371 protein-coding genes, 7 tRNA genes, 1 pseudogene and 1 riboswitch are annotated in these 444,803 nt (G+C 37.4%); of the genes and pseudogenes, 155 read left to right on the plus strand and 224 right to left on the minus strand.

What is annotated here, in order from left to right:
• Positions 1 to 426: 426 nt before the first annotated feature.
• Together ABH942_RS02565 and ABH942_RS02570 are read right to left on the minus strand one after the other, a co-directional pair.
• A complete protein-coding gene (locus ABH942_RS02565) occupies positions 427 to 1,989 on the minus strand; it encodes a DUF6770 family protein (RefSeq protein WP_370029436.1) in 1,563 nt (520 codons plus the stop codon).
• Positions 1,958 to 3,217, minus strand: a complete 1,260-nt coding sequence (locus ABH942_RS02570; RefSeq protein ID WP_370029437.1) for a M48 family metallopeptidase — start codon at positions 3,215 to 3,217, stop codon at positions 1,958 to 1,960. The genes ABH942_RS02565 and ABH942_RS02570 overlap by 32 nt, the downstream gene beginning before the upstream one ends.
• 224 nt (positions 3,218 to 3,441) lie before the next feature.
• Between ABH942_RS02570 and rpe the strand changes: the two genes are divergently transcribed.
• A complete protein-coding gene (gene rpe, locus ABH942_RS02575; RefSeq protein WP_370029438.1) occupies positions 3,442 to 4,104 on the plus strand; it encodes a ribulose-phosphate 3-epimerase in 663 nt (220 codons plus the stop codon).
• A gap of 53 nt (positions 4,105 to 4,157) precedes the next feature.
• Here the strand turns inward: rpe and ABH942_RS02580 are convergent, their stop codons facing one another.
• The 16 genes from ABH942_RS02580 to mraZ all read right to left on the minus strand — a co-directional run bounded on the left by ABH942_RS02580 (position 4,158) and on the right by mraZ (position 21,606).
• The gene (locus ABH942_RS02580; RefSeq protein ID WP_370029439.1) at positions 4,158 to 4,988 is read right to left on the minus strand and encodes a zinc-dependent peptidase; all 831 of its coding nucleotides are present in this window, start codon (positions 4,986 to 4,988) and stop codon (positions 4,158 to 4,160) included.
• 59 nt (positions 4,989 to 5,047) lie between these two features.
• Positions 5,048 to 5,121, minus strand: a tRNA-Arg gene (locus ABH942_RS02585).
• Between the two features lie 21 nt (positions 5,122 to 5,142).
• A complete protein-coding gene (locus tag ABH942_RS02590; RefSeq protein ID WP_140001992.1) occupies positions 5,143 to 5,589 on the minus strand; it encodes a GatB/YqeY domain-containing protein in 447 nt (148 codons plus the stop codon).
• A 191-nt stretch (positions 5,590 to 5,780) separates the two neighbouring features.
• On the minus strand, positions 5,781 to 7,712 hold the full coding sequence (ftsZ, locus tag ABH942_RS02595; protein WP_370029440.1) for a cell division protein FtsZ: 1,932 nt from the start codon (positions 7,710 to 7,712) through the stop codon (positions 5,781 to 5,783).
• A gap of 58 nt (positions 7,713 to 7,770) precedes the next feature.
• The gene (gene ftsA / locus ABH942_RS02600; protein WP_370029441.1) at positions 7,771 to 9,162 is read right to left on the minus strand and encodes a cell division protein FtsA; all 1,392 of its coding nucleotides are present in this window, start codon (positions 9,160 to 9,162) and stop codon (positions 7,771 to 7,773) included.
• A gap of 3 nt (positions 9,163 to 9,165) precedes the next feature.
• Entirely contained in the window at positions 9,166 to 9,891 is a 726-nt protein-coding gene (locus ABH942_RS02605; RefSeq protein ID WP_370029442.1) for a cell division protein FtsQ/DivIB, read from the minus strand.
• The gene (gene murC / locus ABH942_RS02610) at positions 9,878 to 11,227 is read right to left on the minus strand and encodes a UDP-N-acetylmuramate--L-alanine ligase (RefSeq protein ID WP_370029443.1); all 1,350 of its coding nucleotides are present in this window, start codon (positions 11,225 to 11,227) and stop codon (positions 9,878 to 9,880) included. Before murC ends, ABH942_RS02605 begins: the two co-directional genes overlap by 14 nt.
• Positions 11,228 to 11,284: 57 nt before the next feature.
• Positions 11,285 to 12,376: an undecaprenyldiphospho-muramoylpentapeptide beta-N-acetylglucosaminyltransferase gene (murG, locus tag ABH942_RS02615; RefSeq protein ID WP_370029444.1), complete on the minus strand. Its 1,092-nt coding sequence runs from the start codon at positions 12,374 to 12,376 to the stop codon at positions 11,285 to 11,287.
• Positions 12,377 to 12,432: 56 nt separating this feature from the next.
• Positions 12,433 to 13,749 (minus strand): FtsW/RodA/SpoVE family cell cycle protein, encoded by a 1,317-nt coding sequence (locus ABH942_RS02620; protein ID WP_370029445.1) that lies wholly within the window; start codon positions 13,747 to 13,749, stop codon positions 12,433 to 12,435.
• Between the two features lie 40 nt (positions 13,750 to 13,789).
• Complete coding sequence (gene murD, locus ABH942_RS02625; protein ID WP_370029446.1) at positions 13,790 to 15,127, minus strand: UDP-N-acetylmuramoyl-L-alanine--D-glutamate ligase; 1,338 nt, start codon at positions 15,125 to 15,127, stop codon at positions 13,790 to 13,792.
• On the minus strand, positions 15,128 to 16,351 hold the full coding sequence (gene mraY, locus ABH942_RS02630) for a phospho-N-acetylmuramoyl-pentapeptide-transferase (protein WP_370029447.1): 1,224 nt from the start codon (positions 16,349 to 16,351) through the stop codon (positions 15,128 to 15,130).
• A 7-nt stretch (positions 16,352 to 16,358) separates the two neighbouring features.
• Positions 16,359 to 17,822, minus strand: coding sequence for a UDP-N-acetylmuramoyl-L-alanyl-D-glutamate--2,6-diaminopimelate ligase (locus tag ABH942_RS02635; RefSeq protein ID WP_370029448.1), 1,464 nt, complete (start codon positions 17,820 to 17,822; stop codon positions 16,359 to 16,361).
• Positions 17,819 to 19,816: a penicillin-binding protein gene (locus ABH942_RS02640; RefSeq protein WP_370029449.1), complete on the minus strand. Its 1,998-nt coding sequence runs from the start codon at positions 19,814 to 19,816 to the stop codon at positions 17,819 to 17,821. Before ABH942_RS02640 ends, ABH942_RS02635 begins: the two co-directional genes overlap by 4 nt.
• Complete coding sequence (locus ABH942_RS02645; protein ID WP_370029450.1) at positions 19,807 to 20,154, minus strand: FtsL-like putative cell division protein; 348 nt, start codon at positions 20,152 to 20,154, stop codon at positions 19,807 to 19,809. Before ABH942_RS02645 ends, ABH942_RS02640 begins: the two co-directional genes overlap by 10 nt.
• 95 nt (positions 20,155 to 20,249) lie before the next feature.
• A complete protein-coding gene (rsmH, locus tag ABH942_RS02650; RefSeq protein ID WP_370029451.1) occupies positions 20,250 to 21,158 on the minus strand; it encodes a 16S rRNA (cytosine(1402)-N(4))-methyltransferase RsmH in 909 nt (302 codons plus the stop codon).
• Complete coding sequence (gene mraZ, locus ABH942_RS02655; protein ID WP_370029452.1) at positions 21,133 to 21,606, minus strand: division/cell wall cluster transcriptional repressor MraZ; 474 nt, start codon at positions 21,604 to 21,606, stop codon at positions 21,133 to 21,135. Before mraZ ends, rsmH begins: the two co-directional genes overlap by 26 nt.
• Positions 21,607 to 22,036: 430 nt before the next feature.
• Between mraZ and ABH942_RS02660 the strand changes: the two genes are divergently transcribed.
• Positions 22,037 to 22,801, plus strand: coding sequence for an alpha/beta fold hydrolase (locus ABH942_RS02660; RefSeq protein WP_370029453.1), 765 nt, complete (start codon positions 22,037 to 22,039; stop codon positions 22,799 to 22,801).
• A gap of 98 nt (positions 22,802 to 22,899) precedes the next feature.
• On the plus strand, positions 22,900 to 23,520 hold the full coding sequence (yihA, locus tag ABH942_RS02665; RefSeq protein WP_370029454.1) for a ribosome biogenesis GTP-binding protein YihA/YsxC: 621 nt from the start codon (positions 22,900 to 22,902) through the stop codon (positions 23,518 to 23,520).
• Positions 23,521 to 23,568: 48 nt separating this feature from the next.
• Here yihA and gldC read toward each other — a convergent pair whose 3' ends face one another.
• Complete coding sequence (gene gldC, locus ABH942_RS02670) at positions 23,569 to 23,907, minus strand: gliding motility protein GldC (protein ID WP_199758393.1); 339 nt, start codon at positions 23,905 to 23,907, stop codon at positions 23,569 to 23,571.
• Positions 23,907 to 24,866 carry a gliding motility lipoprotein GldB gene (gldB, locus tag ABH942_RS02675; RefSeq protein ID WP_370029455.1) on the minus strand — a complete coding sequence of 320 codons (960 nt, stop codon included), beginning with the start codon at positions 24,864 to 24,866 and terminating at the stop codon, positions 23,907 to 23,909. Before gldB ends, gldC begins: the two co-directional genes overlap by 1 nt.
• 126 nt (positions 24,867 to 24,992) lie before the next feature.
• On the opposite strand from gldB, the gene nadE reads away from it, so the two are divergent.
• Both nadE and ABH942_RS02685 read left to right on the plus strand, forming a co-directional pair.
• On the plus strand, positions 24,993 to 25,799 hold the full coding sequence (gene nadE, locus ABH942_RS02680) for an NAD(+) synthase (RefSeq protein ID WP_370029456.1): 807 nt from the start codon (positions 24,993 to 24,995) through the stop codon (positions 25,797 to 25,799).
• An 84-nt stretch (positions 25,800 to 25,883) separates the two neighbouring features.
• Complete coding sequence (locus tag ABH942_RS02685; protein WP_370029457.1) at positions 25,884 to 26,513, plus strand: LuxR C-terminal-related transcriptional regulator; 630 nt, start codon at positions 25,884 to 25,886, stop codon at positions 26,511 to 26,513.
• A 3-nt stretch (positions 26,514 to 26,516) separates the two neighbouring features.
• On the opposite strand, the gene dnaG is transcribed toward ABH942_RS02685, so the two are convergent.
• The 7 genes from dnaG to rlmN form a co-directional block, all read right to left on the minus strand.
• Complete coding sequence (gene dnaG, locus ABH942_RS02690) at positions 26,517 to 28,499, minus strand: DNA primase (protein WP_370029458.1); 1,983 nt, start codon at positions 28,497 to 28,499, stop codon at positions 26,517 to 26,519.
• Between the two features lie 138 nt (positions 28,500 to 28,637).
• Positions 28,638 to 29,687, minus strand: coding sequence for a hypothetical protein (locus tag ABH942_RS02695; protein WP_370029459.1), 1,050 nt, complete (start codon positions 29,685 to 29,687; stop codon positions 28,638 to 28,640).
• A gap of 30 nt (positions 29,688 to 29,717) precedes the next feature.
• Entirely contained in the window at positions 29,718 to 30,428 is a 711-nt protein-coding gene (locus ABH942_RS02700; RefSeq protein WP_370029460.1) for a hypothetical protein, read from the minus strand.
• Positions 30,415 to 30,975: an RNA polymerase sigma factor gene (locus ABH942_RS02705; protein WP_140001949.1), complete on the minus strand. Its 561-nt coding sequence runs from the start codon at positions 30,973 to 30,975 to the stop codon at positions 30,415 to 30,417. The genes ABH942_RS02700 and ABH942_RS02705 overlap by 14 nt, the downstream gene beginning before the upstream one ends.
• A 152-nt stretch (positions 30,976 to 31,127) precedes the next feature.
• Positions 31,128 to 32,312 carry an aspartyl protease family protein gene (locus ABH942_RS02710; protein WP_370029461.1) on the minus strand — a complete coding sequence of 395 codons (1,185 nt, stop codon included), beginning with the start codon at positions 32,310 to 32,312 and terminating at the stop codon, positions 31,128 to 31,130.
• 101 nt (positions 32,313 to 32,413) lie between these two features.
• Entirely contained in the window at positions 32,414 to 33,394 is a 981-nt protein-coding gene (locus ABH942_RS02715) for a polyprenyl synthetase family protein (protein ID WP_370029462.1), read from the minus strand.
• Between the two features lie 486 nt (positions 33,395 to 33,880).
• Positions 33,881 to 34,924, minus strand: coding sequence for a 23S rRNA (adenine(2503)-C(2))-methyltransferase RlmN (gene rlmN / locus ABH942_RS02720; RefSeq protein ID WP_370029463.1), 1,044 nt, complete (start codon positions 34,922 to 34,924; stop codon positions 33,881 to 33,883).
• 77 nt (positions 34,925 to 35,001) lie between these two features.
• Here rlmN and ABH942_RS02725 point away from each other — a divergent pair, with 77 nt between their 5' ends.
• The gene (locus tag ABH942_RS02725) at positions 35,002 to 35,643 is read left to right on the plus strand and encodes an O-methyltransferase (protein ID WP_370029464.1); all 642 of its coding nucleotides are present in this window, start codon (positions 35,002 to 35,004) and stop codon (positions 35,641 to 35,643) included.
• Position 35,644: 1 nt separating this feature from the next.
• On the opposite strand, the gene ABH942_RS02730 is transcribed toward ABH942_RS02725, so the two are convergent.
• The 9 genes from ABH942_RS02730 to ABH942_RS02770 form a co-directional block, all read right to left on the minus strand.
• Positions 35,645 to 36,250 (minus strand): phosphatase PAP2 family protein, encoded by a 606-nt coding sequence (locus ABH942_RS02730; protein WP_370029465.1) that lies wholly within the window; start codon positions 36,248 to 36,250, stop codon positions 35,645 to 35,647.
• The gene (locus ABH942_RS02735; RefSeq protein ID WP_370029466.1) at positions 36,250 to 36,621 is read right to left on the minus strand and encodes a twin-arginine translocase TatA/TatE family subunit; all 372 of its coding nucleotides are present in this window, start codon (positions 36,619 to 36,621) and stop codon (positions 36,250 to 36,252) included. The genes ABH942_RS02730 and ABH942_RS02735 overlap by 1 nt, the downstream gene beginning before the upstream one ends.
• Before the next feature lie 92 nt (positions 36,622 to 36,713).
• A complete protein-coding gene (locus tag ABH942_RS02740; RefSeq protein WP_370029467.1) occupies positions 36,714 to 38,972 on the minus strand; it encodes a M1 family metallopeptidase in 2,259 nt (752 codons plus the stop codon).
• A 65-nt stretch (positions 38,973 to 39,037) separates the two neighbouring features.
• Positions 39,038 to 39,538, minus strand: a complete 501-nt coding sequence (locus ABH942_RS02745; RefSeq protein ID WP_370029468.1) for a DUF6702 family protein — start codon at positions 39,536 to 39,538, stop codon at positions 39,038 to 39,040.
• 12 nt (positions 39,539 to 39,550) lie between these two features.
• On the minus strand, positions 39,551 to 40,237 hold the full coding sequence (locus tag ABH942_RS02750) for a carboxypeptidase-like regulatory domain-containing protein (protein ID WP_370029469.1): 687 nt from the start codon (positions 40,235 to 40,237) through the stop codon (positions 39,551 to 39,553).
• Entirely contained in the window at positions 40,224 to 40,937 is a 714-nt protein-coding gene (locus tag ABH942_RS02755) for a carboxypeptidase-like regulatory domain-containing protein (RefSeq protein WP_370029470.1), read from the minus strand. The genes ABH942_RS02750 and ABH942_RS02755 overlap by 14 nt, the downstream gene beginning before the upstream one ends.
• The gene (locus tag ABH942_RS02760; protein WP_370029471.1) at positions 40,927 to 41,595 is read right to left on the minus strand and encodes a hypothetical protein; all 669 of its coding nucleotides are present in this window, start codon (positions 41,593 to 41,595) and stop codon (positions 40,927 to 40,929) included. The genes ABH942_RS02755 and ABH942_RS02760 overlap by 11 nt, the downstream gene beginning before the upstream one ends.
• A gap of 70 nt (positions 41,596 to 41,665) precedes the next feature.
• Positions 41,666 to 42,400: a hypothetical protein gene (locus ABH942_RS02765; RefSeq protein WP_370029472.1), complete on the minus strand. Its 735-nt coding sequence runs from the start codon at positions 42,398 to 42,400 to the stop codon at positions 41,666 to 41,668.
• Positions 42,390 to 43,145, minus strand: a complete 756-nt coding sequence (locus ABH942_RS02770; RefSeq protein WP_370029473.1) for a hypothetical protein — start codon at positions 43,143 to 43,145, stop codon at positions 42,390 to 42,392. The genes ABH942_RS02765 and ABH942_RS02770 overlap by 11 nt, the downstream gene beginning before the upstream one ends.
• 158 nt (positions 43,146 to 43,303) lie before the next feature.
• Here ABH942_RS02770 and pepE point away from each other — a divergent pair, with 158 nt between their 5' ends.
• Positions 43,304 to 44,011 (plus strand): dipeptidase PepE, encoded by a 708-nt coding sequence (pepE, locus tag ABH942_RS02775; protein ID WP_370029474.1) that lies wholly within the window; start codon positions 43,304 to 43,306, stop codon positions 44,009 to 44,011.
• A gap of 172 nt (positions 44,012 to 44,183) precedes the next feature.
• Here the strand turns inward: pepE and ABH942_RS02780 are convergent.
• A tRNA-Gly gene (locus ABH942_RS02780) sits at positions 44,184 to 44,256 on the minus strand.
• 171 nt (positions 44,257 to 44,427) lie between these two features.
• On the opposite strand from ABH942_RS02780, the gene ABH942_RS02785 reads away from it, so the two are divergent.
• The gene (locus ABH942_RS02785) at positions 44,428 to 44,874 is read left to right on the plus strand and encodes a GNAT family N-acetyltransferase (protein WP_370029475.1); all 447 of its coding nucleotides are present in this window, start codon (positions 44,428 to 44,430) and stop codon (positions 44,872 to 44,874) included.
• 74 nt (positions 44,875 to 44,948) lie between these two features.
• Entirely contained in the window at positions 44,949 to 46,535 is a 1,587-nt protein-coding gene (locus tag ABH942_RS02790; RefSeq protein ID WP_370029476.1) for a murein L,D-transpeptidase, read from the plus strand.
• Here the strand turns inward: ABH942_RS02790 and ABH942_RS02795 are convergent.
• On the minus strand, positions 46,524 to 47,234 hold the full coding sequence (locus ABH942_RS02795) for a murein L,D-transpeptidase catalytic domain family protein (RefSeq protein WP_370029477.1): 711 nt from the start codon (positions 47,232 to 47,234) through the stop codon (positions 46,524 to 46,526). The genes ABH942_RS02790 and ABH942_RS02795 overlap by 12 nt on opposite strands.
• A 218-nt stretch (positions 47,235 to 47,452) precedes the next feature.
• On the opposite strand from ABH942_RS02795, the gene ABH942_RS02800 reads away from it, so the two are divergent.
• The 5 genes from ABH942_RS02800 (at position 47,453) to ABH942_RS02820 (ending at position 56,811) form a co-directional block, all read left to right on the plus strand.
• A complete protein-coding gene (locus ABH942_RS02800; RefSeq protein WP_370029478.1) occupies positions 47,453 to 49,858 on the plus strand; it encodes a DUF5916 domain-containing protein in 2,406 nt (801 codons plus the stop codon).
• Positions 49,859 to 51,376: a 2,3-bisphosphoglycerate-independent phosphoglycerate mutase gene (gene gpmI / locus ABH942_RS02805; RefSeq protein WP_370029479.1), complete on the plus strand. Its 1,518-nt coding sequence runs from the start codon at positions 49,859 to 49,861 to the stop codon at positions 51,374 to 51,376.
• A gap of 183 nt (positions 51,377 to 51,559) precedes the next feature.
• Positions 51,560 to 55,132 carry a T9SS type B sorting domain-containing protein gene (locus ABH942_RS02810; RefSeq protein WP_370029480.1) on the plus strand — a complete coding sequence of 1,191 codons (3,573 nt, stop codon included), beginning with the start codon at positions 51,560 to 51,562 and terminating at the stop codon, positions 55,130 to 55,132.
• Between the two features lie 93 nt (positions 55,133 to 55,225).
• On the plus strand, positions 55,226 to 56,047 hold the full coding sequence (map, locus tag ABH942_RS02815) for a type I methionyl aminopeptidase (RefSeq protein WP_370029481.1): 822 nt from the start codon (positions 55,226 to 55,228) through the stop codon (positions 56,045 to 56,047).
• Positions 56,047 to 56,811, plus strand: a complete 765-nt coding sequence (locus ABH942_RS02820; RefSeq protein ID WP_370029482.1) for a class I SAM-dependent methyltransferase — start codon at positions 56,047 to 56,049, stop codon at positions 56,809 to 56,811. The genes map and ABH942_RS02820 overlap by 1 nt, the downstream gene beginning before the upstream one ends.
• A 68-nt stretch (positions 56,812 to 56,879) precedes the next feature.
• Here the strand turns inward: ABH942_RS02820 and ABH942_RS02825 are convergent, their stop codons facing one another.
• Positions 56,880 to 59,690: a M16 family metallopeptidase gene (locus tag ABH942_RS02825; protein WP_370029483.1), complete on the minus strand. Its 2,811-nt coding sequence runs from the start codon at positions 59,688 to 59,690 to the stop codon at positions 56,880 to 56,882.
• A gap of 209 nt (positions 59,691 to 59,899) precedes the next feature.
• Between ABH942_RS02825 and ABH942_RS02830 the strand changes: the two genes are divergently transcribed.
• The 3 genes from ABH942_RS02830 (at position 59,900) to pruA (ending at position 63,414) form a co-directional block, all read left to right on the plus strand.
• Positions 59,900 to 61,150, plus strand: a complete 1,251-nt coding sequence (locus ABH942_RS02830; protein WP_370029484.1) for a DUF5103 domain-containing protein — start codon at positions 59,900 to 59,902, stop codon at positions 61,148 to 61,150.
• A 101-nt stretch (positions 61,151 to 61,251) separates the two neighbouring features.
• Entirely contained in the window at positions 61,252 to 61,638 is a 387-nt protein-coding gene (apaG, locus tag ABH942_RS02835) for a Co2+/Mg2+ efflux protein ApaG (RefSeq protein WP_140001899.1), read from the plus strand.
• Positions 61,639 to 61,788: 150 nt separating this feature from the next.
• Positions 61,789 to 63,414 (plus strand): L-glutamate gamma-semialdehyde dehydrogenase, encoded by a 1,626-nt coding sequence (gene pruA, locus ABH942_RS02840; RefSeq protein WP_370029485.1) that lies wholly within the window; start codon positions 61,789 to 61,791, stop codon positions 63,412 to 63,414.
• A 178-nt stretch (positions 63,415 to 63,592) separates the two neighbouring features.
• On the opposite strand, the gene rsmG is transcribed toward pruA, so the two are convergent.
• The gene (gene rsmG, locus ABH942_RS02845; protein ID WP_370029486.1) at positions 63,593 to 64,222 is read right to left on the minus strand and encodes a 16S rRNA (guanine(527)-N(7))-methyltransferase RsmG; all 630 of its coding nucleotides are present in this window, start codon (positions 64,220 to 64,222) and stop codon (positions 63,593 to 63,595) included.
• Positions 64,223 to 64,340: 118 nt separating this feature from the next.
• On the opposite strand from rsmG, the gene ABH942_RS02850 reads away from it, so the two are divergent.
• The 4 genes from ABH942_RS02850 (at position 64,341) to ABH942_RS02865 (ending at position 68,253) form a co-directional block, all read left to right on the plus strand.
• Positions 64,341 to 65,435 carry a fatty acid desaturase gene (locus ABH942_RS02850; RefSeq protein WP_370029487.1) on the plus strand — a complete coding sequence of 365 codons (1,095 nt, stop codon included), beginning with the start codon at positions 64,341 to 64,343 and terminating at the stop codon, positions 65,433 to 65,435.
• A gap of 29 nt (positions 65,436 to 65,464) precedes the next feature.
• Positions 65,465 to 66,649 carry a pyridoxal phosphate-dependent aminotransferase gene (locus ABH942_RS02855; RefSeq protein ID WP_370029488.1) on the plus strand — a complete coding sequence of 395 codons (1,185 nt, stop codon included), beginning with the start codon at positions 65,465 to 65,467 and terminating at the stop codon, positions 66,647 to 66,649.
• A 91-nt stretch (positions 66,650 to 66,740) separates the two neighbouring features.
• Positions 66,741 to 67,901, plus strand: coding sequence for a formate-dependent phosphoribosylglycinamide formyltransferase (purT, locus tag ABH942_RS02860; protein WP_370029489.1), 1,161 nt, complete (start codon positions 66,741 to 66,743; stop codon positions 67,899 to 67,901).
• A 7-nt stretch (positions 67,902 to 67,908) separates the two neighbouring features.
• Complete coding sequence (locus tag ABH942_RS02865) at positions 67,909 to 68,253, plus strand: DUF6370 family protein (protein WP_370029490.1); 345 nt, start codon at positions 67,909 to 67,911, stop codon at positions 68,251 to 68,253.
• A gap of 200 nt (positions 68,254 to 68,453) precedes the next feature.
• Here ABH942_RS02865 and ABH942_RS02870 read toward each other — a convergent pair whose 3' ends face one another.
• Positions 68,454 to 70,088 (minus strand): hypothetical protein, encoded by a 1,635-nt coding sequence (locus ABH942_RS02870; protein ID WP_370029491.1) that lies wholly within the window; start codon positions 70,086 to 70,088, stop codon positions 68,454 to 68,456.
• Between the two features lie 143 nt (positions 70,089 to 70,231).
• On the opposite strand from ABH942_RS02870, the gene ABH942_RS02875 reads away from it, so the two are divergent.
• From ABH942_RS02875 to fabD, 8 genes are all read left to right on the plus strand, one after another.
• The gene (locus tag ABH942_RS02875) at positions 70,232 to 70,453 is read left to right on the plus strand and encodes a (4Fe-4S)-binding protein (protein WP_370029492.1); all 222 of its coding nucleotides are present in this window, start codon (positions 70,232 to 70,234) and stop codon (positions 70,451 to 70,453) included.
• A gap of 127 nt (positions 70,454 to 70,580) precedes the next feature.
• A complete protein-coding gene (locus ABH942_RS02880) occupies positions 70,581 to 71,261 on the plus strand; it encodes a response regulator transcription factor (RefSeq protein ID WP_370029493.1) in 681 nt (226 codons plus the stop codon).
• A complete protein-coding gene (locus tag ABH942_RS02885) occupies positions 71,261 to 72,649 on the plus strand; it encodes an ATP-binding protein (RefSeq protein WP_370029494.1) in 1,389 nt (462 codons plus the stop codon). Before ABH942_RS02880 ends, ABH942_RS02885 begins: the two co-directional genes overlap by 1 nt.
• A 76-nt stretch (positions 72,650 to 72,725) precedes the next feature.
• Positions 72,726 to 73,448 carry a hypothetical protein gene (locus ABH942_RS02890; RefSeq protein ID WP_370029495.1) on the plus strand — a complete coding sequence of 241 codons (723 nt, stop codon included), beginning with the start codon at positions 72,726 to 72,728 and terminating at the stop codon, positions 73,446 to 73,448.
• Positions 73,449 to 73,493: 45 nt separating this feature from the next.
• Positions 73,494 to 74,444: a bestrophin family protein gene (locus tag ABH942_RS02895; RefSeq protein ID WP_370029496.1), complete on the plus strand. Its 951-nt coding sequence runs from the start codon at positions 73,494 to 73,496 to the stop codon at positions 74,442 to 74,444.
• A 131-nt stretch (positions 74,445 to 74,575) separates the two neighbouring features.
• The gene (locus ABH942_RS02900) at positions 74,576 to 75,091 is read left to right on the plus strand and encodes a DUF4878 domain-containing protein (RefSeq protein WP_370029497.1); all 516 of its coding nucleotides are present in this window, start codon (positions 74,576 to 74,578) and stop codon (positions 75,089 to 75,091) included.
• Between the two features lie 34 nt (positions 75,092 to 75,125).
• Entirely contained in the window at positions 75,126 to 75,794 is a 669-nt protein-coding gene (locus ABH942_RS02905; RefSeq protein ID WP_370029498.1) for a YiiX/YebB-like N1pC/P60 family cysteine hydrolase, read from the plus strand.
• Positions 75,795 to 76,103: 309 nt separating this feature from the next.
• Positions 76,104 to 76,979 (plus strand): ACP S-malonyltransferase, encoded by an 876-nt coding sequence (gene fabD / locus ABH942_RS02910; protein WP_370029499.1) that lies wholly within the window; start codon positions 76,104 to 76,106, stop codon positions 76,977 to 76,979.
• Between the two features lie 56 nt (positions 76,980 to 77,035).
• Here the strand turns inward: fabD and galE are convergent, their stop codons facing one another.
• A complete protein-coding gene (gene galE, locus ABH942_RS02915; RefSeq protein ID WP_370029500.1) occupies positions 77,036 to 78,052 on the minus strand; it encodes a UDP-glucose 4-epimerase GalE in 1,017 nt (338 codons plus the stop codon).
• A 66-nt stretch (positions 78,053 to 78,118) separates the two neighbouring features.
• The gene (locus tag ABH942_RS02920) at positions 78,119 to 79,249 is read right to left on the minus strand and encodes a DegT/DnrJ/EryC1/StrS family aminotransferase (RefSeq protein WP_370029501.1); all 1,131 of its coding nucleotides are present in this window, start codon (positions 79,247 to 79,249) and stop codon (positions 78,119 to 78,121) included.
• 99 nt (positions 79,250 to 79,348) lie between these two features.
• On the opposite strand from ABH942_RS02920, the gene ABH942_RS02925 reads away from it, so the two are divergent.
• From ABH942_RS02925 to ABH942_RS02940, 4 genes are all read left to right on the plus strand, one after another.
• Entirely contained in the window at positions 79,349 to 80,575 is a 1,227-nt protein-coding gene (locus tag ABH942_RS02925) for a 3-deoxy-D-manno-octulosonic acid transferase (RefSeq protein WP_370029502.1), read from the plus strand.
• A gap of 19 nt (positions 80,576 to 80,594) precedes the next feature.
• Positions 80,595 to 81,041, plus strand: coding sequence for an N-acetyltransferase family protein (locus tag ABH942_RS02930; protein ID WP_370029503.1), 447 nt, complete (start codon positions 80,595 to 80,597; stop codon positions 81,039 to 81,041).
• A 96-nt stretch (positions 81,042 to 81,137) separates the two neighbouring features.
• Positions 81,138 to 83,279, plus strand: a complete 2,142-nt coding sequence (locus ABH942_RS02935; RefSeq protein WP_370029504.1) for a S46 family peptidase — start codon at positions 81,138 to 81,140, stop codon at positions 83,277 to 83,279.
• Between the two features lie 252 nt (positions 83,280 to 83,531).
• Positions 83,532 to 83,765, plus strand: a complete 234-nt coding sequence (locus ABH942_RS02940; RefSeq protein ID WP_370029505.1) for a hypothetical protein — start codon at positions 83,532 to 83,534, stop codon at positions 83,763 to 83,765.
• 246 nt (positions 83,766 to 84,011) lie between these two features.
• Here ABH942_RS02940 and ABH942_RS02945 read toward each other — a convergent pair whose 3' ends face one another.
• Together ABH942_RS02945 and ABH942_RS02950 are read right to left on the minus strand one after the other, a co-directional pair.
• Positions 84,012 to 84,362: a DUF1508 domain-containing protein gene (locus ABH942_RS02945; protein ID WP_370029506.1), complete on the minus strand. Its 351-nt coding sequence runs from the start codon at positions 84,360 to 84,362 to the stop codon at positions 84,012 to 84,014.
• 145 nt (positions 84,363 to 84,507) lie between these two features.
• On the minus strand, positions 84,508 to 85,545 hold the full coding sequence (locus tag ABH942_RS02950; RefSeq protein ID WP_370029507.1) for an OmpA family protein: 1,038 nt from the start codon (positions 85,543 to 85,545) through the stop codon (positions 84,508 to 84,510).
• 316 nt (positions 85,546 to 85,861) lie between these two features.
• On the opposite strand from ABH942_RS02950, the gene ABH942_RS02955 reads away from it, so the two are divergent.
• Together ABH942_RS02955 and ABH942_RS02960 are read left to right on the plus strand one after the other, a co-directional pair.
• Positions 85,862 to 86,293: a hypothetical protein gene (locus ABH942_RS02955; RefSeq protein ID WP_370029508.1), complete on the plus strand. Its 432-nt coding sequence runs from the start codon at positions 85,862 to 85,864 to the stop codon at positions 86,291 to 86,293.
• 45 nt (positions 86,294 to 86,338) lie between these two features.
• The gene (locus ABH942_RS02960; RefSeq protein ID WP_370029509.1) at positions 86,339 to 86,914 is read left to right on the plus strand and encodes a thioredoxin-like domain-containing protein; all 576 of its coding nucleotides are present in this window, start codon (positions 86,339 to 86,341) and stop codon (positions 86,912 to 86,914) included.
• Positions 86,915 to 87,228: 314 nt separating this feature from the next.
• On the opposite strand, the gene ABH942_RS02965 is transcribed toward ABH942_RS02960, so the two are convergent.
• The 6 genes from ABH942_RS02965 to mutS form a co-directional block, all read right to left on the minus strand.
• Positions 87,229 to 87,765 (minus strand): PIN domain-containing protein, encoded by a 537-nt coding sequence (locus ABH942_RS02965; protein ID WP_370029510.1) that lies wholly within the window; start codon positions 87,763 to 87,765, stop codon positions 87,229 to 87,231.
• A complete protein-coding gene (locus tag ABH942_RS02970; RefSeq protein ID WP_370029511.1) occupies positions 87,752 to 88,105 on the minus strand; it encodes an STAS-like domain-containing protein in 354 nt (117 codons plus the stop codon). Before ABH942_RS02970 ends, ABH942_RS02965 begins: the two co-directional genes overlap by 14 nt.
• A 41-nt stretch (positions 88,106 to 88,146) precedes the next feature.
• Complete coding sequence (locus tag ABH942_RS02975) at positions 88,147 to 89,037, minus strand: hypothetical protein (RefSeq protein ID WP_370029512.1); 891 nt, start codon at positions 89,035 to 89,037, stop codon at positions 88,147 to 88,149.
• 184 nt (positions 89,038 to 89,221) lie between these two features.
• A tRNA-Leu gene (locus ABH942_RS02980) sits at positions 89,222 to 89,307 on the minus strand.
• A 15-nt stretch (positions 89,308 to 89,322) separates the two neighbouring features.
• Positions 89,323 to 89,395, minus strand: a tRNA-Gly gene (locus tag ABH942_RS02985).
• 141 nt (positions 89,396 to 89,536) lie between these two features.
• Positions 89,537 to 92,143 carry a DNA mismatch repair protein MutS gene (mutS, locus tag ABH942_RS02990; RefSeq protein ID WP_370029513.1) on the minus strand — a complete coding sequence of 869 codons (2,607 nt, stop codon included), beginning with the start codon at positions 92,141 to 92,143 and terminating at the stop codon, positions 89,537 to 89,539.
• A 65-nt stretch (positions 92,144 to 92,208) separates the two neighbouring features.
• Between mutS and ABH942_RS02995 the strand changes: the two genes are divergently transcribed.
• Entirely contained in the window at positions 92,209 to 92,739 is a 531-nt protein-coding gene (locus ABH942_RS02995; protein ID WP_370029514.1) for an RNA methyltransferase, read from the plus strand.
• A 2-nt stretch (positions 92,740 to 92,741) separates the two neighbouring features.
• On the opposite strand, the gene folK is transcribed toward ABH942_RS02995, so the two are convergent.
• A complete protein-coding gene (gene folK, locus ABH942_RS03000) occupies positions 92,742 to 93,881 on the minus strand; it encodes a 2-amino-4-hydroxy-6-hydroxymethyldihydropteridine diphosphokinase (protein WP_370029515.1) in 1,140 nt (379 codons plus the stop codon).
• A gap of 124 nt (positions 93,882 to 94,005) precedes the next feature.
• Between folK and sppA the strand changes: the two genes are divergently transcribed.
• Positions 94,006 to 95,766 carry a signal peptide peptidase SppA gene (sppA, locus tag ABH942_RS03005; RefSeq protein ID WP_370029516.1) on the plus strand — a complete coding sequence of 587 codons (1,761 nt, stop codon included), beginning with the start codon at positions 94,006 to 94,008 and terminating at the stop codon, positions 95,764 to 95,766.
• Between the two features lie 160 nt (positions 95,767 to 95,926).
• Positions 95,927 to 98,509: an AsmA-like C-terminal region-containing protein gene (locus tag ABH942_RS03010; protein WP_370029517.1), complete on the plus strand. Its 2,583-nt coding sequence runs from the start codon at positions 95,927 to 95,929 to the stop codon at positions 98,507 to 98,509.
• 61 nt (positions 98,510 to 98,570) lie between these two features.
• Here ABH942_RS03010 and ABH942_RS03015 read toward each other — a convergent pair whose 3' ends face one another.
• Positions 98,571 to 99,368 (minus strand): DUF2797 domain-containing protein, encoded by a 798-nt coding sequence (locus tag ABH942_RS03015; RefSeq protein ID WP_370029518.1) that lies wholly within the window; start codon positions 99,366 to 99,368, stop codon positions 98,571 to 98,573.
• A 125-nt stretch (positions 99,369 to 99,493) separates the two neighbouring features.
• Between ABH942_RS03015 and ABH942_RS03020 the strand changes: the two genes are divergently transcribed.
• Complete coding sequence (locus ABH942_RS03020) at positions 99,494 to 101,020, plus strand: GH3 auxin-responsive promoter family protein (protein ID WP_370029519.1); 1,527 nt, start codon at positions 99,494 to 99,496, stop codon at positions 101,018 to 101,020.
• 133 nt (positions 101,021 to 101,153) lie between these two features.
• Complete coding sequence (locus tag ABH942_RS03025; protein ID WP_370029520.1) at positions 101,154 to 103,613, plus strand: TonB-dependent receptor domain-containing protein; 2,460 nt, start codon at positions 101,154 to 101,156, stop codon at positions 103,611 to 103,613.
• 69 nt (positions 103,614 to 103,682) lie between these two features.
• On the opposite strand, the gene clpX is transcribed toward ABH942_RS03025, so the two are convergent.
• The 4 genes from clpX to ABH942_RS03045 all read right to left on the minus strand — a co-directional run bounded on the left by clpX (position 103,683) and on the right by ABH942_RS03045 (position 107,693).
• Complete coding sequence (gene clpX / locus ABH942_RS03030) at positions 103,683 to 104,918, minus strand: ATP-dependent Clp protease ATP-binding subunit ClpX (protein ID WP_370029521.1); 1,236 nt, start codon at positions 104,916 to 104,918, stop codon at positions 103,683 to 103,685.
• A gap of 75 nt (positions 104,919 to 104,993) precedes the next feature.
• A complete protein-coding gene (gene clpP, locus ABH942_RS03035; protein ID WP_370029522.1) occupies positions 104,994 to 105,653 on the minus strand; it encodes an ATP-dependent Clp endopeptidase proteolytic subunit ClpP in 660 nt (219 codons plus the stop codon).
• 222 nt (positions 105,654 to 105,875) lie between these two features.
• A complete protein-coding gene (gene tig / locus ABH942_RS03040; RefSeq protein ID WP_370029523.1) occupies positions 105,876 to 107,201 on the minus strand; it encodes a trigger factor in 1,326 nt (441 codons plus the stop codon).
• Between the two features lie 123 nt (positions 107,202 to 107,324).
• Positions 107,325 to 107,693: a phage holin family protein gene (locus ABH942_RS03045; RefSeq protein ID WP_370029524.1), complete on the minus strand. Its 369-nt coding sequence runs from the start codon at positions 107,691 to 107,693 to the stop codon at positions 107,325 to 107,327.
• 111 nt (positions 107,694 to 107,804) lie between these two features.
• Here ABH942_RS03045 and ABH942_RS03050 point away from each other — a divergent pair, with 111 nt between their 5' ends.
• Complete coding sequence (locus tag ABH942_RS03050) at positions 107,805 to 109,154, plus strand: T9SS type A sorting domain-containing protein (RefSeq protein ID WP_370029525.1); 1,350 nt, start codon at positions 107,805 to 107,807, stop codon at positions 109,152 to 109,154.
• Positions 109,155 to 109,205: 51 nt separating this feature from the next.
• Here ABH942_RS03050 and ABH942_RS03055 read toward each other — a convergent pair whose 3' ends face one another.
• Together ABH942_RS03055 and ABH942_RS03060 are read right to left on the minus strand one after the other, a co-directional pair.
• A complete protein-coding gene (locus ABH942_RS03055; RefSeq protein WP_370029526.1) occupies positions 109,206 to 109,970 on the minus strand; it encodes an alpha/beta fold hydrolase in 765 nt (254 codons plus the stop codon).
• A gap of 18 nt (positions 109,971 to 109,988) precedes the next feature.
• Entirely contained in the window at positions 109,989 to 110,702 is a 714-nt protein-coding gene (locus tag ABH942_RS03060) for a pyridoxine 5'-phosphate synthase (protein WP_370029527.1), read from the minus strand.
• A 104-nt stretch (positions 110,703 to 110,806) separates the two neighbouring features.
• Between ABH942_RS03060 and ABH942_RS03065 the strand changes: the two genes are divergently transcribed.
• The 8 genes from ABH942_RS03065 to murI all read left to right on the plus strand — a co-directional run bounded on the left by ABH942_RS03065 (position 110,807) and on the right by murI (position 119,015).
• On the plus strand, positions 110,807 to 111,466 hold the full coding sequence (locus tag ABH942_RS03065; RefSeq protein ID WP_370029528.1) for a CBS domain-containing protein: 660 nt from the start codon (positions 110,807 to 110,809) through the stop codon (positions 111,464 to 111,466).
• A 21-nt stretch (positions 111,467 to 111,487) separates the two neighbouring features.
• A complete protein-coding gene (locus tag ABH942_RS03070; protein ID WP_370029529.1) occupies positions 111,488 to 112,372 on the plus strand; it encodes an NAD kinase in 885 nt (294 codons plus the stop codon).
• Between the two features lie 151 nt (positions 112,373 to 112,523).
• Positions 112,524 to 113,207 carry a DUF6089 family protein gene (locus ABH942_RS03075; RefSeq protein ID WP_370029530.1) on the plus strand — a complete coding sequence of 228 codons (684 nt, stop codon included), beginning with the start codon at positions 112,524 to 112,526 and terminating at the stop codon, positions 113,205 to 113,207.
• Between the two features lie 3 nt (positions 113,208 to 113,210).
• Positions 113,211 to 113,951, plus strand: a complete 741-nt coding sequence (locus tag ABH942_RS03080; RefSeq protein WP_370029531.1) for an isoprenyl transferase — start codon at positions 113,211 to 113,213, stop codon at positions 113,949 to 113,951.
• 7 nt (positions 113,952 to 113,958) lie between these two features.
• Positions 113,959 to 116,526 carry an outer membrane protein assembly factor BamA gene (gene bamA, locus ABH942_RS03085; RefSeq protein WP_370029532.1) on the plus strand — a complete coding sequence of 856 codons (2,568 nt, stop codon included), beginning with the start codon at positions 113,959 to 113,961 and terminating at the stop codon, positions 116,524 to 116,526.
• Between the two features lie 44 nt (positions 116,527 to 116,570).
• Positions 116,571 to 117,638, plus strand: a complete 1,068-nt coding sequence (locus ABH942_RS03090) for an OmpH family outer membrane protein (RefSeq protein ID WP_370029533.1) — start codon at positions 116,571 to 116,573, stop codon at positions 117,636 to 117,638.
• Between the two features lie 30 nt (positions 117,639 to 117,668).
• Entirely contained in the window at positions 117,669 to 118,169 is a 501-nt protein-coding gene (locus tag ABH942_RS03095; RefSeq protein ID WP_370029774.1) for an OmpH family outer membrane protein, read from the plus strand.
• 66 nt (positions 118,170 to 118,235) lie between these two features.
• The gene (gene murI, locus ABH942_RS03100; protein ID WP_370029534.1) at positions 118,236 to 119,015 is read left to right on the plus strand and encodes a glutamate racemase; all 780 of its coding nucleotides are present in this window, start codon (positions 118,236 to 118,238) and stop codon (positions 119,013 to 119,015) included.
• 10 nt (positions 119,016 to 119,025) lie between these two features.
• Here the strand turns inward: murI and ABH942_RS03105 are convergent, their stop codons facing one another.
• Together ABH942_RS03105 and ABH942_RS03110 are read right to left on the minus strand one after the other, a co-directional pair.
• Positions 119,026 to 119,544 carry a gamma carbonic anhydrase family protein gene (locus ABH942_RS03105; RefSeq protein WP_370029535.1) on the minus strand — a complete coding sequence of 173 codons (519 nt, stop codon included), beginning with the start codon at positions 119,542 to 119,544 and terminating at the stop codon, positions 119,026 to 119,028.
• Positions 119,545 to 119,615: 71 nt separating this feature from the next.
• On the minus strand, positions 119,616 to 120,608 hold the full coding sequence (locus tag ABH942_RS03110; RefSeq protein ID WP_370029536.1) for a type IX secretion system membrane protein PorP/SprF: 993 nt from the start codon (positions 120,606 to 120,608) through the stop codon (positions 119,616 to 119,618).
• A 346-nt stretch (positions 120,609 to 120,954) separates the two neighbouring features.
• On the opposite strand from ABH942_RS03110, the gene ABH942_RS03115 reads away from it, so the two are divergent.
• The 5 genes from ABH942_RS03115 to ABH942_RS03135 all read left to right on the plus strand — a co-directional run bounded on the left by ABH942_RS03115 (position 120,955) and on the right by ABH942_RS03135 (position 125,855).
• Positions 120,955 to 121,854 carry a NifU family protein gene (locus ABH942_RS03115; RefSeq protein WP_370029537.1) on the plus strand — a complete coding sequence of 300 codons (900 nt, stop codon included), beginning with the start codon at positions 120,955 to 120,957 and terminating at the stop codon, positions 121,852 to 121,854.
• A gap of 56 nt (positions 121,855 to 121,910) precedes the next feature.
• Positions 121,911 to 122,111, plus strand: coding sequence for a dodecin family protein (locus ABH942_RS03120; RefSeq protein ID WP_140001795.1), 201 nt, complete (start codon positions 121,911 to 121,913; stop codon positions 122,109 to 122,111).
• Positions 122,112 to 122,184: 73 nt separating this feature from the next.
• Positions 122,185 to 124,215 carry a thioredoxin domain-containing protein gene (locus ABH942_RS03125; protein ID WP_370029538.1) on the plus strand — a complete coding sequence of 677 codons (2,031 nt, stop codon included), beginning with the start codon at positions 122,185 to 122,187 and terminating at the stop codon, positions 124,213 to 124,215.
• A 96-nt stretch (positions 124,216 to 124,311) separates the two neighbouring features.
• Positions 124,312 to 125,121 (plus strand): mechanosensitive ion channel family protein, encoded by an 810-nt coding sequence (locus ABH942_RS03130; RefSeq protein ID WP_370029539.1) that lies wholly within the window; start codon positions 124,312 to 124,314, stop codon positions 125,119 to 125,121.
• A 44-nt stretch (positions 125,122 to 125,165) separates the two neighbouring features.
• The gene (locus tag ABH942_RS03135; protein WP_370029540.1) at positions 125,166 to 125,855 is read left to right on the plus strand and encodes a hypothetical protein; all 690 of its coding nucleotides are present in this window, start codon (positions 125,166 to 125,168) and stop codon (positions 125,853 to 125,855) included.
• On the opposite strand, the gene tsaB is transcribed toward ABH942_RS03135, so the two are convergent.
• The 3 genes from tsaB to ABH942_RS03150 are packed head-to-tail and all read right to left on the minus strand — an operon-like array spanning position 125,844 to position 129,268.
• Positions 125,844 to 126,503, minus strand: a complete 660-nt coding sequence (tsaB, locus tag ABH942_RS03140) for a tRNA (adenosine(37)-N6)-threonylcarbamoyltransferase complex dimerization subunit type 1 TsaB (RefSeq protein WP_370029541.1) — start codon at positions 126,501 to 126,503, stop codon at positions 125,844 to 125,846. The two genes, ABH942_RS03135 and tsaB, sit on opposite strands and share 12 nt — an antisense overlap.
• Positions 126,503 to 127,819: an efflux RND transporter periplasmic adaptor subunit gene (locus tag ABH942_RS03145; RefSeq protein ID WP_370029542.1), complete on the minus strand. Its 1,317-nt coding sequence runs from the start codon at positions 127,817 to 127,819 to the stop codon at positions 126,503 to 126,505. Before ABH942_RS03145 ends, tsaB begins: the two co-directional genes overlap by 1 nt.
• A 6-nt stretch (positions 127,820 to 127,825) precedes the next feature.
• Positions 127,826 to 129,268, minus strand: coding sequence for a TolC family protein (locus tag ABH942_RS03150; RefSeq protein ID WP_370029543.1), 1,443 nt, complete (start codon positions 129,266 to 129,268; stop codon positions 127,826 to 127,828).
• Positions 129,269 to 129,433: 165 nt separating this feature from the next.
• On the opposite strand from ABH942_RS03150, the gene ABH942_RS03155 reads away from it, so the two are divergent.
• The gene (locus ABH942_RS03155; protein ID WP_370029544.1) at positions 129,434 to 130,831 is read left to right on the plus strand and encodes a DUF4403 family protein; all 1,398 of its coding nucleotides are present in this window, start codon (positions 129,434 to 129,436) and stop codon (positions 130,829 to 130,831) included.
• A gap of 12 nt (positions 130,832 to 130,843) precedes the next feature.
• Here ABH942_RS03155 and ABH942_RS03160 read toward each other — a convergent pair whose 3' ends face one another.
• The 15 genes from ABH942_RS03160 to ABH942_RS03230 form a co-directional block, all read right to left on the minus strand.
• Positions 130,844 to 131,101, minus strand: coding sequence for a hypothetical protein (locus ABH942_RS03160; protein WP_370029545.1), 258 nt, complete (start codon positions 131,099 to 131,101; stop codon positions 130,844 to 130,846).
• Positions 131,091 to 131,639, minus strand: coding sequence for a DUF420 domain-containing protein (locus ABH942_RS03165; RefSeq protein WP_370029546.1), 549 nt, complete (start codon positions 131,637 to 131,639; stop codon positions 131,091 to 131,093). Before ABH942_RS03165 ends, ABH942_RS03160 begins: the two co-directional genes overlap by 11 nt.
• Before the next feature lie 2 nt (positions 131,640 to 131,641).
• The gene (locus tag ABH942_RS03170) at positions 131,642 to 132,379 is read right to left on the minus strand and encodes an SCO family protein (protein ID WP_370029547.1); all 738 of its coding nucleotides are present in this window, start codon (positions 132,377 to 132,379) and stop codon (positions 131,642 to 131,644) included.
• A gap of 4 nt (positions 132,380 to 132,383) precedes the next feature.
• Positions 132,384 to 133,055: a hypothetical protein gene (locus ABH942_RS03175; protein ID WP_370029548.1), complete on the minus strand. Its 672-nt coding sequence runs from the start codon at positions 133,053 to 133,055 to the stop codon at positions 132,384 to 132,386.
• 77 nt (positions 133,056 to 133,132) lie between these two features.
• The gene (locus ABH942_RS03180) at positions 133,133 to 133,489 is read right to left on the minus strand and encodes a cytochrome C oxidase subunit IV family protein (RefSeq protein ID WP_370029549.1); all 357 of its coding nucleotides are present in this window, start codon (positions 133,487 to 133,489) and stop codon (positions 133,133 to 133,135) included.
• A 19-nt stretch (positions 133,490 to 133,508) separates the two neighbouring features.
• A complete protein-coding gene (locus tag ABH942_RS03185; RefSeq protein WP_370029550.1) occupies positions 133,509 to 134,540 on the minus strand; it encodes a cytochrome c oxidase subunit 3 in 1,032 nt (343 codons plus the stop codon).
• A gap of 42 nt (positions 134,541 to 134,582) precedes the next feature.
• Complete coding sequence (locus tag ABH942_RS03190; protein ID WP_370029551.1) at positions 134,583 to 135,179, minus strand: heme-copper oxidase subunit III; 597 nt, start codon at positions 135,177 to 135,179, stop codon at positions 134,583 to 134,585.
• On the minus strand, positions 135,179 to 136,096 hold the full coding sequence (gene cyoE / locus ABH942_RS03195; protein WP_370029775.1) for a heme o synthase: 918 nt from the start codon (positions 136,094 to 136,096) through the stop codon (positions 135,179 to 135,181). The genes ABH942_RS03190 and cyoE overlap by 1 nt, the downstream gene beginning before the upstream one ends.
• 103 nt (positions 136,097 to 136,199) lie before the next feature.
• Entirely contained in the window at positions 136,200 to 138,308 is a 2,109-nt protein-coding gene (locus ABH942_RS03200) for a gliding motility protein RemB (protein WP_370029552.1), read from the minus strand.
• A gap of 16 nt (positions 138,309 to 138,324) precedes the next feature.
• Positions 138,325 to 139,068: a deoxyribose-phosphate aldolase gene (gene deoC / locus ABH942_RS03205; RefSeq protein ID WP_370029553.1), complete on the minus strand. Its 744-nt coding sequence runs from the start codon at positions 139,066 to 139,068 to the stop codon at positions 138,325 to 138,327.
• A 44-nt stretch (positions 139,069 to 139,112) separates the two neighbouring features.
• Positions 139,113 to 139,493, minus strand: coding sequence for a VanZ family protein (locus ABH942_RS03210; protein ID WP_370029554.1), 381 nt, complete (start codon positions 139,491 to 139,493; stop codon positions 139,113 to 139,115).
• On the minus strand, positions 139,483 to 139,863 hold the full coding sequence (gene gcvH, locus ABH942_RS03215; RefSeq protein ID WP_370029555.1) for a glycine cleavage system protein GcvH: 381 nt from the start codon (positions 139,861 to 139,863) through the stop codon (positions 139,483 to 139,485). Before gcvH ends, ABH942_RS03210 begins: the two co-directional genes overlap by 11 nt.
• Before the next feature lie 59 nt (positions 139,864 to 139,922).
• Positions 139,923 to 147,140 carry a cell surface protein SprA gene (sprA, locus tag ABH942_RS03220; protein WP_370029556.1) on the minus strand — a complete coding sequence of 2,406 codons (7,218 nt, stop codon included), beginning with the start codon at positions 147,138 to 147,140 and terminating at the stop codon, positions 139,923 to 139,925.
• Between the two features lie 3 nt (positions 147,141 to 147,143).
• Positions 147,144 to 147,725, minus strand: a complete 582-nt coding sequence (gene ruvA, locus ABH942_RS03225; RefSeq protein ID WP_370029557.1) for a Holliday junction branch migration protein RuvA — start codon at positions 147,723 to 147,725, stop codon at positions 147,144 to 147,146.
• A gap of 78 nt (positions 147,726 to 147,803) precedes the next feature.
• A complete protein-coding gene (locus ABH942_RS03230) occupies positions 147,804 to 150,101 on the minus strand; it encodes an NADP-dependent malic enzyme (protein WP_370029558.1) in 2,298 nt (765 codons plus the stop codon).
• Between the two features lie 220 nt (positions 150,102 to 150,321).
• Here ABH942_RS03230 and ABH942_RS03235 point away from each other — a divergent pair, with 220 nt between their 5' ends.
• A complete protein-coding gene (locus ABH942_RS03235) occupies positions 150,322 to 150,909 on the plus strand; it encodes a hypothetical protein (protein ID WP_370029559.1) in 588 nt (195 codons plus the stop codon).
• 197 nt (positions 150,910 to 151,106) lie between these two features.
• Entirely contained in the window at positions 151,107 to 152,882 is a 1,776-nt protein-coding gene (locus tag ABH942_RS03240; protein ID WP_370029560.1) for a DUF885 family protein, read from the plus strand.
• A 29-nt stretch (positions 152,883 to 152,911) separates the two neighbouring features.
• Here the strand turns inward: ABH942_RS03240 and queG are convergent, their stop codons facing one another.
• From queG to ABH942_RS03260, 4 genes are all read right to left on the minus strand, one after another.
• Positions 152,912 to 153,835 carry a tRNA epoxyqueuosine(34) reductase QueG gene (gene queG, locus ABH942_RS03245; RefSeq protein ID WP_370029777.1) on the minus strand — a complete coding sequence of 308 codons (924 nt, stop codon included), beginning with the start codon at positions 153,833 to 153,835 and terminating at the stop codon, positions 152,912 to 152,914.
• 64 nt (positions 153,836 to 153,899) lie between these two features.
• Positions 153,900 to 154,268 carry a four helix bundle protein gene (locus ABH942_RS03250; protein ID WP_370029561.1) on the minus strand — a complete coding sequence of 123 codons (369 nt, stop codon included), beginning with the start codon at positions 154,266 to 154,268 and terminating at the stop codon, positions 153,900 to 153,902.
• A gap of 71 nt (positions 154,269 to 154,339) precedes the next feature.
• Complete coding sequence (gene ruvB / locus ABH942_RS03255; protein WP_370029562.1) at positions 154,340 to 155,362, minus strand: Holliday junction branch migration DNA helicase RuvB; 1,023 nt, start codon at positions 155,360 to 155,362, stop codon at positions 154,340 to 154,342.
• A 42-nt stretch (positions 155,363 to 155,404) separates the two neighbouring features.
• Complete coding sequence (locus ABH942_RS03260) at positions 155,405 to 155,716, minus strand: GNAT family N-acetyltransferase (RefSeq protein ID WP_140001754.1); 312 nt, start codon at positions 155,714 to 155,716, stop codon at positions 155,405 to 155,407.
• 116 nt (positions 155,717 to 155,832) lie between these two features.
• Here ABH942_RS03260 and ABH942_RS03265 point away from each other — a divergent pair, with 116 nt between their 5' ends.
• Entirely contained in the window at positions 155,833 to 157,260 is a 1,428-nt protein-coding gene (locus tag ABH942_RS03265; protein ID WP_370029563.1) for an APC family permease, read from the plus strand.
• On the opposite strand, the gene ABH942_RS03270 is transcribed toward ABH942_RS03265, so the two are convergent.
• From ABH942_RS03270 to ABH942_RS03320, 11 genes are all read right to left on the minus strand, one after another.
• The gene (locus tag ABH942_RS03270) at positions 157,257 to 158,489 is read right to left on the minus strand and encodes an RNA polymerase sigma factor (RefSeq protein ID WP_370029564.1); all 1,233 of its coding nucleotides are present in this window, start codon (positions 158,487 to 158,489) and stop codon (positions 157,257 to 157,259) included. The two genes, ABH942_RS03265 and ABH942_RS03270, sit on opposite strands and share 4 nt — an antisense overlap.
• 1 nt (position 158,490) lies before the next feature.
• Positions 158,491 to 158,844, minus strand: coding sequence for a YciI family protein (locus ABH942_RS03275; RefSeq protein WP_370029565.1), 354 nt, complete (start codon positions 158,842 to 158,844; stop codon positions 158,491 to 158,493).
• Between the two features lie 52 nt (positions 158,845 to 158,896).
• Entirely contained in the window at positions 158,897 to 159,349 is a 453-nt protein-coding gene (locus tag ABH942_RS03280; RefSeq protein WP_370029566.1) for a carboxymuconolactone decarboxylase family protein, read from the minus strand.
• A gap of 134 nt (positions 159,350 to 159,483) precedes the next feature.
• Positions 159,484 to 161,289 carry a cbb3-type cytochrome c oxidase subunit I gene (locus tag ABH942_RS03285; protein ID WP_370029567.1) on the minus strand — a complete coding sequence of 602 codons (1,806 nt, stop codon included), beginning with the start codon at positions 161,287 to 161,289 and terminating at the stop codon, positions 159,484 to 159,486.
• 40 nt (positions 161,290 to 161,329) lie between these two features.
• Positions 161,330 to 162,490, minus strand: a complete 1,161-nt coding sequence (locus tag ABH942_RS03290) for a cytochrome c oxidase subunit II (protein WP_370029568.1) — start codon at positions 162,488 to 162,490, stop codon at positions 161,330 to 161,332.
• Between the two features lie 19 nt (positions 162,491 to 162,509).
• Entirely contained in the window at positions 162,510 to 164,048 is a 1,539-nt protein-coding gene (locus tag ABH942_RS03295; protein WP_370029569.1) for a quinol:cytochrome C oxidoreductase, read from the minus strand.
• 27 nt (positions 164,049 to 164,075) lie between these two features.
• On the minus strand, positions 164,076 to 164,621 hold the full coding sequence (locus ABH942_RS03300; protein WP_370029570.1) for a cytochrome c: 546 nt from the start codon (positions 164,619 to 164,621) through the stop codon (positions 164,076 to 164,078).
• A gap of 8 nt (positions 164,622 to 164,629) precedes the next feature.
• Positions 164,630 to 165,154 (minus strand): DUF3341 domain-containing protein, encoded by a 525-nt coding sequence (locus ABH942_RS03305; RefSeq protein ID WP_140001744.1) that lies wholly within the window; start codon positions 165,152 to 165,154, stop codon positions 164,630 to 164,632.
• Positions 165,147 to 166,550, minus strand: a complete 1,404-nt coding sequence (nrfD, locus tag ABH942_RS03310) for an NrfD/PsrC family molybdoenzyme membrane anchor subunit (protein ID WP_140001743.1) — start codon at positions 166,548 to 166,550, stop codon at positions 165,147 to 165,149. Before nrfD ends, ABH942_RS03305 begins: the two co-directional genes overlap by 8 nt.
• 36 nt (positions 166,551 to 166,586) lie before the next feature.
• Positions 166,587 to 169,658 (minus strand): TAT-variant-translocated molybdopterin oxidoreductase, encoded by a 3,072-nt coding sequence (locus tag ABH942_RS03315; protein ID WP_370029571.1) that lies wholly within the window; start codon positions 169,656 to 169,658, stop codon positions 166,587 to 166,589.
• Between the two features lie 31 nt (positions 169,659 to 169,689).
• Positions 169,690 to 171,015 carry a c-type cytochrome gene (locus tag ABH942_RS03320; RefSeq protein WP_370029572.1) on the minus strand — a complete coding sequence of 442 codons (1,326 nt, stop codon included), beginning with the start codon at positions 171,013 to 171,015 and terminating at the stop codon, positions 169,690 to 169,692.
• A gap of 221 nt (positions 171,016 to 171,236) precedes the next feature.
• On the opposite strand from ABH942_RS03320, the gene ABH942_RS03325 reads away from it, so the two are divergent.
• The gene (locus ABH942_RS03325; RefSeq protein ID WP_370029573.1) at positions 171,237 to 171,626 is read left to right on the plus strand and encodes an SPOR domain-containing protein; all 390 of its coding nucleotides are present in this window, start codon (positions 171,237 to 171,239) and stop codon (positions 171,624 to 171,626) included.
• A 58-nt stretch (positions 171,627 to 171,684) separates the two neighbouring features.
• On the opposite strand, the gene infB is transcribed toward ABH942_RS03325, so the two are convergent.
• Genes infB through rimP form a run of 3 tightly spaced genes read right to left on the minus strand, consistent with a single transcriptional unit; the run spans position 171,685 to position 176,332 of the window.
• Entirely contained in the window at positions 171,685 to 174,564 is a 2,880-nt protein-coding gene (gene infB / locus ABH942_RS03330; RefSeq protein WP_370029574.1) for a translation initiation factor IF-2, read from the minus strand.
• Between the two features lie 44 nt (positions 174,565 to 174,608).
• On the minus strand, positions 174,609 to 175,853 hold the full coding sequence (gene nusA, locus ABH942_RS03335) for a transcription termination factor NusA (protein ID WP_140001738.1): 1,245 nt from the start codon (positions 175,851 to 175,853) through the stop codon (positions 174,609 to 174,611).
• Between the two features lie 14 nt (positions 175,854 to 175,867).
• Positions 175,868 to 176,332: a ribosome assembly cofactor RimP gene (rimP, locus tag ABH942_RS03340; RefSeq protein ID WP_370029575.1), complete on the minus strand. Its 465-nt coding sequence runs from the start codon at positions 176,330 to 176,332 to the stop codon at positions 175,868 to 175,870.
• A gap of 183 nt (positions 176,333 to 176,515) precedes the next feature.
• Between rimP and ABH942_RS03345 the strand changes: the two genes are divergently transcribed.
• A complete protein-coding gene (locus tag ABH942_RS03345; RefSeq protein ID WP_370029576.1) occupies positions 176,516 to 177,340 on the plus strand; it encodes a universal stress protein in 825 nt (274 codons plus the stop codon).
• Between the two features lie 51 nt (positions 177,341 to 177,391).
• Here ABH942_RS03345 and ABH942_RS03350 read toward each other — a convergent pair.
• Positions 177,392 to 177,462: transfer RNA gene (locus ABH942_RS03350), tRNA-Gln, on the minus strand.
• A gap of 143 nt (positions 177,463 to 177,605) precedes the next feature.
• Between ABH942_RS03350 and ABH942_RS03355 the strand changes: the two genes are divergently transcribed.
• Together ABH942_RS03355 and ABH942_RS03360 are read left to right on the plus strand one after the other, a co-directional pair.
• Complete coding sequence (locus tag ABH942_RS03355; RefSeq protein WP_370029577.1) at positions 177,606 to 180,887, plus strand: DUF2723 domain-containing protein; 3,282 nt, start codon at positions 177,606 to 177,608, stop codon at positions 180,885 to 180,887.
• Between the two features lie 78 nt (positions 180,888 to 180,965).
• A complete protein-coding gene (locus tag ABH942_RS03360; RefSeq protein WP_370029578.1) occupies positions 180,966 to 181,610 on the plus strand; it encodes a polysaccharide deacetylase family protein in 645 nt (214 codons plus the stop codon).
• On the opposite strand, the gene ABH942_RS03365 is transcribed toward ABH942_RS03360, so the two are convergent.
• Both ABH942_RS03365 and ABH942_RS03370 read right to left on the minus strand, forming a co-directional pair.
• Positions 181,607 to 181,903 carry a co-chaperone YbbN gene (locus tag ABH942_RS03365; RefSeq protein ID WP_056068034.1) on the minus strand — a complete coding sequence of 99 codons (297 nt, stop codon included), beginning with the start codon at positions 181,901 to 181,903 and terminating at the stop codon, positions 181,607 to 181,609. The two genes, ABH942_RS03360 and ABH942_RS03365, sit on opposite strands and share 4 nt — an antisense overlap.
• A 72-nt stretch (positions 181,904 to 181,975) precedes the next feature.
• On the minus strand, positions 181,976 to 183,208 hold the full coding sequence (locus ABH942_RS03370) for a metallophosphoesterase (protein ID WP_370029579.1): 1,233 nt from the start codon (positions 183,206 to 183,208) through the stop codon (positions 181,976 to 181,978).
• 267 nt (positions 183,209 to 183,475) lie between these two features.
• Here ABH942_RS03370 and ABH942_RS03375 point away from each other — a divergent pair, with 267 nt between their 5' ends.
• The 5 genes from ABH942_RS03375 (at position 183,476) to ABH942_RS03395 (ending at position 194,272) form a co-directional block, all read left to right on the plus strand.
• Positions 183,476 to 186,046: an FG-GAP-like repeat-containing protein gene (locus ABH942_RS03375; RefSeq protein ID WP_370029580.1), complete on the plus strand. Its 2,571-nt coding sequence runs from the start codon at positions 183,476 to 183,478 to the stop codon at positions 186,044 to 186,046.
• Between the two features lie 64 nt (positions 186,047 to 186,110).
• Positions 186,111 to 189,020, plus strand: a complete 2,910-nt coding sequence (locus ABH942_RS03380; protein ID WP_370029581.1) for a GEVED domain-containing protein — start codon at positions 186,111 to 186,113, stop codon at positions 189,018 to 189,020.
• A 139-nt stretch (positions 189,021 to 189,159) separates the two neighbouring features.
• Positions 189,160 to 191,997 carry a DNA polymerase I gene (gene polA, locus ABH942_RS03385; protein ID WP_370029582.1) on the plus strand — a complete coding sequence of 946 codons (2,838 nt, stop codon included), beginning with the start codon at positions 189,160 to 189,162 and terminating at the stop codon, positions 191,995 to 191,997.
• Positions 191,998 to 192,060: 63 nt separating this feature from the next.
• The gene (locus ABH942_RS03390; protein ID WP_370029583.1) at positions 192,061 to 192,939 is read left to right on the plus strand and encodes a retropepsin-like aspartic protease; all 879 of its coding nucleotides are present in this window, start codon (positions 192,061 to 192,063) and stop codon (positions 192,937 to 192,939) included.
• Between the two features lie 25 nt (positions 192,940 to 192,964).
• On the plus strand, positions 192,965 to 194,272 hold the full coding sequence (locus tag ABH942_RS03395; protein WP_370029584.1) for a serine hydrolase domain-containing protein: 1,308 nt from the start codon (positions 192,965 to 192,967) through the stop codon (positions 194,270 to 194,272).
• A gap of 39 nt (positions 194,273 to 194,311) precedes the next feature.
• Here the strand turns inward: ABH942_RS03395 and ABH942_RS03400 are convergent, their stop codons facing one another.
• Positions 194,312 to 195,337, minus strand: a complete 1,026-nt coding sequence (locus tag ABH942_RS03400) for a LacI family DNA-binding transcriptional regulator (protein ID WP_370029585.1) — start codon at positions 195,335 to 195,337, stop codon at positions 194,312 to 194,314.
• Between the two features lie 344 nt (positions 195,338 to 195,681).
• On the opposite strand from ABH942_RS03400, the gene ABH942_RS03405 reads away from it, so the two are divergent.
• The 7 genes from ABH942_RS03405 to ABH942_RS03435 all read left to right on the plus strand — a co-directional run bounded on the left by ABH942_RS03405 (position 195,682) and on the right by ABH942_RS03435 (position 200,924).
• Positions 195,682 to 196,425: a ferritin-like domain-containing protein gene (locus tag ABH942_RS03405; protein ID WP_370029586.1), complete on the plus strand. Its 744-nt coding sequence runs from the start codon at positions 195,682 to 195,684 to the stop codon at positions 196,423 to 196,425.
• A 25-nt stretch (positions 196,426 to 196,450) separates the two neighbouring features.
• Positions 196,451 to 197,290 (plus strand): ferritin-like domain-containing protein, encoded by an 840-nt coding sequence (locus ABH942_RS03410; protein WP_370029587.1) that lies wholly within the window; start codon positions 196,451 to 196,453, stop codon positions 197,288 to 197,290.
• Between the two features lie 254 nt (positions 197,291 to 197,544).
• Entirely contained in the window at positions 197,545 to 198,000 is a 456-nt protein-coding gene (gene rplM / locus ABH942_RS03415; protein WP_140001724.1) for a 50S ribosomal protein L13, read from the plus strand.
• Complete coding sequence (rpsI, locus tag ABH942_RS03420) at positions 198,000 to 198,386, plus strand: 30S ribosomal protein S9 (RefSeq protein ID WP_121375330.1); 387 nt, start codon at positions 198,000 to 198,002, stop codon at positions 198,384 to 198,386. Before rplM ends, rpsI begins: the two co-directional genes overlap by 1 nt.
• Positions 198,387 to 198,551: 165 nt before the next feature.
• A complete protein-coding gene (rpsB, locus tag ABH942_RS03425; RefSeq protein WP_056068008.1) occupies positions 198,552 to 199,328 on the plus strand; it encodes a 30S ribosomal protein S2 in 777 nt (258 codons plus the stop codon).
• A gap of 133 nt (positions 199,329 to 199,461) precedes the next feature.
• Positions 199,462 to 200,286 carry a translation elongation factor Ts gene (tsf, locus tag ABH942_RS03430; RefSeq protein ID WP_140001722.1) on the plus strand — a complete coding sequence of 275 codons (825 nt, stop codon included), beginning with the start codon at positions 199,462 to 199,464 and terminating at the stop codon, positions 200,284 to 200,286.
• Between the two features lie 80 nt (positions 200,287 to 200,366).
• Positions 200,367 to 200,924, plus strand: a complete 558-nt coding sequence (locus tag ABH942_RS03435) for a DNA-3-methyladenine glycosylase I (RefSeq protein WP_370029588.1) — start codon at positions 200,367 to 200,369, stop codon at positions 200,922 to 200,924.
• 20 nt (positions 200,925 to 200,944) lie between these two features.
• On the opposite strand, the gene ABH942_RS03440 is transcribed toward ABH942_RS03435, so the two are convergent.
• The 4 genes from ABH942_RS03440 to ABH942_RS03455 all read right to left on the minus strand — a co-directional run bounded on the left by ABH942_RS03440 (position 200,945) and on the right by ABH942_RS03455 (position 203,791).
• Positions 200,945 to 201,775, minus strand: a complete 831-nt coding sequence (locus tag ABH942_RS03440) for a M23 family metallopeptidase (protein ID WP_370029589.1) — start codon at positions 201,773 to 201,775, stop codon at positions 200,945 to 200,947.
• 2 nt (positions 201,776 to 201,777) lie between these two features.
• Complete coding sequence (gene aat / locus ABH942_RS03445; RefSeq protein ID WP_370029590.1) at positions 201,778 to 202,416, minus strand: leucyl/phenylalanyl-tRNA--protein transferase; 639 nt, start codon at positions 202,414 to 202,416, stop codon at positions 201,778 to 201,780.
• 65 nt (positions 202,417 to 202,481) lie between these two features.
• The gene (locus tag ABH942_RS03450) at positions 202,482 to 202,862 is read right to left on the minus strand and encodes a DUF3127 domain-containing protein (protein WP_370029591.1); all 381 of its coding nucleotides are present in this window, start codon (positions 202,860 to 202,862) and stop codon (positions 202,482 to 202,484) included.
• Positions 202,863 to 202,912: 50 nt separating this feature from the next.
• Positions 202,913 to 203,791, minus strand: coding sequence for a flavin reductase family protein (locus ABH942_RS03455; RefSeq protein ID WP_370029592.1), 879 nt, complete (start codon positions 203,789 to 203,791; stop codon positions 202,913 to 202,915).
• 129 nt (positions 203,792 to 203,920) lie between these two features.
• Here ABH942_RS03455 and ABH942_RS03460 point away from each other — a divergent pair, with 129 nt between their 5' ends.
• Positions 203,921 to 205,072, plus strand: a complete 1,152-nt coding sequence (locus tag ABH942_RS03460) for a PAS domain-containing sensor histidine kinase (protein WP_370029593.1) — start codon at positions 203,921 to 203,923, stop codon at positions 205,070 to 205,072.
• Between the two features lie 52 nt (positions 205,073 to 205,124).
• Here the strand turns inward: ABH942_RS03460 and ABH942_RS03465 are convergent, their stop codons facing one another.
• Positions 205,125 to 205,514, minus strand: coding sequence for an HIT family protein (locus tag ABH942_RS03465; protein ID WP_370029594.1), 390 nt, complete (start codon positions 205,512 to 205,514; stop codon positions 205,125 to 205,127).
• A gap of 34 nt (positions 205,515 to 205,548) precedes the next feature.
• The gene (greA, locus tag ABH942_RS03470; protein WP_370029595.1) at positions 205,549 to 206,025 is read right to left on the minus strand and encodes a transcription elongation factor GreA; all 477 of its coding nucleotides are present in this window, start codon (positions 206,023 to 206,025) and stop codon (positions 205,549 to 205,551) included.
• Between the two features lie 166 nt (positions 206,026 to 206,191).
• Between greA and ABH942_RS03475 the strand changes: the two genes are divergently transcribed.
• On the plus strand, positions 206,192 to 206,620 hold the full coding sequence (locus ABH942_RS03475) for a Rieske (2Fe-2S) protein (protein WP_370029596.1): 429 nt from the start codon (positions 206,192 to 206,194) through the stop codon (positions 206,618 to 206,620).
• A gap of 1 nt (position 206,621) precedes the next feature.
• Complete coding sequence (locus ABH942_RS03480) at positions 206,622 to 207,095, plus strand: cell division protein (RefSeq protein WP_370029597.1); 474 nt, start codon at positions 206,622 to 206,624, stop codon at positions 207,093 to 207,095.
• 59 nt (positions 207,096 to 207,154) lie between these two features.
• On the opposite strand, the gene ABH942_RS03485 is transcribed toward ABH942_RS03480, so the two are convergent.
• The 6 genes from ABH942_RS03485 to ABH942_RS03510 form a co-directional block, all read right to left on the minus strand.
• Positions 207,155 to 209,395 carry a TonB-dependent receptor gene (locus ABH942_RS03485; RefSeq protein ID WP_370029598.1) on the minus strand — a complete coding sequence of 747 codons (2,241 nt, stop codon included), beginning with the start codon at positions 209,393 to 209,395 and terminating at the stop codon, positions 207,155 to 207,157.
• Positions 209,396 to 209,484: 89 nt separating this feature from the next.
• Positions 209,485 to 209,578, minus strand: a riboswitch (TPP riboswitch).
• A gap of 51 nt (positions 209,579 to 209,629) precedes the next feature.
• Positions 209,630 to 210,031, minus strand: a complete 402-nt coding sequence (gene arfB / locus ABH942_RS03490; RefSeq protein WP_370029599.1) for an alternative ribosome rescue aminoacyl-tRNA hydrolase ArfB — start codon at positions 210,029 to 210,031, stop codon at positions 209,630 to 209,632.
• Positions 210,032 to 210,033: 2 nt separating this feature from the next.
• Positions 210,034 to 212,148, minus strand: coding sequence for a DUF4301 family protein (locus ABH942_RS03495; protein WP_370029600.1), 2,115 nt, complete (start codon positions 212,146 to 212,148; stop codon positions 210,034 to 210,036).
• Entirely contained in the window at positions 212,103 to 212,732 is a 630-nt protein-coding gene (pnuC, locus tag ABH942_RS03500) for a nicotinamide riboside transporter PnuC (RefSeq protein ID WP_370029601.1), read from the minus strand. The genes ABH942_RS03495 and pnuC overlap by 46 nt, the downstream gene beginning before the upstream one ends.
• Complete coding sequence (locus tag ABH942_RS03505; protein ID WP_370029602.1) at positions 212,725 to 213,462, minus strand: geranylgeranylglyceryl/heptaprenylglyceryl phosphate synthase; 738 nt, start codon at positions 213,460 to 213,462, stop codon at positions 212,725 to 212,727. The genes pnuC and ABH942_RS03505 overlap by 8 nt, the downstream gene beginning before the upstream one ends.
• Before the next feature lie 5 nt (positions 213,463 to 213,467).
• Positions 213,468 to 214,112, minus strand: coding sequence for a 4'-phosphopantetheinyl transferase superfamily protein (locus ABH942_RS03510; RefSeq protein ID WP_370029603.1), 645 nt, complete (start codon positions 214,110 to 214,112; stop codon positions 213,468 to 213,470).
• A gap of 189 nt (positions 214,113 to 214,301) precedes the next feature.
• On the opposite strand from ABH942_RS03510, the gene ahcY reads away from it, so the two are divergent.
• Complete coding sequence (gene ahcY / locus ABH942_RS03515; RefSeq protein ID WP_370029604.1) at positions 214,302 to 215,618, plus strand: adenosylhomocysteinase; 1,317 nt, start codon at positions 214,302 to 214,304, stop codon at positions 215,616 to 215,618.
• Between the two features lie 91 nt (positions 215,619 to 215,709).
• Here the strand turns inward: ahcY and ABH942_RS03520 are convergent, their stop codons facing one another.
• From ABH942_RS03520 to ABH942_RS03625, 22 genes are all read right to left on the minus strand, one after another.
• Complete coding sequence (locus ABH942_RS03520; protein ID WP_370029605.1) at positions 215,710 to 216,366, minus strand: hypothetical protein; 657 nt, start codon at positions 216,364 to 216,366, stop codon at positions 215,710 to 215,712.
• 1 nt (position 216,367) lies between these two features.
• Positions 216,368 to 217,909 carry a hypothetical protein gene (locus ABH942_RS03525; RefSeq protein WP_370029606.1) on the minus strand — a complete coding sequence of 514 codons (1,542 nt, stop codon included), beginning with the start codon at positions 217,907 to 217,909 and terminating at the stop codon, positions 216,368 to 216,370.
• On the minus strand, positions 217,893 to 218,786 hold the full coding sequence (locus tag ABH942_RS03530) for a hypothetical protein (RefSeq protein ID WP_370029607.1): 894 nt from the start codon (positions 218,784 to 218,786) through the stop codon (positions 217,893 to 217,895). The genes ABH942_RS03525 and ABH942_RS03530 overlap by 17 nt, the downstream gene beginning before the upstream one ends.
• 42 nt (positions 218,787 to 218,828) lie before the next feature.
• The gene (locus ABH942_RS03535) at positions 218,829 to 219,446 is read right to left on the minus strand and encodes a hypothetical protein (RefSeq protein WP_370029608.1); all 618 of its coding nucleotides are present in this window, start codon (positions 219,444 to 219,446) and stop codon (positions 218,829 to 218,831) included.
• A complete protein-coding gene (locus ABH942_RS03540) occupies positions 219,431 to 220,942 on the minus strand; it encodes a hypothetical protein (RefSeq protein WP_370029609.1) in 1,512 nt (503 codons plus the stop codon). Before ABH942_RS03540 ends, ABH942_RS03535 begins: the two co-directional genes overlap by 16 nt.
• A 14-nt stretch (positions 220,943 to 220,956) precedes the next feature.
• The gene (locus ABH942_RS03545) at positions 220,957 to 221,547 is read right to left on the minus strand and encodes a hypothetical protein (protein WP_370029610.1); all 591 of its coding nucleotides are present in this window, start codon (positions 221,545 to 221,547) and stop codon (positions 220,957 to 220,959) included.
• Positions 221,498 to 223,084: a PAAR-like protein gene (locus ABH942_RS03550; RefSeq protein WP_370029611.1), complete on the minus strand. Its 1,587-nt coding sequence runs from the start codon at positions 223,082 to 223,084 to the stop codon at positions 221,498 to 221,500. The genes ABH942_RS03545 and ABH942_RS03550 overlap by 50 nt, the downstream gene beginning before the upstream one ends.
• A 21-nt stretch (positions 223,085 to 223,105) precedes the next feature.
• Entirely contained in the window at positions 223,106 to 224,941 is a 1,836-nt protein-coding gene (locus ABH942_RS03555; protein ID WP_370029612.1) for a type VI secretion system Vgr family protein, read from the minus strand.
• A gap of 177 nt (positions 224,942 to 225,118) precedes the next feature.
• Positions 225,119 to 226,033: a hypothetical protein gene (locus ABH942_RS03560; protein ID WP_370029613.1), complete on the minus strand. Its 915-nt coding sequence runs from the start codon at positions 226,031 to 226,033 to the stop codon at positions 225,119 to 225,121.
• Positions 226,011 to 227,426, minus strand: a complete 1,416-nt coding sequence (locus tag ABH942_RS03565) for a DUF4280 domain-containing protein (RefSeq protein WP_370029614.1) — start codon at positions 227,424 to 227,426, stop codon at positions 226,011 to 226,013. Before ABH942_RS03565 ends, ABH942_RS03560 begins: the two co-directional genes overlap by 23 nt.
• 21 nt (positions 227,427 to 227,447) lie before the next feature.
• Positions 227,448 to 228,197: a hypothetical protein gene (locus ABH942_RS03570; protein WP_370029615.1), complete on the minus strand. Its 750-nt coding sequence runs from the start codon at positions 228,195 to 228,197 to the stop codon at positions 227,448 to 227,450.
• 11 nt (positions 228,198 to 228,208) lie between these two features.
• Complete coding sequence (locus ABH942_RS03575) at positions 228,209 to 230,107, minus strand: phospholipase effector Tle1 domain-containing protein (RefSeq protein WP_370029616.1); 1,899 nt, start codon at positions 230,105 to 230,107, stop codon at positions 228,209 to 228,211.
• A gap of 39 nt (positions 230,108 to 230,146) precedes the next feature.
• A complete protein-coding gene (locus ABH942_RS03580; RefSeq protein WP_370029617.1) occupies positions 230,147 to 231,259 on the minus strand; it encodes a DUF2931 family protein in 1,113 nt (370 codons plus the stop codon).
• A 24-nt stretch (positions 231,260 to 231,283) separates the two neighbouring features.
• Positions 231,284 to 233,092, minus strand: a complete 1,809-nt coding sequence (locus tag ABH942_RS03585; RefSeq protein WP_370029618.1) for a type VI secretion system Vgr family protein — start codon at positions 233,090 to 233,092, stop codon at positions 231,284 to 231,286.
• 26 nt (positions 233,093 to 233,118) lie between these two features.
• Positions 233,119 to 233,853: a tetratricopeptide repeat protein gene (locus ABH942_RS03590; protein WP_370029619.1), complete on the minus strand. Its 735-nt coding sequence runs from the start codon at positions 233,851 to 233,853 to the stop codon at positions 233,119 to 233,121.
• A gap of 12 nt (positions 233,854 to 233,865) precedes the next feature.
• Entirely contained in the window at positions 233,866 to 234,441 is a 576-nt protein-coding gene (locus ABH942_RS03595; protein ID WP_370029620.1) for a hypothetical protein, read from the minus strand.
• A complete protein-coding gene (locus ABH942_RS03600) occupies positions 234,441 to 235,382 on the minus strand; it encodes a polymorphic toxin type 23 domain-containing protein (RefSeq protein WP_370029621.1) in 942 nt (313 codons plus the stop codon). The genes ABH942_RS03595 and ABH942_RS03600 overlap by 1 nt, the downstream gene beginning before the upstream one ends.
• A 10-nt stretch (positions 235,383 to 235,392) precedes the next feature.
• Positions 235,393 to 235,788, minus strand: coding sequence for a type VI secretion system tube protein TssD (gene tssD / locus ABH942_RS03605; protein WP_140001685.1), 396 nt, complete (start codon positions 235,786 to 235,788; stop codon positions 235,393 to 235,395).
• Positions 235,789 to 235,902: 114 nt separating this feature from the next.
• Positions 235,903 to 236,289, minus strand: coding sequence for a type VI secretion system tube protein TssD (tssD, locus tag ABH942_RS03610; RefSeq protein ID WP_370029622.1), 387 nt, complete (start codon positions 236,287 to 236,289; stop codon positions 235,903 to 235,905).
• Between the two features lie 196 nt (positions 236,290 to 236,485).
• Positions 236,486 to 237,853, minus strand: coding sequence for a DUF5458 family protein (locus tag ABH942_RS03615; protein WP_370029623.1), 1,368 nt, complete (start codon positions 237,851 to 237,853; stop codon positions 236,486 to 236,488).
• A 7-nt stretch (positions 237,854 to 237,860) separates the two neighbouring features.
• Positions 237,861 to 238,325, minus strand: a complete 465-nt coding sequence (locus ABH942_RS03620) for a hypothetical protein (RefSeq protein WP_370029624.1) — start codon at positions 238,323 to 238,325, stop codon at positions 237,861 to 237,863.
• 44 nt (positions 238,326 to 238,369) lie between these two features.
• A complete protein-coding gene (locus ABH942_RS03625) occupies positions 238,370 to 239,362 on the minus strand; it encodes a PKD domain-containing protein (RefSeq protein ID WP_370029625.1) in 993 nt (330 codons plus the stop codon).
• A 402-nt stretch (positions 239,363 to 239,764) separates the two neighbouring features.
• On the opposite strand from ABH942_RS03625, the gene ABH942_RS03630 reads away from it, so the two are divergent.
• The 9 genes from ABH942_RS03630 to ABH942_RS03670 are packed head-to-tail and all read left to right on the plus strand — an operon-like array spanning position 239,765 to position 249,058.
• Positions 239,765 to 240,358, plus strand: a complete 594-nt coding sequence (locus ABH942_RS03630; RefSeq protein ID WP_370029626.1) for a C40 family peptidase — start codon at positions 239,765 to 239,767, stop codon at positions 240,356 to 240,358.
• Positions 240,359 to 240,366: 8 nt separating this feature from the next.
• The gene (locus ABH942_RS03635) at positions 240,367 to 241,293 is read left to right on the plus strand and encodes a hypothetical protein (RefSeq protein ID WP_370029627.1); all 927 of its coding nucleotides are present in this window, start codon (positions 240,367 to 240,369) and stop codon (positions 241,291 to 241,293) included.
• Positions 241,290 to 242,153 (plus strand): TssN family type VI secretion system protein, encoded by an 864-nt coding sequence (locus tag ABH942_RS03640; protein ID WP_370029628.1) that lies wholly within the window; start codon positions 241,290 to 241,292, stop codon positions 242,151 to 242,153. The genes ABH942_RS03635 and ABH942_RS03640 overlap by 4 nt, the downstream gene beginning before the upstream one ends.
• A gap of 11 nt (positions 242,154 to 242,164) precedes the next feature.
• Positions 242,165 to 243,349 (plus strand): hypothetical protein, encoded by a 1,185-nt coding sequence (locus ABH942_RS03645; protein WP_370029629.1) that lies wholly within the window; start codon positions 242,165 to 242,167, stop codon positions 243,347 to 243,349.
• A 24-nt stretch (positions 243,350 to 243,373) separates the two neighbouring features.
• Entirely contained in the window at positions 243,374 to 243,889 is a 516-nt protein-coding gene (locus ABH942_RS03650; protein WP_370029630.1) for a type VI secretion system transmembrane protein TssO, read from the plus strand.
• Positions 243,890 to 243,900: 11 nt separating this feature from the next.
• Positions 243,901 to 246,357, plus strand: coding sequence for an AAA family ATPase (locus ABH942_RS03655; protein ID WP_370029631.1), 2,457 nt, complete (start codon positions 243,901 to 243,903; stop codon positions 246,355 to 246,357).
• Entirely contained in the window at positions 246,326 to 246,757 is a 432-nt protein-coding gene (locus ABH942_RS03660; protein WP_140001674.1) for a GPW/gp25 family protein, read from the plus strand. The genes ABH942_RS03655 and ABH942_RS03660 overlap by 32 nt, the downstream gene beginning before the upstream one ends.
• An 11-nt stretch (positions 246,758 to 246,768) precedes the next feature.
• A complete protein-coding gene (locus ABH942_RS03665; RefSeq protein WP_370029632.1) occupies positions 246,769 to 248,616 on the plus strand; it encodes a hypothetical protein in 1,848 nt (615 codons plus the stop codon).
• A gap of 52 nt (positions 248,617 to 248,668) precedes the next feature.
• Positions 248,669 to 249,058: a hypothetical protein gene (locus ABH942_RS03670; RefSeq protein WP_370029633.1), complete on the plus strand. Its 390-nt coding sequence runs from the start codon at positions 248,669 to 248,671 to the stop codon at positions 249,056 to 249,058.
• Positions 249,059 to 249,113: 55 nt separating this feature from the next.
• On the opposite strand, the gene rpmA is transcribed toward ABH942_RS03670, so the two are convergent.
• Positions 249,114 to 249,374 (minus strand): 50S ribosomal protein L27, encoded by a 261-nt coding sequence (gene rpmA, locus ABH942_RS03675; RefSeq protein ID WP_140001671.1) that lies wholly within the window; start codon positions 249,372 to 249,374, stop codon positions 249,114 to 249,116.
• A 23-nt stretch (positions 249,375 to 249,397) separates the two neighbouring features.
• Positions 249,398 to 249,820, minus strand: a complete 423-nt coding sequence (gene rplU, locus ABH942_RS03680; RefSeq protein WP_370029634.1) for a 50S ribosomal protein L21 — start codon at positions 249,818 to 249,820, stop codon at positions 249,398 to 249,400.
• 258 nt (positions 249,821 to 250,078) lie between these two features.
• Between rplU and ABH942_RS03685 the strand changes: the two genes are divergently transcribed.
• Both ABH942_RS03685 and ABH942_RS03690 read left to right on the plus strand, forming a co-directional pair.
• Positions 250,079 to 251,407, plus strand: a complete 1,329-nt coding sequence (locus tag ABH942_RS03685) for a M16 family metallopeptidase (RefSeq protein WP_370029635.1) — start codon at positions 250,079 to 250,081, stop codon at positions 251,405 to 251,407.
• A gap of 10 nt (positions 251,408 to 251,417) precedes the next feature.
• Positions 251,418 to 253,460 (plus strand): M16 family metallopeptidase, encoded by a 2,043-nt coding sequence (locus ABH942_RS03690; protein ID WP_370029636.1) that lies wholly within the window; start codon positions 251,418 to 251,420, stop codon positions 253,458 to 253,460.
• A 202-nt stretch (positions 253,461 to 253,662) separates the two neighbouring features.
• Here the strand turns inward: ABH942_RS03690 and ABH942_RS03695 are convergent, their stop codons facing one another.
• Positions 253,663 to 254,529, minus strand: coding sequence for a DMT family transporter (locus ABH942_RS03695; protein WP_370029637.1), 867 nt, complete (start codon positions 254,527 to 254,529; stop codon positions 253,663 to 253,665).
• Between the two features lie 120 nt (positions 254,530 to 254,649).
• Here ABH942_RS03695 and ABH942_RS03700 point away from each other — a divergent pair, with 120 nt between their 5' ends.
• Entirely contained in the window at positions 254,650 to 255,189 is a 540-nt protein-coding gene (locus tag ABH942_RS03700) for a heavy-metal-associated domain-containing protein (protein ID WP_370029638.1), read from the plus strand.
• 52 nt (positions 255,190 to 255,241) lie between these two features.
• On the opposite strand, the gene gldD is transcribed toward ABH942_RS03700, so the two are convergent.
• Genes gldD through mutY form a run of 3 tightly spaced genes read right to left on the minus strand, consistent with a single transcriptional unit; the run spans position 255,242 to position 257,335 of the window.
• Positions 255,242 to 255,805 (minus strand): gliding motility lipoprotein GldD, encoded by a 564-nt coding sequence (gene gldD, locus ABH942_RS03705; RefSeq protein ID WP_370029639.1) that lies wholly within the window; start codon positions 255,803 to 255,805, stop codon positions 255,242 to 255,244.
• Positions 255,806 to 255,808: 3 nt separating this feature from the next.
• Entirely contained in the window at positions 255,809 to 256,237 is a 429-nt protein-coding gene (locus ABH942_RS03710; protein ID WP_370029640.1) for a single-stranded DNA-binding protein, read from the minus strand.
• A 57-nt stretch (positions 256,238 to 256,294) separates the two neighbouring features.
• The gene (gene mutY, locus ABH942_RS03715) at positions 256,295 to 257,335 is read right to left on the minus strand and encodes an A/G-specific adenine glycosylase (RefSeq protein WP_370029641.1); all 1,041 of its coding nucleotides are present in this window, start codon (positions 257,333 to 257,335) and stop codon (positions 256,295 to 256,297) included.
• Positions 257,336 to 257,468: 133 nt separating this feature from the next.
• On the opposite strand from mutY, the gene ABH942_RS03720 reads away from it, so the two are divergent.
• Positions 257,469 to 257,765: an HU family DNA-binding protein gene (locus ABH942_RS03720; RefSeq protein ID WP_056067901.1), complete on the plus strand. Its 297-nt coding sequence runs from the start codon at positions 257,469 to 257,471 to the stop codon at positions 257,763 to 257,765.
• 388 nt (positions 257,766 to 258,153) lie between these two features.
• On the plus strand, positions 258,154 to 259,698 hold the full coding sequence (locus tag ABH942_RS03725) for an Rne/Rng family ribonuclease (protein WP_370029642.1): 1,545 nt from the start codon (positions 258,154 to 258,156) through the stop codon (positions 259,696 to 259,698).
• A 476-nt stretch (positions 259,699 to 260,174) separates the two neighbouring features.
• On the opposite strand, the gene ABH942_RS03730 is transcribed toward ABH942_RS03725, so the two are convergent.
• The 4 genes from ABH942_RS03730 to ABH942_RS03745 form a co-directional block, all read right to left on the minus strand.
• Positions 260,175 to 261,656, minus strand: a complete 1,482-nt coding sequence (locus ABH942_RS03730) for a hypothetical protein (protein ID WP_370029643.1) — start codon at positions 261,654 to 261,656, stop codon at positions 260,175 to 260,177.
• Between the two features lie 319 nt (positions 261,657 to 261,975).
• Positions 261,976 to 264,309, minus strand: a complete 2,334-nt coding sequence (gene pbpC, locus ABH942_RS03735; RefSeq protein ID WP_370029644.1) for a penicillin-binding protein 1C — start codon at positions 264,307 to 264,309, stop codon at positions 261,976 to 261,978.
• A gap of 93 nt (positions 264,310 to 264,402) precedes the next feature.
• Positions 264,403 to 269,898: an alpha-2-macroglobulin gene (locus tag ABH942_RS03740; protein WP_370029645.1), complete on the minus strand. Its 5,496-nt coding sequence runs from the start codon at positions 269,896 to 269,898 to the stop codon at positions 264,403 to 264,405.
• A gap of 157 nt (positions 269,899 to 270,055) precedes the next feature.
• Positions 270,056 to 270,499 carry a nucleoside deaminase gene (locus ABH942_RS03745; protein WP_370029646.1) on the minus strand — a complete coding sequence of 148 codons (444 nt, stop codon included), beginning with the start codon at positions 270,497 to 270,499 and terminating at the stop codon, positions 270,056 to 270,058.
• Positions 270,500 to 270,547: 48 nt separating this feature from the next.
• On the opposite strand from ABH942_RS03745, the gene ABH942_RS03750 reads away from it, so the two are divergent.
• Both ABH942_RS03750 and ABH942_RS03755 read left to right on the plus strand, forming a co-directional pair.
• Positions 270,548 to 272,326 carry a 1-deoxy-D-xylulose-5-phosphate synthase gene (locus ABH942_RS03750; protein ID WP_370029647.1) on the plus strand — a complete coding sequence of 593 codons (1,779 nt, stop codon included), beginning with the start codon at positions 270,548 to 270,550 and terminating at the stop codon, positions 272,324 to 272,326.
• Between the two features lie 34 nt (positions 272,327 to 272,360).
• Positions 272,361 to 273,335, plus strand: coding sequence for a DUF3078 domain-containing protein (locus ABH942_RS03755; RefSeq protein WP_370029648.1), 975 nt, complete (start codon positions 272,361 to 272,363; stop codon positions 273,333 to 273,335).
• Positions 273,336 to 273,340: 5 nt separating this feature from the next.
• Here ABH942_RS03755 and ABH942_RS03760 read toward each other — a convergent pair whose 3' ends face one another.
• The 7 genes from ABH942_RS03760 to ABH942_RS03790 form a co-directional block, all read right to left on the minus strand.
• Positions 273,341 to 274,687 (minus strand): deoxyguanosinetriphosphate triphosphohydrolase, encoded by a 1,347-nt coding sequence (locus ABH942_RS03760; protein WP_370029778.1) that lies wholly within the window; start codon positions 274,685 to 274,687, stop codon positions 273,341 to 273,343.
• Positions 274,687 to 275,205, minus strand: a complete 519-nt coding sequence (locus tag ABH942_RS03765) for an RDD family protein (protein WP_370029649.1) — start codon at positions 275,203 to 275,205, stop codon at positions 274,687 to 274,689. Before ABH942_RS03765 ends, ABH942_RS03760 begins: the two co-directional genes overlap by 1 nt.
• A 12-nt stretch (positions 275,206 to 275,217) precedes the next feature.
• Complete coding sequence (locus tag ABH942_RS03770) at positions 275,218 to 275,442, minus strand: hypothetical protein (protein ID WP_370029650.1); 225 nt, start codon at positions 275,440 to 275,442, stop codon at positions 275,218 to 275,220.
• Between the two features lie 35 nt (positions 275,443 to 275,477).
• Positions 275,478 to 276,182: an AAA family ATPase gene (locus ABH942_RS03775; RefSeq protein ID WP_370029651.1), complete on the minus strand. Its 705-nt coding sequence runs from the start codon at positions 276,180 to 276,182 to the stop codon at positions 275,478 to 275,480.
• Between the two features lie 101 nt (positions 276,183 to 276,283).
• Positions 276,284 to 278,677 carry a ribonucleoside-diphosphate reductase subunit alpha gene (locus tag ABH942_RS03780; RefSeq protein ID WP_370029652.1) on the minus strand — a complete coding sequence of 798 codons (2,394 nt, stop codon included), beginning with the start codon at positions 278,675 to 278,677 and terminating at the stop codon, positions 276,284 to 276,286.
• Between the two features lie 188 nt (positions 278,678 to 278,865).
• Positions 278,866 to 279,855, minus strand: a complete 990-nt coding sequence (locus ABH942_RS03785) for a ribonucleotide-diphosphate reductase subunit beta (RefSeq protein ID WP_370029653.1) — start codon at positions 279,853 to 279,855, stop codon at positions 278,866 to 278,868.
• Between the two features lie 263 nt (positions 279,856 to 280,118).
• Positions 280,119 to 280,688, minus strand: coding sequence for a DUF3109 family protein (locus ABH942_RS03790; protein ID WP_140001651.1), 570 nt, complete (start codon positions 280,686 to 280,688; stop codon positions 280,119 to 280,121).
• A 179-nt stretch (positions 280,689 to 280,867) separates the two neighbouring features.
• On the opposite strand from ABH942_RS03790, the gene ABH942_RS03795 reads away from it, so the two are divergent.
• From ABH942_RS03795 to ABH942_RS03805, 3 genes are read left to right on the plus strand one after another with little or no spacing between them, the layout of a single operon-like run.
• The gene (locus ABH942_RS03795; protein WP_140001650.1) at positions 280,868 to 281,443 is read left to right on the plus strand and encodes a MarC family protein; all 576 of its coding nucleotides are present in this window, start codon (positions 280,868 to 280,870) and stop codon (positions 281,441 to 281,443) included.
• 49 nt (positions 281,444 to 281,492) lie between these two features.
• Positions 281,493 to 281,693: a hypothetical protein gene (locus tag ABH942_RS03800; RefSeq protein WP_056067874.1), complete on the plus strand. Its 201-nt coding sequence runs from the start codon at positions 281,493 to 281,495 to the stop codon at positions 281,691 to 281,693.
• Between the two features lie 3 nt (positions 281,694 to 281,696).
• Complete coding sequence (locus ABH942_RS03805) at positions 281,697 to 282,305, plus strand: FAD-dependent oxidoreductase (protein WP_370029654.1); 609 nt, start codon at positions 281,697 to 281,699, stop codon at positions 282,303 to 282,305.
• A gap of 114 nt (positions 282,306 to 282,419) precedes the next feature.
• Here the strand turns inward: ABH942_RS03805 and ABH942_RS03810 are convergent, their stop codons facing one another.
• The 4 genes from ABH942_RS03810 to ABH942_RS03825 are packed head-to-tail and all read right to left on the minus strand — an operon-like array spanning position 282,420 to position 285,720.
• Positions 282,420 to 284,006: a S41 family peptidase gene (locus ABH942_RS03810; protein ID WP_370029655.1), complete on the minus strand. Its 1,587-nt coding sequence runs from the start codon at positions 284,004 to 284,006 to the stop codon at positions 282,420 to 282,422.
• Positions 283,993 to 284,436, minus strand: coding sequence for a dCMP deaminase family protein (locus ABH942_RS03815; RefSeq protein ID WP_140001647.1), 444 nt, complete (start codon positions 284,434 to 284,436; stop codon positions 283,993 to 283,995). The genes ABH942_RS03810 and ABH942_RS03815 overlap by 14 nt, the downstream gene beginning before the upstream one ends.
• Before the next feature lie 42 nt (positions 284,437 to 284,478).
• Positions 284,479 to 284,928, minus strand: a complete 450-nt coding sequence (locus tag ABH942_RS03820; protein WP_370029656.1) for a 6-pyruvoyl tetrahydropterin synthase family protein — start codon at positions 284,926 to 284,928, stop codon at positions 284,479 to 284,481.
• Between the two features lie 24 nt (positions 284,929 to 284,952).
• A complete protein-coding gene (locus ABH942_RS03825) occupies positions 284,953 to 285,720 on the minus strand; it encodes an enoyl-CoA hydratase/isomerase family protein (protein WP_370029657.1) in 768 nt (255 codons plus the stop codon).
• A 98-nt stretch (positions 285,721 to 285,818) separates the two neighbouring features.
• On the opposite strand from ABH942_RS03825, the gene ABH942_RS03830 reads away from it, so the two are divergent.
• The 11 genes and pseudogenes from ABH942_RS03830 (at position 285,819) to ABH942_RS03880 (ending at position 298,636) form a co-directional block, all read left to right on the plus strand.
• Positions 285,819 to 285,892 (plus strand) — tRNA-Ala (locus ABH942_RS03830).
• Positions 285,893 to 286,073: 181 nt separating this feature from the next.
• Positions 286,074 to 286,442, plus strand: a complete 369-nt coding sequence (locus ABH942_RS03835; RefSeq protein WP_370029658.1) for a hypothetical protein — start codon at positions 286,074 to 286,076, stop codon at positions 286,440 to 286,442.
• Between the two features lie 234 nt (positions 286,443 to 286,676).
• Positions 286,677 to 287,357 (plus strand): response regulator transcription factor, encoded by a 681-nt coding sequence (locus tag ABH942_RS03840; protein ID WP_370029659.1) that lies wholly within the window; start codon positions 286,677 to 286,679, stop codon positions 287,355 to 287,357.
• Positions 287,357 to 288,745, plus strand: coding sequence for an ATP-binding protein (locus tag ABH942_RS03845; RefSeq protein WP_370029660.1), 1,389 nt, complete (start codon positions 287,357 to 287,359; stop codon positions 288,743 to 288,745). Before ABH942_RS03840 ends, ABH942_RS03845 begins: the two co-directional genes overlap by 1 nt.
• Before the next feature lie 2 nt (positions 288,746 to 288,747).
• Positions 288,748 to 289,089, plus strand: a pseudogene (locus ABH942_RS03850) (MerC domain-containing protein); the annotation flags it as partial.
• 21 nt (positions 289,090 to 289,110) lie between these two features.
• Positions 289,111 to 289,356 (plus strand): GDCCVxC domain-containing (seleno)protein, encoded by a 246-nt coding sequence (locus ABH942_RS03855; RefSeq protein ID WP_370029779.1) that lies wholly within the window; start codon positions 289,111 to 289,113, stop codon positions 289,354 to 289,356.
• A 104-nt stretch (positions 289,357 to 289,460) separates the two neighbouring features.
• A complete protein-coding gene (locus tag ABH942_RS03860) occupies positions 289,461 to 290,720 on the plus strand; it encodes a TolC family protein (protein WP_370029661.1) in 1,260 nt (419 codons plus the stop codon).
• Positions 290,720 to 291,724 carry an efflux RND transporter periplasmic adaptor subunit gene (locus tag ABH942_RS03865; protein ID WP_370029662.1) on the plus strand — a complete coding sequence of 335 codons (1,005 nt, stop codon included), beginning with the start codon at positions 290,720 to 290,722 and terminating at the stop codon, positions 291,722 to 291,724. The genes ABH942_RS03860 and ABH942_RS03865 overlap by 1 nt, the downstream gene beginning before the upstream one ends.
• Positions 291,725 to 291,790: 66 nt before the next feature.
• Positions 291,791 to 292,471 carry an MgtC/SapB family protein gene (locus tag ABH942_RS03870; RefSeq protein ID WP_370029663.1) on the plus strand — a complete coding sequence of 227 codons (681 nt, stop codon included), beginning with the start codon at positions 291,791 to 291,793 and terminating at the stop codon, positions 292,469 to 292,471.
• A gap of 265 nt (positions 292,472 to 292,736) precedes the next feature.
• Positions 292,737 to 295,445 carry a magnesium-translocating P-type ATPase gene (gene mgtA, locus ABH942_RS03875; protein ID WP_370029664.1) on the plus strand — a complete coding sequence of 903 codons (2,709 nt, stop codon included), beginning with the start codon at positions 292,737 to 292,739 and terminating at the stop codon, positions 295,443 to 295,445.
• A gap of 62 nt (positions 295,446 to 295,507) precedes the next feature.
• The gene (locus ABH942_RS03880) at positions 295,508 to 298,636 is read left to right on the plus strand and encodes an efflux RND transporter permease subunit (protein WP_370029665.1); all 3,129 of its coding nucleotides are present in this window, start codon (positions 295,508 to 295,510) and stop codon (positions 298,634 to 298,636) included.
• A 57-nt stretch (positions 298,637 to 298,693) separates the two neighbouring features.
• Here ABH942_RS03880 and ABH942_RS03885 read toward each other — a convergent pair whose 3' ends face one another.
• From ABH942_RS03885 to ABH942_RS03905, 5 genes are all read right to left on the minus strand, one after another.
• Positions 298,694 to 300,373: a T9SS type A sorting domain-containing protein gene (locus tag ABH942_RS03885; protein ID WP_370029666.1), complete on the minus strand. Its 1,680-nt coding sequence runs from the start codon at positions 300,371 to 300,373 to the stop codon at positions 298,694 to 298,696.
• Positions 300,374 to 300,701: 328 nt separating this feature from the next.
• The gene (locus ABH942_RS03890) at positions 300,702 to 304,451 is read right to left on the minus strand and encodes a T9SS type A sorting domain-containing protein (RefSeq protein WP_370029667.1); all 3,750 of its coding nucleotides are present in this window, start codon (positions 304,449 to 304,451) and stop codon (positions 300,702 to 300,704) included.
• A 114-nt stretch (positions 304,452 to 304,565) separates the two neighbouring features.
• Entirely contained in the window at positions 304,566 to 307,172 is a 2,607-nt protein-coding gene (locus ABH942_RS03895) for an ATP-binding protein (protein ID WP_370029668.1), read from the minus strand.
• Between the two features lie 174 nt (positions 307,173 to 307,346).
• Complete coding sequence (locus ABH942_RS03900) at positions 307,347 to 307,979, minus strand: DNA-3-methyladenine glycosylase (RefSeq protein ID WP_370029669.1); 633 nt, start codon at positions 307,977 to 307,979, stop codon at positions 307,347 to 307,349.
• A gap of 91 nt (positions 307,980 to 308,070) precedes the next feature.
• Complete coding sequence (locus ABH942_RS03905) at positions 308,071 to 308,829, minus strand: hypothetical protein (protein WP_370029670.1); 759 nt, start codon at positions 308,827 to 308,829, stop codon at positions 308,071 to 308,073.
• Between the two features lie 210 nt (positions 308,830 to 309,039).
• Between ABH942_RS03905 and ABH942_RS03910 the strand changes: the two genes are divergently transcribed.
• From ABH942_RS03910 to ABH942_RS03920, 3 genes are read left to right on the plus strand one after another with little or no spacing between them, the layout of a single operon-like run.
• On the plus strand, positions 309,040 to 310,110 hold the full coding sequence (locus tag ABH942_RS03910; RefSeq protein WP_370029671.1) for a sensor histidine kinase: 1,071 nt from the start codon (positions 309,040 to 309,042) through the stop codon (positions 310,108 to 310,110).
• A complete protein-coding gene (locus ABH942_RS03915) occupies positions 310,107 to 310,832 on the plus strand; it encodes a LytR/AlgR family response regulator transcription factor (RefSeq protein WP_370029672.1) in 726 nt (241 codons plus the stop codon). The genes ABH942_RS03910 and ABH942_RS03915 overlap by 4 nt, the downstream gene beginning before the upstream one ends.
• A 24-nt stretch (positions 310,833 to 310,856) precedes the next feature.
• Positions 310,857 to 311,852 carry a hypothetical protein gene (locus tag ABH942_RS03920; RefSeq protein ID WP_370029673.1) on the plus strand — a complete coding sequence of 332 codons (996 nt, stop codon included), beginning with the start codon at positions 310,857 to 310,859 and terminating at the stop codon, positions 311,850 to 311,852.
• Positions 311,853 to 311,856: 4 nt separating this feature from the next.
• Here ABH942_RS03920 and ABH942_RS03925 read toward each other — a convergent pair whose 3' ends face one another.
• Positions 311,857 to 312,753, minus strand: a complete 897-nt coding sequence (locus tag ABH942_RS03925) for a LysR family transcriptional regulator (protein WP_370029674.1) — start codon at positions 312,751 to 312,753, stop codon at positions 311,857 to 311,859.
• 101 nt (positions 312,754 to 312,854) lie between these two features.
• Between ABH942_RS03925 and ABH942_RS03930 the strand changes: the two genes are divergently transcribed.
• The 5 genes from ABH942_RS03930 (at position 312,855) to abc-f (ending at position 316,990) form a co-directional block, all read left to right on the plus strand.
• A complete protein-coding gene (locus ABH942_RS03930) occupies positions 312,855 to 313,499 on the plus strand; it encodes an NAD(P)H-dependent oxidoreductase (protein WP_370029675.1) in 645 nt (214 codons plus the stop codon).
• Complete coding sequence (locus tag ABH942_RS03935) at positions 313,453 to 313,740, plus strand: putative quinol monooxygenase (RefSeq protein ID WP_370029676.1); 288 nt, start codon at positions 313,453 to 313,455, stop codon at positions 313,738 to 313,740. The genes ABH942_RS03930 and ABH942_RS03935 overlap by 47 nt, the downstream gene beginning before the upstream one ends.
• Positions 313,740 to 314,723, plus strand: a complete 984-nt coding sequence (locus ABH942_RS03940) for an aldo/keto reductase (RefSeq protein ID WP_370029677.1) — start codon at positions 313,740 to 313,742, stop codon at positions 314,721 to 314,723. The genes ABH942_RS03935 and ABH942_RS03940 overlap by 1 nt, the downstream gene beginning before the upstream one ends.
• 187 nt (positions 314,724 to 314,910) lie before the next feature.
• A complete protein-coding gene (locus ABH942_RS03945; protein ID WP_370029678.1) occupies positions 314,911 to 315,204 on the plus strand; it encodes a hypothetical protein in 294 nt (97 codons plus the stop codon).
• Between the two features lie 199 nt (positions 315,205 to 315,403).
• Positions 315,404 to 316,990 carry a ribosomal protection-like ABC-F family protein gene (gene abc-f, locus ABH942_RS03950; protein ID WP_370029679.1) on the plus strand — a complete coding sequence of 529 codons (1,587 nt, stop codon included), beginning with the start codon at positions 315,404 to 315,406 and terminating at the stop codon, positions 316,988 to 316,990.
• A gap of 34 nt (positions 316,991 to 317,024) precedes the next feature.
• On the opposite strand, the gene ABH942_RS03955 is transcribed toward abc-f, so the two are convergent.
• From ABH942_RS03955 to ABH942_RS03975, 5 genes are all read right to left on the minus strand, one after another.
• Positions 317,025 to 317,834, minus strand: a complete 810-nt coding sequence (locus ABH942_RS03955; RefSeq protein WP_370029680.1) for a tetratricopeptide repeat protein — start codon at positions 317,832 to 317,834, stop codon at positions 317,025 to 317,027.
• 105 nt (positions 317,835 to 317,939) lie between these two features.
• Positions 317,940 to 318,419, minus strand: a complete 480-nt coding sequence (locus tag ABH942_RS03960) for a hypothetical protein (RefSeq protein WP_370029681.1) — start codon at positions 318,417 to 318,419, stop codon at positions 317,940 to 317,942.
• Positions 318,420 to 318,474: 55 nt separating this feature from the next.
• A complete protein-coding gene (locus tag ABH942_RS03965) occupies positions 318,475 to 321,882 on the minus strand; it encodes a hypothetical protein (RefSeq protein ID WP_370029682.1) in 3,408 nt (1,135 codons plus the stop codon).
• A gap of 139 nt (positions 321,883 to 322,021) precedes the next feature.
• Positions 322,022 to 323,284, minus strand: coding sequence for an aspartate kinase (locus tag ABH942_RS03970; protein WP_370029683.1), 1,263 nt, complete (start codon positions 323,282 to 323,284; stop codon positions 322,022 to 322,024).
• A 70-nt stretch (positions 323,285 to 323,354) separates the two neighbouring features.
• On the minus strand, positions 323,355 to 323,825 hold the full coding sequence (locus tag ABH942_RS03975; RefSeq protein WP_370029684.1) for an N-acetyltransferase family protein: 471 nt from the start codon (positions 323,823 to 323,825) through the stop codon (positions 323,355 to 323,357).
• A 249-nt stretch (positions 323,826 to 324,074) separates the two neighbouring features.
• Here ABH942_RS03975 and fbp point away from each other — a divergent pair, with 249 nt between their 5' ends.
• Complete coding sequence (fbp, locus tag ABH942_RS03980) at positions 324,075 to 325,088, plus strand: class 1 fructose-bisphosphatase (RefSeq protein ID WP_140002994.1); 1,014 nt, start codon at positions 324,075 to 324,077, stop codon at positions 325,086 to 325,088.
• Between the two features lie 40 nt (positions 325,089 to 325,128).
• Here fbp and ABH942_RS03985 read toward each other — a convergent pair whose 3' ends face one another.
• On the minus strand, positions 325,129 to 325,560 hold the full coding sequence (locus ABH942_RS03985; protein ID WP_370029685.1) for a TerB family tellurite resistance protein: 432 nt from the start codon (positions 325,558 to 325,560) through the stop codon (positions 325,129 to 325,131).
• 130 nt (positions 325,561 to 325,690) lie between these two features.
• On the opposite strand from ABH942_RS03985, the gene ABH942_RS03990 reads away from it, so the two are divergent.
• Positions 325,691 to 326,284, plus strand: coding sequence for a HupE/UreJ family protein (locus tag ABH942_RS03990; protein ID WP_140001605.1), 594 nt, complete (start codon positions 325,691 to 325,693; stop codon positions 326,282 to 326,284).
• Between the two features lie 67 nt (positions 326,285 to 326,351).
• A complete protein-coding gene (locus tag ABH942_RS03995; RefSeq protein WP_370029686.1) occupies positions 326,352 to 327,101 on the plus strand; it encodes a UDP-2,3-diacylglucosamine diphosphatase in 750 nt (249 codons plus the stop codon).
• Here ABH942_RS03995 and ABH942_RS04000 read toward each other — a convergent pair.
• The 5 genes from ABH942_RS04000 to ABH942_RS04020 form a co-directional block, all read right to left on the minus strand.
• Positions 327,098 to 327,457: a hypothetical protein gene (locus ABH942_RS04000; RefSeq protein ID WP_370029687.1), complete on the minus strand. Its 360-nt coding sequence runs from the start codon at positions 327,455 to 327,457 to the stop codon at positions 327,098 to 327,100. The genes ABH942_RS03995 and ABH942_RS04000 overlap by 4 nt on opposite strands.
• 159 nt (positions 327,458 to 327,616) lie before the next feature.
• A complete protein-coding gene (gene recJ / locus ABH942_RS04005; RefSeq protein WP_370029688.1) occupies positions 327,617 to 329,314 on the minus strand; it encodes a single-stranded-DNA-specific exonuclease RecJ in 1,698 nt (565 codons plus the stop codon).
• An 80-nt stretch (positions 329,315 to 329,394) separates the two neighbouring features.
• Entirely contained in the window at positions 329,395 to 329,811 is a 417-nt protein-coding gene (locus ABH942_RS04010; RefSeq protein ID WP_370029689.1) for an OsmC family protein, read from the minus strand.
• A 33-nt stretch (positions 329,812 to 329,844) separates the two neighbouring features.
• A complete protein-coding gene (rsmI, locus tag ABH942_RS04015; protein ID WP_370029690.1) occupies positions 329,845 to 330,522 on the minus strand; it encodes a 16S rRNA (cytidine(1402)-2'-O)-methyltransferase in 678 nt (225 codons plus the stop codon).
• A 5-nt stretch (positions 330,523 to 330,527) separates the two neighbouring features.
• Complete coding sequence (locus tag ABH942_RS04020) at positions 330,528 to 331,607, minus strand: hypothetical protein (protein WP_370029691.1); 1,080 nt, start codon at positions 331,605 to 331,607, stop codon at positions 330,528 to 330,530.
• Between the two features lie 101 nt (positions 331,608 to 331,708).
• Here ABH942_RS04020 and ABH942_RS04025 point away from each other — a divergent pair, with 101 nt between their 5' ends.
• The 9 genes from ABH942_RS04025 (at position 331,709) to ABH942_RS04065 (ending at position 342,837) form a co-directional block, all read left to right on the plus strand.
• Positions 331,709 to 332,335 (plus strand): thymidine kinase, encoded by a 627-nt coding sequence (locus tag ABH942_RS04025; protein WP_370029692.1) that lies wholly within the window; start codon positions 331,709 to 331,711, stop codon positions 332,333 to 332,335.
• A gap of 112 nt (positions 332,336 to 332,447) precedes the next feature.
• Positions 332,448 to 334,889, plus strand: a complete 2,442-nt coding sequence (locus tag ABH942_RS04030; protein ID WP_370029693.1) for a bifunctional UDP-N-acetylmuramoyl-tripeptide:D-alanyl-D-alanine ligase/alanine racemase — start codon at positions 332,448 to 332,450, stop codon at positions 334,887 to 334,889.
• Positions 334,890 to 334,988: 99 nt separating this feature from the next.
• Positions 334,989 to 335,375 (plus strand): large conductance mechanosensitive channel protein MscL, encoded by a 387-nt coding sequence (mscL, locus tag ABH942_RS04035; protein WP_140001595.1) that lies wholly within the window; start codon positions 334,989 to 334,991, stop codon positions 335,373 to 335,375.
• Between the two features lie 178 nt (positions 335,376 to 335,553).
• Positions 335,554 to 336,543 (plus strand): aspartate-semialdehyde dehydrogenase, encoded by a 990-nt coding sequence (locus tag ABH942_RS04040; protein WP_370029694.1) that lies wholly within the window; start codon positions 335,554 to 335,556, stop codon positions 336,541 to 336,543.
• A gap of 102 nt (positions 336,544 to 336,645) precedes the next feature.
• Complete coding sequence (locus ABH942_RS04045; RefSeq protein WP_370029695.1) at positions 336,646 to 336,990, plus strand: hypothetical protein; 345 nt, start codon at positions 336,646 to 336,648, stop codon at positions 336,988 to 336,990.
• 80 nt (positions 336,991 to 337,070) lie between these two features.
• Positions 337,071 to 339,458, plus strand: coding sequence for a TonB-dependent receptor (locus ABH942_RS04050; RefSeq protein ID WP_370029696.1), 2,388 nt, complete (start codon positions 337,071 to 337,073; stop codon positions 339,456 to 339,458).
• 21 nt (positions 339,459 to 339,479) lie between these two features.
• Positions 339,480 to 340,049 (plus strand): type 1 periplasmic binding fold superfamily protein, encoded by a 570-nt coding sequence (locus ABH942_RS04055; protein ID WP_370029697.1) that lies wholly within the window; start codon positions 339,480 to 339,482, stop codon positions 340,047 to 340,049.
• A 235-nt stretch (positions 340,050 to 340,284) separates the two neighbouring features.
• Positions 340,285 to 340,665, plus strand: a complete 381-nt coding sequence (locus ABH942_RS04060) for a DoxX protein (protein WP_370029698.1) — start codon at positions 340,285 to 340,287, stop codon at positions 340,663 to 340,665.
• 48 nt (positions 340,666 to 340,713) lie between these two features.
• The gene (locus ABH942_RS04065) at positions 340,714 to 342,837 is read left to right on the plus strand and encodes a prolyl oligopeptidase family protein (protein WP_370029699.1); all 2,124 of its coding nucleotides are present in this window, start codon (positions 340,714 to 340,716) and stop codon (positions 342,835 to 342,837) included.
• A gap of 64 nt (positions 342,838 to 342,901) precedes the next feature.
• On the opposite strand, the gene ABH942_RS04070 is transcribed toward ABH942_RS04065, so the two are convergent.
• From ABH942_RS04070 to ABH942_RS04100, 7 genes are all read right to left on the minus strand, one after another.
• A complete protein-coding gene (locus tag ABH942_RS04070; protein WP_370029700.1) occupies positions 342,902 to 343,507 on the minus strand; it encodes a hypothetical protein in 606 nt (201 codons plus the stop codon).
• Positions 343,508 to 343,722: 215 nt separating this feature from the next.
• A complete protein-coding gene (locus tag ABH942_RS04075; RefSeq protein ID WP_370029701.1) occupies positions 343,723 to 344,025 on the minus strand; it encodes a hypothetical protein in 303 nt (100 codons plus the stop codon).
• Positions 344,026 to 344,080: 55 nt separating this feature from the next.
• Positions 344,081 to 345,031: a lipid A deacylase LpxR family protein gene (locus tag ABH942_RS04080; protein ID WP_370029702.1), complete on the minus strand. Its 951-nt coding sequence runs from the start codon at positions 345,029 to 345,031 to the stop codon at positions 344,081 to 344,083.
• Positions 345,032 to 345,034: 3 nt separating this feature from the next.
• Positions 345,035 to 345,712, minus strand: a complete 678-nt coding sequence (gene mtgA / locus ABH942_RS04085; protein WP_370029703.1) for a monofunctional biosynthetic peptidoglycan transglycosylase — start codon at positions 345,710 to 345,712, stop codon at positions 345,035 to 345,037.
• Positions 345,713 to 345,730: 18 nt separating this feature from the next.
• Positions 345,731 to 346,861: an NAD(P)/FAD-dependent oxidoreductase gene (locus ABH942_RS04090; RefSeq protein ID WP_370029704.1), complete on the minus strand. Its 1,131-nt coding sequence runs from the start codon at positions 346,859 to 346,861 to the stop codon at positions 345,731 to 345,733.
• 44 nt (positions 346,862 to 346,905) lie between these two features.
• Positions 346,906 to 347,604: a DedA family protein gene (locus ABH942_RS04095; protein WP_370029705.1), complete on the minus strand. Its 699-nt coding sequence runs from the start codon at positions 347,602 to 347,604 to the stop codon at positions 346,906 to 346,908.
• 2 nt (positions 347,605 to 347,606) lie between these two features.
• Positions 347,607 to 348,857, minus strand: coding sequence for a dicarboxylate/amino acid:cation symporter (locus ABH942_RS04100; protein WP_370029706.1), 1,251 nt, complete (start codon positions 348,855 to 348,857; stop codon positions 347,607 to 347,609).
• A 259-nt stretch (positions 348,858 to 349,116) separates the two neighbouring features.
• On the opposite strand from ABH942_RS04100, the gene ABH942_RS04105 reads away from it, so the two are divergent.
• From ABH942_RS04105 to ABH942_RS04115, 3 genes are all read left to right on the plus strand, one after another.
• A complete protein-coding gene (locus ABH942_RS04105; protein ID WP_370029707.1) occupies positions 349,117 to 352,719 on the plus strand; it encodes a GEVED domain-containing protein in 3,603 nt (1,200 codons plus the stop codon).
• Positions 352,720 to 352,831: 112 nt separating this feature from the next.
• A complete protein-coding gene (locus tag ABH942_RS04110) occupies positions 352,832 to 354,733 on the plus strand; it encodes an alpha/beta fold hydrolase (RefSeq protein ID WP_370029708.1) in 1,902 nt (633 codons plus the stop codon).
• 128 nt (positions 354,734 to 354,861) lie between these two features.
• Complete coding sequence (locus ABH942_RS04115) at positions 354,862 to 356,037, plus strand: hypothetical protein (protein ID WP_370029709.1); 1,176 nt, start codon at positions 354,862 to 354,864, stop codon at positions 356,035 to 356,037.
• 88 nt (positions 356,038 to 356,125) lie between these two features.
• Here ABH942_RS04115 and ABH942_RS04120 read toward each other — a convergent pair whose 3' ends face one another.
• The 3 genes from ABH942_RS04120 to ABH942_RS04130 form a co-directional block, all read right to left on the minus strand.
• On the minus strand, positions 356,126 to 356,968 hold the full coding sequence (locus tag ABH942_RS04120; RefSeq protein ID WP_370029710.1) for a T9SS type A sorting domain-containing protein: 843 nt from the start codon (positions 356,966 to 356,968) through the stop codon (positions 356,126 to 356,128).
• A 176-nt stretch (positions 356,969 to 357,144) separates the two neighbouring features.
• Positions 357,145 to 357,867, minus strand: coding sequence for a tetratricopeptide repeat protein (locus ABH942_RS04125; RefSeq protein WP_370029711.1), 723 nt, complete (start codon positions 357,865 to 357,867; stop codon positions 357,145 to 357,147).
• 7 nt (positions 357,868 to 357,874) lie between these two features.
• A complete protein-coding gene (locus ABH942_RS04130; protein WP_370029712.1) occupies positions 357,875 to 358,456 on the minus strand; it encodes an RNA polymerase sigma factor in 582 nt (193 codons plus the stop codon).
• 184 nt (positions 358,457 to 358,640) lie between these two features.
• Here ABH942_RS04130 and ABH942_RS04135 point away from each other — a divergent pair, with 184 nt between their 5' ends.
• From ABH942_RS04135 to ABH942_RS04155, 5 genes are all read left to right on the plus strand, one after another.
• The gene (locus ABH942_RS04135) at positions 358,641 to 359,606 is read left to right on the plus strand and encodes a hypothetical protein (RefSeq protein WP_370029713.1); all 966 of its coding nucleotides are present in this window, start codon (positions 358,641 to 358,643) and stop codon (positions 359,604 to 359,606) included.
• Positions 359,607 to 359,677: 71 nt separating this feature from the next.
• Positions 359,678 to 360,283 carry a hypothetical protein gene (locus ABH942_RS04140; RefSeq protein ID WP_370029714.1) on the plus strand — a complete coding sequence of 202 codons (606 nt, stop codon included), beginning with the start codon at positions 359,678 to 359,680 and terminating at the stop codon, positions 360,281 to 360,283.
• Positions 360,284 to 360,346: 63 nt separating this feature from the next.
• Positions 360,347 to 361,312: a hypothetical protein gene (locus ABH942_RS04145; RefSeq protein ID WP_370029715.1), complete on the plus strand. Its 966-nt coding sequence runs from the start codon at positions 360,347 to 360,349 to the stop codon at positions 361,310 to 361,312.
• An 82-nt stretch (positions 361,313 to 361,394) separates the two neighbouring features.
• Positions 361,395 to 363,401 (plus strand): PKD domain-containing protein, encoded by a 2,007-nt coding sequence (locus ABH942_RS04150; protein WP_370029716.1) that lies wholly within the window; start codon positions 361,395 to 361,397, stop codon positions 363,399 to 363,401.
• Positions 363,401 to 365,953 (plus strand): CHAT domain-containing protein, encoded by a 2,553-nt coding sequence (locus tag ABH942_RS04155; protein ID WP_370029717.1) that lies wholly within the window; start codon positions 363,401 to 363,403, stop codon positions 365,951 to 365,953. The genes ABH942_RS04150 and ABH942_RS04155 overlap by 1 nt, the downstream gene beginning before the upstream one ends.
• Positions 365,954 to 365,983: 30 nt before the next feature.
• Here ABH942_RS04155 and accC read toward each other — a convergent pair whose 3' ends face one another.
• From accC to pdxA, 6 genes are all read right to left on the minus strand, one after another.
• Positions 365,984 to 367,330 carry an acetyl-CoA carboxylase biotin carboxylase subunit gene (gene accC / locus ABH942_RS04160; protein WP_370029718.1) on the minus strand — a complete coding sequence of 449 codons (1,347 nt, stop codon included), beginning with the start codon at positions 367,328 to 367,330 and terminating at the stop codon, positions 365,984 to 365,986.
• A 101-nt stretch (positions 367,331 to 367,431) separates the two neighbouring features.
• Positions 367,432 to 367,923, minus strand: coding sequence for an acetyl-CoA carboxylase biotin carboxyl carrier protein (gene accB, locus ABH942_RS04165; RefSeq protein ID WP_370029720.1), 492 nt, complete (start codon positions 367,921 to 367,923; stop codon positions 367,432 to 367,434).
• 24 nt (positions 367,924 to 367,947) lie between these two features.
• Complete coding sequence (locus ABH942_RS04170) at positions 367,948 to 368,946, minus strand: beta-ketoacyl-ACP synthase III (RefSeq protein ID WP_370029721.1); 999 nt, start codon at positions 368,944 to 368,946, stop codon at positions 367,948 to 367,950.
• Between the two features lie 165 nt (positions 368,947 to 369,111).
• Positions 369,112 to 369,306, minus strand: a complete 195-nt coding sequence (gene rpmF / locus ABH942_RS04175; RefSeq protein WP_082482157.1) for a 50S ribosomal protein L32 — start codon at positions 369,304 to 369,306, stop codon at positions 369,112 to 369,114.
• A 9-nt stretch (positions 369,307 to 369,315) separates the two neighbouring features.
• The gene (locus tag ABH942_RS04180) at positions 369,316 to 369,861 is read right to left on the minus strand and encodes a DUF177 domain-containing protein (protein WP_370029722.1); all 546 of its coding nucleotides are present in this window, start codon (positions 369,859 to 369,861) and stop codon (positions 369,316 to 369,318) included.
• Between the two features lie 84 nt (positions 369,862 to 369,945).
• Positions 369,946 to 370,995: a 4-hydroxythreonine-4-phosphate dehydrogenase PdxA gene (pdxA, locus tag ABH942_RS04185; RefSeq protein WP_370029780.1), complete on the minus strand. Its 1,050-nt coding sequence runs from the start codon at positions 370,993 to 370,995 to the stop codon at positions 369,946 to 369,948.
• A 57-nt stretch (positions 370,996 to 371,052) separates the two neighbouring features.
• On the opposite strand from pdxA, the gene ABH942_RS04190 reads away from it, so the two are divergent.
• The gene (locus ABH942_RS04190; RefSeq protein ID WP_370029723.1) at positions 371,053 to 371,640 is read left to right on the plus strand and encodes a riboflavin synthase; all 588 of its coding nucleotides are present in this window, start codon (positions 371,053 to 371,055) and stop codon (positions 371,638 to 371,640) included.
• A 40-nt stretch (positions 371,641 to 371,680) separates the two neighbouring features.
• Positions 371,681 to 371,899 (plus strand): hypothetical protein, encoded by a 219-nt coding sequence (locus ABH942_RS04195; RefSeq protein ID WP_370029724.1) that lies wholly within the window; start codon positions 371,681 to 371,683, stop codon positions 371,897 to 371,899.
• Positions 371,900 to 372,043: 144 nt separating this feature from the next.
• Here the strand turns inward: ABH942_RS04195 and aqpZ are convergent, their stop codons facing one another.
• The 3 genes from aqpZ to ABH942_RS04210 all read right to left on the minus strand — a co-directional run bounded on the left by aqpZ (position 372,044) and on the right by ABH942_RS04210 (position 376,348).
• Complete coding sequence (aqpZ, locus tag ABH942_RS04200) at positions 372,044 to 372,751, minus strand: aquaporin Z (protein WP_370029725.1); 708 nt, start codon at positions 372,749 to 372,751, stop codon at positions 372,044 to 372,046.
• A gap of 252 nt (positions 372,752 to 373,003) precedes the next feature.
• Positions 373,004 to 374,470, minus strand: a complete 1,467-nt coding sequence (locus ABH942_RS04205) for a transcriptional regulator (protein ID WP_370029726.1) — start codon at positions 374,468 to 374,470, stop codon at positions 373,004 to 373,006.
• 987 nt (positions 374,471 to 375,457) lie between these two features.
• Positions 375,458 to 376,348, minus strand: a complete 891-nt coding sequence (locus ABH942_RS04210; protein WP_370029727.1) for a hypothetical protein — start codon at positions 376,346 to 376,348, stop codon at positions 375,458 to 375,460.
• 330 nt (positions 376,349 to 376,678) lie between these two features.
• Between ABH942_RS04210 and ABH942_RS04215 the strand changes: the two genes are divergently transcribed.
• The 4 genes from ABH942_RS04215 (at position 376,679) to ABH942_RS04230 (ending at position 379,987) form a co-directional block, all read left to right on the plus strand.
• Positions 376,679 to 376,861: a hypothetical protein gene (locus ABH942_RS04215; protein WP_370029728.1), complete on the plus strand. Its 183-nt coding sequence runs from the start codon at positions 376,679 to 376,681 to the stop codon at positions 376,859 to 376,861.
• A 67-nt stretch (positions 376,862 to 376,928) separates the two neighbouring features.
• Positions 376,929 to 378,869, plus strand: coding sequence for a tetratricopeptide repeat protein (locus tag ABH942_RS04220; protein ID WP_370029729.1), 1,941 nt, complete (start codon positions 376,929 to 376,931; stop codon positions 378,867 to 378,869).
• Between the two features lie 12 nt (positions 378,870 to 378,881).
• Positions 378,882 to 379,550: a response regulator gene (locus ABH942_RS04225; protein ID WP_370029730.1), complete on the plus strand. Its 669-nt coding sequence runs from the start codon at positions 378,882 to 378,884 to the stop codon at positions 379,548 to 379,550.
• A gap of 167 nt (positions 379,551 to 379,717) precedes the next feature.
• Positions 379,718 to 379,987: a hypothetical protein gene (locus ABH942_RS04230; protein WP_370029731.1), complete on the plus strand. Its 270-nt coding sequence runs from the start codon at positions 379,718 to 379,720 to the stop codon at positions 379,985 to 379,987.
• 458 nt (positions 379,988 to 380,445) lie between these two features.
• Here ABH942_RS04230 and ABH942_RS04235 read toward each other — a convergent pair.
• Together ABH942_RS04235 and mce are read right to left on the minus strand one after the other, a co-directional pair.
• Positions 380,446 to 380,519 (minus strand) — tRNA-Ile (locus ABH942_RS04235).
• 131 nt (positions 380,520 to 380,650) lie between these two features.
• Entirely contained in the window at positions 380,651 to 381,052 is a 402-nt protein-coding gene (mce, locus tag ABH942_RS04240; protein WP_370029732.1) for a methylmalonyl-CoA epimerase, read from the minus strand.
• 277 nt (positions 381,053 to 381,329) lie between these two features.
• Here mce and rbfA point away from each other — a divergent pair, with 277 nt between their 5' ends.
• From rbfA to ABH942_RS04255, 3 genes are all read left to right on the plus strand, one after another.
• Positions 381,330 to 381,722, plus strand: a complete 393-nt coding sequence (gene rbfA, locus ABH942_RS04245) for a 30S ribosome-binding factor RbfA (protein WP_140001558.1) — start codon at positions 381,330 to 381,332, stop codon at positions 381,720 to 381,722.
• Position 381,723: 1 nt separating this feature from the next.
• Positions 381,724 to 382,923 (plus strand): ABC transporter permease, encoded by a 1,200-nt coding sequence (locus ABH942_RS04250; RefSeq protein ID WP_370029733.1) that lies wholly within the window; start codon positions 381,724 to 381,726, stop codon positions 382,921 to 382,923.
• 157 nt (positions 382,924 to 383,080) lie between these two features.
• Positions 383,081 to 384,508, plus strand: a complete 1,428-nt coding sequence (locus ABH942_RS04255) for an MATE family efflux transporter (RefSeq protein WP_370029734.1) — start codon at positions 383,081 to 383,083, stop codon at positions 384,506 to 384,508.
• Between the two features lie 79 nt (positions 384,509 to 384,587).
• Here the strand turns inward: ABH942_RS04255 and ABH942_RS04260 are convergent, their stop codons facing one another.
• The 5 genes from ABH942_RS04260 to ABH942_RS04280 form a co-directional block, all read right to left on the minus strand.
• Entirely contained in the window at positions 384,588 to 389,438 is a 4,851-nt protein-coding gene (locus ABH942_RS04260) for a DNA repair ATPase (RefSeq protein ID WP_370029735.1), read from the minus strand.
• A 98-nt stretch (positions 389,439 to 389,536) separates the two neighbouring features.
• Positions 389,537 to 391,570, minus strand: coding sequence for a flotillin family protein (locus ABH942_RS04265; RefSeq protein ID WP_370029781.1), 2,034 nt, complete (start codon positions 391,568 to 391,570; stop codon positions 389,537 to 389,539).
• A gap of 150 nt (positions 391,571 to 391,720) precedes the next feature.
• A complete protein-coding gene (locus tag ABH942_RS04270) occupies positions 391,721 to 392,374 on the minus strand; it encodes a hypothetical protein (protein WP_370029736.1) in 654 nt (217 codons plus the stop codon).
• Positions 392,375 to 392,385: 11 nt separating this feature from the next.
• A complete protein-coding gene (locus ABH942_RS04275; protein WP_370029737.1) occupies positions 392,386 to 393,099 on the minus strand; it encodes a PspA/IM30 family protein in 714 nt (237 codons plus the stop codon).
• A gap of 4 nt (positions 393,100 to 393,103) precedes the next feature.
• Positions 393,104 to 393,499 carry a YbjN domain-containing protein gene (locus ABH942_RS04280; RefSeq protein WP_370029738.1) on the minus strand — a complete coding sequence of 132 codons (396 nt, stop codon included), beginning with the start codon at positions 393,497 to 393,499 and terminating at the stop codon, positions 393,104 to 393,106.
• A 203-nt stretch (positions 393,500 to 393,702) separates the two neighbouring features.
• Between ABH942_RS04280 and ABH942_RS04285 the strand changes: the two genes are divergently transcribed.
• A complete protein-coding gene (locus tag ABH942_RS04285) occupies positions 393,703 to 394,440 on the plus strand; it encodes a helix-turn-helix domain-containing protein (protein ID WP_370029739.1) in 738 nt (245 codons plus the stop codon).
• A 165-nt stretch (positions 394,441 to 394,605) separates the two neighbouring features.
• On the opposite strand, the gene dusB is transcribed toward ABH942_RS04285, so the two are convergent.
• The 3 genes from dusB to ABH942_RS04300 form a co-directional block, all read right to left on the minus strand.
• A complete protein-coding gene (gene dusB / locus ABH942_RS04290; protein ID WP_370029782.1) occupies positions 394,606 to 395,598 on the minus strand; it encodes a tRNA dihydrouridine synthase DusB in 993 nt (330 codons plus the stop codon).
• A gap of 78 nt (positions 395,599 to 395,676) precedes the next feature.
• Positions 395,677 to 396,126: a response regulator gene (locus ABH942_RS04295; protein WP_370029740.1), complete on the minus strand. Its 450-nt coding sequence runs from the start codon at positions 396,124 to 396,126 to the stop codon at positions 395,677 to 395,679.
• Between the two features lie 125 nt (positions 396,127 to 396,251).
• Positions 396,252 to 397,826 carry a murein L,D-transpeptidase gene (locus ABH942_RS04300; RefSeq protein ID WP_370029741.1) on the minus strand — a complete coding sequence of 525 codons (1,575 nt, stop codon included), beginning with the start codon at positions 397,824 to 397,826 and terminating at the stop codon, positions 396,252 to 396,254.
• A 280-nt stretch (positions 397,827 to 398,106) separates the two neighbouring features.
• Here ABH942_RS04300 and lepA point away from each other — a divergent pair, with 280 nt between their 5' ends.
• Together lepA and ABH942_RS04310 are read left to right on the plus strand one after the other, a co-directional pair.
• Positions 398,107 to 399,903: a translation elongation factor 4 gene (gene lepA / locus ABH942_RS04305; RefSeq protein ID WP_370029742.1), complete on the plus strand. Its 1,797-nt coding sequence runs from the start codon at positions 398,107 to 398,109 to the stop codon at positions 399,901 to 399,903.
• Between the two features lie 84 nt (positions 399,904 to 399,987).
• Positions 399,988 to 400,950: a helix-turn-helix transcriptional regulator gene (locus ABH942_RS04310; RefSeq protein ID WP_370029743.1), complete on the plus strand. Its 963-nt coding sequence runs from the start codon at positions 399,988 to 399,990 to the stop codon at positions 400,948 to 400,950.
• Positions 400,951 to 400,952: 2 nt separating this feature from the next.
• On the opposite strand, the gene ABH942_RS04315 is transcribed toward ABH942_RS04310, so the two are convergent.
• From ABH942_RS04315 to ABH942_RS04325, 3 genes are all read right to left on the minus strand, one after another.
• Positions 400,953 to 401,438: a DinB family protein gene (locus ABH942_RS04315; protein ID WP_370029744.1), complete on the minus strand. Its 486-nt coding sequence runs from the start codon at positions 401,436 to 401,438 to the stop codon at positions 400,953 to 400,955.
• A 161-nt stretch (positions 401,439 to 401,599) separates the two neighbouring features.
• Positions 401,600 to 405,250 (minus strand): ABC transporter permease/M1 family aminopeptidase, encoded by a 3,651-nt coding sequence (locus ABH942_RS04320; protein WP_370029745.1) that lies wholly within the window; start codon positions 405,248 to 405,250, stop codon positions 401,600 to 401,602.
• 1 nt (position 405,251) lies between these two features.
• A complete protein-coding gene (locus ABH942_RS04325) occupies positions 405,252 to 406,127 on the minus strand; it encodes an ABC transporter ATP-binding protein (protein ID WP_370029746.1) in 876 nt (291 codons plus the stop codon).
• A 169-nt stretch (positions 406,128 to 406,296) separates the two neighbouring features.
• On the opposite strand from ABH942_RS04325, the gene thiL reads away from it, so the two are divergent.
• Entirely contained in the window at positions 406,297 to 407,343 is a 1,047-nt protein-coding gene (gene thiL / locus ABH942_RS04330; protein ID WP_370029747.1) for a thiamine-phosphate kinase, read from the plus strand.
• Between the two features lie 1,062 nt (positions 407,344 to 408,405).
• Here the strand turns inward: thiL and ABH942_RS04335 are convergent.
• The 6 genes from ABH942_RS04335 to ABH942_RS04360 all read right to left on the minus strand — a co-directional run bounded on the left by ABH942_RS04335 (position 408,406) and on the right by ABH942_RS04360 (position 415,551).
• Positions 408,406 to 409,074: a response regulator gene (locus ABH942_RS04335; RefSeq protein ID WP_370029748.1), complete on the minus strand. Its 669-nt coding sequence runs from the start codon at positions 409,072 to 409,074 to the stop codon at positions 408,406 to 408,408.
• A gap of 13 nt (positions 409,075 to 409,087) precedes the next feature.
• Complete coding sequence (locus ABH942_RS04340; protein WP_370029750.1) at positions 409,088 to 411,124, minus strand: tetratricopeptide repeat protein; 2,037 nt, start codon at positions 411,122 to 411,124, stop codon at positions 409,088 to 409,090.
• Between the two features lie 163 nt (positions 411,125 to 411,287).
• Positions 411,288 to 411,548, minus strand: coding sequence for a hypothetical protein (locus ABH942_RS04345; protein WP_370029751.1), 261 nt, complete (start codon positions 411,546 to 411,548; stop codon positions 411,288 to 411,290).
• A 310-nt stretch (positions 411,549 to 411,858) separates the two neighbouring features.
• Complete coding sequence (locus tag ABH942_RS04350) at positions 411,859 to 412,668, minus strand: LytR/AlgR family response regulator transcription factor (RefSeq protein ID WP_370029752.1); 810 nt, start codon at positions 412,666 to 412,668, stop codon at positions 411,859 to 411,861.
• 414 nt (positions 412,669 to 413,082) lie between these two features.
• A complete protein-coding gene (locus ABH942_RS04355) occupies positions 413,083 to 414,624 on the minus strand; it encodes a glycine--tRNA ligase (RefSeq protein WP_370029753.1) in 1,542 nt (513 codons plus the stop codon).
• A 63-nt stretch (positions 414,625 to 414,687) separates the two neighbouring features.
• Positions 414,688 to 415,551 carry a hypothetical protein gene (locus tag ABH942_RS04360; protein ID WP_370029754.1) on the minus strand — a complete coding sequence of 288 codons (864 nt, stop codon included), beginning with the start codon at positions 415,549 to 415,551 and terminating at the stop codon, positions 414,688 to 414,690.
• Between the two features lie 249 nt (positions 415,552 to 415,800).
• On the opposite strand from ABH942_RS04360, the gene ABH942_RS04365 reads away from it, so the two are divergent.
• Complete coding sequence (locus ABH942_RS04365; RefSeq protein ID WP_370029755.1) at positions 415,801 to 416,484, plus strand: ComF family protein; 684 nt, start codon at positions 415,801 to 415,803, stop codon at positions 416,482 to 416,484.
• A 69-nt stretch (positions 416,485 to 416,553) separates the two neighbouring features.
• Positions 416,554 to 418,152 (plus strand): Ig-like domain-containing protein, encoded by a 1,599-nt coding sequence (locus ABH942_RS04370; protein ID WP_370029756.1) that lies wholly within the window; start codon positions 416,554 to 416,556, stop codon positions 418,150 to 418,152.
• Positions 418,153 to 418,154: 2 nt separating this feature from the next.
• Here the strand turns inward: ABH942_RS04370 and ABH942_RS04375 are convergent, their stop codons facing one another.
• The 6 genes from ABH942_RS04375 to ABH942_RS04400 form a co-directional block, all read right to left on the minus strand.
• Complete coding sequence (locus tag ABH942_RS04375; protein WP_370029758.1) at positions 418,155 to 418,916, minus strand: amidohydrolase; 762 nt, start codon at positions 418,914 to 418,916, stop codon at positions 418,155 to 418,157.
• Positions 418,917 to 418,983: 67 nt separating this feature from the next.
• Positions 418,984 to 421,782, minus strand: coding sequence for a GH92 family glycosyl hydrolase (locus ABH942_RS04380; protein ID WP_370029759.1), 2,799 nt, complete (start codon positions 421,780 to 421,782; stop codon positions 418,984 to 418,986).
• A gap of 138 nt (positions 421,783 to 421,920) precedes the next feature.
• The gene (locus ABH942_RS04385) at positions 421,921 to 422,682 is read right to left on the minus strand and encodes a succinate dehydrogenase/fumarate reductase iron-sulfur subunit (RefSeq protein WP_370029760.1); all 762 of its coding nucleotides are present in this window, start codon (positions 422,680 to 422,682) and stop codon (positions 421,921 to 421,923) included.
• 8 nt (positions 422,683 to 422,690) lie between these two features.
• Entirely contained in the window at positions 422,691 to 424,700 is a 2,010-nt protein-coding gene (locus tag ABH942_RS04390) for a fumarate reductase/succinate dehydrogenase flavoprotein subunit (protein ID WP_370029761.1), read from the minus strand.
• Positions 424,701 to 424,714: 14 nt separating this feature from the next.
• Positions 424,715 to 425,551 (minus strand): succinate dehydrogenase cytochrome b subunit, encoded by an 837-nt coding sequence (locus ABH942_RS04395; RefSeq protein WP_370029762.1) that lies wholly within the window; start codon positions 425,549 to 425,551, stop codon positions 424,715 to 424,717.
• 229 nt (positions 425,552 to 425,780) lie between these two features.
• Positions 425,781 to 426,632, minus strand: a complete 852-nt coding sequence (locus ABH942_RS04400; RefSeq protein ID WP_370029763.1) for a ChaN family lipoprotein — start codon at positions 426,630 to 426,632, stop codon at positions 425,781 to 425,783.
• Positions 426,633 to 426,842: 210 nt separating this feature from the next.
• Here ABH942_RS04400 and ABH942_RS04405 point away from each other — a divergent pair, with 210 nt between their 5' ends.
• The 3 genes from ABH942_RS04405 (at position 426,843) to ABH942_RS04415 (ending at position 429,763) form a co-directional block, all read left to right on the plus strand.
• A complete protein-coding gene (locus ABH942_RS04405; RefSeq protein WP_370029764.1) occupies positions 426,843 to 427,433 on the plus strand; it encodes a Crp/Fnr family transcriptional regulator in 591 nt (196 codons plus the stop codon).
• A gap of 71 nt (positions 427,434 to 427,504) precedes the next feature.
• Positions 427,505 to 428,797: an aminopeptidase P family protein gene (locus tag ABH942_RS04410; protein WP_370029765.1), complete on the plus strand. Its 1,293-nt coding sequence runs from the start codon at positions 427,505 to 427,507 to the stop codon at positions 428,795 to 428,797.
• A gap of 183 nt (positions 428,798 to 428,980) precedes the next feature.
• Positions 428,981 to 429,763 (plus strand): alpha/beta fold hydrolase, encoded by a 783-nt coding sequence (locus ABH942_RS04415; protein WP_370029766.1) that lies wholly within the window; start codon positions 428,981 to 428,983, stop codon positions 429,761 to 429,763.
• Here the strand turns inward: ABH942_RS04415 and ABH942_RS04420 are convergent.
• The 5 genes from ABH942_RS04420 to ABH942_RS04440 all read right to left on the minus strand — a co-directional run bounded on the left by ABH942_RS04420 (position 429,760) and on the right by ABH942_RS04440 (position 440,020).
• Positions 429,760 to 432,516 (minus strand): PD-(D/E)XK nuclease family protein, encoded by a 2,757-nt coding sequence (locus ABH942_RS04420; RefSeq protein WP_370029767.1) that lies wholly within the window; start codon positions 432,514 to 432,516, stop codon positions 429,760 to 429,762. The genes ABH942_RS04415 and ABH942_RS04420 overlap by 4 nt on opposite strands.
• A gap of 62 nt (positions 432,517 to 432,578) precedes the next feature.
• A complete protein-coding gene (locus ABH942_RS04425) occupies positions 432,579 to 433,988 on the minus strand; it encodes an OmpA family protein (protein WP_370029768.1) in 1,410 nt (469 codons plus the stop codon).
• 98 nt (positions 433,989 to 434,086) lie between these two features.
• The gene (kbl, locus tag ABH942_RS04430) at positions 434,087 to 435,292 is read right to left on the minus strand and encodes a glycine C-acetyltransferase (RefSeq protein ID WP_370029769.1); all 1,206 of its coding nucleotides are present in this window, start codon (positions 435,290 to 435,292) and stop codon (positions 434,087 to 434,089) included.
• Between the two features lie 68 nt (positions 435,293 to 435,360).
• A complete protein-coding gene (locus tag ABH942_RS04435; RefSeq protein WP_370029770.1) occupies positions 435,361 to 438,516 on the minus strand; it encodes a UvrD-helicase domain-containing protein in 3,156 nt (1,051 codons plus the stop codon).
• Position 438,517: 1 nt separating this feature from the next.
• Positions 438,518 to 440,020, minus strand: a complete 1,503-nt coding sequence (locus ABH942_RS04440; RefSeq protein ID WP_370029771.1) for a hypothetical protein — start codon at positions 440,018 to 440,020, stop codon at positions 438,518 to 438,520.
• Positions 440,021 to 440,263: 243 nt separating this feature from the next.
• On the opposite strand from ABH942_RS04440, the gene ABH942_RS04445 reads away from it, so the two are divergent.
• Entirely contained in the window at positions 440,264 to 440,872 is a 609-nt protein-coding gene (locus tag ABH942_RS04445) for a superoxide dismutase (protein ID WP_370029772.1), read from the plus strand.
• A gap of 457 nt (positions 440,873 to 441,329) precedes the next feature.
• On the opposite strand, the gene ABH942_RS04450 is transcribed toward ABH942_RS04445, so the two are convergent.
• Together ABH942_RS04450 and ABH942_RS04455 are read right to left on the minus strand one after the other, a co-directional pair.
• On the minus strand, positions 441,330 to 443,228 hold the full coding sequence (locus ABH942_RS04450; RefSeq protein WP_370029773.1) for an amidophosphoribosyltransferase: 1,899 nt from the start codon (positions 443,226 to 443,228) through the stop codon (positions 441,330 to 441,332).
• Positions 443,229 to 443,383: 155 nt separating this feature from the next.
• Positions 443,384 to 444,313 carry a PfkB family carbohydrate kinase gene (locus ABH942_RS04455; protein WP_140001514.1) on the minus strand — a complete coding sequence of 310 codons (930 nt, stop codon included), beginning with the start codon at positions 444,311 to 444,313 and terminating at the stop codon, positions 443,384 to 443,386.
• Positions 444,314 to 444,803: the final 490 nt, after the last annotated feature.

The following is a 444,803-nucleotide window of genomic DNA, read 5'->3' on the forward strand; positions in this document are numbered from 1 at the left end:
TTCGCTTCCGCTCGGGTTTCCGGAGTTTTGTTTTTTTATCAAACAAAACTTCGGTCTGTTCGCTTCCGCTCGGGTTTCCGGAGTTTTGTTTTTTTATCAAACAAAGGATAACAAAAAAGTTTACTTTTAGCAGCACACTCCCTTTTTCACACAAAACATACAAGCATAGCAACTCAGAACCTTAGCGCCTTAGCACCTCTTTAAAGACACAAAAACTCACTTTCAACAGCAACTTCCCTTTTACACAAAAAACACACAACCTTAGCAACTCAGAACCTTAGCCTCACAAAAAAACTTTGCGGCTCTGCGCCTTTGCGAGCAACTATTTTTCACGCAAAGGCACAAAGCCGCAAAAGAAGTATTACCGTATCGGATCTATTTTGGTTTAAAGTTTCCGATAATCATTTTTATATAAAAGCTACAATCTTAATAGTTAATCTTTTCAAGACGGAACTCAGTAGCTTTATTTTTCTCATCAAAGTCTTCAACCAGCATTATATAGCCCTTCTTCGCACTATAAGCATGCACTGTGCTCGTTTCTGTCTTTAATTCCAGGGTTTGCTTTTTAAACTTCCCTTCAGAATAAGAAACGATTCCATAGAGCGTACTCTTATTTCTGTTTTTAGATTTTTTTTCATTATCACTAAAGAAGAACAAAAATTCATTATCTCCCAAATCCTGATAATCTATAAAATCGAAAAGCCCATACTTCTTTATACTACTTGAATGTCCAGAAATTTTAGGGAATTTATTTCTAAATTTTTCAACTGTAAATACTTGATTTACGTCAAGGTTATCATTCATCTCAAAAAAATACAGATTGTTTGTCGTTATAGGAGATTGGGTAAAAGCCTCAGCTACTAAAATAATTTTACCTTCACCTGTCAAAAGCATTTCATGGGGGAAAAGATTTCCTTCTTTTTTGACGTATCCATTTTTATCTATTGGTAATTTAGTCCCCAAAGATTCCCATTTCAGATAATGGCTTTTGGTTAGCTTTCCGGTCTTCTTATCGAACACAAAATTAAAAAGTCCCAAATTATCATTATCATCAATAAAACCTTTTTTATTAGCCTCTGAATAATTCCCAAATAAATAAACCTTGTCAGAAGTTATTTTACAATCAACAATTCTATAACCATATTTTTCTAACTCGGGAAATGCAAATTCATTGCGTAAAACACCTGTTTTAGAATCAAGGAAAAGGACAGACACTTCACTCAAATACTTTCGTGTCATCGTACCTTTATATGGATGCTTATAAATAACAATCACATCTTCATCTGAGTTCACATAACTCAAGTCATTAAGTATTTTATCATTTACGTCATTATAATTATACCTCCAAATTTCTTTAAAATCCCCGTCTATATGGGCAAGGTAGCTTTTATTAATGGCCGGTATATCTTTATATAGAGACTCAGAATTTACCATTAAACCCACACCTTCATAAACTACAATATTCTCCGATTGATTATCAGTTATGTTTGTGTTTTTTCTATCAAAAACCGGATCAACAATCATCTTCCCTTTTGAATAAATAAAAGGCTTACTTAATTGGTTATCCTTAATTGAAAGAAGTCTGTATCTTTTAAAATATTCAGTTCCTTCAAAGGAATCTGCAAATTGCAAAAGCAACTTATCTTTATAGACAGAAACTCTGACACTTATTTTTTCAGCTTTAAAAAACCATGATTCATATTTCATTTCTGTTATAAAGCCATTGGTAACTTTAGTTAGATTTTCATCAAGAACAACATACTCTAATTGATAGGTTTCTTTTGCAATTTTATCTGTTTCAAACAATAAAAAATAGCCTTTCAAATTATTATTTTCATCTTTAATAACGTCTGAAGAATAAAGACGGCCTTTAGATAATTTTTGCAAATCAACAATTTGCGCTTGTAAAATTGAAAATGTAAAAAAGCAAAACAATAGGAAATAGTTATTTTTCATGTTAAGATTTAAAGTTGTTAATAATTGTTTCAAAATCGGAAATTTTAATATTGTTTAAATAACTCACAAACCTATTCAGGCTAGCAGTATTATAAAGATTATCATGAGCGGGGACATAGCGATTAATTGTGTAATTAATGCGCGATTCATAAATTTTGAGGAGATTTAAATGAATTATTTTTTGCAAGACAGGGTCATCTGTTTGCTTTTTATAGAGCTTTAGAGATTCGTATAATGAAATTCCATATTTCTTAGAAGAATATAAATTGTAAAGATTCTGATATGTGCTATTCCTTTTTATTTCAGAAAAAACTGTAGGATTACTATAGGTTTCGCTAAATTTTGCTTCTAATTTTTTTTCGATAAGTTTAATTCTGGTAGTACAATCCGGATGTGATTTTAATGAATCTATGTCTATTCCTTTCAATTTATCATACTTTGAAAAAAGGCTTTTTTCTTCATTGAAATATTTTTGCTTTACAGTAAATCCATTCTTTTCAAATATAAATTTGTAATCTGCAACAGTAAGCGAATCTCTTTCGATGTCAGACGAATCAAATTTTTCCAAAATATTGATTGCCGCTTTAGGGTTTCGCAATGTTCTGCCATAGAATACAATCCCTATAGAATCAGCTTCAATTTCTTTCCTTCTCCGTTTCTCATAACTCTCATAACGAATGCTTTTGAGCAAGTCGTTTGCTTTGGTAGCTTTGCCATATTTTTGGCGCTGTATTTCCTTTGTTTTTGCAATTATGCTTTCTGATCTTGAAAGTTTGACATATGCCTCGATATCATTTCTAACATGACTTAGAAATTGATGTCCTATTTCATGTGAGATAACAAATACAAGTTCATCTTCATTTTCAACCGTTAAAAAAAGCCCGTAATTTATCACAATAGTCCCGTCTCCGGTATTATAAGCATTTATTTCAGAATCTTTTGACAACAATATTTTATAATCCTGAGGATTAATATTATTCTTTGTAAGAACTTCATCCATCAATCCTTTTAAATAATGCTCGAGATCATTATTACAGATAAAATTTTTCTGTTTTATTTTTTCTAAAAAATCCTCTTGTATTTCACTATATATTTCTTTGATAAGATTTTTTTCCGCAGCCTTTTTAAACGATATACTTTTGTTTATCGATTCAAATTTTTTTTGATATTCTTGACCCAAAGCATTTGAACATTCAGAAGACAAGGTATCAATGGCAACAAAATTCTGTTGACCAAAGCTAACAAGAGTAGTAAAAAGCAAAAACAAGAAAACTGTATGCCTCATTTTATATATTAATTATTTTTTATACGATATTGGCGTCAAATATACACTTTAAAAAAAAATAGAAATTATTTTTCTTACAGATTCTGTTAAAAAGCAATTAACATCTTGTAGTATTATTTTATAGGCAAATTATCCATTTAAAATTTAGTTATGAAATAGTATCTTTGCCGACAACTTGTTAACAAACAACACAACAACACATGAAAAATACTTTAATAGCACCTTCTGTGCTGGCTGCCGACTTTGGAAACCTGCAGCGCGACCTCGAAATGATTAACAACAGTAATGCCGATTGGTTCCATGTAGATATTATGGACGGTGTTTTTGTACCTAATATTTCTTTCGGGATGCCTGTTTTGGAAACGATCCAGAAGCACGCCAAAAAAACAATCGACGTTCACTTGATGATTGTTGATCCTGACCGTTATATCAAAACTTTTGCTTCTCTTGGGGCCAATATATTGAGCGTTCATTACGAAGCCTGTACGCACCTTCACAGAACATTACAGGCTATCAGAGCAGAAGGAATGAAAACCGGAGTTGTCTTGAATCCACATACCAGCGTTACTGTTTTGGAAGATATTATCAATGATATCGACCTGGTTTGTATCATGAGTGTCAATCCTGGTTTTGGAGGTCAGTCATTTATTGAATCGACGTATAAAAAAGTAAGACAGCTAAAAGAAATTATTTCCCGCAACAAAGCTGAAACATTGATTGAGGTTGATGGTGGAGTAACAGATAAGAATGCAAAGCAGTTGGCTGAAGCCGGTGCTGATGTTTTGGTAGCCGGAAATTTTGTTTTCAAATCAGCCAACCCAACTGAAACAATTGCCGATTTAAAAAAGATCGCATCGTTTTAAAAGCATTTCTATAAATAAAGAAACCTGTTCTGAGAACAGGTTTTTTTATGCTACTAATTCAAGTATTCTTCTTTAAAATTAATCATCTTTTTTACTCCTTGATATAATTCAGGATGTTCTGTTTTGAAAACCTGGGGCGATTCAAAAAAATGTTCCAGTAATACAGCCAGGAACTCGAATTGGTTTTCATAGGCATATTCGCGAAAATAGCCTTTCTGCATCAATTCTAACGACAATGCGGCATCATCATAGTATTTTAGGATTTCGTTGAACTCATCATAAAATATGGACGCACTGGGATCGCCATTTACTTTTTTAGAATGGAAATGCAACACATGTCCAAATTCATGAAGTCCTAAATTCACATTATCATTTGTTGTATTGTGTCCCAAAAGAAAATCTTCCCAGGAAAAGACTACTGCTTTCATTCTAGGGTTAAATTCTCCTTTATGGCTTTGTCCCGTCAGAGCAGATTCGTATTGGCCGGGATAAATAATGATATCACGAAACAGCGGCGTCAAATAGAAACGCATACCAAACGTCAGCATTACATAGGTTCCGGCAGTTATAACCATCATTTCTTCCGTAACTTCAATCCCTTTACCATGAAACTGGTAATTACTTATAAATGATTTTACACGATGCTCAAAATAAACTTTTCGTTTATCTGAGAGTTTTCTATAAAAAGAAAATTCTCTTTCCAATAATAGTTTCTGAGATGGTTTAATTTTTTTCGGAACAGGATACCAATGAATATACAGCGGCTTGTTAACTATCAACACATAAGCTGGCTCTACAAAAAAACGCATAAAACCTATAATGACGCATAGGAATACCATTGCAGCAATTATCAAGGTTAAAACAACGAAAATAGCCTCACTCATATCTTGAATTATTTTTTGAGAAATAAAAAAGGGACTAAACTAGTCCCTTTAAAAATCTGTGACCCTGGAGGGGTTCGAACCCCCAACCCTCAGAGCCGAAATCTGATATTCTATCCAGTTGAACTACAGGGTCAGTTTTAGATTTTATAATTTTTTATGACAATAATTTCTTTACGATTGTAGAGATAGTCTTTCCGTCAGCTTTACCAGCCAACTCAGCAGAAGCCTGCCCCATAACTTTCCCCATTGAAGCCATTCCTGAAGCACCTGTTTCAGCAATGATTTTTGCCACAACAGCTTCTACTTCTTCTTCGCTTAATTGAGCTGGAAGAAACTTTTCTATAACGGCTGCCTGCAACAATTCTGGTTCAGCTAAATCAGCCCTGCCTTGCTCAGTAAAGATATTAGCACTGTCTTTTCTCTGTTTTACCAAGCGCTGTAAAAGCTTGATTTCATCGTCCTGAGAAATTTCTTTTGCTCCTGCGTCCGTTTGCAAAAGTAATAATGCAGACTTTACAGCTCTTAGAGATTCAAGACTTACCGTGTCTTTGGCTCTCATTGCCGTTTTGATTTCTTCGTTGATTTTATCTTGTAAACTCATTAGTATGGTTCTTTTCTATTCTATTTATTGAATTATTTAAAAATCAGGCCTCTAAACTTTTTGGATTCTGAAAACATTATTATTTCGTGTTTCAAAAAGCCCTTAACCTTCTTTTAAACTGATGCGAAGATAAAAAAAATAACCCGAAAATCAATTCAATTTTCGGGTTATCGGGTTTTGGTTTGAGTTAGTTAATCTACGTTGTCGTGAAGAAAGGAATTATTCGAACGCAATTGTAAATCGTCGTTACTATCCGTTCCTAGTGACATCCTAGATTTGCTATTATCAGCCTGGGTTTGATTCAAATCGATTCCCATTCTTTTGTATGCCGGCTCTTTTTCGAACTCATCAACTCTTGATGGATTGTTGTGGAATTTATAGTTAAATTCTTTCATCTTTAATCGTCTTTCGTCAGCTCTTTTTTTCAAAGTCTGCTCGATAGTCATTTCAAGCGGAGAAATTTCTTCAAAAGAAGTGTTGTTAAATTTAGGCTCTTCAACCTTCATCTTCAAATCCAATTCTCTATCTACAGGCTCTTCAACTTTAGCAACAGGCTTAGATTGAATCAGCTCGTTTTCAACTTCCATATATTCTTCTAAAGAATACTTCACGATACCTTTTTCGTTCAATTCTGTTACCGGAACAACCTGAACTGGCTGGTTTACCTTAATATCTTTAGTTTCGTTTGATAGTTCGAAAAGAATCCTGTCTTCTTTTGGCTCTACAGCACTTTTAACAGGTAAGTCAAAAGAGAAAGTAATCTGCTCCTCTTCTTTATAGGCTACAAATTCCGGCTCACGTACTTCCATTTCTCTCACTTCAGGAGTCGTAATATAAAATTCGTGCTCGCTGATTGGCGAAACAATCTGGAATTCTACATCAATATTCTTGATGAATTCTGTTGTTTTTACCAAATCTGAAACCATTTCTGGTTCTTCAATTTTTGCTTCGGCCACTTCAAAATCTTCCAATGCAAAGACAATCTTTTCTTCAGTCTCCTTTTTTTCTTCGACAGGAGCTGGAGAAAAATTGAATGATGGTACTACTTGTTTTTGTGACAAGTCACGTCCCATTCTTTGCTCATCCTCTAAAGCGTGGATAATTTTTTTTGGCTCTGTATTGACGATTTCATTTTGCTGCTCTACGTTAAATCCCGTAGCGATAATCGTTACAGCAATAGAATCTCCAAGCGCTTCATCTTCACCAACTCCCATAATGATGTTGGCATTGAAGCCAGCTTCAGTCTGGATATGGTCGTTGATTTCTCCAATTTCATCAATCGTGATTTCATTACTTCCAGAAACGATAAGCAACAATACGTTTTTGGCTCCGGTAATTTTGTTATCATTCAACAATGGCGAATCTAAAGCTGCAATAATTGCTTCTTTAGCACGATTTTCACCAATTGCGGTAGCAGATCCCATAATTGCAGTACCACTGTTTGACAGTACTGTTTTGGCATCTTTTAAGTCGATGTTTTGAGTATAGTGGTGCGTAATTACTTCAGCAATACCTCTTGAGGCTGTTGCCAAAACTTCATCCGCTTTTGAGAAGCCCGCTTTAAATCCTAAGTTTCCGTATACTTCTCTTAATTTATTATTATTGATTACGATAAGCGAATCTACTTGCTTTCTCAAACGTTCAACACCAAGCAAGGCTTGTTCCGAACGGACTTTACCTTCGAACTGGAACGGAATAGTAACAATCCCTACTGTAAGGATGTCTCTTTCTTTAGCCAGTTGAGCAATGACTGGCGCAGCTCCTGTTCCGGTTCCGCCTCCCATTCCTGCCGTGATAAAAACCATTTTTGTATTGCTGTCAAGCATCTTTTCGATATCGGCAATACTTTCTATAGCCGACTGCTGTCCAACTTCAGGATTTGCCCCTGCACCAAGACCTTCCGTGAGATTAACTCCCAACTGGATCTTATTAGGAACAGAGCTGTTCTGCAATGCTTGAGAATCCGTATTACAAACGATAAAATCCACTCCTTTAATCCCCTGCTGAAACATATGGTTGATCGCGTTGCTTCCGCCTCCTCCAACACCAATTACTTTAATTACATTTGATTGATTTTTAGGTAAATCAAATGAAATGCTTCCAAAATCTGAGTTGCTCATCATAATATTTGGTTTTAATTTCTTTTCCTTTTCTTTTTAATTTCTGTTTGGCAATTATGCCCTATTCTGCATTATCTAAAAATTCTTTTATCTTGTCGATATACTTGTCGAAAAACGACTTTTTCATCCTGCCTTCCGTAGAAGCAGATTTGACCTGTTCCGCTTTTTTTGGCGGCTCTTCGTTTATTTCTTCTTCATAATGGGCAGTAGTTTCAACAACTACTTCTTTATGAACCTGAACCGGTGGTGCTTTTTCAACTTCAACCTGATTCAACGGAACTGCACTTCTGGTATTGTTTCTGATACTATTCATCACCAATCCAACAGCTGTTGCATATAATGGGCTTGAAATTTCCTCGTCAGAATTTCCGGCCAAATGCTCATTTGGATAACCGATTCTTGTGTCCATTCCGGTTATGTACTCAACCAATTGCTTGATATGTTGTAATTGAGCTCCACCTCCTGTCAAAACAATTCCCGCAATTAATTTTTTGCGAGGATCTTCATGTCCGTATGACTTGATTTCGGTAAAAACCTGATCGATAATCTCAACCACACGGGCGTGGATTATCTTGGATAGATTTTTCAAAGAAATCTCTTTTGGTTCTCTTCCTCTCAAGCCTGGAATTGAGACAATCTCATTGTCTTTATTTTCTCCCGGCCATGCTGAACCAAATTTCACTTTTAACAGTTCCGCTTGTTTTTCTATGATGGAACATCCTTCTTTGATGTCGTCGGTAATCACATTTCCGCCAAAAGGAATTACTGCTGTATGGCGAATAATTCCATCTTTGAAAATAGCAAGATCTGTGGTTCCACCTCCAATATCAATCAAGGCAACACCTGCTTCTTTCTCTTCCTGGCTCAATACTGCATCTGCAGAAGCCAATGGCTCTAATGTCAAGCCGGACAAATCCAAGCCAGAGCTTTTGATACAACGTCCAACATTTCTGATGGAAGAAGCCTGTCCAACGACAACATGGAAGCTTGATTCAAGTCTTCCTCCGTACATTCCGATTGGCTCTTTAATTTCAGCCTGTCCGTCAATTTTAAATTCTTGCGGCAGGACATGGATAATTTCTTCTCCAGGAAGCATTGCCAACTTGTGAACCTGATTGATTAGCAAATCAATATCATTTTCACTGATTACTTCTTCCGGATTGCTTCTGCTGATATAATCGCTATGCTGTATACTTCTAATGTGTTGGCCGGCAATACCAACCACAACATCTTTTATTTTATAACCTGAATCCACCTCCGCTTCGTGAACGGCTTGCTGGATTGACTGAATCGTCTGTGTAATATTATTAACAACGCCTCTTGCAACACCAAGACTTTTGGATTTTCCAACGCCCAAAATTTCAAGTTTCCCGTATTCATTTTTCTTGCCAATCATAGCGACAATCTTGGTTGTCCCAATGTCTAAACCTACTGCAATGCTCTCTTTTTCCATATCCTAATTTTTGGTGCACACTACCTGTTGCGTAAACTTCAGATTTACTGTCTTGTATTTATTTATCAAACTGTCCTGAATTGCCTTTTGAAAAAAGGCTTTATAATTCTTGAACTTCCTATCTACATTGATGGTTCTTCCGAAATCGATGACATAATCAAAATTTCTATTCATCATTTTCAGGCTACCATTCGGCAAAACCTGTATGCCAATGATATTTTTATGTAAAAATTCATCGTCATAGATGTAACGAAAAACTTTGTTCAGTTCTTCTTTATTTGTACTGCTAATCCCCCCCGTAACCATTGGAACTCTAGCTGTGAAATTGTCTGACAACGGCATCTCATGTCCTTCATAATCAATATAAAAAGAACCATTATCGTCAAACACCCGGGCTACCGGCGTCTTTTGTTTCACAACTGTTTTTAGGACACCATCAACACTCACAAATACTTCACACTTTTCGATCATATTGTGATTATTGAGGTTTTTCTCCAACTTATTCAAATCTAATTCATCTTTTTGAATGCTCGTAGGGGCTGCATTATTTTCTATTAACAATTTATTAACCGCTTCTTGTGTAATAAACGGGCTTTTTTCATTGACAAATTCCACTACAGTTTTTTTCAATTTTCGCTGTTCATTTCTCTTTGAAGTGAAAGAATACAGAAAAATTACCAATGCGAACATCAGCACCAATTTAATGTTTGTCCAGTTAAACTTTTTCATGTAAAGCTTGTTTAATTGGTTTCACTAATTCTCCTATATCGCCTGCTCCGATTGTAACAACAACCTTAGCATCGCTTTTTAAAATTTCCGAAATCAGGTTGTCTTTTGACACCAGTTTTTTATTCGGATTATCAATCTTTTCCAACAACCATGCTGAGTTTACACCTTCTATTGGAAGTTCTCTGGCCGGATAAATATCCAAAAGGATCACTTCATCAAAAGCAGATAAGCTCGATGCAAAACCATCGATAAAATCTTTGGTTCTGCTAAACAAATGCGGCTGAAAAATTGCCAGGACTTTATCTTCCGGATAAAGTTCTGAAACTGCCTGGTGTACCGCATTTATTTCTGTTGGATGATGGGCATAATCATCAATATAAACCAAATTTTCGCCCTTAATTTGATAGGAAAATCTACGTTTTACGCCTTTGAATGTAAATAATGCCTTGGCAATGGCTTCGGTCGGGGTGCCGTAAGTATATGCCATTGCCAAAGCGATTAAGGCGTTCGTTAAATTGTGTTTTCCCGGCAAATTAAACCGTATATCTTTTATAATTTCTGACGGTGTTTGTACATCAAAAACATAGGCATTGTTTTCAATTCGTATGTTGAAGGCTTTATAATCTGCCTCATCATTTACTGCTACAGAAATCCCTTCTAGTGGAAGGCCTTTTACAACAAATAGTTTTTCCTTGTCTTTTACTTTATCAGCAAATTCAACAAAAGATGCTTCGATTGAAGCCGTATCGCCATATATGTCCAAGTGGTCTGCATCCATAGACGTTACGCATGCGATATCCGGATACAAATGCAGGAACGAGCGATCGAATTCATCTGCTTCAACAACCGTTACTGTTTTTCCACTGCCAATTAAGTTGGAATTATAGTTTTCTACAATTCCTCCCAAAAATGCCGTAACATCTGCTCCGCTTTCATACAAAATATGCCCTAAAATGCTTGATGTTGTCGTTTTTCCGTGTGTTCCAGCCACAGCAAAACAGAAGGTGTCTTTTGTGATTATTCCCAACACTTCTGCTCTTTTCTTGACCTGATATTCTCTTTCAAGAAAATAATTCCATTCCGAATGTGTTTTTGGAACAGCAGGCGTTATTATGACCAGCGTATTTTCTGCATAATAATCTTTTGGAATCAAAGAAATGCTATCTTCAAAATGAATTTCTATCCCCAAAGCTTCCAGTTCTTTTGTCAGCTCTGTTTCCGTCTTGTCATATCCAGATACGTTTTTACCGATAGCCTTGAAATAGCGTGCCAAAGCACTCATTCCGATGCCGCCGATTCCGATAAAATAAACGTTATGTATCTGATTCAAATTCATTCTTTTTTAGTTTCTAAGTTGCTAAGGAGCTAAGGTTCTAAGTTTTTAGTCTTGCCTCTATTTTATCAATTTTATTATTTCATCAACGATATCTTTCGTTGCATTTGGCATTGCCATTTTTTTTATGTTTTCACCCAGGCTTTCCTGAAGGGTCTTATCTCCTAAAAGTCTATTAAATGTTGAAGTAAATTGGGTATCCAATTCATTTTCTTTCATCATTAACGCGCCATTTTTATCAACGATGGCTTTTGCATTTTTTGTCTGATGGTCTTCGGCAACGTTAGGCGATGGAATAAAAATGACCGGTTTTCCTACCAGACACAATTCAGAAACCGATGACGCTCCTGCTCTCGAAATAATCACATCTGCTGCTGCATATGCCAAATCCATCCTGTCAATAAATGCCGTTACCTGTACGTTTTCTTTTTCATTGAAATGCTTGTATTCTTCGATATAGAATTTTCCGCATTGCCAGATCACTTGCACATCCTGTGATATAAAATTCACCAGTTCTTTTGCAATTAGCTGGTTGATTCTTCTGGAACCTAAACTCCCTCCTAAAACCAACAATACTTTTTTATCAGGATCTAGTTTAAAATACTCTCTGCTTTCTTTTTTCTTACCTTTTATGTCAATTAAATCCTGACGAACAGGATTTCCTGTAAATACAATTTTCTCTTTTGGGAAAAACCGTTCAAGGTTTTCATAAGCTACACATATCTTGCTAGCGTTACCACTCAGCCATTTGTTTGTAATGCCCGGATATGAATTCTGTTCCTGAATTACTGTTGGGATACCTGCCGAACCCGCAGCCTTTAATAACGGGCCACTCGCAAAACCTCCTGTTCCAATGGCTACATTTGGCTTGAATTGTTTTACAATTTTTCTCGATTTCAACAAGCTGTCCATCAATTTAAAAGGAAACATCATATTGTCCAGCGTGAGCCTTCTTTGTATTCCTGCAATCCACAATCCTTTGATAGGATAGCCGGCTTGCGGAACTTTTTGCATTTCCATTTTATCTTTTGCTCCTACGAACAAGATTTCACAATCCGGAAAACGGTTTTTCAATTCATTAGCAATGGCAATTGCCGGGTAAATATGCCCGCCAGTTCCGCCTCCGCTTAATATGAATTTTAGTTTTTGCATTTTATATTTTCTTTTGTCGCAGATTATCCTGCTATCTTAAATCTTAAATCTCAAAATCACTTCCCCATTACCGCTTTCATCGGGTTATCACTTACATCTTCAATTGCATATTGCGGTTCTTTTTCATTGGCAACTTTTTCTTCTTCCTCTGGATTATTTTCGCCATTCATTTCTCTTTCAATCAATCGCTGAAGCGCTTCCTCTCTTTGTGCCTTTTCCAGATTTTCCTGAGCAATTTCTTCATCTTTTTTGGTTACGCTTAGTATAATTCCCAGCGAAACGCAAGTCATCCAGATTGAACTTCCTCCGCTACTGATTAGCGGTAAGGTTTGTCCCGTTACCGGCAATAATTCAACGGCAACCGCCATGTTTATCAATGCTTGAAATACAATCGGAAAGCCTAGCCCTACTACCAATAGTTTTCCAAACAATGTATTGGCCTTATGCGAAGCGATCAGGAATCGGATGAAAAGCATGATATATAAGAACATTACAGTAAGCGCGCCAAGCAATCCGTTTTCTTCCACAATGATCGCATAGATAAAATCCGAAGAAGACTGCGGCAGAAAATTTTTCTGGATACTTTTTCCTGGGCCTACGCCATAAATTCCACCAGTAGCTATTGCTATTTTTGCTTTTTCAATCTGGTAATTATCTTCATCCGGTTTGTCACTCGTAAAATTCTCAATACGGCTTACCCAAGTATCAACACGGTTTGGAAAGGCATCTGGAAATGCTTTTGCCACCAGGATAAAAAAGGTAAGACCTACAACACCTGCTCCAATGACAATCCCAAGGTATTTTAAAGGATATTTCCCTACGAAAACCAACATAACGACCATTAAAAAAATCAACGCAGCCGTAGAAAAGTTGGCAGGCAGAATCAGCATTATGACTGCAAAAACCGGAAGCCATAACTCAATTACCGATTTCTGGAACGTGTCTTCAACTTCACGTTTTTTTGCCAGGTATCTCGCCACATAAATCATCAGCACCATAGATGCCAGCGTCGATGTCTGGAAACTGATACCCACGAACGGAATCTGAATCCAACGGCTTGCATTTGCTCCGCCAATGGTTTTTCCTTGAAAGAGCGTATATAACAGTAACAATCCCACAATTGGCAAAGCAATCATAGAGATAGCCTTGAAATAATGGTATGGGATTTTATGCACCATATAAACTATCAGGAACCCGATCCCGACATGCGCAAAATGTTTTATCAAAAAACTCATGGTGTTTCCTGAACCATTTGCGCTATATGCCAAATTACTACTCGCGCTGTAAACAGGCATAAACGAAATCAATGCCAATAGAGCGATGAATGCCCAAATGACCTTGTCTCCTTTAAGATTGTTTATTAACTCTTTCATAATCCCTTTCTTTATTTTCTTTTATCTAACCAGATAATTGCTATAGATTTTGAACAGCCTGCTTAAACTGTCTTCCTCTGTCTTCATAATTCTCAAACAGATCAAAGCTGGCGCAAGCTGGTGACAGTAATACTGTATCGCCTTTCTCTGCCATTCTTTGAGCATATTTCACAGCGTCTTTCATGTTTTGTGCCTCAATCAATTCATCAACAACATCACCAAAAGCATCGATAATTTTTTTATTGTCGATACCCAGACAAATGATTGCCTTTACTTTTTCGCGCACTAAAGGCATCAATTCCGCATAATCATTACCTTTATCAACACCACCTACAATCCATACTGTTGGTGTGTTCATGCTATCTAAAGCATAAAATGCAGCATTTACATTGGTAGCTTTTGAATCGTTCACATATTGCACGTTTTGAATTTTAAGCACTTTTTCCAAACGATGCTCGACACCCTGAAAATCAGAAAGGCTTTCACGGATTGTGGATTTTCTGATTCGCAATAATTGCGCAACCGTAGCGGCCGCCATTGCATTTTTCACGTTGTGTTTCCCTTCTAAGGCTAGTTTGTCTTGTGGCATAACAAATTCTTCGTTATTGATGTTTATATTGATTGTATCTTCTTTTGCATAGGCTCCGTTTTCAATTGTTTTTATCATCGAAAATGGCAGCAGTTGCGCTTTTGTCTTATTCATTTTTAGCCAATTATGGATGGCTTCGTCGTCAGCATCATAAATCAGATAATCTTCTTCCGTCTGGTTTTCCGTTATCCTGAATTTCGAGGCGATGTATTTTCCGTAATCGTAATCGTATCGGTCAAGATGGTCAGGGCTGATATTGGTTATTATGGCGATATGCGGCTTATAATCTATAATTCCATCGAGTTGAAAACTACTTAATTCAAGAACGTATATGTCATGTTTAGCTTCTGCAACCTGCCAGGCAAAGCTTTTCCCAACATTCCCAGCCAATCCAACATTCAGGCCTCCTTGTTTTAGCAAATGATAGGTCAACATGGTAGTAGTGGTTTTTCCGTTGCTTCCGGTGATTCCAACCGTTATTGCTTTTGTATATTGAGCTGCAAATTCGATTTCGGAAATTACCAGTACACCTCTCTCCATTAGTTTTTTTACCATTGGAGATTTTTCAGGAATCCCGGGACTTTTCATTACCACATCAGCATTAAGAATCAGATCCTCCGTATGCTTTTCTTCCTCCCATTTTATGCCGTGAAGGCCAAGAACTTCTTTGTAATTGTTTTTTATTTTTCCAAAATCCGATACAAAAACGTCGTATCCCTTTTGCTTCCCGAGAATTGCCGTGCCTACACCGCTTTCTCCACCTCCTAAAATGACCAGCCTTTTTTCCATCTACCTTAATTTTAGGGTCACGATTGACAGAATTGCCAATAAGATTCCCACGATCCAGAAGCGGGTTACAATCTTACTTTCATGGTAACCCTTCTTCTGGTAATGGTGATGCAATGGCGACATCAAAAATATTCTTCGGCCTTCGCCGAAACGTTTTTTCGTATATTTAAAATAAGATACCTGTAAAACCACGGAGAGATTTTCTGCCAAGAAAATACCGCACAATACCGGAATCATTAGTTCTTTTCTGACTGCAATGGCTAAAACCGCGATAATTCCTCCAATGGTCAAACTTCCCGTGTCACCCATAAATACGGTGGCCGGATAGGTATTGTACCAGAGGAATCCGACAAGCGCTCCGACAAAGGAGGCGATATAGACTGTCATTTCACCCGAATTCGGGATATACATGATATTCAGATAATTCGAGAAAATAATATTTCCGGATACGAACGTGAAGATTCCGAGCGCAATGACTGAAATGGCCGATGTTCCTGCTGCAAGACCGTCAATACCGTCAGTAAGATTGGCTCCGTTTGACACTGCCGTGATAATAAAAATCACAACCGGTATAAAAATCAACCATGCATAATTTTCATAATCGTCTCCAGCCCATGAAAGCAGTTCTGCATAATCAAATTCATTGTCTTTAAAAAACGGAATAGTCGTAGCAGTAGACTTTTCTTCCATTGGAACAGCCGAAACAGTGGTCTGGTTTGTAGCAAAAATATTAGTACTACCTGTGTCGGTTCTTACTGTAACGCTAGGATGGAAATACAAAACCGTACCAACAATCAACCCTAAACCTACTTGTCCGATAACTTTAAATCTTCCTTTTAAACCTTCTTTATCTTTCTTGAAAATTTTAATATAATCATCTATAAATCCGATAGTTCCCATCCAAAGCGTAGTCACAATCAACAAAAGGATATAGATGTTGTTTAATTTGGCTAACAATAAAACCGGAACCAGCGTAGCAACAATGATAATCAGTCCTCCCATAGTAGCCGTTCCTGCTTTTTCATTTTGTCCCGCAAGCCCTAACTCACGAACTGTTTCTCCAACCTGCTGTCTTCTTAAAAAGTTGATAATCTTTTTCCCGAAAACTGTTGAAATCAATAGCGAAAGTATAATTGCCAAACCGGAACGGAACGTAATGTATTGGAAAACTCCTGTTCCTGGAATGTCCATCTGGTTTAAGTAGTCAAATAGATAGTATAGCATAGATTCTCTATTTATTCAGTTGTTCTAAAAGTTCTGTTACAATCTTCATGTCGTCAAAATCATGACGCACACCGTTAATTTCCTGGTATGTCTCATGTCCTTTTCCTGCTATTAGTATGATATCATTTGGCTGCGCCAATTGGCAAGCTGTTTTTATAGCCTGTTTTCTATCTACGATTGCAAGAGTTTTTTTATAATTCTGAGGCTCAACACCTTTTTCCATTTCTAAAATAATAGCTTCCGGGTCTTCCGTTCTTGGATTATCAGAAGTCAATATTGCCTTGTCACTCAATGACGAAGCAATGTTTGCCATTATCGGACGCTTGGTTCTATCTCTGTCACCGCCACAACCAACAATCGTAATCAGCTGTTCATTTTTGGTTCGGATATCATCAATTGTCTTTAGTACATTTTCTAAAGCATCTGGTGTATGTGCATAATCGACAACAGCAGTAATATTTCCTTTGGAAATGATATATTGAAATCTTCCTGATACGCTTTCCAATTCCGAAAGCAATCGCAAAACCTCCATAGAATCCAGTCCTAATTCGATCGCCGTTCCATAAATAGCCAACAGGTTATAGGCATTAAAAGTCCCTATTAATCGAACCCAAACTTCCTGCTCATTTATTTTCAGTAAAAGTCCGGTGAGCTGGTTTTCTAAAATCTGCGCTCTGTAATCTGCATAGGATTTTAGAGCATAGGTCAGCTTTTTGGCATTGGTATTCTGCAGCATGACCGTTCCGTTTTTGTCGTCGCTATTTACCAGCGCAAAAGCACCTTTTGGCAATTGGTCGAAAAATGTCTTTTTGACATCACGGTATTCTGCAAATGTTTTATGATAATCTAAATGATCGTGTGAAAGATTCGTAAAGACACCGCCTGCAAACTGTAATCCTTCAGTTCTTTTTTGAGCGATTCCGTGCGAGCTAACTTCCATAAAGCAGTACTCTACTCCCACATCATTCATTTCTTTTAAGAACTTATTGATTGTGATTGAGTCTGAAGTGGTAAGCATTGATTTATATTCCACATCATTCACTACATTTTTTACGGTAGAAAGCAACCCTACTTTATAGCCCGCTTTTTTGAATAATTGGTACAACAGGGAGGCAATGGTCGTTTTTCCATTTGTTCCTGTAATTCCTACCAACTTCAAATTAGCCGACGGATTTCCATAATAATTAGAAGCCACAAAAGCCAAAGCTCTGTTCGTGTCTTTTACCTGCACATAAGTCACGCCTGAAACTATATTTTCCGGAAAAGTATCACAGATAATTGCTACGGCACCTTTACCTATAGCAGTTTCTATATATTCATGTCCGTCTGCAACAGCACCGCGGATAGCTACAAACACATCATTGGTTTCGATTTTTCTTGAATCAAAATTGATGGCATTGATAGCAATTTCCGTTGAACCTTTTACAGCTTCAATTGCAACTTTATATAATATGTCTTTTAGAATAATCACGATAATTCTAATGTTATGGTTCTGTTTTTTACTATAGCTTCTCCGGCTGGGATGGACTGTTTTTTTACTTTTCCGATTCCGATAACTTTCACTTTCATTTTCATGTTCTCAAAAAGCGCTACGGCATCCATTCCTGCCATTCCCTGTACATTCGGAATTGTTTCTTTTGAAACTAAATCGGAATATTTCGCATAATCCTTATCCTGGTTGATGCTTTTTCTATTCAGGTTCTTAATCTCATTGGTTGACGGAACATCGGTAAAAATCTTCTGTGCAATTCTTTTGAAAACCGGTCCTGATACGTCACCTCCATAAAAACCTTTGCTTTTGCTAGGCTTGTGAATGATGACAATGCAGGAATATTTCGGATTGTCTGCCGGAAAGTATCCTGCAAATGACGAAGCATAATACATCGCATCTGTATGTTTTCCTTTGGCGTAATCTACTTGTGCCGTTCCTGTTTTTCCTGCCATTGAAAAGTCTTTGGAATACAATTTCGAGCCTGTTCCTCTTTTTACTGTATTTTCCAGAACTTTCCTTACTTTTTTCAATGTTTCGTCAGAACATATTTTTGGGTTGATGACCTCTTTGTCAAATTTTTTGATGGTTTTGTTCCATTCTTTGATTTCTTTCACAAAGATTGGCTTTACCATTTCGCCATTATTTGCGACCGCATTGTAAACTGTTAGCGACTGCAAAGGCGTCATCGAAACTCCATAACCAAAAGCCATCCACGGAAGCGATGTGCCATTCCAACGTTTTGTTTTAGGCTGCGGAATAAACGGGACTCCTTCTCCTTTGAAAGGCAATCCTAATGGTTTGTTAAGTCCCATTTTATTAATCCTGCCGACAAATTCCATCGGATTGTCTTTATAATTTTCGTAAACCGCCTGCACCATAATCGTGTTTGAGGAAAGCTCAAAACCTCTTGCCAGTGAAACTTTTCCGTAGCCTCCTTTTTTTGAATCTCTTACATGTCTGTTATGGTAAGTAATATCGCCACCGTGGCTGTCATACACTTTGCTTGTGTCTACTTTTTTATCATCTAACAGCGCAATCAAATCAATCAATTTAAAAGTAGAACCCGGTTCATGAGACTCCGCAACCGCATAGTTTAACGTTTCAGAATAGCTGCCATCTTCTGCCCTGCCAAGATTTGAAATTGCTTTCACTTCTCCTGTCTTTGTTTCCATTACAACAACACATCCGTGTTCTGCTTCGTAATATTCCAATTGCTTCAACAGCGCGTGGTGGGCAATATCTTGTATATAAACATCAATCGTTGAAATGATATCATATCCATCCTGCGGCTCAACCTGGTTGTTATCGCTGATCGGCTTCCATTGTCCTTTTGCAATTTTCTGCTTAAGTACTTTCCCGTCTTTGCCGTTGATGTAATCTTTAAAAGCCCATTCAATTCCTTTCCCGTCAACTCCGCCATCTACATATTCTCTTTCATATCCGATGGTTCTGTTTGCAATCATGCCAATAGGATGTTCTCTTACCGTTTTCTGCTCGGAAATCAAACCGCCTTTGTTAGCTCCCAGATTAAACAATGGAAAGGTTTTTACCCTCATGTATTCCGTATAGCTCAATCCTCTCGCCAGCAACATGTATCTGTTTTTGTTAGCCTTTGCTTTGCGGAACTCATTGAGATAATAAGAGCTTGGCTTGCCTAACAAAATTGAAAGCGAATCTGAAAGCGCTTCTACATTTTTATTAAAGTCTTCTTTTTTAGGTGCGACAGCATCAAAACGGATCGTGTAATTTGGGATTGATGTTGCCAAAAGGCTGCCGTCAGCAGAATATACATTCCCTTTGTTTGCAGGAATCACAAAATTTTTCACAGTGCGGTCTTTCGCCAGCTTTCTGTAATAATCACCCTCAACCCACTGAATATTGGTGAGCTTTACTATTATTCCAGTAGCCATTATCACGATTGCAAATGCAACGAGATAAATTCTGTAAGAAATATTTTTTTCCTCTACTGCCATAACTTTTCAAAAAAGCCCTTTTCTTTTTCTTTTAATACCTTAATTTTTTTTGGCGGAACCGATGAAGGAAAAATTCCTTTTACTTCCATCTTCTCAGAAATGGTTGATTCCATTTTCAGCTTCATCAATTCAGAACGTCTGTCTACAAATTCCGAACGGAACTCTTTTACTTCTTTATCCAGTTCTGTAATCCTATATGTTTTTTGCTCGTAATTATGGGAATTTGCAATCATTATCAGCGCCAACACAATCAAAAAGATGATGAACTGCCAATTTTTAGCCGCATCATCATTGATGAGAAATTTTGCTTTTAATATGCTGTAAATTCCGCCTTTCATTCCTTAGATTTTGGATTTATGATTTTTGATTTAAGATTTTTGATTTAAGATTTTTGACGGCTTCTACTGAAATCCGAAATCTCAAATCCCAAACCTTATATTTTCTCGGCAATCCTCAATTTCGCGCTTCTTGCTCTATTGTTTATTCTGATTTCTTCTTCATCCGGAACAATCAGTTTTCCGATTGTTTTAAATGGAACTGAAAAATTCCCGAAAAAATCACGCTCCGGTTCTCCTTCAAACATTCCATTCTTGATGTATCTTTTTACCAGACGATCTTCCAGTGAGTGATACGAAATCACACTCAAGCGTCCGCCAGGTTTTAATATTTCCAAAGATTGTTCTAAAAATTCCTTTAGGACATCCATTTCCTGATTGACTTCAATTCGGATAGCCTGATAGATCTGCGCCAAAATCTTGTTGCTTTTGTGCGCTGGTAAAAATCGACTTAAGACAGCTTTTAGTTGTTCTGTATTCCTGATATCACCATGCTCCCTGGCTTCCAAAATTACCCTTGCAATTGCAGGAGCATTTTTTAGCTCGCCGTAGTCATAAAATACACGACGTAAATTTGCTTCATCATATTCATTGACTACGCCATAGGCACTCAAATCACTTTTTTGGCTCATTCTCATATCCAACTCTGCATCGAAGCGAGTTGAAAAACCTCTTTCTGCCACATCAAACTGATGAGAAGACACCCCTAAATCAGCCAAAATTCCATCAACGCTTTTCACATTGTGGAATCTTAAAAATCTTTTGATGAATCTGAAATTTTCATTAATCAGCTTAAATCGTTCGTCATCAAAAGCATTTGCTAACGCATCCTCATCCTGGTCGAAGGCATACAACCTTCCATTTGGACCTAACCGCTTCAAAATCTCTCTTGAATGACCGCCACCACCGAAAGTCACATCCACATACACTCCATCCGGCTTGATACCCAAACCATCTACAGTTTCTTTCAATAAAACCGGATTATGATATTCCATTATCGTCATCATTTATATTTCCCATTACATCTTCAGCCAAATCAGCAAAATCCACATCATCACCTGAAATTGATTTTTCATAGAAGTCTTTATCCCAAATCTCAACAATATTCACTGCCGAAGACAATACCAGGTCTTTCGAAATATTACCAAAAGCCATCAGGTCTTTTGGAATCAGGAGCCTTCCCAAATTATCAATCTCTACCACTTTTACTCCTGCCGTAAAACGTCTGATAAAATCATTATTCTTTTTTACAAAGCGGTTCAGTTTATTGATTTTCTGCATCATCAAATTCCATTCAGCCATAGGATATAGCTCCAAACAAGGTTGAAACACCGAACGTTTCAACACGAAACCATCGTTCAATGAATCCGTAAGCTGCTTTTTCAAAGGAGCAGGCAGAAGCACACGCCCTTTGGCATCTATCTTACATTCATATGTTCCAATAATGGTATTCAATGAGTTACGTTTTTCATTGTTTCATAGCAAATGTAGAAAAATAATTACCACAATTTACCACAATCTACCACTTTGTTGATAAGTTTTACCACTATATCCCCCAAAAAGACAAATAACAGCCAATCAAAACATTAAGTTTTATTGCTAATATTTTAACTAAATTTAACTTTGCCAATAAATTCAACAAGGGATTTGTGATTTGCATTAGAAATTTTACACATTTTCAAAAAGAAAGTCGAAAGCATAAAAAACCGAAATAATTGATTGATACTATTTTACGTTTTAAAATCCAGAGAAAACGTTTTCGTTGGAAATTACTTACAGCATAAAAAATTCGGTTTAAATTTTAAAAGTAAATTATCATACCAAAAATTCGTTTTAATCTATAAAATCATATATTTGTGTGAATTTGAAATGCCTAAAACAATCAATGGAAGAACACTTAATAAAAGAAGGTAAATACAAATATTTTGAAACCGGCGAAGGGACGCCCATCGTTATTCTTCACGGACTCATGGGAGGGTTAAGCAATTTTGACGGCGTTGCAGAATACTTCCCAAAACATGGATATAAAGTCGTCATCCCCGAACTGCCTATCTACACACAAAGCATACTGAAAACGAACGTAAAAGCTTTTGCCAAATATGTCAAAGACTTTATCACCTACAAAGGCTTTGAGCGCGTAATTCTTTTAGGAAATTCACTTGGCGGCCATATCGCCTTGTATCATACCAAAATGTATCCTGAAAAAATGCTTGGACTGGTAATCACAGGAAGCTCTGGTCTTTATGAAAGTGCTATGGGTGATAGCTATCCTCGCAGAGGTGATTATGAGTATATCCAGAAAAAAGCAGGCGATGTTTTTTACGATCCAAAAATAGCTACTAAGGAAATTGTTGATGAAGTTTATGCAATGGCTAATGACCGGATCAAACTAATCAAGACCTTAACGATTGCTAAAAGCGCCATACGTCATAACATGGCCAAGGATTTACCAAAAATGCACGTTCCCACTTGTATAATCTGGGGAAAAAACGACAAGGTAACTCCACCGGAAGTAGCTGAAGAATTTCACGAATTATTGCCTAATTCAAGTCTTTATTGGATTGACAAATGCGGACATGCTCCAATGATGGAACATCCTGACGAATTCAACAATCTGATGCACGACTGGCTGCAAAAGACACATTTATAATTTGAGCACACCATAATAAACAACCGCAGTTTTACGGATTTTTCCAGAAAACTGCGGTTATTTTTTTTGACTACCTTTGCAGAAATCGAATACGTGTTATGAAAATCAATACCGCCGAATTTGTTGTCAGTAATTCTGAAGTCAGCAAATGCCCTCAAGAACGCCTCCCGGAGTATGCATTCATTGGAAGATCGAATGTAGGAAAGTCTTCGCTGATCAATATGCTGACCAATCATAAAAGCCTTGCAAAAACTTCAGGAAGACCTGGAAAAACGCAGCTTATTAACCATTTTAAAATCAACAACAATTGGTTTTTGGTCGATTTACCGGGTTATGGTTATGCCCGAGTTTCAAAAAAGACTAAAGAAGTATTCCAACAGTTCATCACAGATTATTTTGAAAAAAGAGAACAATTGGTTTGTGCTTTCGTATTAATCGACATCCGTCTTGAAGCCCAGGCTATCGATTTGGAATTTATAACCTATCTGGGAGAAATTGAAGTCCCTTTCTGTATCATTTTTACTAAAGCCGACAAAATCAGCAAAACTAAAGCCGATTCTCATGTAGCTGCCTATCGCAAAAAACTTTTAGCAAATAACTGGGAAGAGATGCCTCCTTATTTTATCACTTCATCTACAGAAGGAACCGGAAAAGAAAAGCTGCTAAGCTATATAGATGAAATCAATACTGAAGTTTTTAAAGACTTAAATAATTTTTAATAAAAAAGCGGACCCAAATGAGTCCGCTTTTTTATCTTCCAACAGTATTTATTCTGCTTTCAAATCCATTTTTTCTGCAAAATAATCACAGAAGTCTCTCATTGTATCTGACATTTTCTCATCGTCAGTAGCTCTTTGAAAAGTATCTGCCATAGCAACAAGGCTTTGGTGAAAGAATTTCTTCATTTCATCAACCGGCATATCTTTTGTCCAAAGATCGATTCTCATGGTTTCCTGCACGTTGCTATCCCAAAATGAAAGCATCATGGCCTTCGATTCTTCCTGAACTACGCCTCCGTCCTGAGCAGCCCAGAAAAGTTTTTCCGGAACTCTGTTTTCATCAAGCTCAACTGTAATTTTTATCTCTGAAGTTATTTTTTTTGACATTACTTTTTTGGTTTGTATTTGGATTTATCAAAAATTTCTTTTGCATCAGTCTGCAATAATTGCTGCAAAGATACATCATTGTTTTTCATATAAGAACGAACAATCTGCCATCCTATCCACTTTCCTATTTGACCAGGTGACTCGTTATCTATTTCTAAATAAAATTTAGAGAACGGCGCCGGATTGATAAATCTTCCCGGCAACTTCGGATCGGAATCATACAATAGTTTTTCGTCTACAAAATAGCGCCAGATGTATCCTTCGTTTTCCTGGCTCCAAAGAATCTGTTCCGGAGTATATCCAATCTTATCGGCATCAGAAACCTGCGGAATCAGCAAGTCTTTCATATACAGTTCTTTACCAAAGTAGACCATCTGCGAAAGCAGCGTTCTATCTGTTGGCGGCACAATTTTTCGTACTGCAAAATTTGAAACCACATCTGAAAGAAGTTGAGATTTTTCAAAAGTCTTTCTTTGGTATTCCGGGAATCCTGTATAGAACTCATGATCTTTTCCAAGATATACATCTAATGAGATCAACAAAAGACTGTCGGCATAAATTACTTTATTATCTGAATCTACTTCCGAAATCAATGTTACAACCTTTGGAAGTTTTGTTTCCGGAAAATAGTATTTGATATGTCGGAAAAGCTCTTCCAAATCGCCTCTTTCTTTCTGGAAATTGCCAAATTTTTTCTGTACCTCATCATGCACCTGTCTTAATAACGGGTTTTTCATCTTATTTGTCCAGACCGTATCTTCATTTCCGGCTGGAAAAAAATAAGGATATTGCTGTTCTATTTTTGACAGATCTGCCGGATCTGATTCATAAAAAACCTTATCAAAACGTTCTACAGTAAGCTCCACAGGAACTTCTTCTATTGCTTTTTCAACCTTGTCTTTTTTATCACATGATATGAAAAAGGCGGCAGCCATCAATAAAAAAGTGAGTTTTCTCATTTATATTTTTGTTAGTATTTTTGTATTAAATCTTAACCTTAAATTATGAATTGTTTTTTTTAACTTTAATTGACAAAATTTAAAGTGCAAATATACACTTCAAGTACCTAAATTAATAAAATTGTAATGCAAAAAAACAATAGGCTTCAGGCTGAAAAGGTTACCGTCCACATCGTAAATTGGCTAAAGGATTATGCAACAAACGCAAAAGTAAACGGTTTTGTTGTTGGAATTTCAGGTGGTGTTGATTCTGCTGTTACTTCCACACTTTGTGCCGCCACCGGTTTGCCAACTCTTTGTGTTGAAATGCCCATACATCAGGCACCAAGTCAGATTTCCAGAGGACGAGAGCATATTGAACAACTAAAAAAGAAATATTCTAATGTAGAAAGCATTGAGACTAATCTGACTTCTGTTTTTGAGATGTTTAAAAGTGCAGTTCCCACAAGTGATGATGAAAAAAAGTTACATCTGTCTCTAGCTAATACAAGAGCTCGCCTACGGATGACTACTTTGTATTATCACGCCGGAATTACCGGAAGTTTAGTTGCCGGAACCGGAAATAAAGTTGAAGATTTTGGAGTAGGTTTTTACACAAAATATGGCGATGGTGGTGTAGACTTGAGCCCTATAGCCGATTTGATGAAATCTGAAGTGTATCAGCTTGCTGAATATATGGGAGTACCTAAATCCATTCTGATTGCTGCTCCAACTGACGGGCTTTTTGGAGATGACAGAAGCGATGAAGATCAACTTGGCGCCAGTTATGATGAATTGGAGTGGGCCATGACCGCTGTAGAAGAAGGAAAAGACGTCGCTGATTTTTCTGGAAGAAAAGCAGAAGTTTTTTCAATCTATAAAAGACTTAATTACGTAAATCAACATAAAATGCTTCCAATTCCCATATGTGAAATTCCGAAACATTTGAAATGATTTTCATACAAAATCTATTTAAATAAAAAAATTTTAACTAAATTTACTATAGATTTATCAGTTTAAATTTAAAAAAAATGAATTATGATTAAAATATGTTTAGCCGATAATCACCCTATCGTCCACTATGGAATAAAATCCTACTTTAAAGACAATTCAGAAATCAGCATAGTAGGACACGCTGAAGACTTTAATACTTTAGAAGATATTCTTAATAAAAAGTCTGTTGATATTGTCATCCTGGATCTTGATTTAGAAGGCTTGTCAAGCATCAACCTTATCAAAGGAATGGTTAAAGATTATCCTTCAACAAAGATTGTGATTTTTACAAATCTTTCCGAGCAGATGTATGCCCCGAACGCTCTGAAAGCAGGTGTTTCTGCCTACATCCACAAAACTTCCAAATTAGAGAATCTTGCTTCGGCACTGATAAAAGTTCATGGAGGTGCTGTTGTTTTTAGCGAAACGGTAAAGAAAAACCTTGCTTTGATTGGAAAAAGAAACAAATCCGAACGTCTGTACAGAAAACTTTCTACCCGCGAAATTGAAGTACTGCGTTATCTAAGTGACGGAAAAAAGAATAAGGAAATTGCCAAAATTCTTGACTTAAACGAAAAAACAGTGAGTACCTACAAATTAAGGCTTCTTACGAAGTTAAATGTAACCAACTTAGTAGATTTGGTAAATAAGGCAAAAACACTTGAAATCGTGTAGATTTTAGCTGTAACGCGACATTACTCTACCCAGCTTAGATGAAAAAGAATTGATTAGTTTATAATAGTCCATAGCCATAGACAAGGTTTCTGTATTATCTGAATCCGGCTCTGATGTTATGCTTCCTTTCAACTCCTCTATAATCCTGTCAACAAGATACCACCTCAACGTCAGGATTGTTTCGGAAACATATTGTCCAACGGTCTGGTCTTTCTGTTTTACAATAATATTCTGCCCCTCCCAATTATGAAGAACTTCTCTTTCTTCATACATTAATATATCTGTTACTTCTTGCGCTAATTCCGGCGCAAGATGCATGAGATAGTGTTCTGTATTGAACGATTCGTTTTGGTGAAAATAATTCACCATATCATTGTATATGTCCCTAAATAACGGATTTGCCAATTCGACTTCGTCTTCCTGAAGGCTCAAATAAATCCTTTGGTAGACTTTATATTCTTTTTTTTCTGTGGCTTCTTCTATTTCTCCTTCTGCATTAGCCCGAAGTATTACATCTTCAAATTCTTCGGTCATATTTCCATAAAGCAAAAGAATCTCTATTATTTTCCTTTCCAGTTCATACAACACGTCAATTCTCCGTGCTTGTTCCGGATTTTCATTTTTTACAACTTCAAAAGCCTTTTCTTTCTGTTCCTGTTTTTGTTTCTTACCAGTCTCAACAACATCTTTTTGGATAAGCTGCGCCAGTGTATTAACCAAAACCTGCTCTGAAATATCCATGATTCTTGCAGTCTCCTGAAGATAGATTTCACGCTGAATTCTGTCTGGGATTTTTGAAATACTCGTAACCATATCACGGATAAGCCCCGCTTTTTTTACAGGATCATTTTGAGATTCGTCCATTAAGAGCGATGCCTTAAACTGGATAAAATCTTTAGCATTTGCATCCAGATAGCGCACCAGCTCATCATAGGAATTTTTCCTTGCGAAACTATCCGGATCTTCTCCCTGAGGAAACGTACAGACCTTGACATTCATTCCTTCTTCCAGAATGAGGTCGATTCCGCGAATGGAAGCCCGAAGTCCGGCCGCATCACCATCAAAAAGCACTGTAATGTTTTTTGTCAATCGGTTAACCAGACGAATCTGATCCGGCGTTAAAGCCGTACCCGACGATGCCACGACATTTTCTATACCGGCCTGATGAAACTGGATAACATCTGTATAACCTTCTACCAGATAACAGTTATCTTGTTTTGCAATGGATTGCTTAGCATGAAAGATTCCATAAAGGACCTTACTTTTATGGTAAATATCACTTTCCGGCGAGTTCATGTATTTTGCTGCCTTCTTGTCATTGCCAAGAATTCGCCCTCCAAAACCAAGCGTTCTTCCTGACATGCTCTGTATAGGAAACATCACTCGCCCTTTAAAACGATCGAATTGCTTGTCTTCTTTGACAATAGTCAATCCTGTTTTTTCAAGGTAATCGAGATTGTAGCCTTTCCCCAATGCTTCTTTCGTCAATGCATCCCAGGTATCGGGCGAATAACCTAATTCAAATTTCCTTATTGTTTCATTGGTAAAGCCTCTTTCCTTAAAGTAAGAATAGCCAATCGCCTGTCCTTCTTCATTATTGAGCAGTATGTCATGGAAATAGCGTTTCGCAAATTCAGAAACCAGATACATGCTTTCCTTTTCATTAGCCTCTGCTTTGTCTTCCTGCGACTGTTCTGTTTCTTCGATTTCGATATTGTATTTTTTAGCCAGATATCGAATGGCTTCCGGATAAGTAAAATGTTCATGTTCCATTAAAAAAGCAACAACATTTCCTCCTTTTCCAGAGCTAAAATCCTTCCATATCTGTTTTACCGGAGAAACCATAAATGAAGGCGAGCGTTCGTCAGAAAACGGGCTCAATCCTTTAAAATTACTCCCTGCTCTTTTCAATTGGACAAAATCGCCAATTACCTCCTCAACTCGGGCGGTTTCAAAAACAGTATCTATGGTTGTTTTGGCTATCAATGGCTAAAAAAAAATCGGTTAAGAGGTCAAAGATACGAAGATTTTTGGCTTGCAGAATCAAGCATACAATAAGAAAAGTGCCCATTCTCTAAATCTGGAATGAGCACTTTTCAACGTATTCACTAACTTCAACTTTTTTTAATTAAGATCAAATCGGATTCCTAAAGAAATATTGTTTTGGTCGACATCATTATTACGGAAAATCGAATTCAGGTCGTATTTAATATATAAGCTCGTCTCTCTATAGCCAATATAAGCGCTAAGTCCATAAATAAAGTCATTAACATTAAAATCTCCTTTAGTTCTTTCTTTTACATTATGGTCATCAATCTCATATCGCAAAATCTGTTTTGATTTTACATTTACTCCGGCATAACCACCAACACCCATTCTGAAACTTTCATGCGAACGGAAATAAGTCCTTTTTTCAGTAACTCGCTTTTTGGTAAAGTCAAGCTCAAGATGTACCGGAACTACCAGATAAACGTTTCTAAAACGTGAATCTTTGAGATGTATTGGATTTGTTTCAAGAGTTGTCTGTTTGTCATTAACAACAAAACTGCGATTATCTGTTGGCCTAAGATTGTTGTACATCAAAGACAATCCATATTTTGCATGTAAAAGGTTGTGATTTTTAGCCAATCGGGTATTGAATGAAATTCCCCATTCATAAAAATGAGATCCCCATACCCTGTAATCTGAACCTTCAAGAGATCCCAAGTCGCCTTTTGTCAGCGCATTATTAAGACCTACCGCAAAAACGAACTGTGAAGTTGTGCGGGATTCGCTCCTATTATTTCTTATAGAATCTCTTCTTGGAGAATCTTTTTCCCAATAAAGACTAAAGGCTGTTCTTTTCCCTTCAGCGGGCAACTTTCCGTCAACTTTTTCTCTAACCAGATCAGTAAGCTTTGCCTCCTCCATTCCTACTCTGGTTTCTATATTTTTAGCCCTTACATCAGCAAGTTCTAATTTGCGCTTATCTGCTTCTTCGAGACTAATTTCTCCGCTATCGAGCAATTTGTTTACGGCTTCTACTTCTTCTTTGAGCGCATCTTTTTCTTCTTTGGTTATAGCTTCGATACGTAAGGCTATTGCTTTTGCTTTTTGTTCAAAAGTTTGCTGCGCTATTGCTTTGGACGCAAAAAGGCACAGTAGCGTCATTGCATAAAAGATAATTTTTTGCATGCTGTTTTGTTTTAAAAAATTAAGTTGGGTTTATTCGTTGTTTCTGTTTGCGAGAGAGGTTTTGACAGATTCGTAATTTCTGCCAATTGACTTGATTACTTTATCCCTAAAACTTTCGTTCATTTCACCTTCAACGGTAGAAAGAAGACCTTTGGAATCAACTTTTACAGTCGATTTTGCAACATATTTCTTCACCGTTTGTGATTGGATTTTGTTTTCGGCTTCAGCCAAAAGCTTCTCTGATTCTATATACCTGTTTGCTTTAACCGTTTCGTTTTGCTCAACCGTAGCTATCGCTTCAGTCTTTTCAGGTGTAACCTGTGAAGTCTTATCTCCTTGCGAAACAACAGAAGATTTTATCTTTTGGATCTTCTTTTGCTCCGGCATTCTTGAAGCGATGGCCCCTGTAGCAGCTGTTGTGATTTGATTTGATGATTGTGTATTATATTCTTGTGTGGTTATTGTCTCTTCTTGTTTTTCTGTTGTTTTTTCCTGAACAACAACTCCTTTTTCTTTAGCTGTTTGGATTTCTACCTCCGGTTGTTTGAAGAAAATCGTCCCGACCAGCAAGAACCCTAAAAAACTGGCAGCAATATACAGCCATGTGCGTTTTTTTGGCTTGTTCTTCTTTTCTGCTACCGAAAGCATAGCATCCAGCCTGTCCCAAGACATTTCAGAAGGCTGAATAGTCCTTTCATTTAGCTTCTTCTTGAAATCCTGTTCTAATTTATTCAGTTCCATTTTGAAAATTCTTTAGTTTGTTAATTTGTTCCTGCAACATTTTTCTTGCATGTGACAATTGCGATTTGGATGTTCCTTCATTAATCCCCAGCATTTTCGCAATTTCCTGATGCTTGAATCCCTCAATAGCATAAAGGTTAAAAACCATTCTGTAACCGTCTGGCAGACTGTCAATCAAAAACTGGATGTCTTCCACATTAAATTGACTGTCAGTATTATTATACGTTTCTTCGAAATAAGTTTCGTCTTCTATGTATTTTACTTTTTTCTGAACTCTTAAGAAGGAAATGCATTCATTAATCATAATTCTCCTAATCCATCCTTCAAAGCTTCCTTTGTGTTCAAAATTTTTCAGATTGGCAAAAACCTTCATGAAAGCCGTAATCATTACATCTTCTGCCTGGTGCAGGTCTTTTATATACTGCCTGCATACGCTTAGCATTTTAGGAGCATGACCGGCATAAATCTTCTGCTGAGCATGCCTGTTGTTTGCTACAGCCTGGCCGATTATGTCTTTTTCCTCTTGATGTAAAGCGATAACTTTCATTTATTGTTTTTCGGTCTTTTTGATATTTGAACCTTTCAATCAGTGTTCTATTGACATAGACGACACTCGTTTAAAAAAGGTTGCATGGATAGTAAAAAAATTTAATTAAATATTTCCAAAGAGCAGCAACTCCTTATGAAACAAGAGCTAAATTAGAATATTTTTTGCTTCGTTAGCGTTATCTGTTGCGTTTTGCCACCCTTAATTACCGTTAAGACGACTTCACTTTTGCCTTCTAAAAGGATACTATAGTGCTTCTTACATTCACAGAAATCCTGGCAATCTATTTTTTTACTGTTTATCTCTTCAATGATATCATCTATGTGAAGTCCTGCTTTTTCTGCTGCAAAGCCTTTTAACAATGTGGCTATCTTGGTTTTACCATTGTCGTATTTCATAGTAAATCCATAAGTCATCCAACCTTCGTCAGCTGTTTCGATGGGAAGAAAATATATTTCGTCATCTTTAAAATTCAGAGTAACGATAAAATCTTTTATAATAGGATTGCCAATCAGGGATTCATTATTTGTTGAAGTATAGAAAACCGGCCTGTTGGAATAGTATAGGTCTTTAATTTCGACCTTACCTGAATTTAGTGCATAAATTGATTCTTTGATAGTACCATTGCCGCCTTCGGTTCCGCCGCCTATAATTTCATGTGCGCTTTCTACACCGTGTTTTTTCGCCGATTTCTCTGTAATGCTAAACAAGGTAGAGCTTCCCAGGTCAAACATCATTTTTTCTTTCTTACCATTTATCCTGGCATCAATATATGGCATTAGTCTATTGTTGAACGTAACCGGAACTTTTATCGCTTTTTGCAAGTTTGTTATTTTGCTAATCTGATCAGTAACTATTATTTTCTTTCTTGGGTAATCAATCTGCCAGACATAATTTTTGATAATGCTGGCTCCAATCAATCCTCCGTCAATTGTGCATTTAATTGTTGGAGATTCATCAAAATTCATTTGCAAAGCAGCAAGATCATGAAAGGTAAGTTCGCCAATATGCAGGCTGTCCAGTTTTACGATGTTTATTTCCTTTTTGATTTTATTACTGCTTCCTACTCTTTGTTTAGTTAGTATAGGAAAATTGTTTTTTTCCTGGATAGCGTCAGTGATATTATTATAGCCTCCTGTGTCGAAAATATAATCGTAAGTCTGATTTCTTATCCGAACCTGAATGACGATTTCATCATTACGATAGATGAAAGGAATTTCAAAATAAAAGTTCTTGTTCTCCGATTGGGCCGTATTAATCCAGTTCAGCACCTCTTTAGGCTTTTGAGCATGGACAAACATTGTAGTAAAAAAAAGAGAGAAATACAGTAATCTCATAACTGACAGTTTTAGGTTCTACATTCTACTGTCTAGACGATATTGTATTTAAAAAGGTTGCATGAAAAATAAAACAATCATTATCAGCAAATTACAAGAAGTTATTTTTTTCTTTCTATAACATAATTTACCATTAAGGTAAGCGCGTCTTTATAGGGAGAACTTGGAAAATCCTGGATTAAATTCAAGGCTTCTTTCTGGAATTCCGTCATTTTTTCTTCTGCATATACCAAGCCGTTATTGTTTTTTACAAAAGCAATTACTTCTTTTACCCGTTTTTTATCCTTATTGTGATTTTTAATAGAATTGATAAGCCAGCTTTTCTCTTTTGGCGTGCAATGATTCAACACGTAAATCAGCGGCAATGTCATTTTTTGTTCTTTGATATCGATTCCGGTTGGTTTTCCGATAGCATCATCAGTATAGTCAAATAAATCGTCCTTAATCTGGAAAGCCATTCCAATCAGCTCGCCAAATTTGCGCATTCTTTCAATAATTTCACTATTATCGGGTGCTACTGAACAGGCTCCCAACGAACAACAGGCAGCAATTAAGGTTGCCGTTTTCTGGCGTATGATTTCGTAATAAACATCTTCTGTAATATCTAACCTTCTGGCTTTTTCAATCTGAAGCAATTCTCCTTCGCTCATTTCTCTTACAGCCACCGAAATTATTTTTAATAAATCGAAGTCACCATTGTCAATGGAAAGCAACAAGCCTTTGGATAATAAATAGTCTCCAACGAGTACAGCGATCTTGTTCTTCCACAAGGCATTGATTGAGAAAAATCCCCGACGTCTGTTGCTGTCATCAACAACATCATCGTGTACTAAAGTAGCAGTGTGAATTAATTCGATTACAGAAGCACCACGATAAGTCCTTTCGTTGACTGTAGCTCCAGAAACCATTTTGGCAGTCAAGAAAACAAACATCGGACGCATCTGTTTCCCTTTACGATTTACAATGTAGTAGGTTATCCTGTTAAGCAAGGCAACTTTTGATGACATCGCTTCATGAAACTTTTTTTCAAAAAGTTCCATTTCGGCAAGAATCGGCTGTTTTATTTGCTCAGTGATTTTCATTGAGGACAAATATACTATTTAAGTGGTAAAGTACAAGAGATGTTGTAAGGTTATAAACGGTATCTGAACGCTACAAAAAACGCTGCCAGGATTTGGAACCCTGGCAGCGTTAGTCTGTTATAATTATTTTGTTTTTGTTACGGATTTGTTTTATTCCAGAACAATGATTACATTTATAGCTCTAGCCAAATTATTTCAATCCAATATAAAAACTTTGATTTATTTATCCGCCATGTTTAAGAAAATGAAAAATATTAGCAAAAAAGATATTAGCGCAATAATATCGTACAGCTTTCTTTATACGGTGTTGATTATTCAAATTTTTGACACTGATGATTCGTTATTGTATCTTCAGTATATTCTTCTAGCAGTATCAATACTCTTTACTATTGTTGTATTGTCACGCAGGAGATGGTCTAAAAAGTAAAAAAACGCTGCCAGGATTTGGAACTCTGGCAGCGTTGATAATATTCTTCGATTTTTGAATTATGCTTCTTTATTAGCTAACTGTCCACAAGCAGCATCAATATCTTTTCCTCTGCTTCGACGGACTTTTACGACGATATCGTTTCTTTCTAAAGCCTTTATGTATTCGTTTATTGATTCTTCAGAGGCTTGCTGGAATTCACCATCATCAATCGGGTTGTATTCAATCAGGTTGACTTTACATGGAACATATTTACAGAATTTCACCAAAGCATCAACAGAAGCCTTATTATCATTGATTCCTTTCCAGACCACATACTCATAAGTAACCCTGCTTTTTGTATGGCTGTACCAATACTCTAAAGCTTCACGCAAATCAGCCAAAGGAAAACTCTTGCTAAAAGGCATGATTTCGGAACGGATTTCATCAATTGCAGAATGCAGGGAAACAGCCAATCTGAATTTTACTTCATCATCGGCTAGCTTTTTTATCATTTTTGGAACTCCTGATGTTGAGACCGTAATTCTTTTTGGCGACATTCCAAGTCCTTCAGGTGAAACAATTTTGTCTATTGCCTTCATGACATTGTTGTAATTCATCAACGGCTCACCCATTCCCATAAAAACAATATTTGATAATGGACGGTTGTGATACAGTCGGCTTTCATTATCAATAGCGATTACCTGATCGTAAATTTCATCCGGATTCAGATTTCGCATTCTTTTCAGCCTGGCGGTAGCACAAAAATTGCAATCAAGACTGCAACCTACCTGAGAAGAAACACAGGCTGTTGTTCTGGTTTCCGTAGGAATCAATACCGATTCAACCACCAAACCATCGTGGAGACGTACCGCATTTTTCACCGTACCGTCTTCACTTTTCTGCATTTGGTCGACCCTGATATGGTTGATGACAAAATTTTCTTCCAGCATTTGGCGTGTTGACTTGGCGACATTGGTCATGTCCTCAAAGTTATGCGCCCCTTTATTCCAAAGCCATTCATAGACCTGATTTCCACGAAAAGCTTTGTCTCCATTTGAAACAAAAAATTCCCTTAATTGGTCTTTTGATAATGCCCTGATGTCTTTCTTCTCGATTTGCATGGCGCAAAGTTATATATTCAAAGCGAGATGTACCTAATGAGTGTTAATATTTTATAATTTTGCAAAAACTTTTTACCATGCATTTTATTTCTCCCGAGCTAGAACTTTATGTCGAAAAGCATTCTGAAAACGAGCCAGCTCTTTTAGCAGCCCTCCATAGAGAGACTTTCCAAAAAATTATGCAACCTAGAATGCTCAGCGGTCATTTCCAAGGGAGAGTCCTTAGTATGATCTCTAAACTTGTCCGTCCTGAAAATATTCTTGAGATTGGAACGTATACAGGCTATGCAACTTTATGCCTTGCAGAAGGAATGAAAGAAAGCGGTTCTATAGATACGATTGATATTAACGAGGAACTGTTCAGCATACAAAAAAAGTATTTTGACCTTTCGCCTTGGAAAAACCAGATTACACAGCATATGGGTGATGCCTTAGAAATCATACCAAGCCTCGAAAAGAAATATGACTTGGTTTTTATTGATGCAGACAAGGACAATTATCTTAATTATTTCGATTTGATAATGCCTATTATGAATAAAGGAGGTATTATTCTTTCTGACAATGTACTGTGGAGCGGTAAGGTATTGGAAGAACCTAATCCGAAAGATTTAAGCACCAACGTACTTTTAAAGTATAATAAAAAATTGAAAGACGATCCAAGAATCGAGACCGTATTGCTTCCTATCCGAGACGGATTAACAGTAAGCCGGGTTTTATAACCTAATTTCGTATCGGTTCGTCATTAGTCGGATTGTCGACATATTCTTTTTGAGGGAAATACTTATCTCTTAGGTAAGCATAGAGTTTCAACATTAGCATTGCCATTAATATTCCCCAGATATACCCGCAAAGAATGTCTCCTGGATAATGTAGTCCGAGATAAATTCTGCTGTAAGCAAAAATCAGTGGCCACAAGAAGATGAATCCCATGTATTTTAGATATGGCTTTAAAACTTTATAGAGAAAAAAAGCGGCAGCCATTGAGTTGGAAGCATGGCCGGAAATAAAGCTAAAGGATTTTCTTGTTTGTACGGCACGAATCAAGCCAGCAAGATCAGGATCGCTTCCCGGCCGTAACCTTTGGAAGCCATTTTTAAAAAGATTTGTGGTTTGGTCAGTCAATGCAATTAGCAAGGCCATAACCACGATTATCATCAAGGCATGTCTCCAACCAAGGTTTTTAAAAACCAGATAGAGTATAATTGCGAAAATCGGAATCCAGTTTACCTGTTTTGTGATAAACAGCCAAAAGCCATCGAACGGTTCAGACCCTAAGCTATTGAGATAAATAAACAGGTTTCTGTCAAGTTCCAACAACGTTTCCATTATTTATCTTGTCTTTTTATTGGACCTTCCATCGTTTCGATATCTTCTTTTACTTTAGTGATTTCTGAATTGATATCTTCTGTTATTTTATCCAAACCAAAACTGCGATCAGTTGAGTTTTCTACAATCTTGTTGAAGTTTTCTTTTACTTTGTTGATTTCTTCAGAAAAGCCGCCTGTGAGTGATTGTGTATCCAAACCGTTTTCTGCTGCTGTTTTATGAATTTCGGTTTTAATATCATCCGTTGCATTCTTAAGCTGCTGCATTCCTTTCCCAAGCGTTCTTGCTACTTCTGGAATTTTATCTGCGCCAAAAAGCATAATGGCTATAAATATGATGAATACTAATTCTGATCCTCCGATACCAAACATAATATTGTATTTTAATCTCACAAAGATACAGTAAAAATGTACCGCCGTTTCAGCTTTATTATTTTACTACTCTTTTTTAATATGATTTTAACTTAATCTCCTAATTCGTCGAATTTAGACTTTGCCTTTTCTCTAGGCCATGAATTATTTCCTAAATCGATATCTGCTGTCTGCAATTTCGGGTCGAGTTTTATTTTGGTTACCTTTTTATCCGTTGCAAAAACACGTGATACGACCTGATTCCCTTTTCTCCATATCTGTACCGGGAAATTATAATCTTCTGTAGTACCATCATCAAAAGTCAGCTGTACCAAAATTGGCATCAGCATTCCTCCTGGCTTGTCAAAAGCAACTTCATAAAAATATTTTGGAGATTTCAGTTTGCTTCTTTCTTCTGCCGTATATTTTTCCTGAATAAAATCAGACAATACTTTGATGTTATTTACATCCAAAGGTTTTATGTTGCTTTTATTAAAATCTTTAGAATCTTCGGAAATCATATACACAAATGGCCCATCTTCCTTATTAAAGCGTCCCTTTTTTATAGTAACATCTTTAGTTTCTTTTGGCGCATCGGCTGAAACAAAATATTCTTTTACATCCTGGATTCCGATATCGACATAGTCTGTTGAATAAAACCATCCTCTCCAAAACCAATCCAAATCCACTGCTGAAGCGTCTTCCATCGTTCTGAAAAAATCTTCCGGCGTTGGATGCTTAAACTTCCAACGGTTGGCATAGGTCTTGAAAGCATAGTCAAACAATTCTTTCCCCATAATGGTTTCGCGCAATATGTTTAATCCCGTAGCAGGCTTGGCATATGCGTTGGCTCCAAATTGGTGAATGGTTTCAGAATTCGACATAATTGGCTCTAAAAAATCCTGTGGCCCGCTCATATACGGAACTATTTTTGCCGCCGGTCCTCTTTGCGAAGGATAATTAGGGCTTAATTCCTGTTCTGCCAAATATTGAAGAAATGTATTGAGTCCTTCGTCCATCCAGGTCCATTGGCGTTCATCAGAATTGACAATCATTGGAAAAAAATTATGTCCTACTTCATGAATAATTACGCTTTGCATTCCGTATTTAATTCTTTCACTCACGAATCCGTTTTCATCCGGACGACCATAATTCCAGCAAATCATAGGATATTCCATTCCTTGGTCTTCCGCAGAAATTGAAATCGCTTTTGGATAAGGATAATCGAACGTATGTGAAGAATAACTTTTTAACGTATGGGCAACGGTTTTTGTCGAATATTCTCCCCAAAGCGGATTAGCTTCCGGCGGATATAATGATATAGCCATTACCGACTTGTCCGAAAGTTTTACGGCCATTGCGTCATAGATGAATTTTCTTGAAGTTGAGATTCCAAAATCACGCACATATTTCGCATTGAATTTCCAGGTTTTCTTTTTGTCTGAAAAACCTTTCGAGGCCGCTTCTGCTTCTTCCTGAGTGACTACGACAACCGGTTTGTCATAGGTTTTTTCAGCCAGCTGGTATCGTTTAAACTGTTCAGCAGTAAAAACTTCTTTTCTGTTCAGCAAGTCGCCTGTTGCCTCCAAAATATGATCTGCAGGAACCGTAATATTTACTTCAAAATTCCCGAAAGGAAGTGCAAATTCTCCCGCTCCCCAAAACTGCATATTCTGCCAGCCTTCTACATCATTATAGACTGCCATTCTTGGATAAAACTGAGCAAGTACATAAAGATTATTGCCATCTTTTTCAAAATGCTCATAACCTGAGCGCCCTCCTTCTTCTCTATAATTATTTATATTGAACCACCATTTTATGGAAAACGATATTTTTTCTTTTGATTTTAACGGTTTCGCCAAATCAATCCGCATCATCGTATGATTAATGGTATATTTCATCGGATTTCCTTTGGCATCTTTTACATATTCGATCACAAAGCCCCTATCCGGTTGCTGTTCCATGAATTTTTTTGAAAATCCGGACGGTGTCATCGCTTTGTCCATCTTTTGATTTTCAACCAAAGGCGATTCTGAGTTTTTTGCTTTCTGATTCTGGTCAAGCTGTACCCATAAGTATTCCAGATTATCCGGTGAATTATTGTGATAGGTTATTGTTTCCGTTCCAGAAAGTCTGGCATTACGATCATCTAATTCGATATTCATCTTATAATCGGCCTGTTGCTGATAATAAGCTGGTCCGGGTGCACCTGAAGCTGTCCTAAACATATTAGGTGTAGCCATAAGGTCATACATCTGGCTGAATTTGTTGGTATCGTATTTTCCTGGCTCGCGTTTCTTTTCAACATTTTTTGTCTCTTGCGCAAAGAATACCGCAGGCAGCATCGCGAATAGAAAAATTATTTTTTTCATGAAGGAGTTGGGTTATTTTTAAGATTGAAATTTAATCAATTTGACGTAAAGCCGAAAAAAAATCGCTAATAATTTAATTGGCCTCGTATTTTTTCTGAAGTAAGAAGCAGACTTTGCTTTTTCCCTAAAACATGTGTATGGAAAATATGCTGTTGGTCGTAAAGTTCCATCAGAACATTGTCTTTAATTTCAAGGGAATTAATTTTTTCGATATTCTTAATCGTAAAATAGCAGATCAGGACATTATCTTCAACTTCTGTACCTAAAAAGCGGATTTCTTTTTCTTGTTCATTTACCTTAATGGCAAATTTTTCCTGAAAATATTTCCGAAGCAATTCTTTACTATCCTTTACTTCTTTGCTAGTTCCGAGGTATATCTTTTTACCAAACCTTTTTTCTAAGGCCAAATCCATATCATCAATAAAAATACGCGAAGTTATTTCTATTGCTTTTTTTTCAGGAACATAATCCAATTGGTTTACGGAAACGTAAAATTTGTGAAGCGAAGCTGAAGTCAGCCCCAGAAACAACAGTAAAAGAAAAACTATTTTGATTGTCTTTTTCATGTTACAAAAGTACTATTCTTTTACAATTTCTTCATTTTGAAGCTCATTGTATTTTCTGGCAAGCTCAATTATTGCCAATTTGATATTATCTTTTACTTTCAAATTGACAATTTCCATAAAGTCTGGCTGTTCAGAGCAATAATATTTGAATGCCATGACATAATCAGGATTAATTTTTAGGACTTTAACAAAATACTCATCGTTGTACAGGGTTTCGATTCTTTCAATTAGCATCAATTTTCTTTCACCTTCAAGCCTTGCTTTTCGCTCTGCCGCACTTCCCACCCTGGATCTCATTCTTCTCTCTGCATCTGTATAAACTTTCGGTTTGAAACTTATGATTCCTAAACCGTAGGCCGTTATATCGGCAAACTTTGTAATCACTACTTCATCAAGCTGGTTTATTTTAGGCTCCATTTCGATTATAAGCACCTCTTTTTGCAAATCTTCTGCTTCAATAATTTTTCTTTTATAATGCATATTGACCGCAGAAAAAACGAGCAGGTCGTCAACCTTGGCTAATATCAAAAACTCGCCATTTGAATTTGTTACGGCTGATTTTTCATTGACCAAATTCACCAAATTTATATTCTCAACATTATTCCCGTTTGCAGTAATTTTTCCTTTTATCAATTTTTCTTGCGCTAAGGCAACATAAGAGACAAAAAAAGTCAGTAGTAAGATTTTATTGCTTTTCATTGGATTGCAGCTTATTGTATTCTACTGCTAGTTCGTTAATCCAAAAAGTAGCAAGTGTTTTGTTTTTTGACCTAACGGCGCTGGCAAACTTAAAATCTTCAATACAAAAGTATTTGAAAGCCATGATATAGTCCGGATTGATTTTAAGCGTTTGTGTATAAAAGTCGTCATCAAAAAGGTCGTTTACTTTTTCCAGAAGCATTTCTTTTTTCTCTACAGAAATATTCTGCTTGAGCCTTTTGGTTCGGCCCGACATCAAATTAATCAGCGGGTCAAGCAATCCCGTGGTAGCCGTTCTTACTTTTCTTTCCGCAGGCGTGTAGACTTTTGCAGGTTTTGATAAAATCCCTAAAGAAACGGCATTAATGTTATTGTATTTTGTGACCTCTACTTCATCCAATTGATTCGCTTTAGGTATCATGTCAATAACAACAACTGCTGATTTCAGGTCATCTGCATTAATAATTTTACGCTTGTACTCAAAATTCAACGCTGAGAGAACCAGCAGGTCGTCTTCTTTTGCCAGAATGCGGAATTCTCCATTTGCGTTTGTAACGACTGACTTTTCATTAACCAGATTGACGACATTAATACCTTCAACATTGTTGCCGCTGCCTGTAACTTTTCCATGGATCATCTTTTCCTGTGAAAAAGCAAGCTGTACTATAAAAAAGCAGGCAATAAGGAAATTAGTTTTCATTAGAGAGTAGTTGAAGATATTTTTTTGATAATTGTACCAGCAAAAAATCTGCCATTTGTTTTTTCTTTGCCTTAAGCGCTTCTACAAACTCCATATTTTCAATACTATAATATTGAAATCCCTTTACATTTTCCTGAGGAATTTTTAACGTATTCACGAAGTACTCTTCTTCATGGAAATTTTGCACTTCTTTTAGCAAATATTCCCGTCGTTCTACTTTTAACTGATCTTTGAGGTTTTTAGTCCGTCCTGAAATAGCATTGATTATAGGGTCCAGACTGAAAATAGCCCCAAATCCTATCGACATATTAAGATCTGTCGCTGTTTTGAGTTTTCTTTCTGCCGGAGTGTAGACTTTGGCTGGTTTTGACAAAATTCCCAAGTCGACAGCATTAATATTAGGGTATTCCGTAATAACCACTTCGTCCAGCTGGTTTGTTTTGGGAACCATATTGACCGTCAGGAATGGAGCAGCCATATCTTCCGAGCTGATAATTTTTCTTTTATACTCAAAGTTTATCGCTGAAAACACTAACAAATCGTCTTCTTTTGCTAAAATAAAGAACTCTCCTTTTTCATCTGTAACCGTCGATTTTTCATTAACCAGATTGACTACATTGATACCTCCAACGTAGTTACCGTCTGCCATAACTTTCATTCGCAGGAGTTTTTCCTGTGCTTGCGAAAACAGCATACCTGTTGATAACAAAAAAAATAAAAGCAGGTAATTATTTCTTTTCATCGGCAAGCAATCCCTTATATTTTTCTGCTAATTTGATGATGGACGCTTCTAGTTCCGCCTCATTATTTTGATCTAATGCTTTCGTAAAGTTTTCATCACCTACAATATAGTATTTAAAGCCATTGACATAATCTTTCGGTATGCCCAGACTTTCTGTATAATAAGCCTCATCAAAAAAATTATCAAGCTTTTCAAGCCTTGCTATTTCTCTCTCTACTTGTACTCCTTTTTTTAGCATTTTTGTTCTTCCAGAGAAAAAATTAAGGATTGCATCATTACTGATGCCTAAACCTTGAATCAGCTCTATAGGCTTTGATGCCGTTCTCAGTTTTCTTTCTGCCGGTGTATATTTTTTTGCACCTGTAACAACAGAAAATTCATCGCCTTTTTCGACAACGACTTCCTGGAGCTCTGTTACGACTGGTTTCATTACAATTTCGATAGTTCCTCTGTTGAACTCGTCTCTTGTAATTGCTTTTCTTTTGTGTTCGAGATTAGCTCCAGACAAAATCAGTACGTCACTTGCCCTTGCATAAATATAGAATTCTCCTTTTGCGTTTGTCCTGGTTTGGGTAGCATTCGAGAAATTAATCACTTCAATATCTTCTACCGAAGCTTGTCCTGCAGTAATTTTCCCATACATCTTTTTATTCTCTTTACTCTGTGAAAAGACAACTTGAGAAAGCAGTATCAAGATTAAAAAAAAGCAATTATTTTTCATCGTTTATGGTTTGAATATATTTTTTAGCTATCTCTCCCAATAAAAATGTTGCCATTGCTTTATTCTTACTGGTTAGATTCTTTACCAATCGTTCGTTTTCAACCGCATAATACAAAAATCCTTTGACATTTTCAGCAGGAATTTTTAGTTTTTTTGTATAGTATTCTTCATCAAACATATATTCCAACTGGCTTATCCATTTCTCTCTCTTTTCTACTTCCAGTTCCTTTTTCAGCATTGAAGTTCTTCCAGACATCAGGTTTAAAAGCGGATCGAGAGTAAACGAGCTATTTAGTCCTATTTTAGGGTCTACACCTGTTGCTGTTCTTAGTTTCCTTTCGGCCGGCGTATATACTTTAGCGGGCTTGGGTATAATTCCTAAATCGTAGGCATTGATGTTTTTATATTGCACAACAGTTACTTCATCCAATTGATTCACCATTGTCTCAAGTTTTACAAATAATAATTCTTTATTGAAATCAGCCTGATTCACTTCTACAATTTTACCCTTGAATTGAATTGACGAAAACATTAAAGAGTCCCCATCTTTTGCTTGAATTGAAAAATAACCTCCTTCTTTAGTTACGGTTTCTTTCTCTGAAGATAGATTCAGTACATAAATCCCATCCAAATTGGAGGAATAGGCCATAACTTTTCCTTTCAGCATTTTTCTTTCGGAAGTCTGCGAAAGTACCGAAGGAGAAACAGCTACAAAAAAAGAACATAACACTATTTTTCTAAGCATAATCAATTGAGGGATAAGTTTGTCAGGTAAAAATATCTTATCTGCCTCCTAATTTATTGCCAATAGCCTACTAAATTTATGTTAATAATAAAGTTGGCGTTACATTGTCTAATAATTTCCAAACCTTATTAACTTTACATCAATAAAATTATATTAAAATGAAAAACCTGATTATAGCCAGCACATCAACATTACACAATGGCGGCTATCTTGAATATCTTTTACCGGAGCTTTCGCTTCATTTCAAAAATGCCTCAGCTATTGTTTTTATACCTTACGCAAGACCTAGCGGCATATCGCATGACGAGTATACTGAAAAAGTACGACAAGCTTTTTCTAAAATTAATATTAAAGTAAAAGGATTACATGAATTTGAAGATCCCAAAGAAGCCTTGAAACAAGCTGAAGGAATTTTCACCGGCGGCGGCAATACTTTTCTATTAGTAGCACAACTTTATCGTTATGATTTGATGACCTTATTGGCTGAAACATTAAAAAAAGGCACTCCTTATTTGGGAACCAGCGCAGGAAGTAACATTACCGGACTGACTATGCAGACCACTAATGACATGCCGATTATTTATCCGCCAAGCTTTCAGACCTTAGGCATGATTCCATTCAACCTTAATCCGCACTATCTTGATCCGGATATCAACTCAACGCATATGGGTGAAACACGAGAAACGAGAATAAAAGAGTTTCACCAATTCAATACCCTACCTGTTTTAGGACTTCGTGAAGGAAGCTGGCTGGAAGTAAAAAACGACACTATTACTTTAAAAGGAAACCTGAAAGCTCGCCTTTTTAGGCAAAATCAGGAACCTGAAGAATTAGAAACCGGAAGTGATTTGAGTTTTCTGAACTAGAAATGTTTAATGTATCCTGAAGTTCATATCAACTTTGCGCCTCTGCTTCTTTGCGAGTAATTATTTTCACGCAGAGGCGCAAAATATAAACACGGAAGCCTATTTGAAATCTATTCTGATAAAGTTTTAAAAACAAAAAACCTCAAGTTTACACTTGAGGTTTTAATTTTAGAGCGGAAGACGAGGCTCGAACTCGCGACAACCAGCTTGGAAGGCTGGAGCTCTACCAACTGAGCTACTTCCGCATTTCTACGGTGCAAATATAAGCAATAAGTTTTTTCAGTTGCAAGTTTTTTTTCAAAAAAAATGCAATCTTTTTTTCGCAACCTTTGTACCAATAAACCTTTTTGACGCTAAGAGTTTTATTATTAAAACGTTATATTTTACAACCCCATTCAAAAAATTTCAAAAGAAAAATGCAAATCATAAAAGAAATACCCGCTTTGGAAACATTTTCTGTCCGTCAACCTGTATTACGTCCGGGCAAACCAATAGAAACTTGCCATTTTGAAGGCGATAATTTAGACTCAACAAAACATTTTGGTTTATTTAGTAATGAAAAATTAGCCGGAATTGCTTCTTTATTTATACACTCTACTCCTTTTTTAAAAGAGAAATTGCAATTTCAATTAAGAGGCATGGCCGTATTGCCAGAATTTCAGAAAAAAGGATTGGGTGAAGCCTTGGTAAAACATGCTGAAAATGATGCTTTGGAACGTGATGGAAAAATAATCTGGTTTAATGCCAGAGAAATTGCTGTTGCATTCTATAAAAAGCTTGGATATGAAATTATTGGCGAGCCTTTTGATATTGCTGACATTGGGAAGCATTATGTAATGTACAAAAAACTGAATGCCTTATAAAAGTTAGCCTTATACTTCGCAACTTGAAACTTTTTGAGTAACTTCACACAAAAGACCCCGTATAACTTTTTGTCATGTATCGATTTGTTCTCATAGCGGCATTATTTTTTTTTCAGATTTCCTGTAAGGAAAAAGAAATCGCATACACTCCATCGCTAAAAAAAGGCGTGGAAGACATGACAAAGGATAGTGTCAAGCGTTATGTTGTTGATTCCACTTACGTAGCAACTTTTGAGAATGATTCTCTAGCTTCTTTTTATAAAATGAACGGCTTTAAAACCGTATGGAACACACCTCAATTAAGACAGCTGATTATCCAAGAACTTTCTACAGCCGACAAGGAAGGTTTGGAATCCAAAGATTATAATATCTCTGATTTGGATCGTCATGAAAAAAACATCTCTTCTTTAACCGAAAAAGAAATTGCCAACTATGACGTGCAGATGACGCTTTCCATCCAAAAATACCTTACGCATCTCACACAGGGAAAATTAAACCCTAAAGAACTTTACACCGATTGGGATTTGGCTCCTAACCATGCAGAAATTAACCAACTATTGACAGCGGCTATTATGGGTGACTCTCTGCAAATCGTTATCGAAAAAGCAAAACCCAATCATATTGTCTATAAAAGATTAAAAGAAGCACTCGTGCTCATCAATAAATTTCCTGTAGACACACTTAAAAAGATTGAGATCTCAGGAAAATTAAAAGTAAACGATACGAGCCAATCACTGTTTGATATTAAAAGGAGACTGATATATTGGAAAGACATAAAGGCGCAAGATTCCCTGACTTCACTTTATGATCCTGAAACAGAGAAGGGAATAAAACGATTCCAATCAAGACATGGACTTGCTGCAGATGGCGTTATAGGAGCCAGTACAATCATGGCTTTGAATATTCCAAAAAATGTCCGGAAAGAACAAATCATTGCTAATTTGGAACGATGGCGATGGTTTCCCAGAAATATGGGAGAGCATTACCTTATTATCAATATCCCTGATTATAAACTCCATGCGGTTTTTAAGAACGACACGACAAGAACCCATAATGTTATTGTAGGCACGTCTAAAAGAAAAACGCCTGTATTGAACTCAAAACTGAGTTATGCTGTATTTAATCCAACATGGACTGTCCCTCCTACCATATTAAAAGAAGATATCATTCCGGCTACAACAAAAAACCGAAACTATCTCGCGGGAAAGAATATTACCGTCTATGACAAAAATGGAAAAGAAATAAACGCATCGAGTTGGGATCCAGAAAAAGCTCTGAACTATCGTTATGTCCAAAGTCCGGGCACCTATAATTCACTAGGAATGGTAAAAATAATGTTCCCGAATAATTTCACAGTTTATCTGCACGACACTAACCACCGGGAATATTTTGACAAAACCAATCGTTCGCTTAGTTCGGGCTGTGTCAGAGTACAAAATCCCTTGGAACTGACCGAATACTTATTAGACGACAAGAAAAACTGGAGTCTTGAAAAGATTACAGAAACGCTAAAAAAAGAAAAAACGCAAAACGCAAAAATTAAAAACGATATTGCTATCTACCAACTGTACTGGACAGCCTGGAGCCATGACAATACCCTACAATTCAGACCTGACATTTATACATTAGATAACGGCCTGTATCAAAAATTACGAAATTAACTTAGTAGCTGTTTTGTAGTTAGCAGAAGGATGGTAGATAAAAAGACATGATTTGTCCTTAATCACATTTATAACTTCTTTTGTAATATCAACCGGTAATGCAGGACATCCCTGGCTTCTTCCTAATCTTCCGTGAGTCTTAATAAAAGATTCCGCTACATAGTCAGCACCATGAACCACAACCGCTCTGTTTCTGGCATTATCATTTATACCTTTCTCCAATCCGTCAAGACGAAGCGAAAGTCCGTGTTTTCCTTGATATACTTCTCCGGTTGCATAAAATCCAAGGCTACTTTTGTTAGAAGAAGCTGCATTTGAAAATTCATTTGCATATTCTTCTCCTGTATTTTTGCCATGAGCAACAAGCGAGTTATAAAGAATTGTATTGGTAGACATGTCAATAATCCATAATCTTTTAGAGTTGGAAGACAAGCTGAAATCGATAATTGTTAGGATATTTTTTGAAACCAAACCTTTCTCTTTCAGTTGGTAAAAACCTTGTAGTGCTTTTGAAAAGCTTTCAAGTTTTGGCAAAGAAAGATTATTTGAATGTAGCGTGTGGTAAATCTTTTCAGCTTTCATCGAAAAACTTGCTTCTGATGTGGCTGCTATCAATTTTTCTGGTTCAGTGGGCTTGCTCACATTTGTATTAAATGAAGCGACAAAAAATAGTAAGACGGGTAAAAACTTGTAAATCATTGAAATTCTAATGGGTTAAAATTGACTTGGGGAGCGCCAAAAGTATTAAAAAAATTTTATTCTCAAAATTTATTACTCTTAAAATGAGGTATTTAACAAAATTAACCTTTTTTTAATTTTAGTGTAACAGAGTTAATAACGAACAAAATTCAAAAATATTGCAAAGTAATTGTGTATGTATATTTTATGGTTATTTTTGCTATTATAAACATGTGCAAATGGGCAAACCGCTTTCTTTGGTTTTACTTTTTTTAATGATCATTTCTGCTTTCGATGCCCATGGTCAGAGAAAAAGCCTGCAAGCAAAATCAATTTCAGAAAATATCTCCATCGATGGCAAACTTAACGAAGCCATCTGGAACACCGCACCCGTTGCCACCGACTTTTTAATGCTTGAGCCCGACAACGGGAAAGCTATTAGCCCTAACAAAAAAACAGACGTTCGTGTAGTTTACAACAATGACGCCATTTATATAGCCGCATTGCTTTATGACGATGAGCCAAAAAAAATTCTGAAAGAATTAACCCAAAGGGACAATTTCGGAACAGCAGATCATTTTGGAGTTTTCATCAATGGATTTAACGACGGCCAACAGGATTTTCGTTTTTTCGTTAGCGCATCAGGCGTACAGATGGACTGTCTTGCTACCGAAGGCGGTGAGGATTATAGCTGGGATGCTATTTGGGACAGCGAAGTTTCAATAACAGAATTTGGCTGGATTGTTGAGATGAAAATCCCTTATGCCGCCTTGCGTTTTTCGAATGCTGAAAAACAAACATGGGGCATTAATTTTTATAGGGAAATCAAAAGAGACCGTCAGAAATACACCTGGAATCTAATTGACATGAAGATTGGAGCCGCACTTCCCCAAACAGGTCAACTTGAAGGCATCGAAAACATAAAACCGCCCACAAGACTCTTCTTTATTCCTTATTCTTCTTTTTATGTTGAAAACAACAAAGAAGGAACAGAGAATAAGTTTAAGGCCGGCATGGATATCAAGTATGGCATAAATGATTCTTTTACTCTTGACGCAATTTTAGTTCCTGATTTCGGACAGACAAAATATGATAATGTTGTATTAAATCTTGGCCCTTTTGAGCAGCAATTTAATGAAAACCGACCTTTTTTTACGGAAGGAACCGATCTTTTCAATAAAGGAGACTTATTATATTCTCGTAGAATTGGAGGCAGCCCGTCCACATATCTTTATTCTTCTGACGAGAATGTTATAGCCAGTAATCCTTCCACCGTAAATCTAATCAATGCTATAAAAGTTTCGGGAAGGACTTCTACAGGACTTGGAATCGGAGTGCTTAATGCCGTCACAGAGAAAACATATGGAACTTTAAGAAATACGCAAACTCATGAAACCAAAGAAGTCGTGGTAGAACCGCTGACTAACTATAACATATTGGTTTTAGACCAGAGATTCAACCAAAACTCTTCGGTAGCGCTCGTAAATACGAATGTAACCCGCAATGGAGAATTTCGTGACGCAAACGTTTCCGCTTTAGTGTATGACCTGAACACCAAGAACAACAAATTCAACCTTACCGGTGATTTCAAATACAGCTACATTAATGAGTATGGTGACAATGACAATCTAAATGGCATCAATACTTCTATACAGATTGGAAAAAAAGGAGGAAAATGGAGATATAATACAGGCGCTAATTATGTTTCAAAAGAGTATGACGCTAACGACCTAGGCATCACTTTTATCAATAATTTCCATTCTGCCTATGTAAATCTGGGCTATCGAATTTTGAACCCGAATTCAGTCTTCAATACTTTCAAGATTAACACAAATTATTATGCCGAATTTCAGAATACTACCGGGCGTCTGCAAAAAGGTGAAATAAATATTGATTTCACCTCAACAAGTATAAAAAACGATTACTATTCGATAGCTCTCTACATCAATCCACTGGAAACTTATGATTTTTATGAAGCACGAGTAAACGAAAGATTTGTAAATCTTCCTAAAAACATTTACACTTCATTTTATTTTTCATCGAATTACAACCGGGCATTTGCTCTTGATATCAATCCTTATTTTACGATAACAAGTGAAGAGGATCGTGTTTCATACGGTTTAAAAGTAGCACCCAGATATCGTTTTAGCAACAAGCTGCTCATGAATTATATGATTGAAGTTTACAATCAGAACAGCGATAGGGGCTGGGTAGCTTTTGACGGCGATGATATTATCTTTGCCGAACGGGATCGGAGAACACTGACCAACGAATTAGGGTTAAAGTATTCGATGAATCCAAAAATGACATTAAATCTGGCAGCCCGTCATTATTGGTCTTATGCAGAAAATAACCAATATTTAACACTTCAAAATGATGGAACGCTAACATCAAATAGTACCTTTACAGTAAATAAAAATTCGAATTTCAGCACCTGGAATTTTGATCTTTCCTATTCATGGTGGTTTGCCCCGGGAAGTCAGATTTCAGTACTTTACAGAAACAATGCTACTGATAGAAGGACGGAGATTGACAGAAGACTCGGTAACAATTTTAAAAATCTTTTCAACAATAACCTGAATAACATTCTTTCGATCAGTATCAGATATTTTATTGACTACAATTCGATTAAAAATAAATTTTAGATGAACAAGAAAGTAATCCTAATGATATTGGACGGATGGGGCAAATCTCCCGATCCAAAAGTTTCCGCAATAGACAATGCAAATACGCCTTTTATAGACAGCCTATATACAAAATATGCTAATGCGCAACTAAGAACTGACGGTCTGAATGTAGGTCTTCCTGAAGGACAGATGGGTAATTCTGAAGTCGGACACATGAATTTGGGTGCCGGCAGGATTATCTACCAGGACCTGGCAAAAATAAATCTGGCCGTACAAAACAAAACCCTGCAACAAGAAAAGGCGCTGATTGATGCTTTAAGCTATGCCAAGAAGAACAATAAAAAAGTCCATCTTTTGGGATTAGTATCAGATGGTGGCGTACATTCCCATATTGACCACGTAAAAGGACTGATTGATGCAACGCAGGATTTTGGACTTGAAAATGTATACGTTCATGCCTTTACAGATGGAAGAGATGTTGACCCAAAATCAGGAATATTTTTTATTTCGGCTTTGGAAAAACATATGGAGAACACCTCAGCAAAACTCGCTACAATCATAGGACGTTATTATGCAATGGATCGTGATAAACGTTGGGAAAGAGTAAAAAAAGCATACGATTTACTGGTAAACGGAATAGGAGTTCATTCTCATAACGCAGTCAGCAGTCTACATGACAGTTATGAGAAAAACATAACAGATGAATTTATCGAACCTATTGTTATGGTCGATCAGAACGACAAACCTATCGCAACCATACAAAATGACGATGTGGTGATATTCTTTAATTTCAGAACCGACCGTGGCAGGCAGCTTACAGAAGTGCTTACTCAGTTTGATTGCCATGAACAAAACATGCACAAGCTCAATCTCTATTATGTGACAATGACAAATTATGACGATAATTTTGTTGGGATACACGTAATTTATGACAAGGAAAATATAACAGAAACATTGGGCGAAGTTTTAGAGAAGAATCATAAAAAACAAATTCGTATTGCTGAGACCGAGAAATATCCACACGTAACCTTTTTCTTCTCAGGAGGTAGAGAATTACCTTTTATCGGCGAAACACGAATTTTGAAAAATTCTCCTAAAGTGGCAACTTACGACCTGAAACCTGAAATGAGCGCTTATGAACTAGCCGATGCCTTGGTTCCTGAACTCGAAAAAGAAGAAGTTGATTTTGTTTGCCTTAATTTTGCAAATGGTGATATGGTTGGACATACAGGTGTTATGGAAGCCGCCATTAAGGCATGCGAAGCGGTAGACAAATGTGTTGAAAAAGTTATTACAGCTGCTCTGGCTCACAATTATACTACAATAGTCATTGCAGATCATGGAAATTGCGAGACTATGATTAATCCTGATGGCTCTCCAAATACTGCACATACTACAAATCCTGTCCCGATTATTCTGGTCGATAAAGATTTAAAACACATAAACAATGGTATTTTAGGCGATATTGCTCCTACCGTTCTTGATTTGATGGGTATTAAAAAACTAGAAGTCATGACACAGCATTCGTTACTCTAATTAAAAATATCTTTCATAAAATCGAGGGGGATTGCATTCTTAAGAATGCAATCCCCCTCGATCACATTTGTTAATTAACAGAAAGACAGAAGAATATTGTTACGAATTTTAAAAAAATAAAAATAATCTGATTATTTTCGCAATGAAAACGATTAAATTTCACAGGTTGTTTCTTTTTTAAATATGAAATCATTGAACAGGCTTTTACTTATTATTCTTTTTTTAACGGCTGAAATAGCTTATTCCCAAGGCGGCGCGCCATCTTGCGCCGAATTGCAGGCTAATTTTGAGCGCTACCAATCCTGCGCAACAAGTATTCCATTTACCAACTCGACCAATAACACCAGCGGAGAAACTTTTAACACGACCTGTATTCAGGAAAATTTCAGAGGTCCAACATGGTTTTTTATGAAAATAAAAACTAGTGGAAATATCTTTTTACAGATTTCGCAAGTTAGCAATGCGGGCATTTCTACTGATGTCGATTTTGTTTTATGGGGGCCTTTTAATAATTTGAACAATATTTGCAGCCAATTAAACATATCAAAAGAAGTAGATTGCAGTTGGTTGCCAAATGGTATAGAAAATGTCGCATTACCTAATGCGGTGGCTGGAGAAATTTACATTCTTTTAGTTGACAATTATTCCAATACTCCCGGTCAGATTACAATTACACAGACAGGCGGTAACGGAAGTTCCGATTGTAGCTTTCTTTCTTCAGTCAAAATAAAAGACAATACAGGTAACGATATTACACAACTCAATTATTGCAAGCCGGACACCAAAGACCTTGTAGCTACAATTGACGTAACAGATTTCCCTGGAAATGTGAGTGATTTAAGATTTAATTATAAATGGTATAAAGACGGTATATTGCTTAGCACCATTGCAAATTCACTCTCAAACACCAATACACTTACCGTATCTGAAAGTGGTCTCTATAAAGTAGAGACTACTGCATATGACAGTACCGATCCTACGGTCAATCAGAATGACCTTCAAGTTAGCGATGCTGAAATAGACCTAAAATTCTATACAGCTCCCAACATGACGCTACAACACACCAATACGCAATGTTTGGCCAGCAATCCCGTTTTACAGATGGTTGATAACAATACAGTAGTACAGACGTATACTTATGAATGGTTCCGAAATTGGACTTCTATTCCAGGAGCAAGCAGTTCTACTTTCACACCAACTTTACCAGGTATGTATTTTGTCAGGATTTCAAATGCTGGCTGTCCTTCTTTTGATTCTAATACTATTTCGATTTACGAATCTCCACAAGTCACCATATCCAATAACCAGACAATCTGTGAAAATGATACTTACCAGATAACTTCCGCTATTTCCAATACCGCCAATCTTACCAATATAACATATCAATGGTATAAAGATGGTAATTTAATACCGGGAGCCACATCAAGTGCTTATACAGTTTCTTTAGCTGGCCAAAACGCCAACACCACATCATCTTATGTTTTAGAAGCAACAGAACAAGGATTATGCACTACTTCTTCAAACGCAGTATCTATTACAATTAATGCCAAACCTCTTTTAAGCGCAACACCAGTAGCATTGCAGCAGTGTGATTATATTTCACCAAACAATGATGGATTTGCAATTATAAATCTTACGCAAGCATACAACAGCCTGACAAACGGTGACTCAGCACTTACTTTAAGCTACTTTTTAGATGCAGGTTTGACTCAGCAAATAGCTACGCCTAATTCTTTCACTAATACTATTCCTTACACTCAGAATATTTATGTTACAGGTATAAATCCAATGCATACTCCTATCTGTACGTCGAATGTAGCAATAATCAATCTTACTGTCAGCCCTACCAGCGTTGCTAATTATACAGACTTAGCACCCGTTTGCCCGGAATTGAATGCTAATTACGGATTCATCGATTTCAATTCAAAAAGGACAACAATAAAAGGCACTTATTTCCCTACCACCAATGTAGATATTGCTTTTTACAGCAATGAAATAGATGCTTCAGTAGAAGAAAATGCACTAACCAATTCCTCTCAAATACCAATAGGCATTTCAACAATTTATGCCCGAATAGAAACCAATAACAATTGTGCAGGAATAGGAACGTTTAAAGTGGAAGTACACGCCAGTCCTGCCTTGAATCCAATTGTCCCGATCAATGCTTGCGAGACAGAAACCATTATTCTGGCAAACAAAGACAGTGAAATATTGGCTGGACAAAATCCAACCGTACGTGTTACTTATTTTAATACGTTTAACAATGCTCGTGACAACACGGCTGCCATAAACAAAAACACTGCTCTGCCGATTACTGTAGGAACAAAAACAATTTATGTACGCCAATTCGATACTGCTACACAATGCTTTTCTATTGCAAATTTTGATATTCACGTGTTTGCAAATCCGACAATCACTGTTCCTGATCCGATTACAATTTGTGGCAGTAACACAGCTGATTTTAATCTTGACAGCAGAATTCAGCAAATTACTTCCGGCAACACGAACTACAGGGTTTTCTTTTATGAAACTCCGGCTGATTTGGCATCTAATACACCTATAACCATTACAAATCCATATAATTCAACTTCAAAAACAATTTCTATTAAAGTAGTCGATCCAACGGGAAATAATTGCTTTTCAACAACAACTCTAAGACTGAATGTTGTAGGAAGTCCGGGTAGTACAACCAATCCGGATGACATAGAAGCTTGTGATGATAGCGGGTTCTATCAATTCAACCTTGCGCAAAGGCAAGCTCAAATGGCAGGAGCAACTCCTTTAAACACTATTCAGTTCAGATACTACATCCGTGAAGCTGATGCACTGAGCAATTCTAACAATACAATTGCTACTCCGGCTAATTTCACCAATACGGTTATTTCCTACCAAAAAATATATGTGCGTCTGAATAGCACAATAAATATAAACAGCGAAAATGGAGAAGCCTGTTACAGGATACTCGAATTGGCATTATATGTAAGGCCATTCCCAGCTAACAATCTGCAAGAGTACCCTTATAGAATATGTATGGATATCCACAATAATGTCATAACTCCGGCATTTATAGATACGCAATTATCTGAAACCGATTATGATTTTGAATGGTATAACGGCCATAATGCTAATGCTTCTAACCTAATTTCTACTGAAACTGCAAGCACTTTCACTACATCTGTACAAGGAGATTATTCTGTTAAAATCACAAATACAACCAATGTGGCCCTTTGCTCTCGAGTCATAAATTTCACGGCTAAAAATTCGTTGATTCCATTTTCAATAACAGGTGATCCTGCGGAACAAATTACCTTTGAATCCGATAGTAAAGTTACTGCAATCGTTACGCCACAATCGCCAGACTTCCAATACATGATTGATGACAATGGCTGGCAGGACAGTAACGTATTCAACAATATCAAAGAAGGAATCCATACTCTAAAAGTGAGAAACAGATACGGTTGTGGTGAAATCAGTACTCGTATTGTAATCGTCGATTATCCAAAATATTTTACACCAAACGGAGATGGATACAATGACACCTGGAATATAGGCGGAAGAACATCGCTGGATATTTCGAACATCTACATTTTTGATCGCTATGGTAAAATTTTGACTGATCTTCGTCAAAACGGTACGGGTTGGGATGGTATATATAATGGTCGCCCAATGCCTGCTGATGATTACTGGTTCAAAATCATTTATCAAAAAGACGGAATAAAAAAGGAATTCAAAAGCCACTTTTCTTTAAAAAGATAAATACACAAAACTGCCTCTAAGGCAGTTTTTTATTTGGCCTCGTTTCGAATCAAATAAAAATAGTATTTTTGCAAACTGATAAAATTCCAATTTATGATTATCCAAAAAACCAGAGAAGAAATTGAGTTGATGCGCGAAAGTGCTCTTTTGGTTTCAAAGACGTTAGGTATGATAGCAAAAGAAATCAAACCTGGAGTTACAACCTTGCACCTTGATAAACTAGCGGAAGAATTTATCCGTGACCATGATGCTGTTCCTGGTTTTTTAGGTTTGTACGGCTGTCCGTCTTCAATACTCACCAGCGTTAACGATCAGGTCGTTCATGGCTTGCCTACAAACCGCCCGATTGAAGAAGGTGACGTTGTTTCTGTAGATTGCGGTGCTTTAAAAAACGAATTTTATGGCGACCATGCCTATACTTTTGAAATTGGAGAAGTAGCTCCTGAAACAAAAAAACTGTTACAAGTTACCAAAGAATCGCTCTATGTTGGAATACGAGAATTTAAAATCGGAAACCGCGTTGAAGATGTAGGAAATGCAATTCAAAAATATACTGAAGCACACGGTTATGGTGTTGTTCGCGAATTGGTAGGACACGGTCTTGGCAAAAAAATGCACGAAGATCCTGAAATGCCAAATTACGGAAAACGTGGTCGTGGAAAACTATTCATCGAAGGAATGGTAGTCGCTATCGAACCAATGATTAATTTGGGATCGAGAAACATCAAGCAGTTGAAAGACGGTTGGACAATTGTTACTGCCGACAGAAAACCAAGCGCACATTTCGAGCACGACGTAGCACTAATTGACGGAAAGCCGGAATTGCTTTCTACATTTGCTTATATTTATGATGCTCTGGGAATAAAAAGCGACGAAGAAAACGAATTTAGAAGACAGCCTTTGGTAATTTCCTAATGAAGAAAATTTTCAGATTTGTCTTAAACACTATCCCCAGGCCGATATTGATACGGCTAAGCTATGTTATACGTCCTGTTCTTGCTTTTGCTTTAAAAGGAAAAAAATATACCGATCCGATTGACGGAAAAAGTTTCAAGAAATTCCTGCCTTATGGTTATGGCACCCAACGGAACAATGTTCTTTCTCCAAGTACTTTATCGCTGGAAAGACATAGGCTGCTTTGGCTCTACTTGAAAAATGAGACCGATTTTTTCATCGCTCCTAAGAAAGTATTGCATTTTGCTCCTGAGCAGGCATTTTATAAAATCTTCAGGAACCAAAAGAATCTGGACTATACGACAACCGATTTGCTGTCGCCTTTAGCCGATGTGAAAGCAGATATCTGCAATCTTCCATTTGAAGACAATTCGTATGATATAATTTTGTGCAACCATGTCTTGGAACATATTCCGGACGACACTAAAGCGATGCAAGAACTGTTCAGGGTATTGAAACCAGGCGGAATGGGAATTTTCCAGATTCCTCAGGATTTGAAAAGAGCAACAACTTTTGAAGACAATTCGATTACCGATCAAAAAGAGCGGGCACGAATTTTTGGACAGTACGACCATGTTCGCGTTTACGGAAGAGACTATTTTGATAAATTAAGAAGTATAGGATTCACTGTTATAGAAGAAGATTACACTAAAAAAATAGGCCCGGAGCTTGTAGAAAAATATTGCCTGGCAGCTGGAGAAATTATACCTGTATGTTATAAATAATCAGTTCTGACCACAATAAAAAAGCCTGATGGAATTCCATCAGGCTTTTTGTTTAACCAAATCAGGATTTAGCTTTTTTCAGGCATCAGTATACCTACAACCTTGTCTTTTGTAAGATACTTTTTCGCTACATTCTGGATATCTTTTGCAGTAATCGCATTAATCTTCTCTTCTACTTTCAGAATATCTTCAGCATTAGTACCATTAACATAGGAACGGTTAAAATTAGACAGCCAATATCTGTTTTCTTTGATATCTTTTTTATAATCCAACAGTTCTGCTTCCTTATACTTCGTCACATCGGCAGCCTGAGGTCCGTTATCAATTATTTTCTGTAATTCTCTTAATGCAGAAGCAGTCAGCTTTTCAGCATTATCAGGACCGCATGGGAAATTGATCGAGAAATTATAAGAACCGTTTGGAACTTTGCTCATACTTCCTCTGGCACTAATTCCGTACACGCCACTCTCATTTTCTCTTAGTTCTTCAACCAATTTAATAGAGAGCACCTCACCTAGAGCTTCCATAGCCAAGGCTTCTTTCGGATCATATTGTGTATCACCGTAGAACATGATAGTAACAGTACTTTTCGGATCTGTACCTTTGTTTACGATTTTCTTATGCTCGCCTTTCAACATTCTGTAGCCAACATCAACCGCTTTTTCTTTCTTTTCGTTTGATGGCAAAGCAGCCAGATATTTCGCGGAGTATTCTTCAATTTTTTTATCATCAATATTCCCTACAAAGAAAAATTCAAAATCTGCAGCATTTGCAAAACGCTCTTTATATTTATTATAGGCCAGTTGGTAATCTGTAGCTTCCCATGCTTTTTCATCCGGTATCATGCCAAAGAATCTAGGATTATCTTTAAGCAGGTAACCGTATAATTCTTGTTGGAAATAAAAGCCTGGTTGTGATGCCATGTTTTTGAAGAAACTAACTTGTTTTTGCTTATAACCTTCAAAGGCATCAGTATCAAAATTCAGATCTGTGATATACGCCACAGTCATCTGGAACAGATATTCCAAATCTTTTGGAGTTGCACTTCCTCTAAGTCCTTCGGTTGTATTGCTAATGTATGGATTTACACCGGCTACTTTTCCAGACATAAATTTAGTGATATCATTTTCTTTCAATCCGGAAAAACCTGCTCTGGTCAATCCTCCATTCGCAAATTGGGTTTTCTTTAGCTCCTCAGCAGAATATAGGTTGGTTCCTCCAAAACTAACCGCATCCATCAAAACTTCGTCATTTTTGAAATCGGTTTTCTTATAAGTCACTTTTGCTCCATTGGAAAGGAAAAGTGTAGTTGTCCCAATTTTGTCATTTTTCTCTTTCTTAACAATAGTTCCCGACTTCAGTTCTTTTCTTAAAAGGCTTGAAGCCACTTCAGAATCTGTATATGGAGTAATTTCAGCATTATTTACTTTTAATGCTCCCAGTACTTCCTGCTCAGTTGGTTTTTTCAATCCTTCTTTTTCAGGGCCTGTCAAAATCACAACTCTATTATCTTCTTTGACATAATCTTTAACCAAACTATTTACATCTTTCAGTTCAATACCTGGCAATAGTTTTTTTGTCGCATTGTAAGTCCATTCAATTCCAGGAACCGGCTCTTTTAGCAGGAAATGTGATTGATATTCTCCAACAAATCTTCTTGACTCTGTTTTATCCCTATCGTTATAATCAGACTCCAGATTAGCCAGTATTTCCGACTTGGCACGGTCAAGTTCGCCTTGTGTAAAACCAAACTTTTTAACTCTTTCATTTTCAGTAACCAAAACCTTCAAAGCACTTACCTGTTTATCTTCCTGAGTCATTGCAAATGATTGGTAAGCCTCTTTTGTCCTCGCCCATGTACTTCCGTGATATGAATATCCGTAAGTGAATGGTGGTGTAGGTGAATTGGTCAACTCATTAAGCCTATTATTAATCATTGTAGAATATAATTCTTCAACAAGTGATTTCTTATAATCATTAATATTCACGACTGGTTTTCTTGAATCATAATCTTTGTGAATCAGCTGTACCTGTGATGATGAAGCTTCTTTATCAGTTTCAATCGCTACAAAAGTTTCCTTGTGGTTTGGAACATCATAAATCTTTCTTGGACGTTCATTTTTAGGATTTTTGTAGGATGCAAAATGATCTTTGATCTTTTTCTCCATTGCAGCTACATCAATATCTCCAACCACAATAACACTCATCAAATTCGGACGGTACCAATCTTTATAGAAATTGATCAGTTTGTCATACTTGAAATTTTCAAGGATTTCTTTTTTACCGATTGGCAAACGTTCTGCATAATGAGACTTATACATCATTTTCGGCATATACCGTCCCATCATTCTTTTGCTCGCACCTAACCCGATACGATATTCTTCCAAAACCACGCCTCTTTCCTTGTCAATTTCTTCAGGAGTCAAAACTGCGTTAAAAGCCCAGTCTTCTAAAATCTGGAATCCTTTCTCAAGTTTTTCAGGATCATCAGAAGGAATTGGAAGGAAATAAACCGTTTCATCAAAACTAGTATAAGCGTTCAAGTGTTGCCCAAACTTAACACCTATACTTTGCAGATAATCTACCAGCTTGTTTTTTGGAAAACGTTTTGTTCCGTTAAAACACATATGTTCCATAAAATGCGCAAGACCTTGTTGGTCGTCGTTCTCAAGAATAGAACCAGCATTAATGACAAGTCTCAGATCTACCTTGTTTTCTGGTTTTGCGTTTTTCTTAATGTAATAGGTTAATCCGTTTTCTAATTTTCCTGTTTTCACAGTGGGGTCAAACGGGATTGGCGCATCGCCTTTAAGTTCTTGTGCAAAAATTGACATTGGAAACGCCAATAAAAACACAAATAGTTTGTTGTAATGTTTCATAGGTTTGTTATTTACTTGGTTATAAATCTAAAATTATAACTATAAATACCGTTACTTATTGTAAAAAAATTAACACATTTTACACAATATCTATTATTCTAAAGTATTTTATATCAATTTTTTAATGTTTCTAAAATTTGGCATAATTCTCGCACAATTTTATTTGTCTTATATTTGTTATTATATAAATCCGAAAATCTTTCCAACAGATGAAGAAGAATTATTTTATTGTTTTACTAGCCTGTTTGTTTTTTAGCCAAAGCAAGGCGCAGGTTCAAACCGAAATTGACCCGCCTTTCAACATAAAAACCGTTTCATTTGTCCAAAGCGGACAAAATGTAATACCAATATTCCATCTTCAGGAAGGATTTCAGCTTCAATTTGATGACCTTTACGGAAATGAGGCCAACTATTATTATGAAATTGTACACTGCGATTATAATTGGACTCCATCACAACTAGTTAAGAGCGAATACATTCAAGGATTTGACAATCAACGAATTCAGGATTATGAAAATTCTTTTAATACGCTACAGCTTTATTCACATTACCGACTGCCATTTCCAAATAAGTTTACGCAGTTTAGAGTAAGTGGTAATTATATTATCAAAATATTAAATGAAGACAAGGATGTGGTTTTTTCACGAAAATTTATCTTGTATGAAGATTTAGTATCGGTTCCATTACAAATCAAAAGAGCCAGAGACGTCCGTAATATCAATTATATGCACAATCTTGACTTTGCTGTCAAATCCAATTCCATAACTTTTGTCAATCCCTTGCAAAACGTCAAAGTCATGTTGCTTCAAAACGGAGAATTCAAGCAAGCCATCTATAACGTCAAGCCACAATACACTATCGGGAATGATCTGATTTACAAATACGATAAAGAGACACAATTCTGGGGTGGTAATGAATTTTTATATTTCGACAACAAAGAAATCCGGGCTTCCGTTAATAATATAAATTACGTACGGGCGAAAGACCTTTATGAGCCGCATCTTTATATTAATAAACCAAGAGGCAATCAAGTATATACCTATTATCCTGATGTAAACGGGAATTTTGTAGTTCGTAATTTCAACACACAAAACAACGAAATAGAAGCTGATTATGCCTGGGTATTTTTCACGCTAGATGCTCCTAGTTATTATGGAAAGGGCGACATATACATCAACGGTATGTTTAACAACTATGCCTTAAACGATGAAAACCGTATGGATTTCAACCAGAAAACAGGCATGTATGAAAAAGCAATTGTAATCAAGCAAGGATTTACCAATTACCAATATGTAATTGCAGATAAAAAAGGTAAAATAGACCATGCCGATGCCATTGATGGAAACTTTTACCAAACTGAAAATAACTATCAGGTAATCGTTTATTATCGAGGTCTCAATGAAAGATATGACAAGGTGATTGGAAAAGGAACCGCCAATTCTCAAAACATCGTAAATTAAAAAGCTAAAAAACTGTTTTTAAAACCATTAACCAAAATTTAGCAACAAAAACACTAATCCAATAGTATAAATTTGTACTTTTGAAACATTATTAGCATTCTATGGTTACGCAAATAACTCGAGGTATTAAAATTTCTGTCTTGACTAGTTTTGAAGGGACTTACTTCAAAAACTACAAGATTCATTTTGCCTTTAGTTATGAAATCACAATTGAGAATCATAGCAAGGATTCTGTCCAGTTGATGTCGCGCCATTGGGAAATCTTTGACTCCCTAAACAACAAAGATTTTGTTGACGGCGAAGGTGTTATCGGTAAAAAACCGGTTCTTAAACCTGGCGAATCACATACGTATAGCTCCGGCTGCCTTCTTTCATCTCCTTTTGGAGCAATGAAAGGCTATTTCAACATGATCAACTTCACTTCAACAAGAAGCTTCAGGGTTATTGTACCAACCTTCAGGCTAAGTGCTCCTTTTGCCTTGAATTAGCCGTAGACCGCATAAAAACTTATAATCCTTACGAATTAAAGACATTGCCTGAACGATTGTTATCAAAATGGTAATTCTTTCAAAATTCCCTATTCATTTCGTATCTTTGCCATGCAAAAATTTGATTATTAAATATAAAAACAAATAAGTATGCCAAAAGGAATTTACAACGTCCCAACAGCGGTTAACGAAGTCGTTAAGTCTTACGCTCCGGGAAGTCCAGAAAGAGAACAAGTTTTAAAAACGTATAAAGAATTATATAATTCCACTGTCGATATTCCTTTGTTTATTGGCAATGAGGAAATCAAAACAGGAGATACTAAAAGACTGTTTCCTCCATTTGACCACCAACATACGCTAGGACAATACCACCAAGCTGACAAAGCACTTGTAGAAAAAGCAATTGCATCGGCTTTGGAAGCTCGTAAAAAATGGGCTACAATGCCATGGGAACACAGAGCTGCAATTTTCCTTAAAGCTGCTGAATTGTTAGCTGGACCTTACCGCTCAAAAATCAATGCTGCAACAATGATTGCTCAAGGAAAAACCGTTCACCAGGCAGAAATTGATTCTGCTTGTGAATTCATTGACTTCTTGCGTTTCAATGTGCAGTACATGACTGAAATTTATGCTCAACAGCCTGTATCTTCAGAAGGAATCTGGAACCGTCTTGAGCACCGTCCGTTAGAAGGTTTTGTATACGCTATTACACCTTTCAACTTTACGGCTATTTCAGGAAACCTTCCTTCATGTGTTGCCTTAATGGGAAATGTTGTAGTATGGAAACCTTCTGCAACTCAAATCTATTCTGCAAACGTAATTATGGAAGTATTCCAAAAAGCAGGATTGCCAAATGGCGTAATCAATATGATTAGCGGAGACTCAGCAATGATTACTGACACAATTCTGGACAGTGCTGATTTTGCAGGTATTCACTTTACAGGTTCAACTGGTGTATTCAACAGCATGTGGGCAAAAATTGGACAAAACATTAGCAAATACAAAACATATCCTCGAATTGTAGGTGAAACCGGAGGAAAAGATTTCGTATGGGCACACCCTTCTTCAAATCCGATTGAAGTTGCTACAGCATTAACACGCGGATCTTTTGAATATCAGGGACAAAAATGTTCTGCTGCTTCAAGAGCTTACATCCCTACCTCAATCTGGAATGCTGTAAAAGACCGTCTGATTGCTGATGTAAAATCATTCAAGATGGGTTCACCGGAAGACACTTCAAATTTTGTTTCTGCTGTAATCTCAGAATCATCATTTGACAAATTAGCCAAAGCTATTGATGCAGCTAAAGCCTCTTCAGAAGCTGAAGTAATCGTAGGTGGTGGTTATGACAAATCTAAAGGATGGTTTATCGAGCCAACAGTGATCGTTACAACCAATCCGAAATACGACACCATGGAAACGGAATTGTTCGGCCCTGTTTTGACGATATATGTTTATGAAGATGCTAAATGGGAAGAGTCACTTAAATTAGTTGACGAAACTTCTATTTATGCTTTGACAGGTGCAATTTTCTCTCAAGATCGTTATGCAATTGATGTTGCAGCAAAAGCCTTGGTTAATGCAGCCGGAAACTTCTATATCAATGACAAACCAACTGGAGCTGTTGTTGGCCAACAGCCTTTTGGTGGTGCAAGAGCTTCAGGAACAAATGACAAAGCCGGTTCTATTTTGAACCTACTTCGTTGGGTTTCTCCAAGAACAATTAAGGAGACATTTATTCCTGCTACAGACTACAGATACCCTTTTCTTGGGTAGTGGATAGTTGAAAGTGGATAGTGTATAGTTATCTGCCGATTGTCAAGAGTTAGAAAGTCGAAAGTTTTAGAATTTTTGACCCAATATAAAAAAGCCGAATCTGAATTCAGATTCGGCTTTTTACTTTATATCTTTTTTCCCCTTAGCGCCTTAGCAACGATACACTATCCACTTTCAACTATCCCTTATACTTCAAGGGTAGGTGTACCACTTTTTTAGTCTCAAAAAACTCATTATCAAAGAAAGTGGCAATAGGATACTCTGTAGCTTTTGGAAAATCTTTTAATTCCTCTGTCAGGTCACCACCTTTCAGATATAAAATTCCGTTTTTAAGTTCGTGTTTTTGCTGTTTTTTAATTTTCAGCCTTACCCAACTCACAAAATCAGGCATATTAGTAACGGCACGGCTGACAATAAAATCAAAATCGCCTTTGACATTTTCAGCACGAATCTGTTCCGCTTTTACATTCTTCAACTCTAAAGCCTCAGCAACAGCCTGGACAACCTTTATTTTTTTTGCGATAACATCAATCAGATAAAATCGGGTTTCCGGAAAAAGAATCGCCAATGGAATTCCTGGAAAACCACCACCAGTTCCAACATCCAGAACATAAGTTCCCGGTTCAAACTCTTGAATTTTTGCAATTGCCAAAGAATGCAATATGTGCTTTGTATATAATTCATCAATATCCTTACGCGAAATAACGTTGATTTTCGCATTCCAATCGTGATAAAGTCCCTCTAATTTTTGAAACTGCTGTTTCTGAATATCAGATAGATTAGGGAAATATTTTAGAATTTCTTCCATTTTAAAAATTTTCACAAAAGTAAACATTTTCAAATTGAAATTTTTTAGGTTTTTATCCGTTTACATAAACAAGAATCTTTACCTTTGAAGTCTTATTTTGATTAATTATAAATTATATATGAATACCACAATTCCAACGTTTTCCAAACAAGACAGCTTGAAATTTTTCAGAACCCTGAATACGCGCGTCAACAATTATTTCAAGGAAAATAATATCAAGAAAACCGGAAACTGGAAACTACACCTAAAGGCTATCGTCATGTTTACGATTTTCCTGACTCCATATTTCCTGATCTTGACTTTAAATATGCCTTTTTGGGTAATGTTGCTTTTGTCAATCGTAATCGGTATTGGAATGGCTGGCGTTGGAATGAACGTCATGCACGACGGAAACCACGGTTCCTATTCTAACAAATCCTGGCTGAACAAATTCATGGGCGGCAGTATTTACATTTTAGCCGGTAATGTCTACAATTGGCAAGTACAGCATAATGTTCTTCACCATACTTATACCAACATTCACGGACATGATGAAGATCTTGATGCAGGAAGGATTATCCGATTTACACAAGAAGCAAAATGGTATAGATTCCACAAATTCCAACATTATTACTCGGTATTCCTTTACGGATTATTGACTTTTAACTGGGCGATTACAACCGATTTCAAACAAATGAAAAGCTATTTGAAAAGAAAACTGTCGTATGGAGAACCTCAAAGCCCGGCTAAATTATGGACGGTTTTGGTCATCACAAAAATCATCTATATTTCCATCTGGCTTGTACTTCCAATGATTTTGGGAATCACCTGGTGGAAAGTAGTATTAGGCTTTTTGGTAATGCACTATACGGCAGGATTGATTTTGAGTATCATTTTCCAATTAGCTCATGTCGTGGAAGAAACCGCTAATCCTATCCCAAATGAAGAAGGAGAAATTGAAAACACCTGGGCTATCCACCAACTGTATACCACTGCTAATTTTGCTCCAAAAAACAGAATTGTTAACTGGTTTACAGGAGGATTAAACCACCAGATTGAACATCATATTTTCCCACATATCAGTCATGTGCATTACGGAAAAATTGCAGAAATCGTAAAAGAGACAGCAAAAGAATGCAATTTGCCTTACCACGAATTCAAAACCATGCGAGGTGCTGTCGTAGCTCATTTCAAACACTTGAAAGAATTAGGACAAAACCCGGCAATGGCATAATCGATTAAAAAACAAACAATACGTTTTCCATGAATCATTTATCGGATAGAATCAACAGATTATCAACTTCTCAGACTTTGGCAATGGCAGCATTGGCAAGAGAATTAAAAGCACAAGGAAAAGATATTATCAGCTTGAGCTTAGGTGAACCTGATTTTAATACGCCTGACTTCATCAAAGAAGCGGCAAAAAAAGCAATCGACGAAAACTACAGCACCTATACACCTGTAGACGGTTATGCTGATCTGAAAGAAGCGATATGCAGAAAATTCAAAAGAGACAATAACCTTGACTATACGCCTGCCAACATTGTCGTTTCGACAGGTGCCAAACAATCTCTATACAACGTTGCACAGGTAATGTTAAACGATGGTGACGAAGTAATTCTTCCTGCTCCTTACTGGGTAAGCTATTACGAAATTATCAAAATGTCGGGCGGTATTCCGGTAGAAGTCCCTACAACTGTAGAAAGTGATTTCAAAATTACGCCGGAACAGCTGGAAAAAGCAATTACTCCAAAAACAAAAATGATATGGTACAGTTCACCATGTAATCCTAGCGGTTCTGTTTACAGTCGTGAAGAGATGACAGCCTTAGCAAAAGTATTGGAAAAACATCCTAATATTTTTGTAGTAGCTGATGAAATCTACGAGCATATCAACTTTTCAGGAACATTTTGCAGCATTGCTTCTATTCCGGGAATGTTTGAAAGAACGGTAACAGTGAATGGTGTGGCAAAAGCGTTTGCTATGACAGGATGGAGAATAGGATATATTGGCGCTCCGGAATTCATCGCAAAAGCCTGTACAAAAATGCAAGGACAAGTAACAAGTGGTGCGAATTCTATAGCACAAAGAGCAACAATAACAGCGGTTGATGCAGATCCAAGCGTACTAAACGGAATGGTAGCTGCTTTTAAAAACCGTAGAAATTTAGTTGTGGGATTGATTAAAGAAATTCCAGGCTTAAAATTAAATGTTCCTGAAGGTGCTTTTTATGTTTTCCCTGATGTTTCTTCCTTTTTTGGAAAAACGTTACGTGGAACCGAAATCAAAAATGCAGATGACTTTTCTATGTACCTTTTAGCAGAAGCCAATGTAGCTACTGTAACCGGGGATGCCTTTGGAAATCCGAACTGTATCCGCTTGTCTTACGCAACCAGCGAAGAGCTGCTGACCGAAGCCTTGCGAAGAATCAAAGAAGTTTTAGCTTAAACAAATACCGCCCTGAGGAAACTTGGGGCTTTTTTATTCATAACCCTTTCAGGGTTTAAAACCCTGAAAGGGTTATTTAAAACGATACCAAATGTCAAAAATATTATTACTCGGTTCCGGAGAATTAGGAAAAGAATTCACAATTGCTGCCCAGCGCATCGGACAAACCGTGATTGCTGTTGATAGTTACGAAAATGCTCCTGCCATGCAGGTAGCTCATGGATTTGAAGTCATCAACATGCTCGATGGAGACGCTTTAGATCAGATTGTAGCAAAACACCGACCTGATTTTATAGTTCCGGAAATTGAAGCCATCCGTACCGAACGTTTTTACGATTACGAAAAGCAAGGATATACCGTGGTTCCTTCTGCGAAAGCAGCCAACTTCACTATGAATCGAAAAGCAATCCGCGATCTGGCAGCAAAAGAACTGGGTTTAAAGACTGCAAATTATCGATATGCTACTTCTTCCGAACAATTACATAAAGCCGTTGAAGAAATTGGAATTCCTTGCGTAGTAAAACCTTTGATGTCGTCTTCCGGAAAAGGACAATCAACCATCAAATCTCCAGATGACATTGAAAAAGCATGGAACTATGCCGTAGAAGGTTCACGTGGCGATGTTGTAGAAGTTATCGTAGAAGCTTTTGTAAAATTCAATTCTGAAATTACCTTACTGACCATTACCCAAAACAATAACCCGACGCTTTTCTGCGCTCCAATTGGACATAGGCAGGAACGTGGTGACTATCAGGAAAGCTGGCAGCCGGCACGAATCTCAGATAAGGATTTATTTGAAGCACAAGACATGGCTGAAAAAGTAACTGAAGCTTTAGGAGGCGCAGGTCTTTTTGGCGTAGAATTTTTTCTGGCAGATGATGGCGTATACTTCTCCGAGTTATCTCCAAGACCTCACGATACGGGAATGGTGACTTTGGCCGGAACACAAAATTTTAACGAATTTGAATTGCATCTCAGAGCCATTTTGAGCCTGCCTATTTTTGAAATAAAACTGGAAAAAGCCGGAGCAAGTGCCGTGATTCTTGCATCAGAAAACTCGTCAAACCCGGCTTACGAAGGCATTGAAAAAATTGCCGGACTTGCCAAAACCGATTTCAGAATCTTTGGCAAACCGACAACAAGACCTTATCGCAGAATGGGAGTAGCCTTAACAAACGATTCTCTTGACATACCGGTAGAAGAAGTAGTTGAAAGAGCTAAAGACGCAGCCAGGCTAATAACCGTAAAATAAATTCTATATGAAAAACATCATCGCTATCGCATTCCTATTTTTATCTTTTGTCGCCAACGCACAAAATTCAAATGCGAAAAAAGTAAACTCAAAAAAGACCACACCAAAATCTCAAATAGTGGAAGCGTCCTGCGGACAGTGCAAGTTTGGAATGAAAGGACATGGTTGTGACCTTGCCGTTCGTATTGACGGGAAACCGTATTTTGTTGACGGTACCGGAATTGACGACCACGGCGATTCTCATGCTGACGATGGTTTTTGCTCCAAAATCAGAAAAGCAGAAGTTACAGGCGAAGTCAAAAACAATCGTTTTGTAGCAACTTCATTCAAATTGCTTCCCGAAGGTAAATAATTTATAAGTTTCACGCTTAATGTTTAGCGGCTCTGCGTCTTTGCGAGAGATTATTTTCACGCAAAGACGCAGAGCCGCTAAGTCTATAAAGAAGAAGTCATGAAAGTAAATTCTTTTGCTTTCTATCATTTCGCTTAATGCGTCCAAATAAATTGCTTAATCCTAGCATAAAAAAAGCGCCCAAATTGGGCGCTTTTTTATTATTTTTTCTTTCCGATATTCTTGTTTTCAAAACTCGAAACATCAATCACTTCCTCTAAATCTACATCAAAAGAAATTGAAATCGAATCGCCAACAACCGTTACCGGGAGTTCGTTGGACAATTGAGACGATCCTACAAAAATATTAGGATAATCTTTTACCGTAAAATAATAGAAACTGTTTCCGTTTTTGACATCACTGCTGATTCTCGTTACTACCGATTTCACACTTTTTTTACTGGTGATACTTTCTGGATTTATCCCATTATCTGCCATATTGTATACGTTCTTGTAGGCCATCAGTGTTTCCCTCATCGTATTCCCTACTCCAACAATTGTATAGTCACTTATAGAAACCATTGCAAACATTTTTACCAGACCTCCATCATCTTTAAGTGTCATGACATAAGTCGGGATATTATTGATTACATATGGAATTGGCAACGAAGCATGGTATCCCTTTTCCTGAACTTTACCTTCGGCTGAACTTTGTGCAGCATATTCTGTAGCTCCACTTTGCTTATAATAAGTCGTTTCTTTGGTTCGCGTATCGACCAATACAAATCCTACAGTTGATTCTTCTTTTCCAACAGACGACAAACCGGTATACCAGTATGATTTATGATTCTCTCCATAAACCAAGGTCAATCCTTCTGTAGTTTGCAATTTATTTTCATTCGAAAAATTCCAATAGCCGTGTACATATTCGCCCCAATCATTAAGCTGTTCCTGGATAAAACTTATCGGCTGTATTCTATCAACCCATAATGGTGTATTGTTAATATCATATTCTTTTATTTCTCCTGTCTGAGCATCGACCGTTAAAACACCTGTAGCATTATTTCCTGCAAAACCTATTGTCTTTTTGTATTTGGTAACAACCCAATACGGATTGCCCGCATCATCAATCTCAAAATTAAAATCTTCTAACCCTACTGTTGCATAACCATTGAAATAAACATGCCTGTCAATTCTTGAACCAAAATAAGCTGCCGGCTGATATTTAATCTTAAGCGCTTTTCCGTTGACATTCTGGATTAGCTTAACATCTCTTTCATTGGTGGCAGAAACCATTACATAACCCGGAGTTCCTTCAGAATTCTTATACCATTTAAAAAAACCGGTATGCAACAATGGTGCAACCCAATATAATTCGTCATTTACCTTTTGTATTGTAAACTCTCCTATCTCGGCCTGACTACCCAATGATGGCTGCGAACCTATAATTTTTTCACCCAAAAGCATTGCAAGTTCTTCATCAACCACTCTGATTTTATCTAAAGAGATGGGTGCTATATGATTTTTAAGATCATCTCCATTTTCAACCTTCCCAATTAGTTTTTGGTAGGCACCACTTCTGAACATCGGAAGCGAAGTCACTAGCGGCAAAACCAATACATAGAACAAAAGTCCGAAAGACAAAAAAAACAAAACTTTGTTCGTTTTTGAAAAAATATTCAGTTTTCTTGCTTTTGACGTTACTTCTACTTTAGAAAAAACCACAATCGCCATCAATGCAAGAAATAGTAGTATCAACGGCAGACCCACGAAGCCATAACTGATAACTGGCAATATAGTATAAAACAAAAAGAAGCCGATTAAAAGAAGGATGAGAATCAGAATAGTTTTTTTCATGGTGGTATTTTATTTAGTTTGCTTAATAAGTCTAAGAACCTTAAAAATGTTACATCTCTCCTAAAGCAGATTATTCGAATATTTTATAAAGTTTTTTCTACCTTTATAATACACTCAATACGAACCTTTAAAACTAGGATGTCATGGAAGATAAGAAAGAATATTCAAATGGAGAAGTAACGGTTGTCTGGCAAGCAGAAAAATGCATCCATTCAACCAATTGTGTCAAAAACAATCCTCAGGTTTTTCAGCCCAAAATGAGACCCTGGATTCAAATTGACGGCTCATCAAGCGATAAAATTATCGATACGGTAAAAAAATGCCCTTCGGGAGCTTTAAGTTTTTATCAAAATAATCCATCATAATTTTGCATACTTCATCAATCTGTCCTTATTCTTAGAATTTTCGCAAAAACAACGATTGTAATTTACGTTTTACAAAATTTTAACATTTCAATCTTTATTTTTGTTTGAAGCACCAAACCCCACTTATATGAAGCTACTCATTGTTGAAGACGAACCCAATCTTTTATCGATTATTCGAAAAGGACTTTCCGAAAAAAACAATGAAGTTAGTGTAGCTCTTGACGGCACCACTGCTCTCGAAATGATTCAAAACCACAATTTTGATGTGATTATTCTGGATATCATGCTCCCAGACATTAATGGAATCGAAATCTGCAGACGACTCAGAGCCTCTAAAAATTTTGTCCCGATTCTCTTATTGACTGCATTGGGAACAACAGAAAACATTGTGACGGGATTAAATGCAGGTGCCGATGATTATCTTGCAAAACCTTTCAAATTCTCAGAATTGGAAGCCCGCATAAGCGCTTTGGCCAGAAGATCAAGCCAGGATCATAAGCCTAACGACAAAATCCAGATTGATGATTTGGAGATTGATTCCCGATCAAAAACCGTAAAGCGGAACGGCGAAACCATACAGCTTACTGCCAAAGAATTCAAATTATTATATTATTTGGCAAAAAACACAGAAATCATCCTATCCCGTGAAAAAATTCTGGATAATGTATGGGATATCAATTTTGATATGAATACGAATGTTGTCGACGTCTACATTAATTATCTGAGAAACAAAATAGACAAACCTTACCAAAACAAATTGATCCACACCATCAAAGGTCTTGGATATGTAATCAAACCTCAATCTTAATGCAGATACGAAAAAAAATTACCGTTACCTATATTGCGCTTTCGTGCTTAAGCACGTTGCTTTTGAGCGTGGTGGTTTTTTTTCTGTTCAAGCAGAATAACGAATATTATTTTCTGAAAAGGCTTCAGGATCGGGCAAAAATTGCTTCTTCAATCTATTACCAAAATGATCTACGCAAGACGCGTTATTTTAAAGAATTCAAAAAAGAAGGACTTGAAGAACTGGTCGAAGAAAAAGACTTTGTCCTAAAAGTAAACGGAGAAAACACCTTCGAATACAACACTGATCTGCATCTTCCTCCGGAATTTTATGCCAGTGTGATGAAAACCGGATCCAGCTGGATCGAAGAAAACTACAGTTATTATTATGGCCAGATTTTTAAGGAATCCGGGCAAAAATATATGGTAATTGTTACCGCAAAAGACCGCCGAGGATATACAAGTGCCATATATATGGTGCAGATTTTAGTATTGGGAGGAGCCGGATTCTTGATTTTGGCTTTCTTTTTCGGAAGACTTTTAGCCCGTCGTGTTATTGATCCTATGGCCAGAATTACCAAAGAAGTTAAGAGAATCAGTGCTTCAAACCTTCACAACAGATTGGCTGATGCCGAAGGAAATGACGAAATATCTGATCTTACGAAAACTTTTAATGATATGCTGGATCGTCTGGAAACTTCTTTTGAAATACAGGCTAACTTCATCAACAATGCTTCGCACGAACTCAAAACACCTATTACTACCATTATAGCCGAAACGGAAATCATGCTATTAAAAGAAAGAGAAGTTGAAGAATACGTCGGTTCATTAGAAAATATAAATCGCCAGGCTACCAAACTGGGCAATTTGACCGAGAGCTTACTAAAACTGACTCAAACAGGTTATGACGGAACCAAGCAAGTATTGGATATTGCCAGAATTGATGAGCTGCTTTTGGAAGCAAAAGCTTCAATTGATACTTTATTTCCAAACAATCGCGTCAACATTAAACTGAATGCTATTCCGGAAGATGAATCGCTGCTAACGATTCCTTGCAACAGGCCGCTGTTGGAATTGGCATTAAACAATATCATTTCAAACGGCGTGAAATATTCCGATAACGACGAAGTTTTTGTAACGCTTTCTGCCGACAAATCAAAAATTAAGATTGCTATTACCGATATCGGCATTGGTATTCCACCAGAAGACATTCCTTATTTGTATGAACCTTTCTTTAGAGGAAAGATCGCATCCAAATATAATGGTTACGGCCTAGGACTGCCTCTGGCAATGAAAATCATCCGCATGCACAATGGAGAACTCCACATCCAGTCTGAAACCGGAAAAGGTACGGTCGTAAATATTACCTTCCATAAAACCAACATTAGAAATTCTAATGTAAAATCTTAAGAAATTCTAATTTTAATCTAAGACCGTTCTAATTTCGGCCCTGTTATTTTGTATGTATAATTAAAACGCTATACATATGAAAAACCTATTAATACCATCGACATTAGAACAGGACACAATTAATGCTATTAAAGTTGCTGTTCAGCAATCAAAAGGAAAAAGCTGTACTATCTTTTTAGCATTGGTCGGTGAAATTCCGGACACCTACTCTTCTGCTGCTTTTTTAAGAAACATTAAAAGCGACATGAGCGTTTCTCAAAAAAGCATTTTGGATAGCTGTCGTGATTTGGTTACAGCTACACAAAACTGCACGTTGAAAATCCACAACCAATATGGAATTTCTGCTCCGGTAATGAAAAACCTGATGGAACACCTCAACATCGAATTGACCATCCTTACACCTTCTTATAAAAATACCGAAAGAAGAATACACAATCAATTCCTGCAGATTCTTGCCAATTGCAAATGCCCGATACTACATCTGAGTCCGAATTTTGAAGAACAGGATTTAAGCAAAGCCCTGTATCTGGAACAAACAAAATCAAGGCTGCACGTTGAAGACCTGCAAGAACTCATTCAGAATCATTTTGATTTCAGAATTGTAAGTCAGGCAAAAATTTTCAGCGACCAGAAACCAGAGGAAATCCAGCCATTGCTTACAGAAGCCATTACAAAAAATAATATCAATCTTTTGATAGAAACAAGAAAACCTAAAAAAATCAAGCTGAAAAACAGAGACTTCAGCATTAATGAAAGTTTTGGCCTGCCCGTATTGTCTCTATATGAGGAAATTGTCTAAATCCGCTGGCCATGGAAAAATTATTAAGAAACAAAATACATATATATGCTACTAAAAAAGAAAATACCAATGAAATATGTACTGGGAAAGATCAAAGTCGAGCTTTTCCTGGTCATCCTATACGTTATCTCCTTTGAAGTTTTCCTAAACTATTATGGGACTAATGCCATAAACATTCCAATTGCTATCCCAACAATTATCGGTACTATCATATCGCTACTGTTGGCATTTAAATCCAACCAGGCGTATGACCGCTGGTGGGAAGCCCGAATCATTTGGGGCGCTATCGTAAACGACTCCAGAACATTAATCAGACAGGTCATTGCTTTCTATAAAGATCCTGATTTTTCAGTAGAAGCAAATGACTTCAAAGAAAATTTTGCAAAAAGGCAGGCGGCATGGTGCTATAGCCTTAGCCAATCGCTTCGAGGAAAAGATCCTTTAAAGGCAGTAAAGCAAATTTTAAGCGAAGAAGATTTCAGATATATCAAAAAGCACAAACATGTTCCGAATGCCATATTGCTATTGCATTCCAAAGACCTGAAAAAAGCAAACGAACAAGGGAAGATAAACACTTACCAACAAGTAGAAATTGACAATACGTTAACAAGACTCTGCGATTCTATGGGAAAGTGTGAAAGAATTAAAAATACAATCTTCCCAACCACTTATAGCATGTACATCCGCTTCACGTTATGCCTTTTTATCATTCTCTTGCCTTTTGGCTTGACCGATTTATTAGGCTGGCTGCAAATTCCGTTGGTAACAACTATTGGTGCGGCATTCTTCCTGATCGAAAAGATGGCTATCCATCTGCAAGATCCGTTTGAAAACCGACCAACGGATACGCCGATGACTGCTATTTCAAGTACAATCGAAAGCAATCTGGTTCAGATGGTAAATGAATTCCGCGATGAATTCGAAACTCCGGTCAAAAAACCGGAAGTTGAGCTCCATCATATCCAACCCGTTAAAAATTCGTATTTTGTACTGTAAGTTTAATCCCTTTTTCTAAAACCGACCTTAAAATAAGGTCGGTTTTTTAGTAAATACAAAAACATTTACGCTCTCTTTATTTGTTATATCTGAAAAAATTTTACTTTTACATAAATCTAACAAAACAATTTATGAAGACAAACACTTTCAGAAGCATTGCTGGCAAAGCATTCTTAATCTTAGGATTCTTATCCTTCAGTTTTTTTGTTTCATGTTCTAATGACAGCAATCCTGAAGCGGTAGCAGAAAAATTCCTAAACCACGTCAATAAAGGAGAGTTCAAAGAAGCAAAAGAATATTGTGACGAGCAGACAGCTTCTTTAATCGGAATGATGGAATCTATGGCTGGTGCTAAAAAAGACGAGCTAAAAAAGAACGACGCAAAAGTTGAAATTATTTCTTCTGAAGTTAAAGACGATAAGGCTACCGTAAAATACAAAACTGTTGGAGGTAAAGCAGAAACTAGTGCTGAACAAACGCTTAACTTGGTAAAAGTTGACGGAAAATGGAAAGTAACTATCGATAAGGAAAACGCTAATAAAGAAGGTGCAAAAGCTCCAGGTGCTGACACAGAAGCTACTGATTCTTTAGCAGCTCCTGCTGATGCTCCAGTTGTTCCTGCTGATTCAACAGAAACGGCAGAATAACTAAACTTTAAACATTTATAAAAGCATTGCTATAATGAAGAAATTTATTTTTTACATAGCAATGCTTTTTATTTTGGGAATTGTCGCCTACAAGCTGTTTTTTTATTTTGATAAAAAATCAGAACAGAAAGACATTATAAAAAATGAAGCTATAACTCGGCTTTCGGAAGAAGAGCTTTCAAAAATTGAAGAAGGTGACTTCATTCTTCGCAGAGGCTTTGGTTTTTTTAGCAATTATATTTCCAAAGAACTCAATTCAGGCCCCATCGATGTTACGCATGCGGGCATCCTAATAAAACGCAACGACTCCATATATGTCGTGCACTCTTTATCTTCAGACGTCACAGACGTTGACGGATTGCAACTCCAACCCCTCAAAGAATTTTTAAAATATTCCTTCCCGAACAAAATCATCATTACGCGGGCCAAAAACTGCGATAAAAATATGGGGGCGAAAATTTCACAACTAGCACAAAAATATCTTGCCATGCATATCCCTTTTGACCATAAAGGGGATTTTGATGATGATTCAAAATTTTTCTGTACTGAAATGATCTGGAAAATTTTGGAAAAAGACTTGCACTGTGTCACTTTACCAACTGAAGCTGAAGCTCGGAAAAAATTCTTTTTTTCTATGACTCCCATGTATGACACCCAATATTTCGACATCAAGATAAATCAATACGATAGTAAGAATAATTGATTATATGAAACCTAATACCAAAAACAAATTTCAATAAGTTTCTTGCTTTGCAGCTCTGCATCTTTGCGAGCAACTACTTCACGTAAAGGCACTAAGTTCCTAATAATAGAAATTTTGAATGTTACTTATCTGGTATAAACTTCTTAAATCAGCGTAATTATTTTAATCCGTGATAATCTGCGACTAAAATAAAAAATTGCAATTGAAGCGAGTCGTATCAAAACCAGATTTTCTTTATCTGATACAAACTTCCCGATAGTCATTTAAGAATAAATAGTATTTTTGCGACATAAACAAAACTGAGAACAAATGAAGGCATACGTATTTCCAGGTCAGGGAGCCCAATTCACAGGAATGGGAAAAGACCTTTACGAACAATCAGAACTAGCAAAAGAATTATTCGAAAGAGCCAATGCAATTTTAGGCTTTCGAATCACAGATATCATGTTTGAAGGAACAGCCGAACAGCTAAAAGAAACCAAAGTAACCCAGCCTGCAGTTTTCCTGCACTCTGTTATTCTTGCCAAAACATTGGGCGATAATTTCAAACCGGAGATGGTGGCCGGCCATTCTTTAGGTGAATTTTCTGCTTTGGTTGCCAATGGAACCTTATCTTTTGAAGACGGATTAAAATTGGTTTCTCAAAGAGCGATGGCCATGCAAAAAGCCTGCGAGATTACTCCTTCTACAATGGCAGCCGTTTTAGGTTTAGAAGACCATATTGTTGAAGAAGTTTGCGCTTCTATTGACGGCATTGTGGTTGCAGCTAACTATAACTGTCCGGGACAACTCGTAATTTCTGGTGAAACAACAGCTGTTGAAAAAGCCTGCGAAGCTATGAAAGCTGCCGGTGCAAAACGCGCCTTAATTCTTCCTGTAGGTGGCGCTTTCCATTCTCCAATGATGGAACCTGCCAGAGAGGAATTGGCTGCCGCTATTGAAAGCACAGTTTTTTCTCAGCCTGTTTGTCCGGTATATCAAAATGTACCTGCAAGTGCGGTTTCTGACCCAAATGAAATTAAAAAGAATCTTATCACACAATTGACAGCTCCGGTAAAATGGACGCAATCTGTACAGCAAATGATTAAAGATGGCGCCACTTCCTTTACAGAAGTAGGCCCTGGAAAAGTACTGATCGGATTGGTTAACAAAATTGATAAAGAAGCAGCTACTTTTTCTGCTTAATCTGATACTACTGCATAAAAAATCCCGCATTAAAATGCGGGATTTTTTTATTTTATCTAACCTCTGATTTTCTTTTCCCATTTCCAGGCACTTTCGATAGCTTCATCCAAAGTCGATTCTGCTTTCCAGCCTAATATGGCATTTGCTCTTTGAGTATCTGCATAAGCCTCTATTATATCGCCTTCACGTCTTCCAACCAACTTGTATGGCAATTTTTGTCCGCTAACCTTTTCAAAGGAATGAATAACTTCTAAAACGCTGCTACCTTTACCTGTTCCAACGTTGAAAACCTCAACAGCGGTTTCATTTTTCTTTCCAATCAATCTTTTTAAAGCAACAACGTGAGCTTTTGCCAGATCCACAACATGAATATAGTCGCGGATACAGGTACCATCAGGAGTAGGATAATCCGATCCAAAAACCGAAAGCTCTTTTCTCAGTCCCATACCTGTCTGAGTAATAAAAGGCACAAGATTTTGCGGCACTCCAATAGGAAGTTCTCCTATTTCTGCAGAAGGATGCGCACCAATCGGATTGAAATAGCGTAAAAGAATCGCATTGACACTTGATACTTTGGCTACATCCTGAATTATTTCTTCGCCAATCTGTTTTGTATTTCCATAAGGAGAAGCCGCTGGTTGTACAGATGCGTCTTCCGTTATTGGCATTTTTTCTGCCTGCCCGTATACGGTACAAGAAGAACTAAAAATAAAATTGGCGTCAGTCTTTGACTGCAATTCCTGCAATAAATAAACCAAGGCATTAATATTATTTTCATAATATAATAGTGGATTTTCCACACTCTCGCCTACTGCTTTTGAAGCTGCAAAATGAATCACTCCGGCAATATCGCTGTGTTTTTTGAAAAACGCTTTTACAGATTCTTTTTCTCTCAAATCAAGATTTTCAAAAACCGGCTTCTTTCCGCTTATGGCTTCAATTCCGTATATCACCTTTTCTTCTGCATTCAAAAGGTTATCGATGATTACAACTTCAAAGCCTTCATTCTGTAATTCAACAACAGTATGTGATCCTATGAAACCTAATCCTCCTGTAACTAATATTTTTTTCAATTTATTTGCTCTTTTGGTAATGATGGTAAAATCTAAAAGGTATTTGCCGTTTTGTTCTTATGATGATTATCCAAGAAATTCAAGAATAGAATCCGTGATAAACTTAATCTGCTCATCATCCAGTTCAGTATGCATTGGCAATGAAATTACTTCCTGTACTAATTGGTTTGTAATTGGAAAATCTTCTTCTTTATAACGAGAATCCAGATATGCTTTCTGGCTGTGCAACGGAATCGGATAGTAAATAGCACAAGGAATGCCTTTATCTAACAAATGTTGCATTAAAGCATTTCTGTCAGCATCCAATATCCTTAAAGTATATTGGTGGAAAACATGTGAATCTCTTTCTCCTGCAATATAAGGTGTAACTATATTTTTATGGTTTGCCAAAGCCTGGCTGTATTTTTGAGCTGCAAGCTGTCTGGCAGCATTATATTCATCCAAAAGAGGAAGCTTTGCATTTAAAACCGCTGCCTGAATGCTATCCAAACGAGAATTCACACCCACAACATCATGATGATAACGCACATACATACCATGATTTACGATTCCGCGCAATTTGTGAGCCAAATCATCATCATTGGTAAAAATAGCACCACCGTCACCATAACATCCTAAATTCTTTGAAGGGAAAAAAGATGTGGAAGCCACATGACCAATCACTCCTACTTTTTCTTTTTTACCGTCAAAATATCTGTAATTTGCTCCAATGGCTTGAGCATTGTCTTCAATTACATACAAATTGTGTTCTTTCGCCAATTGCATGATTGCCTCCATATTGGCTGCCTGTCCAAAAAGATGAACCGGAACAATTGCCTTTGTTTTTGGTGTAATTGCTTTTTTTATTGCATCAACAGAAATATTAAAAGTATCGATTTCAACATCTACCAAAACCGGAGTCAGTTGCAAAAGCGCAATCACTTCAACAGTTGCCGCAAAAGTAAAATCTGCCGTGATGACTTCATCACCAGGCTTTAAATCTAACGCCATCATGGCAATCTGCAAAGCATCTGTACCATTTGCACATGGAATTACATGTTTTGCGCCTAAATATTCTTCAAGATTTTTTTGGAATTTGTGGACTTCAGGGCCGTTGATGTAAGTATTGGTATCGAGAACTTCCTGAATAGAATTGTTTACTGTTTCCTTTATATTTTCGTATTGCCCCTTGAGGTCAACCATTTGGATTTTTTTCATCTAAATTAAATTTAAAACAAGCAAAACTACTAATAAAATGATGGACAACCAATGAAATTTCTCGAAACTAGCGTATTTTAGCAATTCAAAATCAGGCTTATGTTTTTTCTTTATAATCTGTTGGTAATCATTGCGGGATATGCTTTAAAAGCAATCGCATTTTTAAATCCGAAAATGAAGCTTTTTGTAAACGGAAGAAAAAATGTTTTCAAGACTTTGCGTAATAAAATCCAGCCAACAGACAAAACGATATGGTTTCATTCCGCTTCGCTTGGCGAATTTGAACAAGGACTTCCTGTTATGGAAAAAATCCGTAGCCTGTATCCCGAACATAAAATCATATTGACTTTTTTTTCGCCTTCAGGATATGAAGTAAGAAAGAATTCAACTGCTGCTGATATAATCGTATACCTTCCTTTAGACACCCAAAAAAATGCTTCTGAGTTCCTAAAACTGGTACATCCGGAAATGGCATTTTTTATCAAATATGAATTCTGGCCAAATTATTTGAAAGAATTAAAAGAACGAAATATTCCAACCTATCTCTTTTCCGGGATTTTCAGAAAAGACCAGATTTTCTTTAAATGGTATGGTGGTTTTTACCGAAAGGCATTAACTGCTTTCAAAATGTTTTTTGTGCAGAATGAAAGTTCTAAATTATTATTGCAGCAGGTTGGTTTTCAAAATGTAAAAATATGCGGCGACACCCGTTTTGACCGGGTACTAAAAATTTTAGGACGGGATAATTCTTTAGATTTTGTAGAAAAATTCAAAGATGGCAAATTGACCATCGTTTGCGGAAGTACCTGGCCAAAAGATGAAAGCCAATTGGTTAATTTTATAAACACAAATCCTTTTGGCGTTAAATTTATTATTGCTCCCCATAATGTAAAACCGGAACAGATTGCAGAATTGAAAAATAGTATTTCAAAAAAAACTATTCTGTTTTCAGAAATAAAGAATAAAACCCTGTCAGAGTATGATGTCTTTATTATCGACACAATAGGTATTCTCACAAAAATATACAGTTATGCAGACATTGCTTATGTAGGAGGCGGTTTTGGGACTTCTGGCCTACATAACATTTTAGAACCCGCCACTTTTGGTATACCTATCGTTATAGGTCCGAATTATCAGAAATTTTCTGAAGCCGTTGCTTTAGTAGGAATGGGAGGCTGTATTTCAGTGAAAAACAAAAAGGAATTAGAAGAAACCCTCACTTTCCTGATTCAAAATGAAGACGAACGTTCCGAAAAAGGACATGTTGCAAGCACCTTTGTCCAGATGAATAAAAATGCTACGGAAATCATCCTAAATAACTTATAATCCATTAAAAAACACAGACATGGCAACTTTCAGACCTTTGCAGATTTCAGATATCGACACTATTCTGCCAATGATGCAGGAATTTTATAGCATTGACAATTATCCTATCGACATAGCTGTTTCAAGGAGTTTGTTTCTGGAGTTTTTAGAAAAACCGTATTTAGGAAGAGCCTGGCTAATTTATTCAGACGAGGAAATAGTAGGTTATATCATCATGACTTTTATTTTCAGTTTTGAATACAAAGGCACCATTGCTTTTTTGGATGAGTTATATATTTCTGATACCGCCCGAGGCAAAGGAATAGGTAAAAAAGCCTTAGACTTCATCCATCAGGAAGCCCATTCCCTATCATTAAAAATCATTTACCTCGAAATAGAAAACCACAATAAGATTGCCCAGAAATTATACCTTTCCAAAGATTTTGTGGTTCACAATCGAAGCCTCATGAAACTGACTCTAAAATAACTTTAAAAAAGGCTTTAAAAATTTCAGGAACCGTTAAATAGTTCGGTTTTGGATCAAAAATTGTAAATTGCGAGCTCTAAACTTCAATTTTTACCTATGAAATTTTTAAGACTTCTTGTCCTTTTACTGGTTCTTCCTGCCTATTCGCAGCAAGGCGGAATGTGGATTCCATCGCTTTTAAAAGGGATGAATGAAACAGAAATGAAAAATCTGGGAATGAAAATGTCAGCTTCTGACATTTATGACGTAAACAAATCGAGCCTTAAAGATGCAGTGCCTCAATTTAACGGTGGCTGTACTTCTGAAGTTATCTCTCCAAAAGGGTTGCTTCTTACAAACCACCACTGTGGTTTTGGCGAAATCCAATCACATTCTACAGTAGAGCACGATTATTTAACAGACGGCTTTTGGGCAATGAGTTTGGAAGAAGAACTTCCAAATCCAGACCTGGAAGTAACCTTTATCGTAAAAATCGAGGATGTAACTGCCAAAATTTTAGACGGAGTAGCCGCTATTTCTTCTGAAATCGATAAGCAGAAAAAAATTCAGGAAAACATTGCTTCCCTGACAAAGTCTTCTCCAAAAGAAGCCTGGCAGGAAAACCGAATCCGTACTTTTTACGAAGGAAACCAATACATTCTTTTTGTAGTGGAAAGCTACAAAGATGTGCGTTTGGTAGGTGCTCCGCCATCATCTATAGGAAAATTTGGTTCGGATACAGACAACTGGGTATGGCCAAGACATACAGGTGACTTTTCTTTATTCAGAATTTATGCCGACAAAAATAACCGTCCGGCCGCCTATTCAAAAGACAACGTTCCTTATACTCCGAGACACTTCCTTCCGGTTTCTATAAAAGGTGTAGAGGAAAATGATTTCACTCTTGTTTTTGGATATCCTGGCAGAACTACGGAATACCTTCCGTCTGTTGCTGTAGAACAGATCGTAAACGAATTGAATCCTGCTAAAATCGAAATCAGAGACAAAGCCTTAAAAGTGGCCGATGGCTTCATGAGAAAAGACAAGGCAATCAAAATCCAATATGCTTCTAAATATGCGAGCATTGCTAACTATTGGAAAAAATGGATTGGCGAAACTCAAGGATTGAAAAAATCAAATGCCGTTGAAGCGAAAAAGAAATTTGAAAAAGATTTTCTTGAAAAAGTAAACAAAGCAGGAAAACAGGCAGAATATGGAAACCTGTTTACTGACTTTGAAAAAAATTATGCAGAAATTGCTCCTTATGCGTTAAGCAGAGATTATTTTACCGAAGTTGTATTAAGAAATACAGAAATGCTAACTATCGGATACCGTCTTTACCAATTGGAGCAGGTATATAATGTTAGAGGAGAACAGTCTTTTAAAGACAGAAAAGAAGCTACTATCAAGGCTTTGGAAGAAACCTATAAAGATTTTAATGCTACTGTAGACGAAAAAGTCTTTGAACAGCTGATTGAATTATATGCTACCAAAGTACCAAAGCAGTTTTTGCCGGCAAGCATGAAAAACTCAGAATATAAAAAGCTAACCGACAAAATTTACGAACAGTCAAAGCTGACAACCTACAAAGGCTTGAAAGAATTATTGAGCGGCGATACAAAAAGCGTACTGGCTAAGATCAATGCAGACAAAGGTTATCAGTTCGTAAAATCGATGACTGATGTTTATCAAAAAGAAGTCGCTCCAAAATACGAAGAAATCAATCTTAGAATTGCCGCATTACAAAGAACCTACATGAAAGGTATTTTAGAATTAAGTCCTAAAGAAGCGCGAATTTTCCCAGATGCTAACAGCACTTTAAGGGTTACCTACGGAAAAGTAAAAGGCTATTCTCCAAGTGATGCCGTGACTTATAATTACGCTACTTATTTGGATGGTGTTATGGAGAAATACGTGCCTGGCGATTATGAATTTGATGTCCCTGCCAAGCTGATTGATCTTTATAACAAAAAAGATTACGGGCAATACGGAAAGAATGGAAAAATGCCGGTTTGTTTTATCGGAACTAACCACACCACTGGAGGAAATTCAGGAAGTCCTGCCATAGATGCCAAAGGAAATCTTGTTGGATTGAATTTTGACCGTGTATGGGAAGGAACGATGAGTGATATTTATTACGATCCTGCTATTTGTAGAAACATTATGGTCGATATGAGATACGTTCTATTCATTATTGACAAGTTTGCTGGTGCAAAACACCTGATTAATGAAATGAAGGTCGTTGGAGGAAAGAAATAATTGATAATTTACGTCCTGTTTTTTTAAAGATTGACGAAAAATAGGGCGGTAAATTTGAAAATTCAACGGATTGAAACTTCTATTGTGGTTTTTAACAAGCATTGAATGACAAATACCCTATTTAAAGCCTTGTAATTCAAGGAATTTATTTTAAAAAAAAATCTTTAAAAAAAAAGACAATAAATATTTTAAGATATCAAAAAATTTATATCTTTGCTCCGAATTAATAATTAACCTTTATAATTTAGTAAGATGAAAAAAGTTGTATTAAGCTTAGCATTAGTTGCTACTATGGCATTTGTTTCTTGCAAAGAAACTGAAAAACCAGCTGAAGATGCTGCTGTTGAAGCTACAGAAGTTGAAGCTACTCAAGCTGTTGAAAACGCTGAAGTAAACGCTGAAGCTACTGTTGATAGCACTAAAGTTGCTGAAGACGCTAAAGTTGAAGCTGCAAAGACTGAAACTGCTGCTCCTGCTAAACAATAATTAGCACACAGTAAAAAAAATAACCCTGCTTATAGCAGGGTTTTTTTATGCCTTAAAGTTAAAGACTATTGGAAGTTTATACCAGATAGATAACATTCAACAATTCTATTATCTAGGAACTTTGCGGCTCTGCGCCTTTGCGTGGAATAGTTACTCGCAAAGGCGCAGAGCCGCAAAGCAAGAAAAAATATAAAATTATTGGAGTTTGTTTTTGGTATAAGGTTTCAGATAATCAATTAAAGTTAACTACGGTAAATCAGCAAAAATATCTGCTCCCGTAAAATCCAAGACCTCTGCCTTTGGCACATACAATGCCACCTCGGCAATTCCTTTTGCCAATCGCAATTCTGTATTGAATTTTCTGCTAACAGCATAAATCTTGCTATCGATGATTAGCTTATAAAAATACTTACCGCTTGATGCCTTAAATTTCAAACAAAGTGCCGTCTCAGCTTTAGCTCTGATAATCTCAATATCGCTCTCGCAATCCATTTTCAATTCATAAGTCATACTGGTAAAGACGATCTTACCTTTACGCGAAGTATAAACAAACTTGTAGTGATCTTCGTCCTTTTTGCTAATAACGAATGCGCCCATATAAAATTCAAAGTGGTTAAAGACAAAAAAGCCTCCCAATAGAGAGGCTTTTTCATTAATTGATTATTCTTTTAATGATAGTATGTCAAATGTAAGAATAAATATCAACCCTCACAAGGCGACACCAACAATAGGAAACTAAATATTACAACTTCACGATTTCTACGCGGCGGTTTTTTGCCTTGCCATCTTCCGTTCCGTTATCAGCCAAAGGAACTGTTTGCCCCAGGCCTTTTGATTCTAAACGTGTACCGCTAATTCCTCCCGCTACAAGCGCATCTTTTACAGATTTAGCACGTTCTTCTGACAGTTTTAGATTATGAGAAGCAGCCCCGCTATTATCTGTATGCCCTTCAATTCTGATTTTCAATTTAGGATCGCTATTTAAAAGTTTTTGGATTTCGTCAATCACCGGTTTTGACTCCGATTTGATTGTCGCCTTATCCGTATCAAAATTTATATACAATGCTATATGTCCCGTTTTATCTAACTCTTGTTTCATCGCTTCTGCTTTGATTAGTGACGCTGTTGCTTTAAACGGTTTGGTTTCTAATATCATCCAGCCAATAGAACTACCATCGTCCGTTGGCGTATGCTGTACCCAGATATTTCTGTCGGCTCTACGAATCAAATACGTTACTGTCGGCATTTGCCCAATAAATCCATATCCGTCTTTATATTTCAAACCATTATTTTGAGGAATATTAGCAACTGAATCCTGAGGCACTTTACCTTCTGTTATCTTTACACCACCTACTTCAGTTATGATTTGCTCTATGTTTTTTGACAATTCCAGGTCGCTGTACGACTTACCTTCTTTAGCCCTTACATAATCGTAAAAAATCTTTCCTTCCGGTTTTTCAAAATGATCGCCAACCCAGAAATAAGCACGATCATAATCTACCGGCTTGTTCTTGTTGTAATTATAATATCCTTCCGGCAGGTTAAAGTAAGGGAAAGCACCTAATGCTTTTTCTGATATCGGATACGTATTGATATCAAATACTTTTGCTTTTGTCGCTGTTGGAGCTGCCGTTTCTTCTGCAGCAGGAATACTGTCATTTTCCGTTCCTTGCTGGTCTTTTTTACCACCAGAGTTACAAGAAATAACCAGTACAGATAAAGCTACCGCAGCTGTCTTGCCAAAATTCATCTTTTTTAATAGATTGGTTGTTGTGTTCATAGGAGTTTTGTTTAATAGTTGAGCATTAGTAGTTTATTAAGTAAAAAAGTTACAGAGTACAAAGTAAAATGTTTTACTGACATGAAAGTATGACTTGTGAAAATTAAGTTGGCAAAATCAATAGGTGTAAAAACTTCTAGAAAAGAAAAGTTTTATTCACTCTTTATATTTTATTTTATAACTTAAAAATATTTTTATAACAAAAATTTGATTATTTAAAATATTTTCATACATTAGTCAGGTAACTAAATTGATTTACAACTATAGTTTTACATAAAAGCCTGTAATATATTTTATAAACCTAAAACCTATTTAGATGAAAAAACTATTATTCACTTTATCAGCCATTTTTTTACTAAGCATTTACTCCAACGCGAAAGGACTTCCACCAGCTACAAAAAAAGAAAGCATCTTTGCTTGTCGTACTTTTACAATAGAAGTTAGTATTGGCTTTATTTCAGTTTCAACTGATGTAAGGATTTGTTGCGATCCAAACGGTTATGGTAGCTGGAATTGTTATTTCGTCAGCACTGACGGAGGAAACAAGAGTACAAAAGCAAATATCAGCAATGCTGTCAATGAAATTAAAAGAAAAACCGGCATTACCGACATTAAAGAAGTTCGGATTACAAAATCCTCAGAAGAAAAATTTGAGGACGGCAAAACATACATAGTCCAGAATACAGTTTACGAAGTTCAAGTAGACAAAAACAATTACTACATTATCCCTAAAATTATTAATAAATAAAAAGAATCTAATAATACACTTTAATTCATTATCAACACCATAGTTATGAAGAAAGCACTTCTCTTATTCATCATTATTCTTGGTTTCTTTTTATTCCTTTTTTTACTATTTAAAGATTCTGACATATTAAAAAACGTAAGAATCACAACCAAAGCGCAAGAATATAAAGAAGCTGAAAAATATGCATTTAAAAACAGTCCCTTTTATGACAAATACTATAAAGATGAAAATGTAATTGTATTAAATATTTGGGCCACATGGTGTGAACCCTGCATTGAAGAAATGCCACTATTGAATCGATTAAAAAAACAGTATTCTGACAAAAAGAACATTGTTTTTCTTTCACTTTCGACAGACAAGGATTCTGTAAAGATCAAATCATTCCTTTCCACAAGTAAATTTGATTTTGAAGATATCAGTTTAGAGAATTTCCCTTACAGGAAGTACATACTAAACCAATTAAACAGTAAAGAATCTATTTCAGATAATTATTTTATCAAAATAGATTCTGAAGAAATTCCGATTACTTATATTTTAAACAAGCAGAAAACGATTTATAGCTATAAAGGCAAAATAGACAGTGTAGACATTTACAATCGGATTGATTCTATTCTTAAATAATCAATCCTTACAAATCACAGTTATAATTTTGTCTTATACTCTTAAAACAGCCTAAAACAAAAAAAGCCCCTTAATAAGGGGCTTTTGTACTCAGAGCGGGACTTGAACCCACACGAACATTACTGTTCACTGGATTTTAAGTTCTGCAACCATATATATTTTTTAAAAAAATTAAAATTTGTTATTCTATATAAAGAGCTTCCCAAATGGCTTATTTTTTCTTTATCCAAAATACCACAACTTCACTGCAGCAACATGAAATTTTTCATTTAAAAAGCAATGCCAATTTCAGGTTATCTAATTAAATAACCTCATTATACCTGTGCTGAAATAATATCAACATTAGTAGCAAGCTTTAAATAATCAGTATCATTAGTGATAAGCTTATAATTATTCACTCTTGCCAATTCTAATATATAAGAATCATTAAAATCAACGGCTTTGAAATTATTAAAAATTGAACTACTATCTAACGCATTAAAATTGTCTCCAACAACAATAGCAAGTTTTAGGATTTTCTTAATCAAAATGGAAATCGTATCAACGGAATCTACATAATCCCTTGTCCCTACAAAATCTAATTTATAATTTTTTCCAACAAATTTATTTGTTGCGATCCATTGTTTGTAATCCCTCTTCAGCAACACATTCGCGAATTCAGATATTATCATAGATGTAATATAAATCGGCTTATCTTTTTGCAACACTTCATTAAAAAAAACTGAATATTCTTTCTGTTCTTTTTTATTCATACTTGCAACAGTCCCAAATAGAAGCAACCATATATTTGTATCAAAAAAAAATTGGTCACTAAAACCAATTTTAACGTCATTAATATTAATCGCGGCCATAGAAAGCATCATTAGAATTCTTTTCGAATCCTTCCCTATTTGAAAAGTATTCTTTTGCCCTTTTAATTACATCTTTGAAAAGTTTCAAATCTTCATTTTCAACATTTTCAAGTTTTAAATTTTCATTTAGGAATGCACTAGTATATTCCTTCTTACTATAAAGAGAACCGATAGCTGCGTTCAAGAAAGCCGTAATCATAATTCTAATTCCAGCAAAATCAAGCTCAACTTTTTCATTTTTTTGAAGATAAAAATCAATTTCTTCAAAAACTTTTTCACCATCTTCTGTTGAAACAGCTAATTCAGATTGAATTATATCTTTGATAATCAAGTGTTTCATGGTAAATTATTGATATTTTTCATTGGTGCAAAGGTATAAATTTAAAAAATATTATCAAAGTTTTCCTCTTCTTCTTTTAACCAGTAAACATTAGTATCATTAAAGTTAAATTTAATATTTACAATAGTCCCGTCAAAAACATAATTAAAGGTATTCATTTCGATTACCCCATTACGATATTCATAATATCCATTTGATGAAATTACCTGTATCATCCCTTTATTATGCATTATAAACTCAAAAATTATTGCTAACCCTAGACCGCCTGAAATAGTTCCTGTTTTTGTTGAATTCCCCTTAACCATTGCCCATTTAATAGCTTCTTCCGCAGATATATCTCTTTTTAGAAATAAAGAAACATTTTCTTTAATATTCATTCCTTTGTCAACTATTGTAAAATAAAGTGGGCGACCCTCTTTATTTGGATAATATTGCCCGCACGTATGGATAAATTCACATAACCCATGAGTTCTGGCATTTTCATATATTTCAAAAATATTCTGTACAATATTTTTACTAAGTTCTTTACTTACTGTCGGGAAATCGTTTCGATTTATAAGCTGAGTTGTTATATACTCTCTAAAACTTGTATCATCATTTGGAGTAAATTTTTTATACGTAATGGAAGTATCATGATAATCAATTACGGTGCTTAATCCAAACTTTAACAGAAATTCATTTTTACACAATATTGACATTACTCCATCGTTCATATTAACAACCGAAATAATATTTTTTTTTGTTTCTAAAATCTCAAATATAGCCCCAAGTAAAGCGCAGAGATTTGCTTCAATAAAAAAGACTTTCTTAAAATCAAAAACTATTAAACTATTATCAAAAACTTTTAGTTCATCTATAAGCATGATAAGATAATCATACCCCTCAAAATCACTATGAACAGATTTTGGCAAGTAAACCGTATGGGTAACCAAATTATTTTTCTTTTTGAAATTTATATTATCAAATATAATGAAAAAGGCTTACAATCAATTTATAATGAAAAGTTAATTAAAAAATCCAATAAGAGCATTACGGCAGGAACACCAAACACTCCATTGTTTTTTTTATGAGAAGAACTGCCTTAAACAAAAAAAGCCCCTTAATAAGGGGCTTTTGTACTCAGAGCGGGACTTGAACCCGCACGAACATTACTGTTCACTGGATTTTAAGTCCAGCGTGTCTACCAATTTCACCATCCGAGCATGGACTTTAATTTGAGCGAAAAACGGGGCTCGAACCCGCGACCTCGACCTTGGCAAGGTCGCGCTCTACCAACTGAGCTATTTTCGCATACTGTATTGATAAGAACTGCAACACTTGAACCGTATTGCGGATGCAAATTTAATACATTAATTCAATTATACAAGAACTTTTTTCAAAAAAGCATCAAGAAAAACATAACTTTCTGATAACGTAATCTTTAAAATCACATTACTTCTTTCCTAGCATTCTTTTGATTTCGTTAAGCTTCATCAGAGCTTCAACCGGAGTCAGCGTATTAATGTCTAAATTGAGTATTTCATCTTTTATTTCTTCTAAAAGCGGATCATCCAGATTAAAAATACTCAACTGCATTTCATCATTTGAAGATTTGGTACCGTTCAATGCTTCGCCCGAATGGTCTTTCTCCAGTTTTTTAAGCAGCTTCTGTGCTTTCTGGATTACCGTCTGTGGCATTCCTGCCATCTTAGCCACATGAATTCCAAAACTATGGGCACTTCCGCCTTTGATTAATTTACGGATAAAAAGCACCGTATCTTTTAGCTCTTTTACAGACACATTATAATTCTGGATACGCTCCAGGATTTCAGTCATCTCATTAAGCTCGTGATAGTGTGTCGCAAACAAAGTTTTTGGCCTGCCAGGATGCTCATGTAAATATTCTGCAATTGCCCAGGCGATTGAGATTCCATCATATGTGCTCGTTCCCCTGCCTATTTCATCCAAAAGCACCAAACTTCTGTCTGAAAGGTTGTTAAGAATAGAAGCCGTCTCATTCATTTCAACCATAAAAGTAGATTCGCCCATCGAAATATTATCCGACGCTCCTACTCTTGTAAAAATCTTATCGATAACGCCCATCCTAACGCTTTCTGCCGGCACAAAACTTCCCATTTGAGCCAACAGCACAATCAATGCCGTTTGGCGCAAAATAGCCGACTTACCCGACATGTTAGGCCCTGTAATCATGATTATCTGTTGGGTTTCCCTATCCAGATATACATCATTGGCTATATAGGGAACTCCAACCGGAAGCTGTTTTTCGATTACTGGGTGGCGACCGTTTTTTATATCCAATTCAAATGTCTCATCCAAAATCGGACATACATAATTATTTTCAATGGCCAGCTGCGTAAACGAAGCCAAACAATCCAATTGCGCAATCAAATTTGCATTCAGCTGCACGGGTTTTATATAAGTCGAAATCCAGATTACCAGTTGCTCAAAAAGCTGGCTTTCCAATTGATGGATTTTTTCTTCAGCTCCAAGAATCTTGGTTTCATATTCCTTTAATTCTTCCGTAATGTAACGTTCCGCATTGACCAAAGTCTGTTTACGGATCCATTCTGCCGGCACTTTATCTTTATGTGTGTTTCTGACTTCTATATAATAACCAAAGACATTATTGAAGGATATTTTCAAAGAAGAAATTCCTGTCTTTTCTGATTCGCGGAGTTCGATACCTTCAAGATATTCTTTTCCAGAAGTAGAAATGCTTCTCAGTTCATCCAATTCAGCATGCACGCCTTTGGCAATCGCATTTCCTTTGTTGATAGAAACAGGAGCCTCAGGATTTAAAGTCTCCTTGATTTTTTCTCTTAACAAATCACAGCTATTGAGACTGTCGCCTATCGTTCTAACAGACGTGTTTTTGCTTTCGAGTGCCAATGTTTTTATCGGAATAATAGCATCCAGCGACTCTTTCAGGTTTACAACTTCTCTTGGCGATACTTTTCCTGTGGCGATTTTTGAAATCAATCGTTCCAAATCTGAAATCTGCTTGATTTGCTGCTGAATACTTTTCAGCACATCATTATTTTCTTTTAGATACGAAACCACTTCATGGCGTCCTTTTATCTTATCGGCATCTTTTAGCGGCAAGGCCAACCAGCGTTTCAGAAGACGTCCGCCCATAGGAGAAAGTGTCCTGTCGATAACATCCAACAGCGTTACAGCATTCGGGTTATAGCTATGGTATAATTCTAAATTTCGGATTGTAAATCGGTCCATCCAGACATAAGCATCTTCAGCAATTCGTTGGATTGACGTAATATGCTGTACTTTATTATGCTGTGTTTCGGACAAATAATATAAAATAGCTCCCGATGCGATAATTCCTTCAGGCAATTCTTCGATTCCGAATCCTTTTAAGGAATTGGTCTGGAAATGTCCCGTTAGCGTTTCAAAAGCATAATCTTCTTTATAAACCCAATCTTCGAGATAAAAGTTATGGTAATCCTCTCCAAAAGCCTCTTTAAAGTCGGCCTTGTTCTGTTTTGGAACCAGCACTTCGCTCGGGCTAAAGTTTTGGAGCAGCTTGTCTATATATTCTTCATTTCCTTGAGCAGCCAGAAATTCTCCTGTAGAAACATCAAGAAATGAAATACCTATAATTCTTTTTCCAAAATAAATCGAAGCCAGGAAATTATTCGACTTCGACTGCAATACCTCATCATTCATAGAAACGCCGGGAGTCACCAATTCGGTAACACCTCGCTTCACGATGGTTTTTGTCATTTTTGGATCTTCAAGCTGGTCGCAAATCGCTACACGAAGTCCGGCTTTGACCAACTTCGGCAGGTACGTATTCAGGGAATGGTGCGGAAATCCAGCCAAAGCTGTTTCGGTTTCGGAGCCTGCTCCTCTTTTTGTGAGAACGATTCCTAATATTTTTGAAGCGCGTATCGCATCTTCTCCAAAAGTTTCATAAAAATCTCCTACTCTGAACAACAAACAGGCATCAGGATATTTCGCCTTTATCTCGTTGTATTGCTTCATTAACGGAGTTTCTTTCGGAGTTTTGTCTTTCGTGGCCAAGAGTATTCAGATTTTTAAATTATTTTTGCTAAAATAGAAAAACTAACAATATTGCATCCGCATTTATGAGAAAACTTGCCAACAGTGAATTAGAACGAAAAAGCATTGAAGATTTCAAACAGGCTGAAAAAACACCAATCATCATCATCCTGGATGACATTCGAAGTCTGCACAATATTGGTTCTGTTTTTAGGACAGCCGATGCTTTTTTGATTGAAAAAATCTATCTCTGTGGCATCACGGCAACTCCGCCTAATAAAGAAATCCATAAAACGGCTTTAGGCGCTACTGATACGGTTGCCTGGGAATATACCAAAGACGTATTGGAAGTTATTGATTCACTACAAAAAGAAAATATTTCCGTACTGGCCATTGAACAAGTGGAAAACTCCATCTCACTTCAGGAATTTGAACCAAAAAGCGGACAGAAATATGCTTTGGTTTTTGGAAACGAAGTAAAAGGAGTTTCGCAGGAAGCTATTAAAAAGTGTGAAGGAACGATAGAAATTCCACAATTGGGAACCAAACATTCGCTAAACATTTCTGTGAGTGCCGGAATTGTAGTATGGGATTTGTTCCAGAAACTGAACTACTAAAATTATACTGCCAAAGCCTTGCTTTCGATTTCATTTAAAATCTGAAGGTAATCGCTTTGGTTTTTGACAAAATCTTTATCCGAAACATCAATAATCAGGACATTCAAGTCTTTTTGGGATTTTATATAGTCCAAATATCCCCTGCTGATTTTATCCAGATATTCCGCAGGGATTTCCTGCTCATACGAACGTCCTCTTTTTTTGATATTTTCTAACAGCCTGTCCGTATTCTGATAAAGATACACATACAAATCTGGCTTTTTCATCTCCTTATAGATGATATCGAAAAGCGTTTTATACAAACGATATTCATCTTCACCCAAAGTAACTTTGGCGAAAATCAGGGATTTAAAAATATGGTAGTCAGCAACGATAAAGTCTTTAAACAAGTCAAATTGCGCCAAATCTTGTGATAATTGCTGGTATCTGTCGGCCAAAAAAGACATTTCTAAAGGGAAAGCATATCTTGCCTGGTCTTTATAGAATTTTGGCAAAAAAGGATTGTCTGCAAAACCTTCTAAAACGGTCTTGGCATTAAAATCTTCAGCAATTTTATGAGCCAATGTTGTTTTTCCCGCACCAATATTCCCTTCGATGGCAATGTAATTGAATTGGTCAAAATGATAAATTGCTACCGGGGATTTTAAATTGGAAATCACTTTACAATCAGAATCGTCCTGGCAATCTCTCAATAATTCGATAACATTTTTCTGCAATATGGGATGTACAAAATCCGATTTCAAGTCGTCCATCGGCAGCAGCACAAATTTCCTGTCAGCCATACGCGGATGCGGCACTGTCAGATTTTCGGTATCGATTATTTCTTCGTTGAAACTTATGATATCAATGTCAATAGTTCGCGATTGATAACCTATTGTTTTGTTTCTGATTCTTCCCAAATGAAGCTCAGCACTGAGAATTTCATCCAAAAGCACCGAAGACTCTTTGCAGGTATGTACCAAAACGGCACAATTATAAAATGCATCGCCCTCGAATCCCCAAGCCGGTGTTTCGTAAAGCCTGGAAACTTTCACGACAGTTGCAATCTCACTGTGAATCAAATCAATAGCCTGCTGTATATGCTGAAGCCTGTCTCCTTGATTGCTTCCGATCGATAATATGGCTTGGTGCTGCATTTTCATAGACTGCAAATTAAGGAAAAGTATTTCACACAAAAGCACATTTTTAAGTTGCAACCTGAAATTATTCCACCGAAATTTGTAACTTTTCCAATATATAAGTGACCTATAAAGAAATAACAATACTATGAATTTTTTAAAGAACATCTTTTCAACCGTACTCGGCTTATTTGTTTTCTTATTTATCCTTTTCTTCGGATTCATAATCTTTGCTGCTTTGTTTGGTAATAAAGACAAAACGGTAACCGTAAAAGACAATTCCGTAATCGAACTCAACCTCGAAGAAGTTACCAACGATTATGCGGGGAAATTTTTATACGAAGATTTCGAATTCCTGAATGAAGAAAAAACAAATGGGCTTTCTGACGTTATCAATGCTATTGATGCAGCAAAAACAGATAGCAAAATCAAAGGAATTTCAATACTAAACAACATTTCGCTATTGGGAATGGCACAAAGCAAAGCACTTCGTGACAAATTGGAAGACTTTAAAAAGTCTGGAAAATTTGTCGTGGCCTATGCGAATTCTTATACTCAAAAAGAATATTACCTTAATTCTGTTGCCGACACGGTTTACCTTAATCCTGTAGGAGAAATGGATTTCAAGGGACTTTCTTCCGAAGTGATGTTCTACAAAGATTTTCAGGAAAAAACAGGCGTTAAAATGGAAGTTATCCGTCATGGAAAATACAAAAGTGCCGTGGAACCTTATTTGGCTAACGAAATGAGTGAGGCCAATCGTGAGCAGATTTCTGCTTTATTGAATTCTGTCTGGAATTCTGTAGTTGCCGACATTTCAAAAAGCAGAAAAATTTCCGTTGAACGACTGAATGAAATCGCAAATGGTCTGCTAGCCAGAACTCCTGAAATGGCAAAAACAGAAAAACTTATCGACAAGATTGCTTATGAAGACGAATATCATGATGCCATCCGTAAAGCGTTAAAAGTCAAAAAAGACGAAGAGTACAACACGGTAAGCATTATTGATTATGCTCATAAAAACTCAACAACAGGAAAAAAACCTAGTACAGACAATACTATCGCTATAATCTACGCACAAGGAACCATACTTGGCGGAGAAGGCGATGTAAATATTATTGGCGAAGGTTCTATAAGAAGATCTTTACAAGAAGCCCGAAAAGATAAAAAAGTAAAAGCTATTGTATTGAGAATTGACAGTCCGGGTGGTAGCGCATTGACTTCAGATTTAATTTGGAGAGAAATCGAATTGACCAAAAAAGTAAAACCGATAGTTGTTTCTATGGGTAATGTTGCCGCATCTGGTGGATATTATATTGCCTGCAATGCCAACAAAATTTTTGCTGAAGAAACAACAATTACAGGATCGATTGGAGTTTTCGGAACATTGCCAAACATCACAAAACTGACAAACAACATCGGAATCCACACGCAACAAGTTAAAACGCACCAGAATGCAGCCGGATACAGTATTTTCACACCTTTGGATGAAGGCACAAAAGAAACAATCCAAGAAAGCGTGGAAAATATCTACAAAGTTTTTGTAGGACGTGTTGCAACAGGAAGAAATATGAAATTCGAAGCTGTTGATTCAATAGCGCAAGGAAGAGTATGGACTGGAGCTGATGCTTTAAAAATTGGACTGGTAGATAAAATCGGCGGTATGGGCGATGCGCTTAAAGAAGCAGCAAAACTAGCCAACATTAAAGAATACAAAACAGCCGATTTCCCATCATACGAGAAGAAATTTGGTGATTTCTTTGGCGGAATGCCTTTCATGCAATCCAAAGAAAGCTTTATCAAAGAAGAAGTTGGCGAAGAGAACTACCAAATGATTGAGCAAATTAGAAGAATGAGTGCCCAGAAAGGAATGCAGGCATTGCTACCTTATGAAATCAACATAAAATAATTGTCAAATATAAATAACAATCAAATCAGGGCTCAGTCCCTGATTTTTTTTATTCAGACATTTCTTAAGGACTTTCAAATTGAAAAATTCGTTATTTATGCTTTTGTTAAGCCTTTTGGTTTAATTTTTGTTATAATTTCGCTAAATAAACGATTTTCTTATGTTAAAAAAGATTCTGAAAGGCATCGGTATATTTTTACTGGTAGTCATCATAGTATTGGCAGCTGCTCCATTTTTGTTTAAAGACAAAATCCAGCAATTAGTTTTGAAATCTATTAATGAGAAAGTGGATGCAAAAGTGGCATTTGAGGATGTACACTTAAGCCTATTTAAAAGCTTTCCACGCGCCAATGTTACTATTGATAAACTAGCCATTATTAACAAAGCTCCTTTTGAAGGCGATACGCTTCTTTATTCCGGAGAAGTAAACCTGAAAATGTCTGTTAAAGAACTTTTTAAAAGTGAAGGCGAGCCGATGAATATCGAATCGTTTTCTTCTACTAATGGCGTAGTCAACATCCTTTTTGATAAAAACGGAATTGGCAACTTTGATATCGCCATAAAAGACGATAAAGAAAAAAAGGATGATTCACAAAGCAAGCCTTTTGCCATGAACATTCAGAACTACGAAATACAAAATCTGCGTTTTACATACTTTGATGAACGTTCTAAAGTAAAAATGGTCATCGACAGTCTGAACCATACCGGAAAAGGAAATTTTGCTGCTTCAAAATTAGACCTGACTACAAAAACCACAGCAAAAGTCTCTTTGGATATGGACAAGACCAATTACATGAAAAATGTCAAATTGGACTTGGATGCAGTATTGGGAATTGACCTTGAAAACAGCAAATATACTTTCAAAGACAACAAGGCGCTGATCAATCAATTGCCTTTGGAATTTGACGGTTTCATCCAACTTGTAGACGCCGGACAGGAATACGACCTGACTTTTAAAACTCCGACTTCTTCATTCAAGAATTTCCTTGGTGTTATTCCTGAGGCTTATGCCGGAAATCTGAATACCGTAAAAACTACAGGAGACTTTAAAGTTTCTGGTTTTGCAAAAGGATTATACAGCGATAAAACCATTCCTAAATTCAATTTGGCTATTGCATCAAACAATGCCTCGTTTAAATATCCTGACCTTCCAAAATCTGTTGAAAATATTGTAATCGATACCAAAATTATCAACGAAACCGGAAATTTGAATGACACTTATGTCAATCTGGACAAACTTTCGTTCAGAATTGACCAGGATGTTTTCAATGTACAGGCCAATGTAAAAAATATAGTTGAAAATCCTTTGGTAGATGCCAAGTTAAAAGGAACTGTCAATCTTGGAAATGTATCCAAAGCCTATCCGGTAAAACTGGATACGCCGCTTTCTGGAATATTAAAAGCCGATGTTGAAACAAAATTTGACATGAAATCTGTCGAAGCCAATCAATACCAAAACATTCAGGCTATGGGTAATGCGAGCATTACCGGATTCAAATATGTCGATGCGGATAAAAAAACATATACAATCAATACGGCCGCGGCTCAGTTTTCGAACCAAAAGATCAATCTGCAGCAATTGGACATGACTACTGGAAAAACGGACTTGAAGGTAAATGGAGTTCTGGAAAATTTCTTGGGATATGCTTTCAAAAACCAGGAATTGAGAGGAAACTTCACCATGAAATCTAACCAGTTCTTAGTTTCAGACTTTATGTCGAAAACAGAAACTACGGTCAACAACAAGACAGTAACTACAGAAGCTGTCAAGATTCCAAAACTTTTGAATGTCACGCTGAACGCTTCTGCAAATACTGTTGTTTATGACAATCTGAATCTTAAAGACGTATCTGGAAAAATCATAGTAAAGGACGAAGCTGTTTCATTGCAAAACCTGAAAACTTCAATCTTTAACGGATTGATAACCGCTACCGGAGACGTTTCTACCAAAGGCAAAGTACCAACATTTGATATGAATCTTGGACTAACCACTGTTGACATCAACCAGACATTTACGCAGCTGGACATGATGAAAAAGATTGCACCGATTGCAGACGCTATTAACGGAAAATTGAATTCGACTATCAAACTGTCTGGTAATCTGGATGCCAAAACCATGTCGCCGGATCTGAATACACTGTCTGGCGATCTTTTTGGACAGCTATTGTCAACTACAATAAATGCGAAGAATTCTACCGTATTGAACAAACTTGATGAAAAAGTAAAATTTATCGATTTGCAAAAATTAAACCTGAACGACTTAAAAGCAAACCTTACCTTTAAAGACGGAAAAGTCAACGTAAAGCCTTTTGATATCAAATACCAGGACATTAAGATTAATGTTGGCGGACAGCATGGTTTTGACCAGTCGATGAATTACAACCTGAAATTTGATGTTCCTGCAAAATACTTAGGAAATGATGCCAATAAGCTAATCGCAAAATTGACACCGGCTGAAGCCAATAAATTGGAAAACATTCCTGTTACGGCAATTCTTTCCGGTAATTTCAAAAACCCTAAAGTCTCTACGGATATTGAACAGGCTGTTACCAAACTGGCAAACCAGTTAGTAAAAGCTGAAAAAGACAAGTTGGTTACCAAAGGAACCAGTGCTCTGGAAAATCTTCTTGGAGGTAACAAAAAAGATACAACAAAAACGCAGACACCTGCCACTAAAGAAGATGTAAAGACAAAAGTATCTGAAGGAATCAAAGGACTTTTTAATAAGAAGAAAAAAGAATAGTCAACCTTTAAATAAATAAAAAACCACCCTGGCAGGGTGGTTTTTTATTTATTATTTTCATTTACGAAATATTCATTCCAATAACATAACCTTCATAACTACGGACATTTAAAACGGTTCCATCTTCAAAAATCAGATATTGTCCTTTTACGCCTATTAATCGACCTTCATAGTTTGGAGTTTTCTCCAGATTTAGTCCTGTGACTTTTTTTGGAAACCTTAATACCGGATATTTCATTACAAAATGCTCGTTCAGGTCGGTATTGAAATAAGGTCGGACTTCTTCCGGCAGTCTTTCAAAAATACGCGCCCTTTCAGCTATCAAATCCAGTGAAACCACTTCATTCTGCAACATCTTACGCCAATTGGTCTTATCTACGAAATGATTTTTAAGAGCAACTTCTGTAATTCCAGCCAGATAACGGTTTGGAACCTCAACAATAGAAATGGCTTCGTCAGCGCCCTGATCGATCCAACGGGTAGGAACCTGCGTTTTTCTCGTCACTCCTACTTTTATCTCACTCGACAAAGCAAGATATACAATGTGCGGTTGCAATTGTACTCGGGTTTCATAATCCAAGTCTCTGTCTGCAATGCCCAAATGTGCCGTACTAAGTTCCGGTCTCATGATCCAGTCTCCTACTGCCGGACTGCTATAAAAACAATCATAACAGAAACCCTGGCGGAAGATTTTTTTCTTTTTAGAACAGTTAAGACATTGGTAGCCTAAAAAGCTTATCTCTATCTTCTTGTCAAGAGCCTGATTTACATTCAGGAAGCTGTTTTCAAAAGTCATATAATATTGAATCGGACTTGCAAATTCCGTTTCCATCTTAGTAAGAACCCCTTCGTATTGCATTATATTTTTCAGATTTAAGTTGAGGCGATTGCTTTATAGTCAGAAATACTTGACTTTCGACTATTTTTTTTATTTTTGGTAAAGTTAGAATTCATAACTCATAAATCATAACTCAAACCTAAAAAATGGCGTTACCCATAATCAATTCGGTGGCAACATGGATTTTTAAAAAAAGAATCCATCAGATTGAATTATTCCTGAAATATCCCAATGAAGTCCAGGAAGAGTTGCTTCTGAACTTGATACGTGCTTCTGAGCAGACTATCATTGGCAGGCAATATGGTTTTTCTTCCATAAAGTCGTATCAGGAATTTACCGAAAGAGTTCCTGTTTCTACCTATGAAGATTTGGAGCCTTTAATTGAAAGAACAAGAAAAGGGGAACAAAATGTTTTCTGGAATACTCCTATAAAATGGTTTGCCAAATCAAGCGGAACGACCAATGCCAAAAGCAAATTCATTCCGGTAAGCACTGAAGCATTAGAAAATTGCCATTATAAGGCCGGAAAAGATTTATTGAGTTTATATCTTAACAATAATGAAGAATCACAATTGTTTACCGGCAAAAGCCTTCGCCTTGGCGGTAGCAAGCAATTGTATGAGGACAACAATACTTTTTTTGGAGATCTGTCTGCTATCCTGATCGACAATATGCCAATTTGGGCTGAATTTAGCAGTACGCCAAGTAACAAAGTTTCCTTGATGAGCGAATGGGAAACCAAAATTCCCGCTATCATCAATGAAACAATTCATGAAAACGTAACCAGTTTTGCCGGAGTTCCTTCCTGGATGCTTGTCCTGATGAACAAAACGCTGGAAGCAACCGGAAAGTCAAATCTGCTCGAAATCTGGCCTAACCTTGAAGTCTATTTCCACGGAGGCGTAAGTTTTGAGCCTTACCGCGAACAATACAAAAAAATCCTCCCTAACTCAGAATTCCAATATTACGAAATCTACAATGCGTCTGAAGGATTTTTTGCCATCCAAGATCTTAACAATTCAAGCGACCTGTTATTGATGCTTGATTATGGAATATTCTATGAATTTATTCCGATGGATACTTTTGGAACTCCGGAACAAAAAACCATCAGGCTGTCTGAAGTAGAATTAGATAAAAATTACGCTATTGTCATCACTACCAATGCCGGATTATGGCGCTATATGGTTGGCGATACTGTCCGATTTACTTCTTTAAATCCCTATAGGATCCGTGTGAGCGGCAGAACCAAACATCATATTAATGTTTTTGGAGAAGAACTTATCGTCGAAAATACGGATAAGGCAATTGCCAAAGCCTGTAAACTAACCAACACTGAGGTTATTGATTATACCGTAGCTCCGGTTTTTATGGAAGGTAGGGAAAAAGGCGCGCACGAATGGATGATCGAATTTAAAAATGATCCTGAAAACATCGCCCATTTCAGGCAGATTTTAGATGATACGCTACAGTCTCTAAATTCAGACTACGAGGCAAAACGCCACAACAATATGACCTTGAATCCGTTAATTATTAACGTAGCCAGGACAAACTTATTCTACGATTGGCTAAAGGAGCAGGATAAGTTAGGCGGACAACACAAAATTCCGAGACTTTCCAACCAAAGGAGCTATCTGGAAGAATTAAAGTCCATGCAACATTCTATAAGTACATAATTAAGATTTCTTGCCCATTCAAAATCCGGCAAAAGTGTTAAAGTTGTTTTGTCCTCAAATAAAAACTACGTTTTTGCTGTAACAAATTTCATTTTGAAAAGTCTGATGAGTATCATCAATCAACCCAATCAAAATGAAATCATTATTTGTTATGCTTGCCTTATGTATAGGCAGCCTTGTATCTGCACAGCAATCTCCCACGTATCTTGAGATTAACAGTCCTAAAAACGGCATTTCTTGTGAAAGCGATTCGTCAGAAAGAGAAATTCTTCTGGAAAAAATCGAAGAAAATAGCAAGACTAAAATCGGTGCCTATCGGGCAAATGGCTGTAAATTTACCCTTACCAAAAAACTTGACTTCGGGAATTACACTATCACCATTTCAGGATTAGACATTCAGGAAACAGCCGTTCCGTTTGAAGTGACCGAACAAAACCATGAAAAAATCATCCAGAATATCGAGCTGAAAGACAAAACAAATGAATTGAGCGAAGTGACCGTTTATGGAAATCAGCGTCAATACATGAAAGTTGAGTCTGATAAAACTATAATCAGCATTAAAGAAAACGGAATGCTAAATAGTGGCACTACATTGGAAGCCATTAAAAAACTTCCCGGCGTAGTAGCTTCACCTGTTGGCGGACTGACTTTAAACGGAAAAGGTGTTACCGTTTATATTGATGGCGCTCCTAGCAATCTGACCGGAACCGACCTTCAGAATTACCTGAATAGCCTTCCTGCCAACGCTATTGAAAAAATAGAACTTATTTATGATCCCGGTGCTTCCTATGATGCTAATGCCAGTGGTTCTATTATCAATATTGTAACGAATAGCAAAAAAATGAAAGGCGTGAATGCCAGTTTCAATATGAACTACAATTTTAACAAATATCAAAAACCAAGTCCACAGATTCTTCTTAACGGAAAGAAAAACAACCTGAGCTGGCAGACAATGTTTGGCGTTAACTATATTGAACGTGAAAACAGAAACAGAAACGGACAGGAATTTACCTATTTCAATCCACCGGTAAAACTACAGCAGGAAAATTTTGAGACTATGATTTTCAGAAACCTGTATTGGAGAACCGGACTCAATTATAAATTATCCGATAAATCGAACATTCTTTTTAATTACAATATGAATCTTTCCAGTGACAGTAATGACAATACAAGTACGGCTCTTGGAAATACAATTGATTTCAGCAACCATGGTATAGCTAAAACAAAAGCAAACAATCAGGAAATGAGTTTGCAGTTTAAGACAAAACTCGACACATTGGGCAGAACTCTGGACGTAATCGCTTACACCAATATGTTTGATCGAAATCCGCTGAATCGCTCCACTTCTTTTGAAAACAACAAGTATACCTACAACAACTCCAATATTGATTTTGGGTTGACCAATTATTATTTGAAGTATGATTTTTCATTCCCTTTTGAGAAATATGCATTTACTATTAATACGGGAGGTAAATACAATACGACAAAAGTAAAAGACTTAGGAAAATACAATTTTGAAGAAGATAGCGATGCTATATTCAATTCAAACATTTACGAATCGGTTATTGATTTTGATTATACAGAACACAACCTCGCTTTTTATGTAGAAGCCCGAAAGAAATATAAAAAGTTTAATTTCACGGCCGGTCTTCGTTTTGAAAATTTTGAGATTGAACGAGAAGCAAGTACGGTTGCCGATAAGATCAAATTCAACAATAATCGTTTTTTTCCAAATGCCAGCATTTTGTTTGAGGCAACAAAAAACATCAACCTAAGTACTTCCTATTCCAAAAAGATTTCACAACCGGGTTATTATACTATTGACCCGAATAACGGCTCGAACTTTAACCGATATAATACTTCTACCGGAAACATCGCATTACAGCCTATATTTTTTGACAATTACGGATTTAAGATTACAGCTTTCCAATATGTGAGCCTTAGCACCAATTATGCCGTTGCCAAAAATGACACCCAATTCATTTTCAGCGCAAAAGATGGTGAATTGGTAAGCAACAGGACATTTGCCGCCTTTGATAAAATCAAAACGTTCAGCACATCTTTGTCTTTCCCAATCCCGTTAGACTATTTTTTCAAAAGCAGTGAAGAGTTTTCAAAACGATTAAATGAGATTGACAAGATGAATTACATCTTTGTCAATGTTAACTACATAAAGACAGATATTGAAGGTTATGATTTTACGTTCAAGAACAAAGGAATGATAAACTTTGGAACAGAAGCGCAAATCCATCTTCCGTGGGGAATTATCAATAATATGTCTTACTTTTTCCTTCCAAAAGGAAACTGGGAGATTTACCGAATCGAAAAGCCTATCCAACAATTTGATATTTCTTTCAACAAGACATTTTTGGATAAAAAACTAAAAGTCGGGCTTCATTGCTTTGATGTCTTTAATGCAAATGAAGTGAATGCATTAGTAGAAGGAAAAAACCTGAGAACCTTATTTTACGAAAAAAATGATTCCAGAACATTCCGAATTTCATTGACTTATAATTTTGGGAACCTGAAATTACAGACGGAAAACACCAACATTCAGGTAGAAAAAGCCAATGAAGGAAGCAAAGGACTTTAATTGAAATCAGACATAAAAAAATCCCGATGATAGCTCATCGGGATTTTTTATTTCCAATACTTATTCTTTTTAAGACGCTGCTTTCAAACGCTGCAACAGGTTTTTATCCAACGCATTTTCAGCATATGATTTATCAATCACTAAAGCCTTGTCGTCAGAACTTGGCAAGTCATACATCGCATCAGTCAAGATAGCCTCGCATAAAGAACGCAGACCACGAGCACCAAGCTTGTATTCCAATGCCTTATCAACTACATAATCCAATGCTTCGCCTGAAACTGTAAGCTCTACGTCATCCATAGCCAAAAGCTTTTGGTATTGCTTGATTAACGCATTTTTAGGCTCTGTAAGGATAGCTCTCAAGGTTTCTCTATCAAGAGGATCCATGTGTGTCAAAACCGGAAGACGCCCAATGATTTCCGGAATCAATCCGAAATCCTTGATGTCTTTTGGTATAACATATTGCAAGAGATTATCCTTATCAATATTGTCTGTGTTTTTTGAAGAACCATATCCAACAGCCTGACGGTTTAAACGTTTAGAAATAATTCTTTCTATTCCGTCAAAAGCACCTCCGGCAATGAACAAAATGTTCTGCGTATTTACTTCAACAAATTTTTGGTCCGGGTGTTTTCTTCCACCTTTTGGCGGCACATTCACTACCGTTCCTTCCAACAGTTTCAATAACGCCTGCTGAACTCCTTCTCCTGAAACATCTCTTGTGATGGACGGATTATCGCTTTTTCTGGCAATCTTATCAATTTCGTCAATAAAAACAATTCCTCGTTCAGCTTTTGCCACGTCATAGTCTGCCGCCTGAAGCAATCTTGTCAGAATGCTTTCTACGTCTTCGCCCACATACCCTGCTTCTGTCAACACCGTCGCATCAACTATTGCCAATGGTACATCCAACATTTTTGCGATGGTTTTTGCCACCAATGTTTTTCCTGTACCGGTCTGGCCAACCATAATGATATTGCTCTTTTCGATTTCAACCTCATCATCGGATTGCTGTTGCATTAAACGCTTGTAGTGGTTGTAAACGGCAACCGACATTACTTTTTTAGTCTGATCTTGTCCGATAACATATTTATCCAAAAAAGCTCTGATCTCTTTTGGTTTTTGCAAAACCAAATCGGAAGCCATGGTTCCGTTTCTTTTGTTCTGCTTTAATTCTTCAATGACGATTCCATGCGCCTGTTCGATGCATCTGTCGCAAATATGCGCGTCAATCCCTGCAATAAGCAGATTTGTTTCTGGCTTTTTCCTTCCACAAAAAGAACACTCTAATACTTCTTTAGCCATATTTATTAATTGATAGTGGATAGTGGATAATGGATAGTTTATAAACTACCGACTATCCACTATAAACTAAATTTATTAACTTCTTCTCAAAACCTCATCAATCATTCCGTACTCTTTTGCCTCATCAGCTTTCATCCAATAGTCTCTCTCGCTGTCTTTATGAACTCTGTCAAAAGGCTGTCCTGAATGCTTAGAGATGATTTCATATAATTCATCTTTGAGCTTCAGCATTTCGCGAAGGTTGATTTCCATATCAGTTGCAACACCTTGTGCTCCTCCTGATGGCTGGTGAATCATAACTCTTGAATGTGGCAAAGCCGAACGTTTTCCAGCTGCTCCTGCACAAAGCAGAACTGCTCCCATAGAAGCTGCCATTCCTGTACAGATGGTAGCCACATCTGGCTTGATGTACTGCATCGTATCATAAATTCCCAATCCGGCATATACGCTTCCTCCTGGAGAATTGATATAAATCTGGACATCTTTAGAGGAATCAACGCTTTCTAAAAACAACAATTGTGCCTGAATAATGTTGGCTACATGATCATCAACTCCTGTACCCAGGAAAATGATTCTATCCATCATCAAACGTGAGAACACATCCAATTGTGATACGTTTAATTGTCTTTCTTCAATAATATATGGCGTCATGCTATTAACGATTTTATCGTAATACATATTATTAACGCCTTGGTGCTTTATAGCAAATTTTTTAAATTCTTTACCGTAATCCATTTTTTTAATTAAGTTAAAAGTTACGAGTTATAAAAACAGTTCTTGTTATATTCTTTGAGTATGCAAAGTTCATGCTAAGAGCAAATCTCACCTTATTGGCATGAAAAGTGCTTACACAATCGGACAATCCGTCAGTATCTGAGTATAAAATCCGAAAAAGCATAAAACAAAGAGCGCCAAAAAATACTTTGGCGCTTTAAAGATAACGATTTTTTCAAGAATTTATTCTCCGTACATTTCTTTGATGAACTGCTCGTAAGAAACTTCTTTTGTCTTTGCTTTTACTTTTTCTTTGAACAAACCAAGCATTTTTTCATTCATTACTTGCTCAGAAAGTCTTTTTACTTCTTCTTGGTTTGAAAGTACTCTTGCCACGATTCCATCTACATCTTCATCTGTTGGATTCATTTGTCCGAATTGTGCCATTTGTTTTTTGATAACATCAGCAGTATACGCTTTCAAATCATCAAAAGTAATCTGAAGGTTGTTTTGCGACATCACTTTACCTTCAATTAATTGGTAACGAAGTCCGTTTTCAGATCTTGCATATTCTTCTTCAGCCTGCTCAGCGGTCAAAGGTGTTTCACCTACAGTCTGTATCCATTTTTTTAGGAATTCAGCCGGCAAGTCAAATTTTGTATTTTCTAACAAAGAAGACGTTACGTCATTTATGAATTTTTGATCTGCTTGAGAAGCAAATTGCTTTTCAGCATCTTCTTTGATTTTTTCTTTTACCTGTTCTACAGAAGTTACATTTCCTTCACCAAACAATTTATCAAAAAGCTCTTGGTTAAGTTCTGCTAATTCTGTTGCATTGATTTCCTCAATTTTGAAATCCACTTCAATGTCAAGACCATGAACATTATCATGACCTACCTTAAGGTAATCCATCAATTTATGATCATCATCAAAAAGACCTTTGGTTTTTAGCGTAACTACGTCGCCAACTTTCTTTCCGATGAATTTTTTAGCTGTCTTTTTATCTTTGAAAATATCAAGAGAAATCGTAACCGTGTTGTTGATTCCGTTTTCTTCGTTTGTAAAAGTACCAGTCACATCAAAACCTTCTTCTACAGTATCTTTAGAAATCAATTTACCATACTGCTTCTGGATGCGTTGAACCTGATCGTCAAGCATTTTGTCATCAGCCGTGATTTTATAGTAAGTGATTTTATTTTTAGCTTCCAAATCAACTGTAAATTCAGGAGCAAGACCTAATTCGAATTCAAAAGAATAATCATCAGCATCCCAATTGAAGTCTTCGTTAATTTTTGGAAGCGGATTCCCAAGTATATCCAGCTTTTCAGAAGCCAAGTAGTTGTTTAGGTTTTCTTGCAAAACCTTGTTTACTTCTTCCAGCAAAACCGCTTTCCCGTATTGTTTTTGGATTAGGCTCATTGGAACTGCGCCTTTTCTAAAACCAGGAATGCTAGCATTTTTCAGATAGTTTTTTAAAACTTTGTCAACTTGAGGAGCATAATCTGCCTTTGATACTTCAACTGTTACAACCGCATTTAATGCGTCAACATTATTTCTTGTAATATTCATTTTTTTACATACTAAAATTGGGTTGCAAAATTATAACATTTTTACAACCCAACCAAGTTTTACATTCATGTATTAATATAGGATTAACAAATATGATAACTATCTGCTATCAAATGGGCTATATTATTTATCTCCTCCTGTCAGCGAGAACACGACAGACTGTAAAATAGACAAAATCAAGCTAAACAAAAGTGCCGTCCAAAAACTTGAAACTGCGAAGCCGTCGACCAGATTTGCACAAAGCATAATTATCAGTGCATTGATCACGAGAAGAAACAATCCAAAGGTGATAACCGTAACAGGAAGTGTCAGCAAAACCAAAAGAGGTTTTACAAATAAATTCAATAATCCTAACACCACTGCAACAATTATTGCTGTCACAAAGTTTTCTGACGAGATCCCGTGTGTGCCTTTAAGAGCAACTCCTGGCATAAAATGCGCTATTATCATTACCAAAACAGCCGTAACAAGAATTCTTACAATCAAATTCATAATTTATCGATTTATGTTCATTCAAATATAATGATTTTTTACAATATGTTAATTTTATCATGCTATGAAATCAAATTTCATACCTTTGATTCTTAACCAAAAAAAACTACAATGAAACAAAAATTACTTTTAACGGCAATGCTAGTTGCTAGTTGGTCAATGCACTCGCAATGGGCCACCCAAAATACCGGATTTACAACAAACAGCAGAGGACTGGATGAAATCCATATTATTGACGCCAATACCGTTTGGGCTAAAGGTTACGACGGCGTAGCTGGTGCCAATGTGCAAATTTTCACAAAAACTACCAACGGAGGCACAACATGGACTCCAGGAACGATTAACGTTGGAAGCGCTACACTTGAAATAACCAATCTTATGCCTATTAGTGCTACAACTGCATGGGTTGGAGCTGTACACCCAACCAACGGGCTTGGCGGCGTTTGGAAAACAACTAACGGAGGTGCAAACTGGACCAAACAAAACACAACTGCATACTCAACAGCTGGAGCTTCCTTCTTTAACGTAGTTCACTTTTTTGACGAGAATAACGGAGTTACCCAAGGCGACCCGGTAGCAGGAGAATTTGAAGTTTATACAACTAACAACGGAGGTACCACATGGACTGCTGTTCCTGCGGCTTCACTTCCAGATCCAGCAAGCGATGAATATGGTTATAACGGAGGAAATGTAGCAGCAGGTAATTCTTTTTGGTTTGTTACCAACAAAGGGAAGCTATACAGAACTACTGATATGGGCGCAACCTGGACAAAATTAGACACTCCAATTACTGACTTTTCAGCAACCGCAGTTGGAGGACAGATTTTTTTTAGCGATAACAACAATGGTATCTTGTTAGCCAGAAGCACCGTCGGAACTGGAGAAGCTGCAATCAACACTTATACACTTTACAAAACTTCTAACGGAGGATCATCTTGGGATTCTGGCGCAAGCTATACCGCTCCTTACACTAATCTGGCTTATATCAAAGGAACAACTGTTCTTGTTGGAAACGGTACAGACGGCGATAATTACTTTACTGGATACAGCAATAACAACGGAACAACCTGGACACAAATTGATTCAGGAGTTCAAAGAATCTCTATTGCATTCTTAAACGGAACTACAGGCTGGGCAAGCGGATTCACGACTGTGACAGGCGGAGTATCAACTCAAGGAGTTTACAAATACACTGGAGCAGCTTTAGGAATAGAAGACATTGCTTCTAACAGAACTTTTAAGGCGTATCCAAACCCAGCCAACGACCAATTAAGCCTAAGCGGAGCTTCTATCAACGAAGTTGCTATCTATGACCTATTAGGAAAACAAGTTTTAAACCAAAAGTTCTCTTCACAAGATCAAGTAAACTTGAACGTTTCCGGTCTTGGAACAGGAATGTATGTTTTGACAGCTACAAATGATAGCGGAGCTAAAGAAACTATCAAATTTGCAAAACAATAATTTTTACAAATCCAACAAAAAATCCCTTTCTGGCTTCAGAAAGGGATTTTTTTATTTCAACAGGTATTGAATCGATTCGCTATAAAAATCTTTAGGATTTTCGGCATGGAGCCAATGCCCCGCATTTGGTATGGTCTTAATTTCAGAATTTGGAAAATGGCGCCGTATCGTTTCAAAATCTTCATCTTTGATATAATTCGAATTTCCTCCTCTTAAAAACAATGTTGGTTTTTCAAATAGGGCATTATCCGGAAGCGCTTCTCCTATATTATCAATTTGCTCATTGAAAACCGGAAGATTAAAACGAAAAGCCAGCTGACCGGGTTCAATCCAATACAGGCTTTTCATTAAAAACTGGCGTGTACCAAAATCCGAGACATACTCTTTCAGTATTTCCTCAACCTGAGAACGATCAGGTTTGTGAGATAAATCCACAGCATTTAATCCTGCCAAAATATCCTGATGGTGTGGTCTGTAATATTTAGGACCTATATCTGCCACTATTAATTTATCAACTTTCTCCGGATAGGTTGTCGCAAAAAACATTGCCACTTTGCCACCCATAGAATGACCTAAAATCGAAACTTTATCTAAATTGTGTCCCTGGCAATATTCAAGCACATCCTGAACCATTGCTTCATACGTAAACACATCCGAATGAAAACTCCTTCCGTGATTGCGGAGGTCTAAAATATGCAACTGAAATCCCTCAGAAGCTATCTGTCCGGCAAACGTCTTCCAATTGTCTGACATTCCCAAAAAACCATGAAGAATAAGCAATGGCTTTCCTTCGCCTTCAATTCTTGAATACAACATAATCTGCTTTTTATTGGGTTATTTCAGCCTTTGGAGATACATATTGACAACATTCTCAAGCCCTAAATAAATAGCCTCAGAAATCAAGGCATGTCCTATAGAAACTTCGAGAAGATTAGGGATATTTTGTTTAAAGAACTGTATGTTATCCAAACTTAGGTCATGACCCGCATTGATCCCCAAATCCAATTCGTTTGCCAGTTTTGCTGCTTCAACATAAGGTAATATTCCCTCCTTATTTCCTAGCCCATACTGATGGGCAAAAGCTTCGGTATACAATTCAATTCTTTCCGTTCCGGTTTTTTTAGCACCTTCGATCATTTCAAGCACCGGATCCACAAAAATAGAAGTCCTGATTCCGTTTCGTTGAAATTCCTGGATAATTTCTTTCAGATAATCCTGGTATTTAACCGTATTCCAGCCCGCATTAGAAGTAATTGCGTCTACGGCATCCGGCACAAGAGTCACCTGCGTAGGTTTTACCTCCAGTACCAAATCAATAAACTTAGGCTCCGGATTTCCTTCAATATTATATTCCGTATACACGACCGGCTTCAGATCGTGCGCATCCTGATATCGAATATGACGTTCGTCAGGTCGTGGATGAATTGTGATCCCTTGTCCACCGAAACGCTGTATGTCTTTGGCAACTTGCAACAAATCAGGAACATTGCCACCTCGGGCATTTCTTAAAGTAGCTATTTTATTTATGTTTACGCTTAATTTTGTCATTGGAATGCTTTTTGTAATAAATTATTAAATACAAAAATACAAAGTTAAACACGGTGTTTTGTGCTATTTTTTGATTATTTTGCAACGATTATTGACTTTGGGTTATGACTGAAATTACAGATTACATCAATAACGACATCAAGGCGATAGCTGTAGACGACACTATCGAATCAGTTCAGGATTTTTTTGCTGACCTGCCCTTTTCACATTTTCCGGTTTTGGAAAACGGCATTTACATTGGCAGTATCTCAGGTGATGATGTAGAAACTTTCGATGCCGAAAAAAAAGTATTGGATTATCGCTATACCCTGGAAGGGTTTTATGCCCGAAAAAACATGATCTGGCTTGATTTGTTGGAAATTTTTGCCCGAAATCATACCGGTATCGTCCCTGTTCTGGATGAAAAAAACAATTATATCGGCTACTACGACATTACGGATATTATCAAATTTTTCCACGAAACTCCTTTTCTTAAAGAGATGGGAGGAATTATCATAGTCGAAAAAAACATCAACGATTATTCCATGAGCCAGGTTTCGCAAATTGTAGAAAGCAATAACGGAAAACTGCTTGGCATGTTTGTTTCTAATGCAGAAGCTGACAAAATCCAGATTACTGTAAAAATCACTTTAGGCTCTATGAATGACATCATACAGACCTTCAGACGTTATAATTATGAAATTATTTCCGAACATCAGGAAGACAACTACCTGAATGCCCTAAAAGAACGCTCAGATTACCTGGACAAATATCTAAACATATAACCCAAACTCAGATTATCAGAAATGAAAGTAGCGATTTACGGTCAATATTACCAAAATAGCACGGAACCAATCATACGCGACATTTTTGTGTTCTTCAACAAAAACAACGTAGAGTTAGTCATCCAGGACGATTTTCTGACAATGCTATATGAGAAAGAAATCATTAAAAGAGAATACAATACTTTTCATGATTATGATGATTTAGACAGAAATGTCGACATTTTGGTAAGTATAGGTGGGGACGGGACAATTTTACGTGCCGCTACGCTGGTACGGGATTCCGGCATTCCAATTTTAGGGATTAACGCAGGAAGGCTTGGCTTTTTAGCGACAGTCCAAAAAGAAAATATTGATGAACTGATGCAATATATCATCGATAAAAATTACTCCTTATCACCCAGAACCTTACTTAGTCTTGAAAGTACCGAAAAAATTCCCGGGACAGAAAACCTGAATTTCGCAATGAATGAGATTTCGGTCAACAGGAAAGACACCACGTCCATGATTACCATTGAGACTTACCTGAACGATGAATATCTAAATTCATACTGGGCAGACGGTCTTATCATTTCAACGCCGACAGGCTCAACCGGATATTCCTTAAGCTGTGGCGGTCCAATCCTAATGCCTGCCGTTGAAAGCTTTGTAATTACACCTATTGCGCCTCATAATTTAAACGCAAGACCTTTTGTTATTCCTGACAATGTTGAAATCAAGCTAAAAGTTTCAGGCAGAGAAGAGCATTATCTTGTTTCGTTGGATTCAAGAGTAGCTTCAATAAGCAACAAAACTGTCTTGACAATCAAAAAAACACCTTTTCAGATCAATATGGTCGAACTTCCCGAAAAAAGTTTCTTAAAAACATTGCGTGCAAAATTGCTTTGGGGAGAGGACAAGAGAAACTAAAAATCCTTTTCTTCTTATACTATCAGCACATAAGTTTCGTTTACTTTAAATCGAAAAGCCTATCATTTGCCTAAAATTAAGGATATTTAATTATTAGACAGTTGATAAGTGCTCATAATTATTATATTTGCACCCTTATTTTTTAATAACAATGAATCGGATAATAATCACTTTGTTCTGCATTTTAAGTTATGCTGCTACCAATGCCCAAATCCATGAAATTGGAATTTTTGCCGGCGGCAATAACTACATCGGAGATGTGGGTCCGACAAACTATGTCAAGCCCAATGAATTTGCCTTTGGAGTACTCTATAAATGGAATAAAAGTCCGAGACATTCCTGGAAAGTTTCATATACACAGGGAAAAGTAACATCCAACGATCACGATTCCGACTCACCAGCCAGAAAACAAAGAGGATTAAACTTTGAAAATAGTGTAAAAGAATTATCTTTAGGCCTTGAATTCAATTTTTTTGATTTTAATTTGCATGAATCGGGTTTTTTACTGACGCCCTATGTATATTCCGGCATAAGTTATTTTTCTTATACAGAATTATACCATTTGAACAATCAGTATGAGGAAGATGATAACAAAAGTACATTTGCAATCCCAATGACCGTAGGTATAAAGTCTAGGATTGCAGAAAAACTGATTTTAGGATTTGAAGTCGGGGCAAGATATACCTTTACAGATAATCTGGACGGAAGCAACCCAAAGAATGACAATTTTAAAACATTGCGATTTGGAAATTTAAACAGCAACGACTGGTATGTTTTCACAGGCTTTACACTGACGTATACCTTTGGAAACAAACCTTGCTACTGTGCAGAATAAAGAATGGACATACTTAACACTATAAACAAAGACAACCTCCCAAAGCATCTGGCCATCATTATGGATGGCAATGGCCGTTGGGCTAAACAAAAGGGCATGCTCAGAGCCTTTGGTCACGAAAACGGCACCAAAGCCGTAAGGACTACCGTAGAGACTTGTGCCAAGCTAGGCATTGAAAACCTCACGCTCTACGCTTTTTCTACCGAAAACTGGAACCGTCCAAAGCTAGAAGTTGACACTCTGATGAAGCTTCTTATAAACTCATTAAAAAACGAGCTTAAAACGCTTACCGAAAACAATATAAAGCTCAACACTATAGGTAATTTTGAAAAATTACCAGCTTCTGCTCAAAAAGAATTATCACAGGTAATTTCTAAAACAAAAGACAACAACAGAATGACGCTAACCCTTGCGTTAAGCTACGGTTCCCGTGAGGAAATCGTCTCTGCAGTAAAGAGCATTAGCACTAAAGTTAAAAATAATATAATTTCAACAGACGCTATTGACGAATCAATTATTAATCAGCATCTTTACACGCAAAATTTACCAGACGTTGATTTATTAATAAGAACCAGTGGCGAACATAGAATCAGCAATTTCTTACTTTGGCAGATAGCTTATGCAGAATTATACTTTACAGAAGTATTGTGGCCTGACTTTAGGGAAAAAGATTTGTATGAAGCTATAATTAGCTATCAAAAAAGAGAACGTAGATTTGGAAAAACAAGTGAACAAATTAAATAAATTTTTAATGTTAGATAAAAGCATTAAACTATTCTTAACCGTATTAGTTTTAGGAAATATTTTCCAAGCAAAAGCCCAAGAGAGAGTACCATTTGATCAAGGAAGAGAATATATCCTAGCCGGTGTAAGTGTCATCGGAAAAATCAGCTATAACGAACAAACAGTTGTTACATTTGCAGGTCTTGAAAAAGGCCAAAAAATCACAGTTCCTGGTGAAGAAATCAGTAGCGCCATTAAAAAATTATGGAAGCTGGGATTATTCAACGAAATTGACACCTATATCAACCGGATCGATGGCGATAGTATTTTTATCGACATGCATATCAGCGAGTTGCCTAAACTTAGCGAGGTAAAAATCAACGGTGTAAAAAAATCTAAGGTAGAAGGACTTATCAAAGACAACTCGCTGACAAAAGGCAAAATTGTCAATGAAAACCTTATCACTACGACCAAGAATTACATCGAAAACAAATACAAAAAAGACGGGTTTTATAACACTAAAGTTGTTATTAATACCTATCCAGATACTACAGCCGGAAACGAGGTCAAAATGCTCATAAACATTGACAAAGGCAAGAAAGTAAAAGTAAGCTCTATTGTTGTTGACGGCAACGAGAAACTTTCTGACGGAAGAATCAGGAAGGCGATGAAAAATACCAAGACAAGATTCCCCTTACGCTTTTGGAAAGGATCAAAATTCATCAGAGAAAAATATAAAGAAGATTTAGAAAACATCGTATCTGTTTACAAAGAAAAAGGATATCGTGATGCTCGTGTCGTATCTGACTCTATCTCTTACAACAAAGACAACAATACGGTTGGTATAAAATTAAAGGTTGAAGAAGGCAACAAATACTACTTTGGAAACATTAAATTCTTAGGAAACTCCGTATATTCTGATCAAGGTTTGCAAAAAATGCTGGGCATCAAAAAAGGAGATGTTTACAATGGCGTATTACTTCAAAAAAGAATTGAAGACAAAACAAAACCTGATGGAAACGACATCAAAAACCTGTACCAAAATAGCGGTTATTTATTTTCAACTGTAAATGCGGTAGAAGTAAAAACAGCCAACGACACCATCGATTTCGAAATCCGAATCATGGAAGGCCCAATGGCTTATTTCAACAAGATTACTGTAGTAGGAAACGACAAGACTAATGATAAAGTAATTTATCGTGAATTAAGAACGCTTCCGGGGCAAAAATACAGCAAGGAGCTTTTAATGAGAACGCTTCGTGAACTTGGACAATTAGGATTTTTCGATCCTCAGGCATTAGAACCAAAATTCAAAAATGTTGATCCTGCGGCTGGTACAGTTGATATCGAATATAATGTTGTTGAAAAAGGATCAAGCCAGATTGAGCTTCAGGGAGGTTATGGCGGCGGCGGTTTTATCGGAACCTTAGGTCTTTCATTTAACAACTTCTCTATCCGAAATATTTTCAAAAAAGATGCCTATACTCCTCTTCCAATGGGAGACGGACAGAAATTGGCTTTAAGACTTCAGGGAAGTTCATATTTCCAAACCTATAGCCTTTCTTTCACAGAACCATGGCTTGGAGGAAAAAAACCAGTACAATTCTCAGGATCTATCTCACACAGTAAACAGTTTTTATATACTGGAAGAACTAGTAATGTTGACAGAAACAAAAGTTTTAACATCACATCCCTATCAGTTGGTATTGCAAAGAAACTTAACGTACCGGATGACTACTTTATCCTTTCACAAGGAATCAGTTTCCAGTATTATGACCTGAACAATTACAACACTGGATTATTTACATTCGGAAATGGAAATTCACGAAACTTAGCATACACTATCGGATTAAGAAGAGATAGCCGTGGTATAGATCCTATTTTCCCTACTTTCGGATCAGAGTTTAGTATTAGTGCAAAATTCACTTTACCATACTCTCTTTTCAATGGAGTTGATTATGCGAACTTGAAAAATGACCCGGATTACCAAACCACAAACAGTTCTGGAGAGATTGTCCCAGACCAATCAAAAATCGATCAAAAGAAATTTAATTGGTTAGAATATTACAAAATTAAATTCAAAGCTGATTGGTATACAAAAATTTATGGTAAATTCGTACTTCGTTCATTGGGTGAATTTGGTTTCTTAGGAGCTTATAATAATGACAGAGGCCTGGTTCCTTTTGAAAGATTCTTCCTTGGTGGAGACGGTTTGGCAAACTATTCGTTAGACGGTCGCGAGGTAATACAGTTGAGAGGTTATCCTAATCAATCTTTGACACCATTGGATAATAAAGGAAACCAAAACGGAGCAACAATTTACAATAAGTTCTCGTTAGAATTGAGATATCCTATCACATTGAAAGGAGCTGCGTCAATTTATGCTTTGACTTTCCTTGAGGCCGGAGCAGCATACGACAATTTTAGAGACTATAATCCGTTTGTATTACAACGTTCAGCAGGTTTTGGTCTGAGAGTATTCATGCCGGCATTCGGATTATTGGGTATTGACTTTGGTCACGGATTTGATCCGATTCCTGGCGGAACAGGAAAAAATGGATGGGAAACGCATTTCATTATTGGACAACAGTTTTAAAAACTTAAATTTGGCACGATATTTTCTAATATAACATCAAGAATATGAGAAAACATTTTTTTATACTATTGCTAGCAGCTTCATTTTCAACTGCCGTCAATGCGCAGACACGAGGTATTCGTATTGGATATATAGACATGGAATATATATTAGAAAAAGTTCCTGACTATGCTGAGGCAAAAAACCAGCTGGAGCTTAAAGCCCAGAAATGGAAGCAGGAAGCAGAAGTAAAAAGAAATGAAATCAATAAGCTAAAAGAAAATCTGAAAACAGAAAGAGTTTTATTGACAAAAGAACTTATTGAAGAAAGAGAAGAAGAAATTTCATTTCTTGAAAATGAATTATTAGATTTCCAGCAAAAAAGATTTGGATCTACTGGCGACCTGATTACACAGAAAGCTGTTTTAGTAAAACCAATTCAAGATCAGGTTTTTACTATTGTTCAGGATATTGCAGAAACAAAAAAGTATGATTTTATTTTTGATAAATCATCTGATCTTACCATGTTGTTTGGAGCACAAAGACATAATATTAGCGACCAGGTTGTACGACAACTGACAAGAGCTGAAAAAAGAGAGCAGCTAAGTAAAAAACAGCTGAAAGATGAAGCTGAAAAAGAACGCAAGCAAGACATGATTGATGCTAATCCTGATTTAGCTGAAAGACAAAAAGTACTGGACGACAAAAAAGCGGCCAGAGAAAAAATGCTTGAGGATAGAAAGACTGCTGCTGAAGAAAAAAGAAAATCTTTTGAAGAAAAAAGAGCTCAGCTGTTAGCAGAAAGAGAAGAAAAAAGAAACGCTGCTAAAACAAAAACAGACGATTCTAAAAAAGAAGAAAAGCCAGCTGCTGATAAAGCAACACCTTCTGATGTAAAAGAAGAAGTAAAAGTCAAAACAGAAGAAAAAAATACTGCCGGACAAACTGCCGAAGAAAAGAAAGCAGAAATGGAGCAGGCTAAAAAAGAGGCTGCTGATGAAAGACAGAGAAAATTAGACGAACGTAAAAAAGCTCTCGAAGAAAAAAGAAAGAAAATACTAGAAGAAAGAGAAGCTGCCAAGAAAGAAAGGGAAGAAAAGAAAACCCCTGAAGAAAACAATAAAGGGAACTAAAACTAAATTAATATTTAATACTTGAAAATGATGAAACAACTGAAAACTTTACTAATCGCCGCAGCGCTTTTCATTGGTGCAAGCCAAACTATGAATGCCCAAGCAAAGACTGCACATGTTGACGTTAGTGAAATTATGGCTAAGATGCCTGCAATGATAGAAGGGCAAAAGCAACTTGAAAAATTGAACCAGACTTACAATGCTGATTACAAAACGATGGTTGATGAATACCAAGCCAAACTAAAAAAATATGATGCGGAATCAGGTACAGTTGCTGAGAAAGTAAATCAAGACAGAGCTGTTGAAATTCAGGACATGCAAAAAAGAATTAGAGATTACGGCGAAAATGCTCAAAAAGAATTACAGCAAAAAGAACAGGATTTGTTCAAGCCTATCCAGGAAAAAATCAAAGCAGCTATCCAAAAAGTAGGAAAAGCTAAAGGATACCAATATGTTTTGGATTCAGCTATGGTTTTACTTGCTGACGGTCCAAACATTACTGCTGACGTAAAGAAAGAACTTGGGTTCTAATCAAAAACCCGAATATTTTAGAAACTGCTCAAATTTATTGAGCAGTTTTTTTTTACTTTTGTTTCTATGATAAACTCAAACCCAATAGGACTTTTTGACTCCGGAATAGGCGGAACATCTATCTGGAAAGAAATCCATCAATTAATGCCTTACGAAAATACTATCTACCTGGCTGATAGTAAAAATGCGCCTTACGGCCAAAAAACAAAAGACGAGATTATTGCATTAAGCATTAAAAATACCGAATACCTTTTAAATCAGAATGCAAAAATTATTGTTGTAGCCTGTAATACGGCCACCACAAATGCAATTAAGGAATTAAGAACCAAATTCGATGTTCCCTTTATTGGAATCGAACCGGCTATAAAACCGGCTGCTAATAACTCCAGAACACAAACGATAGGCATTTTAGCGACCAAAGGAACCCTTAACAGCGAGCTTTTTAATAAAACCGCCGAACAATTCCAGGAAACCAATATCATTGAACAGGTGGGCTATAATTTAGTTAAACTGATTGAAGAGGGTGAAATGTATTCTGAAGAAATGACTTCGCTACTAAAAACCTATTTAACACCAATGATTGAAGCCAATATCGATTATCTGGTTCTAGGTTGCAGCCATTATCCTTACCTAATTCCTCAAATCAAAGAAATTCTGCCGCCTCATATCAAAATCATCGATTCTGGTGAAGCGGTAGCCCGACAAACCTACAAAGTACTTGAGGAAAAAATCGGGCTTAATACAGCTGCTGGTGAACACAGTACTTTGTTTTACACAAACTCTGACCCAAAAGTTCTGAAAACGATTTTGGAGAACAAATATCCTGTCATCCAAAAAGATTTTTAAGTCTTAAAAGCTATTCCTGATCTTTTAGCCAGCCGGAATACATAACGTAGTTATTAGAAATACGTTCAATTTCGCCTGCAAAATCAGACTTATTAATATCTTTTACTTTCTTGGCCGGAACGCCTGCGTATATAGTTCCGGATTCAACAACTGTGTTCTGTGTTACTACCGCTCCGGCGGCAATAATAGAATTGCTTTCAATAACGCAATTGTCCATTACAATTGCACCCATCCCTATCAATACGTTATCATGAACTTTACAGCCATGTACGATAGCATTATGCCCTATTGACACGTTATTCCCAATTTCGGTAGGATGTTTTTGATAGGTACAGTGGATAACGGCTCCATCCTGGATGTTTACTTTATTCCCAATTTTAATATAATGAACATCACCTCGAATCACAGCATTAAACCAAACGCTGCAGGAAGCTCCAAAAGTTACATCTCCAATGATTGTTGCATTTTCGGCAACATAGCAATCTTCAGGAATTGAAGGACTTTTGCCATTTACAGTTTTTATTAGCATAGAATATAAAAAAGAGTCCCGATAAAAGCGCTGCGATTATCGGGACAGAATTAATATCAACTTTAAAATAATTAATTAACAGCAGGACAATTACAATCCCATTTTTCTCGCTTACAGAATAAATTCAGACCTAAAGTGATTTGGTGGAAACCACCGTTATCAAACTTTACGTTACCTGTTAGCTGAGAATAAGTATAGGCTACCATAAAGTTTTTATAATTTAAGCCTACGATTGGAGTAATGTATTGTAATTTCTGATCTGAAACACTATTACCATCAAGGTATTGTGCTCCATCAAAGCTTCTTCTATAAGACAAACCGCCCCAAAGCTTTCCAAAATCTAAATCTTTATAGACTTTTAAGTTTATGTCGATTGACTTTTCTTTTGTCTCATCAACATATTGGAACAAGAAAGATGGTTCCCATTGAAGTCTGTCCGGATCACCAAAAACATATCCGGCGCTGAACAAGTATTTTCTTAAGTTATCGGATTCGTAATCGGTATAGATTTCTCTTCTGATATTGGCAATTGCATTTTTTACAGTAAAGTGAGCATAAAAATCCAAATAGTTATAGGAAGCTCCAAAATCGACATTGAAATAAGAGGCTTTTTGGTAAACTCCTCCTACTACGATAGGGTCAAATCCTTCAAATTCAGATTCATCTAATTTACTTTGCACCAAACCGGCGCTCATACCAAATGACAACTGGTTTAAATCATAATCACCTCTTGAAAACAGGATATGGTGAGCATAAGTAAGTTTACCTCCTACTTGTGAATGGTAACCATTTTTATCATTAAAAAGTATGATACCCACACCTGACTGCTCTCCTATTCTTCCGTTAAAACTCAAAGTCTGCAAAGCTGGTGCATCATCCTGACCAAACCATTGCTGACGAGCTGTTAAACGTAATTTAGCACAATTTGCTGCACCCGCCATAGAAGGGTGAATCAAATAATAATTATCGGATAAGTAATCTGAATAAACGGCAATTCCTTCTTGTGAAAACGATATTTGTGACAATAACAATAATAATGCTAAATACCTCTTTTTAAAATTCATGGGGTCTATCTTTATTAATGAAAAACGCTCTTAATTATTAATTAAAAAAAATTGCTAATCCTTGATTACCTTATTAAACAGGCTGGCTGATATGATTTAGTAATTTTTCGTAGCGGTCAAATATATAAATTTTTGTGTTAGGTTGCTATACTAATTCGTTAATATTACAATCACTTTTTATAGAAACTTTAAGAAAAAAATTAAAATGCTCTTAAAAAATCATTTCGCCTCAATAATGTCTGGGTGTTAAACAAAAACGAAAGAACTGTTAATTTATTCTATAAAAAACCAAATATAACATTTCACCGAAAATTTCTTTGTTAAATTTGCTCAAAATAAGATTCCAATGATAAATGTTATTATAAAAGAGACCCAAAATCCGACAATTCTGAAGTTTGAATTGCCAGATTTTATCGCGCAAAATGAAAATTTCGAGTTCAAAAACATAGACGAGGCAAAAGATTCTCCTCTAGCCCAACAGCTATTTTACCTACCTTTTGTAAAAGCCGTTTATATTTCTGGAAATTTTATAGCCATACAACGCTATAATATCGTAGAATGGGAAGATGTAAAAGCAGCCGTTGCAGAACAAATTGAAAGTTTTGTCAACAAAGGCGGGCAAATCCTAACCGTTACAGAGAAGAAAGCAACAAAACAGCCTCTAACCGTTTATGCTGAAAGCACTCCAAACCCTTCCGTTCAAAAATTTGTTGGCAGCCGAATGATGACCAAAACGGCTATGGAATTTAAAAACATTGATGAAGCTGCTGCTTCTCCATTAGCCTTAGAGCTATTCAAGTTTCCGTATGTCAAAGAGGTTTTTATTGACGAGAACTATATTTCTGTAACAAAATATGCTGTAAAAGAATGGCAGGATATCACTTACGAGCTACGAAGTTTCATTAAAGAGTTTATTGAAAACGGCGGTACCGTTATCGATGAAAGTATTGCGGCTCTCAATCCGAAAACTGAAAAGCAGAAGATTGAGAATTTTGACAATCTGGATACCACCTCGCAACAAATCATAAACATTCTTGAAGAATATGTGAAGCCAGCTGTAGCTGCTGATGGAGGCAATATCCTTTTTGATTCCTACGATGAAAATGACAAACGAGTAAAAGTTGTATTGCAAGGCGCTTGCAGTGGATGTCCTTCATCAACATTCACACTTAAAAGCGGTATTGAGAATATGCTGAAAGACATGCTCAACGATGAAGATATAAAAGTAGAGGCCTTAAACGGTTAATAAAACAACATTTATTTGCTATCTTTATAAGATAAACAATTTAAAACTAGCAAATTATGTCTGTATTAAAAGTAATCGAGATTCTTTCAAGCTCGGAGACAAGCTGGGAAGATGCCACTAAAAAAGCCGTTTCTAAAGCATCAAAAACTTTGAAAAACATAAAATCGGTTTATGTCCAGGATCAAAGCGCTACCGTGCAAAACGGATCGGTTAAAGAATTTAGGGTAACATTAAAACTTACCTTTGAGTTAGAATAGGCACTCAAATCATCTTACATTTAAGCGTTTCGAATTCGAGACGCTTTTTTTATAATTTAAAAACCACTTCCTCATGAACGACCTACATAAAGAGACAAGTCCATATCTTCTGCAACATGCCAATAACCCGGTACATTGGAAAGCCTGGAACCAGGAATCATTAGATCTGGCTAAAGAAACCAACCGGCTGATAATTGTGAGCGTTGGTTATTCGGCTTGCCATTGGTGTCATGTCATGGAACACGAAACTTTTGAAGACTCCGATGCGGCAGCTGTGATGAACAAAAGTTTTATTAATATTAAGGTAGACAGAGAAGAAAGGCCGGATATTGATGCTGTTTATATGAAAGCCGTACAAATTATGACCGGTCGTGGCGGTTGGCCTATGAATGTTGTGTGTCTTCCGGATGGCAGACCTGTTTGGGGAGGAACTTATTTCAGAAAAGAGGAATGGATGGATACGCTCCAACAACTCCAACAGCTTTATGTAGCAAATCCTGAGAAAATGATGGATTATGCAGAAAAATTACATCAAGGCATCAATGCTATCAGTTACATACAACAACCTGAAAACAGTGAGAGCTTTAACTGGGAAAGACTTGAAGCATTGGTTGAAAAATGGGAAAAAAGTTTTGATTGGGAATTTGGCGGATATAGCAGGGCACCAAAATTCATGATGCCTAGCAATTATTCTTTCCTATTACGGTATGCTTATCAGCAAAAAGATCAAAAACTATCCGAATTTGTAAACCTGACACTTACCAAAATGGCTTATGGAGGATTATTTGACATTGTTGACGGCGGTTTTTCACGCTATTCTGTCGATATGAAATGGCACGTCCCTCACTTTGAAAAAATGCTCTATGATAACGGACAATTAGTTTCATTATATTCCGAAGCCTATAAACTTACCCGAAATCCTCTATATAAAGAAATTATTGAAAAGACATTATCTTTTATATCAAAAGAACTTACCGCTCCAAACGGAGGTTTCTTTTCAGCATTGGATGCAGATAGCCTGACAGCTGAAGGGCATTTGGAAGAAGGTGCTTTCTATGTCTGGACTAAGGAAGAATTGAAAGCCATAGTAGGAGAAGATTTTGAACTGTTTGGTATCGTTTTCAATATAAATGATTTTGGCCATTGGGAAAACGGCAACTATGTTCTGATCCAAACAGAATCATTGGAAACAATCGCTCAGCAATTTAATTTAGATGCTGCTGAATTGCGCCGCAAAAAACAAAACTGGGAAAAGCTGTTATACGCTTCAAGAGACAAAAGAAAAAAGCCCCGACTTGACGACAAATGCCTTACCTCATGGAACGCATTAATGCTAAAAGGATATGTTGATGCCTATAAAGCATTAGGAACAGGAGCTTATCTAAACACAGCGATTAAAAATGCAGCCTTTATCATTGAGAACCTTTGGACTCCTGAAGGAAACCTTCTACATAATCACAAGAGCGGGAAAAACACGATTAATGGCTATCTTGAAGACTATTGTTTCGTAATTGATGCTTTTATTGCCTTATATGAAGTTACTCTTGATGAAAAGTGGCTTAGAGACTCCAAACAGCTTACAGATTATTGCTTTGACCATTTTTATGATACTACCAATGGTTTTTTTGCCTTTACCTCTGATTTAGATACCGCCCTGATTACAAAACATTACGAATTGGAAGACAATGTAATTGTCGCGTCAAATTCTACAATGGCAAATAATCTGTATAAATTGGCTATTTACTTTGAAAACTCTTATTATGAAACCGTAGCACAAAAAATGCTTGTCCATGTACTACCTGATATTGACTATCCTTCTGCTTTTTCAAACTGGCTGCATGCTTTTTTAAATTTTTCAGATGCCAATCAGGAACTTGCTGTCTGTGGAGAAAATGCTTTGGAAAACATATTATCACTTCAAAAAGAATACTTACCAAATATTGTTTTAGCCGGAACCCGCAAGCCTTCAGAGCTTCCATTCTTAAAGAACCGATTTGAAAAAGGGAAAAATTTATTCTATTTATGTCAAAATAAAACTTGTGAATTGCCGTTAGAAGACATGGTTTCTATACTAAATAGTATAAAAAATAGGCAGGCCTCATAAAATTGCATCACAAAAACTATTAATTGTTTAAAATTTAACAAAAATTTATTTTTTAAATTATTAGATTTGACTCTTTAAAAAAAATTGTGTCTGAGGATGTTGATTGACGCCCAAAAAATAGAAACTTATACAGATCGCTTTATTACAATTTTGGTGGATTATTCCCCTAAACTAATAGGAGCGTTCCTTATACTTTTCGCAGGATTGTGGGGAATAAGGCTTTTAAACCGCCTTGCCACAAAAATAATGATTAGTCGAAATCTTGAACCGACACTCACTACGTTCTTAGCAAATATTTTAATTTGGGTATTGAGAGTATTGCTATTTGTAGCATTTATCTCAAAACTTGGAATTGAGACTTCCTCATTTGTTGCCATTCTTGGAGCTGCCGGTTTGGCTATCGGATTGTCATTACAAGGATCTCTTTCTAATTTTGCAGGAGGCGTGCTCATCATTTTATTCAAGCCTTTTAAGGTTGGCGATACAATTGAGGCGCAAGCGGAAACAGCAAAAGTTTTAGAAATTCAGATTTTTACAACTAAGCTACTAACAGCTTCCAATCAGATAGTCTATATTCCAAACGGAATACTTTCAAACAACAAGATCAAGAATTATTCGCAGAATAGCAACAGAAGAGCTGACCTGGTTATCAAAATAAACTATGAAACGGATATAAAGTATGTGAAGGACACTATAATAGGAATCATGAAAAATCATCCGCAAGTGTTAAAAAACCCGGCCCCGGCCATAATTGTGAGTGATTTAACAGATACTGGCATAAATTTGGTGGCTAGACCCTGGGCAAAGAATGAAAATTTTGGAAGCATGAGTTCTGATGTACTGGAGCAAATATTGACTGAATTAGAAAAAATTGAAAAAAATCCATTTATTAAAGCAACTACATAAAAATCATATTAAAAACTAAAAACTAGAATAAACAATTTAAAATCATGAAAAAAATACTTTTTTTAAGCATCTCCCTTACAGCATTATTTTCAAATTTTGCTAAGGCGCAAGTCCTTTCAGCACAACAGACTGTTAATGATATTGCTAATAATGAAAGAAGATTCTCCAACAAAAATGCGGTTGACAAAACTGCGGGTTCAAAGTACTTTAATGAGACTTTCTTGCCTGCCAAAATCGTAGGTTCTAATGAAATCATCTTGGTTAGACATAACGCTTACACAGACGACATGGAAGTAAGCATCAATAATGAGGTTAAGATTGTCCCTGCCGAATTAAACACGATGATTAATATGACAAATAGCACTACTTCTTATGAGTATGTAGCATATACTAATGAAAAAGGAGTAAAAAAAGAAGGATATTTGAAATTAATCAGTAATAATCCAAAAGTAAAGATTTACAAATCTGAAGTTGTATATCTTAAACCAGAAGTACATCCTGCTTCCGGATATGATACCTACAAACCAGCTGCTTATACAAAATCAAAAGATGAGTATTTCATCAGATTAAGCGAATCAGAGATTAAGCCTTTGTCTTTAAAGAAGAAAGCAATAGTTTCTATAGTACCTGAGAAAGAAAAAGAAATCGCTTCATTCATCAAAGAAAATAAGATTTCATTTTCTGAAGACACTGACCTAAATCAACTAGGAAGATTCTTAAATTCACTTATGTAATATAAAATCTTTCAGATAGAAAGGTTCAAAGTAAGCGACATCAACGATGTCGCTTTTTTTATGCCTATCAAATGAAAGGCTGCTCATTTCTTTGGCTGAAGGATAAATGATGTCAGAGTGATATACAAACCTGCTATCGCTTAATACATCCGCGCATTTCATCGCCCCATCACCTAAAAGATGAATGGTTCCCTCAAAATCTGCGAAAGAATCTTCTGTAATGATTTCAGCTTTTGTTTCGTGTATTTTATTGTACTGGCTGTCAAAAACAGCATCATAAACTTCCATCCGTCGGGCATCAATCATCGGAATGATTAATCCGTCAGCAACAGACAGCTGTCTTGCCAATATTTCTAAAGTATCAATTGCTATTAATGGAATATTTAAGGCGTAGCACAATCCTTTTGCTGCCGAAACGCCTATTCTCAATCCGGTATAAGAACCCGGCCCCTGACTAACGGCTACAGCCTTTAAATCAGAAAAATCAATCTTTACTTCCTGTAGCGATTCTGCAATAAAAACATGGAGTTTTTCAGCATGTGAATAGCCCTGTTCAGACATTTCTTTGCAAAAAAGCGTTACGCCATCTTTTGCAATGCTTATCGAACAGTTTTTAGTCGCTGTTTCAATATTGAGTATGTAGGACATTATTTTTTAGTCTTATCTTTTTTGGCTTTACTATCCGATTTTATATGTACTATATCACCAGTGTTCAAATCTTTTGTAACTGTAGCATAAGGGCCCACAATTACTATATCGCCTTTTTTCAAACCTGATGAAACTTCAATATTAGTATCATCCTGAATTCCAGTTTTTATTACCCTAAGTTTAGCTTTATCACCTTCTTTAACAAAAACACATTCGAATTTCTTCTCTGATTTTGGTGCTTTTTGATTGTTGTTCTGGTTATCTTTTGAATTTAACACTACCGGTTTCTTTGTAGCAGAAGTATCAGTTTTCACTACAACTGAACTGATAGGAACTGACAATACATTTTCTTTTCTCTTTGTGATAATATCAACTGTTGCAGTCATTCCGGGTCTGAAAGGAGAAAAATTTGCTGGTTTACCTTCCAATAAGTCGGCATAGGACTCTTTCAATATTCTCACTTTTACTTTGAAATTGGTTACCTGATCGGCAGTCAAAGCAGTACTCGCAGAGTTTGAAATGCTGGTTACAATTCCTTTAAATTCTTTTTTAAGATAAGCATCGACTTCAACCTTTGCAGAATCACCAACATTGATCTTAACAATGTCATTCTCATTCACATCGACTTCAACCTCCATGTTATTAAGGTTTGCTACTCTCAAAAGTTCCGTACCGGTCATTTGTTGCGTACCCAATACTCTTTCTCCTAATTCTACACCCAATGAAGAAATAGTCCCGTCGGCTGGAGAATAAATTGTCGTTCTTCCTAAGTTATCTCTGGCTTCATTTACTGTTGCCGAAGCACTTTGAACATTGTAATAGGCTGACTGTTTTGTAGCCTGTGCCACTTCAAATGAAGAAACGGCCTTATCCCAATCTGATTTTGAAATTATTCCTTTTTCAAAGAGTGTCTTATTTCTCTCGTAATTTGCTTTTGCTTCTTTGAATTGTGCATCGGCCTGGCTCAATCCGGCTTTAGTTCCAGAAAGGCTTGCCACAGAACGATTAAGTCCTGAGGTATATAAATCAGGATTAATACGAACAAGCAAATCGCCTTTTTTAACTACCTGTCCTTCTTTCACAGGCAAATCGATAATTTCTCCCGATACTTCAGAAGAAATCTTCACTTCAATTTCTGGCTGGATTTTGCCTGTTGCAGAAACTGTTTCAATAATTGTCATAGCATCTACCTGGGCAATTTCTACTTCTTTTCCTTTTTCCTTACTTCCCAAAACGCCTGCTTTTGAAAGCAGTAATAAAACAATTATCAGAAGAATAGCTCCTCCTAACATATAATAAACAGTCTTCTTTTTCATAATAATTTATTGTTTTTGGATAGGTATGCCGAAATAAAATTCTAAAACTTTCACTCTGAAAATATAATCGAATTTTGTCCTTAGAACTTCCGATTGTGCATTTACATAGAGTGTCTGGGCTTGATTCAGTTCAAAAGCATTCATCAATCCGACATCAAATTTTTCTTTTGCATAATTAAATGCTTCTGTTCTTGCTTCTAATGCAACCAAAGCAGACTCATACGATTTCAAAGCTCCTTTAGCATCTGTAAAAGCCGTATAAACATTTCGCTCTAAATCTAATTCTTGCTGGCTATATACCGTTCTTGAACGTTCTAAAGCCACCTTTGAGCGTTCTACATTGTTACGGGCAGACAATCCGTTTAATATTGGAATATTCAATTGAAAACCGAAAGAATGACCTTTGTTATCACTAAACTGGTCAAAAATAGGTGCCGGTTTCCCTAAAATAGGCGAAAGATTTGGTGTAATCACATTTTGGTTAGTACCTTCAACCACTCCTATTACTCGTGTAGGGTTTTGCGAATTAAGATTATAATCGACAATTCTGTCAGAATAAGAAGCTCTTGTACTAAAGCTATAAAATCCTTGCAAACTTGGCTGGTAAGCTCCTCTGGCAATCTGTACATCTTTTTCTGCTATCTCCAGATTTGCTTTGGCTATTTTAAGTTCGGATCTTTCCGTCTTTGCTTTTTCAAAAATGGCAGAAGGTGTTTGCAACATTACTTCGCTTTCTCTTACTTCATAGTCGTTATCCTGAATATCAAAATCCTGGAAATTTTCTATCTGAAGCAATTGTGCCAAGCTCAATTTTGAAATAAGCAGTGTGTTTTCCGCAACGATTACAGATTGCTGACTACTGGCTACTGTAGCGTCAATATCTAACAAATCACCTCTTGGAACCGATCCGGCATCCACCAGAGCTTTGGTTCTTTCTTTCTGTTTTTCGTTATTTTGCAACTGTTCTTTCTGTACTTTCAGATTTTCTTTATTGAAAAGAATCTGTAAAAAAGCATTGGCTACATTCAGGGAAACATCGTCTTTCATTTTAGACAGCTTGTACTGGGCTGCAATGATAGAAAGCCTAGCTTTCTTCATTCTATTTATATTTTGAAGTCCTCTGTAAATATCAATGTTTGCATTTAGCCCTGCAGAGGTAAACTGTACGGTCTGATTTTCGAGCAGACCGGTCGTAATGTTCTGGTTTAAACCAATATTCCAGGAATGAACAGCCGTACCGTTGATGCTTGGCAAAAAATTCCCGAAGGCATCTTTCTTGTCAATTTCAGCAACCTGACTGTCTAAATCGGCTTGTTTTATAGAAATATTATTGTCTAATGCATATTGCACGCACTCTTGCAAAGTCCATTTTTTTGCCTGAGCATTTGATACGAGCCCTGAGAAAAGGGCAAAAATCAAAATAATTTTACTGACGAATGTTTTTTTCATAAATAATTACGTACAATATGGGCAAGTTATTGCAATACAAATTTAGCTTTTTTACTCACTTAATAAAATTATTAGACTTTTAAATAAGGAATCTGTTACACATTTTTTTAGAAAAGATATTAAAAAATAAATTTACATTTACTTCGAAATTAAATCGTTAAAGACATGGGTAAATATTTCCGCCTATCAATCTCATTACTAACCTTGCTGCTATTGAGCGGTTGTGCTTCTACAAAGAAAATAGATGCACTGAAACCGGAACCGGACGATGCTTCGCCTCTGGTTTATGAAAATTCCACATCCTTCATCAACCTTCCTGTAAAAATAAAACTCAAGGATATCGAAAGTCAGACAAATAAACTCCTGAACGATGTTATCTATGAAGACAAAAACATTGAAGACGACGACATCCAGATGAAAGTCTGGAAGCTTGCCGATATAAAAATCTCTGAAGAGAAAGGAAAAATTAAGACTGTTCTTCCTTTAAAAATCAATATCCACTACCGATACGGCATTGACAGGTTGGGAATAAAATTATACGATACGCGAGAAATCAACATGAATGGCGTTATTACGCTACTAAGCGACGTAGCACTTACGAACTGGAAGATGAATACCGATACTTCTATAAAGTCTTTGGAATGGAACGAAAGCCCGACCATCGTGATTGCAGGAAAAAATGTTGCCATTACTTATTTGATAAATCCTGCCATCCGTCTTTTTAAATCCAAAATAGAAAACAATCTGGATGAGGCAATTAAAAAATCTATGGATTTCAAGCCTAATGTACTTGATGCTTTGGAAAAAATATGTACGCCGTTCCAAATGAGCGAAACCTATGATTCCTGGTTACGCATTGTGCCAATAGAATTATATGCAACCAATTCCAAACTTCAAAAAGACATGGTTTCTTTTGAAATGGGATTAAAGTGTAATATGGAAACCATTGTAGGTCAGCAGCCCAAAAACAAGCTCGACAGGGATAAAATCGTCCTAAAACCGGTAACTAAAATGCCGGATTACATTGCTGCCAATATCGCTGCAATTTCAACCTATCAGGATGCTTCAAAACTGATGACTAAAAATTTTCAGGGACAGGAATTTGGTTCCGGAAAAAGGAAAGTAACCGTAAAAAAGGTGGATATCTGGCAAAAGAACAACAAGATGATTATTGCACTGGATTTATTAGGCTCCGTAACCGGAACCATCTATCTTTCCGGCTATCCGCAATACAACGATGCAACAAAAGAAATCTATTTTGACCAGTTGGATTATGTGCTTGACACCAAAGACAAACTCATCAGAACCGCAAACTGGCTGGCTTCAGGAATGGTATTGAGAAAAATGCAGGAAAGTTGCCGCTATTCTATCAAGCCTAACCTTGAAGAAGGCAAAAAGAACATGATGAATTACCTGAAAAACTATTCTCCTATGCCGGGTGTTTTTGTGAATGGTAATATTGAAGGTATTGAATTCAAAAAGATACAGCTCACGAACAAGGCCATCATTGCTTTTATTACCGTGAATGGCAAAGTCGATGTCAGCATCGACGGATTGAAATAAAAAAAAGCCTGATTATTCAGGCTTTTTTTTTGTTTTCATTTTATAAATGGCAAATCCCATAATAGCTACCAAAATATAAGGGATAACCATCAAGTATACGATTCCGTCATTGACCGCTTCTGCCTTGATTCCTCCTTCTTCTGTTTCTAAAACGGCACGACACATAGCGCATTGCGCATTGGCATCCACAGAAACGAGAAACAGTGCTAAAAAAGGCAATACCCATTTCAGGGAAAGGCTTTTGTTTAAGTTATTTTTTTTAGTGCACATAATAGGGAGAAATCATCAGATAAACTATAACTCCGGTAACAGCAACATATAACCATAAAGGATAGGTTATTCTTGCCAGTTTTCTATGTTTGTCAAATCGTTCCGCCAAAGCTCTTACATAAGTAATAAGGACAAACGGAATAATGATTATTGACAAAAGAATATGCGTCAACAATATGAAAAAGTAAATGTATCTGGATATTCCCTCACCTCCGTAAGGAGTACTTTCTGCCGTCATGTGATAAGCCACATACATTGCCAAAAACGCCACAGAACAGCCAATAGCCATTTTCATTAAGTTTTCATGCAGTTTTCTTTTCCCATTCTTCACTGCCATAACAGCCGAAATCAAAAGTACAGCTGTAATACCGTTTATAGTAGCATAGATTGGCGGCAGGAATGATAACGGTTTGACGTCATATCCGAAATCCTTTAGTTTTACGCCAAAAAGAATGGCTACAACAAGAGGAATGGCTATGGATAAGATAATAATCCACTTTCTATATTTCAGCTCAACAGCATTCAAATTGTTATCCATAATTATTCTTCTAATAAAATTGCAATGTCTTCTTTGATAGCATGAATTCCCGGCTTGTATTTACCTTGCAGGTCATCCTGGAAGCCTTCTTTGTCTTTATAATTTAAACCCGTATAAAATATGATTGGGTTTCCGGATTTATCTTTTCTGCTTCGGATATTTCCTTTTTTATCCACCAGGGCAAAGTAACCTGAATGTTCAAATCCGGCATCGCCTTCTTTTTTACTTTCACCGGCATAGATATTAAATCCTTTGTTGGCAATGTTATAAATATAATCCTGGTCGCCTGTCAAAAAATGCCAATTAGGAGAAGTAACTCCCAACTGTTCCGCGTGTTTTTTCAAGACTTCAGGCGTATCATTTGCCGGATTTATGGTAAATGAAGCAATTCCGAAATCTTTATTTTTCCCAAATTCATCTTCAATCATAAGCATATTCTGATTCATAACCGGGCAGATTGACGGGCAAGTTGAGAAGAAAAACTCTACTACATACACCTTACCTTCAAAATCTTTGTTTGATATGGTTTTCCCATTTTGGTCTGTCAGGCTAAATTGAGGCGCATTTCCAATCTTAACCAGATTTTTAGCTTCTTCCAATTTCTTTTCTTTTACAGGAACGTTTAGCCTGTCTTGCACAGAAATATCATTATTCTTTATCCTGTCTATGATTTTTGGAATGGCATAGATTCCAAAAACCAGGATAATAAATGAGATCCCGATGTATGATTTATTTTTCATCGTATTAAATTTTTCTTTTCATTTCCGCTTTAGGGTTGTTCTTTTTCAAGGCAGCCCTGTATTCGTAAAGGATGATTTTTACATCATCACTCATTTCATTATGCAAATCGGCCGCAGAAATAGTATTATAGCCTTCTTTGTATTCTTCCTTTCCTTCGAGGTTTTGTCCTTTTCTTCCTCTCAGGTTCCTTAGCTTATCTACGATATAGACATTTGCTGTTCCTGCATCATTATCGAGCTTTCCTACAAGATTCAGCTTCGAATAATACTCTCTTATTTCTTCCGGAGCTCCAAATACAAAAATCCACTTCGAAATATCCTTATCTTCAGCAATCGGTTTAAGTTTCTCCAGCAGCTCCTTCACTTCGCCCTCGCTTCCTTTTGGAGCGACCATGACAAACTGAAAATCTTTAAAATTTTTATTTTTGTTGTAAATCTTTTGGTTCAGGTTGAAAAAATTGCCTTCATTATAAAGCACCTTACTTCCGGTAAAGCCTAAAATGGTAATCTTATTATCAAGACTTATACTTTTACCGTCAGCCGTTTTCCATTGCAGGTCAGGAATTTTCTCAGTTATAGTCGGAAGTTTTGCGAAACTATTAATACCGGAAGCAAAGAAAAGATAAGCAACTATTGGAAGTATAAACAGCACAAAAAGGACTATATTTTTTTTCATTGTAGTGAGGAAATTATTGTAGTGCAAAAATAAAAAAAGACGGTATAATACCGTCTTTTTTGTGATTTAATATGCTGTTAAAAATTCCATTTTATCTGAGAACTCTTGAACACATCAAAAACATAATTACCTTCAACTAGTAAGATGAACACTAAATAGATAATTAGGAATACTAAAGGTGCCACAATACTCCACCTAAGATTACTTTTCTCGCCTTCAAGGTGCATAAATGCCCAAACGATATAATATGCCTTATAAATTGTCAATCCAATGAAAAGCCAGTTAAGCAAATTCATTTGAAGAAACAAAGTGTCGTGCAAAATAGCTGGTTTGTATATACCAAATGCAACTTCAACAATTGTTACTGCAGATAGTAATGCAAAAACCATCCATATTCTTTTCGTATTAGAAACGTACTCGTGTCCGTGTGCCATAATAATAATCTCTAAAAAATTAAACTAAGTAGAAGAATGTAAATACAAATACCCAAACTAAATCGACAAAGTGCCAGTAAAGACCTACTTTCTCCACCATTTGGTAGCTTCTTCTTTTTTCGTAAGTTCCTAAAACCACATTAAAGAAGATCAAAATATTAATCAAAACTCCAGTAAATACGTGAAATCCGTGAAATCCTGTGATAAAGAAAAAGAAGTTAGCAAATAATTTCTGACCGTATTCGTTTCTAATCAGGTTAGCTCCTTCTACAACATAGTGAACATCAGATAATCTCTTAAGAGATTCTTCTCTTGTTAATATCGTTTTGTGTTTGTGAGTTGAATTATTCAATTCAGGATGAACACCAACATTTTTTGCCATATTTGGATGGTAAGTTGCTTCAGTTCTAACCAATAAATTAGGTTTTGACTTGAATCCTTCTACCACTTCATTTACAGAATAAGTTGGCAATGTGCTTTCACTTGAAAACCAAAATCCTTTATTTCTTGTCAATTGTTCTCTTTCTTCATGAAGCGGAATAGCCACATCTGAAAGTTTTACTCTTTTCCCTGTAGTTGCGTCAACAAACTGAAGGATACTTCCTCCTTTTGTTTCAACAGCACCATATTCTCCTTTGATGAAGTTTTTCCATTCCCAAGCCTGAGAACCCAAGAAGATTCCACCACCAATAATGGTAAGGAACATATAAATGGCTACTTTTTGTTTTTTCATCTGGTGACCGGCGTCAACCGCCAATACCATAGTTACAGATGAGAAAATCAAGATAAAAGTCATTAATGCCACATAGTACATCGGAGCATCCACACCGTGCATAAATGGAAAGTGACTAAAAACCTCATCCGCCAGAGGCCAAGTTTCAATGAATTTATATCTTGAAAAACCGTACGCCGCAAGAAATCCAGAGAATGTTAAGGCATCAGAAACGATGAAAAACCACATCATCATTTTGCCATAATTAATTCCCATAGGCTCGTTGCCGCCTCCCCAAATTTTACCTTCACTATTTGCAGTAGTAACAGTAGCTCCCATAAAGTTATTTAGTTAAAAAGTTCCCAAATTTACGTTTTTTTCTTATTTAAAGAAATATAAAAATAAAAACAAATACAGCCATAGAAAGTCCAGAAAGTGCCAAAACATCGCACCTAGCTCTATTCCAAGGGTTTGACCTGAATTGTATTTTTGTTTAAAATGATTATAAATTATGATTAAAAGCGATATCAGACCTCCAAAAAGGTGAGCAAAGTGAACCAGCACTACTACATAGATAAAAGAAGTAGTCACTGTACTAGAAGGTCCCGTAGGATACAACTTCATTGCAATCATCTGATTAAAGCCTTCAAATTGAAAAAAAACAAAAAGCAATCCCAACACAAAAGTCACCAGCAAAAGTGAAGTTGTCAGGCTTCTGTTATCTTTTTGAATAGCTTTTTTTGCAAAATGAAATGTGAAGCTGCTGATTATGATTACAACCGTGCTTGCATAAAACGCGCTTGGCAAATCAAAATCTTTTAGCCAATCCGGTCTTGAAGCACTCACAACATAGGCACTGGTTAGTCCAGCAAACATCATCGTCATGCTTATCATTGCAAACCACAAAATCAGTTTATACGATCTTGCTTTTCTTTCTTTATGCTCGTCGGCAGTCATTCCTTTTATCGTCATTTCCATTATCGTAAAAATTTATCTGCTATATACACAATTTGAAGCAGGGTAATGTAGGATACGCTCACCAACATTAGTGTTCGTGCCGCTTTTGCTTCTCGAGACTTATACAATTTCACAGCATAAATCAGCATCCATATTCCCAACAACAATACAACAACTGCTGCGATTGGGCTTAACTGCAATTTACTTCCAACCAAACCTATTACAGGAAAGAACGCCGGAAGCAATGAAGCTCCAATTAACCAGACTGTATACAGTATAATTTGAGTAGCTGTAGTTTTATCTTTTTTCCCGGTTGGAAGCATAAAAAATCCTGCTTTTTTATAGTCATCAAACAAGAACCATCCAATAGCCCAAAAATGAGGAAACTGCCAGAAAAACTGAATTAAGAAAAGTGTCCCTGCTTCAATCCCGAACTCGTCTGTAGCCGCTACCCATCCTAACATAAAAGGAATAGCTCCCGGAAAAGCGCCTACAAAAACAGACAGTGGCGTTTTTGTCTTTAACGGCGTATAGATACTTGTATAAAGGAAAATAGAAATCGCACCAAACATGGCTGTCTTAGGGTTGATATTGTAAAGAATCACCAAACCCATAATTGTCAAAACACAAGCAATAATAAAAGCCGTGTTTACTGACATTCTTCCAGATGGAACAGGGCGATTTTTAGTCCTATCCATCAAAACATCCAGGTCTTTTTCAATGATTTGATTGAAAGCATTTGATGCTCCAACCATACAGTAGCCTCCAATAGAAAGCATAATCAAAGTTAACCATTTGAACGGGTGTGCCGCATCAAATCCTAACAGGTAACCCGCAATAGAAGAAAAAACTACGCTAACCGCCAATCTTGCCTTCGTGATTTCTCTGAAATCAATATAGAGGGATTTTAAGGAAAAGTTATTTGCTGTAGTGCTCAATGCTGCTTTCATTTGGATTTTGAAATCTTGCGCAAAGATACTGGTTCAGAAAGAAAATCACAAAAAACAAATCACAAAAAACGCAGGTTTTGCAAAAACCGAATTAATAATCGAAATACCAATTAAAAAGATCGGCTCTCAGACCTATAGAAAACCAGGTCGTATCTTCTTTAAAAGCTGTCGCTGTATCCACATTCGGATTAAAGTTTCTATAGATAAGTCCGGCAAAAAATTTCAGATTTGTAGACGGATTAACCAGATAACCTGCCTGCAAATCGGCAATAAGAATTGTCGTTTCATTTCCTTGTCCTGTCTTGACACCTATATCACGAGGTCTTCCAACATTGTAGTTCTTATAGATATTGCCTCCATAATTAAAAGAATTCTCTTCTGTATCAAAATCGAGCCCTCTTTTTCCATAAGTCAATTTCGCATCTGCAAACCATCTTCCTTTAAAATATCTGGCAACAGCTATAAATTCTTTAAAATTGCCTCCCCACTGATGCCCCATGCTTTGATTACTGTGAGCATAATTTGTCAACGGATTGCTATGTGCATATACATAAGGACGAACATGATTGTATTCTAATTGCAGCAATAGGTTATCGATATTAAAGGCATCAAAATACTTTGCTCCGAGTTGGTACCCAAATTTATTCTTCCAGCTTTTATCTCCCGCCTTCATATCTGAAATAGAAAATTCATCCAATAAGAATTGTCCATAAAACTGGACCTGATTGCTGAACTTGTATTTTGACGTAAGACCTAAAAGTGCATTACCGCTTTTTGAGGAAGATGAAAATTCTACCGCTCTAAAAAATATAATCGGATTAATGAAACTGGCGTCAAAACCACGATTGTTCTGGTCAGCCCATACAACAGATTCGAAAAAACCAAGATTCCATCTTTTTGTGACATTCCAACTCAGGTAATGATTTGCCATAAATTTTGTGGCATAGGTATTATCTTCAGTAACTTCCGGTCTCACATCTTTCAGCCACATATACGTGTTGGTGTATTTGATTTTCCAGAAATTGGTATTGATCTTAAAAAAAGGATATGGGCTTGTGCCATCACCCTGCAATAAAGACCGGTATCCGTCGCCTAAAAAATTTCTGCCAAAACCCAACTGTAGGTTAATGAACTTACTTGGAGTATAGGAAATATTCGCTTCGGCCATTGGAAAATCATAAGCATCTTCCTTAAAGCCTTTTGCTATCCCGATACCAGGAATAATTGCCGGATTCCCGCCTGATGGCTTGATCGATTCCGCATATCTGTTATAATAATCCGCAAAACGTCCCTGACTTTCAAATATTGAAGCGTTAAAACTTAGTTCTTTTCCAATTTCTCCCTGAATTTGAATACCGCGGGTATTCTGATACGTATAATCTGCCTTGCTTGGATCGCTTTTACCTAATCTTAAATCCAAAATAGGATTCATAGTAAACCAATAGCCATCGCCTTGAATTGCCACAAGATTTTCATTCCAAAGTTTTCTTCCCCACCAACCCTGTTTGTTTTTTTGGATTAGCTTATTGGCTTCTGCCAGGTCATAATATTTTGACACTTCTGCATACGTATACGGTTTGGATGCCGTATGATTATTACTTCCTACCTGATTTAAAGCTCTATCAAACTGAGCATAAAGACTGTGTGAAAAAGGAATATTAAGGTGGCTTTGAAACTGCGGATTATCGAACTTTTTGTAAACTATGCTATCAAATTCCGTCAACTCCTTACTTCTGTCTTTTACAAGAGCAGTTGTCTTTTCTTTTTTAGCACCGGCAACGACAGTCGCCTGCTTTTCTAAAGGAATATTTATGCTGATTGTATATTTGGCATACGTTGGGTTTCCGCTATAAGTAGCCGGTTTAATTTTTGGCAATAATCCAAAAACCCGCTTGCTTTCTTCCACCAAAGAAGTATCGACCGCATCAATATATTGTATTTTAAAAACTCCGGCCGTATCGACTTCAAAAAGCACAATTACTTTGCCTTTGTAGTTTTTATCTGTTATTTGCTGTGGTACTTTGAAATTAGCAAACACAAAATCTTGTAGTTCATTATAAAAGCAGGCTTCAAGATTTTCTGATTGCTGCCCTTCGCATTTCGGAAAAACAGGAAACTGCTCTCTTTCCCATGTTTTATTCTGGGCCCATAATGAAAGACTTGATAAAAGCAAGACGGCAATCTGTAGGAGTTTCTTCATGTATTGACTTGCTGATTTAGTAATCGTTATTTGCAGCTTCTCCGTTTGCAATTGCTTTTGCAGAAGAAGTCCCGATTCTTTTGACTCCTAAGCGAATCATTTCTTTTGCTTCTTCATAAGTCCTTACACCGCCAGCAGCTTTTACAGGAAGTGGCGATGCATTTTCAAGCATCATGATTATTGTAGGAACCGTTGCTCCATTAGGAAGACCGTCTTCCGTTTTATAAAACCCGGTAGACGACTTGACAAAAACCAAAGCATAATTGTCTTCCGAAAAATTAGAAATAACTACATTTTTTACCAGACAGGAAAGATGCATGATCTGTTGGCTGTTTAAGGCTGCAACTTCTATAATCCATTTGACAACTTTATGATTGGATAACCCTAATTGGGTTCCTTTCAAAATTTCTTTCTTTACAAGATCCAGTTCTCCTCGCTTAAATGCTTCATAATCGCACACAAAATCCAATTCATCGGCTCCGTCTTTGATAGCTTGCTGGGCTTCTTCCAGCTTGTGCTCCAAAGAGTAATTTCCTTCCGGGAATCCAATAACTGTTCCGACTAAAACTTTTGAACCGGCTTCCAAAATCATCTGTTTTGCCATATGAACCATATTAGGGCGGATCATAATAAGCTTAAAACCTTCGTCAATCGCTTCCTGAACAAAACCCTTGACGATTATTTCATTTTCAGCATCGCTGATTCCAGCCTGTTGAGGCGTTTTTAAGTAGGTCGAATCTAAATATTGCTTGATATCCATATGATAAAAATAAAAAAATCCCACCGAAGCGGGATATTTTCAGATTAATTTTTAAATTTTTTATTGTAAACTGCCATTAGTGCCAATCCCAAGAATGCGCCAATTGTATTAGCAATAACATCTTTCATGTCAGCCTGCCTGCTTTCCGTAAAAAGTGACTGGCATATTTCAATCAAAATTCCAAAGAGAACCGAAAGAAAGAACACGAATAGAAAGAGCTTTTTTGTGTTTCTTATTTTTGTTTTTAGATACAGAAACCATAGTATCGAAAAAACAGCATAAAAGCACAAGTGTACGATCTTATCAAATTGGTCTACATTAACGACAGGAACTTCTGACATGCTCACCAAACAGGCAATTGTAATGGAAATGCTCCAAAAAACCGCCAGGGCAAGAAACAGTATTCTTTTTTTATTAGGCTCCAATTAGGCTTTTGTATGCTTCGCTATCCAATAATCCTTCTAATTCAGAAGTATCAGATATTTTTACTTTTACCATCCATCCATCTCCATAAGGATCTGTATTTACTTTCTCAGGAGATGATTCAAGAGTTTCGTTGAACTCAATGATTTCACCTGAAAGTGGCAAGAATAGATCTGATACAGTTTTTACGGCTTCTACTGTACCAAAAACCTCATCTTTATCAAGAGTTTGGTCTAAGGTTTCAACCTCTACATAAACGATATCACCTAATTCTTTTTGTGCAAAATCTGTAATTCCTACAGTTGCAACATCGCCATCTATGCTAACCCATTCGTGGTCTTTCGTATACTTTAAATTTGCTGGTATATTCATTGTTTGTTGTTTTGGGCAAATGTATTATTAACTTATATATTTTTAAAATGTTTTCCGAATTAATTTCCAAAGTTATATCGTAGTGTAAAACCCGTACGAATATTGGTCAATGGGAACGAAGTGGAGATCACCGCTTTAGAGAAAGAGTGGTCGTAATAGAAAATTGCCGTCAGGTTTTTGCTAAATGCATAATCTGCTGTCAATTTTAACGACCAGATGTTCTGACCTCCTGCTAACTGGTTATTATTATAATCCAGATATCTTACGATTGTGTTTGCCTTTCTTAAAGAGAAATCTGCCTTAAGGTTGATGTCGCTTCGGATAGTGTTTGTAGGGTTGTCTGCTAATCTTGATGTAATTACTACATCTTTGAATCGATAACCTAAACCTAAGATGTATTCCATTCCTCTTACTTCTGTAAGAAGGTTGTTATCAAAACTCATGGATAGCGTTCTGTCTTTCTTAACCTCAGCCAATACTTTAAACGAGTTTTTCATCTCAAAATCTACCCTAATCAGTGGATTGAACTGCTCCGCAAGGTTAACGTTTGATATAATAGTTTTGCTTAGCAAGTTACCACTTGCATCAACCGCATCACGGTTTTGGTCGTATTCAAAATTAGAACGGAACGAGTTGATCGTATACGATGCTCTATATCCGTGTTGTAATGAGAAACGCTTGAATCTATCTTTGAAGAATTTATAGCGCATCAATCCGTTATATTTTATATTCCAGTTTGGAATTGGCACATCTCTGAAAGGCCCTAATTTAACTCCACCTGCATCTGCTCCTGTATAGGCAGCCAAGAATGAAGGCAATAATACCGACTGGCTATTTTTTCCAAATCCAACAGGGAAACCATCCGTGGTTCTTGGGAAGTCTGTAGTTCCGTAATAGCTTGTCGCCAAACGATCTGCAACAGTAAGCCTGTTATTTCTGAAATCATCAAAAGCTGCTGACGAATGTTCATCACTCTTTCCGAATGCAGTTTTGATCATTACAGTAGAGATAGAGAAGTTACCGTAATTGTATGGTGAACGCGAATGATAAACTCCATCTGCCGCATCATATTGTTCTGAGAAATTTTCAGTGTAAGAACGATCTGCTGTCAAGTCAATCTTAAAATCAGGAAACAAGTCTACGTTAGCAGTCATGTTTAAGATTTTTGAAGAAGTCTGAGTAAAGTTCTGGTTGAAATCCTCGTAGTTTGTCAACCAACCTCTTTTTGCTGCCTCATAACGTATGTCTGCCTGGCTTCCCATAACGAATCCTAAAGACGGTTTAGTCGTTCCAAAGAAACCAACTCCCGGTATGAAACCTGGCAGTACCGTACCTTCATTTTGAGTATAGTTAATCTGAATATTTTTAACACTGGTCAGAACTCCTACCAGTCCATCTAAAAACACATTGCTGCCAGACGTTTGCGGTTTATTAGCATTCGTAATTTTCTCTCCTGGTTTTGGCGGTGTCTGAGGCGCCGGCTTTGTTGGTGCTTTTGCTTTTTTGCCCAATCCTAAATACTTATAAAGAACATCCATGTTCAATGCAGTATTCAATCGGTGTGAACCATTATTCTGAATTGTATTTCCAAGACTGAAAGTACCTTCATCTGTAACAACAGTTGCCATAGCATCTGTTGCACGTTGCCAACTGTAATCTCCTGTATAAGAGTAGGTCGATTTTATAAATCCTAACGCCGGAATCTTATTCAGTGGCAAGTCATAGTTAACCGTTAACTGTTGCATGTGTTGGTTGGCTTCACCAATGTTCCAGAAATCATCCCAAATTGTAAAATCTTCCATCGGAACGCCAAATTCATCAAGATAGTTTCTTACAATATTATTGGTAGATGCCGTATAATTTACTCTTAATGCTTTTGTCAAATTATAATTGAAACCATACTGATAGTTGAACATGTAATTTCTTCTATACAATGGCGACAATCCAATTCCCTGAATATCTACATCTCGATATTCCTGTCTATTATATTGCCTCATAATATTAGAACTGAAGGTAATTGAAGATGGCAGATAGTTGAAATTAAAATCGCTCAACAACTTCCAATATTGGCTTTTCTTCATAAACTTCGAGTTCTTGAATGGTTCAACTGCTTTTGGTTGGAAAGCAAAAGTGTAATCCACAGAGGCTTTTACCTGCTGGTCAAGTAAGTTTTCAATTTCGTAGTTATGGTGTTCTGTTTCATTAAACGAATAGGATAATGTCAAGTTTTCCGGATCATAAAAATGCGGTTTCTGTTCTGCTCCTCTTTCTTTTTTGACTCCTATAAAGTTGATACTTTTTCTCTTCGTATAATCAATCGCCCTGCTTTCAATATTGTTTCTTGCTGCAGCATCAGTTGTATTATCTAATAACTGATCCAGGCGAATATCCTGATTGAACGGGTCGTATTCCGGAGTAATTTTTTCTTCACCTATAGCATAATTGAACGGAAGGTTAACGCCCCATTTTTTAGGCAATAGTTTTCCTAAGTTCACATTTGTCACGATATCATATTGCTTGATATCTTCACGGCTTCTTTCGTTTGGTCCTTGTTCTAATGAACCAAAGCCTTGCGTGCTCATCCTTCCTGTTGCAGAAATTGTAGCAAAATCAGCCAGGTTACTATCTAAGCTGGCAATTGCCGCCATTCCACCTTTATTGTCCATGTCCGCAAGACGAAGTTCGTTGAACCAAACTTCACCACGAATATCATCTGTATAGCGGTTTTTCAAACCTACCATCAGGGTTCGTACCAATCCAAAGTTTGGATTTCCTTTAATCCCTAATCGCAACGGATTGATTCTTCCTGCTAATGACGGATCCAAGACAAAGTCATCTATATATTTTACACCCAAAGCATCTGGAACCAACAATGGATTATTCGGATCCATAGCCATGATTTTCAGCTTGGTCAGTAACGACAGTGCCAAATCTATCTGGTTGGCTTCCGGCCAAACCTGTTCTGCTGTGAGCGATGAGCTTTGCGGCGTTACTTTTAACGGAATCTCTACCTGATAGAAGTTTTGCGTAAAGTCATTACCAAATCGGATGAACGCGACCATTTGATCGTCTGCCAAAGGTTGTACGTCAGTAGGCACTGGCAATGCTTCGGCGTGTAAGAACATTTTTAACTTCTTAAACTGACGCATGTCAACACTTACATTCTTAAATACCGCTCTGGAATCGCCAGGTTCTAAACCTCCAAGTCCAGGAAGCGCCTGATTTGCTTTTGTCACTCTTAAAGAAAGTGACTGTTCATTTTGATTTATAATCGTGTTGCTGTTATACAATTGCTCTCTAACAACTCCCGGAGGCGTTACATATTTGATAGGCGATCTATCTCCATTTTCCTGAACGTTAACTGCTAAAACGTCTAAAGCAGTATCGTCAGCATTGTTGATATTATCATCCTGTTCGTTCGGATCAAGCGTCTTAACATATCTTCTCCATTCGCCACGAACCAACTCCAAAGCACCAAAACGAAGTGTGATCTGATCGTTGAAACCTGTAACAAACATTCTCATGAAACGAATCGATCTGAAATCAGAAATACTTCCAACAGTATTGTCTGGTTGTGAAACCGGAATCTTGAACTGAATCCAACGCGCTCCTGTAGTTTCTTGTCCCGGAATACTTGCTATTGTTTCTCTAATATCAGTAATATATGGACTTGACCCAACTACCATGTTTGGTTTTATTTCAATGCCATATTCATAATAAGCATTGATTTCGTTCATTGTATTGTCTCTGTTGATATCTTCAGTATCTGGCAAAGTCGTTGCTCCTCTATTAGTATCTCCAACATCTATAGGAGAGTTCCCTTCCAAGCCATTATAATTTTTATAACGTTGAATAACATCTCCTGTAACACTTAGAAAATATTGGTAATTATCTGCTGCCGGATCTGGTAGTGATGCAAAACCAGGAAATTGTGCCGCTTCTTCTGCATCATTCAGACCGTCAAGACCCACATCCTGAAAACGTCTGTTGCTACCATTGGTATCAAACGCATAAATCAAAGATTGCGAAATTGGAATTTTCCCCCAAATTGTTGAGAATGTAGCCTGTGTTGAACCAGCACCAGGAAGTCCGTTTTCGTATTGTTTTCTTCCGTCTTTTAAAACATCTTCTGAAATTTCCCCAAGGTTGAAATATAATCTTCCGGTATTGGCTACATTGGCAGAACCTCTTTGATCATTGTAATAAGGATCCAACATCCAAAACTGTATGTACTCCACGTTTGACTGTTCAAAGTTTGTGGAATTGATGGCTCTCATGATTCCACCAAAGTTGTCGACAGCCTGTTCTGGTGTAAAACTATTTGTTGCCTGTGCTAACGGGTTAAAGTTATATGGACCTCTTTCTCGTGGGAAATAACTTAAGTCCAAAGTATTGATTACTGTTTGCTGACCAACTGCAATATCAGTAACCGGGAATAATTCTCGGCTATAGATTCTTCTTGTACTATATAACTTAAGGTCGTCTTCTGAAACGCCTCCCGGTCTTTGTACATAAAATGTAGGATCAATAGAATACCATGCCAATTTTCCTCGTTTATAACCGTAGTTCAAAGTAGTCAAAGAACCTCCAAAGTCGTTATAATCGCTCATGGTTGGTTTCTCAGGCACACTCGATAAACTCCATGCAAATGGAGAACGCATATCAATAGTAGTCTGTGATCCTTCAAAGTCGTCTACATACACTGTAGATTCGCCCTGGAATCTATCTGCTTTTGGAGTATCCGGTTTTAAGTAAGCTACTTCTCCTCTAAAGGAAATATTTGAAGGAACATCCGTATCGATATTAGGAAGCTTGTTTACCAATCGTGTCAAAAAAGGAACTTCTGATGAGAAATTGGTATTCAGACCTATGATTGTATTGTTTACAGATTCCTGACCATAATTTGATTTTTGAGTAAATGGTCTTTCGCTCATTTTTAATAATGTAGCGCCAACGATAAACTTATCGTTAAATTTATGTTCTACGTTAACTCCGAAAAATCTTCGTGTCTGCTGTCCGAAAACAGAGTTGTTTTCTAATGAAATTTCAATTGGAGTCCCGGAAGCCTGCAAAGAAGCATCTAAAATATTAACTCTTCCTAACTGGTAGTTTACGGTATAATCAACACCTTCAACCAAAACTCGTCCTCCGGCAGTTACTGTAACCGAACCTTGAGGAACGTTAAACGCACCAATAGCAATTCCATCTCCACTTGTTGACTTGAATTTTCCTTTTAACTGGAACTTGTTCTTGTCGCTATCCTGAAGTGCCGCTGCTTGTGTACTACGGTACATCGATCGGTATACATATTTATTCTGGTTGCCGTTATAGTTCCCTGGAGCAGGAGCATTATAATCCTGCGTTGGGCTTGTTCTTAATTTGTTGAAGAGATGCTCTCCAAAAGGCTCTACCGTTGTAAAGATGATCCTTCCGTTTTGCTTATCTACTGTTAATCCTGGTATAAAATCGAAGAAACCATCACCATTAGGCTGAGGGTCGTTTGTATAGTTTAGTCTGTCAACATTGAAAACGCGCAACAAAGGTATTTGATCCACGTCAGCCGGCAATGGGTTAGCCGCAGCAGGAGAAGCCGGAGTAATATAGTTCAATGGCGACGGATCCGTGTACATGATGTTCAGCTTAAAATCTTCCTGCTCTAACTGATAAGCGCCCGGAAGAGCATAAATGTTTTTCATCATTAAGTTCCAGACCGGCTTGTTGACATTAGTCAAGTTACTTTTTAGCATTTTCAAGATCAGGCTTTGGGTAGTCGGAATACCGTTGCTCACTTGTGTAGCATCAACTCCATCAGTACCAAATTCTCCAACCTGATACACCTGGTCACCTATTGTATATTGGTAGGCAACAGCCAAGACTTCATCATTAGAAAGTCGCTGTGTTAAGGAAATATACCCTAACTGTGGATGGAAAGTATATTCACTTGCCGATAATTTTCGGGCATTTTCCAATTTAGAATAATCCGTTCCTTCGCTAACTGTAACACCTGTAAATCCTGCACTTGCTGTTGCAATTTCTCGGATTGCCGGACTCAAAACTCCTGTCGTTCCTATTTTTGCCGGATCGTATCTGTTGTTTGAGTTTTTTGAAGGTGTATTTGCAGGAGCTGTAAAGAAGCCTGCCGGAATTGGAGTTGCCGCCACTACTTCATTATCATCCTGACCATTAAGTTGCGATTCCCCTAAATCCTGAATAGCTATGATATTTCTCAGGTTATTGTCTGTAGTGCTGACTCTGTTCTGGCGGTTGGTCACCCAAACTTCGATTCTTGTAATTTGTACACGACTGTCAATCAAAGGATAATTTCGCAGTGATCTGTCATATTGATTTCTAAAATACTGTGAAAGGAAGAAGTGCCTGTCAGCGTCATAATCCAATGCAAACAATTCAAATTGCTGCACCGTTCCTCCACCTTGTGCAGTAACCGTTTTGGTCTGGGATTTTTGTTCTGAGAAGATTCCCGTAATTGTTGTCTTTCCAAATTGGAATTGTGCTTTAACACCAAAAAGACTTTGTGCTCCACGAATCAGCGTACTGTTCAGTGGCAAACTTACGTTTCCGACTTCAATTTTCTGAATGATATCATCTTCCGTAGGTGTATATTCCAGTTTTATCAGGTTTTGGAAAGCAAAAGTAGATTCTGTATCATAATTTGCATTGACATTCAACTTCGTTCCCACTTTTCCCATAAGGCTCATACTGATCCTCTGGTCAAAATCAAAAGTGGTCGTACTTCTATTTCTTGGCGATAACGCGGGATTATCTTGTTTTGTATGTCGGATTCCCAAATCCATCTCAACAGAACCTGTTGGTTTGACATCGATTGTATTACTACCAAAAATGGTTTCAAAGAAACTGGAATTGACATAATATCGGGGCAAAAGGTCTTTTTTCTTGGCATCGCTACCATCTTTTTTACCTTCTATCGCATCTGATTTTTCCTTAAAATACTTACGCATTGATTCCCTAAGCACCAATTCTTCGTACTCTGTTGGTGTAAGAACTACAGGATAATTTATATTAAAACCATTAACGGTATTTGTATAAATATAACGATCTGTAATCGGGTCATAGGTATATGCCTCTATAATACTAGGCGGGTTTTTCAATTCTACTCTTCCAACAGAATATCCTGTTTTGGTAGTATCCTGAACTTCCTCGTCTTCTTGTGCTTGTATCGTTACACTAAAAAAAATCGAAATCAGCCAAAAGCCAATTTTCAAGTTACAGGCAATGCCGTTAGTATAGTTAGTTTTCAAGTATTATAAGGTTTTTAAGGCTAGTTTAATAATGTTTTCAATGCTTGCGCTTGGATTTTCCTTAACAATCTTTTCTACAGTTTTTTCCGCCAATTTTCTGTTAAATCCAAGAACTTCCAAAGCAGATAACGCTTCGTCTTTGTTTGTATTGTCTTGTGAAATAGAAACTTCATCTAAATCATACACTTTTAACACTTTGTCTTTCAAATCCAATATAGCTCTCTGCGCTGTCTTGCTTCCAATTCCTTTGATGGATTGAATAGTTGCGACATCGCCGGAAGCTATAGAATGGATTATCTGCTTTGGCTCCAATGAAGAAAGCATAGTTCTTGCAATACCTGCCCCGATTCCGGAAACAGACAAAAGCAGTTTAAAGATTTCTCTTTCTGATTTTTCGGCAAATCCAAACAGGATATGCGCATCTTCCTTAATCTGGAGATAAGTAAAAATCTTAATGTTTTCCGAATCAGGAAGCAAAGAATAAGTATGAAGTGAAATGTTTACATGATACCCTACTCCATTGCAGTCAATAACTACTTCAGTAGGATTTTTTTCCACTAATTTTCCTTGTAAATGCGCTATCATCAATTGTTAAATAAATCCCAAATGTAACGAAAAACTTTTATTGAGCCTCATCTAATTGCTCATCAACAAAAAAATACGTTAAAAATTGACTTTTATGGATTTCTGCTTTTTTTCTTTTTCTTGTGCATCAACAACAGCAACAGCCGCCATATTTACCATTTCTTCTACGCTTGCGCCTAATTGGAAGATATGTACCGGCTTGTCCATTCCCATCATAATTGGGCCGATTGATACTGATTTGTCTAATTCTTTCAGCATCTTGTAATTGATATTTGCGGCTTCAAGATTAGGAAAAATAAGCGTATTTACTTTTTTTCCAGCTAATTTAGAGAATGGGAATTTTTTCTGTAGCATCTCTGAATTCAGTGCAAAATCTGCCTGAATTTCTCCATCAACAATCAAGTCCGGATAGTATTTATGAAGATAAGCAACAGCTTCTGCAACTTTTCTCGCGCCGGCATCGTTAGACGATCCAAAGTTTGAGAAAGATACCATTGCTATAACAGGCTCCATTCCAAACATACGTACGGTTTTAGCTGTCATCAATGCAATCTTCGCCAATTCATCGGCTGTCGGATTTGGATTGATGGCTGTATCCGAAAGGAAAATCGGGCCTCTTTTTGTCATCATCATGTTAGTAGTGGCAATTCTGGAAACGCCCGGTGCTTTGTCAATAAGCTGCATCATTGGTTTTACAACAGATGGATAACTTCTGGAGTAACCTGAAACCAAAGCATCTGCTTCGCCTTCATTAACCATCATGGCAGCAAAATAATTTCTTTCACGCATCCATTTTTGTGCATCCAACAAACTGGTCCCTTTTCTTCTTCTGGATTCCCAGAATGAATTGGCATAACGCAATCTTCTTTCATCTTCTTCAGGAGTTTTCGGATCGATGATCAATACATCAGCATCAAAGCCCAATTCTTCTTTCAATTCCAAGATGATTTCGCGATTTCCAAGAAGAATCGGAGTTCCGATTTTTTCTTCCAAAACAATCTGCGCTGCTTTTAATACATCTAAGTGGTCTGCCTCGGCAAAAACCACACGTTTTGGATCACTCTTAGCGCGGTTGGCCAATAAACGAACCATCTTATTATCGGAACCAAGACGTTCCATCAATTCTTCTTTATATTTTTCCCAGTCTTGAATTGGATGTGCCGCAACTCCTGAATCCATTGCTGCTTTAGCAACTGCAGGAGCAACAACAGAAATCAATCTTGGATCAAATGGTTTCGGAATGATATAATCTCTTCCAAATACCAATTTGGTTTCTCCATAAGCAATGTTTACCTGCTCCGGAACTGTTTCTTTTGCCAATAACGCCAATGCTTTTACAGCGGCCATTTTCATTTCTTCATTAATTTTTGATGCACGCACATCAATAGCTCCTCTAAATATATAAGGGAAGCCCAATACGTTATTTACCTGGTTAGGAAAATCAGAACGACCAGTCGCCATGATGATGTCCTGACGGGTTGCGATGGCAAGGTGATAATCGATCTCCGGAATTGGGTTTGCCATTGCGAATACGATTGGGTTTTCAGCCATCTGCATTAGCATTTCTGCTGACATTACGTTTCCAGAAGAAAGTCCAAGGAAAATATCGGCACCTACCAATGCTTCTTCCAATGTGATGCTTTTCTCGCCGTTAGCATATTTTCTTTGCATTTCAGATATATCGGTCCTGTTTTTAGAAAGAGAACCTTTTCTATCAAACATGATAACATTTTCAGGATTGATTCCTAACAAAACGTATAAGTTAGCACAGGCCAAAGCAGCCGATCCGGCTCCTGAAACCACCACTTTTACATCTTCGATTTTCTTTCCTGCCAATTCCAAAGCATTAAGCAAGGCTGCTGATGAAATAATTGCAGTTCCGTGCTGGTCATCGTGCATTACCGGAATATTCAATTCCTCAACCAGTCTTCTTTCGATCTCGAAAGATTCCGGAGCTTTAATATCTTCCAGATTGATTCCTCCAAAAGTCGGAGCTATATTTTTTACCGTCTCAATAAATTTTTCAACGTCTTTTGTATCAACTTCAATATCAAAAACATCAATATCTGCGAAAATCTTAAACAATAAGGCTTTCCCTTCCATTACCGGTTTTGATGCTTCCGGGCCTATATCTCCCAATCCTAAAACGGCAGTTCCATTTGAAATTACCGCTACCAGATTCCCTTTTGCTGTATATTTATAAACATTATTTACATCCTTCGCAATTTCAAGACAAGGCTCGGCTACACCCGGCGAATAGGCTAACGACAGATCTCTCTGGGTTGCATATGCCTTGGTTGGAACGACTTCGATTTTCCCAGGCGATGGTTTCGCATGATATAATAGCGCTTCTCTTCTTTTACTGTACTTGTTCATTTTTGTATATTTTATTCGGACTTACAAAGGTAAAAGTCTGATTGGAACTGAGAAACTTTTAATGCTATTCTTTTATAAAGTTTATTGTTGCTGTTCGTTAATAAAATTTCTTGAAAATTTAGGGTAACAAAAACCCTCCTCTATGTATCTATCAAAGAACAACCAAAAGGAGGAAGCCGAAAATCCTTTCCAAGAGTAGGCAAACAAACCAATTTAACTTATGAAAAATTTTAAAAATTTTAAACCGGGACATTTTTTAATGGCTGCACTATTTGCAGGTTTTGTCTTTTTTACTTCATGTAGCAATGATGATTTCGTTCAACATGACGAAACAACAAAGGCTGCAAGGAACTTTCAAGACACTCAGGATGTCAAATCTGCCGGCAATCTCCCAGCCGCATTACCAGGCTGCCCTGAAAACCTAATCAGCGACGGATGCAACTTTACTTCTGGCTCCGGGATCGACCAACAAAATTTTTACACCATGATTAGTATGTTGAACAACTGTAGGACAGAAGCCTTACCTTCAGGATGTAGTCTGAGCGACACAACAACCCGAATAATTGTAGCCAATTTAAATGGTTGTTGTAATAGTGCAAGCGTATTAAATGCACAAATGAACGCATGGAAACAATTAGCCATAAATGCAAGACCTGCTTCTGATTATATCATTACAGGTTATCAATTGATTCGGTATTATTCTGTAAGTCCTTATGATTACAGATTGGATATAAACGTTACCTATCGCAAAAAAACATGTCCTTTTACTGAAAATCCAGGTATTCCAATTAAGGTTATAAACCTTTAAGCTAAACAAAACAGGCAGGCTGTTTGAATTCAAACAGCCTGTTTTTTTTCTTATTATAAAGTGTTCTGTATCAATCCGAGATAAAAGTATCTTATATAGGAATTATGCTTAATATTTTTTAACATTGTGTAAAGTATTCAGAGAGACAAAAGCCTATCCTTTTGCAATCTCTGACATTTTACAAATCCCTTACAACTATGAGAAAACTGCTTTTATTGCTATGCGTCATTACCGTCAGCCTACAATCTTGCCAAAAAGAAAAAGGCGAAACTTCCAAAAAAGAGGATGAAAAATTAAAAACAGTATTAGAAAACTACTATCAGGAAAGGCTAAAACTTTTTCCTCTGGAAGCTACCAGTGCCGGCGACAACCGTTATAACAATCTGCTTCCAAACGATCTTAGCGATGACTATATCGCTAAACTAAAAGCGTTTTTCACTCAATATAAAGAGGAACTGGCAAAATTTGACGATTCCGGTTTATCTGAAAATGACAGATTGAGCAAAGCAATCCTGGCTTGGGAATGCGACGCAAATCTGGAAGCCCTGACATTCAGAAAGGACCTGATGCCTATCAACCAATTTGAAGGAATGCCTTTAATAATAGGCCAATATGCCAGCGGTTCGAGCGCACAACCATTTAAAACCGTTGAAGATTATAACAATTGGCTGGAAAGGCTAAATGGCTTTAACGATTGGGTTATTACTGCCGAAGCCAAAATGAAAGAAGGTGTTTCAAAAGGATATGTCCTGCCAAAAGCATTGACCTTAAAAGTAATTCCTCAATTAAAAGATTTAGCCAAAGAAGACAAGACGCATATATTTTATGCTCCGTTGAATGCATTTCCAAAAACATTTACGGATGAGGAAAAGAAAACCATTACCGACAATTATACAAAGCTGATTACTGAAAAATTAGTGCCTTCGCTCAAAAACCTATACAATTATGTGAGCACAGACTATCTGGCAAAAAGCAGGACTACTAGCGGCATTAATGATATCCCACAAGGTGATGCTTACTACAAACATCTGATCAAACGTTACACAACTACCGATCTTACAGCCGATGAAATTCATAAGCTAGGCTTGAGTGAAGTGGCGCGTATATCCGCTGAAATGGAAAAGGTCAAAAATCAGGTTGGGTTCAAAGGAAACCTGAAAGATTTCTTTAACTATGTTCGTGACAAAAAAGAGCTGATGCCATTCACAGAACCGCAACAGGTAATCGACAACTTTAATGCCATCCACGAAAAGATGAAGCCAAATCTGGATAAGCTTTTCGATTTAAAACCGAAAACACCTTTTCTAGTCAAAAGAACCGAGGCTTTTCGTGAAAAATCTGCAAGTGCTGAATACAATCCGGGATCGGTTGACGGAACAAGGCCGGGTATTTTTTACGTGCCAATTCCAGATGTAAAGAAATACAACTGCTATGCAGATGAAGATCTGTTTTTACACGAAGCAATTCCGGGACATCACTACCAAATTTCATTACAACAGGAAAACACAAGCCTACCAGAATTCAGAAAAACGATATGGTTTAATGCTTATGGCGAAGGCTGGGCACTGTATACTGAATCGCTCGGAAAAGAACTGGGCTTATACCAAGACCCGTATCAATATTTCGGAATGTTAAGTGCTGAAATGCACCGCGCCATCCGACTTGTAGTAGATACCGGAATGCATACCAAAGGGTGGACACGTGAACAGGCGATCCAATATTCTATGGAAAATGAAGCTGAACCTGCCGAAAGTATCGTTGCAGAAATCGAACGCTATATGGCGATTCCAGGACAGGCTTTGTCGTATAAAATAGGCCAGTTAAAAATACGCGAACTTCGTACTAAAGCTGAAAAAGAATTGGGAGCTAAATTCTCTATAAAGGAGTTCCACAATCAGGTTTTAGATTCGGGATGTCTGCCTTTAAAAATACTGGAAGACAAGATTAACCTTTGGATTCAAAGCAAGAAATAACAAAAAAGCCTCATTGTATGAGGCTTTTTTTATTTTAAAAAATCAATGTTCCGTTTCAAACCATCATATTTGGCGCGTTTGACAGCTGAGTTTTTAAAAACTGCCCGAAATGTTTCTTCCGTGATTTCTTCCCAGTCTTTTTTAGTTAGGGAAAGCAATTCCGGGTTCGGATTGAATAAGGGTTCATTATGCGGTTTAGAGAATCTGTTCCACGGGCAGACATCCTGACAAACATCGCAACCGAAAGCCCAATCATCAAATTTGCCTTTCATTTCCTGAGGGATATTATCCTTTAATTCTATTGTAAAATAGGAAATACATTTGCTTCCGTCAACGACATAAGGTGCAATAATTGCACTGGTGGGGCAAGCATCGATGCATTTCGTACATGATCCGCAATGATCTGTTACCGCATTATCATATTCCAGTTCCAAATCGACAATCAGTTCCGCTATAAAGAAAAAAGAACCTACCTGTTTACTCAAAAGATTGCTGTTTTTTCCAATCCAGCCCAAGCCGCTTTTGGCTGCCCAGGCCTTATCCAAAACAGGAGCCGAATCTACAAAAGCCCTTCCTGAAACTTCGCCTATATTTTCCTGAATCGAAAAAAGGAATTCTTTTAGTTTTTCCTTTATGACAAAATGATAATCTTGTCCGTAGGCATATTTTGAAATTTTATAGCTGTCTGCTATCTGGGTTTCTTGCGGGTAATAATTCAATAATAACGAAATAACGCTTTTTGAATCGTCAACCAAAAGTGTAGGATTTAGCCTTTTATCAAAATGGTTTTCCATATAGCCCATTTGTCCGTGGGCATTATTCTTTAACCATGCTTCCAATCTTGGTGCTTCTTCTTCCAAAAATCCTGCTTTAGATATACCACAAGAAATAAATCCGAGGCGCTGGGCTTCGGATTTTATAAATTGCGTGTATTTGGATTTTGGATTTATGATTTTGGGATTTTGGATTTGTGATCTTTGATTTAAGATTTATGATTTTAGACTTGTGACTTTTGATTTAGGGTTTGGTATTGTTTAGGCGGGATTTTATTGATTTGGCTGTGCTGACAAAGATTGCTGTTAGTTCGTTGCCTTCTTTCCAAATTAGGTTTAGCTGTGAGCAATCAATCCATTTTTTCTCTTGAAGAATTTCTATCCAAAATAACGTTTCATCAGCTTCTTCAATGACAATTGACATTTTGGAAATAAATTCCCTATCACTTCTTGCCCTACAAACAGCCCTGTAATTTGCTCCTACCGAAGTACCGCTTCTGACTACCTGATAGGCAATTGCCCTTCCTGAAATTGTATTTGGCAGTTTTTCTACCATATCAATTACCATTAACGAGAACTTTTTTGTTCTTGCTTTTAATTCTTCCGAGGTCATGCATAATTATTTTAAATGGCTTATATCCTATTCTATTCAATCCCACAACACAAATCTCAAATCGGAAATCTCTAAAAAAGTCCTCCTTGTATATTAGCTCGAACTTTCCCTAAATGTTTATAGGCTTTTTCAGTAACTTCTCTTCCTCTGGGTGTTCTAATAATAAAACCTTCCTGAATCAAAAACGGTTCATAGACTTCTTCAATCGTTTCGCCGCTTTCGGAAACTGCTGTTGCTAAGGTCGACAATCCTACCGGACCACCTTTAAACTTATCGATAATTGTCGTAAGGATTTTGTTGTCCATTTCGTCCAGTCCATGGGCATCGACGTGCAGTGCTTTCAATGAAAATTTCGCAATTTCTATATCAATTTTCCCATTTCCTTTGATCTGTGCAAAATCACGAACTCTTCGTAATAAGGCATTGGCAATCCTAGGAGTTCCTCGGCTTCGTCCAGCAATTTCAATTGCCGCTTCCATTGTAATTGGCATTTTTAAAATTGCCGAGCTGCGTTCAACTATTGAGGTCAGAAGTTCTGTTGTGTAATATTGTAAACGGCTCTGGATACCGAAACGGGCACGCATCGGTGCTGTCAGTAATCCCGATCGTGTGGTAGCGCCAACAAGTGTAAACGGATTCAGGTTTAACTGAACGGTTCTTGCATTTGGTCCAGACTCAATCATGATATCAATTTTGAAATCCTCCATTGCTGAATATAGATATTCTTCAACGATAGGGCTCAAACGATGGATTTCATCAATAAAAAGCACATCGCGTTCTTCAAGATTGGTGAGCAGTCCCGCCAAATCTCCAGGCTTATCCAAAACAGGACCTGATGTAATCTTGATACCGGCTCCCAATTCGTTTGCCAAAATATTAGCAAGCGTAGTCTTTCCAAGACCCGGAGGTCCATGGAACAATGTATGGTCTAATGCTTCATTTCTAAGATTAGCCGCCTGGACAAATACTTTCAGATTTTCTAATACCTGTTCTTGTCCCGTGAAATCATCAAAGGACAAAGGCCTTAATTTTTTCTCAAAATCAAGTTCTTCCGGATTGTAATTGCTGCTTGTTGGATCTAGATTCGCATTCATCTGGCAAAGATATAGAAAATGTTCGTTTTTAGTCCGGGCTAATTATCCTACATTATAGCCTTTGGCCAAAATCGATTGCCATTCCGGGTGTCTTTTCAGATAGGCCGCAACAAACGGACAAAGCGGCGCCAAAGTGTAGCCATTATCTTTTACATAATTCAAAGCTTTTCCAACTATGCTACCTCCTACACCTTTACCTTCCAAAGCTTTTGGAACTTCGGTATGCGTAAGATACATGATGTTGTCTTTGTTTATAATGTACTCAATAAAGGCTGTATGATTTTCAACTTCCATTTCGAATCTTCTTTTATCCTGATTTTGAACCAATGGAATGTCTGCATATTTATCGCTCATAGCAAAAAAATTTAAAGTTAGGGAATGAGGAAAGGTACAGAAAAAATCGACATCAGTCAAAATAAGGTTTTTTTAATATCTTTAACACAAATTAACAAACAACCTTAAAAAATTATATGAAAGACCAACAAGAAGACAATCATTTAAAGCGAGAGTTAGGATTATTGGATGGAACGATGCTCGTTGTGGGTTCCATGATTGGTTCCGGAATTTTTATTGTGAGCGCCGATATAGCCAGGCAAGTTGGTTCTGCCGGATGGCTGACCTTAATTTGGGTTATTTCCGGGCTGATAACCGTTATTGCCGCAGTGAGTTACGGAGAGTTAAGCTCAATGTTCCCAAAAGCAGGCGGACAGTATGTTTATCTTAAGGAGGCTTATAATAAACTGATTGCTTTTTTATATGGTTGGAGTTTTTTTGCCGTCATACAAACCGGTACGATTGCTGCCGTTGGTGTTGCTTTTTCAAAATTCGCGGCTTATTTGTATGAGCCTTTGAGCGATGAAAATATTCTGTTTACGATTGGTTCTTTTAAACTGAATGCAGCACAGATTGTTTCAATCATCACGATTATACTGCTGACTTATATCAACAGTCGCGGTGTTAAAAACAGCAAGACGCTTCAGACTGTCTTGACTATCATTAAAATACTTTCGCTTCTTGGCCTGGTTGTTTTTGGATTGTTTATGGCAGCAAAAGCAGATATATGGAATGCCAATTGGGCTGATGCCTGGAACACCAAATCATTTGATTCCAAAACAGGTTCCTGGTTGCCTATTGGCGGTACTGCTTTGATAACCGGAATTTCCGCCGCTATGGTGGGTTCGTTATTTTCCAGCGATGCCTGGAATGGCGTGACTTTTATTGCAGGAGAAATGAAAAATCCAAAACGCAATGTGGGGCTGAGCTTATTTTTGGGAACTTTTATCGTGACTGTTCTTTATATTCTTGCCAACCTGATGTATCTGGCTGTTGTGCCGTTTGAAGAAATTGCTTTTGCAAAATCGGACCGGGTGGCTGTAGTCGCATCCAACTATATTTTTGGCAATATAGGCACATTGATTATCGCTATCATGATTATGATTTCCACTTTTGCCTGCAATAACGGACTAATCATGGCTGGAGCAAGAGTGTATTATACTATGGCAAAAGACGGATTATTTTTCAAAAAAGCTGCCGCACTTAATACGGCCAGTGTTCCCGCCTGGGCTTTATGGGCGCAATGTATCTGGACTTCGGTTTTATGCCTTACCGGAAAATACGGAGCCTTACTCGACTACGTGATGATTATTGTTATTATTTTCTACATATTGACAATTTACGGCATATTTATACTTCGAAAAAAGATGCCTGATGCAGAACGGCCTTATAAAGCATTTGGTTATCCAGTACTTCCTATACTTTATATCATTACTGCTTCTGCCTTATGTATTTCACTTTTGATTACAAGACTTGAAACCTGTGGTTGGGGTGTTGCCATTATGCTGGCAGGAATTCCAGTTTATTATTTTACGAAACCAAAGGCAGGAGAAGATGAATTTTAAAAAACCAGCTTCTTAATATTTCTTTCAATAGTTGCTTTATCGGCTTCCAACTTAGCCAATTTTAAAGCGCTTTTAAAATGTGCAAGTGCCTTATAATTATCGAAGTCGGTATAAAGATGTCCCAATAGTGAAAAGTAAAAGTGGCTGTCTTCCAATTTTAGTTTTTCTGCTTCTTGTATCGCCAGTTCCTTGTCATGAACTTTGGCCAATGCAAAAGTACGGTTGAGTGCTGCGATTGGCGAATATTCCAATATGAGCAGGCTGTTGTATAGTTGGAGAATATTATCCCATTTTTCATCAGTGTCTTCTTTCTGCGTATGCCAATAGGCAATTCCGGCTTCTAAATGATATCTGGTTATTTTATCTCCTGTTGATGCCTGATTTAAGAAATAGGTTCCCTGGATAATTAATTCCTGATTCCATTTTGACTCATCCTGGTCGTCATATAAGACGATTTCGCCCTTCACATTGGTTCTGGCATCGAATCTTGACGAGTGGAAGCTCATTAAAGAAAATAGTGCGTTTATGGATGGTTTATTGGTGGTTTTATTTTCCATCAACAAATGGACCAACCGCATCGCTTCTGCGCAAAGATCTTTCCGCAAGATGATATTTTGCGAAGAGGAGTAATATCCTTCAGAAAACAACAGGTAAAGAGTTGTGAGAACGGGTTCCAGCCTGTCATTGATTTCTAACATCGTAGGCTGTTCGATTTTAATGTTTTCTATCTTTAGTTTTTCCTTAGCCCTATTGATCCTTTTGTAAATGACTTCTTTGTTTGTCAAAAAGGCGTCAGCGATTTCCTGAATTCCGAAACCGCAAAGCAGGTTTAAAGCTAAAGCAACTTGAGACTCAACTGAAATACACGGATTACAGACTGCGAAAATCATCGCTAGCTGGCTATCGGCAATATTTTTAGAGGACAAATCAATGACAATTTCTTCTGATATCTCGGCTCCGTACTTTAACTCAGGTGATAATTTCTGTTCAAAAAACACATCCCGCTTGAGGTAATTTTTGGTTTTATTTTTGGCTACCGTATACAGCCATGCTGTCGGATTCTCCGGCACACCATTCAGGCTCCATGTTTCTGTGGCGGCGAGGAATGTATCACTGACAACATCTTCAGCTATTTCTATGTGTTTAATCCCAAACAGATAACAGAGTACCGAAACCAATTTCCGGTACTCTGTCCTGAATAAATTATGCAGCAGTTGGCTGTCTTCCATCTTACTTATATTCTGCCTGAACTGCCATACGTACTTCTACACTGGCTCCCCAACTTAAAATAGGACATCCTTTAGCAATTTCAACGGCTTCATCGTAGTTCTCAGCTCTGATGAGGAACAAACCTCCTACAGCTTCTTTTATTTCGACATAAGGCCCGTTGGTTACTATATTGTCTTGTTTCACAACCCTGCCGTCCAAATCCCATCTTTTAGGAGGAGCAACTAACTTGTTTTGGGCTGCTATGCCGCCAATCCAATCCTGAAAAGGTTTGATTGCCGCCTGCATTTGTTCCGGTGATGGTATTGCATCTTTGCTAACCATATCTCTTCGGATTATTAACACGAATTCATTCATCTTGTTTTGTTTTTGATAGTATTAAATGTAGTGAAAGTTTCCAATTTAAAAATCAACCGAACTGGCCAACTTTGTAGGTTCCGATAGCATGAGGGAAAGCAATATTGATTCGGTTCCAGGTATTGATGGTTGTAATTGCCAAAGTCAAATCGATTAATTCCTGTTCTGAAAATTGGGCTGCTACTTCTGCATAACCGGCATCTGTTACTTCACATTTAGTCAGTTCTTCAGCCCATGCAAATGCGGCTCTTTCTTTTTCGGTATAGTAGGGTGCTTCTCTCCAGGCGCTCAAACCATAAAGACGCTGTTCTGTTTCACCTTTGGCACGAGCGTCTTTTGAATGCATATCCAAGCAATAGGCACAGCCGTTGATTTGAGATACTCGGAAGTATACCAATTCTAAAAGTGCCAATTCTACAGGCGATTTTTTCAGGTAGGCACCAATACCGAAAAGTGTTTTCATTGCCTCTTGTCCTTTTACATGAATGTTGATTCTTTGTTCCATTTTATTTGAAGTTTTAATTGTTATATACTGTAATGACAATCGAGATTTTGAAATTGGACAAAAACCTAAAACTTTTTTCAAAAAAAAATCCGTTTCAATTTCTTGAAACGGATTTTGGTATTTTTTTATATGATTTATGAATGGTGAAGTTCTTCTTCACCTTCTTTCATTGGCACAGTTTGCGGAACGAAATCTTCATCAAAGCCAGGCTTACTGTAATCGTAAGGCCATCTGTGAACTTCAGGAAGTTCTCCAGGCCAGTTTCCGTGGATGTGTTCTACCGGAGCTGTCCATTCCAAAGTATTTGATCTCCATGGGTTTTGAACTGCTTTCTTTCCGTAGAAGATGCTTACGAAGAAGTTCCAAAGGAAAACCAACTGGAAAGCTCCTCCAACTAAAGCAAATACAGTAATCAATACGTTTACGTTTTGCAAGTCATCAAATAATGGGAAAGCTGTGTTTGTATAGTAACGTCTTGGAAGACCTGCCATACCGATAAAGTGCATTGGGAAGAATACTCCGTAAGCACAGATTGCAGTTACCCAGAAGTGAATGTAACCTAAGTTTTTGTTTAGCATTCTACCGAACATTCTTGGGAACCAGTGGTAGATTCCGGCAAACATTCCGTAAAGTGCAGAGATACCCATTACTAAGTGGAAGTGAGCTACAACGAAGTATGTATCGTGAACGTTGATATCCAAAGTACTATCTCCAAGGATGATACCTGTCAAACCACCAGTAATGAACGTAGAAACCAATCCGATTGAGAAAAGCATCGCAGGGTTCATCTGCAGGTTACCTTTCCATAAGGTCGTAATGTAGTTAAATGCTTTTACAGCAGAAGGAATTGCAATCAACAATGTTGTGAAAGTAAACACTGATCCAAGGAACGGGTTCATACCTGAGATGAACATGTGGTGACCCCAAACGATAGTTGAAAGGAATGCAATTGCTAATATGGAGGCAATCATCGCTCTGTAACCAAAGATTGGCTTACGAGAGTTTGTTGCAATAATTTCAGATGTAATACCAAGAGCTGGCAATAATACGATGTATACTTCAGGGTGTCCTAAGAACCAGAATAAGTGCTCGAACAATACCGGAGAACCTCCTTGGTAGTGCAATACTTCTCCTGCGATATAAATATCAGAAAGGAAGAATGAAGTACCAAAGCTCCTATCGAAGATCAATAATAATGCAGCTGATAAAAGAACCGGGAAAGATACAATACCGATAACAGCAGTAATGAAGAAAGCCCAAATTGTAAGTGGCAATCTTGTCATTGACATACCTTTAGTTCTTAAGTTGATAACTGTTACTACGTAATTCAACGATCCCATCAAAGAAGAAGCGATGAAAATAGCCATAGAAACCAACCATAATGTCATACCTGTACCTGAACCTGGAATTGCTTGCGGCAATGCAGAAAGCGGAGGATAAATTGTCCAACCTGCAGAAGCCGGCCCTGATTCAACGAAAAGAGAAATCACCATGATCAAACTTGAAAGGAAGAACAACCAGTATGAAATCATGTTCATAAATCCGGATGCCATATCACGTGCACCAATCTGCAATGGAATCAAGAGGTTACTAAACGTACCGCTCAAACCAGCAGTCAAAACGAAGAATACCATGATTGTTCCGTGAATTGTAACCAAAGCAAGGTAAGCATCGTTTCTCATTACTCCTCCTGGAGCGAATTTCTCTCCAAGGAAAAATTTGAACACGCCAAAAGATTCTTCTGGCCATGCCAATTGCATTCTGAAAAGCATTGACATTCCCACACCAATAACTCCCATGATGATACCAGTAATCAGATACTGTTTAGCAATCATCTTGTGATCGATACTAAAGATATACTTCGTGATGAAGGTATCTTTATGGTGGTGTTCGTGTTCGTGATCGTGTCCGTGATCGATATCGTGACCTACTGCTGACATATATTATAATTTAAATTTTATTTAAAAGATATACTAATTATTATTTGGCTACTACAACTTTAGTTGTGTCTGCTACTGGAGCTTTTGTCGTATCCGCTGGTGCAGCTGCACCTTCTTCTGCTTTTGGCTCTTTTTCAGCTTTTACTGCAGAAACCAATGTTGGCTTATCGCTTAACCATTTTTTGAAATCAGCTTCGCTTTCAACTACTATCTTCATTTGCATGTTGTAGTGAGAAGGCCCACAGATCTTGTTACATAGCAATAGGAAATCAAAGTTGTAAGGATCTAATCCTGGCTCTCCTTTTTTCACTAGCTCTACACTTTTCTTAGCTCTAAGCTCGTTGATGTGTGCTACTTTTTCAACAATATCCGGATGCTGACGCATTTCAACTGTAGTTTTTGTAGGAACAAAGGCAAACTGAGTAACCATACCTGGAACACAGTTCATCTGAGCTCTAAAGTGTGGCATGTAAGCAGAGTGCAATACATCCTGAGAACGCATCTTGAATAATACTTTTTTACCTTTTGGTAAGTGCAATTCATTTACTACTTTGTCATCTTGAGCATTTGGATCTGATATATCAACGCCTAAAGTATTAACTCCCTCAATATATCTTACGTTAGCTTTTCCAAGTACGTTATCCTCACCTGAATATCTAGCTTCCCAAGAGAATTGTTTTGCATATAATTCAACAACAATAACATCTTCGTCTTCGTCAACAAACATAATGTTAGTCCAAGCATACAATCCGTACAAGATCAAACCAGCCAAAACGATTACTGGAATAATAGTCCAGATGAACTCTAATTTATCGTTATCCGCAAAATACAATGCTTTTTTTCCTTGCTTACCTCTGTATTTGAACGCGAAGAAATGTAAAAGAGCCTGAGTAATGAATTGAACTATGAAAATCAAAATCATCGAAATCCACATCAGGTTATCTACATCTTGCCCGTGCTCTGAAGCAGAATTGCTCATTAACGGGAAGTGTCCAAACTGAATTATACAATAAATTGTCGTAACATATATGAAACCCAAGAAGGCAAACATCATATATCCATTAATATTATTGTCTCTATCATTGGCAACTTGTGAATTATCACTTAGACCGCCAATTTGAGTCAAATCGAAAATTTTAGTTAATTGCCAAATTGCAACAGCTAATAAAACTAAAACTATAATTACCAACAAACTTGTCATCTGTTTTTTTCTTTAAATATTAATAATGAAAATGTTTACTTTCCTCGATAAATGGATTTCTCTTAGCCAATAGAGGAGATTTAGATAGCGCTGTAAAGACTACAAAGATAAATAATCCAAAGAAGAACAATATCGCTCCTATTTCACCTGCACCGATGAACCAACGGTCACCTACAGTAGCCGGCATAATCATATTATAGAAATCAATGTAGTGTCCTGCCAAGATTACGATACCTGCCATAACAACAATCCAAGTCAGACGTTTGAAGTCTGTATTGATCAAGATCAACACTGGGAAAAGGAAGTTCATAGCAACCATTCCGAAGAAAGGCAAGTTGTATTGTTCAATTCTTGTGATGAAGTAAGTTACTTCTTCAGGAATATTCGCATACCAGATTAACATGAATTGTGAGAACCATAAGTATGTCCAGAATACGCTAATACCAAACATGAATTTAGCTAAATCGTGGATATGGCTCGTGTTTACATATTCTAAGTATCCTCTTGATTTCAGGTACAATGTAACCATAGCGATTACTGTGATACCGCTTACGAAGAAACTTGCGAAAACATACCATCCGAACAATGTACTGAACCAGTGAGGGTCAACAGACATAATCCAGTCCCAAGACATGATAGATTCTGTTACAATAAAGAATACTAAGAATGCTGCTGACATCTTGAAGTTCTTTTTGTAGAAAGCGTTGTCGCTTGCCTGATCTTGAGCCAAACAGTTCTTTCTTGAAAAATATCTGTACAAGTTCCATCCGATGATGAAAACCGCAGCTCTGATCAACCAGAAATATTCGTTTAGGTAACCTGATTTGTTTGCAATCAATTTGTCATATTTAGGGTTTGCAGGATCTAATAAGTCTGCATCCATCCATACGAACAAATGGTGTACGTGGAAAGCTCCAAGTACCAAAAGAATAAATACGATAACAGAACCCCATGGCAAATAAGCCGTGATTCCTTGCATTACTCTAAATAAAACCGGAGACCATCCTGCCTGAGCAACTTGTTGGATTGCATAGAATGCTAACGCACCCAAAGAAATCAACATGAAAAACAATGCTGCTACATAAACGGCTGCCCAAGGCTTGTTTTTTAATTGGTGGAAAACGTGCTCTACGTGTTTTGCATGTTCCGCTGCGTGAGCATCATCATGACCGCCTTCAGCTTTGTCATGACCATGAGCTGCTACTGCAGCATGATCCGCATGGTGCTCTTCTGTCGCTGCAACTGCATGAGCCGTATCTTTAGAAACTGAAATTGTATCTACATGAACTGGATCTGCCATAGAAGCTTCAGGTTTAGCTTCAGTGGCTGCTACTGTCTCATGAGCTTCTGTAGCAGTTCCGTGAGCTTCTTGCTTACCATGAGTCGCTTCTTCATGATGCGCTCCATGTCCGCCGTGCTCTTCTGCTTCTTTCTTAAGGATTTCCTCTACTTCAGCTGTATTTTTTGGTGCACTTAAAAAACTATATCCTACCCCAAGGATACCTACAACCATAAGGATAATAGAAAAGGTTTTTAATTTGCTTGAAAATGTGTACATATCTATTAAGATCAGTTTGTTCTACAATTATAATTCACTTTTTAGTTTCATCACATAAGCTGCAACCATCCAACGCTCTTGAGCAGTTAATTGATTTGCATGAGAACCCATTGCATTCAATCCATAAGTCTCAACGTGGAAAATACTTCCTTCTGTAATAACTCTATCAGCATAGCTAGGAACCCCTAAGAATTTTTCTCTTTTTACAAGATTTCCTTTTCCATCTCCTTTTTCTCCGTGGCAGATTGCACAGTAGATTGCAAACAGCTTAGCTCCTTTATCAGAATTTCTAGCGATTGAATCCAAAGGAGATTTTAGATTGGCTTTTGCCAATTCATAACCAGCTGTTGAATTTTCATATTCGTAAGGTTCGAAACCTCTTGGAATTGATCCTTTTGCAGGCAATTGCCCTTCTTTTCCATCTTTAAAAGCACTAGACTCAGAATAGGTTTCGTAGCCTACTGATTCATACATGTTAGGAAAGTATTGATAATTTGGCTTTTTCTTGTTGTGACAAGAAACTGCCGTTATCGCGATTCCTACTAAAAGTGTTATTTTATATAAACTTTTCATATCTACTCTTAATGCTTTTCTATTACTTTAACTTCTACTGCTCCAGTATTTTGAAAGAATGTAACTAATTCATTCTCGTCTCCATGAACTGCAACTTCCATCAAAAAGTGATCGTCTGTAGTTCTCACATCTGGGTTTTCTGCTTTTTTGAATGGCCACAATCTACTTCTCATGTAGAAAGTGATTACCATTAAGTGGGCAGCAAAGAAAACGGTCATCTCAAACATAACCGGAACGAAAGCCGGCATGTTTTCGATATAGCTAAAACTTGGCTTTCCACCGATATCCTGAGGCCAGTCAGAAATCATGATGTAGTTCATCATTGTTGTTGCCACAGAAAGACCTACTAATCCGTATAAGAATGCGCAGATTGCTAATCGAGTTGGAGATATTCCCATTGCTTTGTCCAATCCGTGAACTGGAAAAGGCGTGAAAACTTCTTCAATATGGTGATGAGCTGCACGTGTTTTCTTAACGGCATCCATAAGCACGTCATCATCATTATAAATAGCGTATATAACTTTATTACTCATGGTGTGAATGTTTATTTTCTTCTCTTTGTTTTTTATAGTTTTCTCCAGAAGATTTCAAGATTGTCTTAACCTCCGCTTGAGCAATCACAGGGAAAGATCTAGCATATAACAAGAATAATACAAAGAAGAAACCGATTGTTCCGACAAATATTCCAATATCAACGAATGTTGGTGAGAACATTGTCCAAGAAGATGGAAGGTAATCTCTGTGCAATGAAGTTACGATAATTACGAAACGTTCAAACCACATACCGATGTTTACCACAATCGAGATAACGAAAGAGAACATGATACTTGTTCTTAATTTTTTGAACCACATGAACTGAGGAGAGAATACGTTACATGTCATCATCGCCCAGTAAGCCCAAGCGTAAGGACCTGTTGCTCTGTTCAAGAATGCATATTGTTCGTATTCAACACCTGAATACCATGCAACGAACAACTCAGTAATATAAGCCACACCTACGATAGAACCTGTAATCATGATTACGATGTTCATCAATTCGATATGTTGTAGTGTGATGTAAGCTTCAAGGTTAGAAACTTTTCTCATGATGATAAGCAAGGTGTTTACCATCGCGAATCCTGAGAATACCGCTCCAGCAACGAAGTATGGAGGGAAGATTGTAGTGTGCCATCCTGGAATTACGGATGTTGCGAAGTCAAAAGATACGATTGTGTGTACCGAAAGTACAAGTGGCGTTGCCAAACCTGCAAGAACCAAAGATACTTCTTCGAAACGTTGCCAGTCTTTTGCTCTACCGCTCCAACCGAAGCTCAAGATTGAATAAATTCTTTTTGTAAAAGGAGTGATTGCTCTGTCTCTAAGCATTGCAAAATCCGGAAGTAAACCTGTCCACCAGAAAACCAATGATACAGAAAGATACGTAGAAATCGCGAATACGTCCCAAAGTAACGGTGAGTTAAAGTTAACCCAAAGTGACCCGAACTGGTTTGGGATTGGCAATACCCAGTATCCTAACCATGGACGACCCATGTGAATGATTGGGAAAAGACCCGCTTGGACAACCGAGAAGATGGTCATTGCTTCTGCAGAACGGTTAATCGCCATTCTCCATTTTTGACGGAATAATAAAAGTACTGCGGAAATCAGCGTTCCTGCGTGACCGATACCAACCCACCAAACGAAGTTAGTGATATCCCAAGCCCATCCAATTGTTTTATTTAATCCCCATGAACCAATACCAGTAGAGATGGTATATATAATACAGCCCATTCCCCAAAGGAATGCAACTAAGGCGATTGAAAATACAATCCACCATTGTTTGTTGGCTCTACCTTCAACAGGTGCAGCTACATCTACTGTTACATCGTGATAAGATTTATCACCAATAACTAAAGGTTTTCTAATGGGTGCTTCGTAATGAGACGACATAATCCTTTATCTTGTTTCTTAATTAATTATTTATGACTAGGTATTTCTAACTTTTACGTGATAGAATACATTAGGTTTTGTTCCAACATGTTCTAGCAAATGATACATTCTTGGGTCTTGCTCTAATTTAGCAACAGGACTTTCTTTCTCATTTACATCTCCAAACACCATAGATCCAGAAGTACATGCTGCAGAACAAGCACAAGCATCATTGAATTCTCCTTCTTTCACCGGTCTTCCTTCTCTCTTCGCTTTCAAGATGACAGCTTGAGTTGACTGGATACAGAATGAACATTTTTCCATAACCCCTCTTGAACGAACAACTACATCAGGATTCAATACCATACGACCTAAATCGTCATTCATGTGGTAATCAAACTCAGAGTTTTTGTTGTACAAGAACCAGTTGAAACGACGTACTTTGTACGGACAGTTGTTAGCACAGTAACGAGTTCCAACACATCTGTTGTAAGCCATGTGGTTTTGTCCTTGACGTCCGTGTGAAGTTGCCGCAACAGGACAAACAGTTTCACAAGGAGCGTGGTTACAGTGCTGACACATTACCGGTTGGAATGCTACCTGAGGGTTATCTGAAGGGTGTTCCATTTCTCCAAATCCTCCAAGAGATCCTTTATCTCCGAACAATCCTTCGAATCCTTCTTTTTTCTCGTTGTCTTTTGCAAAAGTTTCTTCAGAAGAATAATATCTATCAATACGCAACCAGTGCATATCACGGCTTCTTCTAACTTCAGCTTTTCCAACAACAGGAACGTTATTTTCAGCATGACAAGCGATGACGCAAGCACCACAACCTGTACATGAATTCAAGTCAATAGATAATTTAAAATGGTGACCTATGCTTCTGTCAAACGATTCCCATAAGTCAACAGTGTTTGCCTTAACAGGATTGTGATCTAACGAAACCATTGGTGCAGGATTCCATACACTAGCATCAACTTTAGGATCGTTGAATACGCTAAGAGTAGTTTCCTTTAGGATATCTCCTCTACCCATCAATGTTCTTTGCAACTGAACGCAAGCAAATTCGTGATCACCACTAACTTTAGTGATTTTTGCACCCTGGTTTGCATTTGAGTTTGCATATAATGTGTAGGCATTAACACCTACCTGCATTTCTTCTTTTAATGATTCTTTACGCCCATAACCTAAAGCTACAGCGATTGTTCCTACTGCCTGCCCTGGCTGGATGATTACCGGAACTTTGTCCAGTTTTGCTCCACCAACTTCAATAGAAACATAACTTCCGTTCAAACCACCGTTTGCTACGTTGTAGTTTTCTAAGCCTAATTTTTCAGCATCAGCTCTGGAAACTGTTACATAGTTATCCCATGAAACACGAGTAATCGGATCCGGGAATTCTTGCAACCATGGGTTGTTAGCCTGTTGACCATCTCCCATTCCGGTTTTAGTATAAAGCAATAATTCAAATTCACCTTGCTTTTTAGCCTGAGCCAAATCAGAAGCCGCCTTAGCGAAATCTGCATTACCACCAGAAACAGCAGTTACAGGTGTAGAGTAAACACCATCATGAACTAATTTGTTCCAAGTTGTTCCTGAAGCGATTGAAGAACCAACAGCTTTTAGGTAATCGTAATAAGATGTAGAATTATCAGACCAAAGCAATAAAGCTTCCTGGAATTGTCTTGAATCGAATAATGGACGAATCGTTGGCTGCATGATGCTGTAATTTCCTTTAGAAATTGTAACATCTCCCCAAGATTCTAAGTAGTGAGGTGCTGGAGCAGCAATTGTAGAAAGAACAGCCGTTTCATCTTCTTTTAAAGAGAAATCTACTGATAATTTTACTTTTTTCAAGCCTTCAGCAAAATCTTTTGTAGCTGCAAGTGTGTAAACTGGGTTCACACCATTCATAATTAACGTATGAACACTTCCTGCTTTCATATCAGCTACTAATTGAGCAACTGCTTTAGCATCACCTTTTCTGGTCAATCTAGCACCAGAAGGATTAAATGCTTCAGATTTCAATGCATTGTTGATTGCAAACACAAGCAATTGTGCATTTAAATCATCCAAACCAGAAACCAAAACTCCTTTTGATCCTGCAGATTTAAGCTGCTGTGCTGCTTTCATCACGTCTTCTTCTCTTGCTATTTTTTGAGTACCAACAGAAGCACCAGTGATAATATTGTATATTTTAACCAAAGCATGTTTTTGGTCGGTAGTTGTCAATGGGATACGCTTATCAGCATTTGCACCTGATAAAGACATATTTGACTCCAATTGGATGTGCTTAGACATTTTTCCGTTTTTCGGAACACGTCCTTTTGCATATCCTGAGTCAAATCCTCCACCTTGCCAGTCTCCTAAGAAGTCAGCTCCTACAGAAACGATTACTTCTGATTTAGAGAAATCGTAATCTGCCAAAGCTCTTTCTCCATATGCCATTTGGAAAGCATCCAAAGCATTTGATTCAGAAACCGCATCATAAACTATATGTTTTGCAGAAGGATTTTTTGCAATGAATTCAGCAATCAGTTTGTCTGTAGATGGACTCGCCATTGTACCGGTAAGCAATACTACCTGACCTCCGTTTGCTTTTGCATCATTTAAGCTCGCCTTAACTTTTGCATCAACATCAGACCAAGAAGCAGCCTTGTTTGCAATTTTAGGTTGTTTTAGACGAGTACTGTCGTATAAAGAAAGGACGGAAGCATGAACTCTTGCGTTAGCACTAAGCTTCACTCCGTCAACTATATTGTTTTCAACTTTAATCGGACGACCTTCACGAGTTTTGATTAATACGTTAGCAAAATCAAATCCGTCAGCCATAGTCGTTGCATAGTAATCCGCAACACCAGGAATAATTTCTTCCGGCTGTACTACGTAAGGAATCGACTTAATTACCGGACCTTCACAAGCTGCCAACGATGCAGCCGCTGTACTAAATCCTACATATTTTAAGAAATCACGACGTGATGTTGATGTTGCTGATAATGATTCTTTGTCTCCTAAAAACTCCTCCACAGGAATTGGCTCTGCGAACTCGTTATTTCTGAGCGTCTCAACAATAGAACTATTATCGTTTAGTTCTTCAACACTTTTCCAGTATTTTTTGTTTGATGACATCGTATATATATATTAGCTTCTTAATAATTGATTAATAGTGACACTTACCGCATTCTAGTCCGCCCATTTCAGCGGCAGTAAGTTTGTCTTTACCATACTTCTTAGCAAGTTCAGCATGGATTTTTTCGTAATATGCATTACCTTCCATTTTAACATCTGTCTTACGGTGACAATCAATACACCATCCCATTGTTAGAGGTGAATGTTGCTCCATGATTTCAAATGTCTCAACAGGACCGTGACAAGTCTGACATTCAACACCAGCAACTGAAACGTGCTGAGAGTGGTTGAAGTAAACAAAATCAGGAAGGTTATGAATCCTAATCCATTTTACAGGCTGTGGTTTTCCAGTATACTTTTGAGTTGTCTTATCCCAACCAACAGCATCGTATAGTTTCTGAATCTCTCCATCGTAGAACGCTTTGCTATGTTCTGGAGTTGCAGTAGTTTCAGCAACTTCTGATATATTCTTGTGACAGTTCATACAAACATTCAAAGAAGGAATACCCGCAGTTTTACTAACTCTTGCAGAAGAGTGGCAATATTTACAGTCGATACCGTTATCACCAGCGTGAATTTTATGAGAATAGTGGATTGGCTGAATTGGCTGATATCCTTGATCAACACCAACCTGCATTAGATATCCGTATACGAAATATCCACTAGCCAGCATCAAGAAGATTACAGTAACCAAAACCAAGAATTGATTTCTAGCAAAAGCAATCCAGATTGGAATAGTAGGCTCTTTCTTAATTGGCTCAACTCCGTTTGCTTTAGCAATCTTGCCAAGAACATTGTTCACTAAGAACAACATTACAACCAGCATTGCCATAACAAGAGCTAACGCACCAAGGATTACATTGTTAGAAACACCAACACCACCTTGTTGCATTCCGCCATCTGTAGAAAGATCAGCACCAGCTACCTTAGGCTCCGCTTTAGGCTCAGAAGTATATGCCAAGATATTATCAATATCAGCATCAGACAACTGAGGGAATGCAGTCATTACTGACTTGTTGTTTTCGTTAAAAACTTTTACTGCAGCAGCATCACCAGCTTTAATCATTGCCTGGCTATCTTTAATCCAAGCATGAAGCCATTTTTTGTCATGTCTTTCAGTCACGCCTCTCAAAGCCGGACCTGTCATCTTCGCGTCTAATTTGTGACACGCAGCACAGTTGGCATTAAAAAGCGCTTTACCAGCAGCAGCATCGCCAGCACCTGCAGCAGGAGCTGCGGCCGCGGCAGCTGGAGCAGCTGGATCTTGAGCAAAAGATGAAACGGAAAATGTTAGCATTAGCGCTAAACTGAACAGTAATATTCTTGAAATCGAATTATGGTTACCCACCTTTTTCATATTTAAAAATGATTATCGACTAATTTTTGGTATGATTTTTTCTCCTAAGAAAATAACGAGAAAATTCAATACGTTCTTTAAAACTTGCACAAAAATACGACTTATGAACTATTCTCAAAACCTTAAATAAGTCTTAAATACCAATTTATACTAATTCTAAATAATTTTTTTGGATTTGGTTAAAAACAGAAATATTACATTTGTACAAAATTAACTTCATTATGAGAATTTTAAGTCCGAAATCCCTATTCTTAAATGCTTCTTTTATAGCATTTTTAACAATTCCCGCCCATTCACAAGAAAAAAATATTAAGGTCACACAAGACCCAAAATTTGAGCAATTGCTCAACGAAAAGCGCAAAATCAACTCTTCTTTAACAGTAAATGAGAGGTATAAAATCCAGATTTTTAATGGCGACAGCGAGAACGCTAAAAAAATGCTTCAGGATTTCAAAAAGGAGTTCAAAACCCTAGATGGTACGATCGTATTCAACACACCAACCTACAAAGTGTGGATTGGCAATTTTAAGACCAAAATCGAAGCGGAGCGTAACTTGGGCGACCTAAAGAAAAAGTATCCAAATGCGCTGCTTATAAAGCCTAGCAAATAGATTAAAACGATAGACAACAAAAAACCCGATGCTTTCACATCGGGTTTTTTTATTTGAATTATTTCAGTTTCTTCTTAACTGCAACTTCCTGGAAGGCTTCGATAATATCCATCTGTTCGATGTCATTGTAGCCTTTGATCTGGATACCGCAATCATATCCTTTAGATACTTCTTTAACGTCGTCTTTGAAACGTTTCAAGGCTGTCAATTCGCCAGTGTAGATAACTACTCCGTCACGGATTAAGCGGATTCTAGAGCTTCTGAAGATTTTTCCGTCAGTAACCATACATCCTGCAATCGTACCCACTTTAGAAATCTTGAATGTTTCACGAATTTCCGCAGTACCGGTGATTTCTTCTTTCATTTCAGGAGAAAGCATTCCTTCCATCGCATCTTTCAAGTCGTCAATCGCATCATAGATGATTGAGTAGTTACGGATATCGATTTCTTCTTTCTCTGCCAATTGTTTCGCATTACCAGAAGGTCTAACGTTAAATCCGATAATAATCGCATCAGACGCAGAAGCCAGGTTAACATCGGTTTCAGTAATCGCACCAACACCTTTATGTATGATCTTGATTTCGATTTCTTCTGTAGATAGTTTAGAGAATGAATCCGCTAATGCTTCAACAGAACCGTCAACGTCTCCCTTAATAATAATATTCAATTCTTTAAACTGACCTAATGCAATTCTTCTTCCAAGTTCTGCAAGAGTTGTATGTTTCTTAGTTCTGGCAGATTGCTCACGGATCAATTGTGTTCTCTTAGCTGCAATTTGCTTCGCTTCTCTTTCATCTTCAAAAACATTGAACTTGTCACCAGCTGTTGGTGCTCCGTCCAAACCAAGAATTGAGATTGGCGTTGAAGGTCCTGCTTCTTTAACCGCATTTCCTCTTTCATCATACATAGCCTTAACCTTACCGTGGTTTTTACCAGCCAATACGTAGTCACCTACTTTTAATGTTCCGGCCTGAACCAAGATTGTAGTCACATAACCTCTACCTTTATCAAGCTGCGCTTCTACAACAGTTCCTACTGCTGGCTTAGAAGGATTGGCTTTTAAGTCAAGGATTTCTGCTTCAAGTAAAACTTTTTCCAAAAGATCTTTAACTCCGGTACCAACTTTAGCCGAAATGTCATGTGATTGGTATTTTCCACCCCAATCTTCAACCAATAAGTTCATTCCCGCCAATTGCTCCTTGATTTTTTCAGGGTTAGCTGCTGGCTTATCAATTTTGTTAATCGCAAAAATCATCGGAACACCAGCTGCCTGAGCATGGCTGATTGCTTCTTTGGTTTGCGGCATGATATCATCATCAGCTGCTGCAACGATAATTGCAATATCGGTAACCTGAGCACCTCTCGCACGCATCGCCGTAAACGCTTCGTGACCAGGAGTATCAAGGAATGTAATTTTCTGTCCGTTATCAAGAGTCACCGCATAGGCACCAATGTGCTGCGTGATTCCTCCTGATTCACCCGCAATTACGTTTTCTTTACGGATATAATCCAACAGGGAAGTTTTACCGTGGTCAACGTGACCCATTACGGTAACTATTGGAGCTCTTGTCACCAAGTCTTCTTCTCTATCTTCAATAATTTCCTGAGCTTCTTCAATATCAGTCGTAATAAACTCAACATCATAGCCAAATTCATCTGCAACGATTGATAAAGTCTCTGCATCCAGACGTTGGTTCATGGTTACCATGATTCCAAGAGCCATACACGTACCGATAACTTTAGTAATTGGCACATCCATCATAGTAGCTACTTCACCCACAGTAACGAATTCTGTTACTTTGATTGTTTTGCTTCCTTCTTCTAATGCTCTTTGCTCATCATCCGATTTCTGACGGTGCGTATCTCTTTTGTCTCTTCTGTATTTAGCCGCCTTAGACTTGTTTCCTTTACCTTGAAGTTTTTCTAAGGTCTCTCTGATTTGGTTTTTAACCTCTTCTTCTGTCGGCTCAACTTTTGCTACAATAGCAGGTCTGTTACCTTTATTGAAACCCGGTCTGGCATTTCTGTTTGCGTTATTTCCGCCCGCATTATTGCCACCACCCGGACGAGGGCCATTTCCAGTCTGCTGACCTTGTTGACCACCTCCTTGCGGAGTTCCAGGTTTTCCAGGAATCCTTTTCCTTTTATTCTTGTTATTATTGTTGTTGTTTGCATTAGCACCAGGAGCACCAGGTGTGCCCGGTCTATTTGGAGCCGGCTTCGGATCTTCTTTCTTCTTTTTAGGCTTGTTAAATTGAGACAAATCGATTGTCTGGCCCGTAAAAGTAGTTCCTGTCAATTTCTGATACTGAGTCGCTATCGCCTCTTCCACAACAGGCTGATCATTATTAGTAGTATCCTTAACCTCTGCTTTTGGCGCAACTGTCTCTTTTTTCTCTACTGCTTTAACAACTTCAGGCTTCGCTTCTTCCTTAGCAACTTCTACAACTGGCTTCGGTGTTTCAACCGGAGCAGCTTCTTGTTTTTCAACAGTTTCTTTTACAGGTTCAGCAGGTTTTTCTGGAGCAAGAGTTGGCTCAGTGGCTTTTGGTGCTGGTTCAGTCGCTGGAGCTTTTTGTTCCAAATCGATTTTCCCCACTTGCTTAGGACCGCTCAATACAGCCTTAGCTTTGATAACTTCTTGACGTTGGCGCTCTTCTTCTTGTTTGCGTTTCTCTTCTATTTCACGCTCTCTTTCAACACGCAATGCCTCTTTTTCTTTTCTTTTCTCTTCCCCAACTTCTTTTGAAGCCTCTTTTCTCCCCTTATCGCCAGCAAATTGACTTTGCAGAATGTCATATTCCTTGTCAGATATTTTTGCGTTTGGGTTTGCATCAATAGCAATACCCCTATCCTTAAGATAGTCAACGGCTCTATCCAGCGAAATATTCAATTCCCTTAAAACCTTGTTTATTCTTATTACTCTTTCTTCAGACATAAAACCTTTTTATTATTACCTTTTTTGTTGTGTTGTTGCTGAGTTTAGTCTTCGAACTCTTCTTTTAAAATCCTGATTACATCAAGGATAGTTTCTTCTTCTAAATCCGTTCTTCTAACTAAATCATTAACATCTTGTTTCAAGATACTTCTTGCAGTGTCAAGGCCGATTTTTGCAAATTCCTCGATAACCCAAGCATCGATCTCATCAGAGAACTCTGTCAATTCAACATCATCTTCTTCTTCAGCTACATTGCCTTCTCGGATAACATCCAATTCATATCCAGTCAAAAGACCCGCCAATTTGATATTGTGTCCACCTCTACCGATTGCTTTCGATACTTCTTCCAATTTCAAGAAAACATCAGCTCTTTTTGTCTCTTCATTTATTTTGATAGAAGAAACTTTTGCAGGACTCAATGCTCTTGTAATAAACAATTGCGTATTGGTTGTATAATTAATTACGTCAATATTCTCGTTTCCTAATTCACGAACGATACCATGAATTCTTGAACCTTTCATACCCACACAAGCTCCAACCGGATCAATTCTGTCATCGTACGAATCTACAGCTACTTTTGCTTTTTCACCTGGAATTCTAACCACTCCTTTAATTGTTATTAATCCGTCAAATACCTCTGGGATTTCCTGCTCAAACAATTTCTCCAAGAACTTTTCAGATGTTCTTGACATGATAATCTGAGGCTTATTCCCTTTTAATTCCACGTTCTCGATAATACCTCGAACGTTGTCTCCTTTTCTAAAAAAGTCAGACGGAATCTGTTTTTCTTTTGGAAGCACGATTTCGTTTCCTTCATCATCCACCAAAATTACGGCTCTTGGACGTACGTGGTGCACTTCGGCAGTATAAATATCGCCAATTAAATCTTTAAATTGCTTATAAAGATTTGTATTGTCATGTTCGTGTATTTTTGAAATCAGGTTTTGGCGCAAAGCAAGGATAGCTCTTCTTCCCAAATCGATTAATTTAACTTCTTCAGAAACTTCTTCTCCAATTTCAAAATCCGGCTCGATTTTTCTTGCTTCGGTCAATGTAATTTCTTCATTTTCGAAATCCAGATCCTCATCAGCTACAATAACTCTTCTTCTCCAAATTTCCATATCCCCTTTATCAGGGTTGATAATGATATCGAAGTTATCATCAGAACCATACTTCTTTTTCAATGCATTTCTAAACACATCTTCCAAAATCGCCATAAGCGTTACACGATCAATCAGCTTGTCGTCTTTAAACTCTGAAAATGACTCGATTAATGCAATATTCTCCATGCCTATTCTTTAAATTAAAATGTTATTGTAACAATTGCTTCTTTTATGTCGGTATACGGAATTTCTTGTCTCTTCTCGACAGTTTCTTTCCCCTTACCTATTTTTTTCGGTTCTCTTGCAGTCCAAGCCAATGTGATAAATTCTTCATTAGCATCAACAAGTTCTGCAGTTATGATGTCGGTTGCAGTTTTTACCTGTAGCGTCCTGCCTAGATTTTTCTTATACTGTCTTACCAGTTTTAGCGGAGCCGAAACGCCTCCCGAAGCTACTTCCAAAGAAAAATCCTGTTCTTCACGGTCGAGATTGTGTTCTATAGCACGGCTGATGTCAATACAGTCCTGCAAAGTTACACCATTATCTCCATCTAAAGTAACAATAATTTTGAAAGCATCCGTAATTGTAAGATCAATAAGAAAAATGGACGGCTTTTCTTCCAGTCCTGCTTTTAATAACTCGCTAACTTTTTCCTTAAATGTCATATTTTTATAAAAAGAGGGGACAATTAGTCCCCTCATTATTTAAGTTTTAATAAATAACGCTGCAAATATAGTGTTTTTTTTCTATATTGAAAATCATTGTAGTATATTGTGCCATATTAAATTAAATTCTTACCTTTATGTAAGAAAAAACAAACTGTATAATCACATACTTATACTTAAATTATGAAAAAAATTTTAGTTCCAACCGATTTTTCTGACCATGCAGAATACGCCCTAAAAGTTGCCGCCCAGATTGCTAAAAAAAATCATGGAGAGATTGTACTTCTTCACATGCTTGAACTGCCGGGACAAGGAAGTGATGCCATTGGTTCCGGAAGTGACATTCCTGAAATCATGTTTTTCAAAAACAAGGCTATCGAAAAACTGGAAAGCCTGATGGACATCAGCTATCTTGAAGGAATACAGGTTTCAGAAATTATACAGTTCGAAAAAACATTCGAAGGAATCATTAACATCAGCAAAAAAAACAATGTAGACCTTATCGTTATGGGCTCTCATGGAGCCAGCGGTTTCCAAGAAATGTTTATTGGATCAAACACTGAAAAAGTTGTTCGTTCTTCTGATATTCCCGTTTTGGTTATCAAAAAAGAAGAAGGAGAATTCAGTGTAGAAAAATTTGTTTTCGCTTCTGACTTTACCGACGAGATAAAAAGCTCTTTTGCTAAAGTGGTCGATTTTGCAAAAAAATTCAACGCTCATCTGAATCTGGTAATGATCAACACTCCAAACAGCTTCAAGCCTACCGACCTTTCTAATAAAATCATGCAGGATTTCGTTGCCAATTTCGATATCAGCAACTATACGTTCCATATCTACAATGATACGAATGTCGAAAAAGGCGTGCTGAATTTTGCAAAAAGCATCAATGCTGATTTAATCGGAATGAGCACTCATGGAAGAAAGGGACTTTCCCATTTCTTCAATGGAAGCATTAGTGAAGATTTGGTCAATCATGCTCAAAGACCGGTCGTTACTTTCAAGATTTAATCCCAACCGATTATAAATAAAAAAAACCTCTCAAATATGAGAGGTTTTTTGTTGGCCTACTAGGACTCGAACCTAGAACGACTGAACCAAAATCAGCTGTGTTACCATTACACCATAGGCCAGCAGTGCTTGATTGCGGGTGCAAATTTAGCACAAAAAACATATTGCGCAAATTTTTATTCAATTTTTATTGAATATTTTTTTTTTAGCTTTTCGTTACATAAAAAAGCATTTTCTTTGCAAGTATAAATTTTATTAGTTCTGTATGGTATCTTTCAACTTTAAAAAATGGAATACAATTTTGGGATGGACTACTTTTGCTATTGCATTAGTAACTTACTCCCTGACTGTTGAACCCACATTAAGTTTTTGGGATTGCGGCGAATACATATCCACTGCCGCCAAGCTCGAAGTAGGCCACCCGCCTGGAGCACCACTATACCAAATGATGGGCGCATTCTTCGCTATGTTTGCGACAAATGCCTCACAAGTGGCTTTGATGGTGAATATGATGTCTGTTTTTTCTAGTGCATTTACCATTCTTTTTATGTTCTGGTCGCTGACCTTATTATTGAAAAAGCTGGTTTCAAAATCTTCCGAAATCGATAAAAACACGGCAATCGCTATTTTAGGAAGTGCTTTTGTAGGCTCTTTGGCTTATACTTTCTCAGATAGCTTCTGGTTTAATGCTGTTGAAGCAGAGGTTTATGCAATGGCCAGTTTGCTTATAGCTGTACTATTCTGGCTAGGATTACGATGGGAACAGGATATGGATACTCCTCGTGGAAACCGTTGGCTGCTCCTCATCTCATTGATTGTAGGACTTTCTTTTGGAGTTCACTTCATGGCATTGCTTACAATTCCTTCTATTGGATTCTTATACTATTTCAAACATTACAAGACCGTTACAGTCAAGAACTTTATCATTGCAAATATTGTAGTAGTTTCGATTTTGCTTTTCATATTCAAACTGCTTCTGCCTTTGACAATGGGATTCTTTGGAAAAACCGAAGTTTTTATGGTCAACAGCCTGGGAATGCCTTTTGATTCAGGAACTATTTTTGTCGCATTATTACTTATTGTTCTGTTCTATTTTGGATTAAAATACACTAAACAAAAAGGTTTCGTACAATACAATACCATGATTTTGTGTATCCTTTTCATATTGATTGGATTCTCTACCTGGATGATGTTGCCAATACGTGCCAATGCGAATACAGTTATCAATGAAAACAAGCCATCTGATGCGAGAGAAGTTCTTGCTTACTATAACAGAGAGCAATATGGAGTAAATCCGTTATTTTACGGGCCACAATTTTCAGACACATATGCAGGACTAGATAAGGACAATCCTTATCTTGACAAAGCTCCTAACTACGAAAGAGACTACAAAACCGGAAAATATGTAATCGTAAACAATTACAAAAATGCCGAACAAAATACAGACGACAACCACAAGGCTTTCCTTCCAAGAATGTGGAGTCCGGAGCATGCTGAAAACTACATGACATTCACCCATGTATTAAACTTCAGAATGAACCCTAATTATGCTTACGAGGAAGAACTTCCTCGATATGGCATCAATCCAAACGATTTGTCAGAAGAAGAATTGGCACATTACACATCGCAATTGCGTGCTGAAATGGAGAAAAACGTTGATGAGTTCCGTAAAGCCTATGCTTCAGGACAGATCGACACCGGAGGATACCATAAATTCCTAAAATCTTATGGCGATTACCTAATCATCGACAAGCCAACAACAGCAGACAACTTCAAATTTATGTTCGAATACCAATTTGGATATATGTACTGGAGGTATTTGATGTGGAACTTTACCGGAAGACAAAACGACAATCAAGGAAAATACGACAATCTGGACGGTAACTGGATGAGCGGAATCAATTTTATCGATGAAGCGCGTCTGGGATCGCAACAAAACCTTCCATCTGATGTATTGAATAACAAAGGACGTAATCTATATTATTTCCTGCCTTTCCTACTAGGAATCATAGGATTGATCTATCACGCCAATAAAGACCTGAAAAGCTTTTACGTTCTGCTTGTCTTGTTCCTATTTACCGGATTGGCATTAAAAATTTACCTGAATGAAAGACCATTCGAACCTCGTGAAAGAGATTATGCTTTGGTTGGATCTTTCTATGTGTTTGCCATCTGGATTGGATTTGGAGTCTATGCTATATTTGATTTTGTCAAAAAATGGCTTAGCCCAAAAATTGCCGGACCTGTTGTTATTGCAGTGACATTATTGGCAGCGCCGGTATTAATGGCTTCTCAAAACTGGGACGACCATGACCGTTCTGGTAAGTACACTGCAATCGCTATGGCGAAAGCCTATCTGAATTCCTGTGAGCCGAACGCCATCCTGTTTACCATTGGAGATAATGATACGTTCCCGCTTTGGTATGCACAGGAAATCGAAAATATTAGAACCGACGTTCGTATTGTAAACACCAGCTTGTTTATGACCGATTGGTATATCGACCAGATGAAAGCCAAAGCTTACAGTTCTGAACCGTTGCCGATAAGTTTCAAACACGAACAATATGTTGGAGATAAGCTGGATTATTCAATCCACAGACCTCAAACTGACAAGAGATGGAACATCAATGATTTTATGAATTTCCTTTCATTGAACGACCCAAGAGCGCTGTATGAGCTTCCTAACGGACAAAAAATCCACTATTTCCCGACTAACAAGATCAGGATTCCAATCAATAAGGAAGAAATTATTGCCAACAAGGTAGTTTCTCCTAAATACAATGATTCCATTGTTCCTTATATTGATATTGACATCAAGGACAGGGCACTTTATAAAAACCGCTTGATGATGTTAAATGTCGTAGCCAACAACAACTGGAAACGTCCTATTTACTTCACAGGAGGGAGCTTTGGAGACGATGATTATCTTTGGATGAAAGATTACCTACAGTTGGATGGAATGGTTTACAAGCTTGTTCCTGTAAAAACATCACTTTCAAAAGCTCCTAGCCCTATGGATATGGGACAGATTGATACTGACAAGATGTATAATATCGTAATGAAATGGGATTGGGGCAATAGCGGAAGCACGAAGATTTATCATGATCCGGAAACACGTAAAAACAGCATCAGCTACAGAACAAATCTTGCCCGCTTGATGGAACAGCTAATCAATGAAGGCAAGCCTAAAAAAGCGAAAGACATTATTGATTTGGCTATGAAACAAATGCCAATAGACCAATATGGCTATTATGCTTTTGTGGAACCTTTTGCTGGCGGCTATTATGAAGTAGGTGAAAAAGAAAAAGCGAGGGAAATCCTGAAAAAACTAATGAAAAAGTACCAGGAAAACCTGACTTATTTTAAAACGTTCTCAGCTACCGAACAAAATGATTACTATGTTGACATTGTTACCGATATTGAACGTTACAGAGGATTGCTTGAGGTTATGAGAGATCGCGGAGACAAAGAATTCTACGAAGCAAACAAAAAAGACTTCAATTCTTATAACGCAATGTTTAAACGTTTTGAACGAGATAACGAATAAGACAAAATTCCCGATTTGGGATTTAGGATGTGCCAATTTGAAATTCAAATTGGCACATCTTCTTTAAAAAGATTTGAGATGGGTTTTTGGGTAAAAACAAATTGGTTTATTAAATGGGCTTTTCCAAAATATATTTGGGACATCCCCAACAATGCTAAAACAATCTATCTAACGTTTGACGACGGTCCGATTCCCGAAATTACAGAATGGGTGCTCGACCTATTAAAAGAGAATAACATAAAAGCCACTTTCTTCTGTATTGGCAACAATATTGAAAAACATCCGGGCATCTTCCAGAAGATAATTCAGGAAGGTCATGCAATTGGCAACCACACCTTCAATCACCTGAAAGGATGGAAAACGGCTAAAAAAGAATATATAGAGAATACTGTGTTATGCGAAAAAGCCATTCAACAGTATGCAAATAATAATGGCCACAGATCAAAACTATTTCGTCCTCCGTATGGAAAAATAAAATTATCACAAGCCAAATTACTACAAAGACTTGGCTATACCATTATTATGTGGGATGTTATTAGTATGGATTTTGATAAAAACATCACACCAAAAGAGTGTCTTGAGAATGTAACTAAGAATACATCAAGCGGAAGCGTAATTGTTTTCCATGACAGCATAAAGGCTTTTGGAAACCTTCAAATTGTATTACCTGAAGCAATACGCTATCTAAAAGAGAAAGGATTTGTTTTTGACAAGATCAGTTAAAGCTGTTCTTGTACCAAACCAATTATGGTGTTGGCATCAAGCTCTCCTGATTGCCTCCAAACCATCTGCCCTTCTTTATAAATCATAAGCGTTGGGAGTCCTTTAATACGCAAAGCATCTGCCAATTCCTGATTTTTGTCTACATCAATCTTAATCACTTTTGCCTTGTCTCCCAAAGCAGCAGCTACGTCTCTAATTACTGGGTGCATTGAAACAGACTGTTCATTCCAATCCGTATAAAAATCAATTAAGACCGGTACAGAGGCATTGATAAGTTCTCCAAATTTTGACATAATCGAAAGTTTACTTTGACTTTATTTCTAAATTACAACAATTTTTTATACAAATGTAGCATATTTGCTGAATTATGCTACATTTTCACCTTTTTTTAGTGTGATGACGGTAATTTCTGGCCAAATCCCTACTCTGCCAGGATAAGCATGGAATCCAAATCCCCGATTTACATAGATATAACGTCCTAGATTTTCGTATAGTCCTGCCCATTGCTTGTATATATATTGCACCGGGCTCCACTTAAAAAAGCCTGGAATTTCAATACCAAACTGCAAGCCATGCGTATGGCCGCTCAATGTTAAATGGTATTTTGTTGCATGATTTTTTATCTCATATTCCCAATGTGAAGGATCGTGGCTCATTAATATCTTAAAGTCTGAATCCGTAAGACCTTCAGATGCTTTGGTCAGATCGCCTGCTTTTTTAAAATTATGCCCCCAGTTCTCTACTCCTATCAGAGCAATTTCATCGGTTCCGTTGCTGATTTTCACATTTTGATTGAGCAGTAACTTAAAATCAATCTGCCTGTGCAAATCCTTAATTGCTTCAAAATTCTCAAGTTTTGCTTTATCAGAAGGCCATTCTACATATTCGCCATAATCATGGTTTCCTAAGACAGAATATTTGCCCAGTTTTGGATCGTGTATTTTTTTAAAGGTATCAATCCAGGGATGCATTTCAGTCGCATGCGTATTCACTATATCGCCCGTAAACAAAACCAAATCTGATTGCTGTTCATTAATCAGGTCAATCGCATATTGGATTTTTTCAGGATTATCAAAACTACCGCTGTGTACATCCGATATCTGAGTAATTGTAGTACCATCAAAACTATCCGGAAGGTCAGGAAAAAACAAAGTCTGTTTAATCACCTTAAAGTTATACTTCCCTACCGTCATACCATACAAGAGTGAAACAAAAGGAACAGCTGCCACGCCAAGTGCCATCTGGCTAATAAATTTTCTCCTGTCGGGAAGAAAATGCCCTCTGTCATTATTGCCTAAAAAATGAGTAATAATACCAGAGAAAACACGATAAATATCTTCTCCAAACAAAATAAAAGTCACAACAAGCTTTGGCAAAAAAGTCAGCAAAACAAGTCCGATAGTTATTAATGATTGTCGGTTTTGCCCCACGCTCCTATCAAACTGGGTAAAAGAGTATATGACAAAAACGATGACAGCAAGTGAAATAAGTTGGTATGGAATCAGAATCCATTTTGCCCTTGTAATTGTCTTGAATGCCTGAAATGCATAAAGTTCGACCAAAACAACAAAAGCAATAAAAAATATCCAGCGAAGCATAGTATAGTTTAGAATTTAAGCAAAGTAAATAAATAATGCTACTGCTATTAATTTAATTGGATAAATTTTAACTATAACGGGATTTAACAACTAGGATTGACATCCAATTTTATAATTGAATTATCACATAATAAAATTTGTATGTTAAAATATTTAGAAATCGCAAATACGGAAAGCCGTAAAAAGAATATTTGGCAAAACTAAATTCTGTCTTATTTTTATTTAATCTAAATAAATAACTTTGTGACGTTTACAAACCCACACATTATGAAAAAAATATACTTAGTATTAACTACAATTTTTACCTGCGGCCTGATACAAGGTCAGATATTTGAGGAAGTCGCCAACCAGGCGTTTCAAGGCGTGTTTTATGGTGATTCTGCATTAGGTGATTTTGACAATAACGGAAGAATCGATTTTATAATTTCGGGCGCTAAACCGGGATATACTGGATTTTCAGGACTTTATAAAAATAATAATGGCGCTTTTACAGAAAACATAAATGCTGCCATCAGCCAGATAATGTATTCCTCTATTGCTGTTGGCGACCTTAATGGCGATAACAAACAGGATTTCATCATTACAGGAACAAAAACAGGAGAAAATCCATCAGTCGTTTTTGAAATCTATTATAATAATGGTGATGGTAGTTTTACTAAAAACACAACCTCCGGAATTCCGGGCGTAAACTTTGGCTCCGTAGCAATTGCAGACTTGACAAATGATGGTGTTGCAGACATTGTTATTAACGGAAACTTAGGTTCAGAATACACTACAAAAGTTTTCCAGCAAAACTCTGACGGTACTTTTACAGACCTAAACGCAGGACTGATGGGCACTTACTTTAGTGCTATCAAAGTTTTTGATGCAAATGCTGACGGGTATCCGGATATTCTGGTAACAGGATTCAGCAGCAATTATGTTCCAGAAACAAAGCTCTATACTAATGCTGGAAATGGGATATTTACAGAAAAATCAACAACCATACCTGGTATTTATTTTTCTTCTATCGATGCAATGGACATCAACAACGACGGTCATTTGGATTTGTTGATTTCGGGAACCGACTATACGCCTACTCCAAGCCTTACGATTTATGTCAATGACGGTTTTGGAAACTTTACAGCTCAGGAAAACAATTTTACCGGAACCTACAACGGGAATTCAAAATTTGTAGACTATAACAATGACGGCTTAATCGATATTTTCTCAATTGGGAGTAATGCAGCTGGTACAAATACAGTTGTCTTATACAAGCAAAATCTTGATGGAACTTATACTTTAGACACAGAAAACAGTGCTACAATTGTAGGTGTGAACATGTCAAAAGGGCAATGGCTGGATTTTGACAATGATGGTGACTTGGATTTATTAACCATAGGTTTTGAGGGTGGCGATGTGGCACAAACAAGATTATACAAAAACAAAACAATCAATCAGGAAACTTGCAGTGAGCCAGGAAACAATACAGGAGACTTAGGTTGCGTGACTTTCATTTATGAAGGAACAAGGGTAACTTATACTACTGTACGAGGAAGCGATGGTAATATCTGGCTACAGCAAAATCTTGGTAGTGCCAGCGTTGCCACAGCTCAAAATGATCAGGCCTCTTATGGCGATTTATTCCAATGGGGAAGATGGGATGACGGACACCAGAAAAGAAATTCGACAACAGGAACGGTTCCAACACCAAACAATCCATCAGGACTTGTAACCGGAAACGAAATATTTTATACAGGCTGGTGGTCACCAAACGCTTCAACTGACAAATGGGAAGCCGCTACTCCTTCAGCTGCAACAGATGTAAACGGCTGCGATCCGTGCAAAGCGTTAGGGAACGGATGGAAACTTCCAACCGAAGCAGAATGGGATGCTATCGTAACATCTCAAAATATGCAAAACCCGGCAACTGCTTTTCAGAGTGTTCTAAAGCTTCCCGCATCAGGATACAGAGCCTCATCAGGATCATTTAGTTTCGTAGGCACTAGAGGCTATTTCTGGAGCTCCACAACAAGTTCTACAGGCGCAAAATATTTATATGTAGGAACAACAATTGCCAATCCATCAGCAGGTGCGCCAAGGAGCCAGGCTGCTGCAATCAGATGTATGAAATATCCGCAAACAACACCAAGCTATTGTAATGTTTCTGTAGATTATGATGTAGAACCAATTACAATGGTAAATTTTGCCGATATCAATAACCTGACTTCAGAAGTTGTAAATGCTACTCCGGCTTATGAAGATTTCACTTCAATTGTAGGAAACGTAATGAGAGGGAACACCTATCAGCTTACCGTGAAAGGAAATACTGTAGGCCAATTCGAACATGACATCAGAGCCTTCTTTGATTGGAACAAAGATGGAGTTTTTGATATGCAGACAGAATATTATGCCGCTGTACTGACTCCATCAACAGGAACTGATGCAGTAGAAGCAACCATCAATATTACTATTCCTGCTACAGCTGCTATAGGAGATACCAGGATGAGAATCATCAAAGACCAATGGAATATTTATGAAGAGGGAGATTTCGATGCCTGCCTTAATGCATATTATGGACAAGTAGAAGATTACACCATAAACATTCAGGAAAATTTAGGCACGATTGACTTCAGCAAAAATGATTTCATAGTATATCCAAACCCAACAAGTAGTATTGTCAATATCCAGACAAAAGAAGCCATCAAGAACATTAGCCTTTACAACCATTTAGGACAGCTTGTTGCTACGCAGAAACAAGTTCAGATCAACCTGACAAACCTTGCCAGCGGTATCTATATGGTTCGTATAGATTTTGAAAACGGACAAACTGCCAATAAAAAAATTATCAAGAAATAAACCCAATAACGCTAGTCCCAAAAGTTTGGGACTAGCGTTTATAATTAATCATTTATACTTTTACATGCAAACAAATTACACAAAAACGCTTGCCTTTCTGCTTCTGGTGCTTGTTTATGGAACAACATCAGCACAGATTGTCAATTATGGATTCTCGCAAAGCGCCGGAACCTTTGTAGATTTAACCAATCCGACCCTAATTGCAGAGCCAACAGCTCTGACGGGTTCAGCATCAATCGACGACAATAAATACAATGGAGTTGCTATTCCATTCAGTTTTCCTTTTAATGGAACTACATTTACTGCGCTAAACATCCATGCTGACGGTTTTATCAGCTTCGGAGCAACATCACCAAACGGTAACACTCCCATTTCAGGCAGCCTGACAGCTTATGACGGAGCCATTGCAGCAGTTGCAAATGATATGCACGCCTTATACAATATTGACGGAAGAACGGGTAGTATCAGTACCCAAGAAGTAGGATCAGCACCTAACAGAGAATTTGTCATTCAATGGATGCATTTCAGACCGTATTTAAGTTCTACATCAATCACCAGCTATTTTGACTGGAGTTTCCAAATTCGTTTAAAAGAAAATGGAGAAATTAATATTGTTTATGACCTGAAAGTAACCGGAACACCAACTTCAGCAACAGCACAGGTTGGACTTCGTGGAACTACAACTTCTGATTTCAACAACAGATATTCTACCGGAGTTGCTACAAGTAACTGGATGGTTTCTGCTCCTGGTGCTTCAAATACTTCATCAATGACGTGTAACTCCACTTCATTGCCTAGTTCCGGTTATACATACACATGGGTTCCGCCTTCACCTTGTGTGACTCCTGCATCACAACCTACTGCCCTGACATTTGACGTTCAAGGCATTATCATAAACGGAAGTTTTACAGCATCAAATCCTAGAGCTGACAAATATTTAGTATTGAGAACTCCACAAGGAACCGCTCCTGGTCTTCCTCAAAACGGGACAACTTATGCTACAGGAAATAACACTACGCTTAATGCTTATGTAATCTACAATGGCAGCAATACTAATTTTACAGACAATGCTTTTAGTGGTGTTCAAGGAAATACTGCTTATACTTATACTGTCTATGCCATAAATACTGCCTGCACAGGAGGACCAGTTTATAATACTACAACACCATTGACTTCAAATGTAATAAGTTGTCCGGCTCCAATAAATCAGGTAACTTCTGCAAATCCTACTATGAATAGCTTTGTTTTGAATTGGACAGATCCTACAAACGGAAATGCAGTTCCTTTCAATTATGTTATTGAAGTGGCAACAAATAACGACTTTTCAAGCCCTGTTGCTGGTTCGCCTTTTACACAAACTTCATCACAGACAACATTACTTGTTACCGGATTATCAAGCAACACCAAATATTTTTACAGATTAAGAGCTGTAAGCAATTGCAACGGCGTTTATTCTTCAATTGGAAATATTTCTACACTATGTGAATCCGTTACTGCTCTTCCCTACACAGAAAGTTTTAATGCTGCTGATCTTTCATGCTGGAGTACAAGCCTGGTTTCTGGAACAACTAATTGGGCCTTATCAACTGGAACTTCAGAAGTTCCGGTCAGAGTAACCGGCGAAAGACAAATGAACAAGGCCTATAACAGTTCAAATGCCTTACTTATCAGTCCTCAATTCGACTTTTCTGCACAAACACATGAATTGATTCGCATGAAAGTTTGGATTTACAGAAACACGAGCGGTCATGCTACAGATGTTGTAAAATTCCATGTTAACACAACAAACTCCCTAAGTGGCGCGACAGAAATACTTTCTGTCTCATTAAAAACAACTCTTGAACCTGCAGTTACAGCAGCAGGATGGTACAACTATACTATTGCTATTCCACAATCATATTATGCAGCGCCTTTCTTTGTAATCGCTCAAGGAATAACGAATGGAGGTTCTTCGTCTTATGGATTGGGTATTGATGAGTTTTCATTAGAAGCCATTGCTAATGCAACAGTACCAACCTCTATTATCGTTACAACACAAAACAGCGCTCCGGCAGAAATCACAACTTCAGGAGGAACATTGCAATTAGCAGCAAACGTATTGCCTGTAGAAGCAAACCAAAATATAACCTGGTCAATTGTAGAAGGCAATACACTGGCAACAATCAGTTCTACCGGATTATTAACGGCTATTGTCAATGGTCAGGTAAAAATCCGTGCTACTTCTGTCATTGACAATACAGTTTTTGGAGAACTACAAATACAGCTTAGCAACCAGCCTTTGGTATATTGCACGCCAAACTTCTCACAAGGAACAGAACCTATTACATTAGTTGAATTTGCTGGCATCAGCAATACTTCTCCTGCTTCAACATCAAGTCCGGCTTACGAGAATTTCACTTCAATAGTTGGAAACGTACAAGTCGGAAACACCTATCCTATCCGATTAAAAGGAAACACAAACGGGTCGTATTCAGGTTATTTCAAAATCTATATCGACTGGAACAATAACGGAACTTTTGAAGATAGTGAAGGTCAATCGCTAGGCTACCTCACCAATTCAACAGGAGAAGACACAGTAGAATTAAATGCTGAAATTACGGTTCCAGCAACAGCAACACTCGGAAACGTTCGAATGAGAATAATGAAAAAATACCAATCATCAACAATTCCTGCCTGCAATACGGACAGCTACGGACAGGCCGAAGATTACACATTAAATGTTGAGGAAAATCTTGGTGTTGGCGGTTTTGATAAGACTAATTTCAAACTATATCCAAACCCAACAAATAGCATTGTCAATTTGTTGACCGATTTAGAAATCAAAGATGTAAAAATCTACAACCAACTTGGACAACTAGTTTCAATCCAAAAAACATCACAGATAAACCTGTCTGATGTTACAAACGGAATTTATATTTTCCATATCGATTTTAAAAACGGACAGACTGCCAGGCAGAAAGTCATTAAAAAATAAAGTAATACGTTAGATCCATATCCTTTTTAGTTAGTTTTTTGTTTTTTTATGAAGAACCGGTGCCAATTTATTTAGCATCGGTTTTTCTATTTTTACGTCTTAAGTTTTGTATTTTTGAAAGCTATAGAAACCATTTTTTATGTCACAGCAAAAACGCCTATTTCTTCTCGATGCCTACGCTTTAATCTTCCGAGGCTATTACGCATTTATTAAAAACCCTAGAATCAATTCTAAAGGGATGGATACTTCAGCCATTATGGGATTCATGAATTCCCTTTTGGATGTGATTAAAAGAGAAAAGCCGGATCATCTCGCGGTAGCATTCGATAAAGGAGGCAGCCAGGTAAGAAGCGAAATGTATGCTGAATATAAAGCCAATCGTGATGCTACTCCGGAAGCTATTCAGATTGCAGTTCCTTATATCCATGAATTACTAAAAGCCATGCATATTCCTATCATAGAATATGCCGGATGCGAAGCTGACGACTTAATAGGAACTATTGCAAAACAAGCCGAAAAGCAAAACTATAAAGTATTTATGGTTACTCCTGATAAGGATTTTGCGCAATTAGTTTCAGAAAACATATTTATGTATCGTCCTGCCCGAATGGGGAACGGAATCGAAATCTGGGGCGTTCCTGAGGTGTTGGCAAAATTTGAAATCGAAAGACCGGAACAGGTAGTCGATTTTCTAGGAATGATGGGTGATGCCGTTGATAATATTCCCGGACTTCCAGGCGTGGGAGAAGTCACTGCCAAAAAACTGCTGAAAGAATTTGGCACGATGGAAAATCTTCTTGAAAACACGCATTTGCTGAAAGGCAAGATGAAAGAGAACATAGAAGCCAACAAAGAAAAAGGAATCCTGTCTAAAAAACTGGCCACTATTATTACGGATTGCGATGTAACGTTCAACGAAACCGATTACGAGCTTACCCGTCCTGACATTGAAAAAACCGAAGCTATTTTCCAGGAACTTGAATTCAGGAGAATGGCCGAGCAATTCGATGCAATTTTCAGACCGGGAAGCGCTTTGCCTGCTGCAAACACTCAGTCGGAAGCCAAGCTATATAAAAAACCACAGGCAAAAAATGAAGACCAGTTCGACCTTTTTGCTACTGCTACAGACGAAACAACCGGAGAAGTCAAAACCAGTTTTTACAAAACATTAAAAGACACGGAGCATTTCTACCAATTGGTTGAAGGCGACATGGCAATAAAATTCCTGTTGCAGAACCTGTTAAAACAAAGCAGTGTTTGTTTCGATACGGAAACTACGGGAATCGATCCGCTAATTGCAGAATTGGTGGGTATGTCATTTTCTTGGGAAAAAGGTAAAGGCTTTTACGTTCCTTTTCCTGAAGACCAAACCGAAGCACAGACTCTTGTCAACAAATTCATTCCGTTTTTTGAAGCAGAAGGAATTGAAAAAATAGGCCAGAACCTAAAATACGACCTAAAAGTCCTTGCCAATTATAACGTCGAAGTCAAAGGACAAATATTCGATACCATGATTGCCCATTATCTGATTAATCCGGATATGCGTCACAACATGGATATTTTATCCGAAACCTATCTCCAATATTCTCCACAGTCAATTGAAGAACTGATTGGAAAAAAAGGGAAAAACCAAAAAACTATGCGTGAAGTTCCGGTGGAAGATGTCAAGGAATATGCCGTAGAAGATGCTGACATAACACTCCAGCTGAAAGATGTTTTCAGTAAGGAATTGGATAGCACAAACACTAAAAAATTATTTGAAGAAATAGAAGTACCGCTGGTTCCGGTTCTTGCCGCTATGGAAAAAGAAGGAGTCAATCTCGATGTTGAATTCTTGCACGAGCTATCCAAAGAACTTAAGGGCGATATCCAAAAGCTGGAAAACCAGATTTATGAAAATGCAGGAGAAAAGTTCAATCTGGCTTCTCCGAAACAATTGGGAGAAATTTTATTTGACAAACTCAAGATTGGCGGAACCAAACAAAAAAAGACCAAAACCGGACAATATGCTACCGGCGAAGAAGTACTTTCTTATTTGGCATTATCAAGCCCATTTGTTCAGGACATACTCGATTGGCGACAATTAGTAAAGCTGCTTAACACTTATGTAGATGCTTTGCCTTTACAAGTCAGCCCAAAAACAGGAAGAGTTCATACCGATTATATGCAGACGGTAGCAGCAACAGGCCGTCTTAGCTCCAATAATCCAAACTTGCAGAATATTCCAATCCGTACGGAAAGAGGCCGTTTGATTCGAAAAGCATTTATTGCAAGAGATGAAAATTATACTTTAGTTTCTGCCGATTATTCTCAAATAGAATTGCGCATTATCGCAGCATTGAGTGGTGATCCGGAAATGGTAAAATCATTCCAAAATGGAGAAGATATTCACGCTTCCACAGCTGCAAAAGTTTTCAATGTTGCTTTGGAAGATGTTACCCGCGAACAAAGAAGCCATGCAAAAACTGTAAACTTTGGAATTGTTTACGGTGTTTCTGCTTTTGGATTAAGCAACCAGACATCGCTTTCAAGATCTGAATCTAAAGATCTTATTGACGCCTACTATCTGACCTATCCACGATTGAAAGCCTATATTCAGGAACAAATTGAATATGCGAGACAACACGGTTATGTACAGACAATATTAGGAAGAAGACGTTATCTAAAAGATATTAATTCACAGAATGCCGTTGTTCGTGGCGCTGCTGAACGAAATGCTGTCAATGCTCCAATACAGGGAAGCGCAGCAGATATTATCAAAATAGCCATGATAAATATCCACAAACGCCTAAACGAAGAAAACTGGAAAAGCAAAATGTTGCTTCAGGTACACGATGAACTTGTTTTTGACGTTCATAATAGTGAGCTTGAAAAAATCCAACCAATGATCAAGCAGGAAATGGAAAATGCCTTTAAACTGGATGTTCCATTAATCGTAGATCTTGGCAAAGGACATAATTGGCTGGAAGCTCATTAAACCTGCTAAATGTAACAGAAACAGGTAAAGTACGACCTATAAACAATCATTCTAAATCACACAATGAAAAAAACAGCCCTATTTTTATGCCTGCTTTTATGCCTGAATTCTTTTGGACAGGATCGAATCAGCAAATCAGTCAGTATTCCCTTTACCTTATTGGGAAGTGGCCATATTTTAGTAAAAGCGAAAATAAACAACATAGAAGGAAATTTCATTTTTGATACGGGTGCCGGACTTAATCTATTGACAAAGAAATTTGCAGACAACATAAAAGATCTAAAAAAAACAGATGGTTTTTATACCGGCCATAGAGCTACAGGAGAACAGATTATAGCGGATTTTTGGGACACCGAAAGTTTTGAAATCGGAAGTCAGAAATTAAACGCCCAAAAATTCACAGTCCTTGACATGGATTTTCCAGTAGATGGCCTGATCTCGTTATTGCCTTTCAGAAACATTCCGATCTCAATTGATTATAAGAACAAAGTATTGATTTTAGAAACAGAAAAATCAGTAAAAGAACTGGCAAAAAAAGGTATTTCTCTTCCAATCCAGGTTTCAGATGAGTTAGGAAAAGCTTTAGACATTGCCACCTATGTAAAACTTAATGACAAACTTGTTGTACAGATGAATTTAGACAGTGGCGCGGGCTTTAATGTTTTCAGATTTAATTCAAGATATATGCAGTCGTTGGGGATTGACCCTTCAAAAACAGAAATGAAACATCAGAAAAGCGATTTCAAGCCGACCGAAGGAAACAATTATTATTACACCAATCTTTCTAAAATAGCCGCACAATCAAATAATAAAATTTCAGTTTCTGACTTCAAAGCTACTTTTATCGAAGGATTGATTTATGAAGCTATCGGAAGCATAAACTGGCTTGGAGATAAGATTACGATTGACATCCAAAATAAAAATATGATCATCAATAATTAGGATTTATCACTTAAAAAAAGATCCCATGAAAAAAATATTCTTATTCCTGTCTATTTCCCTATCCTTAAATACATTCGCACAAAGCGAAACGCGATTTGAAAAAATTGACAGCCTGATGAATTATCTGGCTTCGAATAATAAATTCATGGGAAGCCTCGCTATCCGAAATAACGACGAGATTGTTTTTGAAAAATCCTATGGCTATGCTGATGTAAAAAACAAAATTAAGGCAGACAATCAGACACGATACAAAATTGGTTCCATCACAAAAACATTTACATCTGTAGTCATCTTACAACTTATTGAAGAAAAAAAACTGACGCTCGACACCAAACTATCTAAATTCTTCCCTACGATACAAAATTCAGAAGATATAACTATTGACAATCTTCTTAGCCACTCTAGCGGCATTTACAGCTTTACGAACGACCTCGATTATCCGGTATATGCCAAATTACCAAAAACACGAAGCGAGCTAATGAAGAAAATCAAAGCAGGCAAGCCTGTTTTTGAACCGGGAGAAAAAGCAGAATATAGCAATTCCAATTATGTAATTCTGGGATGGATTATTGAGGACCTTACCAAAAAAAGCTACGCAGACAACATCAACACCCGAATTATACAAAAATTAGGATTAAAAAATACCGGGTTTGCTACTGGTGCAAAAAACGAAGCCCTTTCCTATGAATGGGATGGAAAAAACTGGAAGGACGCCCAAAAAGAAGATATGTCTATTCCGGGCGGAGCCGGAGCCATTTTATCGTCTGCTTCTGATTTAACCAAATTTATCAATGCCCTGTTTTCAGGAAAATTACTAAAACAACCTTCTTTAGATTCTATGATTACTATCGAAAAAGGATACGGAAAAGGAATTTTCGCTATGCCTTTTGCCGAAAGGAGATTTTATGGGCATTCGGGCGGAATTGAAAGTTTTACTTCCAGTTTAGTGCATTATCCAAAAGAAAAGCTGAGCATTGCATTGCTTGACAACGGACAAGGTTATGACACGGACGGAATAATGATTGGAATCTTAAGTATTTACTACAAAATGCCTTACCGATTCCCTAATCTGAAAACTGCTACCGTAGATGTTGCCATCCTTAAAAAATACGAAGGGACCTACTCCGACCCTAATTTCCCGTTAAAGATTACGATCAAGGAAGAAAAAGGTGTGTTGATCTGTCAGGCAACCGGGCAGGAATCTTTCCCGCTCAATCCTTTAAGCGATACAAAATTCAATTTTGATCCTGCAGGTCTGGAATTGGTCTTTTCGCCAAATGCTATGACTATACTGCAAGGCGGTCATGAATTTAAACTCACTAAAGAAAAATAAAAACATAAAAAAGCCCACTATTAAGTGGGCTTTTTTATGTTATGATAACTTTCGGGTAGATTCTCTTTGGCGAAGTTCGGTTTTTATAACCGTTGTTCGATACGTATATTCTTCCTCTTTACTTTCCAATTTTTCAATAAGCATCGCAGCCGCTTCTTCTCCTATTTCAATACCATGCTGGCTGATGGTAGAAAGACTTGGTGTTAATCTGCGCGACCATACTCCGTCTGCAAATCCAATCACACAAAGTTCATCCGGAATTTTGATTCCTTTTTTGATAGCCATTTTCATTGCCATAGTTGAAGCATGTTCGTCTAACGCAAAAATACCATCAATTGTTTGGTTATTGATAAGCTCATTCAGCCTGAAATCAAATTCGTCCGGATTATCGGTGCGGATTATCAAATCTTTATTGATTGCAATATCATTATCATGTAGTGCTTTTGCATATCCTTGCGCTCTTAATTTTGCCACGCTCAAATTATCAATCGCTGTTAGCAGCGCTATGTTTTTGCAACCCAATTTTATCATATGATTCACGGCATTTACCGAAGAATCAAAATCATCAACAATTACTTTATCGCAATTGATCTCGTCAGAAATCCGGTCAAACATTACAATAGGAATGCCTTCAGAAATGGCATCCTTGAAATGCTTAAATTCTTGCTGTTTTTGTGTCTCTTCAGCAATAGACAAGATAAATCCATCAATCGTTCCATTGCTAAGCATGTCTATCGTGTGAATTTCTTTCTTCAAAGATTCGTTAGTGATACAAGTAATCACGTTATAACCTTTTTCGTTTGCTTTCTTTTCAATTCCACTAAACACTTTCGCAAAAAACGGATTCAGGATATTTGGAATGATAACCCCGATAGTCTTTGTGCTTCTGTTTTTCAGATTGATGGCAATATTATTAGGCTTATAATTTTTAAGTTTTGCAAATTCCTGAATTTTAATTTTTGTAGGCTCACTAATTTCCGGGCTGTTGCTCAACGCTTTAGAAACTGTAGAGACAGACACGTTCAATTCTTTGGCTATTTGCTTTAGGGTTGCTTTTGGTTTCATCACTGTTCATATAATAAAGGAAATGTAAAGTAAGTGAAAAATTGGAAATTATTCTTAAAATTTAAATTAAACCTTAAAAACAACGGAATAGCTATTGTGCAATACCAGGCTTTCGAGAATCAATCTATTTTTGAAATAATAGCTCACCACACCTTCAAATTAATAAAAAATCAAAAAAAATACAGTTTATACAGAATAAAACCAACGCAAACACTTCTCAACATGGTAATTATATAATATTTTCTTAAAACCATTAACATTCTTTCTGCGTAAGTAATTTAATTAAGGTTCCTGTTGGCACCTGAAATCGACCAATTAATTATTAACCTTTTAAATGCTTACTTATGAAAAACGCAGTAACTGTAAAAGAACAGCTTACTTCGGGAACCAACCGAAGAAGTTTCTTAAAGATTAGCGGACTCACGATGGCAGCTACAGGATTGCTCCTGACCGGTTGCAACAATGACGATGACTCCACAAACAATGGCCCTTATGCCCCGGGAGTACGAAATGGCAAATTCGATCTTGGTAGCGGTGATCTTGGAGTCTTGACCTATGCATATGCATTGGAACAACTTGAAGCCGATTTTTATACTCGAGTTGTCAACCTGAATAATTTTGGAGCACTTTTTAATAGCGAAGAACAGCAGGTGCTTTCTGACTTATATGCTCATGAAGTAATTCACAGAGAATTCTTTAAGGCAGCTTTGACCGGAGCCTTATCCAATCCTTCTACTCAACTTCTTCCTGCACTACAATTCAACTTCAGTACCGTGAACTTTAATAGTAGGAGCTCTATTTTAGGAACTGCAAAAGCCTTAGAAGATACGGGTGTTGCAGCTTATAATGGAGCCGGAAGATTAATCACAAGTACAGAGTATTTGTTACTAGCTGGAAAAATTGTTTCGGTCGAGGCCAGACATGCATCTGCCATAAGGAGCTTGATTAATCCTAATTCGAATGATTTTGCAGGCGATGATGTTGTTAACGCTTCAAACGGTCTGGATGTTGCTAAAAACCCATCGCAGATACTTCCGGTGGCCGGTGGTTTCATCACAACAGAATTCACAGCTACCTATTTACCTTAAACACTAACCAACAAAATTAGAAATTATGAATCTATTAAAATTTATAGAGTCCTTTACTGATGACAACTTGATGAAGAGTACAGGCTCCCGAAGAGACAGTTTTGGGCAATTTGGACAATTAGGCAAAAATTTAGCCCTGGCCTCAATCCCATTAGGACTGGCCGCATTTACCAACAAAGCCTTTGCTTCTGATATAGGACCTACACCAAGCACACCGATTGGAGCTTTGCAACTTGCCCTGACGTTAGAATATCTTGAAGATGAGTTTTATCGATTAGGATTAGAATCCGGCGTTATTCCAACCGGCGGAAGAGACGAAAAAGTATTCATGCAGATTGCGAAGCATGAAGCCAGCCATGTAGAATTTTTGATTGCCGGACTTGGAGCCAATGCAGTTACAAAACCAACATTTGACTTTACAGTTGGAGGCGCTTTTGATCCTTTTAATACAACAGGAATAGGAGCCACAGCAGCATATCAGCAATTTTTAGTACTGGCACAGGCTTTTGAAGATACCGGAGTAAGAGCTTATAAAGGACAGGCTGGTAATCTTATATCGACACCTGATTTATTGACTGCCGCTTTACAGATCCATTCTGTTGAAGCCCGTCATGCATCAGAAGTAAGACGACTGCGAGGACTCAAAGGATGGATTACCGGAAACCAAAGAGGAGCCGGAATGCCATCTGCTACACAAGCAGTTTATGACGGAGAAGAAAATGTAATGCAGGCAGGATTTAACACCAGCACAGTAAATAACGGATCATTAGGACCTGCCATTCCGGGATTGGCAGGATCAGAATCCTATGACGAACCGCTCACTACACAACAATCTGTCACTATAGCCAATCTGTTTATTGTATAAAATCACTTATTCCTATATTTAGCAAACCATCTAAGCCATTTAGATGGTTTTTTTATTCCAAAGCTAGCTTATACTATCTTATTGAATCAGCAAATCAAAAATAATCCGTACATTTGCCTTACTTCATTTCCAGATTTTCAATCTGATAATCAGCCTTTAAAATAATCTTTTATATGTGTTTGCATTTAAAAATAATTATTGTACTTTTGCAACCCCTTTATTGGGGATGGAATGTTTAATTAAAATAAATTATTGTGAACACATTAAGCTACAAGACAATTTCAGCGAACAAAGCCACTGTAACGAAAGAGTGGATTGTTGTTGATGCTGAAGGTCATAACTTGGGCCGTCTTGCTTCAAAGGTCGCTATGATCCTTAGAGGCAAATACAAGCCAAGTTATACACCGCACGTGGACTGTGGAGATAACGTAATTGTTATCAACGCAGAAAAAATCAACCTTACAGGTAACAAATTGGATGACAAAATTTACATGCGTCACACCGGTTACCCAGGAGGTCAAAGAACTTTGACTGCTAAAGTATTACAGACAAAAAACCCTGCATCTTTAGTAGAAAAAGCAGTAAAAGGAATGCTACCTAAAAACAAATTAGGCGCACAACTTTTCAGAAATTTAAATGTTGTTGTAGGTTCTGAGCACTCTCACGAAGCTCAAAAACCTAAAACTGTTAACCTTAACGATCTTAAGTAATGGCTACAATTCACAAAATCGGTAGAAGAAAAACCGCTGTTGCTCGTGTTTATGTTACAGAAGGAACTGGAAACATCACGGTAAACAAAAAAGAATTTACAACTTACTTCCCGACTGCAACTTTACAGTACAAAGTTTTGCAACCTCTTTCTATGACTGAGAATGCTTCAAACTTTGACGTAAAAGTAAACGTTTATGGTGGTGGTTCAACTGGTCAAGCAGAAGCTGTAAGAATGGCATTGGCTCGCGTAATGTGCGAAGTAAACGCTGAAAACAGAGCTATCTTGAAACCAGAAGGTTTATTAACGAGAGACCCAAGAATGGTTGAGCGTAAGAAATTCGGTCAGAAGAAAGCTCGTAAGAGATTCCAGTTCTCTAAACGTTAATATTACCCGTCTTTTCGGTAACAGAAGAGACATCGTTCATTTATTATTCAAAACAATGTTGTTAATCCCTGTCGAGGCAGGAAATTAGTTTAGCATCTAAATGTATTCAGCCGGTAAGCCGCCATTTATACATTGCTAATCAACAGAACGTAAACTATTATTAAAATGGCAAACAAAGTAGAAGTTAAAGAATTACTAGAAGCAGGTGTTCACTTCGGACACATGACTAGAAAGTGGGATCCAAACATGGCTCCTTACATCTATATGGAGCGTAATGGAATCCACATTATCAATCTATATAAAACTGCAGCTAAAATCGAAGAGGCTAATGAAGCTTTGAAAAAAATCGCTGCATCAGGTAGAAAAATATTATTCGTTGCTACCAAAAAACAAGCAAAAGATATCGTAGCTGAAAAAGCAGCTGCAGCAAACATGCCTTACATCACTGAAAGATGGCCAGGTGGTATGTTGACTAACTTCGTAACTATCAGAAAAGCGGTTAAAAAAATGGCTTCTATTGATAGAATGAAGAAAGACGGTACTTTCATGACATTATCTAAAAAAGAACGTTTACAGGTTGATCGTCTTCGTGCAAAATTAGAGAAGAACTTAGGTTCTATCGCTGATATGTCAAGACTTCCTGCTGCATTGTTCGTTGTAGACATTAAAGCTGAACACATCGCGATTAAAGAAGCTCAAAAATTAAACATTCCAGTTTTCGCAATGGTAGATACAAACTCTGACCCAAGAGAGGTAGATTATGTAATCCCTGCAAATGACGATGCTTCTAAATCAATTGAGAAAATTTTATCTTTAGTAACTGCTGCTGTTATTGAAGGTCTTTCTGACAGAAACACTACTTCTGACAAAGAAGTTGAACAGCCAGTTGACGAAGCTACTGACGCTCCAAACGAGACTGTAGAGGCTTCAACTGAAGAATAATTTAAATTAGATTCCAATTTTTAAATTCCAATTTCCAGATAAATTACAATACGTTGATAATTTAATAAACTTGGGATTTGGAATTTAGACTTTGGAATTTTTTATTTTTAACCCTTAAAAAAAACACACTAAAATGGCAACTATAACTGCTGCAGATGTAAATAAATTAAGAACCCTGACTGGTGCTGGAATGATGGACTGCAAAAAAGCGCTTGTTGAGGCTGACGGTAACTTCGATCTAGCTATCGAAAACCTTCGTAAAAAAGGCCAAAAAGTAGCTGCTAACAGGTCTGATAGAGAATCTACTGAAGGTGCTGCTATCGCTGTTGTAAATGCAGACAAAACTTCTGGTGTTGTTATCTCATTGAACTGTGAGACTGACTTCGTTGGAAAAAATGAAGGTTTCGTAAAGTTGGCTACAGATTTGGCTAACCTTGCTTTAAACTTCAAAACTAAAGAAGAATTTTTGGCAGCTGATTTCAACGGAATCACTGTTGCTGATAAATTAATCGAGCAAACTGGAGTTATCGGAGAGAAAATCGAAATCGGTTCTTTCGAAAGATTAGAAGGTGCTTTCGTTGGATCTTACATCCACGCTGGTAACAAAATCGCTACTTTAGTTTCTCTTTCTGCTAATGTTCCTGGTGCTGAAGAAGCTGCTAGAAACGTTGCTATGCAGGCTGCTGCTATGAACCCAATCGCGTTAGACGAGGCTGGTGTTGATGCATCTATCATCGAAAAAGAAGTAGAAATCGCTAAAGATCAATTGCGTCAGGAAGGAAAACCAGAAGCTATGTTAGATAACATCGCTAAAGGTAAAATCCAACGTTTCTACAAAGACAATACATTGGTAAACCAGGATTACATTAAAGATGGCGCTGTTAGCGTTTCTGGATATGTAAAATCTGTTGATGCAAACTTGACAGTTACTGGTTTCAAAAGAGCTGCTTTAGGATAATCTCCTGAAACTATCTTATATACTGATCCCGCTTCATCCGAAGCGGGATTTTTATTTATATTTGGATCAAAATCGAAGCAATGGAAAAAATCAGATGCAGATGGTGTATTGGCGATAGCCTTTATGAAAAATACCACGACGAAGAATGGGGCGTTCCGGTACATGACGACCAGAAACTCTTTGAATTCCTGATTCTGGAAACCTTCCAGGCTGGCCTAAGCTGGATTACCATACTCCGCAAAAGAGAAAATTTCAAAAAAGCCTTCGATAATTTTGACTACAAAAAAGTAGCCCAATATACAGAAGAAAAAATCCAGGATCTGATGCAAGATTCTGGCATTATCAGAAATCAGCTAAAAATCCGTGCTGCCGTAACCAATGCCAATGCATTTATGGAAACACAGAAAGAATTTGGAAGCTTTTCAGATTATATCTGGAAGTTTACCGGAGGCAAGCCTATCATAAACCGTCCAAAAGCACTATCGGATGTTCCCGCTACAACTCCGCTTTCTGATGAAATCAGCAAAGATTTGAAAAAAAGAGGATTTAAGTTTGTAGGCTCAACCGTTATTTATGCGCATATGCAGGCCACAGGAATGGTAAACGACCATATTGAAGAATGCTGGACTAAAAAGTAATTTTAAGGCCTACTCTACGCTTATAAGCTATTGCTTTTTACAACATCACCGTTTTTTAATTCTTCTGCCTTATAACCTTCAATAAAATTGACATTTACAGGTTCTGATTTCCAGCTTGTGTTTCTAAAATAAGCAACAAAGTGCAAATGCGCCATTGTAGTCCATCCTGTCATGCCACATAGTGCAATGGGCTGTCCGGCTTTTACAAAGTCACCTATGGTGACCAGAGCGCCTTTCTCTTTTAAATGGATATATTCTGTAAACAGTCCCGTTTCCGGATGGTAGAGCGTAATAAAATTGGCGTAATTTTTCCATGAACTGTCTTTTCCATGATGCTTGTACTTATCGACAAGACCTACGACAAAACCGTCTGCAGCTGCACATATCGTATCTCCAGTTTTTAAATCAAAATCCAGAGCCAGTTTTGACAATCCGTCTTTATGTGAAAAACTCCCATTATGCCCTTGAATTACTTTATACTTCTTTCCTTTTTGAAACGGTAAAGTCAGCCTGGTTTCTTTTGGAAATGACATTGCATTTCCCAGCATATAATTTGCCCCAGAATTGTATTGTTTGGCTTCGCTTAAAAAAACACTGACTCTTTTTTTTTCACTGGGATTTAGCACTACCATTCCTTTACTTTCAAAACGTTTGTTTAGCAAAGTATCATTCAAAACTATCCGCACGGGACATTTCAATAAATTATCTAACGTGATAACCAAACTATCACCAACAACTTTCTGAGAATAGCCCAATGGTGAAGCATTAAACTTGGCCAGTGGCAACTTAACTGAATTGCAGGCATATAAAACGGACATCACTAAGGCAATAATTATGAAGTTTTTAGTCATTGTTAGCCTTTTTTAATAATCCCCATAAAATCTTCTCTGGAAATTTCCCTTGCACCTAAACTTTCCAAATGGCTATTATGAACCTGACAATCCAAGAGCTTATAATTGGCTTCTTTTAATTTCCTGACCAATGAAACAAAAGCTACTTTTGAGGCATTAGAAACTTTTGAAAACATACTTTCACCACAGAAAACATGTCCTAAATCAACACCATAAAGTCCTCCAACCAATATGTCATTCTGCCAGATTTCTACCGATTTGGCAATTCCCATTTCATGGAGTTTTGTATAGGCTTCAATCATCTTTTCCGAAATCCAGGTTCCCTGCTGTCCATTTCTTTTTATTGTGCTGCAATTTGCAATAACATCTCTAAAACTTTGGTTGAATGTCACTTTAAAGATCTCTTGGTTTAAAATATTCCTCATGCTTTTGGAAACCTTAAATTCTTCAGGAAACAAAACCATCCTTTCAGGTGGCGACCACCAAAGAATAGGCTCATCATCATCAAACCACGGAAAAATACCGCTCTTATAAGCCAATAGGAGCCTTTCTGGCGACAAATCACCGCCAATGGCTACAATTCCATCATCGTTGGCTTCTTCAACCGGAGGAAAAAACAATTCTTTACTAAGGAAATACATTCTTATTTTCTTAAAGTCACAAAAAAACCGCAATATTTGCGGTTTTTCGATTTTCTATTTTTGAATTAAAAAGGCAGGTCGTCGTGCTCTTCTTCTTTATAGTTATTTGCTGGCTCAAAAGCTTCTTTTGCCGGCATTGGAGGTACTTGCGCAGAAGATGAAGGTGCTTCAGCTTGCAATTTCTCGATTCTCCAGCCTTGAATACTGTTGAAATATTTGGTTTCCCCTTGTGGATTTATCCACTCTCTACCTCTTAGGTTGATAGAAACCTTAACAGGCTCGCCTACTGTATAGTTATTCAACAAATCACATTTATCCTGCGTAAATTCAATCATGATATGCTGCGGATATTGCTCATCTGTTGTAACAACTAATTCTCTCTTTTTAAATGACGCACTAACTTGCTGTTCGGCATTTATCACTTTAACTCTTCCTGTAACTTCCATAATCTTCTTTTGTTTTTATTATTTATATGGCTTGTAAATCAGCCCTCTCATTATATTTTTTCTGACAATAGCACTTTCCATGCTGCCATCACTTCATTATTATCAAGATATTCTTTTGCTTTTAAATGCACTTTCTCCTGATCATCAGAACTTAATACGCCTTTTACGGCAAAATTCTGGTCTACAAATATAGCAACTTCTTCGGTTGTAGGCAATGCTTCTACGTTGCCCAATTTCCCTAAATCATTACCGTCAAAAACCGGACTTTCTTTTATAAAATCTGGAATTTGGTCAACACCAATACCTAATGTCGTCAATGGTTTTTCTACTTCAAACAATCCCATATTCGAACGGGAATACCAGTTTCCGCCTAAACGTGAAACCAAATCAATCTTATGCTGGTCAACACCTCCGTTTTCATCTAAAATCTTTTCGTCAATATGCATTTTGACGATTTCGCAGATGATTAAATTTCCGGCTCCGCCTTCTGTTCCAAGACTGATAATTTCCTGTATTTTGCATTCAAACTGTACAGGAGATTCCTTTACACGGTACGGTTTTACCATATCCGATGGAATGGCCGTAAATCCGGCTTTCAAAAACTCATTCACACCATCGCCATATTCTGTACTTGCCAAAGACGCTTGCTGCACCATGTCATAATTAACAACATTAATAACAACTTCACGGGTAGCTTCAGCATTAATCAGCGTATGTTTTATAGTATTATCCCGAACTCTCCTTGACGGCGAAAAAATCAAAATTGGCGGATTTGCGCTAAAAAGATTGAAAAAACTAAACGGCGACAAATTCGGTTTTCCGTTACTATCTATCGTACTGGCAAAAGCTATCGGCCTTGGCCCTACTGATCCCTGAAGATACCCCTGCAATTTTGCGGTTGGAATTTCCTTCGGTATTATACTAATCATAAAATTCTGCGTTTAAACAAAAGTAATAAATTGCATCAAGAAGAATAAGCGAAGTGTTTACGATTTATAAACAGTTTCAAAATTCGACTTTATATCTTTTGCTTATATTTATACCTCAAAATAAAATTTATGCAGTTTTCTGAAAAAAGAAATGTCACACGCTGGATTATCATCATAATCTCCTTTCTCATCATTTCCCTGATTCTTTGGAATACTTACACTTTTTTCCAGATTTTTAAAAACGAGGAACATGTCAAAATGCAGATTTGGGCGACTTCCTTAAAAACGATCAACAATGCCGATTTGCTCAATGACGATATTGAGCTTCCAAGACAGATTGTTGATAAAAATACGACCATCCCTATCGTATTGACTGACCAGAATGGAAACATTATGGGCATGAGAAATATTGATGAGACGATTGCCAATGATTCTATTAAGGCAAAAGCTTTTTTTAAAAATTTCAAAAATGAAAACGATCCGATTATTCTTGAATATCTTCCGGGTGATGTCCGATACATATATTATGGAAACTCTTCCCTGCTAAACAACCTGAAATATTACCCAATAGCCTTATTCCTGATTTTGGTCATGTTCGGGTTATTGATTTTTAATTTCTACCGCGCCAGCAGAATGGCTACCCAAAACAAGCTTTGGGCTGGTATGGCAAAAGAAACGGCTCATCAGATAGGAACACCTTTATCTTCATTGCTTGGCTGGATCGAAATTATGAAGGCTGATGATGTTGATGAAACTACGGTAACAGAAGTTGAAAAAGACATTGTACGATTACAGACCATAGCTGATCGTTTTTCAAAAATCGGGTCAGAGCCGGTTTTAGAAGAAAAAGACATTATTGCAGAAACGGAACAGTCGTATGACTATCTGAAATCAAGGTTTTCAAACCAGATTAATTTTTCGTTTAAGGCGCCAAATCATCCTATCATAACCTCGATCAATCCGATATTACATAGCTGGACAATTGAAAACCTGGTCAAGAATGCCATTGATGCTATGAAAGGCCGCGGCGGTCTGTCGATTGTCATTGAAGAAGACAGCCGTTTTGTAAAGATCAAAGTGACAGATTCCGGAAAAGGAATTCCTAAAAAACAATTCAAACAAATTTTTGAGCCTGGATTTACGACCAAAAAACGCGGTTGGGGATTAGGGCTTTCCTTAACAAAAAGAATCGTTGAAGAATATCACGATGGAAGAATTAAAGTCCTTTCATCAGAAATAGGAAAAGGAACCTGTATGCAGGTAAGTTTTAAGAAGCTATAAAAAAAGCCGCAAATTCAATTGAGTTTGCGGCTTTTATACTTTTAAAAAGAAATTATAAATTGGCTTGGATTTCTTTAGCCAGTGTTTCAAATTCTTCTTTAGTCAATTTCACTTTGTTTTGGAAACGCATTTCGTCCATTTCGTTAAGCGGAATCAAATGCACATGTGTATGCGGCACTTCAAGTCCCACAACAGCAACACCAACTCTTTTGCAGGCCACTGTTTTTTCCAATGCCTTTGCTACTTTTCTGGAGAATTTCATTAAGCCCAAATAATGGTCCTCATCCATATCAAAAATTTTGTCGATTTCTTTCTTTGGAATACACAATGTATGTCCCTTAGCATTTGGATTTACATCCAAAAACGCAAGGTAGTCTGCATCTTCTGTAATTTTATAGGCCGGTATTTCTCCGTTGACTATTTTAGTAAAAATCGAGCTCATTCTTTTTTAGATTTTAAGATTATGCTTTAAATGATTAGTCTCTGCTGATTTCTAAAATTTCAAATTTCAAGACACCGTTCGGAACTGTGATTTCTGCTATTTCACCCACAGATTTCCCAAGCAGTCCTTTTCCAATTGGTGATGTTACGGAAATTTTACCTGTTTTCAAATCCGCTTCGCTTTCAGCAACCAGCGTATATTTCATTTCCATCCCATTAGCCTGGTTCTTGATTTTTACATTTGACAATACCAAAACCTTAGAGACGTCAAGTTGCGACTCATCAATCAGACGAGCATTCGCATAAACTTCCTCCAACTTTGAAATTCTCATTTCGAGTAAACCCTGAGCTTCTTTAGCCGCATCATATTCCGCATTTTCAGACAAGTCCCCTTTATCTCTAGCTTCAGCAATAGCCTGAGACGCTTTTGGACGCTCAATACTTTTTAGCTGTTCTAGTTCCTCTTTCAATTTTTTTAAGCCTTCCGCTGTATAATAAGATACGTTACTCATAATTTCATCGTTTATATAAAATAGAAAAAATCCCATCACGACGGGATTTCTTTTCACAAAGATAGTATTTTTAATCCAATTTAATATTTAATACCGCTAGTATATAAAACCAAAGTTAATTAAATTAAATTTGTTTCTACAAATTTATAGAACAGAAATTTTTGCTATGAAAAAGATTATTGCCCTTTTGCTTATCAGTATTGCGATTTCAGCGTGCTCTGACAGCAAAATTAACAACCGAAACCCTTATATTCCCAACTATTCTTTTAGTGTTGAAATCAACTTAAACCTTCCGCTTTACAGCGATCTGCAATATACCGGAAACGGCAAGCTGATTACGCTTAACGGTGCCGGTGCAAACGGTATTATTGTTTTTAATGCTGGAGCCGGAAGTTTCAGAGCTTATGATGCCAGCTGTCCTAACCAATACGCAAGTAGCTGTTCGCGGCTTGTAGTTGAAGGGATAAATGCGGTTTGCCCATGTGACGATGTTAGATACAGCTTATTTACGGGGCTTGCGGAAGCAGATGTAGAATATCCAATGAAGCCTTACCGGGTTCAGGTTACCGGAAATATAATTCGGGTTTATAACTAAAATGCCCCGGATTTGTTTAAAGACAACAATTAATGCTCCAATTGACATTGTATTTGATTTATCAAGAAGTATTGATTTGCATATTGTTTCGACTGAACAAACCCGCGAAGAAGCTATTGCAGGCAAGACTTCCGGGTTAATAGGATTGGGCGAAAGCGTGACCTGGCGTGCCAAACACTTAGGATTTACACAATCGCTAACTTCAAAAGTAACTGATTATAGCCATCCGTCTTTCTTTGCCGATGAAATGGTTAAAGGCATTTTCAAAAGATTCCGGCACGAACATCATTTCGAAACCCATGCCGACCAGACCTTAATGACTGATATTTTCGAATATCAGTCGCCTTTCGGCATTTTTGGAAAATTAGCCGATTTTATTTTCTTGAAAAACTACCTGTGTTCCTTCCTAAAGAAAAGAAATATTATAATAAAAGAATTTGCCGAATCGGATGAATGGAAAAAAATCCTGAAATAAAAAACCTGACAGAATGTTGCATTCTGCCAGGTTTTCGGGAATAATTAAAAAACTAATTTTTAAAATTTCAATGTCATTCCGGCCAGGAAATTAATTCCCGCCTGAGGAAAATATCCGGCTCCTTCGATTGTCTTTATAGTACCCGGATTAGAATAGTCGTCATCATAGGTATAGAAATAACCGTTTGATTCATATTTATAATCAAAAATATTATTTACAAGTCCTGAAAATACTATCGATTTGAAAACAGTATTGGTCTTTATTTCATACGAAATATTCAAATCGCTCACAGAGTAGCTTTTCAACTTTGAGGCTTTAGAGTCTATATTTCCCATATACTGGTCTCCAACAAATTTAGACAGAAGCGAAACCTGCATGTTTTTTATTGGCAAAAACGTAATCGCATTTCCGACAATTACATTTGGAGAAAAAGCGATATCCGTATTTCCTAGTTTTTCTAAGACTCCATCACGCTGAAAAACAAAATCTTCATTCTTGTTAGCACTGACAGTAACATTTGGACGGAAAATCCATTTTTCTGCCACAAAAAGAGTAGCATCTATCTCCAATCCAAGCCTGTAACTTTCTCCACTATTTTGACGAATTGGCGCACCAACATCATTTAAAGCGCCTGTCAGGACAAGCTGGTCTTTATATCGCATATAGTATCCGTTAACATTCAGTTTTGTCTTAGGCGAATTATACCTCCAGCCTAATTCAAAATCATTTAGCTTTTCAGGTTTCGGATTTCCGGATTCGTAATCGCTTCGGTTAGGTTCACGATTGGCACGGGCATACGAGAAATAAATATTGTTTTCGTCATTGACAACATACGTAATCCCCGCTTTAGGGTTAAAGAAATTAAAATTATCATCTACCAAACCTGTATCTGCTCCTTTGGTTTTGTATCCAACATTCCTATACTGCATATCACCAAAAAGACTCCAATTTTCATTCAGTTTATAATTGATTTTTGCAAAAACATTGAAATCGGTTTTGGTTGAAAAATCATCGTAGTATTTGAAATTATACTCCGGCAGTATAACACTTCTCGTCCATAAAACATTTCCAAAATGGCTGCCTTCGTATTTGTTCCAGCCACCGCCCAAAATGAAGTCTACCTTTTCATTTTTATAATTTGTCGAAAATGTAGTCCCGTAAAAATCGTTATCAAGCCATTTTCTTCGAATCAGGTCGCTTTTCTTTATTTCTACACCATTTATTATCTGAGGTTCGATTCCATATTCCGATAAATCCTGCTTTTTCTTGTAGTTTTCATAATAGCCTTTCCCTTTGGTATAGTGAAAAGCAAGGTTGGTACTCCAGTTGTCTGAAAAGCGTTCGTTCCAATGCAGCTGATAATGATCCTGATTGTAATTATCCGTTTCGTTATCATAGAAACGCGTTACTCCGTTGTCATCAACATATTCTCCCGACGGATTATAAGTCCTGTCGTTTTTTAGTTTTTCCGGATCTTCCAATCCGTTCCATGCCTGGTATGTTTTTTCTTTTCCACCAAATACTAATGCTTTTATCAATGTAGTTTTGGCTATATATGTTCCTTGAAAGAAATACGATTTCAGATCGGAAGAAGCTCTGTCTATATAGCCATCAGATTTGATATTAGAAACACGCCCGGCCAATTCGAAATGGTCTTTAAGCAATCCGGTACTAAATTTTAAGGTGTGCTTTCTGGAATTAAAACTTCCGAAAGAGTTTGAAATCTCACCATTGGCTTCCGTTGCATACGAATCAGTAAGCAGGTTTAGGCTGGCACCAAAAGCTCCGGCTCCATTGGTAGAAGTTCCTACACCGCGCTGCAATTGGATGTTCTGAACTGACGAGGCAAAATCAGGCATATTGACCCAAAAAGTACCTTGCGATTCAGAATCATTGTAAGGAATTCCGTTAAGCGTCACATTAACTCTTCTTGAATCAGAACCTCTGACACTAATTGCAGAATATCCAATTCCATTACCGGCATCAGAAGTTATCACTACTGACGGCAGGTAATTTAACAAGGCTGGAATATCCTGACCTAAATTTCTGGATTCCAACTCTTTCTTACTGATATTGCTAAACGTAACAGGTGTTTGTGCGGTAACCCGCACAGCGGAAACCAAAACCTCATCCAGGTTTCTGGTTTTTGTAGTATCGACAACTACTTTTTCTTGGGCAAAAAGAGAAGCTGAAGCAAAAAATGCAATTCCGGTCATCATTTTTACATTCAATAACGACTCCGGCAGGCTTAGGCTTTTTTTCTTGGGCCTAGGCTCATTTTTTTTGAATAAAGTTTTCATTCGTAAATTTTCTTACGAATAAAAGGGGCAATTATTCTGTTGTTTAAATTAATTGATTGTACTTAATGACAAGCTTTTAAGCGTGCACTCTAAAAAGTTGTCATTCTCCCTTGGCAGCATTACCCGCCCAGGTTCGTTGGGTATAATCTCAGCTCGTTATTTAGAGCACCCCTTTGAGACAGGGCAAAGATAGAAAAGTATTAGATAATGCAGGTGAGAATTCCGATTTTTTAATTAAAAGTCTGGTTTTCTTCTGGATTCCTTTTTTTCAGACAATTTTCTTTTGCTCTGGATTCGTTTTTTGATAACGGCTTTGGGCACTTTTGTTGCCTTTCGTTCTTTTGGAACGATCAGATTTTGCTGAAGTAAAAGGAGTAGTCTTTTTATAGCAGTTTCTTTGTTTTTCAGCTGGCTTCGGTCTTCGTCACTGTTCAGGATAAGTATTTTATCATTGGTAAGACGTGACGCCATTTTTTCTTCCAAAATTGCAATTTCTTCTACAGAAAGTCCTTTTGAATTTCCCAAATCAAAAGACAGGACAATTTTTGAGGAAACCTTGTTGACATTCTGCCCTCCTGCTCCGCTGCTTCTGACAGCCTTAAACTTTAGTTCTGATATTATTTTTTCCGTATCCAAAATTATTGCGGCTGATGTGCCGGCTTTAGTAAGTCATTTACCGTTTTTACGGGATTAAAAGTAATAAGAGGCACTTCTACAAAAATGGTAATCCATTTTGCCATAGCTCCGTTCCAAAGTCCAGGCAATTCATAGGCTTTGATTGGCTTTCCGTTTTTATTTTTTTCTACAATAAAACCGCTTTCATTATCGATAAAATCTCTCAGATCGAATTTTTCGCCTCTATAGTTTTTCGTACCGCAAACCAGGTCAACCGGATTGAAATGTGTGGCACTTGCCAAAATTTTAGCCTGAGCAGGATTCTGAGCATCCACCTGTGAAGATTCTACAATTTGCAGAGAAACATTTCCCTTGGTATCTCTTACCCAAAATGGGCCACCACCAGGCTCTCCTTCATTTTTGACCATCCCACAAACACGGATAGGCCTGTTCAGAATTTCCTGTAGATGAACAACCTTGTTTTCTCTGGTATACTTCTGGAAATCGACATTAATAGAAATCTGAAGTTTTGTCTTTACAAATTCTACGATTTCGTCAATTGTTTCTTTTTGGATCGTTTCTGTTGACAAAACTTTTAAGAAAGCAAAAGTCTTCTCCTGAAATTCCAACAAGATACCTGCCAAAGCTTTTTTATACAAACTGATAAGATGTATATGGTTCTGGATTACATTGTCGATATTTTTTATAAAAATAACATCGGCATACAGTTGATTTAGATTCTCTATCAAGGCACCATGTCCTCCTGGCCTGAAAAACAAACTGCCGTCATCCAAACGGAACGGGTTATTTTGCAGGTCAACAGCAAGCGTGTCAGTTGTTTTGTGCTGATAGGAATAATCAACATGGATTTTAATAGCCGTATTGGCTTCAACCTTTGGCTTGACATTGTTTATAATTTCATCAAAAGAGCCCTGATGTTCTTCTGAAATTGTAAAATGCAAGTTGGAAAAACCATTGGAAAATGCATATGCGCCACTTTCATTCAAATGTTCTTCTATAGGCGTAGCTATATAATCGCCATATTGATGGAAAGGCAATACTGCTTTGGGTTTTGAAGCAAAATCAAAATGACTTGACGACAACATTGATTTTATAAAATAGAAAAAACGCGTGTCTTTGTCCCACTGCCTGTATTCGGGATATTTTGTTTGGGTATATTCCAAAACTTCTTTATAGAATGGAAATTTCTCCATTCCTATCAGGAAAATCGGAACAGAACCACAATGCTTTCTGTTTATATAGGCATTTATTGTTTCATTGCCCAGTTTGTATTCGTTGACAAATTCATTTAAGAATTTGAACATTCTGCTTGCCGCACCAGATGCAGGCACAAACTTCTGAAGTTTCAACTTGTCTTTTTTAGATTCGAAGAGATTGGCATAATAAACCGCTTCTTCTTCTGAAATTGGCATAATTCCATTACTCAATGAAGCTGGTCTTTCCAAAACTGCTTTTGGAATGCCCGTATTAAATACCTGAAGCTGATAAGCCACTGTATCCACACTGATTCCTTGATTATAAATCTGTACAAAATCGTAGGAATTAAATCCTAATTGTTTCAATTTTTCCAAATCTTCAAGAATGGCAATCGCTTTTTGCAATCTTTCTTCTTTATTGCCGGAAAGCAGTATATACGGTTTTTTATTTTCAATCAATGCTTCTTCAAATTTTTGGATAAGCATTTCCCGTTCCTCCGGTTTATCCCGCAAGTCGTCTTTTTCAAAAGGAACGTCAATATCTGTCAAGAGAAACAGGTCGTATTTGTGTTTTCGGGCTGCTTTATCCAAAACCGCATCACAGAAACCGTAATAGATCTCTGAAAAGACTTTTGTACACATCAGATTTGTATCGGCAAAAAGATATTTACCGGTATCAGACAAACCTTCTTTTTCCAGTTTCATTTGTCCGATTGCAATAGGAATCAGGTCTTCTGGCTGACAAATTTCTTTGGAACGATTCCATTTTTCCTGTAAATAATCGCGGGCAAATTCAGGAATCCAACCGGATTGAAAATGTTCTGCCAATTGTTCTGCCAATGTAGTTTTTCCGGTAGATTCCGGGCCATACAATGCTATTCTGATTTTATCTGTGGGCTGCTGTTTAAGATTTTCCTCCATTCTATGTAAGCTAAAATAGCTAAAATTGTAAAAATTACATACTGCAATGATAACATCCCCAAATCTCTATGCGCATATAATGGTACGGCTATGATATCTGCAATTATCCATAGCGTCCAATTTTCAATCTTTTTCATTGCCATGTACCACATTCCTGTAAAAAACAATCCCGAAGTAAATATATCTATATAATTCGCGGGCATGATTTCTTCGCCGAACAAGTGATACACCAAATATGTTACAACAATAGTAAGAAAAAATAACAATACTCCAATGATTTTCTGCTTTGTATTTGTCCTTGAAATCTTGACGATATAGTCATCTTCTTTCTTCCTTGTCCAATTGACCCAGCCATATACGCTCATTACCGAGAAATAAATATTAAGCGTCATTTCAGCAAAATAACCCGCCACATACAATAGGTAGACCGTAATCACAGTTGCAACAATCCCAGTAGGATATACCCAGATATTTTCTTTTCTGGCAAAATAAACACTAAGAATCCCGGTTATGAAAACTATCGCTTCAAGGATAATATCAACGACAGGCTTATTTTTATAAGCATTGAGGAAAAAATCAATCATGAAGCATTAAATTAGAATTTATAAAAAAATCAGGATCATTTTCAAAAGCTGTTCCTATGACTACCAAATCTGCTCCGGCTGCATAGGCATCTTCAATTCCCTGTATGTCTTTTATGCCTCCACCTACAATTAATGGTATTCCTATATTTTTTGAAACCAGAGAAATTGTCTCTAAAGGAACGGAAAGGTTTGCACCACTCCCAGCTTCCAGATAAACCAGCTTATTTCCTAAAAATTCACCTGCGAGTGCTGTTGCTACTGCAATATCTGAATTGTGCCTAGGTAACGGTATCGTCTTGCTTACTGAAGCTACAGCAGTCTGGTTACCACCTTCAATCAGTATATAGCCTGTAGAAATAATTTCCAGATTGGTTTTTTTCAGAATTGGTGCTGCCTTGACCTGATGTTCGATTAAAAAATCCGGATTTCTTCCTGATAATAAAGTCAGAAATAAAATGCCATGGGCTTCTATCGAGATTTGTGACGGATTTCCCGGGAAAAGCAAAATGGGAAGTGTGGTTTTTTGCTTTAATTCCCGGATAATTTCATCGATATTGTTTGTGAGCACTAAACTGCCGCCAATAAAAATATGGGTAGCCGGCGATTGGTTTATCTTAGGGATGATGTTTTGCAATGAATCCTGAGAAATCTTATCAGGATCGAGAAGAATTGCCAGAAGCCTTTTTTTCTCTTTTTTGGACTGTAGTATTTCGTTATAAATGTTTTGCATTGGGCTTACTGATTTCCTTTTTGAAAGGCATACACCAAAGTGTAATCTTCGATTTCTTCAAAACAGACATCAAATTCTATATTTAGGTTTCCAAAAGTCAAAAGTGCTTTTGCTTTTTGTTCTTTCATTTCAAAAGGTGCCACAAAAATATGGTCTTTAAAGCTAATTCCTTTTTCATTTCTGATTTTAAAGATGGCTTCTTTTATGCCCCAAATTACGGTTAACCTGGAAACATAATCTTCTTTTTTTTCTTTGTCCAGAAATTTGAATTCGCTTTCATCAACAAACTTTTCTGCAATGAGTATTACTTTTTCGCGGCGAAGCTCAATATCAATCCCTACGTTTTCATCACTTAAGATAATTGCAGAAAAATCAAACGAATGTGTAATGGAAATATGGGTTTCATTTTCCAGATGTGGCTTACCAAATTCATCATAGTGAAGCTGCGAATCATTATGCCCCGATTCCTGAAGCAGTTTCCTGACACTCAGAAATGCCCTTTGATGTACTTCTGATTTCATGGATTGCAGTCTGTCCAGCGTTTTTTCTTTTAATATAACTTGCGAAAAAAGCTCGTCAAAACTTTCCGTGATTTTCCAGATTATAACCTTTGTGGACGGGCTAAATTGTATGACTTTATATAAAGGCATTTCTAATTAATAAAAATTTGACGTTGCAGTTTTGCACAAGCACTTCAGAAGCTAAATTGAGGGTAAGCTTTAATATTCAAACCATTACCTCTTTGTAAACAAACCTTAAATAATTTTTTCGGATTATTTTAATAAAAAGTAATTCCGTAAATTTGCAAAAAATTTGATAATACAAATATATACAAATAGATGAGTACAACGACATTACCTTTTGTGGCTTACAAAGTGAAAGATATTTCTCTTGCGGCTTGGGGAAGAAAAGAGATTGAATTAGCTGAAGCTGAAATGCCAGGTTTAATGGCACTTCGCAGAGAATATAAAGACGAACAGCCTTTAAAAGGTGCTCGAATTGCAGGTTGTCTTCACATGACTATCCAGACAGCTGTGTTGATTGAAACATTGATTGCTCTTGGTGCTGAAGTAACTTGGTCATCATGTAACATTTTCTCTACGCAAGATCAGGCTGCTGCTGCAATTGCTGCTGCAGGAATCCAGGTTTATGCTTGGAAAGGGTTGAACGAAGAAGAATTTGACTGGTGTATCGAGCAAACTTTGTTCTTTGGTGAAGATAGAAAGCCATTGAACATGATCTTGGATGACGGTGGTGATTTGACTAATATGGTTATTGACCGTTACCCTGAATTAGTTGCTGACATCAAAGGTCTTTCTGAAGAAACCACTACAGGAGTTCACAGACTTTATGAAAGAATGAAAAACGGAACATTGCCTATGCCTGCAATCAACGTGAATGATTCTGTTACTAAATCTAAATTCGACAACAAATACGGCTGTAAAGAATCTGCTGTTGATGCGATTCGTCGTGCAACTGACTTGATGTTGGCCGGAAAAAGAGTTGTAGTTTGTGGTTATGGTGACGTTGGAAAAGGAACTGCTGCTTCTTTCAGAGGTGCTGGTTCTATCGTAACTGTTACTGAAATCGATCCAATCTGTGCATTGCAAGCCGCTATGGACGGATATGAAGTTAAAAAATTGGATACTGTTGTTGCTAATGCTGATATCATCATCACTACAACAGGAAACAAAGATATCGTAGTGGGTAAACACTTCGAGAAAATGAAAGATAAAACTGTTGTTTGTAACATTGGTCACTTTGACAACGAAATTGACATGGCTTGGTTGAACAAAAACCACGGTGCGTCAAAAATCGAAATCAAGCCTCAGGTAGACAAATATACTATCAACGGAAAAGATATCATCATCTTGGCTGAAGGACGTCTTGTAAACTTAGGATGTGCTACAGGCCACCCAAGTTTTGTAATGAGTAACTCTTTCACAAACCAGACTTTGGCTCAAATTGAATTATGGAAAAACAGTGCTGCCTACAAAAATGAAGTATACATGCTTCCTAAGCACTTAGATGAAAAAGTAGCTGCCCTTCACTTGGCAAAACTAGGTGTTGAGTTGGAAACTTTGAACAACGAACAAGCTGCTTATATTGGAGTTGAAGTTGAAGGTCCGTTTAAGCCGGAATATTACAGATATTAATCTATTTTTGATTTAGGATTCTTGATTTGAGATTTCTGAAAATAGATTTGAGATAAAAAAACCTCGCTTTTCGGCGAGGTTTTTATTTTTATCAGAGCTTGGCAAATTTGCCGTCGTGGGTAATCTTATATTTGAGGTATTGGGCAAAAGTGACGCCTTCTTCGTCTGATTTAAAATCTTTAAGATGGATAATCTTGTCTGAATCGATGTAGAAATATCTTGATGATTGTCCTAAGTCGCTTCCATTAAGATAGGATATAGGCAATTTGTCGATCACTTTTCCGTCTTTGATACTCAACAATACGTTCTGAGTTTGACTTTCAGGATATTCGCAGGTTTTGCAGTCTATTTTTCCTTCATATAGCACAGATACTATTTTGTAGTTTTTGCCGTCAAAAACCTGTGCGCTTTTTAATTCTATTTTTGATTTTTTATTCTTCACCTCTCCAGAAGGAATGAAATCTTTGGCTACAAAAGTTTTTGCTTCCGGATAATCAATTTTGAAAGTACTTCTGGCAGGATTATCCTTGTCCTGAAACAAAAACAGGCCCAATTTGTTGTAGAGTGAATCTTGCAGATAATTATCTTTTGTCCAATCTGCAGGGAATTCATGAAGCACATCTTTATCTCCATAAGGCAGGCTTACTTTAGAAGATTCGCTTATTCCTCTAACCGTATTTACCTGACTGATACTTTTACTACAAGAAAGAGTGGCTAGAAAAACGAGTATGGGAACTATTTTTTTCATCCTATTGGTATATGTTATGAATCGAGTTGCTGTCAAAATCTCCGGAATGCAAATGGTCATTATGGTCTGTCGCATACCTATGTGCATTTCGTAACCAGGCTTGCTGTGTCGTTCCGGCAATTACCTGTGCAAAATTCCAATCTACAAAGGCATTTAATAAATTCTGTTCGTTTTGTCGATTGGCCAGATAACTCGTGTCAACACTATCTCCATTTGGATGTGCTAAACTCGGGTAGCTAGTCGCATCACCAAAACACATTCCTGTTGAGTTTACGCCTGCTAATCCGTATTGTGATAAAACGCCCACAAATGCAGCGAAACAATCTGGATTACAGAATCGTCGTTGCGTATTGGAAAATCCATAAGCTATAACGCTACCATTTACAGTAACATTTAGTGTGTCCGGCATTCTGACCAAAGGCACATTAGTTCCTGAAGCCGCATAGCGGACAATTCTCAAGGCGCCTGGAAAAGCTCTGGCAGTTCGATCATTCCTGTGATTTCCTGTTGTTACAATAGCATTTGCAAAAATATGGTTGGTTTGGGCCGCTCCACCTGCAGGAGCATTTTCTGTACGGAGCGCTCCCGGAGGCACAGCTCCAAGCTGTTGTCCGTTATTCCTTCCCATGACAGATGTTTTGTCGCAGGTAGCAATAAATACTTCATTGCCATAAATATCGTAATGATAATAAGTAACTTGTGTAGAACTTGGATTTTCCAGCTTGCTGATTTTCCTTCTGACCGTACCATTCATAGGAAGAAAATTATAAGTTCCGTCTGTATAGGTATTTCTGTTGTTTGCCGCTCCAGATAAAACTCTCGCATAAATTTCATAAAAGTTCCTATTCCCTACCCTAAATCTTCCTTGCGCATCACTATTCAGGAAAATACCGGCTTCTTTAACTTCTTCAGTACTATCAGGGCCGTAGGCACACGCTTCATTATCTGTTCTTTCCACCACTACTTCCAAATTGGCCGTGTGTGATGCCGCAGCCGCTATATTGGTTGCCCAGGTATTGAAATCGGTTCGTAAGGATGGTCTAAGCTGTAGTTTTATGATCGCTTTATTTTCATGATCGGCCAAGTTCGTATAATGATCGTGCGTTCCAGTTGGATTTTCTGTTGTCCCTTTATTGTTCAAGGCATCAAAATTACCAACAACAGCGGTCATTTTTCTTCTGACTTCAAAATTCTGGGTTGCCGGATTAAACCACATTAGATTTAGAGTTTCCGTACTTCCGGTTAATGTATTATCTGCTGGTCTGACAACGGCATCTATAGACAAGGTTGCCATATTTTCCGTTTCGATAATCAGATAAACGGTCTTACCCAAAACAGAATCATAGGGCGTGTTTTGTCCGCCTTCTTGTTGTGCATGAAGGGAATCTATACGGGTAAACGCCACATTCGCTCCTTGTTGGGTAACGGTCTTTTTTGCAAAATAAACGCGAGTTATCTTTTGCAGGCTATCATCTGGTGTAACTGGCGAATACGGCGGATTCAGCGTTACTGTTTGTCCTGTATCATCAATTGTTATCGGCATCGTTTAATTCATTTAATTGATAGCTTATTGTTTTTTTATAATTGTCACCGAGTGAAAATTCAATCTCGATACTTGCTTTTTTAACTGCTCCGGTATTCATGTTGAAAATAAAACTGCCCTCATATTTATCAAGCATAGGTTTGTCTTTTTCGGAATCAAATGAGATTTCTTTCTTTTTTATTGATTTAAAAATCATGTCGTTGTAAAATGGTGCAATCATTTTTCCTCTTACTCCAACTTCAAGTTCCCGTTCTTTTAATTTTATTTTTTTTACCCGGGCTTCCTCCCCAATATTAACGACAGCATTTTCTACAAAATTTAAATATCTTACACTTCTTTTTTTAATTGATAAAGGTGTATATCTGTCATAAAACGGATTCAGAAACAGGCCATGCTGTCTGTAATTTTTTATATCTAAAAGAATTCTTCTATCGTTGCTATAAAAATCCCTAAGGTATTGAAACATTTCTTCCACTTTTGGCCCAACATTGCTTTTGGCTAGTTTTTCTATTTTTTCTTCCAGCCTTTTTTGAATCTGATGTTGGTTTACCAGTTTATTGATGTTTAAATGTCCATCTGTTTCTAAAATTATATCATCATTTACCTCAGCAATTCGTCCTAAAAAATCTTTTTCTGTCAAAGAAACGGTTCTGTTTTTATACTCAATATCAAAGACTTCCAATTGGACTACATACGTTTCAAAATCTCTTTTTAATATCGTTGAATGTATCGTTTTCTTAACCTCACTTTTCAAAACAGTGCCGTTTTCTGTTGTTGTTTCAAGCATCGAAAATTCATAAAACTGCAAATGTTCTTCCAGATACAAGCTGATATCTAATTCTTTTATGCCGTCAACTGAATCGGTAATATTTCGCATACTAAGACTTTTGCTTTTGAATTATATTGAAATTTAAATCGATTACTGCCACTTCATTTTAACACCTTTCTTTTTGTTGGCTATGCATTCTTCAATTGTATAGTTTACCGGACAATCGAAACAATCTTTATTTGTAAAAACATAGCTGTCATTTAATGTAATCGTATCTTTAATTTTAATTTTCTTTTCACTTTGACATATAGAGTTGGCTGGAAGTGATTCATAATCATTTTCACCAATTTTTATATCTTTTGATCCATAGCTGTAAGTAAGCAATCTGACAATATAATCTTTATTCACTTCCATTTCATACGCCTTGGACGATGAAGTACTTGAATATTTAATAATCGTATTATTCCCATTCGTTACAATTTTGTCAATTGCAAAATCCTGTTCTAATAAGGACTGATTGTTTATCATTCTATTGGAGACCGGAACTTTAATTTTTATGTTTCCAATTTTGCTATTGCTTATCGTATAACATGCCTTGCAATTGTAGGTTGTTGGTTGAGTAATTTTGCCAATAACCTTATTGCTTTCATAGACCAAAGTCGAATCTGCAACAGGACTATTTTTCTCTGTTACACTGTGATTTTGGGCTTTACATGAAAGCAAAACCATACAAGTAATTAATAAGCTGGTTGTTATCTTCTTACGCATTCGGTGTCATATTTAAAAAATTCTTTAGTCCATTTTGTATAATTTTTCCTTTCCGCCAAATTATTTTCACCTCCATTTATCGCTACCGTAACTAATCTTATATTTTCATCCCCAAGTCCTTTATCCATTTCAGCCAGAGTCGTTGGTTTGTATACGGTTGAAAACCATCCTGCCGAATTAAAAGCATGGAATAGCTCTTGAGATATTTTTTTCGCAAACGTTTTTAGTCCATCATAAAAAGCGGTATCTAATCCTGCAGTAGTTGCAGCCGGTCTCTTTGCAACACATTCGCCAACGCCTTCATAACCGCTTCTTGTGGCGATATACGTATCATAAAAAGTTGTTGTATTGATATAATCATAATAGGCCAGATAATTGTAATCGTGCGTTATTTGTTTCATACCTCTACCCTGAAAATCCACTCCTCCTTTATAATTGTCCGGCACAGAAGATCTACTTTCATAAGTGTAGGTAAAACTTATTGTTTCCAAATACATCTGTCCTAAAAAGTGAATTTTTCTTTTGCAGGTATTGATGTCAAATTTTTTAAACATGGTATTCATTTCATTGACAAATAATTGAATCTTATCTCTATTGTCTGAAATCTTACCGGTTGAAATTGAAATTTCTGCTATTTTTTCACTTCCGCTATTAAAGAAATGATCTCTCTTGCTGACATAATTTTGTTTGTCTCTAAGATGATAAATCAGGTCTATCATTTCATCAACAGTAATATCTCTATTGCAATAACATGGTGTTCCTGAAACTTCAAATTGTTCCTGTTGTTTATTTAAAAATTCATGTGTTTCGTCAGGAAATTTTATTTCATCTGTGGTTTCCGTTACTTCTCCTTTTAAATATACAAAAGCATTTTTACCGGTTCTCTTATCAAATTTTTCTACCAGCTTTTTTAAATCAGCATCCGCTTTTGGACGTAAAGTAATTTCCTGTTCGTATTCGCTTTTATCTTTTGTAATAGAAAATTCAACTTTGTCTTTTTCCTGATCTCCAATAAGGAATTTGACCGGAGCATCATAAACTGCTTCAGGGTTTGCTAATTTGTTTTCATTGATCTGAACGGTCAATTTTGCTTTATCTCCATGGCAATTTGCTACAATATAAACCTTTTTGCCAATCGTCGCTTTTGGGATTTTCACCATTTCAAATCCATCTTCTTCCTGTTCTTCCCAAGTTAATTTTATTTGATCATTTGGCTTTAAAGCAGCCGTATGATCAGGATCGGCTGCCAGATTCCGAACGGTCTTTTTTTCAGCTTTAAATGTATCTGTATATTTCTTTTTTACATCGGCAATTTTTCCGCCACTCTTTACGGTATAGGTTTCTTCCTTTGGCGTCCATTTGAATTTTTTCTTTTTTTCGGCAAAATAAATGGCAATAACATCCACCAAATGATCTACAACGTGTGGCGTATCATATACTTTTTGATTCGGATTTGCTGAATACGATTCGTTATTTTGTTCTTCACTTTGTGCCATTGCAATTTGGTTTTTTAGTTGAAGTCACTTCCTTTTTTATAGTGGGATTTAATTTTCTTTATGAGTTCCGTCCTTATTTTAGGATTCAAATCACTCATGGATTTATTTAAATCTGCATTCAAAACACAGTCATCTTCTTCCGTGCATTTAAAAGGAATGTGATACAAATACTTTTTGTCGTTATATAAAATAATATAAGATAGCTTTTTCTCTGAGTCTGAATTACTGCAATAGGAGAACGGAATAAAAACAACCTTGGCTCCTTTTAAGCTATAAAACCAAATATTTTTTTCGCTAAAAGCAATCATTTCCATTTGGTAATCAGGATCATCAAATTGCATATTTAAAGAATGCTTTTTGTTTTTTAAACTTACATCAATCATTGTTTTATGTCCATCAAAAGGAGGCTCGTCAGGATTGCATAATGCATTTACGTTTACTGTCAGCTTGTTCGTTCCATTGCAGTCTTTCCATTCTTTTGAAATTGAAATCGAATCAACTTGCACAACCTGTGATACAACTTCATTTGGAAAAAAAGCAATTAGGAATAAAAAACTAAGTAACGCTTTCACTCTTAAGCTCTCTATAATAGATTGGTAATTCATAATCGTCATCGGTTATTGTATATTCGGTTGGATAAACACTTGAATTTCTTGCACTGTAGGCACTAACTTTAACGGCATCTCCCTGATTTCCGCCCAATCCAAATAAATGGGTTCCTTCTTTATTTTTTGCTACGGCAAAAGTGACGTGCTTTTTATTGTTTACTACACATATCGAGCCTAAAGCTAATTTGCCGCCATTAGTGGTTTTAGCCCAAACCGGATCATCAAAATGGTCTGGCAGCGTGACTGTTTTTCCATCTTTTACAACTTTCTTATTTCTATATCTTGTATTGGTATGTCCATAGCTGTAAGCTCCGGGATCACATTGAGCTGAAAAATTGTTTTGGGTTAAACACCAGCCAACAAATGAAGCACACCATGCATTGGTAATCGTGGCACAGCCAGAAGGCTTGTGTTCTCGATTTACCTGATGGTAATCGTTAATTATAGTATTACAATGAGTAGCTTCTGTTACTCCTTTTTCCATTTCCTTTCTGGCTGTTGTTAGCCAGGCTTGCTCTTTGTTTTTTATTTTGAAATATTTGCCCTCTTCTTTTAAGAAGGCATTTTTAGTACCTGAACCACTATCAACGCCCATATATTCTACCTCTGGTTCTGAGCAATTTACTTCTACATAAACCAACGCTTCCTTGCCTGCATCACTGTCAATGAGTTTTGCCAGATCAAACGACAAGTCATCCGGTTTTTGGTTTAGCATTAATTTCAAAATGCCTTTGTCTTTAAAGCTGTCTTTATTTGATAATGTAGTATCCGACGCTAATTTTCCTACCTCAACTTCAAATTCATTTTTAGCCGTTACATTTTTATAATTCTCAGGTTTTGTAATGGCATCAATGTCTTTTAAGTCAATAAAACTTATTGCGGTATCTACATCTGAAAGTACTTTTCTGACGCCGCTTTTTATTTTTACTTTTAATTTTTTTCCTGCTAATCCGACGGTTTCAATAACCAATGCAACACCATAACTTAATCCGCGTTCTTCAACTTTTGTTAAATTGAAAGTGGTAATATTTTTTTCCGTTTTTAGTTCAAATTTTGCGAAATAGGCATTTATAATTAGTGGAGATGGCTTGATTGCGATGCTATCAACATTGGGTATCGGGCTTGCTACAGCCGTATTGAAATCAGGATTGCAGGTTATGGTCGATTCTTTGACTAAAACTTTCTGTTCCTGTACCGTTGTCGTTCCCAATTTTTCCCACGGACTTAATTTTATGACACTCATGCAAGGTGGCGGCTGCATGTTTTTTGCAGGCCATTTGGGATGACCGCAGGTTCCTTTAAATTGAAGGTTGACCATATTGTTACCATCGCCTTGTGTGGCCCATAACTTATCCTGGATATTCAACTCGTTCGAAGTAACTTTCAACTCGCCCAACTGCTGTGCATATTCACATTTTAGCTTGGCACCATGCATGACTACTTCTCGCTTTTCTGAAGGAGAATCTCCGGAATCTTTTTCTTTTCGTTCCGCTCTTTTCTTTTCGAGTTGAGCCTTGTGTTGTTCTGTAGCCATAACTTATACTATAAAACAAGATTATCCTTTACTAACTTTCACATCTTTACCGCCCTGGATTACCGTTAGCGTGGTTCCTCTCAACTTTAAATCGCCTTTAGAAGTCTGTATATCTGAATTTCCTGTAATCTGCCTGTAGCTTTCTCCAACATTATCGGTCTTATCGTTTTTAACCGTAACATTTTTATTCTCGGAAGATTGAACATAATTTTTCCCGATGGTTTCTGTCTTATTACTACCAATGGAGATATTTTCGTTGGCTCCTATTGTGGTTGCCATGTTTTCTCCAACATTGATATCCAGATTTTTACCTACGGTTATCTTCATGTTATTTGGTGCATTGACATCAATATTTCCTTTCCCATCCATGAGCCATGTATTGCCGCTCGGATCTTCAATAAACACGCTTCCGGCCGCATCGTCCATGATAATTTTTGTTCCGGAACGGGTCTGGATTACTTTTTTATCATTGCCAGATGTACTGTATCCGCTGGAAGCACTTCCGTTGTACATCGCACCCAGCACAAAAGGTTTTTCAGCATTGCCGCCTTCAAAGGCAACCAATACTTCTTCCCCAACTTCAGGTACAAAATAAAACCCTTTACCGCCGCCGGAATGCGAATTGACCATTCGTATCCAAGGCGTACTTTTTCCGCCATCTTTCTGCCAGGCAAAGGCAACCTGAACACGTCCAAGTCCGGCAGGATCAGCATTAGAAGTTACTGTTGCCGGTTGTGATTCTGCCGTTGGAAAACTGTGAACGTTTCCATAAGGCGGGGCAACAACTGTGTCCGGCACAGCATCAAAAGTATTATGATAGGTACCTGATTCATCACATACGTGCATGATATCGGTAATGATATAATTTCCAAAATTTTGCTCCTGAAGCCCGTCAAGGATATTTCCTGTCAAGGAAAAAGCAGGTTCTTTAATTGAGATTACGTCTCCAATACGAAGTCCTGTTTCATCAGAATCGCCTTTGGCCGTAACCATATCTGCGGTTCGTGATTGGAGTTGGGTGGTAACCCTGTCGATGAGATGTGTTCTGGAATTTCCTTCTTCAAGGGAATGCGAATACAACATTGTGGAGCTGTTTGTAAACAGTTTTTTTGACGATTCAAAAATTGTTTTTGAGTAGCCATCTTCCGGTTGGTAATTTACTTCCATAGAACTGGCTTTCTGGGTTTCACCATTTGACGGATCATAGCCCAGATATTCGAACCCTAACGATTTTGCCCTCATTTCAATATTGAACGAATGCAGGCTTCTTCCGTATTCCAGTGTAAAGTTTTTTGATTTTGGCTTGCCGAACTGAAGCTCTTCTCCATTAAAAAAGAACCATTGTCCTTTCTTTTGTGCCATTCTGCGCAAGAATGAGAAATCGCTTTCTGCATACTGAACGGTATAAGGCAGTGCCGTATCTTTTGGAATTTCAATTGTAGGTTTCAGACTGTCTTCGGAATAGTCTTTCAATACTTCCTTGGCAATTCCTGACAAGGTCTGATCATTAAAAGAGCGGGTGTTTGGCGGCCCTTCCAATAAAATAGTAGGACTGTATCCATTGATAATAATCCCGCCTGAAGCGCCTGAAGTCCTTACCATTTGGGCTTCAGTGATGATTCCGTTAAACACTAACGGAGAACTTGTCATCATGTTTGAGGGCTTGATGTTGATGACGACTGATTGTCCAACATATTTTTGTGCCTTGTCTATTGCCTGCCCTACAAATTCTTTTGGCAATGGCTGCAAAATAGAAAAATGATGGTGTGCATGCACCTTCTGGTTGATGACAAGTTTAGAAAAGCGGGTCAGGTTTTCTCCCCCAATCTGTATCTGAATCTGAGTGCTGATCGACATAGCATTAGATTTTAATGGTTAATAGATTTCGAGGGGGGAAGTATGTTGAAATATGTGTATGAATTTACTGTTTTTATGGCTTAGAATTAATTGATTTAACATTTTATTAAGAAAAAATATTCCTGTAACATTCTGATTATAAATCCTTAACATTATTCAGGCAAAAGCCATCCATTTTTAAAAAAACTTCGTAAAATCGCTGTCCGCTTTTGGTTTTTGGCTTACTGTTTTTTTGTGCAATTTGGACTGGTATTTTACAAAACTGTATTCTTTTGCTGTGGAATACTGCTCCCATTTGACTATAACAGAATCAGAAAGCGTCTTTTTGTTTTGGTATAATTCTGATTCTATAGAAGACCTGTCGTTTGTTTCTGAGATGTCGTATTTAAAATATTTTTGATTGGCCTTGGCTTTTATCTTCTTGTAATTTTCTCCTTCTGCTTTTAAGAAATTGCCTTGTTTATCATATGAAAAATTTACTTTTCGCTGGAAGAATTGCGAATCGGTTTGATAGTTCCTGTTTTTGACAGCAACTTCCAATATCTTAAATCCTTTGTCTGATTTTGCCTTTGCCTGTCCCCAATTTTTGTTTAACGGCTCAAATAGTGGCTTATAATCGCCTAATCCATCTTTTGTCAAGGCTGCTATTTCAAGAATCGAATTTTCTTGCAGTACTTTTTGCATCAGAAATTTATAATAGGCTTCATTAACCTTATACGTATCATCGTTAACAACTACATTATTTTTTTCAAATCTGACTTTTACGGTTTCTTCAGGTTGAGTGTCTTCTTTATAGTAAAACTCAATCGCATTTGGATTTTCAGAAGGTTTTTTAAAGGTATATCGGTATTGTTTTTCAATACGTTTTGCATCATCTTGTGCCGCCTTATAAATAACTACCGTATCATTATTTTTAGGGAAAATGCCATAAAAATTATCGGTTGTTTTTTCTCCATTTTCAACAGTAATCTGCTGCACCCATGTAATAGTATAGTTTTCTGCGGCCATTTTTGAGACACAGAAAGATAAAAGCAACGTACTAAGAGATAGGATTGCCGTGGTGATGACCTTATTTTTTAACTTCAGTTGCATTGGTTAATCTTGTTGGGGTTAGTTTCCAGAAAACACTTTTTCCGGCAGTTATGGTTCCGGAAATTCCATTTGGTGCTTTGACGCCTGTATCATAATAAAAACTGCCGCTCGTCCAGTTGGTCTTATCAGTGAAATCAGAAGCCGGAATAGCATATCTTATTCTGTCGGCAACTTCTACTTCCTGGAACAACGGCTTACCATCTTTTCCTTTTTCTTGTTTGCCGTCTTTTCCTATAACAGGTTTTTTGACTTTCTTTTTAGTATGCTCATGGGTTCCTTTATCTGTTTTGGCATCATGGTTCTCGTTGTCCTTATATCTGGTAGAAGTTCCATTGGCTTTCAAAAATTCATCATAGACATCTTTTGGAATTTCGACGAATTTATATTCGTCAAATTTATTCTGTCCTAATTTATTGTACGGATTGGTTTCAGAATTCCCCCAAGCTAAAAAGTCAGTTCCATCCCAAAACTCAGCTCCTTTTGTCAAATCGTCTTTACCTTGCAATACATAAAAAAGTGCTTGTCGGGTCAGTTTTGATTTGTTGTCTTTTTTGGTTTGCGACATTTCTGTTTTATTTGGAACAGAAGAATATCCTGTCGAAAGCAATTTTTTCCAGGTTGTGCCTGTATTTTTCGCCCTATTGAAGCTGGCATAAGCGATGCATTTTAATTCCTTCAGGTCTGCATCGCCTGCTTCGTGATTGACAATGTATGCAACATAGCAAAAATCCGAATGGGTAATATTTTTTCCGTTTTCTTTCAGCAGTTCAGGACTTTTAAACACTTCTACCGGTTTTCCTTTAGAATCGTTTTTAGTTTCTTTTCCGGAACAAACATAGACATCGTTAACGCTTCCTTTGTATTCTTTTTTGTCTGCCTTTCCTTCAAAAGTCCCGTCTGTATTATAGAAATGTCCGTTAATCAGAACTTCTTCCTCTTGCGGTACAGGTGCGGCAACTGCGGCAACCTCAGCCGGTGCGCTTCTTTGTCCGCTATCTGTAATTTCTATGGTGCTTCCGCCATAATTACACGGAATCGTGCTTTTTTTCAACAACGGGAATTGATCCTGAACTTTAAGCGTGCCTACATCTTTCCAGTCTCCCAATTGCATTACTGAGGCACATGGGGCGGCACTATTAGGGCTTTTCATACAGGTTCCCATAAAAATCAGACTCCGCATGTCTTTTTCAACAACTGTGGCTGTCAATTTATCCTGAGTTGTAGGCGTGTCAAAATTAACCTTCAGGATTCCCTGAGGATTGGTGCAAAGCGTACACTGCGTTTTTGCCATATCAATGACAAGCTTCAAATCTTCAGAGACTTTATCTTCTTTTTCGCGCTCTTCCCGCTTTTCGGCTATTTCTTTTTTATTATTTTCTTTGACATCTTCCATGGCTGCATATTTTGTGCTTTTCTAACCTAAAAAAAGCGTGGCGTATTTGACAGATTGCATATCGTCTTCAATTTCAATCAAAGCTTCCTGCAATTGGTAATCTGTATATAGCAATTCGCCTTCGTATTTATTCAGGTTATCCGAGCTGCCTTTTATTTTATATTTAATCCCATCTTTCTTTTCCGGATGGATCTGCTCTTCAGCTTTACAGTTTTTAAAATCATCGACTATTTTTTTCCTTACGATTGGCATTTCCCATAAAAGATAATTACCAAAAAGGCCATGAAAATAAAGCCCAAACATTTTATAGCTTGACAAAAATTCAACCAGCCTGGTTTCATCATTCAGAATTCTGGAGATCTGGCTAAAATAGTTCTGTATAAAGTTTCCTTCATATTCTACTGCAAGCTTGCTGCTTGTTTTATCCCATCTGGAACTCAGTTCTTTTATATTAAAAACACGGACAATTTTTCCCGTATAATCAACTCCTGCTTCAATTTCGTCAAAGGCGTATCCTATTTGCTTTATCAAATATTCATCGGCTACAGCTACATTGCTTTTTATTGAAATTTTAGCTGTAAAAATCTGGTAGATATCCAAATATCCTTCTCTTCCAATTGGCATGATCTGCACGTCTCTGATATACGATTTCTGTACTGGACTTCTCTTATTCGAAAAATCGTCTACGATTGTTTCAAACCGATAGCTATATCGTGCTCCAACCTTAGGCTCGAGATGGTATTCTTTTAATCCGTGAACTATAGAAATCATTCTTTGTACTCTTAATATTCGCCTCTAATTCTGTTTTTTGCCGGTTCCATACCAAACCAGTCTCTTGATGCCGACCAGTGGAAATACTGGTTTCGCAATTTTCTCAAGAGTGTTTGCGGATGATAGGCTGTTACCACAACTTCTTCTATGTTTATTACGTTTGGATCAGGATCCGGTTCCGGTTCTTTTCCTAATCCAATAGGCATGGTTGGCCAGTATTGCTTTTGTCCATCAAATCCAGTTGCATTTTGTTCCTGGTAGACTTTGCTTTTTTCCAGCTCTTCCAACAGGTTTTGCAGATTTTCTCTGTCGATTTTCTCCTGCTTCCTTTTTGCCAATTCTTCATCACTGACAAACTCCCATTCTGAAATCTCATCGTTCATATAGCCTTCCAGATAGGATTTCGCCTGTTTTAATATCTGATTACCCTCAACGCTGTACTGAATCGTAAGGTCATCAATCAGTGCGTTACTTTTTTCCTGCGTTTTCATAATGTCTTTGCCAAATTCTTCCATGAAATGCAATGGCAAATAGCTGTATTCTTTTCTGAGATATCGCGTTCCGCTCAGCTTTCTGTAAACCAATCCGCTTGTTAAAAAATTCCAGAACTTATTGTTTATTTCTATCTGGTCATCATGAAACCAACCTCCGGCAATTAATTCCTGCCTGTATTTTTCAAGCTGCCATAATGGTTTGTGGTTTGATGTTTCAATTTCATCTTTGTATTCTGTTTCATTTTCATAAGCGCCGCCTATATCGCAATGCACACCCGGAAGATTTTTTTCAATCGCCCTGTCCTTGATTTGCTTAATTCTCGTCAATGAGAAATTTTTCCGGTGTTCGTCTTTTGCCGTGAAATGCACCATTTTCTGGAAATAGCCCAGATTATTCAACTGCAATTCTTCTACGTCATCATCAAAGTGAGTGGAAAATACTTCTGTCGCGGCTTTCTTAAAAAAACCGTCATCCTTCAGTTCGCCATTGACATCGTATTCTCCCAATCTTCCTCCTCCTTCACCATAAGAAGAAACCGTATCATAAATTCCCACGAATCGTACTACAAGAGTAATGTCTTCCAGCTCTTCAGCGGTTATATCTGTATTTTTTAGGATGCTGTAACCCAAATGTCCCATTCTTGGCAGTTTTCCTTCAACCAAAACTTCTGAACTTATTTCAAGTCCATCTGCATCGCCAATGGTTCTTCTGTATTTTCTGACCGGCATTCCTTCAGAATACGGATCGATTGGATAATAGCCGTCCGGCATATTAAAAGGCTTAGGCTCATATTCTTTTTTGACATTTACTTCATGCACAAAATTTCTGGCAGAAGCGGCGCCACGGCTAAAACCAAAAGCATCGACAGTTATTTTTGTCAGAACTTTGTTCCTGTTATTGCCTTTCTTTTTTTCTTCATTAATTTTATTGGACATGATTTCGCAAGCCTTTCTTACTTTGGCTCTGACTCCGGTCAATCCTGCTCCAAATGCAAAACCGTCCTGGCTGTCTTTTTGCTTATCATCCGTACCCATACCTTCAACATAGATCCGGTATTCCTTGTCGCAATACTTCCACATTCGGGCTACGTTTGTGTAGTCGTTACTGTAGCTGTTATCGGTTCCCATCTTGTCCATATAGGTTCTGTGGGAACCGATTAAGTATTGTTCATATTCTGTAGGATTTGCAGGAACGCCCTTCTTCATCAGCTTTTTGTATGCCGCTTCGTCTCTTTTTACTGATTCAGAAATCTGATCATCCGTTAGATTTTCAACGCCACCGTTCCTGTATTTCCTTCTAAGTTCCGTGTTTGTCTTATTGTTCAAAGTTCCATCGATAAAGACGCCAAAAGTCATTTCCAGCTCTTCTTCAGGAGCTTTTGATTCACCAGTGTTATATACAAAACTCTTACCCATGGTCATTCTATTAATTATCGCAGTCCAAAAATTTTCAATCTATTTTTTACGAGATTTAAAAATATTGATGTTGTTTTCTTTTAATGGTATTGTCTTATCATCTGTTTTCAATGCAACAGCTATGTAGGTATTTGTCTTATTTACCGTAAGTACCAACGTTACTTTTGCATTTGGGTCACTTCCATAAATAACCGCAAATGCATTGAAAATTTCTTTTTCATTAAAATCGAGAGAACCGCCGTAAAGCTGTCCTTGCTGGTCGTTCCATCCCAGGCTCAATTGCTTTGGAATAGCTCTTTTGCTAAAGGCTTTTTCCGGAAGGTTTTCAGGAAAAATTTCATCCCGTTCTCCGTTAAATAAAGTATAGCTGAAATCAGCTGCTTTTCCGCCTTCGCCTACCACAAAATCAATTTTCCAATCGTACTGTTTTCTATAGGTATCCCATAACCCGAACGGAATTGGTTTGTTTTGATTTGCTTTCTGAACTTCCAGCGGTACAAAACTTTCTTTTGACATGATTCTCTTGACATTGGCTTCATCAAAAAGAAGTTTGTCATGGTCGTCGAGCTTGGCAATTTCCTCTTGCGGAATCGTAATTTTCTCTGCCTGATATCTGCCTATTTCAACTTGTTTCCCTGCTCCGGCCAGCCATACTACGGCTATTCCACCTGGTGCAAAACCTACAATTATGGTTCTATAATTTTCTTTTCTTCTGCCCCATTTTTTATTATTCTCTTCATAACCTTCCTTAAAGAACTTTACCAATTTATCATAGTCGATTTCAGTATCAATGTCATAGAAAATATTTTCTGCATAAGAAATCCAGGTCACATTGAGTCGGTTTGGAACCGGTTTCTCACCAGAACTCATTCCGCTCCCCAGTTCTCCCCAGTTTCCAGCATCAGGACCAAGACTTAAACTCACATAGCTGCCGTCTTTTGCCTCAAGTCCGCCTTTATAAACCTCAACCGGATATCCTAACGGACTATTGATGTTTTCTTCCCAGTAAAATTTTTCTACATTCATTGTTTTTGTACTATTGTCTTTAAGTGCTTTGTCTTTATTGTTTTTATCCGTGTTATTTTCTTTGCAGGAACTACTGCAGGCCAACAACAGCAATAAGAAGAAAAAATAGGGTTTCGCTAGTTTCATTTTTATGGTTTTGGCCTAAAAGAGTTATCCTTTATTTACTTTAGCATCTATAGCTCCCAGTACTTTGGCAACTCCGGCGCTTTGGAAAAATATGTCTCCCTGTTCTGCCTTATGCGTTGTAGTTCCGGTATTTTCTTTCAGATCTCCGCTAACTTTGACCGTCTTATTCTGGTCAATTGTCTCAAATGCTTCCTGAGCCTGGAGCTTGTCTTTTAATGTAACGTTGGTAGTCCTGTTTTCGCCAATATTTGTAATCATGTCCTTGCCAACAGAAATATTAAAGTTTTCGCCAATGGTAAATGTCATATTTTTAGGAGCATTTACATTGATATTTCCTTTTCCGTCCATTAACCAGGTATTGCCGCTCGGATCTTCAATAAAGACACTTCCTTCGGCATCATTCATAATCACTTTTGTACCCGATCGGGTTTGGATTACTTTTTTATCGTTTCCTGAAGTATGGTATTCGCTCAAAGCAGAACCGTTGTACATGGCTCCCAATACGAATGGTTTTTCTGCATTTCCGCCTTCAAAACCAACCAGGACTTCCTCTCCTACTTCCGGAATAAAATAAAATCCTTTTCCGCCTCCGGAATGCGGATTAGTCATACGAATCCAAGGTGTATTGGCTCCTGCATCTTTTTGCCACGCAAAAGCGACCTGAATCCTTCCAAGTCCGGCCGGATCATCGTTTGAAATTACAGTCGCCGGCTGGGACTCTGCAACCGGAAAACTGTGTACATTGCCATAAGGCGGCGAAATCACCGTATCAGGCACGGCATCAAATGTGTTATGATAATTTCCTGATTCATCGCAGATATGCATAATATCCGTAATAATATAGCTTCCGAAGTTTTGCTCTTGCAGTCCGTCTAAAAGATTTCCTGTCAGTGAAAATGCCGGTTCTTTAATGTCAATCACATCACCAATTCTTAATCCCGTTTCGTCAGAATCACCTTTTGCAGTTACCAAATCCGCAGTACGGGACTGCAATTGGGTCGTTACACGGTCTGTCAAATGGGTTTTTGAATTTCCTTCTTCTAAAGAATGGAAATACAGCATCGTTGATGAATTTGGAAATAGTTTTTTTGACGATTCGAATACGGATTTCGAGTAGCCTTCCGGCTGGTAATTTGCTTCAGAAGAGCTTGCCCTTTGGGTTTCTCCATTGGATGGATCATAACCCACATATTCAAATCCGAGAGACTTGGCACGCATTTCAATATTAAAGGAATGGAGCGATCTTCCGTATTCTAAAGTAAAGTTTTTAGATTTTGGTTTTCCGAATATCAGTTCTTCTCCGTTGAAGTAAAACCATTGTCCTTTTTTCTGTGCAATCCTGCATAAAAAAGAAAAATCGCTTTCTGAATATTGTACCGTATACGGCAAAGAGGCATCTTTTTGTACAGAAACGGCCGGTTTCAGGCTGTCCGCTGAATAATTGCCCGTCACTTCCTGAACGATGTCAGTAAGCGACTTGTCTGTATATGATTTTGTATTAGGTGTGCCTTCCAATAAAATAGTCGGACTAAAGCCATTGATGATTATACCACCGGAAGCTCCTGCTGTTCGAACCATCTGAGCCTCGGTAATAATACCGTTAAAGGTTAATGGAGAAGCCGTCATCATATTGGACGGATTGATTGTTATTTTTATGGCTTGACCAATATAACTTTGAGCCTTATCAATAGCCTGGCTTACAAATTCTTTAGGCAAAGGTTGCAGTAGTGAAAATCTGTGGTGCGTGTGCACTTTTTGGTCTATCACTAATTTTGAAAAACGGGTTAGTGTTTCTCCTGCTATTTCTATTTTTATCTGAGTACTGATTGGCATGACTCTACTTTTTTTAATAAACTATTTTATTCTTTCTTATCGGAAACCGTTTTGGGAATCGATTTTAGCTTTTCCTTCGCTCTAGCATAATCCGGCTGGATTTCCAATGCTTTTTTATAATCTGCAATTGCCTGTTCTTCTCTGCTTAATTCCAAATAAAAGTCTCCTCTGTTCGTCAGTATCTGAGCACTTGGAGGTGCTGCATTTAGAGCCTGTTCATAAGCTTTCAGGGCTTCATTCTGCTGATTCAGTTCTCTGAATAAAGATGCTTTAAAATTATAGCCAATGCTCCAATTTGGATAGGCCGAATTGAGCTTTTCTATTGTTTTTAGCGCTTCTTCAATTTTGTTATTTTCCGCCAAAGCTGTTGCTTTGTTTATATAAAACCATTTGTTACCGGGATTTATAGCCAAAGCTTCATCAAAAAGCAATACAGCTTCATCATATTTTGCTTCTTTGGTTTTCAGCTTCCCGATAAAATTTTTGATATCGGCATTTTTCGGATATTTTTGATCCATTTCAATAGCCAATTCCAATGCTTTTTGGGCATTATTTTCACGAATAGCCTGGCTGACTTTCTTATTTAAGTCCTGTATTTCCTGAGGAAAGGTTTTTATCCTTGCAGAAAGTTCAGTATTCTCTGCTTTCATTTCCTGCATATAGGCGTTGTCAAGATCGGAAACAACATATTTTTTTTCTTGACCATATAATTGCATAGCCAAGAAAAAAAATAGGAATATGTATTTTTCTCTAATCTTCATCTTATTATCTGATTACCATCCGGGCTTCAGATTCTGTAGTCCTGATTTTTCCAAAGGCATAAAAACATAGGTTGCTTTATAATTGTCTGTGAAATGCTTGTCGTTAAACTTTCCTTTTCCGTCAATAGTTTCACTAACAATTACCAATTTACCACTCTCTACATAACCATAGCTATATACTTCCACATCACGAGGCACAGTGATACGTTCTATCACAATCTTATTGCCTTGCAGACGATAGTATCCTTCAAGATGTGTCATAAATCGAGCCTTGTTGGTTGAAGCAATATGTTTCTCAACACTTTCAAGATAGTCTTGCCCGGTTTTTATTTTCTTGTCTAAATCAACAGTAAGATTTGCCTGTCCGGTATTGTAAAATTTATAGAAAATATGCTCGTCAGCCTTTCGCTCTCCCGTGTCTTTACTCCAGATTGATTCCAGAACGTAAACTCCATCTGTACGCAAAAGCACATCCGAAGCAAGGGTGAAATTTTCCTCAAACAAATGGTAGTCTTTCTTGACATACGTTTTTTTGGAGCAGGAAAAAAAGAGAGGCAGTAAAAGCATCATCCATAAATTACTTTTCATTAAAATCCTGTATTAATATTAGGTCCTGTCTGTACTTCCCAATAATTTGGTCTTTCAGACGGGATCAGGTGAAAATTTATAAATCGGTGAATCAAATCTTGCGAGTACATATGACCTTGCCCAATTCCATTGATCCCTATACTACCTTGAGGCGTTCTTGCATGAAAAGAAGTCCTTCCCTGGTTTAGGTCAAATGAATGTGCATTAGGATTCCATCCAACTCCTCCTCTTTTGGCATTTAAAAACTCCTGACCTACTTCAGTAGCTGATGTTGGCGTATAATTAAATGCTTTGTCTTTGAATTTTTCGAATCCGCTGCTTCCAAGGTGTCTCTGCTCAAAATCGGCAAGACTTCTTTTAGCAGCTTCCGAATCAGTAACACTTTCAGAATCGGTGTCGGCTGTAAAAACATCACTAGCAATAATCATCTGATAATTGCTTCTGTTGTTTCCTAAAATTACTTTTCCGCCTCCGGTCCACCAACGATCGTGTCCATCGGCAATTCCGATTTTCTTAAACCCGCCAAAGTCATTGTAAAACTGGAAACCGAAATCTCCGGCTCTTAATTGTACAAAACCCACTTGCTGATTTCTGTCGTTATTATTCAAGATTAGGCTGGTTCCAACTGTTCCAGAATATTTATAAGTATCTTCCATTCCTGTTCCGCTATCCATATGTAACGGATAAACGGACATAGGTGTAGTATTACCTGCGCCGACTGTTAGTTTTCCGGTCATGACGACATCAAAATTCATGGCATTGCTGCCTGAAAGTGCCCCCATGCCTCCATTATAGGCATTGATGGCAATATTAATACCGGGATCAACCGGGCCAAATCTTCTGCTAACGCCGACACCAGCCGTACCGCTAAAATACGATTTTGGGCCACCGCCGAAATGCCAACTCAACCCTACAAAAAATTTAGTATTAAGTTCGTCCATACGATTTATTTTAGAATTTCAACGGCCAGTTTCTGGCAAATTGAGAACCGTTCATATTGATTTCTTTTGCTGAAATCACGATTTCAATTCTCATGGACATCGTATTATAGGCAACAAAAGCCTCATCATAACGAATGCAATAGGCTTCTTTGAATTGAAGCTCACGCATTTTTGATATGGCGTCACGCCTATAAAAAGTGAGTTTACCGTTTTTAGTCTGGGAATTGCTTACCATCCAATCAAACAGCATGGTGCTCTTTGTAGATTCTACAACGATTCGGATTTTTCCGCCGGCAGGATCAGCAGACGGCTTTCCGCTTTTATCTGTATCTTGACCAAGAGTGCATTGAAATTCCAAGACATTCAATACCTCTCCGTCAATTTCAAGCTTTGCTAAAAATGACATAAGTAGATAGATTTAAATAATTAAAAAAACTGCAAATAGTACGATATAATGATAAAGGGAATGTAACAACACAGACCCTTCATCATTAAAAACTTGAAAGTAATTCTAATTGAATTAAACCCATTCATTAACGTGCTCACCGCCACCCATAGAAATTTCTTTTGCAGAAATTGTAAAGGTTTCAGTTAAAGGATTTCCATCCTGAGCATTGAAAGACTCTCTGTATTTTACCAGATATCCTTCTTTGAAGTTCATTTCTTTAAGTTTAGCGTCAGTATCACGCTTAACATACTGGATTGATCCGTCTTTTCTTTCGAAGTTATTGGTCATCCATTCGAAAAAGAATGAATCTCCAGTTGATTCGACAGTTAAATTGATTGTTCCCCCGCGTGTAACAGAAGATGGGCGACCACTAGCATCTACTTCTTGATGCAAATCATACGAAGCGTTCAAAATGTTTAATTCCTTTCCGCCAACTTTTAGTTTTGATTTGAATGACATAATAAAAAAATTTAAAGATTAAAATTTATTAATTGTGATAGAAGTTGGGGGATTTTTCTATTCTACTATTCTGATTTTCAGTTACTCTAAGATATTAATTTTTTAAGTTACTTGCAATTAATTTGAGGTTAAATTATCAAGAAATTAAAGGAAACACGCTCTTTTTTAACATTATAAAACGGTTGTAATCTATTTCTTATTTTGATTCGGCATATTCAGTATCCCAATCATTACCATCGTCTCCTTTTTGACCATCCATTTTGATAAGGAAGTTTTTAGCCGGGAAATAAGGTTTCAATCGGATATCCAAAAAGATCCTGTCTTTCTGATTTGGATCTTGCTCAAATCGCTTGATTTCAAAATCTTCGATAAGTTTATCTGGTCCTGCAACATTGTCTAAGAATTTGACAATCTGATTTAGGATTTCTTTTCTTGTTTTGGCATTAAAGTTCTCAAAAGCTCTTCTGTTTAAAAAGTCCATCAGCACTTTAGTCACATAATCAAAAACCCGGACAACGGAATAGGTTTGTAAACCAAGGTTGTCACCGTTGAAAAGTGTTTTGCCTGAAAAAGCCATAACTTTTCCATATTCATTAACCATTGGAATCAATCCTAAATTTTCAAGATTGGCGATTTCGCTTTTCTTTAGATCGAATTTTACTCCGTCAACTTCGTTGATTCCTCCGTATTTCTTACCAGCAGTTACCTGAGACATCAATGTGTTGTATACTTTTCCTGCCAATGCAGTCGATGGCGGAATAAATAAATGGTCTTCTTCTTCAATTTCATCGTGTTTTCCACGACCTACCAGCCAGTTACACGCCATCATTACATTAGAACGATAGGTATCACCACCGGTTAAGTTTGCTGATTCGAACATTTCCATAACATCATCCGGTTCATCCAAATGTTGGAAATCTGTAATCAGCATTACTTTATTATCATAAGCAATTTTTGCCCATTTTTCAATAACCTTATTAGAACCCAAATAACCCGGAATTACCAAAAGCGAGTAGTTTTGGCGTAAATCCAGACGGTCAAATCCGTTTACTAATTCTTCCTGGATATTGTCGATAAAGCGAGAATTGTCAAGATCTTTTAATTGATCTAGTTCTGCGTTCATGATCGCCACATTCTTGACTTTGCTTTCTTCAGTATTTTTATAGAAAAGGGAGAGTGTTCTGTAGTTTTCTTCTAATTCTTTTGATTCTGCAACCGCAATAGCAAGGTTTTTCTTTAGTGTTTGTTCAGCAACATCTGATTTTTTAGCACTTTCAGAAACCAAATCCAACAGATTGTCTGTTGTCTTTAATGATTCTGCCCATAACTTAAGCACTGTTTTTAGTGCCTGGCGTTCTGCTTTTTTGCTGCTTTCGCTTAAGAAAATATTTTTACGTGCTTTACGCTCAGGATTTAAATTCTGTACGCCTTCAATAGCGCCTTCCAATAAATCGAAGCCTCCATACTGTATAAAGGATTCAACATTTTGTTCAAGAGTTCTGGTTGAACGTTCCTGATTTGCCAATGTTGTATTTGTTGCTTTCGTGTTTTCTTGATTTGCCATGGCTTAATTATTTATCAGATTGTTCAATTTCTTTTATTAATGCCTCGATTGTCTCAATAATTGACTGTCTGGCTTCGGGATCTTGAAGCGCTAATTTTAAAACCTTGTTGGTTTTTAGCTGCTTGATCATTTTTTGATACTGCTCGTTCTTAGTTTTTAAGTCTGTCAAAAACGGACTTTGCCCGGTCAGACCACTAATCGAAAAGTCTCCGATATTTTTAAATCCTAATTCTTCACGAGTAACCTTACCGTCTTCATCTTCAAAAGCCACATTGATTTTTGGATCAAAGTGTTCAAAAACCTCATCCATATTTTTTAAACCTGTAACGATTTCCGGACGCACAGGCGTATTAGGCGTTAATTTTTGGGCTATTAAAGTTTTATTTTGTGGGATTTCGAGAATGCTTTCCTGACCTTCCTGTCTGACTTCGTTACCCCCGATTCCATAACTGTTTGAAAATGAATTTGCCATGCTGTCTAGTATTAAATATTAATTTATTGTATAGAGAAAGAGCTTTAAAAAATTGTTCTGTATCTGTAGTTCAAGTTGATGACGGTCACGCAGCCATCCTGGTCTTTTTGCAATTCGATTTTTTTGATGTTGATATTTCTGTCACGGATTGCTTCATCCAGTTCTTTCAGGGAAATCGTCTTTCCGTTACGCAGCTTGACTAGTGGTAAATCATCATCGCAGAAATAACGTTTTACATTATCAAAAGAAAGTTTGTCCTCGCAAATACCCATTAATATGGCCTTAAACTTTTCCTCATTAATGCCCGCAATTTCAGCACTGCGCTTTGGTGCTTCTGGCAATTGCTTGAAATAATCGCCTACGATATCGGCTCTCGAACTGCTTCTTCTTGCAAGCCTTTCAGAAACAACATCTTTGCTTTCTTTTTTGGCAGGCAATACGGTTATTTTTTTCTGCTTTACATATTTAATATCGCCATTTACAACCAGCGATACTATTTTTTCACCAGGCATCCTGTATACATAGGTAGGATTCCTGTCAATTGCATCAATCTTGATTCCGTCCCCAAATCTCCATTCCCATGATTTAGCATGTGCAGTAGAATCTTTGAATTGCACTTGTTCGCCTTCATAAACTACTGTAGGAGCGAAGAATTTAGGCAATAGGCTTTCATCAATCACATCATTCTTTGGAAGAATGGTAATCGTCTTTTCAATCGTACAGCTATTGTCTACCAAAAGCTTTATGGTGTATTTTCCTGGCTTAGAAAATGAGTGCGCTACTTTTGAACGATACGAAATTTTACTTCCGTCGCCAAAGTACCATCTCCATTCATAGGAGTTAGGTGTAATATCTGAAAAAGTGATTAGCTCTCCTGCTTTAAAAGTAGGAGCATCGATTTTGAACTCCTTTACGGTGCAAATCGCTTTGTTATTTATTTTAAAGGCCAGCAGCCCACAAGACGTGACAAAAATTATAAAGAAGAACAGTATAATTTTTCCATCAAAATGGGTCTTTATTTGATTACTCTTATTCATTTTATAATATTAATTATAAATTGCTGGGGGCGATAAATAAGCGAAATTTGTCTTATTCCAAATTTATAAAAATTTCCTTTGGTTTTTCATGTTAAAATACTTTATCAAAAAAATTATTGTTAAAGTCACAATGATTTAACATACCTTTAAACCGTCAATGCTTGATTTTCCTGCATTCCTAATTAATGATAATATTTTGTTAAATTCACTTTGTCTAAATGTTAATTGTGATTTTTATGGGTAAAAAGTATTAATTTAACATCATAGAAATGGAATTTAAATCCTAAATGTATAAATTAGTTCCCAAAATTTTTATATTTAGATAATCAGCTTCCCCCTTCAAAAGCTCAATAAATTTTTATCTATCTAGTTAAGAGTTTCAGAACTAAAACGCCATTTAATATGTTTAAAAAGTTTATTTTTTTAAGCCTTGTGAGTGTAAGTTTTGTCTCTTGCCTGCCCAAAAAAGACTTTGTCATTACCGATGATTTTGTTAAATCGCAAGCTGGAAACAATAGAAAAAACTCAAATGCAAAATATTCCTATAATACTGCTTTAAGTGATGAAGAGCGAAAGTATTTTGCGAAAAAATTAGAAGTAAGTGAAACCGAAATAATAAACGAGAAACTATACATTTTTATTAAAAGCTGGGAAGGCACGAAATATATTTATGGGGGCGAAACGCGAACTGGTATCGATTGCTCAGCTTTGATGCAGGAGCTTTATTCGCATGTATACAAAAAAGACCTTCCTAGAACTGCTGCAGAAATGAGCATGGACAACAGGATTGAATTGTTTAAGTCAGACGAAAAATTACGGGAGGGCGATTTGGTCTTCTTCAGGATTACTGAGGAAAAAATAATCTCGCACGTTGGAATTTATCTCAAGAACAATAAGTTTTTTTCAGCTAACCAAGTCGGAGGTGTCGAAATCTCAAGCTTAAAAAAAGCATATTGGAAAAAAAATTTCGTGGCCGCAGGCAGATTTAAACAATAATTTTAGCTATGACAAAAAATCGATTTTTTGTAGAAAATCACAGAAACTTGACTCCTTTTGATCTAAAGGCCGAGCTGTTATTTGATGCACTTCTGAAAAACAAAACGGACGATTTGGATATCGTCCTGAAAGCGAATGGCGTTTTTTACAGAAAATTCAGCAAGGATACGATGAATATTACAACTGATGTAAATGATTCGGATATCCTGCACATCAATACCAGCCGTGACGGTTTTTATGACATATTACCGGAAAGCATCACGCATAATTATAGAAATCGCGATCAGCGGAATGATCCTTCTCAAGAATTTAAGATTCGCAAAAAGGAAGAGAAAGAAGCACGCCATTTCTATAATCCGTTGGAAAATGAGCTATTCCGGTTTCGCCATCAGATCGAAAGACATGAATCTGATTTTTTCTCCAAATTAAGCACCAACGGAATTGCGGATATCATTCGCATGATTTTAGGCGTCGAAAAAAACATTCCGGATGTGCTGACCGTAAAAATGTTCTATGCTCTTATGAAGCTGAAAGGCAACTCAGGACAAAACGTTTCTGATGTCAGCAAAATGCTCGAAAAAATATTGGGTGAAGAAGTCACTTACACTTCTAAAAATATCCAATTAGAGAATGGCCATGACATTGAGGAAAATTCAGGCGAAATGATTATGGGCATTACGACTACTTTACAAAGCAACCAGGAAATCTTTCTGAAAAAATACAATTTCATTGTGGGCCCATTAAAAAATCCGGATAACCTTCCCGATTATTTTGACGACCACGTATTAGAGAATTTTTTGACAACGTTCTTTAACCTTTTCCTTCCTTTTCAAATGCAGTACTCTTTTGAAATTCAACTGAATTCAGAAGACGAACTTTTTGCAATGGATGATACGATTTATAAATCAAGACTCGGAATATCAACAGTAATATGAGAAAATATCTAAACCACATCGGCGGAACCGAAACTTTAGTCTATATCTTTTTAGCCATTGCAATTGCGATGATTATCAGCATGTTTATTGGTATGAAAACACCAAAATTCAGGCAGGAGAAAAAAAGCTATTTTATTTATATTCTCTGCCAGGGATTAATCTTCCTGATTTTTGGAGCCATATTATTCAATTTAAAAGACACAACAGTAAATATTCGCTTTATTTCGTTTCAGGTATATTTATTAATTGCCGGAACTATCCACCTGACATTTTTCCATTTGTATTTCAAGCAATTTGATGCCAAGGAGATTTATAAGGAAATTTTTATTGCTCTAGTAACGGGAATTTTCATGGAAGCCTTCGCTATTATGTTGATCGGGCATTTCCAGGAACTGCCTTATATGTATTATTACTTAGGAGCCATGCTCTTTTTCCTGATTCCGACACTTTGTTTCTGTCTTTTCAGAACTGCCATTTCAATTCCCGCAAAACTTCATAAAAGATGGTTCTATCCGGTGAATTCAAAATATCCGGCACCACAAATTTCTGAAATGAGAAATATAATTATCGTAAATTTAGTATTTACGAAAAAGGCAAACGACTCAACGATTATCAATTTTAAAGTAAAAGCACCTCGCGCCTTTGACTTTGGAAAACTGTTTTATTATTTCATAAACGATTACAATGAGAAGAATCCTAACAGCCAGGTCCGCTTTTTGGACGATAAAAACCAACCGTATGGATGGTATTTCTACACCAAACCAAAATGGTTCAGCTCATCCGATTACATAGACCCCGAACAAGCAATAGACACTAACAACATTAAAGACGGAGCAACGATAATTTGTCAACGAATATAATTTCATTAGTTATGGCTGAAAATATAAAACACTTTCCGGTAAACTGGATCGATGGAATGAAGATAAACAAAAACCATTTCATCACTTTACAGGACAACATTGAAGATTTGGTTCGAGATGCGCGCAATCTGGGCGTAAATGAGCTGAATTATGGCTTATTGTCGACACATCTGTCAAGACCGTTCCAGTATTCAATTTCCATCGATGCTCACAACGAACTAAGCGTTAGCATTAAACTTCTCAAGGCAGTAACTCCAGGTGGAGGAAGAATTGAGATTACCGATTATACCGGAGAATTTAACGAGAAAATCGAATTGAAAGATTTCGACCTTAAAGAAAACAATTACTTTCTTTTACTGAATGTCGATCCTTTCCAAAGAATACCAACAGGAGAGCAAAACATGGAGGAAGTGCCACCGCGTTTCCCAAATGCCATGTCGCGTTATTTCCTGACAAGCGTTATTGAAAGCGAAGTCAACCAAAACAATATTGGTGCTTTGCAATTTCCTTTGGCTAAATTCAAGACTTCGGCAAACAACTATGAGATCCTGACAGATTTTATTCCGCCAAGTCTTACGATTAACAGCCATCCTACCCTGATTACCTTATTTGAAAACTACGAATCTTTCTTCAAGCAGTTGGAGTTCAATTCGGTTCAGATTTCCCAAAAAATCAGATTTAGGAATAGCACCGAAGATGAAAACCTGATAGCCAATATGGTTTTTGAAGCCTGCGAAAAGATTTTGAGTTATGTAGCCCAAAATATTACACGAAGCAAATGGGTAAATTTCTCCATGAAACCGATGGAAGTATTAGAAAACACGGTTAGTCTGGCACGAATTATCAAAAACAGTTTTGATTCGTTTTCGGGAGACGGAAAAGAAATGCTTTTCAACTATTTCTCAGAATGGACAGAAATTTCCAGCGGTGATTACGAAAGGTTATTTTCAGAAACCATAAACACGAAATACAGGGCTTATGACATTGAGCCAACCGTAAACCAGGTCAATACTTTTATTTCAAAAATCGACTATCTGTTTACTATTTTAAACCAGCTCGATTATATCGGCAAAAAACGCGACACGGGAATCTTTGTCAACGAAAATATCGTCAGAAACGAAAAGCCAAGTTTCTTCGGAAATAGTGACAAGGACAACAATGCTCCAAATTCATCGCCAACCTTTTTAGCAGAATAAACCAACCCAAAATCGACACCAAAAATGGATATCTTAAATAGAAAAGAACGAACTTCCGCATTCCTATTGTTCCTTTTGATGTTTATCATCACAACCGGAGTATTGTTTTTTGCGATATTTTTCAATTACAAACTGCCGTTGAAGGAAAATGAAGTTCTTAAAAGTGAAAATGACAGGATTCTGACCGAGTTTAACTTCCAAAAGCAATTTTCAGACAGGCTTGAGCATATTGGCGTTTTGATTGATTCATTGGACAAGGCTCCTGAAAGCTTCCAGTTTATTGAGCAGAACATCAGCTTTGAGTTAGTTGACCTAAAAGAAAAAATCCCTGCTGATTCTGATCAGGGTTTAAAACTATATGACAATGTCATCCTGACAATTAACGATTTGGTCAAAACCAAGAAATTGCTGTTGCAAGTCAATGATTCTAAAAAAGAAATCGATTTGCTTAATAAGCAATTAAAAGAGTATGAAGAAGAAAATAAAGAATTGCTACGCGATCTGAGATTGACACAGCAATTGAACAGAAGGACGAACTAAATCAGAAAATCATGGTCACAGAAGATATTTTGCAGGCAATTCATATTGCAAAACAATATGCGAAGGATAATTTCAACCAAAAGTATGCTCCTGCCCATTTACTAAAGGCGCTTTTGAATCCGCAATTCAATTTCATGAGAGAACTTGACGCCAAAGGAATCGATGTGTTCTATTTGGATGAATGGGCCGATATCCGAATCAGCGAATATCCAAAATCTTCAAAACCAAGCGATGATCCGGCTCCGGACAGTGGCATGAATGCCGTGCTATCAGAAGCAGAAGATATTGCAAAGAAGACTGGCGATGAAATCAGCTTTGTTCCCATCCTAAAAGCGTTGGTTACTCCGGGCGTGGGATTTTCACACGACCAACTAAAATCATTGCCGTTGACTCCTTCTGATCTTTCATCAATGTTTGATTCAGGAACTGCAAAACCGCAAAACAACTCTGAAAAAATAAAAACCGGCCCTACAGGAAGTTCTACCTTAGACAAATACTGTACGGATAAAATAAAACATCTTAAGTCCAGGCAATCTATTCCGATGATTGGGCGTGACGAAGAGCTAAAAACAATTACAGAAATATTAAACCGAAAACTGAAGCCTCACGTTATCGTAATTGGGGAATCTGGTGTTGGAAAATCGACACTTATTGAAGGTTTTTGCCATAAAATTGGCGACAAGTCTATTTTGGCAGCCTTTAATAATGCGAATGTTTTTGAAATCAATATTGGGCCTTTATTCGCCGGCGCATCCTACAAAGGCGAAGTAGAAGACCGTTTGCAAAAAATTTTCAACGAGGTAAAAGGCTATGAAAAACCGATACTTTTTATAGACGATATCCACGAACTGTTTGATTCCAATCAAGGTAATGGAATTGGCAGTATTATCAAATCGGAGCTTTCTAAAGGAGACATCACTTTTATAGGCGCTACAACCACAGAAAAATTCAGAAAATCGCTTGGCAAGGACGATGCACTTTCCAGACGTTTTGAAACTTTGGAAATTCACGAACCTAATCAGGAATTGGCTTTGCGAATGATTAAAAATGTGATCTCACATTATCAGACACACCATGATTTTAGCATCGATGAAGAAGGACTAAAAGAATCGATCCGACTTTCAAAACGCTATCTGAAAGAAAAATCACTTCCGGATTCTGCACTCGACTTGATTGACAGAACGATGTCGTCTTTAAAAGTCGCTAAAGAAACCATCAAGAAAGAACTACCGGAATTAAAAAAACAGCTTTCGGCTATCAATGATATCATTGAAGAAATTGAAAAAGAAGAAAAGATAGTCTGGCTTCATTCCGATATCCAGAATAAAACCGGAAAGCTATTTAGTGAAGACGAGGATACTTTCTCTTCTGTAGCCAGCGAAAAGAAAATAGCACATCTGGAAAGTCTGTTAGAAAGCCTGGAGCGTTTGAATGAAGAAGAAAACATTGTTTCAGCATCACATCTGTCGCACGTAGTTTCCGGAATTACCGGAATTCCGGCTGGAAAAGTAAAATCAGACGAACGCGAACGATTGCTCGATATAGAAAATACTCTAAAGAAAAGAGTTATTGGTCAGGATCATGCTGTAAAGGTAGTTTCCGATGCTATTTTGGAATCCCGTTCCGGACTGACAAAACCGGGGCAGCCAATAGGTTCCTTTTTCTTTTTGGGACCAACAGGAACCGGAAAAACAGAATTGGCAAAATCGTTGGCTGATTTCCTTTTTGGCGATGAGAATGCCATTATCCGATTGGATATGTCAGAGTTTAAAGAAGAACATTCAGCTGCGCTTTTATATGGAGCGCCTCCGGGATATGTAGGTTATGAAGAAGGCGGACTTCTTGTCAACAAGATCAGACAGAAACCCTATTCTATCGTTTTATTCGATGAAATTGAAAAAGCCCATAAATCGGTTTTTGATGTGTTTTTACAGATACTTGACGAAGGAAAACTCCACGACCGTTTAGGTAAAGAAGGTGATTTTTCGAACTCGGTTATTCTTTTTACGTCCAACATAGGTTCTGATTTTATCGTAAAATCGTTTGAAAAAGACATTATTCCAAAATCAAACGACCTTATCCAGTTAATGACAGGCTATTTCAGACCAGAGTTTTTGGGCCGTCTTACAGAAATCATTCCGTTTGCGCCTATCAGCAAAAAAAGCGTTTCAAGAATTTTCGATATTCACTTAAAGAAAGAGCTTTTGCAGCTTTTGGAAAAACTAGACATTACGCTGCATATAGACGAAAAAGACAAAGAGCAGATTGCCCTGATGGGTTTCACGCCAGAATATGGCGCACGACCAATTAAAGGTACCATCCGCAACCAGCTAAAAAGACCATTATCGCGCATGATTATTTCCAATGAAATCAAAAAAGGCGATTCGTTGAAAGTCACGCTGAATGAAGAAGGAGAGATTAAATTTACGATAGAACATGAAAGACCTATATTACAAGATTCCAATTGATTTCAAACGGCTGTCCAGCGGTGAAGATATCCGGAAAGTCACTATCGAAGAATCTCTGGCGCAATATATCTCTCTGATTATCACAACGATTTTTGGAGAATATAAATATGACGACGATTTTGGCACCATTATCTGGGAAACCGATTTCAATCTGTTGTCTAATGCCAACCAGCTGAAAGACATGATTAAGGAATCTGTTCATGAAAAGGTAAAACAATATGAAAAGCGACTGACTGTTACAGATGTAACGCTTGGCGTGAGTGAAGATACTGTAAGCTATGAGACCAATATTCGCGTAAAAAAACGCCTTGACATTGTAGTTTATGGAGTTATCAAAAAAACAAACCAGCCTTATTATTACAAGAGTTCTTATTTTCTAGCGCCGTTTTCATTTAAATAAAAGCATCATCAATGAATTCATTATCAAAAGACCAGATTAAAGACCGACTACTCAAACGTGCTGCCAAACAATGGGGCTATTCTGATGTGGAATTGGAAAATGTCTTTGACCCTATCGTCAATTTGCTTTTTGATGTTTGCGCCAAAGAATTGGAAAAAATTTCCAACGAAATCTTCTCCAGCCGCAGAAGGATTACGGAACGATTAGTAGATATACTTACGCCTACCGCATCAGCAAAAGCAACACCGGCAAGGGCGATTGTAAGAGCCTATCCGGTAGAAAACGAAGTAACGCTGAACGATTACCATCAGTTTTACTTCCAGAAAAAAGAAGCAAATCCATACAATCCGACAGAAAATATAATCAAGAACTATTTTTTCGGGCCAACAAAACCCGTAAAGCTGAACCGTAACAAGCTGAATTATGTAATCCTGCCTAACGGAGTACAGCAGATTGTGAAAGAACAATTCAGGGAAACTGTCAGCAGCAACAATTATATCAAACCGGCTCCACACGGAACCATCTGGCTTGGGCTAAAACATCAAGGCGATGGAATCATCAAGGATCTGATGTTTTATTTTTACCTGAAAAACATCCATAACCGGAATACGTTTTTTCACTTCCTGCCACGAGCGAAATGGTTTCTTAATGACCATGAACTACAGACCGTACAAGGATATAATAATGACGAAAAATATTCTAATAATCACGGAGAACTGATTCAAGAAGAATTTTATCATATTGAACGGACGCAAGAACACACTAACGATTATTTCCGAAAGAATTTTATCACCATAAAAGACATTATTAATATTGGTGACAACCATGCGTTGCCTGCTGAATTGAGTAATTTTATCCCTGCTGAAGACCTGAAACTTTTGGCTGATGAAAAGCTAATTTGGATTCGTATTGAGTTTCCTAATGTCATTGGAAAAGATATTCTTTCTGAAATCTTTTGTGCCAACAACTGTTTTCCTGTTATCAACAAAAAGTTGAATGAGGTACAAGGGAATATCAAAAACCTCCTGAATATTTATCCGCTGAACCTGAACGAAGAATTTTTCCTTGAACTTTTCTCGGTTACAGATGATAAAAACAATGAATTTGATGTTATCAAAAACGATGATGAAAAAGGTGATAATGACTATGCCTATCTCCGTTTTGGAGGCATTGCCCGTTTTGATGAAAGAAATGCAACCGAAGAAATAAATTACCTTATCGATTTGATTCGGGATGAAGCCGCAGCATTTTCCAGACTAGGACATGACTTTACGGATAACAACCTGAAAGAAATCAACCAGATTATTTCACGTTTCAGAAATAAGATGTCACAAGTGGGCATGCAAAACATCAATAATCCGTATCTGATACTGAATACTACCAGCAACTCCAATAAAGGAACCCTGTTTGCCAAATATTGGACAACCAATGGTGAAAGTGCAAATAAAATAAATACTTTTTCAAGATTGGTAGCTCATAAAGGCTCTGATTTCGAAAGAGACAATATTATGTTTCTGTCAACTACCCAAGGAGGAAAAGATGAACTTTCGAATTCGGAGAAAATTTATGCCTATCGTGAAAACCTGGTATCTAACCAAAGAGTTGTGACGCGTCAGGACATCATTATCCTTTGCAAAAATCATTTTGGCGATGCCATTACTAAAGTAGATGTAAAAAACGGCATACAGACCAGCCTTGACAGCAATGTAGGCTATACGCCAACCATTGATATTTATCTCGAGAGGAAAGACAAAGATTACTATAATGAAGAAGAATGGTATTTCCTGAGTGAAGATTTAAAATTGATGATTGAAAACAGGGCAATAAACATAGTTCCTTTCAGAATTATCTATTCTTAATGTTGGATATCTTTCTTTTTTGTTATTTTTATAAGAACTAAATAACAACCTCATGAAAAAAGTAATGTTTGCGGTAGCGATAGGCGGTATGTTTCTCGCTACATCTTGTAAGAAAGAAGAAAAAGTCACTACAACGACTGATGATGGAAAAACGACGGTGACCACCACGACAACAAAAAACGGCTTGGATCTTGAATTAAGCGAAAAGGCAAAAGCCAATCTGGAAGAAGCCGAAAAGAAATTGGCCGAAGCTAAAGCAAAAGGCGATAAAGAAGCTGAAAGATTAGCTCAGATCGCTGTTGATAAAGCTAAAAGCGCATGGGAAGCAACCAAAGATGGTATCAAAGAAACTTCTGAAGACATCAAAGAAGGCGCCCAAAAAGCCAAAGAAGACATGAAAGAAGGTTATAACGAAACCTTAGAAAAAGCAAAAATCAAATAAAACAAAAAAGCCCATTCTTTCGAATGGGCTTTTTGTATCTAAAAATCTTGTTTTCTTATGCTTCAAATGGAACAATAGAAACGAAAGATTTGTTATCAGATTTTTTCTGGAACTTAACAACTCCGTCAACTTTTGCATGTAAAGTATGATCTTTACCCATGTAAACGTTTTCTCCTGGGTTGTGCTTAGAACCTCTTTGTCTAACGATGATGTTTCCAGCAATAGCAGCTTGACCACCATAAATCTTAACACCTAAACGTTTCGATTCTGATTCTCTACCATTCTTGGAACTACCGACACCTTTCTTATGAGCCATGACGTACTGGTTTTAAATGTTAATTATTCTTGTGTATCTTCTTTTTTAGCCTTAGCTACTTTTTTCTTTGGAGCTTCTACTGCTTCTTCAGTTGCAGGAGCAGCTTCTTTCTTAGCAGCAGCTTTTTTAGCACCTGAAACAGTGATTCCAGAAATTTGGATTTGAGTCAAGTACTGACGGTGTCCATTTTTCTTTTTGTAACCTTTTCTTCTTTTCTTTTTGAAAACGATTACTTTGTCTCCTTTTAAGTGTTGTAACACTTTGGCTTCTACTGAAGCACCTTCTACAGCCGGGGCGCCTAAAGTGATTGTTCCGTTATCATCTAACAAAAGAACTTTTGCAAAAGAAATTGCATCTCCTTCTTTGTTAGCTAAACGGTGAACATAAACCTTTAAGTCTTTGCTTACTTTGAATTGTTGCCCTGCTATCTCTACGATTGCGTACATAACAATAATGTTTAGTTAAATTTTAAGGTTGCAAATATACGATTAAATATTAATCCTGCAATTGTTCTTATAAAAAAATTCAACCTTCAAAAAGACAGCACTTTAACTCCCCCAACAAACATTTCGTAATGTAAATATAAACCGCCGTTAAAAAGTTATATTTTCATGAATAAATCTTAAAAAAAAACTACATTTGGCGTAACAAAACACACATTTGGCACACTAATGCCAAAATCAATAACAAATTTATTAATCGTTATGAAAAAATCATTAATGGCTTTGGGTTCAATTCTCATGCTCGGGAGTGTAGCTTCAGCTCAAAAAGTAGCTTTTGAAGAATATACACTAGAAAATGGTCTTCATGTGATCTTGCATCAAGACAAATCAGCTCCAGTTGTTATTACCTCGGTAATGTATCACGTTGGAGCCAAAGATGAGAATCCGGAAAGAACTGGTTTTGCTCACTTTTTTGAACACCTTTTATTTGAAGGTACAAAAAATATCGGTCGTGGAGAATGGTTCAAAATTGTCTCTGGAAACGGAGGAACTAACAACGCAAACACTTCAGACGACAGAACTTACTACTATGAAATTTTCCCTTCAAACAGCCTTGAGTTAGGTTTATGGATGGAATCTGAAAGATTGATGCACCCTGTAATCAACCAAATTGGTGTTAATACACAAAATGAAGTTGTTAAGGAAGAAAAAAGATTACGTGTAGACAACCAGCCTTACGGAAATCTTATCACTGCCGTAAAACAAAACATGTTCAAAAAACACCCATACCGTTGGGCTCCTATCGGTTCTATGGAACACCTAGATGCTGCAACTTTGGAAGAATTCCAGGCATTCAACAAAAAGTTCTACGTTCCTAACAACGCGGTTCTTGTTGTAGCTGGAGACATTGAGTACGACAAAACCATCAAATGGGTAAAACAATATTTTGGATCAATTCCAAAAGGAAAAACAGATCTTACAAAACAGACTTTTACCGAAGATCCAATCACTCAACCACTAAAGGCTACTTACGAAGATCCAAACATCCAAATCCCGATGTTGGTAACTGCTTACAGAACGCCTTCAATGAAAACTCGTGATGCTAAAGTTTTGGATATGATTTCTTCTATCTTGAGCGACGGAAAGAGTTCAAGACTTTACAAAAAAATCGTTGACCAGAAGAAAATGGCATTAGAAATTGGCGCTTTCAACTACAGCCAGGAAGACTATGGTGTTTATTTCATCTACGGTTTGCCAATGGGAGATACTTCTCTTGACGCACTTACAAAAGAAATTGACGAGGAAGTTACCAAACTTCAAACAGAATTAATTTCTGAAAAAGATTTCCAGAAATTACAAAATAAATTTGAGAACCAATATGTAAACAGCAATTCTTCAGTAGAAGGAATTGCAGAAAATTTAGCTACATATTACATGCTGTATGGCGATATCAACCTTATCAACACTGAGATCGAAATCTATCGTTCTATCACTCGTGAGGAAATCAGAGATGTTGCAAAAAAATACCTGAACCCAAACCAAAGATTGATTTTGGATTACGTACCAGCAAAAGACAAAGCTCAAAACTAAGATATACATCATGAAAAAAACAATATTCATTTTATCAAGCTTGTTCTTAACTCTAATTATGCAAGCACAAGACAGACCACAGCCAAAACCAGGACCTGCTCCGGTTATCAATATTGGAAAGCCTCAGACTTTTGAATTGAAAAACGGATTGAAAGTAATGGTTGTTGAAAACAACAAACTTCCAAGAGTTTCTTATAATCTGACATTAGATAACGCTCCTTATGCTGAAGGCGACAAAAAAGGTGTTGCTGAAATTACCAGCGCATTGATTGGAAGCGGTACTAAAAAAATGTCAAAAGATGCTTTCAACGAAGAAATCGATTTCTTAGGAGCTAACATCGGATTCAGCGCTAACGGAGCTTATGCTTCTGGGCTTTCTAAATATTCTGACAGAATCCTTGAATTGATGGCTGACGGAGCTTTAAATTCTGTTTTCACTCAGGAAGAACTTGACAAAGAAAAAACAAAATTAATTGAAGGTTTAAAAACTCAAGAGAAAAGCGTTCAGGCGGTAGCTTCTCGCGTGGAAGATGTTTTGGTTTACGGAAAAAACCATCCAAACGGAGAATACCTTACTGAAGAAAGCATCAACAAAGTAACTTTAAATGATGCGATCTTGAACTACACTACTTACTTTGTTCCTGCTAATGCCTACCTGGTTATTACAGGTGATGTAAAATTCAAAGACGTTAAGAAGGCAGTTGAGAAATATTTTGGCTCATGGAAAAAAGCTACGGCTCCTGTAGTTACTTATGCTGACCCAAAAGATGTTCAATACACTCAGATTAACTTTGTAGACATGCCAAACGCGGTTCAGTCTGAAATTTCTTTGGTTAACGTTTCTAACCTTAAGATGACTGACAAAGATTATTTTGCTGTTCTTTTGGCAAACCAAATCATTGGTGGTGACTTCAACAGCTACCTTAACATGAACCTGAGAGAAGCTCACGGATGGACATACGGTGCTCGTTCAAGCATTAGAGGAGACAAATATGTTGGAAAATTCAAGTCTAACACTCAAGTTAGAAATGCTGTAACTGATAGCGCTGTAGTTGAATTCTTCAAAGAATTGAAAAGAATCAGAACTGAAAAAGTAGCTCCGGATATGTTGAAAAACGTAAAAGCGGGTTATATTGGAAACTTCGTAATGCAGATCCAAAAACCAGGAACAGTTGCTCGTTATGCTTTATTGACTAAAACACAAAATCTTCCTGCTGATTTCTACGAAAACTACATCAAGAATATCAATGCAGTTACGGCTGACGATATCATGAGAGTAGCTAACAAATATTTCCTTGCTGACAACACAAGAGTTATCATTACAGGTAAAGGAAGCGATGTATTGCCAGGTCTTGAAAAACTAGGAATCCCAATGTTCTATTTCGATAAATTCGGAAACCAGGTAGATAAGCCAGTTGCTAAAAAAGCAATTCCTGCTGGTGTAACAGCAAAAACTGTATTTGACAATTATATCAAAGCAATTGGCGGAGACAAAAATGCCAAATCAGTAAAAACATTATTCTCTACACTAACTGGAAAAGTTCAGGGAATTGATGTTACTATGACTAGAAAATCTTCTGCTGCCGGTAAAAAAGCTGACGAAGTTAAAGGTATGGGCCAAACTTTAAGCAAAGAAGTTTTTGACGGATCAAAAGGATATGAGACAGCTCAAGGTCAAAAAGAGGACTATGATGCAGATAAAGTTGCTAGCGCAAAATTCTATTCTCTTCCATTCCCGGAATTGACTTTGGCTACAAAACCTGGAATCACATTATCAGGAATCGAGTCTATTGACGGAAAAGATGCTTACGCAATCAAAGATGGCAAAAAGACACTTTACTATGATGTAACAACAGGATTGAAATTGGCTGAATCAAACGTTGAAGAAATGCAAGGACAGCAAATGACTCAAGTAGTTTCTTTCTCTGACTACAAAGATGTTAAAGGCGTAAAAGTTCCTTTCAAAACAACATTAAACGTTGGTATCGAAATTGAATTGACAGCTTCAGATATAAAAATCAACGAAGGTGTTACTGATGCAGATTTCAAATAATCCAAATCAAACATAAAACCAAAAAGACTGTCAGAAATGGCAGTCTTTTTTTATGTGTAAAGTTTCTATCAAAGGAAAGACATGAAAATATTTCCACGCAATAACTTTGCTTTTCTTTATAAACTTTGCGGCTCTGCGTCTTTGCGAGCAACTATTTCACGCAAAGGCGCAGAGCCGCAAAGCATAAAATATAATTGCGAGCTTATTTTTTAGCTGACAGATAAATCCCAATCAGTACAATAAAAGCACCTAACGCCTGAACCAAAGTAAGGCTTTCTCCGTCCAGAATACCCCAAAAGCAAGCTACAATTGGCAGCATATAAGTTACGGAAGAAGCAAAAATAGGCGATGAAATCTGAATTAGCTTAAAGTACAGCACATTCGCAACGCAGGTTCCAAACACGGCAAGAATACTTACAAACAGCATCGAGGTTTTTACATTTGGCAGATGTGCCACTTCATGAAAATTCGTAGAGAACAGAATTACAAGTGCCGGAATTAGCAAAACTGCAAAGTTGCCTACCGTAATACTTAAAGGATTTACATCCGAAAGATACTTTTTGATCAGGTTGACATTAACAGCATAACAGATGGCACCACAGACAGCCAAAGTCGCATACCAGTAATTTTGTCCCGGATGGTTTACAGCTCCACTCAAGATTAATAAAACGCTCCCGAACAAACCAATCGTTACCCCAAAAATCTGCCTTCTTTGAAAGTTTAATCCAAAAACCAACGCACCTAACACCAACGCTGCTAAAGGTGTCAGTGAATTCAAAACAGCACTAATCGAACTATCAATCTGTGTTTGGGCTAATGAAAAAAGAAATGCCGGAAAAAAAGTTCCCATCATTGCCGTAACCGCAATATACTTCCATTGATGCTGCTTGATGTTTTTCAGACTTTTAAAACCTACGGCCAAAAGGAAAGTAGCCGCAAAAATCATCCGCAATGAGCCTAGCTGAAATGGCGTCAGCCCTACCAAACCTTTTTTGATAAGAATAAAAGAACTTCCCCAAATTAAGGAAAGGAAGAATAAGATAATCCATTTAGACGGCAAAGCTTTCATAACTCGTTTTTTACAGCCCAAAATTCTGTCATTTTAACGGATTTCCCGTTTCTTTTTTTATTAATTTTGTAAACCTTTAGATTTCAAAGGAATTGTTAATTCAAATTTAAATACAACACTATGAATTTTTCAAAATCATTACTTATCCTTGCGCTTTCAGGAATGCTATTCGTAAGCTGCAAAAACGAGCCAAAGGCAACAGAAACGGGAGAACCGACAGAAACTGCTAAAGACACGACTACAGCGAAACCAACTGCTGAAAACCTGCAAACTGCAAGTTTCCAAATCGACGGAATGTCATGTGCTGTTGGATGTGCAAAAACTATCGAAAAAAAACTAGCTAGCCTTGACGGTGTACAGGATGCTAAAGTTGATTTCGAAAAGAAGACAGCTACTGTAGCGTATGATGCTTCAAAACAAACTCCTGAAACATTGGTTGAAACAGTAGAAGCTGTTGCAGGCGGAACTACTTATAAAGTTTCTAACGTAAAATCATCTGCTGACAAAGCAATGCTTTACAAAGAGAAAGAAAAAGAGAAAAAGAAAAAAGACGACAAAAAAGCTTCTTGCCACGATGATAAGTCTAAAGATGCAAAAGGCGGATGCTGTTCTGGCAAGAAAGCCTGCAGTTCAGATGACAAAAAAGCCAAAAACGCTTAATCTTTTCAATTAAGATAAAAACAAAAAAGAGAACCAAATTGGTTCTCTTTTTTTATTTCCATTTTAATGTTTCCATCAACACTTGCATGTCGTTTTTAACATAGCTGCTGGCTGGCATTATTGAGTCAAAATTGGGTTTTGCATAAAAATATACAGAACCGGTCACAAAATGCCTTATGCTGTCTGTAGCATAAAACTGGGCATTAGTTGCCGCATTACCTCCAACCCTGTAGAACATGCCATAAACCTTGCTCTTTTCATTCAGGAAAGGCTGCTCAACAATATCATCTGCCTTAATAGTATGTTTGTAGGTCAAAGTCTGGGCATCTCTCAAATGTGCTTCGATATCGTTCTTAACAGGTTTGTAAGTAAGATAAATCGTAGCTTTCATTTTAGGATAGCTGATTGTAAAATCACAATTTCCTTTTTGTGAAATAATTGCATCTTCGTTTATATCAAACGTAAAAGGGCAATCATTTTCAAAGTGTACATATTCGGCCCTGGGATAGTCCAGCCTTAATTGCCCGGCCGGTTTTGGAACTGTCTCATTTTGACAACCCCATACGGAAGCAAGAATACATCCGGAAATAAAAAGGCCTATACTTTTTCTAAACATTGATTAATATAAATCGTCTTCTGCTGGTGAACCGGAGTCAAAATTAGCCGATTTCACATCTACTGAAGATCCTTGTTTGCCAGCTTCAATATCTTTCTTTGTTGTCAGGAAAGTAAATTCAGTCACCTGAATTTCAGTAGTATATTTCGTAACGCCTTCTTCTGTCTGCCATTGGCGGGATTTTATCCTTCCTTCAACATATATCTTGTCTCCTTTAGACAGATATTTTTCACAGATTTCAGCTGCTTTATTGCGAACAACAAGATTGTGCCATTCCGTAGAGGCAATCTTTTCATTTGTCTGCTTGTTAATATATATTTCATTCGTAGCCAGCGGAAATCTGCCGATGCAGTTACCGCCTTCAAAATAGTGCATCTTGACATCATCGCCTAGGTGCCCAATTAAAATCACTTTATTTAGCGTACCATTCATTTTTCGTGGGGAGTTAGTAAACCTTCAAATATAATAATTTCTGCCAAACTTGGTAAATTATGGCAAATCTTTTTCTATAAAATTATGAATTACAATCGGAAATGGCAAAGAAATCATTGATTCATAACAAATTGCATTTTCAATAACACCTTGAACACGCACCTGAAAGAAGCGTATATACAAATGCTGGTGTGATAATTTATGCAAAATAGCATCGTTTTTTAACGGCTTTATTGATAAAATTTCAAACTTTGAACCATATTCTTCAAAAATTAATTTCGAAATTTCATCAAAATCAATTTCAGCGGCAGTTTCAATTACAGGAAATTCATACAAATTATGCCAGATCCCTTTTTCAGTTCTCTTTCTTAAAACATACTGTTGCTTATCGTCTGAAAAAACAAGATAATTAAAATAGCGGCTCCGCACTTTTGTCTTTTTCAGCTTGACTGGAAGTCTGTCTACCTTATTTTTTTGCAGAGCAAGACAACCCGAATTTAACACACATCTTTCGCAATCCGGATTTTTAGGAACACATTGCAGCGCACCAAATTCCATAATTGCCTGATTAAACAAAGCAGGATTATCATGCGGAATCAGTTCTTTTGCCAGTTCTGAAAATTCTTTCTTAGCTCCGCTGGAAGCAATATCCGTTTCAATATCAAAATAGCGCGACAGCACACGAAAAACATTACCATCAACTACAGGAACTACTTCATTATAAGAAAAAGAAGCAATAGCGGCAGCCGTATATTCCCCTACTCCTTTTAGTTGGAGCAACTCTTTATAATTATCCGGAAATTTCCCTCCCAACTCAAAGGCTACCATTTTTGCCGTATTATGAAGATTTCTGGCTCTGGAATAATAACCCAATCCCTGCCAAAGTTTCAAAACTTGTTCTTCATCGGCATTTGCCAAATCAAAAACAGTTGGAAATGAAGTGGTAAATGACAAAAAATAAGGCAAACCCTGAGCAACGCGCGTCTGTTGGAGCATAATTTCTGACAGCCAAATAGGGTATGGATCGGCCGTATTTCGCCATGGCAAATCGCGTTTATTTTGTAAATACCATTGGATTAATAAGTTAGAAAATTCCATCAGATAAAATTGGTTAGCAAAAGTAAAAGTTTATGTTATTAAATTTTAATCGTTTATGGTTGAAATATTGTTTTTTTAATTCATATATTTGCAACCTCAAAATTTTACACAATAAATTTAAAATAGAAAGAAAATGACGAAAGCAGATATCGTTGCGAAAATTTCAGAAAAATTAGGTCTTGAAAAAGGAGATGTTCAAGCAACAGTAGAATCTTTTATGGACGAAGTTAAAAACTCTTTAGAAACTGGTGATAATGTTTACTTAAGAGGTTTTGGTAGTTTCATCATCAAAACAAGAGCTGAAAAGACAGGTAGAAATATCTCTAAAAACACTACAATCAAAATTCCTGCACACAATATTCCTGCATTCAAACCAGCAAAAGTTTTTGTTGAAGGAGTTAAAACCAATACCGAAGCAAAAGTAAACTAATTTATTAATCACTAAATTTTCAAAATATGCCAAGTGGTAAAAAAAGAAAAAGACATAAGGTAGCGACTCACAAACGTAAAAAGAGAGCGAGAGCTAACCGTCACAAGAAGAAAAAGTAGTCTGACTACTTTTTTCTTTTTTAAGAATATTTTTAGTTCATTGAAATTTGAAAATAGAATTGTTGAAGAAAAAATAAAAAATGAGGCATTATTCTGCCTTTGATTTTCGCTTCCTGACTCTATTTTCTCCGGGTACAATACCTGTTAAATTATTGTTTAATCCATCTGTAAATAAGATTTTAGGTTTTGGATTTTAGGCTTTAGATTTTTAAATCTATACTCTTCTCTCTCTACTCTATTTTCTGAAAAAACAGATAAAAATTTACAGTGTGAATAAAGAACTGATCATCAGATCTGGTTCGGATGCCGTAGATTTTGCCTTATTAAAAGATGGAAAACTAATTGAATTACACAAGGAAGAAGAAAAAAGCAACTTTCAGGTAGGTGATATTTTTATTGCCAAAATCAGAAAGCCTGTTGCGGGACTTAATGCTGCTTTTGTAAATGTAGGCTTTGAAAAAGATGCCTTTTTACATTATCACGATTTGGGTCCTAATCTGACTTCTCAGTTGAAATTCATAAAACTTGTAAGCGCAGGTAAAATAAAAGATTTCTCCCTAAAAAACTTTCCTTTTGAAAAAGAGATAGATAAGGACGGTGTTATTACTGATGTAATCAGCGCTAACCAGTCTATTTTAGTACAAGTTGTCAAAGAACCTATATCGACCAAAGGGCCAAGAATTAGCTCAGAGCTTTCTCTTGCAGGCCGATTTATTGTTCTCGTTCCTTTTTCTGATAGAGTTTCTATATCACAAAAAATAGAATCCAAAGAAGAAAAAGATCGTCTTAAACGACTCGTACAGTCTATCCGACCAAAAGGATTTGGTGTTATTGTGAGAACAGTAGCAGAAGGCAAAAAAGTAGCCGAACTAGACAAAGATTTGCAGAATCTGCTCAGCAGATGGACTGCAATGTGTAAAAAATTACCAACTGCTCATCATCCGTCAAAAGTATTAGGAGAGCTCAACAGAGCTTCCTCCATCTTACGAGACGTTTTCAATGATACCTTTACAGGAATTCATATAGATGACGAAGAGTTGTACAATGAAACGAAGGATTATCTGCAAGAAATTGCACCTTCAAAAGAATCAATAGTAAAGTTTTATCAATCCAAAGACACGCCTATCTTCGAAAAATATAACATAGAGAGACAGATCAAAACTTCCTTCGGAAAAACAGTATCAATGAGCAAAGGAGCTTACCTGATTATTGAACATACTGAAGCCTTGCACGTTATAGACGTCAACAGCGGAAACCGTTCAAACAAAGCTTCCAATCAAGAAGATACAGCCTTAGAAGTAAACCTCATCGCCGCTGCTGAAGTGGCACGACAGCTCCGCCTGCGAGATATGGGTGGTATCATTGTTGTCGATTTTATTGATATGTCTAATCCAGAAAACCGTAAAGTCCTTTTCGATTTTCTGAGAGAAGAAATGAGCGATGATAAAGCTAAACACAAAATCTTGCCGCCTAGTAAATTTGGTTTGATCCAGATTACGCGACAAAGAGTACGACCAGAAGTAAATATCAAGACCAGAGAAGAGGACCCTAACAATGAACATGGGGAAATTGATGCTCCGATCTCGATTGTAGATAAAATTACTTCAGATGTCGAACGACTATTGAAAGCCCACAAAAAAATCGTGCTGAATGCGCATCCTTTTGTGGCAGCATACCTTACTAAAGGTTTTCCATCATTACGTTCAAAATGGTTTTTTGAACATAAAAAATGGGTGAAAATAATACCTCGTGACGCTTACACGTTTTTAGAATATCATTTCTATGACAAAAATGGAAATGAAATCAAAGATTAAATAAAAAGAACCGCCTTTCGCAAGATTGGCGGTTTTTTTGTTTGTAATATTGATAAGACATTGATTGTATATTGACCCGGATTCTTACTAAAAACTTCCATCTTAGTTATTAAACACCTCCATCAAGTTATTTCACTACAATTGGCTTTTTCCAATCAGCGACTACTTTTATTCTCTTTTAATCGGAGAAAATGGATTTTGGGCTATCTTAATTTCCCATAGGTTTCTATCCTCAATAGTCAATAAATTACCATACCATTTGAAAAATTCAGATTTATATTTTAACAGCGACCTGTCATCTTCTTTTGTGCTTTTATTTAACAGCTTAGCTATTTCAGAATAGGCCAATATTAAAGGCGTTAACTGATAAATATTGTTATCACTACGTACTATTGGTTTATAATATTCTAAATCTTTTTTAGAGTCGACATTAAATTTTTTATAGATTTTATTGTTTTGATTAAGTTTAATAACCTCTAAGAAGCCATTAAATGCTTTCTTCTCGTCTTTTTTAAACCTATCCCCTGTAAATACAAAGAGCCAACAAAATAGGAAGCCAATTGATTTGAGGTACTTTTAGTTAATGCCTCCAGTCCCACTGTTTCATTTTTCGGAATACCCAAATGTTCATATTCTCCCGTAATCTGGAAATAGGCCAGCGCTGCCTTAGCATCACTTTCGTGATAAATTTTCACATACGAATCATTTTTTAAATCTTCAATTGCTGATTTTCTCATTTCATCAGTAACAATTACATCGATTTCATATTTTTTACTGAATAAAATTAGCATTGCCCGTTCAAATCCATTTCCATTAAGATATTGTTTGAGTAATGCATCTTTTTTATTGAGTTCATTCCATTGCTCTAAATATTTTCCATTTATTGCATAACAGGAAGCCAAAACACCATTTAGAGACCCTCCAGAACTTGTATTATATTCTTTATTGGCTATTGCCATTTTATAATACTCCTCTGCCGATTCGTATTTTTGCTTACCATAAAAACTAAATGCAACCCAGCTCTGCATTTTATAATCACCCTTATCTGCAAGATCTATCTCATTAATAAATTTTTGCTCTTCATTTCTCTTATCATCTTCTATTCGCTGCAGGCGTTCTTCTTTTTCTCTTTTTCGTGCCTCAGACCATTCTTTTTGTTTCTGAATCCCGTCAGAAATAGTATTTGTCAGCTCGACGGCAGTTTGGGCTACATAAGTATTGCCATCGGCTTTATTTTGGTTTAGTGCATTTTGCACCTGTTGTCGTTCATTGTCGTTTGAAGCATATTTTAAAGCATCATTAAATCTGTTTTTAGCAACACCAAAATTTCCATTATTTTTTAAAGAAATACCCTCATTGTATAACCTATTGAATTGCTGTTTTCGATTTTCTACATTTTGCTTCTGTATCTCTGCATTTTTATCAGCCATTTGCTTTTCGAGATCTGCCTTGCTTTGGTTATACTCGGTATGATCGTTTTGTTTGGTTCCTTTTTGATTATTGTTAGTTGTGGATGAATTTGCTTCTCCGCAATTTGGCTGATTTGGTGAACCATTATCGCATTGGGCATAGCAGCCATCTTTACAATTGTTGTTATTGAAACACACATTGTTTACATAAAAGATAACTAAATTCACATTAGGACAATAGGTAGAAGTATACGTCTGTCCAGGTGTTAATGTTTTTCTATACCTGGTAGTTGTCTCATTTGCATTTTCACTCATGTTATAACTAAATGTTATTGTCGAGCCGTAATTATTTTTTATTTCGATTTCATTGGTGTATTTATCAGAATTGTCGGTATAGTATGATTTCCTAATTTTCCAACTTAAGCCTTTAAAGCAATTATGTGAGGAAATATTCCAGGAACCAACTCTATGCCCAACATTATCTCTTTCTTGTGCATAAACAAGACCTACTTGAAGTAAAATTCCAATAATTAACAGTATTTTTTTCATAACCCGTAGTTTACATTCAAAGTTATTCAACCTGGTAATTCAAAAAAATAGCTATTGGTAGCTATTTTTCATGTTTTATATTCAGTCTTCAATTATGAATTGGGAAACCAATTCTTCGGCATAGAGCAATTTGATAAAAAAGATGTCCGGACACTTAGTTACAGAGAAACATTACATATTCTGGTTAAACAATGAAATGACTATCCAAAGAGAAATTGCCAGAATAGAATGGATAACGCTAGTATAAGAAAAAGAAAATATAGGATGTAGAATTTATAAGCTCCAATACTAAACCAGAATTAAAGGTAAAAAGAATATATTATTCTTTTACAATTTCAATCCTCCTACTAATTTCGTTTCCGGCTTCATCTGTTACGGTGATGTAGTATTTTCCGGTTTTTGCTTCAACAGACATCTCATGAAAGGTTTGCGTAGTACCCAAAAACTTGTCATTCAGATACCAGAACAGCTTTGCTCTTTGGTCGGAATGGGCTACTTTTAAAACAAACGGCTGGATTTCGCCATTAAAGTTTTTGGTGAGATACACTTTTCCATTTTCTTTTGGGTAGATAAAATCCATAGAATACGAAGATGCTCCCAGACAGTCTGCCCTAAATGGCGGCAATGGAACATAGTCTATATGTTTGGTCTTATAATACAATTCCATAACCGGAGGCAATACAAACCAGGGTTTTGCAACCATCTTATCCACTTCTTCGCAATTGCTGTTTACCTGATATTGTCCTGAATTATCAAGATGTACTAATTTATGATACGGACAAACTGTTGTCTGCTTGCTTTTGAGTGGAATCCACTGTTTGATTTTTGGACAGTATTCACCGGCTATATGCCCGCTTAATTGGCAAACCTCTGCTTCTTCCAAATCATCATAAGGAGTTGCAAACCATTTTTTTCTTGGCAAAAGATTAAATACGTCAAATAAGATAGGCGCGGCACTTCCTACTCCGGTCAAAGACGGACGTCCTTCACCAGAAGCATTCCCAACCCATACTCCTACTACATATCTTGAATTTGTTCCGATGGCCCATCCGTCGCGATTTCCAAAACTCGTACCCGTTTTCCAGGCAACTTCCAATGAGGAATCATAGAATTTCCACGCTTCATCGCCTTCCGGACGGTTGACTTCTTTCATAGCATTATACGTCAGCCAGATAGATGCAGCTCCTAAATTTCTTTTATCATACGACTCTTTACCAAAATCTAGTTCTTTGCCATGCGACCAATTCAACTCCTTAAATTCATCCGTACGGTATTTTGCCGAATGTGTCGTAAAGTAATTTAAGGTAGATGTTAGTCCTGCATAGGTTTTGCTCAGATCCCAAAGATTACTTTCTGCTCCACCAAGAATCAACGACAGTCCGTAATGGTTCGGATGCTTGTTGATGTCCCTTAATTTAAACTGCTGCAGTTGGTCGTAAAAACGGTAGACACCATGATCTTTCAGCATCAATACTGAAGGAATATTCAGCGAACGCGACAAGGCGCGATGTGCCGGAACAGCGCCATCATAGGTCAAATCGTAGTTTTTAGGACTATAGCCCGCTATCTGCGTTGGAATATCCGCAACCAATGTATTAGGCAATATTTCACCCGCATCCAACATCGAAGCATACAGCAATGGCTTTAATATACTACCGGTACTTCTTGGAGCCGTAATAATATCGACATCTTTTTGATGGTCTTTATCGGTTGGTGAATTCCCAACATAGCTCAGGATATTTCTTGTCTCGACATCTACAACAATAATAGCAAGGTTATAAATTTCTGACTGTCTGTATTGATTATAATATTGCGTAGCGATTTGGTTGACGCGATTTTGAAGCGCATATTTGACCGTTGTCTTTACTCTTGTGCCTTCTTCCCTCTTTGCAATATTTTGAAGCAAATGTGGCGCTATTTGAGGCAAATCATAAGGTTTTTGAGGCAAATCTTCGAGTATTGAAAGCTCATACGTGGTTTTATCGATTATTTTTTCTTCGTATAGCTTTTTTAATAGCCCGTTGCGCTTATCCAAAAGTTTTTGTTGGTTTTTTCCGGGATAAATCAAACTAGGTGCGTTTGGCAGCACTGCTAATGTTGCTGTTTCAGCCCAGGATAATTGGTAGGGCTGCACTCCAAAATAACGCCAGGAAGCCATTTCCAGTCCCACTACGTTTCCTCCATACGGAGCATGGGCAGCATACAATTCCAATATCTTTTCTTTGGAATAGCGAAATTCCAAACGGGTTGCCAATACCAGCTCGACCAGTTTTTCAAAATAGTTTCTTTTCTTCTCGCCTCTCGAAAGTCGGATAACCTGTTGTGTCAGCGTACTTCCACCACGAACTACTCTTCCAGCATCGTGATTTTGTTTTGCAGCTTTAACCATAGCAATCGGGTTGAATCCCGGATGCTGATAAAAATGCTCATCCTCAAAATAGACAATACATTTTTTGAATTTTTCAGGTATCGAATCTTGTGCCGGAAATCGCCATTGTCCGTCACGGGCAATTTTAGCCCCTAATAGCTCGCCTTCTTCGCTTTCAATTACGGTGGAATAAGGCTGCTCAAAAAGTGTTCTTGGCAGACAAAAATAGTAGGCAATGAAAAGCAATCCGAAGAAAACAGACTTCTTCGGATTGCGTTTTATCATATCAAGGATGCGTTTAAAAAACGCTTTTATCTTGCTTTTCAATTCCAGCTTAACTATTAGGCTTCTTTACAGAAGTCTTTACTTTCAAGGTGCTTATTTTACTACGTTAATCCACTGTCCTCGTGTTCTGGCAAAATATGAATTGTCATACATCGCCTCGCATTGTACTCCAGGAAGGTAATATCTACCTAAATAAGATGCATTCAGAAGGATCTTGAAGGTTTTGGTTTCATTCGATCTCAGCGTAAAATAAAAATTCGTACGGTCGTCACGGATATCCGTATAATCTACTTTGTTATCAGCAAAACTTCCATAGTCTGTGAAACGTGTATTGACAATTTCCCAACCCGAAGGAATAATCTGCGTCAGTGCAACGTTTTCAACCGATTCGCCTTTGGTATTGGAAACCGTAACTTCTGCAACAAACTCTGTTCCTTGTGCCAATGAAGCGACATTGATGGCATTTCCTTTTCTATCACGGAACGTAATATCTGTAGACAATCCTCTTTGCTCGGTTTGTTCCTGACCTATTGGCAAGATTCCGCTTGTAATTACTTTTATGTAAAGGGTTGTGTTTTTATTATTTTTAACCGTAACCGTATTTCCGCTTCCGGAAACCTGCAATGTTCTGTCAGCAAATGTTTTTGCTGTTTTAATTGTTTCCGATTTGCCTTTGCTGGTATAGCTCACATCAATGCCTTTTGTGCCGTTTTGCTGAGCAAATTTCGACATCGCATACAAACAATACGCCGTAGTTTGTGTTGACATCCATTGGTTTGAAGACATTTCTTTCGCCAATTTAGTCGCCATAGTAAAGGCTTCTGTTTTTCTTCCTAACAACAGCAACGTCTCCAAAGCCATAGCTCTGTTTCTTTCGCTTGAGCCATAATAATAGTAATAACCATACATCGAATCTTCATCTATTTTACTTTGTCCAAGTAATGTCATTCCTACATTTTTCTGTCCGGCTAAAGCATACGTAGCAGCAAGTCTTAGTTTGGTATCGTTCGTAATTCCTGAAGTTTCTCTAAGTCTGTTCATCGATGACAGATCCGGATTACCCGCCAATGCCAATGTATACAGTCTGTACGATTGTGCAAAATCATTACGGTAACCTTCGTTATAGCGCCATTGTTTTGCTGTTTTTGATTGATAGGCAATCCATTGTTTTTTCAGGTTAGCAGGAAGTGCATAACCTTTTCTTTCCGCTTCAATCAGGAAGTGCCCCACATAGGTCGTACTCCAATCATCCGGCGTTTGGTTTCCTTGCCAATACGCAAATCCTCCATTGGCCAATTGGAACTGTGCCAGTTTTTGGATTCCTGCCGTAATGTTCTTTTGGATTTTTGCTTTTCTTGTCACGTCTATATCAGCAATATCACCCAAATACAATTGTGGAAATACACTGGATGTAGTTTGTTCCAAACATCCGTGCGGATATTGAATCAGATAGTCAAGTCGCTTGTTAAAATCCATTGAAGGAAATGCCGACACTTCCAGTTTTGCCGTATTTGTTCCGGCTACTCCAAAAGCATCCCAGTTGATTGTTCCCGAACTATTTGGTTCCAATACCAATTCTTTATAATCCTGCGTTACAGGATTCGGATTCAGAATATCCAATTCTACATCAAAGCTGGCTTTTTCTTTTCCGGAAGTAGCTACCACCGTCACTTTTCCAATTCCGGTCAACTCGCCAACATTCAAATCAAAATAAGCAATCTTTTCATCAGGCTGTGCAAACGACAATGTTTGTTTTGAATTTCCTATTACTTGGAAACCATTATTTGTTTTCAACTGTAGGGTAACGTTTTTAACCTGTTTTTCCATTGCAAAAACCGTTACCGGCAAGGTTACTTTTTCACCCGGAGAAACTTTTCTTGGCAATGATGCCAATATCATCAACGGATTTCTGACCGGAGTTGTCTTTTCAACACTTCCATAGGCACTGGTTTGCGCGTCACCTGCTACGACCATTGTTCTTACGGAACCAACATATTTCGGAAGTGCAATCTCATGTGATTTTGTCTGTCCTTTTGATAATGAATACGGCCCAAGATAAATTACTACCGGTTTAAATCGGTTGGCTTTTTTAGCTTGTCCACCGCCTAAATCTTCATCACCACCAATACTAAAAATCTGATTTACCTTACCGCCATACGCTCCTATAACATCATCATAAATATCCCATGTTTTCACACCCAGAGCTTCTCTTGAATAAAAACTGTTCCAGGCATTTGGTGTCTTAAATCGGGTCAGATCTAGCAATCCTTCATCAACAATTGCAATGGTATAGGTCATTGCCTTCCCATTCTTCTCGCTTACTTTTATTGTCGTTTTCTGCTCCGGTTTTAAAACTTCCGGCATGGCTATCTGCGGTTCTAAAACTGTGTTTTTATCAACCACTTCAATCGGAATAATTCCATACAGACGAATTGGCGAGTCATTTTTTGTTGAGGCATGAGGTTGCAATAACGTGATATGGATATAGACGTTAGGCGCCATTTTCGAAGTAATTGGAATTTCAACCTGCGTTTCACCCTTTTTACTTTCTGCCCATAATGTCTGAACTACCTGCGCACCACTTTCAAGTGAAATTAAAGCACGTCCGCCTTCACTTGACGGGAATGAAACAACCGCTTTTTCACCCACATTATATTTTTCCTTGTCTGCCGAAAACACCAGCATTTTTGCCTCTGCTCCGGTAGTATTTCTTGTTTTTCCAGACCAGATTGGCCAGTCAATCATTACAGTTTCACCTGACGAATGTCCTCCGTTAGGATCTGTAACTCTTACAAGGTAGCGTCCCCATTCATCTTCATCTGTTTTAAATTGGAAACGTGCCTTACCGGAACCGTCTGTATTCAATACCTGAGAATAGAACGGCGTATTTGTTGTAGAGCTGCTATAATTTGACAAATCATCAGAAGCATCCCACCACCAGCGCCATTCTACCTTATAGACTCTTACTTCCAGATTTCTGACCGCTTTTGGCTTTCCGTCTTCATCAACCGTCACTACGTCAAATGCATTGCTTTTTCCGGTTTCGAGCATTCCATATTTGTTTGGTTCCGGAGTTTTTATTCCCACATAGGTTTGGAAAGGCGAATACGTTGCTGAAATAACATCAGTACTGAAATCACCTCCATTTTCATACACCTTAGTAATAAATGATGCTTTTAGCATTCCCGGTGCCTGCGATTGCAATCTTGGCTGGATGCTGACATTTGCTTTTCCGGTTTCATCAATTTTCCCGGAATAGATGTTTACTTCTTCTGTAGAAAACTTACGCGCCGGATCGTCAAAAACATATTTGCTATAATTTTTAAACGTGGTTTTTTGCTGGGTAAATTTCGCCTGCATTTCCAGTTTCAAATCTTTTGCGACAGCTCCATGCAACCAGGCCACATCAACTCTGGCATCGTTTTTATGGAAAGCCGATAGCATTTTTCCATCAAAGCCATTTTTAATTTTCAATCGGTTTGGTTTGATGGTTTCAATTTTTACCGCTTTATAAAAACGCGCACCTCCCACAGAAACAACCGCTTCATAATTCCCTGTTGGTGCGTTTGGCTGTGTTTTGAAAGCAAATTTGTAATGATTCTTGTCTGTATATTTCTGAACTTTCTGGTAGACTACTTTTCCATTCGGATCTGTCAGCTTTAATTTGATTGGGTGGGTATTTGGTAATCTGCTTGATTTATCGTTCAGGATGAATGACAGGTAAATTGTATCGCCTGGGCGCCATACGCCTCGTTCTCCATAAATAAATCCTTTTAATCCTTTTTGGATTGCTTCACCATCTACATTAAAATTACTGACTGACTGTGAGTTCCCATCATCCAGTTTGACATAGGTCGTGTTTTTGTCTTTTTTGATTATCACAAAAAATGCTTTTTTATCAGTACTAAAATTCACTATACCATCGCCATCTGTAGTTTCTGATACCAGTTTTTGTTTCTGGTAGTTATACAATTCAACTGTTGCGCCTGAAACCGGCTCAGTTGTTACGATATTATTGACTGCAAAGAAATACGAACCATTTTCGCCACGTTTTGCGATAACACCCAAATCTGTAGCCAATATGTTCGTAGCCACTTTATTGTTGGAATAATACGATTTATCGCAAGGATTGTCTCTTTCATTCCAGTTATAGTCGTAGTCATAGTAGTCATAATCATAAGAATCGAAAGTAGAAAAATCTTCCGGTTCCTGATCTTCATCGGCTACCGGTTCTTCTTCAGCAGGAGTATCGCAGGTATATAGGGAATAAGATCTTTTGATGGTAAATTCCACACGGTAAATAGCTCCCTGTTCCGGTTTAATCAAGGTAGATAAATCAAGGGAATAGCTATTCCATTTTTTGTAATTGGCAAGCTTGTTGGTTGTCAGCTCTAACGTCTTTTTAGCTATTGGAAGTGCCACTTTTCTCAAGTCATAATTGCCATTCAATTCATTATCCTGTAAAAACTGAAGTACATTATTTTCAAAAATACGGTACACTTTTACATCCACTTTTTTCAAATTGGCTGCTTCAAAATTTACTTTTAGGTTGTGGGAACTTGGCAGGATTGTACCGCTTTTTATAAAACGCACTTCCGGCTTGATCTGCTCAAAAGTAATTTTTGCGGCATAGCCTTTTTTCATTTTATAGCCATCGGTATTTTCAATTCCCTGGAAAACTTCCAGCAGTAATTTACCATCAAGAGCTACATCCGAAAACACTTTTAATACGTTTCCATCTACTGCATAGCGCAAATTATTTGCTGTTTCAAGAGATACCAAACCACTGAAATTCTGGTCTTTTTTTAATGGATCTGAGAAATTGATTCGAACCGATTGGTTGTTTTCATCCCCAATTCTTACGTCTACAATGGTAAAATTATTTTTACCTGGAATTGTAAATTCTTTTTCTCCTTTTTGATCTATATCTGCCGAACTTCCGTCCCATTTTATTATAATTTTGCTATCGTCTACTCCTCTTTGTATCTGGTCGACAACAAAAGAAAACTCCGTAGGCGAACTAGCCTTATCATTGAATTTTATTGGCAACTCTTTACCGTTCTGTGTAGCCGACACTAGTTTTTTGGCTGTAGCCAAATCCATATTATCTGCAGATTTCAGGACCATATTCAGAAATTGCGTATCTTTTGTATACGATTGCAAATCCTGAATTTCAACTTTGAAATCCTGTTCAACGGTTTTAACCGTGAAATTAAAATCAGCCAGTTCTTTTGGAACATCAATCAATTTATCCAAATGAAGTGTCACCTGATATTGCTCGCCCTGTTTTAGTTTCTTCTTTGGCTGGAATGCCAGAATATTATTTGGCAATACGACAACCTTACCGCTAACACTTGGAGAAATATCAAATATATCCTCGTCTAATTCCTGATTAGGCTTCCATTCTGCTTTTGAGAATGCCAAGCCAACCTGAATATCAGAGTTCGCGGAAATCATTCCCGACGAGAAACTGGTAACATAATCGCGATAAAGCGAAAAATCTGAATCAAAATCTTCAGGCGAAGATTTTCTACACGCATTTAACAAAAAAAACACCGAAACCAACAGTATTAGTTTTCCAGTTCTCATAGAATGATTGATTAAAAATTGAACGTAGGTTTTGTCCTTAGTGACATTTTCAGCATAACTGAATAATCCTTGTCTTTATTGTACTAAATATAGGATTAATTTTTAAATTTTTAACAAGAAAAAATCATGCCTAATTTTTTCTTTTGGGGGAGAATTTTTATTTGCGTTTTTCCAGAAAAAAACGTTTCATCAAACTGGAAGCTTCTGCTTCTAAAACACCATATTCCACGATAGTTTTTGGATGCAATTTTGTTCCTAAAGCCATGTATCCTCTCTGTTCGTCTCTGGCTCCAAAAACGATTCTGGAAATTTGGCTCCAATACAAAGCTCCGGCACACATCTGGCAAGGCTCTAATGTAACATATAAAGTGCAATTCTTAAGGTATTTTCCTCCTAAAAAATTGGCCGCCGCTGTAATTGATTGCATTTCGGCATGCGCTGTTACATCATTCAACATTTCAGTAAGATTATGGCTTCTGGCAATGATGCGGTTTTCAACAACTATGATAGCCCCGACCGGAATTTCGCCTTTTTCAAAAGCGACTTCAGCTTCCTGCAAAGCCTTTTTCATGAAATATTCGTCGGTGTTGCTGTTTTCCATAGCCCAAAAATAAAAAACAATATCGTAAATTTGGTTTTTAATCTGGAAATGAACTATACCATCCTGCAAAATATAAATTCTCCTGAGGATCTGAGGAAGCTAACCGAAGTAGAATTATCCGTTTTGGCACACGAACTTCGTGATTTTATCATCGATATCGTTTCTGTCAAAGAAGGCCATCTTGGCGCCAGTCTGGGCGTAATTGAATTGACAATTGCGCTTCATTATGTCTTCAACACACCTAATGATTTATTGGTATGGGATGTTGGACATCAGGCATACGGACATAAAATCCTAACCGGACGAAAAGACAATTTTGACACGAACAGGCAATGGGGCGGTATTTCCGGATTTCCAAAAAGAAGCGAAAGTCCGTATGATACTTTTGGCGTAGGCCACTCTTCTACTGCAATTTCTGCTGCGTTGGGAATGGCTATCGCTTCTAATCTGACTGGTGATTTTGAAAAACACCATATTGCAGTCGTTGGAGATGCCTCTATTGCTTCAGGAATGGCTTTTGAAGGTCTTAATCATGCCGGCGTAACTGACGCCAACCTGCTAGTCATCTTAAATGACAATGCTATAGGGATTGATCCAAGCGTTGGTGCTTTAAAAAACTATCTCACTTCTGTAAAGGAAGGAAAGAATCCGCGGGAGAACAACATGATAAAATCGCTGAATTTTGATTATTCCGGCCCTATAGACGGTCATGATATTGCTGCCGTTATTAAAGAACTGAAACGATTAAAAAATATCAAAGGCCCAAAATTTCTCCATATTATTACTACCAAAGGAAAAGGATTGGAGCAGGCTGAAAAAGATCAGGTAAAATATCACGCGCCAGGGAAGTTTGACAAGCTGACCGGAGAAATCATTCCAAAATCAGAAGAAAACCTGCCACCAAAATTTCAGGACGTTTTTGGCCTGACATTATTGGAACTGGCCGAAAAAAATGAAAAGATTGTAGGAATTACACCTGCGATGCCAAGTGGCAGTTCGTTAAAATTTATGATGGATGTGTTCCCGAAACGTGCTTTTGACGTTGGAATTGCAGAACAACATGCTGTGACCTTGGCGGCTGGAATGGCAACTCAGGGAATGATTGTGTTTTGTAATATTTACTCCACCTTTTTACAAAGAGCCTACGATCAGGTTATTCATGATGTGGCTTTACAAAATCTTCCTGTCATTTTTTGTCTTGACAGAGCGGGATTAGTTGGTGAAGACGGCGCAACACATCATGGCGCTTTTGACCTGGCTTATTTGAGATGTATTCCCAATATGATTATTTATGCTCCTATGAATGAAACGGGGCTACGCAATATGCTATATACCGCACAACTTGGACTGGAACATCCTATTGCTATCCGATATCCTAGAGGTCGCGGAGTGATTGTTGACTGGAAAAAACCTTTTGAAAAGATTGAGATCGGGAAAGCGAAATTATTAAAAGAAGGAAACAGAATTGCTATTCTTTCTACCGGATCGATTGGCAACAATGTTATCCCTGCTTTAACCAATATTGATGATCCAAAAGATTTTTCTCATTATGATTTCCCATTTGTAAAACCATTAGATGAAGTCCTCCTTCATACTATTTTTAATAAATATGACGTTATTATTACTTTAGAGGACGGAGCAGCAAAAGGAGGTTTCGGTAGTGCTATAACAGAATTTGCAGCTCAAAACAATTATACCAAAAAGATAGAAATTTTAGGTATTCCAGATGAATTTATCGAACATGGAAGTATTAACGAGCTACAACGTTATAGCAAAATAGATGCAAAAAACTTGCAAATAATTTTTGAAAACTGTCGAAATTATTGACTTTTGCACTGTCCTAAAATTTAATATGCCAGTTATGAGATTATCACCTTTAGCCTTAGGGTTATTTTTGCTTTTTTCTGTATCATCTATAGCACAATCTGTAGATACCATTCAATCCAAAAAACTAGATTCAGCTATTGTCAAAAAAGTTGTCACCCATTGGGAAAGGAAAAATATAGTAGGATTTGATTTAAATGAAATCGCTTTTGTCAACTGGAGTGCCGGTGGAAACAGCGCCATTTCCGGACTATTAAAAGGAACATTTACACGAAAATACGAGAACGGGAACTTAAGATGGCTTAACGAATTAATCGTGCGCTACGGAGTAAGCAAGCAAGATGGTGTTGAATTGCGAAAAACAGATGATGCTTTCCAATTCAACTCTACTTTTGGTTACAGAAGAGATACGACTACCAATTGGTTTCATAGTGCGAAGTTCAATTTCAACACGCAATTCACCAGCGGTTATTCTTATCCCAATACAGATATAGCGATTTCAAAACCATTTGCACCAGCCTATACGTTTTTAGGTATTGGAGCTGAATATAATAACAAGAAATACAACCTACAGCTTTATATCTCGCCTCTTACCTTGAAAAACACGTTGGTTTTAGATCAACGATTGGCAGATCAGGGAGCCTTTGGTGTTCATAAAGCCGTTTATGACGCCGTTACCGGTGTAAAGATTGAAGACGGTAAGAATTCCAGAACGGAGCTCGGTTTCCTTTTTACAAGCGGCTATAAGAAAGAGCTTTTCAAAAACATCAATTTTGAAAACAAGCTAAATCTCTACACGGATTATATCAACAACTTTGGAAATATAGACGTTGACTGGCAAGTGCAATTGGATTTTATCGTCAACAAATATGTGCGTGCCAATATCAACACTCACCTGATTTATGACCACGATATCAAGGCTAAAGAAGAAATCAACGGCCAACAGGTTACTGTAGGACCAAAAGTACAGTTCAAGCAAATGCTTGGCGTAGGATTGATTTACAGCTTCTAGGCTTTTTACAGCTTCTTACGTCCGTTTATCGTATTAAATAATTCTAACGCATTTCCATCGGTTAAAAGCGACACATAATGGCAGATGTGCAGTAGCCTTTTGTAAAGATCATTCTTTTCATCATGAAACTTGTCCGGTAGCATTTTTAGCAATAATCGGTCATAGTTTGATGCTTCATTATGAAACTGGTTATTAAAGGCGGTAATGAATTTATCTAATAAAGTCTGGATAATCTGGTAACCTACCAGTTCTTTTTCAATGACTTCTCTGCTTTGGTAGATGTTTTTTACGCTCAGCTTGATAATATCATTCATCTGGGCAACATACTTGCTTTTTTCGGTCAAGGCGTGGTGGAATTTCCCTTGAAGTATCTGTTCTTCATTTTCAACGAATACTTTTACGACATCACTAATCAAACTGCCTATTGCTAATGCTCTTAGGTAGCTTATCCTGTCTTCTTTTGTAATCAGGGAATTGAATTTTTTGGTATCTATACTATCTTTTACGAGATTGATAAGGTATTCCAGCGCAAAATCTTCTGAAACCAGACCTAAATTGATTCCGTCTTCAAAATCGATAATCGTATAGCAGATATCATCAGCTGCTTCGACTAAAAAGGCTAATGGATGTCTTTCATAACCGATGTCATTTCCTGACTTATTAGGAATCATTCCGAGCTCTTCGGCTACTTCTTTGAAAAACTCTTTATCGGTTTGGAAAAAGCCGTATTTTTTATCCGAAATATGGCTTGTTGGTTTTTTAGGCAATGATTCTTTTGGGTATTTCATGAAAGCACCCAAAGTGGCATAGGAAATCCTAAGTCCGCCTTCAATACCAGGACGGGAAGCCGTTAATAATGAAAAACCATTGGCATTTCCTTCAAAATCGATCAGATCCTGCCATTCTTTTTCAGAGAGCTGGTCTTTGAACTGTTTTCCGTTTCCGGTCTTAAAATATTCGCCTATGGCTTTTTCCCCCGAATGCCCAAATGGTGGATTTCCGATATCATGTGCCAAAGATGCGGCTGCAACAATCGCACCGAAATCATTTGGCTGATAGCCGTGGACTTCTCTCAGATGTGGATATTTTTCAATAATCTGTTTTCCTACCAATCTTCCGATAGAACGACCAACAACAGAAACCTCAAGACTATGTGTTAGTCTTGTATGCACGAAATCTGTTTTGGAAAGCGGAATTACCTGTGTCTTATCCTGAAGGCTTCTAAAAGCAGAAGAAAATATAATCCTGTCATAATCGACTTCAAAGCCCAGACGGGTATCGTCTTGTTCTTTTCGTAATCTTTTTCCTTTGTCGCCTTGTTTTCTTAAAGACAAAAGTTGTTCCCAGTTCATCATAATTCGTTGGTATTATTTCCTATTTCATCCAGAGAATAAAACAGTTCTTTTTTCTTTTCTAATAATTCTTTTTTTACGACATACGTTTTGGAAATGCTGTCGTGCCAGCCTTTATTTGGCGCTCCCAAAAATGAAAAACCATCAAAAGGAATCAACCTGCAAAGCGAACGTATTAATATTTCCTGGCTGTCCGGCTTTTCACCATTTATATCGACAACAATCGTTTTGGTAATAAATTTACCTATGGTTCTTGAAAAAAAGATTTCGAATACATTGTAATAAATCAATATAATCACGACAGCCGCACCATACTCTTCTATCTTATTCATATTTTCAATACGAGCAAGAATACTATCGTTACCTATAATAACAGAAATCATAGTCAATACTACCACTAAAGCAAACATCAGCGCTATCTGGCAAACATAGTCTATCAGGTAATTTGCCAGACGAGTACCTTGGCTTGCATATAAATCTTTATCCAGCCTAAACTGTCTTGAAGTTCTATAATCCATTAATTTTTAAAATTATTCTTTCAGGTTTGCCAAAAAGAAGTTTTTAGATTTCTTTGGATACTGATCGTGCGTCTTATCGCTTGGGTTTTCAATTACCGATTTGATATTTACTTCATCTCCAATCTTAAAATTGGCTTCGGTATATTGGTAATCCAGAAGATAAGGCCCGCAGAAATAATTTCCGTTTTCATCTTTTTCTATGATTCCGGTATAAACTCCTTTTTTTTGTTTTGACATTGGTCTATGATTAAAGTAAATAATTTAGTTTGTTATTATGACAGTTTTGCCATTTCGTCAAGGATGATGTTGTTTTTTACTTGTCTGAAAACAAAATCTTTGGCCTCTGAAAAAGAAATACCATATTTTCTTTCTACATTTTGATATTTCACCGGGTATTTTGACAGCAATGTATCATAATAGCCATCCAAAACCTGTTCTGAAGGTGATATAAATTCCAGTTTAAGTTCAAATCTTCGCAGTAGTGCTTCGTCAATCATCTGAATCTGATTGGTTGCTGCTATCAATATTGCATTTCTCGGGAAATTGTCGATAAGCTGCAACAAGGCATTTACGACACGTTTCATTTCGCTGCTGTCTTTATTGTCATAATCTCTGACCTGACCCAAAGAGTCAAATTCATCAAAAAACAGTACGGAATTCTCATAATTGGCTTCCTTAAAAATGTTATTGATGTTTTTTGCCGTTTCTCCTAATTTGGAAGATACTATAGTTGACAGGTTTACGATAAAAATTTTCTTGTCCAGTTCTTTTGCTATGGCTTTTGCCGTCATGGTTTTGCCACATCCGGTCTTGCCGTACAGAAAAATTTTATTGGCGACAGGAAGCTCATATTGATGAAGGATTTCAGAAAAACGGTGTTCTTTCAGAAATTGCCCGACCTGTTCTGCCACAGAATCTTCAAAGACGACATCTTCTAAATTTACATTTTCCCTATCCCTGAAATATAGTGTGCTCAAGCTCTTTTAATTTTGTAAGCAAATATACTAAGACTAAAACTATTGGTATAAAAAAACAGCCATCATTTGACGGCTGTTTTTTATAGGTATTGTGTTTCTTATTAAGATCCGCACATTTCGCAATCGTCTGGTTCTGCATTTTTGGAACGCTCCAACATAGCACGGAACTCATCGACAGCAATTGCCGGTTCTGCAACAGTTTCTACAGCTACTGGTTCTGCTTTTTTATCGTTATTAAGCGTAAACTTGATCGCATCAACTGCCGACTTGGTTCTCAGATAGTACATTCCTGTTTTTAATCCGGATTGCCAAGCGTAGAAGTGCATTGAAGTCAGTTTAGCAAAATTCGCATCCTGCATAAACAAGTTCAACGACTGTGACTGGTCAATAAAATAACCTCTTTGGCGTGACATATCAATAATATCTTTCATTGACATTTCCCAAACGGTTTTATATAGTTCTTTCAAATCTTGCGGAATAAGATCAATGTTTTGGATTGATCCGTTATGACGCATGATTTCTTGTTTCAAATCTTCATTCCAAAGACCTAGTTCTACTAAATCTTCTAACAGGTGCTTGTTTACAACGATAAATTCACCTGAAAGTACTCGTCTTGTATAGATATTTGAAGTATAAGGTTCGAAAGCCTCGTTATTTCCAAGGATTTGAGAAGTCGAGGCTGTTGGCATTGGCGCTACAAGCAATGAGTTTCTCACACCATTTTCCATTACTTCTTTTCTTAAAGATGCCCAATCCCAACGACCAGACAAATCTCCATCTGTCAATCCCCAAAGATTGTACTGGAATTCACCTTGTGAAATTGGTGAACCTTCAAAAGTAGAATATGGACCTTCTTCTTTTGCCATTTCCATTGAAGCAGTAACTGCCGCAAAGTAAAGCGTTTCGAAGATTTCCTGGTTTAGTTTTTTAGCTTCGTCAGAAGTAAAAGGCATTCTCAAAAGGATAAAAGCATCTGCCAAACCTTGAACACCCAATCCAACCGGACGGTGACGCATATTTGAATTTTCTGCTTCCTGAACCGGATAGTAGTTTCTATCGATTACTTTGTTCAAGTTTCTTGTTACGCGTTTTGTTACATTGAAAAGCAATTCGTGATTAAATTGTCCATTTTCAATAAACATTGGCAACGAGATAGAAGCCAGGTTACATACCGCAATTTCATCTTTAGAAGTGTACTCCATGATTTCTGTACACAAGTTAGAAGAACGGATTGTTCCCAGGTTTTTCTGGTTTGATTTGCGGTTTGCTGCATCTTTATACAGCATGTATGGTGTTCCGGTTTCAATTTGAGATTCCAGAATTTTTTCCCAAAGTTCTCTTGCTTTGATCGTTTTTCTTCCTTTGCCCTGGGCTTCGTAAGAAGTATACAGCGCTTCAAATTCTTCACCGTAGATGTCATACAGTCCCGGACATTCGTTTGGACACATTAACGTCCATGTAGAATCTTCCTGAACACGTTTCATGAACAAATCAGACGTCCACATAGCGAAAAACAAATCACGGGCACGCATTTCTTCTTTTCCGTGGTTTTTCTTCAGGTCAAGGAAATCAAAAATATCAGCATGCCATGTTTCGATATAGATGGCAAAACTTCCTTTACGTTTTCCTCCACCCTGGTCTACATAACGAGCCGTGTCATTGAAAACACGCAACATCGGAACGATTCCGTTTGATGTTCCGTTTGTTCCACGAATGTATGATCCTGTTGCACGAACGTTATGGATTGATAGTCCGATTCCTCCTGCTGATTGTGAAATTTTTGCTGTTTGTTTTAGCGTATCGTAAATTCCATCAATACTATCATCCTGCATTGCCAAAAGGAAGCAAGAAGACATTTGTGGTTTTGGAGTACCCGCGTTGAATAATGTTGGCGTAGCGTGCGTAAAGAACTTTTTAGACATCAGGTCATAAGTTTCTAATACAGCATCTAAGTCATTCAAGTGGATTCCTACCGAAACACGCATCAACATATGTTGTGGTCTTTCTACAATTTTTCCGTTTATTTTTAACAGATACGAACGTTCAAGCGTTTTGAATCCGAAATAATCGTAGTTGAAATCTCTATTGTAAATTACATGAGAATCTAAGAACGCTGCATTTTCCTGAATCACATTGTATACTTCTTCTGAAAGTAACGGAGATTCCTGATTGGTTCTTGGATTCACATAGAGATACATGTCCTTCATCGTTTCTGAAAACGATTTTTTGGTATTTTTATGAAGGTTAGAAATTGCTATCCTTGCTGCCAATTGGGCATAATCAGGATGGGCAATTGTCATTGCAGCTGCGGTTTCAGCTGCAAGATTATCTAACTCTGAAGTTGTAACGCCATCATACAACCCTTCGATAACGCGCATTGCTACTTTTACCGGATCAACAAGATCGTTCAAGCCGTAGCATAATTTTTTAATTCTATCCGTAATCTTATCAAACATTACCGGCTCTCTGTGACCGTCTCTTTTAACTACATACATAAGTTTACAAATTGGTTAGGGAATGGAAGACCATTCGGGATTATTAAAAAGATTAAAACAATCCGCCAAAGCGGCATTAGTTCTGATAAAAAAGAAACCTTTTTCTTTCTAATTAAAGAAAGAAAAATACTTCTGTATTATCAGGAAATGGTTTAAAAGACAAAAGGGGTGTCTGGCTTCTAAAAAATCTAGAAATCGGCGTCGAAACTAATTTTTTGCGATTCGCTGTCGTTTCCTGTACCGCTGTTTAAAACTCCAGCTTTTTGATATTCTGAAACTCGTTTCTCGAAGAAATTCGTTTTACCTTGTAAGGAGATCATATCCATAAAATCAAATGGATTCGCAGAGTTATATACTCTTGCACATCCTAACTCTACTAATAATCTATCGGTTACAAATTCCAGATATTGTGTCATTAAGTTTGCGTTCATTCCAATCAAACTCACCGGAAGAGATTCTGTTATAAATTCTCTTTCGATATCAAGAGCCTGCACTAAAATTTCTGTAATCCTTGCTTTTGAGACTTTGTTTACCAGGTGGTGGTTATGTAAATGCACTGCAAAGTCGCAATGTACGCCTTCATCACGTGAAATCAATTCATTTGAAAACGTAAGTCCCGGCATTAATCCGCGTTTTTTCAACCAATAGATAGAACAAAATGCTCCTGAGAAAAAGATTCCTTCTACTGCTGCAAAAGCAATCAATCTTTCGGCAAATGAATCGGAATCGATCCATTTTAAAGCCCAATCCGCTTTTTTCTTAATCGCAGGAAATACATCCAATGCGTGGAAAAGCTGATCTTTTTCGGCTTCATCTTTTACATACGTATCAATCAGAAGAGAATAGGTTTCGCTGTGGATATTCTCCATCATGATTTGGAATCCGTAGAAAAATTTAGCTTCCGGATATTGAACTTCATTTACAAAATTTTCTGCAAGGTTTTCATTCACAATACCGTCTGATGCAGCAAAAAAAGCTAAAATGTGCTTGACGAAATATTTTTCCTCATCATTCAGCTTATTGTTCCAGTCTGATAAATCCTGGTGCAGATCAATTTCTTCTGCAGTCCAAAAACTAGCCTCCATTTTCTTATACCACTCCCAAATATCATGGTGTTTTATTGGAAAAATCACGAAACGGTCTTTGTTCTCTTGTAAAATTGGTTCTATCGCTGCCATACTATCTTGACGTTTATTGTGTTATAGGATTTTATTCTTTGATTTCTTGACACTACAAAGATTGTCATTTGTATCCGTAAATGAAAGTCAAACTTATCCACAATTGGGCATAGTTTTTAACAAGAGGTAAATTAATTCTTACTTTTTGAGTTTTATTTAAATAACTGAAAATAAGCTATTTATAAATCAAAAAACAACGCTAACTCCCATGAAACAAAGGAATTTGAAACCGGAGAAAATTAAAATTTTGAGATAAAAAAAGGTTATTGGTTTTTAAGCTCCTGAGCTACCTTTTCAAGTTCGGCATACCAGTCTTCACCAAAGCGACGAATGAGCGCTTCTTTTACAAATTTGTAAACCGGAACCTCAAGTTCTTTACCTAAAGAACAGGCATCATCACAAATTTCCCATTTGTCATAATTTACTGCTGCAAATTCGGTAAAATCTTTGATACGTATCGGATACAAATGGCAGGATACTGGTTTTTTCCAATCAACAACACCTTGATTATAGGCTTGTTCGATACCGCAAAGTGCGGTTTTCCCATCAAAAATTACATAAGCGCAATCTTTATTGTCAATCAGCGGCGTTTCTAAATCGCCATCTGTTCCTTTTACCCAAGTGCCTTGCGCTTCAATAGCCTCAATTCCTTCTTTACGAAGAAAAGGTTTTACTTTTGGGTAAATAGCTTCCAGGATTTTTGTCTCTTCTTCATTTAATGGAGCACCGGCATCACCATCTACACAACAAGCTCCTTTGCAAGCCGAAAGGTTGCATACAAATTCCTTTTCTAAAATGTCTTCAGAGACAATTGTTTTTCCTAGTTGAAACATGCTGCAAAGATAGTTTTCAAATGTGAAATAGCGTGTTAATTTTTGAATTTCCGGCTTTCTGGAAACAATTTGCTTATTTTCAATAACTTAATTTGAAAAAAATCATTAAAAAATTAACGATTCATTAATGATTTTTCATTTTTAATGAAATAATTTTGCAGCTTCAAAAAAGCATCGTTATGGGATTCGATTGGAGAGAAATTTTTACTGCTAGTATGGTTCTGTTTGCTGTTATCGATATCGTTGGCAGCATACCTATTATTGTTGACTTACGTTCAAAAGTAGGACATATTCAGTCTGAAAAGGCTTCTATCGTTGCGTGTGTCATTATGATTGCTTTTCTTTTTGTAGGTGAAGAAATCTTAAAACTGATTGGTATCAACGCCAGCTCGTTTGCTGTTGCCGGTTCTTTCGTTTTATTTTTTCTTGCCCTGGAAATGATTTTAGGAATCCGCCTTTATAAAGAAGACAATCCGAGTACTGCTTCTATTGTTCCAATTGCTTTTCCTTTGATCGCAGGAGCCGGAACCATGACCACAATTCTGTCTTTAAGAGCAGAATATGAAAAAATCAATATTATATTCGCCATAATCATTAATATAATTGTAGTTTTCGCCGTCCTAAAGTCGTCTTCCAAGATAGAAAAGCTGCTTGGAGAGAACGGACTGGGCGTTATCCGAAAGATATTTGGCGTTATTTTGCTGGCTATTGCTGTTAAATTATTTGGCGCCAATGTTAAAGGGCTTTTTATCTAACATAGATTTTATTAATTTCACCATTCATAATCAGGAACCCCTTCTTATAATGAAAATTTTTACTTACATATTAATCTTCCTTGCGCTTGCATTAATCATTTTCAACATTACTATTCTAGACTTTGATCATTTGTTCGAAGGAGACAGTGTTGTTGGATTGATAGGAATTGCTGCTTCATTTTGCGCCATTTTCATTCTTCTGATTTTCAGAATGTCAAAAATGATTGAAGAAAAAACAAAAGACAAATAAGACATGTTTGACGTTTTAATTATTGGCGGAGGCGTTTCAGGAATGTCCTGTGCCCTTGTTTTGGGTTCTGCCGGAAACAAAGCTTTTGCTGCAGATAAGAAAATCGGAATCTTTACACACCAGAAAGCTTCAAATCTTCAGGATGCTGTTTTCAATAATGCCTATGGAATTCCAGCCGGAAAATTAGGTTCGGAACTTTTGGAGGAAAGCAAAGAACAACTTGCTTCTCTCTATCCGCATGTAGAGCAGATAGAAAACGAAAAAGTCATGAAAATCGAGGGATCTTATCCTGATTTTACGGTTGTGACTAATAAAGGCTCATATCAGACTAAAATTATTGTAGTAGCCATTAACGCTACTAACACTTTTGCAATTGAAGGTTTGATGGATTATGTGATCCCACACAAAAAAGCAATTGTAGAAAAAAACAGAATACAGTTAAAAAACGAAGATCATTTCGTTACTGACGGGATTTATGTTGCCGGGACATTGGCAGGATTGAGAAGTCAGCTGTCTATTGCAGCAGGAAGCGGTGCTTCTGTTGCTACGGACATCTTAACTTTATGGAATAGCGGTATTCATTCGCAAGTACACGACAGCATTAGAAAATAAATTTTTGAGTAGGGGAAAAGTTACTGAGGTGCTAAGGCGCTAAGGTTTTGCTTTTTTGTACGAAAAAGAGTTTTACATAAAATAAAAAGCATCCTTTTCGGGATGCTTTTTATTTTATTTCATTTCTTGTTTGTTTTCCAGAACCGCCTTAATCATGGCGTCTTCTTTTAATACGATTTCATAGTATTTGTCGTCTCCATACAGCTGTCTGGCAAATTCAGCAGCTAAATAACGCTTGACAAGGTTTTTGGTGTGTTTCAGATCCAAAAGAACTCCATTTTTGATCAGATACTTTTGGAACGTATTGAAATACGTATCTGTCTGCTGCATTTTTGCCTGAAACTGCTGGAACGTCAGGTTTTTAAAATCATTACGATTTTTATCCAATTCTTCAAAAGCAAAATAACCCACCAGTCCGGATTGCATCATATAAGCAATACTTTCTTCGCCATGTTCTACTTCCAGCGGAACAAAGATATCCGGAACAATTCCGCCGCCGCCATATACAGTACGTCCTTTTGGCGTCTTGAATTTTAACGTGTCTGCTACTTTTATGCTGTCTGATTTATATAACTCGCCGGACTCAAAGCGTTTTTCAAATTCCTTGAAATATTCTTCACTTCCTTTTTCGTACGACTTTTGAATTGAGCGTCCCGTAGGTGTATAATATCTCGCAACGGTCAATCTTACTGCCGATCCGTCTCCTAATGGCATTTCACGCTGTACCAATCCTTTTCCGAAAGAACGTCTTCCTACTATCAGTCCGCGGTCGTTATCCTGAATAGCTCCTGCTAAAATTTCACTGGCCGAAGCACTATTTTCATTAATCAGGATATATACCTTACCCGTTTCAAAACTTCCATCGTTGGTAGCATACGTTTTGTCTACTCTTCCTTTTTTATTTTTGGTAAATACAATTAGCGCATCATCTTTCAAGAAATCATCAGCTATTTCAATTGCTTTATCGAGATAGCCACCTCCATTATCCCGCACATCGACTATAAGCGTTTTTGCTCCTTGTTTTTTAAGATCAAGAAGACCGGATTCGAATTCACTATATGTTGTTTCGGCAAAACGGTTTATTTTTATGTATCCCACACCTGGATTCACCATTACAGCTATATCCACACTTTTGATAGGAATTACATCACGTCTTACTTTGACTTTAAGTTTTTTATTTTCATTCTTTCTATAGATGGTAAGTTCCACATCAGAACCCACACTACCTTTTAGTTTGGAGAAAAGTGTATCGTTAGTAATCTTTCGTCCAAAAAGCTTGTAATTGTCTGCAAAAAGAATTCGGTCACCCGATTTGATGCCTGCTTTTTCTGAAGGCCCACCTTCAACCGGTTTTATAACAGCTACAGTATCATTATACATGTAAAAATTGACACCAATACCCACAAAATCACCTTTCATGCTTTGTGAAACCTGTTCAAATTCATTTTTAGCAATGTAAACGGAATGAGGGTCCAACTTATCTAATATGCCTGTAACTGTAAGATCAACGATAGAATCTGTATTGACATTATCAACATATTCCCTGTCTATAAAGTCAAGGAGTTTGTTTAATTTGTTTTTGGGATTGGTTTTGGAGAAAGCGATTCCGTGGGTCGGAAAATTAAGCATTCCGCCCAATACTACACCTATTGCCAGAGCAGCAAAAATAACAAGTGGTAGGTATATCTTATTGTTTTTCATTCATTTCGGTTTCTGAAATATGAACTACCTCAACGCCAGCATCTTTTAAAAATTGTATTCCGGAATCATCTTTATAGCCTTCCTGATATACAACTCGTTTTATTCCCGATTGATGGATCAGCTTGCTACATTCTTTACAAGGTGACAATGTGATATACAAAGTCGCTCCTTCACAAGATTGTGTCGAACCGGCAACTTTAAGAATGGCATTCGCCTCGGCATGAAGCACATACCATAAAGTCAGTCCATCTGCTCCTTCACAGGTATTTTCAAATCCGGATGGCGTTCCGTTGTAGCCGTCAGAGATAATCATCCTGTCTTTCACAATAATTGCGCCAACCTGTTTTCTTTGGCAATACGACAGTCGGCTCCATTCTTTTGCTATACGAAGGTATGCCTTATCGTATTTGTTTAGTTTATTCAAGTTCATACGTTTTACGAAGAAATTTTCACAGAGATTACCTGACTCAAACTAGTTGTCGCTTTGAAACCATTCTGCATAGGACGTTTCTGTTTCCTGTAATCTCAAAGAATGCAGGGCGATATTTTCTGGCAATCTGCTCTTGATTTTCTCGGCGAAATCAATCACCATATTTTCGCTTGTTGGCTGATAACCGACTAAAATCACATGATGGCCTCGGCTTTTTAGTTCTTCTGCCAATTCAATGTGTGGAGTGTTTTTATTAAAAACGGTTGCATGGTCAAAAACATCTACAACTTCTTCACGGACTATCTTTTTCAAATCCGAAAAATCAATCACCATTCCAAATTTCACGTTGGTAGAATCTGAAATTGGTGTCCCTATTACCGTTACCGACAATTTATAACTATGTCCATGTACATTTTTACATTTTCCGTCGTAGCCATACAATGCATGTCCCGTTTCGAAACTAAATTGCTTGGTAATTCTGATTTTGCTCATTCTTTTTTATTTCTGCAAATTTAGTTACTTTTTGAATTGGTTCAGGGCATTTCTGCTAAAATCTGACAAAACCAATTTCCCTGAGATTGAAGCTCTTTCATACAAAAGTGTATCCCAGTTTTCTGTTCCTTCCCATAGTACTTTTTTCATTTCAGATAAGGCTTCGGGATTATAGGATGCTAGTTTTGAAGTAAAGATTTCTAATTCTTTATCTAAGTCTTCTTTTGTTTCAAAAACTTTGGCGTACAGTCCTTTTTCCTGAGCCCAATAGGCATTTTTCCATTCGTCTGCCGCCAACGTCATTTCGCCTAAAGCACCTTTACCGATTTTTCTTGAAACAGCCGGTTCAATCACAAAAGGCCCGATTCCGATAGCCAGTTCCGATAATTTGATAGCACTGTCAACAGTTGCAAAAGCATAATCGCACGCCGCTGCCAATCCTACTCCACCACCAACAGCCTTGCCATGAATGCGCCCTACAATTAGTTTAGAACATTTACGCATCGCGTTGATGACGTTTGCAAAACCTGAAAAGAAGCTGGTTCCTTCAATAAGATTGGACACCGCCAAAAGTTCATCAAAAGAAGCCCCGGCACAGAATGCTCCATCACCTTCACTTTTTAGAATAATAAGATTTACTTCCGAATTACTGCTCAGGTTATTTAATTCATCTGTTAATCGTTGTAATAATTCGCTTGGAAAAGAATTACTTGCAGGATGTCCGAATTCAACTGTTGCTATTTTATTTTCGATAACGGTATATAATGAGCCGTTTAATCTTTGTGTAGTCATAAAAAAATATTTGCAGGTAAAGTTACGCTTTTGTAAAATAAATTCATCAGGAGGTATTTGCTTTTTGAAAATTAATTACCTTAATTTGTGCCAGCTTTGGGGATGTAGCTCACTTGGCTAGAGCGCTTGGCTGGCAGCCAAGAGGTAGTGGGTTCGAATCCCATCTTCTCCACTTAAAAGGACAAATCGATATTTTTATTGGTTTGTCCTTTTTTTATCCATTACAAAAAACCCGATCTTCTTAGACAACAATAAAACGATATGAACATGGATAATAAAAACTTAATTCCAAATTAAACTCAAAACGCAACTTTTACATCAATAAGACATCTCCTATATAAATATTTTAAACCATGAAACATTATCTATATTTACTCTGTATATGTTTTTTTACTTTACTAGTATCCTGCGACAAAAATGTTGGAGAGACTGGTGTAGTAGAAGATGCTATTACAGGTGAAAGATTAAAAGGTGTTGTCGTAAAAATGAATTCAAGCCAAGGTTCTAGAATTGACACAACCGATATTGATGGATATTTTAATGTTTTGAAGTTTTTTAGCTGTGGTATAGCAAGTTGTAACACTGATTATGATATCATGTTTTTAAAAGACGGATATGATACTTTAAGAATCTCACAGGGATATAGTCGTTCTGACAATGCAGTATTTGTTACGGAAGGAAAAAAAGACACATTATTGATAAGATTAAATGTGCGGGATTAGGAAGTGTTTCAATTCTTGGAAGACTATTCTCATGGTTTCCTTTTCTTGGATTTTTCGATAAGATTCAGCACGGTTTTTCCTGAAACACCAATCTGTCGGCTAATAAATCATCGAATATAGGTTTTATCATAAGTCTTAAAACATTTTTTACTGTAACTGACCCACTTTTTACATTACTTCTTTATAATACAGCTTATTTCGTAGCTTTGTATATTCCACTCCAAAAAGAAAAAAATGGCAATTTTAGTAATAGAAGACGATCAGAGGGTAGCCGAACTCATACAAAGAGGCTTAGAAGAACAAGGCTTTGCCATTACTTTGGCCTATGACGGACTTTCAGGAAAGAAGTTAGCTTTGCAAAACGATTATGACCTGATTATTACAGATATTATTTTGCCAAAAATGGATGGAATCGATGTATGCAGGCAAATACGGGAAAGCAAACCTGATATTCCTATTATCATGTTGACAGCTCTGGGCACGACAGACGATAAAGTAGAAGGATTTGATGCCGGAGCAGACGATTATCTGGTCAAGCCTTTTGAAATGCGCGAACTGCTGGTTCGTATCCGTGCCTTGCTAAAACGCAATACTAAAACAGCAAATAATACAGGATTTATTGTGCGCTTTGCGGATCTTGAAATGAACCTTCACACTAAAATCGTGAAACGGGACGGACAAGAAATAAGCCTCACGCCAAAAGAATTTAAGCTGTTGGAGTATCTGATGCACAATCCGGAGCGAGTATTATCACGAGTTGAAATTGCCGAAAAAGTATGGGATACACATTTTGATACAGGCACTAATTTTATTGATGTTTATATCAATTATCTGAGAAAAAAAATCGATAAGGATTTTGACAAAAAATTGATACACACCAAATCAGGAATGGGATTTATCTTGAAAGCAGAATAATGAAAATCAGGACACGGCTTACCTTGCTATTCACACTTATTACAGCGACTATCTTATTGATTTTTGCCGCAGTTATTTATTTTACTGCCAAAGAAAACAGGGAAAAAGAGTTTTATTTACTGCTAAAAAAAGAAGCCATTACCAAAGCCAATCTCTTTTTAAATGCCAGAGTTGATAAAAAGAACTTACAGGAAATCTACCATAACAACAGGAGAATACTAAATGAAGTAGAAGTCGCTATTTATGATCCCTCTTTTACCTTGCTTTATCATGATGCCGTTGATATCGATTATGTAAAGGAAACCAAACAGATGATAAACGAGATCAACCAAAAAGGAGAAATCAGTTTTTATCAGCAGGATTGGCAAGTTATCGGACTTCGGTATGAATTCCAGGGCAGCTATTTTATTGTTACCGCTACAGCTTATGACCAATATGGCTATACCAAACTCGACAGCCTGTTTAAGACCATCATTATTGTTTTTATCATTTCTGTCCTGTTCATCTACATCGCCGGGCGTTTCTTTTCGAAAAAAGCATTCGGGCCGGTAAAGGAAATGACAGAAAAGGCAGCAAATATTTCAGCTACCAATCTTGACTTACGCCTAATGAGCAACGGAAGCAAAGACGAGCTTTCTGAGTTAGCCAATACATTCAACGAAATGCTGGATCGGTTGGAGAATTCATTTGAGGCACAAAAACATTTTGTTTCCAATATTTCCCATGAATTAAGAACGCCTCTTGCAGCCATTATTGCCGAATTGGAATTATCTACCCATAAAGACCGTACAGTTCTCGAATACAAGGACGTGGTCACTAATGCGCTGGCGGATGCCAAAAAACTGGCACGTCTTTCAAATAGCCTGCTTGACCTGGCAAAAGCAAGTTATGATCCATCTGAAATTTCTTTTAAGCCTGTCCGCATAGACGAAATATTATTGGATGCACGCTCACAAGCACAACAGGCAAATCCCGATTACAAGATTGATATCCACTTTGAAAGCGATTTTGAGAACGATGACCAGATATCTGTAAACGGCAACGAGTATCTTTTAAAAGTAGCTTTTGTAAACCTGTTTGAAAACGGCTGTAAATTTTCAGATAACAAGCAAAGTACCGTTTCTTTTTCCTATGGCAATGGAAAAATCTTATTGCGTTTTGTCGATAAAGGTATTGGTATTTCTAAAGATGATATCAAAAATATCTTTACTCCTTTTTACAGGGGCAAAAATAAAAAATATGCAGATGGAAACGGCATTGGCCTTTCGCTTACACAAAAAATTATAACACTCCATAAAGGAGAAATCAACGTTGCTTCTTCTCCTGAAAAAGGAACGGTGTTTACCGTTGAGCTGCACCAAATTACTTCTAATAATAAAAACAAATAAGCATGAAACTTCTTCCAAACATTGACAAATTCGGAAACATAGCCCTTTTTCTAACAGCAATCTTTTCACCTTGTTGTTTTCCTATATTTGCTTTTGCAGCTTCGGCTTTGGGATTAGGAAGTTTTGAGCTTTTTGGCGGCTGGTCGATGTGGATTTTCCAAATAATGGTTCTGATAAATATTGCCGGACTTGTCATTTCTTATTTCAAACACCGTTGCTTATACCCGTTATTAGTAGCCATTCCAAGCGGACTATTAATTTTTTATGGCTATCATTTTAACGATAGCGATTATTGGACTTATTTTCTATATGCAGGCATGCTTGGACTTTTAATAGCCACTTTTTGGAATTACAGACGAAACAAAATGCATACTTCTTGCGCTACCTGTACAACATCCGATAACAAAACGGCAGAACTCAACTCTACAATAACCTGCCCTGACTGCGGACACAAAAAAGCGGAGATTATGCCAACAGATGCCTGCGTCTATTTTTACGAATGCGAAAACTGCAAAACAAAATTAAAACCGCTTCCAGGCGATTGCTGCGTATATTGTAGTTATGGAACCGTAAAATGTCCTCCCATTCAGGCAAATTTGAATTGCTGTTAGTACAACTATTCTGTCTCTAATAAAATTCTAATTTTTTTCTATTGATTCTCTAACGGCCCTTTCCATAGGGAATAAAGACTTTTGTGCCGATAAAAACAGGCATAATGATTTTCCGTTTCAAACTCCCAGTATCGATTGCACTTCTTTTCGTGTTTAGTCACACGATAAAGGCGCAGGACAAATATACCCTGCAACGGGCTCTGCAAACAGCAAAAGCCAGCAATCCCTTTTTAAAAACCGAACAATTTGCTATAGGTATCGCTCAAGCGGAAGCCATCACTTCAAAACAGTGGTATAATCCTAAATTAGGGCTAAACTATATCAATATTGCTTCTCAAAAAAATGCAGCGCCCAATTCTGATTTATACAGTGCCATAAACAACCAATATGCTTTCCAATTAGGAAAAACTTTTCAGGTTGCGGGACAGCGCAAGCACAAAATAGATATGGCAGGCAAGAATATCACCTTTGTCGAAAAAAGCTATGCAGAAACAGAACGCAACTTATTTCTTGAAGTTGCCCAAAAATGGCTTGAGGTATGGGTAACCCAAAAGCAGCTGGATATTCTGACTTCTGCCAAAAGTAACATTGACAGCCTTGTTATTACCAATCAAAACAGATATAAAAATCAGGTCATTACTCAAACTGATCTGTATCGTACTCAATTATTATCCAAGCAATATGCCATCCAATATAAAACAATGTTGCAGGAACATGCCAATAAGCAATCCGAGCTTCGATTTTTGTTAGGCATTAAAGATTCGTTGAATATTGATATGGAAGACCAATTTCTTTTTAATGATTCTGAAAATATAGATGGTTTACTTGCTCAATCTCTTGAGAACCGCAGTGACATCACAACTGCCAAAACATTGATTGAAGTTTCAGACAGCAACATCAACCTTCAGAAATCGCTTGCATTCCCGCAACCAGAAGTTGGAGTTATTTATAACCCTCAAAACACTATTCCGTATTGGGGTATTTATGCCACTTTCGACCTCCCTTTTTTCAATCGGAATCAAGGTGAGATAAAAAAATCAGCAGTACTGAAAAAACAGGCAGAGCAACATCTTTTTACGATACAGGAACAATTGCAAACCGAAATCAAAACTGCTTATGCAAGCTACAAGCAACAGCAACAGAACGTTCAGAATTTCGAAACCGTCATACAGCAGTCTCAGTCTATTTTAGACAATGTAAAATATGCCTATCTAAAAAGCGGCACAACCATTATCGATTTTTTGGAAGCACAACGTAGCTGGTTGGAAACACAGCAACAATATTATGAGGCTTTGCAACAATACCGCCAAAGCTACTTTCAACTGCTTTATGCAACAGGTTTAATCAATCAACTAGCAAAATAATGAAGAACATAAGATACCTATTACCAATGCTCCTGCTTCTTGCTTCATGCAGAAATGAAGAAAAAAAGAAAGAGGAAAAAAATACGACACCAACAGTTAGCAACGGCGGTCAGGAAATATCCTTTCCGGATGCGACAGCTCTTTCATTTTTCAAAACCGAAAAAGTAAACGATAACAATATCAACGCTGATTTGGCCGCTATAGGGAATGTCGGAGCCATAATTGTTTCATCAAACACCGGAGCATCACAAAACATCATATTATTTGAAAAACCAGAACTGGCAAGTAATTATACGCAGCTAATCCAGCATCAGGCAAATATCCGCCAAATCCAGAACATCAACATCCGCCAAAAACAGATCGAACTGGAGCGTACAAAAGATTTGCAGCAACATGGATCGGCCACAGGACAGGATTTATTAAATGCTCAGACAGCGTTAAGCATGGAACAAACGAATCTTGCCAATGAAAAAACAGCATTGATTGAGCATGAAGCCAAATTAAAATCTGGCGGCTTTAACCCGGAACTCTTACGTAATGCTAAAGCAGGAGCAGCCTATATCATCTGTGACATTCCTGAAAACCAAATCAGCAAGATAAACGAAGGAAGCTCCTGCTCTATCTCGTTTTCATCATTCCCTAATGAAACTTATACCGGAAAAGTTGAAAACATTGCCGATGTCGTAGATAATACGACACGAATGGTAAAAGTCCGTATAAGGGTAAACAATAGCACGAGCAAAATCAAAGCAGGAATGTTCGCCAACATTTCATTTGGATTAAACGAAGGCAATTCCATCACCATAAGCAAAACATCTTTAGCCACCGTACAGGGAAAAAATTATGTATTTGCTAAAAAGTCGGCTCACGAATTTGAACGAAGAGAAATACAAACCGGGCAGCAGATTGGCAACAGGATAGTTGTATTTAAAGGATTAAATAATGGCGATGAAATTGCCATTGAAGGCGTAATGCAATTAAAAGGATTAAGCTTTGGATATTGATTTATCTCAAAGCAAGTAATTATAAAATCAGAACCGATGACCATTTTAAGTTTTTCTATCCGCCTTTTGTTTGCGCTAGTCTTTGGTGCTTCTATTGGCATTGAACGACAGTGGCGGCAAAAAAGCGCCGGGTTACGCACCAATACTTTGGTATCGTTAGGTTCTGCAGCTTTTATATTGCTTTCGGTTTCTCTGACGGATAATGTAGGTGATCCAAGTCGTATTGCAGCACAAATTGTAACCGGTATTGGTTTTTTGGGTGCGGGCGTAATCATGAAAGACGGCTTAAGTGTTCAAGGCTTAAACACCGCAGCCACTATTTGGTGTTCGGCTGCCGTGGGTTCGCTTTGCGGTTTGGGCTTATTTGCGCAGGCAGGTATTGTTACTGCTGCTATTATGCTTACACACATACTTCTGCGTCCGCTTGGGCAAAAACTGAGCTCGCTTACATTTATTAAATCCGCTGCAACGCAAATTGACTATCTGTTCACAATTAAATGCAAAACCGAAGTCGAAAATCACATTCGGGTATTGCTGATGCAGATGCTCGGAAATGAAGAAAAACTATTACTAAAATCATTGACCAGTGATGATACTGATGATATAAGCCATGTAACAATAACAGCCGTTATCAAATCGGCAACGCCGCAGGATAACATGATCGAACGGGTAGCTAGCCGCCTGACCATTGAAGAAAAAGTAATTAAGGTAAGTTGGGAGATTATAGGAACAGAATCCGATTTATAACTATGATTTCAGCCATGCAGAGATATATTCCTCCTCCCAACTTTTCTTTCCAATAGTATATATATGACCAAACTGTTGCATTAATGCGGCTTCAAGAACCGTAAAGTAAGTTGGGAGTACCGGAATGCCATCAAATTTATAGTGTTAGTTTAAGCCATACAGCTATTCCTTCTCCCAACTTTTCTTTTTCAACTACATAAAAACATGTGCCCAATCTGTTTGCTTCAAGGTCTGGATATTTATTCATCAACAAATAAAGAGGATTATGATGATACACTTTAAAACAAAATTAAAAAACCCGCTCCACTCCATAATCAATTCCAGCGGAATGAATATGGGAACCGTCACCAAACTGCAAAATGCATCCAGCCAGGATGATAAGTTTGTGTATGCCATGCTGGAAACCAGTGAGCAAGGAATAACTAATGCCACGGCAGAAGAACGCAAATTGAAATTTGGAGTTAATGAATTACAGCACCAAAAAGCACCAAAGCGATTTATTCAGTTATTAAAGGCATTTGCCAATCCTTTTATTTACATACTATTGGTCATTGCTGCCGTTTCATTTATTATTGACGTATGGCTACCCACTGCTGAAGATCGTGATTTCAAAACCGTAATCGTAGTTTCTATTATGATTTTGGTAAGTGCCCTTTTGCGTTTTGTGCAGGAATACCGAAGCAATTCGGCTGCCGAAAAGCTAAAGAGCATGGTAAAGACCACGGCTACCGTATTAAGAAAGTTTACAGGTAAAAAAGAAATCCCAATCAGCGAACTTGTTCCTGGCGATATCATACATCTGTCTGCTGGGGACATGATTCCTGCCGATTGCCGCATTATGCAAAGCAAAGATCTTTTTGTTAGCGAAAGCATGCTCACAGGTGAAGCCTTGCCGGTTGAAAAAAATCATTTTCCGATACGCAATGCAGAAAAAAAGCAACCTACGGAACTCAACAATGTGTGTTTTATGGGTACAAATGTGGTAAGCGGTTCTGCTATGGCAATTGTTGTTGCTACAGGAAGCTATACTTTTTTTGGCAGCATCAGTAAGTCTATTGTGGGAGAACGTCCCGAAACCAGCTTTGACAAAGGAATTAATAAGGTCAGTTTTCTGCTCATCCGTTTTATGCTGGTGATGGTTCCGCTTATTTTTTTAATCAACGGTTTGTTGAAAAACGACTGGGCAGAAGCATTGCTCTTTGCCATTGCCATAGCAGTAGGCCTAACACCTGAAATGCTGCCTATGATAGTTACCGCTAATCTGGCAAAAGGCGCTGTAACCATGAGCAAACATAAAGTAATCGTAAAACGTCTGAACTCCATCCAAAATATTGGGGCAATGGATATTCTTTGTACGGACAAGACCGGAACTTTGACATTGGATAAAATTGTACTGGAAAAACACCTGAATGTTTACGGAATAGAAGACGATGAAGTACTTAAATGGGCTTACCTCAACAGTTACCACCAAACAGGACTTAAAAACCTGATGGACGAAGCCGTGTTGGAACACGCCGATTTGCACGACTATCTGAAAGTAGAAGAACAATACATTAAAGTAGATGAAATTCCTTTTGATTTTCAACGCAGACGAATGTCTGTTGTGCTTAAAACACATAATGGCAAGCATCTTCTTATTACCAAAGGAGCGGTTGAAGAAATGCTGGAATTATGCACCAATGCTTTTGATCCGGGTGATGACCGCAGCCTTCATATCGAGAATGACACCATCGTGCCAATGGACGATACGATGCGAAACACCGTATTGAATACTTCTAAAAAAATGAATGAAGAAGGACTTCGGGTTTTGTTGGTTGCCATTCGTGAATTTGACGGTTCACACCCACTCACCTATTCCGTTCAAGATGAAAACCAACTTACTTTAACCGGTTTTATTGGTTTTCTCGATCCTGCAAAACCATCATCAAAACCTGCAATTGAAGCCTTGCAAAAATTAGGTGTAAGCATAAAAGTCCTTACGGGCGATAATGAAATCGTTACAAAAAAGATTTGCAATGACGTAGGCATTCCTGTACAGCATGTGGTCAATGGCATCGATTTGGAAAAAATGACCGATGATGAATTATTACAGCAAATTGATACTGTTTCTGTATTTGCCAAGCTAAATCCCCTGCAAAAAGTAAGAGTTGTAAAAGCATTACGAGGCAAAGGCCATACTGTTGGTTTTATGGGCGATGGTATTAATGATGCCGCCGCATTAAAAGAATCCGATGTAGGCATCAGTGTAGATACAGCCGTAGACATTACAAAAGAAAGTGCCGATATTATTTTACTGGAAAAAGATCTTATGGTACTGCGTAAAGGTGTGATATATGGCAGACGGACTTTTGGTAATATCATTAAATACATCAAAATGACAGCCAGCAGCAATTTCGGAAATATGTTCAGTATGCTTGGAGCAAGTGCATTTTTGCCATTCCTGCCCATGTTGCCTGTACATCTGCTGATACAAAACCTGCTCTATGATGTTTCACAGATTTCTATTCCGTGGGACAGAATGGATGAAGAGTTTATCCAAAAACCAAAGAAATGGGATGCCGGTAGCGTCTCCAGGTTTATGCTTTTCATTGGCCCGATAAGCTCCATCTTTGATTTTGCCACTTTTGCTGTCATGTTCTTTGTGTTCAAAGCAAACACGGCTGAACATCAGACACTTTTTCAAAGCGGCTGGTTTGTAGAAGGACTGCTTTCGCAAACGCTGATTATACACATGATACGTACTCGCAAGATACCTTTTATACAAAGTTGGGCAGCAACTCCGGTAGTCGCTTTAACTTCATTGATTATGGTTATAGGCATCCTTATTCCTTTTTCACCTTTTGCAGCAGCATTAAAAATGCAGCCTTTGCCATTAAGCTACTTCCCATGGCTTATAGGCATACTGACCAGCTATTGCCTGCTTACGCAATTAGTAAAAAACTGGTTCATTAAAAGATTCAATTCCTGGCTATAATACAGGCATGTATTTACAGATAAAACAAATCCGGATATAGTAAAATCCTAAAAAAGCAAGTAATGATTAATAAGCTACTGATATTCTCCCTAAAAAACCGCTGGCTTGTGATAGTGGTAAGTTTTGCACTAATGGCAATTGGCTATTATTGTTTTACAAATCTGAAAATTGAAGCCTATCCTGATATAGCCGATACCAATGTAATTATCGTAGCGCAATATCAAGGCCGTGCTGCCGAAGAAGTAGAACAGCAGGTTACCGTTCCTATAGAAAGAGCATTGCAAAACACGCCCAATGTACTGGATCGAAGAAGCAGGACTATTTTTGGTTTAAGTGTCGTGCAGCTCACTTTTAAAGATGGTACGGATGACTATTTCGCAAGACAGCAGGTAATGGAACGCCTTGCAACAGCCGAATTGCCTGAAGGCGTATCGCCTGAACTTGCTCCTCTGTCTACGGCAGTTGGTGAGATTTTTCGTTATGTGGTCGAAGCGCCTCCAACCTTTTCGCCTATTCAGTTAAGGGATTTACAGGATTGGGTAATCAAGCCTTATTTGCTACAAACAGCAGGAATAGCCGACATTACTACTTTTGGCGGCCCTTTGAAACAATTCCATATCCTTACTTATCCGGACAAATTACGCAAGTATGGTCTTACAATTTCAGAAGTAGAAAATGCCGTAATTGCAAACAACCAAAACACTGGCGGAAATATCCTGGAACGTGGCGGTCAGGGCTTTGCCGTTCGCGGATTGGGAGCCATCAAGAATGAAAGTGATATTGAAAATATCGTACTCAAATCGGAAAACGGAGTACCTGTTTTTGTGCGGGATGTGGCAAGCGTGGAAATTGCTCCGCCGCCGCCAAGCGGAGTATTGGGCTATACCGTTGCCGGAGGAAATGTAGATGTAAATAACGGAGTTGAAGGAATTATTTTGCTTCGCAGATATGAAAATCCAAGTGAGGTATTGACAGAACTCAAACAACGAATTGCCGATTTGCAGCAAAGCGAATTGCCGGAAGGCGTAAAAATCAGAACTCTTTATGACCGAAGCTTTTTAATTGACCATTCGCTGCACACTGTTGGAACAACCTTGTTTGAAGGCGTTAGTATCGTTATCATCATCCTGATTTTCTTTTTAGGAAGCATGCGAAGTGCTTTGGTCGTGGCACTCACTATTCCTTTTTCATTGCTTTTTGCCTTTATCATTATGCGGCTTACGGGTATTCCTGCCAATCTGCTTTCATTGGGCGCGATTGATTTTGGAATAATTGTAGACGGTGCTGTAGTAATGGCAGAACATCTGATTAGGAAATACCGGAACGCCACACCAGAAGAAAAGGAAAGCGGGATTGTACAGATGACACTGCTTTCTGCAAAAGAAGTTGGCCGTGAAATTTTCTTCTCTGTAACAATTATCATATTGGCCTATATGCCTATCCTCTTAATGACCCGGGTAGAAGGCAAGCTTTTTTCACCAATGGCCCTGACTCTGGCATTTGCAGTTATTGGTTCTATGATTGCCGCACTAACCTTTATTCCGGTACTGATTTCTTTTGTATACAACAAAGCCATTTCAAATCCTGACAAACCATTCAAAGAACATAAAAACAAGCTGCTTGAATTTTTAGAAAACAGTTATGGAAAAATGCTTTCCAAACTTTTAAAGCATTACAAAAAAACAGTACTCATTGGTTTTGGAATAGTGTTATTCCTGATTTCATTCGGAATGAAATTAGGGACAGAATTTTTACCGGAACTGGATGAAGGCTCTATTTTTCTTCGGGGCAATTTTCCTGCCGGGATTACCATACAGGAAAATGCCAAATACGCTCCAAAGATTCGCAAGATCATTTCAAAATATCCGCAAATCTCTTATGTAATTACCCAGACTGGTAGAAATGATGATGGTACCGATCCGTTTCCTGCCAATCGAAATGAAATTTTGGTAGGCTTAAAGGAATATCATCTGTGGAATGATACCATTTCCAAAAAAGAATTAGTAAAGCAGATCAGTACTGAACTGGAAAACGAACTACCAAGCGTAAAATTTTCTTCCGGACAGCCTATTATCGATCAGGTAATGGAAATTGTAACCGGAAGTGCCGCCGATCTTGCAGTCTCAATTGTAGGTGATGATTTGACACTGATGCGAAACAAGGCAGATAGTATAGCCAATATCGTAAAATCAATGCATGGAAGTGTAGGTGTAAACATCGAACAGGAAGGAACACAGGAACAATTGGCTGTCAATATCAATCGGGAACAGGCAGCCCGATATGGTATCAATGTAGCCGATATTCAAAATATGATAGAAGCTGCCATTGGCGGTAAAAACATTTCCGTTCTATATGACGGAGCAAAACGCTATGATATTGTTATCCGTTATCTGCCTCAATTCCGAAACAATATTGACGAAATCCAAAAATTGCTTGTGCCTTCTTCGAGTGGTTCTCTTATTCCGCTGGAACAGCTTGCTAAAATTAGTTTTGTAGAAGGACAGACGAATATCTACAGGTACAACAACAAACGGATGATAACTGTGCGCACCAATATCAGAGGCAGGGATCAGGGCGGTTTCGTAAAAGAACTGCAAAAGAAAATAGAAAATGACATAACCATTCCTAAAGGCTACGAACTGGTATATGGCGGTCAATATGAAAATTTGGAACGTGCCGGAAAACAACTGGCCATGACTATTCCCCTGACATTGGCAATGGTTTTTATATTCCTTTTTATGCTATATAAAAACTTCAGGCACACGCTGGTTACAACAAGCTGCATTCTATTTGCTTTGGCGGGCGGAATTATAGCATTGCTCCTGCGCGGATATTATTTTAATGTTTCAGCAGGTGTCGGTTTTGTTTCTATTTTCGGAATATCAGTAATGGCAGGAGTATTACTAGTTTCAGCATTAAACAGGGCAACATCGGGCAATATACTATCAAAAAAACGGATTGAACAAACCTCTAAAGAACAATTAAGAGCATTATTATCTATCCTTATTCTAGCTATTTTCGGTCTTATCCCCGCTTCTGTTTCCAGCGGCATCGGTTCTGATATCCAACGACCATTGGCAACGGTAATCATTGGCGGCCTGGCAAGCACTTTGCTTTTTGCTCCATTACTTATTCCGCCTTTGTATTGGTGGGTAAATAATAAAACCCGAAATCGAGAAAATAAGCAATAATTAAAAAAGTCCCTTTTCTATAGATCAGGGACTTTTGAATTTATATAAAACTATTCGTTATTTCTTTACAAATTTTGTGACTGCTCCAGACACCGATCGTATAAAATACAAGCCTGAAGCTAGTGAACTTACATCAATACTATTATTCCCAGATTGTAAAGATTCCTGCTGTATTATTTTTCCTGTCATGTCAACGATTGTAATATTGGTTGCTTCATCCAATTGAGCAAACAAATGGTCTGTTGCCGGATTCGGATAAATTACCAATGCGTTTTTCTGAGCAAACTCTGGAGTATCCAACACTGAAAACTGGAATCTTGCGCTTATAGGATAATGATTAGAAGTCGTATTAAAATAATTGTTGATATTTTGGGCGACTGCTACCTCTTGTGTTACACTGTTTGAAATATAGTTTCCTGACAGTTCATTAGAAACAATAATGTTTTCAATAATCGGGCGAGTTCCCCAATTGGTGTTTGCATCAATTATGTCTTTAGTGATACTGTTATAATTGACTGCATCGTCAATAAAATTTTTATATGGCGAAACCGTACATCCGCAAGTGTTGCTTGATGTCCCTATAAGGAAATCGTTAAAGTCTCCAATAAGGATAAGGTTTTTTGAATTATACGCTGATCCATCAAGAATAGTTTTCAATGCCTGAGAAGCTCCCAATCTGCGTGTATAGCTTGTAGCATTGCCATCTTCTGCCTTGGCATGGATATTTACGAGAGATACCGGAACTAATGTTGTCCCTGAAACAAGATTTACATTATACAAGGCCGGATAACGCCCGTTAGACCAATTGAAATAATAGGAATTGCCTTGGGCAGAATTCCCGCTGCTTAACTGTGACGCGCTTACAAATTGTACTCTTGCCTTTTTATAAATAATTCCCTGTCTTTGATCGCAATCATCAGTAGTGGAAGGCACAATTTTTCCTTCCCATTGGTCGCTGCCCAAAAGCGATACTAGCGTTGTGATAGAAGGAAATGCCGTTGTATGGGAAACTTCCTGAATACAGTAAATATCGGAATTCATGGAACGCATAGCCGCTACAACATTATTAATTTGCAGCGTTTCGTCAGTTGGTCCAAATGTCGTACATCCCAGCCATTCCGTGTTCCAATTGGTAATTTTAAAAATCCCTGCGTTAGGATTTGTTGGCTGAGGTTCACCCGTAACTTTTACATTTTTGATCTCCCATGTAGCGCTCTGGGTGGAGCTGCTCATATAACGGAAAGCAATTCGTGAATTTTGCGATTTTGCCGCATCAGGTATCACAAGTTCACCAGAAGAAACATATTGCCACGCTGTTGGAACATTTTGATTAAGGCCCGTCAGTTCAACCCATGTTGTCGTTGCCGGATTACCCGTAAAATTAGAAGTGGCAAAAACTTTATACCAGCCTTGCGCCACGCCAACATTCAGCACAGCGGCATTTCCTCTGGTATGGCTGAACGTAAGTTTTACGTTATCTGTTTGTTGCAGATTCATTACCGGACTTACAAACCAATCTTCATTTTCAAAATTTTGTCCTCCGGCAAATCCATTGCACATCGCTCCATATAGAGAACTAAAAGTCCACCCTTGAGCACCTGTAACGCTATAAGCCGTAAACGTATTAAAACTGGCCTGCGTAAGCAATGTCTGATCCAGGATTGTAGTTTGTGCCGATAAGCTGGCACCAAAATTCGAAAGAACAAGTAAAAGAAATAGTCTAAAATATTTTTGCATTTTGTAGGGGTATCAATCTGGAGCATCCATATAAAAGCAGTTTCCAGAAAAAGTTAGTCGAGCGCAAACATACAAATAAAACTGACTTTTACTTTTATTAAAACATTAAGTTTGAGCACTTACTAAATTCAATACATCAAATAACAAATTGATTTTCTGCTATATAAATTTAAACTTTGCACCTCTGCTTCTTAGCGAGTAACTATTTTCACACAAAGACGCAGAGGCGCAAAGAAGAAAGCACGTTTACCTATTCTATTGATTATTATTATAAAAAAGCCCCTAATCTCACGAAAAGGGGCCTTTTTTTAAACCAATTAGAAACTATTTATTTCTTCACAAACTTTGCAGTTGCTCCAGAGACAGATCGTATAAAGTACATCCCTGAAGCGAGTGAACTTACATCAATACTATTGTTTCCAGACTTTAAAGTCTCATGCTGTATTATTTTTCCTGTCATATCAACGATTGTAACCTCTGTTACATCATTCAATTGAACAAACAATTGGTCTGCCGTTGGATTTGGATAAATTTTCAGTCCATCTTTTACAAATGTATCCACACCTAAATTAGTTATCTGAACGCAGTTTGATGTTGCAGAACATCCATTTTGCGTCACGATTACTGCATAAGAACCATTTGCACTTGCCGTGTAGGAAGCATTCGTTGCACCATCTATTGGTTGGTTATTGGCACAATTAATCCATTGATAGGTAGCTCCTGTAGCTGATGCCGTAATGGTACTTCCTTGTAAAGTTGTAGTCTTATTGACTAAATTAACCACAACTGTCATGGTTGCCGTTGTAACACACTGCCCGGTTGAAGGCGTAAAGGTGTATGTTGTTGTTGCCGTATTGTTAATTGCCGGGCTCCACACACCTCCAATTCCATTATTGGAAACAGTAGGCAGTGTAAATATTCCGCCAGAGCAAACCGGTGCAACCTGTGTAAAACTCGGAACAGTTGGAGCAGTAACATTCATTGTTATAGCATTGCTCGTAACGCTGGTTGGCGAGGCACATGCTGCATTGCTTACCATCACACAAGTAACACTATTTCCGTTTGCCAATGTTGTAGTTGTATATGTCGGGCTATTTGTGCCAACATTATTTCCATTAACTTTCCATTGATACGATGGCGTTGTTCCTCCATTAACCGGTGTTGCCGTAAAAGTAACACTTGTTCCCTGGCAAATTGTGGTTTCTGAAGCAGCAATTGTTACTGTTGGAGTACAAGTTACCGGAGGCGGCCCTACCAAACAGATCGTAAAAGGAAGCGTTATTATACCTCGATCTGGGTTCAGTACGCGAACATAGTACGTTCTGCCTACCACAAAACTACTTCCTGAATATATTGAACCATTTGTATTTGATGGAACACACTGAAGTCTATTCCCTGTACAGCTCTCTTCATAGATTTCCATTGCAAGATTCATTGACCAACCACTGTCAACTCTGATTACAGAAACAGACATTGTCTGACGTGTAGCTGTAAATTTATACCACACATCCTGACTGCTGTTAGCTGCACAGGAAGGAACTCCGCCATCCAGCAAGGCTCCTCTAAAGGTACCCTGAACATTTACACAAGTATTCGCAGGTGTAAGTTCTATAGCTGTCGCACAAGTATCGTTTGCAGGTTTTGGGAATGCCTGAAGACAGATGTTAAAAGGAAGTGTGATTATTCCCCTGTCTGGGTTCAGTACGCGAACATAGTACGTCCTGCCTATTACAAAATCCGTATTAAAATAGCTGTTTCCGTTGCTATTTGAAGAGATACATTTAAATCGGTTACCGGAACAGCTCTCCTCATAAATCTCCATAGCAAAATTAATCGACCAGTTCGTATCGGCTCTGGTTAGGGAAACCGCCATCGTCTGTTCCGTTGCCGTGAATTGGTACCAAACATCCTGGCTGCTGTTAGTTGCACAGGAGGGAACTCCTCCGTCCAGCAATGCGCCGCTGAATGTACCTACCGTATTTACACAGCTGCTGTTTGGCGTAAGCACAGTTGCCGTTGCACAACTGTCGTTCGCAGGCTTAGGATAAGCTCTAAGGCAGATGTTAAAGCCAAGTGTTATTATACCTCTGTCTGGGTTTAGCACACGAACATAGTACGTCCTGCCTACTACAAAGTCCGTATTAAAATAACTGTTCCCATTGCTATTTGAAGAGATACATTTAAATCGGTTACCGGAGCAGCTTTCTTCATAAATCTCCATAGCAAAATTAATCGACCAGTTCGTATCGGCTCTGGTTAGGGAAATAGACATCGTCTGTTCTGTTGCCGTGAATTGGTACCAGACATCCTGGCTACTTGTAGTCGCACACGAAGGAGCACCACCATCCAGCAACGCACCACTAAATGTGCCGACTGTATTTACGCAGCCGCTGTTTGGCGTAAGCACAGTTGCCGTTGCACAACTGTCGTTTGCAGGCTTAGGATAGGCCCTAAGACAAATATTGAACCCAAGTGTTGTTATGCCCCTGTCCGGGTTCAGCACGCGCACATAATATGTTCTTCCTACTACAAAGTCCGTATTAAAATAGGTGGATGCGTTGGTGTTCGAATCGACACATTTGAATCGGTTACCGGAGCAGCTCTCCTCATAAATTTCCATAGCATAATTGATCGACCAGTTCGTATCGGCTCTGGTTACAGCGATAGACATCGTCTGTTCCGTTGCCGTGAATTGGTACCAAACATCCTGGCTGCTGTTAACTGCACAGGAAGGAGCACCTCCGTCTAGCAAGGCACCGCTAAATGTCCCGGCTATATTTACACAGCCGCTGTTTGGCGTAAGTACTGCTGCTGTAGCACAACTGTCGTTTGCAGGCTTAGGAAAGGCACGGAGGCAGATATTGAAGCCTAACGTCATTATCCCCCTATCCGGGTTCAATACACGCACATAATACGTCCTGCCTATTACAAAGCCTGTATTGAAATAGGTAGATGCGTTGGTGTTCGAATCGACACACTTGAGTCGGTTGCCAGAACAGCTCTCTTCATAAATTTCCATAGCATAATTGATCGACCAGTTCGTATCGGCTCTGGTTACAGCAATAGACATCGTCTGTTCTGTTGCCGTGAATTGGTACCAAACATCCTGGCTACTGTTAGCTGCACAGGAAGGAGCACCTCCATCCAGCACCGCTCCTCTGAATGTGCCGGCCGTATTTACGCAGCCGCTGTTTGGCGTAAGCACTGTTGCCGTTGCACAACTGTCGTTTGCAGGTTTTGGAAATGCCTGAAGGCAGATATTGAAACTGCGTGTACTCAAATCGCCAGCCGGATTCATCACACGGACATAATATGTCCTGCCTATCACGAAGTCTGCACCGAAATAGACACCGACATCAGCGCTCTGTGAGATGCACTTGAATCGGTTTCCGGTACAACTTTCTTCATAGATTTCCATCGCGAAGTACATCGTCGAGTTCGTTACCGCTCTGGCTAAGTTAATAGCCATTGTCTGTTCTGTTGCCGTGAACTTATACCAAACGTCCTGGCGACTGCTGTTGGCGCAGGAAGAAACCGGTCCGTCGAGCAACGCCCCACTGAAACTACCGAAAGTATTCGTACAGTTATTATTCGGTATAAGCTGCTCAGCCGTAGCACAGCTGTCGTTTGCAGGCTTTGGAAATGCCTGGATACAGATATAGAAACTACGTGTACTCAGCTCGGGAATCGGATTCAGCACGCGGACATAATACGTCCTGCCTATCACGAAGTCCGTATTGTAATAAACAGAGATATCTGTACTCGGTCCGACACACTTGAATCGGTTGCCTGTGCAACTATCTTCATAGATTTCCATCGCGAAGTACATCGTAGAGTTTGTTACCACTCTGGCTAAGTTAACAGCCATCGTCTGTTCTGTAGCCGTGAACTTATACCAAACATCCTGGCTACTGCTATTGGCACAGGACGGAGTTCCACTGCTAAGAGTTGATCCGCTAAACGTTCCGCTTACATTATTACAGTTATTCGGAGTTAATTGAATTGCATTAACACATTCATCATTGGCCTTGGAGGAAATATGCCAAAAAAGAATAAAACATAGTAAAAGGTGTTTCATAAAGTATATTTGATTTTGATTGTTGATTCACGTCGGTAAATTTAGATTCCCAGCCACAAACAGCTATGTAGCCATGTTGCCAGATTGTGTACTATTGTTGCACATGCAAAAAAATTATTGATTTTTAAGCACTTGGCTCGGACTTTTCCCAAAGTATTCCGTAAAGGATTTTGTGAAATAGGACTGGCTGTTGAAACCACATTTATAAGCAATTTCGGTAATGTTCCCTTCGTTATTGAGCAAAAGATCTTTTGCTTTTTCAAGTCGGATCATGCTGATAAAATTGGTAGTAGAAAATCCTGTCAAGGCGACTAATTTTCGATGAAGTTGGCTTCTGCTGACAGACATATTATCAGAAAGCTCATTAACGGAATAGTCTTGATTGTCGATATTATTGACAATATAGCCAATGACTTTATTGACATAGGCATTTGGACTTTTAACCCGTTCTTCAAATATTTTTTCTGAATGTATGGCTTCTTTGTAGGTTTCTTTGTTTCGTTGAACCGTAGTAAACAGGTTTTTTATAGTCAGCTTTAATTCTTCAGGCGAAAAAGGTTTGGAAATATAGGCATCTGCCCCATGCTGCAAACCTTGCAAACGACTTTCCAATGATGCTTTTGCAGAAAATAATACAACCGGCAAATGATTCGTCAGTTCCTCAGATCGGATTGCTGAAAGCAATTCGATACCATCTTTTTCAGGCATCATAACATCGGAAAGAACAATATCCGGCAAATTTTCACGGATTAAGTCAAGAGCCTGCTGTCCGTTTTTAGCATGTATAATCTGGAAATTTTCTTTTAAGACAGCTATACTGAAAGCAGCCGTATCTGCATCATCTTCTACTAACAAGAGTAGTGGCGCACCTTCATTCTGAATAACCGAATCCATAACATTCGCTGCTTCTTGCACCGGAAAGGAAACCATAAATGTTGTTCCTGAAGAATTGCTTTCAAGATGGATCGTACCTTGGGCTAAATCCACTAATTCTTTAACAAGAGACAGCCCTATTCCCGTACCGTTGACATCTGAAACCTGATTTCCTCTGAAAAAACGACGAAATACTTTTTTCTGTTCTTTTTTTGGAATTCCCGGCCCCGTATCGCTTACGCGGATGTTTAATCTGCCTTGTTCTATTTGTGATGACACCTGTATTTCAGCTTTTGGCGGACAGTATTTTACAGCATTTCCGATAAGATTGGAGAGGATTTTTTCCAAAGCGTTGGACGGAAACGAATACTGTTTTTTCACATTATTCTTAGTATGTATAATCTGTATGTCTTTGGATTTGGCTTCGCTGGCAAAAGTATCAATCGTGTTTTCAATAAAATCGTCAACTAATCCATTGGTATAGTGGAGTTGGAAACTGCCTCTGCCCAATTTTGACGCATCGAGCAATTCGGCAACCAGACTCATTAATTTTTTAGAATTTCGTTCCATCAGACCAAGCTGTTCTTCGTTTGAACTGTCGGAACGCTGCTTCATAATCTGTATAGGTCCATCGATAAGCGTAAGCGGTGTCTTGATTTCGTGCAGGATATTTTCAAACATCCTGAGTTTTTCCTGTTCGAATTTTTGGGTGATCTTTCTTCTTTGGAAAATCAAATAGATAATAAATCCGGCTACCAGAAATAACAAAATCGAACCAAACAACAGCGCTGTACGTTCGCTTTTCGCTTTTTCAGCTTCATGTTTATGTACCTGGATTTCTTTTTCTTTTTTCTCGCTTTGGTATTTGATTTCGAGTTCTTCTATTTCTTTTTGTTTTGCCGCAGTAAAGAGGCGCTGGCGTGTTTCGTTTTCCAGTTTTTTATAGTGATAGGCATTTTTAAAATCTCCCATCGACTCATACAAAACACTTATCCTTTCAAATAATGCAGGCTTATACTGATCTTCTGGTCGCAGTTCATTCACTGCAATCGCTTTCTTCATGTACTCAACCGCCTTGTCATAATTTTTCTTCTCCAAATAGTAATCGCCCAAATTCTGGTGCGTAGTCATCATCGTGAGATGGTCTTTGTTTTTTTCGGAAAGCTCAAGTCCTTTTTCGTAATAATAAACACAGGAATCTGATTTTATTCCCTGATAAGCCGCTCCAAGAGAGTTGTAAACTGTAGCCAGATAGTTGTCCTGCTTGTTTTTCAGAAGTGTTTTTTCAGCATCTTTAAGCGTGTGTATTGCTTCGCCAAACGATTGGTTCATAATCTGCAAAGCTGCCAGATTTGCTGCAATGAAAGAATAATATTGGTAATCATTTGCTTCTTTCTTGGCTTGTGCTGCCTGTTTCAGATACTGCTCTGCTTTTTTAGGATCGTTCAGATAGAAGTAACAGGTTCCTATTCCGTTGTAAATAGTTCCGGCCAGAGATTTTTCGTTATGTTTTTCAGCCAGTTTAAGTCCTTCCTGATAGGAAGCGATTGCTTCCTTCATTTTGTTTTGTTTTTGATAAGCCTCGCCAATAAGAGCATAGGAACGAATCACTACGGAATGATCTTTTATATTTTGTCCAATTTTTTGGGCTGCCTGGCTATAATAAAGACAAGAATCCTGATTGTTTGCCAAAAAATGTCTTGCGAGCTCGAGGTTTAGCTCCCCTTTTTTCAGCCCATCTGCTTTTTTTATTAACGTATGCAGAGAATCTGCGGTATTTTGACTTCTTAACTGTTGAGGAAAAACAATAGAAAAGGCAATGATAAAGTAAAAAGCAAACTTTGCCATAGTGTTTGGGGGCTTGATTGAGTTTTTGAATTGTCTACAAAAATATAGAAATTCATCACATTTCCTATTTTTCAAGCGTTAAAGCAGAAGTATTGTTAGAAATTTTAGGAAAATAGCTTTTTACAGAATCTATTCGTAAAAAATCTCCGTTAGTCTTATGCTTTTAAATCCGCCCTATTTCTTTGCTCTTAAAGACAGATAATAATGCCACAACAGCATAGTTGCGACGGTACGGAAAGGCTGCCAATCGGCGGCCTTTTCTATTAAGATTTCACGTGAAGTTTCTTTAGGCATGTTTTTCAACTGCTTTAGTGCATTCACCGCCGCCAGATCACCTATTGGAAAAATATCGGAACGTTTTAGCACAAAAATCAGATAGACATCAATCGTCCAGTTACCAATGCCTTTTAACTGGCTCAATGTAGTTCGGATGGCTTCGTCAGATTGCGTTTCCAGCAATTGTAAATCAATTTGTTTATCCAGCAACGCCTGAGCCAAATGCTTTACATAAACCGTTTTTTGTCGGCTGAAATAACAGGCCCTGAACTCTTCATCAGACAAAGACAGTATGCGTTCGGGCGTAATTTCTCCAACATAATCCCTCAATTTATTAAGAGTTGTCAGTGCTGAGGCGATAGACACCTGCTGTTCCAATATGATATGCACCAAGGTTTCAAAAGTATTGGGACGCGACCAAAATGGCGGATAATCATATCGGTCAAGAATGTTTTTAATGTCTTCATCTTTTGCGGCAAGACTGTCGCAAATGTCCCGAAATTCGGAAGGTGTAAATTGGCTGAACTCCATAACAATTGATACTGTAAGAAAGCATAAAGCTAATCACTTTTAGAATAGTTTGCTACATAAAAACAGCAAAATAGAATAATCGTATTGGGTTTTAGGCAACACCACTGGCAGCTAACGGCACGCCTTTAATGGCTGTCCCGATTTGTGCTATGACATTTAATTCGATAATTTCGGAAGTATAAAAGTCAAAGAGAAATATTTTTTCAAAACCCGATGAAAAGGCAGCTGTTTTTATGGCTTCGTCAATAACAAACGACTTACAGTTGTTGTCAATAGCGCTCAATACTATCACAAGCCATTGTTTCTGGCCGGGCTGCACTAAATAGTTTTGGTCTATGATGTTCTGTACCTCTTCATAAGTGCATTCTAAAATCTTGAAATCACGATTTACAATTCGAAATTCTGATGAAGGCAGCTTTCTAATGTGTTCCACATATTTAAACAATATGACTTCTCCTTTGATTCCTGAAATAATCTCGCTTTTGAGTTTTAGGATTTCAGCGGCATCAAAATTGGCTTCCGGATTGCGAAACTCCACATTATAAAGTCCTTTATAGCGAGCACCAAGCTCTGAAAATTCAGCTTCGATTTCTGAAAGGATTTTTGAGATGGCGTTCTCTTTTGGCGTAAGAAACAAATCCGAAGTAACCACACTGACTTTTTCAGCCAAACCATCAGCATCTTCCAATTGGATTTCTCCTTTTTGAGTAATAATGGCTCGGTTGTCATACAAGTCGGCAAATTTCCATAAATCAACAATCGCTTTGATTTCCTGTTCTTTGGCGCACGTTTCCTGTTTTGAACTCTCGATGGCTGTAATCCAGCGCTCTATTGCTTGGATCGATTTCATATTTTTTTTATTTCAAAAATAGAGGGAACAATAAAGCTGACTGTTTTTTTTATACCAACACAAACTTATTTTATACAAAAACCGTTATTTAATAGATTTAATACCTTAACAGGCAAAAAACCTTTTTGTATAATTTAAAAGGCGGTTGGTATAAATTAATTGGGTGTTGCTTTTTTTTAGTCTTATTTCGCATCGTTAATATCTATAGCCTTGAAAAACACTTGTTTTCAAAATAATTTTATAAAATTCCTCATCGATCCAAAATATAGGATCTGGAGGCATTTGTCCATTATTTTATACATTATTGCATTTTCATACGATTCAGGAGAAATCAAAGAATATAGCGGTGATTTCCACTACTATATAAAATGGTTGTGGATTATCTATTTCCTGGCAATGGTTTACATCAATATGTATGTACTCGTCCCAAAACTTTTGTTCAAAGGCGAATATATTACCTATTTGGTGTGTCTCGTTCTGCTTATCGTATGCAGTTTCATACTCGTAAAAAATGGCCTGAATTATTTTGATCAGTATCGGATTACGCCACGAAAGGTTTTCTCTAGTTTTTTTCGGGAAATCCTGGCTACTTCCAACCTGCTCACTATTTTGGTTTTTTCGTCTACTTCTATAAAACTGTTCCAGCAGTGGGCACGTGATACGGAGCGTATCATTGAATTAGAAACAAATTCCCTGCAACTGGAACTCAAGGAATTGAAGAATCAGATCAATCCGCATTTTCTTTTCAATATGCTGAATAATGTCAACGTATTGGTTAAAAAAAATCCGGAAAAAGCTTCTGCCATTATTATGAAATTGTCTGATTTCCTTCGCTATCAATTGTATGACAATAACCAACCCTCTGTATTGCTTTTATCTGAAATACAATTCCTGAACGATTTTATGGAGCTTGAGAAGATTCGCCGTGATGATTTTAATTTCAGGATTACAATTGAGAACGAAGACAGTAACAGCAACATGATTTCACAACTGGTGCTTCCTCCAAACCTCTTTACTACATTTATAGAGAATGCTATCAAGCACAGTGCTGATCTTGAGCATCCTTCTAAAATAGACATTTCTTTTACGATTCATAAAAGAGAACTGGTTTTTATCTGCTCTAATACGAAACCTGCCGAGCCTATTGACGGACAACAAAAAGGAGGACTTGGATTGGTAAATACCAGACGCAGATTGGATTTGTTGTATGCTAAGGATTATAAATTAGATATTGACGACATTGATAAAAAATATACTGTAACCTTAACTCTGCCAATATGAATTGCATAATCGTTGATGACGAACCTCTCGCCAGAGAGGGCATGCTCCTGCTCCTACAGGATGTTCCTGAATTGAATGTGATTGGATGCTTCAATGGCCCAAAAAAGGCTAGGGAATTCATGCTTGAAAATACAGTTGACCTGATTTTTCTCGATATACAGATGCCGGGAATTAACGGATTGGAATTTGCAGAATCCATTCCGGAACAAACCCTTATCATCTTTACGACCGCATACTCGCAATATGCCTTGAAAAGTTATGAGGTAGATGCCATAGATTATCTGGTAAAGCCAATTATTAAAAATCGATTGGAAAAATCGATTAAAAAAGCATTTGCTTACCGCGAATTATTGTCCGGTAAGGAAGAAAAAAGCACATTGGAAAGCCTGGAAACTGACTTTATGCTCATAAAATCAGAGCGAAAATTCCATAAAATTCTTTTTAGGGATATTCTCTATATCGAAGGGCTAAAAGATTATGTCGTGATTTATGTCAATGACAGCAAAATTATCACGGCCATGAACCTCAAAACCATCTCACAGCACCTTCCTGAAACGCAGTTCATCCGCGTTAGCAAATCATATTTGGTCAATGTGCAGCATATTGATTCTTTTGACAACCATACCATTTATATCAAGACTTCCGAGATTCCGATTGGAGAAGTATTCCGTAAAAAATTCCTCGAACAGTATCTTGGGAAAAACATTTCGGACAGACTATAACAACAACCGTTTTAAAAACATGCTATGAAATCAAAAATTTTGCCTTTTGCAATACTGCTATGTGTTTTTGCAAATGCACAAGAAAAAGAACAATTAAAAGAAAATGTCAAGGCTGCCGTAACTGAAAGATTTCCATCTACCCGCTTTTTGGATTTCCAGTATCAGCAATACCTACCAACCGATTTCGATTCCAAATTATTAGACAAGGCCTTTGAAGAAGGAGAAATCAAAAATCATTACCGATTCAATGCCAATTCGAATTTTGTAATCTTTTCCAAACCGAGATGGAGCGTCACTACATCGCTCAATTACAAATATGAGGCTTTTGAACTGAACGATGTTGAAAATGTAGCTGGCGATGCTATTGCTCCTTATAACAAAAAACTAGATTTTCATTACCTGTCCGCAACGCTAAGCTTTACTTATTTCGCTCGTTTATTCAACAAGCCTTTTATCTATAATGCCAGTTTTACTGCTGACGGCAGTGAAAAAGATATTGAGCGTTTGAAAGGTTTTATAGGTGCGACAATTATTTTGAAAAAAACGGAAAGAACCATGATTGGCGTTGGAGCACTTATTTTTATCGATCCGGCTTCTCCGGTTCCAGCAGCACCAACTTTTATGATGGAACACCGATTCCAAAATTCGCCCTGGATATTTGACCTGATTTTACCACAAAGGCTTTTATTCCACAGACCAATATCTGAAAACGGGAAATTTTCTATAGGAACGGAACTCAACGGTGACGGTTTTTATGTCTACAACAATAATACGCCAGGCTTTGCAGATGTGTATGATTACCGGGTTTTAGAGCTTCGTTCGGGACTGACCTATGAGCATCATATCAACAAAACAATTATTGCTACTTTCAAGACCGGATTATCGAATGTTTTTAATTCAAGGCTGTCCGAAAGAGGAGAAAACACAAATGATTATATCTTTTCGACCAAACAAAATGGAACGGGCTATTTCAACGTAGGAATTTCTTTTATGCCTGACTTCAAAAAGAAGAAGAACTAAGTTTTTATTTCATCACTTTCATAAATATTTCTTTGATTAAGGCAATCTCGTCTGCGTAGATTGTCTTTTTTCTTGTAGCAAAATGAAGCGTGTTTTTTAAAGGCACTTTTCCTTGCCAGATCATTTTGATTTGACCGCTATCGATGTCTTTCTTGCAAAGGAAATCCGGAATAACTGACAATCCCTGGCCGCTGCTAAGACAACGTACAATAGAGTTTAGGTTGGGCACGATATAGTTGGGGCGAAAGTCGGGATATTTGTTGAAGTTCAATTGCCAGAATCGTCTCAAATGTTCCATATCTCCAGTTGTTCCATACCATTTCTGCTGCTTCAGCCATGATTCTATAGCTTCAAAATCTCCTGTTTCTTCCAATGTCTGGAATGTCTGTACATCCGTTTCATTGCCACCAACCAGCACTATTGTTTCCGATGAAAAAGGCTGATAATCGATGCTGCTTTTAGGAACCATCTGCGGCGTGATGATAATGTCCAATATTCCTTTTTCGAGATTTTCAACCATTTCCGGATATTCTCCAAATTGGATGATTACATTAAATGGCAAGGTTGCGATGTATTGTTCCAACGTAATCTGGAACGTCTCAAAACACATACCCACGCTAATCGTAGGCGTATGCTTCTCCGTACTCCGCTGGAAATTCTTTTCGGCTTCTTCCAATTTTGTCATCGCCTCGATAATAAAATTATAAAGCACTTTACCTCTTTCTGTAGGAACCATTTTGCGTCCCGTACGGTCAAACAGCTTATACCCAACATAATTTTCCAGCGAACTCAAATGCAGACTTACTCCAGGCTGTGAAATAAACAGCACTTCTGCTGCTCCGGTAAGCGTTCCTGATTTATATACGGCTTTAAATGTCCTGTACCATTCCAGATTTACCATAATTCAGCTATTATAATTATGATACAAAGGTATGAATTAAGTTATTTTAATAATAGATAATGTCGCCATAAATTTGCATCATCAAATGAATTAATACGATCATGAAAAAAATATTTATAATCAATGGCGGTCAAAAATTTGGCCATTCCGGCGGTAAGTTCAACGAAACTATCGCACAGGAAACTTTTAATTTTTTTAAAAACAATCCAAACTTTGAAGTACAGACAACAGATGTCAACAACGAATACGACCCTGCTGAAGAAGTAGAAAAATTTGTTTGGGCTGATGTTGTTATCTACCACACTCCTATCTGGTGGTTCCAGATTCCTCACGCCTTTAAACAATATATTGATGTTGTGTTTACAGAAGGCCATGCTACCGGAATTTACCATAGCGACGGGCGTTCTTCACAAAATCCGACAATCAATTACGGAACTGGCGGAATGCTTCATGGCAGAAAATACATGCTCACCACCTCATGGAACGCCCCAAAAGAAGCATTTACACTTCCGGGCGAATTCTTCCAACAGAAAAATGTAGACGAAGGCGTTATGTTTGGCTTCCATCGTATGAATGCTTTTACCGGAATGGCTCCGCTGCAAGGCATACATTTTCACGATATTGAGAAAAATGCCGATGTAAAAAGAGATCTCGCATTGTATAATGAACACCTGAACAACATCTTTTTAAACAAATCATATGATACATCTGACAGCAATAGTAAAAAGCAAACCCAAGCATACTGATGCAGTAAAGTCATTACTGATGAATATGGCGGTGCATTCTAAAAAAGAAACAGCCTGTATTCAATATGACCTGCATCAAAATAGCACAGAGCCTACTATTTTTGTTTTCCATGAAATCTGGAGCGATGAAAAAGGGCTTGAAGCACACAACAGTCAACCTTATATCCAGGAGTTTGTAAGAGCATCTGAAACTCTTTTGGATGGCAATGTAATTATATATAAAACACAAAAAATAGGATAATGGAATATAGAAAATTAGGAAATTCTGATTTGGAACTTTCCGCAATAACGTATGGCGCATTTGCAATTGGCGGTACTATGTGGGGCGGTAATGAAAAACAGGATTCAATCAAAGCCGTACACGCTTCACTTGACCACGGAGTTACTTCACTGGATACCGCTCCATTTTACGGAATGGGACTCAGCGAGGAATTGATTGGCGAAGCCATCAAAGGAAAAAACCGCGACAAAATACAGCTGCTCACAAAATTCGGATTGGTATGGGACGGAAGCAATAACGGAAAGGGAGATTATTTTTTTGATGCTGAAAGCAACGGAAAAACCTTTCCTGTATATAAGTATGCATCCAAAGCGAATATTATCAAAGAATTGGAAGAAAGCCTAAAACGTCTGGGTACAGATTATATTGACCTGCTTCAAATTCACTGGCCGGATTCGACAACTCCGATTGATGAAACTATGGAGGTTTTAAATCTGCTTATTGAACAAGGGAAAATTCGCGCAGCCGGCGTTTGTAATTATGATCTTTCGCATTTGAAAGAAGCCCAAAAAACAATACAATTGGCTTCGAATCAGGTTCCGTTTAGCATGCTGAATCGCGCTATCGAAAATGAAATTGTTCCGTACGTACTTGAAAACAATATCGGTATTATTGCGTATAGCCCGATGGAAAGAGGCCTGCTGACAGGTAAATATTTCAAAGATGCCAAACTGAAATCTGACGACCACAGAAATGGTTATTTCGGGCAGTTTTCTGCCGAGAAAGTCAAGACGCTTCTCGATAAAATTGAACCAATTGCCCAAAACAAAAATGTTTCTTTATCACAGCTTGTTTTGCGCTGGACAACCTTACAACAAGGAATCAGCGTGGTTTTAGCCGGAGCCAGAAATGCAGCCCAGGCCATAGAAAATGCAAAGTCTGTCGATGTTACTATTACCGAGGCAGAAATGAAACTGATTAATGATGCAATCAGCCAATTTTAATCTTTCAGAAATTTGAAACATTCTATTGTAATGTTATAATAAAAATGCCCCGAGGCAGTCGTAAATTTACCCATCTTATCATCATTTTAAGATGGGTAAATTTATTTTTATAAAACATGATTTTTATCATAAAACGCTGACCCAATGTATACTTAACTTTACAGTATAAATTTTAAAGCATCTTATCATGAAAACATACAATGATTATCTGACAGGTTATAAAAGAGGATTTATCGGCTTTACGACATTGAGCGTTCTTGCTCAAAGCTGCCTTGGTGCTATTGCCGCAATGTTTATTCTTATGGGTGGTACTTCAATCTGGCATATGATACAATTATTCTTCGTAACCATATTCTGTATGGGATTTAACGCAGCCGTATTGTCTCAGCAAAAACCAAAATTTGTATTTGCGTTTCTTATTGTCAGCGTTTCTTCTAGTATCTTCTTTTCTCTTTTGAATATTCATTACCTATTTGCATAAATAAGCTTTGCGCCTCTGCGTCTTTGCGTGAAAATGATTGCTCGCAAAGGCGCTAAGTCGCAAAGTTCAATTACATTTTGTATATTTGTCCTCTCAAAGCAATAGAAAATAAAGTGTAAAAAATAATTTCTTTCCGGTAATTAAAAACGGCGAACCTCATCGGGCTTCCCCTTTTCATTAATCTTAAACGAAAGAAATTATGCTGATTTTACAGAATATTTCCTATACACACTCCAACAAAGAGGTACTGTTTAGCAATATCAGCCTAACAGTTAACCATCACAATAAAATAGCATTAATAGGCAGTAACGGGACCGGAAAATCTACGTTGCTCAAAATTATTGCAGGCGAACTGCAACCCGTAAGCGGACAACGAATTGTTGATGCCCAACCCTATTATATTCCGCAGATTTTTGGACAATACAATCATTTGACCATTGCACAAGCGTTGAAAATTGAACCAAAACTCAATGCGCTGCAAGAAATCCTAAACGGCAACGTAACGGAAGAAAATTACACCTTGCTGGATGATGATTGGACGATTGAAGAACGATGTAACGAAGCGTTAAACTATTGGCAACTCACGGACTTGGACTTGTCGCAAAAAATGGAAACATTGAGCGGCGGACAAAAAACAAAAGTTTTTTTGGCAGGAATTTTCATCCATCAGCCGGAGTTGGTTTTATTGGACGAGCCAAGCAACCATCTTGATAGTTCCGGCAGGCAGCTTTTATACGACTTTATCCAATCCACAAAAAGCACCTTGGTTGTTATTAGCCACGACAGAAAATTGCTAAACCTGTTAGACACGATTTGCGAACTGAGCAAACACGGCATCAAAGTCTATGGTGGCAATTACGATTTTTTCACGACACAAAAGGAAATTGAAAACAATGCCCTGAATCAAGATATCCAAAGCAAAGAAAAAGCATTGCGGAAAGCCAAAGAGAAAGAACGGGAAACACTGGAACGGCAACAAAAGTTAGACAGTCGCGGGAAAGGAAAACAGGAAAAAGCTGGTGTTGCCAAAATCATGATGAACACTTTGCGGAACAATGCAGAAAACAGCACTTCAAAACTCAAAAGCGTGCATGCAGAAAAGATTGGTGGCATTTCTAAAGACTTGCAGGAACTCCGTTCTTCTTTGCCTGATATTGACAAAATGAAATTTGGTTTCGACAATTCATCCTTGCATCGAGGAAAAATATTGTTCACGGCAACCGACATCAATTTTGCTTACAGTTCCCAACCGCTTTGGAACAAAAACCTGAATTTCCAAATCACAAGTGGCGAACGCATTGCCTTAAAAGGAACAAACGGTTCCGGGAAAACGACTTTAATAAAATTGATTTTAGGAACTTTAGAACCGCAAACAGGAACCATTTACAGGGCAAATAACAAATCAGTTTATATCGATCAGGATTATTCTTTGTTAGACAACAAGCTAAAAGTGTATGAACAGGCACAGCAATTTAATTCTTCTTCTTTACAAGAACACGAAATAAAAATCAGGCTTAACCGCTTTTTGTTTACAAGAGAAGATTGGGACAAACCTTGCAGTGCGTTAAGTGGTGGCGAAAGAATGCGCTTGTTGCTTTGCTGCCTGACTATTAGCAGTCAATCTCCGGACGTTATTATATTGGATGAACCAACCAATAACTTAGATCTTAAAAACGTGGAAATACTAACCGCCGCCATTAATGAATATCAAGGTACTTTGATAGTAGTTTCTCACGACGAGTATTTTTTGGAGGAAGTTAAAGTGGGTCGGGTTATTGAGGTTTAAGAGGTTCTGAGGTAATATTTGGGGATGAATATGGTTATTCCTTGTAATTGGGGATGGTCCATTTTGCCATATGCCAATTAACTTTGTATGGATAAGGTTCATAAAAAGAATCATCTTCATTTATGGTAAAACCTCGTTCAAAATCTTTTTTTGCCTTCAGCATAATTGCTTCAGCCTTGCTTTTGTCTCCTTTTTCAATCAGGCACAAACCTTTATAGTATTCTGCATCTGAAAATTCGGTATATTCTGCCAATGCTCTGTCAAAATAGGAAATCGCATTGTCGTATTTTCTCAATTCATATTGTATGATTCCCATATAAAATAAATCTAAGAAATGAATCCAGGTTTTTCCACGCTCTTTTACTGTTTTATCAAAGTCTTTTTGCAAAACTTGCTCTGCTTTTTTAAACTCGTTAAGTTGTAAATAGCATAATGAAATATAAAACGGATAAGAATGATCGTTTTGATAGCCATAACCGAATTCTTTTTCTGCTGCTTCCATATCAGCAATAGCACTCTTGTAATCTTTTTGAAAAATGCATTTTAAATAGCCTCTTCTTCCCAGATAATTTTTCCTGTCGTAAAGAACCGCCTTATTGTAACACGACACAGCTGCATCATACTTTTTCATTTTCCAATAAGGAAGCGCTTTGCTTTGCCACAATTCTGCGATTGTCGAATCCTTTGCGATTCCCTGATTGATATTATCTTCCCAACCGTGGGTAGTGTAATGATGTTTATAGGCTCCATTGGTTAAATAGGTATCTATTATGATTTCACGGTTTGTCTGGCTAAAACCAAATGAAAAAGTCAAAAAAAATAATAGTGTAGTAATTATTCTCATTTTGATTAATACTTGTGTAATGCAACTCTGCGTCTTTGCGAGAAAAAAATTGCACGCAAAGACGCAGAGTCTTATTAGTTTATATAGTAAGGAAACATCTGTTTCTTATGCCTTTGGCAATGGCTGACCAACCGCGATATCGCATCGGTGTCCTGGCTGTCCGTGTGGTGGATTCATTCCCGGAGCCGTAACAATATCTGCATTATTAACCGGAGTTATGGTCGATGGAGCTGCCGTTGGTTGAGGAGCAGGCTGTGTTGGCTGTGCCGTCGCTGGATTTTGTCCCGGAGGCGAATTCAATGGAGCGCCAACTGCAATATCACAACGGTGTCCTGGTTGTCCATGTGGCGGATTCATTCCCGGAGCTGTTGCAACCGGCTGAGGCTGTACGTTTACCTGTGGCTGTGCTTGTACTTGTTGTGGCTGCGCATTTACAGGCATCTGTCCTTCTGCGGGAGCTGCGGCTGGATCTGTAGCAACTGCCTCAGTTGGTTCTGAACTTTCTTGTGGCTGTAATTCTTTTTTGCATGAGGTCATGAATAATGAAACTGCCAAAAGTGAGCCTGCTATTATTTTTGTTTTCATGGGTCTTTTTTTAGATTAAGATTCCAAATATAAATGTTTCAGATGATTATCCATGTTAAAAATAAGCCCTAAGCTGTACGCTTCCGGTATGGATTGCTTTACTTTCTTCACTTTTTCTTCCTTCGTAATTCACATTGACATCCAAAAACTGTGTCAGGTTCTTTTGCAACAACAAACGCCATGTCAAATTTTGCCCCGGTTGCAGTCCTTCCAACATCTGATAAGCGACCGGAGAAAGTGCATCGCCACTGAAGTCATTTTTATATAATGAAAATTCACCATTCATCGTAAATTTTTTCTCAGATGAATAGGTAAAAGATGTCCCAATACGATGTTGCTGCAATGATTCTTTATCATTGATTTTGTTATCTTTATCCTGAAACTCATAAAACAAATCCCAACTTGCATTTCTTGAAAACAGATAGGAAATTTTAGGCGCCAGCTGATAACCTTTTAATTCAAAATTCTTGCTGGTATAGTTCTCTGAAAACAGTTCTGATTCGATCGTTTTGCCCGTAAACCCTAAAAGCCAGCTTTTTTGGATAAGATGGGCGTATTGCAGCTGGTGTGAACGGTTGTTACTTTCCTGCGAACCTACTGAAAGTAGCGTCTTTGCCCTATTTCTCAAATAGGTATACGTCAGGGAATGGTCCTGTTTTCCTCTGTTATAAAACAAGCTGTTCCTAAAACTGGAATTCAGTCCTAAAAGATCTTTTTCGCCTGAAGAAAACGGATTCAAATCGAAATTATCGCTATTTCGGATAATCTTTCGATCCACAAGAAAAGAAGTCTGGTTATAGAAATAAGACAAAAACTTCCTAAATCCTTTTTCGTTTTGCCATTGGTTGGCATTCAGTATAACAGACTGTGAAAATTTATTCTGGTGTGTCTTGATAAAAATCTGGTTTGGAAGAAAAATTCGTACATATTCTGCCTGATCTGCAAATTTTGCAACTTCAAATTCTTCCAGTTCCTGGATTCCATTATTGTTATAATCAATCCAAGTGTAAACACCTCGTCCGGGTTCTACTTTCAGGTAGGTAAATTCCTGTTGGGGAATAGTTCCTGATGTGGTTTCATAAGTTGTAGTAACCTGAATTAATTGGTCAAAATAACGGTCGTTGTATAGCAATCTCGAATTTAAAGAAGGTTCCTTTTTACGCGTCGGGTCTTCAAATTTCAAATTCCTGTAGTTAACAAATAACGAAAGGTCGCTTTTTTCGGTTTTCATCAATCTTGACTTCAGATAATAGGAATTGGACGTATTGACTTTTTTTACAAATCCGTTAACCAAACTGTCATTAGAGCGTTGTAAATAACCTAATTCTACATACACTTTTGTACTATCACCACGCCCGGTAAAAAATCCAAATTCATTAAATTTTTGGCTTAAGGCAGAAAACTGTCCGGTTTCTTTGATCTTTTCTTCGTTGTCTTCCAGTCGGAAACTACCTCCTACCCAGTTTTTACCAAAATGATAACGTGCCTGTGTCTGGTTCCTGATAAATTTTGATTCGGAGTAATTGCTATCACTTTTCAGTATGCTCCCATTATTTTGAAAAGTAAAATTTTTAAATCGGAAAGAGCCGTCTACCACATGTCTGGTTCCTGAAAAACTTTCAGAAAAATCAAGTTTTTCCAACTGGTATCTTGCATTTCCTTTATTAGGAAGAATAAAGTTCAAACCGGTAACAAGCAGGCTTTGGTTTCCTAGTGGATTAGTGAGGTTCCAATCGCGGTCAAACTCAATCGTAAACAAACGTTCAATGGTTCGGAACTGCTTTTGTACAAATTGATAGTTAGCAAAAGCATCTAACTGCCATGTTTTTGAAAACAGTCTTTGTTTAGCATTGATCTTTCCGGCAAGTCCCTGATTATCGCTATCATCTTTTGAAGAAAACAAGTTCAGATCATTATTACTTATACCTAATTCAAAATCAACCAGTGTTTTTTCGCTTGGTTTGTATTTTCCCAAAATGGTAGCAATCTGGATTTTGGTTGGAGCCACTAATCGGATAATAGGCTCATAGTTTCCTTGAGGAATTCCATTTACCGGTGGAACATATTCGTAGATTCTCCCAATAGTGGCTGTATTCGAAAGTCTGTAATTTCCCTGATTAGCACCTACAAGAGAAAAACGCACATTGTATAGTTCATCCGTCGGAGTATTTGAGAATTCAAAAACCTCAACACCGCCAACGTTTATTTTTCTGTACAATATCTTGTTTTCAGAATAACTGTCAACATAAGCCGACGGTGCAGTCATCGCAGCCGTATTATCGCCTGCTTCTTTTAGTATTTCGACCTGTTCTGCCGAAAGATTTTGTTGCAATGGCTGGTTTTTTACGTCATTTTCTGAATATAAATATCCCCCTAAGCTCCATTTCTCCTGTTCGTGCATGGCTCCTGCATAGGTCACAAATCGTGTATAGTTTCTGTCTGAATATTGGTATTCGACATTAATCCTCATTTCTGAAGTAATCGGAAACAGAGAGGTAAAGATAATTTCACCCGCATTGTAATCAATTGTATAGTCATTATTTTCACCTCTTGTCAGCAAAATCCCATTGACAAAAACGCGTTCTGAACCGGAAATAACCAAAATATACAATTCGCCATTAGGCCCTTGCAGCTTGTATGGCCCTTGATTTCCTTCTTGTCCGGTAAACGAACTTCGGGCATATTGTCCTCTTACCAAAGCTGCCGATGCAAAAACATTGGTTTTATTTTCAGGTGTTCCAAACGTGAAATTGGCCGAAAGTCCTTGTACTTTTTTGTTGAAATTCAAGAATCGGGATTGTCTGTTCTCTAAAAACAAATCTCCTGCCCTAATGTTCCATTTATCGCTAAAAAGTTCAATAAAAATCTGGTCAAATTCATCCAATTTTTGTGAATAACCGCCTTCTTGTAAAGGAATATTACTATCCTGAATGGAAGCTCTTAAACTTACCTTGTCTGAAATTTTGCCCGTTATCTGTAAATCCAAATTGGAATTGACTACCGCATTTTGGTTGTTACCAATCGTAATTCCTCTGGTAATACTTCCCGATGTGTTTAATCCGTCAAAAGGTTTAAAAGTGCTTATCGGATCGCGAGACACTTTATAAAGGTTGCCTTTTCCGGATTCATTACTAACGACACGGCTGTCATCATAAATACTGTATTTTCGGGTAAGATATTCCGGATAGCTGAAATAACGGAGTGTCAGGGTATCTTCCGACTTGAAATCATTTTTAAAAACGAGCTTACTTTTTTGGAAATCAACCTTATAATAGGTCGTATCGATATCATTACCCTCTTTATCCTGTAGTTTGAAAAACGAACTGCTAATGCTTACGCTATCAATATGTATCGTATCTTTTGTAGCTATAATCTTCCTGTTTTTATACGGCGTTTTGACTTCCTGGGCGGAAAGTCCAGAAACAAAGCCTATTAAAACCAGAAAAAGCAATTTTTTCAACATAAATACTATAACTCCGAAAGCTCAAAAGTAGTATTTATAAACCAATAATTTCAAGAGCCGGATTCTTCACGGGAAAGCAAATAAAAAATCGGGAGCACAGTATTCCGTTACTCCCGATGGCACGTGGTTTATAAAAAAATTAGTTGGTGGTTTCTTTGGTAACAATTTGCATGGTCTCTCTGCTGACCTGCTTAAGCAATACCTGCTTGCCTTTTTCAACCATTTCTGCGGCTTTCTCATTGAAATGGCGGATGGTATAAAGCGAAACATTTTCATTATACGACACCTTGAATTTCTTTGAAAGTACATTTTTCAGGTCGTTGAAATTGCCAAATTTGTCTTCAATACAAACCGAGAAGCTGATTGCTGAGTTCTGAATCAGACTCACTTTCATTTTATAGTGGTGCAAAAGCCCGAAAATCTCGCTGATGTTTTCTTCCATGATAAAAGAGAAATCTATAGAAGAAAGCGAAATCAGTAGCTGTTCTTTTTTTACGATAAAACAAGGCAGATGCGGTTCTAAATCAGCTCCTTTGCTTACGCTGGTTCCTGGCAATGACGGATTCAGGAACGATTTTACAAACAGCGGAATTTCCTTTCGCTGTAATGGCTGTAATGTTTTAGGGTGAATAACGGTAGCTCCATAAAAAGCAAGCTCTATGGCTTCGCGATATGAAATCTGGTTTAGGAGTGTTGCATTTTCAAAATACCTCGGATCGGCATTCATAACACCGGGCACGTCTTTCCAGATGGTAACACTTTCCGCATTAAGGCAATAGGCAAAAATAGCTGCCGTATAATCCGAACCTTCACGACCTAAAGTCGTTGTAAAGTTATTTTCGTCAGAACCTAAAAATCCTTGGGTGATGTTGAGTACTTTTTTCTTTACGTTTTTAGAAATCAGCTTTTGTGTTTGTTCCCAATCTACAATCGCATCACGATAGGTTGTGTCTGTTTTTATAAAATTACGCACATCGAGCCATTGGTTTTTCAATCCTCTATAATTAAAATAATGGCTGATGATAGTCGTTGAAATCATTTCTCCAAAACTAACAATCTGGTCGTATACAAAATTATAGTTAGGCGATTTGTTGCTTTTCAGGAAACCTTCCAAATCTGAAAAGAGCTGATTGATAGCTCCAAAAACGGTATTTTTATCGTCTTCAAACAAATCAAGTAAAATCTGGTTGTGGTATTTCTTGACATCCTGAATAGAAGACTGCAATTCAGCCGACTTTTCAAAATAGTTCTTGATTACGACTTCCAAAGCATTTGTCGTTTTTCCCATAGCCGAAACAACAAGCAGCACATCGTCAAAACCAACCTGCTGTAAAACATCATACACGTTTTTAATGCCGTTGGCATCTTTTACTGAAGCACCTCCAAATTTAAATACTCTCATTGATTTTAGATTTCAGATTTTTTGATTTGTGATCTTAGATTTCTGATTTAAGACTTTTGATCTTAGACTTTTATTTTTTTAAAAAATCATTAATTCCTTGTTCGTCCATGTGGACAACACGCCAGTCTGATAAGACTTTTGCTCCGGATTTTTCATAAAATTCGATAGCTGGCATATTCCAATTCAGGACATTCCATTCAATACGGCGTACATTTTCTTTTTCTCCTTCTTTTATAATTTCAGAATATAGTGCCATTCCGGCTCCTGTGCCTCTGCTTTTTTCAGTAACAATCAAATCTTCGAGGTGGATGGTTTTTCCTTTCCATGTAGAAAACCGGTAATAGTACAACGCCATACCTATAATTTCACCATCCAATTCTGCTACAAAAGTATGGAAGAGCGGATTGCTTCCAAAACCATCACGAATTAAATCTTCTTTTGTAACTACTACTGCTTCAGGTTCTTTTTCAAAAACAGCCAGTTCTTGAATCAGGCTTAAAACAGCCTTCATATCATTTTCAGTTCCTCTTCTGATTATCATTTCTGTATTCTTTTTCTCTGTTTCGATTTTTACAGCGAATATATTAAAAGCATGTCCAACTGCACAATCCAAGACATTTCTTTTCTAAAAATTCCTTGAAAAATTCAACTTTGTTGTCTTTTTTAAAATCATGCAAAAATAACATTTTTTTATATTTGTAACATTTATTTATAAATATTTTTTTACTGCCGCTTCTAAAATTATAGAATTTATGAACGATATTTGCACCACAACTACAACGATATAGTAATGGAGGAACGCAATAAAACATTAGGGGAATTTATTATTGAAAAACAGGAAGATTTTCAATATTCTTCCGGAGAATTATCCAGATTAATCAACTCCATCCGATTGGCCGCTAAGGTCGTTAACTACAAGGTGAACAAGGCCGGATTGGTAGATATTGTGGGCGCTGCCGGCGAACAGAATATACAGGGAGAAGATCAGCAAAAATTAGATGTTTTTGCTAACGAGACTTTTATACAGACGCTTATCAACCGTGAAATCGTGTGCGGTATCGCATCAGAAGAAAGTGATGATTTTATCACGATTAAAGGTAAAGACGAGTGCCACAACAACAAATATGTCGTATTGATGGACCCTCTTGACGGTTCTTCTAATATTGATGTAAATGTTTCTGTTGGAACCATTTTTTCTGTTTACAGAAGAATTACACCTATAGGAACACCGGTTACTATTGAAGATTTTCTTCAGCCTGGTGTTAATCAAGTAGCAGCCGGATATGTAATTTATGGCACATCAACCATGTTGGTATATACAACAGGACGTGGCGTGAACGGATTTACGCTGAATCCTGCTATTGGTACTTTCTATCTTTCGCATCCAAACATGAAGTTTCCAAAAGATGGTAAGATTTATTCTATCAACGAAGGAAACTATGTTCATTTCCCTCAAGGCGTAAAAGATTATATCAAATACTGCCAGTTAGAAGAAGGCGACAGACCTTATACTTCACGTTATATTGGAAGTTTGGTTTCAGACATCCACAGAAATATGATTAAGGGAGGAATTTATATTTACCCTACAAGTTCTAAGGCTCCAAGCGGAAAATTGCGTCTCCTATACGAATGCAATCCGATGGCATTCCTGGCAGAACAAGCAGGCGGAAAGGCTTCTGATGGTTTTGGAAGGATTATGGAAATCCAACCGACAGAACTACACCAGCGTGTCCCATTCTTTTGTGGTAGCTACAATATGGTAGAAAAGGCAGAAGAATTCATGAAAACAGCAAGCGAGAAATAAAAAGTATATGCATAAAAAAAGCTCCAATCGGAGCTTTTTTTTATTTATTCATGTGAGTCATTTCGAATAGGAAAGTGTCCAAATCTACACCCATGACAAGCAACGAAAGCGCTTTGTCAACAATGTAATGTACGTTTCCTGGAGTGAATCCTAATGCCAATGCAAATCGGGTAAGGATTTCTTTTTGTTTTGGACCTAAAACGTGATCCGCATATACCATCCTTGAAAGGTCATACAAACGCTCTAATCTTTGCGTATGCAAATAAGGAGGATTGATTGGGTATTTCATCGGATTAGCAAGAATTTCAGCATACTCTTCAGAAGAAATATCCAATTGCATGGCCAACTTGTCCAAGAAGTGTCTTTCTTCTTCGCTCAAGTGCCCGTTTTCCATTGCAACTCTCACGATAGAAGCGAAATGTCCTTTATTTCTGTTTTTAAATCCGCTATCAAATAAATCTGAAATTGACATAATTATATATTTTTTGCAAATATAATCCTATTTCTATTTTAACGGCATAAATTGCTGACTTTTCTTAACAGAAATAAACTCTTTCCAAAATATATCGTATGTTTGAAATCCCAATCAAAAAAATCTATATATGTCTGAGTTTTGGATCTACTTCAACACAGGATTACGTCATGTTTTAGACATCAACGCCTACGACCACGTCTTGTTTTTAATCGCATTGACAATTCCCTATGCCTTTAAGGACTGGAAAAGAGTATTGCTTTTAGTCTCTCTTTTTACTGTGGGCCATACTATGGCTTTGCTCCTTTCGGTATATGGTTTTGTCCAGATAAAAGTCAATCTTGTTGAGTTTTTAATTCCAATTACCATATTAATCACCGCAGTTTTTCATCTTTTTACTGCCGGAAAAAATTCAAAAAAGGAAAGTATCAGCTTTATAGCCATCGTAACGCTTTTCTTCGGAATCATTCACGGTTTGGGCTTTTCGAATTATTTCAATACCATCCTTCCGGGAAATTCTTCAGACAAACTGCTTCCATTGCTCGAATTTGCGTTAGGTATTGAAGCCGCGCAGATTATTGTGGTTCTTATCGTCTTGATTTTATCTTACATCGTGCAGACTGTTTTCCGTTTTTCCAAACGCGATTGGACGCTTGTCATGTCATCTTTTGTTATTGGTGTGGTTATCCCGATGGTTATTGAAAGTGAAATCTGGGGAAGGTAAAAGAAGAAAGCACCATATCCTGTTAAGTGCGCAATCTTTCTTATCTTTGGATTTTAATTGAATAAACGTGGCAGACACTAAAATATATTTTGCTTCCGACCAGCATTTTGGAGCGCCAACGCCTGAATTGAGTTTTCCAAGAGAACAAAAATTTGTAGCCTGGCTTGATGAAATCAAAAAAGATGCAACCGCATTATTCCTATTAGGCGACTTGTTTGATTTTTGGTTCGAATACAAAACAGTAGTCCCAAAAGGATTTGTACGCGTTTTGGGCAAATTGGCAGAAATTCGCGACAGCGGTATTCCGGTTTATTTTTTTGTAGGCAATCACGATTTATGGATGTCTGATTATTTCGAGAAAGAACTCAATATTCCCGTTTATCACACAACAAAAGAATTCACATTCAACGACAAGCACTTTTTGATTGGCCACGGCGATGGATTAGGCCCGGGCGACAAAGGCTATAAAAGAATGAAAAAAGTATTTACCAATCCTTTTTCAAAATGGCTTTTTAGATGGCTGCATCCTGATTTGGGCGTTAAACTGGCACAACACCTTTCTGTAAAAAACAAATTGATTTCCGGAGCAGAGGACGTTCGTTTTTTAGGCGAGGATAACGAATGGCTCGTATTATATTCCAAACGAAAACTAGAAACCAAACATTACGATTATTTTGTATTTGGCCACAGGCATTTACCAATGGCAATAGAAGTTGGTAACAATTCTACCTATATAAATCTGGGCGATTGGATTGGCTATTTCACTTACGGAGTGTTTGACGGAACTACCTTTGAATTAAAAGAATACAAGTCTTAATTCTGGCAGATTTCATCCAAATAATCTTTTAGTTGGATTTGGAAAATTGTGCCTTCCACCAAGTCTTTAATCTGCAACAACTCATTAACGGAAACCGCTAAATCGATCTGCTGTACCGGTGTTTTCAGTAAAAATTTATGGCATTTTCTTTTGAACTCACATCCATCGCAATTGGCATTGACCTCGCAGCAAGTTGCATCAATCGTATCTGCGAAAAAATTCAATTCTTCTTTTGAAAGGTAAAAGCCTGTTTCCTTAAAAACCAGTTGTACTTTGTTTTTCAGTACCTTCTTTTCTTTTTTCCAATGGAAAGCGACACCAAAGTCATTAAAATAGATTTGCTCGATTTCTTTCATAACTGAATTGTTTCGAACAAATATAAGAATTATTTAAAATCATTCTAAATTAAATTTTCATAAAGTTTAGGCATAGCGTTTTGGCGTCTTTGCGTGCAATTATTTTCTCGCAAAGACGCAAAGACGCAAAGTTTCTATCATATTTTATTTGGTGTAATCCTATTCTTTGCTTTTAATATCCCGAAGTCTTAGTTGCAGGCTCACGTTTCCATTGAATTCGTTTTCTTCTATCGAATATACTGCATCAAACAGCTGTTGATTTTGGGTAAGTTCAAGTTTATTTCCCATTCCAAATCCAATAGCTCCAAATCCATCAGAATCATCTTGCTTTACAAAAAGCCTCAGGTGGCTTTCATCAATGCCAATTCTTTTTCCGTAACCTGTATCTTTTAGGTTTTCCGTCATAAAAACCGGCATCATATTCATAGGTCCGAAAGGTTCGAACTGATTTAAAATGCGGACAAACTTTTCAGTGATGTCTGTCAGATTGATTACAGCATCAACCAAAATTTCCGGAGTTCTTAACTCTTCCGTAATGGTTTCCGATATCACTTTTTCAAACTGAGCCTTAAAATTCTCAAATTGTGCTTCTTCCAAAGTCAATCCGGCTGCATACATATGTCCGCCAAATTGCAATAAATATTCGGAACAGGCTTCCAATGCATTATATACATCAAAATCTTTGACAGAACGCGCCGATGCGGCCAGCTTGTCGCCACTTTTCGTAAAAACTAAAGTCGGGCGATAATAGGTTTCTATCAGGCGTGAAGCCACAATACCAATAACTCCTTTATGCCAGTCCTCTTTGTATACGACTGTTGAGTATTTGTTTTCTTCCTGGTTTTCTATAATCTGTAGTAAAGCCTCCGAAGTAATCTGCTTGTCTAATTCTTTTCTATCAGCATTAAAAACTTCCAGTTCTTTTGCAAACGCTTCTGCTTCTTCAATTCCGAATTCGGTAAGTAATCGGACTGCATAATTGCCGTGTTTTATTCTACCCGCTGCGTTTATTCGTGGCGCCAATATAAAAACGACATCAGTAATGGTAAGGTTTTTTTTCTTGAGGTTTTGGGTAATTGCCTTAAAACCCGGCCGTGGATCCGAATTGATAACTTCCAAACCGAATTTAGCCAAAACCCTGTTCTCACCAGTAATTGGCACTATATCTGCACCAATGGCTGTAGCCACCAAATCCAAATACGGAAGTAAATCTTCTATGCTCTGGTTTCTGTTTTTTGCCAATGCCTGCAATAGCTTAAAACCAATTCCGCAACCGCACAATTCGTCATACGGATAATGGCAATCGGCACGCTTTGGGTCTAAAATAGCAACCGCATCCGGCAATGTATCGCCCGGCCTGTGGTGGTCGCATATAATAAAATCGATGTTTTTTTCTTTGGCATACGCCACATGATCTAAGGACTTGATACCGCAGTCTAATGCTATAATCAGGGTAATTCCATTGTCGTCAGCATAATCAATGCCTTTAAAAGAAACTCCATAACCCTCATCATAACGATCAGGAATATAGGTATCGACATTGGGATAAAAGCTTTTCAGATAGGACGAGACTAATGAAACAGCCGTAGTGCCGTCAACATCATAATCTCCAAAAACCAGAATTTTTTCTCGCTTGTTTATAGCCTTTTCAATACGGACCACTGCCTTGTCCATATCTTTCATAAGATAAGGATCGTGCAAATCTTCCAGCTTAGGGCGAAAAAACTGCCTGGCTTGCTCAAAGGTTTCAATACCTCGTTGCAGGAGTAGCGTCGCAATAAGTTCATCAATGTTTAAGGAATCCTGCAGGCTTTTAATTTTTTCTGAATCGGGTGTAGGTTTAAGGTTCCAGCGCATGTTTTTAAGGTGCTAAGGTTCTAAGTTACTAAGCGGCTAAGGTCTTAGAACCTTAGTACCTCAGCAGCTTAGTGCCTTTATTAATGATACAATATTCGGACTTCTACTTTTGCAAAATGACGGAACATTTCCATCACGCCGCAATATTTTTCAACGGATAGGTCTACGATTTTTTGAAGTTTTGTTTGGTCAAGATCCATTCCGTAAAAATGGTAATCCACACGAACCGTATGGTAAAACTTTGGATGTTCTTCCGTCAGGTCGCCTTCCACTTCAATCGTGAAGGTATCAATGTCGACTTTCATCTTTTTTACCAGAGAAGCGATATCGATCCCGGTACAGCCTCCCAAAGAAGCCAACATCATGGCTTTTGGACGCAGTCCGTCGTCATGTCCGCCATATTCCGGATCTGAATCCATTTTTATTGTCCCGCCTGGGTTAGTAGCTTCAAAAGCCATGTCGCCCAGCCATTTTGTAGTTACGTGGTGTGTTGCCATGAATGTTTACAGTAAAGTTATAAACTGAGAAAATTATTTATTGCTTTTTCCTCCAACAACAACAACGATTTCGCCTTTTGGAGGTTTGGCTTCAAAATGTTTTAATACTTCGGTAGCTGTCCCGCGAACGGTTTCTTCATGCAATTTTGTCAATTCGCGTGAAACCGAAACTGCTCGGTCAGCTCCAAAATACTGGATAAATTCCGCCAAAGTCTTGACTAATTTATGCGGTGAAACATATAAAATCATTGTACGGGTTTCTTCTGCCAAAGCCAGAAAACGTGTCTGCCTTCCTTTTTTATCCGGCAAAAAACCTTCAAAAACAAACTTGTCATTTGGCAGGCCACTGTTGACCAAAGCCGGCACAAAAGCTGTCGCTCCAGGCAGGCATTCAACTTCAATATTGTTTTCTACACAAGCTCGTGTCAGCAAAAAGCCCGGATCTGAAATAGCAGGTGTTCCTGCATCCGAAATCAAGGCAATCGTTTCGCCAGATTTTAATCTTGCAATCAGATTTTCCACCGTTTTGTGCTCGTTGTGCATATGGTGGCTCTGCATGTGCGTTCCAATCTCAAAATGTTTTAGCAGTTTGCCGCTGTTGCGTGTATCTTCCGCCAAAATCAGGTCGACTTCCTTCAGGACTTTTATAGCCCTGAAGGTCATATCTTCAAGGTTTCCAATAGGTGTTGGAACTAAATATAATTTTGACATCCAGATTATTTAAACTTGTTTTCTACCACTTCAAGGAAACGCTCTGCATAATCTTCCTTGCCTTTCCATTCGTTATAGTCTGGCTTTACTAAATCTTCGATAAAATTCTGAGCGTCCTGGAAAGTATCGAAGGTGTTCAGCTGAGACAATACTCTGTTGAAATCTTCATTGCTGCCGCCAAAAAGATGGTTTACAAAACCAACCCTGTCGTTTAGTCCAATCGTAATTCCTTTGGTTACTTTTTCAACAGCCGGTTTTGGAGTTTCTTCAATTGTTTCTTCAACCTTTTCAGGCTCTTGCGCTTTGACTTCTTCTATAATTTCCTCTTTTACTTCTTCCTTAGTTTCTGCTACGGCAGGTTCTTCATCGTGGTCGTGCTTGTGCTTTTCCTCGATTTCTGCCTTTACAAATTCAAGGTCTTTATAATCCGAACCTAAGAAATCTTCAAAAATAATCTGATGTCCAGATTCTTTGGCAACTTCTTCTACATCTTCTTTTTTATCAAAAGCCAGTTCAAAAGCTGGTACTACCAATTCTTCTTTTGCTTCTTCAGAAACTTTTTCTTCTTCCTCAGCTTCTTCGGGTTCTTCTATCGCAGTTTCTTCTTCCTCTTCTTTCTCAACAGGTTCCTCTTCTTCCATTTCTTCATCTGCAAGTTCAATTTCACCTACTACCACTTTTTCCTGCTCTGATTCCGGCTCATTCGCCACTTCTTCTTCCGCCTCTTTGATTTCTTCAGCAGTTGTCTTTTCCTCTTCTTTTAGCGCTTCTTCTTCCTGTACTTCTTCTTTTGGTGCTTCTTCTATTGTTTTTTCAGCTTCCAAAGCAATTTCTTCCTGCACATCCATTTCAACTTTTCCAGCAACTTCATCATTATCAAAAGCAGTCTCCAGTATCTCATAAGCCTCAGACCTACCGATTGTTGGTTGTGACCCTGTAAAATTCTCTTCTACAAATAGCAAAACAGACAATTTTTCATACAATTTTTGGCTTTCCTGATGGAGTTGAATCAATTCGGATTTATTTTTCAGCTTCAAGATCCTGTGTGCTATGCTGATTAATTCGGCCTCTAATTTTTTCTTCATAACTTTTGATATTATATTGAGTAAAGCAAGGGTTTTTTAATAAATTTGTTTTCAGCACAAAGTAAAAAAAACTAATCCTTTTTAAGGCTGAAAAATACAAAATGTTTCTCGAAAATACAGTAAATCATAAAGAACAATTTGGCTGGATTGAAGTAATCTGCGGTTCAATGTTTTCGGGAAAGACCGAAGAGCTTATCCGTCGTCTGAAAAGGGCGCAATTTGCCAAGCAGAAAGTGGAAATTTTCAAGCCTGCGATTGATACGCGCTACCATGACGAAATGGTGGTTTCGCACGATTCAAACGAAATACGATCAACTCCGGTTCCTGCTGCGGCCAACATCCGAATTCTGGCTCAAGGCTGTGAAGTTATAGGCATTGATGAAGCCCAGTTTTTTGATGACGAAATTGTTTCCGTTTGTAATGATCTGGCCAATTCCGGAATCCGTGTTATTGTTGCCGGACTGGATATGGATTTCAAAGGCAATCCTTTTGGCCCTATGCCTGCTCTTATGGCTACGGCAGAATATGTTACAAAAGTCCATGCCGTTTGCACCCGTACCGGAAATCTTGCCAATTATAGTTTCCGAAAAGCCAATAACGACAATCTAGTCATGCTTGGCGAAACAGAAGAATATGAACCTTTGAGCCGTGCTGCTTATTTTAATGCAATGAAAGAATTGCAGGAAAAAGAAGAAGGCTATTTTTCCAAAAAGAAAGAAAACAAATAATCGTTTCAGACACGACAATTACATCCTTTTTTCCCTTTTTCAATAGTCATTCTTCCTGCGAATCGTCTAAAAAAATCGCTACCTTTAACCTAGCTTTAAAAAAGAAACCAAATTGAGCCTGAAAATTCAACATATCGTTCCTGAGATACAAGCCCGTCTTTCAGGAAATCCAGACATTGAAATTGACAATGTTTCCATAGACAGCCGTTCGCTGCAAAACAATTCCGGAACTTTATTTTTTGCCCTTTCCGGACAAAACAATGACGCACATAGCTATATTCCGAATCTTATCGATAAAGGTGTACGTAACTTTGTCGTCAATCATATCCCAAAAGGTCTGGAAGGCAAGGCTAATTTTCTGGAAGTAAAAAATACGCTACAGGCATTGCAAGACTTTGCTTCCTACTATAGAAAAATCTTCCATTTTCCAATCATTGGGATTACGGGAAGCAACGGAAAAACCATCGTAAAGGAATGGCTCAATTTCCTATTAAGTCCGGATTATAATATTATCAGAAGTCCAAAAAGCTACAATTCACAAGTTGGTGTACCTCTTTCAGTAATTTCGATAAACGAAAAACATAATCTTGGAATTTTCGAAGCCGGTATCTCTACCATTCATGAAATGGAAAAACTGGAAAAAATTATCCAGCCTACTATTGGAATCCTTACCAACATAGGTTCTGCCCATGATGAAGGTTTTCAAAACCAGCAGGAAAAAATCAAGGAGAAACTGCGTCTTTTTGAACATTCAGAAGTCCTGATTTACCAAAAGAACACTCTTGTTGATTCGCTTATCGGATCAGACATCAAGACTTTTTCGTGGAGTCTTGACGACAAACAGGCATCGGTATACATTACGCAAAAATCGGTTACAGGAAAAACCCAATTGACTATTACTTATGATAAAATTTCTTTTGATGCCGTAATTCCTTTTCAGGATAAAGCATCCATTGAAAATGCCATAAGCTGCCTGATGACAATGCTTTATTTGGGATACTTGCCTGAAATCATACAGGAAAGAATACAACTTCTGTATTCTGTAGAAATGCGCCTGAAAGTTAAAAACGGAGTTAACAACACTGAAATCATTGACGACAGTTATAGTTCCGATTATCAATCGCTCAGAATTGCCCTGGATTTTCTGGAACAGCAAAAACAATACAAGAAAAAGACAATCATCCTTTCGGACATTTTCCAAAGCGGATTGCCTACAGACGATTTATACGAAAGAGTTTCGGAACTTATAGCCTCGAACAAAATAGACAGTGTTATTGGCGTGGGAGAAGAAATAGGCACATATTCTGGCAATTTTAAAAATATCATTACCTACAAAAATACGGATGAACTGATTGCCGATTTCAAGAACCTGAATTTCGCCAATGAAACCATATTGATAAAAGGAGCCCGTATTTTCCAATTTGAGAAAATTGCTTCCCTGCTCGAAGAAAAGACCCATGAAACGGTTTTGGAAATTAACCTGAACGCTATCAGCCACAATCTGAATTTTTTCAGGTCAAAGCTAAAACCTGAAACCAAACTTATGGTTATGGTAAAGGCATTTGGTTATGGCAGTGGCGGTTTTGAAATTGCAAAACTTCTGGAATATCATAAAGTAGATTATCTGGGTGTTGCCTTTGCCGACGAAGGTATTGCCTTAAAAAGTGCCGGGATTACATTGCCGATTATGGTACTCAATCCGGAAAACACCAGTTTTGGCGCTATAATCGAACATCATTTAGAACCAGAAATTTATTCCATAAAAGGATTAAGAGCCTTTTTGAAAATTGCCGAGCAGAAAAATTTGCAGCATTTTCCAATCCATATCAAACTGGATACCGGTATGCACCGACTTGGTTTTCAGGAAAATGATCTTCCGGAGCTGATCGATACGCTCAGAGGCACATCCTACATACAGGTTAAAAGTATTCTTTCGCATATGGCAACCAGCGACGACATGGAACACCATGATTTTGCGAAATCACAGATTGCTCTTTTTGAAAAACTATCTTCCCGATTGATGGAAGAACTTTCCATACAGCCAATTCGCCATATCCTCAACACTTCCGGAATTAGTAATTATCCGGAAGCGCAATACGGAATGGTACGATTGGGAATAGGACTTTATGGCATTTCAAACGATCCGTCGGAAACAAAATATTTAGAAAACGTAGGCACTTTAAAATCCATAATCTCACAAATCAGGACTATACAATCTGGCGAAAGTGTTGGTTATGGCAGACGATTCATGGCCGAAAAAGAAACCCGAATCGCCACAATACCGATTGGTTATGCTGATGGGATTCGAAGAAGCTGGGGCAACCAGGTTGGCTATGTGCTTATCAAAAACCAGAAAGCACCTATTGTGGGCAGTGTCTGCATGGATATGCTTATGGTAGATGTTTCGGCAATCGATTGCATGGAAGGCGACCCGGTAGTAATTTTTGGAGAAAACCCGAACGTTACTTATATCGCTGAAAAATTGGGAACCATTCCATATGAAATCCTTACCGGTATTTCGCATCGCGTTAAGCGCGTTTTTTACAGAGAATAGTACATTTTTTAAAAAACTGGCGTTGAAATGTTAAAATATTTAACTACTTTAGCTAGTAACAAAAACCAATTTATTTAATAATCCTAAAATCAAATAATTATGGGAATGGTATCTGAATTTAAAGCCTTTGCGCTAAAAGGCAATGTTGTAGACTTAGCTATCGGTGTCATCATTGGTGCCGCTTTTGGAAAAATTGTCAGTTCTTTTATTGAAGATGTGATAACGCCGTTATTGCTAAAACCGGCTCTTGAAGCTGCGAACCTTTCCAAAATTGAGGATCTTGTTATTTTCGGGTCGGTAAAATACGGTATGTTCCTTTCTGCCGTAATCAACTTCCTTATTGTAGCTTTCGTTCTTTTCTTAGTTGTTAAAGGTATCAATGCTGCAAGAAAAAAAGAAGCCGAAGCACCTGCTGCACCGCCTGCTCCAACCAACGAAGAAAAACTGTTGATGGAAATCCGCGATGCATTAAAAAACAGATCATAATAAGCCAATACCGCTATACTATATATTCTAATTAAACCGCCTGAAAAACAGGCGGTATTTTTATAAAATATAATTTTATATAACAATTTGTTATATTTTTTAAATTCGTTTTTTCAATGACTTTATTAGCTACTTTTGCATTCATAAATCAGTTTTAACCACTTTTAAAAAATAGAATATGAGAGTTGCTGTTGTTGGCGCAACCGGAATGGTTGGCGAAGTAATGCTTCAAGTTTTGGCAGAAAGAAATTTCCCTGTAAGCGAATTAATTCCTGTAGCTTCGGAAAAATCGATAGGTAAAGAAATCGAATTCAAGGGAAAAAAGTATGCCGTTGTAGGATTGGAAACAGCCGTATCAATGAAGCCGGACATTGCCTTATTTTCTGCCGGTGGTGAAACTTCATTGGCCTGGGCTCCAAAATTTGCTGAAGCAGGAACAACCGTAATCGACAACTCTTCGGCCTGGAGAATGCATCCTGACAAAAAACTGATTGTTCCGGAAATCAACGCTTCGGAACTTACAAAAGACGACAAGATTATTGCCAATCCAAACTGCTCAACCATACAAATGGTGCTGACTTTGGCTCCTTTGCATAAAAAATACAACATCAAAAGAATTATCGTTTCGACTTACCAGTCAATTACTGGAACCGGTGTAAAAGCAGTACAGCAGCTTGAAAACGAATATGCGGGTACTAAAGGCGAAATGGCTTATAAATATCAAATCCATAGAAATGCTATCCCACAATGTGATGTTTTTGAGGAAAACGGATACACCAAAGAAGAAATGAAATTGGTTCGCGAAACTCAAAAAATATTAAGCGACAAGACTATTGCAGTAACCGCTACGGCTGTGAGAGTGCCTATCGTGGGTGGACATAGTGAAGCTGTGAATGTTGAGTTTTCTAATGATTTTGATGTAAATGATGTAAGACGAATTCTTCACGAAACTCCGGGAATTGTTGTTCAGGACAATACCGATACGTTTACATATCCGATGCCTCTTTATGCACAAGGAAAAGATGATGTTTTTGTGGGAAGAATCCGCCGCGACGAATCACAACCAAACACGCTAAATATGTGGATTGTTGCTGACAACCTTCGTAAAGGAGCTGCAACCAACACTATTCAAATTGCAGAATATCTGGTCGCTAACGGCTTGGTATAAATCACTTTTGAAATAAAAATTCAGGTACCGCCTGTTTTGACAAACTATAAAATTTGTTAAAACGGGCGGTATTTTTTTTCACTTTCATACATTTGTAGTGGAATGAAGAAGAAGTTTGCCATAATAAATCTCTCTTTGATGATTGCAGTATTGTTTTCAATACTGTTTCAATCTGTCCACTCCTATGAGCATTTCTTAAGCGGAAAAGCAGCAACAGTAAGCCAGTCAGACGACAATGGCCATACTAAAATCCAAACTTTAGACCACGATCATGAAAAGTGTTTTGTCTGCGAATTTACGCTTAGCAGCTTTATCGCGACAGAAACCTACACTTTTGATTTATTTGTCCCTTTTAAGGCAGTTGCCTATAACTTTGCTTCTGTAGAATCAGCTGAATTCTTTGCAGGAAGCCTATATTCACATCGCGGACCTCCATCTAACTGTTAATTAACGAAAAGAGCAATGCTCTTCTTTCGGGCGGCTTCATCCTGAAGCACGTCTTAATTATCATTTTAGATTTTTTCAAAATGCGCTATATCTTATTTTTTGTTTTCCTCCTGGTAGGAAACCAAACTCGTGTATATTCCCAACATGTATTGAGCGGAACTATAACCAACGAGAAAAAACAACCTTTGGCAGGGAGCCACATCCATGCCGGAACTTTTTTTGCAACCACTGCTGTTGACGGCCGTTACGTAATAAACGGTATTCCGCAGGGAAATATCCCTGTCACTATTGAATACCTGGGTTATAAGACTTTAGATACTATAATTACCATACAAAACGATAGAATACTGGATATTTCCCTCAAGCCGGACGTCTCGCAACTGTCTGAAGTAGTACTCAAAAAAACGGTTTCTGAAAAGAATGCCACAACACAGGAACTCAAAGCTAACGTGCTCGAGAACTACAGCAGCGAGAGCCTGGGCGACGCACTTAAGGAAATCAGCGGTATCTCGTCACTTAAAACCGGAAGCACTATTGTCAAGCCAATCATTAATGGATTGCACAGTAGCCGTGTACTGATTATCAACAACAATGTGCGTCTCGAAGACCAGCAATGGGGAACCGAGCACGCTCCGAATATGGATGTCAACACGGCCGGAAAGATTTCCGTAATCAAAGGCGCTTCGGGACTGCAATATGGCGGCGATGCCATTGGCGGAACAGTAATTGTAGAACCTGCCCATATACCGGTAAAGGACACTATTTTTGGAAAAACCATTATTAACGGTGCTACAAACGGACGAGGCGGCAGTGTTTCTTCCTCACTTTCCAAAGGTTATGAAAATGGCTGGAACTGGAACCTTCAGGGCACTTTCAAATATTTTGGAGACTTTGAGGCACCAGACTATGTACTTTCCAATACCGGAAACCGCGAGAAAAATTTTTCCGGAAATCTGGGCTATAAGGGAGAAAATCACGGTTATAGTTTTTTCTACAGTTATTTCAATGCCGATATCGGGATATTGAGATCATCACACATCAGCGGAATGTCTGACCTGATTCGGGCTATTAACAGCGGCCAGCCTCAGGTAATCAGAGATTTCACTTATGATATTAATGCTCCGAGACAAGAATTGCAACATCATTTGGGAAAAATAAATTACTATACCTTTTTCTCTGATGCGTCGAAACTGTCTTTACAGTATTCTTTTCAATTCAATAACCGGAAGGAATTTGACCTGAGAAGAGGTGATGATCGAAACAAAGCAGCTGTAGACCTCGACTTGATGACGCATTCATTTAATGCTGATTTTGAAACCAATTCTTCTGAAAAAGTAAAATACAAAGCTGGAATCAGTGCCGCATATCAAAACAATGCAGCGAATACAGGCAACACCCAGGTACGTGCCCTGATACCGAATTACAACAAATTCGATGCGGGTGCTTATGCCATTGCGAGTTATCAGTCAAATGAGAATCTGGCATTGGAAGCAGGAATCCGTTATGATTTCAGCCATATTGATGCCAAGAAATATTACTTAAAATCACGATGGACAGAACGAGGTTATGACCGTGATTTCAGCAATATTATCATTGGTGAAGATGGACAGCAGTGGTATACGAATCCTGTTTTTACCTACCATAATTTTTCAGGAAGCCTTGGCGCTAAATACCAACTCAACGACAAACTGACGTGGTTTTCCAATATCGGGATTGCCAGTAGAAATCCGAATCCGGCAGAATTGTTCAGCGATGGGCTGCATCATGCTACCGGACAGATTGAGCTTGGCGACCTGAGGCTGAAACGTGAAGTAGCGCTTAAAATATCTACAGCACTTCATTATGCTGGTGATGGCTTTGTCTTTGAAGTCAATCCTTATTACAATACGATTTCTGACTTCAAAATCCTGATTCCTACAACTATCATCTTGTCCAATCGCGGACCTTTTCCGGTCTGGGAATACCGACAGGTTGATGCAAAAATGTTTGGAATTGACCTCACAGCAGATTATGATTTTGCCAAAAACCTGAACTGGCATTCTACTGCTGCTTTTGTATATGGTGAAGATGCTACAAACAACAAGCCGCTGATTGATATGCCTCCGCTGAACCTTAATAACACTATCAGTTTTAAAAAGGAGAACTGGAATCATCTCGTGCTGGGAATCAAAAATGAAACTGTATTTACCCAGCAACGCTATCCCAACAATGACTTTTATGTGGATGTAACTGATTCTGGCGAACCTATCAGCACTCTGGTAAAAATCAGCAGACCGCCAAAGGGATATAGCCTATTGCATTTTAACTCCGAAATGAGTTTTGATGTTTTGAAAAAATCTAAAATGACCATCGGATTCAATATCCAAAACCTTTTGAACACGAATTACAGAGATTACCTCAACAAGACACGCTATTATGCAGATGAATTGGGTAGGAATTTCAGAATTCAAATGAAATTAAATTATTAAACTTTTAAAACCATTATTCTTATGAACGTATTTAAATTTTTATCAATGGGCTTGGCTGCCATAACTCTTTGCGCTTCTTGTAGCAATGACGACAGCAATCCTGTAAATGAGGAAGAAGTAATCACTACACTTACTGCCACGCTAACGGGAGGCGGACAGACGATTACACTGACTTCACGCGATCTTGACGGAGCAGAAGGACCAAATGCTCCGGTTGTAACGGTATCTGGTAATCTGGCACCAAACACCACTTATAACGGAACATTGAGTTTGCTTAACGAAGCAGCAACTCCAGTTGAAAGTATCACAGAAGAAATCCTGGAAGAAGGTCACGAGCACCAATTTTTCTTTACGGTTTCAAATGCCTTAGCAACTACTGCTTATGCTGTCCCAAATGATGTTAATGGCAAACCTATTGGTTTGAATTTTACTTTAACAACAAATGCTACAACAGGAAACGGCATATTTACAGTAACTCTTAGACACCAACCCAATAAAAATGCGGAAGGCGTGTCAGCCGGAAATATTACTAACGCTGGTGGAGAAACAGACATACAGGTAAGCTTCCCGATTACTGTCGCTGCGCAATAATTATTTCACTTACCCTTATTATAAAAACCGCCTGAAATGGCGGTTTTTTTATCTATGCTTTTCGATACCTCTGACAAAAGATTTTGATTTCAAAAATCTTTTACGTGTCTTGCCTTCAATTGCATTTTTGTTAATTAACTTTTTATTTTTTTTACAATCCTAATTTTGCTTAACATTTTTTTAGTAATTTAGGATTTTCAACAAAAAGTTAGTAACCAAAAAAATTGTAGATAATATGAATTCGAAATTTACCTCCCTGGTTCGAGTGCTTCTCGGACTCGTTCTTTTAGTTTTTGGATTGAACAAGTTTTACACGTTACCTTTTCTTCCAACGCCTCAACTTCCTGAACAGGCTGCCGACTTTATGGGTTCTCTGGCTGCAACTGGATATGTGTTACCTATCATCGGAATCCTTGAAATTTTCATAGCCCTGCTCCTTTTTACAAAAAACTGGATTGCATTCGCACTGATCTTATTGGTTCCTATTTCCCTGAACATTCTTCTTTTCCACCTTTTTCTGGATATTCCTAGTATTGGCGGGGCGGTATTGGTAGCAGTTCTCAATGGCATATTAATCTACAAACACTGGCCGCAATACAGACCACTTTTTAACTAATTACTAACTAAGGATTCCTTATTTTTGTAAGAATCAAAAAACATTTTAATGAAAAAAGTTCTAATAACCATGATTGCAGCATCAGCACTTCTATCTTGTAAAGAAGAAACTAAAGAAGAAGCCATAGTGCTGAAATACCCTGAAACAAAAAAGGTTGACACCACTGACACTTACTTCGGAACTGAAGTAAAAGATCCTTACCGCTGGCTGGAAGATGACAAATCTGCCGAAACTGCAGCTTGGGTAAAAGCCGAAAACGAAGTCACTTTTGGCTATCTGGAAAAAATTCCTTTCCGTAAAGACATGAAAGAGCGTCTTGAAAAGCTTTGGAATTATGAAAAAATTTCTGCTCCTGCACAAGAAGGAAATTACACTTATTATTATAAGAACAACGGATTACAAAATCAGTCCGTATTGTATCGAAAAGATATGAGTGGTAAGGAAGAACTATTCCTTGATCCAAATACTTTCTCTTCTGACGGAACTACATCTCTATCATCTGTTGAATTCTCAAAAGACGGTTCATTGGTGGCTTATTCGATTTCAGAAGCAGGTAGCGACTGGAACAAGATTATCATCATGGATGCTGTGAGCAAGAAAAAACTGGAAACAGAATTGGTAGATGTAAAATTCAGCGGTATTGCCTGGATTGGCAACGAAGGTTTTTACTATTCCAGCTATGACAAGCCAAAAGGAAGCCAACTTTCTGCTAAAACAGATCAGCACAAATTGTATTTCCACAAATTAGGAACGGCTCAAAAAGACGATAAAGTTATTTTTGGACTGAATGAAAAAAGAAGATATGTAGGAGCTAACGTAACAGAAGACGATAAATATCTGGTAATTTCTGCATCGAACTCTACTTCCGGAAACGAGCTATACTTCAAAGATCTTAGCGTTCCAAACAGCAAAATTATCAACATCGTTAATAATTTTGACAGCGATAGCTATATCATTGATAACGCAGGAACGAAACTTTATATCGTGACCAACCTGAATGCGCCAAACCAAAAAGTAGTTACGGTTGATGCTGCAGATCCAAAACCTGCTAACTGGAAAGATTTTATTGCTGAAACAGAAAACGTTCTTTCAGTTTCTACTGGTTCAGGATTTATTTTTGCCAACTACATGAAAGATGCTGTTTCACAGGTAAAACAATATGATTATGACGGAAAAATGGTTCGTGAAATCAAATTGCCAGGAATAGGTACTGCAGGTGGTTTTGGAGGCAAAAAAGAAGACAAGGAATTGTATTATTCATTCACAAACTATACTACTCCGGGAACTATCTATTCTTTTGAGCCAAAAGGTGGAGTATCTGCTGTATATGAAAAACCAAAAGTAGATTTCAACTCTGCCGATTACGAAAGTAAGCAGGTATTCTACAACTCAAAAGACGGTACAAAAGTGCCAATGATTATTACCTATAAGAAAGGTATAAAATTAGACGGTAAAAACCCTACTATACTTTACGCTTATGGTGGTTTTAACGTGAGCCTAACGCCAGCATTCAGCATTACAAATGCAGTTTGGATGGAACAAGGAGGCGTATATGCTGTACCAAACCTTCGTGGTGGTGGTGAATATGGCAAGAAATGGCATGATGACGGAACGCAGATGAAAAAACAAAACGTATTTGACGATTTCATCGCAGCAGCAGAATACCTGATTGCACAGAAATATACTTCATCTGACTATTTAGCAATTCGCGGTGGTTCTAACGGCGGACTTTTGGTAGGTGCTACTATGACACAAAGACCTGACCTGATGAAAGTAGCACTTCCGGCTGTAGGTGTTATGGATATGCTTCGTTACCACACATTTACCGCAGGTGCAGGATGGGCTTATGATTACGGAACAGCAAACGATTCTAAAGAAATGTTTGAATACCTGAAAAAATATTCTCCGGTACACAACGTAAAAGAAGGCACTAGCTATCCAGCTACTTTAGTTACAACTGGCGACCATGACGACAGGGTAGTTCCTGCACACAGCTTTAAGTTTGCAGCTGAATTGCAAGCCAAGCAAAAAGGCAACAATCCGGTACTGATCCGTATCGAGACCAATGCCGGACATGGTGCTGGAAAACCAGTTTCTAAGACTATTGAGGAAGCGGCAGACATCCTTTCGTTTACCTTATACAATATGGGAATCAGGGAATTGAAAAAATAACCCGATTTACTCAAATAAAAAGCATCCCTAACGGGATGCTTTTTTGTTTTTAATGAAGTCTTAGCTATTTCAGCTTAACTTTAACAACCTCGCCATCTTCTTTAATCTCTACAAATTCTTCGAGGCGTTCGTCATGATCCTCAGTGTAGTATTTCTTCTCATAATGATTGGCTTGCGTACCGTAACTCCCATAGCTGGTTCCCGTAAGTTGATCATACGAACCTGTAGAACTCCAGGTCATAAAACCTTGTAGAAAATATTTCCCCGGTTTCATATCCGGGAACGTAAATTTCCCTACGCTGTTCGTTACGGCTTCTAGCCTGTACTTATAGGCCGCGTCAGACATATAGACATATCTTCGCTTTTTTAGGCTTTCCTTGCTTTTTCGAAGTTTGTACCACGCTTCAAAATAAGGCGTTACCGGAAATAACACCACTTTGATATTACCGGCATAAATCCTAGGCTGCGAAAATCTTGGTCTGGTAAAGGCAACACCCGTAATTTTTCCTTTGCCTAATGCCAAGGCTTTTTTTGCCTGTATAGAATCAAAAGCCACTTCCGGATAAAGGGTTGTAATTTTTTCTTCTTCTTCTTTTTCTACATACTGCGCCCGTATGTTCTGGCTAAGGCATAACACAAAAACAGCGGAGCATAAAAACTTTAAATTCATAGCAATTTTATTTTGAGTTTTTAGATCTAAGATAAAATTACTAACCTTGTTGCAGAATAACACTAAAGAATTGGCTTTCCTACATTAAAATACCTGAAATCAGGTAGGTTTTATAGACTTTTTCAGTTTTATTATCAAGATTTTCATCGTTTTTTGAAAATAAAAAAACCGCCCAAAGAGGCAGTTTTTGAAAAATATATAATCGCTATAAAATCTTATTTAAGCGAAAGTTTCTGCAATAGCTCTTCGGATATATCGTCAATATACATTCCATAAGATGTTACCAGAATTCCTTTTACACCATCTTTTGACTCGATGCCATAAACCGTCGATTCTTCATCCGGATTTGAATCGCCTTCATAACGATATACTTCAACAATTTCAAAATCGTCAATATGATATTTGCTGGAATTGGCACTCAGAAAATTTCCCTCAACATTAAAATCGACCATAAATCCGGCATCACGCAATTGTTTTATAGCCTCTAGTACGGTAGCATATTTGTATTTAGCACTCATGAAAAAACGTTTTGGTTGTGTTCCTAAAATTAGGAAAAATATCAACATCTAAGACCTAATACAGCAAATATGTAGCGCCGATGGAACCATAAAAATAGTTCTCCATCCTGTCGTTTCGCAATTCTTTGCTTCTAAAAACGAAAAGATAATGAAGATTCCAATGATTTTTTCGGTATCGGAAACCGGCTTCTCCGTTAAAGCGCAACGGTATAAGATTATACGTTACCGGACTGTTGTCGTTAAAAAGTCGGCCCTGTATTGTAGCATCATAAACCTGCACATTAAGATTGGGATTAATGTAAAAATAAAACTCCGACTGTTCTTTATATTTTGCCTTGTCCGCATTTAATGACGCACCATATAACCCTGAATCATAGATTGGCAATAATGTCTTTTTGAGACTGATTCGAGCCAATGGACCTATAGTAATACCTGTAAAAACCGACCCTAAATTTGCTTCGCCTTGAATATGATAATCAATTTTACCGGTCTGCTTTGGTCCAAGTTTTTTAGAATAGAACAAACTTCCTTGTACGGCTACTCCGTTATGGATTTGATAATTCCATCCCTCCACATCTTTGTAACCAAAAGCTTTGTGGAATAATTTCTGGAAGCCTTCAGCCTGCGAATTTGGCCCGATGACACCAAGTTGTGTGCCGAACTTCAAAACCGATTCATTTTGGTAAAATTTTGCAATTCCGGCTTCTGCGAAAAGATAGCCTGCAAACGGACGATCGTGTTTTGAAATCAATTTTGCTTCAACAGTATGCGGATTATAAATGTATTGTCCAATCCTGAATTCGGTTGTCTTTTTATTGATTTTTGGGTCTTCGTTACGATTTAGGTATCTGTAGAAAATTTCGATACCATTCGTATAATATTGGTCATTGACTGTAGAGGTAAACAGGTCATTATCTATAATCAATCCTATTTCACCGTTTCTTTGCTGAGCCATAAGTGGCAAGACAAAAATTAGCATCAAAAACAAAGAAATTTTCCGACACATAAATCAATAGTCTAATTTGACGTAGTTCATATGCTTCATAATCCTGCCCTTTCTTCTTTCAATATATGATGACGAATTGGATGCTTTGAATTTTCTAGGATTAGGAAGTATTGCGGCTATTCCGGCTGCTTCTATTTTCGAAACTTGTGACGCATCTTTGCGATACCAATATTGTGATGCTGCCTGTACGCCATACACGCCATCACCCATTTCAATACTGTTGAGATATACTTCCATGATACGCTCTTTGCCCCAAAAAGCCTCAATCAGTACGGTAAAATAGGCTTCAAGTCCTTTTCTGAGGTAGCTTCTGCCTTGCCATAGAAATACATTCTTTGCTGTCTGCTGTGAAATCGTACTTCCTCCTTTGAGTTTTTTTCCTTTAGAATTGTTTTTATAGGCTTTCTGCAAGGCTTTAAAATCAAACCCATTATGGCTTAAAAAAGTCCCGTCTTCACTGGCTATAACTGCCTTTTGTAAGTTTACCGAAATATCTTCAAGCGGAACCCAGTCATGGCTACAGGTCATTTCTTTTCCGGCTTGCTTTTGTTCCAGAGCACGAATACCCATCAAAGGTGTAAATGGAACAGGAACAAATTTGAAAAGAATGACAAAAAAAACTGAGATTCCGAAGAACCAAAGCGCACACTTCCATAAAAAACTGAATATTTTTCTCAACATACGAATATAGAATCTTAACTATTTTTGCTCTGTCGCCAGATCTGCCAATTCCTGTCCAACAAGACTTCCAATTGCAACTCCCATACCTCCGAGCCTTACGCCGCAGTAGACGTGTTCGGAAAGTTTTTCAACAATAGGTTTTTTGCTTGAACCCATTCCCATAATGCCGCTCCATCGGTGTTCGATTTTGAAATCGCGACCCGGCAAAATTACTTCTTTTAAAATTTCTTCGAGTTTATTTTGTATTAAATCTGTCTGTCCGAATTCTGATGTCGTTTCTCCCTCAAAATCAAGGTTTCTTCCTCCGCCAAACAGGATACGGTCACCAAAATTCCTAAAATAATAGTAGCCTCTGTCAATATGGAAGGTTCCTTTTATATCCAGATTTGGAATTGGCTCAGTGATCAGCACCTGAGCTCTAGCCGGCTTTACAGCGCCCTGAGTTAGTTTTTCAGCAAATCCGTTGGTTGCAAACAAGAGTTTTTTAGTGCTGAAATCAAAATCATCTGTACTGACCCGAACTCCTTCTGAAGTTTCGTGGTAGTCTGTTACATTTTGCTTGTTAAGAATAAGAATGTTGGCAGCAATCGCCTGTCTTAACAAAGATTCCATCATGTTTCCGGTATCTATTTGTCCTTCAAACGGATTAAAAACAAGATATTCATGGATTCCGCCAAAGTCAAAACGGTCAATTTCTTTAGCAAAGACATCTGCTTTGAATAATGGCCTTAGCACTTCGTTGATAAAAGGTATTTTTTGGAGGCATTCGTTGTAATGGCTTTCGGAATTTTTAAGAAAAAGCTCATATCCACCATACAACTTATAGTCGATAGCCGTATCACCCAATCGTTTTCTGAGCAATTGCAATCCTTGCCAGCGTTTCCGGATGAGCTGGATAACTTCTTCTTCCGAATGGTTTCTAAGATCGTCTATGATTTCCGAAATACTTCCAAAGCAAGCAAATCCGGCATTTTTAGTACTGGCACCCTGCGGCAGAAATCCTCTTTCTAAAACGAGAATCTTGCTGTCAGGAAATTTTTCGCGTAGCCTTAACGCTGCATGCAGTCCTACTATACCACTACCTACAATGGCAAAATCTATATTTGAAAACCAGTTTTTGAGCTCCCAGTAGCTTACATTCGCTTTCATCTCTTTGATTTTTGGTTTGAAACAGACGTCTCCTGCCTAAAAGATTATGCTTCTTCCTGGCCGTCTTTTGCACCGGTTCTTTTCTTTAAATAATTGAGAACCAATGGAACAGTAGTAATTGCAACAATTCCCAAAACAATAAACTCGATGTGTGCTTTTAGGTCAATTTCAAATTTTGTCAGGAACAGGTCATAAAGATAATGTCCGGAAAAAATGAGAGTGAAGGCCCATAAAAACGAACTGACAATATTATAGAACATGAATTTCTTTTTTTCCATTGAAACAATGCCCGCCACAATAGGCGCAAAGGTTCTGATGATTGGAACAAAACGGGCGAAGATAATAGCTCTTCCTCCATGTTTCTCAAAAAATACTCTTGATTCTATAAGGTATTTTTTCTTAAACCAAAATGTATCTTTTTTGTTGTACAGGTAGTAACCGCTTTTAGCACCAAACCAATACCCAAAAGTATTTCCGAGTATTCCGGCTGTGGCTATCATTGATGATAGAACAACAAGATTTAGAAAATCACTATTGATAGTAAAAAGTGTTGATGTCAGTTCCGTACTGTAAATTCCCGATAAAAACAGCAAGCTGTCGCCTGGCAGGAAAAAACCGGCAAAAAGCCCGGTTTCAGCAAATACGATAAACAAGACAACATAAATTCCAATAGGAACACCGCTGACTTTTAGATTGATATAAAATTCAGGATTCAATAATTGCGTCCATTCAAAGCTTCCCATCGTTATGCTGTTTCTTGTGTTATTGTTTCAGGTTCTGATTCCCATTTATCTACAGCTGTTGTCGCCAAAGCGTTTCCTAGCACATTAGTCATACTCCTTGCCATATCACAGAAATGATCGATTGGCAAAATAAGCGCTATTCCTTCCGGCGGAATTCCAAACATGGCACAGGTTGCCACTACTACAATCAGCGAAGCACGAGGCACTCCCGCAACTCCTTTGCTGGTTAGCATCAATACTAAAAGCATCGTGAGTTGTTCTCCTAATGACATATCGACACCGTAAACCTGCGCGATAAAAATACTGGCAAAAGTCATATACATCATGCTGCCGTCCAAGTTAAAAGAATAACCCAACGGTAGCGTAAAGGAAACGATCTTGCTTTTGCAGCCAAAGCGTTCCAATTCTTCAACTAATTTTGGGAATACGGCTTCACTCGAAGTTGTAGAAAACGCAATAAGTAGCGGACTTTTTATTCTCTTTAGCAAAACCCAAAGTCGGTTGCCCAAAATCATATAACCTACTAAAAGCAATAATATCCATAGCACCAGGATTCCTAACGCAAAATCAACCAAATAGCGGGCATATAGGCTAAAAATTTCAAAACCATAATTCGCTACAGCCGCAGCAACCGCACCAAAAACACCCAGAGGAGCTGTCCACATAATGTAAGTCACCATTTTCAGAATTACATGCGAAACAATATCTAAAGACTTCATGATTGGGTTGCCAAGTTTGCCCATTGATGACAAAGCAATTCCAAAAAGTATGGCAAAAATTACAATCTGAAGGATTTCATTAGTGGCCATAGCTTCAATTACGCTTTTAGGCACTACGTGGGTAACAAATTGTTCTAAAGAAAATGATTTAGTGTTTTTAAGTAAGTCATCAGCCGATGATAAATCGTCCATTTTTATTGAAGTTCCTTCGCCTGGCTTCAACCAGTTCACCAGTACCAATCCTACAGATAAGGACACTAACGACGCTGTAATAAACCAAGCCATCGCTTTAGCTCCTACTCTACCAACCATTTTCATGTCGCCCATTTTGGCAATTCCAACAACCAATGTCGAAAATACTAACGGAGCAATAATCATTTGGACGAGGCGGATAAAAATCGTTCCGAAGAGTTTTATATTTTTCGCAAATTCTGCTTTTCCATCCGGATATTGGTAATGCACAAAAGCTCCTAAGGCTACCCCAAGAACCAAAGCAATGATGATTGCTATAAATAGTTTATTGTTGTTCTTCAAACCGTAATTATTTTAGTTCGTGAAAATAGTTATATTTTTTGATACCCTCATTTGAATAGCCTTAAATTCTTAATTTTTTACTTAAAAAAAGCTATTTCAACAAAAACACTACTACATTTTACAATTACAAATAATTCAACAATATCAACACTTACAAGTTATATTTATAATTTTTTAATATTTTAATTAAATATTTATCACAATATAAATAAAATTGCCATACATTTGATATAACTAAATTTAACCAACCTACTAATTTATGAAACACATTCTACTATCAGTGGCCTTACTGGCTTTCACTGGATTTTCGTTTGCGCAAAATGGAAAATCACCTTGGAAAAAAACCGACCTAAAAAGTGGCACCGAAATTTTTGAAAACCGGATACCTCTTCCTACGAAAAATTTATTCGAGCTAGACATTACTCCTTTAAAAAATGAATTGGCAAAGGCACCGCTTCGAAACAAATCAAAATCAGATGTTATCGTTTCCATTCCAAATGCCGATGGAATTTCTGAACAGTACCGAATCTTTACTGTCCAAAACATGGATCCTGAACTTGCAGCCCGATATCCGGAAATCAAATCTTATATCGGAATTGGAATCTCTGACCCAACCGCAACAATTTATTTCAGCGTTTCACCACTCGGATTTCAAGGAATGAAATTGGCAGCAGACAAGCCTGCTGAATTTATCGAGCCTTTTTCAAAAGACCTGAAAACCTATGCCGTGTACAAAAGAGCAGACAAAAGAATGGGCTTTACAAAATTTGAATGTCAGGTAATTGACCATGCAAAAAGCGAGATGGATTCTAATCTGGCGCAACGTCCCAATGCAGACGACAGCACACTGAGAACCTATCGGCTGGCCATGTCGGTTACCGGCGAATACACCACCTATCACGGAGGAACAAAAGCCTTGGCTTTAGCCGCTATCAACAATACCATGACGCGGGTTAACGGAGTATTCGAAAAAGATTTTGGCGTTCGGATGGTTCTTATCTCTAACACTGATGCTGTAATTTACACGAATGCCTCAACCGATCCGTATGGCAGCACGGATGCCAATTACAATTCGCAATTGCAATCCACACTAACCAGCGTAATCGGAAATGCCAATTACGATATCGGGCATTTGATGTCGGCTATTGGAAATAATGGAAATGCAGGATGCATCGGATGCGTATGTGCTTCCGGAAAAGGCAGCGGATTCACAACAAGCACTGTTCCTGTAGGCGATAATTTCGACATTGACTTTGTAGCTCACGAAATGGGTCACCAATTTGGAGCCAACCATACTTTTACATTTAGCAATGAAGGAAGCGGCGTGCAGAATGAGCCGGGAAGCGGTACAACAATTATGGGATATGCCGGAATTACCGGAGCTACCGATGTTCAGCCTCATAGCGATCCTTTTTTTCATGCCGTAAGCATTCAGCAGGTTACGAATTATGTAAAGACAACCACCTGCCAGACCAATACGGCAACAGGCAATGCCGTTCCAACTGCTAATGCAGGAGCCGATTATACGATTCCGAAAGGAACTCCTTTTCTACTGACAGGATCTGGCACTGATGCAAATGGAGATACCTTGACCTATTGTTGGGAACAGATGAATTCAGGAACTTCAAGCACCACCTATCCAAGCGCTACTGCTACTTCCGGACCAGCTTTTCGTTCGTTTGTACCTTCAACTTCCGGCACTCGTTATTTCCCAAGACTGGAAACCATAAAGACTGGGGCAACGACATGGAAATGGGAAGCGGTTCCAAATGTGGCAAGAACATTAAATTTCAGATTGACAGTCAGGGATAACAAAGCAGGTGGACCAGCAAACAATAGTGATGATACGGTAATTACTGTAAACGGAACCGCAGGGCCTTTTGTCGTTACAGCACCAAATACGGCAGTTTCCTGGGCAGCAGGTACTTCCCAAACCGTAACCTGGAATGTGGCAGGAACAACTACCAACGGAGTAAATGCGGCAAACGTAGACATCTTACTATCTACCGATGGCGGAGACACTTATCCGATTACCCTACTGGCCGGAACGCCAAATGACGGAAGCCAGGCCATTACGGTTCCTAACAATCCCGGTACACAAAACAGGATTATGGTTAAAGGAGCAAACCATATTTTCTTCGACATATCCAATACCAATTTCACAATCACAGCCGGCTCAGGCGATACCATTGCGCCAACTGCACCTACAAGTCTGGCAGCATCCGGAACGACACAGACAGCAACAAATTTATCATGGACAGCCTCTACGGACAATGTTGCCGTTACCGGATATGAAGTATACCAAAATGGCGTATTAAAAACCACAATAACCACCACTACCTATGCCGTAACAGGATTAACACCATCTACAGCCTATTCTTTTTACGTGAAAGCTAAAGATGCGGCAGGCAACCTATCGGCATCAAGCAATACGATAAACATCACAACTCTGGCTGGTACAGCATCTTATTGCGCTTCTAAAGGAAACAGCGTAGCAGATGAATATATAGGAAGAGTGCAACTGGGAACTATTAACAATGCCTCAACAGGAGGAACCGGATATACCGACTTCACTTCTATCTCAACTAATCTGAATAAAGGAACGGCCTATACGATTACTGTAACTCCAACATGGACAGGGACTGCTTATTCTGAAGGCGTCGCTGTTTGGATTGACTATAATGGAGATGGAGATTTTGACGATGCGGGCGAATTGGTTTGGAGCAGAGCGGCATCGACAGCAACACCGGCAAGCGGTTCATTTACAGTTCCGGCTACGGCAACAACCGGCGCAACCCGAATGAGAGTTTCTTTGAAATACAATGCCATACCTACTGCCTGCGAGGCTTTTTCTTATGGAGAAGTAGAAGACTATACCGTGAACATTCAAGCTGGAACTGCCGATACGACAGCTCCAACTGCACCGACAGGTTTAGCAGCTTCCGGAACAACACAAACATCGACAAACTTATCCTGGACAGCCTCTACAGATAATGTTGCCGTTACAGGGTATGAAGTATATCAAGACGGTGTTTTAAAAACTACTGTGACAACAACTTCTTATGCGGTTACCGGATTATCAGCAGCAACGGCTTATACCTTTTCTGTAAAAGCAAAAGATGCCGCAGGCAACTTGTCGGCTTCAAGCAACAATGCCAATGTAACTACCTTGTCAAATTCCGTTTCTTACTGCGCTTCGCAAGGAAATAGTGTAGCCGACGAAAAGATTGGACGTGTACAATTTGGAACTATTGACAACACCTCAACCGGAGGAACAGGATACACCAACTTTACTTCCATTTCAACCAATGCGACCAGAGGAACGTCGTATACCATAACCATAACACCTTCCTGGACAAGCACTGTTTACAATGAAGGATATGCTGTTTGGATCGACTTTAACCAGAATGGTGATTTCACCGATGCTGGAGAACAGGTATGGACAAAAGCAGCTTCAACCACAACTCCGGTGAGCGGCAGCTTCACGATTCCTGCCGGAGCGACTTTAGGAGCCACCCGAATGAGAGTTTCTATGAAATATGATGGAATTCCTACTACCTGTGAAGCCTTTTCGTATGGACAAGTTGAGGATTATACTGTAAATATCGTAGCTACAGGAAGAGAGGTAATTGCCGTGCATAATGAAATCAAGCTATATCCAAACCCTGCTTCTTCGGTTATCAACCTGACATCGGTTTCAGAAAAAGCAAGTTTCAGGATAATAAACATGCTTGGACAGGAAGTCTTGAAAGGAAAAATCCTGGATGGAACTATCGCCGTTGCTTCATTGAATGACGGAAACTATATTATTGAAATTAATGACAACGAAAATATATCCATAAAACGTTTCATCAAAAAATAATTCATTCCCATTTTTGCAGAAGGCTGTCCGTAAAGGCAGCCTTTTTTTATTCCCCTGCAACCATATTTGAATAAATGATTACCTTTAAGCCTTTATTTAACAGCATTTGAAAATGAAAAAAATTCTTTTTTTAACCATTAGCATGATTGGATTAACGGCTACCGCACAAAATGTAATGACTCCTGAACTGCTTTGGCAGCTAGGACGTGTCAGCCCTCTCGGCATCTCAAAAGACGGGAAAAACATAATCTACAAAGTTTCTATTCCTTCAGTAGAAGAAAACAAGTCAAATTCTAAATTTTACAGTATTCCTATTTCGGGCGGAAATCCGACTGAAGTTGCAGATTATACTACCCTGGTTCAAGACAAAAACATTTCTCCTGACGGAAAACTTTTACTGGCAAGCAAAGAAGTAAAAGTTGAAAAAGTCTTGGGCAAGGACTACTATCCAAACTTGGACAAATCTGACGCACAGGTATATGACGGACTGAATTACCGTCACTGGGATACCTGGAATGACGGAACACACAATCACGTGGTTTTTTCGGATGTAAACAATAAAGAGAGTTTTACCGATATCATGAAAAACGAACCGTACGACTCGCCTCAAAAGCCTTTTGGCGGAGACGAGGACTACATCTGGTCGCGTGACGGAAAAAGCATTATTTATGTTTCTAAAAAATTAGAAGGTACCGCTTATGCACTTTCTACAAATACGGATCTTTACCAATATGATCTGGCAACAAAAACAACAAAAAACCTTACGGAGAAAAATCCGGGTTATGACACCGCTCCGCAGTTTTCTCCAAATGGCGACCTGACCTGGTTACAAATGAAACGTGACGGATATGAGGCCGACAAAAATGACATTATTGTCCGTTTCAAAGGAATGGACATTAACCTGACATCGGGTTGGGACGGAACTGTTGAAAGCTTTACGTGGAGTGCTGACGGCAAAAAAGTATATTTCTTAGCACCAATTAACGGAACAAAACAATTATTTGAAGTCAATTTCCCAGGATTAACAAGAATTGCTATTACAGTAAGACAGCTTACAGACGGTGATTTTGACGTAACTGACATTGTCGGTTTTTCAGGCGATAAGGCTATTGTAGCAAGAACTGATTTTAACCATGCGGCTGAAATCTATTCCTACGACCTAAAGAAAAAAACATGGGCGCAGATCACAAAAGTAAATGATGCAGCTTATTCAAAAATCGCCCTAAGCAAATCCGAAAGACGTTATGTAACTACAACAGACGGGAAGAAAATGTTAGTTTGGGTGGTTCTTCCTCCAAATTTTGACAAAAACAAAAAATACCCAACGCTTTTATATTGTCAGGGCGGGCCTCAGTCTGCTTTGACACAATTCTATTCTTTCCGATGGAATTTTCAGGTTATGGCGGCGCAAGGCTATATTGTTGTAGCACCAAACCGTAGAGGAATGCAAGGACATGGAGTAGAATGGAATGAGCAGATCAGTAAAGATTGGGGCGGCCAGGTAATGGACGACTACCTTTCTGCCATTGACGATGTTGCAAAAGAAAGCTATGTTGATAAAAAAAGATTGGGTGCTATTGGCGCAAGCTATGGTGGTTATTCTGTGTTTTACTTAGCAGGAATCCACCAAAAAAGATTCAAGACATTTATAGCACACTGTGGTGTTTTCAACCTGCAAAGCATGTATGGAACAACAGAGGAAGTATTCTTCACGAATTGGGATTCTGGCGGACCATACTGGGAAGCTGGTAATGCTGCTGCACAGAAAACCTATACTCAATTCAACCCGATCAATAATGTGAGCAAATGGGACACTCCTATTTTAATCTTCCAGGGAGGAAAAGATTACCGAGTTCCAATAGGACAAGGACAAGAAGCTTTCCAGGCAGCACAGTTGCAAGGCATCAAGAGCAGATTTGTTCTTTTCCCGGATGAAAACCACTGGGTGCTCAAGCCACAAAACGCACAAGTCTGGCAGAAAGAATTCTTCAGATGGCTGAAAGAAACATTATAGAAATACAAAATCCCTCAAGAGTTTCTTGAGGGATTTTTTTAAAGATAATTTCACCAATAAATAACTTGCAGCCATTTTCTGAATACTTTTTTTAAAATTTTGCAGTTATAATAAGAAAATCCCCCTTTATGAGTATAAAAAATTACTTTTTTAGCTTTCTGCTGATTTATTTCTGCTTTCACATTTTTGGATTTATCTTATCCTTTGCTTTAGAACCGGTTGTATATTGGTCTGCCGACACTATTTTCAATATCAAATACACTTTTGAAAAAAGTGGATATGGAAGTGGCGACAGCACCTACGCCTATCTTGAAATGTTTTGGCGTTTCTGTTTCAGTTTGGTACTTGCTATTCCATTAGCCATCCTGACTAAAAAATACAAGCTGGCCAATACTCCGGGCCTGACCTATTCTTTTCTACTATTGTTACGTTTGTACCTGGCCTTTTTTATGCTTATCTACGGTATCGGGAAAATACTTCCAATGCAATTTCCTCCACTTTCGCTATCAAGACTGGCGCAACCTTATGGAGAATCTTCTCCTATGGGATTAGCCTGGACATTTCTGCAATATTCTCCAGCCTATGCTGCTTTTTCAGGATTTGCAGAAGCCATTGGTGCCCTATTGCTTTTGAATAGAAAGACAGTAACACTTGGATCGATTATCCTTACCGGAGTAATTTCAAACATTGTCATGATGAATTTCTGCTATGATATTCCTGTAAAAATAAGCTCCTTCCACATGCTGCTTGCCAGCCTGATTTTGCTCTATAGCGACAGAAAGCGTCTGTACAATTTTTTCATAGCAAACAAAACAGCCGAACCGAAAAAAGATATTTATTCATTTAAGAATAAAAAAGACGAAAAAGTACTCAATGCAGTGAAAATCTCACTAAAAGGCATAGTCGGTTTAGGAATTATAGCTTTTTTTGGAGTTATTTATTTAAGCAACTCTTCATCAGAAATACCAAAGCTTTATGGGATTTACGAAACAAAAGTTCCAAATCAATCAAAATTCAGCAAATTCATATTTGAAAAAGGAGATAGGGCAAGCATAATTTATGCTGATAAAGAAGAAATCTTTTTTAATGTTGAATTGGATACCTTAAAAAAAACAATCAGCCTGAAGTCGACTGACACAAAGAAACCGGCCAATGAAAAATTCACATTCACACAAAATCCAAACGGCCTGATTCTTCAAACTGAAAATGGAGAAACACTCCATCTCAATAAAAAATCCAGAGAAGATTTCTTATTGATTAACCGAGGATTTCATTGGATTAACGAAACGCCTTTTAACCGATAATCATCTGCCAAAAAACGCTTCTTTTAAAAACAGAAAAATCCCCTGAGAAAAATTCTCAGGGGATTTTTTTTTGCGTTATGCATAATCTTTACTTCTTGACAATCTTGAAAATTTCTTTGCCTTTTTCCGTATTGGCATGAATCACATAATTGCCACTGGTCAGGCTGGAAATATCCAACTGTCCCTGATTTGAATTAATTGTTGATTCCAATACTTTTTGGCCTAGTAAATTGAATACTGTTACATCAGAAATGGTTTCGCTGCTTGACAGGTTCAATAATTTCTCTGTTGGGTTTGGATAGTATTTCACTAATGATTTCGAGAATTCATGAGTTCCAAGGGCATTGCCTTTTACTTCCAATGCATCCACCGTAGTAGAATATCCATAATCAGTTTCTACTTCCACTGCGATCTGGTAGGTTGCAGAAGGTGATGGAAGCACAATATTTTCTGAAAAAGTCCAACTTCTGACATCAGAATGGAACTCTGCAATTTGTACCCATGCCGAAGATGCAGACGTACGATAAAAAATCCTTAGCCAGTTCTGATCCGGATTCCAATATGGGTTTCTGAAATAAAAACTAACCGTTGGATTACTCACAGCCGACAAATCCAATACCGGGCTTACCAGTTTTGTTTTGTCAAAAAGGTGAGAAGTTCCCGGATAATTGGCAAATTTAACGCCTTCATAGGCAGTTACACCTGCTCCTCCGGTAGATGGCGAAGTAGCAAATGTCCATGACATATTGTTGACTTCATAAATCTGAGTCCAACTGCTTCGCGTAGGCGAATTGTCCTCAAAAGTTTCCATCCATGGAAACGTTGAAACCTGAGCATTGGCTCCTATAGCCAATGTTAATAATACCACAGTCAAAAAGAACTGTCTCTTGTGTGGGGCAAAAAACAAATTTTGATGGTAATTTTGTTTCATAATAATTAAGTTTTGATTGTTAACAACATTTCAAATGTATCAAAATTTTATCAAAACATCATATCAAATATTTGTATTTTAAGTTGATTTGATAAATTATATTCAAAAATATCATCATAAAACCATTTAAAAACTAGAAGAAAAAGAAAAACCCGACCATTATAGCCGGGTTTTTCTTACTTTAAATGTTTTATCAATTCTTGCGCCTTATCATAATCTTCTGCATCATGAGGAATTTGCCGCAGCCACACCTTACTTCCCTCAAAATCATGCTGTTTCAACTTTGACAATGCCAGATACCAGGTTGCTTTATCCTTATAAATGGATGTTCCCTGCCTGATGCCGTTCAAAAATGTTTCTGCCTTTTTATATTGGTTTATTTCTATCAGCGCAATTGCATAAAAATATTGATACTCAGGATTATCAAGATTTCCTGTTTTTTCAAAAGAAGCGGCAGCTTTTGCATACTCTTTCTTGTTAAAGAAATCTTGGGCGTTTTTTAGATTTTCATTACTTATGCCTCTTTCAACAAAAGAAGCACTCTCATGTTGGCTGTAATCGCTATACTCCGGCATGGAATTGTTGCTAAAAATCCAGGTTCCGAGAAGCACCAGAACTGATGCTGCCACGGCATAATGCCACGGTCTTATCGAGAAGACTTTAGTCTTCTTTATACCTTCTGCGAAATATCCGTTGGAGATGGATTCTAAATTTTTCTTGAATTCTGTCGTTTCCGGGGAAAATTTCTGTTTTACAAAAGCTGTTGTTTCTTTATACAGTTCAAAACTTTCCTTAAGCTGGGGATTATCACGGAGCTCTGATTCAAAATCCAAACGCTCTTCCTCCAGCATTTCATTATTCAGGTAGCTTTCAAAGCGTATGTATGCCTCTTCATTCATAATGTCATTATTTTTTTAGCGATTTATACCTATTCGATTGCTGAATCATTTCCGTAAGCTGTCCTGTGCATAGTGATTTTTTCTTTCTTACATAACCGTAGGTCACATTAAGCTGACGGGCGACTTCTTCCATCGTTTTCAAGACAAAGCTGAGCTTGAGAACTTCCTGGCATTTTTCACCTAGTTTTTGAAACATCTCATCAAACAGCGATTGCTTTTCATCAAAAGCTTCGGATTGCAGAACCAGTTCATAGGCCAATTCATCTATAGATACCCTATCCTCATCGATTGTTACCTGTTTATTCGAAGGTTTTTTTAATTCATTGAGCCATTTCCTTTTACATAACAGAAAAAAATAAGCTTCAAACGGACAACTAAGTTGCAGTCCTTTTGTTTTTGCCTGATGGTAAATGATTGTCAGCACTTCCTGAACAACATCGGCTGCCGCATCATCATCTCCGCTATTGGTACGGATATAGTTTTTGACTTTGGGGACAAATTTTTTATAAATGGATGTGATAACTGCTGAATCATTTTGCAGCAATCCTTCTATATAAAATTGGTCAGAATGAATATTCTTTTCGGCCATAACTACCTTGTTTACTGCTAATGTAGAAAAAAATAGAGATACAAGGGTAACAAATTTACTATAACCAATATATAGGTATATAAAGTGCTTCAAATACGGTTGCAATTCCCAACTAGGTAACAATTCAGGAAACCGGTTGATATAACAATAGAAACAAAGACAATAATTAAAAAATTCAGAAATCATGAAATCATTTTTAAAAAAAATAGGACTCTTGTCTATCGCTTCTTTTTCGCTATTAAGTTGCGACATGAATGACAACAACGACCAGTTTGTAAATCCATTTCCAACAAATGGAGAGCTCAACGCCCTGTTCTCAGATGCTATTAATTCAAGAAAGCAAGTTTTTACAATCGATCCAACGACTGTTAATTATATTACTACGACACAAGGAATTGAACTCACTTTTACCAGCGGTGCCTTCCTGCTTAATTCAGCTCCGGTCACAGGACCTGTTACTGTTGAAGTCATAGAGATTTATAACCGTGGCGACATGCTGGTAACTGACAAGCCAACTGTAGCCAAACTTCCGGGCAACAATTTCGAGATATTGACTTCGGGCGGAGAGCTTTATGTCAATGCGAAACAAAATGGTCAGCAATTGACAACGTCCGGCTATGTACTGCAAATTCCAGCAGCATTGACCGGAGGAATCGATACCGATATGAGTGTCTTTACAGGTGAATTTTTACCTGATGGTAATTTTTTCTGGATACCAATAAATCAGTGGGATTTGGCATTTGGAAATGGCGCTGCACCTGCCTACACTACTTTTTCTTCCAATTTTGGATGGACAAACATTGACAAGTTTTACTCTAATCCCAATCCAAAAACCAACATTAATGTCATTCCTCCTGTAGGATATACGAATGCCAACAGCAAAGTTTTCCTTTCCATTGACGGCGACATGAACTCATTGGTTAATCTGATTGGAGATTCTCTAACACAGACATTCACTTTCAACAGTTATCCGGCTTTCCCAATCGGGCTTGAATGTCATATCATATTTATTTCTGAAGAAGATGGAATCTGGAAATACGGAATAAAGCCAACTACAATACAGGCAAACGGTAGTTATACTTTTTCCGCCAGCGAACTTAGTACATCCACTGAAGCAAATCTGGTGCAGATTATCAATAACCTTCCATAAAATTCGCTAGTAGGGTAACAATTTCAAGACACAATTGATATAACTATAGTTAACATAAAAAATTAGAAATCATGAAAACAAGTATTACAAAAATCGGATTATTATTTATAGGCTTATTTGCAACAATAAGCTGTAACAACGACGACAATCAAAATCAGCCTGCACCTAGTGGTTGCAATACGGCTAATTCTGAATTCAGCCAGCTTTATGCAACAACCCTGGCAAGCAATCCTTCTTTTACCGATGTTACAACAATGGATTTGCAGACGCATGAATATACTTTTACGTTGAATACAAACAAAACCGTATGCTCTATCGGCTATCAAGGAAATGCAAACCTTTATGCCGCTAATATTCCTTATTTGATTGAAATCGTAGACAACAGCACCAATACCGTTGTTTATAGCGGAAACCATGTTTTTGACTCTGCCCAGACAGATTATGTATCCATCACACCTACAGCTTTAACAGCAGGAACATCTTATACGTTGAAAAGAACCGTCACAAATTATTTAGGAAATATTGGAAATACCGTTGGAAGGCTTTTGAGATTTAACGGACCGAGCCCATATCCTGTATCAAATGCTCTGATGGCGATTACTGCTTCCGACTTTTATGGAACAGGAGGACCAGTACCGGATTTCGGAATTCCTTACATCGATATTGTCTTTCAATAAACAGGGTTAACATTTTACAATCACAATTAATATAGATATAGTTAATCATAAAAAACAGAAATCATGAAAACAAGTTTTAAAAAAATCGGACAATTATTGCTATTGGTAGTTCTTGTAGCCAGTTGTAGCAAAAATGATGATGGCGATTCACCAGATTATGTTCCATCAGCTTCAGCTTTCGCAGCTTTAAGACAAGATGCTTTACATGTACAGACATTTACTTTTAATGCAGAAAATGGCGCAACGACTTTCACCAGTGCAAAAGGTGTACAGTTTACAATAAACGGAAGTTGCTTGACGCAAAACGGAAATCCTATAACCGGAGAAGTGGTAATCAAATATGCAGAAGTATTTGACCCTGGCACTATGCTTACCACAGACAAGACAACTATGGGGAGAATGCCAAACGGCGATATGGCATTGCTAATTTCGGGAGGAGAATTTTTTATTAACGCCACAAAAAACGGACAGCAACTTGAACTTACCTGTCCTATGCCGATAATAATCCCTACCAACCTGACTGGTGGCCCTGACAATGGAATGACCTTATGGAAAGGCACATTTGACGAAGACGGTAATCTTGAATGGGACGAACAACAGCGTGCTAACGGTCAAAATGGTGTTTTTGTGGAAGGCCCAAACTACTACGCTTACTTTAGCAGCTTTGGTTGGACAAACGTAGACCGTTTCTACAACGATCCAAGACCAAAAACAACAATATTGGCTGAAGCCCCTGAAGGATATGATTTTGAAAATAGCGCTATCTACCTTCATTATGACGGCGAAGGAAGTTCTTTGGCTAAACTTGACACTTATAATCCGGTTACAAATCAGTTTTCAGAACATTACGGACAAATCCCTATCGGATTGCAATGCCACATCATCTTTGTCACAGAAGATAATGGACAGTGGCGTTATGCGATCAAACCCGTAACGATTGCCGCCAATGATGTACATGTCTTTACGCTTGCGCAAACAACATTGGCAACAGAAGCGCAGCTAATCGCTGCCATAAATGCGCTACCGTAAAACAGAATTAATATAATTTTAACAAAAGTGATGTCAACTCATCACTTTTTTTTACATTTATAGTAACAAAACACCTTTGATTATGAAGAAATTAATCCTCATAGCCCCTTTATTGTTGGGAATTTCTTTTTGCTTTTCGCAGACCAAACCAAAGGACACTATAACCCGTAAAGCCGTTATTGGTTTTGACCAAAAGGGAAACAAGGTATCTTTCAAGCCCGAAACGCCTCCATTAATCCAGATTGCCGGCGCACCACCCGCAAGCTACACCTATTTTTGGGAATTTGGCGACGGACATTACAGCAGGGAAAAAGAGCCAAAACATACCTATAAAAAGACCGGAAACAAAAACGTCCGGCTTGCCGTAACCAACAATTATGATAACGGCAAGCCGCCTGCCACCCGTCCAAAGACAGTAGTGATTACGGAACTTCCGGAAACAGATTATCGGGACATTGCTTCTATTGAACTGCAGGATGGCTTTTTGTTGCAAAAAAACCGAGAACCCATACCTGATGAAGAAATTATTGTGGTCATGAGTTATCAAAACCTGAAAGAATACTCTACCAGTGGAAAACTCTATCTTTTTTACAATGACAGGCAGTTCAAAGACGATAATTTTAGCACGCCCGAAGCACGAGCCTATGAAAATGAGAAAGAAAAGTTCGAAGAAAATTTTGCCTTTGTAGATGATTATGACAATCATGAAACCTATCTGGCAAGTACGGGAAATACTTTTTTCAGAAATTCGAAAAACAATGATGATCTGGAAAATCTGGAACAGACTTTGGAACAATCTAAAGCGCTTTATCGAAACTCAAAAGTTTTTGAATTTGACAGCCTTTCTCCAAAACAAACCAGAAATCTGTTTTTTACATTCAAGACTACGCCCGAAATGATCAAAGACACCAGCGCAACACTCACAATCAGAGGCATTTTTGTTCCAGATCGAAATTACAAAAACCATAAGGTCAAAAATCTTGAAATGGAAATCGTGACTTCCCATGATCCTAACAAGATGTCTTCTAATGGTTTTTTTATGAACTACAGGCTCGTCCGTTTTAAAACCCTGAATTTCAAAACACGCTTTCAGAATGACGGCGAAGGCCCTGCCCGCAAGATAAAACTCGAAACAGATATTCCCGATATTTTTGACAAATCGACTTTAAAGATTGTCGACATGTATCCAAAGTGCGAAATCTGTCCAAAAAATGAAGAAGTCAATTACAGTTGCCTCGACACTATTATCCTGAAAAACCAAATCCATTTCACATTCAAGAACATCTACCTGCCGGGAAGCAATCAAAAAAATGTGACAGAAAAAGACAGCACTAAAGGCTTTGTAAAATACAGCTTGAAATTTGGCAAAGATTTTCATAAGGTAAAAACCAAAAGCCGTACTGCCATTATTTTTGACAAGAACGAGCCCATCATTACCAATTATGCCGTTACACGTTTCAGCCCTGGAATTTCTATAGGCGTGCGAACAGGATATAATTATTTTCCCAATCAGGAAAATCCTAAAAGTTATTTTCTGGGTGCCACAATTTCGCCTTATAAGTCCTATCGATGGTATTGGCAGGCTGAATTGTATTACAATTATATGGAAAGCAGCTCTTCCAGCCGTACTGACCCGGTTCTGAAACAAGTTACACCACCTTTGGTTTTGCCTAACGGAACCGTTTTAGATATTGCTTATGTGCAGGAAGAAAAGAGCCAGAAGATAGTCCGAAATGTAGCCGAAGTTGTGCCCATATCCTTACGCTATAGTCTTAATAATTATATCGGTTTTGGATTTGGCCCTCAGTTTTCTGTCGCATTGGAAGAAACTTCTGAAAATAGCAGCCTAACGCGATACTTCCAGCCCATATTCAATGGTCCGAATCCGCCAAGACAGGGAGAAGAAGTTTCCCGGAACAGCAAGGCAGAAAAAACAAAGACAAAGGCGTTTGAAAAAATGCAAACCAATGTTTTTGCAGATGTCACTTTTGGATTTTCCCGTATAGGCCCAAGCCTTGGAATACGTTACATGTGGAGTTTTGAAAATGATTTCAGCCATTGGCAATTTTATGCAATCTGGAAATTCTGATGAAAAGATTGCTGTTCCTCATATTGTTTACACAGTTGGCCTTTGCACAGAAACAGACGCTAAAGGAAGAGGAATTGTATTCAGCTTTAGACCATTTTATAGCCAATCCTACACTAACGGGAATCAAAAATCTTGAAATTACAGAAAGGCAATTCTGGAGCGATCCAAAACCAAAATCAAAGAACGAGCTATTGGCGCTGGTGATTCTGGATTGCAATAAGGCTTTTTACCAGAAGGAATTCGGTTTCTATTTTGACGCTATTCGTTCTTATGAAACGGCATTACTCCTATTTCAAAACCATCAGCTTGACAATTATGATATTATTGAATATTGTCTGAAACCTTTGGGAAATCTATACACAGTAACAGGCGATTACACCAGTGCTGAGAACACTATCAAACAGTATCTTTTTCTTGCCATAAAAAATAACAATACAGAACAAAAGATTAGTGCTATTATTAATCTGGCGGCCGTTTATAAAAGTATCGGAAAAAGCCGCGAGGCAATCGACTTACTGGAAAGCCAACCGATTGAAAAACTCTCTCCAGAAAAAAAGTCTCTGCTGCTTTCCCTTTTAGGAGAAAACTACATTCTATTAGGAAACTATGAAAATTCAAGAAAAGCATTAGAAAAAGCAGAAAGCATTGCTCCAAATTTTGTCGTATATAAAAACCTTTCTATTGTTTACAGACAGAAAAAAAAGTATTCAAAAGCGGAAGAATATATCTCAAAAGCAAAATCCAATCTGACTGATGCTTCCAAACGTGATGTTTCGCAAGTTTATCTCGAAGAAGCAAAATTATTTCTGGCTCAAAACAAAATAACAGAAAGCCAACGCGCCATTCAGGCAATTTTTAAAGAACTAATTCCCGGTTATGATTCCAAAACTGTACTGCCAAAAGAAAAAAACCTTTATTCCGAGCATCTTTTGATAGATGCCTTAGAAGTACTGGCTTCAATATATACTGTACAAAAAAATTACCAAAAAGCTATCGATTGTTATACACTAACTTTTGCTATCGATTCCCGATTTTCGAACGTGTTCTTTTATGAAGAAACATCGTTCCTGCACACCTCCAATATCCGAAACCGTGTTGAAAAAGCAATAGGGATTTACGAACAGCTTTTTCATAAAACCAAAGACACTCAATTTTTAAAACTCGCTTTTGAACTTCAAGAAACCACAAAATCCAAAACCTTAAAAAACTATATCGCACTTACAAAAAAAACAGGCAACGAAAAGCAAAAAGAAATTTTATATAAAATCCATGATCTGTCTGCCATTGTAATCAAGGAACAGGAAAAAGGTGAAAGCGCAAATCTGGAAGTTATCAATAGCACGCTGTCGCTGCAAAACGAAAAGATAGCAGAACTCAAAAAAACTTTTGGGAATAACAGCATTGGCATTAGCCAGAGCTCAAAATTTGATATGGACAGGCTTTTTGTCAAGCTCAAAAACGATGATGCTACGCTTACCGCCTATTTTTACGGAAAAGACACGGTGTATATTTTTGACGTTGCTCCTGACGGAATACGGCTAAAGTCATTTTCAAATTCTTTAAAAAACAAAAAAATAATTACCGACTATCTGGATTATTTTACCCAAGCTTCGGCCATTACAAACAATCTTTCGGGATACCGGAAACAAAGTTTTGCTTTGCACCAATTGCTTGCACTTAAGAAAATAAAAAACCAAAAACACCTTATAATTCCCGACGGCCTACTCAGTTTCGTATCTTTTGAATCTTTATTGACAACGGCCTCACAAAGCACTGATTTTTCAAAGCTCCCTTACCTTATGAAAGATGAAATCATAAGCTATGACACTTCAGCCGACTTTTATCTGAATAATAAAAGTGCTCATTCAAAAGATGTATCAATTCTGGGTGTTTTCCCTGTTTTTGAAAACAGTAACAGAAGCCTTACTTTCACTTTAGAAGAAATGAAAGCCATCCAAAAACTTTTTCCGGGTGTTTATCTCGAAAAATCTCTGGCAACCTACGATCATTTTATAAAAGAAAGTAAAAAGCATACTATACTCCATCTTTCTACGCACGCTACATCAGGCACCGTTGAAGTTCCGGCAGCCATTTCTTTTTATGACCAGGATATCGTATACAGCAATTTGTATTCGTTGGACATTCGTCCGGATTTGGTTGTATTGAGTGCGTGCGAAACAGGAATTGGGAAATTATATCGCGGAGAAGGTGCGTTGAGCATTGCAAGAGGGTTCCAAAATGCAGGCGCCAAAAATCTTTTGTTTTCTTTATGGAAAGTCAACGATTTTACGACTTCTTTGCTGATGAAAAATTTCTATACCAATTACAAAAAAGGCATGAGCTATCCGATGGCGAACCATAAGGCAAAAATTGAATTCCTGAATGACGAAACTATTCCTAACAGTAAAAAATCACCTTATTATTGGAGTGCTTTTGTTTTTTATGGAACCATTTCAGAAGACACTACTTCCAATTATTGGTATTTGTTTGGCGGAGCTATTCTCATACTTTCCTGTTTGATTATACTCCAAAAGCAGAACAAGGTTAAATAAAAAATCCCAGCTTTAGGCTGGGATTTTTTATTATTTCGGATCTTCCATTTTGAAAGTTTCCATGAATTTTGTAGTATAATCTCCTTCTACATAAGCAGGATCATCCATTAGCTGTCTGTGGAAAGGAATTGTAGTCTTTATTCCTTCGATTACGAATTCATCTAAAGCACGTTTCATTTTGCTGATTGCCTCTTCTCTTGTTTGAGCTGTAGTAATCAATTTTGCAATCATAGAATCGTAGTTTGGTGGAATTGTATATCCAGAATAAACGTGAGTATCCAAACGAACTCCATGTCCTCCAGGTGTATGCAATGTCGTAATCTTTCCTGGTGATGGTCTGAAATCGTTATATGGATCTTCTGCATTGATTCGGCATTCGATAGCATGCAACTGTGGCAGGTAGTTTTTACCTGAAATTGGCACACCGGCAGCAACCAAAATCTGCTCACGGATCAAGTCATAATCAATAACTTGTTCTGTAATAGGATGCTCTACCTGGATACGAGTGTTCATTTCCATGAAGTAGAAATTTCTGTGTTTGTCAACCAAAAACTCTACCGTTCCGGCACCTTCGTATTTAATATATTCTGCAGCTTTTACAGCAGCATCTCCCATTTTCTGACGAAGTTCATCAGTCATGAACGGAGAAGGCGTTTCTTCTGTTAATTTTTGGTGGCGTCTTTGAACTGAACAGTCTCTTTCAGAAAGGTGGCATGCTTTACCATAAGCATCACCAACAACCTGGATTTCAATATGGCGAGGCTCTTCAATAAGTTTCTCCATATACATCCCGTCATTTCCAAATGATGCAGCGGCTTCCTGACGAGCACCTTCCCATGCTTTTAGAAGATCTTCTTCTTTCCAAACAGCTCTCATTCCTTTTCCTCCACCTCCGGCAGTAGCCTTAAGCATCACAGGATAGCCAAATTCTTTAGCTAATTTTTTAGTCTGCTCATACGATTCAAGCAAACCTTCAGATCCAGGAATAGTTGGAACTCCCGCAGCTTTCATTGTTGCTTTGGCAGTAGCCTTGTCTCCCATTTTCTCAATCATTTCCGGAGAAGCACCAATAAATTTGATACCGTGCTCCTGGCAGATTTTTGAAAATTTTGCATTTTCAGAAAGGAAACCATATCCTGGGTGGATAGCGTCTGCATTAGTAATTTCTGCAGCAGCTATAATATTAGACATTTTCAAGTAAGACAAGTTACTTGGCGGTGGGCCTATACAAACAGCTTCATCTGCAAAACGAACGTGAAGGCTTTCTGCATCTGCTGTTGAATAAACAGCTACCGTTTTGATACCCATTTCTCTACAGGTTCTGATAACACGAAGTGCTATTTCTCCCCTGTTTGCGATTAATATTTTTTTAAACATCTTATTTAAATTAGATAATTAGACAATTTGGATAGTTTAGATGATTAGCTTACGATTTTGGTTCAATCTGCAATCTAATAATCTGCAATCTAAAATCTAAATTAGGATGGATCAACTAAGAATAATGGCTGATCAAATTCTACTGGAGATGCATCATCTACCAATACTTTTACAATTTTTCCAGAAACTTCTGATTCGATTTCGTTGAAAAGTTTCATCGCTTCAATAACGCAAACTACATCTCCTTTTGAAATTGTGCTTCCTACTTCTACGAAAGGAGCTTTATCTGGTGAAGGTTTTCTATATAGTGTTCCAATGATTGGAGACTTAACCATAACATATTTCGAAGTATCTTCATCTGTTGAAGAAGCAACCGGCGCTGCAGGAGCAGTTGGTGCTACAGGCTGTGGCATCGCTGCTTGTGGTAATGCGTGGCTGATAGGCGCCTGTTGAATGTAAGTTGTAGTTGTTTCAGAGGATCCTCCTTCTGTAGTTTTGATTGTGATCTTAAAATCATCCATCTCCAATTTTACTTCAGTAGCTCCCGATTTTGCTACAAACTTAATCAAGTTTTGAATTTCTCTAATATCCATGATATTCGATTTTAGGTTTTAGTTTTATTGTTTGTCGTATGCCCATTTCATATAGATAGATCCCCAAGTGAATCCACCACCAAATGCGGCAAATATTAAATTATCTCCTTTTTTGAATTGCTTCTCGAAGTCGTTAAGAAGCAACGGCAATGTTCCAGAAGTCGTATTGCCATATTTTTGAATATTAACGAGTACTTTGGATTCATCCAGACCCATTCTGTGGGCTGTAGCATCAATAATTCGCTTGTTAGCCTGATGGGCTACCAGCCAATTGACATCATCCTTAGTAAGGTTGTTGCGCTCCATTATTTTTTCGCTAACATCTGCCATTCCAGAAACGGCATATTTGAAAACGGTTTTTCCGTCCTGGAAAACATAATGCTGTCTGTTTTCTACAGTTTCTTTAGATGCCGGAAGTAATGAACCTCCTGCTTCAATTTTTAAGAATTCACGGCCTACACCGTCACTTCTTAAGTATTGATCCTGAAAGCCAAGGCCTTCATAATTTGGCTCGAACAATACCGCTCCTGCTCCATCACCAAAAATGATGCACGTTGCGCGATCTGTATAGTCAATTATGGAAGACATCTTGTCTGCCCCAATCAATAAAACTTTTTTGTATCTTCCTGATTCAATATAGGCTGCAGCTGTAGACATTCCGTATAGGAAACTAGAACAGGCAGCTTGCAAGTCATAGGCAAAAGCATTGACCGCACCAATTTGGGAAGCAACATAAACGGCTGTTGCGGCCACAGGCATATCAGGAGTTGTAGTTCCCAGCAACACTAAGTCAATTTCTGCCGGGTTGATATTGGTTTTAGCAATTAAATCTTCTGCAGCTTTAATGGCCAAGTAAGATGTTCCTTTCGTATCATCTTTTAAAATGCGTCTTTCCTTAATTCCGGTACGAGAAGTTATCCATTCGTCATTCGTATCGACCAATGTCTCAAGTACTTTATTTGAAAGCACAAAATCAGGCACATAGGCACCAACAGCGGTAATTGCGGCTGTGATTGTATTCATATTATTTTTAATAATTTCTTCTCGAAATTACTGTTTCGAAAAGAGGTGGAAATTACAAAAAAAATCTAAAACATACCTTCTTGCAATATGTTATTTATCAATAAATTATAAATAACAAAAAAACTCCCACAACGTGAGAGTTCGATTTTTTAATGCAAAATTGTATTAAGCAACAGCTTCTTGCTTATCAATTACTACTTGACCTCTGTAGTACATCTTACCTTCATGCCAGTAAGCTCTGTGGTATAAATGCGCCTCTCCAGTCACTGGGCATGTAGCGATTTGAGGAACAGATGCTTTATAATGTGTTCTTCTTTTATCTCTTCTTGTTTTCGAGGTCTTTCTCTTTGGATGTGCCATTTTACTATATTATTTATCCGTTAATAGTTTTTTTAATTGATCCCATCTAGGATCCGTCTCTTCTTCTTTTGCATCAGTTTTTTGTTCTTTCGCATTGACTTTCAATTCATCTAGTTTGTCAAGGATATCGGTTTTCAACGTACCGTCCTTTACACCCGGATGGATTCTTTTTAGAGGAATGGAAAGCACAATCATTTCATAAATGTATTGTGAAATATCGATCTGATGCTCGCCAAAAGGCAAAATGAGCAATTCTTCATTGTCATTATTAAATGCTTCTCCAAACTGGACAATCAATTTGATTTTTCCCTTAACCGGCAAATCAAACATCTCATTAGTCAAATCACAAGGAACATAAATTGTTCCTTTATGTTTGAACTGAAGCTCAAGCATCGTGCTTTTTTTCTCTAAAACTACATTGACTTTGATATCACAACTTTCAAACTCGTCATAACCAAAGTCTTCAAAGAACTTTTTATTTATTTGATATTCAAACTGATGTTTTCCTAACTTTAACCCTATAAAAGGAATTAAAAACTCATTGTTTACTTTCATCTTAACAACAATTTGCCCTAAACTTCGGGAGTGCAAAGATATAAAATAATTGCAAATCCAAAAGCGTTATAAACATTTTTTTGTTTATAAGTGTTTTTCTTTTATTTTTAGAGGTTTTTCGGTCATCGCCGCATATTCATTTCTTGAATGAAATATATCGATTGCCAGATAAACCGCTTCTTTAAATGAATTAAAATCTGCAATCCCCTTACCTGCAATATCATAAGCCGTTCCGTGATCTGGCGAAGTCCTTATTTTATTTAATCCTGCCGTATAATTTACGCCTTTTCCAAACGCAAGCGTCTTAAAAGGAATCAGCCCCTGGTCGTGGTAGGTTGCTATTACCGCATCAAACTTCTCATATTGTCCGCTTCCAAAAAAACCATCTGCCGCATAAGGACCAAAAGCCATCGTTCCGTTGTCAAATAGTTTTTTGATAGCCGGCCTGAGAATTTCATCGTCTTCTTTTCCAATCACTCCTCCGTCTCCGGCATGCGGGTTTAATCCCAAGACGGCTATTTTAGGTTTGCTTATGCTGAAATCCTGAATCAGTGATTTCTTTATCGTTTCAATTTTACTTTTAATCAGCGCTTCCGTAAGATGTGAAGCCACATCATTTACCGGAACATGATCCGTAATCAATCCTACACGCAAATCGTCCTGAACCATAAGCATCAGAGCATCTCCTTCCAATTCCTGATTTAGATAATCTGTGTGTCCCGGAAATTTAAACTCTTCAGACTGTATGTTGTATTTGTTGATTGGAGCCGTAACCAGAACATCAATCTGTCCTTCTTTTAAGGCTTTCGTTGCCGCCGTGAACGATTTTATAGCATACTTCCCTACATTTTCGTCATTTACGCCATATTCAATAGTAACACTTTCTTTCCAGACATTCAACACATTGATTTTTCCAGGCAGAAGCTGCTCAATCTTGTCGATTCCGTGAAGTGCTATTGTAGCATCAAGGTTTTTCTTAGCAAAGGACATTATCTTTACATTGGCAAAAATAACCGGTGTGCAAAGTTCAAGCATTCGAGTATCCTCGAAAGTTTTCAAGATAATCTCGCTTCCAATACCGTTCAAATCTCCTACTGAAATTCCAACTATTATATTTTCTGCTTTTTTCATAATGCTTGCTCCTTATTTATTGCTAATTTTGAAGTGCAAATTTAGTAAAATAAAACCACAATGTTTACAGGAATAATAGAAACCCTCGGCACAATCAAAGATTTGCGTAAAGAGGGAGAAAACATACACATTACAATTTCTGCTTCAGTCACTAACGAACTTAAGATTGACCAGAGCGTTTCTCATAACGGAGTGTGCCTGACGGTTGTAGGAATTTCAGACGATCAATATACGGTTACTGCCATCAAGGAATCTATTGACAAGACAAATATAGGCGATTGGAAACTCGACGACCAGGTTAATTTGGAACGCGCGATGAAACTTGGCGACAGATTGGACGGCCATATCGTACAGGGACATGTGGATCAGACCGGAACCTGCATCTCTATTGAAGAAGCTAACGGCAGCTGGTACTATACCTTTGAATATGATCCGAAATTAAGCAACATTACTATCGAAAAAGGTTCGATTACCGTAAATGGAGTGAGCCTCACAGTTGTAAATTCAAAGAAAAATGCATTTAGCGTTGCTATCATCCCCTATACTCACGAACACACCAACTTCAAAAATTTTAAAGTCGGCACAAAAATCAATCTTGAGTTCGATGTCATAGGAAAATACGTCACGCGACTTCACCAGCTGGCCTAAAAAAATAAAAACTCCGACTTACATCGGAGTTTTTTTATCTGTGTTTGACATCTTAAATCGTAAAAAAGCAAAAGCCAACCCTATTACCAACAAAAGAAGTATCCCATTATCGATAGGAAGACCAATTGGTGTTGGGCCTGTAGGTGGCGGCGGTGGCGGCGGTTCGTTATCGGCAAAACAATTTGTCACAGAAAACAGAACAACCGCAAGATTTAACATTGTGTTTGGGACAATCCTCATAGGCTGTAAAAGTAAATAAAAAATCTTTTTGGCAAAATATTTTGACAAATAAAAATAACCTATTAGACATCTGCAAAAATAGCCTTATCAAATCGGTTAAATGCTATATAATCCCGTCAAAAATTAGCAAATACGCAAAAAAAGCTTTTATTTTTTCAAACTTTTATCTTACTGATTCCGACTGCTCTATTTCAGAGGATAAATATTCGTAAAAAATCCCTGCCAGAATAGCTCCAGCTATTGGAGCAATCCAAAACAACCATAGCTGTTCCAATGCCCAACCTCCAACAAATATAGCCTGACTGGTACTTCTTGCCGGATTTACTGATGTATTGGATACCGGAATGCTCATCAAATGAATCAAAGTGAGCCCTAAACCTATCGAAATTCCGGCAAAACCTTTTGGAGCCGAACTATGTGTTGCCCCAAGAATGATTAAAACAAAAATAAAAGTCATGACAACTTCAGTTGTAAGCACTGAAAAAATATCATATTGGCCTGGCGAATGTTCTCCATATCCATTTGCTGCAAAATTGCCCAAATCAAAATGAGGCTGTCCGCTTGCAATAAGATAAAGTATCATAGCTCCAAAAATCCCTCCTAAGACCTGTGCAACAATATAAGGAAGCACATCCTTTTTTTGAGTTCTTCCGGCAACCCACAACCCAATAGTTACTGCCGGATTCAAATGACATCCTGAAATATTCCCAATTGTATAGGCCATTGTAAGAACCGTAAGTCCAAACGCCAAGGAAACTCCTATATACCCAATACCTAAATCCGGAATTGATGCTGCCAATACTGCGCTTCCACATCCTCCAAGAACCAACCAAAATGTGCCAATAAATTCTGCTATTACTTTTCTTGTCATTTGCTATCTAATTGTTGTTTTTAAGATCTCCAACAAAGAAAACACAGCCTTAATATTCCCGCAAAAAAATGACTACTCACATCTACTCACAGCAAAATATTTTTATTGAGCACTGAATACCAACAAAATAATAACGCAAGACAAAAAGAAAAATAAAAGAATATGAGTAGAAATTAAAGAGTTATCACACAAAAATGCGTAATCTTTACTTAAGAAAAGTACTACTTATAAATAAGGGTAAATAGTAAAAACCTATAAATTCATCATCCAGACGTTAATGTCTTCATCGGAAGTAATGGAAAGCTTCTTACGCAGCCTGTATTTCTTAGCCTCGACCGCCCTAATAGAAGAGTTGGTATACTGGGCAATTTCTTTTGTGGAAAAATCAAGCTTCAGGAAAGCACATAATTTTTGTTCTCCGGCTATAAGTCCCGGATTGATTTTATTTAGCTTTTTATAAAAGTCAGGATATGTTTCTTTGAATAACATTAAAAAGGACGGATCATTAGTACTTGCCAGGTGAAGTATTTTTTTGAGGTGTGCCTCATCCTTTTGCAATAAAGTGAACATCGTAATGGTATCTTCGACTTCAGCCTGCAATCGTGCATTATTAGCTTTTTCTTTCTGGAACTTTCTGTAAATATGAATTAATATCACCACCAATAACAGGACGAATATCGCAGAAAAAATAATGGATCGGTTTGAGCTCCTATCAGCATCTGTAACAACTCCCCTGCCTTCTATTGAGGCAGTCTGCATTGGGCTGCTTTCTTTTTGATTCTTTTTAATGCTATCGTTTAACTTATTATAAAGCTGAAGATAACTTTCAGCATTTTTACTATCCCGGATGGCTTCATAAGATTTTGACATTCCCAGGTATAGCGACTTAAGAGTATACGTATCATTTATAGTTTTAGCGACGCCAATACCTTTTTCAAAATAATCAATAGATTGTTTGTATTTTTTTCTGTAGTAGTTAAGATTACCTAAATCGCTTAACGTATTGGCTTTTACAGCTTCATGATTGACTGAATTTGCCAACTGTAATGCCCTGTCAAGATAAAACTCTGCCGAATCTAGTTCTTTTGCTCTTAAAAAGCTGGAACCGACATTGGAACAGGCCAAAGAAAGTGTCTTATTTCTCAACGGATTGTTAAGTACCATTTTTTGAAACTCCTGATACCCTTTTCTATAGTAAAAAGCCACAGAATCTGCTTTTCCTCCATTTTCATCCAGATTAAAAGCTATATCATTATACAACACACCAAGCCTGGAGCTTTTAACTTCTTTGTCAGTAAGAGTTTGTGCAAAATGGAGAGACTGTCGGAATTGCGCTAATCCTTTTTCATAATCACCTGATCCGGTATAGCCTATTCCTTTCAGGCGGAGCGCATCGGAAATTAATTTGGCATCTGAAATTTCGACCGCCAATTTTTCGGCTGCAGTAGCATTTTTAAGAACATCTTCATACTTGGCCAGTTCGTGCTGTTTTCTGCTTGCAATAAGCAGTCCCTGAGTCATCCCTTTTTTGTAGCCTATTTTTTTCGAGTCGTCATATGCTTTCAAACTCAATGTCACTCCATAGGGAGCATCCTTAATTTCAAGCTGTTCAGCAACCAGTAGAAGGCTATCAATCTGAGCCTGATTAAAACTCTGTCCAAAGCTTTTATCAAACAACAGGAAAAAAATGAAAAGTAGAAAATATCTAGTCTTTTTCATAAATATAGAAAGGCATTTATACTAAATTTTAGTTTTTAATCAATCCATATTTGAGGGCAGGCAAAATAACTAAATATTTATTATATCGTAAAAAATGCATTTTCACAACAAAACAATCAAATAATTGATAAATATTTGACCTTTAAGTAGTTTTGAAGGAAAAACCACATCATACAACAAATAAAAGTACAATATATTCAAAAAAAAGAGCTTTTTTGAAATAAAAAATAATTTTAACAGCAAATATTCTCCTAAAAACAAGGGATTTAAAAGCCTTTAAACAGAATAAAATGAAAAAAAGGAGGAATTGTAGAAATAAAAATAAGGAGGGCGACATAAAACCAAGAACATATTTTCCCCTAAAATAACACTTATGGGTCACCCTCCTCTCAAAAATTACCGCATTGACCTACCACCAATCAATGTTAAAGCTATGTCACTTTATTTGGTAATTTATTTTCATCTTGATAAATCAAGACATTTCTTTATTCATAACAATTTTTACAATTTCTATGTTTGACCATAGAACGAAATTTTATATCAAAAATTTTTCACCAGTAAAAACTTATAGAATTGGCAGATTATTTTTTAGCAGATTTGGGATCTTGGAAAATTGTAATATTTAAGAGCCTTATAACTCTCTCGTAAAGCGATAGGACAAATAAAAGGCGGAAATTTAAATTATAAAAGAAAACGCCTACTCACATCTACTCACTGTCAAAAAAAATATTTAAAAAACTGTTTTTCAAAATATTAAAAAGAATTATTCATTAAAAATGAGTAGTAAAAAAATAGAAATAGCAGGGCCATGAGTAACAAATAAGTACTTTTTTCAGTTTCTTTTATTTGTTAATCACAACGGTTTTAGCCAAAGCAGTGAACTTCCTGCATAAAAAGCGATTTTGCACAACTGTCTTAACCCTTATAACAGTTTAAATGCATAAGATAAAAATGCGTAAAGAATGTAAAATCGCTTTTATCTTCAGATTATTTTTTTTTACTGTGAACTTTCATGATATGTTTCTCTACCATGTGTTTTGTAATTGGCTTTAATGGTTTCCTGGTAATTGGATGTACGCCATTATACGAAAAAAACTCGCATTTGCCGTTTTGTTTGATATACCAAACCATAGGTCTGTCATTGATAAAAAAAGTAGTAGTATCACTGACTTCTATCTTTCTGAAGTTTTCGAGGACATCTTTATTCAAGGCTATTACATTGTCATAACTCTTTTCTCCAAAAGCACGACTATCCTCACAATCTATTTTCTCATAATGATCGCCTTTCCAAATCATACATTTGTCATCAAAAACATCTTTCAAAACAAAAGCTAAAAAAAAAATCACGGAAAAAAAAACCAATGTCAGTATCAATCTTTTTGACAATGGCGATTTAACCATCAATTGATAATTATTCTCGACGGGTTTTGAGATTGCCATTCTCTCGGCAAAATGCCCTCTGTTTGGAACATTCTTGTTGACCTCTTCAATTTTAGGATTTCCAATACCTAACGAACAATAGGTTTCAAGAAATTTAGTATAAGGCCTCTGTTTAAAATCCACTAAAACGGCTATCAGGTTGGCGCTCCTATAATCTTTGAGGTTAGTTCCTAATTTCAGGAAAGTACTTAAGGGTTTAAATTTTTCTGTGTCAAAGTTTTTAATCCACCTTGCAATATCTTCATCTGACTTGAAAGAGAAGAAATGGCGAAAGATTGCCAAATCTGAGAATCTCATTTCATCTTCACTAATAAGCAAACATAGTCTTTTAAGGTTTGCCGGGGTAGGATCTAAAAGCAAATCAGAAAATTTCCCCATTTTTTCTTCTTCATACCGGGTTATGATGGCCTTTTTATATTCATCAAAATTATTTTTCATAGTTATTAAATCAGAATTAATTGGAATCGATCGGAATTATCGGAATCATCGGAATTCCCTTGCTATCACCAGCAAAAACCACATTTACTTTGCCTCAGAAATCAGTTCTGTCCTAACATGCATTTAGGACAAATGTACAAAACTGATTTTACCTCAGTGTTGCTAAATCAGGATGGGGCGACCATTCGGGAAGTATGATCTTCACTTCTGTTTTAGCGCACTGAACTTCCCGAAAAACAGGGTTACCGCCCTATTAAGAAAGACGGAATCTGGTTTCGGAATACCACCCGAAAGCAATCCCCTTATGTCAAACTTTTTAATTCAATAGAGATGAAAAAACTAATCCTAGCTCTGGCTATTTTAGCCTTTGGTACGCTGTTTATCTCCTGTACGGCAGATGATACGACAGATGAAGCCAATAATACAATGAGCCTGCAAGCTGATGATAGCGGCGGCAATAATGCTATTATAATCACTAAACCGCCACCACCGCCAGTGAATCCAAATCCATAGGCTAAAAAATAGCAATAAAAAAAGTTTTTATAAAACAGTTTTAGTATTTTCGGGGAAATATTCTTCTATGAAGCATTACTCCCCGATTTTGCTTTTTTTCATCGCATTGATATTCATTTCATGCAGAGAAAACATGCCTGTAAAGAAAGAGAGTGCCGCAACAGACAGCCTTGAACATTATATGAGGCTTTCTCATGACAGTAAATTTTCACAAGAAAGACAAAGAGGTTTCAGCAATAAAGCATATAGAATCGGTATTGAATCCAAAAATGATTCGCTACTCTACAAGGGACTGTATAATAAAATAGAACAAGATCTTCAATATAACTCTGATAGTTCCAGATATTATCTTAACAAGCTAAAAACACTGGCACTTAAAATCAAAAAAGAGGCTCCACTAGGAGGATATTACTATCTCTATGCTTCCTATTTTTTACCTATAAACATTGATAGTAGTTTTGCTTATTACGACCGTTCTAAAACAGAATATTTGAAAGCAAATGACAGTATGCGTGCAGGATATAGCCTATTGATGATGACTGATCTACAACGCATCTCTTCTGATTATTATGGTGCCGAAACAACAGCTACCGCTGCGTTAGCCTGCCTGAAAAACTCTGGGGAGGAATCTTATCTTGTGGCCGTTTATAATTATCTGGGCGTATCTTACAAACAGCTTTTTAATTATGAAAACGCTTTAAAATATTACAGAAAAGCCTATCAGACTGCAAAAGACTCACTCTCTAAAGATGTAGTGATGAACAATATAGCTCTTATCTATATGGATCAGAAAGAATATGGGAAAGCTATAAAAATACTCACGAAACTGGTGTCCAAAAAAAACTCCGATACGGATATCGAATTCAAAGCCAAAGCCATAGACAATCTGGGATATTCTTATTTCCTGTTGGGTGATAAGAGAGGCAGTCAATATATGCTACAGGCATTGCATTTAAAAGATTCTATCAGAGACGAATTCGGATCAATGGCAAGTTGTTTGCACCTTTCTGAATATTACCTCCATGAAAATCCACAATTAGCAAGGAAATATGCTGAAAAAGCCTATAGTTTGGCTAACAAACTAAAGAATACGGATGACAAACTAGACGCGATTAAGTTTCTTTCAAAAACATCGGCTTCCAAGCAAGAGTCCGACAAATTGTTTTCAGAATATACAACTCTCAACGACAGTATTAGAATTGTTCGCCAAAAAGCTAAAAATCAGTTTGCAAAAATCCGTTATGACTCAAAACAGGTAGAAGAAGAATCGCTTAAATATCAGGCAGAAAATGCAGAAAACAAATTAAAAGCAGAAAAGGCAAAACGCAGGAATGAGCTTTTATTACTAACAATATCTTTCATTGTACTTGTAGGGATACTTTTCTATAGGCTTTTAAAATCAAGGCATGAAAAAGAAAAATTCCAGGAAGCCTACAATACTGAAACCCGAATTGCTAAAAAAGTACATGATGAATTAGCAAATGACGTATATAACGCCATGACATTTGCCTCTACCCAGAATTTAGAAAAACCAGAAAAAAAAGAAGCCCTCATTCATTCGCTAGACAGCGTCTATTTAAGAACCAGGGATATTTCAAGAGAAAACAGTCCTATCGAATTGGGTGAAAATTTCCCAAATCAGTTAAAAATAATGCTTTCAGAATACCAAAACCAATCGCTAAACGTATTAATAAAAGATATCGATTCCGTTGACTGGATAAAAGTAGACGAAAATAAAAAATTAGTAACCTATAGGGTGCTCCAGGAATTAATGGTCAACATGAAAAAACACAGTCAAGCCACATTAGCTGTGATTGATTTTTCAACTGTTGACAAGAAAATTCAGATTCAATATTCAGATAATGGAATAGGAATGCCCTTTGGAAAAACTATTTTAAAAAACGGGCTTCAAAATGTGGAAAACCGTATAAAAAGCATTCGAGGAACGCTTATTTTTGACATACAGACAAACAGAGGAGTAAAGCTTTCTTTTGGCTATCCTGTTTAAAATTTAATCCCTATGTTTAGAAAAATTTTAGTTGCAGAAGACATTGACAGTATCCACGCCGCTGTAATTTCGCAGCTCGACCAACTAACACATGCAGAAATTCATCAGGCAAAATATTGCGATGAGGCATACCTAAAGGTAAAAAAAGCACTATTAGATGGCGAGCCTTATGATTTGCTTATAACCGACCTTTCTTTTAAGCAGGATCACCGCGATACTGTACTAGAATCTGGCGAGGACCTTATCAAAAGCGTTAAAGAAACCCAGCCAGAAATAAAGGTCATAGCCTATTCTATAGAAGACCGATCCTATAAAATAAAAGCACTGTTTGAAGAATGTGGTATAAATGGTTATGTCTCTAAAGGACGTGAAGGTTCAAAAGAACTCGAAAAAGCCGTAATTGCTCTTGCCGGAGATACAGAAAATTATGTGCCTGCCCCGCTTTCCAATATATTCCAGGCGAATAACATTATTGAAATTGAAGAATACGACCTTAAACTCATCAAATACTTATCTATAGGATTGACTCAGGATGAAATAGGTGCCAAGTTCAAAAAACAGGGTAACGTTCCTTCCAGTAACAGTAGCATTGAGAAGAGAATAAACAAGTTAAAGCTCTATTTTAAGGCAAAAAACACCATCCACCTTATCAGCAACGCTAAAGATTTAGGACTTATATAATTTCCCTTATTGCCCAAACCTATCATTTTCCAACCGACAATCTTGTCGGTTTTTTTTTATTTCCAATACTTAAAAAATACTTAAAAAAACGCCTTTACGGAAAACCGTAAGGAAATGGCTCTTACCGAGAGTAAATTTGGGTATTAAACTACCACAATTTTACTGCCATGGGATACAAAGCCTTAATTATTTTAGAATTACCTAATGCCAGTGAAGAACAGAAAAATATTTTTCATACTGTTCTTTTGAAAGAACTATGGTTTAAAATTCAAAATCTGAATACGGCTTGGGAAATATCTTTTAATCAAAATTGGTCAAGAGGTGGCGCTATTGAAGCGATAGAAAGCGATTTAAAAAAGGCACGGGAAATCAGCGGCATACAACAAATAAAGTACGCCTTGCAGTTGGATATCCAACTGGTCATTAAAAGTTGCTAACACAACTAAGTCTACGTTTTATCCCTAAAACCTTAACATAAGCCGTCTGCCATTTTCAGCATAAAGTCCAGGCCATTGCCATTCGTTTTTTGCAAAACGCCAAATGCTTTAATGGAATACACAAACAACAATACCGTTGAAATCACCGATATGGCAATCAAAAACAGTTTTAGGAAGCGAAAAGAAATCCTTGATTCCTCCTCGACAATTATAGATGCAGAAGTAAAAAAATCTTTCAAAATAACGGGGGGTTTTTTATGAATGATCTATTATTAAAAATGGAAATTACAAAATTTCAATCAGTTAGAAAAGAAAAATATAAAAAATAAGTAAAATCTTTCAAAAGATGGAGGTATATACCTTTGGGGATTTAAAAAAGAAATGGTTTTTTTAAGAAATTCATTGTTTTAAATAACAAAAAAGCCGCAGACAGTAGTTACTATCGGCGGCTTTTTGTGTGGTCCCACCTGGGCTCGAACCAGGGACCACCTGATTATGAGTCAGGTGCTCTAACCAACTGAGCTATAGGACCAGTTAAGAGGTTGCAATATTACTACTAAATTTGATATGTTGCAAATTATTTCATAGGAAACCTGCTGTAGACCCTTAAAAAAATAACAGCACATCTATTCGTTTTCCGCCAACTCTTTCGATTTGAAACTTTTATTTTATTTCCTGACACAGTTCAATTAGAACTCCGTTAGTACCTTTTGGATGTAAAAATGCGACCAGCTTATTATCTGCTCCCTTTTTTGGAACTTCATTCAGGACAGTAAAACCGGAAGTTTGCAGTCTTTTGATTTCTGCAACTATATCTTCAACATCAAAAGCAATATGATGGATTCCTTCTCCTTTTTTTTCAAGAAATTTAGCAATCGGACTATCTGCATTGGTTGCTTCCAGCAGTTCTATCTTATTTGGGCCATTCATAAAAAAAGAGGTCTTGACACCTTCGCTTTCTACTTCTTCCATTTTATAAGCCGGAGCACCAAAAAGTTTTTCAAAAAGAAGATTCGATTCTTCTAGATTTTTTACTGCAATGCCAATATGTTCTATTTTTCTCATGTGTATATCGAATTAATCCTTAGTCTTATGTTATTATTCCAGCAAATATAAAAACTTTATGACTATCGGAAAGTTTGCGTCAAAGGACACTAAAACATTTACTTCCAAAAATTTTATCATTACGAACTTCGCGGCTCTGCGACTTTGCGTGAAAATAACCGCTCGCAAAGTCGCAGAGCCACAAAATATAAAATGCATCTTTCTTTTGCTCTGACATTCTTTATCGTTGTCACTCAGAACCTTTTTGCTACTCTAAAATTAATCGTACTTTTGCAAGATGGAAACAAACAGACAGAAAAAAATAGGAAGCGTGCTCCAAAAAGACTTGGTAGACATCCTTCAAGGCGAAGTGAGAAAAAATGGAATCCCAAATTTGGTGATTTCTGTTTCTAAAGTTAGCGTAACTACAGATTTATCGATCGCAACCGTATATCTTAGCATTTTCCCTCCGGAAAAAGGGCCGGAATTATTGGCTGCCATAAAAACAAATACGCCGTTAATCAAACACGACCTTTCTCAAAGAGTACGTCTGCAACTGCGAAAAGTGCCTAATCTGACATTCTTTATTGATGATTCCTTGGATTATATTGAAAAAATCGACAAGGCATTGACTGGCGAAGAAAACCCAATCGAAAATCCGGATTTATTAGAAAAAAGAAAGAAATCATAAGTTGAATTTTCCTTTTTACATAGCTCGACGTTACACCGTAAGTTTTAGCAAAAGCAGCGCGATTAATATCATTACCGGCATTGCTTCACTTGGCATTATTGTGGGTGCCGCTGCTTTGTTTGTCGTGCTTTCCGTTTTTAGCGGATTAAAGGATTTCAGTCTTTCTTTTTCAAATGATTTTGATCCCGATCTTAAAATCACCAGTACTTTAGGAAAATCATTTCTTATTTCTCCGGAACAAGAACAAAGAATTAAAAAAATTGACGGGATTGCTGCCAAAAGCAACATTATAGAAGAGCGCGTGCTCTTTTTATATGAAGGCAAAGAAGTCGTAACCTATCTCAAAGGCGTAGACAGCAGTTATACCGATGTGAACAATGTCGAGAAAAAGCTATATATGGGTGAATGGATGGAACCAAAAACGCCACAAGTGGTGGTTGGTTACGGAATTCACCAAAAGCTCTCATTAGGTTTGTTAAGTTATAGCAATCCTTTGGAAGTTTATGTACCAAAACCCGGCAAAGGAGCCATAAATAATGCTGAGCAGGCATTTAATAAAACAGCCTTGCTTCCAGTAGGCGTATATGCGGTTAGTGAAGAGTTGGATGAAAAATACGTTTTTGCCGACCTCAATTTGGCGCAGGAATTGTTAGAATTCAAACCTAATCAGGTTACAGGAATTGAATTTAGGTTCAAACCTGGAGCTGACGAATCGGTAATATCTGCAGAGCTTCAAAATATCTTTAACAACAAGCTCACTATAAAAAATCGGGCACAGCTTAACGATTCTTTATACAAAATGCTGAATACGGAACAGACGGCTTTATATCTTATCTTCACTCTGGTAATTGTACTCACGCTCTTTACATTAGCCGGAGCGATAATTATGTTGATAATCGACAAAAAAAACAATCTTACCACTTTATACAATCTGGGTGTTGAAGTTAAAAATCTCCGAAAGATTTTCTTATTTCAGGGATCGATACTAACGGCAGCAGGAGGATTTATTGGTCTTGCACTCGGAATCATTATCGTACTGTTGCAGCAAAATTATCAGTTGGTTATGGTTACGCCTACCATGCCTTATCCCGTAATCTTCAACGTGGAAAATCTTATTATTGTTTTGGCTACGATTTTCTCTCTTGGATTTATTTCTTCACTGATTGCTTCCAGCAGAGTCACAAAAAAATTGCTCGACTAAAAAAAATTTCAGCTTCTTTAAAAAATAATTATACATTTGTTCTCTAAATCATTAGAACCATGTTTGTTTTTGTTTTGGCCTAAACTTCTATAGGCCGGCCTTGATTAATTATTTTTTCCGTCACACTTAGTGACGCTCACCTACTTATTAAATAATCATGACACAAACAGAACAAAAACAAAGTTTTTTATCCCGTTTATTTACTACAATAAAACAATCGCTTAAAGGCGAAGCCGATTTTGATTATACTTCCGGAAGTATCCGTAAGGCAGTTATTTTATTAGCCATTCCAATGGTATTGGAGATGATGATGGAATCCGTTTTCGCATTGGTTGACTTATATTTTGTCGGTCACCTTGAAAATAGCAGTTTTGCAATCCAGACCGTTGGACTTACTGAGTCTGTACTTACTGTCATCTACTCGCTGGCTATCGGATTAAGCATGGCAGCTACGGCAGTTGTTGCCCGAAGAATTGGCGAAAAAGATCCTGTAGCGGCTTCAAAAGCAGGAATGCAGGCTGTTATAATTGCCGTAGCCGCCAACACGGTTATCAGTATCCTGGGCTTGCTTTATGCGACTGAAATCCTAATGTTGATGGGAGCTTCACCCGAAGCAGCTCTTCATGGAACTAATTTCATGAGGATTATGATGGGCGGAAGTATCAGTATTGTTTTACTATTCCTTATCAATGGTATTTTCCGCGGAGCCGGAAATGCTGCAATAGCCATGAAAAGTCTTTGGCTTGCTAACATCTGTAATATTATTTTTTGTCCTATACTAATCAACGGTTTGGGACCTATACCGGCATTTGGACTTACAGGCGCTGCTATCGCAACTACAGCTGGAAGAACCATAGGTGTATTGTACCAACTGTACCACCTATTTAACGGAAAGGGCATCTTAAAAATCGCTGCTTCTTATTTCCTTCCGGACTGGAAACTGATACAGAATACTATCAAAGTGGCAGCACCGGGAGTATTGCAGTTTGTAATAGCTTCCTGCAGCTGGATCTTTTTAGCTAATCTTGTTGCTGTTACTGGCGGCGATCATGGATCGGCCGGATATCAGACCGCATTGAGAATCATGATGTTCTTTATTTTACCAGCCTGGGGATTAAGCAATGCAGCAGCAACGTTAGTGGGTCAGAATTTAGGAGCAAAGCAAATCGATAGAGCGGAGAAATCTGTAATGCAGACAGCCAAATACAATGTAATATTCATGGCAACTATCATGGCTATTACGCTTTTGGGAGCTGAATATATCGCAGGCTTCTTCACCAACGATTTAGTCGTTAAAGAAATTGCAGTAGAAGCTATCCGAATCATGAGCCTTGGTTATATTTTCTATGGTATTGGTATGGTATTGATAAACACTTTCAACGGTGCGGGCGATACATGGACTCCAACATGGATTAATTTCTTTGGCTTCTGGCTGTTCCAGATTCCTTTGGCTTATGTCCTGGCAAAAAAATTAGGCATGGGACCTACCGGCGTCTTTATGGCTATTCCTATTGCCGAAACCGCTATAACAATTGCCGGCTATATACTTTTCAAGAAAGGAAAATGGAAACGTATTGAAGTGTAAACAGCTTATAAGCATAGACACTAAAAAACAAATGGCCTTACTTGATGTAAGGCCATTTATATTAAAAGCTGTTGCCGTTTTATTCTTCAAGTCTTTTCCCGAGTATCTGCTTAATTCCTTCAATATGGCTGGTAAATTCCATCATTTGCTGTAACACCTGAGCCATTTCATTTTTGTTTCCAAAACCTTTTAGCTTATTATTCTTTTGGAATATTTCCCTTATCGACGCCCAACGTTCTTTTTCAGCATCATTTAAAGTACTTGTCAGTCCTTTATACTTTAACAAGTTTGCTTCTGCTGCATTGGTAAGCGTTTGCGTTTCATTTTGATAATGCGACAGCAATAGCGCAGCTACTTCAGCATCATTCATAACCGGTTCTATTTTTGCAACTAGTTTGTTCATGTCACGGTAAGATCCTTGCAGTTTGAACGGAGGTTCAGTTCGATAAGCATCTTCCATAGCCGCAGAAGCTATATAAGCCGCATTGACCTGAAGTACTACATCGCGTATTTTAAGCACTTTGTCCAAGACAGAAACATATACTTCAATATCCTGTTTTGTATGGTTGCCTTTAAGCTCTAATCCGTCTCGCTGCCCAGTTTGCGCCATTTTTATAAACGGATATAAATCGTCCATATTTCTGGAAGCAAGCTGTGCCAACATTGTGTTTGAGGTCATTGCATTTTCAATAAGGCTCAGCTCAAATAATTCAGCTGAATTGCCTATTACATCGCCCAGATTATAAATATCAGCACGGTTGGCAAGCATGTCCGGTATTCTAAATTTCTCGCCTGTTTCAGTATAAGGGTTACCCGCCATTACCACACAAAACTTTTTGGATTTCATGTCGTATGTTTTAGGCTGTCCGTTATAAACGCCTTCAATTTTTCGGGTTCCATCCGCCAATGAGATAAATTTCTGCAGGAACTCCGGACTGCAATGCTGGATATCATCTAAATACAGCATGACATTGTTCCCCATCTCTAAGGCAAGATTTAATTTTTTAAGTTCTTCTCTTGCCGCTGAATTACTTGCCGAGGTCGGGTCGACAGAAGTAATTTCATGGCCAATAGCAGGCCCGTTTATCTTCATGAAGATAAGCCCCAGCCTATTCGCCAGATATTCCATGAGCGTGGTCTTACCATAACCTGGTGGCGATACCAAAAGCAGCATACCTGAACGATCCGTTCTTTTATTTTCTCCGGCACTGCCAAGCTGTTTCGCGAGATTATCTCCAAATAATGACAGGTATACCTGATCTATAAGCTTATTACGTACAAACGAAGTAAGTACTTTTGGCGTAAATTCATGCAGCCTTAAATCAACTTTAAGTCGTTGAGTAAGTTTGTGTCTTTCTTCTCTGAATTGCTCAAATGCAAGCACATCATTATCAAAATATTCCCTAAGAAGTTTCGTAAACTGATGGTAATGAAATTGAAAAACACCATCGGTAATGGAAGGATGTGCCCCAACTAAACCTGTAATTGTTTCTTCTGGCGTTATACCGGAAACCTTTTCTTCTGACTTTTGTCTGTATAACAATAAAGCTACAACCTCATAAAGATATTCTGCATTTTGCTTTTCTTCGTTTTGTGCGAGATAGGACGACACCCATTGGATTGCGAGTAATAATGAAGTTTCGTTATCAGCCGCAGCTTCAACAGCATTCCTAAAGCTCACCAATGCATTTTTTGCCTCCAAAGTTTTTATAAAATTCTCAGCAATTTGCGAGGCACGATAGCTAATCGAGAAAACATCACCATCTTTTAACTCGTCAAAAAGATAGTGTGCAATTTCATCTGCTTCGGCTTCACTGTTTTTTGACGCGACAGCGGTAGCTAAGAAAGTTTCGGCTTTTTGCTTCAACTCCTTTATGATATAATCAAACTCTGTAGATTCCGGAAAAATAGCCAGTACATTACCCGAAGCTTTTATTTTTGCGTTCATCGCATTGCGGCTTTCTTCTGGAAGATTATTCCATACAAATTGAGCGAAAGCACGTACCGATGGCGAATACCTCAACAACTTCAAATCGTTATGCTTTGTTATAAGTACTTTTACAATTTTAAAAGCGTCGGCATCATGCACTCCCTTTATATAGCCTTCTGTATAATTCTTTAAGGTTTCATCTTTGACAATTGTTTCCAATTCCTCATCAGTCAGGCTATACAATCTGGATGCACCATACGTTTTAAAAATTTTATACGCCAGATAAGCTCCTCTGTAAATACTGTCATTTTCAGAAACCAGATCCTGAGACCAGTATTTTTGAAGCGAATCCAAAGCACTATCCGAAAGTTCCTGATAAAAATCGGTTCCGGTCAAATGATAATTAAGTTTTCCTTCTTTGTAAACAATAGTGAGGTCTAACGGCTGTTTATTGACCGCAAATCGATGCTTGCCTAAGCGCAATATATTCTCACCGTCTTCATATAGATCTTGTTTGTCCTTAAGCTTGCGCAAGGCGTCTTCACGAGAAGCTTTTAACTGTGTTTCTATGGTTTCGGCTTTGGCCGTATCATCCATCCCAATCAGTTGAGCAGCCAAATCGCGCAGTTTCGCAACCATAAGATCGGATGCAAAATAGCCGTTTATTTCTTCAACAGAATTTAACGCAAGCGCTTTTACATCTATATTTTTAAGGATTCGCTCGGCCGCTTTTTGTATGGCTACTGCTTTTTTATTTCTTGCTTCAACAAGGCTGTTCTTTTTAGCTTCAAAAGCAGCATAGATTTCCTCTCTCTTTTCAAGAATAGATCCTGTGAATTCATCGTAATCAGCAAAGCGGGCTTCAACATCTTCCAGCTGCACTGATATTTTATTTAAAAGTTCATCTGCCTTATCAGGATTTACCGCCCTATCAAGCGAGTTTACCATACTCTGGTCAATCAGCTTCATTTGGGCAGCAAAATCATCCCGGGCTTCTTTACTTCCAAGCGATGAAACTCTATTCTTGATATCGGCTTTTAACCTGTTTAGCGTGGAGAAAATCAGCGATATGGTATTAATGATGTGCGTTGATTTTGAAGTGTCATCAATCTTAAGATTCGAGACAATTTCAATAAGCATTTCCAAATCGGCAGTAATAGTATTGACTTCGTCTTCTAGCTTTTTACCTTCGACTACCGTTGTGATTTTATCAAGTCCTTTCTGCTTTTCTTCTACCCGGTTATGATATGGCACCAATGCCTTGTCATCCATAAGGAATTGCAGGCAGTTTTGCGAAATATGTTCTGTCTGGGCGACAATTTCAGCTTCTAATGCATTGATAAAATCGTCTTCTACATATCGAATTTCACGAAGACTTATTACTTCTCCTCTTAAGGTCCGTAATCCTGCAAGATCAGCTACAAAAACATCAATATCATCGAGCGGGGAGCTTTTTATTTTTATAAAAAGTGCTTCCGCCTTGTCCTTTATTTCCTGCGTAATTTTTGCAGCATTCAGCCTTAGCTGTACTACTTTTTCAAATTCGTCAATTGCCGTATTGGCCGTATTCTTAATTTCGGTAAGCGGTATGTGCAGTTCAAAAGTTTCTTTACTGTTTATCCAATAATAGGTATCCAGAATATTCTGAGACTGTCTTGTAAGGTCTGCATACAAACCGTCATAATCATCATTTTTATTAAGCAATGTTATGATGGAATGGCAATCAGCCATAGCCTTTACAATGTCTTTATTACCTATTTTATATAGAAAACTGTCTTTATATTGAGTTGGCATTACATCTCCTTTTACAAACGGAGTCTGCCAGATTTGTACCAAATGGTTTTTAGTATGTTCTTCTTCTGCTCTGAAATAGCACAATTCGCCATTTTCTAATATGGTAAAACCATTGCAGATAATTGGCATCATTACTTCGTGAGTAATGATATTATAGGACATAAGCACATACTGTCCTGTTACCTCTTCATAAAACACATACATGAAGTCTTCACCGTTTGGCGAAGCTATTTTTTCCTGAAACAGCAGGTTTTGAAGGCTATTCTCAAATATTTTATACTCGCCTGTTTGCAGGTAATATCCATTCGAGAATATAAGTCCATGATGATCCGGAAGAAGTATGGCCGATGTAGAAAGGCTGTCTATCTTTTTTACTTCCTGCAATTTGTGGTTGTAAATAAAAAAACGAGCTTCTTCCTGAAACGGCTTTATTTGCAAGGCTATAAGATTGCCCAAATCAGCATATTGATAATTGCCATCGTCCAGTGTCTGATCCGGATACATGACATCTTCATCATAAATACCTTTGCCTGTACTTGTATTATCTTCTACTTTAATAGTTAAGGTACCTCCTACCGTTTCTACAAAAACCTTGTCAAGTATGGATACGTGCGGATGCTTGCCATAACGCTGCATATCGCGTGAAGTTTCCTGCCAGATAAAATCGTGTTGGCGCGGCAAACGGTATTCGCTATCGCTTCGGTTATCCTGATAGATAAGCGTATCGTCTTTTATCAGCCATTTAAAAGTCTTTATATCTGAAGTCCTGTCACTCAACTGGAATATCATGTGCAGGTAATTTCCGGTAATAAAAAACTTCTTGAATTCTGTATTGCGATAGTATTTATAGAGATTTAAAAAATCGTCTAAAAAAACAGGATCGGAAATAATATCCATTCCTTGCTGCTTAAACTCCCCGTCTTCATACTTATAGATGCTAAAAACATCTTCCGTCTTTATGTCTGTACGCAGTCCGAAGTGAACATTGTAACCAAAAATACAAGTATCGTGAATTGATACAATATCATTGGGTACGCAGTTATTTTCAGTAATGATACGGTTGTTGGCAAGAAGTTTTGTTTCGGTGCTACCAAAAATCTCTTTTCTTGCCTCATTAAGTTTGTTAAGTCGGGCCGAAAGGTCATTTTTTTGAGTTTCCAGCCTGCCTCGTATGATTTCATATGTACCGCCTTCCAGTGTACTCATGACTTTTAAATTTTAGTGTTGGATTACAAAACGTAATCATAATAGAAAAGTATCCCGCACGGTGTTATCGTACGGGAAACTATATCAGAAAGGAATGGTTATCCTAATTTTTTACCGGATAAGCCCAGATTTTTTGCCATATCCATCAGGTTAGAGAAAAGTCCTTTTTCTCCTTCGTCATTGCTACGTTTTTGCAATTCGACAAGCAATCCGGCAACTGTAAGGTTTTTGATATCTTCAGATGTTATGCCATATTTATCAGCAAAACCTTTTATTCTTTCCAACAGATTTTCTCCTCCTTCAGTGACTGTACCCAATATTGCTTCTTTAATTTCGGTGATATTTTCACTGCTATTTACAAGCCTGTCGAAACCTTTAGCTTTGGTAATTTGTCCCACAATCTGGTCAAAGAACATGGTCTCACCACCCACAATATCAATCTTGGCAGCTCTAAGCGCTTCTGCCAATACATTTGCCTGAGCATCTGCAATATCTTTTTGGATATGGATATTAGCAAGATCAACCTGTAACTCCTTATTAAGACGAAGCTTGAACTCTTCGTGATCTTTACCAACACCGTCAAGTTTTTTCATTGCTTCCGCTTTTTCCTCAATACCGCTAGCTTCAGCAAGCGCTTTTTCTCTGATAACCTCAGCTTCAGACACACCCAATTGTTTTCCAGCTTCGGCTTTTGCTTTAATACCCGCAGCTTCAGCAAGCGCTTTTTTCTCAATAACTACAGCATCAACAATACCTTGTCTTTCGTTTGCATCTGCTTTCGCATGCATTACCTGAGCTTCAGATAATCCTAATGTAGCATCTTCTTTGGCTTTTGCTTCTGCCAATATTTTTCTGGCCTCAGCTTCTTTTTCGCTGGCAGCCATTTTTGCAGCAGCTTCGATATTTATTTCTTCTGCTTTTTGTTTTGCGGCTTCTTTCTCCGCCTCAGCAGCTTTCAATCGTTTGATGTAAAGCTCTTCACTTTCTTTTTCAGCAAGAGTAACGGCTACTTTTTTCTTTCTGTCTGCATCTTTGAAAGCTTCAATATCTTTCATGTTTTCCTGTTCTTGAACCACTCCTTTTTCAAGTACTACTCTGTCGCGAATAACGTTCTGGATGTTTTTGCGCTCCACTTCCACAGCTTTTTCTTTTTCGATTTGGGCCAGGGTAACGATACGCTCTCTTTCAGTCTGCTCAAGAGCACGATCTTTTTCTACTCTTTCAGTTTCAACAGCTTCTGTACGTTGCTTGTTTTTAGCCGCTACAATAATAAGCCTGTCCTTGTTTTCCTCGGCAACCATTACTTTTTCCGTAGTGTTTATACGTGCTGTTTCCGATTTAAGTCTTTCTTCTTCAGATACTTTTATAATCTCTGCCTCTTCACGAGCCTTGATATTGGCAATTTCTCTTTTTTGCTGTTCTTCTTTTTCAGCCAGTTGGCGGTCTAATGCCAAGATGGCTTCTTTAGCTTCAACGTCCTGTTTACGGATGGTTTTTTCCTCATCTCTGCGTATCAGGTTCGCTTTAATATTTTGTGCAGCAGTAAGTTCCGTAATCTTTTTGATCCCTTCAGAATCAAGAATATTATCTGCCTTAAGTTGCGAAAGTGGTGTTTGTTCCAAATCGTCAATAGCGCAATCATCCAGCACATAACCGTTTAGGTCGGTACCGATAATAGCAATAATTTCTTCTCTGAATTCACTTCTGGCTTCATATAGCTCTACAAAGTCAAATTTCTTACCTACCGTTTTTAAGGCTTCTGAAAATTTGGCATCAAAAAGATTTCTCAATACGTCAATTTCCGAAGCACGCTCACACCCAATAGTTTGGGCCACGTTAATAATATCTGCAGTAGATTTATTAATTTTTATAAAGAAGGTTACTTTAATATCTGCCCTAATATTGTCTTTACAGATAAGTCCGTTAACACCTGTACGTTCTACGTCAAGTTTTTTAACCGAGATATCCATAATTTCCATTTTATGTAGTACAGGCACGACAAGTCCTGCATTATAGAAAACTTTCGTACCACCTGCACCGGTGCGTACAATTACTTTTCCCTGGATAATTTTTTTGTACATTGAGATGACCCATACCAGCAGTCCTATAACTACTATTATTATGGCAATCATTGTGATAAGTAACGAGTTTCCTAGCATTGTATTAGTGTTTTATAATTTTGGTGTTTATTTATATTAAAAAGTCAATAAAGTTAATTGCGAGATAAACCAGGCTGGCATTAAGACGTATTATTAAAACAATCATGGTTAGTATAGTTTTGATTAATAATCAAATTTTTCAATGAGATAATATTTTTTATCGTTGCTTTCCCCCACAATAACAGCCTGGTCACCAGCTACTAATTTTTCATCAGTATTACTTCTGGCATACAGCTTCATCGGGTCACCATTTACTATGAGTTCTATCTGTCCTGTTTTTTGTTCCGTAACCGTAGAAGTCACACTACATCTCCTTCCTAAAAAGTCTATTTCGGGTTCTCCTTTGTGATTCAGCTGCTTGTAAACATAGCCAAGCGGTTTGCTAAAAATCTTTACTACAAAAAGACTCAGAATAAAGTTGGGTATAAGCAATAAGAAACCAATCAGTGTACTTTCTACACCCAGATAGTAAGTGACATTCACTCCTACCAGCCACATACTGAAGAAAATAATAGTAATAATAAACATGAGAGGAAGTTCATCGAAGTTGAAATACTCCAATACCTTCATAAAACCGTTTCCTTCATGGGCATGTTCACTACCGGAAACATCATGGTCAAAATTGCTGTCTATATCTGCCGAATCAAAATCAATACTAAACAAATCAGGATCAATACCGGCTATGATCACAAGCAGCCAATAGATAACCATGATAATGGACATAATGCTAAAAAAAGCATTGACCGGCGAAAAAGAAATTTCTATAAGTTCCTTCATTTATTTATTTTTTAGTCTTTGGGATCGCTTATACCAAGTTGCTCCTTAAGTTTTTCCAACTCATTATGGGCTTTTGACTTTTTAACGTCCACGACTCTGTTAATTTCTTCATCAATAGACTTAGACGAGTTAGCAATTTCTCCATAAGCTTCAGCCAGCGCTTCTTCTTGATTAACTTTTTCTTTCATCCTTTCAAGCAGCGCTATTGTTCCGTTGCTGTCAATTTTTGCCATTTGCTTGTTAAGGCTCTTGGTTGCATCGGCCACCTTAACACGAGAACGCAATATTTTAAGTTCATTTTCCCACTTGCTGATATTCTGTTTGATGGTCTGTACGTTTGCTTCCATTTGCAGTACATTTTGGTCAAACTTTTCCTTATCGGCAATAGCCTGATTTTGCAAACCTACAGCTTCTTCTTTTTTCACAAGTGCTTCTGTTGCCAATCTATCGGCTTCTCCCGGCTCGATTCCTCCTGTTTGTGCCTTTTTTAAGATAAGCATGGCTTTTTCATTGTAGTCCTCTGCTTTTTCCTCATACTCGCCCACTTCTTTTTTTGCACGGATACTCATTGCTTTTACCTGAGCCAGGGCTTCAAGCGCCTTGTCAAGATCTTCTTTCATATCTCTTATTCCCTGCTCGGTCATTTTTATAGGGTCTTCCATATTGTCAATAGCATGGTGTACTTCAGCCTGCCCTATTTTTAAAAGTCGTCTTAGAAATTTCATATCTCTATCTTTTTGAAAAGTTAATAATCTGCTCCGAATATTCACTAAGCAACAAGCTTAACGAATTTAAAGTAGCACCAAATTCATTTAAATCTAAATTTTCCAATTGCAGCGAATCTCTGAAAATAACTTTCTGACCTGTGTGATCTAAAACAAACGCACCATGAATAATATCCCTGTTTTTTTGTAGCAGGGCTTTATAAACCAAAGGTGAATCTGTTTTGATTTCGAACAAAAACTGCTCAAATATCACTATAGGATAAGCTACACAAATAATAAGATTTACAACACCTTCCTGCTCGCTACTAACAATGAAAATACAGTCTTCACTATTCTCATGTTTTATTTCAAGTTCAAGCTCTGTTAGGTATCCTTTTATTACATTAAAATAATCTTTCATTTTACAGGTTTAATTTTATAAAACTCGTTTTTTTTTATTTGATTGCCAAGCAAAAAAACTATTTTGTTCAGAAAATCTTTATTGTTAAATGCAATTATTATGCTCATTTAATTTGCTAAATATACTATATTTGCTAAAAGTATTAGCGCAAATATAAAACAACAATTTTAATTTGCAAATAATTTTAGCAATTTTTAGTACGTATGTTTGGAAAAAATATAAAAAAGATAAGAAGCGTGCATGGTCTCAGCCAATTACAGTTTGCTGAAATGTTTGATTTAAAAAGGGCAACGCTGGGTGCATATGAAGAAGGCAGGAGTAATCCTAAGATGGATACCGTGATAAAAATTGCTAACCATTTTAGCATTGACATAGAAGATCTGCTCACAAAAGAGCTTACCGTAAACCGACTGCTAAAATTTAACGAAACCATTACCACAAGTCCGGCCGTACCTAAAAAAGTAAAAACAGAAGGAATTCCTTGCGTAATGGAAGGAATGAAATCAGATTATTTATCGGCCCTGGCGAATGACACAGAAATCAACCTGCCTGTACTGACAATTCCAACAATAAGCTCTGAAAACAAAACTGCTTTTGTACTGTTGGACAATTCTATGTCCGGCATTTCAGGCTTGTTTCTTCCAAAAGATATTATTGTTTGCGAAAAAACGGCAGTCACCAATCCTATAACAGACGGCAGCCTTGTTGTTGTTGCTGTAAAAGAAGATCTTCTGTTTAGAAAAATATACTTTAATAACGGCAAGATCAGCTTAAAGGCTAATCATTCCGAATTTAAGGATATTGAAATAAATACATCTGACGTCATAGCAATCTGGAATGTTTTGCACATTTTTCAGCATACTTTGCCGCAAGAAAACACATTGGAACAGCGCGTAGCCATTTTAGAAGGCGCTTTGGCTTTATTAAACAAAAACAGCTAATTAGGAATTTTGTAGCTCGCACCTTTGCGAGTAATTATTTCATGCAAAGGCGCAGAGCCGCAAAGCAAGAAAAGAAATTTGTTTTTGATATAAAGTTTCAGATAATCAATAAAATTTATTCAAAAAAAATCCGAAGAGATTTCTTCGGATTTATAATTATGTTTATCATACAAAATGATAGCCTCCAAAAACTTCCTGGATTTCATCCAATGTTTTAAACAGGCCTTCAGCATCATCAGTAGTTACAAGTCTTTGTTTGTATTCTTTAAATCCGGGTATGCCTTTGAAATAATTAGTATAATGTCTTCTCATTTCTACAATACCAACACGCTCTCCTTTCCAGTCCATTGACCAGGTCAGGTGATTTCTTGCCGCTTCAACCCTATCTTCCATTGTAGGTTGTGGCAATTTTTCGCCTGTCTTAAAGTAATGCTTGATTTCGTTAAAAATCCACGGATAACCAATTGCAGCACGGCCAATCATCATGCCATCCAGTCCAAACCTATTCTTATATTCCAACGCTTTTTCCGGAGAATCGATATCGCCATTACCAAAAATAGGCATGGTAATTCTCGGATTGTTTTTGATTCGTTCGATATGCGTCCAATCGGAATGACCTTTATACATCTGGGCTCTTGTTCGCGCATGAACCGTTAGAGCCTGCACACCAACATCTTGCAAGCGTTCCGCAACTTCATCTATATTAATTGAGTTTTCATCCCAACCCAACCTTGTTTTTACCGTCACAGGAAGGCTGGTACTTTTAATTACGGCTTTTGTCAGACGCACCATCAAATCTACATCTTTCAATACTCCGGCTCCGGCTCCTTTGCATACCACTTTTTTGACAGGACATCCAAAATTAATATCCACCAAATCCGGATTAACCGTTTCTACTATTTTTGCAGAAAGCGCCATTGCTTCTTCATCTCCTCCAAAAATCTGAATACCAACAGGTCTTTCGTAATCGAAAATATCCAGTTTTTGACGGCTTTTCATAGCATCGCGAATCAAGCCTTCGGAAGAAATAAATTCACTATACATCAGATCGGCTCCATGTAGTTTGCACAAGCGACGAAACGGAGGATCGCTCACGTCTTCCATAGGTGCTAACAACAAGGGGAAATCAGGTAATTCTATTTTGCCAATCTTGACCATCTTCTTCATTTTGCGGCAAAATTACAAAATTTTGATTAATAAAACTTTAAAGCCTTATCCTTCAACAATAGAACAGCTTTAAACAGAAAGAAAGAAGTTTTGAAAATTGAATGCTCCGGAACGTTCTTTCCAGTTGATTTTCAACACTTCCATAAATATTTTTTTCATATCTGAAAACTCAATTGGCTTATTGACATATAGGTTAGCGCCATTTTTATAGGTAACCTCCTTGTCTTTTTCAGAAGAAGAAGTAGAATAGATTATGATTGGAAGATTTTTATATTCTTCTTTTTTTCGGATTTCGATAAGACAATCCAGCCCTGAAAGTATAGGCATATTCAAATCCAAAAAAAGAATATCAGGGACGATGTTTTTATCATTGCCACCCAGATAGTCCAGCATTTCCTTTCCTTTGGCAAAGGAAAGTACGGACTTAATTTCGCTGAAATCGTCGGCGACTTCCTTAAAAAGCAGGTGCTCTTCATGGTCATCGTCCAGAAGGGCGATGGCTAAATTTTGTTTCTTCATAGTAGGCATTATGTTGGGGCATAATTTTTGGGTCTTGTAAAATTAGAAAAAAACTCGACTTCAACTCTATTTAAAGCAAAAAAAGACCGCACTAATAGTGCAGTCCTTCAATTTTTCCTATTTTTTTATGACTTGTATAGTAATGACGCTAATCTTGCATCTCTGTTATAAACATCATCAAAGAAACTTATCATACCGTTCTCATCAGCGAATGCCGTAAAATAAGCAATATAAACCGGTATTTTTTTCTTTAATGTATAACTGCTTTCTTTTCCGGCATGCATGGCTTTGTCTATTTTTTGAGATGTCCAACTTTTATCATCTTCTAAAATTGCCACTGCTAAATCTCTTGCTTTTTGAACACGTACACAACCATGGCTAAATGCCCTACTCTCCTTATTAAAAAGACTTTTGGCCGGGCTGTCATGCAGGTAGATATTGTTAGAATTTGGAAACATGAATTTTACCAATCCAAGCGAGTTTTTATCTCCGGGTTTTTGGCGGACTAATCCATTATTCCATTCCATATTGTGTTTTTCCAAATAATTTTTGTCTTTCGCCATTCCAGGCTTTATTTCTTTTTCAATAATGCTTTTCGGAATATTCCAATACGGGCTAAAGACCAGATAGCTCATCTGCCCGCTAAACACTACTGTTTTGTTCATTTCTTTTCCCACGACAACATTGGATTCCAATCTCACTTTATTGTCTTTGTAATACCTCATCCTATACGAAGGAATATTAACCGCAATGTATTCGCCTCCTTTGGTAAGGTCTGTAGAGATCCAACGGCAACGCTCCATATTTACTACAATAGATTTAATCCTGTCCTGAACCGGAACATTGAGGTGTTTCACCAAATCCGGCGTAATCAGGTTGTCCATTTCACGAGAGTTTCTCTTTTTGTAGGCTGTGACGGCCTGCAATAATTCATCATCATATTGATTGCTCCCGGAATCCTTCTTCAAATCACCAGAAATGAAAAGTCTTTTCCGAACTTGCGCTATTGTTTTAGAACTGTCTCCGGGTTTAAGCGACTTGACTCCTGCTTCCATTTCAATTGTTCCCCAACCTCCTTTTTCTTCTATATCAGTATACTTTTGCAATCCTTTTTTCAGATCGTAATAAAGAGGAAGCAATTCAGAATCGTCTTTTTTCAGAAGATTCGGGTCTTTCATTAGCGTATCCAGATAAGTGACATACGAAACTTTTTCACGAGGCAAATACCAACCGCTTTCTTTACTTTCTTTTGGGTCCAATCCTTGAAGGACATTTTTAGCATAGAAAAAATACATGGATGAAATCAACAGTTCCGAAGATAAATCCGGCCCGCTTTTCTCTTTTGATTCGTAAAAAATATCGCTGATCTGCTGCTTATAAGGCAATTGATTCTGAACACCTTCTGATTTGATCTGATTGACCTTGTCAAACAAGGCCGCAGCAAATTCAATCAGTCCGCCGCGGTCGTACCAGATATAATGATAATCGTGCTTTCTGTATAGTTCTTTTATTTCTGGCTCGTACTCCTTAAAATCCGGATATTTTGTAAAAAACCCGGCAACCTGGGTACTGTCAAAAGAAATTGTATTTTCTTCTTCATGCACATCAATTCCCGAAAGATCTTTGTCTTTCTTCTTACAGGAAGCTGTCAAAAACAGACCTGTGCAACAGATAATCAGTATTGGAATTATTTTTCTCATAGGGCTATTCTTTTTATTAAATATAGAAAAATTATTTTGGGATTAAAACTTTTATCCCATTCGTATTTTCCTTTTAACGTAAATTTTAGAATGCATTATTTTTCGACTGCAATAATGGCTTATTTTTCTTCAAAAATTCCACTTTTAACTTAAAAACTAAAAAACTATATTTGCCGATTAATTCCTTATCTTTAAGGAAATAAAGCGGAGAACGAAGGAGAATCTTGCTCTAAAGCCAAGATAGGGTTATTGCCCTGAATAAAATTGATATAAAACGAAGATGAAACATATTAGGAATTTTTGCATTATTGCACATATCGACCACGGGAAAAGTACGCTTGCCGACCGTTTGCTGGGTGCGACGAGAACCGTAACCGCCCGTGAAGAAAAGGCCCAATTGCTTGACAATATGGACCTTGAGCGCGAGCGAGGTATTACAATAAAAAGCCATGCGATCCAGATGGAATATCATTATAAAGGTGAAGACTATATCCTGAACCTTATTGATACTCCCGGACACGTTGACTTTTCATATGAAGTTTCCCGTTCAATTGCGGCTTGCGAAGGTGCGCTTTTGATTGTCGATGCGGCACAAAGTATCCAGGCACAGACTATTTCAAACTTATACCTGGCTTTGGAAAATGATTTGGAAATTATTCCTGTACTAAACAAAGTTGACCTTCCGAGTGCTAACCCAGAGGAAGTAAGTGATGATATTGTTGACCTGTTAGGTTGTAAATTGGAAGAAATCATTCACGCTTCCGGAAAAACAGGATTAGGTGTAGAAGATATCCTGGCTGCAATTATTGAAAGAGTTCCACCACCAAAAGGAGATCCTGAAGAACCTTTGCAGGCACTTATTTTTGACTCTGTCTACAATCCTTTCCGAGGCATTGAAGTAATTTTCAGGGTTATTAACGGACAGATCAAAAAGGGCCAGAAGATTAAATTCATGGCTACCGGAAATGAATATTTCGCTGATGAAATTGGTACATTGAAACTAAATCAGGTTCCAAAATCTGTAATTTCTGCAGGTGATGTTGGTTATTTAATTTCCGGAATCAAAGAAGCAAAAGAAGTAAAAGTAGGTGATACATTGACCGATGCGAAGACACCTACAACCAATATGATTACAGGTTTTGAAGATGTAAAACCAATGGTTTTTGCCGGAATTTATCCGGTTGACACCGAAGATTATGAAGATTTGAGAGCTTCGATGGAAAAATTGCAGCTGAATGACGCTTCACTTGTCTTTACTCCTGAAAGTTCTGCCGCATTAGGATTTGGTTTCCGTTGCGGATTCTTAGGAATGCTACACATGGAAATCATACAAGAGCGTTTGGAACGTGAATTCGACATGACCGTAATCACTACTGTTCCTAACGTTTCTTATTTGGCTTATACTAAGAAAGAACCTGAAAAGGCCCTTGTGGTTAACAACCCATCAGACCTTCCGGAACCTTCTAAACTGGATCGTGTTGAAGAACCGTATATCAAGGCAACCATTATTACCAAATCAGATTTTGTTGGAAACGTAATGTCACTATGTATCGAAAAGCGTGGCGTTATTACCAACCAGACCTATCTGACTACTGACCGTGTTGAACTTTCATTTGACATGCCTTTGGCTGAAATCGTATTTGATTTTTATGACCGATTGAAAACAATCTCAAAAGGATATGCTTCTTTTGATTATTCTCCAATCGGAATGAGAACTTCAAAATTGGTTAAACTGGATGTTTTATTGAATGCACAAGGTGTGGATGCACTTTCTGCTTTGATTCACGAAGACAATGCCTATAACATTGGTAAAAAAATGACCGAAAAGTTACGTGAACTGATTCCAAGACAACAGTTTGATATTCCAATCCAGGCTGCTATCGGAGCTAAAATTATCGCACGTGAGACTATCAAGGCATTGAGAAAAGACGTTACCGCAAAATGTTATGGTGGTGATATTTCCCGTAAACGAAAACTGTTGGAAAAACAGAAAAAAGGTAAAAAACGCATGAGACAGGTAGGTAATGTTGAAATTCCGCAAGAAGCTTTTATGGCGGTTTTGAAACTGAACGACTAGTTTTAAAAATAGAGAAAAACCTCGATAGCGAAAGTTGTCGAGGTTTTTTGTTTTGGCGTATATTTGATCATTAGTTTTTTAATTATGATGGACGAGTCTCCAAAAAGATTTGACAGGATTGTAGCAATCCTTATCCAATTGCAGTCCAAAAAAATTGTCAGGGCGCAAGAAATTGCCGACCGTTTTGAGGTGAGCCTAAGGACAATTTACAGGGATATCCGCACTTTGGAAGCATCTGGCGTTCCTATCTACAGCGAAGCCGGTGTTGGCTACTCGTTGCTTGATGGTTATCGTCTGCCGCCCGTTATGTTTACCCGTGAAGAAGCCAGCAGTTTTATTGCAGCTGAAAAACTCATGGAAAAATTCACAGACAAAGAACTCCACAGTCATTATAGTTCTGCTGCTTTTAAACTGAAAGCTGTATTGAAAAGTTCTGACAAAGATTGGATTTCAACTATAGAATCTAATGTATTGATGCAGCCTGCCAGAAAACTATTTAATGAAAAAGCTCCTAATGCATTGGCATTGCTTTTTAAAAGCATTGCAGAAAAAACACAGGTTATTTTGACTTATCTGGCTATAGAAGCAGACGATCCAACCGAAAGACTTATTGAACCTGTCGGTATTTTTCATGAAAATGAAAACTGGTACACTTTAGGTTTTTGCCATTTACGAAACGATTACCGTCAGTTTAGGGCTGACAGGATTCATCAAATCAAGCCAACAGACAAACCGTTTACTATTGAGCATCCGGATCTGGAAGCTTATTTGCAAAATGATATACAGAAATACAGCACTACTAAAGTTAGGATTGTGCTGCCGAAAAAAATCTCAAAGTATATTGCTACACAGAAAAAACATCATGGATTCGTTTCCCAAAAAGAAATAAATGACGGGAATGTAGAAATGACTTTTATGTCGCGTGATATTGAAGAAGGATTTTCTCGCTGGTATATGACGTATGGCGATTATGCGACGATTTTAGAGCCTGAGCGATTAAAAGAACGGGTTTCAGAAATAATTTCCAAAACCCGTTCGAGACTTTAATATTATCTTTCCCAGAAGAATGGTGGTTCAATGTTCAAGGCTCTTAAATAAACGTAACCTTGTCCTCTGTGGTGAATTTCATTATCAATAAAATAGAAAATATTGTCAATGATCGGGAATTCATATTGTCCGAAAAGATTGAATTTCTCGCTGAAATCTGCGACATCCAATAAATTCCAGTATTTATTGATTTCCTCAGTAGCTTCATCCCACTTGCGTAAATAATCTGCCTTTGTAGTTCCATTGTCGGCATTCTCAATGTAAGGCTTTTCATCGCGCTCTACAATTCCTTTCAAAGCAGGAGAAGCGATTGCCAAAAGTTCTGATGTCAATTGTGCGAAGGTTCTCATTCCGCCGATAGAGAATTCAAAAAATTCTTTTTCCGGGAAAGCTTCAATAACACGACGGGTTAATCCGCGGTGTCCTTGCCAGTGTCTTAATAAATTTTCTTTAGTAATAATCTGTGGTGCTTGAGCTGTTGCGTTCATAATTTTTTTTGTTTTTTATTGTTTACATGTCAAAGGTAAATGGGGCTAGTGACAACAGTTTGTCAGCAGTATTTTTTATTTTTTATTTTTTTTTATTTCCATAAAAAAACCTGCAGTCGGAATGGACTGCAGGCCTTATTTTTATTAGGAAACGGGCTTGTTTAGAGCTTTCTCCTATTATCATCAGATTTAGTATCAATAAGCTTATTGTATGGGTCAATCCCAACCTCAACCGGTTTTTCATCGACTACAATGACAAACTTATTGTCAATCTTATCAATCTTATACTTCTTAAGATAAAGTTCTTTCTCTTTGGTCTTACCTTTTACTGTTTGTTCTCCAAATATACCTACCTCAACATAATCATTCAAAGGATAGGATTCTACAGCGTGCCTATCGCCTTTACCTTTATACGTAAGCGTTTTGCCGGCTGCATCCTTAAATGTTCTGTTTCCTTTTTCGTCTGAACGATATTTGCTTACTAGCGCTTCAATAGTCACTTCATACTTGCCGTTAGGAAGTTTTTTGGAAGTGACTCCTTTTATGCGGTTATCATATAGCGTAATCGTCTCAAACATATCCTTGATCATGTATTTCAAAGAATCCGGAGTCGCTTCATTCAGATAGGACACAAATTCTATTGAATTGGTATATGGCGCTTCCTGATAAGCTACTTTTTGCAAGTATTTCTTCAAGGCATTGTTCATGTTCTTTTCGCCTATATAATCGCTCAAAGCATACAAAACCAAAGATCCTTTGTTATAGTGGATATACTGCTGGTTCTCGTTATACATCAAAGGCTGTTCCTTCTTGCTTTCAAAAGTTCTTCCTATAAGATAGTTATCCAAAGCATCTTTCAAGAACATTCTCATCTGTGATTTTCCGTATTCATGCTCCAATACTTTCAGCGAGCTGTATTCCGACAAACTTTCAGACATAAGAGTTGCTCCCTGCACGTTTGCACCAATAACCTGATGTGCCCACCATTGGTGCGCCATTTCATGCGCAGTTATAGAAAATGGGTAATCAACCGCATTTTCATCTTCATCATCAACATGGGCAATAAAACCAACGGCTTCAGAATAAGGGATTGTATTGGCAAAAGACTGTGCAAAACCACCACCGGTTCTTGGAAACTCAATGATTCGTGCTTGCTTGTGCTGGTATGGTCCAAAATTTTCAGTATAATAGTCTAATGCCCTTTTCACTCCTTTTATCATTCGGTCTATGTTGTACTCGTGACCTTTTTGATAATAGATTTCAATGTTGACATCTTTCCATTTGTCTTTTTTCACTTCGTATCGTGCTGATTGGTATGCATAGAAATTCAGCATTTTTTGATCCATTTTATAATGGAAATAGCTTCTGCCGTTCTTTTTCCAATGCTTCTCCAGGTAGCCTGGCGCAATAGCAATCTGATCGTCCGAAGTACTGACAGTCGTTTCAAAATTAACCCAATCAGCATCGTTAGAAATATAAGTATTCTGTCTGGCTATGCTATCTGTTGGTTTGGCCATTCTTTCTTTTGGCTTCAGACCGTATTTTGCTCTTGTTTCATCATCCCAAAGTTCACCGCTATCTGAATATCCTATAGAAGGGAAATAGCTGTTGTTGATGAATGTACCATTTTCTAAAACCGGAGAATGGCTGGTAATAAAAGTGTTTGGCTTATTGTATACTTCAAATTCCATTTTTATGGAATCGCCTGGAGCCAAAGGCGTTTTCAGCTTATAAATATTAAAATGAAACACCGTATCTTTTGAAACCAGCTGCGTTTCTTTGTTGAAACTGAACTTGTTTTCGTATCCGTTATAATTCAGGAATAGCGAATCGATAGTTTCTTTTGATTTATTTTTTAGGAAATAATAACCTTTCGCCTTGAAATCCCTGCTTTTTGGATAAATATCCATATTAACATTGATATCCGTGATTCTTGGCTGAGCATAATGCTCATATTTTTTATATTTCTTTTCCCATTCTACAGCCTGTTTTTCATTTTCCTTCTGAGAATAGTATGGATTTCTGATGTTATCTTCATAATAAATAGTACTTCCAATCGCTAAGAAACCTACTAACGCTACTATCATTGGAATTGCCAATTTTGGAGTAAAGCGCTTTTTAGCGTTCGAAAATCTTTCTTTGATTGACATCGGGATTCCACGTTTCCAGAATAGCAATGCTACGCAAAACAAGACTATCCCTAACAAGATCCAATAGAATTTGTACAGATAATAGCTATTAAGCGAATGCCCATATCCGTTCATATCTGAATAAGCATAGCCTGTATCAGAATTAAACCTGAAAATATCCTGCTCGACACCCAATTGTGGTAAAAACCGCAACCCAATAGAAAGAAGCATCAAGACAAAAAATCCTAACAAATAGTTCTTGAAAATCGTCTGTATGAATACCGCCAGCAAAGCCCACGCTATAAAATTGAATATTTTTATGCCGTATAATTCAAACAGGTAATGCCCGAATTCAAAATTATAATAACCATGATATGACTGAATTAATACGCCCGCTACCAAAATCAGAATCAGAAGTGTAATCTGCATTTTTACAATAGCTATAAACTTTGAGAATAGCAGTACCCAGTTCGGGATTGGCGTCACATCAATCAGATGGCTCATTCTTGTCGTATCTGCCCTATGAATCAGTATACCTGCAAATAAGAATGTCAGTACATTGATAAAAAGTGTGAACGAACCTCCCGAAATCTCAAGCATCTGCCAGGTCACCGGATACGTATCCGTTCCGAAAATACTACCCGTAGAAATAGAAACCAACAATAAGAAAAGAAGCCCTACAATAGCAATGACAATAAAAGCCCAGTTTCTAAGGATAAATTTCAAGTCTACATTTGACAAGCTCCAGACTGTTTTAAAATTCTGCCAGTTAGAGAAATCAAATTTCACAACTGGAAGTTCGATTCTTGTTATTCCTCCAAAATTATTCTTGACAGCTCTTTCGCTTTTCTTGCTTTTTCCAATGGTTAGTGCTGTCTGGCTAAATGAGAAATAACGATAAAGTAGTCCCAGAATAACCAGGGAGATCCCTATCCAGATAAGTCTGTTATAGATAATTACACCTTCAAATGGCAGCAGATTTTCGTTCTGTTCAGCAATGGTCCAGTATTTTGTATAATAGCCGGCTGCTTCCATTCCAAAAGGTTCCCATAAAGCCACAATGTATCTGTTATCCGTGTCTTGTGTAAAACTGGAAAGTATTACCTGTAATAGCAATACTAGTATAACTCCAATAAATCCAACAGAAATATTTCGGGTAATCGTAACTAATGCAAAAATAAGAACACCAAAAATGAATAAGTTCGGGATGATATAAATCAGGTAAATCTGCGCATATGCTACCGGATTAAAAGGCAACAGCAGATCGTGATTTACCCACGGAAGCAACGATGCTGCAACCAGACCTAAAATAATAGTCAACGTAATAAGGATAACAACAAACAGGGAGCTTAAAAATTTCCCGGCGATATAATCCAATTTTGTAAAAGGATACGAGAACAATATCGTATGCATATTGTACCTGAAGTCTCTGTATACGGAAGAACCTACAATTATTGGCAGCAGGAAGTAAATCAAGACATTCATTGCATTGATAAAGCCGTTCAAAGCCGTAGGCGAATTGGCATAGGCATTAGAACTTCGCGCCGCGGTCAAATCATCAAAAACACCAAAGCTCGCAGCTGCAAAAAGGAAAGACATTCCAAAAAACAGTGCTGCGAATATATAAAACGAAGGGTTCCTGAACCATCGTTTTATTTCAAAATTAAATATCGTAGAAAACATATTATTGGTCTGATTTAAGTGCTACAAAATATACATCTTCCAATTGCGGTGCGGCTGCGACAAATGTCTCATCCGGTTTTTCACTGCTATAAACTTTGATATTTAAAGTATTATCCTGGTTATATTTTGATGAGATCACGTTAAAATCACGCTCATAATTATCCAATTCTTCGCGAACAATAACTTTTGTCCAAATTTGTCCTTTCAGTCTTTCTTCAGCCTGTTCCGGAGTTCCCTGCGAAAGAATTTTCCCTCCGTTTAAGATAGCCATTTCGTGACATAATTCTTTTACGTCATCCACGATGTGCGTAGAAAAAATAACCGTATGATTGGTTCCTATTTCTCTCAAAACATTTAGGAAACGATGGCGTTCTGCCGGGTCTAAACCAGCCGTTGGCTCATCAACTATAATTAATTTAGGATTGTTCAAAAGCAATTGTGCAATTCCGAAACGCTGCTTCATACCACCTGAATAGCCGCTTACTGATTTGTTTCTCTGTTCGTAAAGATTGGTTACTTCCAAAACTTTCTTTACCAATTCTTTTCTTTCTGATTTTGAAGAAATTCCCTTTAGTCTTGCAAAATAATCCAAAAGTTTTTCTGCCGACATGTTTGGATAAACCCCAAATTCTTGCGGCAGGTAGCCTAAAATTTTTCTTAAAGCAATATTGTCTTCCAATACATTGATTCCATCAAATTCAATGGTACCAGAATCTGGTTTCTGTAAAGTGGCAATAGTTCGCATCAAAGAGGATTTTCCAGCGCCATTTGGTCCTAAAAGTCCAAACATTCCGGAACCAATTTCCAGATTCAAGCTATCTAAAGCCTTAACGCCATTTTTATACGTCTTACTTAAGTTATTAATTTTAAGCTTCATAATTTGTAAATATTTTGGTTGATTATAATTGGTTAGTGGAAAGATTGCTTTTTTTGTTACACATTTCAGCGATCTATTTTTAAAAATAAGCGTTTTTAACAAATAAACTTTACGATTTACTGTCAATTTCAAACTTCGTACCTTTGCAGCTCTTATTATAGAATTTAAAATGATTGAAGATAAAAACCAGCAACGAACAAGCTTGTCTGAATTAGGAGAATTCGGGCTTATAAAACATCTGACAAAAAATTTCGAAATCAACCAGCCTTCTACTTTCAAAGGAATTGGAGACGATGCCGCGGTTTTGGATTTTAAAGATAAAAAGGCCGTTATTTCAACCGATCTGCTTATTGAGGGCGTCCATTTTGATTTGGCCTATATGCCTTTACGACATTTGGGATATAAATCGGTTGTAGTAAATGTATCTGACATTTATGCCATGAATGCCAAGCCTACGCAGATTACCGTTTCAGTAGCTGTTTCTAACCGCTTTCCTTTGGAAGCACTTGAGGAATTATTTGACGGTATTGCCTTGGCAGCAAAAGAATATAATGTAGATGTGATTGGCGGAGACACCACTTCTTCCCAAAAAGGACTGATAATCAGCATTACTGCAATTGGTGAAGCTGACGAATCGGAATTAGTATACAGGAATGGTGCAAAATCAAATGACCTTCTTGTCGTTACAGGCGATATTGGTTCCGCTTATATGGGATTACAGGTTTTGGAAAGAGAAAAACAGGTATTTCAGGTAAACCCAAACAGCCAGCCTGACCTTGAAGCTTATACGTATATCATAGAAAGACAGTTAAGACCGGAAGCACGAAAAGACATCAGGACTTTATTGCATGCGTTGGAAGTAAAGCCAACTTCAATGATTGACATTTCTGACGGATTATCTTCAGAAATCATCCATATCTGCAAACAATCCGGAGTTGGATGTAACTTATATGAAGAGAAACTGCCACTTGACCCGCAATTAATCAATGTCTGTGAGGAATTCAACATTGACAGCACTACGGTTGCCATAAACGGTGGTGAAGACTATGAACTTCTCTTTACAATTTCTATGGATGACTTTGATAAAATTAAAGGAAATCCAAACTTTACCGTTATTGGACATATGACTCCAGAAAGCGAAGGTATACATCTGGTTACAAGAGCTAATACAAAAATTCCTTTGAAAGCGCGAGGCTGGAATGCTCTTGACAGCTAATCTGGAAAAAATGCATAAAAAAAAGCGATGGTTGGGGATCATCGCTTTTTTATTTTTCCAATTGTATAAGCAGCAGTTATTTTGTAGGTTTAAGCCATTTGGGGGCTAACAAAAGGGTGGTATTGCTCGTTTTTACTGCTTACGACGTTCTTGGGTTTACTTTTAATCTCTTCAATGAAAAAACTTATACTTTATTACACTGTAAAACTACATTAGTAAATCATTAGTTGTTTACGGTTTTCCCGCATTTGTTTTACGGTTTTCCCGTAAAAAAGGACAAAACATTGTTATAAAACTATAAGAACCAAAGCATTAATCCATTTTTTTATCATTCAACAGGAAATACTCATTGTTTTTTACAACAACAACTTTTTGCTGTCTAGATGAATCTTTGGTTTTAGTACTACCTATACTCTGCCTTGTATTTTTTTTCACATTGGTTTCACTCTTGCAACAAAGCAAAGCTGTTAAGGTGGCTAATATGATTATTGTCTTAATCTTCATCTAATTCTTTCTTAATTCCTAAAAGCTAAATTATTCAACAGACACTTATGGTGTTTGCGGTTTTCCCGCATTTGTTTTACGGTTTAGCCGTAATTCAAAAACTGAAAGCCCATAAAAAAAGCGGCACTTTGGGGAGTTACCGCATTTTTATTTTTTGGAATCGCAAGCAGCCAATTGATTTTTGTAGGTTAAGTCAATCTTGGGGGCTGACAAAAGGGTAATATCATTATTTTTTTTGCTACTTACTTTGCTTCCGGCTCTTTAAAAAAGACGTTTTTGATTACGGTGTAAAACTAGCCATTACAACATATAGTTGTTTGCGGTTTTCCCGCATTTGTTTTACGGTTTTCCCGTAATCCTATCTTGAGTGCAATAAAAAAGCTGCCTTTACAGACAGCTCTTTTTTCGAAGAAATGAAATAAAAAAGGTATACCCCCTAATTTATTCTAACTCAAAATTACATTGCTAAATTACAGCTATTTAATATAGGCTGTTTGCGGTTTTCCCGCATATATTTTACGGTAAAACCGCATCAATAGATATTGCTCGAACATTATTTTAAATAAATCCTCTAAGCCTGGCCTCATTGATAAGGTCCTCGTCATTTCCGCCCTTGATTTTGAATAAATCTTTCAGGTTTAATTTTCTTTTTTCGACAGCACTCAAAGACAGTGGCGTATGCAAAGGAATGTTTTTGGTTTTCACTCCTCTTGACAGGTGATACAATATCTGGCGGTCATATTCATCAATCAGGTTACTATCGCTGGACTGCTGGCTTACAAACTTGACAACCGTCTGACTGTAATAGTTTTCATTTTTTAATATCTTATCAAATGCTATGAGCAATTCATCAAAAGTCAGGTCATTTTTGATGATAAGACCATTCGGGTTTATGGTCTTAATGATGTTGTTTATTTTTAATGACTCTGTATGCATGGTTAGAAGTATCACGCGACAGGAAGGCAAAACTGTCTTCATCAGCTTGGCGAGATCCTCTCCTGAAAGAATATTCTTTTCCTGATAAGGCGGCATACTGATATCAAAAAACGCTACATCATAGGGAATCATTGACGGGCTGGTCAGAATTTCATACGCCGACTTACAGTCGTTTGCCTGCGTGATATTGAACTCGAATTCTGCCGGGTGGTAGCCGGCTATAGTATTCTTATACGCTTCAATAATAAACGGGTGATCGTCAACGATTAGGATGTTTAGTTTTTTTGCCATGGTGTTATGTGTGTTATTTTTGATTGATTTCCAATGGAAACACAACCGTTATAGTGGTTCCTTTACCTATTTTTGATTTGATATCAAATGCTGCTTCACAGGCTTTTGCTCTTGAAAGCATATTCTGAAGGCCAATACCTTTACTTTTTTTGCTTACTGAAAATCCTACTCCATCATCAGTCACAGTCAATTTTAATATTTTCTCTTGTTTTAAAATCTCAATCCTGACATTTTCTGCCTGGGCATATTTGTTTATGTTAAGCAACGCTTCCTGAAGAATCCGGTATAAATTAATCTTGATATAGTTTTCAATCTTTTCCCATTCGATTTCCATATCAACCACAAAAGAAACTTTTGCTTGGGAAACTGTTTCCTGCTGTTCGATCAGGTTGTTGACAATTCCTATAAAATTATTGTTTAGGGCATGTTTCTCACGATTAAGATCGTGTGAGATTTCACGGATATCCTGCTCTATATTTTTAAGCTCAACGAGGTAGTTATTTCTGCTAACGATAGCTTCATCGTCTTGCCTTTTATTCAAACTATCCAGATTTAGGCGGGCACCAAACAATCTTCCCAAAATACCGTCATGAAGTTCCTGCGCAATCCTGACCTTTTCATTAGCTCTACCTTCTTCTATTTTATTTTGCTGGTAAAGCATTAGGTTATAGATGTCCTCATTGGCTTTCTGTTGTGCTTGTTTCAACATAAGTTCCTTTGTTTTGGAACGCTGGTTTTTGATTACAAAAAGAAGAATCCCAATCATGACAACCAGACCAAAAAAGAAAAGTATGTTTCTATTTTGTTCAGCTAGTTTATCTTTTTGTTGAATGATTTCATCTGTTTCGTATTCTATTCGGGCAAATTTATCTTTTGATTTTCGTTCAGCACTTTGAAGACTATCATTGATTTCTATATATTCGTCAGAATATATAGACGATCTTTTAGGATCAATTGCCCCTAACTGCTTTAAAGCCATCAAAATGTCACCATTCTTTTTCGTCTTTCTAGCAAGTTTTAGAGCTTCTTGAGCAAATTGCTTAGATTTTACAGTGTCTTTTTTTTCGGCATAATATTCCGACAAGTGTAATTTATTAAAGATTACCCCAGAACTAAGTTTTAAACTATCGCGAATTTTTAAAGACACATAAAACAAATGAGGCAATTCAGAATCATTCTTAAGTTTAAATTTAGAATACGCAATATTATCAATTAGAGTTGCATATAATACAGGCTTATCGTTAAATAAATTCTTATCCTTTAAAGCTTCTTCAAACTTTTTTACTGCCTCTAGATGTTTATTCTGATTTTGATAAACATTTCCTATATTATTCAAAGATGTTGCGGCAAGATGAAATTCATCATTCCCTGTATTTTTATTTGCCAAATCCAAGGCTTTCTCATGATATTCTATTGATTTATCATAATCTTTTAATTCAAAAGAAATAAAACCTAATATATTATAAGCATCATAAATTTTTGATTTTTCATCTGTATCTCTTAACACATTGAGCGCTTGAATTGCTGAAAGCTCACTTCCTGAATAATCCCTTTCTAAACTCCTAAGAATAGCAATATTAACATATATACCACCTAAATTTATCTTATCATTTAGTTTTTTATATAGTTTTTCAGCTTTAGTGTAGTAGGCAAAAGCACTATCTTTTCCTGAGGTATTTGTATAATAATCTCCCAAATAAGTATATGCCTTAGCAGCACTCATGGTGTCTTTATCTTTTTTAGATTTTTCAACAAGAATTCTTGATACTTTTTGATATTCATCAAAATTATTCATATTGAAAAATCTATTTGCAACTTTAAAAAGGTTAGCTCTATTTAAAGAATCATTATCCTGATTAATTAAAATTGCATAAGCTTTATTATTATATGCTAGCCTTTTTACATAAGGTACATTATCATCATTAGCCAGTTTTAAATAAGTAGAAAGTGTATCAGATATGCTACTATCGTCAAAAAAAGTATTTTTTTTCTTTGAGCATCCCAGAAGTAATAGACCAATAACGAAAAAGAGTAGATAATATTTTCTCAATAGTCCAAAGTTTATTTCCAAAAGTAATAAATCTATTGACACAAAAAAAACTAAATACTAAATCAAAAATCAACAATCCTTTTATAAAAAAATTATACCAAAAAAATAAAAGGCCAATACTACTCAGTATTGGCCTTTTGAAATCTTATGTAATTAAAAATTATTAGTCAAGTTTTTTATTTCCGTTTAGTACCTGCCCTTTAGTATCTCCTGCATCGGATACGTTAAGCTTAATCTGAGGTCTGTTACCACTTGTATCTGTATCTAATTTTTTATTCCCGATAATTACCTGTCCATTTCCTGTACTTCCTCCTCCTGTATCTCCAGTTTCAGCAACTACATTTTGCGTTTGATTTTCAGTTGTAGTAAAAGAAGTTAATACAACTAAAGAGAATAATCCGAATGTTAAAATAGCTTTTTTCATGATGTCTTTCATTTGTGGTTTAATGAATTATGTGTAAGATTTGTTCTTGGAATTAGGGTTTGTGATGTTTGATTTTCACGATGTAAAAGTACTGTGGCCCTGAGAGTTATTGTAGTATTTACAGGTCTGTCTTGTGGATTGAGCCCGTTTGTGAGTGAATGATATTATTTTGAGAGTAGATGGATGGTTTTTGAAAGATTTTCGATTTTTATGACAAAAAAACAAGACAAAACAGCCTTAATCCCTTATAAATATTAGGGTTAGGAATTAAAAAAATAGTGGAAATAGAAAAACTTTTGTGTTGGCTTTATTAGATTTCTAAATAGCCTGAACTGGAGATTACGGCAATAATCTGGTCGACATTGCCTTTGTAGGATTTAGAGAATGGCAGTTTTGTGGTAGTATTTTTAATATAGCAGACTGCATTTCCGGTGTGGATTCTCGAAATATAGTTGATATTGACAATATAACTATTATGAATCCTGTAAAACTGCGAAGGCAAGACATTTTCAAAATGTTTTAATGTCTTAAATGCAGTAATCATTTCACCATTGTTAAGATGAATATCTGTAGAATTATTATCAGCCTGGAAATATTGGATGTCTTTGGCGTCTATAAAACGGTAATCGCCATACGACTTTATACAGATTGTAAGTTGTTCCGGATCTTTTTTAACCGGATAGTCATTATCTACAAAAAACGGTTTTTGTTCTGGCTCTTGAGGAATACTGACAATAGTAGAAGGTATTGATTTTTCAAATTTCAGTAGGGTTTTACGAAATTCATTTAAATTAAATGGTGCTACCAGATAATCAAAAACCTCATGTTTGATGGCTTCCAGAGCTAGATTGCCATTCTTTGCAGTAACAACAATTTTTGGTATTTCTTTAAGATAGCGATACAGCTCATTGATAAGCGAAAGCGAAAGTTTGCTGCTTTTGTCTTTTGGATCTATTTCCAAAAAAACCAATTGAGGCTGATGTTCTAAGATACTATTTAAGCCATCGTCGTAGTTGTTCGCAGATGCAACCAAACGAAAGTTATGAAATCCATCAGCCAGGCTCTGGATATTCACAACATTCTCTTGATTATCGTTAATGATAACGTACGAATAACTCATCAATAGCTAGTAACAAAATTTGTTTTTGGAAAAGCAGCATAATAGCTACTCATTTTGTCAGAGCATCGTGATTAAGTCCGTAAATAAATTTTTAGACTTGCGGGAATAGTAGTTTTTGGGGCTATCTTAACTATTTTAATCGGCATTTCTCCCTTATAAGGGAATCATTTTCATCATTTTATGACACAAAACACTCAACTAATTTAATTTATTTGGTGCAAAAATAGGATTGTTGTTAATACATTCTTAATTTTTGTTGATATAAAAAGAAAAAGGCGGCAAAAAAACTAAAAAATATCCAATTTTAGGCACTTTTTTACAGAAATAGATTTATTATGTAAAATACAAATTTGCAAAAATAAAAAGGCTTACCGTTCAAGGTCAGCCTTTTTTTATAGATTTTATATATGCAATTTATATTTTCTGAAGCCAGGTTCTCATCGATACTTCTTGATTGATAATATCCTTCAATTCAGAAATTTTTACTCGATCTTGTTTCATAGAGTCTCTATGACGGATAGTTACAGTCTTGTCTTCAAGCGACTGATGGTCAACCGTAATACAGAATGGTGTTCCTAATGCGTCTTGTCTTCTATAACGTCTTCCAACAGCGTCTTTTTCATCGTAGGCAACATTGAATTCCCATTTCAGGTCTTCGATAATTTCTTGTGCCAATTCCGGAAGTCCGTCTTTTTTAACTAAAGGCAATACAGCTGCTTTTGTTGGAGCCAAAACTGCCGGTAATCTCAATACAGTTCTTACTGATCCGTCTTCTAAAGTCTCTTCTTTTAACGAATTAGAGAATACCGCCAAAAACATTCTATCAAGACCAACAGACGTTTCAACCACATAAGGAACATAATTCTGGTTGGTTTCCGGATCAAAATATTGCAATTTTCTTCCTGAATGCTCTTCATGCGCTTTTAAATCGAAGTCTGTCCTTGAGTGGATTCCTTCCAGTTCTTTAAAGCCAAATGGGAAATTAAATTCGATATCAGCCGCTGCATTAGCATAATGTGCCAACTTTTCATGGTCATGGAATCGGTAGTTTTCTTTCCCAAGACCAAGAGACAAATGCCAGTTCAGTCGGGTAGTCTTCCAGTATTCATACCACTTCATTTCTTCACCCGGCTTCACAAAAAACTGCATTTCCATCTGTTCGAATTCTCTCATCCTGAAAATAAACTGTCTGGCAACAATTTCGTTTCTGAACGCTTTTCCTGTTTGCGCTATCCCGAAAGGAACCTTCATTCTTCCCGATTTTTGCACATTTAAAAAGTTCACGAAAATTCCTTGTGCTGTTTCCGGACGCAAGTATAAGTCCATTGCGCTTTCTGCTGAAGCACCTAGTTTCGTACCAAACATCAGGTTGAACTGTTTAACATCTGTCCAGTTCTTAGAACCTGTTTCAGGATCAGCGATTTCCAGCTCTTCTATCAGGGCCTTTACGTCTGCAAGATTTTCTGTTTCGAGCGAACGTGCCATACGCTCAAGAATTTCTTTACGCTTTGCCAAGTATTCTACGACTCTGGCATTGGTAGTAATAAATTCCTGTTCATTGAAGGCTTCGCCAAATCGGGTTCTTGCTTTTTCTATTTCTTTTTGTGCCTTCTGATTTATCTTTTCAGCATAATCTTCAATCAGAACATCGGCACGGTATCTTTTTTTGGAATCTTTGTTGTCAATTAACGGATCATTAAACGCATCTACGTGTCCTGAAGCTTTCCAAGTTGTTGGGTGCATTAAAATAGCCGCATCAATGCCCACAATGTTTTCGTGCATCTGCACCATTGCTTTCCACCAATATTCGCGGATATTTTTCTTCAGTTCAACACCGTTTTGTGCATAATCATAAACTGCACTCAATCCATCGTAAATTTCGCTTGACGGAAAAATATATCCGTATTCTTTTGCATGCGAAACTATATTTTTAAATAAATCGTCTTGTTTTGCCATAGTGCAAAAATATAAAAAGAGAATGAAAATCGGGGGAAATGCTGTTTTTTTAAACCAGAAAGTTTAAAGCAGGAAAAGGCTGGTATTTCCGATAAGATGAGCACCGGAAAATATGTTGATAATATAGTTTCCTTTTATGAGATGTTGTTTGTTTGCATCAACAAAAACACAGACATCAACATCGCCTTTATCATAATTGACACTGGTTTTAGCGCTGTAAAAAAGTGTCTGATTTTTAATCTCTATTGAAGATTTGTTTTTGCTTACAATATTAGCCTTGGGATTGATAATCTGAATAAATATTTCTTTGATTCCTCTTTCAATCCACATATTGTCTTCAAGAGTGAAGCAAACTTTTATCTGCTCCGTGTTTTTGGTTTTTTTGGTTTCGAGTACTTTTTCAGATACTGTTCTGGCTCCAATTGCGCTTACATTAGATGCTTTGAGCTTTTTCTTTTCTACTTTCACTTCTGAACTTGCCAGAATTTCAGATTCTAATTGGTTGATTTTTGCGTACAGTTTTTCAATTTCTTTTTTATTATTCTCAAAATCCTGCTGTTTTAATCTGAGGATATTATTGAGTGTTTCCAACTGTGAGCTTTTGGTATATTTCTCTTTTGTAAGTGCTGAAATATTTTCTTTAAGCATATTCAAATTGGACCTAACCGAGTCATCTGTCTGAACTGTCTTATTTTTTAGCGCTTCCAATTCTTTTGTCAATTCCTCATTTTGCTGAAGAGCCGCATCATAACGAATTAGTATCTCACTAATTTCGTTATTGTGCAATTTCCGATCTAATTCTATATTATGCGCCAAATTTTCTTTTTCAGTTCTCATGCTATACCATTTTACTGCAAGTGCAGCCGCCGTCAAAACGGAAATAATGGCGGTTATATTCACAATAGAAAATGTAGGCTTGAGAGACATAGTTTCTGAAAAATTTTCGTGAAATTAACCGAATGGCTCCTGCCTGCAAAAAATAATCGACCAAAAGTGAATCCATCAGGTTAAACGAACGTTTTTAAGAATTCTCATTTTTTCAGAATTCTTAATAAAAACCTAAAACCCATAATATCAACATCTTGTATTTTATTCAGTTTCAAAATTTAAAAATCAGAAAAAGAATTTGTCAAAAATTTCCTTATTTTTAAGCTGTCCATTTATAAACCAAACAGTATGTTTAAAAGCCTTTTCGACCTGTTTTCCCCACAAGTATGTCTTGGTTGTGGCGAATTTATGCAGTTAAACGAAACCGTTATCTGCACTTCCTGCCGACACGAATTGCCATTGACAAACCATCATCTTGAAACGGAAAACGAAATCACTAAAAAATTTTATGGAAGGATTCCTATTGAATTTGGAGCAGCTATGATTTATTTTCACAAAAAAGGAATTGTTCAGGAACTCATCCACAATCTGAAATACAAAAACCATCAGGAAATTGGCACTATGCTGGGCGCGTGGTATGGAGAAGATCTAAAACTTTTAGAAATCGTCAAGAGCATAGATTTTATCATTCCCGTTCCGCTACATAAAAAGCGGCTTAAAAAGCGTGGTTATAATCAGGTAGAAAAATTTGGCCTTGCCTTATCGTCTGTACTTCAGGTTGCGTATAACGACTCTATATTATACAGAGCCGTCTATTCCGACACTCAAACCCAGAAAAGTTTTTTTGGCAGGACAGAAATCAAAGAAAATTTGTTTGATGTTACGTTTTCGGAAGCGCATCATGCCAAACACTTCTTGCTGATAGACGATGTTATTACCAGCGGAACCACTATTGAAGCCTGCGCTAAAGCTTTATTGAAAATCCCAGATGCCAAAATTAGTGTGGTGACCATGGCTTATACCCATTCTTAAGAAATAATTTTTGCAAAGATTTCGTCAGCTCTAAATATAATTGTTATTTTGTACATAAATTATTTCCTGATGTTTAGAATCCGATTTGCGTTTTTATATATTATTTTGGCCCTGTCCGTAATAAGTTGTGCAAAAAGAGGCAGTATTACCGGCGGCCTAAAGGACACTCTTCCACCGGTAATGCGTTCCAGTGTACCAAAAAATTTCAGCACCAATTTCAACGTACAGGAAATCAAGATTACTTTTGACGAGTATGTTAAAATCAAGGATGTAAACAAACAGCTGATTATTTCACCACCAATGAAAAATCCGCCTATAGTTTCGCCTTCCAATGCCAGCAAATACATCACCATAAAAATTAAGGATACACTCCTGCCCAATACGACCTACAGCTTTAACTTTGGGAGCAGTATTCAGGATAACAATGAAGGTAATCCATACCAGCAATTCAAATATGTATTTTCTACAGGAAATGCTATCGACTCGCTTTCTATAGGAGGCTTTATAAAAGATGCTTACACTAAAAATGTAGATAATTTCGTCTCGATTATGCTCTATGAAGTAAATGAGACTTTTACAGATTCCATAATCTATAAACAAAACCCGAGATATGTGACCAATACTTTGGACAGTCTCAAAACATTCAAGCTCGAAAATCTGAAAGAAGGCAAATATTTGTTGATAGCCCTGAAGGATCAAAACAATAATTTCAAATTTAATCCGAAAACGGACAAGATTGCTTTCCATAAAGAATTTGTGAAAATCCCGAGCGATACTCTTTATGAAATGGAACTGTTTAAGGAAATCATTCCTTTTAAAGCAACCAAACCGTATCAGGCTTCCGGCAATCGAATTATCGTACCATATGAAGGGGATGGCAAAAATGCAGTCGTTACTTTAAAAAATAATGGGGAAAACCTTCCGGTAAAAATTTCTAAATTCCCGAAAAAAGACTCCTTGCAGGTATGGTTCAGTCCTATAAAAACAGATTCTCTACTCTTAAAAATTGACAAGGACAAATTCAGCAAAGAGTTTACTGTAAAAATTAAAAATCAAAAGAAAGACACACTTAGTTTCCAAGCAGTACAGAGCAATACACTGCATTTTCGCGACCGTTTTACCATCAACGCGTCCATGCCATTAGTTGCTGTCGATAAATCTAAAATCAGCTTAGTGAATAAGGATTCCATAGCCGTTCCTTTTACTACTGAATATGATGAATTTCACCAGGAAATAAAGATTGATTTTGAAAAAGAGCCATTGGAAACTTATAAAATCACTGCTTTTCCAGGTGCCTTTACTAATTATATACAGCAGGCGAATGACACTTTAAATTACCGCCTAAAGACCCAAAATATCTCCGAATATGGAAATCTTCGCATACGATTGCAAAACGTAAAACACTATCCTGTCATTATTGAAATCACCAATTCCAAAGGTGACCTCATTGCTTCTGAATACTCTGAAGGCAAAGACATTATTGACTTTATGGGACTACAACCGAATCTTTTCACACTTCGGGTAATCTATGATGAAAACAAAAACAAGATCTGGGATACCGGCAGTTATTTGGAAAAGCGACAACCCGAAGAAGTGGTTTATTATCCAACAGCAATAGATGTCAGGGCCAATTGGGATGTTGACCAAACGGTCAATCTAGGAAATTAACGCTATTGTATTTCGAAAGAATCACGATCGTCCAAAAACGCTAACTTTTTCCGGATTTCTAGCATTTTATTTTTGTCGAGATCTACAATAAAAATGCCTTCAGATTCCTGAGGTTCCAGCATTGTATTTCCTAAAAAGTCTATAACTTGTGAATGTCCTACATATTCATGATTGCTTTCGTCCCACCCAATTCTATTGACTCCAACTGTATAACACATATTCTCAACAGAACGGGCTTTGAGCAAAATGTCCCAGGCATTAATGCGTAGTTTTGGCCAATTCGCAACATAGAGAAGCAAATCATAATTTTCTATATTTCTGGAAAAAACCGGAAATCGCAGGTCATAACAAATCAGTGGGCAGATTTTCCATCCTTTGTATTCTACTATTAACTTTTGTTGTCCGGAAGTATAGATTTTCTCTTCTCCTACCAAAGAAAAAAGATGTCTTTTATCGTAATATTGAACCTCCCCTGAAGGAAAAACAAAAACCAGTCTATTGTAGTAATTATCGTTTTCAATGATTATAAGGCTTCCTGTTATCGCTGCATTTTTATTTTTCGCCCAATGTTTTAACCATAAAAGTGTTTCGCCTTCCATTGTTTCAGCAACGGCATATGGATTCATTGTAAAGCCTGTGGTAAACATTTCTGGAAGAACAATCAGATCTGCTTCCTGGATTGAATTGACTTTTTCTTCGAAATAATTCCGATTGGCTTTTGGATTTTCCCAAATTAAGGGCGCTTGGATTAGGACAGTTTTCATCTTTATTTTAAAAACTCACCATAACCCTGCCTGAGTTTTGAGCTCAGGCAGGGTTATGGTAATTAATTTATTTAATTGTTATTTCGTCTATAAAAATAAAGGCGTCGCCTCCAAAACCTTGATGCCATTCTGGAAGTTTTCCATATTTGTAGGCTTTTATTTTTACATACCTGGCTTTCGTTTCAGGAATTGTAGTTTCAAAATCTGCAATTTGGACATCTGTATTTTTAGCATTCAACTTGTTTTCAATAGTCTTGACCAATTTGAAATTCTGGTTATCATCTGAAGTATAAAATTCAACTTTAGTAGGCATCAAAATCCATGCTCTGGAATCTTGCAAGAATCGTGCAGAAAGCGAGGTCACTTTTTTGCTGTTTCTTAAATCGATTGTGGCTTCAAAATCTTGTCCCTGATAACCTTGCCAATCTCCTTTTCGCCAGTTTTCGCTTCCTAAGATTCCATCAATCAAACCAGCGTCGCCTCCGGCATGGTATTGCGGATTGTACTTGGATTTGATAGTGATGGTATAATCATTTGGTTTTTTGACGAAGGTAGCAGTAATTGTATTACTGGCTTTACCACTTCTTTCTGCATAAGCCTTGATTGTAGCCGTTTCTGTAACCTCTAAAGGACTTGTATACTTCTTCCATGCTGGCTCAGCAGAAGATGGTTTAGAAGCGTTTTCTATTGCATAATAAAGGACATCGCCCGAGTTTTGTGAAGCGATTTCTATTTTCATTTTATCTTTGAACGACTTGCTATCTGCTTCAATCACGGGAACCGGAGTAATTTCAGGAAAATCTTCTTTTTGAGCTTTTGCCATCACTTCTTTCAAGTAGCCTTTGTGTGCTTTTTTTGTAATAGTCAATTCTTCATTGTTCTCAAAATGGATCTTAATCTTGTCAAAGTAAGGTTCTGTAAATGTCCATTCGGCTTTTCCAGGTGTCACGGCATACATTCCCATCGAACTCAAAACATACCACGCACTCATCTGTCCACAGTCTTCATTTCCAATCAATCCGTCTGGTGTATTTTTATAAAATTCATTCAATATGTAATGAACCTTAGCAGTAGTTTTTTCAGGCTTGCCAATATAGTTATACAGATAGGCCATATGGTGGCTTGGTTCGTTTCCATGAGCATATTGCCCAATCAATCCGGTAACGTCAACCTGTTCGCGTCCTGTAGTCTTGCTTTCACTGTTGAACATTTCATCTAGTTTGGCTTCAAACTTTTCTTTTCCTCCATAGGCTTTAATCATACCAGGAACATCTTGCAAAACGAAAAAGGAATACTGCCATGAATTGCCTTCTGTAAAATTATTATTTACTTCTCTCGGATCAAAAGGCTTGTCCCAGCCGCCATTTTTCTTTGGACGCATAAATCCTGTTTCCCAGTCAAAAATATTTTTCCAATTCTGGGAGCGTTTTATAAAATACTCGTAGTCTTTCTGCTTATTGAGCATTTTGGCCATTTGTGCAATGCACCAGTCGTCATAGGCATATTCAACAGTTTTGGAAACACTTTCGTGTTCGTCGTCAATACTGATAAAACCATTCTTTTTGTAGGCTTCTAAGCCCAAATGATCCAACATTGCAGAATGTTTAGCTGCTTCAAATGCTTTTTCATAATCAAAGCCTTTGATTCCTTTTGCCATTGCATCTGCCATTACTGAAACGGAATGGTATCCGATCATGCAGTCTGTTTCATTAGAAGCCAATTCCCAAACCGGCAGCCTGCCGCCTTGTTCATATTGCTTCAGGAAGGTATTGATAAAATCTGCGGTTCGTTTTTTATCGATTAAGGTATACAATGGATGGGCGGCACGGAAAGTATCCCAAAGTGAAAAAACCGAATAGTAGTCAAATCCCTGTGCCGTATGGATCTGATTGTCGCGTCCTCTGTATTTTCCATCTATATCCTGCGCTATATTCGGTTGCATCATCGTATGATATAACGCAGTATAGAAGATTGCCATTTTATTCTTATCAGACGATGTTACTTCTATTTTGGATAGCTCCTTATTCCATAGTTTTTCTGCTTCTGTTCTTACTTTTTTGAAATCCCAATGGTTTATTTCAGACATATTGAGTTTTGCTCCTTCATAAGAAGTTGGCGAAAGTGAGACTTTTACCAGCAGTTTTTCTCCTTTTTTGACCTGTTTGGAAAAACTTATTGCCAAAAGGCTTCCTGCAAAAAACTGGTCTGTAACTTTTGCAGGTGCAAAAGCATTATTATTGACCTTTGTAATTGTCATTGGTTGATTGAATTCAATCCTTGAAAACACATATTGGTCGCGTGCCCAGGCTTCGCTTCTTCTTAAAACTTCAATGGTTTTATTGTCGATAATCCTTACTTCGCCCATAAGCAAATGGTCGCGGTGGTTCAAATCTAGAATGATGTTTGCCTGACCAGAGTTATTAAAAGTATATTCATGAAATCCGACTCTTGTTGAAGCTGTCAATGCCACATCAATATTATCATTATCTAATTTTACGGCATAGAAACCTGCCGCTGCCTTTTCATTAGAATGCGAAAATTTTGAAGAATAAATCTTATTATCCAAAGAAGGTTCGCCCATAGTTGGCATTAGCATAATGTCGCCAAAATCCGAAACTCCGGTACCGTTTAAATGCGTATGCGAAAATCCATAAATTACATTATCGGAATAATGATAGCCTGAACAACCGTCCCAGCTTCCATCAATTCTGGTATCAGGAGAAAGTTGTACCATCCCGAAAGGCAAAGTGGCTCCGGGAAAAGTATGCCCGTGGCCTCCGGTTCCAATCATAGGATTGACATATTGCTGATAATTTTGGGCGAATGATAGTGTAGAAATTAATAATAAGAAGGAGAAATATTTCATTGTGTTTGTTTTGTCTCCCAAATATAGGAATATTTCAAGAAAGGGATATTGACCAGATTCTATCTCCTTGTATGAAATTCATAAAAAAAGACGCATTAAAAAATGCGTCTTTTTTATTTTATGATTATTGGGCGATTCTTATTTCAAGCTCGCTGCCAAATATTCTCTATTCATTCTTGCAATGTTTTCCAATGAAATTCCTTTTGGACATTCTACTTCACAAGCTCCTGTATTTGTACAGTTTCCGAATCCTTCTTCATCCATCTGGCGAACCATGTTCAATACACGTTGAGTAGCTTCTACTTTTCCTTGTGGAAGCAATGCATACTGAGATACTTTTGCTCCAACGAAAAGCATGGCAGAACCATTTTTACAAGTAGCTACACAAGCACCACATCCAATACAAGCAGCTGCTTCAAAAGCGCGGTCAGCATCGTGTTTAGGTACTGGTGTCGTATTGGCATCGATTGTGTTTCCAGAAGTATTTACGGAAACAAATCCTCCAGCTTGCTGGATTCTGTCAAATGCGCTACGGTCAACAACTAAATCTTTGATTACCGGGAAAGCCTTACTTCTCCATGGTTCAACATAAATCGTATCGTTGTTTTTGAACATACGCATGTGCAACTGGCAAGTTGTGATTCCTGTATCCGGCCCGTGCGCTCTTCCGTTGATAAACAATGAGCACATACCACAAATACCTTCTCGGCAATCGTGATCGAAAGCTACTGGTTCTTGTCTTTCCGAAACCAACTGTTCGTTCAACTGGTCAAGCATTTCAAGGAAAGAGCTCTCAATTGAAACGTTATCTAGTTTATAGGTTTCGATTTTTCCTTTTTCTTTAGCGTTTTTCTGACGCCAAATTTTAAGGTTTATGTTTATAAATTTTGATGAAGCCATAGTAGTGATTATTTGTAATTACGAGCCGCAATTTTTATAAATTCATAATTCAGTTCTTCCTTGTGGAGCGCTTCTTTATTGATGTCGCTTCCATTGTATTCCCAAGCTCCAACAAACTTAAAGTTTTCGTCATCACGAAGCGTTTCTCCTTCTGCATCTTGGTATTCTTCACGGAAATGTCCTCCACAAGATTCTTTTCTTTGCAGACCGTCCATTGCCATCAATTGTCCTAATTCCATGAAATCAGCTACTCTAAGTGCTTTTTCCAATTCAGGATTCAATTCATCTGCACTTCCAGGAACATACACTTCTTTGTAGAATTCTTTACGTAGAGCATCAATTTCTTCCACTGCTTCAGCCAGTCCTTTCTCGTTACGTCCCATCCCTACTTTATTCCACATAATGTTTCCTAAAGCTTTGTGGAAATGGTCTACTGATTTTGTACCATTGTTGTTAAGGAAGAAATTAATAGAGTCTTTTACTCTTTTTTCAGCCTCGTCAAATTCTGGCGTATTAGTAGCTATTTTTCCGGTACGAATTTCATCAGCAAGATAGTTTGAAACCGTGTATGGCAATACGAAATATCCGTCAGCCAATCCTTGCATCAAAGCAGAAGCTCCAAGTCTGTTTGCACCATGGTCAGAGAAGTTTGCTTCTCCGGCTACGAAACACCCAGGAATTGTAGACTGCAAATTATAATCTACCCATACACCACCCATTGTATAGTGAACGGCAGGATAAATTTTCATTGGAGTTTCATACGGATTTTCGTCAGTAATTTTTTCATACATCTGGAAAAGGTTACCGTATTTTTCTTCCACCCATTGTTTTCCAAGCTTGATTACTTCTTCATCTGTAGGATGGTGATTTCCTTGTGCATAAGCTGTCTGGCGACCTTTGCTTTGAATTTCAGAAGCAAAATCAAGGTAAACTCCTTCATTTGTATCATTCGCCTCAATCCCATAACCGGCATCGCAACGCTCTTTTGCTGCTCTTGAAGCCACGTCACGAGGAACAAGATTACCAAACGCAGGGTATCTTCTTTCTAAGTAGTAATCTCTATCTTCTTCAGCGATTTGTGTCGGTTTTAATTTCCCGGCACGAATTGCTTCAGCATCTTCTTTCTTTTTAGGCACCCAGATTCTTCCTGAGTTTCGCAATGATTCCGACATCAAAGTCAGTTTCGATTGGTTAGTTCCGTGAACCGGAATACAGGTTGGGTGAATCTGCACATAACAAGGGTTAGCAAAATAAGCTCCCTGTTTGTGGATTTTCCATGCTGCGGTCACGTTACTTCCCATTGCATTCGTAGAAAGGAAATATACATTTCCGTATCCTCCAGAAGCAATGATAACGGCATGTGCAGAATGTCTTTCGATTTCACCGGTAATCAGGTTACGGGCAATGATTCCTCTTGCTTTTCCGTCAACTTTTACCAAGTCAAGCATTTCATGACGGTTGAACATTTCTACACGTCCTAAACCAATTTGTCTTGACAGGGCAGAATAAGCTCCTAAAAGCAACTGCTGTCCGGTTTGTCCGGCAGCATAAAAAGTACGCTGTACCTGCGTTCCACCAAAAGAACGGTTGTCTAGCAATCCGCCATAATCACGTGCAAAAGGTACTCCTTGTGCCACGCACTGGTCGATGATATTTCCGGAAACTTCAGCAAGACGGTGAACGTTTGCTTCTCTTGCACGGTAATCTCCTCCTTTAATCGTATCGTAGAATAAGCGATAAATACTATCGCCATCGTTTTGGTAATTTTTAGCGGCATTGATACCTCCCTGAGCAGCAATTGAGTGGGCTCTACGTGGAGAATCCTGGAAACAGAATGCTTTCACATTATATCCCATCTCGCCTAAAGAAGCAGCAGCAGAAGCTCCAGCCAAGCCTGTTCCAACAACAATCACATCAATTTTAGGCCTGTTATTAGGCGCTACCAATTTAAGATGATCTTTGTGGTTAGTCCATTTTTCTGATATATGTCCTTCTGGAATTTTAGAATCTAAACTCATATCTTGTTTGTGTGTTATTTAGCAAAAAAGTGAATGTAAATCGGAATAATCGCAAAAAGAAGCGGCACGATAACTGCAAAGGCTTTTCCGAAGCCTTTAATTAATCCGTTATATTTTGGGTTATTTGCTCCTAAAGATTGGAATGCGCTGGCAAAGCCATGCAACAAGTGGAAAGACAATACAAACATTGCAATTACGTATAGTATTGTTGCAATTAAACCATATTTTGCATCTTTGAAAAATGCAAAGGTAATTTTATGCAAATCTTTATATCCATCGGCTATTTTTAAATTACCTACTTTATCGTAAAATTCTGTACGGTTTCTGATTTCCAAACCTGAATTTTCCAATTCTACAGGAATATATTTATCTTTTCCTGTGTTCTGAGTCACATAAAAATCATAGGTCTTGCCCTCATAATCTACCTGTACTGTTTCTAAAGGCATCTTTTCATCAAAATGCATTACTGCCCAGAAGTTAACCATGTGCGTCACGATGAAAACCAAAATCAAGGTTCCTAAAACCGCCATGTTTCTTGATGCCCAAGCCGAATTTGCTGAAGGATTTTCCATTGCATATCGGATAGGTCTTGCTTTTCTGTTTTGAACAGTCAACATAATACCATCAATTGCATGAAAAAGAATAGAAATGTAAGTCAGATAAGACAATAACTTTACTGCCGGATTTGTAGTCATAAACAATGCATATTGATTGAAATGAGATGCATCGCTAAAAATCAATTGCAAGTTTCCAGCTAAATGTCCTACCAAAAACAAGCATAAAAATAAACCTGTTAGAGCCATCCAGTACTTTTTTGCCAGGGATGACTTTAAGATTGCAGATTTTGCCATAAGAGTTGTTTGTGTGTTTTAAAAAATCACACAAAAATAAGGCATATTCAAATTAACTACAACCTTTTCGAACTATTTATAATCAGTATAAAGTGGATATCTTTTGCAGTAAATCGGGCTTAAAATTTCATTTCCAATAATTTTAAACCCGAATAATTCTTAAAAGAAAAATAAATCTAAAAAAACAGGCCTTCCAATTGCTTTAAAATCAGTCAGATTTCTGTTATTTTTAAAAAGTTTTTGTCACATCTTCGTCTGTCACGATTATAAAATCGGCGAGCTTTAGATTTTCTTTTTCGATTTTTGAAATGTCTTTTTGAGAAACCGTAGCAATAGTCATGATTTTCAAATTTGGATTTTCACGTTTCAAATACCAATTGATTCCCTCAAAATTATCGCTATGATAAGTACCGTTGTAGTGTACAAAAACCGTATTTGGCTTTAGGTTTTTTGAAATAAAATAAGCCATAGTAGCATCTTTTACTGCTTGTGCTTTTGGCATATTTTCGTGAGCGTGGTCGCCCATCATTTCAAGCATTTTCACATATCCTGGAAGATTCTTATCGTAAGCTATCGGTAAAGGCGCTATCCATGTCTTTTCTTCAGCAGATAATTTATCCAGTGCTTCAAAACCTTGTTTGTATACCAGACTGGCATATCTTCTTGGGATATTTGCCGCTACAAAAGTCAGATTTTTAGATTTTGCAAAATCCACCAACGGCTTATAGTCTGTTTTATGGTTGTTCCAAAGTCTTGCCAAAGTATCGAATGCTTTTTGATTGATTTCTCCTTTCAGATATTGGTTCAATTGCTTCTGGTTATCGGCTTCTATCATTTCAGCCCCAAGAACCAATGGTTTTTTTTCAGCCAAATCTTTAGTGAATTCAAGCTGAAGCCAATGCACTACAGAGTTATCATGATGTTCACCAAACAAAACAACTTCAGCATTTTCTGCCGATTTCAACATTTTTTTATACGTGGTTTTCTTTCCGTTTTTGTCATATAACTGATACGGAAGTTTGTCTTGGGCCACTAAATTGAACGAAATGAAAAAAGCAGCTATGTAGAAAAAATATTTCATTTTATGTGTTTTAAAATCCTGGGCTAAAATAGCCATAAATTGACCGATGGCAAAATGAAAATACCGAATTGCCAATTTCTCGAAAGCCCGGTTTTAAATCTGTAAAAATCCTATTATCTGCTGTTTGCCATTACTGAAATTGCCTTATTTTATTATAAAATGCAAGATACCAACTCGTCAGCTTAACTATTTTTAGGTAATTTTGCCTTTATGAAAACAGCTCCATCCATTTTCCTAGACTATCTCACGGTATTTTCCAATACCGATGATGATTCATTCCCGGAGCTACTTGAAAAATCAAAAAATGCATTTACCTACCTGCCTTTAAAGAAAAACGACTTTTTTGTAAAGGAAGGCGAAATCTGCCAACACTTCTGTTATATCGAAAGTGGCATTCTCCAACATGCCATAGTAGTTGACGGTGAAGAAAAAACAACCTATCTGGCTTTGCGTAATTCTGTCACAAGTTCCTTAAACAGTTTTTTATTCGGAAAGCCTTCCCGTAAAAGCATCAAGGCAATTTCTGACTGCGGATTATGGATTGTTGACCTTCCTACTTTTAAAAACCTGATTGAAAATAACGAGGCTTTTCATCAGTTTTATTACAACCTGATTGAAAAACAGCTTTGCCTTATTGACGATTATCGTATTGACCTCCTAACCTTATCTCCGGAAGAACGTTATCGTAAATTGCTTTCGACAGAACCCAAATTGCTTCAAGAGGTTCCTTTGCATTATTTATCTTCTTTTCTCGGAATTTCTTCCCGACACATGAGCCGTATCCGAAAAAATGTAAAATAACGCCATTTGGCTACTTGCCAAAAAATATCTTTCGCTACTTTTGAAAATACAATCTTCAAAAGCATTTATTTATGAAATACCATCAAATAGACCGTCAGCTTTTTATTAAAAACCGTCAAAAGTTCACGTCTCAAATGAAACCAAACAGCGTTGCTGTTTTTAATTCTAACGATATTTATCCAGTTTCTGCTGACAGTACCCTGCCTTTTGCACAGCATAGAGATATTTTCTATTTAAGTGGCATCGATCAGGAAGAAAGCATACTGCTTCTTTTTCCTGACGCTCCGTATGAGCACTTAAAAGAAATTCTTTTCCTGAAAGAAACAAACGAACATATTGCTATTTGGGAAGGCGAAAAACTGACTAAAGAAAGAGCTTTTGAAGTCTCTGGAATCAAGACCATAATTTGGTTGCAAGATTTCAATAAGACCTTGAAAGAAATCATGGCGTATTCAGACACTATTTACATCAATACTAACGAGCATTACCGCGCTACGATTGAAACTGAAACCCGTGAGGCTCGTTTTGTAAAATGGTGGAAAGAAAACTATCCTGCTCATAAGGTGGAAAAATCAAATCCAATTCTACAACGTCTTCGTTCAGTTAAGGAAAGTGAAGAAATCGATTTGATCCAGCAGGCTTGTAATATTACGGAAAAAGGATTCAGAAGGTTATTGTCATTTGTAAAACCTAACGTAACGGAATATGAGATTGAAGCCGAATTAATTCACGAGTTTATCAGAAACCGCTCTAAAGGCTTTGCTTATACGCCTATTATTGCCTCAGGAAATAATGCAAACGTATTGCACTATATCGAGAACAACCAGCAATGTAAAGCCGGCGATTTGATATTGCTTGATGTTGCGGCAGAATATGCTAACTATTCCAGCGATTTATCAAGAACAATTCCTGTTTCCGGACGTTATACAGACAGACAGAAAGCGGTTTATAATGCGGTGTTGAGAGTAAAAAATGAGGCTACCAAAATGCTTGTTCCAGGAACTCTTTGGAAACAATATCATGTAGAAGTTGGCAAACTGATGACGTCTGAATTATTAGGATTAGGACTTATTGACAAAGCCGATGTTCAAAATGAAAATCCAGATTGGCCGGCTTATAAAAAATATTTTATGCATGGAACTTCTCACCACATGGGACTGGATACGCATGATTATGGATTGCTTCACGAGCCAATGCAAGCGAACATGGTATTTACCGTAGAGCCGGGAATCTATATTCCTGCTGAAGGTTTTGGTATCCGACTGGAAGATAACGTAGTCGTACAACAAAGCGGTGAGCCGTTCAACTTAATGCGAAATATTCCTATTGAAATTGAAGAGATTGAAAGTTTGATGAATCAATAGATTTTGGATTTAGGACTTTGGATTTCTGATCACAGATTTAAGATTTTTGAAAGCGGCTTGCTGATTGCGGGCTGCTTTTTTTGTTACTGATTAAATCTGAAATCATTAAAATCCTTTAATCTGTGGCAAAAAAATATAATCTAACGAAAAAGGAATTTACCTTTGCAAAACAAAATAAGCGGCTTGAAACAGATAACCTATAAAAACACGACCATTTCTTATTCTGATTCCGGAAAGGGAACAGCTATTGTATTCCTTCATGGTTTTTTGGAAAACAGCACGATGTGGGCGTATTTTGTTCCTGAGTTTTCTAAAAAATACCGAATTATCTGTATTGATTTATTAGGTCATGGAGCGACAGAACCTATGGGTTATATTCATTCTATGGAAGATAATGCCGATGCTGTTCATGCGGTATTATCGGAACTAAAAGTTAGAAAAGCGGCTTTTGTAGGACACTCCATGGGCGGTTATGTTGCACTGGCTTTTGCAGAATTGTATCCTGATGCTGTTAAAGGAATTGTGTTGCTCAATTCAACATCCAGAGCCGATAGCGACGAACGCAAAGCGAACCGCGACCGGGCCATTAAGGCTGTAAAACAGAACTATACTAATTTTGTACGCCTTTCTATCGCTAATCTGTTCAGCGAAAACAATCGCGAAAGACTGGCTTCTGAAATTGAAAATGTAAAAGAAGAGGCTTTAAAAACTCCATTGCAAGGAATAGTAGCTTCTTTAGAAGGCATGAAAATCAGAAAAGACAGAGAAGTCATTTTGCATTTTGCACCGTATCCTATTTTGCTGGTTCTTGGCAAAAGCGATCCGGTTTTAAATTATGGAGAAACTATCGACCAGATAGAGAACACTTCAGCAAAACTGCTCTCTTTTCCTGACGGACATATGAGTCCGATTGAAAACCGCGAGAAACTGAAGAAAGAGTTACTGGATTTCTTTAAAACTATTTAGAATTTCTCCCTAAACGGAATATCCTTATCTAAGATTTCATTTAAAAGCAAGACCATCTGCTCGATATAGCTGCTGGATATTTCTTCGTTTATAATAGAAATTTCAGTTTTGTCTATTTTGAAAAGGAACGGCAAGAAGCCCGATTTCAGGTTTTTGAATGAAATAATCCCAACTTCCATTTCTTGTCCTTCCAAATTGGGTTCATACATAAAAGCATATGCCAATACCTGAATAATCTTGTCATTTTTTATTTCCTCTGTGAGCTTCTCCCATTGCTTTAGCGCCACTTCCTTACCATCAACTTTACCCGTTTTATAATCGATAATCCTGATTTTTCCGTTTCGCTGTTCTATCCTGTCTACATTTCCTTTAATCAATACAGGATACGGCAATTTAGGATGTTCCAAAAGCCTTTCATACGTTTGCTCCAGAGCAATTATTTTTACGGCATCGCCATTTTCGATTTCCTGTAATTCCAGTTTCAGGAAATTAAGGACGTTTCTTTTAGCCACTTCAAAAGCAAGCAGGTTTCGTCCTTTTTTGATTTCCCCTTCTTTGTAAACAATCTTAAATTGCTTCAGCACTTCATCATCAATCAGCTTTATGCAATTTTTGATATCATTAGCAGATAAAAATTTACCAATATAAGGTTCGTATAAAACGCGCAAGGTTTCGTGTATGATTGTTCCCAGCGTATTCAAGGCAATATTCTCTTCCACTTCTTCTACTTCTCTAATGCGAAGAATTTTCTGCATATAAAACTGTATCGGGTTCCGGATATAGCTTGTTAAAGCCGAAGGCGAAAAGCCTTTTTCCGCAATTTCTTTAAGGCGTAACATTACGCTTTCCGATTTTGGGATTATTATCGGACGATAAGCAACATCTGGCAAAGCAGCGTTATATATTTCATGCGTGATATTGTGGTTTTTTTGTTTTTCCACTTCTAGCTGGGTAATGAATCTGCTTTTTTCTCCCCCGTCCAATCCTTCGCTTTCTGTATTGTAAAGCAGATAGATGTTTTTTGCCCTTTGCAGTAAATGATAAAAGTGATAGGTGTAGATTGCATCTTTCTCCTTGAATGTTGGCAGTCCCAGTTCTCGTTTCACATCATATGGAATAAACGAATTTTGAGATTTTCCGGCCGGAAATTTTCCTTCGTTCATGGAAGTCACGATGACTGTTTCAAAATCCAAAACACGGCTTTCCAAAACTCCCATAATCTGCAACCCGTTAAGCGGCTCACCTTCAAAAGAGACTTCGGCAAGGTCAATAATCTGCTTGTAAATCGCAAAAAGAGTTTCTATGGTATCAATATGCTTATGTTTTGAATAATAATTCATGAGCTTATTAATTACCTTGAAAATCGAATATACGAATGCTTTTGTAATTTTTTCTCCTTCGTCATCACTGCTCAAATTAGATTTGATCTGGAGCAGGAGATTGGAGATTGTTTCCAAAACCGACATACAGCCATTATCCCATTTATGGAATAACAATAAAAACAAATCGCTTTGGGACTGATTCAGTTCAAAAAGCTTATTGTAAGTAATAAATGTATAGTTGTTCTGATTGATGGTGTTTACCAAATCAGATGTTTTCGAATAAGGTTCTACTAACGGATGTGTCAGCACGTCCAAAACATCTTTGTAGTAGAAAACATAACTGTTCGGATTTCTGGAAAGCGCATTCGAATGTAGCCTGAACAGCTTTGCTACCAGAATTTGGGCAGGGTTGTTTTTTCCTGAATATCCCATTGTAATGTTCAGAGCCGATACAGAAGCCGGCAAAGAATATAGCAATGGCACCAAAAGATTTTCTTCTCCAAGAACTACAGCGGTTTTATTTAGCGTGTTTTCTCCTTTGGCGTATTCTTCTACTATTTTCCCAGCTATCTTGGCCTGTCCAATGGTTTTGGGCGTACCAATGACTTGTATATTCTTATGCTGCTTAAAATCGTCTACAATCCATTCAAAAGGATGGCTCTTGTAATGTTTCCAGCTTTCTTTAAAACGTCTTAAAAACAATCCTGCATCATGAAACGGATCGTTCAGGAAAGTTTCATCGGCATCCCAAAAAATTCTGGCTTTTTCTGTTGCCAGTAAATGTTGTACGATTTTTTCTTCGGAAGCATTTAATGCATTAAATCCTGCAAAAAGAAATTCTTTAGTACCGATAGCATTTGAGAAATGATTCAGATTGTTGACTGATTCCCTATAAATCAAACCCTGATAACCTATTCCTTTATTTAAAAGATGGCTATACAATGCTTCATAATATTTTGGAAGCAGACTCCAGAATTGAAGATAATTATCAATCATGGGCGTTCTTTTCTCAGCATCAACAGACCAGTGTTTGATGTCTTCGATGTCTTTGAGATAGGAAAGCACATGGTTAGGCTCCAACAGATATCTGTCTATTTCATTAAAATCCTGCAATAAGGTTTTGGCCCAATTGGCAAACAATTCAAAAGGCTGCTGCTTTTCTTTATCGGTGATTCCCAGATAGACTTCATAGAATTCAAATACGAGCTCAATATTGTCAATAGAACGAATTCCGGCAATATCCTGGATAAAATCTTCTATGCTGATAATCTGCGGAGCTAAAATGGTGTTCTCTGTCTTATTTCTAAGTGCTTCGATCAGGAAAACCTTTGCTCTTTTGTTTGGCAATACTACCACCAGATCAGATAAGGAATGTATACTCCCGTCCAGTATTATAGAAGCGATTTTATCTAAAAATGTAGTTTCTGCCATAGGATAAAAATAAAAAAACGCCCCGATAAATCGAGGCGTTTTTAAAACTATTTAGGTTAAAATTAATCTTTGATCAATTTCACTTCAACTCTTCTGTTGTTAGCTTTACCTTTAGCAGTTTTGTTAGTATCGATTGGTCTAGTTTCACCAAAACCTGTAGATCTTAGTCTAGAAGATTCGATTCCATTTTCAATCAAGAAGTTTTTAACTGCTGCAGCTCTGTTTTCAGAAAGCGTTTGGTTTAACGCGTTAGAACCGTCACTGTCAGTGTGTCCTTCAATAGAGAATCTTGAAGTTGGGTATTCTTTAAGGATAGCGTTGATAGCTTCCAATACTGGCATAGTTTCTGGTTTGAAAGTAGCTTTACCACTGTTGAACAAGATAGTTTTAGCGTAAGCATTCAATTTGTTAACTTGCTCTTCAGAGATTTCTGGACAACCGTGGTTAGCAACTGTACCTTTTACATCTGGACATCTGTCATCTTTATCGAATACACCGTCACCGTCTCTATCTGGCCATGGGCATCCACCGTTTTCTTTTGGTCCTTTAACTTCTGGACATTTGTCAACATTGTCAGCAACACCGTCACCGTCTCTGTCTGGACATCCGTTCATAGCTTTAGTACCTGGCTCATTTGGACAAGCATCGTCTTTATCAGGAATACCGTCACCGTCAGTATCAGGACATCCTTGGAATGCTGCTAAACCAGCAACTTCTGGACAAGCGTCATCTTTGTCAGGAATACCATCACCATCAGTATCAGGACATCCTTGGAATTGTTTTAGACCAGCTTGGTCTGGACAAGCATCATCTTTGTCATAGATTCCGTCACCGTCAGTATCTTTACCTCCAAATTTGAAAGTAAGACCTGCAAAGTGCTGGATGTGAGTTGGAACATCTCCGTTTGGACGTCTTAAATCATTATCAAATGAATGTTTGTAAGTAGATTGAAGTGTCAAACCTACAGTTTCTGTAAACCATAAAGTCAAACCTAAACCTCCATTTACTGTTCCATAGCTAGCGTCACCAAAGAAAGTGTAACCTCCACCAACGTGAGCATAAGGATCGATAACTTTAGAACCGATCAAGTTCATGAAGCTGTACTTGATGACACCGTCAACTGCGTAATACGTCAAATCACCTGGATTAGTAGCTTCAAAAGTGTTTAAAGTACCAGGAACTTTATTCACAAATTTATCAATTCTGTTCACAGATCCTGTTACACCGAAAGTGAATCCAGAACCTACGTATCTAGATACATTCAAATAAGAAACTGAAGGCAAAATGTTCCAGTTTTCTTTTACATTGAAAAAATTCGAAAACTGATCTTCAAATTTCTTAGCTGCACTAAATCTTGTATCTACAGCATTAGCTCCAAAGGAAATAGCCCATGGATTGTCGCTATCCTGCGCATTGGCATTTAAGCCTACAGCTAACAACATAGCAGCAAAAATTTTGTTTAGATGTTTCATACTTAATTTTATTAGATTACAATACGTTAATTAAGACAAAAGTAATATGTTAAAAGGTAATTACAAAGATTTATGTTAAAAAATTAACTCAAATTTAGTTAAAAGTCTGTTCCTATTACTTTTAACCTTTTTCCTACAGACGTAAATGCCTGAATAGCAGCATCTAAGTGCTCTTTTGTATGCGCTGCAGAAAGTTGTACTCTTATTCTCGCTTTGTCTCTTGGAACCACAGGAAAGAAAAATCCTATTACATAAATCCCTTCTTTTAACAATTCATTAGCCATATTTTGTGATAATTTGGCGTCATAAAGCATCACAGGAACGATTGCTGAGTCTCCATCAATGATATCAAAACCTGCATCTTTCATTCCTTTTTTAAAATAATTGGTATTCCATTCCAGTTTATCTCTCAAAGTAGTATCCTTTTCTAAAAGCTCAAAAACTTTGATTGATGCACCTACAATTGATGGCGCTAATGAATTTGAAAACAAATAAGGTCTTGAACGCTGACGCAATAGTTCAATGATTTCTTTTTTAGCTGTTGTATAACCACCCATAGCACCTCCTAAGGCTTTTCCAAGTGTTCCGGTTATGATATCTACTCTTCCCATTACACCTTTGGCTTCCAAAGTTCCTTTTCCGGTAGCACCTATGAATCCGGCAGCATGACATTCGTCTACCATAACCAAAGCATCATATTTGTCAGCCAGGTCGCAAATCTTGTCTAATGGAGCCACCAATCCGTCCATTGAGAAAACACCATCAGTAACAATAATCTTGAAACGGTGACCGGCTTCGTTCGCTTTAATCAGCTGTTGCTCCAAATCTTCCATGTTGCTGTTTTCATAACGGTAGCGAGCTGCCTTACACAAACGAACACCATCAATAATAGACGCATGGTTTAATGAGTCTGATATAATTGCGTCATTTTCTCCAAATAAAGGTTCGAAAACACCTCCGTTAGCATCAAAAGCTGCTGCATATAAGATTGTATCTTCTGTTCCGTAGAAATCAGCTATCTTTTTTTCTAAAGTTTTATGAATATCTTGCGTTCCACAGATAAAACGAACAGACGACATTCCAAAGCCATGCGTATCCAAGGCATCTTTGGCCGCCTGAACTACTTCCGGATGTGACGACAACCCAAGGTAGTTATTCGCACAGAAGTTTAATACTTTTTCTCCTGTTGAGATAGTGATTTCTGCTCCTTGAGGCGAAGTAATTATTCTTTCTTTTTTGAAAATCCCATTGTCTTCTATGGTTTGCAATTCATCTTGCAGATACTGTTGGATTTTTCCGTACATATTTTTTGTATTTGGTTTTTATTATTCGATGCCAGCTATCTTCAGACAAATGGCTTTTCTTCTTGACTTTACAAATTTACTACATTTACTTCTTCTCCAATATATACTAATGCTTTTTTGGCAACCTGAAATCCCATTTTTTCAATGGCCTGTTCATAGGCTTCCAACTGCTGCTGGTATTTCTGATTGTGCGAACCTGTTTTATAATCAAGCAGGTATACCTTATTATCTTGCGCCATAACCATACGGTCCGGTTTGACTGGCGTTCCTTCTTTCCTGATAATTGTCTGTTCGTTCATGACGCTGTTGCCGTCAGCAAAATAATCGGCAAGTTCCGGATGGTTCAATATCAAATGCAGGGTTTTGGAAACTTCTTCTTGCTGGTTTTCAACAATCAGTCCGTTTTCTATTGCTTTCGCCAGCGCCAATCCAACATCAGAAGCGGTCCGAACATACGACAGTATTTCATGGACAATGTTTCCGTACTCAATCGCTTTTTGCTGGTGTGTTCCCCACATCAACGATTCACGTTGGGCAATTTTTATATTTTTCGGATTCAGGATTTCCTTAACAAAAGGAATCTTCATCGCTTCTTCTATGCTACTGCTTTCGCGAGAAATTCTTTCCGGACTTCCAATTTCATATTCGTGCTTTTGGATATCGAAATCGGAAAATTGTTCCAGATAGTTGATAAAAAAGAGCGCCATATTGTTTTTAGGCAATTCTCCTTTTACTGAAAGGTTCATGCTCGAGATGATATAAAGCTGTTCTTCGGCACGAGTTAACGCCACGTATAGTACGTTGACGTTGTCAAGCAGATCTTCTTGTTTTTTTTGCTGGTAAACCAAAGAGGCTTCTTCTCCAAAACCTTCAACGGCACTGCTGTTGTCAATCAGCACACGTGGCAGTTCAGAAATAGTGTCTTCACTGTCAAGCCATAATTTGTCTTTAGGTCTTCTGGAATAGTCTTCTTCTGCAAACGGAAAAATCACTACCGGAAATTCCAGTCCTTTTGATTTGTGAATGGTTAGAATGCGGACTGCATTTTTTCCTTCGGGAGAAGGAATGCTGAATTTATGTCCGTTTTTATCCCAATAGGAAAGAAAATCCGTAATTCCAGCCTGATTTTTAATATCCCGCTCCAGCACCAAATCCAGAAAATACTGAATATAGGCATTGTTCTGTTTGAGGTTTATGAATTTTGAGACGATACTTTCTACCGTTTCGTACAATGATTTTCTTCTGAGTTCCTGAAACGACAGCGAAATATCAAACGTCATCAGCCAATTTTCGAACTCTTTTTCATTCTTATTTTCCATACCCTGAAAAATAAAATCGTGCACCGGAAGTTGTTGCTGTACGTATTCACCAATATATTGTAAGAGGTAGGCTTTTGCTTCGAGATTGCTGCTGTTGTTTAAGTAACGAAGCACATTCAATATAAAAATTACTTCGGTAGCATTTCCAATCATCAGGGTTTCTGAAGAAAGTATGGGTATTCCCTGCTCGGTCAGATAGCCGGCCATCGCGATTCCCTGATCTCGTCTTCGGGTCAGGATGGCTATGTCATTATAATCAAATCCTTTTGAAAGCGATTTTTTGATAGCAACAAGCGTTGCCTGTACATACTGCCTGGTTTTATCCGGAGTTTCTTCATCATCGCCTTCTGTTTTTTCTATTTTCGGGAGGAAGGAAATATTGATATAGCCTCCCATCTTAGAATTGTGTTTCTGATGGCTGTGGTTTTCGTAAAGATCTTTATAGTCCGGATTGGCAAACTGTCCGGAAATCATCTTAAAAAAATCATTATTGAATTGGATAATTTCTGAATAGCTTCTGAAATTCCTGTCGAGATGTTCGATTTTCTTATCCGGATTATTAAACGGGTTATGGTCTTTGCCCAATTCAATAAATTGTTCTGCCTTACCACCACGCCAGCGGTAAATAGACTGTTTCGGGTCGCCTACAATCATAAGCGAGCCTCTTTCACCCTGCAAGTCTTCGCTCGAAAGCGCATTATCAATTAGCGGAATAAGGTTCTGCCATTGCATTTCTGAAGTATCCTGAAATTCGTCTATAAAAAAGTGCTTGTATTTTTCGCCCAGTCTTTCATAAATGAATGGTGCTGGCTGGTTCTGGATTTCTTTATAGATAATGGCGTTGAATTCCGAAATAGACAAGATATTTTGCTCTTTCTGAATTTTTGACAGTTCCTGACTTACAGTATTTAATAAGGACAGTGGCGTGATATTTTTCAGGAAAGCTGTATAAAAAGCTATTCTTTCCTGATTTGTATAAACGTGTTTCAAAAGCGAAAGCAGCTCCGGAATAATACCTTCAATTGCATCCTTGTCTTTTGCGGTCTTGTTTATTTTTATGTCTTCGGCTTCGTGATAGGTTTTGTTTCTTGAATTGAACTTGCCTTCTTTGATACTTTGCAGGTGTTTTGGAAAATAGCCCCCTGAAAAGGATTTTTCATCGATTCCGGCTGCTGTTATTACAGAAATGGCTTCTTGTACCAAAACCACACATTCTGCTTCGAGGTCATTAACGACCTTCTGTATTTTCTTTTTTATTTCTACGAATTCCAAAATGGATTTATCCTGGAAATGGACAATTTCATTCCGGTTGTTTTCATTGAGCAGGAGCTTTCCGGTATCGAGGATTTCTCTTGTCACGTCCCAGCTTTTGTCATCATCCGTCTTTTCCATCGTGAAATCTACCAAGAGCTTGGTAAGCGTTTCATCTTCTCCGGCTTGCGCTATGATGGCGTCTACAGCTTCTGTCAAAAGATTGTCTGTTTCTAACGAAACGTCAAAAGTAATAGGCAAACCCAAATCATGCGCAAAGGCACGGATAACTTTATGGGTAAATTTGTCGATTGTGGAAATATCAAACGAAGCATAATTGTGGATGATATTTTTGATAATCTGTCTGGCTTTTATTTTGATATCGATTGCATTCAGCGTGGTTTCCTGCTGTATGGCCTCCATAAGCTCTACAGCTTTCGGACTGGGCTCGTCTTTGGCAAATTCCGAAAGACTGGAAACAATCCTGCTTTTCATCTCGCCCACAGCCTTATTGGTAAACGTAATAGCAAGGATATTCCTGTAGGCATCGTTTTTAGACGACGTCAGAAGTATCTTCAGGTATTCTTTTACCAGCGTAAAAGTTTTTCCGGAACCGGCTGAAGCGTCATATAATGTAAATGCGGTTTTGTGCATTTTATTCTTTTATCAGTTTTTTCTCTAACAACATTCCTTTTAATTCTGCACCGCCCCAACCTTCTGTAAGGTTTTTATTAACAGCCAATGTCTTGACAATTTCTGTATTAATAGCATCGTCATTATAGCCAAATAATGTTTTTACAGCTTCCAGATAGAAATGCGCATTTTTTTCAGCCCTTAATCTTTCCATGAGTGACTCTACAAATATCGGTGTTTTATATTTTAAAGCATAACCACAGTACAATCGAAAACACACCTTTGTTTGTCTTATTTCATTACTGATTACTTCAAATGCAATTTCTTTTTCATTTTCTATTAATAGGTTCAGCATTAATTCTTGCTTGTATTCCATCTCTCCAAATTCCTTTCTGTCAAGATTGAGATTGGAATTTTTAATTTCTGTCGTTATCCCAAATTCTTTTCTTATATCCTTATAAGCTCTTTGTGAATCCAAATCCATCAAATGGTTAATAGATTCAAGCGTGCTGACATTCTCTTTCTCCCAAAGTTCCCACAACAACGAATCATAAAGAGGAGTAGGAAAATCCATTATTGCAGTAAACATAAAAACAAGATGGTATTTTCTAATATCAGGGGAAACAACTTTTGTAAAAGGCAATTGGAGCAGTTCCAATGCTTCTCGATTTTTATATCCGGCTATTATTTCATAAAGCAGTCTCCATTCTTCACTATAATACTCTTCATCAAAAGCATTGCTTTGTTCTTCCTTTAAAAGAGATAAAAAAATAGGATGCGGAAATTCCTGAATTGCAAGGTAGAAAGCATGCAATTTCTCTTCCTCATTTGTATCTGTTTTGGTTTTATAAAAGTCCAGAATAAGTTGTAGGTCTTCTTCTTTTTTATATGCGGCAAGTTTTGGCAATGCAGCATTGTTCTTTTCTTCAGTTACTAATGTTCTGAGCAAAGCATAATTCTGAGCATTGATTTCCAAAGATTGTATTGCATTTTGTCTGGCATAGGAATCATTTTTACTTAGAATAAGCAGGCTATCTATTTCTCTTTGTTGCTGATTATTTAGCTTATATTTATAAAAATCTTCCTCATAATCTCTTCCTATTACCCTACTTATAAAAAAATCTGATACTGACATATCGTTTACAACACAGCCAAACTGGGTACTGACTGGCTCATAATCGTAAATGTGATTTTTTACTATTTTAAACAGATCAATAGATCCTTTTAACTTTTCATCTGATACTAAGGCGCTAAACGCATAACATCTTACAGTTGTATTTGGATGATTTGTTAAAGCTATCAATTCTTTTAGAGTAGCTATTTCTCTTAGTTTTGTAAAATTCGTATATTGTTCAGGCATCATTCCCGCTGCTCCAACGGCTTCATCCATAACAACATTTATTTTTTTGATTTTCTTTGTAACCTTTAGGGTTTCGTTTGAGATTTTAGGTTTGTTATATGCATATTTTGTACAAGCGGAGAAGCTAATCAAAAGGAACAGAAAGAAAAAATGAGGGATTTTCATAGGTTAACTTTAATAAACAAAATTGTTTGTTGCACATACAACTAAAACGAGTTTTTGTGTCTTTTTGTTATTATTTTATGTGATTTCTTTTTTAAAAATGCAGTTTTTTTGCCTGATTTCCTGTGTTTTCTAGGATATTATCATTTTCACCAATGTAATTATAACAAAATAGTATTTCTTATTCCAAAGTTAAATGTTTAAATTTGAATAAAATATTTATTAATCTGAATAAAAATATATACTATGGCTTTTGAATTACCAAAATTACCGTACGCATATGATGCACTAGAACCGCACATTGATGCAAGAACAATGGAAATCCATTATACAAAGCATCATAATGCATACACAACCAACCTGAATGCGGCTATTCAAGGCACAGACCTAGATGGTTTGACTATTGAAAATATCCTTATCAATCTTGATAAAAAGAATGCAGCTGTAAGAAACAATGGTGGTGGTTTTTATAACCACAATTTATTCTGGAAAGTAATGTCTCCAAACGGCGGTGGTCTTCCAAAAGGAGATCTTTTGGATGCTATCGAAAGAGATTTTGGAACTTTTGAAGAGTTCAAAGCGAAATTCTCAAAAGCTGGAGCAACTCAGTTTGGTTCAGGATGGGCATGGCTTTGTGTTCATAAAGGCGGCAAGCTTGATGTTTGCGGTACTCCTAACCAGGACAATCCTTTAATGCCGGATGTTGGTTGCGGCGGAACGCCAATATTAGGAATGGATGTATGGGAACATGCATACTACCTAAACTATCAAAACAGAAGACCTGATTATATCGAGGCTTTTTTCAATGTAATTAATTGGGAAGAGGTTGCGAGAAGATATGCTATGGAGAAATAATATTTTCCCCCTTATTTTAACGAGAAAACGTCCTGATCACTCAGGGCGTTTTTATTTTTAAAACTATTGTAAAATAAAAAAGGTGGAATTACTTCCACCCTTTTTGCCCCAAATCTACCATAAACTTAACCTACTAATGCTATGGTCCTACGAAAGTACGCGTGTTTGTATTGTCTTGCAACTATTTCTGTTGAAGCGTATAAATAATCGATAAAGTGCGGAAATTGACTTAAGAAATTGACCTTTAATCTTCGGGAGCCCGAGTGTTTGTTGGAGATGGCAAAATTTATAAAATAAAAAAGGCGGAATTGCTTCCACCCTTTTTGCCCCAAATCTACCATAAACTTAACCTACTAATGCTATGGTCCTCCAAATATAAGGTAATTTGCTTCAACCGACAAAATTAAATAGATTAACTATTTCATAAAGTCGACCAACTGCATTATTTCATTTACTTTTAGTATGCTCTTGAGTCTTTTCCTTCATAAAAATTCATAAAGGCTCTATTAACCACTCTGTTCCCTCCCGGTGTTGGGTAATTTCCGGTAAAATACCAATCGCCCAAGTTTTTAGGACAGGCAATATGCAGGTTTTCCACAGATTGGAAGATGATTTTTACTTCTGCCTTTATATCTTCTGAACTCAACATCTGGGCAATCTTGTCTGAGATTTCCTCTGGCTGAAACGGAGCATATATTTCATTAACATAATTGACTACATCCGTATCCTTGAAGTTTTCCTGCGCTTTGCATTTCGCATAAACTTCGTCTACGATATGGTACAGGTTTCTTTCTTTTAAAAGTTCCAAAGCTGCCTGAAAAGCTATCAACCCTTCCAATTTAGCCATATCGATACCATAACAGTCCGGATAGCGAATTTGTGGTGCCGAAGATACAATTACAATCTTTTTAGGATTCAGCCTGTCCATCATTTTAAGGATACTTTTCTTAAGCGTAGTTCCTCTTACAATACTGTCGTCAATAATAACAAGGTTATCATCCGGCTTAATTACACCATAAGTTACATCATAAACATGGGCAACCAAATCATCACGACTGCTATCTTCAGTAATAAACGTACGTAGCTTGGCATCCTTGATGGCTACTTTTTCCGTACGAATTTTTACAGCAAGTAATTGTTGCAACGTTTCCTTAGTCAGCGTATTTCTGTTTTCGAGTATGTAGTTATTTTTTCTTTGGTTAAGAAAATCCTGAGCTGCTTCTACCATACCATAAAATGAAGTTTCGGCCGTGTTCGGAATATAAGAGAAAACCGTATTGTCTGTATCTTGATCGATGGCTTCCAATACAGCTGGAAGAATCAATTTTCCTAAATCTTTTCTTTCCTGGTAGATTTCCGCATCGCTTCCTCTTGAAAAATAAATCCTTTCAAAAGAACAGGCTTTCTTTTCTACCGGAACAATAATTTCTTCTTTAGATACTTTACCGTTTTTCTTGATAATCAAGGCGTGTCCCGGATCAAGTTCTTGTACTTTGTCAAACGGCACGTTAAAAACAGTCTGTATTACTGGTCTTTCAGAAGCAACCACTGTAATTTCATCATCTTCATAGAAATAAGCCGGACGAATTCCTGCTGGATCTCTAAAAACAAAAGCATCGCCATGACCAAAAAGACCGGCCATTGCATAACCGCCATCCCAGCCTTTTGAGGCTCTTCGGAGTATTTTTGCAACATCTAATCTTTCAGCTATAATAGGAGAAGCATCTCTTTTGGAATAGCCTTCGTTTTTGCAATCCTGATAAAGACCCGTTACTTCATCATCAAGAAAGTGGCCTATCTTTTCCATTACAGTAACAGTATCTGCCATTTCTTTAGGATGCTGCCCTAATTCAACCAAGCTATCAAAAAGCTCCTTTACATTGGTCATGTTGAAGTTTCCGGCTACAATAAGATTCCTGTGCATCCAGTTGTTCTGACGCAAAAACGGGTGTACGCTTTCTATGCTGTTTTTTCCAAAAGTTCCATAACGTACGTGTCCCAGAAAAAGCTCACCTATATAGGGTATGTTTTTTTTCTGAAGGGCTACGCTCTCTGCATATTCCGGGTGATTGGACAATTCATCATTGATACGGGCATTGATTTGAGCAAAGACATCCTGAATTGGCTGTGGGTCATTAGACCTAACACGGCTGATGTATCTTTCACCAGGCTCTACATCAAATTTGATACTGGCAAAACCCGCTCCATCTTGCCCTCTATTGTGCTGTTTTTCCATTAGGAGGTACATTTTTTGTACTCCATAAAATGCCGAACCGTATTTTTCTTTATAAAACTCTAACGGTTTCTTTAATCTTAAAAGGGCTATACCACACTCGTGTTTTAAAGCGTCGCTCATTGTGTTGTTGTGTTGTTGTAGTTGTCGTGTTATTAAAGCAATTCTTGTACCAATTTGTTTTTCAGGTCTTTGTGGCAGTTATAAAGTTTTATATGACATAAAAACTTTCTTATATAAATAAAAAAAGCCCCATTATGAGGCTTCGGTCTTATCCGCTATTCTTCCAATACGATGTCGAACTGGGTGAGAGCCTTGAACTGTTGCAGTCTTTCCACCACTTCTGTTTTTTTCAAGTTCTCCATTCTTTCTGTTCCAAATTTTTCGACACAGAAAGAAGCTAAGTTCGAACCGTAAATGATTGCATTTTTCATATTCTTAAAGGACACGTTTTCGCTCTGTGTAATAAATCCCGCAAATCCTCCTGCAAATGTATCTCCAGCTCCGGTTGGATCGAAAACTTCTTCTAATGGCAATGCCGGTGCAAAGAAAATTTCCTTACCGTGGAAAAGCAAAGCTCCGTGTTCTCCTTTTTTAATTACTACATATTCCGGGCCCATAGTATGGATTTTTGCTGCTGCTTTTACCAAAGAATATTCTCCGGTAAGTTGTCTTGCTTCTTCATCGTTGATAGTAATAACGTCAATACGTTTCATCACTTCCAACAATTCCGGTAATGCGCAATCCATCCAAAAGTTCATTGTATCCAAAACAACTAACTTTGGTTTTTTCTCCATCTGATCCAAAACGCTCGCCTGAACCAACGGGTGCAGGTTGCCTAACATTACAACATCGGCATCTTTAAAATCCTGAGGAACTTTTGGTTGAAAATCCGCCAATGTATTTAATTGTGTATCTAGTGTATCTCTGGAATTAAGATCGTTGTGGTAGCGTCCGCTCCAAAAGAACGTCTTGCCTCCTTTTACGATTTCCAATCCTGAAATATCAATATTTCTTTCTGTCAGCAAATCCAAATACTCTTGAGGAAAATCGTCGCCCACAACAGAAACTATGGCAGATTTAAGGTTAAAAAAAGAAGCGGATAATCCGATATAAGTTCCTGCTCCACCTAAAATTTTATCTGTCTTTCCAAAAGGAGTTTCTATAGCGTCGAAAGCAACTGTTCCAACAATCAGTAATTTATTCATATTTAGATTTTCGAATTAAGGCGCAAAGATACTTTATAACTTGCAAACATGCAATGTTGTTATTTTATAAAGTTTTTAAAGATTTTCCCATTACAAACTTTATCGTCTTGTGTTTCAGCGAGTGACTATCTTTAGGGAGTGACTGAGATTAAATAAATAGTATTATTTTCATGTTATAAAAGAAATATTTCATCTATTTATTTGAATATAATATTACAGTAATTATATTTGCCTCACGGAACCTTAACAATTTTTACATATTTCTCTAATGGAAGATTTTCGAATATACCATAGGTTTGTAAAAAATATATTTTTATTTACGAATTGTTATATTTCCATAATAAAAATTTCTTTCTTTGCGTTTTAAGACAAATTAACAGTACTTAACTTAATATAAGACAGACATATGACCCTCAAAAAAAACTTCCCGGCACGCCTGGCAGCTGCCGGACTATGCGCCATGCTCTGCACCGGTGCGCTCCACGCACAA

It is taken from the genome of Flavobacterium sp. 28YEA47A (genome assembly GCF_041262125.1).
Taxonomy (GTDB): domain Bacteria; phylum Bacteroidota; class Bacteroidia; order Flavobacteriales; family Flavobacteriaceae; genus Flavobacterium.

Bases quoted from the DNA above. Each gene is read 5' to 3' on its own strand.
- ABH942_RS03695 (WP_370029637.1), bottom strand. From the start codon at position 254,529: ATGAAAGCTTTGCCGTCTAAATGGATTATCTTATTCTTCCTTTCCTTA.
- ABH942_RS03080 (WP_370029531.1), top strand. From the start codon at position 113,211: ATGGACATACTTAACACTATAAACAAAGACAACCTCCCAAAGCATCTG.
- ABH942_RS03165 (WP_370029546.1), bottom strand. From the start codon at position 131,639: ATGGATAACAATTTGAATGCTGTTGAGCTGAAATATAGAAAGTGGATT.
- map (WP_370029481.1), top strand. From the start codon at position 55,226: ATGATTATCCAAAAAACCAGAGAAGAAATTGAGTTGATGCGCGAAAGT.
- aat (WP_370029590.1), bottom strand. From the start codon at position 202,416: ATGTATTTCCTTAGTAAAGAATTGTTTTTTCCTCCGGTTGAAGAAGCC.
- ABH942_RS04045 (WP_370029695.1), top strand. From the start codon at position 336,646: ATGAAGAAGAAGTTTGCCATAATAAATCTCTCTTTGATGATTGCAGTA.
- ABH942_RS03565 (WP_370029614.1), bottom strand. From the start codon at position 227,426: ATGGAAGATGTCAAAGAAAATAATAAAAAAGAAATAGCCGAAAAGCGG.
- lepA (WP_370029742.1), top strand. From the start codon at position 398,107: ATGAAACATATTAGGAATTTTTGCATTATTGCACATATCGACCACGGG.
- ABH942_RS04450 (WP_370029773.1), bottom strand. From the start codon at position 443,228: ATGAGCGACGCTTTAAAACACGAGTGTGGTATAGCCCTTTTAAGATTA.
- yihA (WP_370029454.1), top strand. From the start codon at position 22,900: ATGAAAATCAATACCGCCGAATTTGTTGTCAGTAATTCTGAAGTCAGC.
- ABH942_RS04315 (WP_370029744.1), bottom strand. From the start codon at position 401,438: ATGAACGCAACAGCTCAAGCACCACAGATTATTACTAAAGAAAATTTA.
- rimP (WP_370029575.1), bottom strand. From the start codon at position 176,332: ATGACATTTAAGGAAAAAGTTAGCGAGTTATTAAAAGCAGGACTGGAA.
- mraY (WP_370029447.1), bottom strand. From the start codon at position 16,351: ATGCTATACTATCTATTTGACTACTTAAACCAGATGGACATTCCAGGA.
- ABH942_RS04205 (WP_370029726.1), bottom strand. From the start codon at position 374,470: ATGAAAAAGACTAGATATTTTCTACTTTTCATTTTTTTCCTGTTGTTT.
- ABH942_RS04230 (WP_370029731.1), top strand. From the start codon at position 379,718: ATGGGATACAAAGCCTTAATTATTTTAGAATTACCTAATGCCAGTGAA.
- ABH942_RS02580 (WP_370029439.1), bottom strand. From the start codon at position 4,988: ATGAGTGAGGCTATTTTCGTTGTTTTAACCTTGATAATTGCTGCAATG.
- polA (WP_370029582.1), top strand. From the start codon at position 189,160: ATGTCACAGCAAAAACGCCTATTTCTTCTCGATGCCTACGCTTTAATC.
- ABH942_RS02795 (WP_370029477.1), bottom strand. From the start codon at position 47,234: ATGATTTACAAGTTTTTACCCGTCTTACTATTTTTTGTCGCTTCATTT.
- ABH942_RS03345 (WP_370029576.1), top strand. From the start codon at position 176,516: ATGAAAAAAATTTTAGTTCCAACCGATTTTTCTGACCATGCAGAATAC.
- ABH942_RS03810 (WP_370029655.1), bottom strand. From the start codon at position 284,006: ATGAAAAACAATAAGATATACCTACCACTTGTTATTTTTGCTGCTCTG.
- rsmI (WP_370029690.1), bottom strand. From the start codon at position 330,522: ATGTCAAAATTATATTTAGTTCCAACACCTATTGGAAACCTTGAAGAT.
- ABH942_RS03960 (WP_370029681.1), bottom strand. From the start codon at position 318,419: ATGAAAACAAAAATAATAGCAGGCTCACTTTTGGCAGTTTCATTATTC.
- rlmN (WP_370029463.1), bottom strand. From the start codon at position 34,924: ATGCAAATCGAGAAGAAAGACATCAGGGCATTATCAAAAGACCAATTA.
- ABH942_RS03125 (WP_370029538.1), top strand. From the start codon at position 122,185: ATGAACGACCTACATAAAGAGACAAGTCCATATCTTCTGCAACATGCC.
- ABH942_RS03770 (WP_370029650.1), bottom strand. From the start codon at position 275,442: ATGTCAAAACAAAAAAAAGGAGTTTATACCGGAATCATAGAAAAAGAT.
- ABH942_RS04125 (WP_370029711.1), bottom strand. From the start codon at position 357,867: ATGAATGAAGAGGCATACATACGCTTTGAAAGCTACCTGAATAATGAA.
- ABH942_RS02760 (WP_370029471.1), bottom strand. From the start codon at position 41,595: ATGAAAGTTATGGCAGACGGTAACTACGTTGGAGGTATCAATGTAGTC.
- gldC (WP_199758393.1), bottom strand. From the start codon at position 23,907: ATGTCAAAAAAAATAACTTCAGAGATAAAAATTACAGTTGAGCTTGAT.
- ruvB (WP_370029562.1), bottom strand. From the start codon at position 155,362: ATGAATGCGAATCTAGATCCAACAAGCAGCAATTACAATCCGGAAGAA.
- ABH942_RS03945 (WP_370029678.1), top strand. From the start codon at position 314,911: ATGAAAACATACAATGATTATCTGACAGGTTATAAAAGAGGATTTATC.
- ABH942_RS03835 (WP_370029658.1), top strand. From the start codon at position 286,074: ATGAAACATTATCTATATTTACTCTGTATATGTTTTTTTACTTTACTA.
- ABH942_RS02640 (WP_370029449.1), bottom strand. From the start codon at position 19,816: ATGGCAGTAGAGGAAAAAAATATTTCTTACAGAATTTATCTCGTTGCA.
- rbfA (WP_140001558.1), top strand. From the start codon at position 381,330: ATGGAAACAAACAGACAGAAAAAAATAGGAAGCGTGCTCCAAAAAGAC.
- ABH942_RS03760 (WP_370029778.1), bottom strand. From the start codon at position 274,687: ATGAACTGGGAACAACTTTTGTCTTTAAGAAAACAAGGCGACAAAGGA.
- ABH942_RS03685 (WP_370029635.1), top strand. From the start codon at position 250,079: ATGAAAAAATCATTAATGGCTTTGGGTTCAATTCTCATGCTCGGGAGT.
- ABH942_RS04095 (WP_370029705.1), bottom strand. From the start codon at position 347,604: ATGGGAAGCTTTGAATGGACGCAATTATTGAATCCTGAATTTTATATC.
- ABH942_RS04190 (WP_370029723.1), top strand. From the start codon at position 371,053: ATGTTTACAGGAATAATAGAAACCCTCGGCACAATCAAAGATTTGCGT.
- ABH942_RS03305 (WP_140001744.1), bottom strand. From the start codon at position 165,154: ATGAGTAATAAAGTTATATACGCTATTTATAATGATGATGACGTGCTT.
- mscL (WP_140001595.1), top strand. From the start codon at position 334,989: ATGGGAATGGTATCTGAATTTAAAGCCTTTGCGCTAAAAGGCAATGTT.
- ABH942_RS04310 (WP_370029743.1), top strand. From the start codon at position 399,988: ATGATGGACGAGTCTCCAAAAAGATTTGACAGGATTGTAGCAATCCTT.
- ABH942_RS04105 (WP_370029707.1), top strand. From the start codon at position 349,117: ATGAAACACATTCTACTATCAGTGGCCTTACTGGCTTTCACTGGATTT.
- ABH942_RS03130 (WP_370029539.1), top strand. From the start codon at position 124,312: ATGTTGATTGACGCCCAAAAAATAGAAACTTATACAGATCGCTTTATT.
- ABH942_RS03160 (WP_370029545.1), bottom strand. From the start codon at position 131,101: ATGTGCACTAAAAAAAATAACTTAAACAAAAGCCTTTCCCTGAAATGG.
- ABH942_RS02920 (WP_370029501.1), bottom strand. From the start codon at position 79,249: ATGAAAAAAATCCAAATGGTTGACCTCAAGGGGCAATACGAAAATATA.
- mtgA (WP_370029703.1), bottom strand. From the start codon at position 345,712: ATGTTGAGAAAAATATTCAGTTTTTTATGGAAGTGTGCGCTTTGGTTC.
- ABH942_RS03105 (WP_370029535.1), bottom strand. From the start codon at position 119,544: ATGCTAATAAAAACTGTAAATGGCAAAAGTCCTTCAATTCCTGAAGAT.
- ABH942_RS04350 (WP_370029752.1), bottom strand. From the start codon at position 412,668: ATGAGTTATTCGTACGTTATCATTAACGATAATCAAGAGAATGTTGTG.
- ABH942_RS04395 (WP_370029762.1), bottom strand. From the start codon at position 425,551: ATGGCAAAATCTGCAATCTTAAAGTCATCCCTGGCAAAAAAGTACTGG.
- ABH942_RS02830 (WP_370029484.1), top strand. From the start codon at position 59,900: ATGAAGAAGAATTATTTTATTGTTTTACTAGCCTGTTTGTTTTTTAGC.
- dusB (WP_370029782.1), bottom strand. From the start codon at position 395,598: ATGGTCAAGATTGGCAAAATAGAATTACCTGATTTCCCCTTGTTGTTA.
- ABH942_RS03060 (WP_370029527.1), bottom strand. From the start codon at position 110,702: ATGACAAAATTAAGCGTAAACATAAATAAAATAGCTACTTTAAGAAAT.
- ABH942_RS04455 (WP_140001514.1), bottom strand. From the start codon at position 444,313: ATGAATAAATTACTGATTGTTGGAACAGTTGCTTTCGACGCTATAGAA.
- ABH942_RS03745 (WP_370029646.1), bottom strand. From the start codon at position 270,499: ATGGAAAACAGCAACACCGACGAATATTTCATGAAAAAGGCTTTGCAG.
- ABH942_RS03820 (WP_370029656.1), bottom strand. From the start codon at position 284,928: ATGAGCAAAATCAGAATTACCAAGCAATTTAGTTTCGAAACGGGACAT.
- ABH942_RS04280 (WP_370029738.1), bottom strand. From the start codon at position 393,499: ATGAAAGATTATTTTAATGTAATAAAAGGATACCTAACAGAGCTTGAA.
- ABH942_RS03090 (WP_370029533.1), top strand. From the start codon at position 116,571: ATGAGAAAACATTTTTTTATACTATTGCTAGCAGCTTCATTTTCAACT.
- thiL (WP_370029747.1), top strand. From the start codon at position 406,297: ATGATTGAAGATAAAAACCAGCAACGAACAAGCTTGTCTGAATTAGGA.
- ABH942_RS03505 (WP_370029602.1), bottom strand. From the start codon at position 213,462: ATGCAAAACATTTATAACGAAATACTACAGTCCAAAAAAGAGAAAAAA.
- ABH942_RS03180 (WP_370029549.1), bottom strand. From the start codon at position 133,489: ATGGCACACGGACACGAGTACGTTTCTAATACGAAAAGAATATGGATG.
- ABH942_RS03580 (WP_370029617.1), bottom strand. From the start codon at position 231,259: ATGAAACTAGCGAAACCCTATTTTTTCTTCTTATTGCTGTTGTTGGCC.
- mgtA (WP_370029664.1), top strand. From the start codon at position 292,737: ATGATGATACACTTTAAAACAAAATTAAAAAACCCGCTCCACTCCATA.
- ABH942_RS03825 (WP_370029657.1), bottom strand. From the start codon at position 285,720: ATGACTACACAAAGATTAAACGGCTCATTATATACCGTTATCGAAAAT.
- tssD (WP_140001685.1), bottom strand. From the start codon at position 235,788: ATGTCATTTTTAGCAAAGCTTGAAATTGACGGAGAGGTATTGAATGTC.
- ABH942_RS03800 (WP_056067874.1), top strand. From the start codon at position 281,493: ATGAAAATTTTTACTTACATATTAATCTTCCTTGCGCTTGCATTAATC.
- ABH942_RS03015 (WP_370029518.1), bottom strand. From the start codon at position 99,368: ATGCAATACGAAGGGGTTCTTACTAAGATGGAAACGGAATTTGCAAGT.
- ABH942_RS03550 (WP_370029611.1), bottom strand. From the start codon at position 223,084: ATGGCTACAGAACAACACAAGGCTCAACTCGAAAAGAAAAGAGCGGAA.
- ABH942_RS04130 (WP_370029712.1), bottom strand. From the start codon at position 358,456: ATGGCCGAAAAGAATATTCATTCTGACCAATTTTATATAGAAGGATTG.
- ABH942_RS04215 (WP_370029728.1), top strand. From the start codon at position 376,679: ATGAAAAAACTAATCCTAGCTCTGGCTATTTTAGCCTTTGGTACGCTG.
- ABH942_RS03790 (WP_140001651.1), bottom strand. From the start codon at position 280,688: ATGTTTCAACTAGGAAAAACAATTGTCTCTGAAGACATTTTAGAAAAG.
- ABH942_RS02645 (WP_370029450.1), bottom strand. From the start codon at position 20,154: ATGAAAGGCGGAATTTACAGCATATTAAAAGCAAAATTTCTCATCAAT.
- ABH942_RS04375 (WP_370029758.1), bottom strand. From the start codon at position 418,916: ATGAAAACTGTCCTAATCCAAGCGCCCTTAATTTGGGAAAATCCAAAA.
- ABH942_RS03400 (WP_370029585.1), bottom strand. From the start codon at position 195,337: ATGAAACCAAAAGCAACCCTAAAGCAAATAGCCAAAGAATTGAACGTG.
- folK (WP_370029515.1), bottom strand. From the start codon at position 93,881: ATGAAAATGCAGCACCAAGCCATATTATCGATCGGAAGCAATCAAGGA.
- fbp (WP_140002994.1), top strand. From the start codon at position 324,075: ATGGAGGAACGCAATAAAACATTAGGGGAATTTATTATTGAAAAACAG.
- ABH942_RS02965 (WP_370029510.1), bottom strand. From the start codon at position 87,765: ATGGCCGCGATTAATATTAATGACGTTAAAATTGGTTTTAGTGACCAA.
- rpsI (WP_121375330.1), top strand. From the start codon at position 198,000: ATGGCTACAATTCACAAAATCGGTAGAAGAAAAACCGCTGTTGCTCGT.
- ABH942_RS04220 (WP_370029729.1), top strand. From the start codon at position 376,929: ATGAAGCATTACTCCCCGATTTTGCTTTTTTTCATCGCATTGATATTC.
- ABH942_RS03880 (WP_370029665.1), top strand. From the start codon at position 295,508: ATGATTAATAAGCTACTGATATTCTCCCTAAAAAACCGCTGGCTTGTG.
- ABH942_RS02620 (WP_370029445.1), bottom strand. From the start codon at position 13,749: ATGAAAGAGTTAATAAACAATCTTAAAGGAGACAAGGTCATTTGGGCA.
- ABH942_RS04110 (WP_370029708.1), top strand. From the start codon at position 352,832: ATGAAAAAAATTCTTTTTTTAACCATTAGCATGATTGGATTAACGGCT.
- ABH942_RS03175 (WP_370029548.1), bottom strand. From the start codon at position 133,055: ATGAAAAAAAATATAGTCCTTTTTGTGCTGTTTATACTTCCAATAGTT.
- ABH942_RS03475 (WP_370029596.1), top strand. From the start codon at position 206,192: ATGAAAAAGATTATTGCCCTTTTGCTTATCAGTATTGCGATTTCAGCG.
- ABH942_RS03710 (WP_370029640.1), bottom strand. From the start codon at position 256,237: ATGAATGGTACGCTAAATAAAGTGATTTTAATTGGGCACCTAGGCGAT.
- ahcY (WP_370029604.1), top strand. From the start codon at position 214,302: ATGAGTACAACGACATTACCTTTTGTGGCTTACAAAGTGAAAGATATT.
- ABH942_RS03070 (WP_370029529.1), top strand. From the start codon at position 111,488: ATGAAAGTAGCGATTTACGGTCAATATTACCAAAATAGCACGGAACCA.
- ABH942_RS04020 (WP_370029691.1), bottom strand. From the start codon at position 331,607: ATGAAGAAAAAATTAGAGGCCGAATTAATCAGCATAGCACACAGGATC.
- ABH942_RS03020 (WP_370029519.1), top strand. From the start codon at position 99,494: ATGGCGTTACCCATAATCAATTCGGTGGCAACATGGATTTTTAAAAAA.
- ABH942_RS04360 (WP_370029754.1), bottom strand. From the start codon at position 415,551: ATGTCTCTCAAGCCTACATTTTCTATTGTGAATATAACCGCCATTATT.
- kbl (WP_370029769.1), bottom strand. From the start codon at position 435,292: ATGTACGGAAAAATCCAACAGTATCTGCAAGATGAATTGCAAACCATA.
- ftsA (WP_370029441.1), bottom strand. From the start codon at position 9,162: ATGGAAAAAGAGAGCATTGCAGTAGGTTTAGACATTGGGACAACCAAG.
- ABH942_RS03660 (WP_140001674.1), top strand. From the start codon at position 246,326: ATGAAAGACCTATATTACAAGATTCCAATTGATTTCAAACGGCTGTCC.
- ABH942_RS04325 (WP_370029746.1), bottom strand. From the start codon at position 406,127: ATGAAGCTTAAAATTAATAACTTAAGTAAGACGTATAAAAATGGCGTT.
- ABH942_RS03955 (WP_370029680.1), bottom strand. From the start codon at position 317,834: ATGAGAATAATTACTACACTATTATTTTTTTTGACTTTTTCATTTGGT.
- ABH942_RS03645 (WP_370029629.1), top strand. From the start codon at position 242,165: ATGGCTGAAAATATAAAACACTTTCCGGTAAACTGGATCGATGGAATG.
- ABH942_RS04155 (WP_370029717.1), top strand. From the start codon at position 363,401: ATGAAAAGATTGCTGTTCCTCATATTGTTTACACAGTTGGCCTTTGCA.
- ABH942_RS02870 (WP_370029491.1), bottom strand. From the start codon at position 70,088: ATGAAAAAAACTATTCTGATTCTCATCCTTCTTTTAATCGGCTTCTTT.
- pnuC (WP_370029601.1), bottom strand. From the start codon at position 212,732: ATGATTGATTTTTTCCTCAATGCTTATAAAAATAAGCCTGTCGTTGAT.
- ABH942_RS02960 (WP_370029509.1), top strand. From the start codon at position 86,339: ATGAAGAAAGCACTTCTCTTATTCATCATTATTCTTGGTTTCTTTTTA.
- tssD (WP_370029622.1), bottom strand. From the start codon at position 236,289: ATGTCATTCAAATCAAAACTAAAAGTTGGCGGAAAGGAATTAAACATT.
- ftsZ (WP_370029440.1), bottom strand. From the start codon at position 7,712: ATGATGAGCAACTCAGATTTTGGAAGCATTTCATTTGATTTACCTAAA.
- ABH942_RS04120 (WP_370029710.1), bottom strand. From the start codon at position 356,968: ATGAAACAAAATTACCATCAAAATTTGTTTTTTGCCCCACACAAGAGA.
- ABH942_RS03780 (WP_370029652.1), bottom strand. From the start codon at position 278,677: ATGTATGTAGTTAAAAGAGACGGTCACAGAGAGCCGGTAATGTTTGAT.
- ABH942_RS02685 (WP_370029457.1), top strand. From the start codon at position 25,884: ATGATTAAAATATGTTTAGCCGATAATCACCCTATCGTCCACTATGGA.
- ABH942_RS03320 (WP_370029572.1), bottom strand. From the start codon at position 171,015: ATGAAAAAGGTGGGTAACCATAATTCGATTTCAAGAATATTACTGTTC.
- ABH942_RS02900 (WP_370029497.1), top strand. From the start codon at position 74,576: ATGAAGACAAACACTTTCAGAAGCATTGCTGGCAAAGCATTCTTAATC.
- ABH942_RS04405 (WP_370029764.1), top strand. From the start codon at position 426,843: ATGAAAACAGCTCCATCCATTTTCCTAGACTATCTCACGGTATTTTCC.
- ABH942_RS03755 (WP_370029648.1), top strand. From the start codon at position 272,361: ATGAGATTATCACCTTTAGCCTTAGGGTTATTTTTGCTTTTTTCTGTA.
- ABH942_RS03885 (WP_370029666.1), bottom strand. From the start codon at position 300,373: ATGCAAAAATATTTTAGACTATTTCTTTTACTTGTTCTTTCGAATTTT.
- ABH942_RS04210 (WP_370029727.1), bottom strand. From the start codon at position 376,348: ATGAAAAATAATTTTGATGAATATAAAAAGGCCATCATAACCCGGTAT.
- ABH942_RS03990 (WP_140001605.1), top strand. From the start codon at position 325,691: ATGTCTGAGTTTTGGATCTACTTCAACACAGGATTACGTCATGTTTTA.
- ABH942_RS03935 (WP_370029676.1), top strand. From the start codon at position 313,453: ATGATACATCTGACAGCAATAGTAAAAAGCAAACCCAAGCATACTGAT.
- ABH942_RS03065 (WP_370029528.1), top strand. From the start codon at position 110,807: ATGACTGAAATTACAGATTACATCAATAACGACATCAAGGCGATAGCT.
- ABH942_RS04180 (WP_370029722.1), bottom strand. From the start codon at position 369,861: ATGAAAGTAAACAATGAGTTTTTAATTCCTTTTATAGGGTTAAAGTTA.
- ABH942_RS03940 (WP_370029677.1), top strand. From the start codon at position 313,740: ATGGAATATAGAAAATTAGGAAATTCTGATTTGGAACTTTCCGCAATA.
- pruA (WP_370029485.1), top strand. From the start codon at position 61,789: ATGCCAAAAGGAATTTACAACGTCCCAACAGCGGTTAACGAAGTCGTT.
- ABH942_RS03855 (WP_370029779.1), top strand. From the start codon at position 289,111: ATGCATACTTCTTGCGCTACCTGTACAACATCCGATAACAAAACGGCA.
- ABH942_RS03405 (WP_370029586.1), top strand. From the start codon at position 195,682: ATGAAAAACGCAGTAACTGTAAAAGAACAGCTTACTTCGGGAACCAAC.
- ABH942_RS03185 (WP_370029550.1), bottom strand. From the start codon at position 134,540: ATGGGAGCTACTGTTACTACTGCAAATAGTGAAGGTAAAATTTGGGGA.
- ABH942_RS03045 (WP_370029524.1), bottom strand. From the start codon at position 107,693: ATGAATTTGATTGTAAGAATTCTTGTTACGGCTGTTTTGGTAATGATA.
- ABH942_RS03670 (WP_370029633.1), top strand. From the start codon at position 248,669: ATGAAAAAAGTAATGTTTGCGGTAGCGATAGGCGGTATGTTTCTCGCT.
- ABH942_RS03380 (WP_370029581.1), top strand. From the start codon at position 186,111: ATGCAAACAAATTACACAAAAACGCTTGCCTTTCTGCTTCTGGTGCTT.
- rpmA (WP_140001671.1), bottom strand. From the start codon at position 249,374: ATGGCTCATAAGAAAGGTGTCGGTAGTTCCAAGAATGGTAGAGAATCA.
- ABH942_RS03650 (WP_370029630.1), top strand. From the start codon at position 243,374: ATGGATATCTTAAATAGAAAAGAACGAACTTCCGCATTCCTATTGTTC.
- ABH942_RS03010 (WP_370029517.1), top strand. From the start codon at position 95,927: ATGTTAAAAAAGATTCTGAAAGGCATCGGTATATTTTTACTGGTAGTC.
- tsaB (WP_370029541.1), bottom strand. From the start codon at position 126,503: ATGTCCTACATACTCAATATTGAAACAGCGACTAAAAACTGTTCGATA.
- ABH942_RS03635 (WP_370029627.1), top strand. From the start codon at position 240,367: ATGACAAAAAATCGATTTTTTGTAGAAAATCACAGAAACTTGACTCCT.
- ABH942_RS04055 (WP_370029697.1), top strand. From the start codon at position 339,480: ATGAACGTATTTAAATTTTTATCAATGGGCTTGGCTGCCATAACTCTT.
- ABH942_RS03435 (WP_370029588.1), top strand. From the start codon at position 200,367: ATGGAAAAAATCAGATGCAGATGGTGTATTGGCGATAGCCTTTATGAA.
- ABH942_RS02740 (WP_370029467.1), bottom strand. From the start codon at position 38,972: ATGAAAAAAATAATTTTTCTATTCGCGATGCTGCCTGCGGTATTCTTT.
- ABH942_RS04435 (WP_370029770.1), bottom strand. From the start codon at position 438,516: ATGCACAAAACCGCATTTACATTATATGACGCTTCAGCCGGTTCCGGA.
- ABH942_RS03370 (WP_370029579.1), bottom strand. From the start codon at position 183,208: ATGCTTCGCTGGATATTTTTTATTGCTTTTGTTGTTTTGGTCGAACTT.
- ABH942_RS03460 (WP_370029593.1), top strand. From the start codon at position 203,921: ATGCAGTTTTCTGAAAAAAGAAATGTCACACGCTGGATTATCATCATA.
- murD (WP_370029446.1), bottom strand. From the start codon at position 15,127: ATGGAAAAAAGGCTGGTCATTTTAGGAGGTGGAGAAAGCGGTGTAGGC.
- ABH942_RS04000 (WP_370029687.1), bottom strand. From the start codon at position 327,457: ATGAAAGAAATCGAGCAAATCTATTTTAATGACTTTGGTGTCGCTTTC.
- ABH942_RS03135 (WP_370029540.1), top strand. From the start codon at position 125,166: ATGAAAAAAATACTTTTTTTAAGCATCTCCCTTACAGCATTATTTTCA.
- ABH942_RS03720 (WP_056067901.1), top strand. From the start codon at position 257,469: ATGACGAAAGCAGATATCGTTGCGAAAATTTCAGAAAAATTAGGTCTT.
- ABH942_RS03845 (WP_370029660.1), top strand. From the start codon at position 287,357: ATGAAAATCAGGACACGGCTTACCTTGCTATTCACACTTATTACAGCG.
- ABH942_RS02850 (WP_370029487.1), top strand. From the start codon at position 64,341: ATGAATACCACAATTCCAACGTTTTCCAAACAAGACAGCTTGAAATTT.
- ABH942_RS03985 (WP_370029685.1), bottom strand. From the start codon at position 325,560: ATGTCAATTTCAGATTTATTTGATAGCGGATTTAAAAACAGAAATAAA.
- ABH942_RS03785 (WP_370029653.1), bottom strand. From the start codon at position 279,855: ATGGCAGCGATAGAACCAATTTTACAAGAGAACAAAGACCGTTTCGTG.
- ABH942_RS03895 (WP_370029668.1), bottom strand. From the start codon at position 307,172: ATGGCAAAGTTTGCTTTTTACTTTATCATTGCCTTTTCTATTGTTTTT.
- ABH942_RS04365 (WP_370029755.1), top strand. From the start codon at position 415,801: ATGTTTAAAAGCCTTTTCGACCTGTTTTCCCCACAAGTATGTCTTGGT.
- ABH942_RS03655 (WP_370029631.1), top strand. From the start codon at position 243,901: ATGGTCACAGAAGATATTTTGCAGGCAATTCATATTGCAAAACAATAT.
- fabD (WP_370029499.1), top strand. From the start codon at position 76,104: ATGAAGGCATACGTATTTCCAGGTCAGGGAGCCCAATTCACAGGAATG.
- ABH942_RS02765 (WP_370029472.1), bottom strand. From the start codon at position 42,400: ATGAAAAATAATTGCTTTTTTTTAATCTTGATACTGCTTTCTCAAGTT.
- ABH942_RS04440 (WP_370029771.1), bottom strand. From the start codon at position 440,020: ATGAAAATCCCTCATTTTTTCTTTCTGTTCCTTTTGATTAGCTTCTCC.
- abc-f (WP_370029679.1), top strand. From the start codon at position 315,404: ATGCTGATTTTACAGAATATTTCCTATACACACTCCAACAAAGAGGTA.
- purT (WP_370029489.1), top strand. From the start codon at position 66,741: ATGTCAAAAATATTATTACTCGGTTCCGGAGAATTAGGAAAAGAATTC.
- ABH942_RS04060 (WP_370029698.1), top strand. From the start codon at position 340,285: ATGAATTCGAAATTTACCTCCCTGGTTCGAGTGCTTCTCGGACTCGTT.
- clpP (WP_370029522.1), bottom strand. From the start codon at position 105,653: ATGGATTACGGTAAAGAATTTAAAAAATTTGCTATAAAGCACCAAGGC.
- ABH942_RS03450 (WP_370029591.1), bottom strand. From the start codon at position 202,862: ATGGAAGTTACAGGAAGAGTTAAAGTGATAAATGCCGAACAGCAAGTT.
- ABH942_RS03700 (WP_370029638.1), top strand. From the start codon at position 254,650: ATGAATTTTTCAAAATCATTACTTATCCTTGCGCTTTCAGGAATGCTA.
- nadE (WP_370029456.1), top strand. From the start codon at position 24,993: ATGCAAAAAAACAATAGGCTTCAGGCTGAAAAGGTTACCGTCCACATC.
- tig (WP_370029523.1), bottom strand. From the start codon at position 107,201: ATGAATATTACAAGAAATAATGTTGACGCATTAAATGCGGTTGTAACA.
- ABH942_RS03620 (WP_370029624.1), bottom strand. From the start codon at position 238,325: ATGGCAAATTCATTTTCAAACAGTTATGGAATCGGGGGTAACGAAGTC.
- ABH942_RS03890 (WP_370029667.1), bottom strand. From the start codon at position 304,451: ATGAAACACCTTTTACTATGTTTTATTCTTTTTTGGCATATTTCCTCC.
- ABH942_RS03275 (WP_370029565.1), bottom strand. From the start codon at position 158,844: ATGAATGAATTCGTGTTAATAATCCGAAGAGATATGGTTAGCAAAGAT.
- ABH942_RS04115 (WP_370029709.1), top strand. From the start codon at position 354,862: ATGAGTATAAAAAATTACTTTTTTAGCTTTCTGCTGATTTATTTCTGC.
- ABH942_RS03690 (WP_370029636.1), top strand. From the start codon at position 251,418: ATGAAAAAAACAATATTCATTTTATCAAGCTTGTTCTTAACTCTAATT.
- ABH942_RS03200 (WP_370029552.1), bottom strand. From the start codon at position 138,308: ATGAAGAAACTCCTACAGATTGCCGTCTTGCTTTTATCAAGTCTTTCA.
- ABH942_RS03465 (WP_370029594.1), bottom strand. From the start codon at position 205,514: ATGAGCTCGATTTTTACTAAAATAGTCAACGGAGAAATACCGGCCTAT.
- ABH942_RS03840 (WP_370029659.1), top strand. From the start codon at position 286,677: ATGGCAATTTTAGTAATAGAAGACGATCAGAGGGTAGCCGAACTCATA.
- ABH942_RS04270 (WP_370029736.1), bottom strand. From the start codon at position 392,374: ATGAAGGAACTTATAGAAATTTCTTTTTCGCCGGTCAATGCTTTTTTT.
- rpsB (WP_056068008.1), top strand. From the start codon at position 198,552: ATGGCAAACAAAGTAGAAGTTAAAGAATTACTAGAAGCAGGTGTTCAC.
- ABH942_RS03170 (WP_370029547.1), bottom strand. From the start codon at position 132,379: ATGAAAAATAAATCATACATCGGGATCTCATTTATTATCCTGGTTTTT.
- ABH942_RS02590 (WP_140001992.1), bottom strand. From the start codon at position 5,589: ATGAGTTTACAAGATAAAATCAACGAAGAAATCAAAACGGCAATGAGA.
- ABH942_RS03265 (WP_370029563.1), top strand. From the start codon at position 155,833: ATGAAAGACCAACAAGAAGACAATCATTTAAAGCGAGAGTTAGGATTA.
- ABH942_RS03455 (WP_370029592.1), bottom strand. From the start codon at position 203,791: ATGATTAGTATAATACCGAAGGAAATTCCAACCGCAAAATTGCAGGGG.
- ABH942_RS02890 (WP_370029495.1), top strand. From the start codon at position 72,726: ATGAAAAACCTATTAATACCATCGACATTAGAACAGGACACAATTAAT.
- ABH942_RS04010 (WP_370029689.1), bottom strand. From the start codon at position 329,811: ATGGCAACACACCACGTAACTACAAAATGGCTGGGCGACATGGCTTTT.
- ABH942_RS03630 (WP_370029626.1), top strand. From the start codon at position 239,765: ATGTTTAAAAAGTTTATTTTTTTAAGCCTTGTGAGTGTAAGTTTTGTC.
- ABH942_RS03540 (WP_370029609.1), bottom strand. From the start codon at position 220,942: ATGGCACAAAGTGAAGAACAAAATAACGAATCGTATTCAGCAAATCCG.
- ABH942_RS03025 (WP_370029520.1), top strand. From the start codon at position 101,154: ATGAAATCATTATTTGTTATGCTTGCCTTATGTATAGGCAGCCTTGTA.
- ABH942_RS03095 (WP_370029774.1), top strand. From the start codon at position 117,669: ATGAAACAACTGAAAACTTTACTAATCGCCGCAGCGCTTTTCATTGGT.
- ABH942_RS02605 (WP_370029442.1), bottom strand. From the start codon at position 9,891: ATGAAAAAGTTTAACTGGACAAACATTAAATTGGTGCTGATGTTCGCA.
- ABH942_RS02995 (WP_370029514.1), top strand. From the start codon at position 92,209: ATGAGAAAACTTGCCAACAGTGAATTAGAACGAAAAAGCATTGAAGAT.
- ABH942_RS03270 (WP_370029564.1), bottom strand. From the start codon at position 158,489: ATGGAAGACAGCCAACTGCTGCATAATTTATTCAGGACAGAGTACCGG.
- ABH942_RS04150 (WP_370029716.1), top strand. From the start codon at position 361,395: ATGAAGAAATTAATCCTCATAGCCCCTTTATTGTTGGGAATTTCTTTT.
- ABH942_RS03365 (WP_056068034.1), bottom strand. From the start codon at position 181,903: ATGTCAAAATTTGGAGAACTTATCAATGCCTCTGTACCGGTCTTAATT.
- ABH942_RS03510 (WP_370029603.1), bottom strand. From the start codon at position 214,112: ATGCCTTTATATAAAGTCATACAATTTAGCCCGTCCACAAAGGTTATA.
- ABH942_RS03805 (WP_370029654.1), top strand. From the start codon at position 281,697: ATGTTTGACGTTTTAATTATTGGCGGAGGCGTTTCAGGAATGTCCTGT.
- ABH942_RS03530 (WP_370029607.1), bottom strand. From the start codon at position 218,786: ATGCGAAATATTACCGATTCAGTTGACGGCATAAAAGAATTAGATATC.
- ABH942_RS02750 (WP_370029469.1), bottom strand. From the start codon at position 40,237: ATGAAAAGCAATAAAATCTTACTACTGACTTTTTTTGTCTCTTATGTT.
- ABH942_RS02710 (WP_370029461.1), bottom strand. From the start codon at position 32,312: ATGAGATTACTGTATTTCTCTCTTTTTTTTACTACAATGTTTGTCCAT.
- rplU (WP_370029634.1), bottom strand. From the start codon at position 249,820: ATGTACGCAATCGTAGAGATAGCAGGGCAACAATTCAAAGTAAGCAAA.
- ABH942_RS03765 (WP_370029649.1), bottom strand. From the start codon at position 275,205: ATGGATTATAGAACTTCAAGACAGTTTAGGCTGGATAAAGATTTATAT.
- ABH942_RS03590 (WP_370029619.1), bottom strand. From the start codon at position 233,853: ATGAAGATTAGAGAAAAATACATATTCCTATTTTTTTTCTTGGCTATG.
- ABH942_RS03740 (WP_370029645.1), bottom strand. From the start codon at position 269,898: ATGAGAACTGGAAAACTAATACTGTTGGTTTCGGTGTTTTTTTTGTTA.
- gpmI (WP_370029479.1), top strand. From the start codon at position 49,859: ATGAACAAGAAAGTAATCCTAATGATATTGGACGGATGGGGCAAATCT.
- ABH942_RS04140 (WP_370029714.1), top strand. From the start codon at position 359,678: ATGAAAACAAGTATTACAAAAATCGGATTATTATTTATAGGCTTATTT.
- ABH942_RS03300 (WP_370029570.1), bottom strand. From the start codon at position 164,621: ATGAAAAGTTTATATAAAATAACACTTTTAGTAGGAATCGCGATAACG.
- ABH942_RS03750 (WP_370029647.1), top strand. From the start codon at position 270,548: ATGAACTATACCATCCTGCAAAATATAAATTCTCCTGAGGATCTGAGG.
- ABH942_RS02935 (WP_370029504.1), top strand. From the start codon at position 81,138: ATGAAATTTTTAAGACTTCTTGTCCTTTTACTGGTTCTTCCTGCCTAT.
- bamA (WP_370029532.1), top strand. From the start codon at position 113,959: ATGTTAGATAAAAGCATTAAACTATTCTTAACCGTATTAGTTTTAGGA.
- ABH942_RS02945 (WP_370029506.1), bottom strand. From the start codon at position 84,362: ATGGGCGCATTCGTTATTAGCAAAAAGGACGAAGATCACTACAAGTTT.
- ABH942_RS02895 (WP_370029496.1), top strand. From the start codon at position 73,494: ATGCTACTAAAAAAGAAAATACCAATGAAATATGTACTGGGAAAGATC.
- ABH942_RS03360 (WP_370029578.1), top strand. From the start codon at position 180,966: ATGGGTTTTTGGGTAAAAACAAATTGGTTTATTAAATGGGCTTTTCCA.
- ABH942_RS04225 (WP_370029730.1), top strand. From the start codon at position 378,882: ATGTTTAGAAAAATTTTAGTTGCAGAAGACATTGACAGTATCCACGCC.
- murI (WP_370029534.1), top strand. From the start codon at position 118,236: ATGATAAACTCAAACCCAATAGGACTTTTTGACTCCGGAATAGGCGGA.
- ABH942_RS04145 (WP_370029715.1), top strand. From the start codon at position 360,347: ATGAAAACAAGTTTTAAAAAAATCGGACAATTATTGCTATTGGTAGTT.
- ABH942_RS03905 (WP_370029670.1), bottom strand. From the start codon at position 308,829: ATGAAATCGATCCAAGCAATAGAGCGCTGGATTACAGCCATCGAGAGT.
- ABH942_RS02940 (WP_370029505.1), top strand. From the start codon at position 83,532: ATGAAAAAAGTTGTATTAAGCTTAGCATTAGTTGCTACTATGGCATTT.
- ABH942_RS04390 (WP_370029761.1), bottom strand. From the start codon at position 424,700: ATGAGTTTAGATTCTAAAATTCCAGAAGGACATATATCAGAAAAATGG.
- ABH942_RS03865 (WP_370029662.1), top strand. From the start codon at position 290,720: ATGAAGAACATAAGATACCTATTACCAATGCTCCTGCTTCTTGCTTCA.
- ABH942_RS03730 (WP_370029643.1), bottom strand. From the start codon at position 261,656: ATGAAAAAAATACTGTTAATTATTGGAATTTTACTTCAAGTAGGTCTT.
- ABH942_RS02790 (WP_370029476.1), top strand. From the start codon at position 44,949: ATGTATCGATTTGTTCTCATAGCGGCATTATTTTTTTTTCAGATTTCC.
- nusA (WP_140001738.1), bottom strand. From the start codon at position 175,853: ATGGAGAATATTGCATTAATCGAGTCATTTTCAGAGTTTAAAGACGAC.
- ABH942_RS02955 (WP_370029508.1), top strand. From the start codon at position 85,862: ATGAAAAAACTATTATTCACTTTATCAGCCATTTTTTTACTAAGCATT.
- ABH942_RS02875 (WP_370029492.1), top strand. From the start codon at position 70,232: ATGGAAGATAAGAAAGAATATTCAAATGGAGAAGTAACGGTTGTCTGG.
- nrfD (WP_140001743.1), bottom strand. From the start codon at position 166,550: ATGTCGTCTCATTACGAAGCACCCATTAGAAAACCTTTAGTTATTGGT.
- rsmG (WP_370029486.1), bottom strand. From the start codon at position 64,222: ATGGAAGAAATTCTAAAATATTTCCCTAATCTATCTGATATTCAGAAA.
- ABH942_RS03575 (WP_370029616.1), bottom strand. From the start codon at position 230,107: ATGGGTAAGAGTTTTGTATATAACACTGGTGAATCAAAAGCTCCTGAA.
- ABH942_RS04275 (WP_370029737.1), bottom strand. From the start codon at position 393,099: ATGAAATTTCTAAGACGACTTTTAAAAATAGGGCAGGCTGAAGTACAC.
- ABH942_RS03480 (WP_370029597.1), top strand. From the start codon at position 206,622: ATGCCCCGGATTTGTTTAAAGACAACAATTAATGCTCCAATTGACATT.
- ABH942_RS03665 (WP_370029632.1), top strand. From the start codon at position 246,769: ATGAATTCATTATCAAAAGACCAGATTAAAGACCGACTACTCAAACGT.
- gldB (WP_370029455.1), bottom strand. From the start codon at position 24,866: ATGAGAAAACTCACTTTTTTATTGATGGCTGCCGCCTTTTTCATATCA.
- aqpZ (WP_370029725.1), bottom strand. From the start codon at position 372,751: ATGACAAGAAAAGTAATAGCAGAATTTATTGGCACATTTTGGTTGGTT.
- ABH942_RS04295 (WP_370029740.1), bottom strand. From the start codon at position 396,126: ATGAAGAAACAAAATTTAGCCATCGCCCTTCTGGACGATGACCATGAA.
- ABH942_RS03150 (WP_370029543.1), bottom strand. From the start codon at position 129,268: ATGAAAAAAACATTCGTCAGTAAAATTATTTTGATTTTTGCCCTTTTC.
- rsmH (WP_370029451.1), bottom strand. From the start codon at position 21,158: ATGATGACGATAATGGAATATCATAATCCGGTTTTATTGAAAGAAACT.
- ABH942_RS04400 (WP_370029763.1), bottom strand. From the start codon at position 426,632: ATGAAATATTTTTTCTACATAGCTGCTTTTTTCATTTCGTTCAATTTA.
- ABH942_RS02660 (WP_370029453.1), top strand. From the start codon at position 22,037: ATGGAAGAACACTTAATAAAAGAAGGTAAATACAAATATTTTGAAACC.
- ABH942_RS04065 (WP_370029699.1), top strand. From the start codon at position 340,714: ATGAAAAAAGTTCTAATAACCATGATTGCAGCATCAGCACTTCTATCT.
- pbpC (WP_370029644.1), bottom strand. From the start codon at position 264,309: ATGATAAAACGCAATCCGAAGAAGTCTGTTTTCTTCGGATTGCTTTTC.
- ABH942_RS04070 (WP_370029700.1), bottom strand. From the start codon at position 343,507: ATGAATTTAAAGTTTTTATGCTCCGCTGTTTTTGTGTTATGCCTTAGC.
- ABH942_RS04345 (WP_370029751.1), bottom strand. From the start codon at position 411,548: ATGAAAAAAGCTATTTTAACATTCGGATTATTCTCTTTAGTTGTATTA.
- ABH942_RS03390 (WP_370029583.1), top strand. From the start codon at position 192,061: ATGAAAAAAACAGCCCTATTTTTATGCCTGCTTTTATGCCTGAATTCT.
- ABH942_RS03595 (WP_370029620.1), bottom strand. From the start codon at position 234,441: ATGAAAAGTAATTTATGGATGATGCTTTTACTGCCTCTCTTTTTTTCC.
- mce (WP_370029732.1), bottom strand. From the start codon at position 381,052: ATGAGAAAAATAGAACATATTGGCATTGCAGTAAAAAATCTAGAAGAA.
- ABH942_RS03555 (WP_370029612.1), bottom strand. From the start codon at position 224,941: ATGTCGATCAGCACTCAGATTCAGATACAGATTGGGGGAGAAAACCTG.
- ABH942_RS02925 (WP_370029502.1), top strand. From the start codon at position 79,349: ATGTTTTTTCTTTATAATCTGTTGGTAATCATTGCGGGATATGCTTTA.
- ABH942_RS04090 (WP_370029704.1), bottom strand. From the start codon at position 346,861: ATGAAAGCGAATGTAAGCTACTGGGAGCTCAAAAACTGGTTTTCAAAT.
- ABH942_RS03295 (WP_370029569.1), bottom strand. From the start codon at position 164,048: ATGTACACATTTTCAAGCAAATTAAAAACCTTTTCTATTATCCTTATG.
- ABH942_RS04335 (WP_370029748.1), bottom strand. From the start codon at position 409,074: ATGGCAAAAAAACTAAACATCCTAATCGTTGACGATCACCCGTTTATT.
- ABH942_RS03585 (WP_370029618.1), bottom strand. From the start codon at position 233,092: ATGCCAATCAGTACTCAGATAAAAATAGAAATAGCAGGAGAAACACTA.
- ABH942_RS04260 (WP_370029735.1), bottom strand. From the start codon at position 389,438: ATGAGTACACTGGAAGGCGGTACATATGAAATCATACGAGGCAGGCTG.
- ABH942_RS02785 (WP_370029475.1), top strand. From the start codon at position 44,428: ATGCAAATCATAAAAGAAATACCCGCTTTGGAAACATTTTCTGTCCGT.
- ABH942_RS04170 (WP_370029721.1), bottom strand. From the start codon at position 368,946: ATGAATACAATCACAGCCGCAATTACCGCTGTTGGTGCCTATGTGCCT.
- ABH942_RS03560 (WP_370029613.1), bottom strand. From the start codon at position 226,033: ATGCAACTGAAGTTAAAAAATAAGGTCATCACCACGGCAATCCTATCT.
- ABH942_RS04445 (WP_370029772.1), top strand. From the start codon at position 440,264: ATGGCTTTTGAATTACCAAAATTACCGTACGCATATGATGCACTAGAA.
- ABH942_RS03495 (WP_370029600.1), bottom strand. From the start codon at position 212,148: ATGGAGGAAAATCTTAAACAGCAGCCCACAGATAAAATCAGAATAGCA.
- ABH942_RS03600 (WP_370029621.1), bottom strand. From the start codon at position 235,382: ATGGACGAACTTAATACTAAATTTTTTGTAGGGTTGAGTTGGCATTTC.
- ABH942_RS02705 (WP_140001949.1), bottom strand. From the start codon at position 30,975: ATGAAAGTTATCGCTTTACATCAAGAGGAAAAAGACATAATCGGCCAG.
- ABH942_RS03815 (WP_140001647.1), bottom strand. From the start codon at position 284,436: ATGAACTTGAATAAACTAAACAAATACGATAAGGCATACCTTCGTATA.
- ABH942_RS04370 (WP_370029756.1), top strand. From the start codon at position 416,554: ATGTTTAGAATCCGATTTGCGTTTTTATATATTATTTTGGCCCTGTCC.
- ABH942_RS03625 (WP_370029625.1), bottom strand. From the start codon at position 239,362: ATGAATAAGAGTAATCAAATAAAGACCCATTTTGATGGAAAAATTATA.
- ABH942_RS04420 (WP_370029767.1), bottom strand. From the start codon at position 432,516: ATGGCAGAAACTACATTTTTAGATAAAATCGCTTCTATAATACTGGAC.
- ABH942_RS04300 (WP_370029741.1), bottom strand. From the start codon at position 397,826: ATGAGAAAAATAATTCCAATACTGATTATCTGTTGCACAGGTCTGTTT.
- ABH942_RS03285 (WP_370029567.1), bottom strand. From the start codon at position 161,289: ATGTCAGCAGTAGGTCACGATATCGATCACGGACACGATCACGAACAC.
- ABH942_RS02825 (WP_370029483.1), bottom strand. From the start codon at position 59,690: ATGAAACATTACAACAAACTATTTGTGTTTTTATTGGCGTTTCCAATG.
- ABH942_RS04380 (WP_370029759.1), bottom strand. From the start codon at position 421,782: ATGAAATATTTCTCCTTCTTATTATTAATTTCTACACTATCATTCGCC.
- ABH942_RS02930 (WP_370029503.1), top strand. From the start codon at position 80,595: ATGGCAACTTTCAGACCTTTGCAGATTTCAGATATCGACACTATTCTG.
- ABH942_RS03395 (WP_370029584.1), top strand. From the start codon at position 192,965: ATGAAAAAAATATTCTTATTCCTGTCTATTTCCCTATCCTTAAATACA.
- rpmF (WP_082482157.1), bottom strand. From the start codon at position 369,306: ATGGCACATCCAAAGAGAAAGACCTCGAAAACAAGAAGAGATAAAAGA.
- ABH942_RS03375 (WP_370029580.1), top strand. From the start codon at position 183,476: ATGAAAAAAATATACTTAGTATTAACTACAATTTTTACCTGCGGCCTG.
- rpe (WP_370029438.1), top strand. From the start codon at position 3,442: ATGAAAAATACTTTAATAGCACCTTCTGTGCTGGCTGCCGACTTTGGA.
- ABH942_RS03915 (WP_370029672.1), top strand. From the start codon at position 310,107: ATGAATTGCATAATCGTTGATGACGAACCTCTCGCCAGAGAGGGCATG.
- deoC (WP_370029553.1), bottom strand. From the start codon at position 139,068: ATGGATATCAAGCAATATTTAGATTCGACCTACTTAAAAACGCCTCAA.
- ABH942_RS04025 (WP_370029692.1), top strand. From the start codon at position 331,709: ATGTTTCTCGAAAATACAGTAAATCATAAAGAACAATTTGGCTGGATT.
- ABH942_RS03535 (WP_370029608.1), bottom strand. From the start codon at position 219,446: ATGCGTAAGAAGATAACAACCAGCTTATTAATTACTTGTATGGTTTTG.
- ABH942_RS02700 (WP_370029460.1), bottom strand. From the start codon at position 30,428: ATGGAACTGAATAAATTAGAACAGGATTTCAAGAAGAAGCTAAATGAA.
- ABH942_RS03545 (WP_370029610.1), bottom strand. From the start codon at position 221,547: ATGAATTACCAATCTATTATAGAGAGCTTAAGAGTGAAAGCGTTACTT.
- ABH942_RS03315 (WP_370029571.1), bottom strand. From the start codon at position 169,658: ATGTCATCAAACAAAAAATACTGGAAAAGTGTTGAAGAACTAAACGAT.
- ABH942_RS03075 (WP_370029530.1), top strand. From the start codon at position 112,524: ATGAATCGGATAATAATCACTTTGTTCTGCATTTTAAGTTATGCTGCT.
- pepE (WP_370029474.1), top strand. From the start codon at position 43,304: ATGAAAAACCTGATTATAGCCAGCACATCAACATTACACAATGGCGGC.
- sppA (WP_370029516.1), top strand. From the start codon at position 94,006: ATGAATTTTTTAAAGAACATCTTTTCAACCGTACTCGGCTTATTTGTT.
- ABH942_RS03280 (WP_370029566.1), bottom strand. From the start codon at position 159,349: ATGGAACAAAGAATCAACATTCATGTAAAAGGACAAGAGGCAATGAAA.
- ABH942_RS03355 (WP_370029577.1), top strand. From the start codon at position 177,606: ATGGTATCTTTCAACTTTAAAAAATGGAATACAATTTTGGGATGGACT.
- ABH942_RS02970 (WP_370029511.1), bottom strand. From the start codon at position 88,105: ATGAAACACTTGATTATCAAAGATATAATTCAATCTGAATTAGCTGTT.
- ABH942_RS04050 (WP_370029696.1), top strand. From the start codon at position 337,071: ATGCGCTATATCTTATTTTTTGTTTTCCTCCTGGTAGGAAACCAAACT.
- infB (WP_370029574.1), bottom strand. From the start codon at position 174,564: ATGTCTGAAGAAAGAGTAATAAGAATAAACAAGGTTTTAAGGGAATTG.
- murG (WP_370029444.1), bottom strand. From the start codon at position 12,376: ATGCAAAAACTAAAATTCATATTAAGCGGAGGCGGAACTGGCGGGCAT.
- gcvH (WP_370029555.1), bottom strand. From the start codon at position 139,863: ATGAATATACCAGCAAATTTAAAGTATACGAAAGACCACGAATGGGTT.
- ABH942_RS04135 (WP_370029713.1), top strand. From the start codon at position 358,641: ATGAAATCATTTTTAAAAAAAATAGGACTCTTGTCTATCGCTTCTTTT.
- ABH942_RS03410 (WP_370029587.1), top strand. From the start codon at position 196,451: ATGAATCTATTAAAATTTATAGAGTCCTTTACTGATGACAACTTGATG.
- ABH942_RS02735 (WP_370029466.1), bottom strand. From the start codon at position 36,621: ATGTTTGGTATCGGAGGATCAGAATTAGTATTCATCATATTTATAGCC.
- recJ (WP_370029688.1), bottom strand. From the start codon at position 329,314: ATGCGCTGGAACCTTAAACCTACACCCGATTCAGAAAAAATTAAAAGC.
- ABH942_RS03120 (WP_140001795.1), top strand. From the start codon at position 121,911: ATGTCTGTATTAAAAGTAATCGAGATTCTTTCAAGCTCGGAGACAAGC.
- ABH942_RS03115 (WP_370029537.1), top strand. From the start codon at position 120,955: ATGATAAATGTTATTATAAAAGAGACCCAAAATCCGACAATTCTGAAG.
- ABH942_RS02695 (WP_370029459.1), bottom strand. From the start codon at position 29,687: ATGCAAAAAATTATCTTTTATGCAATGACGCTACTGTGCCTTTTTGCG.
- ABH942_RS04285 (WP_370029739.1), top strand. From the start codon at position 393,703: ATGTTTGGAAAAAATATAAAAAAGATAAGAAGCGTGCATGGTCTCAGC.
- accC (WP_370029718.1), bottom strand. From the start codon at position 367,330: ATGTTTAAAAAAATATTAATCGCAAACAGGGGAGAAATAGCACTTCGT.
- ABH942_RS03925 (WP_370029674.1), bottom strand. From the start codon at position 312,753: ATGGTAAATCTGGAATGGTACAGGACATTTAAAGCCGTATATAAATCA.
- ABH942_RS03055 (WP_370029526.1), bottom strand. From the start codon at position 109,970: ATGTTGTATTCAAGAATTGAAGGCGAAGGAAAGCCATTGCTTATTCTT.
- ABH942_RS04040 (WP_370029694.1), top strand. From the start codon at position 335,554: ATGAGAGTTGCTGTTGTTGGCGCAACCGGAATGGTTGGCGAAGTAATG.
- ABH942_RS03155 (WP_370029544.1), top strand. From the start codon at position 129,434: ATGGGTAAATATTTCCGCCTATCAATCTCATTACTAACCTTGCTGCTA.
- ABH942_RS03525 (WP_370029606.1), bottom strand. From the start codon at position 217,909: ATGCCGATAACAATTGATGATACAGGACAAACAGTAACGCTGAATCCG.
- ABH942_RS04075 (WP_370029701.1), bottom strand. From the start codon at position 344,025: ATGAGTGCTAAATACAAATATGCTACCGTACTAGAGGCTATAAAACAA.
- ABH942_RS04320 (WP_370029745.1), bottom strand. From the start codon at position 405,250: ATGTTTTCTACGATATTTAATTTTGAAATAAAACGATGGTTCAGGAAC.
- greA (WP_370029595.1), bottom strand. From the start codon at position 206,025: ATGAGTAACGTATCTTATTATACAGCGGAAGGCTTAAAAAAATTGAAA.
- ABH942_RS03235 (WP_370029559.1), top strand. From the start codon at position 150,322: ATGAAAAATTTTAAAAATTTTAAACCGGGACATTTTTTAATGGCTGCA.
- ABH942_RS02715 (WP_370029462.1), bottom strand. From the start codon at position 33,394: ATGAAAATCACTGAGCAAATAAAACAGCCGATTCTTGCCGAAATGGAA.
- ABH942_RS03050 (WP_370029525.1), top strand. From the start codon at position 107,805: ATGAAACAAAAATTACTTTTAACGGCAATGCTAGTTGCTAGTTGGTCA.
- ABH942_RS03520 (WP_370029605.1), bottom strand. From the start codon at position 216,366: ATGAAAAAAATAGTTCCCATACTCGTTTTTCTAGCCACTCTTTCTTGT.
- ABH942_RS02730 (WP_370029465.1), bottom strand. From the start codon at position 36,250: ATGGAAACGTTGTTGGAACTTGACAGAAACCTGTTTATTTATCTCAAT.
- ABH942_RS03970 (WP_370029683.1), bottom strand. From the start codon at position 323,284: ATGAGAGTATTTAAATTTGGAGGTGCTTCAGTAAAAGATGCCAACGGC.
- ABH942_RS03900 (WP_370029669.1), bottom strand. From the start codon at position 307,979: ATGGAGTTCAGCCAATTTACACCTTCCGAATTTCGGGACATTTGCGAC.
- ABH942_RS04080 (WP_370029702.1), bottom strand. From the start codon at position 345,031: ATGTGTCGGAAAATTTCTTTGTTTTTGATGCTAATTTTTGTCTTGCCA.
- tsf (WP_140001722.1), top strand. From the start codon at position 199,462: ATGGCAACTATAACTGCTGCAGATGTAAATAAATTAAGAACCCTGACT.
- ABH942_RS04410 (WP_370029765.1), top strand. From the start codon at position 427,505: ATGAAATACCATCAAATAGACCGTCAGCTTTTTATTAAAAACCGTCAA.
- ABH942_RS03290 (WP_370029568.1), bottom strand. From the start codon at position 162,490: ATGACAAGTTTGTTGGTAATTATAGTTTTAGTTTTATTAGCTGTTGCA.
- ABH942_RS02905 (WP_370029498.1), top strand. From the start codon at position 75,126: ATGAAGAAATTTATTTTTTACATAGCAATGCTTTTTATTTTGGGAATT.
- ABH942_RS04355 (WP_370029753.1), bottom strand. From the start codon at position 414,624: ATGGCAAAACAAGACGATTTATTTAAAAATATAGTTTCGCATGCAAAA.
- ABH942_RS03965 (WP_370029682.1), bottom strand. From the start codon at position 321,882: ATGTTGAAAAAATTGCTTTTTCTGGTTTTAATAGGCTTTGTTTCTGGA.
- ABH942_RS04425 (WP_370029768.1), bottom strand. From the start codon at position 433,988: ATGAAACATCTAAACAAAATTTTTGCTGCTATGTTGTTAGCTGTAGGC.
- ruvA (WP_370029557.1), bottom strand. From the start codon at position 147,725: ATGATAGCGCATTTACAAGGAAAATTAGTGGAAAAAAATCCTACTGAA.
- ABH942_RS02820 (WP_370029482.1), top strand. From the start codon at position 56,047: ATGAAGAAAATTTTCAGATTTGTCTTAAACACTATCCCCAGGCCGATA.
- ABH942_RS02855 (WP_370029488.1), top strand. From the start codon at position 65,465: ATGAATCATTTATCGGATAGAATCAACAGATTATCAACTTCTCAGACT.
- ABH942_RS04265 (WP_370029781.1), bottom strand. From the start codon at position 391,570: ATGATTGCCATAATAATAGTAGTTATAGGACTGCTGGTATGGGTCATC.
- clpX (WP_370029521.1), bottom strand. From the start codon at position 104,918: ATGGCTAAAGAAGTATTAGAGTGTTCTTTTTGTGGAAGGAAAAAGCCA.
- ABH942_RS02800 (WP_370029478.1), top strand. From the start codon at position 47,453: ATGGGCAAACCGCTTTCTTTGGTTTTACTTTTTTTAATGATCATTTCT.
- ABH942_RS02950 (WP_370029507.1), bottom strand. From the start codon at position 85,545: ATGAACACAACAACCAATCTATTAAAAAAGATGAATTTTGGCAAGACA.
- ABH942_RS03190 (WP_370029551.1), bottom strand. From the start codon at position 135,179: ATGGAAATGACGATAAAAGGAATGACTGCCGACGAGCATAAAGAAAGA.
- ABH942_RS03325 (WP_370029573.1), top strand. From the start codon at position 171,237: ATGAGAATTTTAAGTCCGAAATCCCTATTCTTAAATGCTTCTTTTATA.
- ABH942_RS03240 (WP_370029560.1), top strand. From the start codon at position 151,107: ATGAGAAAACTGCTTTTATTGCTATGCGTCATTACCGTCAGCCTACAA.
- ABH942_RS02810 (WP_370029480.1), top strand. From the start codon at position 51,560: ATGAAATCATTGAACAGGCTTTTACTTATTATTCTTTTTTTAACGGCT.
- ABH942_RS02725 (WP_370029464.1), top strand. From the start codon at position 35,002: ATGCATTTTATTTCTCCCGAGCTAGAACTTTATGTCGAAAAGCATTCT.
- ABH942_RS02885 (WP_370029494.1), top strand. From the start codon at position 71,261: ATGCAGATACGAAAAAAAATTACCGTTACCTATATTGCGCTTTCGTGC.
- mutY (WP_370029641.1), bottom strand. From the start codon at position 257,335: ATGGAATTTTCTAACTTATTAATCCAATGGTATTTACAAAATAAACGC.
- ABH942_RS03485 (WP_370029598.1), bottom strand. From the start codon at position 209,395: ATGAAAACTTTATTCAAAAAAAATGAGCCTAGGCCCAAGAAAAAAAGC.
- ABH942_RS04385 (WP_370029760.1), bottom strand. From the start codon at position 422,682: ATGGCTTCATCAAAATTTATAAACATAAACCTTAAAATTTGGCGTCAG.
- ABH942_RS03570 (WP_370029615.1), bottom strand. From the start codon at position 228,197: ATGATTTCTATAGTTCACGGATTAAAAGAATACCATCTCGAGCCTAAG.
- ABH942_RS02865 (WP_370029490.1), top strand. From the start codon at position 67,909: ATGAAAAACATCATCGCTATCGCATTCCTATTTTTATCTTTTGTCGCC.
- ABH942_RS02880 (WP_370029493.1), top strand. From the start codon at position 70,581: ATGAAGCTACTCATTGTTGAAGACGAACCCAATCTTTTATCGATTATT.
- ABH942_RS02755 (WP_370029470.1), bottom strand. From the start codon at position 40,937: ATGAAAACTAATTTCCTTATTGCCTGCTTTTTTATAGTACAGCTTGCT.
- ABH942_RS03640 (WP_370029628.1), top strand. From the start codon at position 241,290: ATGAGAAAATATCTAAACCACATCGGCGGAACCGAAACTTTAGTCTAT.
- gldD (WP_370029639.1), bottom strand. From the start codon at position 255,805: ATGTTTAGAAAAAGTATAGGCCTTTTTATTTCCGGATGTATTCTTGCT.
- ABH942_RS03230 (WP_370029558.1), bottom strand. From the start codon at position 150,101: ATGAACAAGTACAGTAAAAGAAGAGAAGCGCTATTATATCATGCGAAA.
- ABH942_RS03920 (WP_370029673.1), top strand. From the start codon at position 310,857: ATGAAATCAAAAATTTTGCCTTTTGCAATACTGCTATGTGTTTTTGCA.
- ABH942_RS03250 (WP_370029561.1), bottom strand. From the start codon at position 154,268: ATGACCTCGGAAGAATTAAAAGCAAGAACAAAAAAGTTCTCGTTAATG.
- ABH942_RS03930 (WP_370029675.1), top strand. From the start codon at position 312,855: ATGAAAAAAATATTTATAATCAATGGCGGTCAAAAATTTGGCCATTCC.
- ABH942_RS03145 (WP_370029542.1), bottom strand. From the start codon at position 127,819: ATGAAAAAGAAGACTGTTTATTATATGTTAGGAGGAGCTATTCTTCTG.
- ABH942_RS03975 (WP_370029684.1), bottom strand. From the start codon at position 323,825: ATGATAATCAGAAGAGGAACTGAAAATGATATGAAGGCTGTTTTAAGC.
- ABH942_RS02770 (WP_370029473.1), bottom strand. From the start codon at position 43,145: ATGCTTAGAAAAATAGTGTTATGTTCTTTTTTTGTAGCTGTTTCTCCT.
- ABH942_RS03260 (WP_140001754.1), bottom strand. From the start codon at position 155,716: ATGAGCGATAAATATGCAGACATTCCATTGGTTCAAAATCAGGATAAA.
- ABH942_RS03615 (WP_370029623.1), bottom strand. From the start codon at position 237,853: ATGGCAAATCAAGAAAACACGAAAGCAACAAATACAACATTGGCAAAT.
- ABH942_RS03795 (WP_140001650.1), top strand. From the start codon at position 280,868: ATGGGATTCGATTGGAGAGAAATTTTTACTGCTAGTATGGTTCTGTTT.
- apaG (WP_140001899.1), top strand. From the start codon at position 61,252: ATGGTTACGCAAATAACTCGAGGTATTAAAATTTCTGTCTTGACTAGT.
- accB (WP_370029720.1), bottom strand. From the start codon at position 367,923: ATGGATATTAGAGAAATTCAAAACTTGATTAAGTTTGTAGCAAAATCG.
- ABH942_RS02745 (WP_370029468.1), bottom strand. From the start codon at position 39,538: ATGAAAAAGACAATCAAAATAGTTTTTCTTTTACTGTTGTTTCTGGGG.
- murC (WP_370029443.1), bottom strand. From the start codon at position 11,227: ATGAATTTGAATCAGATACATAACGTTTATTTTATCGGAATCGGCGGC.
- ABH942_RS03860 (WP_370029661.1), top strand. From the start codon at position 289,461: ATGATTTTCCGTTTCAAACTCCCAGTATCGATTGCACTTCTTTTCGTG.
- ABH942_RS03440 (WP_370029589.1), bottom strand. From the start codon at position 201,775: ATGACTAAAAACTTCATAATTATTGCCTTAGTGATGTCCGTTTTATAT.
- ABH942_RS03110 (WP_370029536.1), bottom strand. From the start codon at position 120,608: ATGAATTTTAAAAAGAGGTATTTAGCATTATTATTGTTATTGTCACAA.
- ABH942_RS04255 (WP_370029734.1), top strand. From the start codon at position 383,081: ATGACACAAACAGAACAAAAACAAAGTTTTTTATCCCGTTTATTTACT.